The organism is Aliiroseovarius sp. Z3 (assembly GCF_029105185.1).
In the GTDB taxonomy this organism is placed as follows: Bacteria; Pseudomonadota; Alphaproteobacteria; order Rhodobacterales; family Rhodobacteraceae; genus Aliiroseovarius.
In genome coordinates this window covers 167,688-507,500 of sequence record NZ_JAFMZK010000003.1, presented here as the reverse complement: position 1 = coordinate 507,500, position 339,813 = coordinate 167,688, and the positions used below count along the sequence as shown (strand labels likewise).

316 protein-coding genes, 2 tRNA genes and 3 pseudogenes (2 of these 321 running past the window's edge) are annotated in these 339,813 nt (G+C 58.7%); 143 read left to right on the top strand and 178 right to left on the bottom strand.

Annotated elements, in window-relative coordinates; genetic code table 11:
* The 3 genes from msrQ to J3R80_RS08080 form a co-directional block, all read right to left on the bottom strand.
* On the bottom strand, positions 1-83 hold the beginning of the coding sequence (msrQ, locus tag J3R80_RS08090) for a protein-methionine-sulfoxide reductase heme-binding subunit MsrQ (RefSeq protein ID WP_275393253.1). The gene continues 562 nt to the left of window position 1, outside the view; 83 of the gene's 645 nt are visible here — the first part of the coding sequence; its start codon is at positions 81-83; its stop codon lies off the left edge, out of view.
* Positions 83-991, bottom strand: a complete 909-nt coding sequence (gene msrP, locus J3R80_RS08085; RefSeq protein WP_275393252.1) for a protein-methionine-sulfoxide reductase catalytic subunit MsrP — start codon at positions 989-991, stop codon at positions 83-85. The genes msrQ and msrP overlap by 1 nt, the downstream gene beginning before the upstream one ends.
* Positions 992-1,093: 102 nt before the next feature.
* Positions 1,094-2,581, bottom strand: a complete 1,488-nt coding sequence (locus J3R80_RS08080) for an FMN-binding glutamate synthase family protein (protein WP_275393251.1) — start codon at positions 2,579-2,581, stop codon at positions 1,094-1,096.
* Positions 2,582-2,972: 391 nt separating this feature from the next.
* On the opposite strand from J3R80_RS08080, the gene J3R80_RS08075 reads away from it, so the two are divergent.
* The gene (locus tag J3R80_RS08075; RefSeq protein WP_275393250.1) at positions 2,973-3,212 is read left to right on the top strand and encodes an EF-hand domain-containing protein; all 240 of its coding nucleotides are present in this window, start codon (positions 2,973-2,975) and stop codon (positions 3,210-3,212) included.
* A gap of 81 nt (positions 3,213-3,293) precedes the next feature.
* Here the strand turns inward: J3R80_RS08075 and clpB are convergent, their stop codons facing one another.
* Positions 3,294-5,909, bottom strand: a complete 2,616-nt coding sequence (gene clpB / locus J3R80_RS08070; protein WP_275393249.1) for an ATP-dependent chaperone ClpB — start codon at positions 5,907-5,909, stop codon at positions 3,294-3,296.
* A 221-nt stretch (positions 5,910-6,130) separates the two neighbouring features.
* Here clpB and pyrF point away from each other — a divergent pair, with 221 nt between their 5' ends.
* The gene (pyrF, locus tag J3R80_RS08065) at positions 6,131-6,862 is read left to right on the top strand and encodes an orotidine-5'-phosphate decarboxylase (RefSeq protein ID WP_275393248.1); all 732 of its coding nucleotides are present in this window, start codon (positions 6,131-6,133) and stop codon (positions 6,860-6,862) included.
* A gap of 157 nt (positions 6,863-7,019) precedes the next feature.
* The gene (locus tag J3R80_RS08060) at positions 7,020-7,760 is read left to right on the top strand and encodes a hypothetical protein (protein ID WP_275393247.1); all 741 of its coding nucleotides are present in this window, start codon (positions 7,020-7,022) and stop codon (positions 7,758-7,760) included.
* A gap of 2 nt (positions 7,761-7,762) precedes the next feature.
* Here the strand turns inward: J3R80_RS08060 and J3R80_RS08055 are convergent, their stop codons facing one another.
* From J3R80_RS08055 to J3R80_RS08045, 3 genes are read right to left on the bottom strand one after another with little or no spacing between them, the layout of a single operon-like run.
* Positions 7,763-8,032 carry a hypothetical protein gene (locus J3R80_RS08055; RefSeq protein ID WP_275393269.1) on the bottom strand — a complete coding sequence of 90 codons (270 nt, stop codon included), beginning with the start codon at positions 8,030-8,032 and terminating at the stop codon, positions 7,763-7,765.
* A complete protein-coding gene (locus J3R80_RS08050; protein WP_275393246.1) occupies positions 8,032-8,919 on the bottom strand; it encodes an SPFH domain-containing protein in 888 nt (295 codons plus the stop codon). Before J3R80_RS08050 ends, J3R80_RS08055 begins: the two co-directional genes overlap by 1 nt.
* A 43-nt stretch (positions 8,920-8,962) precedes the next feature.
* Entirely contained in the window at positions 8,963-9,403 is a 441-nt protein-coding gene (locus J3R80_RS08045; protein ID WP_275393245.1) for an NUDIX hydrolase, read from the bottom strand.
* A gap of 59 nt (positions 9,404-9,462) precedes the next feature.
* On the opposite strand from J3R80_RS08045, the gene J3R80_RS08040 reads away from it, so the two are divergent.
* Complete coding sequence (locus J3R80_RS08040; RefSeq protein ID WP_275393244.1) at positions 9,463-10,716, top strand: DNA polymerase IV; 1,254 nt, start codon at positions 9,463-9,465, stop codon at positions 10,714-10,716.
* 2 nt (positions 10,717-10,718) lie between these two features.
* On the opposite strand, the gene J3R80_RS08035 is transcribed toward J3R80_RS08040, so the two are convergent.
* A complete protein-coding gene (locus tag J3R80_RS08035) occupies positions 10,719-11,579 on the bottom strand; it encodes an N-formylglutamate amidohydrolase (protein ID WP_275393243.1) in 861 nt (286 codons plus the stop codon).
* Positions 11,580-11,746: 167 nt separating this feature from the next.
* Between J3R80_RS08035 and J3R80_RS08030 the strand changes: the two genes are divergently transcribed.
* Both J3R80_RS08030 and ykgO read left to right on the top strand, forming a co-directional pair.
* A tRNA-Val gene (locus tag J3R80_RS08030) sits at positions 11,747-11,821 on the top strand.
* Between the two features lie 81 nt (positions 11,822-11,902).
* Complete coding sequence (gene ykgO, locus J3R80_RS08025; RefSeq protein WP_005850168.1) at positions 11,903-12,028, top strand: type B 50S ribosomal protein L36; 126 nt, start codon at positions 11,903-11,905, stop codon at positions 12,026-12,028.
* 145 nt (positions 12,029-12,173) lie between these two features.
* Here ykgO and J3R80_RS08020 read toward each other — a convergent pair whose 3' ends face one another.
* From J3R80_RS08020 to J3R80_RS07990, 7 genes are all read right to left on the bottom strand, one after another.
* A complete protein-coding gene (locus J3R80_RS08020; protein WP_275393242.1) occupies positions 12,174-13,373 on the bottom strand; it encodes a phenylacetate--CoA ligase family protein in 1,200 nt (399 codons plus the stop codon).
* Positions 13,374-13,442: 69 nt separating this feature from the next.
* Complete coding sequence (locus tag J3R80_RS08015) at positions 13,443-14,291, bottom strand: ABC transporter ATP-binding protein (protein ID WP_275393268.1); 849 nt, start codon at positions 14,289-14,291, stop codon at positions 13,443-13,445.
* Between the two features lie 77 nt (positions 14,292-14,368).
* Entirely contained in the window at positions 14,369-15,655 is a 1,287-nt protein-coding gene (locus J3R80_RS08010; protein WP_275393241.1) for an ABC transporter substrate-binding protein, read from the bottom strand.
* Positions 15,656-15,763: 108 nt separating this feature from the next.
* Entirely contained in the window at positions 15,764-16,840 is a 1,077-nt protein-coding gene (locus J3R80_RS08005) for a branched-chain amino acid ABC transporter permease (protein ID WP_275393240.1), read from the bottom strand.
* 3 nt (positions 16,841-16,843) lie between these two features.
* Positions 16,844-17,830: a branched-chain amino acid ABC transporter permease gene (locus tag J3R80_RS08000; protein WP_275393239.1), complete on the bottom strand. Its 987-nt coding sequence runs from the start codon at positions 17,828-17,830 to the stop codon at positions 16,844-16,846.
* A gap of 10 nt (positions 17,831-17,840) precedes the next feature.
* Complete coding sequence (locus J3R80_RS07995; protein ID WP_275393267.1) at positions 17,841-18,662, bottom strand: ABC transporter ATP-binding protein; 822 nt, start codon at positions 18,660-18,662, stop codon at positions 17,841-17,843.
* Positions 18,663-18,676: 14 nt separating this feature from the next.
* The gene (locus tag J3R80_RS07990) at positions 18,677-20,842 is read right to left on the bottom strand and encodes an AMP-binding protein (protein WP_275393238.1); all 2,166 of its coding nucleotides are present in this window, start codon (positions 20,840-20,842) and stop codon (positions 18,677-18,679) included.
* A gap of 214 nt (positions 20,843-21,056) precedes the next feature.
* Here J3R80_RS07990 and J3R80_RS07985 point away from each other — a divergent pair, with 214 nt between their 5' ends.
* Together J3R80_RS07985 and J3R80_RS07980 are read left to right on the top strand one after the other, a co-directional pair.
* The gene (locus J3R80_RS07985) at positions 21,057-22,979 is read left to right on the top strand and encodes a PAS-domain containing protein (RefSeq protein ID WP_275393237.1); all 1,923 of its coding nucleotides are present in this window, start codon (positions 21,057-21,059) and stop codon (positions 22,977-22,979) included.
* A complete protein-coding gene (locus tag J3R80_RS07980) occupies positions 22,976-23,677 on the top strand; it encodes a response regulator transcription factor (protein ID WP_275393236.1) in 702 nt (233 codons plus the stop codon). The genes J3R80_RS07985 and J3R80_RS07980 overlap by 4 nt, the downstream gene beginning before the upstream one ends.
* Positions 23,678-23,793: 116 nt before the next feature.
* On the opposite strand, the gene J3R80_RS07975 is transcribed toward J3R80_RS07980, so the two are convergent.
* Together J3R80_RS07975 and fdhF are read right to left on the bottom strand one after the other, a co-directional pair.
* Complete coding sequence (locus tag J3R80_RS07975; RefSeq protein WP_275393235.1) at positions 23,794-24,435, bottom strand: hypothetical protein; 642 nt, start codon at positions 24,433-24,435, stop codon at positions 23,794-23,796.
* 221 nt (positions 24,436-24,656) lie between these two features.
* Positions 24,657-27,407, bottom strand: a complete 2,751-nt coding sequence (fdhF, locus tag J3R80_RS07970) for a formate dehydrogenase subunit alpha (RefSeq protein ID WP_275393234.1) — start codon at positions 27,405-27,407, stop codon at positions 24,657-24,659.
* Positions 27,408-27,553: 146 nt separating this feature from the next.
* On the opposite strand from fdhF, the gene J3R80_RS07965 reads away from it, so the two are divergent.
* The 4 genes from J3R80_RS07965 to J3R80_RS07950 are packed head-to-tail and all read left to right on the top strand — an operon-like array spanning position 27,554 to position 30,673.
* Entirely contained in the window at positions 27,554-28,204 is a 651-nt protein-coding gene (locus J3R80_RS07965; protein WP_275393233.1) for a histidine phosphatase family protein, read from the top strand.
* Between the two features lie 12 nt (positions 28,205-28,216).
* Entirely contained in the window at positions 28,217-29,272 is a 1,056-nt protein-coding gene (locus J3R80_RS07960; protein WP_275393232.1) for a saccharopine dehydrogenase, read from the top strand.
* A gap of 1 nt (position 29,273) precedes the next feature.
* Positions 29,274-29,522: a SemiSWEET family transporter gene (locus tag J3R80_RS07955; RefSeq protein ID WP_275393231.1), complete on the top strand. Its 249-nt coding sequence runs from the start codon at positions 29,274-29,276 to the stop codon at positions 29,520-29,522.
* An 11-nt stretch (positions 29,523-29,533) separates the two neighbouring features.
* Entirely contained in the window at positions 29,534-30,673 is a 1,140-nt protein-coding gene (locus J3R80_RS07950) for a saccharopine dehydrogenase family protein (RefSeq protein WP_275393230.1), read from the top strand.
* 481 nt (positions 30,674-31,154) lie between these two features.
* On the opposite strand, the gene rmuC is transcribed toward J3R80_RS07950, so the two are convergent.
* The 9 genes from rmuC to J3R80_RS07905 all read right to left on the bottom strand — a co-directional run bounded on the left by rmuC (position 31,155) and on the right by J3R80_RS07905 (position 42,877).
* Positions 31,155-32,384, bottom strand: coding sequence for a DNA recombination protein RmuC (gene rmuC / locus J3R80_RS07945; protein WP_275393229.1), 1,230 nt, complete (start codon positions 32,382-32,384; stop codon positions 31,155-31,157).
* The gene (mutL, locus tag J3R80_RS07940) at positions 32,381-34,243 is read right to left on the bottom strand and encodes a DNA mismatch repair endonuclease MutL (RefSeq protein WP_275393228.1); all 1,863 of its coding nucleotides are present in this window, start codon (positions 34,241-34,243) and stop codon (positions 32,381-32,383) included. The genes rmuC and mutL overlap by 4 nt, the downstream gene beginning before the upstream one ends.
* A 70-nt stretch (positions 34,244-34,313) precedes the next feature.
* A complete protein-coding gene (locus tag J3R80_RS07935) occupies positions 34,314-35,624 on the bottom strand; it encodes a pitrilysin family protein (protein WP_275393227.1) in 1,311 nt (436 codons plus the stop codon).
* Entirely contained in the window at positions 35,621-36,958 is a 1,338-nt protein-coding gene (locus J3R80_RS07930; RefSeq protein ID WP_275393226.1) for a pitrilysin family protein, read from the bottom strand. Before J3R80_RS07930 ends, J3R80_RS07935 begins: the two co-directional genes overlap by 4 nt.
* Positions 36,959-37,076: 118 nt before the next feature.
* On the bottom strand, positions 37,077-37,604 hold the full coding sequence (locus J3R80_RS07925; RefSeq protein ID WP_275393225.1) for a DUF3035 domain-containing protein: 528 nt from the start codon (positions 37,602-37,604) through the stop codon (positions 37,077-37,079).
* 54 nt (positions 37,605-37,658) lie between these two features.
* Positions 37,659-38,129: a signal peptidase II gene (gene lspA / locus J3R80_RS07920; protein ID WP_275393224.1), complete on the bottom strand. Its 471-nt coding sequence runs from the start codon at positions 38,127-38,129 to the stop codon at positions 37,659-37,661.
* Between the two features lie 7 nt (positions 38,130-38,136).
* The gene (purH, locus tag J3R80_RS07915; RefSeq protein WP_275393223.1) at positions 38,137-39,726 is read right to left on the bottom strand and encodes a bifunctional phosphoribosylaminoimidazolecarboxamide formyltransferase/IMP cyclohydrolase; all 1,590 of its coding nucleotides are present in this window, start codon (positions 39,724-39,726) and stop codon (positions 38,137-38,139) included.
* A gap of 21 nt (positions 39,727-39,747) precedes the next feature.
* Positions 39,748-41,499, bottom strand: a complete 1,752-nt coding sequence (locus J3R80_RS07910; RefSeq protein WP_275393222.1) for a heparinase II/III family protein — start codon at positions 41,497-41,499, stop codon at positions 39,748-39,750.
* Positions 41,500-41,617: 118 nt separating this feature from the next.
* A complete protein-coding gene (locus J3R80_RS07905; protein ID WP_275393221.1) occupies positions 41,618-42,877 on the bottom strand; it encodes a transcription antitermination factor NusB in 1,260 nt (419 codons plus the stop codon).
* 69 nt (positions 42,878-42,946) lie between these two features.
* On the opposite strand from J3R80_RS07905, the gene J3R80_RS07900 reads away from it, so the two are divergent.
* Complete coding sequence (locus J3R80_RS07900) at positions 42,947-43,150, top strand: DUF1674 domain-containing protein (protein WP_275393266.1); 204 nt, start codon at positions 42,947-42,949, stop codon at positions 43,148-43,150.
* An 18-nt stretch (positions 43,151-43,168) separates the two neighbouring features.
* Here J3R80_RS07900 and dapB read toward each other — a convergent pair whose 3' ends face one another.
* Positions 43,169-43,978, bottom strand: a complete 810-nt coding sequence (gene dapB, locus J3R80_RS07895) for a 4-hydroxy-tetrahydrodipicolinate reductase (RefSeq protein ID WP_275393220.1) — start codon at positions 43,976-43,978, stop codon at positions 43,169-43,171.
* Positions 43,979-44,072: 94 nt separating this feature from the next.
* Between dapB and rbfA the strand changes: the two genes are divergently transcribed.
* Both rbfA and truB read left to right on the top strand, forming a co-directional pair.
* Complete coding sequence (gene rbfA / locus J3R80_RS07890) at positions 44,073-44,495, top strand: 30S ribosome-binding factor RbfA (RefSeq protein WP_275393219.1); 423 nt, start codon at positions 44,073-44,075, stop codon at positions 44,493-44,495.
* Entirely contained in the window at positions 44,495-45,400 is a 906-nt protein-coding gene (truB, locus tag J3R80_RS07885; protein ID WP_275393218.1) for a tRNA pseudouridine(55) synthase TruB, read from the top strand. The genes rbfA and truB overlap by 1 nt, the downstream gene beginning before the upstream one ends.
* A gap of 17 nt (positions 45,401-45,417) precedes the next feature.
* On the opposite strand, the gene deoA is transcribed toward truB, so the two are convergent.
* Complete coding sequence (deoA, locus tag J3R80_RS07880; protein ID WP_275393217.1) at positions 45,418-46,725, bottom strand: thymidine phosphorylase; 1,308 nt, start codon at positions 46,723-46,725, stop codon at positions 45,418-45,420.
* 93 nt (positions 46,726-46,818) lie between these two features.
* Here deoA and J3R80_RS07875 point away from each other — a divergent pair, with 93 nt between their 5' ends.
* A complete protein-coding gene (locus tag J3R80_RS07875; RefSeq protein WP_275393216.1) occupies positions 46,819-47,325 on the top strand; it encodes a DUF1643 domain-containing protein in 507 nt (168 codons plus the stop codon).
* 10 nt (positions 47,326-47,335) lie between these two features.
* Here J3R80_RS07875 and J3R80_RS07870 read toward each other — a convergent pair whose 3' ends face one another.
* Positions 47,336-48,652 carry a calcium-binding protein gene (locus J3R80_RS07870; RefSeq protein ID WP_275393215.1) on the bottom strand — a complete coding sequence of 439 codons (1,317 nt, stop codon included), beginning with the start codon at positions 48,650-48,652 and terminating at the stop codon, positions 47,336-47,338.
* Positions 48,653-48,799: 147 nt separating this feature from the next.
* On the opposite strand from J3R80_RS07870, the gene J3R80_RS07865 reads away from it, so the two are divergent.
* The 5 genes from J3R80_RS07865 to J3R80_RS07845 all read left to right on the top strand — a co-directional run bounded on the left by J3R80_RS07865 (position 48,800) and on the right by J3R80_RS07845 (position 54,960).
* Positions 48,800-49,114 carry a DUF5665 domain-containing protein gene (locus J3R80_RS07865; protein WP_275393214.1) on the top strand — a complete coding sequence of 105 codons (315 nt, stop codon included), beginning with the start codon at positions 48,800-48,802 and terminating at the stop codon, positions 49,112-49,114.
* 156 nt (positions 49,115-49,270) lie between these two features.
* A complete protein-coding gene (gene rpsO / locus J3R80_RS07860; RefSeq protein WP_275393213.1) occupies positions 49,271-49,540 on the top strand; it encodes a 30S ribosomal protein S15 in 270 nt (89 codons plus the stop codon).
* 143 nt (positions 49,541-49,683) lie between these two features.
* Positions 49,684-50,436 (top strand): sterol desaturase family protein, encoded by a 753-nt coding sequence (locus J3R80_RS07855; RefSeq protein ID WP_275393212.1) that lies wholly within the window; start codon positions 49,684-49,686, stop codon positions 50,434-50,436.
* A 168-nt stretch (positions 50,437-50,604) separates the two neighbouring features.
* Positions 50,605-52,752: a polyribonucleotide nucleotidyltransferase gene (gene pnp / locus J3R80_RS07850; protein ID WP_275393211.1), complete on the top strand. Its 2,148-nt coding sequence runs from the start codon at positions 50,605-50,607 to the stop codon at positions 52,750-52,752.
* Between the two features lie 255 nt (positions 52,753-53,007).
* Positions 53,008-54,960, top strand: a complete 1,953-nt coding sequence (locus tag J3R80_RS07845) for a M10 family metallopeptidase (RefSeq protein WP_275393210.1) — start codon at positions 53,008-53,010, stop codon at positions 54,958-54,960.
* Positions 54,961-55,081: 121 nt separating this feature from the next.
* Here J3R80_RS07845 and J3R80_RS07840 read toward each other — a convergent pair whose 3' ends face one another.
* The 4 genes from J3R80_RS07840 to J3R80_RS07825 form a co-directional block, all read right to left on the bottom strand.
* On the bottom strand, positions 55,082-56,344 hold the full coding sequence (locus tag J3R80_RS07840; protein WP_275393209.1) for an ABC transporter permease: 1,263 nt from the start codon (positions 56,342-56,344) through the stop codon (positions 55,082-55,084).
* Positions 56,341-57,261 (bottom strand): ABC transporter permease, encoded by a 921-nt coding sequence (locus J3R80_RS07835; RefSeq protein ID WP_275393208.1) that lies wholly within the window; start codon positions 57,259-57,261, stop codon positions 56,341-56,343. Before J3R80_RS07835 ends, J3R80_RS07840 begins: the two co-directional genes overlap by 4 nt.
* A gap of 9 nt (positions 57,262-57,270) precedes the next feature.
* Complete coding sequence (locus tag J3R80_RS07830; RefSeq protein WP_275393207.1) at positions 57,271-58,383, bottom strand: ABC transporter ATP-binding protein; 1,113 nt, start codon at positions 58,381-58,383, stop codon at positions 57,271-57,273.
* A gap of 123 nt (positions 58,384-58,506) precedes the next feature.
* Positions 58,507-59,640: an extracellular solute-binding protein gene (locus J3R80_RS07825; protein WP_275393206.1), complete on the bottom strand. Its 1,134-nt coding sequence runs from the start codon at positions 59,638-59,640 to the stop codon at positions 58,507-58,509.
* 503 nt (positions 59,641-60,143) lie between these two features.
* Here J3R80_RS07825 and J3R80_RS07820 point away from each other — a divergent pair.
* Entirely contained in the window at positions 60,144-61,670 is a 1,527-nt protein-coding gene (locus J3R80_RS07820) for an alkaline phosphatase family protein (RefSeq protein WP_275393205.1), read from the top strand.
* On the opposite strand, the gene J3R80_RS07815 is transcribed toward J3R80_RS07820, so the two are convergent.
* From J3R80_RS07815 to J3R80_RS07790, 6 genes are all read right to left on the bottom strand, one after another.
* A complete protein-coding gene (locus tag J3R80_RS07815) occupies positions 61,655-62,326 on the bottom strand; it encodes a haloacid dehalogenase type II (RefSeq protein ID WP_275393204.1) in 672 nt (223 codons plus the stop codon). The genes J3R80_RS07820 and J3R80_RS07815 overlap by 16 nt on opposite strands.
* 133 nt (positions 62,327-62,459) lie before the next feature.
* Positions 62,460-62,762, bottom strand: coding sequence for a DUF4387 family protein (locus tag J3R80_RS07810; RefSeq protein WP_275393203.1), 303 nt, complete (start codon positions 62,760-62,762; stop codon positions 62,460-62,462).
* Positions 62,759-64,108 carry an acyclic terpene utilization AtuA family protein gene (locus tag J3R80_RS07805; protein WP_275393202.1) on the bottom strand — a complete coding sequence of 450 codons (1,350 nt, stop codon included), beginning with the start codon at positions 64,106-64,108 and terminating at the stop codon, positions 62,759-62,761. Before J3R80_RS07805 ends, J3R80_RS07810 begins: the two co-directional genes overlap by 4 nt.
* The gene (locus tag J3R80_RS07800) at positions 64,108-65,613 is read right to left on the bottom strand and encodes a tripartite tricarboxylate transporter permease (RefSeq protein ID WP_275393201.1); all 1,506 of its coding nucleotides are present in this window, start codon (positions 65,611-65,613) and stop codon (positions 64,108-64,110) included. The genes J3R80_RS07805 and J3R80_RS07800 overlap by 1 nt, the downstream gene beginning before the upstream one ends.
* A 10-nt stretch (positions 65,614-65,623) precedes the next feature.
* The gene (locus tag J3R80_RS07795; RefSeq protein WP_275393200.1) at positions 65,624-66,064 is read right to left on the bottom strand and encodes a tripartite tricarboxylate transporter TctB family protein; all 441 of its coding nucleotides are present in this window, start codon (positions 66,062-66,064) and stop codon (positions 65,624-65,626) included.
* Entirely contained in the window at positions 66,064-67,032 is a 969-nt protein-coding gene (locus J3R80_RS07790) for a tripartite tricarboxylate transporter substrate-binding protein (protein ID WP_275393199.1), read from the bottom strand. Before J3R80_RS07790 ends, J3R80_RS07795 begins: the two co-directional genes overlap by 1 nt.
* Before the next feature lie 101 nt (positions 67,033-67,133).
* Between J3R80_RS07790 and J3R80_RS07785 the strand changes: the two genes are divergently transcribed.
* Genes J3R80_RS07785 through J3R80_RS07775 form a run of 3 tightly spaced genes read left to right on the top strand, consistent with a single transcriptional unit; the run spans position 67,134 to position 70,188 of the window.
* Positions 67,134-67,799, top strand: coding sequence for a response regulator transcription factor (locus J3R80_RS07785; RefSeq protein WP_275393198.1), 666 nt, complete (start codon positions 67,134-67,136; stop codon positions 67,797-67,799).
* Complete coding sequence (locus J3R80_RS07780) at positions 67,796-69,169, top strand: sensor histidine kinase (protein WP_275393197.1); 1,374 nt, start codon at positions 67,796-67,798, stop codon at positions 69,167-69,169. Before J3R80_RS07785 ends, J3R80_RS07780 begins: the two co-directional genes overlap by 4 nt.
* Complete coding sequence (locus tag J3R80_RS07775; protein WP_275393196.1) at positions 69,139-70,188, top strand: extracellular solute-binding protein; 1,050 nt, start codon at positions 69,139-69,141, stop codon at positions 70,186-70,188. Before J3R80_RS07780 ends, J3R80_RS07775 begins: the two co-directional genes overlap by 31 nt.
* A 48-nt stretch (positions 70,189-70,236) precedes the next feature.
* Here J3R80_RS07775 and ilvD read toward each other — a convergent pair whose 3' ends face one another.
* A complete protein-coding gene (gene ilvD, locus J3R80_RS07770; protein ID WP_275393195.1) occupies positions 70,237-72,072 on the bottom strand; it encodes a dihydroxy-acid dehydratase in 1,836 nt (611 codons plus the stop codon).
* A 153-nt stretch (positions 72,073-72,225) separates the two neighbouring features.
* Between ilvD and J3R80_RS07765 the strand changes: the two genes are divergently transcribed.
* The 10 genes from J3R80_RS07765 (at position 72,226) to J3R80_RS07720 (ending at position 84,056) form a co-directional block, all read left to right on the top strand.
* Positions 72,226-73,245, top strand: a complete 1,020-nt coding sequence (locus tag J3R80_RS07765) for an NAD-dependent epimerase/dehydratase family protein (protein WP_275393194.1) — start codon at positions 72,226-72,228, stop codon at positions 73,243-73,245.
* A 145-nt stretch (positions 73,246-73,390) separates the two neighbouring features.
* On the top strand, positions 73,391-74,671 hold the full coding sequence (gene tviB / locus J3R80_RS07760; RefSeq protein ID WP_275393193.1) for a Vi polysaccharide biosynthesis UDP-N-acetylglucosamine C-6 dehydrogenase TviB: 1,281 nt from the start codon (positions 73,391-73,393) through the stop codon (positions 74,669-74,671).
* Positions 74,671-76,470 (top strand): ABC transporter ATP-binding protein, encoded by a 1,800-nt coding sequence (locus tag J3R80_RS07755; protein WP_275393192.1) that lies wholly within the window; start codon positions 74,671-74,673, stop codon positions 76,468-76,470. Before tviB ends, J3R80_RS07755 begins: the two co-directional genes overlap by 1 nt.
* On the top strand, positions 76,467-77,600 hold the full coding sequence (locus J3R80_RS07750) for a glycosyltransferase (RefSeq protein WP_275393191.1): 1,134 nt from the start codon (positions 76,467-76,469) through the stop codon (positions 77,598-77,600). Before J3R80_RS07755 ends, J3R80_RS07750 begins: the two co-directional genes overlap by 4 nt.
* Positions 77,597-78,838, top strand: a complete 1,242-nt coding sequence (locus J3R80_RS07745; protein ID WP_275393190.1) for a glycosyltransferase — start codon at positions 77,597-77,599, stop codon at positions 78,836-78,838. Before J3R80_RS07750 ends, J3R80_RS07745 begins: the two co-directional genes overlap by 4 nt.
* Positions 78,835-79,503 carry an HAD family hydrolase gene (locus J3R80_RS07740; protein WP_275393189.1) on the top strand — a complete coding sequence of 223 codons (669 nt, stop codon included), beginning with the start codon at positions 78,835-78,837 and terminating at the stop codon, positions 79,501-79,503. The genes J3R80_RS07745 and J3R80_RS07740 overlap by 4 nt, the downstream gene beginning before the upstream one ends.
* Positions 79,481-80,299, top strand: a complete 819-nt coding sequence (locus J3R80_RS07735) for a hypothetical protein (protein WP_275393188.1) — start codon at positions 79,481-79,483, stop codon at positions 80,297-80,299. The genes J3R80_RS07740 and J3R80_RS07735 overlap by 23 nt, the downstream gene beginning before the upstream one ends.
* Positions 80,296-81,366, top strand: a complete 1,071-nt coding sequence (locus tag J3R80_RS07730) for an EpsG family protein (protein WP_275393187.1) — start codon at positions 80,296-80,298, stop codon at positions 81,364-81,366. The genes J3R80_RS07735 and J3R80_RS07730 overlap by 4 nt, the downstream gene beginning before the upstream one ends.
* Before the next feature lie 7 nt (positions 81,367-81,373).
* Entirely contained in the window at positions 81,374-82,516 is a 1,143-nt protein-coding gene (locus tag J3R80_RS07725) for a glycosyltransferase family 4 protein (protein ID WP_275393186.1), read from the top strand.
* Between the two features lie 172 nt (positions 82,517-82,688).
* Positions 82,689-84,056, top strand: coding sequence for a polysaccharide biosynthesis/export family protein (locus J3R80_RS07720; RefSeq protein WP_275393185.1), 1,368 nt, complete (start codon positions 82,689-82,691; stop codon positions 84,054-84,056).
* On the opposite strand, the gene J3R80_RS07715 is transcribed toward J3R80_RS07720, so the two are convergent.
* The 11 genes from J3R80_RS07715 to J3R80_RS07665 form a co-directional block, all read right to left on the bottom strand.
* The gene (locus J3R80_RS07715; RefSeq protein ID WP_275393184.1) at positions 84,053-85,996 is read right to left on the bottom strand and encodes a polysaccharide biosynthesis tyrosine autokinase; all 1,944 of its coding nucleotides are present in this window, start codon (positions 85,994-85,996) and stop codon (positions 84,053-84,055) included. The two genes, J3R80_RS07720 and J3R80_RS07715, sit on opposite strands and share 4 nt — an antisense overlap.
* Before the next feature lie 42 nt (positions 85,997-86,038).
* Entirely contained in the window at positions 86,039-86,710 is a 672-nt protein-coding gene (locus tag J3R80_RS07710) for a sugar transferase (protein ID WP_275393183.1), read from the bottom strand.
* A gap of 128 nt (positions 86,711-86,838) precedes the next feature.
* Positions 86,839-87,231, bottom strand: coding sequence for a hypothetical protein (locus J3R80_RS07705; RefSeq protein WP_275393182.1), 393 nt, complete (start codon positions 87,229-87,231; stop codon positions 86,839-86,841).
* Positions 87,228-87,839, bottom strand: coding sequence for a hypothetical protein (locus J3R80_RS07700; protein WP_275393181.1), 612 nt, complete (start codon positions 87,837-87,839; stop codon positions 87,228-87,230). Before J3R80_RS07700 ends, J3R80_RS07705 begins: the two co-directional genes overlap by 4 nt.
* A gap of 194 nt (positions 87,840-88,033) precedes the next feature.
* Positions 88,034-88,300, bottom strand: coding sequence for a hypothetical protein (locus J3R80_RS07695; RefSeq protein ID WP_275393180.1), 267 nt, complete (start codon positions 88,298-88,300; stop codon positions 88,034-88,036).
* A 145-nt stretch (positions 88,301-88,445) separates the two neighbouring features.
* Entirely contained in the window at positions 88,446-89,396 is a 951-nt protein-coding gene (locus J3R80_RS07690) for a LysR family transcriptional regulator (RefSeq protein WP_275393179.1), read from the bottom strand.
* A gap of 15 nt (positions 89,397-89,411) precedes the next feature.
* Positions 89,412-90,458: an oligopeptide/dipeptide ABC transporter ATP-binding protein gene (locus J3R80_RS07685; RefSeq protein ID WP_275393178.1), complete on the bottom strand. Its 1,047-nt coding sequence runs from the start codon at positions 90,456-90,458 to the stop codon at positions 89,412-89,414.
* On the bottom strand, positions 90,455-91,450 hold the full coding sequence (locus tag J3R80_RS07680; RefSeq protein ID WP_275393177.1) for an ABC transporter ATP-binding protein: 996 nt from the start codon (positions 91,448-91,450) through the stop codon (positions 90,455-90,457). The genes J3R80_RS07685 and J3R80_RS07680 overlap by 4 nt, the downstream gene beginning before the upstream one ends.
* Before the next feature lie 4 nt (positions 91,451-91,454).
* On the bottom strand, positions 91,455-92,405 hold the full coding sequence (locus tag J3R80_RS07675; RefSeq protein WP_275393176.1) for an ABC transporter permease: 951 nt from the start codon (positions 92,403-92,405) through the stop codon (positions 91,455-91,457).
* Entirely contained in the window at positions 92,402-93,382 is a 981-nt protein-coding gene (locus J3R80_RS07670; protein ID WP_275393175.1) for an ABC transporter permease, read from the bottom strand. Before J3R80_RS07670 ends, J3R80_RS07675 begins: the two co-directional genes overlap by 4 nt.
* 131 nt (positions 93,383-93,513) lie before the next feature.
* Positions 93,514-95,070, bottom strand: coding sequence for an ABC transporter substrate-binding protein (locus J3R80_RS07665; RefSeq protein ID WP_275393174.1), 1,557 nt, complete (start codon positions 95,068-95,070; stop codon positions 93,514-93,516).
* 237 nt (positions 95,071-95,307) lie between these two features.
* Between J3R80_RS07665 and J3R80_RS07660 the strand changes: the two genes are divergently transcribed.
* The 10 genes from J3R80_RS07660 (at position 95,308) to J3R80_RS07615 (ending at position 105,236) form a co-directional block, all read left to right on the top strand.
* Positions 95,308-95,703, top strand: coding sequence for a hypothetical protein (locus tag J3R80_RS07660; RefSeq protein ID WP_275393173.1), 396 nt, complete (start codon positions 95,308-95,310; stop codon positions 95,701-95,703).
* The gene (locus tag J3R80_RS07655; RefSeq protein WP_275393172.1) at positions 95,700-96,305 is read left to right on the top strand and encodes a TetR/AcrR family transcriptional regulator; all 606 of its coding nucleotides are present in this window, start codon (positions 95,700-95,702) and stop codon (positions 96,303-96,305) included. The genes J3R80_RS07660 and J3R80_RS07655 overlap by 4 nt, the downstream gene beginning before the upstream one ends.
* Complete coding sequence (locus J3R80_RS07650; RefSeq protein ID WP_275393171.1) at positions 96,302-97,660, top strand: hypothetical protein; 1,359 nt, start codon at positions 96,302-96,304, stop codon at positions 97,658-97,660. The genes J3R80_RS07655 and J3R80_RS07650 overlap by 4 nt, the downstream gene beginning before the upstream one ends.
* Positions 97,657-100,746, top strand: a complete 3,090-nt coding sequence (locus tag J3R80_RS07645; RefSeq protein ID WP_275393170.1) for an efflux RND transporter permease subunit — start codon at positions 97,657-97,659, stop codon at positions 100,744-100,746. Before J3R80_RS07650 ends, J3R80_RS07645 begins: the two co-directional genes overlap by 4 nt.
* A 501-nt stretch (positions 100,747-101,247) precedes the next feature.
* Entirely contained in the window at positions 101,248-101,634 is a 387-nt protein-coding gene (locus J3R80_RS07640; RefSeq protein ID WP_275393169.1) for a Fur family transcriptional regulator, read from the top strand.
* A 21-nt stretch (positions 101,635-101,655) separates the two neighbouring features.
* Complete coding sequence (locus J3R80_RS07635) at positions 101,656-102,270, top strand: DUF2796 domain-containing protein (protein WP_275393168.1); 615 nt, start codon at positions 101,656-101,658, stop codon at positions 102,268-102,270.
* 2 nt (positions 102,271-102,272) lie between these two features.
* The gene (locus tag J3R80_RS07630) at positions 102,273-102,974 is read left to right on the top strand and encodes an ABC transporter ATP-binding protein (RefSeq protein ID WP_275393167.1); all 702 of its coding nucleotides are present in this window, start codon (positions 102,273-102,275) and stop codon (positions 102,972-102,974) included.
* The gene (locus J3R80_RS07625; protein ID WP_275393166.1) at positions 102,971-104,221 is read left to right on the top strand and encodes an ABC transporter permease; all 1,251 of its coding nucleotides are present in this window, start codon (positions 102,971-102,973) and stop codon (positions 104,219-104,221) included. The genes J3R80_RS07630 and J3R80_RS07625 overlap by 4 nt, the downstream gene beginning before the upstream one ends.
* Positions 104,218-104,739, top strand: a complete 522-nt coding sequence (locus tag J3R80_RS07620) for a DUF3299 domain-containing protein (RefSeq protein ID WP_275393165.1) — start codon at positions 104,218-104,220, stop codon at positions 104,737-104,739. Before J3R80_RS07625 ends, J3R80_RS07620 begins: the two co-directional genes overlap by 4 nt.
* Positions 104,733-105,236, top strand: coding sequence for a DUF3299 domain-containing protein (locus tag J3R80_RS07615; protein WP_275393164.1), 504 nt, complete (start codon positions 104,733-104,735; stop codon positions 105,234-105,236). The genes J3R80_RS07620 and J3R80_RS07615 overlap by 7 nt, the downstream gene beginning before the upstream one ends.
* Before the next feature lie 195 nt (positions 105,237-105,431).
* Here the strand turns inward: J3R80_RS07615 and J3R80_RS07610 are convergent, their stop codons facing one another.
* From J3R80_RS07610 to J3R80_RS07600, 3 genes are all read right to left on the bottom strand, one after another.
* Positions 105,432-106,205, bottom strand: coding sequence for an ATP-binding cassette domain-containing protein (locus J3R80_RS07610; RefSeq protein WP_275393163.1), 774 nt, complete (start codon positions 106,203-106,205; stop codon positions 105,432-105,434).
* Positions 106,202-107,263, bottom strand: a complete 1,062-nt coding sequence (locus J3R80_RS07605; RefSeq protein WP_275393162.1) for an ABC transporter permease — start codon at positions 107,261-107,263, stop codon at positions 106,202-106,204. Before J3R80_RS07605 ends, J3R80_RS07610 begins: the two co-directional genes overlap by 4 nt.
* 114 nt (positions 107,264-107,377) lie before the next feature.
* Positions 107,378-108,388, bottom strand: coding sequence for a sugar ABC transporter substrate-binding protein (locus J3R80_RS07600; protein WP_275393161.1), 1,011 nt, complete (start codon positions 108,386-108,388; stop codon positions 107,378-107,380).
* A gap of 188 nt (positions 108,389-108,576) precedes the next feature.
* Between J3R80_RS07600 and J3R80_RS07595 the strand changes: the two genes are divergently transcribed.
* A complete protein-coding gene (locus J3R80_RS07595) occupies positions 108,577-109,776 on the top strand; it encodes an ROK family transcriptional regulator (RefSeq protein ID WP_275393160.1) in 1,200 nt (399 codons plus the stop codon).
* Positions 109,777-109,957: 181 nt separating this feature from the next.
* Positions 109,958-110,863, top strand: a complete 906-nt coding sequence (locus tag J3R80_RS07590) for a glycosyl transferase family protein (protein WP_275393159.1) — start codon at positions 109,958-109,960, stop codon at positions 110,861-110,863.
* Positions 110,864-110,918: 55 nt separating this feature from the next.
* Here J3R80_RS07590 and J3R80_RS07585 read toward each other — a convergent pair.
* A pseudogene (locus J3R80_RS07585) lies at positions 110,919-110,974 on the bottom strand (hypothetical protein); the annotation flags it as partial.
* Between the two features lie 248 nt (positions 110,975-111,222).
* Between J3R80_RS07585 and J3R80_RS07580 the strand changes: the two are divergent.
* Positions 111,223-112,236 (top strand): C-terminal binding protein, encoded by a 1,014-nt coding sequence (locus J3R80_RS07580; RefSeq protein ID WP_275393158.1) that lies wholly within the window; start codon positions 111,223-111,225, stop codon positions 112,234-112,236.
* Between the two features lie 8 nt (positions 112,237-112,244).
* Here the strand turns inward: J3R80_RS07580 and J3R80_RS07575 are convergent, their stop codons facing one another.
* The 5 genes from J3R80_RS07575 to J3R80_RS07555 all read right to left on the bottom strand — a co-directional run bounded on the left by J3R80_RS07575 (position 112,245) and on the right by J3R80_RS07555 (position 118,430).
* Positions 112,245-113,084 carry a DMT family transporter gene (locus tag J3R80_RS07575; protein ID WP_275393157.1) on the bottom strand — a complete coding sequence of 280 codons (840 nt, stop codon included), beginning with the start codon at positions 113,082-113,084 and terminating at the stop codon, positions 112,245-112,247.
* A complete protein-coding gene (locus tag J3R80_RS07570) occupies positions 113,081-114,436 on the bottom strand; it encodes an aspartate aminotransferase family protein (protein ID WP_275393156.1) in 1,356 nt (451 codons plus the stop codon). Before J3R80_RS07570 ends, J3R80_RS07575 begins: the two co-directional genes overlap by 4 nt.
* Before the next feature lie 75 nt (positions 114,437-114,511).
* On the bottom strand, positions 114,512-115,960 hold the full coding sequence (gene phnY, locus J3R80_RS07565) for a phosphonoacetaldehyde dehydrogenase (protein ID WP_275393155.1): 1,449 nt from the start codon (positions 115,958-115,960) through the stop codon (positions 114,512-114,514).
* Between the two features lie 16 nt (positions 115,961-115,976).
* Positions 115,977-117,221, bottom strand: a complete 1,245-nt coding sequence (phnA, locus tag J3R80_RS07560) for a phosphonoacetate hydrolase (protein WP_275393154.1) — start codon at positions 117,219-117,221, stop codon at positions 115,977-115,979.
* Between the two features lie 21 nt (positions 117,222-117,242).
* Positions 117,243-118,430 carry a 2-aminoethylphosphonate--pyruvate transaminase gene (locus J3R80_RS07555; protein ID WP_275393153.1) on the bottom strand — a complete coding sequence of 396 codons (1,188 nt, stop codon included), beginning with the start codon at positions 118,428-118,430 and terminating at the stop codon, positions 117,243-117,245.
* Between the two features lie 119 nt (positions 118,431-118,549).
* On the opposite strand from J3R80_RS07555, the gene J3R80_RS07550 reads away from it, so the two are divergent.
* Positions 118,550-119,434, top strand: coding sequence for a LysR substrate-binding domain-containing protein (locus tag J3R80_RS07550; RefSeq protein WP_275393152.1), 885 nt, complete (start codon positions 118,550-118,552; stop codon positions 119,432-119,434).
* A 32-nt stretch (positions 119,435-119,466) separates the two neighbouring features.
* Here the strand turns inward: J3R80_RS07550 and J3R80_RS07545 are convergent, their stop codons facing one another.
* The 11 genes from J3R80_RS07545 to J3R80_RS07495 all read right to left on the bottom strand — a co-directional run bounded on the left by J3R80_RS07545 (position 119,467) and on the right by J3R80_RS07495 (position 133,497).
* Complete coding sequence (locus tag J3R80_RS07545) at positions 119,467-121,485, bottom strand: putative 2-aminoethylphosphonate ABC transporter permease subunit (protein WP_275393151.1); 2,019 nt, start codon at positions 121,483-121,485, stop codon at positions 119,467-119,469.
* Entirely contained in the window at positions 121,485-122,600 is a 1,116-nt protein-coding gene (locus J3R80_RS07540; protein WP_275393150.1) for a putative 2-aminoethylphosphonate ABC transporter ATP-binding protein, read from the bottom strand. Before J3R80_RS07540 ends, J3R80_RS07545 begins: the two co-directional genes overlap by 1 nt.
* A 128-nt stretch (positions 122,601-122,728) precedes the next feature.
* Positions 122,729-123,751 (bottom strand): putative 2-aminoethylphosphonate ABC transporter substrate-binding protein, encoded by a 1,023-nt coding sequence (locus tag J3R80_RS07535; protein WP_275393149.1) that lies wholly within the window; start codon positions 123,749-123,751, stop codon positions 122,729-122,731.
* A 307-nt stretch (positions 123,752-124,058) separates the two neighbouring features.
* Positions 124,059-125,738: a Na/Pi cotransporter family protein gene (locus tag J3R80_RS07530; RefSeq protein WP_275393148.1), complete on the bottom strand. Its 1,680-nt coding sequence runs from the start codon at positions 125,736-125,738 to the stop codon at positions 124,059-124,061.
* Between the two features lies 1 nt (position 125,739).
* Entirely contained in the window at positions 125,740-126,513 is a 774-nt protein-coding gene (locus J3R80_RS07525; protein ID WP_275393147.1) for an inositol monophosphatase family protein, read from the bottom strand.
* On the bottom strand, positions 126,513-127,307 hold the full coding sequence (locus J3R80_RS07520; RefSeq protein ID WP_275393146.1) for a DeoR/GlpR family DNA-binding transcription regulator: 795 nt from the start codon (positions 127,305-127,307) through the stop codon (positions 126,513-126,515). Before J3R80_RS07520 ends, J3R80_RS07525 begins: the two co-directional genes overlap by 1 nt.
* 342 nt (positions 127,308-127,649) lie before the next feature.
* Positions 127,650-128,723, bottom strand: a complete 1,074-nt coding sequence (locus tag J3R80_RS07515) for a flagellar basal body P-ring protein FlgI (RefSeq protein WP_275393145.1) — start codon at positions 128,721-128,723, stop codon at positions 127,650-127,652.
* Positions 128,724-128,749: 26 nt separating this feature from the next.
* Positions 128,750-129,760, bottom strand: a complete 1,011-nt coding sequence (locus J3R80_RS07510) for a flagellin (protein ID WP_275393144.1) — start codon at positions 129,758-129,760, stop codon at positions 128,750-128,752.
* Between the two features lie 10 nt (positions 129,761-129,770).
* Positions 129,771-131,222 (bottom strand): flagellar hook-associated protein FlgK, encoded by a 1,452-nt coding sequence (gene flgK, locus J3R80_RS07505; protein ID WP_275393143.1) that lies wholly within the window; start codon positions 131,220-131,222, stop codon positions 129,771-129,773.
* Between the two features lie 28 nt (positions 131,223-131,250).
* A complete protein-coding gene (locus J3R80_RS07500) occupies positions 131,251-132,558 on the bottom strand; it encodes a flagellar hook-basal body complex protein (RefSeq protein ID WP_275393142.1) in 1,308 nt (435 codons plus the stop codon).
* Between the two features lie 120 nt (positions 132,559-132,678).
* Entirely contained in the window at positions 132,679-133,497 is an 819-nt protein-coding gene (locus J3R80_RS07495; protein ID WP_275393141.1) for a flagellar motor protein MotB, read from the bottom strand.
* 194 nt (positions 133,498-133,691) lie between these two features.
* Between J3R80_RS07495 and hmgA the strand changes: the two genes are divergently transcribed.
* From hmgA to fahA, 3 genes are read left to right on the top strand one after another with little or no spacing between them, the layout of a single operon-like run.
* Complete coding sequence (hmgA, locus tag J3R80_RS07490; RefSeq protein ID WP_275393140.1) at positions 133,692-135,044, top strand: homogentisate 1,2-dioxygenase; 1,353 nt, start codon at positions 133,692-133,694, stop codon at positions 135,042-135,044.
* Positions 135,044-135,679, top strand: coding sequence for a maleylacetoacetate isomerase (gene maiA, locus J3R80_RS07485; protein WP_275393139.1), 636 nt, complete (start codon positions 135,044-135,046; stop codon positions 135,677-135,679). The genes hmgA and maiA overlap by 1 nt, the downstream gene beginning before the upstream one ends.
* Before the next feature lie 7 nt (positions 135,680-135,686).
* Positions 135,687-136,946 carry a fumarylacetoacetase gene (gene fahA, locus J3R80_RS07480; RefSeq protein ID WP_275393138.1) on the top strand — a complete coding sequence of 420 codons (1,260 nt, stop codon included), beginning with the start codon at positions 135,687-135,689 and terminating at the stop codon, positions 136,944-136,946.
* Positions 136,947-136,961: 15 nt separating this feature from the next.
* Here fahA and J3R80_RS07475 read toward each other — a convergent pair whose 3' ends face one another.
* Complete coding sequence (locus J3R80_RS07475; protein ID WP_275393137.1) at positions 136,962-137,528, bottom strand: DUF2585 family protein; 567 nt, start codon at positions 137,526-137,528, stop codon at positions 136,962-136,964.
* A 52-nt stretch (positions 137,529-137,580) separates the two neighbouring features.
* On the opposite strand from J3R80_RS07475, the gene J3R80_RS07470 reads away from it, so the two are divergent.
* The 3 genes from J3R80_RS07470 (at position 137,581) to J3R80_RS07460 (ending at position 140,450) form a co-directional block, all read left to right on the top strand.
* Positions 137,581-138,531, top strand: coding sequence for an MBL fold metallo-hydrolase (locus J3R80_RS07470; protein WP_275393136.1), 951 nt, complete (start codon positions 137,581-137,583; stop codon positions 138,529-138,531).
* 114 nt (positions 138,532-138,645) lie between these two features.
* Positions 138,646-140,256 (top strand): FAD-dependent oxidoreductase, encoded by a 1,611-nt coding sequence (locus tag J3R80_RS07465; protein WP_275393135.1) that lies wholly within the window; start codon positions 138,646-138,648, stop codon positions 140,254-140,256.
* Between the two features lie 5 nt (positions 140,257-140,261).
* Positions 140,262-140,450 carry a DUF2783 domain-containing protein gene (locus J3R80_RS07460; RefSeq protein WP_275393134.1) on the top strand — a complete coding sequence of 63 codons (189 nt, stop codon included), beginning with the start codon at positions 140,262-140,264 and terminating at the stop codon, positions 140,448-140,450.
* Between the two features lie 72 nt (positions 140,451-140,522).
* On the opposite strand, the gene J3R80_RS07455 is transcribed toward J3R80_RS07460, so the two are convergent.
* Positions 140,523-141,176 (bottom strand): peroxiredoxin, encoded by a 654-nt coding sequence (locus J3R80_RS07455; protein WP_275393133.1) that lies wholly within the window; start codon positions 141,174-141,176, stop codon positions 140,523-140,525.
* Between the two features lie 191 nt (positions 141,177-141,367).
* Here J3R80_RS07455 and J3R80_RS07450 point away from each other — a divergent pair, with 191 nt between their 5' ends.
* Entirely contained in the window at positions 141,368-142,807 is a 1,440-nt protein-coding gene (locus tag J3R80_RS07450) for an aldehyde dehydrogenase family protein (RefSeq protein ID WP_275393132.1), read from the top strand.
* A gap of 151 nt (positions 142,808-142,958) precedes the next feature.
* On the opposite strand, the gene J3R80_RS07445 is transcribed toward J3R80_RS07450, so the two are convergent.
* Genes J3R80_RS07445 through J3R80_RS07435 form a run of 3 tightly spaced genes read right to left on the bottom strand, consistent with a single transcriptional unit; the run spans position 142,959 to position 147,808 of the window.
* Positions 142,959-144,236 carry an aminotransferase class III-fold pyridoxal phosphate-dependent enzyme gene (locus tag J3R80_RS07445; protein ID WP_275393131.1) on the bottom strand — a complete coding sequence of 426 codons (1,278 nt, stop codon included), beginning with the start codon at positions 144,234-144,236 and terminating at the stop codon, positions 142,959-142,961.
* Between the two features lie 3 nt (positions 144,237-144,239).
* On the bottom strand, positions 144,240-145,343 hold the full coding sequence (locus J3R80_RS07440; RefSeq protein ID WP_275393130.1) for an enolase C-terminal domain-like protein: 1,104 nt from the start codon (positions 145,341-145,343) through the stop codon (positions 144,240-144,242).
* Positions 145,340-147,808 (bottom strand): FAD-dependent oxidoreductase, encoded by a 2,469-nt coding sequence (locus J3R80_RS07435; RefSeq protein WP_275393129.1) that lies wholly within the window; start codon positions 147,806-147,808, stop codon positions 145,340-145,342. Before J3R80_RS07435 ends, J3R80_RS07440 begins: the two co-directional genes overlap by 4 nt.
* A gap of 66 nt (positions 147,809-147,874) precedes the next feature.
* Here J3R80_RS07435 and J3R80_RS07430 point away from each other — a divergent pair, with 66 nt between their 5' ends.
* From J3R80_RS07430 to J3R80_RS07415, 4 genes are read left to right on the top strand one after another with little or no spacing between them, the layout of a single operon-like run.
* Positions 147,875-148,762, top strand: a complete 888-nt coding sequence (locus J3R80_RS07430; protein WP_275393128.1) for a MurR/RpiR family transcriptional regulator — start codon at positions 147,875-147,877, stop codon at positions 148,760-148,762.
* On the top strand, positions 148,759-149,853 hold the full coding sequence (locus J3R80_RS07425) for an aromatic ring-hydroxylating dioxygenase subunit alpha (protein WP_275393127.1): 1,095 nt from the start codon (positions 148,759-148,761) through the stop codon (positions 149,851-149,853). The genes J3R80_RS07430 and J3R80_RS07425 overlap by 4 nt, the downstream gene beginning before the upstream one ends.
* Positions 149,854-149,889: 36 nt before the next feature.
* Positions 149,890-151,338 (top strand): aldehyde dehydrogenase family protein, encoded by a 1,449-nt coding sequence (locus J3R80_RS07420; RefSeq protein ID WP_275393126.1) that lies wholly within the window; start codon positions 149,890-149,892, stop codon positions 151,336-151,338.
* Positions 151,338-151,718 carry a carboxymuconolactone decarboxylase family protein gene (locus tag J3R80_RS07415; RefSeq protein WP_275393125.1) on the top strand — a complete coding sequence of 127 codons (381 nt, stop codon included), beginning with the start codon at positions 151,338-151,340 and terminating at the stop codon, positions 151,716-151,718. Before J3R80_RS07420 ends, J3R80_RS07415 begins: the two co-directional genes overlap by 1 nt.
* Positions 151,719-152,466: 748 nt before the next feature.
* Here the strand turns inward: J3R80_RS07415 and J3R80_RS07410 are convergent.
* The 4 genes and pseudogenes from J3R80_RS07410 to J3R80_RS07395 form a co-directional block, all read right to left on the bottom strand.
* On the bottom strand, positions 152,467-152,757 hold the full coding sequence (locus tag J3R80_RS07410; RefSeq protein WP_275393124.1) for a DUF6525 family protein: 291 nt from the start codon (positions 152,755-152,757) through the stop codon (positions 152,467-152,469).
* Complete coding sequence (locus tag J3R80_RS07405; protein WP_275393123.1) at positions 152,757-153,398, bottom strand: DUF1826 domain-containing protein; 642 nt, start codon at positions 153,396-153,398, stop codon at positions 152,757-152,759. Before J3R80_RS07405 ends, J3R80_RS07410 begins: the two co-directional genes overlap by 1 nt.
* Positions 153,398-153,919, bottom strand: a pseudogene (locus J3R80_RS07400) (GTP-binding protein); the annotation flags it as partial. The gene J3R80_RS07405 and the pseudogene J3R80_RS07400, both read right to left, overlap by 1 nt.
* A gap of 54 nt (positions 153,920-153,973) precedes the next feature.
* Complete coding sequence (locus tag J3R80_RS07395) at positions 153,974-154,972, bottom strand: zinc ABC transporter substrate-binding protein (protein ID WP_275393122.1); 999 nt, start codon at positions 154,970-154,972, stop codon at positions 153,974-153,976.
* Between the two features lie 78 nt (positions 154,973-155,050).
* Here J3R80_RS07395 and J3R80_RS07390 point away from each other — a divergent pair, with 78 nt between their 5' ends.
* The 3 genes from J3R80_RS07390 to J3R80_RS07380 are packed head-to-tail and all read left to right on the top strand — an operon-like array spanning position 155,051 to position 157,085.
* Positions 155,051-155,548, top strand: coding sequence for a transcriptional repressor (locus J3R80_RS07390; protein ID WP_275393121.1), 498 nt, complete (start codon positions 155,051-155,053; stop codon positions 155,546-155,548).
* On the top strand, positions 155,545-156,288 hold the full coding sequence (locus tag J3R80_RS07385) for a metal ABC transporter ATP-binding protein (RefSeq protein WP_275393120.1): 744 nt from the start codon (positions 155,545-155,547) through the stop codon (positions 156,286-156,288). Before J3R80_RS07390 ends, J3R80_RS07385 begins: the two co-directional genes overlap by 4 nt.
* The gene (locus J3R80_RS07380; protein ID WP_275393119.1) at positions 156,288-157,085 is read left to right on the top strand and encodes an iron chelate uptake ABC transporter family permease subunit; all 798 of its coding nucleotides are present in this window, start codon (positions 156,288-156,290) and stop codon (positions 157,083-157,085) included. The genes J3R80_RS07385 and J3R80_RS07380 overlap by 1 nt, the downstream gene beginning before the upstream one ends.
* A gap of 245 nt (positions 157,086-157,330) precedes the next feature.
* Here J3R80_RS07380 and J3R80_RS07375 read toward each other — a convergent pair whose 3' ends face one another.
* The 10 genes from J3R80_RS07375 to J3R80_RS07330 form a co-directional block, all read right to left on the bottom strand.
* Positions 157,331-158,458 (bottom strand): beta-ketoacyl-ACP synthase III, encoded by a 1,128-nt coding sequence (locus J3R80_RS07375; RefSeq protein WP_275393118.1) that lies wholly within the window; start codon positions 158,456-158,458, stop codon positions 157,331-157,333.
* Positions 158,459-158,537: 79 nt separating this feature from the next.
* Entirely contained in the window at positions 158,538-159,185 is a 648-nt protein-coding gene (locus J3R80_RS07370) for an RluA family pseudouridine synthase (RefSeq protein WP_275393117.1), read from the bottom strand.
* Between the two features lie 36 nt (positions 159,186-159,221).
* On the bottom strand, positions 159,222-160,124 hold the full coding sequence (rarD, locus tag J3R80_RS07365) for an EamA family transporter RarD (protein WP_275393116.1): 903 nt from the start codon (positions 160,122-160,124) through the stop codon (positions 159,222-159,224).
* A 126-nt stretch (positions 160,125-160,250) separates the two neighbouring features.
* On the bottom strand, positions 160,251-162,698 hold the full coding sequence (locus tag J3R80_RS07360) for an FAD-dependent oxidoreductase (protein WP_275393115.1): 2,448 nt from the start codon (positions 162,696-162,698) through the stop codon (positions 160,251-160,253).
* A gap of 89 nt (positions 162,699-162,787) precedes the next feature.
* Positions 162,788-163,750, bottom strand: coding sequence for a helix-turn-helix domain-containing protein (locus J3R80_RS07355; protein ID WP_275393114.1), 963 nt, complete (start codon positions 163,748-163,750; stop codon positions 162,788-162,790).
* Positions 163,747-166,200, bottom strand: coding sequence for an FAD-dependent oxidoreductase (locus J3R80_RS07350; protein WP_275393113.1), 2,454 nt, complete (start codon positions 166,198-166,200; stop codon positions 163,747-163,749). The genes J3R80_RS07355 and J3R80_RS07350 overlap by 4 nt, the downstream gene beginning before the upstream one ends.
* Positions 166,201-166,222: 22 nt before the next feature.
* Positions 166,223-166,597 (bottom strand): GFA family protein, encoded by a 375-nt coding sequence (locus tag J3R80_RS07345; RefSeq protein WP_275393112.1) that lies wholly within the window; start codon positions 166,595-166,597, stop codon positions 166,223-166,225.
* A 10-nt stretch (positions 166,598-166,607) separates the two neighbouring features.
* A complete protein-coding gene (locus tag J3R80_RS07340; protein WP_275393111.1) occupies positions 166,608-167,180 on the bottom strand; it encodes an XRE family transcriptional regulator in 573 nt (190 codons plus the stop codon).
* Between the two features lie 117 nt (positions 167,181-167,297).
* Entirely contained in the window at positions 167,298-167,753 is a 456-nt protein-coding gene (locus tag J3R80_RS07335) for a GAF domain-containing protein (protein ID WP_275393110.1), read from the bottom strand.
* A 60-nt stretch (positions 167,754-167,813) separates the two neighbouring features.
* Positions 167,814-168,992: an acetyl-CoA C-acyltransferase gene (locus J3R80_RS07330; protein WP_275393109.1), complete on the bottom strand. Its 1,179-nt coding sequence runs from the start codon at positions 168,990-168,992 to the stop codon at positions 167,814-167,816.
* Positions 168,993-169,093: 101 nt separating this feature from the next.
* Here J3R80_RS07330 and J3R80_RS07325 point away from each other — a divergent pair, with 101 nt between their 5' ends.
* The 3 genes from J3R80_RS07325 to ggt all read left to right on the top strand — a co-directional run bounded on the left by J3R80_RS07325 (position 169,094) and on the right by ggt (position 171,639).
* A complete protein-coding gene (locus J3R80_RS07325) occupies positions 169,094-169,441 on the top strand; it encodes an STAS domain-containing protein (protein ID WP_275393108.1) in 348 nt (115 codons plus the stop codon).
* Positions 169,434-169,937: an ATP-binding protein gene (locus J3R80_RS07320; RefSeq protein ID WP_275393107.1), complete on the top strand. Its 504-nt coding sequence runs from the start codon at positions 169,434-169,436 to the stop codon at positions 169,935-169,937. The genes J3R80_RS07325 and J3R80_RS07320 overlap by 8 nt, the downstream gene beginning before the upstream one ends.
* A gap of 115 nt (positions 169,938-170,052) precedes the next feature.
* Positions 170,053-171,639 carry a gamma-glutamyltransferase gene (gene ggt, locus J3R80_RS07315; RefSeq protein WP_275393106.1) on the top strand — a complete coding sequence of 529 codons (1,587 nt, stop codon included), beginning with the start codon at positions 170,053-170,055 and terminating at the stop codon, positions 171,637-171,639.
* A 7-nt stretch (positions 171,640-171,646) separates the two neighbouring features.
* Here ggt and hspQ read toward each other — a convergent pair whose 3' ends face one another.
* Positions 171,647-171,973, bottom strand: coding sequence for a heat shock protein HspQ (hspQ, locus tag J3R80_RS07310; RefSeq protein ID WP_247038241.1), 327 nt, complete (start codon positions 171,971-171,973; stop codon positions 171,647-171,649).
* Positions 171,974-172,195: 222 nt separating this feature from the next.
* Here hspQ and J3R80_RS07305 point away from each other — a divergent pair, with 222 nt between their 5' ends.
* A complete protein-coding gene (locus J3R80_RS07305; protein ID WP_275393105.1) occupies positions 172,196-172,774 on the top strand; it encodes a transglycosylase SLT domain-containing protein in 579 nt (192 codons plus the stop codon).
* Positions 172,775-172,781: 7 nt separating this feature from the next.
* Here J3R80_RS07305 and J3R80_RS07300 read toward each other — a convergent pair whose 3' ends face one another.
* From J3R80_RS07300 to J3R80_RS07280, 5 genes are all read right to left on the bottom strand, one after another.
* A complete protein-coding gene (locus J3R80_RS07300) occupies positions 172,782-173,384 on the bottom strand; it encodes an outer membrane lipoprotein carrier protein LolA (protein WP_275393104.1) in 603 nt (200 codons plus the stop codon).
* A gap of 104 nt (positions 173,385-173,488) precedes the next feature.
* On the bottom strand, positions 173,489-173,842 hold the full coding sequence (locus J3R80_RS07295; protein ID WP_343075818.1) for a RidA family protein: 354 nt from the start codon (positions 173,840-173,842) through the stop codon (positions 173,489-173,491).
* Positions 173,843-173,898: 56 nt separating this feature from the next.
* A complete protein-coding gene (locus J3R80_RS07290) occupies positions 173,899-176,808 on the bottom strand; it encodes a DNA translocase FtsK (RefSeq protein ID WP_275393102.1) in 2,910 nt (969 codons plus the stop codon).
* A gap of 12 nt (positions 176,809-176,820) precedes the next feature.
* Complete coding sequence (locus J3R80_RS07285; protein WP_275393101.1) at positions 176,821-178,005, bottom strand: aminotransferase class I/II-fold pyridoxal phosphate-dependent enzyme; 1,185 nt, start codon at positions 178,003-178,005, stop codon at positions 176,821-176,823.
* A 130-nt stretch (positions 178,006-178,135) separates the two neighbouring features.
* Entirely contained in the window at positions 178,136-179,464 is a 1,329-nt protein-coding gene (locus tag J3R80_RS07280; RefSeq protein WP_275393100.1) for an amidase family protein, read from the bottom strand.
* A 48-nt stretch (positions 179,465-179,512) separates the two neighbouring features.
* Between J3R80_RS07280 and J3R80_RS07275 the strand changes: the two genes are divergently transcribed.
* Positions 179,513-180,775, top strand: coding sequence for an FAD-dependent monooxygenase (locus J3R80_RS07275; protein ID WP_275393099.1), 1,263 nt, complete (start codon positions 179,513-179,515; stop codon positions 180,773-180,775).
* Positions 180,776-180,779: 4 nt separating this feature from the next.
* On the opposite strand, the gene J3R80_RS07270 is transcribed toward J3R80_RS07275, so the two are convergent.
* The 5 genes from J3R80_RS07270 to J3R80_RS07250 all read right to left on the bottom strand — a co-directional run bounded on the left by J3R80_RS07270 (position 180,780) and on the right by J3R80_RS07250 (position 183,850).
* Complete coding sequence (locus J3R80_RS07270) at positions 180,780-180,971, bottom strand: Trm112 family protein (protein ID WP_275393098.1); 192 nt, start codon at positions 180,969-180,971, stop codon at positions 180,780-180,782.
* Positions 180,968-181,612 carry an LON peptidase substrate-binding domain-containing protein gene (locus J3R80_RS07265; RefSeq protein WP_275393097.1) on the bottom strand — a complete coding sequence of 215 codons (645 nt, stop codon included), beginning with the start codon at positions 181,610-181,612 and terminating at the stop codon, positions 180,968-180,970. The genes J3R80_RS07270 and J3R80_RS07265 overlap by 4 nt, the downstream gene beginning before the upstream one ends.
* Before the next feature lie 27 nt (positions 181,613-181,639).
* Positions 181,640-182,542 carry a thioredoxin gene (gene trxA, locus J3R80_RS07260; protein WP_275393096.1) on the bottom strand — a complete coding sequence of 301 codons (903 nt, stop codon included), beginning with the start codon at positions 182,540-182,542 and terminating at the stop codon, positions 181,640-181,642.
* Positions 182,543-182,596: 54 nt separating this feature from the next.
* Positions 182,597-183,385, bottom strand: coding sequence for an exodeoxyribonuclease III (locus J3R80_RS07255; protein WP_275393095.1), 789 nt, complete (start codon positions 183,383-183,385; stop codon positions 182,597-182,599).
* Between the two features lie 87 nt (positions 183,386-183,472).
* Entirely contained in the window at positions 183,473-183,850 is a 378-nt protein-coding gene (locus J3R80_RS07250; RefSeq protein ID WP_275393094.1) for a VOC family protein, read from the bottom strand.
* 83 nt (positions 183,851-183,933) lie between these two features.
* Here J3R80_RS07250 and soxR point away from each other — a divergent pair, with 83 nt between their 5' ends.
* The 3 genes from soxR to J3R80_RS07235 all read left to right on the top strand — a co-directional run bounded on the left by soxR (position 183,934) and on the right by J3R80_RS07235 (position 186,217).
* On the top strand, positions 183,934-184,398 hold the full coding sequence (gene soxR, locus J3R80_RS07245; protein WP_275393093.1) for a redox-sensitive transcriptional activator SoxR: 465 nt from the start codon (positions 183,934-183,936) through the stop codon (positions 184,396-184,398).
* An 81-nt stretch (positions 184,399-184,479) separates the two neighbouring features.
* Positions 184,480-185,190: a VIT1/CCC1 transporter family protein gene (locus tag J3R80_RS07240; RefSeq protein ID WP_275393092.1), complete on the top strand. Its 711-nt coding sequence runs from the start codon at positions 184,480-184,482 to the stop codon at positions 185,188-185,190.
* Between the two features lie 121 nt (positions 185,191-185,311).
* Positions 185,312-186,217 carry a hypothetical protein gene (locus J3R80_RS07235; RefSeq protein WP_275393091.1) on the top strand — a complete coding sequence of 302 codons (906 nt, stop codon included), beginning with the start codon at positions 185,312-185,314 and terminating at the stop codon, positions 186,215-186,217.
* Between the two features lie 119 nt (positions 186,218-186,336).
* Here the strand turns inward: J3R80_RS07235 and J3R80_RS07230 are convergent, their stop codons facing one another.
* Positions 186,337-187,023 (bottom strand): response regulator transcription factor, encoded by a 687-nt coding sequence (locus J3R80_RS07230; RefSeq protein WP_275393090.1) that lies wholly within the window; start codon positions 187,021-187,023, stop codon positions 186,337-186,339.
* Positions 187,024-187,177: 154 nt separating this feature from the next.
* On the opposite strand from J3R80_RS07230, the gene ribA reads away from it, so the two are divergent.
* Complete coding sequence (gene ribA / locus J3R80_RS07225; RefSeq protein WP_275393089.1) at positions 187,178-188,257, top strand: GTP cyclohydrolase II; 1,080 nt, start codon at positions 187,178-187,180, stop codon at positions 188,255-188,257.
* A 17-nt stretch (positions 188,258-188,274) separates the two neighbouring features.
* A complete protein-coding gene (locus tag J3R80_RS07220; RefSeq protein WP_275393265.1) occupies positions 188,275-188,763 on the top strand; it encodes a L,D-transpeptidase family protein in 489 nt (162 codons plus the stop codon).
* Positions 188,764-188,821: 58 nt separating this feature from the next.
* Here J3R80_RS07220 and J3R80_RS07215 read toward each other — a convergent pair whose 3' ends face one another.
* Positions 188,822-189,475 (bottom strand): YggS family pyridoxal phosphate-dependent enzyme, encoded by a 654-nt coding sequence (locus tag J3R80_RS07215; protein ID WP_275393088.1) that lies wholly within the window; start codon positions 189,473-189,475, stop codon positions 188,822-188,824.
* Positions 189,476-189,570: 95 nt separating this feature from the next.
* Positions 189,571-190,428: a porin gene (locus J3R80_RS07210; protein WP_275393087.1), complete on the bottom strand. Its 858-nt coding sequence runs from the start codon at positions 190,426-190,428 to the stop codon at positions 189,571-189,573.
* Between the two features lie 295 nt (positions 190,429-190,723).
* On the opposite strand from J3R80_RS07210, the gene J3R80_RS07205 reads away from it, so the two are divergent.
* The 5 genes from J3R80_RS07205 to J3R80_RS07185 all read left to right on the top strand — a co-directional run bounded on the left by J3R80_RS07205 (position 190,724) and on the right by J3R80_RS07185 (position 195,929).
* Positions 190,724-191,218: a DUF3576 domain-containing protein gene (locus J3R80_RS07205; protein WP_275393086.1), complete on the top strand. Its 495-nt coding sequence runs from the start codon at positions 190,724-190,726 to the stop codon at positions 191,216-191,218.
* Positions 191,219-191,292: 74 nt separating this feature from the next.
* Complete coding sequence (gene leuS, locus J3R80_RS07200; protein ID WP_275393085.1) at positions 191,293-193,836, top strand: leucine--tRNA ligase; 2,544 nt, start codon at positions 191,293-191,295, stop codon at positions 193,834-193,836.
* On the top strand, positions 193,823-194,320 hold the full coding sequence (gene lptE, locus J3R80_RS07195; protein ID WP_275393084.1) for an LPS assembly lipoprotein LptE: 498 nt from the start codon (positions 193,823-193,825) through the stop codon (positions 194,318-194,320). Before leuS ends, lptE begins: the two co-directional genes overlap by 14 nt.
* Positions 194,317-195,342, top strand: coding sequence for a DNA polymerase III subunit delta (gene holA, locus J3R80_RS07190; protein WP_275393083.1), 1,026 nt, complete (start codon positions 194,317-194,319; stop codon positions 195,340-195,342). The genes lptE and holA overlap by 4 nt, the downstream gene beginning before the upstream one ends.
* The gene (locus tag J3R80_RS07185; protein ID WP_275393082.1) at positions 195,339-195,929 is read left to right on the top strand and encodes a glutathione S-transferase family protein; all 591 of its coding nucleotides are present in this window, start codon (positions 195,339-195,341) and stop codon (positions 195,927-195,929) included. The genes holA and J3R80_RS07185 overlap by 4 nt, the downstream gene beginning before the upstream one ends.
* Here J3R80_RS07185 and J3R80_RS07180 read toward each other — a convergent pair.
* Positions 195,905-197,101 (bottom strand): TIGR03862 family flavoprotein, encoded by a 1,197-nt coding sequence (locus J3R80_RS07180; RefSeq protein ID WP_275393081.1) that lies wholly within the window; start codon positions 197,099-197,101, stop codon positions 195,905-195,907. The genes J3R80_RS07185 and J3R80_RS07180 overlap by 25 nt on opposite strands.
* Positions 197,098-198,423, bottom strand: a complete 1,326-nt coding sequence (locus J3R80_RS07175) for a mechanosensitive ion channel domain-containing protein (protein ID WP_275393080.1) — start codon at positions 198,421-198,423, stop codon at positions 197,098-197,100. The genes J3R80_RS07180 and J3R80_RS07175 overlap by 4 nt, the downstream gene beginning before the upstream one ends.
* A 45-nt stretch (positions 198,424-198,468) precedes the next feature.
* On the opposite strand from J3R80_RS07175, the gene J3R80_RS07170 reads away from it, so the two are divergent.
* The gene (locus J3R80_RS07170; RefSeq protein WP_275393079.1) at positions 198,469-198,801 is read left to right on the top strand and encodes an HNH endonuclease; all 333 of its coding nucleotides are present in this window, start codon (positions 198,469-198,471) and stop codon (positions 198,799-198,801) included.
* On the opposite strand, the gene J3R80_RS07165 is transcribed toward J3R80_RS07170, so the two are convergent.
* Together J3R80_RS07165 and J3R80_RS07160 are read right to left on the bottom strand one after the other, a co-directional pair.
* Positions 198,798-199,430, bottom strand: a complete 633-nt coding sequence (locus tag J3R80_RS07165; RefSeq protein ID WP_275393078.1) for an enoyl-CoA hydratase/isomerase family protein — start codon at positions 199,428-199,430, stop codon at positions 198,798-198,800. The two genes, J3R80_RS07170 and J3R80_RS07165, sit on opposite strands and share 4 nt — an antisense overlap.
* Positions 199,427-200,182, bottom strand: a complete 756-nt coding sequence (locus J3R80_RS07160) for an SDR family oxidoreductase (protein WP_275393077.1) — start codon at positions 200,180-200,182, stop codon at positions 199,427-199,429. The genes J3R80_RS07165 and J3R80_RS07160 overlap by 4 nt, the downstream gene beginning before the upstream one ends.
* 117 nt (positions 200,183-200,299) lie before the next feature.
* Here J3R80_RS07160 and J3R80_RS07155 point away from each other — a divergent pair, with 117 nt between their 5' ends.
* The 6 genes and pseudogenes from J3R80_RS07155 to J3R80_RS07130 form a co-directional block, all read left to right on the top strand.
* Positions 200,300-201,646 carry a TldD/PmbA family protein gene (locus tag J3R80_RS07155; protein WP_275393076.1) on the top strand — a complete coding sequence of 449 codons (1,347 nt, stop codon included), beginning with the start codon at positions 200,300-200,302 and terminating at the stop codon, positions 201,644-201,646.
* Positions 201,633-202,412: a 3'(2'),5'-bisphosphate nucleotidase CysQ gene (locus J3R80_RS07150; RefSeq protein ID WP_275393075.1), complete on the top strand. Its 780-nt coding sequence runs from the start codon at positions 201,633-201,635 to the stop codon at positions 202,410-202,412. Before J3R80_RS07155 ends, J3R80_RS07150 begins: the two co-directional genes overlap by 14 nt.
* Before the next feature lie 95 nt (positions 202,413-202,507).
* On the top strand, positions 202,508-203,548 hold the full coding sequence (locus J3R80_RS07145; RefSeq protein WP_275393074.1) for a LacI family DNA-binding transcriptional regulator: 1,041 nt from the start codon (positions 202,508-202,510) through the stop codon (positions 203,546-203,548).
* Positions 203,549-203,593: 45 nt separating this feature from the next.
* Positions 203,594-203,670, top strand: a tRNA-Arg gene (locus tag J3R80_RS07140).
* Positions 203,671-204,099: 429 nt separating this feature from the next.
* Positions 204,100-204,519 carry a hypothetical protein gene (locus J3R80_RS07135; RefSeq protein ID WP_275393073.1) on the top strand — a complete coding sequence of 140 codons (420 nt, stop codon included), beginning with the start codon at positions 204,100-204,102 and terminating at the stop codon, positions 204,517-204,519.
* Between the two features lie 195 nt (positions 204,520-204,714).
* Positions 204,715-205,176 (top strand): annotated as a pseudogene (locus J3R80_RS07130) (transposase); the annotation flags it as partial.
* Between the two features lie 321 nt (positions 205,177-205,497).
* On the opposite strand, the gene J3R80_RS07125 reads toward J3R80_RS07130, so the two are convergent.
* The 9 genes from J3R80_RS07125 to J3R80_RS07085 form a co-directional block, all read right to left on the bottom strand.
* Entirely contained in the window at positions 205,498-206,898 is a 1,401-nt protein-coding gene (locus J3R80_RS07125) for a phosphomannomutase (protein ID WP_275393072.1), read from the bottom strand.
* 138 nt (positions 206,899-207,036) lie between these two features.
* Positions 207,037-208,461, bottom strand: a complete 1,425-nt coding sequence (locus J3R80_RS07120; RefSeq protein WP_275393071.1) for a mannose-1-phosphate guanylyltransferase/mannose-6-phosphate isomerase — start codon at positions 208,459-208,461, stop codon at positions 207,037-207,039.
* A gap of 24 nt (positions 208,462-208,485) precedes the next feature.
* Positions 208,486-209,778, bottom strand: a complete 1,293-nt coding sequence (locus J3R80_RS07115; RefSeq protein WP_275393070.1) for a hypothetical protein — start codon at positions 209,776-209,778, stop codon at positions 208,486-208,488.
* Between the two features lie 4 nt (positions 209,779-209,782).
* Positions 209,783-210,664 carry a glycosyltransferase gene (locus J3R80_RS07110; protein ID WP_275393069.1) on the bottom strand — a complete coding sequence of 294 codons (882 nt, stop codon included), beginning with the start codon at positions 210,662-210,664 and terminating at the stop codon, positions 209,783-209,785.
* A gap of 168 nt (positions 210,665-210,832) precedes the next feature.
* Positions 210,833-212,038: a glycosyltransferase gene (locus J3R80_RS07105; protein WP_275393068.1), complete on the bottom strand. Its 1,206-nt coding sequence runs from the start codon at positions 212,036-212,038 to the stop codon at positions 210,833-210,835.
* A 117-nt stretch (positions 212,039-212,155) separates the two neighbouring features.
* Positions 212,156-213,646 carry a hypothetical protein gene (locus J3R80_RS07100; RefSeq protein WP_275393067.1) on the bottom strand — a complete coding sequence of 497 codons (1,491 nt, stop codon included), beginning with the start codon at positions 213,644-213,646 and terminating at the stop codon, positions 212,156-212,158.
* Positions 213,646-214,695, bottom strand: coding sequence for a hypothetical protein (locus J3R80_RS07095; RefSeq protein ID WP_275393066.1), 1,050 nt, complete (start codon positions 214,693-214,695; stop codon positions 213,646-213,648). The genes J3R80_RS07100 and J3R80_RS07095 overlap by 1 nt, the downstream gene beginning before the upstream one ends.
* An 8-nt stretch (positions 214,696-214,703) precedes the next feature.
* Positions 214,704-217,781 carry a hypothetical protein gene (locus J3R80_RS07090; protein ID WP_275393065.1) on the bottom strand — a complete coding sequence of 1,026 codons (3,078 nt, stop codon included), beginning with the start codon at positions 217,779-217,781 and terminating at the stop codon, positions 214,704-214,706.
* Positions 217,782-217,796: 15 nt separating this feature from the next.
* Positions 217,797-218,399: a response regulator transcription factor gene (locus J3R80_RS07085; protein ID WP_275393264.1), complete on the bottom strand. Its 603-nt coding sequence runs from the start codon at positions 218,397-218,399 to the stop codon at positions 217,797-217,799.
* Between the two features lie 295 nt (positions 218,400-218,694).
* Between J3R80_RS07085 and J3R80_RS07080 the strand changes: the two genes are divergently transcribed.
* Both J3R80_RS07080 and J3R80_RS07075 read left to right on the top strand, forming a co-directional pair.
* Entirely contained in the window at positions 218,695-219,165 is a 471-nt protein-coding gene (locus tag J3R80_RS07080) for a molybdopterin-dependent oxidoreductase (protein ID WP_275393064.1), read from the top strand.
* A gap of 67 nt (positions 219,166-219,232) precedes the next feature.
* Positions 219,233-221,677: a PAS domain-containing hybrid sensor histidine kinase/response regulator gene (locus tag J3R80_RS07075; RefSeq protein WP_275393063.1), complete on the top strand. Its 2,445-nt coding sequence runs from the start codon at positions 219,233-219,235 to the stop codon at positions 221,675-221,677.
* 599 nt (positions 221,678-222,276) lie between these two features.
* On the opposite strand, the gene J3R80_RS07070 is transcribed toward J3R80_RS07075, so the two are convergent.
* From J3R80_RS07070 to J3R80_RS07060, 3 genes are all read right to left on the bottom strand, one after another.
* Entirely contained in the window at positions 222,277-222,459 is a 183-nt protein-coding gene (locus J3R80_RS07070; RefSeq protein ID WP_275393062.1) for a hypothetical protein, read from the bottom strand.
* 251 nt (positions 222,460-222,710) lie between these two features.
* Positions 222,711-223,415: a helix-turn-helix domain-containing protein gene (locus J3R80_RS07065; protein ID WP_275393061.1), complete on the bottom strand. Its 705-nt coding sequence runs from the start codon at positions 223,413-223,415 to the stop codon at positions 222,711-222,713.
* Positions 223,387-223,671, bottom strand: a complete 285-nt coding sequence (locus J3R80_RS07060; RefSeq protein ID WP_275393263.1) for a hypothetical protein — start codon at positions 223,669-223,671, stop codon at positions 223,387-223,389. The genes J3R80_RS07065 and J3R80_RS07060 overlap by 29 nt, the downstream gene beginning before the upstream one ends.
* Before the next feature lie 156 nt (positions 223,672-223,827).
* Between J3R80_RS07060 and J3R80_RS07055 the strand changes: the two genes are divergently transcribed.
* The 4 genes from J3R80_RS07055 to J3R80_RS07040 all read left to right on the top strand — a co-directional run bounded on the left by J3R80_RS07055 (position 223,828) and on the right by J3R80_RS07040 (position 227,084).
* Entirely contained in the window at positions 223,828-224,316 is a 489-nt protein-coding gene (locus J3R80_RS07055; protein WP_275393060.1) for a hypothetical protein, read from the top strand.
* Positions 224,317-224,334: 18 nt separating this feature from the next.
* A complete protein-coding gene (locus J3R80_RS07050) occupies positions 224,335-225,072 on the top strand; it encodes a ribonuclease HII (protein ID WP_275393059.1) in 738 nt (245 codons plus the stop codon).
* A 113-nt stretch (positions 225,073-225,185) separates the two neighbouring features.
* Positions 225,186-226,286, top strand: a complete 1,101-nt coding sequence (locus J3R80_RS07045) for a site-specific DNA-methyltransferase (protein ID WP_275393058.1) — start codon at positions 225,186-225,188, stop codon at positions 226,284-226,286.
* 174 nt (positions 226,287-226,460) lie between these two features.
* The gene (locus J3R80_RS07040; RefSeq protein ID WP_275393057.1) at positions 226,461-227,084 is read left to right on the top strand and encodes a glutathione S-transferase; all 624 of its coding nucleotides are present in this window, start codon (positions 226,461-226,463) and stop codon (positions 227,082-227,084) included.
* On the opposite strand, the gene J3R80_RS07035 is transcribed toward J3R80_RS07040, so the two are convergent.
* Complete coding sequence (locus J3R80_RS07035) at positions 227,081-228,220, bottom strand: alkane 1-monooxygenase (protein ID WP_275393056.1); 1,140 nt, start codon at positions 228,218-228,220, stop codon at positions 227,081-227,083. The genes J3R80_RS07040 and J3R80_RS07035 overlap by 4 nt on opposite strands.
* 54 nt (positions 228,221-228,274) lie before the next feature.
* Positions 228,275-229,315 carry an A/G-specific adenine glycosylase gene (mutY, locus tag J3R80_RS07030; protein ID WP_275393055.1) on the bottom strand — a complete coding sequence of 347 codons (1,041 nt, stop codon included), beginning with the start codon at positions 229,313-229,315 and terminating at the stop codon, positions 228,275-228,277.
* A gap of 81 nt (positions 229,316-229,396) precedes the next feature.
* Between mutY and J3R80_RS07025 the strand changes: the two genes are divergently transcribed.
* A complete protein-coding gene (locus J3R80_RS07025; RefSeq protein ID WP_275393054.1) occupies positions 229,397-229,918 on the top strand; it encodes a DciA family protein in 522 nt (173 codons plus the stop codon).
* An 8-nt stretch (positions 229,919-229,926) separates the two neighbouring features.
* Positions 229,927-230,586 (top strand): DsbA family protein, encoded by a 660-nt coding sequence (locus J3R80_RS07020; protein WP_275393053.1) that lies wholly within the window; start codon positions 229,927-229,929, stop codon positions 230,584-230,586.
* 26 nt (positions 230,587-230,612) lie between these two features.
* On the opposite strand, the gene lpxK is transcribed toward J3R80_RS07020, so the two are convergent.
* The 3 genes from lpxK to J3R80_RS07005 all read right to left on the bottom strand — a co-directional run bounded on the left by lpxK (position 230,613) and on the right by J3R80_RS07005 (position 233,898).
* Complete coding sequence (gene lpxK, locus J3R80_RS07015; protein WP_275393052.1) at positions 230,613-231,608, bottom strand: tetraacyldisaccharide 4'-kinase; 996 nt, start codon at positions 231,606-231,608, stop codon at positions 230,613-230,615.
* A gap of 9 nt (positions 231,609-231,617) precedes the next feature.
* Positions 231,618-232,892 carry a glycosyltransferase N-terminal domain-containing protein gene (locus J3R80_RS07010; RefSeq protein ID WP_275393051.1) on the bottom strand — a complete coding sequence of 425 codons (1,275 nt, stop codon included), beginning with the start codon at positions 232,890-232,892 and terminating at the stop codon, positions 231,618-231,620.
* An 88-nt stretch (positions 232,893-232,980) separates the two neighbouring features.
* On the bottom strand, positions 232,981-233,898 hold the full coding sequence (locus J3R80_RS07005) for an alpha/beta hydrolase (protein ID WP_275393050.1): 918 nt from the start codon (positions 233,896-233,898) through the stop codon (positions 232,981-232,983).
* A 209-nt stretch (positions 233,899-234,107) separates the two neighbouring features.
* Between J3R80_RS07005 and J3R80_RS07000 the strand changes: the two genes are divergently transcribed.
* The 9 genes from J3R80_RS07000 to J3R80_RS06960 all read left to right on the top strand — a co-directional run bounded on the left by J3R80_RS07000 (position 234,108) and on the right by J3R80_RS06960 (position 242,506).
* Complete coding sequence (locus J3R80_RS07000; protein ID WP_275393049.1) at positions 234,108-236,936, top strand: molybdopterin-dependent oxidoreductase; 2,829 nt, start codon at positions 234,108-234,110, stop codon at positions 236,934-236,936.
* Positions 236,933-237,664, top strand: a complete 732-nt coding sequence (locus J3R80_RS06995) for a 4Fe-4S dicluster domain-containing protein (protein WP_275393048.1) — start codon at positions 236,933-236,935, stop codon at positions 237,662-237,664. The genes J3R80_RS07000 and J3R80_RS06995 overlap by 4 nt, the downstream gene beginning before the upstream one ends.
* 12 nt (positions 237,665-237,676) lie before the next feature.
* A complete protein-coding gene (locus J3R80_RS06990; protein WP_275393047.1) occupies positions 237,677-238,546 on the top strand; it encodes a DmsC/YnfH family molybdoenzyme membrane anchor subunit in 870 nt (289 codons plus the stop codon).
* A 66-nt stretch (positions 238,547-238,612) separates the two neighbouring features.
* A complete protein-coding gene (locus J3R80_RS06985; protein ID WP_275393046.1) occupies positions 238,613-239,224 on the top strand; it encodes a ribonuclease D in 612 nt (203 codons plus the stop codon).
* Between the two features lie 79 nt (positions 239,225-239,303).
* Positions 239,304-239,927 (top strand): LPS export ABC transporter periplasmic protein LptC, encoded by a 624-nt coding sequence (gene lptC / locus J3R80_RS06980; protein WP_275393045.1) that lies wholly within the window; start codon positions 239,304-239,306, stop codon positions 239,925-239,927.
* Positions 239,927-240,421, top strand: coding sequence for an LptA/OstA family protein (locus J3R80_RS06975; RefSeq protein WP_275393044.1), 495 nt, complete (start codon positions 239,927-239,929; stop codon positions 240,419-240,421). The genes lptC and J3R80_RS06975 overlap by 1 nt, the downstream gene beginning before the upstream one ends.
* On the top strand, positions 240,421-241,182 hold the full coding sequence (gene lptB, locus J3R80_RS06970) for an LPS export ABC transporter ATP-binding protein (RefSeq protein WP_275393043.1): 762 nt from the start codon (positions 240,421-240,423) through the stop codon (positions 241,180-241,182). Before J3R80_RS06975 ends, lptB begins: the two co-directional genes overlap by 1 nt.
* Before the next feature lie 245 nt (positions 241,183-241,427).
* Positions 241,428-242,003 (top strand): ribosome-associated translation inhibitor RaiA, encoded by a 576-nt coding sequence (raiA, locus tag J3R80_RS06965; protein WP_275393042.1) that lies wholly within the window; start codon positions 241,428-241,430, stop codon positions 242,001-242,003.
* Between the two features lie 38 nt (positions 242,004-242,041).
* A complete protein-coding gene (locus J3R80_RS06960) occupies positions 242,042-242,506 on the top strand; it encodes a PTS sugar transporter subunit IIA (RefSeq protein ID WP_275393041.1) in 465 nt (154 codons plus the stop codon).
* A gap of 7 nt (positions 242,507-242,513) precedes the next feature.
* On the opposite strand, the gene J3R80_RS06955 is transcribed toward J3R80_RS06960, so the two are convergent.
* From J3R80_RS06955 to cysQ, 7 genes are all read right to left on the bottom strand, one after another.
* On the bottom strand, positions 242,514-243,932 hold the full coding sequence (locus tag J3R80_RS06955; RefSeq protein ID WP_275393040.1) for a sulfotransferase family 2 domain-containing protein: 1,419 nt from the start codon (positions 243,930-243,932) through the stop codon (positions 242,514-242,516).
* A 4-nt stretch (positions 243,933-243,936) separates the two neighbouring features.
* Positions 243,937-245,634 carry a beta-1,6-N-acetylglucosaminyltransferase gene (locus J3R80_RS06950; protein WP_275393039.1) on the bottom strand — a complete coding sequence of 566 codons (1,698 nt, stop codon included), beginning with the start codon at positions 245,632-245,634 and terminating at the stop codon, positions 243,937-243,939.
* Positions 245,631-246,641 carry a glycosyltransferase family 2 protein gene (locus tag J3R80_RS06945; protein WP_275393038.1) on the bottom strand — a complete coding sequence of 337 codons (1,011 nt, stop codon included), beginning with the start codon at positions 246,639-246,641 and terminating at the stop codon, positions 245,631-245,633. Before J3R80_RS06945 ends, J3R80_RS06950 begins: the two co-directional genes overlap by 4 nt.
* Before the next feature lie 40 nt (positions 246,642-246,681).
* A complete protein-coding gene (locus J3R80_RS06940) occupies positions 246,682-247,617 on the bottom strand; it encodes a glycosyltransferase family 2 protein (RefSeq protein ID WP_343075817.1) in 936 nt (311 codons plus the stop codon).
* Positions 247,618-247,725: 108 nt separating this feature from the next.
* Positions 247,726-248,622, bottom strand: coding sequence for a UTP--glucose-1-phosphate uridylyltransferase GalU (gene galU, locus J3R80_RS06935; RefSeq protein ID WP_275393036.1), 897 nt, complete (start codon positions 248,620-248,622; stop codon positions 247,726-247,728).
* Positions 248,623-248,861: 239 nt separating this feature from the next.
* Entirely contained in the window at positions 248,862-249,665 is an 804-nt protein-coding gene (gene kdsB, locus J3R80_RS06930; RefSeq protein ID WP_275393035.1) for a 3-deoxy-manno-octulosonate cytidylyltransferase, read from the bottom strand.
* Positions 249,666-249,668: 3 nt separating this feature from the next.
* Positions 249,669-250,466: a 3'(2'),5'-bisphosphate nucleotidase CysQ gene (gene cysQ / locus J3R80_RS06925; RefSeq protein WP_275393034.1), complete on the bottom strand. Its 798-nt coding sequence runs from the start codon at positions 250,464-250,466 to the stop codon at positions 249,669-249,671.
* 132 nt (positions 250,467-250,598) lie between these two features.
* Here cysQ and J3R80_RS06920 point away from each other — a divergent pair, with 132 nt between their 5' ends.
* On the top strand, positions 250,599-251,420 hold the full coding sequence (locus J3R80_RS06920; protein ID WP_275393033.1) for an ABC transporter permease: 822 nt from the start codon (positions 250,599-250,601) through the stop codon (positions 251,418-251,420).
* On the opposite strand, the gene J3R80_RS06915 is transcribed toward J3R80_RS06920, so the two are convergent.
* Positions 251,417-252,061 carry an alpha-ketoglutarate-dependent dioxygenase AlkB gene (locus J3R80_RS06915; RefSeq protein WP_275393032.1) on the bottom strand — a complete coding sequence of 215 codons (645 nt, stop codon included), beginning with the start codon at positions 252,059-252,061 and terminating at the stop codon, positions 251,417-251,419. The two genes, J3R80_RS06920 and J3R80_RS06915, sit on opposite strands and share 4 nt — an antisense overlap.
* Positions 252,062-252,254: 193 nt before the next feature.
* On the opposite strand from J3R80_RS06915, the gene dnaK reads away from it, so the two are divergent.
* The 3 genes from dnaK (at position 252,255) to radC (ending at position 256,200) form a co-directional block, all read left to right on the top strand.
* Positions 252,255-254,168 carry a molecular chaperone DnaK gene (gene dnaK / locus J3R80_RS06910; RefSeq protein ID WP_275393031.1) on the top strand — a complete coding sequence of 638 codons (1,914 nt, stop codon included), beginning with the start codon at positions 252,255-252,257 and terminating at the stop codon, positions 254,166-254,168.
* 63 nt (positions 254,169-254,231) lie between these two features.
* The gene (gene dnaJ / locus J3R80_RS06905; protein ID WP_275393030.1) at positions 254,232-255,374 is read left to right on the top strand and encodes a molecular chaperone DnaJ; all 1,143 of its coding nucleotides are present in this window, start codon (positions 254,232-254,234) and stop codon (positions 255,372-255,374) included.
* 52 nt (positions 255,375-255,426) lie between these two features.
* Positions 255,427-256,200 (top strand): DNA repair protein RadC, encoded by a 774-nt coding sequence (radC, locus tag J3R80_RS06900; protein WP_275393029.1) that lies wholly within the window; start codon positions 255,427-255,429, stop codon positions 256,198-256,200.
* A 2-nt stretch (positions 256,201-256,202) separates the two neighbouring features.
* On the opposite strand, the gene J3R80_RS06895 is transcribed toward radC, so the two are convergent.
* Both J3R80_RS06895 and secA read right to left on the bottom strand, forming a co-directional pair.
* The gene (locus J3R80_RS06895; protein WP_275393028.1) at positions 256,203-257,762 is read right to left on the bottom strand and encodes a phosphate ABC transporter substrate-binding/OmpA family protein; all 1,560 of its coding nucleotides are present in this window, start codon (positions 257,760-257,762) and stop codon (positions 256,203-256,205) included.
* A gap of 87 nt (positions 257,763-257,849) precedes the next feature.
* A complete protein-coding gene (gene secA, locus J3R80_RS06890; RefSeq protein ID WP_275393027.1) occupies positions 257,850-260,522 on the bottom strand; it encodes a preprotein translocase subunit SecA in 2,673 nt (890 codons plus the stop codon).
* A 180-nt stretch (positions 260,523-260,702) separates the two neighbouring features.
* Here secA and J3R80_RS06885 point away from each other — a divergent pair, with 180 nt between their 5' ends.
* Genes J3R80_RS06885 through mutT form a run of 3 tightly spaced genes read left to right on the top strand, consistent with a single transcriptional unit; the run spans position 260,703 to position 263,337 of the window.
* The gene (locus J3R80_RS06885) at positions 260,703-261,599 is read left to right on the top strand and encodes a peptidylprolyl isomerase (protein ID WP_275393026.1); all 897 of its coding nucleotides are present in this window, start codon (positions 260,703-260,705) and stop codon (positions 261,597-261,599) included.
* A gap of 18 nt (positions 261,600-261,617) precedes the next feature.
* Positions 261,618-262,919 carry a bifunctional glutamate N-acetyltransferase/amino-acid acetyltransferase ArgJ gene (gene argJ, locus J3R80_RS06880; protein ID WP_275393025.1) on the top strand — a complete coding sequence of 434 codons (1,302 nt, stop codon included), beginning with the start codon at positions 261,618-261,620 and terminating at the stop codon, positions 262,917-262,919.
* Positions 262,920-262,938: 19 nt separating this feature from the next.
* Positions 262,939-263,337 (top strand): 8-oxo-dGTP diphosphatase MutT, encoded by a 399-nt coding sequence (mutT, locus tag J3R80_RS06875; protein WP_275393024.1) that lies wholly within the window; start codon positions 262,939-262,941, stop codon positions 263,335-263,337.
* Positions 263,338-263,646: 309 nt separating this feature from the next.
* Here the strand turns inward: mutT and infB are convergent, their stop codons facing one another.
* The 5 genes from infB to pip form a co-directional block, all read right to left on the bottom strand.
* Complete coding sequence (gene infB / locus J3R80_RS06870) at positions 263,647-266,148, bottom strand: translation initiation factor IF-2 (protein WP_275393023.1); 2,502 nt, start codon at positions 266,146-266,148, stop codon at positions 263,647-263,649.
* Complete coding sequence (locus tag J3R80_RS06865; RefSeq protein WP_275393022.1) at positions 266,145-266,783, bottom strand: RNA-binding protein; 639 nt, start codon at positions 266,781-266,783, stop codon at positions 266,145-266,147. The genes infB and J3R80_RS06865 overlap by 4 nt, the downstream gene beginning before the upstream one ends.
* A 22-nt stretch (positions 266,784-266,805) precedes the next feature.
* Complete coding sequence (gene nusA / locus J3R80_RS06860) at positions 266,806-268,419, bottom strand: transcription termination factor NusA (protein ID WP_275393021.1); 1,614 nt, start codon at positions 268,417-268,419, stop codon at positions 266,806-266,808.
* Positions 268,420-268,423: 4 nt separating this feature from the next.
* Positions 268,424-269,008 (bottom strand): ribosome maturation factor RimP, encoded by a 585-nt coding sequence (gene rimP, locus J3R80_RS06855; protein ID WP_275393020.1) that lies wholly within the window; start codon positions 269,006-269,008, stop codon positions 268,424-268,426.
* Positions 269,009-269,140: 132 nt separating this feature from the next.
* Complete coding sequence (pip, locus tag J3R80_RS06850) at positions 269,141-270,130, bottom strand: prolyl aminopeptidase (protein WP_275393019.1); 990 nt, start codon at positions 270,128-270,130, stop codon at positions 269,141-269,143.
* A 56-nt stretch (positions 270,131-270,186) separates the two neighbouring features.
* On the opposite strand from pip, the gene ubiG reads away from it, so the two are divergent.
* Positions 270,187-270,939 carry a bifunctional 2-polyprenyl-6-hydroxyphenol methylase/3-demethylubiquinol 3-O-methyltransferase UbiG gene (gene ubiG / locus J3R80_RS06845; RefSeq protein ID WP_275393018.1) on the top strand — a complete coding sequence of 251 codons (753 nt, stop codon included), beginning with the start codon at positions 270,187-270,189 and terminating at the stop codon, positions 270,937-270,939.
* Here the strand turns inward: ubiG and J3R80_RS06840 are convergent.
* The 5 genes from J3R80_RS06840 to J3R80_RS06820 are packed head-to-tail and all read right to left on the bottom strand — an operon-like array spanning position 270,936 to position 274,005.
* Positions 270,936-271,718, bottom strand: a complete 783-nt coding sequence (locus J3R80_RS06840; RefSeq protein ID WP_275393017.1) for a GNAT family N-acetyltransferase — start codon at positions 271,716-271,718, stop codon at positions 270,936-270,938. The genes ubiG and J3R80_RS06840 overlap by 4 nt on opposite strands.
* Positions 271,715-272,161, bottom strand: a complete 447-nt coding sequence (locus tag J3R80_RS06835; protein WP_275393016.1) for a MarR family transcriptional regulator — start codon at positions 272,159-272,161, stop codon at positions 271,715-271,717. The genes J3R80_RS06840 and J3R80_RS06835 overlap by 4 nt, the downstream gene beginning before the upstream one ends.
* Positions 272,161-272,979, bottom strand: coding sequence for a carbon-nitrogen hydrolase family protein (locus J3R80_RS06830; RefSeq protein WP_275393015.1), 819 nt, complete (start codon positions 272,977-272,979; stop codon positions 272,161-272,163). Before J3R80_RS06830 ends, J3R80_RS06835 begins: the two co-directional genes overlap by 1 nt.
* 3 nt (positions 272,980-272,982) lie before the next feature.
* Positions 272,983-273,240, bottom strand: a complete 258-nt coding sequence (gene grxC, locus J3R80_RS06825) for a glutaredoxin 3 (protein WP_275393014.1) — start codon at positions 273,238-273,240, stop codon at positions 272,983-272,985.
* Positions 273,241-273,288: 48 nt separating this feature from the next.
* The gene (locus J3R80_RS06820; RefSeq protein ID WP_275393013.1) at positions 273,289-274,005 is read right to left on the bottom strand and encodes a ComF family protein; all 717 of its coding nucleotides are present in this window, start codon (positions 274,003-274,005) and stop codon (positions 273,289-273,291) included.
* Between the two features lie 30 nt (positions 274,006-274,035).
* Here J3R80_RS06820 and J3R80_RS06815 point away from each other — a divergent pair, with 30 nt between their 5' ends.
* Together J3R80_RS06815 and hemH are read left to right on the top strand one after the other, a co-directional pair.
* A complete protein-coding gene (locus tag J3R80_RS06815) occupies positions 274,036-274,869 on the top strand; it encodes a methyltransferase domain-containing protein (protein ID WP_275393012.1) in 834 nt (277 codons plus the stop codon).
* 57 nt (positions 274,870-274,926) lie between these two features.
* A complete protein-coding gene (hemH, locus tag J3R80_RS06810) occupies positions 274,927-275,955 on the top strand; it encodes a ferrochelatase (protein WP_275393011.1) in 1,029 nt (342 codons plus the stop codon).
* Positions 275,956-275,958: 3 nt separating this feature from the next.
* Here hemH and J3R80_RS06805 read toward each other — a convergent pair whose 3' ends face one another.
* Entirely contained in the window at positions 275,959-276,879 is a 921-nt protein-coding gene (locus J3R80_RS06805) for a hypothetical protein (protein WP_275393010.1), read from the bottom strand.
* Positions 276,880-276,976: 97 nt separating this feature from the next.
* Here J3R80_RS06805 and hslV point away from each other — a divergent pair, with 97 nt between their 5' ends.
* From hslV to J3R80_RS06790, 3 genes are read left to right on the top strand one after another with little or no spacing between them, the layout of a single operon-like run.
* Positions 276,977-277,534, top strand: coding sequence for an ATP-dependent protease subunit HslV (gene hslV / locus J3R80_RS06800; protein ID WP_275393009.1), 558 nt, complete (start codon positions 276,977-276,979; stop codon positions 277,532-277,534).
* A complete protein-coding gene (gene hslU / locus J3R80_RS06795; RefSeq protein ID WP_275393008.1) occupies positions 277,531-278,838 on the top strand; it encodes an ATP-dependent protease ATPase subunit HslU in 1,308 nt (435 codons plus the stop codon). Before hslV ends, hslU begins: the two co-directional genes overlap by 4 nt.
* Before the next feature lie 57 nt (positions 278,839-278,895).
* Positions 278,896-279,990, top strand: coding sequence for an alpha/beta fold hydrolase (locus J3R80_RS06790; protein WP_275393007.1), 1,095 nt, complete (start codon positions 278,896-278,898; stop codon positions 279,988-279,990).
* A gap of 3 nt (positions 279,991-279,993) precedes the next feature.
* Here J3R80_RS06790 and J3R80_RS06785 read toward each other — a convergent pair whose 3' ends face one another.
* Genes J3R80_RS06785 through J3R80_RS06775 form a run of 3 tightly spaced genes read right to left on the bottom strand, consistent with a single transcriptional unit; the run spans position 279,994 to position 282,277 of the window.
* Positions 279,994-280,587 (bottom strand): Smr/MutS family protein, encoded by a 594-nt coding sequence (locus J3R80_RS06785; protein WP_275393006.1) that lies wholly within the window; start codon positions 280,585-280,587, stop codon positions 279,994-279,996.
* Between the two features lie 2 nt (positions 280,588-280,589).
* Complete coding sequence (locus J3R80_RS06780; RefSeq protein WP_275393005.1) at positions 280,590-281,621, bottom strand: murein transglycosylase A; 1,032 nt, start codon at positions 281,619-281,621, stop codon at positions 280,590-280,592.
* Positions 281,618-282,277, bottom strand: coding sequence for a Tim44/TimA family putative adaptor protein (locus tag J3R80_RS06775; RefSeq protein ID WP_275393004.1), 660 nt, complete (start codon positions 282,275-282,277; stop codon positions 281,618-281,620). The genes J3R80_RS06780 and J3R80_RS06775 overlap by 4 nt, the downstream gene beginning before the upstream one ends.
* A 105-nt stretch (positions 282,278-282,382) precedes the next feature.
* Here J3R80_RS06775 and J3R80_RS06770 point away from each other — a divergent pair, with 105 nt between their 5' ends.
* Positions 282,383-282,886, top strand: coding sequence for an FxsA family protein (locus J3R80_RS06770; RefSeq protein ID WP_275393003.1), 504 nt, complete (start codon positions 282,383-282,385; stop codon positions 282,884-282,886).
* Here the strand turns inward: J3R80_RS06770 and idi are convergent.
* Entirely contained in the window at positions 282,866-283,387 is a 522-nt protein-coding gene (gene idi, locus J3R80_RS06765) for an isopentenyl-diphosphate delta-isomerase (protein ID WP_275393002.1), read from the bottom strand. The two genes, J3R80_RS06770 and idi, sit on opposite strands and share 21 nt — an antisense overlap.
* A gap of 103 nt (positions 283,388-283,490) precedes the next feature.
* Between idi and secB the strand changes: the two genes are divergently transcribed.
* Complete coding sequence (secB, locus tag J3R80_RS06760) at positions 283,491-283,982, top strand: protein-export chaperone SecB (RefSeq protein ID WP_275393001.1); 492 nt, start codon at positions 283,491-283,493, stop codon at positions 283,980-283,982.
* Between the two features lie 14 nt (positions 283,983-283,996).
* Here secB and dnaQ read toward each other — a convergent pair whose 3' ends face one another.
* Genes dnaQ through J3R80_RS06740 form a run of 4 tightly spaced genes read right to left on the bottom strand, consistent with a single transcriptional unit; the run spans position 283,997 to position 286,749 of the window.
* On the bottom strand, positions 283,997-284,728 hold the full coding sequence (gene dnaQ, locus J3R80_RS06755; protein WP_275393000.1) for a DNA polymerase III subunit epsilon: 732 nt from the start codon (positions 284,726-284,728) through the stop codon (positions 283,997-283,999).
* Positions 284,721-285,320, bottom strand: coding sequence for a dephospho-CoA kinase (coaE, locus tag J3R80_RS06750; protein ID WP_275392999.1), 600 nt, complete (start codon positions 285,318-285,320; stop codon positions 284,721-284,723). Before coaE ends, dnaQ begins: the two co-directional genes overlap by 8 nt.
* Positions 285,317-286,153 carry a shikimate dehydrogenase gene (locus J3R80_RS06745; RefSeq protein ID WP_275392998.1) on the bottom strand — a complete coding sequence of 279 codons (837 nt, stop codon included), beginning with the start codon at positions 286,151-286,153 and terminating at the stop codon, positions 285,317-285,319. The genes coaE and J3R80_RS06745 overlap by 4 nt, the downstream gene beginning before the upstream one ends.
* Positions 286,150-286,749, bottom strand: a complete 600-nt coding sequence (locus J3R80_RS06740; RefSeq protein WP_275392997.1) for a Maf family nucleotide pyrophosphatase — start codon at positions 286,747-286,749, stop codon at positions 286,150-286,152. The genes J3R80_RS06745 and J3R80_RS06740 overlap by 4 nt, the downstream gene beginning before the upstream one ends.
* 397 nt (positions 286,750-287,146) lie before the next feature.
* Here J3R80_RS06740 and J3R80_RS06735 point away from each other — a divergent pair, with 397 nt between their 5' ends.
* The 7 genes from J3R80_RS06735 to J3R80_RS06705 all read left to right on the top strand — a co-directional run bounded on the left by J3R80_RS06735 (position 287,147) and on the right by J3R80_RS06705 (position 294,513).
* Positions 287,147-287,596, top strand: coding sequence for a CopD family protein (locus tag J3R80_RS06735; protein WP_275392996.1), 450 nt, complete (start codon positions 287,147-287,149; stop codon positions 287,594-287,596).
* A 132-nt stretch (positions 287,597-287,728) separates the two neighbouring features.
* On the top strand, positions 287,729-289,000 hold the full coding sequence (rho, locus tag J3R80_RS06730; protein WP_275392995.1) for a transcription termination factor Rho: 1,272 nt from the start codon (positions 287,729-287,731) through the stop codon (positions 288,998-289,000).
* 28 nt (positions 289,001-289,028) lie between these two features.
* Positions 289,029-290,318, top strand: coding sequence for a tRNA uridine-5-carboxymethylaminomethyl(34) synthesis GTPase MnmE (mnmE, locus tag J3R80_RS06725; RefSeq protein ID WP_275392994.1), 1,290 nt, complete (start codon positions 289,029-289,031; stop codon positions 290,316-290,318).
* Between the two features lie 30 nt (positions 290,319-290,348).
* Complete coding sequence (mnmG, locus tag J3R80_RS06720; RefSeq protein WP_275392993.1) at positions 290,349-292,217, top strand: tRNA uridine-5-carboxymethylaminomethyl(34) synthesis enzyme MnmG; 1,869 nt, start codon at positions 290,349-290,351, stop codon at positions 292,215-292,217.
* On the top strand, positions 292,214-292,834 hold the full coding sequence (rsmG, locus tag J3R80_RS06715) for a 16S rRNA (guanine(527)-N(7))-methyltransferase RsmG (protein WP_275392992.1): 621 nt from the start codon (positions 292,214-292,216) through the stop codon (positions 292,832-292,834). Before mnmG ends, rsmG begins: the two co-directional genes overlap by 4 nt.
* Positions 292,827-293,630, top strand: a complete 804-nt coding sequence (locus J3R80_RS06710; RefSeq protein WP_275392991.1) for an AAA family ATPase — start codon at positions 292,827-292,829, stop codon at positions 293,628-293,630. The genes rsmG and J3R80_RS06710 overlap by 8 nt, the downstream gene beginning before the upstream one ends.
* A gap of 1 nt (position 293,631) precedes the next feature.
* Positions 293,632-294,513, top strand: coding sequence for a ParB/RepB/Spo0J family partition protein (locus J3R80_RS06705; protein WP_275392990.1), 882 nt, complete (start codon positions 293,632-293,634; stop codon positions 294,511-294,513).
* Here the strand turns inward: J3R80_RS06705 and hemW are convergent.
* The 3 genes from hemW to rph are packed head-to-tail and all read right to left on the bottom strand — an operon-like array spanning position 294,510 to position 296,978.
* The gene (gene hemW, locus J3R80_RS06700; RefSeq protein WP_275392989.1) at positions 294,510-295,667 is read right to left on the bottom strand and encodes a radical SAM family heme chaperone HemW; all 1,158 of its coding nucleotides are present in this window, start codon (positions 295,665-295,667) and stop codon (positions 294,510-294,512) included. The genes J3R80_RS06705 and hemW overlap by 4 nt on opposite strands.
* Positions 295,660-296,268: an RdgB/HAM1 family non-canonical purine NTP pyrophosphatase gene (rdgB, locus tag J3R80_RS06695; protein ID WP_275392988.1), complete on the bottom strand. Its 609-nt coding sequence runs from the start codon at positions 296,266-296,268 to the stop codon at positions 295,660-295,662. The genes hemW and rdgB overlap by 8 nt, the downstream gene beginning before the upstream one ends.
* On the bottom strand, positions 296,268-296,978 hold the full coding sequence (gene rph, locus J3R80_RS06690; protein WP_275393262.1) for a ribonuclease PH: 711 nt from the start codon (positions 296,976-296,978) through the stop codon (positions 296,268-296,270). The genes rdgB and rph overlap by 1 nt, the downstream gene beginning before the upstream one ends.
* Before the next feature lie 72 nt (positions 296,979-297,050).
* Here rph and hrcA point away from each other — a divergent pair, with 72 nt between their 5' ends.
* Both hrcA and J3R80_RS06680 read left to right on the top strand, forming a co-directional pair.
* Positions 297,051-298,115, top strand: coding sequence for a heat-inducible transcriptional repressor HrcA (gene hrcA / locus J3R80_RS06685; protein ID WP_275392987.1), 1,065 nt, complete (start codon positions 297,051-297,053; stop codon positions 298,113-298,115).
* Between the two features lie 10 nt (positions 298,116-298,125).
* Positions 298,126-298,689, top strand: coding sequence for a nucleotide exchange factor GrpE (locus J3R80_RS06680; protein WP_275392986.1), 564 nt, complete (start codon positions 298,126-298,128; stop codon positions 298,687-298,689).
* Between the two features lie 39 nt (positions 298,690-298,728).
* Here the strand turns inward: J3R80_RS06680 and mutS are convergent, their stop codons facing one another.
* Both mutS and galE read right to left on the bottom strand, forming a co-directional pair.
* Entirely contained in the window at positions 298,729-301,350 is a 2,622-nt protein-coding gene (gene mutS / locus J3R80_RS06675; protein ID WP_275393261.1) for a DNA mismatch repair protein MutS, read from the bottom strand.
* Between the two features lie 94 nt (positions 301,351-301,444).
* Positions 301,445-302,455, bottom strand: coding sequence for a UDP-glucose 4-epimerase GalE (gene galE / locus J3R80_RS06670; protein WP_275392985.1), 1,011 nt, complete (start codon positions 302,453-302,455; stop codon positions 301,445-301,447).
* 242 nt (positions 302,456-302,697) lie between these two features.
* On the opposite strand from galE, the gene J3R80_RS06665 reads away from it, so the two are divergent.
* A complete protein-coding gene (locus J3R80_RS06665) occupies positions 302,698-304,959 on the top strand; it encodes an NADP-dependent malic enzyme (protein WP_275392984.1) in 2,262 nt (753 codons plus the stop codon).
* A 45-nt stretch (positions 304,960-305,004) separates the two neighbouring features.
* Positions 305,005-305,880 carry a hypothetical protein gene (locus J3R80_RS06660; protein ID WP_275392983.1) on the top strand — a complete coding sequence of 292 codons (876 nt, stop codon included), beginning with the start codon at positions 305,005-305,007 and terminating at the stop codon, positions 305,878-305,880.
* Between the two features lie 51 nt (positions 305,881-305,931).
* Here J3R80_RS06660 and J3R80_RS06655 read toward each other — a convergent pair whose 3' ends face one another.
* The 3 genes from J3R80_RS06655 to J3R80_RS06645 all read right to left on the bottom strand — a co-directional run bounded on the left by J3R80_RS06655 (position 305,932) and on the right by J3R80_RS06645 (position 310,121).
* Positions 305,932-308,145, bottom strand: coding sequence for an NADP-dependent isocitrate dehydrogenase (locus J3R80_RS06655; protein WP_275392982.1), 2,214 nt, complete (start codon positions 308,143-308,145; stop codon positions 305,932-305,934).
* A gap of 138 nt (positions 308,146-308,283) precedes the next feature.
* Positions 308,284-309,036: a GNAT family N-acetyltransferase gene (locus tag J3R80_RS06650; protein WP_275392981.1), complete on the bottom strand. Its 753-nt coding sequence runs from the start codon at positions 309,034-309,036 to the stop codon at positions 308,284-308,286.
* 65 nt (positions 309,037-309,101) lie between these two features.
* Positions 309,102-310,121, bottom strand: coding sequence for an isocitrate/isopropylmalate family dehydrogenase (locus tag J3R80_RS06645; protein WP_275392980.1), 1,020 nt, complete (start codon positions 310,119-310,121; stop codon positions 309,102-309,104).
* Positions 310,122-310,296: 175 nt separating this feature from the next.
* Here J3R80_RS06645 and J3R80_RS06640 point away from each other — a divergent pair, with 175 nt between their 5' ends.
* Complete coding sequence (locus J3R80_RS06640) at positions 310,297-311,184, top strand: ribokinase (protein ID WP_275392979.1); 888 nt, start codon at positions 310,297-310,299, stop codon at positions 311,182-311,184.
* Here the strand turns inward: J3R80_RS06640 and J3R80_RS06635 are convergent.
* The 3 genes from J3R80_RS06635 to J3R80_RS06625 form a co-directional block, all read right to left on the bottom strand.
* A complete protein-coding gene (locus tag J3R80_RS06635) occupies positions 311,181-311,468 on the bottom strand; it encodes an SCP2 sterol-binding domain-containing protein (protein ID WP_275392978.1) in 288 nt (95 codons plus the stop codon). The genes J3R80_RS06640 and J3R80_RS06635 overlap by 4 nt on opposite strands.
* Positions 311,469-311,543: 75 nt before the next feature.
* On the bottom strand, positions 311,544-312,767 hold the full coding sequence (locus J3R80_RS06630; RefSeq protein ID WP_275392977.1) for an argininosuccinate synthase: 1,224 nt from the start codon (positions 312,765-312,767) through the stop codon (positions 311,544-311,546).
* A gap of 31 nt (positions 312,768-312,798) precedes the next feature.
* The gene (locus J3R80_RS06625) at positions 312,799-313,050 is read right to left on the bottom strand and encodes a hypothetical protein (protein ID WP_275392976.1); all 252 of its coding nucleotides are present in this window, start codon (positions 313,048-313,050) and stop codon (positions 312,799-312,801) included.
* A gap of 52 nt (positions 313,051-313,102) precedes the next feature.
* Between J3R80_RS06625 and J3R80_RS06620 the strand changes: the two genes are divergently transcribed.
* Positions 313,103-313,717, top strand: coding sequence for a hypothetical protein (locus J3R80_RS06620; RefSeq protein ID WP_275392975.1), 615 nt, complete (start codon positions 313,103-313,105; stop codon positions 313,715-313,717).
* A gap of 54 nt (positions 313,718-313,771) precedes the next feature.
* Positions 313,772-315,019 (top strand): threonine ammonia-lyase IlvA, encoded by a 1,248-nt coding sequence (gene ilvA / locus J3R80_RS06615; protein ID WP_275392974.1) that lies wholly within the window; start codon positions 313,772-313,774, stop codon positions 315,017-315,019.
* On the opposite strand, the gene J3R80_RS06610 is transcribed toward ilvA, so the two are convergent.
* On the bottom strand, positions 314,971-315,330 hold the full coding sequence (locus tag J3R80_RS06610; RefSeq protein WP_275392973.1) for an Hpt domain-containing protein: 360 nt from the start codon (positions 315,328-315,330) through the stop codon (positions 314,971-314,973). The two genes, ilvA and J3R80_RS06610, sit on opposite strands and share 49 nt — an antisense overlap.
* A gap of 151 nt (positions 315,331-315,481) precedes the next feature.
* Here J3R80_RS06610 and J3R80_RS06605 point away from each other — a divergent pair, with 151 nt between their 5' ends.
* Entirely contained in the window at positions 315,482-316,780 is a 1,299-nt protein-coding gene (locus J3R80_RS06605; RefSeq protein ID WP_275392972.1) for a SpoIIE family protein phosphatase, read from the top strand.
* Here the strand turns inward: J3R80_RS06605 and J3R80_RS06600 are convergent.
* The gene (locus J3R80_RS06600) at positions 316,759-317,202 is read right to left on the bottom strand and encodes an NUDIX hydrolase (protein WP_275392971.1); all 444 of its coding nucleotides are present in this window, start codon (positions 317,200-317,202) and stop codon (positions 316,759-316,761) included. The two genes, J3R80_RS06605 and J3R80_RS06600, sit on opposite strands and share 22 nt — an antisense overlap.
* Positions 317,203-317,274: 72 nt before the next feature.
* Here J3R80_RS06600 and J3R80_RS06595 point away from each other — a divergent pair, with 72 nt between their 5' ends.
* From J3R80_RS06595 to J3R80_RS06575, 5 genes are all read left to right on the top strand, one after another.
* Positions 317,275-318,276 (top strand): Hsp33 family molecular chaperone HslO, encoded by a 1,002-nt coding sequence (locus tag J3R80_RS06595; protein ID WP_275392970.1) that lies wholly within the window; start codon positions 317,275-317,277, stop codon positions 318,274-318,276.
* Position 318,277: 1 nt separating this feature from the next.
* Positions 318,278-318,865 carry a CoA pyrophosphatase gene (locus J3R80_RS06590; protein WP_275393260.1) on the top strand — a complete coding sequence of 196 codons (588 nt, stop codon included), beginning with the start codon at positions 318,278-318,280 and terminating at the stop codon, positions 318,863-318,865.
* The gene (locus J3R80_RS06585) at positions 318,862-320,007 is read left to right on the top strand and encodes a CCA tRNA nucleotidyltransferase (RefSeq protein ID WP_275392969.1); all 1,146 of its coding nucleotides are present in this window, start codon (positions 318,862-318,864) and stop codon (positions 320,005-320,007) included. The genes J3R80_RS06590 and J3R80_RS06585 overlap by 4 nt, the downstream gene beginning before the upstream one ends.
* A complete protein-coding gene (locus tag J3R80_RS06580) occupies positions 320,004-321,224 on the top strand; it encodes a class I SAM-dependent RNA methyltransferase (RefSeq protein WP_275392968.1) in 1,221 nt (406 codons plus the stop codon). The genes J3R80_RS06585 and J3R80_RS06580 overlap by 4 nt, the downstream gene beginning before the upstream one ends.
* Positions 321,225-321,329: 105 nt before the next feature.
* A complete protein-coding gene (locus J3R80_RS06575; RefSeq protein ID WP_275392967.1) occupies positions 321,330-321,824 on the top strand; it encodes a L,D-transpeptidase family protein in 495 nt (164 codons plus the stop codon).
* An 18-nt stretch (positions 321,825-321,842) separates the two neighbouring features.
* Here J3R80_RS06575 and J3R80_RS06570 read toward each other — a convergent pair whose 3' ends face one another.
* Complete coding sequence (locus J3R80_RS06570) at positions 321,843-322,334, bottom strand: CAP domain-containing protein (RefSeq protein WP_275392966.1); 492 nt, start codon at positions 322,332-322,334, stop codon at positions 321,843-321,845.
* A 169-nt stretch (positions 322,335-322,503) separates the two neighbouring features.
* Between J3R80_RS06570 and J3R80_RS06565 the strand changes: the two genes are divergently transcribed.
* Positions 322,504-323,106: a L,D-transpeptidase gene (locus J3R80_RS06565; protein WP_275392965.1), complete on the top strand. Its 603-nt coding sequence runs from the start codon at positions 322,504-322,506 to the stop codon at positions 323,104-323,106.
* 69 nt (positions 323,107-323,175) lie between these two features.
* Here the strand turns inward: J3R80_RS06565 and trxA (J3R80_RS06560) are convergent, their stop codons facing one another.
* From trxA (J3R80_RS06560) to J3R80_RS06525, 8 genes are all read right to left on the bottom strand, one after another.
* Positions 323,176-323,496: a thioredoxin gene (trxA, locus tag J3R80_RS06560; protein WP_275392964.1), complete on the bottom strand. Its 321-nt coding sequence runs from the start codon at positions 323,494-323,496 to the stop codon at positions 323,176-323,178.
* A 36-nt stretch (positions 323,497-323,532) separates the two neighbouring features.
* Complete coding sequence (gene addA, locus J3R80_RS06555) at positions 323,533-326,904, bottom strand: double-strand break repair helicase AddA (protein ID WP_275392963.1); 3,372 nt, start codon at positions 326,902-326,904, stop codon at positions 323,533-323,535.
* Entirely contained in the window at positions 326,901-329,846 is a 2,946-nt protein-coding gene (gene addB / locus J3R80_RS06550) for a double-strand break repair protein AddB (protein ID WP_275392962.1), read from the bottom strand. The genes addA and addB overlap by 4 nt, the downstream gene beginning before the upstream one ends.
* Positions 329,830-330,522, bottom strand: coding sequence for a nucleotidyltransferase family protein (locus tag J3R80_RS06545; RefSeq protein WP_275392961.1), 693 nt, complete (start codon positions 330,520-330,522; stop codon positions 329,830-329,832). Before J3R80_RS06545 ends, addB begins: the two co-directional genes overlap by 17 nt.
* On the bottom strand, positions 330,504-331,514 hold the full coding sequence (locus tag J3R80_RS06540; RefSeq protein ID WP_275392960.1) for a phosphotransferase: 1,011 nt from the start codon (positions 331,512-331,514) through the stop codon (positions 330,504-330,506). The genes J3R80_RS06545 and J3R80_RS06540 overlap by 19 nt, the downstream gene beginning before the upstream one ends.
* A complete protein-coding gene (gene tsaE / locus J3R80_RS06535; RefSeq protein WP_275392959.1) occupies positions 331,514-332,011 on the bottom strand; it encodes a tRNA (adenosine(37)-N6)-threonylcarbamoyltransferase complex ATPase subunit type 1 TsaE in 498 nt (165 codons plus the stop codon). The genes J3R80_RS06540 and tsaE overlap by 1 nt, the downstream gene beginning before the upstream one ends.
* A 41-nt stretch (positions 332,012-332,052) precedes the next feature.
* Positions 332,053-333,636, bottom strand: coding sequence for a PAS-domain containing protein (locus J3R80_RS06530; protein ID WP_275392958.1), 1,584 nt, complete (start codon positions 333,634-333,636; stop codon positions 332,053-332,055).
* A gap of 98 nt (positions 333,637-333,734) precedes the next feature.
* Complete coding sequence (locus J3R80_RS06525; RefSeq protein ID WP_275392957.1) at positions 333,735-335,153, bottom strand: ActS/PrrB/RegB family redox-sensitive histidine kinase; 1,419 nt, start codon at positions 335,151-335,153, stop codon at positions 333,735-333,737.
* Between the two features lie 101 nt (positions 335,154-335,254).
* Here J3R80_RS06525 and J3R80_RS06520 point away from each other — a divergent pair, with 101 nt between their 5' ends.
* The 3 genes from J3R80_RS06520 to J3R80_RS06510 all read left to right on the top strand — a co-directional run bounded on the left by J3R80_RS06520 (position 335,255) and on the right by J3R80_RS06510 (position 336,851).
* Positions 335,255-335,884, top strand: coding sequence for an SCO family protein (locus J3R80_RS06520; RefSeq protein ID WP_275392956.1), 630 nt, complete (start codon positions 335,255-335,257; stop codon positions 335,882-335,884).
* Between the two features lie 83 nt (positions 335,885-335,967).
* On the top strand, positions 335,968-336,522 hold the full coding sequence (locus J3R80_RS06515) for an ActR/PrrA/RegA family redox response regulator transcription factor (protein ID WP_275392955.1): 555 nt from the start codon (positions 335,968-335,970) through the stop codon (positions 336,520-336,522).
* Positions 336,522-336,851, top strand: a complete 330-nt coding sequence (locus J3R80_RS06510) for a hypothetical protein (protein ID WP_275392954.1) — start codon at positions 336,522-336,524, stop codon at positions 336,849-336,851. The genes J3R80_RS06515 and J3R80_RS06510 overlap by 1 nt, the downstream gene beginning before the upstream one ends.
* Here J3R80_RS06510 and J3R80_RS06505 read toward each other — a convergent pair.
* Positions 336,848-337,354, bottom strand: a complete 507-nt coding sequence (locus J3R80_RS06505) for a GNAT family N-acetyltransferase (protein WP_275392953.1) — start codon at positions 337,352-337,354, stop codon at positions 336,848-336,850. The genes J3R80_RS06510 and J3R80_RS06505 overlap by 4 nt on opposite strands.
* The gene (locus tag J3R80_RS06500) at positions 337,351-337,947 is read right to left on the bottom strand and encodes an HD family hydrolase (protein WP_275392952.1); all 597 of its coding nucleotides are present in this window, start codon (positions 337,945-337,947) and stop codon (positions 337,351-337,353) included. Before J3R80_RS06500 ends, J3R80_RS06505 begins: the two co-directional genes overlap by 4 nt.
* 137 nt (positions 337,948-338,084) lie before the next feature.
* On the opposite strand from J3R80_RS06500, the gene ahcY reads away from it, so the two are divergent.
* Both ahcY and J3R80_RS06490 read left to right on the top strand, forming a co-directional pair.
* Positions 338,085-339,470 carry an adenosylhomocysteinase gene (gene ahcY / locus J3R80_RS06495; RefSeq protein ID WP_275392951.1) on the top strand — a complete coding sequence of 462 codons (1,386 nt, stop codon included), beginning with the start codon at positions 338,085-338,087 and terminating at the stop codon, positions 339,468-339,470.
* Between the two features lie 9 nt (positions 339,471-339,479).
* On the top strand, positions 339,480-339,813 hold the 5' end (the start) of the coding sequence (locus J3R80_RS06490; RefSeq protein WP_275392950.1) for an extensin family protein. It continues 416 nt past the right edge of the window; 334 of the gene's 750 nt are visible here — the first part of the coding sequence; its start codon is at positions 339,480-339,482; the stop codon falls past the right edge of the window.

Genomic DNA, 339,813 nt, shown 5'->3' with positions numbered 1-339,813 from the left:
GCCGGCCAAACTGCCCCGGCAACATACAGGACCCAAACCGGCACGCTCCGAAGAGCGGAGTTTATCCGGTCAACAAAGGACATCAGTGATTCACCACCAGATCCATGCCATCATAAAGACTGGCTACCTCTTCTTCATAGCCGTTGAACTTCAACGTCTCTTGACGCTTGGCGAACAGCCCCCCGCCAATCGGCTTCTCATAGGCCTGCGACCAGCGCGGGTGACTGACTTCGGGGTTCACGTTCGAATAGAAACCGTATTCATTCGGTTGCAACATGTTCCACGTGGTTTGCGGTTCTTTGTCTGTCAGCGTCACGCGCACAATCGACTTGATCGACTTGTAGCCGTATTTCCACGGCACGACGAGCCGCAAGGGCGCGCCATTCTGCTTCGGCATCGGCTCATCATAAATACCGGTGGCCATGATCGTCAGCGGGTGCATCGCCTCGTCCAGTCGTAAACCTTCACGATAGGGCCATTCAAGATTAACGGTTTTCTGTCCGGGCATTTCTTCAGGCCGGAATAGGGTTTGAAAGGCCACATATTTAGCCCCCCCTTGCACACCAGCCATATTGAGTAACTGGTTCAGTTCGAACCCGACCCAAGGCACAACCATCGACCAGGTCTCAACACAGCGGAAGCGATAGATGCGTTCCTCTTGCGTGACCTTCTTCAATATGTCCTCAAGACCATACGATCCGGGTCGCTCCACCATACCGTCAATCTCGACCGACCAAGGGTCGACCGTAAGCTTATGCGCATGGCTTGCCGGATCACCCTTACCCGTGCCGAATTCATAGAAATTGTTGTAGGAAGAGATGTCTTCCAACGCGGTTGGGTCAAGATCGGCCGAATACTTCGACGCGCCAAGCGCCGGGCCCAGCGCCAATCCGGTGGCAAGCCCGACGGCTCCGCCCATCAATTGGCGCCTGTTCATGTAATCCGCGCGCGGCGTTACGTCGGAATATTTGAGTTTAATCGTATAGGCCATCGGGCACACCTTTCATGGTCGACTTACTTTGACCTATGACAGCGCGCGCGAAAATCCAAAGCACAATGGCTCACGTCCGCGCCAGAGGATTGTAACATTCCATCAATCAAGTGGCGCGACGGCAGGATAAATGTGGTTCATCTGAACCGAACGTCCGTTCTCCTGCACCAACCGCACATGATGGCGGCCCATCTGACGTGGTTCGGTCACGCCGACCGAATGGGCGATGGTTTCGACCTCGTGAACAACGCCTTTGGCATAACGGGCCACCTTGTCGCCCTTGTCCTCTGGCACAAGCCCTTTCTGTAATCTTGGATCATGGGTGGTGATTCCGGTGGGGCAGGTGTTACGATTGCATTTCATCGCCTGGATGCAGCCCAGCGAGAACATGAACCCTCGGGCTGATGTGACGAAATCAGCACCGGCACAGATCGCCCACGCCACATCCCCCGGATTGATGAGCTTGCCCGAGGCAATCAGGCGGATTCGATCTTTCAATCCATGGCGATCCCGTAAATCGCAGACCAATGGCAACGCTTCTCGGATGGGCAGACCAACAAGGTCGATCAGCGGCATGGGCGCCGCACCCGTGCCACCCTCGCCCCCGTCGACGGTAATAAAGTCTGGCGCATCTTGCGTTCCGCGCTGCACGATCCTTTCAAACAGGTCCTCAAGAGGGTCGACCGACCCGACAACCGTTTTGAAACCAACCGGCTTTCCCGTCACCTCACGGATATGGGACAGGACATCCAGAAGGTCATCCCAGTCATCTATTTCAAGATGCCGGTTGGGTGAGATCGAGGCGACACCTTCAACAATCCCACGGATCGCAGCAATCTCGGCCGAGACTTTGGCGGCAGGCAAGATACCTCCCTTTCCCGGTTTGGCACCCTGCGCCAGTTTCAGCTCGAACATCTTTACTTCTGGATGGGCCGCAATCTCGCGCAGCTTGTCGTCCGACAGGTTGCCTTCGGCGTCCCGCACACCGTATTTCGCCGTGCCGATCTGAAAGACAATGTCACCACCCCCCTTCAGGTGATAATGTGACAGCCCACCCTCGCCCGTGTTCATCCAGATACCCGCCTTGGCCGCGCCAACTGAAAGTGCTTCGACCGCGGGGCGGGACAAGGCACCGAAGCTCATACCGGACAGATTGAACAAAGAAGTGGCACTGTAAGGATGGCGGGCGGTCGGCCCGATCAAAAGCGGCTCGGTTTGCGCATATTGGTCGCTCACCGGCGGAAACGCAGCATTCACGAAGATGGGCGTGCCGGTGATACCAAGATTTCGGGTCGATCCAAAGGCGACGGTGTTGGCTTGACCAGACGCTGCCCGCTCAACCCAGTCCCGCTGGGCGCGATTGAACGGCAGCTCTTCACGATCCATCGCAAAGAAATACTGTCGGAAGAACTCGCCCAGATTGGTGAATAGCGCACGAAACCGCCCGATCACCGGATAGTTGCGGCGCACCGCATCATGGGTTTGCAACCGGTCGATGACATATAGAACGATCAGCACCAGGAACCCGACACCAATCAGAAAAAGCAACGCCTGCGCCAACAGCTCGACCGTCCAGAACATGGATTGCATGAAGACCCCTCCGTGATTCGGAGTGAGTTTAGCGCCATGTGCTTAAACAAAAAGACCGAGATCCGGGCTAACGCGATGATGTGATTCGAGGTGAAGATAGACTCGCGTCTGCCCGCGACCGCCAGCAGGCGTAATGTTGCGTATGGGTACGCGGCGCTATTTCTCGGCCACGAATCGCCTAAACCGTCCCCACGGATAGGAGCCGTTTTGCCGCCCTCTGCCCCGTCCAAACACGCCCGCGAAACTTCGCCTGTAGGTGGAGGCCATTATCGCAAATTAGCGCCTAAAATGAACACCTTCCCGCAATTCGGATGAACCGCAACATGCATCGTGGTTTCCATGTCTCTGCATCCAGTCTTGGGTGCGAAAATCAAATATTGGAGTATTTCGAATGAAAACCACATCTCTTGCCGCCGCTCTTCTGATTGCTGGTTCGTCTGCTGTTTTCGCAGACATCGCCGCGTTGGACGCAAACGAGGACGGAGAGGTCACCATGGAAGAGCTGGTTGCAGTTTATCCTGACGTGACGGCCGAAGCCTTCTCGACGGCAGACGCGGATGAGAGCGGCACTCTGAACGCTGACGAACTGGCAGCAGCTCAGGAAGCAGGCGCGATTCCAAGCGAGATGTAAGGGCAGTTCGCCTCTTCCCACTCACGGCAAAGCCCCGTCGGTTTGCACCGGCGGGGCTTTTATTTGGTGTATCAGACGGGTTTAGTGAACAACCGCATCCTCGGGTGGGCGTTGGTTAGAACTTGCCACCCGATCACCGATTATCAGGCCTTCAGATCCGGCAGATACAGCAATCGTATCCCCATCCATCACATCACCGGCCAGCAGCATTTCCGCCAACTGGTCCTGAAGCGCACGCTGAATGACACGCTTCAACGGGCGGGCACCGAACACGGGGTCATAACCCTCGTCGGCCAGCCATTTGCGCGCGCCGTCGTCCAGCTCAAGCACGATGTTGCGGCGGGCCAGGCGACGCGCAAGACGTTCCAACTGGATATCAACGATGCCACCCATGTCGCCTCGGCTAAGGCGGTCAAAGATGATCGTTTCATCCAGACGGTTCAGGAACTCGGGACGGAAATGTGCCCGCACCGCGTCCATCACATCGCGCTTGGCATCCGAGGCATCGGCCCCATCCGGCAGCTGGCTCAGCGCCTGTGCGCCAAGGTTCGACGTCAGGATGATCAGCGTCTGCTTGAAGTCCACAGTCCGGCCCTGCCCATCGGTCAGGACACCATCGTCCAGAACCTGCAACAGCACGTTGAACACGTCCGGGTGCGCCTTTTCGACCTCGTCAAACAGCACGACCTGATAGGGCCTGCGCCGCACGGCTTCGGTCAGCACGCCACCTTCGTCATACCCGACATAGCCCGGAGGCGCGCCGATCATTCGGGCGACCGCGTGTTTCTCCATGAACTCGGACATGTCGATGCGCACCATCGCGTTGTCGTCGTCGAACAGATACTCGGCCACCGCCTTGGTCAGCTCGGTCTTACCCACGCCGGTTGGCCCAAGGAACAGGAACGACCCAAGCGGGCGGTTCTCGTCGTTCAATCCGGCGCGTGCGCGACGCACCGCATTTGACACAGCCGTCACAGCCGACGATTGACCGATCACACGCTTGTGCAGCTCGTCTTCCATCCGAAGCAGCTTCTCGCGCTCGCCCTCAAGCATTTTCGTGGTCGGGATACCCGTCCAACGCTCGACCACGCTCGCGATCTGCTCTGGCCGCACGGCTTCTTCGACCATCATGTCGCTCTCGGCGCCTTCGGCTTCCTCCAGCTTCTTTTGAAGCTCTGGAATAACGCCGTATGACAGCTCGCCAGCCTTGGCCAGATTGCCCTCGCGCTTGGCGGCATCCAGCTCGGCGCGGGCACGGTCCAATTGCTCTTTCAAGCCACGCGCGCCTTCAAGCTGATCCCGCTCGGCCTGCCATTTGGCCGTCATCGAGGCGGATTTCTCCTGAAGATCTGACAGTTCGGCTTCGAGTTTCTCAAGCCGGTCTTTCGACGCCTTGTCATCCTCCAGCTTCAGCGCTTCGGCTTCGATCTGCATCTGCATGATCTGCCGGTCCAGCGCATCCAGCTCTTCGGGTTTCGAATCCACTTCCATCCGCAAACGGCTGGCGGCTTCGTCCACAAGGTCAATCGCCTTGTCCGGCAGGAACCGGTCGGTGATGTAACGATGGCTCAGGGTCGACGCAGCAACCAGCGCGCTATCTGAAATCCGCACGCCGTGGTGCAGTTCGTACTTTTCCTTGATGCCCCGCAGGATCGAGATCGTATCCTCGACCGTCGGTTCTTCGACCATCACAGGCTGGAACCGGCGGGCAAGGGCCGCATCCTTTTCGACATACTTGCGGTATTCATCCAGCGTTGTGGCCCCGACGCAGTGCAGCTCTCCGCGAGCCAGAGCGGGCTTGATCAGGTTGGCAGCATCCATCGCCCCATCCGATTTACCGGCCCCCACCAGCGTGTGCATCTCGTCAATGAACAGGATGATTTCACCGGCAGCCGAAGTGACTTCGTTCAACACGGCCTTCAGGCGTTCTTCAAACTCACCCCGGTATTTCGCACCGGCAATCAGTGCACCCATATCCAGCGCCAACAGCTTCTTGTTGCGCAGGCTTTCAGGCACGTCGCCATTGATGATGCGCAGGGCAAGCCCTTCGGCAATCGCGGTCTTACCCACGCCGGGTTCGCCGATCAGAACCGGGTTGTTCTTGGTGCGACGGCTCAGCACCTGCATCGTGCGGCGAATTTCCTCGTCGCGGCCAATGATCGGGTCGATCTTGCCTTGTTCAGCAGCTTCGGTCAGGTCGCGGGCGTATTTCGACAAGGCTTCATAGCTGTCTTCCGCACTGGCGCTGTCCGCTGTGCGGCCCTGACGCACCGCGTTGATCGCGGCGTTCAGCTTCTTGGCATCCACCGCACCGGCATCCAGCGCGTCACGCGCCTTGGATTTGATCATCGCCAGAGCGGTCAACAACCGCTCGACCGGCACGAAGCTGTCCCCGGCCTGTTTGGCCAGTTTCTGCGCCTCGTCCAGCACGCGGGCGGTGGCGTTGTCCATGTAAACCTGCGCCGCATCGCCCGTCACTTTCGACAGTTTGCCAATGGCCTCATCCACGGCGGCGCGGACGCGTTCGGGCGACCCACCTGCCTTGCGGATCAGGTTCGCGCTCATCCCTTCTTCGTCGTCCATCAGGGCTTTCAGCAGATGCTCGGGAACCAGTCGTTGGTGGTTTTCGCGCATCGCGATGGTCTGTGCGGCCTGAATGAAACCACGCGACCGTTCGGTGAACTTGTTCAAGTCCATATCACTCTCCTTCTAAAGCGCCCATGGTCGGAATGCCCACCCTTGCGGCACATCCCTTCGGGCCTCAGAACAAAGATGGGAACGGGTCGGAAAAATGCAAGACGGCGGAGGGGTGGATCAACGTAAAACCCATAGATTTTCGACCCGCTGCATCTCGATCCGATGCAGGATCAATTGCGTTTGTGCGCGCCTCCGGTTAGGACACCTCAACCCCGCGAGAAATGGAGCCACCCATGTCTGACGACCGCCTGATCTTTGCCCTCGACGTCCCCAACGCTTTGGAAGGGTTGCAACTGGCCCAGACAATGGGCGACTCGGTCAGTTTCTACAAGATCGGGCTGGGTATGCTGACCGGGGGCGGGCTGGCGCTGGCCAACGAGTTAAAAAGCGAGTACGGCAAAAAGATCTTTCTGGACATGAAGCTTTTCGACATCGGCAACACGGTCGAGGCTGCGGTGCGGGGTCTGGCCCAGTTCGATCTGGATTTCCTGACCGTGCATGGCGACCCCTACGTGGTGCGCGCCGCGCAGGAAGGCAAAGGGGCCAGCGATATGAAAATCCTTGCGGTGACCATCCTGACTTCGCTGGATCGTGCCGATCTGGACGCCGCGCTGATCAAACCGGGCGATGTTCAGGATTTGGTGCTGGAACGCGCCGCCCGCGCGCTGGAGGCCGGGGCCGACGGTGTCATCGCCTCGCCGCAAGAGGCAAAACTGATCCGCGCCCTGCCCGAGGCCGAGGGCAAACTGATCGTCACCCCCGGCGTGCGGCCCGCCGGTGCCGACCTTGGCGATCAAAAACGGATTGCCACCCCGGCACAAGCCATTGCCGATGGCGTGGATCATGTCGTCGTGGGTCGGCCGATCCGCCTTGCCGAAAACCCGAAAGCGGCCGCCGAGGCGATCATTGCAGAACTAAATTCGCCGCAAGCACAGCGCGCGAACTACGCCTGATCCTTTGGATTTCACGCCGCGCTCTTGGAAACGTGAGTGACTGACAGACCGCACCGCCTTGCGTAGCGCAAACAATGTTTCGATCATGGGGACCAATATGCTTTTCTGAAAGCATAGGCGGCCATCGTCGCGCATGCAGTCATTTCCGAGGTGCCCCATGCCCGAAACACATCCCAATCCTGACATGTCCACCGTGTTGCGACTTCGGCGTGCAATTGGCGCGATTGGGCTGACACTTCCCTTTGTGCTTTTGATCAATGTCTATCTGTTCGACATTCCAATGCAGGAGTCCATTTCCGCGTTTTTCTATACCGAACTGCGCGAAGTGTTCGTATCGGCGGCCGCAGGCGTTGGGCTGTTCCTTGTAACCTACGAAGGTTACTGCCGCGAGCCGGACGAGATTCTGTCGGACCGCATGGTTTCCTCGATCGCCGGTGTTGCGGTGTTCACGACGGCCTTCATTCCAACGCTGTGCCACCGCGACAGCTGCTATCACCCATTGGCGCTGTTCGACCGCCTGATCCCACCGTCGATGGATCAGGTCCAACAGAATATTCACTTTTCGGCAGCTGGGCTGTTTCTGATTTTCATGGCCGTCACATCCATCCGGCTGTTCACGCGCTGCACCGCACGCAACCCCGGACCCCACAAAAGACGCCGAAATCAATGCTATCAGGCCTTTGGGTGGACCATTTTGGCGATGGTGATCCTGATCGGTGTGGTCAAGATTTTCCTGCCCGAACTCGGCAGGTCGTGGGACGCCAATTGGTCATTCACGTTCTGGGCAGAAAGCGTCGCACTATGGGCGCTGGGGCTTAGCTGGCTTTTGAAGGGCGGCATCATGGCACAGCAAATGCCGTTCCTTTTCGAAGCCGAGACAGCAGAACCCAGCGCCTGAGTTCATAATTCGTTGATGTCGATATCAATGCGCTTGGTTTGCCCTTTGCGAATGCCGATGACCCGTCGCAGGATCAGCCATGTGGCAAGGGACACGGCGGCAAAGATAACAAGAAGCCACGGCAGACCCGGGGCAACGCCCAGAAACAAAAGCAACCCTACGACCAAGGCGCCAACTGCAAATCCGACAAAGATGAAGCCGGGGGCCAGCATTTCAAGAATACCAAGCGCAATGGCCCCGGCGACCCAAACCCACCACGTTGCCCACAACATCATGGCTTTCCTTTCAACAGTTTAAAGGCATCCCCGAACGCATCCAGCGCATTCGCAGGCAGGATGATGGTTTGCTTGCCCTCGCCCTTGCCAACCACGGTCAGGGCTTCAACTTGCTTCAGGGCAACCTGATACTGCGCCGCTTCCAACCCGTTTTCCGCGATGGCCTTGGCAACAACCTCGGTCGCATAAGCCTCGGCATCGGCCGAAATACGGCGCGCCTTTGCGGTTTGCTCGGCTGCATAAAGTTCCGCATCCGCGGCCAGTTCAACCGCGCGGCGTTTACCTTCGGCCTCGGTCACCTGTGCCCGCCGGGCGCGTTCCGCGTTCAACTGCTGCAACATGGCCTCACGCGTGGCATTGTCCAGATTCACGTCCAGAATTTCGGCGCGCGTCACCTCGATCCCCCAGTCATCGACGGCATCCGCGACCTGTTGCTTGATCTTCGCAATCAACTGCTGGCGGTTCGACTGCACCTCGTCCAACTCCATTTCACCGATGCCAGAACGCACGATCCCAGCCACTGTGGTCGAGATCGCGGCATCCACATCACGGATACGATAGACAGTCTTTTCAGGCTCAAGAATGCGATAGAACACGCTTGTGTCGACCTGAACCAACACGTTGTCCGAGGTGATGGCGTCCTGACTGGCCGTCGGCAACTGACGTTCAAGAATTGACACCCGATGCCGCACGCGATCCAGAAACGGCACGATAAAGTTGATCCCCGGACCCAGAACCGATTGCAAGCGGCCGAAACGCTCGACCACGAATTTCTGGCTTTGCGGCACGATCTTGACGCCCAAAAGGACGACAATGATCAGGAAGGCCGCCAACAACAGAAGAACGCTGTTGCCGCCAAGTAGATCTGCGGGAATGTCATTCATGGAAAGAACCTTTCACTGTCCGTTAGTTGGTTAGAAGATGGTGTCATTTCGCCGGATATTCAATGTTTTGATCCGCTATGGCGGCAAGTGCAGCCTGCAATCGTGGCTTGAAATGAGCAATCGCTTTCGGGTGCGACAACCACTCTGACGGCTCCATCAATGCCCAACACTGCCCTTCTTCACCAAATACGATATCTTGCGCACGGGATTGTGGCAGGGACGCGGCAAACCACCAGGTTTTTGTACCGGGAATCACAGGGCTGTCGAAGGGTCGCCTCCAGATCAGATCTTCTTTGGTCAGGCGCAATCCCAGCTCTTCATAGGTCTCGCGAAGCACACATTGTTCAGGGGTTTCACCCGGATCGTTCCCACCACCGGGAAAGTCCCACATGTCGGGATAAGGGATGTGGTCAAAATTATCGCGCAACAGGGTTGCCACCTGCCCACCAATCAGCAACACAAGTTTCGCCCCGCTATATTCCATCTGCTGCCTTTTGGTCCGCCAAATGTTTGTTCCACACTCTCGATAAGTTACCATACCACATGCCTGCCTTGTGCCGAGACTGCCTGACCCAGTTTGACGATGGTCGCCGCTGCCCGTCTTGCCGCAGCCCACGGGTGCTTGTGCATCCCGAACTGTTTGACCTGACCATCGCGCATATGGATTGCGATGCGTTCTATGCGTCAGTGGAAAAGCGCGACAATCCTGATCTTGCTGACAAGCCGGTGATCATTGGCGGCGGCAAACGCGGGGTGGTGTCAACCGCCTGTTATGTGGCGCGCATACGTGGCGTGCGATCCGCCATGCCGATGTTCCAGGCGCTAAAACTGTGCCCCGAAGCGGTGGTGATCCGTCCGCGTGGCAGCCACTATGCCGCTGTCTCCAAACAAATCCGCGCCATGATGGATGACTTGTCACCGTCCATCGAGCCTTTGTCGCTGGACGAAGCCTTTCTGGACATGTCCGGCACCGAAAAGCTGCACGGCGCACCTCCTGCTGTGATGCTGGCACGGCTGATCAACAGGATGCAGGACGAGCTGGGGCTGACCGGCTCAATCGGGCTGAGCCACAACAAGTTTCTGGCCAAAGTGGCCTCGGACCTTGATAAGCCGCGCGGGTTTTCGGTGATCGGCAAGGCGGAAACCGCCCGGTTTCTGAATGACAAGCCTGTCGGGTTGATCTGGGGCGTAGGCGGCGTCAGCCAGGCGGCACTGGAAAAGGCAGGCATTCGCACATTTGCCGACCTGCTGCGATGGGAGAAGACAGACCTGATCGCACGGTTCGGCGGTATGGGAGATCGGCTGTGGCATCTGGCACGAGGCGAGGATAAGCGGCGGGTGTCAGCCCATGCACCGATCAAATCGATCTCGAACGAAACCACATTGTTCGAGGACACCTCGGACATCGACCTTCTGGATGGTCATCTGTGGCGTTTGGCTGAAAACGTGTCAGACCGCGCCAAGGCCCGCGACCTGGCCGGGCGCGTGGTCACACTTAAGCTGAAGCGCGCCGATTTCCGGGCGTTGAGCCGGCAAAGCAACCTAGGGGACGTGACACAATCGGCTGACCGTATCTATCGCACAGCCCGCAGCCTGTTGGACACGGTTGCCGACAAGGGGCCATTTCGGCTGATCGGTGTAGGGATCAGCCATCTTGGAACAGCCGAAAATGCCGATCTCAGCGATGACCTGCTTGACCCGAACGCCGCCAAACGACGCGCGGCGGAACGGGCGACCGACAAGATCCGCGCGCGGTTTGGACATGACAGCATCGTCAAGGGCCGCGGAATCCGCTAAGCTTACTCTGCAGCCAAAGCGTTTTCGCTTCGCCCGATTTCAGCAATCTCGGCGATTACGGATGACAGTCTTGCGCGGATTTGCGAAAAATCGCCATTTGGGCGCACCATCTGTTCGTCAAGGTAAAGAGACCGATCAATCTCAACCTGAACCACATGCTGGCCGCGCGACGGACGCCCGTAATGCTGCGCCATATACGCCCCAGAGAAAGGCGTATTGCGCGCGGTCTCAAATCCCGCACGGGCGAATGCAGCCTCGACTCGCCCAACGATGTCTGGCGCGGCGGATGCGCCGAAACGGTCGCCCAAGACAATCTGCGGACAGCGCCTTTTGCCTTTGCACAGGCTGCTGACCGCCTCGTGCGGCATGGAATGGCAGTCGATCAATATCGCCTCGCCGAAGGTCGTATGGCTGCGGTCCAGCAAGGATTGCAGCGCCTTGTGATAAGGGTGCCAGTGTTGTGCCAGCCGCGCTTGCGCATCACGCAGGGACATTTTCCCGCGATAGATTGCCCGCCCACCGGCCACAACGCGTGGAATAACACCCAGACCAGACGAGACACGTGGATTGTGATCGACCCGACGCAGGCCATTGATCAAAGCCGGATCCAGTTCCTCGGGCCCCCGGTTCAGGTCGACATAGGCACGGGGGGTGTTTGACATCAACATGGGCGCACCATGTTCGGGCACGGCCGCATACAACAGATCAACATAGGCATCTTCCGACGAGCGAAGAGCATGTTCGTCCAACACACTGTCTTGTATGAATGCGGGTGGATAATACCGACCACTGTGGGGCGATGCAAAAACCACACTTGTTGTGTGTGCCTTCGGCAATGTCAGCGTATATGGGGGTGTCGACATCCGAAGTCCTCTGTGCCTTTCCTACCATGCACAATATGGCAAAAAATCTCTCGTCAAAAGGCCTTGCGCACGGGCACGACTCCTTTTATAGAACCGCGAACCGGCGCGGGTATTCCCGCGTCGCGTTTTTTGGACCGGTCGCTTAGATTGGTTCGGAAAGATTTTCCGGGCGATTAGCTCAGCGGTAGAGCACTTCGTTGACATCGAAGGGGTCACTGGTTCGATCCCAGTATCGCCCACCATGAACCGCCAGACGACCGCAAGGTCAGACGGTATAATGTAGCTTAGGCGCAACCGCAGCGCCGCGTTGAAGGAGAAGGAACATGAAAGTTCGCAACTCGCTCCGCTCGCTGAAGAACCGCCACCGCGATTGCCGCGTGGTGCGCCGTAAAGGCCGCGTTTACGTGATCAACAAAACGCAACGCCGGTTCAAAGCCCGTCAGGGCTGAGCCCATCAGCAGCGTTACCGAAAAGGCCGCCCATTGGGCGGCTTTTTTGCATTTGGCGTTTGGTTGGTCTGAAGGGCGTAACCCCTGAAACGCAGAAGGGGCCAGGTCTCCCCAGCCCCATCCGGGAGGAAACTCTGGAATCAGCTCAGTCGTAGACGCGTTGGTCGTCGATGACGATGCCGTCATTCGGCAGGCTGCCGGGTGCGACAAGTTCAATCTTACCCTTCAATTTCAGCGTTTCGGCGACCGATTTTGCATAGTTCTCAGCATCTCCGCCATCGGCCTCGACCTGAACGGTCATCGCATCCATCTCGCCCTCACGGGTGGCGATGACGCGCGCCTTAGACACTTCCGCGTGCTTTGCGACGAAATCGGCAACCTGCTCGGGACGGACAAACATGCCCTTGATCTTGGCGGTCTGGTCGGCGCGACCCATCCAGCCCTTGATCCGCATATTGGTACGGCCACACGGGCTGGTGCCAGATAGCACAACCGACAGGTCACCGGTCGCAAAACGGATCAATGGGTAGTCGGGATTTAGCGTTGTCACGACAACCTCACCCACTTCGCCTTCAGCCACGGGATCGCCAGTGCCGGGGCGCACGATCTCGACGATCACGCCCTCGTCCACGATCATGCCTTCCATCGCATCGCTTTCATAGGCCACGTTGCCCAGATCAGCGGTCGCATAGCTTTGCAGGCAGAACACACCACGATCCGCGTATTCCTGACGCAAGCTGGGGAACAAAGCACCGCCGCCAACGGCAGCCTTTGTGATCCTGAGCTTCACACCATCCGCATCGGCGCGATCAAGGATGATCTTCAGATAATCCGGCGTCCCGGCATAGGCGGTGGTGCCTATATCGGCCGCCGCGCGCACCTGCAACTCGGTCTGGCCGACACCGGCGGGCAGCACCGTGGCACCAACCGCCTGTGCACCGTTCTCGAAAATCATCCCGGCAGGGGTCAAGTGATACCCAAAGCAGTTTTGAACAATGTCGTCTGCACCAATGCCGCAGGCATGCAAAAAACGCCCCATACGCCACCAGTCGTGGCTGACGCCGCCCGGTTCATAGATCGGACCGGGCGATTGAAAAACATGGGCCGGTTTCTTGACGGCAAAGCCACCAAAGGGCGGGTTTTCCTTTTGCCATTTGCTCAGTTCAGATTTTCTGAGGATCGGATACTTTGCCAAATCCGACAGGGAAGTGATCTCTGGCCCATCCAGTTGGCAGGCATTTTTAGCTGCCCGAGCGCGGGCAATTTGTGCGCGGAGGCCATCAATCAATGCGCTTGTGCGTTCGTCAGTCGAACGGGTTTCCAGCGCGTCAAAATACTTGGACATGAGTGACCTCTTGTCAGCGCCGGTTATCCACCGGCCATTCGTTACGTTTTATCAGTGTCCGACGGGGCGTTAGGCCAACCAGCGTTTGCGGCGACGATAAGACCGCACATCGCGGAAACTCTTACGACCCTCGTCCGACATACCGAGATAGAATTCTTTCACGTCCGGGTTTTCGCGCAGTTCGGCGGCTGGGCCGTCCATCACCACGCGTCCGTTCTCAAGAATGTACCCATAGTGCGCATAGCGCAGCGCGACGTTGGTGTTCTGTTCTGCCAGCAGGAAGGTCACGCCCTCTTGCTCGTTCACTTTCTTGACGATCTCGAAAATCTGTTCGACCAGCTGTGGCGCAAGACCCATGGACGGTTCGTCCAGCAAGATCATATCGGGACGCGACATCAGCGCGCGACCCATCGCCACCATTTGTTGTTCACCACCCGAAGTATAGCCAGCTTGGCTTTTGCGCCGCTCTTTCAGGCGCGGAAAATAGTCGTACACCATCTCAAGATCTGATGCGATCGCAGCCTTGCCATCGGTACGGGTGTAAGCACCGGTCAGCAGGTTTTCTTCGACGGTCAGGTGTTCAAAGCAGTGACGGCCTTCCATCACCTGAATGACACCACGCTTCACAAGGGCCGAGGGATTCAGTTCGGCCACATTCTCACCCATGTGCAGAATGGACCCTTTGGTGACCTCTCCCCGCTCAGATTGCAGCAGGTTCGAGATTGCCTTCAACGTGGTCGTCTTGCCAGCGCCGTTACCGCCCAGAATGGCAGTGATACTGCCTTTGGGCACGTTCAGGCTCACGCCTTTCAACACGAGGATCACGTGATTATAGATCACCTCGATATTGTTGACCTCAAGAAGATTTTCGCCCGCATTCCTTGCGGTCTTTTCAGCGGTCTGTGCGGCGTCCAGCATATCGGTCGTCCTGTTCATGTTCTGTGTTCGGGGGTCGCCCGGACCGGATGGCCCGGACGACGTTGTTTACACGCGGATCAGTTGCAGCGCGCTTCGATGTTGTTCTCAGAGGCATAGGCTGCCGAGTCTTCGTCGATCAGCGGCTGGATCACCTCCATGTCCGAAGGGCCGAAATCCGAGATCAACGACCAAGTGCCAGCAGCCGCATCCCATTGCTGGATTGCGCCGGTACCGGGACCACCGTGGTTCTCGCAGCTGACCGTGAAGGCCGGGCCAAAGCCCGGCATGCCAAGCTCGGCCATCCGCTCATCGGTGATTTCCAGGGCTTCCATACCGTCACGCATCATCGACGACGTGATGTCCGGGGTACCGTGGATTTCCTGGGCTTTCTTGGCGGCTTCAGCCAGCAACATCGCGGCATAAACGCCGCGGTTGTAAAGCGCCTTGCCGATATTGTCGCCGTTGCCGGCAGCCTTGCCTGCACCCACCACATATTGCTGGATGTCGTCAAACACCGGATAGTCCGAGCCAACGCCGTGGAACGTCACAGCCTTGTAGCCTGTCGCCGCATCGCCAGCAGGAACGACATCATGGTCACCGCCCGACCACCACACGCCGATGAAGTTTTCCATCGGATAGCGAATGTTGGCAGCTTCCTGAATGGCGACCTGGTTCATCACGCCCCAGCCCCACATCAGAACAAAATCAGGGCGTTCGCGACGGATTTGCAGCCACTGGGCTTTTTGCTCCTGACCGGGGTGATCAACCGGAATGGCGAGCAGCTCGAACCCGTGCTTCGCAGCAAGACCTTCCAGAGTACGGATCGGTTCCTTGCCGTAGGCCGAGTTGTGATAGACCAGCGCGACTTTCTTGCCGGAAAGGTCGCCACCATTGGTATCCAGCAAGTGGTTCACGGCCAGCGATGCCGCGTTCCAGTAGTTGGCCGGGAAGTTGAAGACATGGCTGAACACTTTGCCGTTTGCAGCAGACGTCCGTCCATAACCCGGCGTATAAAGCGGGATGTCATCCGCAGTCACTTTCGGGATCAGCTGATAAGTGATGCCGGTCGACAGCGGGTTGTAAACCAGCGCGCCTTCACCTTTGGTGGCTTCGTAGCATTCCACACCTTTTTCGGTGTTGTATGCCGTTTCACATTCCGGGGCGGACGTCATGACACCGCCAATACCGCCATCACGTTCGTTCAGCAGCGTGAAGTAGTCGGCAAAACCGTCAGCGTAAGGAATACCACCTGCCGCGTAAGGGCCAGTCCGATAGCTGAGCGATGGAAACACCAGGTCCGCAAGAACCGGGGTCGCCACCATAAGGGCCGTAACGCTGGCCGCTGCAAGTTTCGTAAATTTCATTTGCTTCCTCCCTAGATTAGCAAATTTATGTGCCCGTTATGGGTCACGTTGCTTTTCCCTCCGGGCCTTCTCCTCGTCGGTCCGGAAGTTTGATGAGTTGCGCGGGCCCTAGTGCGGGAAGGGCCACAGGCGCAGTTTCTCTTTTGCCAGGCGCCACAGCTGCGCCAGACCATGCGGTTCGACAATCAGGAAGACGACGATCAGGCCACCCACGATCATAAATTCGAAATGCGCGGCCAAATCGGTCGGCCAGCCCATGCCGCCCACCAACACGTTCTTCAAGAACACCGGCATCAGCACCATGAAGGCAGCGCCGGCAAACGATCCAAAGATCGAACCCAGACCGCCGATGATGATCATGAACAGGATCAGGAACGACTTGTTGATCCCAAATGCCTCGCCCGCTTCCGCGGCCCCAAGGTAGACCGAGAAAAACAGCGCGCCAGCGATCCCAACAAAGAAGGATGACACCGCAAAGGCAGACATTTTCGCCATCAGTGGGTTCACCCCGATGATCTCGGCTGCGATGTCCATATCCCGGATGCCCATCCATTTACGTCCCATCATGCCGCGTGTCAGGTTGCGCGCAACCCATGCCAGCACGACGACGAATACCAGGCAGATCATATATTTTGCCCAGGCTTCCGTATTGGGGCCGGTCACCATAACGCCGAACACAGAGCGCTCAGGCGCATTGATCTGACCCGAAGCCGAGTAGTTGTAAAACCACGGCACCTTGTTGAAAACCCAGACAAGGAAGAACTGCGCGGCCAGCGTGGCCACCGCCAGATAGAACCCCTTGATGCGCAGCGAGGGCAGACCAAAGGCCACACCCACAAGCGCGGTGATCCCACCGGCCAGAAGAATGTGGATGATGATGCTGACTTCCGGAAATCCCGTCATCAGCTTATAGCACGCATACGCCCCTACGGCCATGAAACCACCAGTACCCAGCGACACCTGTCCGGCATAGCCGGTTAGAATGTTCAGGCCCAGCGCGGCGATCGCATAGATCAGGAACGGCGCAAACACGGCGTTGACCCAGTAGTCATTGATGAAGAACGGGACGACAAAGAACGCCACAAACATCAGGATGTAGTAACCCATGCGATCAAGGCGGATCGGGAAGGTTTGACTGTCGTCACGATAGGACGTTTTGAAGTCACCTGCTTCGCGGTAAAACATGGATCAGACCCTCTCGATGATTTTTTCGCCAAACAGGCCTTGGGGCCTGAAGATCAGGAAAACTAGTGCCAGCACATAAGCGAACCAGTTCTGGGTCGCGCCGCCGATCATGGGACCGATGGCAAACTCGAACAACTGCTCGCCCACGCCGATGATCAAGCCGCCGACAATGGCGCCGGGGATCGAGGTAAAGCCGCCCAGCATCAAAACCGGCAGGGCCTTCAACGCGATCAGCGACAGGCTGAACTGCACGCCTGACTTGGCGCCCCACATGATGCCGGCGACCAGCGCCACGAAACCTGCAATCGACCAGACCAGCACCCAGATGAAGCGCAGCGAGATGCCAACCGACAGTGCTGCCGAGTGATCGTCCGCCACCGCCCGCAACGCGCGGCCCTGTTTGGTGTATTGCGAGAAGATCACCAGCGACGTCACCAAGAGCGCGGCCACGATTGCCGCCACGATATCAAGATTGTCGATGAAGAACCCATAGCCGAACATGTTGAATGTCGTCTCATCAATCGCCAGGTTCATCCCTTGCGGCAGGCCAACATCAAGCGTCTTGATCTCGGACCCCCACATGATGTCACCAAACCCTTCCATGAAGTAAGCAAGACCAATGGTTGCCATGAACAGGATGATGTCGGGCTGACCAATCAGGTGCTGAAGGATATATTTCTCGACCAGATAGGCGAACAGAACCATCACGCCCGCGGCCAGTATGATCGCGATGATCGACGGGACATGCCATGGGAAGTGATGGATCTCGGTCCCGAAAACCGCGTTGATCAGGTGACTGAATGGCACCTGACCTTGTTGAATGCCAACCAGTGTCAGGGCTGCGAACAGCGCCATCACACCCTGGGCATAATTGAAGATACCAGAGGCCTTGAAAATCAAGACGAACCCCAGCGCGACCAGCGCATAAAGCACCCCGGCCATCAGGCCGTTCAGGGTGACTTCCATCGCAAAGAGAAGTTGTTCAGGCATAAGTCCCCCCTTAATCGTGTGCCACGCCAAGATAGGCGTCGATCACATCCTGGTTGTTGCGCACCTCGTCCGGTGTGCCGTCCCCGATTTTCTTTCCGTAATCCATCACGACCACTCGGTCGGACAGGTCCATCACGACGCCCATATCGTGTTCGATCAGGGCGATGGTGGTGCCAAATTCATCGTTCATATCAAGGATGAAGCGGGACATGTCCTCTTTTTCCTCAACGTTCATACCGGCCATGGGCTCGTCAAGCAGAAGCAGCGATGGTTGAGCGGCCAGCGCGCGCGCCAGCTCGACCCGTTTTTTCAGGCCGTAAGGCAGGCGCCCCACAGGCGTCTTGCGGATGTGCTGGATTTCCAGAAAGTCGATGACCTTCTCGCAAATTTCGCGGTTCGCGATCTCTTCCCGCTCGGCTTTGCCTTTCCAGATGGCCTGCTGAAACATGTTTGCTTTCATGTGGTTCAGGCGTCCGGTCATGATGTTGTCCAGAACGGTCATCCCGTCGAACAAAGCGATGTTCTGGAAGGTCCGCGCAAGGCCTTGCCGTGCAACCTGATAGGGCTTCATCGGCGGGCGTTTCGACCCACGGAACCAAACCTCGCCTTCCTGTGGTTTATAGAACCCGGAAATCACGTTCAGCATCGAGGATTTGCCAGCCCCGTTCGGGCCGATGATTGCACGAATTTCACCTTCACGGATGTCAAAGCTGATGTCTTTGATCGCCACCACACCACCAAAGCGCAGTGTGATGTTTTTCAGGTCCATCACGACCCCGCCAATGGTGCGGCCATCTGCGGTGACATAGCTGTCTGCGCTGCTGGCGTTCATGTCGGTCGCTGTCGTCATTCTGCCGCCATCCCCTGTTCTTTGCCCACAACAGCCGCATCGCGGATGTCGAGCGTGGCTTTGATCGAACCTTTGCGCCCATCCTCATAGGTGACTTCGGTTTCGATGAATTGTTCAGATTTTCCACCGTAAAGTGCGTCGATCAGCGGGGCGTATTTCTCCTCGACGATCTTGCGGCGCACTTTCCGCGTGCGGGTCATTTCGCCATCATCGGCGTCCAGTTCCTTGTGCAGGATCAGGAAGCGGTGAATCTGACAGCCTGACAGCATTTCGTCCTCGGAAACGGATTTGTTGACGGCTTCCACATGCTCTTGAATGGTATCCAACACCTGCGGATGACCGGCCAGCTCCTGATAGGAGGCATAGGCGACGTTGTTGCGTTCTGCCCAGTTGCCGACGGCAGTCAGGTCGATATTGATGAATGCCGTGCACATATCCCGGTTATTACCGAACACCACGGCCTCCAGAATGTCGGGATAGAACTTCAGTTTGTTCTCAACATATTTCGGAGCGAACAGGCGACCATCGGCCATCTTGCCCACATCCTTGGCGCGGTCGATGATCCGCAAATGCCCGTTTGACTTGTCGAAGAAACCGGCATCGCCAGTTGCCACCCAACCTTCGGGGTCTTTGGTGTCGGCGGTGCTTTCAGGGTTGTTGTAATACTCAACAAACGTGCCGGGGCTGCGATAGAAGATCTCGCCCGTGTCCGACAGCTTCAGCTCAACACCCGGGGCTGGCACACCAACAGTATCGTTGCGCACTTCACCATCGGGTTGCACGGTGATGAACACCGTGGCCTCGGTCTGGCCGTAAAGCTGTTTCAGGTTGATCCCCATCGAGCGGTAGAACTCGAAAATTTCGGGGCCGATTGCTTCACCGGCGGTATATCCGACGCGGATACGCCCAAAACCAAGGGTGTCTTTCAACGGGCCATAGACCAGAACATCGCCACAGCGATACTTGAAATAGTCATGAGCGTTCCCGCGATACAGCTTCAAACCAATCGGGTCTTTGGCTTTGAAATGCTTCCGTACATCCTTGCCATGGCGCAGCTTGGCGAAGCCCAACCGGATGAGGTTTTCAATAACCGTCTCGGTCGCGAAACCAACACCCATCGCATAGCGGAAACCATGGCGCAGCTTTTGCTCAAGGGTCTTTTTCTGAGTCGTAACCTTGCGGCGCGGCATGCCGTATTTCTCGCCCGCGCCCTTCTTGGCGAAATCCATGAAATGGTGAAACAGCGCGTATTTCAGATCGCCGCTATCTTCCATGCGGATCATCACGTTGGTCAGCTGGGTTTCGAACACCCGCGGCGGTGCAAAATAATATGTCGGACCAATTTCGCGCAGGTCCGTCATCATGGTTTCCGGGCTTTCCGGGCAATTCACACAGAACCCACACCACATCGCCTGACCCAGCGAGAAGATGAAGTCACCCACCCACGCCATGGGCAGATAGGCAAGGATGTCCTCGTTCACGCCCAAATTGTCAAAACCCGAGGTGTTCTTGGCGCTTTCGATAATGTTGCGGTTTGACAGAACCACGCCTTTCGGGCGCCCCGTGGTGCCCGAGGTATAAAGCATCACGCAGGTGCTGTCGTAACTCAGCTCGGCCTCGCGCTTGGCCATCTCGTCTTCCAGCCGCGCATGGGCCACGCGACCTTCTTCCTGAATGTCATGGTACCAGTGCAAGTGGCTGTGGTCATATTTCCGCAAACCGCGCTTGTCGTAGTAGATCACATGCTCGATGTGCTTGACGCTTTCCTGCACCTCGATGACCTTGTCGACCTGTTCCTGATCTCCACAGATCACGAACCGTGCGCCGCAATGGTCCAGCACATATTCCATCTCTTCGACCACGGCATCCTGGTAAAGCGGGACAGGAACAGCACCAACTTTCTGTGCGGCAACCATGGCCCAGTAGTGAGCCGGACGGTTGCGCCCAATGATGGCAACGTGGTCGCCGCGATCAATGCCAAGCGCCAGAAGTCCAAGGGCAAGATTTTCGATTTCCTCGGCGGCCTCAGCCCATGTCCAGCTTTGCCAGATGCCAAATTCTTTTTCACGATAGGCTGGGCGATTCCCATACGTCTTCGCGTTCCGCGCCAGCAGCGCGGGAACGGAAGCAAAGTCGCCTTGAGCGGCTAGTTCCTGTGACAAATTTTCCTCCCACCGTCGGTACGGGCGACGTTCCCGAGTGCAGAGCGATTCTTGCCCTACAACTCTGACCATAAAAACTTGGCGGTCAAAGGTTTCGGCACTTTTTCGCAATTCTAACGAATTGTTACGTGATTGATTTCCTGCACAGACTCCGTCTGAAACATCTTTTCTTAAGACTGCTCAGGTGCTAGCGAAATATGTATGGGAGGCACAATTGCCAGTTAATTCGACCGAAACCTCGGCCCTGACGCAAGCCGGTTTGAACCTTATTCAACAGGCACTTTCCATCTATGACCGCAAGCTGCAACTGGTGATCGGCAACCGCCAGTTTCAACAGATGTTCGACCTGCCCAATCACCTTGTCACCCCCGGAGCAGAGTTTTCCGACACCATTCGGTTTTTGGCAGAGCGGGGGGATTATGGCGCTGTGGGGGATATCGAATCTTTCGTGACCTCACGCGTCGAACAGGCACTTGCGTTCGAGCCGCATTACATGGAGCGCACCCGAGCCAACGGTCGGGTGATCTCGGTCGAAGGGCATCCGCTGTCACAGGGCGGGTGGGTCACGGTTTACACCGACATCACGCCGATCAAGCGGCAAGAGGCCCTGTTGCGCGCGCGATCCGAAGAACTCTCCGATCAGGTGCTGGCCTATACCGAAGAACTGACGCAGACCAACCGGGCATTGGCCTCAGCCAACTCCGCGTTGGAGGAAACCAAGCGCGAACTGACCGAAATGGAGAGCCGCACCCGCCTAACTGCTGAGATGATGCCCGCCCATATCGCACGCATCGACCAAGATCGCCGATACACATTCTCGAACCGAAGGCTGGGGGATGTAATACCCGGACGACCCACCGATTTGGTCGGTCTTCATGCAAGCGAAGCCCTGGGTGACGAGTTTTACAGCCGCATCTCACCCTATTTTGCCCGCGCGTTTACCGGCGAGCCAAGCGTGTTCGAACTGGTCGACGACGCCTCTGGTCGCCGTATCCGGGTCGCGCTGACCCCCGACCACGATGAAGATGACATCACCGGCGTTTATATCCTTTCGATGGACATCACGCAGGAGGCACAAGCGCGTGCCGCCCTGGCGCAAACCCGGAAACGTGAGCTTGCGGCGCAACTGACGTCAGGTGTAGCGCATGACTTTTCGAACCTTTTGACCATCATCCTTGGGCTGCAAAGCCAACTTGCCCAGATGCCGTTGGGTGAGGACGCCCAGAAAATGGTCACTGCCACCACCGCCGCGGTGCGTCGAGGTGGCACATTGCTGGATCGGATCGCGTCGATCTCGGGGCGGCGCGAGCTGCATTTCGAACCCATCCATGTGACTGATATGCTTCGGGGTCTGGAAACGCTGGCGCGCTCCACCCTGCCCGAAGGGATTGAACTGAAGATCGAGGTATCGGACCTAAACGATCCAATCATTCTGGACGCGGGCGCGGTGCAGGACGGGATTCTAAACCTGATTCTGAACGCCACACATGCCATCGGGTCGGGGCCGGGCAGTATTTGCCTGACCGCACGTCCGATCCGTGAAACCTGGGTGGAGTTTCGCGTCACGGACACTGGCCCGGGCTTCGCACCCGAAGCCCTGAAACACGCGCTTGACCCGTTTTTCACGACCAAGGGTGGCGAGGGGTCGGGCCTGGGCCTGTCCATGGTCTATGACCAGACAAAGGTGGCCGGAGGGCAATTGAAGCTGTTTAATTCGTCCGAAACCGGGGGAGCGGTGGTCTCGGTGCGCTTACCGCTTCGCAAACCTTTGCAGCCCATTTCACCTCGTCTCGTCCTGCTCATCGAAGATAACGAGGACATCCGCACATCCGTCCGCGAGATGCTGACCACAATGGGCCATCAAGTGATCGAAGCGACCTCGGCAGAAGAGGCGCTGGGACTGGTCGATCTGGAGGGGCTTGGCCTGATCCTCAGCGATGTGATGCTGGAGGGTGCTCAAACCGGGCCCGAGCTATTGAAGGGGTTGCGCGCGACCGGGATCGATGTCCCAATGCTGGTCATGACATCCCTTCCTGCCGACGATCCGCGCCGTGCCGAAGCCGGTTTCCCCGTTCTTCCCAAGCCCTTCACCAAAGGAGAGCTTGCCACCTTTCTTTCTGACGAGGTCCGCACTTGACCCAACCCATGGTTGCCATCCTCGATGATGAACCCGAAATCCGCCGCATGCTGTCAAATGCGCTCGAGGATGCGGGCTTTCGCACCGCCAGCTTCGCCCGCGCCACGGAATTCGAGGCTGCCCTGAACACGATGTCGCCCGATGTTTGCCTTGTGGATCTTGGCCTGCCGGACCGCGACGGGCTGACACTGGTGCACCGATTGGCGCTGGAAAGCGGCGCGGCGGTGATTATCATTTCCGGCCGCACGCAGGTGCAGGATCGGGTGACCGGGCTGGAGCTGGGTGCCGACGATTACATCGTCAAGCCGTTCGAACCGTCCGAGGTCGTCGCCCGCGTCCGTGCCCGGCTGCGCAGCCCCAAATCAGGTGTGAAGTCATCCCAAACCGCGCGCTTCAACGGCTGGACCGCTCATTTCGACCGCTACATTCTGGAAGATGACAGCGGCGAAGAAACGGCGTTTTCACATGCCGAAGGCGAAGTGTTGCGCCTGTTCCTCGACGCTCCCAAACGCCTGATCTCGCGTGCGCAGATGCAGGAAACTCTGGGAGGCGTCGCCGGTGAAAGCTTCGACCGCGCGATGGACGTCCGTATCTCGCGCCTGCGCACGAAGCTGAAAGAAGACCCCAAAAACCCACGCCTGATCAAGACGATCTATGGGGCGGGATATATCTTTCTTGGGGATGTGAAATGGGGGTGAGCAGTTGTCGCGTTTGTGGACATTGCCGCCGTTGGTTCTTAGGTTCTTGATGTCCGCTTTCAATGCTCGCTCAGATAAACTTGCTCTACGCCTGACTGCACTCTAGCTTTTGAAGTCTAGCCGAAAATGTAAAACAATAGACCCGCGACAAAAATCGCGGCAAGCTGAAGCATTAGCATAGATCTAAAATCGAATGTAAGAAACTCGGGCTCATGAAGCTCGTCGGTGGTATGAATGTAGGGACCGTTTCGGAAGCAAAATCTATTCTTCCACATATACCGTACGCATATTGGCCAAAGCGGGATCGCGACTACAAGCATCAGATAGTCAAGAACGACTTCAATCCAAAACCGAAAGTTGCTCTTTTCATCTTGATCCAAATCCAAGCGCGTGTACCACCATCGCAGACCGAGTGCGCCCGATATTGAAAGCCGCCTTATCATCGCACGCATACTAAAGGGGTTGAAAAGCGTGATGAGTCCCACAACGCCCGACAAGAGAACCAGAATTCTCAGAAAAACCAAAGCTACAACACCGTAAAGGCTGAGCAGATCAGCGGCAAGCGGTGAAAGAGTAATTCCGAAAAGGCCCGCAAAGAAATCCGCAATCGGATACGTTACATCGCGATAAAAATCTACAATCTCTGCTAGGTAACCAGACAAGCCGATCGAGGCGAGGCGAGAGATTGCAGATATAGCTGCCGTAGCACCCGCAATTATACCGAACAGCCCGAACCAAAATGATACCAGCCTCGTCATTATGGACCCAAATACAATTTCCAAATACCTCGGACACATTTGATACATAGTGGCATTTAGCAAGCAAGTGTTTCGTAACCCAAACCACTCAAAACAAAACGCCGCGTGTCTAACCGTCAGCTTAATAACAAACAGATAGCTTGTTCCAAGCAGACATTGGTGCTCACTGCAGCATCCCGCACTTTGGGCTCGAAAACCCACACTCCCCAGCTCAGACCAGCCTACTCCGCCGCCAAGCTCCCGGTTTTCTCAACCTTCACCGCAGCGAACTTCATCTCGGCAATCTTGCCATAAGGATCAAGCGCCGGGTTGGTCAGCATGTTGGCGGCCGCTTCGACATAGGCGAAAGGCAGGAACACCATGTTTTCCGCCACGCCATAATCCGCGCGCGCCATAACCTCGATTGAACCGCGCCGCGTGGTCAGGCGAACCATTTCACCGGCCTCAACGCCCATTTCGCGCAAAGTCTTGGGGTTGATCGAGCAGTTGGCCTCGGGTTCGATGGCGTCCAGCACGGTGGCGCGGCGGGTCATTGATCCTGTATGCCAATGCTCCAATTGCCGTCCGGTGGTCAGGACCATCGGATAGTCGGCGTCGGGCAATTCGGCGGGTGGCAGGATCGCTGCGGGGGTAAACCGGGCCCGTTTTCCTGCTCGGGGGAAACCGTCGCCAAATACAACCGCCTGCCCCGGATCTTCGGGGGACAGTGATGGATAGGTGACAGCGTTTTGCGCCACCAGACGGTCCCAGGTGATGTTGTTCAGCGATGGCATCAAACGTCCCATCTCGGCGAATACCTCGCGCGGGTGGGTATAGCTCCAGCCCAGCCCCAGACGTTTGGCCAGTTCGATTGTGATCCACCAATCTTCCTTGGCGTCGCCGGGCGGCGGGACAGCGGGGCGCCCCATCTGAACCTGCCGGTTGGTGTTGGACACCGTACCGGTCTTTTCGGCAAATGCGGCGGCGGGCAGGACCACGTCGGCATAGCTGGCGGTTTCGGTCAGGAAGATATCCTGACTGACCAGAAACTCCATCCGTTCCAGCGCCTCGCGCACATGGGTCACATCGGGGTCGGACATGGCGGGGTTTTCACCCAGGATATACATGCCCTTGATGCGGCCATCGTGGACGGCATCCATAATCTCGACCACCGTCAGACCGGGTTTGTCGGACAGGTTGTCGGTGCCCCAGACCGCATTGAACTCGGCCAGAACAGCCGGGTCTTTCACCGATTTATAATCCGGCAGGAACATCGGGATCAGCCCGGCATCCGACGCGCCTTGCACGTTGTTCTGACCCCGCAGCGGGTGCAGGCCCGTGCCCGGACGCCCAACATTACCGGTCATCAGCGCCAGAGAAATCAGGCAACGGGAATTATCCGTGCCGTGGACGTGCTGGCTGACGCCCATGCCCCAGAAAATCATCCCCGCCTTGCCCTTGGCAAAGGTGCGTGCAACAGCGCGCAGCTCATCTGCAGGGATGCCGCAAATCTCGGCCATGTCCTCGGGCGGGAAGGCGCGCAGATGCTCGCGCATCGCCTCCCAATTCTCGGTATGCTGGGCGATATAGGCGTCGTCGGTCAGGCCTTCTTCGGCGATCACATGCATGATCGCGTTCAGCATCGACACATCGCCGCCCGGTTTGAACTGCAACATATGCGTGGCGAACCGGCTGAGCGACGTGCCACGCGGATCCATCACGATCAGCTTGCCGCCGCGTTTGGTGAACTGCTTGAAATAGGTCGCGGCGACCGGATGGTTTTCGATTGGGTTCGAGCCGATGACAATGGCAACATCCGCATTCTCGATCTCGTTGAACGTGGCTGTTACCGCGCCCGAGCCAACGTTTTCCAGCAATGCCGAAACAGAAGACGCGTGGCACAGCCGTGTGCAGTGGTCCACGTTGTTGTGGCCAAAGCCTGCGCGGATCAGCTTCTGGAACAGATACGCTTCTTCGTTGGTGCATTTGGCCGACCCGAAGCCGGACACCGCATCGCCGCCATGGGCGTCTCGCAGCTTGGCAAGACCTTGGGCGGCCATGTCCAGCGCCTCGTCCCAAGATGCCTCACGGAAATGAGTCAGCGGATTCGCGGGATCTACATTCAACCCCTTGGGTGCACCTTCTTTTCGGATCAGGGGTTTGGTCAGGCGGTGGCCGTGGTTGATATAGTCAAACCCGAACCGACCCTTCACGCACAAACGACCTTCGTTCGCAGGGCCGTTAATACCCTCGACATAAACGACCCTGTCATCTTTCACGCGCAGGCTGACCTGGCAGCCAACACCGCAGAAGGGGCAAATGCTCTCAACCTCGCGATCATAGTCTTCGGTGTCCGTCACCTTGGCGGGCATCAGGGCACCGGTGGGACAGGCTTGCACGCATTCGCCGCAGGCGACACAGGTGGATGCGCCCATCGGATCGGCGATGTCAAACACGGGATAGGCATCGTGACCACGCCCCGCCATACCGATCACATCATTGACCTGCACTTCGCGGCAGGCCCGAACACACAGGTTGCACTGAATACAAGCATCCAGATTGACGCTCATCGCCACATGACTGTCATCCAGAAGCGGAACGCGTCCGGCCTCAAGCTTCGGAAAACGGCTGGTTTCAACACCAGTCACATCGGCCATATCCAACAGATGTGACGATGTGTCATGCGCCGCCTCCGGCTGATCCGCCATCAGAAGCTCGACCACCATCTTGCGGGCTTGGCGTGCACGGGCATTGTCGGTTGTAACCACCATGCCTTCAGACGGTTCGCGAATGCAGGACGCCGCCAACACGCGCTCGCCCTCGATCTCGACCACGCAGGCGCGGCAGTTGCCATCAGCGCGCAGGTTCGGCACGTCCTTGTGGCACAAATGCGGAATCAGGGTGCCCTGACGCTTTGCCACGTCCCAAATGCTTTCCCCCGCCTGTGCCACCACATCCTGACCGTCCAGGGTGAACTTGATGCCGTCGCTCATGGAAACCTCCGTCTTATCGTGGACAGTATAAACCACGTGACGCGGCCCGTCAGTCTTTCAATCCCGACACCCCACGCTGATTTTGCGCCAGCTCCCCCTTTTCGAATTGGATCCAATTCTCTAGCAATAGGCCGAAAGGAATCCTCATGACCACAATCACGCTGATCCGCCATGGACAAGCCAACAACACCGCAACCGACGAAGCCGGCTATGACCGCCTGTCCGATCTGGGTCGACAGCAGGCACGTTGGCTGGGTGAATACATGCGCGACACCGGACAGCGGTATAAGAAAGTTTACACCGGCACGCTGACCCGACACCGCCAGACGGCTGAGGAATGGGGCGCAGATGGCTTCACGCAGGACGCGCGGCTGGACGAGGTACAGTATTTCGATCTTTCCGAGCGGATGCACACCCAGTTTGGCATCCCACACCCGCGCACGCACGAGGATTTCGTGGACCACCTGCCGCTGACGTTTTCGGCTTGGCAGGAAGGTCAGATAGACGACGCACCTGAAACCTTTCACGAATTTCAAACCCGCGTCAGCGACGTGATTCACGACATCGCAGAACGTGGCGAAGACGCGATCATCTTTACCTCGGGCGGATTCATCGGGATGGCAACGCGCGTGGTCATGGGGTTGGAGATCGGCCCGTTCACCCGCACGATCCTGCCGATCATGAACAGTTCGGTCCACCGGATGCGACTGACATCGGCGGGGCTGAGCCTGATACAGTTTAACGCCGTTCCTCACCTGGAACCCATCGACCGCCACCATGCCCAGACACATTTCTAAGGAGACCGCCCCATGACACATCTGTGGGTCCGTGCAGAGCAACGTGAGAATGAAGACCGGGTTGGACTGACGCCGGACGGCGCCGCTGAGCTGATCAAGGCGGGTATTCGCGTGACGATCGAGGAAAGCAGCGTCCGCGCCATCGGCATCGACGGCTACAAGGATGCAGGCTGCGAGATTGCGGCGGAAAACAGCTGGCCCGACGCGCCGCTGGACGCGATCATCTTTGGCCTGAAAGAACTGCCCGAGGACGGCACACCCCTGCCCCATCGCCACATCATGTTCGGCCACGCCTTCAAGGGCCAGCACTCGGGCCGCGCGCTTCTGGAGCGGTTCAAGGCAGGCGGCGGGACGCTCTATGACCTTGAATATCTGGTGGACGAAACCGGCCGTCGCGTCGCCGCGTTTGGGTATTGGGCCGGGTTCGCCGGTGCCGCCGTGACGCTGAAAGCGTGGGCAGCACAACAGCACGGCAAGCTCTGCGGGCCGGTCGGCGCCTACAAGAACAAGGACGCCATGATGGAGGAACTGCACGCGGAACTCGACACCACCGGCACCGCCCGCCCCAACGCCATCGTGATCGGCGCGCTTGGCCGCGTCGGCACTGGCGCCTCGGACTTGATGGAGGCGATGGGCGTCGCCGTCACCAAATGGGACATGGCAGAAACCGCGCATGGTGGCCCCTTCCCCGAAATCCTTGACCACAACCTGTTCATCAACTGCATCCTTGCAGGCCCGCAAACACCGGTCTTCGTGCCGAAAGACGCCGTAGCAGCTGACCGCAAGCTGACCGCCATTGGCGACGTCGCCTGCGACCCCGACAGCGACTACAACCCTGTGCCAGTCTATGACAAAGCGACCAGCTGGGAGGCTCCGGCCCTGCGCGTGACCGAAAACCCAGCGCTGGACGTGATGGCCATCGACAACCTGCCCTCGATGCTGCCGCTGGAAAGCTCGATCGACTATGCGGGGCAGCTTTTGCCCTGGCTCGAAACCCTCACCGACCTGTCATCGGGTGTCTGGGCGCGGGCCGAGGCGACATTCAAAACACACATGAAGGACATCTGACGTGGAAACCCTGATTGGAAGCGCCGCAGGTGTCATCAGCACCATCTGTTGGCTGCCGCAAACCCTTCGCGCATGGCGCACTCGCCACACCGCGGATTTATCGTTGCCAACAAACCTGATGGTTTTCGCATCCATCGCGCTATGGCTGATCTATGGCCTCATGCTTAGCGCTTGGCCAATGGTCGTCGCGAACGCACTTGCATTGGTCATGGTCGGTTCGATCATAACTGCGAAACTGAAATTCGGCTGAAAGGAACTCCTATGACAATCCATTGGTGTGGCACCGGCCTGTCGGCCATCCCCGGCCTGCGTCGCCTGATTGAAAACGGGCGCGAGGTGACGGTTTGGAACCGGACCGTCGAAAAAGCGCGCGAGGCTGTGGGTGATCTGACCGACGACATTCGCGCGTTTTCGCTGGAGGCACTGGCCGAGGCCCTGAAGCCCGGCGACATCGCTGTGTCGATGCTGCCCGGAGACCTGCACGTCCCCGTCGCCAAGCTGTGCCTTGAAAACCAAGCGCATTTCGTATCGTCCAGCTATATCGCGCCCGAGATGAAGGCGCTGGACGGGGCCTTCAAGGACGCAGGACTGGCCTGCGTGAACGAAATCGGTCTGGACCCCGGCATCGACCACCTGATGGCCCATTGGCTGGTGTCAGATTACCGCGCGTCCGACGCCTATAACGCGGGCAACAAGCTGAGCTTCATTTCCTATTGCGGCGGCGTTCCGAAGATCCCGAACCCGTTCCGCTATAAATTCAGCTGGTCGCCGCTTGGCGTGTTGAAAGCCCTACGCTCGCCGTCAAAATCCATAAAGGGCGGCAAGCCGCTCGACGTGGCCCGCCCGTGGGACGCGATCAGCAGCTATGACGCCCCGCTGCCCACCCCCGAAAGCTTCGAGGTTTATCCCAACCGCGACTCGCTGCCGTTCATGGAGGACTACAAGTTCGACCCCGCATGGGATGTCGATACCTTCGTACGTGGCACTCTGCGCCTGAACGGCTGGGCCGAGGCGTGGAAAGACGTCTTTGCCGAGGTCGAAACGCTGGAAGGCGACGCCGGTGACGCCCGCCTGAAAGAGATGTCCGACCAGTTCTGGAACGAAAACGCGTATGACGACGGTGAACCCGACCGCGTGATCATGTGCGTGGCGCTGAAAGCCCAAAAAGACGGGGCCGAGGTCTATCACAAAACCTATGTCATGGACGCTTGGGGAGATGATCGCGGCACCGCCATGGCACGTTTGGTCTCGACCCCTGTGTCGCTGGCCATCGACATGATCCTTGACGGCAAAGCGCCCGCTGGCGTGACGGCGGCATCGTCGGACCCCAAGATGATCGAGACTTGGATGGGCCACGTGAACGAACTGGCGCAGCATGTGGCGGTGGTTGATCACGTTTGAAAACGGACGCCCAGTGGAAACGCCGGGCGACATACCCAACGCCGCGTGTTCATCCGGTCAGAGAGCATATGGGGCTGAACGGGGCCAATCCACCAACCTACTTGGTCCCAGCATCAGGATTGCCGACGGAACCGTCCTTGCAGCTACACTCAGGTTGGTGAGCGACTTGATCGCTCACGCAAGAAGCACCACACAGAAAACAAGAGACAAGACATCCCAACAACAACAAAAGGAGCCACCGACTTCAAGTCGGTCATTAGACAGCAGGCATTGTATTTATTAAGGAATTCGTCGTTCCATTCTCCGTAACCGCCATAGGTGAACGTGTAACCTTTAGCGATTTGCAGCATCAGCCAGCTTATTAGTAAGAGCACGATTCCAAGTACGAGAGACAACCACTTCATATTCGAAGTGTACAGCCGCTCCGAAGCACTATGCAAACTGGACTCTCAGCAGACATACGGAAATGTAGCAAGAAAGCCTACCCCTTCCCAATCGGCACCACATTCTCGGCCCCGTCCGACAACTCCTCAAAGTCAAAGTTATCCAACCGAGCTGCCCGCTTGCCCGCGCGTTCGGCGGCCGTCGTAATTCCCTCGACATCCCGCCGCGCCTGATCGAAATGCGTTTCCAGCTTGCCCGCCCGTTCCACCACCAGCTCCACGTCGCGGTGCAGGTTCTTCAGCATCTTGCGAATCTCGCCCGCCTGTTCACGCATCCGCGCGTCTTTCAGGATCGCGCGCATGGTGTTCAGGGTCGCCATGCAGGTGGTGGGCGAGACGATCCAGACGCGCGCCTCGAACCCTTCGCGGACCAGTTCGGGGAAGTTTGCGTGCAGCTCGGCATAGACGGCTTCGGACGGCAGGAACATCAGCGCGCCGTCAGCGGTTTCGCCTTCGATGATGTATTTCTCGGAAATCGCTTTGATGTGGGCCTTCACCGCGACGCGCATCGCTTTGGCGGCTTCGTTCAGCTCGTATTGCGTCTCGGCCCTGCGCAGCGCCTCATAGGCTTCCAGCGGAAATTTCGAGTCAATGACAATCGGCCCCGGCGGGTTCGGCAGGTGGATCAGACAGTCCGCGCGCTTGCCGTTCGAGAGGGTTTGTTGCAGGTCATAGCTGTCCTTCGGCAGCGCCTTAGAGACAATGTCGGTCAGTTGGATTTCCCCAAACGCGCCGCGGGTCTGCTTGTTCGACAGGATGTCTTGCAGGCTTAACACGTCGCCCGACAGCCGCGTGATATTGTCCTGCGCCTTGTCAATCACCGCCAGCCGTTCCTGCAATTGCGTCAGGCTTTCGGTGGTTTTCACCGTATTGCCTTGCAGGCTTTCTTTCATGCGCTCTTGCAGCTCAGACATGGCCCGCGCGGACTTCATCGCGTTGTCGTGCAGTCGATCGTTCATCTGTTGCTGCACATGGGCAAGTCGGACCTCCATCGCTTGCAAGACCTGCGCCTGCCCACTGGCCTGCGCGTCGGACACGGTGCGCAACCCGCCAGACAGCTGATCCTGCCCGGCACCCAGCACCTGCACCGCCTGCCCCAGACCGCCCATCTGCAGCGCCAAATCCTCGGCCACGCGGGTCGAGCGGCCAGCGCGGCGAAGCACCACAACCAGCAGGATGAACATCAGAACTGCAAGCGCGATACCGCCCAGCGTCAACAGCACCAGCGGGTCAGTAAGGTCATAGGTCGTGCCACCGATCTGGATCATGTGCGTCCAAACAGCCTTTCGATATCTGCGAGTTTCAGTTCCACATAGGTCGGGCGCCCGTGGTTGCACTGGCCGGAATGGGGCGTGGCCTCCATTTCCCGCAGCAGGGCGTTCATTTCTTCGGGGCGCATCCAGCGGCCGGACCGGATCGAGCCGTGGCAGGCGACGCGGGACAGCACAGCCTCGATCTTGGCTTGCACCATGTTGCTGTCGCCAAGGTCTGCCAGCTCATCCAGCACATCCTTGATCATCGCGGTGGCGTTGATCTCGCCCAGAATGGCAGGGGTTTCGCGCACAGCGACGGCGTCCCCTCCGAAGGATTCGATGACCAGACCCATGGTTGCGAGGTTATCCGCGACTTCGAGCAGCCGCGCCACGTCACCAGCGGACAATTCAACGATCTCGGGGATCAGCAGCGCCTGACGGGCCACGCCGTTCTCGGCCATCTGGCGTTTGAGTTTCTCGTACACCAGACGTTCATGCGCAGCGTGTTGGTCAACGATGACCATGCCGGTTTCGGTCTGCGCGATGATGTAGTTTTCATGCACCTGCGCGCGGGCGGCACCCAAGGGCAGTGCCTCTTGCGGGGCGTCTTGCGCGGGCTCGACCACCGGATCGAATCGGGCCGATGGCGCGGACATCTCGGCAAAGCCCGGCGTGTCCTGCACAGGCATTTGCGCCTGATAGGACGAGCGCATGGCCCCAAGGCTGGGCCGGTCCATCTGATAGACGCGCGGCTCGGTCGGCTCGGGTCGCATCGCACCCAGCGTTGCACCTGCCACGGTCGTGGACGCGCGGTGGCCAGCATTCGCCAGCGCATGCCGCAGCCCCGAGACGATCAGCCCGCGCGCCATGCCCGGCTCGCGGAAGCGGACCTCGGATTTCGCGGGGTGGACATTCACGTCGACCAGATGCGGATCGCAGGACACGAACAGCGCCGCCGCCGGATGGCGATCACGCGACAGGAAATCGAAATACGCCGCCCTGAGCGCGCCGGTCAGCAGCTTGTCTTTCACCGGGCGGCCATTCACGAACAGAAACTGCGCCACCGCAGCCCCGCGCGAATAAGTCGGCAGCGCAGCGAAACCCGTCAGGCGCAGCCCATCACGCTCGGCATCAATCGGGATGGCGTTCTCGGCAAAATCGCGCCCCAGAATGGTCGCCAATCGGCCCGACAGCGCATCGAACATGTCGCCCGTTTCAGGGTCCGCGCGGAAGGTTACACGGCCTTCGCCCCCACCCGAGACATCGCGCAGGGTGAAGCCGATTTGCGGCTCGGCCATGGCAAGGCGCTTGACCACGTCACTGATCGCCTGCGCCTCGGCCCGGTCGGTGCGCAGGAATTTCAGGCGCGCGGGCGTGGCGTAGAACAGGTCGCGCAGCTCGACCACCGTGCCACCGGACAAGGCCGCCGGTTTCACCGGGTCCATCTTTCCACCCGCCACGCGGATCGTTGCGGCGTCAAAGCCATCCGCGCGCGAGGTGATGGTCAAGCGACCGACGGCACCAAGCGAAGGCAGCGCCTCGCCCCGGAAGCCAAAGGTGTGAATATCCAACAGGTCCGACCCGTCGATTTTTGACGTCGCATGGCGCGACATCGCCAGCGCCAGATCGTCGGGCGCGATACCGCACCCATCGTCCGTCACGCGGATCAAAGTCTTGCCGCCATCGGCATAGGTGACGTCGATCCTTGTCGCGCCCGCATCAATGGCGTTCTCGACCAATTCCTTCACCGCCGAGGCCGGACGCTCCACCACTTCGCCCGCCGCAATCCGGTTGATTGCGGCGTCATCCAACTGGCGGATAACGGGGCGGCGCACCGGCTGATCCGGGCTTATATGGGGGCTATCGTCGGGCATGGCACAAGACTTAGCATATCCTGCGCCGATTCGACCATTGCGAAATGGCTGAACTCCGCCCCCTTTGCGTTCAGTTTGAAACAACGCCGTCGGGCTGGCCCACCACCACGAAATGCAGCGCTTCAGGGTCATATAGGCGCGACGCAACCCGCTTCGCATCCTCCAACGTGACGGCCATCACCTGATCATTGCGGGTGGCGATGTAATCGACGGGCAAGCCCTCCATCTGCATCGACACCATGATATTGGCGATATTGGCATTGCCATCGAAACGCAGCGGATACGAGCCCGTCAGATAGGTCTGCGCCGCCATCAGTTCTTCCTGTGTGATGTCGTCCTGTGCGATCCGCGCCCATTCGGCACGCGTCACCTCAATCGCTTCGGCAATCGAGCCATTTTGGCTGGAGAACTGCCCCATGATCGTTTCGGACAGATCGGCAGGCACAAGAAACGTCCCGATCCCATAGGTCAGCCCGCGTTTTTCCCGCACCTCTTGCATCAGGCGCGAGTTCGAACCGCGCCCGCCCATCACTTCGTTCAGAACGAAGGCTGCAAAGAAATCCGGGTCGTCGCGCGCGATGCCCTCATGCCCGAACATTGCAACTGATTGCGGTGTGTCAAATGGCACCACTGTGGTGCCACCCGACAAGGAAAATTCTGCGCGCGGCGGCATGGGTGCACCCGTCGCAGGCAGCCCTGCAAACAGGTCATCCAACAGCACACTCAGCTCGTCCGAGGTAATGTCGCCAACAGCGGCGACATATATCCGATCCAATGCAAGCGCATCGTTCAGCGCTGTTACAAGATCGTCCCGCGTCAATCCCGCCACGCTCTCGGCCGTACCGGCCCGGTAACTACCATAGGGATGATCGCCATAGGCCATGCGATCCCATGTCTCGCCTGCGATTGCATCAGGGTCGGTTGTGCGTGACGCAAGGTGGGACATCACTTGGGCACGAACACGGTCGATGGCCGCCGCGTCAAACCGCGGCTCGGTCAAAGCGGTCTGCAGCAGGTCCATCGCCGCCTTGCGGTTCTCGGTCAGAAACTGGGCTGACACCGTGATTGCGTCACCATAGGCACCGAACCGGAACGACGCTGCCAAACTTTCGCGCGCTTCCGCGAAACCGCGCGCATCAAGGTCGCCGGACCCTTCCTCCAAGAGGCCGACCATGAAATTCACTGCGCCCCGCTTGCCAGGGCGATCCAGCGACGTGCCACCCCGAAAGCGGATCTCAAGCGCGGTGAAGGGCAAGCTGTGCTCTTCAACCAGCCACGCGTTGATGCCAGCAGGTGTGGTGATCTCTTGAATGGCGATCTCGGCGCGGGCGGGGAAGGTCACAACCAAAAGCGCGATGAATGCATATAAGAAACGCATCATTTCATTTCCTCTCCGCCTTCTGGAACAAGCCAACCGGTGACGGATCGGCGATCATCGAACACCTTATGGGCGGCCTCCATCACCTGTTCTGGTGTGACAGCCTGCAACACATCCGGCCATGCCTGCACATCTTCAATTGTCAGCCCCGATGTCAGAGCACGACCATAACGCTGCGCGCGGGCCATCGCATTGTCCTGCGCATAGACCTGATCGGCGCGGATTTGGAACTTAATCCGCTCGAACTGTTCGGCGTCGATGCCGGTTTCAAGAAATTCGGCGATCTGCGCGTCCAATGCGGCCTCGGCTTCGGCAAGGCTGGTCCCTTGAGCGGGATAGACCACCAGCGAAAACTCGGTGTCGTCCAGCATAACCGATCCGTAGCCTGCCCCCGCATAGACCGCGATTGGATTATCGAACTGTAGCGCCCGGCCCAAAACCGACGTCGCGCCACTGCCCCCCAGAATCTCGGCCAGATAGACAAGTGCCGCGGCATGATCCTGCGCCCCTGCGTCACGTTCAGGCGCAACATACCGACGATAGACATAGGGCTGTGACACCCTTGGATCTTCGAAACGCAGGCGACGCTCGGCCAATTGTGGCGGTTCGGCGCGGCGCTCGCGTTCGGCTAAATCGGGCGTGGGCTTCAACGGGCCATAATGCTCTTGCGCCATGGCCCTGACCTCGTCCGGTGTCACATCGCCAGCGACGATCAGAATGGCATTGTTCGGCGCATAGAAGCGTTCATAAAAGGCCAATGCATCTTCGCGCGACAGCTGCGCGGCCTCGTGACGCCAACCGATAATCGGTGTGCCATAAGGGTGATTCAGGTAAGCTGCGGCGTTCATCTGTTCATGAAACAACGCGCTGGGGTTGCTGTCTGTCCGTTGGGCGCGTTCTTCAAGAATGACATTCCGTTCGGTCGCGATGTCTTCCTCGGTCAGACGCAGATTGCGCATCCGATCCGCTTCCATCTGCATCATCAGACCCAAGCGATCTGCAGCAACGCGCTGGTAATAGGCGGTATAATCCTGCGACGTGAAGGCGTTGTCAGATCCGCCATTTTCGGCGACCACTCGACTCAACTCTCCTGACTCCATGGTGTCCGTGGCTTTAAACAACAGATGTTCAAGAAAGTGGGCAATGCCGGAAACACCGGGTTTTTCATCCGCCGCCCCTGCCCGATACCAAAGCATGTGAACCGCGACCGGTGCGCGGTGATCTTCGATCACCACGACCTGAAGCCCGTTGTCCAAGGTGAAATCCGTAACGCTTTCCTTGGCGAATGCAGGCGCACCCAGCCCAAAAGTCAGAACTGCCACAATCAGAAACCGCATCCGAAACTCCTGTCTGTTCGTGACCAAGTTACGCGCAGATGCGCGAGCTTCAAGGCGCTCAAACAGAGTTGTGATCGCCGTCGATCAAATGAGGGTATGGGGCCACCCGGCCCAAGGATCATTGTGCAGCAGCAGGATCTGGTGGGGCGGCGGGCGTCCAGATGCCCAAACGACGCAAACGTTCAAGTTCGCGGTGCTGGTTCAATTCCTGTGCCTCGTAGGCGCTGTAATAGACATTCACGTTGAACAGCCGCTCCAACAGCTTGCCGCGATTTTCCTGACGCCATTTCAGGTCCTCCGCGGCCAGTTGGCCCCGAATGTTCGTCGAGACGCCATAACGGCTGGCTGCCGTGACAAGCGCACCTTCACCGCCGCGCAGACCCGTATTGCGCAGCTGCCCACCAAGCGCGGCCACAGCATCTGCGTTTGGCGTGGGATCCGTGATATTCGTGCCGCCGGGTGTCGGCGCGGGCAGCGCCTGATAGCTGGGCGGCTCTTGCAACGGTTTGGTTGGCAGGATCGCGAACTCGTCCGGTCCGGCTTGCGTGGACTTGATGTTCATCAGTTTGGGATCACCACCAGAACAGGCGGTCAGAAGAAGACCCGCGCAAAGAGCGGTCAAAATAGTGACGGATGAAAATCGCATGTGACGCAAAAACCCTCGTTTCCTACCGCTTCTTAGCCCATCTGGAAACGCGCGTCACGGGGTGTTCTTCGATGACGAGAACAGAACCAGACCGGTTGCCCCGGCGAAGACGAAAATGTCCGCCACATTGAATGAAAACGGGTTCTGGAATCCACAGCAGGACATGTTCAAAAAATCAACCACGGCGCCATAGTAAATACGATCCACCGCGTTGCCCAGCGCGCCGCCGATCAACAACCCGGCGGCAATGTTGGCCAATCGGCCCAGCCTCTCTTTTCGTACCCAGACGAAGACCCAGACCGAGATCACGACGCTCAGCGCCACAAGCACCCAGCGCATGGTTGCGGCATCCGACCCGAACAACCCGAAATTGACGCCGGTGTTCCAAGCCATTTGATAGACCAGAAAAGGCGGCCAGATCGGGACCACGCCGACGCGGTCCAGATCAAGAATGTAAAGCGCATGATATTTGCTGCCCTGATCCAGAGCAAAAACCAGAATAGCAGCTATCAGCAATGCGCGCATGGTTGGATCAGTGCCGGAAATGGCGCATGCCGGTGAACACCATCGCAAGACCAGCCTCGTTGGCCGCGTCAATGACTTCATTGTCACGCATGGAGCCACCGGGCTGAATCACGCAGGTGGCACCGGCAGCGGCAGCTTCCAAAAGCCCGTCGGGGAACGGGAAGAACGCGTCCGAGGCGACAGCCGACCCTTTGGCAAGGCTTTGAGGCAAGCCCAGCTCGTCCGCCATCCGTTGTGCCTTCGCCGCAGCGACATTGGCGCTGTCCAGACGGCTCATCTGGCCCGCACCCACGCCAACGGTCGCAAGATCTTTCACATAAACAATCGCGTTGGATTTCACGTGCTTGCCAACCTTCCATGCAAACAACAGATCACGCATTTGCTCATCCGTCGGTGCTTTCTCGGTCACGACCTTCAGGTCATCCATACCGATATAACCCACATCCTTGTCCTGCACGAGCAATCCGCCCGAGACCTGCTTATAGGCCGTCAAAGGCGCGCGGGTGTCTGGCAAACCGTCGGTCAGCAAAAGGCGGAGGTTCTTCTTGGCGGCAAAGATTTCGCGGGCTTCATCCGATGCGCCGGGGGCGATCACAACCTCGGTGAAAATCTCGGTAATCTTCGCGGCGGTTTCCGCATCCAGTGGCTGATTCAGCGCGACGATGCCGCCGAAAGCCGAGGTGCGGTCGCAGTCAAATGCCTTCTGATAGGCTTCGACCAGCGTCGCACCCTGCGCCACACCACAGGGGTTGGCGTGCTTGATGATTGCAACGGCGGGGCTGACAGCTGGATCGAACTCGGCAACCAGTTCGAACGCCGCATCGGTGTCGTTGATGTTGTTATAGCTCAGTTCCTTGCCCTGAAGCTGGGTCGCGGTCGCGACACCGGGGCGGTTCGAGCCGTCGGTATAGAACGCCGCTTTCTGATGGCTGTTTTCGCCATAGCGCAGGGTCTGCTTCAACTCACCGGCAAAAGCGCGGCGGCGCGGCGCTTCCAGTTCCAGCGCATCTGCCATCCAGGTCGACACGGCGGCGTCATAGGCAGCCGTGCGCGCATAGGCACGCTGGGCCAGCTTCTTGCGGAATTTCGGACAAGTCTTGCCGTCATGCTGATCCATGTCGCCAAGCAGCTTCTCGTAATCCTGCACATCAACCACCACGTTAACAAATGCGTGGTTCTTGGCAGCGGCACGGATCATCGCGGGGCCGCCAATATCGATGTTTTCAATGCAGGTGTCATAGTCGGCGCCCTTGGCGACGGTTTCCTCGAACGGATAGAGGTTCACCACCAGAAGGTCGATCGCGCCGATGCCGTGTTCCTCCATCGAGGCCACATGCGCATCATTGTCGCGCAGCGCCAGCAGACCGCCATGCACCATCGGATGCAGCGTCTTGACGCGACCGTCCATCATCTCGGGGAAGCCGGTGACGTCAGCCACATCTTTCACCGCAACACCGGCGTCGCGCAAGGCCTTCGCCGATCCACCGGTGGACAGAATCTCGACGCCGCGCTCTTCCAGCGCTTTGCCCAGATCAATCAGGCCGGTCTTGTCGGATACGGAAATCAGCGCGCGGCGCACGGGATGAAGGTCGGTCATGGCTCTTGGCCCCTTTGGCTCTTAACTTGGCAGCTCCGCCGTGTCACCGCGTTCAAGGTCACGCAAAACCGATGGGGTTTCCTGCGCCTTGGCCAGCGTCCAGCGGATGCGTGTCGCATAATCCATTGCGACGCCAGATAGAACCACTTGTTTGGTTTTTCGCGGCTTCAAACGCGTCTTTTCCAAATAAACGCTGCTTTCCAGCGCCAATTCACCGCGCCCTTCGAAGCGAAACACCCAAATCTCACCGGACCTCAGCGCCATCGAGACCGCCGTGCCCCCCAGATCAAGGGCAGCGTCAACGTCAGGATGAAGGTGAAAGCGCACGCTGAAAGGAATGCCTTGCAACGATACCTGATCCATCGCGCGATCAAACCGGGCCTGATCAGCATCTGACACGGCGGCCAAAGTGTCTTCACCCGCCACGCCGCGACCATTCTGATCCATTTCGATCCGCCGCATATGGGTCAACCCATGACTTTTGACATAACCATCATGGGCAGCCATCACGCCGGTCAAGCCGCCTTCGCTCAATTGCTGCAAGTGAACTTGCGATGGGGTGGATGTCAGAAACACCTTGGCCCCTCCGCCATGATGCTTCGCTGCGCCAAGACGCGACGATGAAAGCCCCGCCAATCCCAAAACAGAATGCGACGGGGTGGCGCGTCCCGCCTTGTGCCATTCGGCCCCGAAATGCGCGCCCGATCCACAATTCACGATCAAGGGACGCCGTCCCGAGGTCAGTTCGAATGCCAGCGTCGAGGCATGGGCGTTGGCCGAAGCCAGCCCGGTGGGCGGGACGGCCGTATCGATGATCAAGCTGGTGCGCCCCGCACTAACACGCGTATAGCCCATCGACCGCCCCGAAGCTGCGCGCCCGCGCACCCCCGATGTCGCCAGCGCATGATCCAACCGCCCCTCAAGCCCGCGCCCACCGCCGTGAAACCGCGCCAAGCCACCATCGGCATGACGCAGCGCGCGCAGGGTCGGTGCGATGCGTTCAATCGCGTCCATATGGGGCTTTACCGATTGGCGGCCACTTTCCGACAAGGCCAGCGCCGCCCAGTTCAGAAGGGTGAACACATCCAGCAATTCTTCGGGATTGCGGGTGGGAATACCACCCTCGGCGTCGATCTGGTCAGCACATTCCCGCGCAAGGGCTCTGACTGCCGGGGCGACGTGCCGTTCCATCCCTTCCAGCGCAAGGCCCGCATAGATCAGGCCGGTCAGCGCCTCGAACCGGGGCAGGCCGGGCGACGCCGCGTGCCACCGGCGCGACAGGAAAATCGTCTGCTGGCCCAGCGACCGGAAAAACGCGCGGCTTTGATCCGAATTCATCCCCGACATCAGGAAAATGGCATGGTTGATCCAGCGGATCAGGCGCCGACCGGTCAAATCCGGCGTCCAGCCATCGCCATCCCCCCGGCCAAACTGGTCGATCCAGCCCAATACCCATGCCTGTGCCCGCTTGCGCGCTTCTCCGTCGCCTACGCTGGCCAGATCATCCAGCCAGACAAACCCCTGTATTTCTTCGGAAAAACCCTGGCTGGGCAGCGTGACGTTCCACAGGCCGGTGTCGGGCGCGTTCACAAGATGACCGGCGAACAGATAATTGCCCGCGATCAACTGCTTGCCGCGCGCATAGGCCCCGATCGTGCGCGGTTCCGGTTGCGACACGAACCCGGTGGCCGGGCGCGCACGCGCGGCCCGCTTCGCCTGCCAGCGATTCGCAAATCGGGTTCTGAACCCGGAAAAGCCGTCTTGATGCACCACGGGGACGCCTCGCCTCAATCATCCAACAATGTTGAACTCGTGCCCCTCTGACGGGAGCCTTGGCAAAAGCATACAGACCCGCATGACGAGAGTCATCGTTGAATTGTGATGATGGTGGTCAGGTTTTCCGAAACGCTGTGATGAAGAACCCGTCCATCCCGCCAAGATCGGCGTTGAAATGCGGCATGATGCGCATCCCCTCGGGGCCGATCCAGTCGTCGTCAACGCCGGGCAGGCGCAGTGCATCCAGATCGACCTGAATGTTCGCATGACGCCCCAACGCATCGCGCACCTGTTCCTCGCCCTCGTCAATCAGCAGACTACAGGTGCAGAACACCAAGCGTCCGCCGGGCTTTAGAAGACCCAACGCACGGTCAATCATGTATTCCTGCAACTCGAACAGGCCGGGGAAATCGCTACCATCCTTGGCATGGGGCAAGTCAGGATGCCTGCGGATCGTGCCGGTGGCCGTGCAAGGCGCGTCCAACAGGATGGCGTCATACTGGGGTTCATCGAACTCCAACGCATCACCCACAACCAGCCGCGCAGGCAACCCGGTGCGGGCAAGGTTCTCGGCCACACGCTTCATGCGCAGCTCGGACACATCCAGCGCGGTCACATTTGCGCCCATCGCCGCCAGTTGCATGGTCTTGCCACCCGGGGCCGCGCACATATCCAGCACCCGGGCACCCGCCTGCGGCGCAAGCACCTTCGCAGGCAGCGCGGCCGAGGCATCCTGCACCCACCATTCCCCGGTGTCGTACCCATCCAGCCCGGTCACCTGCCCGGCATCCTGCAAGCGCACCGATCCGGTGGGCAGAAGCACGCCCCCAAGACGCTGCGCCAAACTGTTCGGGTCGCCCTTCGCGGTCAGATCAAGCGGTGGGGCCATCGCCTGCACAGCCTCGATCGCTTCGACCTGTGCCTTGCCGTAATCAGCGATCAGCGGCTTGCGCAGCCATTTCGGCAAGCGCGGGGTCGGCAGGCCATCCCACTTGTCCTTTTCCCCATCAACCTTGCGCAAAACGGCATTGACCAGACCGGCCATACGTTCGGTTTCACGGGTGGCGCGGGTTGCAGCGACAAGGGAATTCACCACCCCATGCGCCGCGCCGCCGGTGCAGATCTCGGCCACGCCCAGACGCAGGATATTCAAGACCCTCGCCGGAGGACGTTTCTTCAGATGCGGCCCCAGCATGCGGTCGGCCCGGTCCATGTTCCGAAGCGCAAGCAGAGTCAAACGTTGGGTGCGCGTGCGGTCTTCAGGGGCGACTTTGGCCAGTCGTCTGGGCAATGCCTCGGACAACAGGCGACGTTCGTCCAGTACGTCCCCCAACAGATCAACCGCGATATGTCGCGGGTCCAGAACCTTGCCCATCGGCACCCCTTTGTGTTTTACCTTTGCGCGACCTATATCATGGCACAGAAAGCCACAAGGATCAGGCCCATGTCCGACACGCCGTCAACGCCCGAGACCGTCAAGCGCGACCTGCCGCCTGCCGCCCAGCGCGCCCTTGCCGAAGCCGAAGAGCGCCGCAAGAAGGCCGAGGCCGAGGCAAAAGCCCGCCCGAAGGAGTACGGCGGACGCGACGGACCGGAGCCCGTGCGTTACGGCGACTGGGAGAAAAAGGGCATCGCGATCGACTTCTGATCGGCCCACCGCCGGGGATCACAACCCCAGCACATCCATCATGTCGTATTCGCCAGGTTTCTTGCCCTGCCCCCACAGCGCGGCCTTGACCGCGCCACGGGCAAAGATCGCACGATCCGTTGCGATGTGCCGCAAGATTATGCGTTCGCCCGGCGCGGCAAACATCACGTCATGTTCGCCCACGATGTCACCTCCACGCACCGCGTGAAAGCCAATATCGCCCCGCTTGCGCGCGCCGGTCATCCCGTCACGACCCCGGTCGGACACATCCGCCAGATCAACCCCCCGGCCTTCGGCGGCAGCCTCGCCCAGCATCAACGCCGTGCCGGACGGGGCGTCAACCTTGTGATGATGATGCGCCTCGACAATCTCGATGTCGAAATCCTCATCCAGTGCCTCGGCCACCTTGCGGGTCAGTTGAACCAGAAGATTGACGCCAAGGCTCATGTTGCCCGCGCGCACGATGGTCGAATGCCGCCCCGCCAACGCCAGCTTCGCCAGATCATCATCGCCAAGCCCTGTGGTGCCGATCACATGAACCGCACGCGCCTGTGCGGCGATTTCAGCCATGGCGACCGTGGCGGCGGGGGCTGTGAAATCAATGACGGCCTGCGCCTTCGCCATGGTCTCCAACGGGTCATCGGACACAGAGACGCCCAGCGCCTGACCGCCCATGCAAACGCCCACATCTTGACCGACCCAGTCATGACCCGGACGCTCCAGCGCGCCGACCAATCGCGCGCCCTTGTTCGCGCTGATTTCCCGGACCAGCATCTGGCCCATCCGGCCTGACGCACCCATCACCACAATACCCGGCAGATCGCTCATCTTTGTCTCCTTCACTTCACCGCTGTCTAGCGCGCTTGTCACATCTTGGCAAAGCCCTGTTGCGAAGGCGCGCAATCGGGCATAAATGGCCCCCATGGCAAAGAACCGTTTTCAAGACACCGCCGGCCCAACGCAGCGACAGTTGCGCATCGCCGAGCTGATCCGCCGGACCCTGTCCGAAGCATTGATGCGTGGCGACGTGCATGACCCCGATCTGGGCCGCATGTCGATCACGATTGGCGAGGTGCGCGTGACCTCTGACCTCAGCATCGCGACCGTTTTTGCACTGCCCCTGGGCGGCAAGGACGGCGATCTGGCGATCAAGGCGCTGGCCCGCAACAAGGGCGAGTTGCGGCGTATCCTTGGCAAGGCGCTGAAGATCAAGCACACTCCGGACCTTCGTTTCATGGTGGATGAAACCTTCGACCAGATGGATCACACCCACCGGCTGCTGTCTCAGGAAAGCGTGCAACGCGACCTGCAGTCGAAAGACGAGGATGGATCGGAGGACACCTGATGGGACGCCGCAAGAAAGGGCGGGACATTCACGGCTGGCTGGTCGTGGACAAGCCCGCCGGTGTCAGTTCGAACGCCGTCGTGAACAAGGTGCGCTGGGCGATGGACGCCAAGAAAGCTGGCCACGCTGGCACTCTGGACCCCGAAGCCACCGGCGTTTTAGCGGTGGCCCTGGGTGAAGCCACGAAAACCATCCCTTACATCACGGATGCGCTCAAATCCTACGTGTTCACAGTGCGGCTGGGGCAGGCCACCAACACCGACGACACCGAAGGCGAAGTCATCGCCGAAAGTGACGCGCGCCCGTCAGACGACGACATTCAAGCCGCGCTAAGCCAGTTCACCGGACAAATCATGCAGGTGCCACCAAAGTTCTCGGCCGTGAAAATCGACGGAGAACGCGCCTATAAGTTGGCCCGTGAGGGCGAAGAGGTGGAAATCGCGGCGCGGCCCTTGTGGGTCGAAGCGCTTACGATGCTAGAGCGCCCCGATCCCGATCATGTCACGCTGGAACTGACATGCGGCAAGGGCGGTTACGTGCGGTCTATCGCCCGTGATCTGGGCGAGGTGCTGGGCTGCTTCGGTCATGTCCGCACCTTGCGCCGGGTCTGGTCCGGCCCGTTCGATTGCGACGACGGCGTCAGCCTTGAACTGGTCGAAAAACTGGCAAAAACCGGCGAGCTCGACACCTATTTGCGCCCGCTGGAAGAAGGCCTGACCGACCTGCCCGAGCTTAAAGCCACCGATGAGGGAGCGACCCGTCTGCGGCACGGCAACCCCGGCATGGTGATCGCGTCCGATATTGAATATGGCGATGAAGCGTGGGCCTCGCACGATGGCATGGCGGTTGCTGTTGGCATCTATCGCGCGGGCGAGCTGCATCCGTCACGGGTCTTCAATCAGTAATCGCGACCCACTTCGCGCTAGTCGATGATGTCGCGGACCACCGTGTCAATTACGGGTCTATCACCGATTGTATAGGCGGACAAGATCTGAGACTGCGCCAAATCGGCGGCCTGCTCGCTGCGCGCGTGAACCAACGCGATTGTGTCACCTTTTTGGACCTTGGTCCCCAGCGGTAAAAGCCCGGTCAAGCCAACCGCGGGATCAACATTGTCGCTGGAGACGCGACGCCCGCCCCCCAGTTCGACCACGGCCAACCCGACATCGCGGGTCGCAATGGCGTTGATATGACCGGCGCCGGGCGCTGATATTTCTCGCGTCACAGGGGCAACCGGCAGATGGTTTTGATGGTTCTCCACAAAATCCGAAGGGCCACCGAGGGCAGCAACCATCTTGCCAAACCGCTCGGCGGCACGCCCGTCATCAAGCGCCGCCCGAGTCAACTCGCGTGCGCGGTCGCGATCCGCTTCGATGCCGGCAGTCACCAACATTTCCCCGCACAGACCTATCACAACCTCCGTCAGCCGATCCTCGCGCCGGGCACCGGTCAGGAACTCGACCGCATTAACAACTTCAACCGCGTTTCCTGCCGCATCCGCCAACGGTTGGTTCATATCGGTCAGAAGCGCGTGGCACGGCAAACCAGCGGCGCGTGCAACCTCGGTGATCGATACGGCAAGTTCGCGGGCCTTGCCGAAATCCGACATGAACGCACCATTCCCAAACTTCACATCCATCACCAGCGAACCAAGTCCAGCGGCCAGTTTCTTGGACAGGATCGAAGCGGTGATCAACGGAATGCTTTCAACCGTCGCGGTCACATCGCGAATGCCATAGAAGCGTTTATCTGCCGGAGCCAGATGCGCGGTCTGTCCGATGATGGCGCATCCGACCTCGTTCACGACCTTTGAAAACAACGCGTTATCCGGGGTGGCCACATATCCGGGGATCGATTCCATCTTGTCCAGCGTTCCGCCGGTATGGCCCAGCCCACGGCCCGAAATCATCGGAACGTAAGCCCCACATGCAGCAACAATCGGGGCCAGCATCAGGCTGACATTGTCGCCGACGCCACCGGTCGAGTGTTTGTCTACAACTGGTCCCGGCAGATCTGACCAGTCGAAAACATCTCCGCTGTCGCGCATTGCCAAGGTCAAAGCCGCGGCTTCGTCACGCTTCATTCCATTCAACAACACGGCCATGGCAAAGGCCGCGACCTGCGCGTCGCTGGCGCTGTTGTCCGATATGCCCTGCACCATCTGGGCAATCTCATCATGGGTCAGGTTTTTTCCATCGCGCTTTTTTCGAATGATCTCGGCTATCAGCATGGTCGCCCCTTTTCTGCTAACGTTAGTGTCGGACCAATCGCAGAGCGGTGCAAGGGCTTGCCATCTCAACGCGCCGCCGTCAAAAACGCCCACATGATTACGCGCGAATTTCAGAAGGGCGACGCCCATTCCGTCGCGGTCTATTCAGACTGCGAGCGGTACCGTTACCAGCTTACCCGCGTCTGGAACCCGGCAGGGCGCAAGGCGCTGTTCATCATGCTCAACCCGTCCACCGCGACCGAAGTGCAGAACGATCCCACTGTCGAACGTTGCGAGCGGCGCGCGCGCACCTTGGGCTTCGGTGCTTTTCGTGTCACCAACATCTTTGCTTGGCGCGACACCGACCCGCGCAACATGCGCGCAGCAACAGACCCCGTGGGGCCGGCAAATGATGCAGCCATCGTCGAAAGCTGCCCGTGGGCGGATCAGATTATTTGTGGCTGGGGAACGCACGGGGCCCATCTGGACCGCGGCGCACAGGTCGAGACGCTGCTGCGCCAGACCGGCCAACCCGTTTTTCATTTAGGCCAGACCAAGGATGGGCATCCGAAGCATCCGCTTTATATCGCCTATGCCGAACAGCCCCGGAAATGGTTTTGATCGGTCACGATCAACCAAACACGTTTGGCGCCACCTCGATATAAACGTCATGGGTTGTTGCCCCCGGCGCACCCCGCAGGATCGCGACCACTTCACCATTCACGGTCACAACACCGTCTTCTCCGGTGGCCGACGGCTGGACCTCATACTCCAGCTCACCGGCGTCTTGTGTCGGATCCAGTGACACCCGCAGGAAATCCTGACCGGGTACAAAATCCATAACCTCGGCATGATCTTCGCCAGAGTCAGCATCAGAATAGATCCAGAACACATCTTCGCCTTCGCCCCCGGTGGCGATGTCGCTTCGATCCATGATCAGCGTGTCGTTGCCCAAACCGCCATCCAGCCTGTCCTGATCGCCATCAATGTGCCAATCGAAATCATGACGTTCGGCGCCGCCACGTTCCATCGCATGGCCAAGATGATTGATGATGTCATCGCCTTCCCCGCCGTTCAGCGTATCGGCACCGTACCCACCATAAAGCGCGTCGTCCCCTGCGCCACCGTACAAGACATCGTCGTCCGTTGCGGAGCCCCCGGTATCACCAATCGTCTCATGCATGCCGCCAAACAGCTGATCGTCGCCTTCACCGCCGATCAGAATGTCGTCGCCCGTCCCTCCATCCAGAAAACTGTCAAGACTGGTCGTGGCATCCAGTGTGTCGTCCCCGTCACCTCCGAACCCTGCCAGCACGCCTTCACCTGCCGTGATCACATCGTTGCCATCATTGCCAAAAAGGTATGCTGCATCATCCCCAGAGGTCAGCGTGTCATCACCAGCACCACCATCAACCACGCGCACCAGTTCCCCTTCGCCGTCGCGCAGAACCGGCGTGCCGTGAAATGCATCGATCAAGCCGGCGCCCGTGCCATCAACACCGTCATCCGGCAAAACGGCGTGATCATCCGCATCAGTCAGTGAAAATTCGTCAATGTCGCCAAGAAAATGCGCCATGTCTTCGCGCCCGTAATGCTGATCTGTTTCGGTGCCCAGCAAACGATCCAGCAAAGTGTCAACCTGATGCGGGGTCGCGCCATCGCCCAAGCCGTTGTTTGGTTTCAGGACGGTTTCATCCCCCCCGATATCCTGACCCGGTATGACCTGAACACCGGTGTTGGGTTGCAAAACAGCATCTGCATCGTCGCTGTCAGAGGCGCCCCCATCGTCGACCGCAATGAAATCTCCCGGACCGTCCGCAGGGACGGGTTCGGTGCCGCGTCCGGCAGTGTCTTCCCCCGTATCATCATCGTCCGAGAAATCTTCGGTGAAGCTTTCCGCCATAAAAGCGACCGGCAAAAGACCCAGGAACAGTAACGAAAACAACATTTAACAACTCGCCTTCCAAAAACGCGATAAAGTAGACCTCGCGACACGGTACGGGTTGGCACAGACAACCGCTTGCGATTGTAGTCTTCTGATCGCAAACTCCTAGGGAAAAATAACTACAAACTTAGATTAATGATTGGTTAACAAATGGTTAACAAGCCGGAGAACACACCAGCGAATGCCAGGAACAAGCTGGCCGAACGCGAACAGGCGTTGTCGTTCGAAGTCCGTGCCCTGCGCGCCGAAGTGGAGCGGATGAACAACCATCGCTTCATCAAACTGCATGATTCCCTTTGGAAACTTGGCATGTTTCAGCTTTATCGCGGCCTTGCATTCGGTCTGGGATCGGTGCTTGGTGCGTCACTTCTGGTATCGGTACTTCTCTTCTTACTCTCGTCGATTGATTTCATCCCTGTGCTGGGCGACTGGGCACAGCGGATCATTGATGAGATGCAAAGATAACGATCGACCGCGCCAATCGCGCTTTTCCTTTGCGTTTTACAGAGAATCTTTCTATACGCGCCCATCTGTCCATAAATGTGGGCAGACCTCTCCACGGGCCTTGCTGGACGACATCCCGGCCTGCGCCATCAACTCTAGCCTATGAAGGAGACCCCGATGTCGATTACGCCTGAAGAAAAAACCCGCCTGATCAAAGAGTTCGGCACCAAAGACGGTGACACAGGTTCGCCCGAAGTGCAGGTTGCAATCCTGTCCTCGCGCATCGCGACCCTGACCGAGCACTTCAAAACCCACAAGAAAGACAACCACGGTCGCCGTGGCCTTCTGAAAATGGTTGCTCAGCGCCGGAAGCTTCTGGACTACACGCGCGCGAAAGATGAGGCCCGTTATCAGGACCTGATCAAACGCCTCGGCCTGCGCCGCTAAGCGTTACGCCAGAAATCGGACGAAGGGGCTGTTTTGCGGCCCCTTTTTCTTTGACTGCAGGTCACTTGTTCAAGCTTACGTCGGGTTCCCCTTGATTGCGGCCCATTTGATTGGCCATTCTCTTTGAACCAAGGAGGAAAGTCATGAAAGCAACACTCGCTATATTGATCAACATGGGCACGCTGCATCGGCTGTTCCCGTTTTGGCTTGCCGGTGTGTTCGCGCTTTTCTATTGGTTTACACCTTGGTTCCTGCTGGCTTTGGCATATGGCGCAATCCTTCAGTTCTTTGTTGAATATGTGATGCACCGCTTCCTGTATCACCGCGAACCGCCAACAGAACAAAGCGTCTTCAACGACCTGTATCGCAGCCATATTGGGCATCACGAATTCCCTAATGATGCCGAATACTTCACTGGTGATGACCACTGGTATGCCCTGCGATTTGCGATGGTCTCGCTTACGCTTCACAGCTTGGTGCTATGGCCGCTCCTTGGGTTGGGGTCTGCCGTTCTGATATCCTATGTCGCTCTGTTCGTTGGGTCGGTCAGCGCGTTCACGTTCTATGAATACTGTCACACGCTCGCGCATGTGAACGTGCCAAAAGGCTGGTTTGGCCAGCGTGTCACACGCTCTCATCTGGCGCATCACTACCAAGATCACCAAGCCACCTTTCATGTGAGTTTCGGCATGGGGTGGATTGATCGCCTGTTTGGCACCAAACACGATCGCGACGTTGCCCGTGAACGGTTTGACCGTGATACGATCCTGTCAATGGGAATGGATCCGGAAGATTTGCGATTGGTGACTGCGCGCAAGGCATTTGGGATCACAAAGCTGCCGCGCGGCAAGCTGACCCGGCGCCAAGCCACCGAAAGCCCGACGCCACCGGCCTAAGCGCAACAATCCTGTTTCCAAATACCTGCTTTTCCTATATGGACCGCCCATCTGAGACGTGACGCTTCGACCCCGGCGCATGACAAGGTAGAGGGGTCGGTGGCAATGGGGCCACCATGACAACGGAAGACCCGGAGGGCCGGGAGCGCTTCCAACTAGGAAAACATGATGTTTGACGTAACTAAAAAATCGATGGAGTGGGGCGAAGAAACCCTTACTCTGGAAACGGGCAAGGTTGCCCGTCAGGCTGACGGATCGGTCATCGCCACATTGGGCGAAACTTCGGTCATGGCCAACGTAACCTTTGCGAAGGAACAGAAGCCCGGTCAGGACTTCTTCCCGCTGACGGTTCACTACAATGAAAAATACTATGCTGCCGGTAAGATCCCCGGTGGTTTCTTCAAGCGCGAAGCGCGTCCAACGGAAAAAGAAACGCTGACCTCGCGTCTGATCGACCGTCCGATCCGCCCGCTGTTCGTCCCCGGCTTCAAAAACGAAGTTCTGGTGATCTGCACCGTGCTGAGCCACGACCTTGTCAACGATCCCGACATCGTTGCAATGATCGCGGCATCTGCTGCGCTCACCATCTCGGGCGCGCCGTTCATGGGTCCGATTGGTGCGGCACGCGTTGGTTTCGAAGACGGTGAATACGTTCTGAACCCGACTTGCGACGACATGCACCAGCTGCGCAGCAACCCCGATCAACGTCTGGACCTTGTTGTGGCTGGCACCAAAGACGCCGTGATGATGGTGGAATCGGAAGCCTATGAGCTGACCGAGGCTGAGATGCTGGGTGCCGTGAACTTTGCACATGAGCAGATCCAGCCGGTGATCGACCTGATCATCGAACTGGCCGAAGCCGCTGCGAAAGAGCCGTTCGAGTTCCAGCCTGCCGATTACGCGGACCTTTATTCCGCTGTGAAAGCCGCTGGCGAAGACAAGATCCGCGCCGCCTATGGCAACACCGACAAGCAGGAGCGCGTGGCCGCTGTTGCCGCCGCCAAGGACGAGATCATCGCATCGCTGTCGGAAGAGCAGCAAGAAGACGAAAATCTCGGCTCCGCGCTGAAGAAACTGGAAAGCGCCGTGGTGCGTGGTGACGTGGTGAAAACCGGCAAGCGCATCGACGGTCGCGCGCTGGACACTGTGCGCCCGATCGTGTCCGAAGTTGGCGTTCTGCCCCGGACCCACGGGTCGGCCCTGTTCACCCGTGGTGAAACCCAAGGTTTGGTCGTGACCACCTTGGGCACCGGCGACGACGAACAGATGATCGACGCGCTGACCGGCACCTACAAATCGAACTTCATGCTGCACTACAACTTCCCGCCCTACTCGGTCGGCGAAGTGGGCCGCTTCGGGTTCACCGGCCGTCGTGAAATCGGTCACGGCAAGCTGGCATGGCGTGCGCTGCAGGCTGTTTTGCCGACGCCGACGGACTTCCCCTATACGATCCGCGTCGTGTCCGAGATCACCGAGTCGAACGGCTCGTCCTCGATGGCGTCGGTCTGCGGTGGCTCGCTGTCCATGATGGACGCCGCCGTTCCGCTGAAAGCCCCGGTTGCCGGTGTGGCCATGGGTCTGATCCTGGAAGATGACGGTTCGTATGCTGTTCTGACCGACATTCTGGGTGATGAAGATCACCTGGGTGACATGGACTTCAAAGTGGCTGGTACCGAAGACGGCATCACGTCCTTGCAGATGGACATCAAGGTCGCAGGCATCACGCCCGAGATCATGGAGAAGGCCCTGGCACAAGCCAAGGAAGGCCGTCTGCACATTCTGGGTGAAATGAACAAGGCGCTGTCTTCGGGCCGCGAAGAGTTCTCGGCCCACGCCCCGCGCATCGAGACCATGAACATCCCCACCGACAAGATCCGTGAAGTGATCGGTTCGGGCGGTAAGGTGATCCGCGAAATCGTGGAAACCTCGGGTGCGAAAGTCGACATTAACGATGACGGCGTGATCAAGATCGCTTCGCCCAACGGGGACGCCATCCAGAAGGCCTATGACATGATCCACGCGATCGTGGCAGAGCCGGAAGAAGGCGCGATCTATACCGGCAAGGTCGTGAAGATCGTCGACTTCGGCGCCTTCGTGAACTTCTTCGGCAAGCGCGACGGCCTGGTCCACGTGTCCCAGATCGAAAACCGCCGCCTGAACCATCCTTCGGACGTTCTGAAAGAAGGTCAGGAAGTGAAAGTCAAACTGCTTGGTTTCGATGATCGCGGCAAAGTCCGCCTGTCGATGAAAGTTGTTGATCAGGAAACCGGTGAAGAAGTCGCGCCGGAACAGAAGAAAAAAGACGAAGACGCATAAGTCGCGGATCGTCTGACACAGAAAGCCCCGGCAGAAGTGCCGGGGCTTTTTCTTTGTACTTACATGACGCTAAATGACATCCACAACGGGGACCAACGACCACAAAATTGTTTGCAACTCCGGCAAGAACTACCTTATTGTCGCCCCAAATCGGTGCCACTTTAGGCTGACATATTTTGATGAAGGCTAATCAGTGATGCACTTAGCAACATATCTCTCCAGCAGGAAGGCGCGACAGGTTGTCGACGGATTCAAATGGCCCTGAGACGCGTATCTCCCAGTGATTTTTCCATCCAGCTCACGCATGGGTTTGCAAAATATTCTGGCGACCCTCAGGGGGCAGCCTTTAACCTTGGTTCTGATCGCACACTTTATTACAACGTCGACTTCATCTCTGATGCTGGCGCTTGGTTCGCTGAAAAAGCACTGAACGCGTGGGCAGCCGTATCCGGCATTACGTTCGTTGCCTCAAGTTACGGCAGTGCGGATATCCGTTTCTTTCAGGGCGATCCGGCCGGAGCATACGCGACGACCTACTACAATGGTCTTGGTGACATTACCCAAGCGAATGTGAACATCCCCAGTTGGTGGATCAATGGTGACAGCTACAACCTGAACAGCTACGGCTATCAAACCTACTTGCATGAGATCGGGCATGCACTGGGACTGGGACACGCCGGAAACTACAACGGTAGCGCTACTTTCCCACTCGACGCAAAATTTGCAAATGACAGTTGGCAAATGAGCGTGATGTCCTACTTCTCCCAAACTGATAACCCGAATGTGAACGCCTCTTTTGCATACGTGCTGACGCCTATGGCCGCCGACATCATCGCAATGCATAGGCTGTATGGCAAACCTTCGGGCAGCGACAAGGTCAACACCGGCAACACGATCTGGGGTCACAATTCGAACGCGGAAGGCCCGGCGGCCAGTTTTTCGCAGGAATTGCCCGCAATGACGATGGCGATCTTTGATCAAGGCGGCAATGATACTCTTGACGTCTCGAACTCATCGAAAGCGCAGGTCATCAATCTGGCGCCCGGTCAATACTCAAGCGTCTACGGCAAGACCAACAACCTGTATATCGATCACACAACCTATATCGAGAACGCAAAAGGCGGTAGCGGCGCGGACAAATTGTTCGGCAACTCGGCGGCCAACAAGCTGTTTGGTGGGATGGGCGCTGACAAGATATACGGCCGCGATGGTCACGACGTATTGCGCGGCGAAAACGGCCCTGACGTCATCTTTGGGGAACAGGGCCGTGACACCATTTACGGCGATCTGGGATGGGACACTATTCGCGGTGGCACCTGGGCGGATAACATCTTTGGTGGTGAGGGCAACGACAAGCTGTTTGGCGAGCTGGGGCACGATGTCATCCGAGGTGGTGACGGGGTGGATACGATCCGTGGCGGCAAGGGGAACGATACGCTGTATGGTGATGCCGGCGGAGATAACATCCGAGGCGATCTTGGCGCGGACACAATCTTCGGAGATCTGGGATGGGACGCTATTCGCGGCGGATCAGGCTTCGATAAAATCGACGGTGGCGTTGGAAACGACATGCTGTTCGGCGACCGCGGACATGACCGAGTCGATGGCGGTGATGGGAACGATTCAATCTGGGGCGGCTCGGGTGATGACAAACTGTTCGGCGACGCAGGCGCTGACAAGATTTATGGCGGGCACGGGAAAGACACGATCTATGGTGGTGCCGACGCAGACGTGATCATGGGTGATGATGGCAACGATAAAATATATGGTGGCGACGGCAACGACGTATTGTCCGGCAATAAAGGTAATGACGCCATCTTTGGCTGGGGTGGCAACGACCGCTTGGCCGGTGGACACGGCAACGATGTGCTGATCGGTGGCGACGGCAATGATTATCTGTCCGGGAAAGGATCAAACGATCGCCTGAACGGAGGTCAAGGCCACGATGTTATGATCGGCGGTGCGGGTGGCGACACCTTTTATTTCAATGATGGTGATGACGTCATCCGGGATTTCTCTGATGCACAGGGCGACAGTCTCGAAATCGACAGCGCACTGGTGTCAACCTCGAATGTCGCGAGTTTCGTCTCATCCAACGCCTCCAGTGACGGACACAATACAACCTTTACCTTCGACAATGGTGACACGCTTTTGTTGGTTGGCGTCGCGGATCCTAACTCTATCGTGGACGATATTTTCTTTGTGTGATCCACATATAAATAGTATCTGATCGCGTAAGCGGTCGATGCTTATCTAAATCGAACCGATAGGCAGAAAAGGGAAAACCCCGGAAATCAATCCGGGGTTTTCTTCATTTTCAGGCGATGGCTCAGTTGCTTCCGCCACCAATATTACCCGGATCAAAGACGCCTCCGAAACCGGAATTGTCGGACGGCTCTTCCTCTGGTGGCGCGGTGCCTTCCTCGCCACCTTGCAGTGTTCCCGGCGCAAACACGCCACCGAAGCCCGAGTTGTTGGACGGTTTCGGTGCAGTCGTCGCGCCGTCCTTCGGCTCCTCTGCGGCCTTGGCCTCGGCATCCCGCTTTCGCTGTTCGCGTAGTTCCTGAATACGTTGCTGGATTTCCAGGCGCTTCTGTTCCTGCACATTCGCGATGCACTGTTGCGGACTATAGACTGTCGCAGTCCCGATCACGGCGATGGTGGCAATCGCAAACACCACCAGCGCAACCGCAGCCGCATTCCCGGTGAAGAAACCGGGCAATTTGACGCCGCCGGTAACCTCGCCAACGGTTGCCCCCTCCCGACGGGCCTTCGCGACGACCTCTTTGCGCTTGATGTTCGCTTCGTTGAACAGGGCTGCAAAGACCGTCAGCACAACAATCATAAACGCCAAGGCCGAGATTGCAGGTGTGATGCCATAGCGCACTTTTTGCGCCAGCTCGATGGTCAGCGTGGGATATTCCCCGAAGGTGAAGGTTGTGGTGTTGTAGTTCTCAAACGACGCCAGAAACGCCAATACCGCAGCCGATGCAATCGCAGGGCGCATGAAGGGCAGCAGGATCTTGCGGAACGCCTGTGCATGGGTGGCACCAAGGTCCAGCGCCGCCTCGGTCAACGCCAGATCATAGCGTTGCAGACGGGCGACCAACACCAGCATGCAATAGCTGGCAATAAAGGTGGACTGACCGATGATGGTCAGAAACAGCCCGTTTGACAGGAAACTGTCCGCCCCCAGCCCCAACATCCGGTTGATCCGGTCCCAGAACACCAGCGTCGAGATACCCAGCACCACACCGGGGATCAGGATCGGCGCGATGATGATCGTGTAGTAGGTCGCGCGCAGCTTGGGCCAGATCTGCGTCAGCATCAGCGCGCCCGCCAACCCCATCGACACGGACAGGATGATGGTGCCAATGCCGACAAGGATCGAGTTCTTGATCCCGTTCAGGATACGCTCGTCTTGAAACAGGGCCGAGAACCATTCGAAGGTCAGGCATTCCCAAGGTGTGGCCCGCGGAAAGCTGGGCGAGTTGAAGGCCGTGATCGACATGATCACCAGCGGGCCAAGCAGGTAGGCAAAGAAGATCGCCAGATAGACCCAGATCGAAATGCGGATAACGGAATTGTTCATTTGCCGATATCCCCCATGTTCACTTTGAACAGCCGCATCACGGCCAGAACCAGAAGGATACAAGTCACCAGAAGCACGATCGCATAGGCTGCGCCTTGCGGCCAATCCGAGTTGTCGTTGAACTGCTGATAGATCAACTGCGTGAACCACAGCGATGATGGACCGCCCAGAATCTGCGGCGCGGCCAGTGCGCCGGCTGATAGCATGAACACCATCGTGCAACCCGAGCTGATACCGGGTTTCGCGTAAGGGATCACCACGCGCTTGTGGATGCGCCACCACGGGGCGCCAAGGTCGCGCGCGGCCTCGATCTGGTTGTGATCAAGGCTTTCGATCACGTTGTAGATCGGGAAAATCATCAGAAGGATATAGGCGTACCCAAGACCAGCATAGAGCGCGATGTCGTTGCGGATGAAGTCAAACGGCGTATCGAAGATACCCAAGCCCACCAACATCGTGTTCAGAACCCCGCTTTCGCCGAAAATGATGCGTAGTGCAAAGGCGCGCAGAATCTCGTTGATCCAGTAGGGGATGATCAGCATCAGGGCAAAGATACGGATGTGGTTGCCCTTGGTCTGCCCCAGATAATAGGCAATCGGATAGCACAGGATCAGGTTGAAGATGGTCACGCAAACCGCAGCAACCAACGTGCGGAAAAAGACCCTGAGGTCGACCGAGTTATACTCCTGGCTGCCGCCCTCTGGCCCGTAGATCAGGTACTTGTAGTTCTCAAGCGTATAGACATCCTTTGGCCCTCCGATCTCGGGCGGGGGCAGGTTCGGACGGAATGAGAAGTCGAGCATCGACAGCTGCGGCAGGATGATCAGGCCAATGGTCCAGAACAGGACCAGACCCAGCATCACCGACCCCATCATCGTGCCGTTGCGATTAAAAAACTCCCTGAGGAAACGTGGCATGACGACCCCCTATTCCGCAGCCAGTTCGCCGGCGGGAACGACAACGGCGTTGGCGACCTCGTATTCCAGCGTCATGGCCTGCCCGGTGTGGTCGTCGAAGGATTGACCATGATTGGGGATCGCAACCTTGATCTCTTTCCCGCCATCGCCTTCCATGAAGATGTTGAACGAGTTGCCTTCAAACTCCTCGTGAGTCACTTGCGCGGTGACAAAGTTTTCGCCCTTCGCCCCTTTTGGCGCCAGTGACAGGGCCTCGGGTCGGATGAACATCATCGCGTCGTCGCCCACGTTCATCTTGCCGATATTTGCGGTCGAAATGCGGGATCGCAGCAGGCCGGAACGGTTGGTGTGGATCAGCGCCTCGCTGCCGTTCACCTCAAGCACCTTGCCGCGAAAGACGTTGTTTTCACCTACGAAAGACGCCGCAAAGGCGGTGGCCGGATCATTATAGATCGTCTTGCCATCCCCGATCTGGTCGATCACCCCGGCACGCATCACGGCGATGTCGTCGGACATGGTCAGCGCTTCGCCCTGATCGTGGGTGATATAGATAAAGGTGATGCCCACGCGCTGCTGAATCTCCCGCAGCTCGGTGCGCATGTGTTGGCGCAGCTTCAAATCCAGCGCGGAAAGCGGTTCATCCAGCAAAAGCACATGGGGTTCCGCGCACAAGGCCCGCGCAATGGCGACACGCTGACGTTGACCACCAGACAATTCGCTGGGCAGCTTGTCGCCTTGCCCGGGCAGGGCGATCATGTCCAGCAACTCATCTGCGCGCTTGCGTCGATCCTTCGCCGAGGCACCAGCGATTTCCATCGAGAACGTAATATTCTCCCAGACTTTCATCAGCGGGAACAATGCAAGGTTCTGGAAGATCAGGGCAGTGGGGCGTTTGTTCGGCCCGATGCCGCGCATGTTGTTGCCGCCGATCAGGACATTGCCTTCGCTGGGTTCCAGAAACCCGGACACGGCGCGCAGGATCGTGGTCTTGCCACAGCCCGACGGGCCAAGGAACGAGAAGAAATCACCCCCTTTGATGTGCACATTCGCGTCGCGCACCGCGACGAAATCTCCAAAGCGGATCCACAGGTTTTCGAGATCGACGCCTACTCCGGCACTCATATGGTTTCTCCCATGCACGGCGGCTTCACACCCTCCAAGCGGGGCGCGGCTCCGTGTTTATCGTTTCAGTCTGGGGTGTGACGTTCCCCCACCCGTAGGCGGGGGAACGCGTCATCAAGGCGATCAGGCGCTCTTGAACTTGTTGACGAACTCGGTCCGCACATCGGCATACCACGGCGCTTCGGCTGGCCACGGGTTCAGATTGGCCAAGCTGTCACCCGGATAGGCTTCCGAGAAGTTCTTCTTGTAGGTGTCACCAGAATAGGTATCTGCCCCAAGAACCGGCGAGTTATAGCCATGGCTGTCAATCGCAACACCCGCAGGTTCCTGACGATAGGCATAGTCAATGAAGGCGTAGATCTGGTCGATGTTTTCCGCACCAACCGGCATCGACATGCCGTCGACCCATGCCATCGCGCCTTCGACCGGGGCCTGATAATGCACCGGCTCACCCGCGGATTTCAGCGCCAGCGGCGGACCATCCCATGTCTGACCAACCACAACACCTTCGTTCAGAAGACCGTTCTTCTGGGTGTCGGCATCGTTCCAGATCAGCTTGATGCGATCCTTGCGGGCAACACACCAATCGGTGACCTGCCCCCAGACCTTGCGCATGGTTTCTTCGTCCTCATAGGCCGCCCAGATCGATCCCGGATCCATCTCGCCCGAGGCTTCCATATAAAGACCAGCGCCCAGCATCATGGAATGCGCGCGTCCCATCGTCTTGCCAGCGTTTTCTTCCGACCACACGTCACCATAGCTTGGCGCGTCGCCCGCAGGCAGCCATAGATCGGTGCGATAGGCGATACCTTCGGTCCCCCAAATATGCGGCAACCAATGGGCGCCCGCGTCTCCGAAGTTCCACGCGTCGGTGCCGATCTTGGCCATTGCAGGGTTTACCGCGTCGACATTCACTTTCGACAGGTCAAACGGTTGCAACAGCTCCAACGGGCCCCATTGCAGCGACCGGTTGTTGGTGGGCGAGATGATGTCGAAGCCCTGACCTTTGGTGGCCTTCATCTTGTTGATGATCTCTTCGTTCGAGCCGATCCCGGTGTAATTCACCTTGATCCCGGTCTCCGCTTCAAACCCCGCAATGAACTCGGGCGGCAGGTAATCCGACCACATCAGGATGTTAACCTCGCCCGACGATGCCAGCGCGCGCTTGACATAAAGCGGGGTGGCAAGGGCGGCGGCACCCATGGTGGTCGCCCCTTTCAGCACCGACCGGCGGCTGAACTTGGTATCAGTTGTCATGTTGTTCTCCCGTTGAGGTTATATTCTGTTTTTTGTTTTATGCCCGCAGTCTTTGTCATTATCCCGACCTGAAATAGCGCCAGCTGATAGCGCCCGATCAGTCCAGTTGACAACATCCGACCATCGACACGGCTTTGGCAGCAGGCATCGTGCGGTAAGTTGCGTGTTGAACCAGCACATGCCCCCACGTCGTCACCCCGGTTACGAGGCGTCTGTCCCAGAGCCTGACTGGACCATCAATCAAGAAAGAATCGATTTCATGACAGACGACTCTGCGACGATGGTTCAAGTGTCTTTCGCCAGCGCCACCGCTGTCAACACTCTGCCAATCAACTCTTTTTTCAAGCCGCACCCACAACCCCTACCCCTTGATCAAGTAAGCCTTGAAGACCTCGTGTTTTTCACCGACGCTCCCGACAACCTCTCGGACGAGGCGTGCCGGCCTCCGCCAGTGCGGCACCAGACCGGGAGCATAAGCACGGTCTAGCTCGGGAAATGATCATATGAAGCAGCAGAATGTCCTTTTCATTATCATTGATCAGTTGCGGGCAGATTGCCTGCACGGCGCCCTGGCCGATCATGTCAACCTGCCCAACTTACACGCCCTTATGGCCGACTCGGTGACCTTCAAGCGCCACTTCTCTGTCACCAACCCCTGTGGGCCGTCGCGCGCGTCGATCCTGACAGGGCAGTACGCGATGAACCACCGCTCGGTGCGAAACGGGACGCCGCTGCGCCACGATACCCCGACCATTGCCAGTGAAATGCGCAAGGCAGGATACCTGCCAATGCTGTTTGGCTATACCGACACCTCGCACGACCCGCGCGTCCATACACCCGACGACCCCGCCATGCAGACCTATGAATTTCCAATGGACGGCTTTGCCGAGCAAGTCGAGATGCGGTTGGAAATGTCCTATCCGTGGCGGTCATACCTTCTGAACAAGGGCTACACCTTCGACAACTACTGGCAGCTGTACATCCCCGGAGGTGACGGAGCGCAACTCAACGCCCCAGCAGTATATACAGCCGAAGACAGTGACACCGCATTCCTGACGGATCGGTTTCTGAACGCAATGCCTGCCTATGCCAGCGAAAGCTGGTTTGCGCATCTGACCTATATCCGACCACACCCGCCACTCGTTGCACCTGCACCCTATAACGACATGTATGACCCGGCCTCCCTGCCCCTGCCTACCCGCATTGGGGATCGTGGGGCCGAAACAGCCGTTCACCCCTTCTTCGGGCCGGCCCTCGACACCACGACCGAGGCAAACCTTGTCATAGGCTGTGCGAACGTCGCAGCCGATGATGCCACCATCCAAACCCTGCGTGCGGTTTATCTGGGCCTCGCAACCGAGGTCGACCACCATATCGGCCGGGTCGTCGCGTTTCTGAAGAACAGCGGACAGTGGGATAACACGCTCTTGATCGTCACCGCAGATCACGGAGAGATGCTGGGCGACCACCACGCCTGGGGCAAACACAATGTCTATGACGCGGCATATCACACGCCGCTGATCATTCATGCCCCCGGCTGTGCCAAGGGCTATGAAGTCGACATGCCTACAGAATCCATCGATCTGACGCCAACCATTCTGGATTGGGTCGGTCAATCCGTGCCGAATTCAATGGACGGGCGATCCCTCCTGCCCTTCCTGAATGGTGAAGACCCCGACAACTGGCGCAGCTATTCCTTCTCGGAACTCGACTTTGCCGAGCCCGAGGCGCCGACACGTTGGCAAAAGCAACTCGGAACAAACAACAGCAACTCCTGCCTTGGGATCCTGCGTGATAACCGCTTCACATTGGTCGAGTTTGCTGCCGACCTGCCCCCGCTTCTGTTTGACCACGACGGGATGGGCGAGATGCAGAACGTCGCAGATGACCCCGCTTTCGCCGCGGACCTGGCCCGCCTGACCCGACAGATGCTGCGCCACCGAATGCAGAATATGGATCACACACTGTCATTGGACACGATCACCAACGATGGCCCGAAACGCCAAAATCGTCATCAACCCAGCACATAGTCAGCAACATCCGTCAACGACCGGCCCCTGACATTCGGCTCGACACCCAGCCGTTCCATCGGCTGATCATATCGGTTCAGCCAGATCGTATGATACCCAAACCACGTCGCACCACAGATATCCCAGCAATTCGAGGACACGAACAATATGTCCGACGCCGCACACCCAAACGCGTCCGGGGCAAGTTGATAGACTTCGGGGGCCGTCTTGAAAACGCGAACGCTGTCTGCACTCAGAACATGATCAAAGTAACCCTCCAATTTCGACGCCTTCAGCGCCGCGTCGATCATCCCCATGCTGCCATTTGTCAAAACCGCCATGGGAACACCCGCATCCTGCAAACGCGCCAACGCAGCGCGATTTTCGGGAAATGCCGTCAGCTTCTCATACGCATCCATCAAGGCGCGGCGCGCATCGGGCGCAAGCCCCACATTCTGCGCCTCGCAAGCGAAATCCAACGCATCGCCGGTCACTTGCCAAAAATCTGCAAACCTGCCGCACATGCTGCGCAGCCGTGTGTACTCGATCTGCTTGTCCCGCCACGTCAGGGCGATCGCCGCCCCCTTGCCGGGAAACATCGTTTCCGCCAACGCGCCAACCGAATAGACATCCAGCAGCGTCCCGTAGGCATCAAACGCAATCGCCTTGAACTTCATGCTCTCCCCCTCTCACACCGAAGACGCGCTTGAATGAAATCACCTTGGGCTTCTTCTGGCCAGAAATATCCTGGGGTGAATGCGCAACGCGCAGAGGGGCAACGCCCCTCACAGGCTCACAAGGTGAGCCATATCAATCAACCTGCACCTCGCCCAACAGCACCGCGAAACTCGCGCCATGCATGTCCCTGTCCGCCCGCGTTCCCTGAACCGCAGGACGCGGCAAGCTGAATTTCACGACGTTCAGTTCAGGGATATCGAACCGTTTCACCAAATCGGGATCAACGTTGAACAAGTTCGCCACATCGCCCGTATTCAATCCCTGCGAAATCCGATGAAACGCATCGTCGGCCCCACAGAAAACGTCCAGCGTCAGCCAAAAGGGCCCCGCATTCTTTGATCGCACCTTGTCCGCAATGTCTATCAGGGCCGTCATGCGCCGATCTCCTCAACCGTCAGGCGGAACGCCTGCATGGGATCATCCAGTATAAGGACGTGGTTCAGACAAAACTCATAAACCGCGCCGCGTGGCATTTCAGGCGGTGAGAAAGGGAAAGCAAAGGTTGGCATCTCTTCCTGTTCGGACAGCGGATGGTGCAACAGATATGGGTTCAGCATTTTGGCGACCTCGCGCGACAGCGCCTCGGTCTGTGCAGTTACGATGCCCATTACGCCCAGCTCGCTTCCAATCCGCGCATGTGTGTCCAAAGGCCCAAGCGTGGCGTCCGCGCCGATGATCCGCAGTTCAATTTGAAAATCTCCGCCCACGCGCGCCACCGCTTTGGCGGTGCATTTGGTGTGAATGTCGTCCACCCAAGCCCGAATGTTTTCCACGTAGCGCGCGTCGCGCACCAAAACCAACGATACTGTCTGGAACCCCGTGCGCCGCGCACCTTCCAGCTTGACGGTATAAGGGTTCGTTTCCACCCATTCGCTGCCAGTGACGCGCACGCGGCGGTCATCCAACGCCTCGTATTGCGCACGCGTTACGTCCAGATACCCCCCCGGTTCATATAACCGGTAAGGATCGCTGTTTTCATAAAGCATATGCGCAGACACAGTGCGCGGGGTTGCACGGGCGTCGTGCCCCATGGGCGTGATGGTGAACCCATCCGTCTGAAACTCGATCAGGATCGTGCCGGTGTTGGGGCTGGTCGTCGCCAGCGCCCCGCATTCACCGATCTTAGCACCATGCCATGCGCCACCAGCGTGACAGCCGCGCGCCAAGGGCAACGCCGAGATAATCGCCGTATCCGTGGTGCGCCCGGCAATGACAATATCTGCACCGGTGTCTAACGCGGCCTGTATCTGCTCGGCCCCTGCAAGTGCTACGATATTGGTGCAGTCGCGCAGCAGGTCAGACGAGATATCTGGTGCGGGTGTTAAGGGGGTGATACGCCCAGCCTGTAACGCCGCCGCCATCTCGTTACCGTCCTGCCCGCTTTTCAGCACGGCAAGCTTCAACTTCTGTCCCCGTGCAGCGGCGATTTCGCGGGTGATCTCGACCAGCCAGTCCACCGCATCATCCGCCCCACAGGTGCCCGCTGTGCCAATCACCAATGGCACGCCCGCTTCAGCTTGTGCTGCCATCAATTCGGCCCACTCCGCCTTGGTCGATCCGCGCGAATATTTCGACGTGCCCGTACCAAGGTAATGAGGGCCCGAGTCGGTCGAGCCCCCATCAATGGCAATGATGTCCGGTTTCTCTGCAAGCCCCCGCGCAAGGGCGTCGCGGTCATATCCCAGACCCAACGCCCCCGAGGGGATAAGCACTTTCACCATCAGTCCGTGATCCTTTGCGGTTTCTTCAGGACATTGCGCAGGAACATCGGGGCGACGAAGCCCGCCACCGCGATGATCCACAGCGTGATCGAAATGCCGGACGAGAACAGGAAGGTCCAGTCGCCGCTCGACAACACCATGGCGCGGCGCAGGGCGTCCTCCATATGGCCTCCCAGAAGGATGCCTAGGATGACCGGCACGGTTGGCACGTCCAGCTTGCGCAGAACATAGCCCAGCACCCCGAAAGCCACCATCAGCAGCAGATCGAAATAGCTGCCGGACAGCGAATAGATGCCAACAAAGCTGATCATCGTGACGCCGGGCAAAAGTACCCATGGCGGGACCGACAGGATTTTCACGAAGATCTTTACCATGGGCACGTTCATCAACAGCAACACAAAGTTGGCGATTAGAAGCGACGCGATCAGGCCCCAGACGACCTCGGGCCGTTCTGTAAACAGCATCGGGCCGGGGGTGATGTTCAACGTCATCAAAAGCGCCAGAAGCACGGCGGTGGTGCCCGATCCGGGCACGCCCAGCGTCAGCATCGGGACCAGCGCGCCACCCGCCGCCGCGTTATTGCCAGCCTCGGGCGCAGCGACACCTTTTGGAACACCCGTCCCAAATCCGCCCTTTTCACCCGCGATGGATTTCTCGGACATATAAGCCAGAAAGCTGCCCAGCGACGCACCCGCCCCCGGCAGCACGCCAGCAATAAAGCCCACGATGGACGACCGCAGCATGGTCCAGCCGGACCCGATGATATCCTTGACCGGAATCGTCACTTTTTCCAGCTTCACACCGATCGAGGTGTTCTTGCCGTGGCTTTCGATGAAGAAAAACACCTCGGCAATCGCGAACAGACCGACAATGGCGACAAGGAAGTCGATGCCGTCAAACAAGTGCATGTTGCCTCCGGTCAGACGTGGAAGACCAGAGTTGTTATCCACACCAATCATCGAGATACCAAGCCCGATACAGGACGCAATAGCGGCCTTGGCCTGGTTGTTCGATGCCATGCCGCCAAGTGTGGCAAAGGCCAACAGGTAAAGTGCGAAGTATTCGGCAGGACCGAACAAGAACGCGACACGTGCCAACAAGGGCGCCAGAAGCATCAAGCCGATGGTCGCAAGGAACGCCCCGACGAAAGACGCGACACCGGACAGCACCAGCGCATCACCGGCCCGGCCCGCTTTTGCCATCGGATAGCCGTCCAGCGTAGTCATCAACGCTGGTTCATCCCCCGGAATGTTCAAAAGGATCGAACTGATCCGGCCACCATACATCGCGCCGTAATAAACAGACGTCATAAGAACCAGTGCAGATGTCGCATCCAATCCCATCGTGAAGGTCAGCGGGATCAGGATCGCCACACCATTGGACGGGCCAAGACCCGGCAGGGCGCCGATAATCGTGCCGATGAAACAACCGATCACAGCCAGCATCAGCGTATAAGGAGACAGCGCGATATCGAAACCGATCGCGAGGTTCGAGAGTAGTTCCATGGAAATATCCTCAGCCGGTCAGAGATTTGGGAAAGGGAACAAGCCCAAGACCCAGCGCGAATTTGAAGATCAGAAACAGCCCGACAGACAGGCCGATGCCGGCCAGAACGGCGCGCATGGCGCGCGGCTCGATCTGATAACTCAGAATGGCCGCGGTGATCGCTGTTGGGATCAAGAAGCCCAATGGCTTCAGCGCGTAGGCATAACCGACAAGCACCACAACCGCCAAGGCAAGCGACCCGAAAGTGGCCAGCACAGGCCAGTCTGGGTCGGGGTCAGGTTTCAGGGCCACGATGATCCCGCATAGCGCAGCAACGCTGCCGACCAGGATGGGAAAGGTCTTTGGCCCCACGGGATCCGCCATAAAACTGGTCTGGATCTGCATGGCGCTGGCAACATATGCCAGCGCCACCAGGGTCACGACCGCTCCGAAGATACGGTCCGACGCCATTACTGGATCACCCCGATTTCTTTCGAAAGCGCGCGGATTTCGGCGACGACGCTATCGACATAGGTCTGGAAGTCTGCACCGACTTTGGTGAACGGTGCCAGACCGTTTGCAGCCATGGCCTCTTTCCATTCATCACTATCTGCAACCTTCTGAAGCCGCTCGGCCCACATATTGAAGTCATCATCGCTGATGTCTTTGGGGACATACAATCCGCGCCAGTTCACGGCGACGACGTCAATCCCTTGCTCTTTTGCGGTGGGAATATCTTCAAACCCGGGCACGCGTTCTTCGGTCAGAACCGCAATTGCGCGCACGTCGCCAGATTTAAGGAAACCGACAATCTCGGACATATCGCCCGTCATGGCTTGCGTGAAGCCACCCACGGTTTGGGTGATCGCATCGGCACCCCCGTCGACACCGATATACTTCACCGCCGTCACGTCGGTAACGCCTGCCCGTTGCAGGATCATCAGGGGTTTGAGGTGGTCAAAGCCGCCAACGGCCGACCCGCCTGCAAAAGCCACTTCACCAGGATTGGCCTTCACATCCTCGACCAGATCGTTCAGCGACTGATAAGGGCTGTCTGCCGCCACAACGATCACCCCGGGGTCCGCACCGATAGCACCAACAAACCGCACCTGATCCGCTGTCATCCCGGCATAGGCGTTCTGCGCCAGACGCGTCGACGTTGCAGACGACGCCGCAATGATCAGGTCCGCATCATCCCCGCGTTCTGAAACAACATGAGTGAAGGCCAGACCACCACCGGCCCCGGCCATGTTCGTGACCTGAACGGGTTTGTCGACCGCACCGATGTCGTACATGATTTTACCGATCTGACGGCAGGTGAAGTCCCAGCCTCCGCCGGGGTTGGCCGGGGCAATACACTCGGCAGCGGTGGCTGCGGTGGTGGCACCAAGGCCCAATACGGCACTGGTCGCCAGCGCCTTGAAAAGACGTTTCGTCATTAGTTCCTCCCATTTGACAAGGGGCGCAATGCCCGCTCATTGTTTAGCCAATCGCCTAAACCTGACACCAACCTGTCACGCACCGGAAAAAAGGGCCAAGAATGCGATTCCTTTTGATCGAGGATAATCCAAAACTGGCAGGCGTCGTGATCGAACGGCTGCAATTGGATGGTCATGCCGTGGATCATGCGGGCACCTTGTCAGATGCGACTGACCTGACGGCTGTTGCGGATTACGATTTGATTTTGCTGGATATTATGCTGCCCGACGGGGATGGGCGCGACTTTCTGGAACGCCAGCGGCAGACCGAAAAACGCACGCCTGTGATCGTTATCACGGCGCGTTCGGCGGTGTCAGATCGCGTTGGTTTGCTGGATCTGGGTGCCGATGACTACATCGTAAAGCCGTTCGATTTCTCTGAACTGGAGGCCCGCGTGCGCGCCGTTCTCAGGCGTCAGGGTGGCCCGGCAGATAACTCGACAACATTCGAGGAAACGACGCTTGATTCGACGAAGGGCGAGTTGCGGTTTGACGACCAGACCGTGCCCTTACGCAATCGCGAACTTCGTTTGCTCGAGGTATTTTTCGCGGCCCCCGGTCAGGTTTTCTCCAAAACCCATCTGATCGACCGGCTGTTTTCGCTTTCGGATGAGGCGTCAGAGAACGCGATCGAAGTCTATGTGGGTCGGTTGCGCAAACGGCTGGAGGGGTCAGGTGCAAAAATCGAAACCGTGCGTGGCATGGGGTATCGGATGATTGCGCGGTGAAACGGCTTGGATCAATCCGCAGACGGCTGTTTATCCAGCTTGCACTTGTCGCAGCAATCCTGTCGCTGGCCTTTTTCCTGGTGGTGCGCGGAGTGGCCGAACGGGCCGCTGAAGGGACACAAGATGACATTCTATCCGCGTCCGCCACGGCCATCGCTGACAGCCTGCGCAGCGAAGACGGTCATGTCACGCTTGACCTGCCCTATTCGGCCCTGTCGATGCTGGGGACAATCAACGAAGACCGCGTATTCTATCGCGTCGTGTCGAAGGGACAAACCTTGACCGGCTACCCCGACCTGCCCCAACCCAAGGCGCCGCCGCGGATCAGTACGCCCAGCGTCGAAACACTGACCTATCGAGGGGACGAGATACGGGCGGTCTCCGTCACGCGCCCGGTTGGCACTGGGGCGAATGCGGCACAGGTGGTGGTGACTGTCGCACAGACCCGCCAGGGGCTTGCCGCGATCTCCAGACAGATCACCGCGACGGCGACCGGCATTGGTGCTGGCTTTTTCCTGCTGGCAACCGCGCTAAGCCTTTGGGCGGCCGGTTCCGCACTGGCACCGATCACCCGGATCACCGGATCCGTCACACGCCGAGGACCAACCGATCTGCGCCCCGTACAGGCCAACGCGCCAGACGAGCTTGTGCCACTGATCAACGCCCTCAACTCGTTCATGGCACGTCTGCGCGCGTCCCTGTCCCGCACCGAAGATTTTATCACCGAGGCAGCCCACCGTGTCCGCACCCCGCTTGCAACGGTGCGTGCGCAGGCCGAAATCACCCATCGCAAACTGAACAAGCCGGAACACAAACAGGCCATTCGCGAGATGATCCGCGCGATCGACGAAAGCTCGCGATCCGCCGGTCAGATGCTGGACCATGCCATGGTGACGTTTCGCGCCGACAGTCTGGCGCAAGACGCGCTGGACCTGCGGGCGCTTATGGATGAAACCTGCGACCGCCTCGGCCCAACGGCTGATCTGAAAGACATCGCACTGCGCCGCGAACTTGGCACCCAGCCCGTGGCCTTCACCGGCGATGGTATCCTGTTGCAAGCTGCGCTTCAAAACATCCTCGACAACGCCATCAAATACTCGCCGGACGACAGCGACATCACCGCCCGCGTGACGCTTGATCACGAAATCACCCTGTCGATCACGGATCAGGGGCGCGGGTTTGGCGAAACCGACCTGTCGGCCCTGACCGCTCGCTATACCCGCGGCGCAAATGTCAGCGACATTGTCGGCTCGGGTCTTGGCCTGACCATCGCGGACGAGGTCGCGAAAGCACATGGCGGGCGGTTGGACATTTCACCAAACAAAAAGGGGGAAGGCGCATGTGTTTCGCTGGTATTCCCGCGCGAATAATTTCGGCAGTGTTCGGTGTCATCCTTTCTGCGGGCGTGGCACTGGGTTTCGAGATTGAAGATCGCCGCCTTTATGAAGCCCCCGCTGAACAGGCGCGGCTTAGCGTTGTTTCGACCGCCGATCTGGATGTGTTCGATCCGATCATTCGTGCCTTTCAGGCCACGCAACCGGGCGTGACAATCGACTATGTGGTCACAGGCACGACCGATCTGATGGAGGCTTTATATGACGAAGGAGCGTCCTTCGATCTTGCCATATCTTCGGCCATGGATTTGCAGACCAAACTGGCGAATGATGGCTTTGCACTGAACCACACACCGCCCAGCGCGACCAACCTGCCGGTCTGGGCAAGTTGGCGCAACCAGCTGTTCGCCTTCACACAGGAACCCGCGGTGGTCGTGGTTTCAGACCAATTTTTCTCACCCGGCGAAGCACCGCAAAACCGGGACGAGCTGATTGCCGTTCTGCGCGCCAACCCGACCCGCTTTCAGGGGAAGATCGGCACCTATGACGTGCGCCGCTCTGGCTTTGGCTATCTGATGGCGACGCAGGACAGCCGAAACTCTGACGCGTTCTGGCGGTTGATGGAGGTGATGGGCCGTCTGGATGCGAAGCTTTATTGCTGCTCGGGCGACATGATCCGCGATGTGGCCTCGGGCAAGCTGGCCTTGGCTTACAACGTGCTGGGCAGTTATGCCGCCAGCCATCAGAAAAACACCGGGGGTTATCAGATCATCGAGATGAGCGATTATGTGAACGTCATGTCGCGCACCGTCCTGATCCCGCGAACGGCGCAGAATATCGACGACGCCCGCGCCATGCTGGATTTCCTGCTTGGGCTGCGATCACGCACGGATTTGGTCGAGGCGACGGGGTTGCCCGCGGTCGATCCTGCTGCGCTGCGGGCAAACCCGTCGCTTCGCCCCATTCGCTTTGGGCCGGGTCTGCTGGTCTTTCTCGACAATCTGAAACGGCAGAGCTTCCTCAGGAACTGGGAAAACTCGCTGCTGCAAAACTGAAACGGGCGGAGATATACCCCGCCCGTTCGCAATGCAGTCAGATACCGATCAGTCGATAACGCGCACCGCGCCCTTGGCAGCGGACGACGCCAGCATCGCATAGGCTTTCAACGCCTTTGACACTTTGCGCTTACGCGGTTCGGCAGGATGCCATCCTTTTTCGTCTTGTGCAGCACGGCGCGCCGCCAGTTCATCGTCTGACACGGCCAGATTGATGGTTCGGTTGGGGATGTCGATCTCGATCTTGTCGCCCTGCTGGACCAACCCGATCGCGCCACCTTCGGCAGCTTCCGGCGACACGTGCCCGATGGACAGGCCCGACGTGCCGCCGGAAAAACGTCCATCGGTCAGCAGCGCGCAGGCTTTGCCCAGACCTTTCGATTTCAGATAGCTCGTCGGGTACAGCATTTCCTGCATCCCCGGACCACCGCGCGGACCTTCATAACGGATGACAACAACGTCACCTTCTTTGACCTTGCCCGTCAGAATGTCGCTGACCGCCGCGTCCTGGCTTTCGCAGACATGTGCGGTGCCGGTGAACGTCAGAATAGACGCATCAACACCGGCTGTTTTCACGATACACCCATCCAGCGCGATGTTGCCAAACAGAACAGCCAAGCCTCCATCCTGACTGAACGCATGTTCCTTGGACCGGATCACGCCACCTTCGCGGTCGGTGTCCAGTTCCTTGTACCGGTTCTCGGTCGAAAAGGCCTGCGTGGTGCGAACCCCACCGGGGGCGGCTTTGAACAGGCTTTCGGCCTCGGGGTTGTTGGCGACCTTGATGTCCCACTTGGCAATCGCCTCGCCCATTGTGCTGGAATGCACGGTTGAACAATTGTCATGCAAAAGCCCAGCGCGGCTCAGTTCACCAAGGATCGAGAAGATGCCGCCGGCGCGGTGCACATCCTCCATATGAACATTGGCGATGTTGGGCGCGACCTTGCACAGGCAGGGCACCTTGCGGCTGAGCGCATCCATATGCGTCATATTGAAATCAACCTCGCCTTCGTTGGCGATGGCCAGAAGGTGCAGAACCGTGTTGGTCGAGCCGCCCATGGCGATGTCCAGCGACATGGCGTTTTCGAACGCTTCGAAGGTCGCGATCTCACGCGGCAGCAGGCCCTTTTCCTCGTCCTGATAGTGACGCTTGGTGATCTCGACGATCTTGCGACCAGCCTCAAGGAACAGGCCCTTACGGTCAGCGTGGGTGGCCAAGGTCGAGCCGTTGCCGGGCAGCGCCAGACCCAGCGCCTCGGCCAGGCAGTTCATCGAGTTTGCGGTGAACATGCCCGAACACGACCCGCAGGTCGGGCAGGCGTTCTCTTCGATGTGCTGAACCTGCTCGTCGGTGTATTTGTCATCGGCAGCGGCAACCATTGCGTCCACAAGGTCGATCTTCTTGGCGTCCAGATCGGCAATGTCGATCTTGCCCGCTTCCATCGGACCGCCAGACACGAAGATCACCGGGATGTTCAGGCGCATCGCGGCCATCAGCATACCGGGCGTGATCTTGTCGCAGTTCGAGATGCAGACCATCGCGTCGGCACAATGCGCGTTGACCATGTATTCGACGCTATCCGCGATCACTTCGCGCGAGGGCAGCGAATACAGCATCCCGTCATGGCCCATGGCGATCCCGTCATCTACGGCGATGGTGTTGAATTCCTTGGCGACACCGCCTGCGGCTTCAACCTCGCGGGCAACCATCTGGCCCAGATCCTTCAGGTGGACGTGGCCCGGCACGAACTGCGTGAAGCTGTTCACGATGGCGATGATCGGCTTGCCGAAATCGCTGTCGGTCATCCCGGTCGCGCGCCAAAGGCCGCGGGCACCGGCCATGTTACGGCCATGGGTCGAAGTTCTGGAACGATAAGCAGGCATACAGTCCCCACCTTGTCTGAAAATTGGAGTCAGAAAGCGGATTATCATTCCCCGCGTCGCGAGGCCAGCGCAGATTAGGCACAAGACCGCTTGGCGCTTCCAAACCTCCGCGCTAGAACCAAGCGAAACGGTATCCGGAAAGGCATCTCTCTCATGGCATCACGCAAAGTTCTGGTCACCGGGTCCGCCGGGTTCATCGGTTATCACTTGTCCAAACTTCTGCTGGCCGAGGGGTTTCGTGTGCATGGCTATGACGGGATGACAGATTACTATGATGTCACCCTGAAACAGCGGCGCCACCAGATGCTGTTGCAGGATCCGGGTTTTTCGACGACCGAAGGGATGCTTGAGGATCAGGCGCTGTTCGATCAGGTCGCGGACGATTTTGCCCCGGATGTGATCGTCCACCTCGCCGCCCAGGCGGGCGTGCGCTACAGCCTTGAAAACCCGCGCGCCTATCTCGACAGCAACATCATCGGCACCTTCAACGTGATGGAGGCCGCGCGACGCCACAAGGTCGACCATCTTCTCATGGCCTCGACCAGTTCGGTCTATGGCGCCAACACTGACATGCCGTTCACCGAGACCGAGAAGGCCGACACCCAACTGACCATCTACGCCGCCACCAAGAAGGCGAACGAAAGCATGGCGCACAGCTATGCCCATCTGTGGGACTTGCCCACAACGATGTTCCGTTTCTTCACGGTCTATGGCCCGTGGGGCCGCCCCGACATGGCGCTGTTCAAGTTCACCAAGGGGATCATCGACGGCACCCCTATCGACATTTACAACAACGGCGACATGTTCCGTGACTTCACTTATGTCGAAGATCTGGTGCGGGGTATCCGCCTGTTGATCGAAGCTGTTCCCGTGCGCCCGGACAGCCCGGATGATATCGAAGAGGGCGACAGCCTGTCCCCCGCCGCGCCCTATCGTGTGGTGAATGTCGGCAATTCCGACAAGGTGCGCCTGTTGGATTTCGTGGATGCGATTGAGGATGCGATCGGCAATAAAGCCCAACGGAACTACATGGAAATGCAAATGGGCGACGTGCCAGCCACATGGGCGGACGCAACACTCCTACAACGGTTGACAGGTTATCGCCCTGCCACCGATTTCCGCGATGGGGTGAACAGCTTCGTCGCTTGGTATCTGGACTACTACAAAGCCTGATTTACCACGATCACCTGACACAACCGTAAGAGAGCCAGGGCCTCTTACCCAGTTCGCTTGAATTTTTACTTTCTTTTAACGAATATTTACGCAATCTTACACCCGCATTGGTTGTGTTGCAGGTTGATAGCGGAAGCATCCGGATATGAAGGACTTTCCAGATCTTGGGCGGATCGCAGTGATCGGGTTGGGTTATGTCGGCCTGCCACTGGCGGTCGAATTCGGGAAACACCGGCCCGTGATCGGGTTCGACATCGACCCCCTCCGCGTGGACGAGCTGCAATCCGCCATAGATCGGACGGGCGAGGTCACGGCAGACGACCTGTCCAGCGCCCGCCACCTGAGCTTCAACAGCGACCCCGACGCACTGTCAGATGCCACGATCTTCATCGTAACGGTCCCCACCCCCATCGACGCGCACAACCGGCCCGATCTGACCCCTCTGCAGCGGGCCAGCGAAACCGTAGGTCGCGCCCTGTCCATTGGCGACATCGTCATCTATGAAAGCACGGTTTATCCGGGCGCCACCGAGGAGGTCTGCGTTCCAATCCTCGAAGCAGCGTCTGGTCTGACCTTCAACAGCGATTTCTTTGTGGGCTACAGCCCCGAACGGATCAATCCCGGAGACCGCGATCACCGGCTGCCGACAATTGTGAAGGTCACGTCAGGGTCCACCCCCGAAGCCGCCGACCGGATTGACGCGCTGTATGCCCAGATCATCACAGCAGGCACCTTCAAGGCCGAAAGCATCCGCGTGGCCGAGGCCGCCAAGGTGATCGAGAACACCCAGCGCGACCTGAACATCAGTCTGGTGAACGAGCTTGCGATCATCTTCAACCGGCTGGGCATCGACACTGGCGCGGTGCTGGAGGCGGCGAGGACCAAGTGGAATTTCCTCCCTTTTCAGCCGGGTCTGGTGGGTGGCCACTGCATCGGCGTGGACCCTTATTACCTGACCCACAAGGCCGAAGAGATCGGCTATCACCCGCAAGTGATCCTGTCAGGGCGGCGGATCAATGACGGCATGGGGGCCTATGTCGCCGGGCAGATGATCAAGTCGATGATGCGCAAGGGGATCAACGTGGCGAAGTCGCGCGTGTTGATCCTTGGGCTGACCTTCAAGGAAAACTGCCCTGATCTGCGCAACACGCGCGTCGTCGATATTCTGGAAGAGCTGCGCGATTATGGTGTCAGAGTGGACATCCACGACCCTTATGCCGACCCGGCCACTGCGCATAAGGAATATGGGATCGACCTGACCGACACCCCGCAAACGCACCGCTATGATGGCGTAATGCTGGCCGTCCCACACCGCGCCTATCTGGATCAACCGCCGGGTTGGATCAGGCGCTATGCCAAGAACCTTTCGGTGATCTATGACATCAAATCCGCGCTGCCGCGGGAAATGGCGGATTTGCGGCTGTGATGATGCGAACCTTCAAACGGCTCTGGTCGCTTCTGACCCCGCGCGAACGCAGGCGCGGCACGCTGGTGCTGGTGCTGGCACTGGCGATGGCGGTGTTCGAGGTGGTCGGCGTCGCGTCAGTCTTTCCATTCTTTTTGGCCCTGTCCGATCCCGGCCTTGTCCAGACGAACCCCTATCTGTCTGCAACCTATCACCGGGGTGGGTTCACGGATTACCATAGCTTCCTTTTGGCGCTTGCCCTCGTGACGTTTGCCTTCCTTGTCAGCGGTGCGCTGATCCGCAGCGCGGGCGAATACGCGATGACGCGGTTTGTCCAGATGCGCCGCCACAGCCTTGGGACACGGTTGATCGAACGCTATCTGCATCAGCCCTACGCTTTTTTTCTGGGTCGTCATACGGGTGAGATGGCAAAGAACATCCTGTCCGAGGTCGAACAAGTCACGATGTTCGCGTTGGCCCCGGTGTTGCGACTGACCACATCCCTTGTGACACTGCTGGCAATGCTGAGCTTTCTGATCGTGATGGACCCGATCATCGCCTTCACCGCCATGGCCATCCTAAGCGCGGCTTATGTGTTGATTTTCATGACCATCCGACGCCTCGTCACTCGCAATAGCGCCCGCCGCGTGGTTGCCGACGAAGCCCGATACACCATCGCGCGCGAGGCGTTAGGCGGCATCAAGGATATCCGCCTTCTGGGCAAGGAAGGCGTCTATATCCACCATTTTCGAAATCCGTCCATCGAGGTATCGCGGATGCAGGCCGCCAACCTCGTTCTGGGCCAGGTGCCAAAATATTTGGTTGAAGCGATCGGCTTCGGCGGCATGTTGCTTCTTTGCGTGGCGCTTCTTGCGACCGTCGGCCCCAACGCCAGCACCGCCGCAATCCTGCCGAAACTGGGCGTCTATGCCTTTGCCGGATACCGAATGCTGCCCTCGGTGCAGGGGATCTATCGCGCGATGGTCGAGCTTCGTTTTGGCGCGAGCGCGGTGGATGTGCTGTTTGACGACATGCAAACCCTGCCCGACGGCCCAGCCAACGCCGGGGATGTGCAACCAATAGGACTGGCTTCGAGACTGGAGGTAAGGGACGTCAGCCATTCCCACGATGGCGCGACATACAGCCTTCGCGATCTGTCTTTGACCATTCCGTCAGGGACGTCTGTTGGGATTGTCGGCGGCACCGGGGCGGGCAAGACAACATTGATCGACCTGCTGTTGGGGCTTCTGACCCCGCAATCCGGACAGATCAGTGTCGATGGTATCCCGATCACGCCGGCAAATGTCAAAGGCTGGCAGGCCGCCATCGGCTATGTGCCGCAGTCGATCTTTCTGGCTGACACCAGCATCGCCGAGAACATCGCCCTTGGCACGCCGCGCGCGCAGATCGACATGGGACGCATCGCGGAATGTGCCCGGATGGCGCAACTGGATCACTTTGTCGAAACGCGACTGGCGGATGGATATGACACAACCATCGGCGAAAGCGGTGTGCGCCTGTCCGGCGGGCAACGTCAGCGCATCGGCATCGCGCGTGCCTTGTATCACGACCCGGATGTTCTGGTGTTTGACGAGGCAACAAGTGCGCTTGACACCTGCACAGAACGCGAGGTGATGAAAGCGATTACGGGCCTGCAGGGGCAAAAAACCATCTTGATGATTGCGCACCGTATCTCGACCGTCGAAGCCTGTGACCAGATTGTCGTACTGGATCACGGGCGCATCGTGGCAAGAGGCAGCTACGCCCAACTGATCGCGCAGGACGAAGGATTTCGCGCGCTGGCGGGGGTCGCGGCATGAAGCATATGCCCATCACCACGCCCCCCGCGAAACTGGCCTTCGTGTTACCCGACCTTCGGGGCGGCGGGGCAGAGCGCGTGATGCTGACCTTTGCGAACGAACTTGCGGGGTTTGGATATGCGCCACATCTGATCCTTGCGCGCGCGGAAGGTGTGTTGATGGTCGATGCACAGCGCGCAGGTCTTCCAATCACCGACCTGAAGGTCAACCGCCTGCGCAGTGTCGCAGCCCCGTTGCGTGATTGGCTTCGCCAGAACAAACCCTCGGCCCTTGTGCCTGCGATGTGGCCATTGACCAGTATTGCGGTTTGGGCCGCGCGCGGGACCGGGGTGCCGGTCATTACGACCGATCACGCAACACTGTCGGATCAATACGCGCGCAAAGGCATGCTGCACAGGCTTGCACTGCGGGCCAGCATCCGCGCGACATATCCCAAGGCAAGGGCAAATGTCTCGGTCTCGGCAGGGTCAGCGCGCGATCTGGAGCGATTGGGGCACCTGCCCGATGGGCGCGTAAAGGTGATCCACAATCCAGTCGCCATGCCCAACCCCCAAACGGGCACGGCGGCCTGGCCCGCTCAAGCGCGGCACCGCATCTTGGCCGTCGGATCGCTGCGATGGCAGAAGGATTTTCCGACCCTTCTGCGCGCCCTCCGCTTGCTTCTGGACCGGGGCTGCGACGGCGAACTTGTCATTCTTGGTGATGGCCCTGACCGCGCGGCATTGTCAGGATTGGTCCGGTCATTGGGTCTGTCTGATCGGGTGGCGATGCCGGGATTCACGCCGCATACCGGAGCGTATTACGCAAGTGCCGATCTGTTCGTGCTCAGCTCGTCCAGCGAAGGGTTCGCGAACGTGATTGTCGAGGCGTTGTCACACGGCCTGCCCATCGTCTCCACCGACTGCCCCCACGGCCCGGCCGAGATACTCGGCGCGCGCGGCATAGGTCGCTTGACCCCGGTGGGGGACGCCACCGCGCTGGCCAATGGCGTAGAGGTCACGCTTCGCGAGCCTCGCAACCCCGATGCCGCCCGCGCACGTGCATCCGATTTCAGACCGGACGCTGCGACGGCCAAGTTTCTTTCACTCCTTCCACAACCACAGTCATCCAAGCTGGCGAGGCGCGCATGAACGCCATCCGTTCGATTTTTGTCACCAATAACGGTCTCTCTGACCACATCGGCGCCGCACAGGTCTTGCCCTATCTTGAAGGCTTGGCTGCACGCGGGCATCAGATCGCCTGTCTGTCGGTCGAGCATCCTGAACGGCAGGAAGAATTCGTCACAACGATCGCCCCACGGCTGCAGCGTGCGGGGATCGAGCATAGCCCGATCCTGCGCCGCGCCTTGCCGCTGACAGGTAAGTTAGACCGTTTCGCCATGCCGGGGCGCATGCAAAACCGTCTGGAAAAACTGGTCGAGACGTTTCAGCCTGATATGATCCATTGCCGAAGCTACATGCCGCTTGGCGCGGTCCTGCCGGTCAGCGCGCAATACAACCTGCCCTTTGTGTTCGACATGCGCGGCTTCTGGGTGGATGAGCGTTGCGAGGCTGGCATCTGGCAAGGACCGATAGGCCGCGGCATCGCCCGCCACTTCCGCAAACTCGAAACCCGCGCAATCAGCAGGGCAAACGCCATTGTCGCGCTGACGCATGATGCGAAATCCATCATCTCGGCGCGCCGACCATCAGCCGGAACAGTGACAAACGTCATTCCCTGCAGCGTTGACCAGACCCGGTTTCGGCCCGACAAAATACTGCGGGCCAGTGCGCGACGGGCACTGGGATATTCGGCCAAGGACGTGGTGCTGGTGCATCTTGGATCCGCCGGGCCGCTTTACCAGATGGGTACCACCTATCGCCTGCTGACCGCCCTTCAGGCACAGGGGATGCGGGCGCGGCTTTTGTTGGTTGGGGACCACGATGCGCAACAGCATGTGCGGGCGGCGAAAGGATACGGCGTCACGTTGGACATCGCTCACCTGACCTGCCGCAAGGTGCCCCATGATGAGGTGCCCGCCCTTCTGAACGCGGCCGATATCGGCCTGTCCTTCCGCATCGCCAGCACATCCAGCCTTGGTGTTTCTGCGACCAAGGTTGGTGAATACCTGTCCTGCGGTCTGCCGGTGATCAGCAACACCGGGATCGGAGACATCAATGACATCCTGCCCGACCGCAGGTTTGGCTTGGTGTTGGCCCATCACGATACCCCCGCAATTGAACACGCCGCGCGCACCATCGCGTCGGCACCGTTCGCCTCACGCTCTGTCATCCGCGCCCATGCCGCGGGGCGGTTCTCGCTTGAGCATGCGGGCGCGGCCTATGACGCGCTTTATCGGTCGTTCGCAGGCGAAAGGCAGGCTGCATGACCGAAGACGACCGGATCCTTGCCGTGGACGTCTGCGGCACCTTGTACGACACCAACACAACAGCTGGATTGGTAACGTTTCACCACGCCCGTCGCGGCAATAGATGGCGGTTCAACATGCTGAAAGCACTGACACGCCGCAGATCGCTGCTGCGACTGGCGTTGATCCTGATCGCCAAAGTCAGCCGGTTTGACGCCCACCGGGCACTTGTTTTGGCCAGCCTGCGCGGCGAAACCCGGTCGTCGTTGCAAGCATCTGCGACGCGGTATGTCTCGGATCACTTGCCGGCACACGCAATCCCTGCCACCCATGCGCGCTTGGCCCAGATGCGGGCTGCCGGATGGCAGCCGGTGCTTGTGTCAAACGCGCTTGCGCCTGTTGTTGAAGAGATCGCCCGACAACTGGATGTGCCCTGTCTCGCATCACAGCCAAAGGCACGGGATGGTCGCCTGACGGGTCGTTTGTCTCGTGACCTGACCGGGCAGAAACGCAGCGCGGTCGAAGCATTCCTGAACCGGCCGCTTGAGCGGGTGCAGTTTGCGGTCATCACCGACAATCGGTCGGACTGCGATCTGGTTGCTGCCGCAAACCCGGCTGTGCTGGTCGCCCCACACAAACCCCGCAGATGGATGAGGAATTTGGATGCCGAAATTCTCTGCCACTAGCGGACGCCACCTGATCCTGCTTCTGCCATTTGGCTATGCATTTCAGTCTCGTTACCATTGGCCACGCGACTTCATGGTCAACGCCCTGACGGCTTGGGTGCCGGGCGTGATCCTTGTGGCGCTGCTGGGCGATCTGACGATCAGTGACGCGTTCATCCGTTATCTGCTGGGCTATGCGAGCTTCATATGTATCTACGAGCTAGGTTATCTGGCCAATGACACGATCGGCTTGCGCCACGATCCAACCCCACGTCGGCGCATCGACATAGGGTTCAGCGCCGGTTTCATCGTTGCATTCATCGTGGTCCGGCTTAGCATTGGGCTGGCCGCCGCTGTTGTGCTGGGGGTCGCAAATTCCGGCCTTTATTGGGCATCCGTATCCGCACTTGTCGCGGGTTTGATCGCCCATAACACCCTGCGCTCGGTCGAATTGAAGTTCTATACCTTCCTGCAATTGTCCTTGCTCAGGTTCACACTTCCCGTCCTGCCCGCGCTGCTTATCGACGCGGGCACGACCGCCATACTGACAAGTTTTGCCACTGCGCTTTTGCTGTTCACCCTGCCACGGTTCCTGACCTATCTGGATGCCAAAGGGCGCTTGACGCTGCCGGAACGCAAGGCACGAACCTATCACCTGAAGACCCATGTTGCGGTTCTGCCGTTGGTCATACTTCTGTCGGTGCTAACCGATGAAACCGCGCCGCTCGTCTGTCTGATTTGGGGCGTGGCCGTGCAACTGGTCTATGTTACGCGTGGCAGGTTGCCGACGCGCTTTCCGGGCGTCACGCAGCCGTGATCTATGTCGCCCTTTTTCTTGCGATGATCCTGTTGCGGCTCGTGCTGACACATCAGTCGCGCTTGCGCGATCAAACCTATCCCATTGTGCTGGCAATTCTGTTTCTGTTCGTTGCCTTCCGGCTTGATGTCGGGTGCGACTGGAATGGCTACCACCGTCACTTCCTGAGCCAGCTGGACCTTGGATTTGCCGATGCATTGGCGCAACGCGAACCTTTGTGGTGGGTGCTGGTGCAAATGGTCGGGGCGCTGGGGTTGGGTTATCCGTGGCTGAATGTGGTCGCAGCCCTGATCTTCTTTGCTGGCGTTCACGCGCTGGCGCGAAAGCAGCCCGACAGGCTGGGTTTTCTGATCCTCCTCTACCCGGTTCTGATCCTCAACATGCCAATGTCTGGCATTCGTCAGGCAGCCTCCATCGGGCTGATGTGCATGGGTTTTGTGGCGTTCAGCAACGGGCGTGCGGCGCGGTTCACCATCTTCACACTGCTTGCCACCGGCTTTCATTCCAGCGCGGGTGTGTTCTTGCTGCTGGCCCCCTTGGTCGGGCATGGCTGGATCAAAGCGCGACTTCTGGTAGCCTTCGCGCTGGCCGGGCCGGGCATCTATCTTCTGGCAACCGGAGACAGCGCACAGCTTGCGTTATCGCGCTATGTCGACACAGGTGTCGATGCCTTTGGCGCGTTCTATCGCGCCGCGCTTCTTGCCCTGACGTCCGGGCTGTTCTTTCTAATTCTGCGCCCCGCTTGGCAAGCGCGTTTCCCTACGGACCACCGGATTGTTGTTCTGGGGGCGCTGATGATGATGGCAACCTTGCCCCTCATCGGCCTGTCCAGCGTCATCGCGGATCGCATCGGCTATTTCCTTGTTCCGCTTCAGGCGACGATACTGGCCCGCATCCCGTCACTAGGCCTTGGCACAACCGGCCTTTTCCTGTCGGTCGCGCCTTATGCGGTGCTTCTGATGATGCTCGTCGTTTGGACTGTCCACTCAACCCATTTCCATTATTGCTACCTGCCCTATGACAGCTGGCTGTTTTCAATGCCCAAGATTTATCAACTGCCGAACTGAGGTTTCCATGAAAGTGTTATTAACCGTCAACGCCGCGTGGAACGCCCTGAATTTCCGCCGCCCGGTGATCCAGGCTTTGCTGAACCAAGGGCATCGCGTCACCATCCTGGCACCGTATGACACCGCCGCGCCAGCACTGCGCGACATGGGGTGTCAGGTGATCGACCTGCAGATGGATGTGCAGGGACTGTCGCCCCAGCGGGATGCCAAGTTGCCAGGCCGGTTTGCCGCCCATTTTGCGACACTGCGACCTGATCTCATCCTCAGCTACACGGTCAAGAACAACGTCTTCGGCGCGGTGGCCGCAAAACGGTTGGGTATCCCGTTTCTTCCCAATATCTCGGGGCTGGGGACAGGTTTCCTGTCAGGTGGCGCGCTCAGGATGGTGGTCGAGACCTTGTATCGCTTTGCCTTTCGGGGACTTCCCACCCTGTTCTTTCAAAACCCCGATGATCGAGACCTGTTCGTTCAACGACGACTGATAGCACCCGGTCAGGCGCGTCTTTTGCCCGGCTCGGGCGTCGATCTGGCACATTTTTCCCCGACACCTCTGCCCCCTGATAACGGCACGGTGTTTCTGATGGTATCGCGCCTTCTGCGCGACAAAGGCGTGCTGGAATTTGTTGAAGCCGCGCGCCAGATCAAAAACATCCGAAACGATATCCACTTCCAGATTCTTGGCTCGATTGACGCTGCGAACCGGTCGGCGCTAGGCCCCACACAGTTGAACCGTTGGATCAACGAGGGCGTCATTGACCATCTGGGTGAACATGACGATGTCCGTCCCTTTATCACGGGTGCAGATTGTGTGGTCCTGCCCTCGTATCGCGAAGGCGCACCCCGCACACTGCTTGAAGCCGCCAGTATGGCGCGACCGCTGATCGCCACGGATGTACCGGGCTGTCGGCATGTGGTCGACGACGGGATCACCGGCCTGCTCTGCGCACCGCGCGATGCCGAAGATCTGCGCCAAAAGTTAGAGGCGTTCGCAAACATGCCCACCAACACCCGCGTGATGATGGGGGGTGCCGGTCGTGAAAAGATGCTGCGGGAATATGATCAGAAAATCGTGGTCGACTGTTACATGACCGCAATCGCTGACCTTGTGCCCGGCCTGTCCACAGCGGCTGACACTCGGCTGCGTGCTTAGCCCCCCAGACACGCCGTAATTCGGCAACACACCAGGATCGAAGCACCTTTGCGACAAACAACCTATGGTATTTTAGTTTTTCGGCCCTGCAATTTTGATATGAGTGGATCAATCACACCGACCCGCATGCCACAGGGCGACATGCTGCCGGACCAGATGCACGGAGGAACTCATGCACCATTACGGACTGCGCGCGCTTTTTCTTGGCACGAGCCTTGCCTTGTCGGGTTGCGGCGTGACCTATCACAGCCCGACCGTGCAGACACAAGCTGCCGGTCTGGATGTGCGGGTGATGCCGATCACTGCAAGTTCGGTCAAGCAGGCCAACAGCGCCCCCTATGTGCCGCTCAGCCTGCCCGAGGCATTTCATACGGTCGCCAGCAGCGCGGGCCCACGTGGCGCGGCACAGCTTCCCGACATCCCAGACGGTCCCAAACAATCACGCGAAACGATCGTCACAAAGTTGCCGCCCCAACCGGCACCACAGCGCTACAAGATCGGAAATGGCGATGTCGTGATGTTGGTGACAAAAAGCACGACCAGCACGATCGAAGAGCTTGGCGGGTTGCTCAGCGCACAAACCCAAAGACAAGGGTACACAGTGCGTGACAATGGCAAGATTGCCCTGCCTGACGTCGGACAAATCGAGATCGCCGGGAAAACTCTGGAGGATGCCGAAGACGCTGTTTTCCAGGCCCTTGTCGCAAAGAACATCGACCCGGCTTTCAGCCTTGAGATCACGGAATTCAATTCACAACATGTGGCCATAGGCGGCAAGGTTGCCAAAGCAGGGTTGGTGCCATTGACCCTGAAACCCCTGCGGCTTGGCGATGCACTGGCTCAGGCTGGTGGCGTGGTCGCTGATGACAAGGACGCAACGGCGATACGTCTTTACCGCGACGGGACGCTCTATCAACTCCCTGCCTCGGCCCTTCGATCCGATGCCAAAGCGCGCAATCTGATGCTGTTGTCGGGCGATGCAATCTATGTGGATGAAAGTTATGACCTCGACCGGGCGCTGGCATTTTACGAGGCGCAGATCACGGCGATTGGCCTGAAACGCAGTGCGCGCTTGCAGGCTCTGACAGAGTTAAAGGCCGAAATGGCCGTGCAGCGCGACGCGCTTGACGAACGGCGCACCACCTTCGCGGCCCGGCGCGAACTTGACGCTGAAACACGCCACTATGTCTATTTGGCTGGCGAGGTGGCCCAACAAGGCCGAGTCGCCCTGCCCTATGGGCGACAAGCCAGCCTTGCCGATGTGCTGTATGACGAGGGCGGGTTTGACACCACGACCGGTGATCCGGCGCAGATTTATGTGATCCGCCCCGGCACGGAAGACAATGACACATCGGTCACGGCCTGGCATCTGGACGCCACGAATGTGGTCAACATCACGCTTGCCACACGCATGCAGATGCGCCCGAACGACATCGTGTTTATCGAGGAACAGCCAATCACCAAATGGTCGCGTGCCTTCGAGCAAGCCTTCCCGATTCTGATCAACAAATCCGTCAATGGCGACAGCGGCGTGCCTTAGGTCACACCGTAATAGCCCTCGCCATAGGTGGTATATGCGGGATTGGTATCCCCATACCCATAGCGTGCCATTTCACCGGGCCTAACCTGTGACAGCACCAAGCCGGTGACAGGGCAATTCACCATCGCGAACTGTCGCAGGCCCTCGGCAACTTGCCGTCGGGTTGTCTTGTTCCAGCCCACCACGAAAAGGACTGCATCCGCTTGGCGGGCTATCACCCGCGCATCCGGCACAACCAGAACCGGGGGGCTGTCGATGATGATCATGTCATAGTCTGCGCGCGCCTTGCTGAGTAACAGTTCAAAGTAGCGTGAGGCGAACAGATCTGCGGCACTCGCCCCCGGCTTTCCCCCAAAAAGCACGTCCGCATTCAACTCTGGCACATGTTGCACCGCCTCCGACAGGGAGACATCGCCTGCCAGTGCCGGCATGATCCCCTGCGCGGAAGGGCTGGGCACATAGTGTTCCAACGTGCGGCGACGGATATCCCCTTCGATCAACAGTACGCGTTTGCCCAATCCGGCCAGGTTTTGTGTCAGCGCCACCGCCAGAGTTGTCTTGCCCTCACCCGGCATGGCCGAGGCAATCAAAACCACCTGCGGTGACCGATCGACATCTGACATCAAAAGCGAGGTACGCAGATTTCGGATGGCTTCAGCGGCTGCGGCCGTGGGGTGTTTGGACAGAAACGGCACCAATGCGCTGCGATCCGCGACCGGAATGACTGGCACCTGGCCCAGAACGCGCTTGCCTGTTGCCTCTTCCAATTCATCTGCGGTTCGAAAGCCTGCATGCACAAACTGCTTCGACAGGACGTAACCGCTTGCAATCGCCATCCCTATCAGCGCGCTCACCAGCATGATCAGCCCCTTCCGAGGCGATTGATACGTGCCTGCCGTCGCGGCAGACAACACACGCGCATCGGCCTGCTGCAACCCACGCACGGCGCTGGCCTCTTTCAACCGGGCCAACAGTGTTTCATAGAGCACGCGTGTCGCCTGAGCTTCGCGTTCTAACTGTTGCAGTGCATTTACCTCGTCACCTTGGGTTTGCACGGCCAGTTCAAGCTCGGTGATGGATTTTTCCAATGCTCGCTTCTGAAGCGCCACACGCTGTTGATCACTGGCTTGACCGACCCCCTGTCGCACATCCTGCAACCGTGCGCGCGCCTCTTTCAGGCGGGCGTTCAGAATGGCCAGCCCTTCGGCCGAGGTTAGATCCATCTGCGAGCGCAACCGCGCGACCTCTGCTTCTTGCGCCGCAAGGTCTTGGCGCAGCACCCCAACGCGGTCTGACAACCATCGGACCGCATCGTCAGCCGCTTGAAACTTCGCATCAATTTGATCTTGCAGATAAATTGACGAAAGAACGTTTGCCATTTGGGCCGCCTTGTCACGATCTTCAGACCGCGCTGTGACCGCAAAAATCCGCGTGTTTCGTTGCACATGAGCGGACAGCGCATCCTGCACATTGCCGACAACCTGTTCCGCGGTTTCAGGATCATCGACCACTGGGGTTGCAGAACCTGTTGCAAAACGTTTGGACCAACCGGCCCGCAGGGCCGGATTAAACTCGGGGTCTTTCGCCAGGTTCAAATCATCAATCATCTGCTGGACCAGGGCGCGCGACTGGATGATGTGAAGCTGAGTGTTCATATCCGACAGGTCTTGCGTCGCAGCTTGAACAGGTGCATCGCCAGAAAGGATCGGATCAGGCGACTGCGTCATAACCAACAAGGCGGTGGCCGCAAATTTTGGGCGCGCGAGGCCAAATCCATAGATAGCACCGGCCATCAACCCCACAACGCCCAGTATGGCAATCATTCGACGCCCGCGCCACAGAGCTTGACCGATGCTTAGAAGATCCAGATCTCTGGTTGGCGCTGGATCATCCCGATGCGTCGTATCATGAACGCGCGGAAACCCTTGTCGAATATTCATTCAAGGCCCTTTCGTTGGCGTGCAAACACAAGCTGGCAAAACTCAACGCCCGGTCCGGCTGATCACCGTCACAAGTGTCCGCCAGAAAATCCAGACTTCCATTCGAAAGTTGCGATTGGCGATGTAATGAAGATCGGCCTCGACTTTCTTGGCAGTGGCTTCGATACCTTCGACATAGCCAAGCTCTGTCTGAGCAAAGCCACTGATCCCAGGCAGAACCACGTGGCGTTCCTTATAGCCCGGCACGATGCGCAGAAATGTAACCGCATGATCATAACAATCGGGGCGAGGACCGATCAGGCTCATCTCGCCCCGCAGAACGTTTATGATTTGGGGCAGCTCATCCAACCGACTTTGCCGCAGCGCCGCTCCAAGGCTGGTAATACGCTCATTCTCAAGGGGATCGTTCGCGCGACGGCTCTTTGTTGATGGCGTCATCGTGCGAAACTTATAGGCCATGAATGGGGTGCAATTGCGACCCATTCGAGGTTGCATGAACAGCAGCGGCCCCGGGCTAAGAACACTGTTCAGGACCGACAATATGAAGGCCACCACGCACAGTATGGGGAGTAAAATAAGGCAAAAGCACACATCGAAAACCCGCTTCCCAATCGCGAAACCAACCGGGGTCAGACCGGCTTCACCAGTGGGCATCGGGTCTGGACCCAACGTTCGATCCGCGGTCATGCCGTATTCCCGCATGAACTGCCTCATGGTTGCAAATCCTTAAAATTTACTCACCTTAAGGTTGCTAGCATGATTTGAATAAACTTCAAAGTAATTTGGCGATGGCCCCAATTTCATTAACTTTCTGCCCGGACTAAGCGGGCAGAAAGACGGGTCTAGTCCTCAATCGGCACCGGTGACAGACCAAGAAGTGGAATGGCCATACCAGCCTCTAATCCGACAATCGCGACCAGACGATCTAGCCCGACCTCTGGGAAACTGTCCTCCGACATAGGCGACCAAATTCGCAGTGCTGCCTGAGCAATCGACGCCTCGGTCGTATTTGCATCAGGTGCATGGGCGGGTGCCGAAAGCGGTGAGGCCGCCACTTGCGGAAACTGTGCCCCAGCCAGAAGCGAGGCCAAAGCATATCTGTCGCCCGACTCGGTTTCCCACGTCGCTGAACGAAATGTCTGCGCATCAGCAGGCGTGTTTCCAACGCAAAGCGCAAACTGGTTGGCTTCGGAAATAAGCCCCTCTGGACAGGCGATTGTAATGCGAATGGTCATAGCGAAACCCCCATTTTTGCGCCAAGCCATGCTTCCAATTCGCTGATCTGAGTTGCGGTAGGTTGCGTTGCATCCGACGCCCAAACCTGCAATCCGAACAGTCGGAACGCCCCCGGAATACTTGCCGTGACGACACCAAGACCGACACGAAGTGGCTGCGCTGCTATAGACTGCTGTGCCAGATTCTGCGCTGTATCGATGACCGGCACACCGTCCAGCCGGACGATCACGTGGCCCGGGGTGGTTTGCATGGTGACAACATGCTTCTCGTGGTTTCCCCAGATCGTCGGCGAGGCAACATTGCTGGCAGAGACGCCATGTTGCGACATGCGACTGTAATATTGCAGCCGGTCGATATTAGGCCGCACCCCGACGGACATGCCGTTGGTGCTGGTTTTGCTGATTTCGGCAAGGTTCACGCGCGCCGTGCCCGAGGACGACAGCATTTGATACCCCAGTATCATTGTTACAGGGTTTTCGACATCGAAGACGGGCGCGGTCACCAACCCGTCATCCACCCCGTCCGCCTCGATCCAGTGAAAGCTACCATCGGTCCGATATGTCGGGCGGGCGGCGCTAACCGGCTGGATAAGATCGTGCCCGTTCATGGACAAATCCTGCCAAAGCCCAACCGGTTCGTTGTCTGCGGAAACCGCCACAGTGCCGGCATCATCCTGAAACAGTGCAGATACTTGTGACGGATCAAAATACACAGACGGGGAAAGCGACGCTGGCGAAAACGGCGACGGCGACGCCCTTCGGCGCAAGGCAAGCGCCGGAATATCGTATCCCAGCCCCATCATCAGACGAGCACAAAGGCGTGGATGCCGGTCGCCGTTGTGCCGGTGGTGAAGACCCGACTGACGCCAACCGGAAGTATCGAGTTGTCGCCCACCGCAACAACGCGATCATGCCCAGCCACCGAGGTAAAGGCGATGGCACCGCCGGTTTCGACGTAAAGCGCGACAGCGACGTTGGCCAAATCGGCGGTATCTGACGGCGTAATCGGCGCCATATCGGTTGCTGGCCCACGCAGGGAAAGCGAGCGGTTCTCGAAAGGGTTTGTCATCATATGCTCCTGACAGTATGGCACCGTGCGCACCGCCATGCCGAACGCATTGACGGTGACTGCTGTTCGTCAGAGTCCTATGAAAACAGGGTTGAGACCGTCTAACACGCCCGCACGTGGCCGTTACGATCTGTTAACCAGGTGATTAGAGCGTGGCGCCCCGCCTTGGGCGCCGGTGCAGCCGCACCTGTTGTTCCAACTGCAATTGCGCCCACAACTCATGCAGGGTGCCCTTGTTATTCTTCGGATCGCGATAAACGCGCACTTCCAGATCGGTTGCCAATCGCTCTTCAACAATGGCAAGCCGACCTTCAGCCAGCTCGGCCTTGCACAAGCTCAGCGGAAGCCATCCCATGCCAAACCCCTCAAGGATCATCGCTTTCACACTGTTGGCCAACGCGTTCTGGTTCACGATCAACATCTTCTGCGGGGTGATGGATTGCTCCAGCACAAAATCCTGCACTGCGCGCAGCGCCGAAACAGCCCCATAGGACAGCAGCGGCATCGCATCCTTGGTGCCGGTTTTGAACTGAAACTCGGCTTCGCCACCCTGTTTGGTACGGGATACCGGTACAAACCGATCCGCCGACAGGGTCAAATGCTCGAAATTCGCAACCTCCAGCGGCCCCAGAAACTCCATCGACGGATGCCAATAGGTCAGGATGACATCGCAATAGCTTTGCTGAAGCGCGCTTACAAACTGATCCGCCGCCCACGAGGTCGAATTCAGGTCCGTCTCGACACCGCCCTTGCTGGCCAGAGGGGCAATCAGGTTCTTGTAATGCGTCATGTAAAGAGACTGCGAGGTGGCAAAACGTATGACGTTCTCGCTTGCCGCATCAATCGTCTGACAACGTTCGATCGTCTCTTCATAGGTGCGCAGCATGATACGGGCCTGCGATAGAAACACGTCGCCCGCAGGGGTCAAGGCCAGCGGTAGGGTTTCGCGATTGATCAGCCGCACACCAATTTCGTTCTCAAGTGCACGGATACGTCGCGAGAACGCGGGTTGGCTCACGTTCCGTTCTTCGGCCGCGCGCGAAAAGTTTTTGCACGCAACCAACGCCTCGAAATCTCTGAGCCAAATAATATCCAACGACGCGGGTCCGTATCAGGCGCCGATTGCATCCTCGTCCAACCGGTGCTCTTCGACAGCGTGGCAGGCCACAAGACTGCCGTCGGGTTGGTGAATGGCTTTCGGCGGTTCACTCCTACACCTGTTATTCGCAAATGCGCAGCGGCTTTGGAAGGGACAACCTTGCGGCATGTTGATCGGCGTTGGTATCTCACCCTTCAGGCGGATATGGTTCGGCCGATCATCCTTAAGCTGCGGAACTGCAGACAACAGAGCCCGAGTATAGGGGTGTTTGGGATTGGAAAACAGGGTAGCTGTATCAGCAACCTCGCACACGGCCCCAAGATACAGCACGGCCACACGTGTTCCAAAATGTTCAACCACGCTCAGATCGTGGGTGATAAACAGATAGGTCAGGCCCCGGCTTTCCTTTGCTTCCAGCATCAGATTCAAAACCTGCGCCTGAATGGACACGTCCAACGCACTGATCGGTTCATCCGCGATGATGAACTCAGGATCGACCGTCAGGGCGCGGGCAATCGCGATCCGTTGCCGTTGACCACCGGAAAACTCATGCGGATACCGCTTGGCCCAACTGGGGTCGACCCCCACGGACATCATCACCTCGGTCACCTTGTCACGCACTTCTGCCGCAGAAAACGACGGGAAGTGATGTTTTACGGGTTCTTCCAACGCCTGCCGAATGGTCATGCGCGGGTTCAGTGACGCATAGGGGTTTTGGAAAATCATCTGGATTTTCTTGCGCAGCGGCTGCATTTCAGCCCGCGAGCGATTGTCGATGCGTGACCCGTCATAATGGATTTCGCCGCTGGTCGGTGTCAGCAGCCCCGCCACCAAACGGGCAACAGTGGATTTGCCACAACCGCTTTCTCCGACAACGCACAGCGCTTCGCCACGGTTCACATCCAGCGTCACATTGTTCACCGCATGCACAGCGCGTGTTTCACGCGTCAGCCGACCATTCCGAAACTTGAGGGTCTCAAGGAAGCCTTGATCAAGATCGAACCGCTTTTCCAATCCCTTGATCTCGACCAGAGGGGTCTGAGCATTCATATCTTTCATGCATTCTGCTCCTGTCGCGCACCCTCGGCATGCAGCCGTTCAACCTCGTGACAGGCCACCTGTACCTCACCATATTGAATGACCTCTGGCAGCTTACTGCGGCACAGGTCGGTTGCGTATTCACATCGGGGATTGAACGGACAACCCGGCGGAATATTCGTCAGGGACGGCATGTTGCCGGGAATCTGACGCAGCTTATGCCCCGGCAAGGTTTGCTGCGGCAAAGCGTTGATCAGGCCCTGCGTATAGGGATGCTGTGGATCGTTGATGATCTCGCGCGTGCGCCCGGCCTCGATGATCCGGCCCGCGTACATAACCAACGTCCGTTCTGTCATCTGGCTGACCACACCAAGGTCATGGGTGATCAGGATCAAGCCGACCTTGTTGGACTGGCACAGCTCCAAGAGCAGTTCCATGATGTCTGCCTGAATGGTTACGTCCAACGCTGTTGTTGGCTCGTCTGCGATGATCAGTTCCGGGTCCAGCAAAAGCGCAATCGCAATGATGATCCGCTGCCGCATCCCGCCCGACAGTTCATGCGGATACTGGTCCAACCGGTCTTCGGGCGACGGGATATAGACCTCGCGCAGCTTGACGATGGCGATCTGGCGCGCCTCTTCCCGGCTTAGCTTGCGATGGGCCAGCAAAGTTTCGATCATCTGCTGTCCAATGGTCAGCACCGGATTCAGCGTCACCATGGGATCCTGAAAGATCATCGCCATCTTGTCGCCCCGCAATTGGCGCAGGCGCTTGTCGTTCATCTTCACGACATCCTCTCCGTCCAAGAGGATCTCGCCACGGTCGACATAGCCGGGGCGGCTGATCAGGTTCATCAACGAAAAGCCGGTGATGGATTTTCCCGCACCGCTTTCCCCCACAATGCCCAGCCGCTCGCCCTTGGCGACATCAAAGGAAATGCCGTTCAAGGCAGTCACGGTTTCGTCGCGCATGGCGAACTTGACGGTCAGGTCGCGCACAGAAAGCAAAGACATTGCGTTACCCCTTATAGAGTTTCGGGTTCAGGACATCGCGCATCCAATCGCCCAGCAGGTTGATCACAAGCACAAGCACAACCAACACCACACCGGGGATCACGGTAATCCACCAACTGCCCGAGAAGATGTAGTCAAACCCAGACGAGATCAGCGACCCAAGCGAAGGTTGGCTGGGCGGCATACCCAACCCAAGAAAGCTCAACGATGCTTCCGAGATGATGGCATTGGCCACCTGAACGGTCGAAATGACAAAGATCGGCGACAAAGAATTCGGAAGGATATGGCGCACCATGATCCGCATAGGACCAAAGCCCAGCACGCGGGCGCTGTCGATATATTCCTTCTTCTTCTCTGCCAGCACGGTGGCGCGCACCGTACGGGCATATTGCGGCCACTCGGCCACGCCAATCACGGCGATCAGGAAAAAGACGGCGTATTGGTTGAAGGTCTCCGATCCGAACATTGCCTGTGTTACGGCCAAAAATATGATGGCGACCATCAATGTCGAGAACGACAGCTGGATATCCGCCATACGCATCAACAAGTTGTCAAGGCGTCCGCCGATATAGCCTGCAAGCAAACCGATCGAGATACCCAGGAACGCCTGCAGCGCAACGGCACAGATGCCGATCAGCAAAGACAATCGCGTGCCATACAGAATCGTCGACCAAAGATCGCGGCCTTGGTCATCGGTGCCCAGCACGAATTCTGGCAAAGAACCACTCACCCACGCGGGCGGATATTCCGAGTTCATGATGTCGATCTGTGCCGGATCATAAGGATCATAGGGTGCGATCCATGGTGACAGAAACGCGGCCCCGGCGATCAGGGCGAATATGATCAGGCTGACCACCGCCACCGGGTTCCGCCGAAAGCTGTAACCCATGTTGGAATTGACAATCTTCGACCAACGCGACGGTTCTGCACGGGGGGAAACGGTCTCGGTGCTCATGCGCCCATCCTCGCAAGGTTTACGGTCGGGTTCACCAACCCATAGATCAGGTCGACGATGGTGTTGGTCACAACAAAGATGAAGCCGACAACGATCAGATAGGCCACGATCAACGGGGTATCGACGCGGTTTACGGCCTCAAGGAACATGAAACCCATGCCCGGCCACTGGAACACCGTCTCGGTCAGGATGGTATAGGCCACCATTGTGCCGATCTGCACCCCACCGACCGTAATCACCGGCAACAGCGTATTCTTCAGCGCGTGGACGAAATAGATGCGCCAAGGCCTGATGCCTTTGGCAACGGCATATTTCACATACTCGGATTGCAGCACTTCCATCATCTCAGCCCGGATCAGGCGGACAAAAAGCGGCAACATGATCGACGCCAAAGCGAACGACGGAAGAATAATGTGCATCCAGCCATCTGCTGTGACGAAGTTGGTTTCCCAATAGCCCCAGACATGCACGACGTCGCCGCGCCCAAAGCTTGGGAACCAGCCATAACTGACCGAGAACACAAAGATCATCAGGATAGCGGTCAAAAAGACCGGGATCGAAATACCGACAATCGAAAGACCCATGATGATACGGCTCAGGATCGTGTCGGGTTTAATGGCGGTATAGACCCCCAAAGGAACAGACAGCCCAACGATGATCAGCGTTGCACCAAACACCAACTCAAGCGTGGCGGGCAGCTTTTTCATGATCACATCAAGAGCAGGCTCTTTGAAAAAATAGGATGTGCCCAGATCACCCTGAAGCGCGTTACCGGCAAAGCGAAGATACTGGGTCAGGAAGCTGTCATTCAGCCCCAACTCGTCCCGCAACTGCTGGCGGACCTCTTCGGACACGGATTGACCGACCAGCTCACGCAAGGGGTCACCCAGATTGCCCTGAATGGCGAAAGCGATCAACGAGATGACGAACATCACCGCAATCGCCTGAAAAACTCGCTTCACGAGATAGGCAAACATCTTAGCTACCTTATTCGATTAGGGTGGCGTTGCGATATTCCCAAGCCGCTGACAGGGATTGTCAGCATGGAACTGCGCAACCAAATGGCAAACCGGGCCAGCGGCGCGCGCCGGCCCGGTTGCAGTTTCGCTTATTCGACGACCAGGTCACCGAAATACGGGAAGTTCAGCGCGTTCACGATCTCACCCGAGTTCATGCCCGACTTGGAACCCCAAGCAAGGTTCTGCCAGTGCAGCGGAATGAACGCTGCTTCTTCATACAGAATGCCTTCAAGCTTCTGCAGCATCTCGGTACGCTTGGCTTGATCGGTTTCCGTGTTCGAAGCATTCATCAGCGCGTCAGCTTCTTCGTTGCAATAGTTGCCCGAGTTGTACTGACCGTTGCCAGTCGCCTCGTCCGGGCAAGCCGTCAGGAACTGGTGGAAGTTGGCCGAATCCTCGGTGTCTGCATGCCAGCCAATCATCATCATATCAGCCGCACGTTCATCGAACGCGGGCCAGTATTGCGCTTTCGGCATGGTTTGCAGGTCAACCTTGATGTTGATCTGCGCCAGCATCGAAGCCACAGCTTGCGCGATTTTGTCGTCGTTCACATAACGGTTGTTCGGCGCCAGCATCGTGATCGAGAACCCGTCAGCATAACCAGCTTCGGCCATCAGAGCCTTGGCTTTTTCCACGTCAAAACGCGGGGCATATGCGTCGCTATAACCCAGATAACCAGCCGGGCTTGCTTGTCCACCAACAGTACCGAAGCCGCGCATGATACGGTCAACGATACCAGCGTTGTTTACGGCATAATCAATCGCAAGACGCACTTTCGGGTCTTTGAATGCCTCGACGCGTTCCTGGTTCATCTGGAATGTGATGATCCGGGTGCCCGGCATGGTGATCAGATCAACGCCTTCAGCATCCGCCACACGTTGAAGATCGGTCGGCGGAACCGGAGCGATGAAGTCAACATCGCCCGACAGAAGCGCGGCCACGCGGGTCGGATCTTCTTTGATCGGTGTCAGGACGATCTTGTCCACGTTACCTTTGCTGTCTGTGTCCCAATAGTCGGCAAAACGGTCGAACACGACTTTCACACCCTGCTCACGTTCGCTGACAACATACGGACCTGTGCCCGACACGTTGCGCGATGCGAAGCTGTCGCCGTGCTTGACGATTTCCGACTTGTCTTTACCGTCATCCGTTTCACCGGTGTAGAACGCGCTGTCCATCGGGAAGATGTAGGTCGCGGTGTGCAGCACCAAAGGATACGGAGCCGAGGTTTTCAGATCGAACGTCATGTCGTCGATGACTTCAACATCGGTGAACTGGGCGAAGATACCTTTGAAATCGTCACTTTGCTTCAGGCGATCAAATGTCCAATCCACGTCGTTCGCGGTTAGCATGTTACCTGAATGGAACTTCACACCGCTTTTCAGCTTGAAACGCATGGTGGTGTCGTCGATCTGCTCCCAGCTTTCGGCCAGGCGCGGTTCGAATTGAAGATCCTGAGTCCAGCGCACCAGCGGGTCGAAGACCATGTGTGAAAGCTGCAATGTGCCACCCGACAATTGCTCATGCGGGTCCAGCGAAACCGGGTCTGCGTCATATGCAACGCGCACGGTGTTTTCGGCAAAAGCTGCCGACGCCATTGTCGCCACGACGGCCGCAGCCGTCAGGCTTCTGACAAACTTCGTCATTGAGTTACTCCCCTGTGTTTGTGACCGGAACGCTATCGTCAGCAAGGTGAAAAGAGCAAATGCCTATAACGAATAGCCGATGCAGGGAACGCATGATGCAAGATCTGGCGCGTGTGCAGAAGGATATCAGGCTTTCTAGGAAGGTGACATTCTTTCGGTATTGTATCTACTTTCACGAAGGCATAGTTATAGGCCTATAACCTTTTGTGGAGACATCCTGTGCATACCAGCCACCCGTTGACCAACTCCCAATCTGACTGGCGAAAAATCATTGTAGCGGTTGCAACGGTTTTTGGATTCGCGACAGTGATTTCCGGTGGGAACGTACTGTTCGGCGCCGCACAGGCCCGTGAATTGGCGGGCAACTACATTCCGTTTGTGGTTTGGTTCAACTTCCTGGCCGGCTTTGCCTATATCATCGCCGCAACAGGTTTGTGGCTGGACAAGCCATGGGCGACATGGGTTGCGCTCACAATCGCAGGCGCAACCGCCCTCGTCATTCTGGCTTTTGCCACAACCATCATTCGCGGGAGTGCATTTGAAATGCGCACCGTTGGCGCGCTTTCGTTGAGATTTCTGTTCTGGGCGGTCGTCGCGATGACAGCTCGCAGCAAGGTTAGACGCGAACTATGAAACGCAAAACCACCAGCAATCGCAAAGCGGAAATCCTGAGCGCCACGCTGGAACTGGCGTTCGAAGTCGGCCCGGACCATGTGACAACCGGCCGGATCGCCAAGCGGCTTGGCCTGTCTCAACCGGCGATCTACAAGCACTTTCCCAAGAAGCAGGACATCTGGAGCGCGATCGGAGATACCATCTGCAAGCGGATCTACCAAAATGCCGAGATCGGAAAAACGTTTGACCGGTCACCATCCGACAGGCTGCGGCACATGGTCATGTCACATCTGCATCTGGTCACCGAATACCCCGCGCTGCCCGAAATCATGGTCACACGCGACCCCACAGGTCGGCTCACGGAAACGCGCCAACGGATACTGGCGGCGATGTTTGGCTTTCGCGATACATTGATCGCCTGCTGCGAAGAGCTTCGCACGGCGGGGCAGTTGCGCGACGGGCTGCGCCCTGAAGACAGCGCGACCCTTCTGGTCGGCCTCATCCAAAGTCTTGTGCTGCGCCTGATCCTGACCCGTGACACCAGCCATCTGGTGGAAGAGGGTGAACGGCTTTTGAACCTGCAACTGTCCCTGTTTGAACGTGAAGGATGCGAGTCATGAGACCCGGTTTGAAATTGCTCCTGATCACCTTGCCACTTGCCCTGATCGGGGTCGCCACCCTTGCCTATGTTATCTCAACCCGCACACCGCCCGATCGCCACGAATTGACCGAGCGGGCCAGTCCCGTGCGGGTGATCGCCGCGAAAACATACAAAATCGCCCCAACACTTGTGGGGTTTGGTGTCGTGGCACCCGCCCGCACATATCAGGCAATAGCCGAGGTCGGCGGGACGGTTGAGTATGTCAATCCTGCCCTGCGCGACGGGCAGATATTACCCGCTGGTTCGATCTTGCTGCGCCTGTCGCCGGTCGACTTCAATCTCGCCATTGCGCAGGCGAATGCAAACATCAGGGCCGCCGAGGCGCGACTGGCAGAACTTGATGTTTCTGAAGCCAACCAGCGCGCCGCTCTCACGATCGAGCTTGAAGCTCTGGATCTGAAGACGGCGGAGCTTGCACGCGCTGACACGCTGTTCAAAGCAGGAACAATGACCCAATCCGCGCGCGACGCGATACGATCCGCCCACCTTGCGCAGCGCCAGAAGGTACAGGGAATTGAAAGCGCGCTTGCCCTGTTGCCGACACAACGCACGGCGCAAACCGAACAGATCGCATTGTATCGCTCCAACCTTGCCACCGCTGAACTGAACCTGAAACGCAGCGAGATGACGTTGCCCTTTCTTGCCCGCGTCGCCAGCCATTCTGTCGAAGTTGGACAGTTTCTGAACAAGGGCCAATCCGCTGCGACACTGGATGGCGTCAATCAGGCGGAAGTCGTGGTGCAGGCCGCGATGAACGACTTCCGCAACCTAATCCTCAATCGCCCAAACGGACCGACAACCCTTCCGATGGACCCGGCGCTGTTGACCGATACGCTCCATGAACTGGGGCTAAAGGCGACCGTTCGGCTGCGCTTGGGCAATGAAGTGCTGACCTGGCCCGCCACCGTGGACCGAATAAGTGACGGCATTGATCCCAGGACAGGGACTGTTGGTGTGGTCGTGCAGGTCGATGACGCCTATGGTCAGGCCGGAAACGGACATCGACCACCGCTTACCAAGGGGATGTTCGTCGAAGTCGTTTTGCGCGCAGAACCAATCAACGGCATCGTGCTGCCCCGCGATGCGCTTCGCGATGGCCATGTTTTCATTGCGGACCCCGACAACAGATTACGCAGGGTCGCGGCTGAACCGAAGCTGGTGCAAGGCGGTGTCGCACTTTTCACGGATATGATCCCAGAAGGCAGCCGGATCGTCCCCACCCCCCCGATCCCAACCATCGACGGTGCGCTTCTGGATCCGCATCCGGACGCTGAGGTCATGGACCGTTTGCTCGCTGAGGATGCAGCCCAATGATCCGGTTCTTTGCGGCGCATCCAACCATCGCAAACCTTCTGATGATCCTGTTCCTCGCGGCTGGCCTGTTTGTCGCCCCCACGCTTCTGCGCGAAACATTTCCCCGCGCCACGCCCAGCGAGGTCGAGATCAGCGTGCCCTATCCCGGCGCGCGCCCCGAAGAAGTGGAAACCGCAATCTGCGAACGGGTCGAGAATGCGATGAACGCGGTGACGGGGATCGAACGGCAGTCCTGCGAGGCGCGCGAAAATCTGGGCCGTGCTGTTGTGACGATGCGCGAAGGCGATGATTTCCAAACCTTCGTGGCCGACATCAAATCCGAGATCGACGCAATCACCGACTTCCCTGACCGGGCCGAGGCACCGACGATCAGAGCACTGGGGCTTACAGATTTCGTTGCCTCAGTGGCCATCACCGGACCCGTTTCGCGCACCGATCTGAAAGACTATGCCGAACAAACGCGCACTGCCATGCTGCGATGGGGCGGGATCCCCAAAGTCGACATTCGCGGCTTCTCGACCCGAGAGCTGCAAATCAACCTGCGCTCTGCCGACCTTCAGAAATTCGGGGTCTCGGTTGCAGACATCGCGCGCGCGGTTCAGGCCGGAAGCCTCGACATGCCCGCGGGCAGCATCGAGGCAAGCACTGAAACGCTTCTGATCCGTGTGGCCGAGGAACGGCGCGACACGGATACGCTGGCGTCACTGATCGTCCGATCATCTTCTCAGGGCGGGCAGGTTCGATTGGGTGACATCGCAGACATATCCGAAGGCTTTGCGCTGAACGAAGATCGCATCCTCTTCGATGGTGAACCTGCCGCGATCCTCGACATCACCAAGACCCGCGCAGAAGACAGCCTGCGCACAATGGATGCGCTAAAGGCCTTTCTGGAGGCTGAGCGCGCCCAGGCCCCGCCAGGCGTCACGCTGGAGATCACCGCTGATGGTGTGTCCGTGGTGCGCGACAGGCTGACATTGGTGGTGGTCAATGGCGTGCAAGGCTTGGCGCTTGTCTTCCTTGTCCTTTGGTTGTTCTTCGGGTTTCGATTCTCGTTTTGGGTCGCTATGGGTCTGCCGGTGTCGTTCATGGGCGGCGTGGCCCTGATGGGGCTGGTGGGCTATTCCCTGAACCTGATGACCACGGTGGGCCTTCTGATCGTCATCGGCTTGTTGATGGACGACGCCATTGTCATTGCCGAGAACATCGCCCGTCTACGCGAAAAGGGCAAAAGCGCCTTGGATGCCGCCGTTGAAGGGGCCACACAGGTGTTTCCCAATGTGCTGGCCTCGTTTGGAACAACTGCGATGATCTTTGGATCGCTGGCCTTTTTGTCCGGCGATCTGGGGGCCGTACTGCGCGTCGTGCCGGTGGTGATGCTGTTCGTGCTGTCAATCTCTCTGATCGAGGCGTTTCTGATCCTTCCCCACCATCTGATCCACAGTCTTGAAGTTTCAAATCACCAATCGGGCCTGCGTGCCCGTGTCGAAAAAACGGTCGACCGGGCACGCACAAATTTCGTTGGCCCGATCGTCGACCTTACCATTCGTTGGCGCTATGCGGTGGCTGGGCTTAGCCTGACCGTTCTGCTGATTGCAGCCAGCATGCTCGCGGGGGGCTATCTGAAATTCACTGCCTTTCCTGATCTGGATGGCGACACCCTTGTTGCACGCGTGCTTCTGCCGCAGGGAACACCCCTGTCGCAAACTGAACAGGTCGTCGCACGACTTGAGGCGGGATTAGAGAAGGTCAACACCACACTGACCCCAGAACAACCCGACGGTGCGACCTTAATCCGGCATGTCAGCACCTATTACGGCGTAAACCGGGATGCGTTCGAAACGGGCGGCCATGTTGTGACCCTTAACGTTGATTTGCTGCCATCGGCTGAACGAGTCAGCACGCCGGACGAAATTTTGGCACTTTGGCGCGATACGGTCGGCCCGGTCCCGGATGTCGTCAGTCTGAAATACGACGAAAGCACCATCGGCCCGGCAGGAATTGCAATCGACCTGCGTCTGAAAGGCGACGATCTGGTTGCACTGAAAGCGGCGTCGATCGAATTGCAGGACTGGCTTTGGCAATATCAGGGCGTCACCTCTATTCTTGACGACCTGCGTCCGGGCAAACGTGAACTGCGCATAACTCTAAAAGACGCCGCCGGGCCCATGGGAATTACCGCAACAATGGTCGCGGATCAGTTGCGGGCGGCCTATCTGGGCACCACAATCAACGAAATGCAGATTGCTGGAAGCCTTGTCGAACTTGTCGCCCAATTCGGAACCCTGGAACGCGGGGATCGCGATGTTTTCGACCATTTCAATGTAACGCGCGCCGACGGATCCTATGTGCCCCTGTCGGTCATCGCCGACATTGAGATCGGTCAGGGATACAGCCGCATCAACCGCGAAGACGGTATCCGCACTGTTACAGTGCAGGGCTCCATCGACACCCGCACCGCAAATGCCAACGCCATTATTGGCGATACAATGACACGATTTGTGCCGGAATTCCTGCAACGCCACCCCAACATCTCGCTCGACATCGAAGGCCAGAACGCCGAGGCCGGAAAGACTCAGCAATCCATGCTCAGAGGATTCATTATCGGACTGTTGGGTGTATTTCTGCTGCTCAGCTTCCTGTTCCGCTCTTACATTGAGCCAATCGTCGTGATGCTTGTGATCCCCCTGTCGCTGCCCGGAGCGATCTTCGGACATGTGGCAATGGGGCTGGATTTCTCGATGCCCAGCATGCTGGGTTTCGTCGCACTGGCCGGTGTCGTGGTCAATAACTCGATCCTGCTGGTGGACTTCATCAAACACGAACACGACGACCTCGCCAACGTCACACAAGCCGCCGCGCGAGCAGCGCAAGCACGGTTCAGAGCCATCTTCCTGACCACCACCACGACGACAGCCGGTCTGCTTCCCATCCTGACCGAGACCAACTTGCAGGCACAAATCCTGATCCCGCTGGTGGCCAGTCTGGTCTTCGGCTTGCTCAGCGCCAGCCTTGTGGTTCTGTTCGTACTACCAGCCGTCTATTCCATTCTGGACGACTTGCATCTCAGCACCTTGACTAAGACGTAGATGTGGAATCCGGCCCGTCAACGCCATACCAAAACCCAAGCCTTCCAACGCGAACGGTAATTCTAAGATATCTGATGTGGCAGTCACGATAGGGTTCACGGTATGCCATTAGCACATTGAAATATATATGGATTCCAGTTGGAATCATTGCCGCAGCCATCCGACTCATCGCTTCTGGTCACTCATAAGGCAAAAGAAAATCGGCCGAGCCGGTCCCTCATTTCATGCTCCCGTTGACTGCTTCAGCTGGCCTGGCTTCTTTTCCGAAAAATCAGAACTGACTTGCAGGTTCAAACGGTTATGCCGAGGACATGACCCTGTCCAACTGGATTTCCGGCACATGGAGTCGTCGCCCCCCTGCTCTATCATTCGGCTGGTCGGACGACTGCCCACGAGGTCGATACTCGCCCGTACAAACGAATACCTAACCACCACCCTTGCTTGTTGTTATTTTATAAAATATCAAACAACCATTGAAGCAATCACATCAGAGTTTGCCGCATGCGAAAACAGGCCGCCAAACGTCAATCTGAAATCCTTGATGTCCTTCGCTCAAGCGAAACGCCGATGACGGCTTATCAAGTGCTTGAGGAATTGCAGGGCAACGAACCTGGCATCGCACCGCCTACGGTTTACCGGGCGCTTGCCGCGCTCACCGACCAAGGTCGCGCACATCGGCTCGAGTCGCTCAAGGCCTTCGTTCCCTGCCGCTGCGATCATAATGATAGTTTGCCAATCCTCGCGATTTGTGAGGATTGCGGATCCGTCGAAGAACACGATGGTGGGTCGATTATGCCAAGGCTTGCGGCGCTCATAAAACCAAGCGCCTTCCACCCAAAGCGCCACATCGTCGAAATTCACGGCCACTGCCGTGATTGCGTGGCCTGAAGATCAATCAAAGGAACCGCCATGAGAACCTCTCTTTCTCTCGTCCTCGCCGCGTTAGCTATCCCCGCCGCAGCTCAAGAGAGCCGACAATTGGACGCACATGAACACGGTGTGGGCGAGCTTAACATCGCATTCGAAGGCAACATCATGGCGATGGAACTGCATGTACCCGGCGCAGACATCGTCGGCTTTGAACATGCCGCAACGAGCGCCGAAGATCGCACGGCCATCGAAAATGCAGTCGCAACGCTGGCTCGTCCACTGGAACTGTTCGTGCTGCCCGAAGGGGCCGAATGCACGGTGACTCAAGCCAGTGCCGAACTGGAAAGCGAGGAATCGCATGATCAGCATGAGGAGCACGAAGAACATGACGATCATGATGATCACGCCGACGACGACGGTCACGAGGACCATGCGGAAGAGCATCACGAAGACGAAGCCGGACACACCGAATTCCACGCTGAATATACTCTGACCTGCGCTCACCCCGGCGCCATCACAGGGTTTAAGTTCGCCTATTTCGATGTATTCCAGAATGCGCGCGAGTTGGAAGTTCAGATTGTCTCGACCTCGGGCGCCCGGGCCTTTGAGGTGGAACGTGATGCGCCAACTCTCGACCTGCGCGGCATGTTCTGAACTTGCGCACGACGGCCCCGATCCTTGATCTGACCAACGTCCGGTTCCGCTGGCCGGGACAGGCGTCGTTCGGCCTTTCGGTGCCGTCCTTCCAGATTGCAAGGGGTGAGACCGTCCTGCTTCTGGGCGAAAGCGGTTCGGGCAAATCGACGTTGCTGTCACTGATCTGTGGGACGATCCGACCTGATACCGGAACGGTTGTGGTGGGGGAAACCGACCTGTCCAATCTGACGGCCTCGGGACGCGATCGTTTCCGGGGCGACCATATCGGCGTGATTTTCCAGCAGTTCAACCTGCTGCCCTTCGGGACGGTTGCGGACAACATTCTGCTACCATTGCGTTTTGCTCCAAAGCGTCGCGCGCGTGCGAAAGACCCGCTAAAAACAGCGGCAGAGCTATGTTCGACGCTTCGTCTCCCCGCCTCGCTCCTATCGGCGAAAGCAGCAACGCTTAGCGTCGGTCAGCAGCAGCGCGTTGCCGTCGCGCGCGCGCTGATCGGTCAACCGCCTATCGTGATCGCGGACGAACCAACATCGTCACTGGATGCCGATAGCCAAGCGGCATTTCTTGATCTGTTGTTCAAGCAGGTTACGAAGAACGGGTCGTCACTTCTGATGGTCAGCCACGATCACCGCCTTGGCGATTGGTTTGATCGCGTGGTCCGCATGGACGACATCGCGACCATCGAAAGGCATGCATCATGATCCTCCGGCTCGCCATCGCCTCGCTGCTCGCGCGTGCCTTGACGGTTGGCATGACTGTGCTTGCGATTGCGCTTTCAGTTGCCCTGTTCCTCGGTGTTGAGAAGGTGAGAACCGGCGCTAAAGCGAGTTTCGCGAACACGATTTCGGGAACCGACCTGATCGTTGGCGCGCGTTCCGGTTCGGTGCAGCTCCTGCTCTATTCCGTGTTTCGGATTGGCAACGCCACCAACAACATCACCTGGGATAGCTACCAAGACATTGCTGCCCAGCCGCAGGTCGACTGGATCGTACCGATCTCGCTCGGCGACAGTCACCGACAGTTCCGCGTGATGGGCACAAGTCCTGAGTTCTTCGCGCGCTACAAGTACCGGCAGGGGCGATCGCTTGCGATGACAGACGGGGTCGTGATGGCGGATCTGTTCGACGCGGTTATCGGTGCCGATGTGGCGACGACGCTCGGTTATTCTGTGGGCGATCCCATCGTCGTGGCCCACGGACTTGCATCTTTTACAGAACACAAGGATCAGCCGTTTCGCATTTCGGGCATTCTGGAGAAAACCGGGACTCCCGTCGACCGAACCGTGATCGTAAGCCTGGAAGCGATCGAGGCGATCCATGTGGATTGGCAAAGCGGTGCGCAAATCCCGGGGCAATCGACGCCCGTCGACGTGATCCGCCAGATGGATTTGGAACCGAAGGCCGTGACCGCCGCTTTGATCGGGGTGAAAAGTCCGCTCCAGACCTTCGCTCTTCAACGCGCGATTAACGAGTATCCGGAAGAGCCGCTTTTGGCTGTCCTACCCGGTGTCGCCTTGCAAGAGCTTTGGGCCATTGTCGGCGTGGCTGAAACCGCATTGTTGGGCGTCTCTGCAATGGTTGTCGTGACGGCTCTTATCGGAATGATGGCGACGATCTTCTCAAGCCTGAACGAGCGCCGACGCGAGATGGCGATCTTTCGCGCCATGGGGGCTCGCCCCCTTATCATCGTCGGTCTTCTGGTGCTCGAGGCGATGCTGACCGCCGCCATCGGTGCGGTTCTTGGCCTAAGCTTGCTTTATCTGGCGTTGTTCATAGCACAACCAATCGTGGACAGCGCCTTCGGTCTATGGCTGCCAATCGAAGCACCGTCGCTGCGCAAACTTTGGGTTCTGGTTGGCGTCATAGCCGCTGGCGCGATTGTGAGCTTTGTTCCGGCGCTTCGCGCCTACCGGATCTCTCTGGCCGATGGTATGTTGGTAAGGACATGAGATGGACGCAACCAACCAAACTTACCCGGCGCACGGCCCTGGCCCTTGGCTTGGCTGGCGTGGTCACACCACGATTTTCATTCGCCGCAGCAGCGCGTGAAATCACTTGGGACGATCTGATCCCACCCGGAGTGCCCTATTCGGAAATCATCGGAGAGGGCGAACTGGATGAAGTAAACGATACGTGGAATCCAATCTACGACGCCAACGCAACAAAATTGAACGAGACGCTCAACGGCGCGTATATAAGAATGCCCGGCTACATCGTTCCGCTGGAACTTGGCGCGAACGGTGTGACGCGTTTTCTTCTGGTGCCCTATGTGGGCGCCTGTATTCACACGCCGCCTCCGCCGCCCAACCAGCTTGTCTTTGTGTCGAGCGAGACCCCTTGGCCAAGTGACCAACTGTGGGACGCGGTCTGGGTGACCGGTGTCATGCACACCCAATTGCAGTCAACCGAACTCGGTGAAACTGGCTATGCGCTGACTGCAGATAAAATGGAGATCTACGAATGGTGACCGGAGTTTGCCGCCGATATGTTCTGGCTGGCTTTGCGGCCCTTCTGGCTGGTCCGGGCACACTTCGCGCTGAAGAGGTTATCGACCTTGAATGGGCGGATCTTCTGCCAGAGGGTCAGACGACCATTCCACCCTCCCTGAACGGCTTGTTGCCGCATGATCAAAGTGATCTTGCCGCCAGTCAGCCACAATCCACTGGGGTCCGAACGGATTGGAACGGCCAGATCGTCCGGCTTCCAGGTTTTATCGTCCCGATTGACTACAAAGATACCGGTGTCACGGCCTTCATCCTTGTTCCCTATGTCGGCGCCTGCGTGCATGTCCCGCCGCCACCTGCGAACCAACTCGTTTTTGTCACGACAGGCGAGCCATACGAGAGCAATGGCCTGTTTGAACCCGTCAACGTGACTGGCATGTTCGGCACGGCGTCGACCTCAACGCAGTTGGCAGAGATCGGATACGCTCTTTCAGCCGAGAAAATCGAGCCCTACCTATAGCCGAATATGGAATGGACCGACCGGCTCGACAGGCCGCACTGCCGCATCCCGATAAGCATGCAGACCGTTGCGCTGGTCCACCCGCAGAAGCACATCCTCTGGCAAAAATGCGGTCCGCGCCCGCTCATTCCGAGCGGGCGCAGCCGCCACAGCGCCAATTTGCACCCGGCGCTTAAGCGATTTTGCTCAGAGTTGTCATACCGTGTCTTGAGCGGGCGGTTCCTTTGCCCCCGTCATAAAAGCCACCGCATCAGACATGGTGTAATCCTTAGGGTCGATCGTGCAGAGGCGTTTGCCCAGACGGTGGATATGAATCCGATCAGCAACTTCGAACACATGAGGCATATTGTGGCTGATCAGGATGATTGGAATGCCTCGGGCGCGGACATCTTTGATCAGCTCCAGCACCTTGCGACTTTCTTTCACGCCCAAGGCTGCTGTGGGTTCGTCCATGATGATGAACTTTGTGGCGAAGGCCGCGGCGCGGGCAACTGCGACCCCTTGGCGCTGACCGCCGGACAGCGTTTCGACCGGCTGCTTAATCGACTGCACGGTCATCAGCCCCAGCTCGGTCAGTTTTTCGCGGGCGAATTTCTCCATCGCGGGTTTGTCCAGCATCCGAAAGAACTTGCCCATAAAGCCCGGTTTGCGCAGCTCTCTCCCGGTGAACATGTTATCCGCAATGGACAAGGCGGGGGACAGGGCAAGGTTCTGATAGACAATCTCGATCCCCATCTCCCGCGCCTCGATCGGGGACGAGAATTTGACCGGCTTGCCTTCAATCTGGATTTCACCCTCGTCTGGCACAGTGGCCCCGCAGATCGCCTTAACGATCGAGGATTTGCCCGCCCCGTTATCTCCGATCACGGCCAGAATCTCACCGGGACGCAGCTCGAAATCTGCATGGTCAATCGCCGTGACATGGCCATAACGTTTGACGATACCTTTGGCTGATACAACAGGTGTCATGCGGAAACCCTCCGGATCCATTGGTCGATTGCGACCGCGATGATAATAAGCCAACCGATAGCAAAAACCTGCCACAGCACATCTACACCCGCCATACGCAGGCCAGACTGGAAAACGCCGACAATCAATGCGCCAAACAGCGCGCCCATAATTGATCCACGTCCGCCGAACAGAGATATCCCCCCGATCACCACAGCGGTGATGGATTGCAGATTCCCCTCATAGAATGATTGCGGCGAAATCGACCCGACGCGCCCGATTGAGGCCCAGCCCGCGACGGCACACACCAGCCCTGCCAGCATGTAGACCGACACAAGCGTGCGTTCAGTACGGATACCGGACATCTCGGCCGCCTCCATATCGTCACCGATCGCATAGACGTGGCGACCCCAGGCCGTTTTGTTAAGCATGTACCAAAGCACCACGAAGATCACGATCATCAGGATGACGCCAAATGTAATACGCGCGCCGCCAACGTTGATGGCGTTGCCAAAGAACTTCAGCAACGGTGCGTGTTCATCAATATCCTGGCTCCGAATGGACTGCGCACCAGAAAGCCAGAGGTTCAGCGCAAAGAAAATCGACCAGGTGCCCAACGTGGTAATGAAGGGGGGAAGTTTAATCTTGGTGATCAACAGCCCATTCATCGCCCCTGCCAACATCCCGCCGATGACGCCAACGATAATCGCGATCGTCGGTGGCACTCCAAAATTGACAGCCAAGTTGCCCATGATCACGGACATCAGAATCATGATTGCTGCCACGGACAAGTCGATCCCGGCGGTGATGATGATCAACGATTGCGCCGCAGCGAGCATTCCGATGATCGACACTTGCTGCATGATCAGGGACAGATTGAATGCGGAAAAGAACCGTCCGCCCGCTATGATCCAAAATGCGACAAGGCTGAGCATCAGGACGATGACCGGCACGAAGGTTGGATTGTTGTGCAAGATGTGCTGGACGCGCTCCAACACCGTGTGATGGCGGCGCTCGAACTGGGCGACATTGGTGTCGCTGCCGTCCAAGACCTGTTCGTAGCCTGCTTTGGTTGTCATGGCGATCTCCCTCGCCCCAAGCCTAAGCCGGGACGCCGAGTGTGGTCAAAGTTGTCGGTGATTGGGTTTGAACCGGGGCGAACTTCACCCCGGCTCAATTTGCTTAGGCAGGGATTAGCCCCAGCACTTTTCCAGACCCTCGGCCGAGGTCAGCGATGGGATGCCATCCACCGGTTCATCCGTGATCAGCTCGACACCAGTGTTGTAGAAGTCGAGACCTTCGGTGTTCTGCGGTTTGGTGCCGGTTTCCGCCCAGGTCTTGATCGCGTCGATGCCAAGCGAAGCCATCAGCAGCGGGAATTGCATCGAGGTCGCACCAATCACCCCTTCCGAGATATTCTGAACACCGGGGCAGCCGCCATCGACAGAAACGATCAACACGTCGTTTTCCCGACCCACGGACTTCAGCGCTTCGTATGCACCGGCAGCAGCGGGTTCATTGATGGTGTAGACCACGTTAATTTCAGGATCGATCTGCATCAGGTTTTCCATCGCAGTCCGACCGCCTTCTTCGTTGCCGTTGGTCACGTCATTACCAACGATGCGCGGATCATCCTCGTCACCAATGTCGGTCGGATCTTTGATGTCGATGCCAAAGCCCTGAAGGAACCCGTTGTTGCGCAGGTAGTCGACCGAAATCTCGGATGCGTTCAGGTCCAGCATCGCGATCTTGGCGTTTGCTGCCTCGTCACCCAGCTTGGCGGCAGCCCATTCACCGATCAGAACGCCTGCTTTGAAGTTGTCGGTGGCAAAGGTCGCATCAGCAACGCTGGCGGGTTCGAACGGGGTATCCAATGCGATAACCAAAGCCCCTGCGTCGCGGGCTTGCGTGATCACCGGCGTCAATGCACGGCTGTCGGTCGGAGTGATCAGGATACCTTTGGCTCCGGAAGCGATGCAGGTTTCGACTGCGGCGACCTGGCTTTCCACATCGCCGTCGATTTTTCCCGCAAAGGTCGACAGGCTGATGCCGTTTGCCTCGGCAGCTGCAGTCGCGCCTTCTTTCATCTTCACGAAAAACGGGTTGGTGTCGGTCTTGGTGATCAGGCATGCGTTGATGTCCGCAGACGCTGCGCCCGCCAGAGCGGTCAAAGCAATAACCGAAGATGTCAGCAGTTTTTTCATGGTGTCCTCCCATCCATGTCATTTCAAAACATGTGACCACCTCCATGCTGGCCACGCACCTGCTCTGAAACAGGTTGGACCCTAGAAGGCACGATTCTGAAGCGCCTGTCAATTAGTTTGTAAACTTTACTAACTAAATTCTTCCCGCTATCTTCCAATTGGATAACAAGGGAATTAAGGTGCCCGGCATGGACGGAGACATCACAACAACACGGCGCCGGGGCGTAAACCAAAGCGGTTTGCGGGACCATAACGAACGCCTGATCCTGTCTGTCCTGCAGCGTCACAGAACCGTTCCCGCAGCTGAACTGGCGCGGCGCACGGGTCTTTCAAAACCCACGGTTTCAACGATCCTGCGCAACCTCGAAGAAGACGGGCTTGTCCGCCGAGGCGACCCTGTGCGTGGAAAAGTGGGCAAACCGTCCACACCCATTGAGCTGGATCCCGACGGCGCGTTTTCTGTTGGCCTGAAGATCGGACGCCGCAGTGCAGATTTGTTGCTTTTGGATTTCGTCGGAACGGTGCGCGAGCAGTTGCACACAAGTTATGACTATCCGATGCCCGATGCCGTTTTCGGGTTCTTAAAGGCGGGACTGAAAGACTTGCTTGAAAGCCTACCCGCAAATCAACAGAAGCGCGTCTGTGGGATTGGAATTGGGACGCCATTTGAACTTTGGAAATGGCACGATCTATCTGGCCTAGCCGCTGAAAAATTCCGTTCGTGGAAAGATGTGGATTTTGCCCAAGAGGTGGCGCACTTCAGCAATCTACCGGTCTATGTCGTCAATGATGCCACCGCCGCCTGCCACGCCGAACACCTATACGGACGGGGCAAAGAATATCGCGACTTTGCCTATTTCTACATCGGCTCTTTCATTGGCGGTGGCATCGCCCTGAACGGTACAGTGTTTGAGGGAAACAAGGGAAACGCGGGGGCGCTGGGGTCTATGCGCACAACCGGCCCCTTGGGTGAAAGCCAACAGCTGATCGACACAGCCTCATTGCATCTCCTCGAAGCGCGTTTGATCGAAGCTGGTATTGACCCAGACCTCATGTGGAAAAAGCCGCAGGATTGGAGCAGACTTTCCCGCTATGTAGACCCCTGGATCGGAGAAACGGCGCAAGAACTGGCGAAGGCGTCATTGTCGATATGCTCGGTTATTGATTTTGAAGCGATCCTGGTTGATGGCGCTTTCCCACCCGAGATCCGGGAAGAGTTGGTTGAACGGGTTCGACGGTATTTGGTGAACCAGGACAAGCGCGGCTTGATCGCACCGACCGTTGAAATTGGAACCGTCGGAGAAAACGCACGCGCGATCGGTGCTGCAAGCGGCCCGATTTTCGCGGAATACCTGCTCGACACAAATGCGGGACTGTCTTCGATCTGAGCGGGAACGCGGGCCGCATTCAACGCAGTCACACAAGAGCTTCAGACACCGCAAAGCGTTGGCACGAACGGCATTTACGCAGCAGAGTGGATCACACGTTGACAGCAATGTAGAACTGGTGCTGTCAAAACACGTGATCAGCAACAACCTTCAACGACGCAACAGATGGGGAGACTGCGCAATGAGCTTGGCGGAATATGTCCGGATATTGGGGCGTGGTCCGGGTCGTGCGCGGTCTCTGACACAGGTGGAAGCGTATCGCGCCATGACGCTTATGCTATCCGATGATGCCCCGCCGGAGGCGGTTGGAGCCATACTTATGCTGATGCGAATGAAGGGCGAAACCGCCGACGAAATCGCCGGATTTGCACAAGCGGCGCAGGATGCATTGCGCGCGGGACCAGCGGCGGATCTTGATTGGCCGAGCTATGCGGCGGGGCGTACGCGCGGGGCACCCTGGTTTCTGCATGCTGCCCAGTCCATCGCACAGGGCGGGACGCGGGTTTTGCTGCATGGCTGGAACGGACCTGACACACGCGTCCGTGCGGGGCTGAAGACACTGGGTATTCCGTATTGCACCACGCTGGATGACGCCGCATCTGCGCTTGATCTCGGATGCATTGCCTATCTGCCGCTCGAGACAATCCACCCCCGCCTTTTTGCTCTGCTAAACCTGCGGGAAATCTTGGGGCTTCGATCATGTGTGAACACGGTGTGCAGAATGCTGAACCCCGGTCGCGCTGCGGCAAGTGTTCAGGGTGTTTTTCATCCGTCTTATCGGCTGCTGCAGGCCGATGCCGCACGGCTTCTGGGTTGGAAGGCGCTGACTGTAATCAAAGGGGGCGGTGGCGAATTTGAACGTCATCCGGCCAAGACGGTCGAAGCATTTGGATTGCGACAGGGTCAGCCTTGGCAGAACAGCGTGCCGCCCTTGGTGGACGAGATCGCCCGACTTCAGGATTATGATGGGCCACTGGCTCCCGTCGACGCTCCGTTTACGCGCGCCATGATTGCGGGAACCATCGAACTCGTGCATGATACACTTGCCGGGACTGGTCCCACTGCCCGGCTCAAGGATATGGCCTAAGCCCCAAGCGCGCGATTGCCAGAATTCGCTGTTGGCTGCTGCAACCGTGGCAAAATGCGTGGCCACCACCTCTCTGACGGCAATCAACGCCTCGACATCTGGCCGGTTCATCCTGACCGCGACGCGCGACGATTAGACGGACAGTTCAAAGCCGTTTTTCCGGTGCTTCTGTGATCAGCAACGGAAACCAGGATGACATCACAGATCCTCTCACGCTGGCATCGTTCGCCAAAAGCCTGTAGCCACCGCGCCGACAAAGCAACACATCACTTCATCCCGCGTCAAACATGCGTTCGCAATGGCGTCCCAGCGCGACAAACGATAGCCTTTGCACGAACTTCATCAGAGCAGGAAGACCCATGAAAATCGTGCGCACGGACAGCGAACTTCAGACCCCGAAACTGGATGCCGGGTTAATCTCGGCCGGGCACGAGTTGGTGCTGCTGCCGGACGGGGTCTCGGAAAGCGTAATGTTGGAGGCGACGCGCGATGCCGACCTGATCCTGATGTGTTACACGCCGATCACGCGCCAGATCATAGAAAATGCATCCCGGTTGAAGGGCATCGTCAAATATGGCGTCGGTATTGACGCCATCGACATTCCCGCAGCCATCGACGCCGGGGTGGCCGTGGTCAACGTGCCGGAATATGCGGAAGAAACGGTGGCCGAAGGGGCGTTTGCCCTTTTGATCGCGCTGGCCAAGAAGTTGACTGCACTCAACACGCATATGACATCGCTCGGATGGGCCTGGCCCGAGCCGACTTGGTTGGGATCAGACATCGCAGGCAAGACTGTCGGGATCGTCGGCTTGGGCAAAATCGGGCGCAGCATGGCGCGTATGGCCGGTTTGGGGTTTCGCGCGAATGTCATCGCCTACAGCCCGCACACCTCGGCTGAGGAAATGGCCGAACTGGGTGTAACGAAGGTCGACAATCTGCGCGATCTGATGGCTCAAAGCGATTTCGTCACCATCCATTCAGTGTTGAATGACGACACACGCGGCATGATCGGCACAGACGAGCTTCGCGCGATGAAGCCCTCGGCCTTTTTGATCAACGTGTCACGCGGTGCGATTGTTGACGAGGCGGCGCTTGTAAAGGCGATCCGCGAGGGCTGGATTGCAGGTGCCGGACTGGACGTGTTCAGTCAGGAACCCCTCACCCGCACCGGCCACCCGATGAGCGAACTGTTTGACCACCCAAATGTGATCCTGTCACCTCATCTGACGTTCTATACCGAAGACGCGATGGAACGGCTTGAGGATGAAACCCTTGCCCGCTGCCGCGAGGTGCTTGAAGGTCGCGATGTTCTGGTCAAATCCCACGACCCACGCCTAAGGGCGCAGAGCAAAGGCGTTGTGTTTGCCGACTAAGGCGCGGATCAGCGCCCCAATCCGATAAAGATGATCCCGGCGCCAACAGCGCCCGCGGACAACAGTCGTCGCGCCTTTGGTCCTTCTCCAAACCACAAGACCCCAATCAAGGCGGCGAATATCACCGATGTTTCGCGCAGTGCCGACACAATGCCCAACGGTGCGATGGTCTTGGCATACAGCACCAAGGCATAGGCCGAGCCCGAGACGACGCCCCCCATGAAGCCGATCAACAGTGTTCTGGGCGATTGCGCGCGCAGCCGGTCCATGCGGCTGGGAAACAGAAACAGCACAATCAGGATTTTAGACAGGAACAGCCAACCAATATATCCCAGCGCGTGGCCCGCATTTCGCACACCGATCCCATCGACCAACGTGTAGAGCACAACGGTTCCACCAATCGCCAACGCTGCCAGCAGCGCGTTTCGGGACATCGCTGCATCGAACGCGCCCTGAGCCAGAAACATGATCCCGGCTGAGACACAGAAGATGCCGATCCACGCTTGCAGCGGCAGCACTTCGTCCACCCAAAACTGTGCGCCCAACGCGACCAGAACCGGGGCAAAACCACGCGCCACGGGATAGATGAAGCTAAGATCACCCAGCCTGTAAGCCACGTTCAGGAAATAGAAATAAAGCCAGTGAATCGCGATAGACGCCGCCATGTAAGGCCATGCAGACACGTCGGGAATTGGCACGAACCCGATGAACGTCAGCGCGAAGGCGACATGGCCCAATGCAATCATGCCCAGCATGATCACCCTGTCCCCTGCCCCTTTGACCAACGCATTCCAGAGCGCGTGCAGAAAGGCCGCCGACAAAACGATCAGAGCGATCTGCGCAGTCATGCTGCGTCTTTGATCGCCGTCACCACGATATCAAGCGCACGATCCAGATCGTCGCGCGAAATGGTCAGGGGGGGCGACAGGGTCAGAACGCAGCCTTGGCTGATCTTGAAACTCAGCCCCGCCTCCAGACAGGCATAATAGATCCGCTCGGCCCGCGCGTTGCCCGGAGTTCTCAAGGCGCGATCCTCGACAATCTCAACCCCGAACATCAGGCCGCGACCGCGAATGTCTCCGACCGTTGTAACATCCTGCAGACGATCCTTCAGCACCTGCATCGCGTGTTTGCCAAGCTCGGCAGAGCGTTCGACCAACCCTTCTTCCTCAATGATTTCGATGGTGGTCAGGGCAGCGCGGGACGTGACCGGATTTTTCTCGTGCGTATAATGCCCGATTGCGAAATCCCCGCAGACATCCAGCTCTTTCCGGGCCACACATGCAGCGATGGGAAGGATGCCCCCGCCCAGCGCTTTGCCCATTGTGACGATGTCTGGGATGATCTGATCATGCTCGAACGCAAACATCTTGCCGGTCTTTCCCAGCCCGGTCGGTATCTCATCCATGATCAGCAGCGCGCCGTGACGGCTGCATGCTTCACGCACGGATTTCCAGAAACCAGCCGGCGGAACATACGGTACCGCACGCATCGGCTCGGCAATCACCGCGGCCACGTCGCCTTCGCGCTCCAGCACGTATTCGACCATCTTGGCACAGGCCAACCCACAGGTGTCCGGGCTTTCATGATTATAGGGGCAACGATAGCAGGCGAAGGGCGCGACATGCTCGGTACCCGACAGAAGCGGCCCGGCGATGTGGCTCCGGAAGGTCGCCTCGCCGCCAACACTCGCGGCCCCCAGCCCCGCCCCATGGAACGCATCCCAGAACGAAATCGTTTTGAACCGACCCGTCGCCGCACGCGCGATCTTCAGCGCCACTTCGTTGGCGTCCGATCCGCCGGTGGTGAACAGGATTTTCCCAAGGTCACCCGGCGCAATCTGTGCCAGTTTCTCGGCCAGTTCGACGGCAGGATCATTTGTGAAGCGGCGCGGGGCGAAGGGAAGGTCGTCAAGCTGCGCCTTGATCGCGGCCACCAGCTTGGGGTGGCCATAGCCGATATGGTGGACCGAGTTTCCATGGAAATCCATGAACTTACGCCCGTCCATATCCTCGATCCAGATACCATCGGCCTTGGCGATGGTGCTGACACAGGGGCTGGACAGGCTTTGGTGCATAAACGCGCTGCCATCACGTTTCAGCAATGGCCCGGACTTGGGGCCAATGGATTTCTTCAACCACGCACGCCGCGCATCTGACGTGTTGGATTCGCCTTCGGTGTGAACAATTTTTGTTGTCATGGGACCTCGAACGGAAAAGGCGAGACCCGGAAACCGGGCCTCGCAGTCAGGGAGGAAGAAACGACCTGGCGCATGTCAATTCGGCCAGGGAAGGGAGTATGTCTTGACGTTCGTAAAGAACTTCATCGCCTCGGTGACACCTTCCTTGACGGCGTTGCCACTGTCTTTGATGCCGCCGAACGGGGACGTTTCAATCCGGTATCCGGGTTGTTCCCAGATATTGCAGGTGCCCACATCCAGCCCGTTGATATAGGCAATCGCCCGGTTCAAATCATTGGTGCAAACGCCCGACGACAGACCGAACTGGGTCGAGTTCGAGATCCTCATGACCTCCTCATCATCATCTGGAACCCGGACGATCGGGATGATCGGACCGAAGGTTTCTTCCATCACCAATTCGCTGTCATGCGGCACGCGGTCCACCACGATCGGGGGCAACAGCGCGCCGTAACGACCGGGGTGATACAGGATTTCGGCGCCGTCTTTCTCGGCCATGAACACACGCTTTTCGAAAAGCTCGGCGGCCTGAGCGTGGATCACGCAGCCGAGTTCCGTATCCGGGTCTTGCGGGTCGCCAAACTTGATCTTCTTGGCCTTCTCAAGCACCAATGGCACGAACCTGTCGGCCACGCTTTCCTGCACAAGAATACGCTTGATCGCGGTGCACCGTTGACCGGAATTGCCGGTCGCCCCCGCCACCGCAATGGTCGCGGCCTTGTCCAGATCGGCGTCGGTCAGGTCGTTGCAGATAATCAGGGGATCGTTGCCGCCAAGCTCCAGCGCCTGCCGTTTGTATGACGCCTTTTCGGCAATCATCTTGCCCACCGGCACGCCACCGGTGAAGGTGATGATGTCGATGTTTTCATTGACGATCATCTCTTCGCCGATGTCTTGCGGCCAGCCGGTGACCACCTGAAACATCTCTGGCGGCAAGCCCGCTTCGTACAGGATATCAGCCAACGCAATTGCCGTGAGTGGTGTCAGTTCCGTCGGTTTGCACACCATGCAATTGTTGGTCGCAATCGAGGGTGCGATCTTGTGGCTGACCATGTTCAGCGGGTGGTTGAACGGTGTGATCGCGCTGATCGCCCGCACCGGTTCGCGCTTGGTGAAGATCTTGCGCTCTTTCCCGTTATGAGTCAGATCACACGAGAAAATCTCGCCATCATCATTCATCGCCTGAGCGGCGGCAAACTGATAAACATCCTGCGCGCGCTTGGTTTCATAGATCGCGTGCTGGTGACAGATGCCCAGCTCCAGCACCAGCCACTTGGCCAGAAATTCGCGCCGTTCCCCGATCAATTCGCCTGCGCGTTGAAGGATTTGCGACCGCTCATAACGCGACAGTTTGGGTTTGTAATTCGCCGCAATCTCAAAGGCACGGCGCGCATGTTCAGCGTTGCCGGCGGGCACGGTGCCAATGACCTCGTCGGTATAGGGATACTTCACAGGCACGACATCATCGGCAAAAACAATCTCGCCCCCTATGCGCATCCCTTCGTGACGGATGTCGTCTTTGCTCATGACATTATCCTTCATATCAAAGCGCCGCCGCCTGAGTGGCATAGAAGAACGCGTCGAAGTTGCGCAGCACGGGGCGTTCCGGCAGGGGCAATACACGGTTGCAGATGAACGGCACCTCTTGCTCGGTCAAACCGCCATGGCTGCGCAGGGGTTCATTCAGCGCGGCAAGGTCATGGCGGTGCTCGGACGTGCCGATGCAGATGTTTTCACCTGACACCAGAACGATGTCACCGATCCGGTCTGCAGGCAATTCAAAGCGGGCAACCGCTTCTGCATTGGTCAGCACGTCGGTGATCCCATCGGTTGCACGCAGCTTGGCGATGATGTCATCCTGATTGGCGCTGTCGGGAAGATAGGCGGTCGCAAACGACCCCAGCGCGCCGTGGTGCACCACATAGGGGTCGGTGATCGGCAGGATCAGACGCGCGGCAGCCTCACCCAACCATTCGTCAAGAAGGTCCTGCACATAGACGACCGAAGGCGAGCCGTCGGCGTGGTGCTTGGGCTTCATGCCGTGGTCAGCGGTCACGACGATGGCAGCACCCAGCGCGTCCAGCTCGGTCAGGTACTTGTCGAACATCTCGTAAAACGCTTTCGCCTCGGCCTGATCGGGGGCGTATTTGTGCTGCACGTAATCCGTGGTGGTCAGATACATCACGTCCGGCTTCCATTCGCGCAGAAGCTTGACGCCGGCAGCAAAGACGAACTCGGACAGCTCGGCCGAGTAGACCTCGGGCTGTGCCATGCCCAGCCATTTGCTGGCCTCGGCCTGACCATGGTCTTCCTGGGTCGATGTATCGGATTTCTCGGCCGAGAAGCATTTGGCGCGGTCGTCGTCAAACTTCAGCCCAGCCCCCAGAAGGGCGCGCAGCTTGTCCTTCGCGGTCACAACGGCCACACGGGCACCCGCATCATAGAACGCCTTGAAGACCGTCGGCGCGCGCAGAAAACGCACGTCGTTCATCATCACCTCTTCGCCGGTCTCAGGCTCATACAGGTAATTGCCGCAAATCCCATGCACCACCGGCGGGCGACCTGTCGCAATCGACAGGTTGTTGGGGTTGGTGAAAGACGGGATCACCGAATGCGCCAGCCGGTCGGTGCCTTCCGCGCGCATCCGCTTCAAGGTCGGCATCAACCCATCGGCAATCGCCTTGTCCAGATACTCTGGCTCGCACCCGTCAAGGCAGATCGCAATCGCGCAGGTTTTCGGAGCAGGATAGGCGCGCCCGTTTGCTACAACGGGGGTTTGAATGGTCATAAGGTCGTTCCTTCGTATATCTCAGGCAGCCAGCTTGGCGCGTTCTTCAAGTGCGATGGCGGGGGGCGCGGCACTTTCCACGCCCATTTCATCCAGTGTTTCTTTGGCGGCGGTGACAACCTGCCGCATGACGTGTTCATCCATCTGACCGATGCAGCCAACGCGGAAACTGTCAACCACGGTCAGCTTGCCGGGATAGATGATGAAACCCTTGTCTTTCATCCGGTCATAGAAGCGGTCAAAGACGAAGTTTTCATCTGCAGGGCAGAAGAAGGTCACGATGATCGGGGACAGCCAGCGATCTTTCAGCAGGGTTTCGAACCCTAATTCGCGCATCCCGTCGACCATCACGTCGCGGTTGCGGGTATAGCGCCCGCCACGCCCGGCAACGCCGCCCTCTGCCTCGTGCCCGCGCAGGGCCTCAAGGAAGGCGGCGACCACATGGGTGGGCGGGGTAAAGCGCCACTGGCCAGTTTTGTTCATGTGTGCCCATTGTGCATGGACATCCAGGCTCAGCGAATGGCTATTGCCCTTGGCGGCTTCAAGCTCGGATTTACGCGCAATGATGAAACCGAAACCCGGCACGCCTTCGATACATTTGTTGGCCGAGGATACCATCGCCTCATAGCGGATATCGGCGACCTTCAACTCGATCGCGCCAAAAGCAGACATCGAGTCGATCAGAAGTTTGCGCCCGGCGGCATAGACGGCTTCGGAAATCTCCTCAACCGGGTTCAGGATGCCGGAGCTGGTTTCACAGTGGATCGCGACGACATGGGTAATTGCGGGATCATCGGCCAAGATCTGCGCGACCTCGTCGCCGCGGGGCGGCAGATAATCGCCCTTGTTCAAGACAACGTGGTTCCGGCCCAGATACTCCAGCGTTTGTGCCGACCGCATCCCATAAGCGCCGTTGGCCAGCACCAGCGCCTTGCCATCACGCGGGATGAAGGATGCCAGCATCGCCTCGACCGAGAACGAACCGCTGCCCTGCATCGGTACGCAGTCGAAGTCATCCGACCCATCGCCCAGCAGCGCCAGCAAGCGTTTGCGCATGTCGCGCGTCATCGCGCGGAAGTCATCATCCCAACTGCCCCAGTCACGCAACATCGCTTCTTTGACTGCGAATGACGTGGTCAGTGGACCAGGGGTCAGAAGATATGGTTCGCCCAAACGGGGCGATTCTATTTGGTTGTCTACGGCGGTCATGATTTGTCTCCGAAGGGGGAACACAAGAACAGCATTGCAGCAGTTTGATCCATATGTGAAATTGCAATTAACGATCAAAGCATAGGTTTTACTTATGTCCGAATTCTGGGAGGAATCCGATGCGCCACAGCCAGTTGAAAGCCTTTCATCACGTCGCCCTTCTGGGCGGCTTCTCGCGTGCGGCCGAGGCGTTATTTCTAACCCAGCCGGCGATTTCGGAGCAGGTGAAAAAGCTTGAGCAGGATCACGATACGCTTCTGTTTCATCGCGAGCGGAAGCGGGTGCGATTGACCGAAGAGGGCGCACAGCTTTTCCTGTTCACCAAGCAGTATTTCGAAATCGAACAGAAGATCGAGGACTACATGTCCTCAACCAGCGCTGCGGTTGACGGGGAACTTCGCATCGTCGCCGACAGCGCCCACCACATCACCCATTTTCTAGGTGATTTTCGCACTCGTTACCCCAATATTTCGGTCACATTGCGCGCCGGAAACACCGAGGAAATCCTTGAGGATCTGCGCGCTTACAACGCCGAAATAGGCATCGTCGGAAGCCTGACCCCCGGCACTGATATGGAGGCGTTGAACCTTGGAACGACCAAGATAACCGCCTTCGCGGCGCGCGGATCGTCACTGGCATCAAAGGTGTCGCTCAGTCTGAAGGATCTGGCCTCTTTGCCGCTGATCTTTCGCGAACAAGGTTCCAAGACCCGGCAGAAGCTTGAAGAGACCGCAAAGAAACAAGGGCTGGTCCTGACCCCGGCAATCGTCGCGGAAGGGCGCGAAGCCGTGCGTGAGGTGGTCGCCTCGGGGGCCGGGATCGGTTTTGTATCGCAGGCCGAGTTTGGCCATGACGACCGGTTGGTGCAGATCACGCTGGCTGATGCCGATATCGAGATGAGCGAGACATTGGTGCATCTGGGCCAAAGGCGCGATGTCAAAGTGATCCGCGCATTTATGGAGTTCGCGCGCAAGGCCCAAGATGAAAAAAGCGCCAGCGACTAAGCTGACGCTTTTTGGTTTTCTGCATCAGGCGATCACCGCGTTCGCCAAGCCTGCGTTCGCGTCAAAACACCCTTTGACACCAGCAGGTGAATGATCCGCGCGGCGGCATTCGTGTAGAAGATCATCATCCCCATCGCGGCAGCCGGGGCGATGTCGCCCGCATCATCCATATTCAGCACCGCAATCGACGCCAGCGACGTCTTGGGTGAATAAAGGAACACCACCGCCGACACGGTCGTCATCGCATTGACGAAAAGATAGATCGAAATGTCCAGGATCGACGGCAGGCACACCGGCACCGTCACCCGGCTGAACAGCTTCAGGGTTGGCTGTTTCAATGATGCGGAGACAGATTCAAACTCGCGATCCATCTGCTTCAATGCCGTAACCGCCGTCAGGTGCGACACCGTATAGAAGTGAGTCACCGAACAGATCACCAAAATCGCCATGGTGCCGTAAATGGCGTTCAGCGGGTTGGATGGGTTGTTGAAGAAAAAGATATACGCCAGACCCAACACCATACCGGGGATGGCCATGGGCAGCATGGCAAACATCTGGAACAACGCACGTCCGGTTTTGAAGCCATTGGTCTTTTCGACAAGATACGCGCCAAAGAACACGATCGCCGTACCGAACACGGCCGTGAGCAGACCCAACTTGATCGAGTTGAAGTACGACCCCCAGCCGCCGCCATCCATCCTGTCGAACTGATAGTTGTTCAGGCTCAGACTCAGGTCATAGGGCCAGAACTTGATCAGGGCGGCGAACTGACAGACCGCCAGAATACCAATGATGAACAGGCCAACAAAGGCACAATAGATGAACGAAAACGTATCCGTACGTTTGTCGGGCTGTGGCTGGTACGGGACCGAGCGCGCCGACAACAGCGCGACCTGTTTCGACTGCACCAGCCGGTCGATGGCAAAGGCGAAGATCGCAGGAATCACCAGCACCACAGACACCACGGCGCCCATTTCGAAATTCTGCTGGCCGATCACCTGCTTATAAATGTCCACGGCAAGCACGTTGAATTGCCCCCCGATCACCTTCGGCAGGCCGAAATCGGTGATCACAAGGTTGAACACCACGAAGGCCGCCGAGATCAGGCCATAGCGTGCGCCGGGAATGGTAACGGTCCAGAAGGTACGCCAGCGCGTCGCCCGCAAACTGGCCGCTGCTTCGTAAAGCCGCGCATCCGACACCGCCAGCGCCGTCGAAATAATTATGAACGCATGAGGAAAGGTGAAGAACACGGATCCGATGACGATGCCGATCGGGCCATAGATACTGGCGCCAAACAGCAATTCCTTGATCATGCCTTGGTTGCCGAACAGATAGACCAGTGCGATGCCGGGCAACAAAGAGGGCACGAGGATCGGGGCCATCGCGATCAGGCGGAATACCCCCTTGTAACGCATGCAACTGCGGTTCAGCGCATAGGCAAACCAGAAGGCCAGCGTCACCGTCACGATGGTGCTGACCACCGCGATCCACAACGAATTCTTGATCGAGTTGAACAGTGCAGGCGTCGAGAAGTAGTTGATAAAGTTGCCAAAACCGGTGGATTCCATCGGTCGCAGTTGCACCCGACGAAAGGTGTTGCTGTCCAAAGTCACCCAGTCTGTACCATCCTCCAGCTTAGAGCCGACCAGAAACCGCCCCGTGTCACTGGTGTTTCGAATCTGGTACATGACCGGGCTGCGGAAGCTGAACTCCGGGAAGAAACCCGTTACGCCAATCCGCCCATCCGATCCTGCGCTAAGATCAAGCTCATCAAACGCTCCGGTTTGTTCATTCAATTCCGCACCGTTTAAAATGGTGCCATCAAATACACCATCTTCGTCGCTCATCTGGAATTCATATTGGGCCAGCTCAAACCGATATGTCGAAAACGACTTCGACAACATGGCGTAAAGCGGAAACGCCAGGGTGATGACCAGATACAAGGCAATGACAAGCATTCCGCCGCGCATCATGATGTCGTCGCGGCTTAACTTTCCTTGGACCGTCGGGCCAGCGGGCAGCTCGGACAGATCTGTCGCATCGGTCATCAGCTTGCCTCCGGTCGGTCAAATGCCATCAGACGGTCGATGGGCAGTTCAATGATCATCTTGCGACCCACGCCCAAATCCAACCGGCGCACCGCGTTGATCGAGAAATCGGCGATCAGCTCGGACCCGCCGAACCGTTCGTTATGCAGGCGGCACCGCCAGAACGATCCAAGAAACTCCATTTCATGCAGCAACACCTCGATGCAGTTTCGGTTTGGATCGTCGGCCGTATAGCCGTGTTCGTGCGGGATGATGTCCTCGGGGCGGATGGCGGCGACAACGGCGGTACCATCGCTGAACTTATGGTCGTGACAGGCAAAGGTTTTTTCTCCAACGCTAAGCCGTCCGCCTTCGGCGACGATTGAATCGATTTGGTTCATCTCTCCGATAAAGTCGGCGACAAACAAGTTCGCGGGCTCGCGATAAATTTCGGTCGGTGATCCAACCTGTTCAATCACACCATGGTTCATCACGACGATTCGATCGGCCATGGCCAGGGCTTCTTCCTGGTCATGCGTCACCATCACGGTTGTCACACCCAGCTTACGCTGAAGCTCTTTGATCTCATGGCGCAGATGGACGCGCACCTTGGCGTCCAGCGCCGAAAGCGGCTCATCCAGCAGCAGAAGACCGGGGTTGGTGGCGATCGCGCGGGCAAGTGCAATCCGTTGCTGTTGACCGCCAGACAGTTGGGCCGGGTACTTGGCGCCCTGATCCGGCAGGCCAACCAGCTCCAGCAATTCGCTGACGCGCACGGCGATTTCGGATTTGCTGCGACCCGTGTTTTCCAGACCGAACGCGATATTCTTTTCAATCGTCAGGTTTGGGAACAAGGCATAGGATTGGAACACGATGCCGAAATCCCGCTCGGACGGTGGCAGGTTCGACACATCGCGGCCGTCCTGCATGACCGTTCCCTTGGTTTGCAGATCAAGTCCCGCGATGGCCCGGAGCAGGGTGGTCTTGCCGCATCCGGACGGGCCAAGGAAGCACACGAATTCGCCGTCGCTGATGTCCAACGAGATGTCTTTCAGCGCGAGAAATGGGCCGAAGGCTTTCCACAGCTTGTCGATGCTGAGATAGGTTTTCTGGCCTATAGCAGTTTCTTGTATCACGGGCGTGTCCTTACGTTGTCGGGTGTTTCACGGCCACATCCATCCAGTCGCAACCGGGCGCGTTTCTGAAGTCTGGAAAGGGCGTGTGTGAAAACGGGGAACAGGATTCTGTCCCCCGTTTGTTTGGCTTAGGATTTGGGCTCGGACTTGCCGTCATAGCGGCCCTGCCATTCTTCCAGAATGGCGGCACGATTGTTCGCCGCAAACTCAAAATCGTTGTCGATCATCGCATCCAACAGACCTTCGGGGAAATGTTCGACCGGCTTGGCGATGCCCGGATAGGCAACAACCGCATAGCCGGAGTTATACATTTCGTTGGCTTCTTTGGTGACGGTGAAGTCAACCAGGGTCTGCGCGGCTTCAAGATTGGCTGTGCCAGCAACGATTGCGGTGGCTTCCATGTCCCAACCAACGCCCTCAGATGGCACGATGATCTCCAGCGGGGCACCATCGGCCTTCGACTTGGCACCGCGGAAAGCAAACGAGATGCCGATCGGAATTTCGCCCGATGCCGCCAGTTTGCAGGGCTTCGATCCCGAATGGGTATAGCGCGCGATGTTTTCATGCAGCGCGTCCATATACTCCCAGCCACCCTCTTCACCGAACATTTGCAGCCAGCTGGATACATCAAGGAAGCCCGTGCCAGAGGAATTCGGGTTCGGCATGATCACATGACCCGCATACATGGGATCGGTCAGATCCTTCCAGGATGTGGGCGGCGTCAGGCCAAGTTTCTCAGCCTCGACAGTGTTATAGCAAACCGAGGCAACCCAGGCGTCCATGCCAACCCAAGCAGGCGGGCTGTCTCCGTCCACGAATTTCGGATCAAGGTTTTCGACGCCGGCCGGAGCATACGGCTCCAACATCCCTTCGGATTTCAGAAGCAACAGCGACGTCGCCGCCAATCCCCAAACCACATCGGCCTGCGGGTTGTCACGCTCGGCCAGCAGTTTCGCGGTGATAATCCCGGTGGAATCGCGCACCCAGTTGATTTTGATGTCGGGGTGACTTTGGTTGAACGTCTCAGCGTAGCGCGCCAAATCTTCAGCTTCGACGGCAGTATAGACTGTCAACTCGGTCTCTGCGACCGCGACGGTCGCGAAGGCGACGCCAGCCAGAAAGGACGCAAGTCTTTTCGCTGTGTGTTTCATTGTCTTCTCCTCTGTTGATCTGCTGTTGTCGTGGCGGGAGCGATCAACTTCCTCACCATCCGTTTTTCAAACCAGTTTGGCAGGTTCTGACGACAAGAAAAATCGATTATACCTACCATATGATTGGCTTGACCTATACAAAAACCAAACTCTGACGCTTGGTGCGCGACCCTCTGCTGCTGAAAGCTCGTGCAGAACGGGCCATGCTGCGCGCCTCGTGACACAAGTTTATAAACGTTTTGTGACAATTCCGGCGGCGTTCGCTGGTAATTAATCTTGCTCTGATGCTGGGTTAGGTTTCCGGGCATCAGTCGCTCACTTCCTTGCCGTCCAAGTCTTCGATCAGACGCGTTTCCAGAAGCTGGCCATTGCGATAAAGGATCGGATAGGCAATTGCAGCGATGTGATTATTTATGTCTCGCAGGGCGCGCAAAGTTTCCAAATGGATGTCGCTGGTCTCAAAGCTCTCGACGCGACCATTTTGCAATCGGGCCAGGTGGTATTTCCGGCTTTTGCGTTCAGCGCGTTTGAAATCGGCCTTCTCGACGACAAGCAACCGCGCGCTTTCCAGATCATCCGAAACCAATACATTACTGGCCAAATGGAAATTGGCGCATACCGCTTCGTGCATTCGAAGAAGCTCCGCCCAGCCTTCATCTGAGAAACTCAGGTGTCCGTCCAGTTTTTCTTTCGCAACCGACGTCAGTTTCATCGCAATCACGTCACCTGCGGCTTCAAGTCGGATCGCATATTCCATCAACCCACGAACCGTCTTGGTATCTGCTTTGGAATAGATGCCCTGCGGCATCGTCGCCACGTAGGATCGGATACCCGACAACGTGTCATTCACTTCATCATCCTTCGTACGGGTCGTGCGAAGAACCGAGCTGTCCGTGGCCTCGTAAAGCCGGGGCACAGTGTGGAACATCCGTTCAACCTGCCCTATCATCCGCAGCAACTCCCGCTTCAGACTGGCAATGGCCTGCTGCGGTGTATCAAGCGCGGTTGGGTCCAGCGCGCTGGCGGGTTGTTCGGCATCAGCTTCTGAATCGCCAGAGTATCTTGGAAACACCTGCACGATTGGCCCTTCGATCAAACCGCAGAATGGCAACGCCAACACCAACAACGACAGATTAAACCCGATATGGGCATAAATAAGTGACTGGCCAGGACCGACAAACAGCAAGCGTTCAGGGTCAGACAGCAGGTTCACAGCCAACAATACGATCAAGGCCCAACTGCCGCGCAGTATCAAGTTTGCAAACGGAATACGGCGGCCCGCCAATGGCATTCCGCGCGTCAACCAGATGGGAATGAACGCGCTGCCCATATTCGCCCCCAACAGAAGCGACAACGCTGCAGCAAAAGGGATGGCGTCGATCTGTACCAGCGTCACGCACATCAGAATGGCGGCAACGCTCGAGTGCATGACAAAAGCCAGCGCAGCGCCGACGATGAAGGCTGTCACGAAATCACGTGCCAAATACCCGGACACTGCGGGCAGAAACGCGCTATCGCTGATTGGCGCCACGGCTTGACGCAGAAACTGCAGCGAGATCAGGATGAACGCCACGCCCATCAGGATGCGGCCAAACTGCCGGCCCTTCTTGCTTTCGACCTTCACAAACAACCAGCCGCCGACGGCAAGCAACAAAGGCACCAGCCAATCCAGTTTGAAAGACAGGATCTGAATGATAAGCGCCGATCCCAGATCACCACCCAACACAATCGCCAGCCCGGTCGGGAAAGCCAGATAACCGCTCGCAGCGAAGCCGGTCGCCAACAACGCCACCGCCGCCGAACTTTGCAGAACAATCGCCAAAAAAACGCCGGTCGCGCTGGCGCCGATCAGGCTGTGATTGTCCGTCAACATCCGCTGGAACGATGCGCCAAAGCTGCGTTCGATCCCGGTGCGCACCATACGCACCGCGAACAGCAACAACATGGTGGCACCTGCAAGGCTTATGACGAAACTCACGATGGCCATGTTACGATCCCACCAAACCCAGAAGGGCGGCATGAAGATCGGCAGTTGCGGCCGTCACAACGCCTGACGTCCCCGATGACAAAGTCAACGGCTCTCCCCTCCAGTCCGTGATGATGCCGCCAGCCGCTTCGATCACTGGGACCAAGGGCAGATAGTCATAGGGTTGCAGATCCTCATCCACCACCGCATCGACATGCCCCATGGCAACCAACGCGTGGGGATAGCAATCATAGCCGAACCGACGGGTTTGACCCGCCGACAAGAGACGGCCAAAAGTCTGCGGGTGTCGGGCAAATATCTTCTCGGCTTCGTTGACATAGACAATAGCCTGATCCAACGAAACCTGCGACGAGACGCGAATTTTGTCGCCGTTCAACGTCGCAGAACCGCCCCGCACGCCAATCACCGTTTCGTCCAGCGCGGGCATTCTGATCAGGCCAATGGTTGGCTCCCCCTTGTACAGCCGCGCCAGAAGAAACCCGAACAGCGGATGGCCGGACAAGAAAGACCGTGTGCCATCGATGGGATCGATGCTCCAGACATGATCACAGGTCAGGTCTGACTGACCGAACTCCTCGCCCAGAATGCCATCATCGGGAAAGTGCTGCTCCAGATATGCTCGGACGCGCAGCTCAACTCCACGGTCTGCCTGGGTGACGGGACTTTCGTCATCTTTCAGGTCAACCTCTAACAGGTGCCGGAAATACGTCATCGCCGCATCGCCTGCCAAATCAGCTATGCGGTTTGCATGGATGGTCGTTGCGTCAGTGTTCATCAGCATCCTTCAACCTCTCCCGGTACGACATTTAGGCTGATGTCCCAGCTGTTCAGTTGTTGCGCCAAGGCGCTGTCCGGCAACTGATCGACAATCATCCGATCAATGCACTCGGGCGCGAACCCCTGATGCGGGGCTGTCGATCCGAATTTGTGATGGGTCATGGCCACAACCGTGGCGTCCGAACAGTCAATCACCACCGACGCCAGGTCTGCTTCTGCCCTGTTCAGGTAAAGAAAGCCGCGTTTGGTATGCAGCGCATCTGCGCTGAGAACAGACAAATCATAACAGAACTGCCGCGCTTGCTGCTCGGCCATATGGCCGAATGCGCCCAGTTCATCGGCCTGCATCTGGCCACCCAGCAAATAGACGCGGTTGTCATTGTGACCAACCAAAGTCTGCGCGACCTGAACCGAGTTTGTCGTCACCGAAAGATTACCGCGGGCGCGCAGCTCTTCTGCCACGAATACAGTGGTGCTGCCGACATCCATGAACAACGTCATGCCGTCTTCTATTTCGCGCACAAGGGCTTTCGCGACGGCACGCTTCTCGCAGGCGTATTGCTCAATCCGTTTGTAAAAGCTCGGATCGCTCTGAGCGCCGACGATATATGCGCCACCATGCACCCGCGCAACCGACCCAGATTTTGACAAGGCCTTGATCGTTCGGCGCACGGTTTCTTCAGAAACGTTCAGTGCGCTGGCAAGATCCGAGTTTTTGGCAAACCCTCCGACCCTGCGAATGGCGTCAAGCAATTCCAGCTCGCGATAGGACTGCTTTGTCTCACCTGCCATATCACCCCCAAAGTGCGTGGTCAGGCCAGAAATCTGGATATTTCCACACTTTCTCACAGTTTTGTGGATGTTTGCCCGATTCAGGTTAAAACTCAAGCCAAAACAAAACATATCCAACAGATCGTTGATCTTTCTGGGAAAGATTCGGGTAATGGTGCGCTAGAAACCCTGCATCGCTGCAGTCATCTACCGGGGCACATCACCCTGTTTTGCGCGCTCAACAACAAAGGCGCCTGCCGCATGTTGGTGATGCAAGATCATTGCGGGCGGACGCAGTCGGAAGGTTTGCGAACCGAACTCCGCCGCGCAGAAATGACCGCACGTTCACCCGACATTTATCGGTCAGCGGACCACGAAATCCGCATGGAGGGCGCCTGCGGCTTTGATACTTTTAAGAATATCGATCAAATCTCGCGGCGCCACCCCCAGCGCGTTTAGTCCGGCGATCACGTCCGACAGCGACGCACCGCCATCGACCTCGGCCAAGCCGATACCTGGCTCTTCTTCTATACCCGCATTGGTTCGCGGCACCAGAATCGGCTCTCCATTCGAGAACGGATTGGGCTGCACAACAACTGGCGATTCCTGAATTCGAAGCGTCAGATTGCCTTGCGAAACGGCCACGCGGCTGATCCGCACATCTGAACCCATAACAATGGTACCTGATCGCTGATCCACCACGACTTTTGCTTTACGTTCTGGCTCAACTCCCAGATTTTCGATCGTGCCAATGGCATGTGCCGGAGAGATCGCGCGCGTGGCGTTGATATCGACGACCACGGTGCCGCTGTCGAGCATACGAGACACAACGCGGTCAAACTTGGCGTTAATCGCACGCTCTATACGTTCGGCTGTAGTGAAATCCGGCGTTCGCAGTGCCAGCCGGATTGATTTCAGCTTGGTGAAATCAAAGTCGATCTCTTGTTCGACACGCGCACCGTTGGGAATGACACCGCTTGTCGGAACCCCTTGCGTGACCTTGCCGGCATCACCTTCGGCAACGGCGCCTCCGGCGATAACCGTGCCTTGACCAACGGCATAGATTTCACCGTCGGCCGCGTTCAGTGGCGTCATGATCAACGTACCACCCAACAGGCTTTTGGCGTCTCCGATTGCCGATACGGTCACATCAATCCGCGATCCGGCGCGGGCAAAGGGCGGCAGGGCTGCAGTGACGAAAACAGCGGCCACATTCTTGGGGCGAAACTGCTCGCCTGTGATATTGACGCCCAATCGTTCCAGAATGTTGGACATAATGTCCTCGGTGAAGGGCGCATTTCGAATGCCATCGCCGGTGCCGTTCAGACCAACAACGAGCCCGTATCCCACAAGATCGTTGCCACGCACCCCATCAAACTCCACCAGATCCTTGATACGCACGGAGTTCCCGTACGCGGCAGACAAAGACAGCAGCATTGTGACTATAATGGTAAAAATCCGGGTCATCGCATGTAATCCGTGAAGCTCAGCTGTGAGAGACGGGCGGTTACCGTGTAAAGGCTTTCCATCTGGTCATAGAGCGCCTGTAGCGCAGTTGCCGTCTCGAAGGGGTCTGCTGCGGTTAAGCGATTGTATGACAGCTCCAACGCCGATTTTTCCGCTGCATTGCTGGCGGACGCGGCTTCAATGCGCGCCTCAACACGACCGACATCTGCCCGAACATTGGTCAAATCATCAATCACGCTTAACAAACCATTCGACGATCTGGTCGCCAGGTCTTTCTGGGCTTCTACATCGCCCGCCAACGCCCCTTCCGCGATGACCGCAGCCTTGGTGAGGGCGGCCAGAAGATCGCGTATCTCGGCACTATCGGCCCTGATGGGTTGCGTCGCCGCCTCACCATCCCGCAATCGAAACGGCCCCAGGTCTTGATCTGAACCCAGATAACCAGATGTATCAAATCCGCCGCCTGGTGATTTGAACCAGTTGTCGATCTGATCCGCTATGCCTGCCGCGGTGGTTTCCCCGGCGATCGCCACCATCACATCCGAAAGGATTGCATCCCCGTCCGCCAAAGCCGGACCATCCGTCGCAGCTCCTGCAAAGAACGAACGCCCTCCAAGATTTGTGTTCAGGTTCGAGACAACTGAAAACAATCGCTCTCGCGCGTCGGCCCCCGTGCCCTGCAGCAATCCCGGATTCTGAGAGCTGATCGCGACATGCAGACCGCCAGACAATGTCTCGGCCTGACCCTGAATGTTCTCCAGAACGGTTTGTGTGCCGCCTAGAATGGTCGCGGCCTCCGTGACGCTTTGGGCATAGGCTGACTGTAACTTCAGGCTGTGCTCAAGCCCCGCCACGGGACCGAAATCCCCCGATACATGTGTTGCCAAGTTCGTTTTGCGCCCCGTTGACAACTCAATTCCCAGACGCGCCATATCCTGTTTTAGCTGCGCCGAAAGGCTGCGGGTTTGAAACGCGCTGGCAAGATCGCCATAGCTCACAATTGTCATGGCATCTCTCCTATATTGCGAGCAAGGTCTGGATCATTTCATCAGCGGTCGAAATAACCCGCGCGTTCGCAGCATATGCCTGTTCGATCTGCATCAACTTCTGCATCTGGGCATCGGTATCAACACCCTGTGAAAGTTCCATCTGAAGCAGAGACTGCTGCTGGGCCGAGGCAAATCCAAGTTGGGTTTCGGCCAAAAGCCGATCCGAACTGATGCTTGACAGAAGCTCGGATGCCAGTCCCGCAGCAGTCTGTGACGCGGTAGAGAAGTCACCCGAGACCGGTGTCCTCATCGTGCTGAGCGCATCAATCAGGCCATTCAGCAACCCGGCATCGCCGACACTCCCCTGCACCGTGGCCCCGAGCCCATCGCGCAGCCGCCACAACGCGCCACCCTTTTCGGGATCAACGGCGGCGTTCACTGAGATCCGGCTTGACAGCGCCACTTCGTCGGCAGCGGAAAATGCCGCCCCGGCATCCGCAAAAAGGCCCGGATCGCCGGGCAGTCGGGTCGCATCCAGCGCGGGGTTCTGGAATCGTTCAACAAGGTCACGGGCAAAACCGTCCGACCGCTCCTGCGCGGTAACTGCGACCTGATCGCGCACAGCAAATTGACCAGACAGCGCGCCACCCGCAATGAGGCTACGATCATCGCTTGTATCGATGGGCTGCCCATTCAGCGACAGACCCGAAAGGGCGCCGCCGGACAAGGTCATCTCAGGCACAATCAAATTGACGGGGGTAAAACCCAGCTTTGCCGCCTTACCATCCAGCAAAACTGCGCCACCGGTTGTAATCAATGCGACCACACCATTTTCGCGCGGCAATTGCCTGATCGGCACAATCGGTGCGAGCGCGTCGATCTTCTTCTGACGCAGATCCATCAGCCCGGACGCATCAACGCCACGCGCTTGCGCCGCTTGAATCTTCACGTTCAGCGATTGCACATCTTCCAAACCGGCGTTGAGTGTTGCCACCATTCCCGCGATTGCCTGATCCGCATCCAGTCGCGCTGTTTGGATGTGATCGGATGTGGCGTTCAGATGGGTGGTCAGACTATTGGCCGCGCTCAACACCGCCGATTGGCGCGTTTGACTGTCTGGCCGGGCCGCGGCTTCTATCAGTGATGCCTCGAACCGTGCCATGCGACCGGACAATGATCCGGGTTGGTCGGGTGTCCCCAACACCTTCTCCAGATTGGTCAAGAACTGCTGTTTGGCGCCATGGAATCCTGTCGCCGCATCAGCAAGACGACGGTCACCGATCAGCACTTCATCGACATTCCTCAGAACACCTTCAACCCGGACGCCAGACCCCCCCGACGTTCGGGTCGACAGTTCCAACGACCTCGTGCCGTAACCTTCGGTCATCGCGTTTGCGACGTTGGACGAGACAAGCTCGGCCGCGCGCGACGTGGCCGCAAGCCCGGTCAGGGCGTTTGAGAAGGCGCCGGAAATGCTCATCGACTAATCTCTGTCCTCAGCACATGCATCAACGTTTGATGTTGGTGGTTTCTTGAAGCATCTCGTCTACGGTCTGAATCACTTTGGCATTCGAGCTATAGGCCCGCTGCGTCTGGATAAGGCTGGTCAACTCGCCCGCGACATCTGTTGTTGAGCCCTCGCGCGCGAAGCCAACAACCTCGCCTGTGGGCCCGTCACCAGCATCCCACATGAAGAAAGAGCCGCTTTCAGGGGACACCTGATAGGCTTGGTTTGAAATCGAGATCAAACCGTTCGGATTTGGAACGTCCACCAGAGGCACCTGATAGATCGTGCGAATGAAACCAGTGTCATATGTGGCCTTGATATACCCGTGTTCGTCGATCTGAACCGCCGTCAGGTTGCCCACCGGCGAGCCATTTTTGGTGATCGCCACCGGCGCGAAGCTGTCTGACAATTGAGTCAGCCCGTTCGGATCCCCAATCTTGCCGATGGTCAGCGACAGCGGTCCACCCGCGACCGTCAGGTCAAGCGTCCCGTTCGTTGCGTTGTAGGCACCACCTGATACGACAGCGACAGATGCAAGAGAGCCGCCATCCGTCCGCGAATCGTCAAACGTCAGAGTGTATTCGCCAATGGTCGTACCGCCGGAAGCGCTGTCGGTAATCACCATCGTCCACTGATTGGATGATCCTGTTGCCGGAACAATCGGTGTGAACGAGAAATCGAGCGTCTCGGACGTGCCAAGGTTGCCGAAATATTCTACCGACAACGGGCGCGCGGCGCCGGCCGAACCCGCTTCGGTTTCCACGGCGGGCAGATTGACGCCAAGTTTCATCGTGGTTGTCGGATCACCCGCCGTTTGGTTGGCGTTGATGACGACAGGTTCCAACCCCACACCGGTATCGCGAGGATACGTCGCCACGTTTCCATCTGCATCCGCAGGCCAACCCAAAAGCACCAACCCGGTTTCGGTTTTCAGAACGCCTTCAGAGTCCGTACGAAACGACCCGGTTGTGGTCATCATCATCGGACGCTCGCCTGGGTTGGCGTCGCGATACACCTCTTGCGTGACGGGAAGCATGCCGCGGCCACCGATCGCAATATCCATCGGATTCGACGTAGAGATGAGCGGCCCGTGTTCGTCAATCAGACGCTGCGTCGTGGTGCGCACACCGCCTGCCGAGTAGGTGCCTGCCCCGGCCAGACCGCCGATCACCAGGTTCTGAAAATCTGCCGTGGCGCGCTTGTATCCGAACGTCGAAGAATTCGCGATGTTGTCCGAAATCGTGGCCAGTTTGGTTGCGTGTGCATTCAATCCGGCGACGCCGGCACTGAGTGAGGAGGAAATCGTCATGGTGCGCCTTTCTGCTGCATCTACCTCTGTGTCGATCTCCATCCATAGAGGTCTGACCTTAACAGGCGACTAACGGCTAAAATTGCGGGTATTTCCGAAATCCCCGCCAGCAGGTCGAGTTCAACGCCCAGAGCGCAACAGGATCAGTTCGATCCGATTGTTGCGTACAGCGAAGGCATTCGTAACCGCAGGTTCGCGATCAGCATGGCCTGTCACGCGCGCGATGCGTTCGGGTGCCAGAGCGCTATCCTCGAGCATTTTTCTCAGTTGGGTGGCGCGCCCCGTCGACAGCGACCAAGTCGTGTTCTCAAGGACCACGACTGGCTGAGTTGCCACATGACCCTCAATCGCGACGCCGTTTTCAACCAGCGCAAAAACGCGTGCAATCACTTCGGTCAGTTCAGACAAGACCGCGGTCGGTGTGGTGGTATTTGGCTCGAACAGCGGCGCGCCGTCCAGATCGAACACTTCGACCAGCAAGCCCTCATCGGTGACACGGGTCACGATGTGACGCGCAATGCCGTCGCTGGCCATGCTTTCACCACCTCGGGCGAACAGCATCTCTTCCAGTTCTTCCAAACGTGCATTTTCTGCGGCGACATCCTTCGCCGTTCCCCCTTCGGACAGGCTGGGATCACGCGGCAGGCCGCCGTTTCCAGATTGCGACAAGGTTTCTTCAACAAATACGCTGTCGCCACCGAACGACCCGTCACCGCCGCCCGATACACGCATCACCGGGATTGTCGGGTTGAAGTAATCGGCAATCCCCTTGCGTTGTTTTTCCGTTGTTGCGTTCAAAAGCCACATCAAAAGGAAGAATGCCATCATGGCGGTCACGAAATCGGCATATGCCACTTTCCACGCGCCGCCGTGGTGTCCACCACCGCTGACCTTCTTTACCTTTTTGATGATTACCGGCGCATTTGCGTTTGCGCGCATCTCACCACCTCGTTCTTCACCCGGCTTTAGGGATAGCTGGCGGAAGTTGATATGGGCTTAACCTTTCAAATTGTTGGCAAACCGATACTTCACGTGTGAAATGTCGCTTTTCCTTGACTTCGTTTCATTCGCAACGATACCATAGTGGGGCAAACAGGATCGGCCCTGCAAAGGGTGTTGAAACGAGGCTTCAGATGAACCAGCACAGCTCTGGGCGCGACATGACGCGCGCGGTGTCCTTGGTCGGCACCGAAACCCACTATATGCCCGGTTGGGCCAATGACTTCGAGACCGAGGCGCTGCCCGGCGCGCTGCCGCAAGGCATGAACAGCCCGCAGAAATGTGAATATGGCCTCTATGGCGAGCAGCTGTCCGGCACCGCCTTCACCGCCAACCCGCCCGAGCGCACATGGACCTATCGCATTCGTCCGTCGGTGAAGCACTCGGCGCGGTATACCAAGATCGACGTGCCTTACTGGAAATCTGCGCCCTGCGTGGACCCGGACGTGATTTCACTGGGCCAGTATCGCTGGGATCCCGTGCCGACGGCTGAGGGTCTGAACTGGATCACCGGGATGCGCACCATGACCACGGCAGGCGATGTGAACACGCAGGTCGGCATGGCCAGCCACATCTATCTGGTCACCGAGTCAATGGTGGACGACTATTTCTTCTCGGCCGACAGCGAGCTGCTGGTCGTGCCGCAGGAAGGCAAGCTGCGGTTTTATACGGAGCTGGGCATCATTGACCTTGCCCCGCAAGAAATCGGCATCATCCCGCGTGGGTTGGTGTATCGCGTCGAACTTCTGGAAGGCCCTGCGCGCGGTTTCGTCTGCGAAAACTACGGCCAGAAATTTGAGATGCCCGGTCGTGGCCCCATCGGTGCGAACTGCATGGCCAACCCGCGTGACTTCAAGGCGCCCGTGGCGGCGTTTGAGGACCGCGAAGTGCCCTCGACCATCACCATCAAATGGTGCGGTCAGTTCCATAAGACCGAGATCGGCCAGTCGCCGCTGGACGTGGTCGCGTGGCATGGCAATTACGCGCCGTATAAATACGATCTGACCACATACTGCCCGGTTGGCGCGATCCTGTTTGACCATCCGGACCCCTCGATCTTCACGGTTCTGACCGCGCCCTCGGGCCAGCCCGGCACCGCGAATATCGACTTCGTTCTGTTCCGCGAGCGTTGGATGGTGGCCGAGAACACCTTCCGTCCGCCGTGGTACCATAAGAACATCATGTCTGAACTGATGGGCAACATTTACGGTCAGTATGACGCCAAGCCGCAGGGCTTCATCCCCGGCGGTGTCAGCCTGCACAACATGATGCTGCCGCATGGGCCGGATCGTGATGCGTTTGAAGGCGCCTCGAACTCGAATCTCGGGCCGGAGAAGCTGGAAAACACCATGTCCTTCATGTTCGAGACCCGCTTCCCGCAGCACCTGACTGCGTTTGCGGCAAACGAAGCCCCGTTGCAGGACGACTATATCGACTGCTGGGACAGCCTTGAGAAGAAGTTCGACGGGACGCCAGGGAAAAAGTGATGGCTCTGAAGCTATATACCTACTGGCGGTCGACCACATCCTATCGGGTGCGCATTGCGCTGAACCTGAAGGGTGTGCCGTTCGAAAGCCATCCCGTCAATCTGGTGAAAGGCGAGCAACGCGGCGCCGAATATCAGGCGATGAACCCCGGCAAGGGCGTGCCAGTGCTGGAGCTGGAGGATGGCACCAAGTTGACCCAATCGCTGGCCATCCTTGATTATCTTGACCGCACCTATCCCGACCCGGCGCTTTTGCCGGATGATCCAATTGCGCGGGCCAAGGTGATGGCCGCGGCGCATGTGATCGCGCTGGACATTCATCCGGTGAACAATCTGCGCGTTGTTCAACATCTGGACGGGATGGGGCACAGCAAAGCGGACAGCGTGGACTGGATGGTCCACTGGATGAACGAGGGTCTGACCGCGTTTCAGGCCATGCTGCCACAAGGCACCCGCTTTGCCTTTGGCGACACGCCATCGCTTGCGGATATCTGCGTTGTATCGCAGCTTTACAACGGGCATCGCTGGGGGGTGGACATGACGCCCTTTGCGCGCCTGACCGACATTGAAGAAACCTGTCTGGCCCTGCCTGCCTTCGCCGATGCGCGACCCGAGGCACAGCCGGATGCCGAATGAGGATTACATGAGCCAACTGAAAAAGTCATGGGTGGACAGCGCGAACTCTGCCGAGACCCCGTTTCCCCTGAACAACCTGCCCTATGGCGTGTTCTCGACCGCTGGCACCGAGCCGCGCTGCGGTGTCGCCATCGGGGACATGATCCTTGATATGCAGGCCGCCGAAGAAGCTGGCCTGATCGAGATCGGTGATGAAACCGTCTTCGACGTTCCCTTCTGGAACGAGTTGATGGAGCTGGGGTCGGACGCATGGGCCGCCCTGCGCAACCGTTTGGAACAGCTCTTGGCCGAAGGCGCGACCGAGCAAGACGCCGTTGCGCCCCTTCTGGTCGCCCAAGCCGATGCGGAACTGCATATGCCGTTCCTTGTCTCGGAATACACTGACTTCTACGCCGGTCGTCAGCACGCGGCGAATATGGGCGCGATCCTGCGTGGCTCGCCCGACCTGCCCGCCAACTGGCTGCACATTCCGATCGGCTATAACGGTCGTGCCTCGTCTGTCGTGATCTCGGGCACCCCGATCCACCGCCCGAACGGCCAGCGCAAAGCGCCCGACGCCGAGATGCCCAGCTTTGGCCCCTCGATGCGTCTGGATATCGAGCTTGAGATGGGGGCCATCGTTGGCAAGCCCTCGGATTTCGGTCAGCCGATCACCGTGGACGAGGCCGACGACATGATCTTCGGCTACGTGCTGCTGAACGACTGGTCTGCCCGCGACATCCAAGGCTGGGAATACCAACCGCTTGGCCCGTTCCAAGGGAAGGCGTTTGGCACCTCGATCAGCCCGTGGATCGTGACCGCCGCCGCTCTGGAAGAGTTCCGTGCGCCCACGCCGGAACGCGAGAAAGAGTTGCTGCCCTATCTGGATGGCACCAAGGACGGCCTTTACGACATCGAGCTTCAGGTGCTGATGCAGCCTGAAGGGGCCGATAAGGCGAGCGTCGTTGGCGAAACCAACTATACCCGCATGTATTACTCGGCCGCCGAACAGCTGTGCCACCACGCGATTGGCGGCTGTGCGATGAATGTGGGCGACCTGCTGGGATCGGGCACGATCTCGGGTCCGACGAAGACCGAATACGGATCACTGATGGAGATGAGCTGGGCAGGCCGCGAACCCTTCACGCTCGACACCGGTGAAACCCGCACCTTCATCGAGGATGGCGACACCTTGACCCTGCGCGGTGCCGCAAAGGGTGACGGCTTCCAGATCGGCTTTGGCGATTGTGTCGGGCAGATCCTGCCTGCCGTCAACTGGCCCAAGTAAATGGCGGTCTGGGCATCATCCCCCTGCGCTTTGCCATTCGAGGATCGCCTCGGATGGCACAAGAAGCATGATGATGTTCAACGCCAGCCCATCGCGGATCAGGAAAGTGGTCAGCACTTCAAAGCCCACGATGATCAGGATGCTGATCCAGACGGGCAGGCGAAGCGCCAGCCAGAAGCCAAGGAACATGGCCGCCAGATCCGTGGCCGAGTTCACAACGCTGTCGCCCCAGTATTCGCCGGACATGGTGAATTCGCGGTAGCGGTTGATGACGGCTTCGGTGTTCTCGGCCACCTCCCACGCGCCCTCGACAATGGTCGAGACCAGAAGGCGCCACCCAAGGGCAAAGCGGCGCATCAGAAGGAAGGTGGCACCGTAAAACAGGAAGCCGTGGATCAGATGGCTGGGCGAATACCAGTCCAGCAGATGCTGCGACCCCTGACCGCTGTCATCCCCGACATACCAAAGCAGGGTATAACCGCAGGGGCATGAGACATTACGACCCATCGCCAACAGGGTGACCAGCGTGGCGAGGGTGACAAACAGTACGCCCCAATAGGGCAGAAAACGACGATCAAACATAAGGGCAAGGGATCACCAACCCGCGCGCTTGTCCAGAAAGGAAAACCGGACCATGGCAAAGGCATTCGCGTCGCAAGGCGACATGACCGAAAAGAAAATCACCTTCGACCAGATCGGCGACGGGCTTTACGCCTTCACCGCCGAGGGCGACCCGAACTCGGGCGTGATCATTGGCGATGACAGCGTCATGATTGTTGAAGCTCAGGCCACCCCGCGTCTGGCGGGTAAAGTGATCGAGTGCGTGCGCTCGGTGACCGACAAGCCGATCAGCCACGTGGTTCTGACCCACTATCACGCGGTGCGCGTATTGGGGGCCTCGGCCTATGGCGCGGATCAGATCATCATGGGCGACCAAGCCCGCGCGATGGTGGTCGAGCGAGGTCAGGAAGACTGGGATAGCGAATTCCAGCGTTTCCCGCGCCTCTTTGAAGGCCACGAGTCGATCCCCGGCCTGACCTATCCGACCACCACATTCTCGGACGACATGACCGTCTATCTTGGCAACCGCCGCGTCGATCTGATGCATCTGGGCCGTGCCCACACCGCAGGCGACATCGTGATCCACGTGCCGGACCAGAACGTCATGTTCACCGGCGACATCGTGGAAGACCACTCGGCCTGCTATTGCGGCGACGGGCATTTCTCGGACTGGGGCGACACGCTGGACAACATCGCGTCTTTCGACGTGGACGCCATCGCACCGGGCCGTGGCGGAGCATTGATCGGCAAGGACGCCGTTGAGCGCGCCATCGAAAGCACCCGTGACTTTGTCTACAGCACCTACGCCCCCGCCGCCAAAGTGGCTGCCCGTGGTGGTTCGCTGAAAGAAGCCTGGGACGCCGTGCGCGCCGAGTGTGACCCGAAATTCGCAGACTACGCCATTTACGAGCACTGCCTGCCCTTCAACGTCGCCCGCGCCTATGACGAAGCACGCGGCATCGACACCCCCCGCATCTGGACCGCCCAGCGCGATCTGGAGATGTGGGAAGCCTTGCAAGGCTGACAAACAACGGGATGCGGTGACGCATATCAGCGCATCCCCATCAGATTCGTAGCTTTCGCAACGAATTTTGCTAGAATGCGTATCAGCGACCATCGCCAGCCGGAGGAGAACCGCATGAACAAGATATTCGAAGTCCCGCTTTACCCCTATGAACGCAGTCCTGATCAGGACGCCGCAGCTCCTGTGCGCCACCCGGTCGTGATCATCGGTGCCGGACCCATCGGGCTTGGCATGGGGATCGACCTGGCCCAGCAAGGTGTGAAAGTCGTCATCGTGGACGACAATGACAAGGTCAGCTTTGGATCCCGTGCGATCTGTTTTGCCAAGCGCCCGCTGGAGATCCTCGACCGTCTTGGTTGTGGTCAGCCGATGGTCGATAAGGGCGTTGAATGGGATGTCGGCAAAGTCTTCTTTGACGACCGCGAGGTCTACAAGTTTGAACTCCTGCCCGAGAAAGGCCATCAGCGCCCCGCCTTCATCAATCTTCAACAGTATTATTTCGAAGAGTATCTGGTGAACCGCGTGCGCGAGATGGAAGCAGAAGGTGCGCCCATCGAAATTCGCGGTGGCAACAAGGTCGCGGCCATTGGCACGCATCCCGATCACGCCACACTGGAGATCGACACACCCGAAGGGTCGTACAACATCGAAGCAGATTGGCTGGTCGCCTGTGACGGCGCGGGTTCGCCGACCCGGCAAATGCTGGGGTTGGATTTCGTGGGGCGTGTGTTCGAAGACAACTTCCTGATTGCCGATGTGATCATGGAAGCCGACTTCCCATCAGAACGCTGGTTCTGGTTCGATCCGCCCTTCAACCGGGGGCAATCTGCCCTATTGCACAAGCAGCCTGACGGCGTGTGGCGCATCGACCTGCAACTTGGCTGGGACATCGACAAGGACGAAGAAAAGAAACCCGAGAATGTGATCCCACGTCTGAAAGCCATGCTGGGTGATGATGTGGAGTTCGAACTTGAATGGGTGTCGATCTATACCTTCCAATGCCGCCGGATGGAAAAATTCCGCCACGGCCGTGTTCTGTTCGCTGGTGACGCCGCGCACCAGGTGTCGCCCTTCGGCGCACGCGGGGCAAATTCGGGTCTGCAGGATACCGACAACCTTGGCTGGAAGCTGAAACTGGTGATCGACGGCAAGGCTGACGAGACATTGTTGGACAGCTATGACATCGAACGGATCCATGGCGCGGATGAGAACATCCTAAATTCAACCCGCTCGACCGATTTCATCACCCCGAAATCCGAGATGAGCCGCCTTCTGCGCGACTCGGTTCTGGATTTGGCCGAGCATTACGAATTTGCGCGCCCCCTGGTAAACTCGGGCCGCCTTTCGGTTCCCTGCACTTACGATGGCTCGCCGCTGAATTCAGCCGATGCGCTGGACGGGCCGATCAAAACGCGCCCCGGCTCGCCCTGCCCGGACGTGCCGCTAGGGGATGAGTTCCTGCTGCCGAAACTGGGCAACAAATTCATTCTGCTTACCATCGACGCGGACGCACCGGACGTCATCGAAGAGGATGGGGTTGAGGTCACGCGACTGGCGCTGTCGGTGAAAGATGATCGAACCGGCGCATTGAAAGAGCGGTATTTGGGCCACGCCTCCAGCGCGGTCTATCTGATCCGGCCCGACCAGCACGTCGCCGCCCGCCGCCCCAGCTTTGATGACAATCTGTTCCGCGCCGCCATTCGTCGCGCGACGGGGAAGGAGTAAACGATATGACCGATCTGATCCTGACACCAAACATCAACCGCGCCGATGATTTCTATGCCGAACTTCTGGCCGCCCATGAGGGATTGTCAAAAGATGACAGCGATGCGTTGAACGCGCGCCTTGTGCTGGTTCTGGCAAACCATATTGGTGATCGCGAGGTGCTGAGCCAAGCATTGAAAGCCGCCGAGAAATAAGGCGGCTCACCCAAAAAGCGAAGACCCGCGCTGATCTGCGCGGGTCTTGTTCGTTTCTGAGGTGCTAATAGCTTAGCTGGGGTCAGCCGTGGTGCGCAGATACGGCAGCTTGATGTCGACCTCGCCGAACTTCTCTTTCGCTTCGTCATCGCTCAGCGACAAGGCAACGATGACGTCCTGACCCTTGACCCAGTTCGCCGGGGTGGCGATGGGCGTGCCAAAGGTCGCTTGCAGGCCGTCCAGCGCGCGAAGCACTTCGGCAAAGTTGCGGCCCACCGACATCGGATAGGTCATGATCAACTGCACCTTCTTGTCGGGCGAGATGATAAAGACCGAACGCACGGATGCGCTGTCGGCGGCGGTGCGCCCGTCGGGCAGATAGGCTTCGGCGGGCAACATATCGAACAGCTTCGACACGGCCAGATCTTCGTCGGCAATGATCGGGAAACCTGCTTTTGCGCCCGAGTAACCTTCGATGTCGGCTTTCCAGGTCACGTGCTCTTCCGCGCTGTCGACGGACAGGCCGATTACCTTGGTGCCGCGCTTTTCCCATTCATCAGCAAGCTGCGCAACGGCGCCGAATTCGGTCGTGCAGACCGGGGTATAGTCTTTCGGGTGCGAGAACAGGATGGCCCAGCTGTCGCCAATCCAGTCGTGAAATTTGATTGTGCCCTGATCTGTTTCTGCTGTGAAATTAGGCACGGTGTCGTTAATGCGAAGTCCCATTTGGTTTCTCCTGTCCGGGGTGTTTGGTTGTTCTAGAGATACAATCTGCTTCCCCTTTTTAAAGACCCGGAGCGGGATCAAACGCAACCAAATCGTCGCACCTGAAAAATTTGATCAAATTTTGTTTCCATGGGTTGCGCCGGACCTGTCCCGGTGCCAGAGTGCACGCAAATCCGACCAAGGAGACTGGAATGATCGAGAAACGCGACTTCTATATCAACGGCCAATGGGTGGCACCCGCAGCACCCAAGGACATGACTGTCATCGACCCGTCGACCGAAGAGGTCTGCGCGGTCATTTCGCTGGGCGATCAGGCGGATACCGATGCCGCCGTCGCCGCCGCCAAGGCCGCCTTCGCCGACTGGGGCTTTTCGAAGAAAGAGGATCGGCTGGCCCTGATCGAAACCCTTCTGAAGGTCTATCAGAAACGCTCGGGCGATCTGGCCGAGGCGATGAGCATGGAAATGGGCGCCCCGATTGATCTGGCCCGCACCTCGCAGGTCGGGTCGGGCACATGGCACATCCAGAACTTCATCACCGCCTTCAAGGATTTCGAGTTCGACAAGATGCTGGGCGCGCATGCGCCGAATGATCGTCTGCTGTATGAACCCATCGGCGTCTGCGCGATGATCACGCCATGGAACTGGCCGATGAACCAGGTGACGCTGAAATGCGTGGCGGCGATGGCGGCAGGCTGCACCATGGTGTTGAAACCATCCGAAATCGCGCCCCTGTCGTCGATCGTCTGGAGCGAAATCGTGGACGAAGCGGGCTTTCCCGCCGGTGTCTATAACATGGTGAACGGCGACGGCATGGGCGTCGGCACGCAACTGTCCACCCACCCGGACGTGGATATGGTCAGCTTCACCGGTTCGACCCGCGCCGGTATCGCCATTTCCAAGGCGGCCGCTGACACCCTGAAACGTGTCAGCCTTGAGCTGGGTGGCAAGGGTGCCAACATCATCTTTGACGATGCCGACGAGAAGGCCGTGAAACGCGGTGTGATGCACATGATGCAGAACACCGGCCAAAGCTGTAACGCGCCGTCGCGGATGCTGGTGCAGCGCGGCGTTTATGATCAGGCCATCGAGACCGCGCGCGAAGCCGCCGAGAAGGTGCAAGTCGGACCCGCCAGCCAGGAAGGCCGTCATATCGGCCCCGTGGTCAGCGAGGTTCAGTGGAACAAGATCCAGGACCTGATCCAGGTCGGCATCGACGAAGGCGCGCGTCTGATCGCGGGCGGCACCGGGCGACCCGAAGGCCTGAACAAGGGCTATTTCGTCAAGCCGACGATCTTTGCGGATGTGTCCAATGACATGACCATCGCCCGCGAAGAAATCTTCGGCCCGGTGATGGCGATGATCCCCTTCGACACCGAGGAAGAGGCCGTCGAGATCGCCAATGACACCGTCTATGGCCTGACGAACTACATCCAGACACAGGACGGCACCCGCGCCAACCGCGTGGCCCGCCAGATGCGGTCAGGCATGGTCGAAATGAACGGCACTTCCCGCGCCGCAGGTTCGCCCTTCGGGGGCTATAAACAGTCCGGCAACGGCCGCGAAGGCGGCATTCTGGGGATCGAGGATTTCCTTGAGGTCAAAGCCGTATCGGGCTGGTCGAACGACTGACGCGATCACATGAAACACGAAAGGGCTTGCAGTTTGCAGGCCCTTTTGTCTTTGGGGTTGGTAGTTTGCGGTTCAGTGGCGACTGAACGGACCTTCACATATCTGGGTGCCACGTCTGTCCACAACTCAAAACGGACCTATCAAAGAAGCACTACTCGGCGCAAATCGAACGCACCGCCACATGAACCGCTTTTTTTGTTAGCTCGAGGTCCATTTCGGATATTGCCAGCGACGGGTAAAGCTTGCCCGGCGATTTGAAGATCCCGTGATTTCGTAGCGTCGCGTTGTAAGTCACGTTGCGTTGCGGGTCATCGTGTTTGGCACTCCGATAATCCCGGCAGGCGCCGGTTGTGAAGAAGATGTCGAACAGGGTTTCATCCCCACATATCTGATGTGGGATACCGGCCGCGCTCAACGCCTCGCTTTGCATGTCTTGCAGCTCTTTCCCGATAGCACGAAGGCGGTCATAACTGCCCTCGCGGCGCAGGATTTCCATCGTCTTCAACCCGGCTGCCGCCGCAATCGGGTTCCCGGACAGGGTGCCCAACTGCATCAGCCATTTGTCCGCACCGACGATGGACTTGTCGAAATGCTGCATGATTTCGGCACTCGCCCCAAGGGCGGCAAGTGGGAAGCCGCCGCCAATGATCTTGCCCAAAGTGCAGATGTCGGGCGTCACGCCATAGCGCTCCTGCGCGCCGCCATAGGCCAGCCGGAAGCCGGTGACGATCTCGTCGAAAATCAGGAGGACACTGTGCTCGTCACACAGATCACGCAACCCCTGCAGATAGCCCGGGTCGGCGGGAATGATCCGCTGCAGGGGTTCCACGATGATGGCAGCGACATCATTGTGTTCGCTCAACAGCGCCTCGACCGCAGCCAGATCGTTGAACGGCGCGATGAGCATCTGGTCGGCAACGCCTTGCGGGATGCCTGCGCTGTCCGGCACGGCTTGCGGAAAGTTGACGCGGGCTTCGGGCGCAAGGCTCATCTGCGCCTCGGCGCTCATTCCGTGATAGCCGCCTTCGAATTTCAGGATCTTATCGCGCCCGGTATAGGCGCGGGCAAGGCGGATCGCGTACATGTCCGCCTCGCCGCCCGAAGCCACAAACCTGACCTGTTCACAGCAGGGCACCGCATCAACAATCGCCTCGGCCAGTTCAATCCCCTTGGCGTTGTTCGCAAAAAAGGTCATGCCGAGGGGGAGCTGTTCCAGCACCGCCTCCATCACCTCTGGGTGGCCGTGACCCAGAAGCATCGGGCCAGAGCCGATCAGATAGTCAATGTACTCGTTCCCATCCTCGTCCCAGACATGGCTGCCTTCCCCGCGCGCGATGACAATGCGGGGATCGAAATTTCCAAACCCCCCGGCGGGCAAGACGGCGCGGGCGCGGGCGATCCATTCGGCTTGAGTGGTCAGTTTCTGCATGGGTCACTCCAGTTCAAGAATGGGGGCTCCAAGGATGTTCAGGTCGGGTGTGACGCCCAGCCCAGGACGTTCCGGCGGGGCGATACGTCCATCCTTGCGGGTCGGGCAATCGGGCGCAATGCGCGGGCCGACATAGGACGACAGATCGCAGGTATTCAGCAGTGCGCCATGCGGGGTCGAGGCCGCGAAATGCAGCGACGCGGCGGTCACGATGTCCGATCCCCAAGTGCATTCAGCGCAGATTTCCGCCCCCAGATGCACCGTCAGGTCACGCGCGCGACGCATGGCGGACAGTCCGCCAAATTTCGACAGTTTCAGCGCCACCGCGTCCAGCACGCCAAGCTCATGCGCGCGAATGAGCGACGCCAGATCGAAGGCGCCTTCGTCGATCTTCATGGGCAGGCCCGTTGCTTGCCGAACCGCGGCGCAATCTTCCAGCGTTTTGCAGGGCTGTTCCAGCATCACGTCCAGATGAGCCACTGCGCGGCCTGTCCGCGTGGCCTGTAGCTTGGTCGCCCCGCAATTCCAATCGCCATAGACCAGAGGGCCATCGCCCACCGCCTCGCGCACTTTGGCCAGACGCTCGGCATCGGCCTGCCAATCGCTATCTGCGCCCAGCTTGACCTGAATCTGCCGGATGCCCGTGGCATAGGCCTCGCGCGCGATCCGCGCCATGTCGTCCGGCGCGATGCAGGTGATCGAGTGATAGAGCGGCATGTCTGTGCGGGTGCGGCCCCCAAGAAGCGCGTAAAGGGGCTGCCCGGTCGCTTTCCCAAACAGATCCCACAGCGCCATGTCCACGATGGATTTCGCGTGGAAATGCCCTTGCAGAAACGCATCCAGCTTGCGCATGGGCGCGTCCACACCGAAGGGCGAGACGCCAAGAATTTCCGGCGCCATTTCCTGAACCGCGCTTGGGACGCCGCCCGCAAAAGCTGGCAGGTAATGGGGGATCGGGCAGACCTCGCCCCAGCCTTTTAGACCGGTGTCAGTTTCCAGACACAGGACATGACTTTTGACCGTGTCACAGGTTTTGCCCTCGGCCATGTAGTAGGTTTCATGGCTGGTCAGATCGACCGACCACAGGGCAATGCGAGAGACCTTCATGACGCGTCCATCCTTGGCTTCAGGCTTTCGGGATCATAGGCGGGTTCGCCCAGCACGCGGGCCGCGCGTGGGGTGCCGTGGATCACGACCTCAAGCGCCGTGCCGGGGGTGGCGGCGTCGGGTTTGATATAGGCGAAGGCCAGGACTTTCCCGACCGTTGGTCCGAAGGCCACAGACGCCGTGGAGCCAACCACCTGCCCGTCCAGCATCACCGCCTCTCCGCCATGGCCATCCGCCTTGCCGTCGGGCTCGATTTCCAGATAGGTGCAGACCCACGGCAGGTCGGTGTTCAGGGTCTTATCACGGCCCAGATAGTCCTTGTCCGTCCGGGCAAAACGCAGCACGTCGGCCTCGGCCAATGTGACTTCGTTGGTCAATTCACCTGCGCCCTTAAAGCCCTTCTCCATCCGCATCGCGTTCATCGCGAAGCTGCCGTAATCGGCAATGCCGTGCGCCTCGCCCGCTTCCCAAAGCGCGGAATAGACATCCAGACAGGCGGCGTGGGGCATGTGGAACTCCCAGCCAAGCTCGCCCGCATAGGACATGCGGAAGGCCCAGATTTTGTGGCCCGCGACGTTGATTTCCTGCGCAGACAGCCAGCGAAAGCCCGCGTTCGACAGATCGGCATCGGTGCAGGCGGCCAGCACGTCCCGCGACTTCGGCCCGTTCAGCGACAGGGCGCTCCAGTCCGAGGAAAGGGCGGTGATCGTCACGTCTTCTTCTGCGCGCTGATGGTTCAGGTGGTCCAGCAGACGCTGTTCAAAGAAGGCGGCGCAGACCAGATAGAAGTTGTCCTCGGCCATCCGCACGATGGTCGTTTCCAGCTCGATCCGACCTGCGCAGTTCAGCATGTGGGTCAGGGTAATGGAGCCGGATTTATCCCCTATCGCTTCGCTACTTGAGGGGTATTTCTGCGGCATCCGGTTCGCGGTCAGACGGTCCAACAGCGCATAGGCATCCGGCCCCTCGACCAGCACCTTGGTGAAGGCGGTCACATCCATGATGCCAACGCGCTCGCGCACCGCTTTCACCTCGTCCGCGACCATGTCGTCGACGGGGGAGCGGTTGAAGGAGTAATGGTCGCGCTGCTCAATCCCCTTGGCGAAGAAACGCGGGCGCTCGAAACCATAAACTTCTTCATGCACGGCGCCTTTGGATTTCATGAGCTCGTGCAAGGGCGACGGTTTGATGGGACGCCCCGCCAAGCGGTTGAAATGCGGGAAGGGGATTTCGTGGCGCAGGCAGTAGTCCTCTTCGGCCTTCACCACTTGCCAATCCTTCGTGGCATAGCTGCCAAACCGGCGCGGATCGAACTCGCGCATCGAGATGTCTGCCGCCCCATGCACCATCCACCGCGCCAGTTCACGCGTCAGGCCGGGGCCCCAGCCGATACCGATCTGCGTACCGCAACAGCACCAATAATTGCGCACGCCGGGCGCCGGACCGATCAGAGGGTTGCCATCTGGCGGGTGGCTGATCGCGCCATGCACATCACGCTGAATGCCCAGCTCGGCAAAGATCGGCATCCGGTTCAGGCTTTCTTCCAGATACGGCATGACGCGGTCGTAATCGGCGTCAAACAACCAGTTCTCGTATTCCCAAGGGCATTCATCATGCCAGACCGAGTTCGGGTTCTCTTTCTCGTAAATCCCGATCAGGCCTTTCTTTTGCTCCATGCGAATGTAACCGGACACTTTCTTGTCGTCGCGAATGACCGGCAGTTCGGTGTCTAGGTTCTGGAATTCGGGCACCTCGTCCGTCACAAAATAATGGTGCGTCATCGAGGTCATAGGCAGTTGCAGCCCCGACCATTCGCCCATCTGCCGGGCATAGGTGCCGCCCGCATTGACGACATGCTCGCAGGTGATGGTACCTTTCTCGGTCTCGACCTGCCATTCGCCGGAAGGTAACTGCGTGATGTTGGTCGCGCGACACTGACGGATGATCCGCACGCCCGTTTGACGCGCGCCAGATGCCATCGCCATGGTGACGTTGGTCGGGTCGACGTGGCCGTCATCGGGCGTATGCAGCGCGCCCACAACACCGTCGAGGTTATAGAAAGGATGCAGCTCGGACACCTTCTCGGGTCCGACCAATTCGATGTTGAACCCCAACGCGCAACCCACCGACAGCGTATGGCGCAGCCAGTCCATTTCGTCTTCCGTATAGGCAAGGCGAAACGACCCGCAGCCATGCCATGTCACGGGCTGGCCGGTTTCCGCCTCCAACCCGCCGGAATAGAGGCCGATGTTGTAATCCACACATTTCCCCAGCCCGAAGGACGAGGTCGAATGTGTGATCTGCCCGGCAGCATGCCACGTGCTGCCCGAGGTCAGCTCGGCCTTCTCAAGCAGCACCGTATCTTCACCCCAGCCTTCATGGCCAAGATGATAGGCCAGCCCGACGCCCATGACGCCTCCGCCGACGATGACCACGCGTGCGTGGGAGGGAAACTCAACAGCCACGACACATTCCTTTTCGAGTCGTTTTCCTCTCGACAGGCTAAGCAAACAAAAATACCATCGTCAATCATGAATGGGACAAATGTATCAAACACGATTCTCGAGCGTCTGGCCGATGAGCTGCCCGCGCTGACGCCCGAGGCACGCAAGGCGGCCACTTACGTCTTGGAAAACCCCCGCGATGTGGGCGTGTCGACCGTGCGCGAAATCGCCGAGGCTGCGAATGTGAAACCCAACACTGTGGTGCGCATGGCGCGGCAGGTGGGGTTTGAGGGTTACGAGGATTTCCGCGCGCCCTTCCGCGATGCCATCCGGCGCGGGGCCGCGGACTTCCCCGACCGCGCGCGCTGGCTTCAGGACATTCGCAAATCTGACGATCTGGGTGGGCTGTATGCCGACATGGTGCAGGACGTGCTGCGCAATGTCGAAGAGACTTTCGCTGGCATCTCGACCGACGATCTGAAGATCGCAGCCGAGGCAATCTGGTCCTCGCGCAACGTGTTCACCCTTGGCGTCGGCGTCAACAACTCGATCGCGCGCAATTTCACCTATCTGGCCTCGACTGGAATGAAAGAATTTCACGCCATACCGCGTCCGGGCTCGACCCCTGTCGATGATCTGGCATGGGCAGATGAAAGCGACGTACTGATCGCGATCACCTGCAAACCCTATCGGTCCGAGGTGGTCAAAGCCGTCGAAATCGCGCGCGAACAAGGCATGGTCATCGTCGCCCTGTCCGACAGCCCCGCCAGCCCGATCCTGCGTCTGGCCGATCATGGCTTCGTGGTCTCGGTCGACACGCCGCAATTCTTCCCGTCCTCGGTCAGCATCATCGCGCTGCTCGAGACGCTCTTGTCCTTCGTCATCGCCGTCGCCAGCGACGAGATCGTCGAGCGGGTCGAGAAATTCCACAACCGTCGCCACCAGTTGGGGCTGTATCACGAGGAGAAGACATGACCGAACCCATCAGGTCTTTGGCCGCGCGCTATTACACCGACCCGAACATCTATGCGCACGAACTGTCCGGCCTGCTTGCGCGGACGTGGCAATTTGCGGGTCATGCCAGCCAGCTGGCGAATGTGGGCGACTATTTCACCTTCGAGATCGCAGGCCAGAACCTGTTTTCAATCCGTGGCCGGGATCAGGTGATCCGCACCTTCTATAACGTCTGCCAACACCGCGCGCATGAGATGGTCACGGGCACCGGCAACACCCGCGTGGTGGTCTGCCCCTATCATGCCTGGACCTATGAGCTGACCGGCCATCTGCGGGCGGGTCCGAACATCAAGTCCGTTCCGGGTTTTGACCGCTCGGAAATCTGCCTGACCGAAGTCCGGACCGAGGATTTCCATGGCTTCCTCTTCGTCAATCTGGATGACGATGCCGCCCCGATGGACGCGTGGTTCCCCGGCGTGCGGGAAGAAATCGCGGCTTTCGTGCCCAATGTCGATGACCTCGCCCCGCTGGAATGGGTCGAAGTGCCCGAGAATTGCAACTGGAAGGTCTCGGTCGAGAATTACTCGGAATGCTATCACTGCCCCATCAACCACGCGACCTTTGCCGAGGGTGTGATCAAACCCGAGACCTATGACATCCAACCGGATGCGGGCGGCGGGTATGTTCTGCGCCACACGACCGAATGCCAGTCGATGGACAAGATGACCTATCCCGTCGACCTTTCGGTCCCCCATGCGGGCGAATATCAAAGCTGGTTCCTCTGGCCGATGTTCTCGTTTCAATGCTATCCGGGCAACGTGTTGAACACCTATCACTGGCGTGCGGATGGGCCTGAAAACTGCACCGTCTGGCGCGGCTGGTACACGCCCGAGGGCGCCGAAAGCGACGTGATCCGTGGGCTAGCCGTGCAGGATCGCGACACCACGGTTGAAGAGGATATCCGGCTGGTGGAAAGTGTGCAGCGCGGGCTGAAGTCTCGCGGCTATCGCCCCGGCCCTCTGGTGTTGGATCCGGCTTGCGGTGTCCGTTCGGAACACTCGATTGCCGCGTTGCATCAATGGATGCGCGAGGCTGTGGATGGCCCGGAATAGGAACGCGCAACGCGCCCAAACAGGACGAAACCCAAGATGAAGACCTATTGGCAAAACTACATTGATGGCGCGTGGGTCGACGGTGGCGCGGGGCGGATCGACGTGATCAACCCGGGCACCGGCGAAAAGCTGGCCGAACAGGCGCTGGCCGATGCGGGCGACGTGGACCGCGCCGTTATGGCTGCGCGCCGTGTGCATCTGTCGGGCGCCTTGTCCGATCTGCGCCCGGTCGAACGTGGGCGCATGGTGCAGGCGATGGGCCGCTATCTGCTGGACCACATTGACGAGATCGCCGAGGTTCTGACGCTGGAACAGGGCAAGCCGCTATGGGAAGCCCGGATCGAAGTCGACGGCGCGGCGCGTTATTTCGAGTATTACGGCAATCAGGCCGAAACCGTCGAAGGCCGCTCGATCCCACTGGGAAAAGGGTATTTCGACTTCACGACCCATGAACCCTATGGCGTCTCGGCGCAGATCATCCCATGGAACTATCCAGTGGAAATGACCGCGCGGTCACTGTCGGCAGCACTTGCCACCGGCAACGCTTGCGTGATCAAGACGCCGGAACTCACCCCGCTCAGCAACGCATGGTTCGCCGATGCGGCCGATGCGGTTGGCCTGCCCAATGGCGCGGTGAACATCCTCTGCGGTCTGGGCCACGAAGCTGGGGCCGCCCTGTCGGCCCATCCCGAGGTGAACCAGATCGTCTTTACCGGATCGGTTCCCACGGGCGTTGCCATCGCGACCGCTGCGGCCCAAAATGTCGTGCCTTGCGTGCTGGAACTTGGCGGGAAATCAGCCGCGATCGTCCACGACGACGCCGATCTTGATGCGTTCGAAAATGACGTCCGCTGGGGCATCTATTTCAACGCGGGTCAGGTGTGTTCCGCCATGAGCCGCGTGATCGTGCATGACAGCATCCATGATGAACTTGTCGGGCGCATGGTCGGTGTCGCCCAGTCCCTGACCATCAAACCCGGCATCGAACAGCCAGTGTTCGGGGCAACGATGGGCGCGATGGTCTCGGACGCGCAGCGGGATCGCGCGGCGGGCATGATCCAAGCGGCAGAAGCGGAGGGGGCCACTGTTGCAACTGGCGGCCGCAAGATGAACATCCCCGGCGCGTTTCTTGAGCCGACCATCCTAACGGGTGTCACCCCCGACATGACCATCGCCAATGACGAAGTCTTTGGCCCGGTCCTGTCCGTGCTGAAATTCCGCGACGATGACGAGGCAATCCGCATTGCCAACGGCACGCCCTATGGGCTGGTCGGCGGCGTCTTCACTCGCGACCTCGACCGCGCCACATCCGCCGCCCGCCAGTTGCGCGCGGGTCAGGTTTTTGTGAACGAATGGTACGCGGGCGGGGTCGAAACGCCCTTCGGTGGCTATGGCAAATCCGGCTATGGTCGCGAGAAGGGGCGCGAGGCGTTGTGGAACTATGTGCAGACGAAAAACGTCGCGATAAAGCTAAGGGGTAAGTGATGAGCACCTTTGACGAAGACCTGTTCCTGAAGGGGCTTGAGCACCGCAAGGCGACGCTTGGCGGGGAATATGTAGAGAAGAACCTTGCAGCAGCAGATGACTTCACCCGCCCATTTCAAGAGGCCATGACCGCGTGGTGCTGGGGCTTTGGCTGGGGCGACGATGTGATCGACGCCAAGACCCGCTCGATGATGAACCTGTCGATGATCGGCGCCTTGGGCAAGATGCACGAATGGGAAATCCACTGCCGCGGGGCCATCAGCAACGGCGTCACAAAGGAAGAAATCCGCGCGATCATTCACGTGATCGGCATCTATTGCGGCGTACCGCAGGCGTTGGAGTGCTTCCGCGTTGCGCGCAAAGTGCTTGATGAGGGTTAGAAAGCAACGTCTCTGGAAGGTGTGACACGCGGCCGTTCCAATGCCCATCACCACAACCGCCGCAGCGCCTGCGACGCGAAGGTCCATCTGCCACGAGATTACCAGAAGGAAAATGGCGCCGGTGCAGGGGCGGATCGCGATGCTGACAACAAGCGCAACCATGTCGCGCAGGGAAGTCAGATTGGCCACTTGGTCCGGCGATGGACCATGCGCGTGGTTGCCTCTGTCAGAGTGGGCGCAAGAGCCAGCCATTGCGGGCCTTGGTATCCTGTCCCGCACCAGCGCGCGCGCACCGCGCCACACCAGGATCACGCCGATTGCGACAATGGCGAGGTAACTGGCTGGTGTCAGGACCTCTTCGGCCAAGGTCGAAATCCGGCGCGCCGATGCTTCGAGCAGAAAGAAACCGCCAAAAGCCAAGAGGATCGCAACATCCGCACCCTCGACAGTCAAATGCGCCGATCCGTCGAAATCATCCGGCCAGTCGCTCAACCGCCTCACCATTTCAAGTCGGTCCGCGTCGTCAAGGCCTCCGTCGTCATTCAACGACATCCCCTCCGCCGCCAGCATGTAAAGCGTTTCGAACTTGTCATAGAGCCAGGTTATCCAGAGCGCTTCGAGCGTTCGATCCGGACCGATCACGAATCGACCCCACCATCGACAAAGACATGCGGGTGCGCCTTTGCCGGGGTCGGGGAAAGAAGAATCGCGACGGCCAAGATCAGGACCCGGCATGTGTGGCTTTCGGTCACGGTTGCGTCTGCCCCAAACCGCCGGGATGCTCTTGTTCCCAGACCTTGCGTGCATCCTTGGCGACCAAACCATTTTGAATGCGATCAAGCTCCTGAAGCGCGCGGGTTTTGTCCCGGGTCCGCGCGACCGCCCGGTCATAGGCGCGGTGAACAGACCGAGGCCCCCAGGGCAAGATGGCCGTCGCAAGCCATTTGCGCAGTTCTGGCGGCAGGCGATCATACTCGCGCATTGAGCAGGTGCTCCGGCGTTTACACTTCAGGCTGGTCTTTCCTCGGTTTCCCGACATCATATCTCGTTTTCCGGCTCAGTTACTGGATCGAGGACCAGCACAAGCCGGGTCTCGCCGCTGCCTTCGATGGGCGGTGATCGGTGCAAAAGGCCTGATCGTGGTTGCGCGGGCCACAGCGTACCACGCATTAGGATCGGAGCACCCGTCGGCACGGTGAATATGCGCCGCGGGTCGCCGCTATCCACCCCGATGCCATATTGCGTGCCCGTCCCGCGATAGGTGCAGACCAGACGCGCCGTCACGACATCGGTGTGGAACTTCCGGCAGGCATTCGTCGTGACCACGTCAAGACGCAGGCGCAGGAGCTTGGCCTGCATCTGCGCGGCAAACATGTCGGCCAGTGCAGCTATGTTGTCGATCAAGCAGGTGCGTTCAGCACAATCGGGGGTGCCATTGACGTCGCAGATCTGAAGCACAGCGTCCCGTACGTCCGCGGGGCGCAGGATCACCCGCGCGTTCGGCAGGGTCTCGGGGGAAAGCCCGTCGATCCAGCTCTGGAAGGACGCAAGTGGCCTGCGGTGCCAAATTGCCGCCGCGCAACCCGGGCGATGGAACCCGACAAGGTCTTCGGGGCGGTCAACGATGCTGACGCCAGCTGGAATGTCCTGTAACAGGTCTTTTACAAGGGTTTGCTGCATCAACGCTCTCTCCAGCGCGGAAACGGATCGGGCAGATCGGTCCAGTCCTGGGGCCGGAATTCGTCCACATCCAACAGCGCGGCGTTCAGCTTGGCCTGAATCGCGTCTTGGTCCAGCCCGACACCGATGAAAACGAGCTCTTGGCGCCGGTCGCCCCAGGGTTCGACCCAGTTGCGGGCGATCTCGGCCTGCGCCTCGGGATGGGTCGGCAGGTGTTCCTCGGGCACGGACGCCCAACATAGCCCCAACGGCTTGACCGAAGAAATCGCACCCGCGAGCGAAAATTCGGCGGCCCACCTGGGCCGGGTGGCGATCCAGAAATGCCCCTTGGCGCGGATGATCTTACGCGCGCTGTCGGTGCGTTCAGGCCCGGCATCCGAGATCTTGTTCAGGATCACCACATCGGCGAACTCGATCTGTTCGGTCAGCAGGCTGACCAGGCTGCGGTCGTCCTGCTCACCCAGACTTTCGCCCCGGTCGGTCAGGAAATCGTGGCTGGAATAGTCCTGCAGCAGGTTCACGGGAAGACATGGATCGCTGATTCGTTGTGGCGCTGGTCGAGTCATTCGCCTAAATCAAAGACATCCGGCGAGCGTTGTGGCCATGTTGCGGATCAGCTGGGGGTAGAGGTTCGGGCCAAGCTCAAGCTCGGCACCAAGGGGGTCGATCACCGCCGTATTTGCCTTGGTCCCGTCCAGGATCGTCGCCACGATGCCGGGGTTGAACTGCGGCTCGGCCAGAACGCATTCGATGCCCTCGTCGCGCACGCGCCCCTGGATTTCGGCGATGCGCGCCGGGCTTGGATCGGAAGCATCGCTGAACGAAATGGCCCCGGAGGCAGGGACGTTGAAGTCCTTCTCGAAATACTGATAGGCATCGTGGAAGACCACGAAGCTGCCACCGCGCACCGGAGCCAGTATCTCGTTTACCTCTGCCGACATGGCTTCCATCTCTGCCCGCCCCGCTGCAGCGTTGGCGAAATAGGCGCTGGCATTGTCCGGATCGGCGGCGGACAGTTCTGCCGCGATCAGGTCGAGCCATGCTGCAGCGTTCGAGGGCGACAGCCAGGCATGCGGATCATGCGCGCCATGACCGTGTTCGTCATGGGCGTGCTCATCATGATCCTCCTCGTGGTCATGCTGCTTCTCGGCATGTTCATCATGGCCGTGCTCGTCCTCATGCCCATGTTCCTCGTCGCCATGATCATGTTTCTCGAACAGGGCGTCTTCGCGGAACTCGTGCAAAACCGTCCCGTCCGCCTCTAAAAGCGCTGTGACGTCCGCATCGTCCGCCAGAGTTTCCACAGCATCTTGCAACCAGGGCGCCAGATCCTCGCCCATCCAGAAAACCACATCCGAATCCTGCAGGGCTTTGGCTTCCGATGGCTTCAGGCTGTAATGATGCGGCGATGCCCCTGCCGGAATGACCAGATTCGGTGTACCCACACCCTCCATAACACGCGCGACAAGCGAGTGTACCGGCGTGATGTCGACCGCCACACTCGGCGCGTCGGCGGCGGCGGTTCCGCCTATTAAGGCGGCAGTGAACGATATCGGAAGAAGCTTTCTGGACATTGGTTTCCCCATGTGATCTTATAACGTCACGACAGCCCATATATGATATGGAATAACATGACAAGAGAGGCGCAGGAGATGTCTGCCGAAAATGCAGGTCCGATCGGTTTCAAGGCACATGACCACGCGGCATGTGTCAGCTCGTCGCTGGATGCCGCCGAGGCGCAATGCGCCGACAAAGGGCTGCGCCTGACCCCGGTCCGGCGCAAGGTTCTGGAGTTTCTTCTGCAAGAACACCGCGCGCTCGGGGCTTATGCAATCCTCGACCTATTGAAAGAAGCCGGCTTTGGATCGCAGCCCCCCGTGGCCTATCGCGCGCTCGATTTCTTGGTCGAACATGGCTTTGTACACAAAATCGAAAGGCTGAATGCATTTGTGGCCTGTGCGCATCCGGGAAAGTCGCATGCCCCTGCTTTCATGATCTGCCGCTTGTGTGACGCTGTGGCCGAGACGCAATCCACGCTGGCCAACGGGGCCCTTGACGCCGCCGCGCGCGCGGCCGGGTTTCAAATCGAACGGACAGTGGTCGAGGCCGAAGGGATCTGCCCGAAGTGCAAGGAAAAGGCCGACGCATGAGCCTGATTTCCGTAAAAGACCTCAGCGTCACCTACGGCGCCAACACAGTGCTGCGCCATGTTTCCCTGGATTTGGATCCGGGGGAAATCGTGACCATCGTCGGCCCGAACGGGTCAGGCAAGACCAGCCTACTGCGCGCCATCATCGGGGCAACGCGTCCTTCCAGCGGCGAGATCACCCTGAAACCCGGTCTCAAGATCGGCTATGTGCCGCAGCGGCTGCATATCGACCAGACCCTGCCGATCACCGTGGAACGTTTCCTACGACTGGCGGACCGAATTCCGCGCACGGCCTGCAAAGCAGCCCTGGAATCGGCAGGCGTGCCGGACCTTCTGACCCGGCAGATGTCGCAGCTTTCGGGCGGCCAGTTTCAACGGGTGTTGCTGGCGCGGGCCTTGATCAACAAACCCGACGTCTTGTTGCTGGACGAAGCCACCCAAGGTCTCGATCAGCGCGGATCTGCGGCATTTTACCAGCAAATCGAAACCGTGCGCCGCGACACCGGCTGTGCTGTGCTGATGATCAGCCATGAGTTGCATGTGGTCATGAGCGCGTCCGACCGGGTCATCTGCCTGAACGGTCACGTCTGTTGCGAAGGCACGCCGGCGGTGGTTGCCTCTGCGCCCGAATACCGTGCGCTGTTTGGCACAGGCACGGGGGGCGCCCTGGCGCTCTATCGGCACGAGCACGATCACGGCCACGATCATGACCACCCGCAAGCCCATGGAGAGGCGGACTGATGCTTGACGATTTCATGACCCGCGCCACTCTTGCAGGGATCGGTGTCGCCCTTGCGGCAGCACCCCTTGGCTGTTTCGTGGTCTGGCGGCGGATGGCCTATTTCGGAGACGCCACGGCGCATGCGGCGATCCTGGGCATTGCCTTGTCACTCGCGCTTCAGATGTCAATCTTTGCGGGCGCCATGGCCGTTGCGTTGATCATGGCCTTCACGGTGACGCTTCTTGCCGGGCGTGGCTATGCGATGGACACCCTCTTGGGTGTGCTGGCCCATTCCGCGCTCGCCTTCGGTCTGGTGGCGGTTTCGTTCCTGTCGGGTATCCGGATCGACCTCATGGCATATCTCTTCGGCGACATCCTGGCCGTGTCGAGAACCGACCTGGTGGTGATCTGGGGCGGCGCGGCGCTGGTGGTCGCGCTGATCCTCTGGCGCTGGTCGGCTCTTCTGACTTCGACGCTCAACGAAGAACTGGCCTATGCGAGCGGGTTGAACCCGAAACGCGAGCAACTGATCCTGACCCTGTCGCTCGCCATCACTGTCGCCGTTGCCATCAAGGTCGTCGGCGTCTTGTTGATCGCCGCCATGCTTATCATCCCCGCAGCGGCGGCAAGAGGCCTTGCCCGGACCCCCGAATCCATGGCTCTGATCGCCGCGGCCATTGGGGCAATCTCGGCCGTTGCTGGTCTCCAGGGCGCATATGTGTTCGATACGCCTGCAGGCCCTTCCATCGTTTGCGTTGCGGCGATCCTCTTTGCCGTGCTGAATCTTTTTGGATGGCGCCAACGGCGCAGCGCATAGGTTCGCTTCGCCCTGGCGAACTGCCGCCCAAAGCGTAGTGCAGACTTTGACCGAATATATGGCAGATGGCGGGTTTGCCCGCGCCTTGCTCTTTGCCTCAGAAAATCTCGCTGCGCCCAGCACAAATGGCCGATCTTCACGCCGCGTCGCTGCGACGTCAATCAAGCGCCCGCAGCAATATCGCTGCTGCGAGCACGCACGGCGTGAAAACTGGATTTAGGGCTGGGCTCAAAGCAGACCCACAATCACCCCCGCCGCACCACCACCGACCCGACCGAATAGCCCGCGCCGAAGGAACAGATCACCCCGGTGTCACCCGATGTCAGATCGTCCGAGTATTTCGAGAACGCGATGATCGACCCGGCAGAGGAGGTGTTGGCATAGTCTTGCAGGATGTTGGGTTGTTCGCCCTCTTCCGGGGTGCGGCCCAGAACCTTTTTGCCGATGAAGTCGTTCATCGTCTTGTTGGCCTGATGCAGCCACAGCCGTTTCAGGTCATCGGGCGCGACGCCGATGTCGCCGATATGCTCCAGAATGTGTTTCGACACGATGGGCAGCACTTCTTTGAACACCTTCCGACCGTTCTGCATGAACTGCATGTCGCGCCGGTCGGGCAGGTTGTCCGAGGCTTCGCGCGTACGGCGCAGGAAGCCGTTGTTGTTGCGGATGTTGTTGGAAAACTGGGTCAGGCAGCGGGTCGACAAGATTTCGAAATGGTCGCCCTTGGCGTCGTCCTTCCGTTCAATCAGCGTCGCGGTGGCCACATCGCCGAAGATGAAATGGCAATCGCGGTCACGCCATTCCAGATGGGCCGAGCAGATTTCCGGGTTTACCACCAACGCCCGCCGGACCGATCCCGACCGGATCATGTCAGCGGCGGTCTGAATGCCGAAGGTGGCCGAGGAGCATGCCACGTTCATGTCAAAGGCAAATCCGCCCGCGCCCAGCTCCTGTTGGATTTCAATCGCAATCGCGGGGTAAGCGCGTTCATGGTTCGACGCGGCACAGATGACCAGATCAACCTCGTCTGCATTGCGACCTGCCTGTGCCAGCGCTTTCTTGCAGGCATCCACGCCCATCTCGGTCATGATCCCCGGCTCTTCATCCGGGCGCTCGCGCAGTCTTGGATGCATCACCTCCGGGTCCAGCACACCGGTCTTGTCCATCACATAGCGCTGATGAATGCCCGAGGCCGAGACAATGAATTCTTCACTGGAATGGCCGATGGGCCTTACCTCGCCCGCCTCGATTGCATCCGCATTCTTGGCGTTCTGCTTGTCGGCATAGGCGTTAAACGCCGCGACAAGTTCAGCATTGGTGATGGTTTGTGTGGGTGTAAACACCCCGGTGCCAGAAATGACAGGCTGGATCATGTGGGACTCCTCGAACGTTGAGACAGTCAATCAGGAAGAACACGAGGCGACAAGGGGAACTGACTCTAGGTCATGCCCGTCAAAACGGGCATTTGGCCTTGAAAGTCAGCCCCTTTCCGCCATCTGGGTGGCGCAGACGCAGGCTTTCGGCATGAAGCATCAGGCGCGGCGCATTACGTGCTTCGCCTTCGGCATAGAATGGATCGCCCAAAATGGGATGCCCGATTTCCTTCATATGCACCCGTAACTGGTGGCTGCGCCCGGTCTGGGGAAACAGACGCACGCGGGTCGCTGCATCCTCGTATTTAAGCACCTTCCAATCGGTCACGGCGGGTTTGCCGTTCTCGAAATCCACATGCTGCTTGGGGCGGTTGGGCCAGTCGACGATCAGCGGCAGGTCGACCGTGCCCTCGCGTTCCGCGACATGCCCCCAGACCCGCGCCACATAGACCTTTTTCACCTGCCGCTTTTCAAACTGAAGGCCAAGGTGGCGCTGGGCGTGTGGGGTCATCGCAAACACCATGACGCCCGACGTGTCGCGATCCAGCCGGTGCACCAGAAGCGCGTCTGGAAACACCGCCTGAATGCGGGACAACAGACAGTCGGACAGATGATCGCCCTTGCCCGGCACTGACAACAGACCCGAGGGTTTGTCGACCAGCAGCAGCTCATGATCCTGATGGACGATGACCAGGGGATCGTCGGGAGGCGCGTAGTTATCTGACATGGTCGCCAGATAGCGGCTGCGCGCACGCGCCGCAAGTCAGCGCTTGCCGCGCAACTGGCGATACATCGACGTCGTATAGATTACCAACGCCAACCAGATCAGCGGGAACGCGACCAGCTTGGCACCTCCGAACGGTTCTTTGAAGATCAGAACAGCGACCAGGAAGATCATCGTTGGCGCGATATATTGCAGGATGCCGATGGTTGACAGCCGCAGCAGCTTGGCACCGTTGGCATAGAACATCAGCGGCACCGCCGTCACCACGCCACACCCCACAAGAAGAATGGTATTCCAGAGGCTTGAGAACAGATGTCCCTGCCCCGTCGATTGCAGCCAGACGACATAGGCCAAAGCAGGGGGCGTCAGAATAAGCACCTCAAGCAGGAACCCCTGGTTCGGGCCTATCGGCAGCATCTTCTTGAAATAGGCATAGATGCCCCATGTGAGCATCAGACCCAACGCCACCATCGGCAATCGGCCGGTTTCGACTGTCAGAATAACAACCGCAACCGCCGCAAGCAGAACCGATATCCACTGTGCCCGCGACAGGCTTTCCCCCAGAAGCACCGCCCCCAACAAGATCGAGAACAACGGATTGATATAGTACCCCAATGCCGCTTCAACCGTCTGTTCGGCGCCGATCGCCCAGATATAAATCACCCAGTTCACCGAAATGAGCGACGCGGTGACAAAGGCCAGAATCAGGCTGCGGGGATGGGTCAAAACGGCACGCAGATCACGCGTGCGCCCGGTGGCGATCAGAACGGCACCAGCCACCGGCACGGACCAGATCACACGATGAACCAATACCTCGGTTGGTGGCATATGGGACAGCGCCTTCAGATAGAGCGGCAGAAAGCCCCACAGAACATACGCCGTGATGGCAAAGGCCAGCCCCTGCGGGGTGTCGACATTCTTGGGTTTTGGTATGGCCGTCATCGTGCGCTCCCTATCCCGCCTTTATCGCAGGTCGGGCCAGGAACGGTAGAGCGTTTTGCGTGCGCCTGTTCATCACAAACAGTGATGGCCCCTCCTGCGAACCCGCAAGGGCCATCACCGCCCGGATCACATCCTCACGCGCTCAGATGTCGGATCATACATCGGCTTCAGCGATGCATCGGCCTTTACCCGCGTGCCTGCCACGTCGATTTCATAGCTTGATGCCAGAACCTCTGCTGCGCTTTCGCCCTTGCAGGGCACATACCCCATACCAATGGCAGCCCCCAGATGATGCCCGTAGCCGCCAGAACTAAGGTATCCCACGATCTCACCATCACGGATCAATGGTTCGTTGTGATAAAGCAAGGGTTTCGGGTCGGTCAGCTTGAACTGCACCAGACGCTGGGACAGGCCTTCCTCTTTTTTGGCAAGAACGGCGTCGCGCCCGATGAAGTCAGGCTTGTCGGCTTTCACCGCAAAGCCAAGACCCGCCTCAAGCACGTGATCTTCGCAGGTAATATCATGCCCGAAGTGGCGGAACGCCTTTTCGATCCGGCAACTGTCCATCATATGCATCCCGCAAAGGGTCAGCCCCATGTCCTGCCCGGCATCAAAGATCGTCTCGAACGCGTGGGCCGCCATGTCCGAGGAGACATAGATCTCCCACCCCAACTCGCCCACGTATGACACACGATGAGCGCGGGCCAGACCCATGCCCAGCTCGATCTCTTGCGCGGTTCCGAAGGGGTTTGCATCGTTGCCGAAATCCGCCGGACTGACACGCTGCAAAAGCGCACGGGAATTTGGCCCCATCACGGCCAGCACGCCTTCGCCCGCCGTGACGTCGGTGATCACCACGCGCGCGTCACCCACATGGCGACGCATCCACGTCTCATCCGCCAGTCGGGTGCCCGATGGCGTGACCACAAGGTATGCGGTTTCCGACAGCCGCGTGACGGTCACATCCGCCTCGATCCCGGCGCGGGGGTTCAGGAACTGAGAATAGACGATCTTGCCCACGGGCACCGACATATCGGCCGCACAGACGCGGTTCAAAAACGCCTCGGCATCCGGGCCTTCGACACGGATCTTGCCGAAGGATGACATGTCATACATGCCGACATTCTCGCGCACCGCCCTGTGTTCGGCAGCGGCGTTTTCGAACCAGTTGGGGCGCCCCCAAGTGTATTCGTATTCCCGCGCCTGCCCCTCATTGGCAAACCAGTTTGCACGTTCCCACCCAGCGGTTTCGCCCATGACAGCACCCTGATCCAACAGATGCTGATGGAATGGCGTGCGCCGCACCCCGCGCGCCGTGGCCTTCTGGCGGAAGGGGAAGTGATCGGCATAAAGCAGGCCCAGCGTTTCCTTGGACCGCTCATACAGATAGGTCCGGTTGCCTTGGAACGGATGCATCCGGCTAATGTCCACATCGCCAAGGTCAAACGGTTTCTGCCCGTCCTCCATCCATTGTGCCAGCGCCATCCCGGCCCCGCCCGCCGATTGAATGCCGATCGAGTTGAAACCCGCCGCAACCCAGACATTGTCCATCTCGGGCGCAAGACCAAGGTGATAGGCATCGTCGGGCGTGAAACTTTCGGGGCCGTTGAAGAAGGTGTGGATGCCCGCCTCGGCCAGCATCGGCATCCGGTTACAGGCGGCTTCAAGGATCGGTTCGAAATGGTCGAAGTCCTCGGGCAGTTGGTCGAACTCAAACGTGTCGGGAATGCCATCCATCGCCCAAGGCTTGGCGTGGGGTTCGAATGCCCCCAGCAGGATCTTGCCCGCATCTTCCTTGTAATAGGCACATTCATCCGGCACCCGAAGCACTGGCATTTGGGTCAGGCCCGAGATCCCCTCGGTCACGATATAGAAATGCTCGCAGGCGTGCAGCGGCACGTTCACACCAGCCATTTTGCCAACCTCGCGGCCCCACATGCCCGCGCAGTTGACGATCATGTCACAGGCAATGGTGCCCTGATCTGACCCGTCATCTGACACCCAATTCACGCCCGTGACCTTGCGCCCGTCCCGCACGACCCCCGTCACCTTGGTGCGTTCCTTGATCAACGCCCCCCGTTGCCGCGCGCCCTTCGCCAAGGCCAGCGCGATATTCGCCGGGTCGGCCTGCCCGTCGGTGGGCAGCCAGATGCCCCCGGTCACACCATCAAGGTTGATATGCTCATATCGTTCCTTGACCTCGGCGGGTGACAGTTCCTCGCACGGGACACCAAAGGCCCGCGCCATCGCAGCACTGCGATAGAGCTCTTCCAGACGTTCATCGGTCAGCGCCACCGACACCGATCCGACCTGCCGCATACCGGTCGCGACGCCGGTTTCGTCCTCAAGCCCCAGATACAGGTCGGCAGAATACTTGGCGAGCTTGGTCATGTTCGACGAGGACCGCAACTGGCCGATCAACCCGGCCGCATGCCACGTGGTGCCAGATGTCAGTTGCTTGCGTTCCAGCAGGACAACATCTGTCCAGCCCAGCTTGGACAGGTGATAGGCAACGGAACATCCGATGACGCCGCCACCGATGATGACGACACGGGCGTGTTTGGGAAGGCTCATAACATCTCACTCCATGTGGGTTTGGCCTGACGGTTGCATGATCGCCGAGATTAAAACCCTTTCAATCCGTCATGCCTGTCGGAAATCTGTCATCCCGCAGGAGCCTGCGCGCGCCTTAGGGCGGTCGGTGTAATCCCGAAATGCCGCCCGAACAGGGACGAGAAGCCATTGGAAAATCCGCATGCCAGCCCAACTTCACGCACACTCATCGAGGTTTTCAGTAGCAAGGTATTGGCTTGGTTTAGCCGCAACTCACGATAATAAGCGTTGGGTGTCGTGCCGAAATGCTTGCGAAACTGACGCTCCAGTGACCGCTCCGAAATATCCAGATAGCCCGCAAGCTCGGATATCCGCAAAGGTTCTTCCAGGTTGGCCTGCATCAACTCGATACATTGGTCGATCGGACGATTGCCGCTGCGCGACAGTTCCTTGCCGCCGAAGGGCTGAAGCGTGGACGAGGTGCGGATGGTTTCATGCAGAAAGATGTCGGTGACTGTCGCCACCGCCGCGGCGCTGATATGCCCGCCCAGCATCCCCAGCACCAGATCATAGGTCGCCCCCATCCCGGCACTTGTGGTGATCTGCCCATCATCTGCCACCAAGGCATAAGACCCCATTCCGGGCGTGCCGCGTTCGTTCAAAAGCGCACGGTTTTCCCAATGCGTGGTGTGGCTCATCAACTGTTCGCCCGTCTCGGCGATATAACGGCTTGCCGCTTCTGACAGCAGGATGACGCGGGTGCCAGCCCATTGATAGGCTTTGATCAGACGTCGCTGGGACAGGTCGGGCGCATCGGGGTCAGAGTTCCCAAGCATAAAAACATACTGTGCCGTATGTTTTTCATCAAACGGGTGCGTGTCGATCGTAATGCCCGCGCGGCAGGTGACCGGACCACCGCGCTTGGACAGCCAGCGCCAGCGAAATGCCTCTTTCGCAGTCACGCGATTTGCGGTGCGCAGAAGCTCTACGATGGCCGTGAACTCGGTCAGGACAAAGCCGTTGGCCACCAGAATATCGACCAGAACGGGCGATTTGCGCAATTCATCCGTCACGCCCGCAACCGTTCATTGTTTGGATCCCAAAGCGGTTGATCGGGCTGCACGGTGGCGTTGCGGCGCTCACCATAGATTTCAACTTCAAGCTCGGTACCCGGCACGGCAAGATCGGCCCGTACCATGCCCAGCGCGATCGAGGCATTCACGCGATACCCCCACGCACCCGACGTGGTTTCACCGACGATCTGGTCGCCATGCCATATGCAGGACATATAGGGTGCGTCTGCGTCACCGGCTTCGACGGTCAAAGTAACAAATCGCTTCTTCGGCCCTGTGTCAGCCTCGGTCTGCAATGCAGATTTTCCGGGGAAGCTTTGTGGCTTATCCAATCGCACAAACCGATCAAGGCCCAGTTCCAACAAGGAATAATCCGTCGAAAGATCGCCTTTCCACGCCTTATAGCCTTTTTCGATCCTCAGCGAATCCAATGCATACATCCCGAAGGGTTTGACATTCTCTGCCAGCAGCGCGTCCCAGATCGCGGGCATGGCATCGGGGGCCGCATGGATTTCCCAGCCAAGTTCACCCGCGAAGGACACGCGCAAAAGCGCGGCTTCCTGTCCGGCAACGTGGCCTTCGAAACTTGCCGAAAGCCAGGGTGCAGACAGGTCGTGGCCTTCAACCAGCCTGTCCAGAATCTCGCGCGACTTCGGACCCGTGACCAACAGACATTCCACGTCCTTTGTGTGATCTGTTACCGTAATCCCATCTGGCGCTTGTCGCGTGAAGATTTCGGCGTCGTGCCATTGGGCCACCGCCGCCGTGATCAATCCCACCTCGTCCGGGCCATGCACCATGACCGACATTTCGGTCAGACAGCGGCCTCGCGCATCAGGGAAATAGGCAAGGCTGACACGCCCTTCTTTCGGAAGGCGCGAGGCGGTCAGGCTGTCCACGAAATCACGCGCACCCGGCCCTTCGACCTTCAGCCGCGTGAACCCTGTGATTGGCAGCATCCCGCAATGATCGCGCACCGCCTCGCATTCTTCGCGGATGCGCGCCTCCCACGGGCCGGATCGGCCCCATGTATGGGTTGCTTCAAGCGAGGTGTCATCACCCGGCTTGGCGAACCAATTGGCCCGTTCCCATCCGTTGTAAGCCCCAAACACGGCACCGGCGTCTTTCAGGCGTGAATGCAGCGGTGACAGTTTCTTATCGCGCCCCGCAGGCCATTCGTGGCGCGGGAAGTGCATGGCGTATTCGTTGCCGTAGACCTCCATCCCCTTTTGCACGCAGTAGTCATGGTCGGTGTAGTCGGTGTAGCGGCGCGGATCACAGGCCCACATATCCCATTCGGTGGCCCCGTCGACGATCCATTCGGCCAGCACCTTGCCCGCTCCGCCGCCTTGGGCAATGCCGAAGGTGAACACGCAGGCCTCGAACGCGTTTTTCACGCCGGGCATGGGGCCGATCAGGGGAAGCCCATCAGGCGCATAGGGGATCGGACCGTTGATCACGCGGCTGACACCTGCCGTACCCAGCGCAGGCACCCGCTCCATCGCGTCCGTGACGATGTCTTCGATCCGGTCCAGATCATCGTTCCAAAGCTGGAAGCTGAAATCTTCAGGCATCGGGTCGTCGGCAGTATCCCAATGCGCCTTGCAGTTCGGCTCATAGGGGCCAAGGTTGAACCCGTGTTTTTCCTGCCGCAGGTAATAGGACACATCGACGTCCCGCAGAAGCGGCAGCTTGCGACCGGTTTCCTTGGTGTAAACCTCGATCTCGGGGATTTCTTCGGACAGCAAATATTGGTGGCTCATCACCATCATCGGCACAGTGCGCCCGCCATAGGGCTTGAACCATTCGCCCACACGCTGCGCGTAATACCCGGCGGCGTTGACGACGTAATCACAGGCGATGTCACCTTTGGGCGTGTGCACGGTCCAGGTGCCGTCGTCATGCTGCGTTACACCTTCGGCGGGGCAGAAGCGCAGGATCTTCGCCCCCAGGTCCCGCGCGCCCTTGGCCAGCGCCTGCGTCAGTTGTGCGGGGTCGATATCTCCGTCATGCGGATCATACAGCGATCCGACAATGTCGTGGGTTTCAAGAAACGGATAGCGCGCCTTGGTTTCCTCGGGCGATAGGATTTCAATATCCATACCCTGATAACGGCCCATGCTGGCGGCGCGCTGAAACTCCTGCATCCGCTCTTTGGAATGCGCCAGTCGGATAGACCCGGTGACGTGATAGTTCATCGGGTAATCGACTTCGTCCCCCAACCGCGCATAAAGCTCGGTCGAATAGCGCTGCATGTTCATCACCGCCCACGAGGTCGAGAAGGTCGGCACGTTCCCCGCCGCATGCCATGTGGACCCGGCGGTCAGTTCGTTCTTTTCCAGCAGAACACAATCCGTCCAGCCCTTCTTGGCCAGATGATACAGGGACGAGGCACCGACAACGCCACCGCCGATGATGACGACGCGGGCTTTTGTGGGGAAATCAGACATAGCAAGCTCCGTCATTTCAGGGTTAGGTGTCGCTTTGCGGAACGCCATCCGCGATGTCGTAATAATCACCTTTGTCCGCGACAAAGATGTGCTTTTCCAGCGTCAGCCCCGTTGGCCCGTCAACCGCACCTAACGAGAAGCTGATCGTGTCCTCGTCATTGGCTTTCCAGAACAGGAACGATCCGCAAGTGGCGCAACTGCCCCGCTTGGCGGTTTCGCTCGACGCAAACCAATTCACTTCGCCTTCGATATGCAACTCTCGCTCCGGCACATAGGCGGATGACCATACGCCACCGGATTGTTTGCGGCACTGACCGCAGTGGCACATCGACACCCCCTGCGGAGGGGCTGCGGTTTCAAACTTGATCGCGCCACACAGGCAACTTCCCTTCAGCATCGCGGCCTCCTTAATACACCGGCGGTGCGATCACCCAGATCGCGACGGCGGGTTCGTCATAGGGGTTCGCCCATTCGTGCAGCTCGTTTCTGATGCGAAAGCTGTCGCCTTGCGCCACGGTGAAACGGCGCCCCCCAATGGTCAGGTCGAGCCTTCCCGACACCATGTAACCCACTTCCTGCGTGGGCCTCAGCGCCGGGGTCTGCATTTTCGAGCGGGGTTTGAACGTGGAATGCACCACCTCGAAATCATCGGTCAGGTCCGGTGACAAAAGTTCCTCGATCAGCCCTTCGTCACCCGAGCCCATCGGGCGACGCGCCCCGCTTCTCACAACATAGCCTTGTTCGTTCACTGGGGCCGAGGCATGGGCAAACAAAAGCGACATCGGCACACCCAATGCCTGCGCAACCGCCCGCAGATCAGAGATCGAAGGATCAGATTTATCCCGCTCTACCTGACTTAGCCACCCCACCGATCGCCCCAACTCGGCTGCAAGATCGATCAGCGTAATGCCACGCGATTTGCGCAACGCGCGAATATCTGCACCAAGGCTTCGTGGTGAAACGGGATCGCTGTGCAGCACTCGGACCTTCCCCAGGCAAGGATTGAAACATGTCGTGAAATTTTCACGAATAATTTCACGAATAATTTCACGATGGGGCAAAGATACGATTCGACGCAAGCACAAACTGCACAGGTGTTACGTTGAGAACGTGTCTTTCAGGATGTCGGTCAGATGATCGGCGTCTTCTTGGGTGAACGCATCCGGCTGATCGCTGTCGATGTCAAAGACCGCAATCAACGCGCCTTTTTGGTTCCATACGGGCAACACAAGCTCGGATCGGGTCGATGATGCACAGGCGATATGACCCTCGAACGCCTCGACATCCGGGACCAGTTGCACTTTCCCGGTGCGGGCCGCCGCGCCGCACACACCACGCGAGAACGGGATTTGCAGGCATCCATGACCCCCTTGATAGGGGCCGATTTTCAGAAGTTCAGGCTGTGTCACGCGATAGAAGCCCGTCCAGTCAAACCGATCATCGGCGTGATGCACTTCGCAGGCCAGCGTGGCCATCAGGGCAATCTCGTCCCGCTCGCCTTCGGTCAGTGAAGCGATCACTTGTGACAGGTCTTTGTAGTTGACGTGCGCCATCTGGCCTCCAATGAAAAAGGGGCGCGGAAACACCGCACCCCTTGGTCTATAATCGCTGACTCACGCGCGCTCAATTGCGATAGCGGTGCCTTCGCCCCCACCAATGCAGATCGCGGCAACACCGCGTTTCAGCCCACGCTTTTCCAACGCGTTCAGAAGCGTCACGATGATCCGCGCGCCCGACGCCCCAATTGGATGGCCCAGCGCACAGGCCCCGCCGTTTACGTTTACCTTGTCGCGCGGCAGGCCGAACTCGTGCATGAAGGCCATGGGCACGACGGCAAAGGCTTCGTTCACCTCCCACAGATCCACGTCATCGGTTGTCCACCCCAACCGATCCAACAGCTTCTTCGCGGCTGGTACCGGGGCGGTGGGGAACAGGTTGGGCTCCTGCGCGTGGCTGGCATGCCCCAGAATGCGGGCACGGATTTTCAAACCGTTCGCCTTGGCCGCGTCCTCGGACGCGACAACAAGTGCCGCGGCCCCATCCGAAATCGAGGAGCTGTTGGCCGGTGTGACCGTACCGTCCTTGCGAAAGGCAGGTTTCAGCGTCGGAATCTTTTCAGGGCGGGCGTTGCCGGGCTGTTCATCTTCGGCAACAACGACATCACCTTTGCGGGTCTTGACCGTCACAGCGGCAATTTCGCCCTCAAATGCGCCGGACTTTTGCGCGTCCAACGCGTTTGACAGCGATCTTAGCGCATATTCATCCTGCGCCTCGCGGGTGAACTGAAAACTTTCGGCGCAGTCTTCGGCAAAGGTGCCCATCAGGCGACCCTTGTCATAGGCATCCTCAAGCCCGTCCAGAAACATGTGGTCAATCACCGCGCCATGTCCGATGCGGGCACCACCGCGCATTTTCGGCAGCAGATAGGGTGCTTCGGTCATGCTTTCCATACCGCCAGCCACCATGATGTCAGTGCTGCCCAATGCAACCTGATCGAAGGCAATCATGGTCGTCTTCATGCCCGACCCACACATCTTGTTCAGCGTGGTGGCAGGCACCTCTTTGCCCAGGCCAGCAGCGAAGCCCGCCTGTCGCGCGGGCGCTTGTCCCTGCCCGGCTGGCAGGACGCAACCCATCAACAATTCCTGGACCTGGGTGGCCGAGGCACCGGCATCGTCCAATGCGGCCTTGATGGCGGCCCCCCCCAATTCGGACGCCGCAACACCCGAGAACGCACCCTGAAATCCAGCCATCGGCGTGCGCGCGGCACCGGCAATTACGACATTCTTCATTGTCCACTCCATCCCTAATGCAAATTCCTGACCACGCTTACCGAATGGTAACGATCGCCGTCTAGACTGTAGTTCTACCAATCTCGGGAAGGAGAACACAGTTGGAACTTGCTCATACTGATACGGCCGAAGCGCGGGTGATCACTGTTGGTGAACACAGAATTGACGCCGCGATTGCCATCAGCTTCAAAGATCGCATGCGCGAACTGACCGATGGTGGACCGAACCGCGTTATTGTGGACATGACACAGGTCGATTTCATCGATTCAAGCGGGCTTGGCGCAATCGTTGCTGCATTGAAGCAAGTCGGCCCGGATAAATCGTTTGAATTGGCAGGTTTGTCGGGAACCGTGCAAAAGGTGTTCAAACTGACCCGCATGGATACGGTGTTCACGATCCACCCCGCCATTGATATCGCCTTGGGCGGCCCTGTCGCAGATGTTGGCTAAGGCGCTTTGCTTCATGGGGCAGGCCGATCAACGACATAAATCGGCGCTTTCGCCGACAACGGACGAGATGAAGCTGGTCTTTCCCGCCCGCCCAATGGCCGTGCGCCAGGCGCTGCAAGCGTCAATGACGGGCCTTGCCCGCCTGAACCTGACGGTTGATGAGCAAGGTATTATCGAAATTGTATTGGCCGAAGTCCTGAACAATGTGGTGGAGCATGCTTATGCCCACCACAAGAAAGGCGTCATCGAGCTGCGGGTGAAACGCATGTCGGACAGCCTGAATTTCACGGTTCTTGACGATGGGGTGCCATTTCCAAAAGGCAACCTGCCAGCGCACCCAAGTCACACACTGGCTGGCCCGGTCGAAGACCTGCCCGAAGGCGGCTTTGGTTGGTCACTGATCCGAGATCTGACGAAAGATCTGCATTATGTTCGCAGCGACGTCAGGAACAGGCTGGACTTCTCGATCGCCCTTGCCGACACGCGGATAAGCTGACCCATCGCTCCTTTGCCCAAGCCAGACCCGGCATCCCAACCGATGGGCCCAATCCACGTCTTGGCAAGTGCCATATCACCTCCTAATCTTCGCACACGCGAGCTTGAGAGGGATCATGCGAGACTTTCACCAGCCCGGACGATCACCGGTTTTTGCCGCGAACGGTATGTGTGCAACGTCCCACCCTTTGGCGGCACAGGTCGCGGTGAGCGTTCTGAACAAAGGTGGCAATGCGGTGGACGCAGCGATTGCCGCGGCGGTTTTGCTGGGTATTTGCGAGCCGCAGATGACCGGGATCGGTGGTGATTGTTTCGTTCTGCTCGATGCGCCCGGTCAGTCGGACATTATCGCCTTGAACGGATCCGGTCGTGCGCCGGCAAATCTTTCTTCGCACATGTTGCGCGACCGCGGCTTGACCAAGATCCCGGAAAGGTCAGTCCATGCCGTAACGATCCCCGGTGCGGTTGACGCGTTCTGCACCCTGTCCGAAGACTGGGGTCGCTTGTCGCTGGCCGAAACACTCGCCCCCGCCATTCATTATGCCGAAACCGGGGTCCCAGTTGCACCCCGTGTCGCGTTGGATTGGAGGATCGCCGAACGGGACGCGTTGATTTCCGGTATAGCGCGCGATTTCTACCTTCGAAATGCAACCGCACCACAGGTCGGCGATGTCTTCCGCGCGCCCATGCTGGCAAAAGCCCTTCGTGCCATCGCCAAACACGGCCGCGCCGGCTTTTACGAAGGCGACGTGGCCGAAGATATGGTTGCCAGCCTGAAAGCCTTGGGCGGCTCGCACGAATTAGAGGATTTCGCAAAGCCGCACGCGTTCTATACCCGCGCGATTTCTGGCACTTACAAGGGTGTTGACCTGATCGAGCATCCACCCAATGGGCAGGGGGCGACCGCCATCTTGTTGGCAAACATCCTGTCGCATTTTGACCTTACCAAGCTTGACCCACTGGGGGCGGATCGCGCCCACATCGAAGCGGAAGCCACCAAGCTCGCCTATGACGCCCGCAACCGGATCATCGCCGACCCGGACGAAACCGCGCGGTTGGACCATATGCTGGCGCTCTCCACCGCCGAAAAACTGGCGGCGCTGATCGACCCGCGTCGGGCTATGCCGTCGGCAACGCAGATCAGCGAAGCCGTGCATCGCGACACTGTTTATCTGACCGTGGTAGATCGTGACCGTATGGCGGTTTCCCTGATCTATTCGATCTTCCATTCGTTCGGGTCAGGGTTGGCGTCGGACAAATTCGGTATCCTGTTTCAAAACCGTGGGGCCGGTTTCAACCTGATCGAAGGGCACCCGAACGAGGCCGGCGGCAACAAGCGCCCAATGCACACGATCATTCCCGGAATGCTGTGCAAAAACGGTAAGGTCACAATGCCGTTTGGTGTCATGGGTGGGGCGTATCAACCGAACGGCCATGTGCGTTTCCTAAGCAACATGGTGGATTTTGGGATGGATGCGCAAACCGCCATTGACGCCCCCCGCAGCTTTGCAGACCAGGGGGTTTTGCGGCTGGAACGTGGCTACCGTTCTGATGTGCGAAGGCAATTGGCCGATATGGGCCACGACATCAATCTGTCCGAAACACCCATCGGAGGCGCGCAGGCGATACGCATTGATCATGAACGTGGCATTCTGATCGGGGCGTCCGATCCCCGAAAAGACGGTTGTGCGATTGGATACTAGGGTTCTGTCAGTTCAATTGAACATGCAGCGGATATTGCCCATCTTCCAGATCTCCGAAGAATTCGGGCACGTCAGGATGGCCAACGGGCTCGCCGGAATAGTCCGCAATCAGGTTCTGCTCGGACACATATGCAACATAGTAGCTTTGGTCATTCTCAGCGAGCAGGTGATAAAAAGGCTGATCTTTCTGGGGGCGGCTGTCCTCGGGGATGGCGTCATACCATTCTTCGGTGTTCGAGAACATGGCATCCACATCAAACACCACGCCACGGAAAGGATGCTTCCGGTGACGGACAATTTGTCCGAGGGAATATTTGGCGCGCGTCTTTAACATTTCGTAAAGCTCCTAACCTTTTAATTAACGTCTCCGGGGGGTGTTTGTCCATGGAAGTGGGGCCGTTTTTTACGAAACAAATTGTGTAGTCTCCACGCCAGCAAACAGCTCCGCCTGCCCTGCGCGGGTCGCTGCTGATCGTGAAAATAAGGCAATCTTGGAATTCCCAGCCCCGATAGTTTCGGCTATAGTCATAAAAAAACATAAGATTGCGAGAGGCAGATGAGCAGACTTCTTCGCGCGGCATTGATACTGGTTTTTCTGGCGTCTTGTGGGGGTGACTCCAAGGCGCCGCGAAACTTGGACAATGCCTGCAGCATTATCAAACAGCGCCCGAAAATCCATAAGGCCATGAAACGCACCGAACGGAAATGGAAAGTGCCGGTGCCGGTTCAGATGGCGATGATTTATCAGGAATCGAAGTTTATACGGGATGCCCGTACACCGATGAAATATGCACTTGGCGTGCTGCCCATGGGGCGGCAAAGCTCGGCCTATGGCTATGCGCAGGTTCTGGACGCAACGTGGAAAGAATACCAGCGCGACGAAGGTGGACGCAGCGCACGGCGCACCGACATCAAGGACGCTACGGATTTCATGGGCTGGTATATGAACGAGACGCGCGCCAAGACGGGGATCCCCCTGACCGACGCGCGCAACCAGTATCTGGCCTACCACGAAGGGCGATCAGGTTATCTGCGCGGCAGCCACAACTCGAAGTCCTGGCTGCTTCGGATCGCGTCCGAGGTGCAGGCCCGCGCCATCCTGTATCAGCACCAACTGGCCAGCTGCCGGCGCTGAGCCAGCCTTAGCGTGACCGCTGCTTGATCGCTGCCGTAATGGAAAACAGCGAGCTTCGCAGCGGCGCGCCTTTTGTCATCTCGCCCAGAATGACCGTGGTTTTTGACCCGGCATTGTCGGTGATAATCCATTGGCGCAGCTCGGTCGGGTTGGCGGTGAACTTCAGTTCGATCGTGCCAATTTCGGGGTTCTGCGGGTCTTGGGCCAGCACCGTGGTCGCGGTGCCGTCATAGCCATGACCCTTGACCATCTGTGCCCGGCTCAGATTCACATTGCGCTCAAGGATCAGGTTCAGCGGTGTACGCTTCAACGGGTATTGCTGCGGCCCGGCATTGGATTTGCCATCAAAGATCGCCACCTGCGACCCGCCCGCCACGACCAGCGCATCCGTCGGCGGGTTGTATTCGAACCGCGCCCGCCCCGGACGTTTCAGGTAAATCGTCCCGGTCGAAATCGTCCCGTCATCATTGATCTGTGTGAACGCGGCCTTGGCGGTATCCAGCCCGTTCAGATATTGCGAGATCGCGTTCAGCGACAGCTTTTCGGCCATCGCAGGCAACGCGCTCAGGGTCAATGCCACGGCGGCAATCGTCATTCGAAAAGGGGTCATTCATCCTACCTTTACTGCTCGGGCGCACTCTATCCCGTTACATATGGGAAGATTAAGTCCAATCAGAAGATGATAGGCGATAACACGCCGCTCAATTCAAGGTGTTATCCGGCGACGGCGGCGGTCACGATGATCTCGACCTTGTAATCCGGCGTGGCCAGATCAGCTGACCCGGTTGCGCGCGCGGGTGCATGCCCTTTGGGCACCCACGCATCCCATACCTCGTTCATCGCGGCGAAATCGCTCATGTCCGCCAGCCATATCACCGCCTGAAGCATGTGTTTGGTTGATGACCCGGCCTCGTTCAGCAAGTTTTCAACGCGGGCAAGGCATTCGCGCGTCTGGTCAGCAACGCTGTCCCCTGCATTACCCACTTGGCCCGCCAGATAGACAACCCCTTTGTGGGTCACGCTCTGGCTCATCCGGTCGGTCGTATGGCGTCGTTGAATCATTTTCAGGTCTCATTCTTGTTGTAGAAATGAACGCGCACCCGCCCGTGCGGATGCGCCGGGTCTTATTGTTCGGGGATCAGGATCTCGCGCTTGCCCACATGGTTGGACGCGGACACAAGCCCTTCGTCTTCCATCTGTTCGACCAGGCGCGCGGCCTTGTTATAGCCGATACCCAGCTTACGCTGGATATACGAGGTCGAGCATTTGCGATCCTTGATCACGATCGCCACAGCCTGATCGTATTGCGCATCCTCGCCCGTTGTGTTGCCGCCTGTGTTCAGGCCCAGCACGGCGTCGATATTGTCCGCTTTGTCATCCGCCGGGCCTTCGACCACGCCACCCACATATTCCGGGGCACCAAATCCTTTCAGATAGGTGACGATCTCCTCGACCTCTTCGTCCGACACGAACGGGCCGTGCACGCGGGTGATCTTAGACCCGCCCGCCATATAAAGCATGTCGCCCATGCCCAGAAGCTGCTCGGCCCCCTGTTCACCCAAAATGGTGCGGCTGTCGATTTTCGATGTCACCTGGAAACTGATACGGGTCGGGAAGTTCGCCTTGATCGTGCCGGTGATCACATCAACCGACGGGCGCTGCGTGGCCATGATCAGGTGAATGCCCGACGCCCGCGCCATCTGTGCCAGACGTTGAATGCAAGCCTCGATCTCCTTGCCAGCCACCATCATCAGGTCGGCCATCTCGTCCACGACCACCACGATATAGGGCAGTTTTTCGGGGGCAAATTCCTCGGTCTCGAAGATCGGCTCGCCGGTGTCATCGTCAAACCCGGTCTGCACCGTGCGTTCAAACATCTCGCCTTTGGCCAGCGTGTCCGCCACACGACCGTTGTAACCCTCGATGTTCCGCACGCCCATCTTGGACATCTTGCGGTAACGATCCTCCATCTCGCCCACGACCCATTTCAGGGCAACAACGGCCTTCTTCGGATCGGTCACAACGGGGGACAGAAGATGCGGGATGCCGTCATAAACGCTGAGTTCCAGCATCTTCGGATCAATCATGATCATCCGACATTCTTCCGGGGTCAGGCGATACAGAAGCGACAGGATCATCGTGTTGATCGCAACCGATTTACCCGACCCGGTGGTCCCCGCGATCAAGAGGTGAGGCATCTTGGCAAGGTTCGCGACGATGGGATCACCGCCGATATCTTTGCCCAGCGCCAGCGGCAGACCATGATTGCCATCGCCGAAATCACGGGTCGACAGGATTTCGCGGAACGACACCATTTCACGCTTTTCATTCGGCAGTTCGATCCCGATCACCGACCGACCCGGCACTGTGGACACACGCGCCGAAAGCGCCGCCATTGAACGCGCGATGTCATCGGCCAGGCCAATCACGCGGCTGGCCTTCAGACCCGGTGCCGGTTCCAACTCGTACATCGTGACAACAGGGCCGGGGCGCACCGATACGATCTCGCCCTTGACGCCATAGTCATCCAACACCGTTTCCAGCATCCGCGCATTCTCTTCCAGCGCTTCGTCTGACAGGTGATGACGCTCGATCGTGTTCGGGTTCGTCAACAGGTTCAAAGGTGGAAGCTCGTAACCCGGATGTGTTTCTTCGAAGCTTAGGGACGGCTGCGCCTCGGCCTGTGCGCGGGCCGACGGCCGCACGGGTTTCGGCGCTGGATGCTGCACAACCTTCTTGGCAGGCTGCGAAAGCCCGGCATGTGCCGGTGTATAAACGCGCGGCTCGACCGGGGTGGCATCAGGTGCCATCAGGTCTTCGACAACCATATCGTCGTCTTCAACCAATTCAGGCGCGGCCACCATTTCAACCTCGGCCTGAACCAGCGAAGGGTCCACCGGTGGCGCCGTATTCAGGATCATGGGATCAGGGCTGCGACGGTGGCGGGCAACAGCACGCGCCAGCGGAGGTTCCGCCCGTGTGGGATCGCCCAAAGATGGCTGATGCGCCCGGTTTTTCAGGGCCGATGCGATCTTGGCGCGGATGCGGTCCTCGCCCCCCAAACCCTCTGGAATGTCGCCGTCGAAGGTGGGGTGTTCAACCAGTTCCGGTTCGGGCTCCGCGTTGCGGCGGAACAGCGCATTCAACAGGCCGGGCTTGGCCGGGGCAGGCGCCGCGTCTTCGATCACAACGTCCTGATGATCGGGGGAACCATGCAACGACGGCTCGGGTCGCATCACGCGGGCGGCGCGAAGGGGCGGCGGCGCGGCGAATTCTTCGTCATAGACGTCATCGGCCCGCGCTTCGGCAAGGCGTTCTTCTTTACGGGCGGCTTGTCGTGCCTGCATCTGGCGGGCTGTCGCCGCTGCGCCTTGCGCGGCACCTTTCGCGCCCTTGCCCAGAAGCGATACAGCACCGGCATAGCTCATCACGATGCCGACCATCAGGAAATGGCCAAAGCGCTGCATTTCGAACCGGTCGACACCGGCCACGAACAACACCGCAAGCAAGGCCGCGATGGCCGACACGACGGACATCACTTTCAGGCCCAGCCCGGCACCCACCGGCAGTCCCGCCAGCAAAGCCCCCAACACGGTGTCACCAAACAGACCGCCCAGCCCGAACGAGTGGGTCCAGCCTGCACTCGGCACCAGCGTGGAGGCATAGATGGAGCACAGCGCCACGGCGATTGGGGCAAATATCATCCGTCCAAAAACGCGATCCTGTCCGATATGAAAGGTCAGGCGCAGCCCCCACACGGCAAGGATCAGCGACAGAGACCACGCCCCCAGCCCGGAAATCACCGCGAGCGGCGAGGCGATGAAGGCCCCAATTCGGCCCAGCGCGTTCTGGGCGGGCGTATCGGTGGCCGACATCCAACCGGGGTCTTCGGGCGAATAGCTGCCAAGGATCAGCGCCACAACGACGCCAAGGGCAATCAGCCCCAGCCCCAGAAGCTCTTTCCCGCGTCGCTCCAGGACAGCCTGTGTGTTGCTGTCAAAGATGGGATCCCGTTGTTTTGCCTGATACGCCATACCACCACGTCCTTACTTAAAGAGACAGTCGCGGATCTGTTCCAACCCGCGCTGCATTTCTTGTTTTGGGGCCACCATGGCGACCCGGATATACCCCTTGCCGGGGTTTTGATTGTTCACGTCCCGCGACAGATACGCGCCGGGCAGCACCCGCACGCCGGTCTCGGTCCACAGTTTCATTGCCGCGACTTCTCCATCATCGACAGGCAGCCACAGGAAGAACCCCGCCGCTGGCCCCTGATAGCCGTCGATGCCTGCGAAAATATCATCTGCCAATGCGTATTTTTCCTGATACAGCGCGCGGTTTTCGGCCGCATGCGCCTCGTCCGCCCAGGCCCGCTCGGCCACGCGTTGCAGCGGCAGCGGCAAAGGCGCCCCCGCAAAGGCACGCAGCTGGCGCACGCGGTGCAGGCTTTCCGGCCCGCCCGCGACAAAGCCCGACCGCAAACCCGGCAGGTTCGATCGTTTCGACAGCGAATGAAACACGACCACGCGTTCCGGGTGGGCACCGCCTTCGCGGGCGACCTCAAGCGCACCGGGGGGCGGCGTGTCGCGATAAATCTCGGAATAACATTCGTCGGCGAAGATCTGGAAATCGTATTTCTCGGCCAATGCGATCAGGTTCGCCCAATAATCGCGATCCGCCACTGCCCCCTGCGGGTTGGTCGGCGAACAGATATACGCAACTTCGGTCCGGTTCAGAATATCGGGCGTCAGCGTTGAATAATCCGGCAGGAAGCCTGTTTCGGCGGTTGTCGGAAGGAAAACCGGCTCGGCCCCAACTGTCATCGCAGCCACGGCATAGACTTGGTAAAACGGGTTCGGGATCAGCACGACCGGCCGCTCGCCACGCGATGTCTGCTCCGGGCACAGGGCCAGCAGCGCGTTGAACAGCCCTTCGCGGGTGCCATTCAGCGCCATGACCTGCGTGGCTGGATCCATCTGCACGCCATAGCGGCGCGACAGCCAATCCGTGATCGCCGCCAATAATTCCGGTGAACCGTCATTGGGCGGGTAATTCCCAAACCCTTCCGCGTGTTCGGCAATAACCTGCGGCACCCATTCCGGGAATGGGTGCTTCGGCTCGCCAATGGTCATATGCATGACCTCGCCGCCCGGTTTATGGGCGTCAAGAAGGCTCCGCAGGCGCGGAAATGCATATTCGGGCAAGCTGGAATACCGCTCGGGAAACGTCATTGGAACGTCACTATACTGCCTCAGATTTCGGGATCATTTCGCCCCGTTTGATCCAAGGATAGCCCGCAATCCGCAGCGGGTCCAGAAAAACGCCGCGATTTTCGTTGGTTGTGACATGCGGCTGTGGCTTTTAGGCCAACACGGCCTCGGCAGCCGCCCCAAGGCGCAACAATCGTGCCTCGGCCATCGGCGCGCCCAGCAGCATGATCCCGGTGGACGGCAGGCCTGTCGGCAGGCTCAGGCCACACGACCCCATCAGATTGCCGATGCGGGTGTTGCGCAGTGCCCACAGGTTTTCTTCGACATAGTAGTCATGATCCGCCAGCAAACGCTCAACAATCGGCGGCATAATGGGCGACGTTGGCATTACCACGGCGTCATAACCGGCAATCGCGGCGTGATACTCTTCGCGGATCTGATCCAATCGCTGCCAGGCCCGAACATATTCGACGCCAGAGAACTGGGCACCCGCGCGGAACCGCTCAAGCACTTCGGTAAACATCAGGTCAGGGCGCGCTTCGATCTCGTCTTGCCATGTGGCGTAAGCTTCGGTCGTGAACAACACGCCGGACATGGCCAACGCCTCGTCCACAATGGCGGAATGGGCGCGACGGACCACGGCCCCTCCGTCCATCAGGCGTCCAATGGCGCTTTCAAACCCGGCAGATGGTTCACCACGCGCGCCTTCCAGACCGTTTTCCAGAACCAACAGACGAATGCCTTTCAGGCTGGCACCTCGCAAGTCCGCGGCGCTTTGCCCCTCAAGCACGGCCAGCATCAGGGCGGCGTCTTCCACCGTGCGGCACAGTGGTCCAACCGTGTCGAACTTTGCCGCCAAGGGCACAACCCCCTTGGATGACACGCGGCCAGCGGTGGTTTTCAACCCAACAAGGTCATTCCAGGCTGCCGGAATACGCACCGAACCGCCCGTGTCGGACCCGACCGCCCCAGCCGCCAGACCGAAGGCCACCGACGTCGCCGCGCCCGAACTGGACCCGCCGGACACCGCATCATAGTCGTTCAGGCACGGGCTGGTCGCCGTCACAGGGTTCAATCCAAGGCCCGAGAAGGCAAGTTCGCTCATGTGCGTTTTGCCAAGACAAACAAGCCCCTGCGCTGTGGCATTTCGCAAAACCTCGGCATCGCGATCCGGCACCCGGTCTTTCAGCAGCGCCGAGCCCGCTTCGGTCGCGACGCCAGCCGTATCAAAAAGGTCTTTCCAACTGATCGGAACACCGTCAAGCAGCCCCAGACGATGCCCGGTTGCGGCCCGCTTTGACGCGGCCGTCGCTTCGCTTAACGCACGGGACTCGGTCAGCCGGGCATAGATGCGATCCTGAAACTTATGCGCCTTGATCGCACCCAAATAGGTTTCGGTCAGGGCGACAGGGTCTATGTCACCGGCACCAATCCCCCGCCCCAGATCGCCCATGCTCATGGTCAACCACTGTTCGCTCATCAGACCCTCCAGTCCCGCACAATGGTGACGGTAGCGGCGGTTGAGCACATGGACAATCCCCGTCAACGGGTTCAGAAAGGCGATATGGAATTTGATGCCGATATTCTGATCGTTGGTGGCGGGTTGAACGGCCCGGCCCTGGCGCTTGCATTGGCCGATACCGGCTTTACCGTCACCATTGTCGACGCGTTGCCCAGGGGTGCGCGTGGTGGTGATGATTTTGACGGGCGTGGATATGCACTCGCGCTGGCGTCACAACGGCTTTTATCTGCCATCGGTGTCTGGCCTGCGGTTGCGCCCAACGCCCAACCGCTTCTGGATATCCGCATCTCGGACGGGCGCCCCGGCGAAGGCCCTGGCCCGTTCGTGCTGGAGTTCGATCACGCCGAAATAGATGAAGGCCCGATGGGCTACATGGTCGAAGACCGGTATCTGTCCCGCGCCCTTCTGGACGCGGTCGAGGCGCATCCGAAAGTGACCCTGTTGGATCAGGACACGGTGGTTGACCAAACGGTCGGACCGGCTTCGGTGGTTTTGGAACTTGCGTCCGGCAAGCGTTTGACGGGCCGGGTCGTTGTGGGGTGCGATGGACGCAAATCCGGCACCGCAGAGCGCGCGGGTATTGGACGCTTTGGGCATGACTACGGACAAACATCGCTGGTTTGCGCAATTGATCACGCGTTGCCACATAACGGGGCGGCACATCAGTTCTTCATGCCCTCGGGCCCACTGGCCATATTACCGCTGCCCGGCAATCAAAGTTCGATCGTCTGGACAGAAACCCATGCGGAGGCCGCCCGCATTCATGCGCTGGATGACGAAGGATATCTGGAAGAACTGCGCCCGCGTTTCGGGTCGTTCCTTGGTCAGATCAGCCTTGCGGGCAAGCGGTTTACCTATCCCCTGAACCTGACGGTTGCGAATGCCTTTTTTGCAGACCGTCTGGCACTGGTCGGCGATGCGGCCCACGGGCTGCACCCGATTGCAGGGCAAGGGCTGAACGCCGGGCTGAAGGATGTGGCCGCACTGGCCGAGGTGCTGACCCATGCCCGCCGTCGCGGTGAAGACATCGGGCGATTGGATGTACTGGAACGCTATCAACAATGGCGCCGCTTTGATGTGGCCCAGATGGTTGCTGCGACGGAAGCCACCAACCGTCTGTTTTCAAACGATAACCCCATCCTTCGAACGGTGCGCGATCTGGGGTTGGGCGTTGTGAATGCGATGCCGGGCCTGCGCCGTGGGTTCATTCGCGAAGCCACGGGCCTGACCGGAGATCTGCCGCGTTTATTGCAGGGACGTCAGATCTAAGGCTTCAGTCTTCGATGTTGCGGGCCTCGTCGACCAACATCACCGGAATACCACCCCGGATCGGAAACGCCAGACGCGCCGCTTTCGATACAAGCTCTTGTTTCTCGGCGTCATAGCTCAACACCGTCTGGGTAACGGGACAGACCAACGCCTCGATCATGCGGCGGTCAAATTCTGGTGCAGGTGCCTCGGTCATTGCACTTTCTCCTCACCCACGCCTTTGCGCAGGGTAAATTCCATCAGCGTGACCAATGTCTCGCGGCGGGTGCTCAGGGACGGTGCCTCAAGCAATGCCTGCTTATCTTCGGGATCAAACGGACACAACATCGACAAGGCGTTGATCATCAACTCGTCCTCGGCGGTTTGCAGGCTGTCCCAATCGGTCTGCAACTCTTCCAGCTCGAAATAGCGCTCAAGTAGCTTGAAAAACGCATCCCGATCCAAACCGGGATCATGCTCGGGTTGACCCAGGTCGCGATCAAAACCGCGCCAATCCGCCTCGGTGCGTAGGTAGGGTGTGAACCCCTCTTGCATCGCGCCAAGTCGAAAGCGCGAAATGCCGGTCAGTGTGATCATATAGCGCCCGTCCTCGGTTTCCGTGAACGAGGTGATACGCCCGGCACACCCGATGGCGTGCAACCGGGCCGGATCCTGATCACTGTCGCCCATGGGCTGAATCATCCCGATCAACCGCTCGGGTGTCTTGAGCGCATCATCGAACATCGCAAGGTAACGCGGTTCGAACACATGCAAGGGCAGCCGCCCGCGCGGCAACAGCAGCGCACCCGGCAACGGGAAAAGCGGCAGAAAATCTGGCAGGTCAGCGGCAGAGATCATAGGATCACTGTAGCGCGCCTTGCCCGATCACACAAAGATCATCGACGACAGCTTGCGACGACCCGTCAAAGCGACCGGATCCTTGGCGTCCAATGCATCGAAAATGGTAAAGAGCTGCTGCTTGGCGGCGGCGTCATTCCAGTCTCTATCCCTGCGGAAAAGCTCCAAAAGCTCGTCCACCGCACCTTGCACATCACCACCTGCGTTCATCGCAACTGCCAGATCAAACCGCGACTGGTGATCGTCGGGATTGGCGTCAACCGCGGCACGCAGCTCGGCCAAAGGACCGGCGCTTTCAGCCTGACGCGCAAGTTCGATCTGGGCACGCACAGCCTCGATTTCCGGTGCTTCCGAGATCTCGGCGGGGGCGCCATTCAGGGTCGCCTCGGCATCATCGGCATTGCCAACGGCCAGATGCGTGCGGGCCAGACCGGCATAGGCCGCGGCCGCGTTCGGGTCTTCTTCAAGGATCGCGGCATAGGTCTGGGCGGCGTCCTGAACCTCGCCTGCTTCCAGCATTTCGTCCGCAGCGGCAATCGCATCTGCCAGACCACCATCACCGCCAAGGGCCGCGACGCGGTTGACGAATTCCTTGATCTCGCTGGGCGGCACTGCACCCTGGAACCCGTCCACAGGCTGGCCCTGAAAGAAAGCATAGACGGTCGGGATTGATTGCACGCGCATCTGTCCGGCAATCATCTGGTTCTCGTCCACATTCACCTTGGCCATACGCACTTTGCCGCCCGCCTCGGTCACGACGGCTTCCAATGCGGGGCCAAGCGTCTTGCAGGGGCCGCACCACGGCGCCCAGAAGTCGACGATGACAGGCACGTCCTGCGAAGCTTCGACCACATCCTGCATGAAGGTTGCTTCGCCAACATCCTTGATCAGATCAGCTGCAGCCGGTGCGCCGCCCAGTTCGAGTTCCATTGCTCAAGCTCCTTCAAATTCCTTGAGGCTTATATGCCCCCTGCCCCACCGGTTTTAAAGGTCGAAAGTCGCAAAGACCGGCGCGTGATCCGACGGCTTTTCCCAGCCGCGGGCTTCGCGCATCACACGCGAGCCATGACCCGCGTTTGAGATGTCAGGCGTGGCCCAGACATGATCCAGCCGGCGTCCTTTGTCGGCGGCGCTCCAATCCTTCGCACGATAGGACCACCAGCTGTAAAGCTGCCCCTCGGGGATATCCTGCCGCGTGATGTCGACCCAGTTTGCGGCATCCTGCACCTGCGCCAAGGCTTCAACCTCAACCGGGGTGTGGCTGACAACTTTCAGAAGTTGTTTATGCGACCAGACATCATCTTCGCGCGGGGCGATGTTCAAATCGCCCACAAGGATCGACTTCTGCGGCTTCTCGCGTCCGAAATGGTCGCGCATATCGGTGAGGTAATCGAGCTTCTGGCCAAATTTCTCGTTCACCTCGCGGTCCGGCACGTCGCCACCCGCAGGAACATAGAAGTTGTGGATCGTGACGCCGTTGTCCAACTGCCCCGCGATATGGCGGGCATGATCCAGGCCGGCGAAATCGAAGCTGACCACCTCTTTCATCGGCAGCCGCGACAGGATGGCGACGCCGTTATAGCCTTTCTGCCCACGTGCCACCATATGGGTGTATCCGAGGGCGGCAAAGCCTTCCATCGGGATCTTATCAACCGGGCTTTTGCATTCCTGAAGGCACAGCACATCCGGCGCTTCATCGGCCAGCAATTTCTGCACAATCGGTTCGCGCAAACGGACCGAGTTGATGTTCCATGTGGCAAGGGTGAAGCTCATTCTATCCTCCGGTAACGCGCGTTTGGCGTGACCATAAAGGATGGATCAAAAAGTGAACAGGGGCGAGTTTGACCTCGCCCCAATTCCTTAGTCGTAGGACACAACTTCCCATTCAACACCATCATGGTCGTCGAAATAGAACCGCCGCCCCGGTTCATAGTTTCCGTGGTTGTGCGGCTTGAAACCAGCGGCCTTCGCGCGCGCCTCGACCGCGTCAATATCGTCCACAACGACCCCAACATGGTTGAGCCCTGCCCGCGTGGTATAGGAATGCTGTGGGTCACTTATCGCCATGTTGGGCGTGTATAGAGCCACATAGCTGTCCTTATCACCTACGTGAGCGGTATAGCCGCCCGACATCGCATCGCCTTCCCAACGGGTCGTCCATCCAAACACAGCCCCCAGCCATGCAGCGGTTGCTTTCGGGTCGCTTACGGTCACATTCACATGTTCCAGATTTGCCATTTTGGCCTCCTTGATCTTCGTTGCGACTCGGTTGATAATTCCTAAAGCTAACTTTAGCTCAAGCTTTTTTTCGGAGATTGCACATGCAGCGCAGAAACGAAATTTCCATCGGCACACTGGCCAACCGCACCGGGCTGGCCGTATCTGCGATCCGGTACTACGAGACCCAAGGTCTGGTCGCGCCCGAGCGCAACGCGGGCGGGCAACGGCGGTTTCTACGCTCGGACATCCGCAGGCTCAGCTTCGTGATGATCGCGCAGAAATTCGGCTTCACGCTGGATCGCATCCGCGAGGTGCTGGGGCGTCTGCCCCAGAACCGCACCCCAACGGCCAAAGACTGGCGCTTAATTTCGCAAGACTTCCGCGCCGAGCTTGACGAACAGATCGAGGCACTGACCCGCCTGCGCGACAAGCTGGACGGCTGCATCGGCTGCGGTTGCCTGTCGCTTGACCGCTGTGCGCTTTACAACCCCGATGACGTGGCCAGCAACAAGGGCACCGGCCCGCGATACCTGCTGGGGGACGAGGCTGTCCGGCCAGAAGGGTGAAAACAGACCCGATCTCGCCTTGATCTGCCTTAAGGCAGCCGGATCCGTCCCATCGCAAGCTAACCCCTAAGGAGGCCAGCCATGTCCGATCACGGTCACAGCCAGCAAGAGATTGCCGCCCGCATTGGCGCCCCGCCGGGCAAAGGCGTGTTGCGCGATGCGGTCTATGGGGCCATCGACGGTTCCGTCACCACCTTTGCCATCGTGGCGGGTGTGGCGGGGGCCGGGTTGTCGCCTTTCATCGTCGTCATCCTTGGGCTGGCAAACGTGCTGGCCGACGGGTTCTCCATGGCCGCCGCCGCCTATTCCGGCACCAAGGCGGAACAGGACAATTTCCAGCGCATCCGCAAGATCGAAGAACGCCATATCGAACGCTATCCCGAAGGGGAATGGCGCGAGGTTCGGGAAATCCTGTCTCAGAAAGGCTTGTCCGACCGCATTCTGGACGAGGCCACAGATGCGATCACCAAGGACAAGGAAAACTGGATTGCGATGATGATGGAAGGCGAATACGGATTGGGCGGAATAGACCCTAACCCACTGCGATCGGCCACTACGACCTTTCTGGCCTTCCTTATCGCGGGCATGGTCCCCCTGCTGCCTTTTATCCTGAAACTCGATAACGCCTTCACCATTTCCGCCTGGATGACCATGGCCAGCTTCTTTTCCATCGGCGCCCTGAAAAGCCACTGGTCCCTCAGCCCATGGTGGCGGTCGGCGGTTGAAACCCTGCTGATCGGCGGGGCGGCGGCAGGCCTGGCCTATGGGGTGGGGACGTTGTTTAATGTTTGAGCAAAACTGTTCCGACTAGGGGTTCTTGTATACAGGAGGCGCGAGAGGCGCGTTCTACAACCCTTCACTGGAATAGCTAAAGATAAATTATGCAACAAATCCAATTGCAAATCATACAGGGTTGGATGCTCTCGTGATATCCCGAACCGAACAACTCGAACGAATTAAGACGTGGCAGATTGCATTTACTGACCACGAGACCGGAATTCACAGAACGGTTCAAGACCTGTTATGGAATTTCGCAGCTTTCCAAACGTCGGCTGAGATCGTGCGTCGCGCGGTTGCAGAAGAGGGGCGTGAGCCAGCTCTTAATCAAATGTTCTTTGATTTGATAGCGGAAGGATATTGGTCGAACCTCTTACTGGGAACTCGACGTTTGTTGGATAAATCTTCGCTGGCAGGTCCCAAAGGCGTGTATTCAATTCGTTCGGTAGTAAAAGACGTAAAGTGTTGCCAGACATGGCTTAATCGAAAAGTTTATGTTGAGAGTGTGCACAATGCACAGTACGATATCAGGCCACTTGAGCAACAACACCTATCGGAAATGAGAGCTAAAGGTGGACCTGTTTGGGGATCGAATGAAATCACAAAAAGCCAAGCGGCGCACAATTACTTCGATGCTCTAAGTGGAGTATCGCAGAATGCCCGCACTCCCGAAGACCGAATTGACTCGGATATTTTCGATAGAATCGAAAGTCGGCTTTCAAAGCTTGATAGAATTTCGGAGTATACCAGCAGCCATATCGCCCATGCTGGCAACAGAGAAAGCCGTATCGGCAAGACGCTTGAGGACTTCAACCTTGTTGAAGCGCGTGAGACCTTGAAACAAATAAAAGAAGTTACTGGATTTGTGGGGCTTTGGTTTGCAAACGAAGGAGGCGCCGGATTGGCCACCTATATTGGTAATCAATTCGAGGGTCTTGATCAGCCTATGATACCAACAGATGAGATCAGCTCACTTGAGGAGCGGTGGCAAGCACTGGATCGGGAAATTGCGGATTGGTCAATAGGGGCCACAAATCTATGAGATATGCTAGTACCAAAAAAGCCGGGTCTTGCGACCCGGCCAGTCCATCAGGGAGGAATGTGCCCCTGTGCAAATCGCGGCATCCCGCAAATCGCACGCCCCGGACACCAGGGAAAACCTTAAGCGTTCAACCGATACCCGCCGCTTTCCGTCACCAGAAGTCGTGCGTTGGACGGATCGGGTTCGATCTTCTGGCGCAGTCGATAGATATGTGTCTCTAACGTGTGGGTTGTGACCCCGGCGTTATAGCCCCAGACCTCGTGCAGCAGCACGTCGCGCGCCACCACACCGTCGTTCGAGCGATAGAGGAACTTCAGAATATTCGTCTCTTTCTCGGTCAGGCGGACCTTGCGGTCATCCTCGGTGATCAGCATCTTCATCGACGGCTTGAACGTATACGGCCCAAGCTGGAACACCGCGTCTTCGCTTTGTTCATGCTGACGCAGCTGGGCGCGGATCCGGGCCAGAAGCACCGGGAACTTGAAGGGTTTCGACACATAGTCATTGGCGCCGGCATCCAGACCCAGAATGGTGTCGGCATCGGTGTCGTGACCGGTCAGCATCAGGATCGGGCATTTTACGCCCTGCTTGCGCATCACGCGGCACAGCTCGCGCCCGTCGGTGTCGGGCAGGCCCACGTCAAGGATCACAAGGTCATAGATCGCCTCTTTCGACTTGGTCAGTGCCTCGGCCCCGTTGCCAGCTTCGAATACATCGAAATCCTCGGTCATCAGAAGTTGCTCGGCCAGCGCGTCGCGCAGATCCTCGTCATCATCAACCAGCAGTATCTTTTTCAGCGTGGACATGTCGCCCTCCTCTGTCTTGCTGATAACACAGATGTTGCCCCCTCACGCGATTGGCAAGAATTGCAACAGACGGCTCACGGCCTCGTGTCATTTCACCGGTAAATGTTTCATATCGTGACAGTTCGTCCTAGGTATGGGACGAGAAAGGATGCCAATGACGCTTGCCCCCAATCCGACCGAACTTCTGGCCCGCGCCCGTGCTGATCTGCGCATGGGGGTACCTGTGGTCTTGACGCATGATGGTCGCGCTGTGCTGGTTGCGGCGGCTGAAACACTGTCATCGGGGCGGCTGAACGAAATACGCGCCGTGGGCGACCCTGTTGTGGCCATCACCCCCCGGCGTGCCGAGACGTTGAAGGCGCGCGCTTATTCCGACCGCGTGGCCCGGATCAAGCTGCCCCGCGATGCCGGCACCGATTGGATCGCCTCGGTCGCCGACCCTGCTGATGATCTGGCCCACCCGATGAAGGGACCGTTTCACACGCTTCGCAGCGGTGACGAAGGCCTTGAGGCGCAATCCATCGCCTTGTGCAAATCCGCGCGCCTGTTGCCTGCAACGCTCGTGATTGACATCTCTAACACACCGGAAATCGCTTCTGTCGAGAACCTGACCGTCGTCCCGCTGAATCAGGAAATGGTCGATACCCTGTCCCTTGCGCCTGTTATCCATGCCCGCCTGCCTCTGTCCGTCAGCGAGGCCGGTCGCCTTCACATATTCCGCCCGGATGATGGCAGCGAGGAACACTACGCAGTGGAGATCGGGCGCCCACCACGAGATATGCCGGTGCTCGCGCGGCTCCATTCGGCCTGCTTCACAGGCGATGTTCTGGGCAGTCTGAAATGCGACTGCGGTCCGCAACTTCACACAGCGTTGGCGCGGATTGGGCAAGAAGGACACGGCGTGTTGCTCTATCTGAATCAGGAAGGGCGCGGCATCGGGCTGGCCAACAAGATGCGCGCTTATTCCTTGCAGGATCAGGGATTTGACACGGTGGAAGCCAACCATCGCCTGGGCTTCGAAGACGACGAGCGCGATTTCCGCATCGGTGCGATGATCCTGAAATCATTGGGGTTTTCATCGGTCCGCCTGATGACCAACAACCCGCGCAAAGTCGCAATGATGGATGAGGTGGGCATTCAAGTCGCGGAACGGGTGCCGTTGAAGGCTGGGAAAGGCGCGCACAACCAGGCCTATCTCGCCACCAAAGCCAGCAAATCCGGGCATCTTCTGTGATCCCGCGACAGGCAGACATGGTCGTCACCCGCTGGGGTGCGCGCTTCATGGGCCGACGCCTTCCGGTTTCCATTGGACGTGGAGGCATGACAGACAACAAACGCGAAGGTGACATGGCAACCCCGCGTGGGGTGTGGCGGATCGTTGGCGGTTTCTACCGTGCCGACAGGATCGCTCATCCCGAAACAAATCTTACCCTGCATCCGATTGGTTTGCGCGACATCTGGTCCGATGACCCGATTGACCCAGCCTATAACCACGGCGTCACCGCCCACGACTATCCGTTCAGCCACGAAAGACTGCGCATGACCGCTCGGCTTTATGACGTGGTGTTGATCAGCGATTGGAACTGGCCCAACGCTCAACCGGGCAAAGGATCGGCGATCTTCATTCACCAATGGCGTAAACCGCGGCACCCGACCGCCGGTTGTCTGGCCTTTGCCCCTGATGACCTGCGTTGGGTCCTGTCCCATTGGACAGCCCACAGCCGCATTATCGTCCGCTAGGCTTTTTCTTGTCTGAAATATCCTGGGGTGAGCGGCTATGCCGCGAGGGGCAACGCCCCTAACCGTAGTCCCGTTCACCAAAAATCGCAGATCCGACGCGCACATGAGTCGCACCTTGCGCGATCGCGCGCTCGAAATCACTGCTCATACCCATCGACAATTTCTCTAACCCATTACGTTTGGCCATCTTTGCCAAAAGGGCGAAATGCAGGGTTGGCTCTTCTTCCACAGGCGGTATGCACATCAGGCCGATAACTGGCAGACCCAGATCACGACATTCGCTGACAAAACCATCCAGATCGCGGGGCAGAATGCCCGCTTTCTGCGGCTCCTCACCCGTGTTCACCTGAATGAACAATTGCGGACAATGGCCTTCTTCTTCGGCAATACGGGCGATAGCGCGGGCCAGTTTGATCCGGTCGACCGAGTGGATCACATCGAACAATGCCATCGCCTGACGGGTCTTGTTGGATTGAAGCGGGCCAATCAGGTGCAGCTCGACATTGTCAAAACGTTCTTTCAGATCGGGCCACTTACCCGCGGCCTCCTGCACCTTGTTTTCACCAAAGACGCGATGCCCTTGTTCCAGAACAGCCACAACGCGCTCCAAAGGTTGAACCTTGGAAACAGCGATCAGTTTGGTTGAACCGGGCGAGCGGCCAACGCGGGCCTCTTCTTTGGCAATACGGTCCTGAATGTCGAGAAGTGGCATGGGGCACCCTGTAGTTGGAACTTACAAACACAGGTGTCCCAAAAGAAAAGAGCGGGCACAAGGCCCGCTCTTCCCTAAGTAATAATCCGTTAGGATTAGAACAGCATGATGATGCCGAGGTCGGCTTTGGTCACGCCACCAACTTCGCCAACACCGGCTTTGAAGGTTGCGCCGCCACCCAGGTCGTATGCAACGCCCAGGCCGTATGCGTCAGCCGAAACACCAGCAATGTCAACTTCCGAGTAAGCACCGCTTACAACAACTGCGCCCATGGTGTAGGCAGCGTGGATACCGTAGGAGGTCACGTCAGCATCGTCGTTGCGCGAGTACAGAGCGTTGACCGAGAAGTCGGCGATGTCGGCACCGGCTTTCACGTGGAAGCTGCTTGTGTTGGCATAAGGAGCCGCTGCGCCTGCGCCAAAATCGTCGTAACCCAGACCAAGGTTGAAATCACCCATTGCATAGGTGGCTGCAATCGAGGTGTTGTCGGTGCCGTTGAAGTCGTGCGAGATTGCGATCCCGAAGTCACCGAAGGTGCCTTTGTACATCATGTTGCCCGAGTCACCGGCGTCAACCAGAGTTTCAGCAGTGTTGTCGGTGCCGATGCCGCCGTAACCGATGTCCGACAGACCCAGGGTTGCGTCAACAGCCGAGCCTACGTCACCGACCGAGAACTTGCCGAAGCCGCCTTCGATGTAAGCCGACGAACCGTCGACTGCGCCGCCAGCGGCGTTCGACGTGATGTCAACTTCTGCGCCGAAGCCCAGGCCGCCATCGGTTTCACCGGTCAGAGCAACAGACACGGTCAGGTAGTGGTCCAGCGTCCAGTCGTCACCAACAGCAACGTCCATGTATTTAAAGCCGATACCGGCTTCGCCCGAGAAGCTGATTTCAGCGGCGGCAAAGCCAGCCGAAGCAACCAGTGCGGACGATGCGAGAAGAATCTTTTTCATTTCGTTTTCCCTCATGTGTTTCAATAGTGCACCTCAATTCAGGGAAATCCGAATTGAGTATGGTGGTTCAATCTACCTTTCCGCCGGGGTTTGCAAGAAATGCGAAACCAGAATTCGGATTGTGGCCGGAATTGGTGCTTCTATGCCACAGTTTCCAAGGCCGCATTTCCGGGATCGCTGTAATCCCGCTCTTTTCCAGCGTCTTGGCCTGCAAAAGCTGCTTTTGGGAAAACGCTTGCCCGCCTGTATGGCCTTATATACTAACAAGAGGAAATTGAGGAAACGGGGCTTTTTTATGCGCATCTTCAGGTCTGTCGCATTCGGGATTTCATTGATTGGTGTGCTGGGGCTGTCGGCCTGTGGCGGCGGCAGCGGTTCCTTGGGATTCGGCGGTGGCCAGAAACAAGGCAATACCGCCCAGCACACGCCAAAAGCAGAAGAGCGGCGTGAAACGATCTGGGATTTGTTCACAAATGTGGACGACCCGAACACCACGGTCGAAGTCAACCGGTATATCTGGAATGCTTCACTGGATGTTCTTAGCTTCATGCCGGTTCAGGCCGCGGATCCGTTCTCGGGCATCATCGTCTTTGGCTTCGGCCGCCCACCCGGGGGCGGAACCGCTTATAAAGCCACCGTTTACGTGCGTGACCCTGCGCTGGATGCGCGGTCATTGTCGGTTGCACTCTATACACGGTCAGGCCCCGCAAGCGCCGAAGCCGTGCGCAAGGTCGAGGACGCGATCCTGACGCGCGCGCGTCAGCTACGCATTCGTGACGGCAACCTCTAGACCCGGATCGACCATAGGAATAAGACAAGCGCCGGGCCAGTTGCCCGGCGTTTCTACATCAAGGACCAAGCCACATGTCGCGATACACAGCCGCCGATATCGAACCAAAATGGCAGGAAGCCTGGGACAAGGCCGGAATCTTCACCGCCACACGCGATGAATCGAAGCCGAAATATTATGTGCTCGAGATGTTCCCCTATCCGTCGGGCCGCATCCATATGGGTCACGTGCGCAACTACACGATGGGCGACGTGATCTCGCGTTACAAATCATCCTGCGGTTTCAGCGTGTTGCACCCAATGGGCTGGGATGCCTTCGGGATGCCCGCCGAAAACGCGGCAATGGCGCAGGGCGGCCACCCCGGCACGTGGACCTATGACAACATCAAGACCATGAAGGGCCAGATGAAGCCCTTGGGCTTGTCTATTGATTGGTCGCGCGAGTTTGCCACCTGCGACCCGGAATATTACGGCCAGCAACAATCCATGTTCATCGACTTCATGGAAAAAGGGCTGGTTTACCGCAAGAACGCCACGGTGAACTGGGATCCGGTCGACATGACGGTTCTGGCCAACGAGCAGGTGATTGACGGTTGCGGCTGGCGCTCGGGCGCGCCCGTTGAGCGGCGCGAGCTGACGCAATGGTTCTTCAAGATCTCGGATTATTCGGGCGAACTGCTGGATGCGCTGGACGGTCTGGATAACTGGCCCGAAAAGGTGCGCACCATGCAGGCCAACTGGATTGGCCGCAGCCAAGGTCTGCAATTCAGCTTTGAACGCACCGATGGCGGCGGGATCGAGGTCTATACGACGCGCCCTGACACGCTGATGGGCGCGTCGTTCGTCGGCATCTCGCCCGACCACCCGATTTCCAAGGCGCTGGAGGCCGAAAATCCTGACGTTGCCGCCAAACTGGCCGAAATGCGCAAGGGTGGCTCCACCGAGGAAGCCATCGAGACCGCCGAGAAGCTGGGCTATGACACCGGCATCCGCGTCAGACACCCGCTGAACCCAGAATGGGAGCTGCCGGTCTGGATCGCCAACTTCATTCTGATGGACTACGGCACCGGCGCGATTTTCGCCTGTCCGGCCCATGACCAGCGCGACTTGGACTTCTGCCGCAAGTACGATCTGCCGGTTGTGGACACCTTCCTGTCTCTGGACGATCCGAAGCCCGTCGAAAACGACGCCTTCGTGCCGCCGAAAACCGAAAAGGTGAAATGGGTCAACCACTTCGCCGGTCCGGACGAGGCCACGGGCGAGGAAGCCATCGACGCCACCGTCAAGTTTGCCGAAGAAGCAGGCTGGGGCACGGGCGTCGAGAAATTCCGCCTGCGCGACTGGGGCCTGAGCCGCCAGCGCTATTGGGGCTGCCCGATTCCCGTCGTGCATTGCCCAGATTGTGGCGTTGTGCCTGAAAAGAAAGAGAATTTGCCGGTCAAACTGCCCGAAGACGTCACGTTTGACGTGCCCGGCAACCCGCTGGACCGCCACCCGACATGGCGTGACTGCGCCTGCCCGTCCTGCGGCAAGCCCGCGAAACGTGAAACCGACACGATGGACACGTTCGTCGATTCGTCATGGTATTTTGCGCGCTTTACGTCCCCGAACGCCGAAACGCCAACGGACATGGACGACGCGAGCTATTGGATGAATGTCGACCAGTATATCGGCGGGATCGAACATGCGATCTTGCATCTGCTCTATTCCCGGTTCTTCGCCCGCGCGATGAATATCTGCGGTCACCTGCCCGACAAGGCGATTGAGCCGTTCAACGCGCTGTTCACGCAGGGCATGGTCACGCATGAAATCTATGTCACGCGGGATGAAAACGACCGACCGGTCTATCACCTGCCGGAAGACATCGAATGGACCGAGAACGGCGCGCGCCTTGGCGCTTGTGGCACCGAGGTCGAGGTCATCCCTTCGGCCAAGATGTCAAAGTCGAAGAAAAACGTGGTCGATCCGGCGCAGATTATCTCGTCCTTCGGTGCTGACACCGCCCGTTGGTTCGTGCTGAGCGATTCGCCGCCCGAACGCGACGTAGAATGGACCGCCTCGGGTGCGGAAGCCGCCGCCAAGCACCTGGCCCGTGTCCACGCAACCGCGGTGAAGATTGCCGCGATGGACGATGCGGAAGGCGACGACATCGACCTTTTGCGCGCCATGCACAAGGCCATTCACGATGTGACGATGGGCATTGAAAGTTTCGGCTTCAATGCTGCGATCGCCAAGCTTTACGCCTTCCAGAACACCATTTCGAAATCGAAAGCGGGCGGCAAGGCGCAAAAGCAGGCCATGCGCACCATGGCACAGCTGATGTCGCCCATGACCCCCCACCTGTCAGAAGAGGTCTGGTCGATGCTGGGTGGCGTGGGGTTGATCGCACAGGCCCCATGGCCGCAAGCGGATGACGCCATGATGGTCGAGGATACCGTGACCCTGCCGATCCAAATCAACGGCAAACGCCGTGCGGAAATCAGCGTGCCGAAAGATATGGATAAGGCCGAGGTTGAAAAACGCGCGCTGGCCGAGGATGCTGTCGTCAGGGCGCTTGATGGCAAGTCGCCCAAGAAAGTCATCGTGGTTCCGGGGCGCATCGTGAATGTCGTGGTCTGATCGCCGATTTTTTCTGACCTCACTGGTCGCTGTGGCGGCGCTGTCGGCCTGCGGGTTCTCTCCGGTCTATGCGCCGGGCGGGTCGGCAGATGGCCTGCGCGGTGCCGTCACCGTGGCCGCACCATCTGACGCCAATAGCTATGAACTGGTGAAGCGCCTGGAAGAACGGCTGGGTCGCAACCTGTCGGCCCCGTATGAGTTGAGCTATACCATCACAACACGGTCCGAAGATGTCGGCGTGACCCCAAGGCAAGAGATCACGCGCACGCAAATCCTTGGCGCGGTAGAGTTTTCCGTGACGTCGGTGGCAACGGGCGATGTGGTGGAAAGCGGCAGCTTGTCAAATTTCACCTCGTATTCCACCGAGGGATCCACCGTGTCGACCGCATCGGTCGAACGGGACGCAAATCGGCGGTTGATGGTGTCGCTGGCCGACATGATGGTCACGCGATTCGCCGCGACATTCGCAGGTTGGGGCACATGAAGCTCGCGACGCGCGACGCCACAAAATATTTTGCCAAGCCCGATCCCAGCCGCACCGGCGTATTGATCTTCGGCACGGACGCGATGCGCGTCGCACTCAAACGGCAAGAGCTGATTGCCAACCTGATCGGCCCGCAGGGCGAGGAAGAAATGCGCCTGACCCGGATCGCAGCAGGCGATTTGCGCAAAGATCCTGCGATGCTGTCAGATGCGATTAAGTCGCAAGGGTTCTTCCCCGGCCCCCGCGTCGCCTTTGTCGAGGACGCGACCGATACGGCAGCTGGCGTCATCACTGCCGCGCTTGAAGATTGGCAGGATGGTGATGCACAGCTTGTTGTTACCGCGGGCAATCTGAAACCACGCGGTGCGCTTCGACAGCTCTTTGAAACGCACCCGAACGCGTATGCGGTCGGAATTTATGATGATCCACCGACACGAGACGAGATCGACGCCGACCTTAAACGCGCCGGGGTGTCGGACATTTCAACCGAGGCGATGGCCGATTTGACCGGGCTGTCACGCGACCTTGATCCGGGGGATTTTCGGCAAACCGTTGAAAAGCTGGGGCTTTACAAGCTGGGCGACCCAACGCCCGTCACCCCGGATGATGTGCAGGCGGTCGCGCCCACGTCGACCGAGGCGGGCATGGACGAATTGTTGCATGCCACGGCCGAGGGGCGTTCGGGTGAAATAGGGCCTGTTTTGGCGCGTCTTCAGGCGCAGGGCGTCGATCCGGTGGGGTTGTGCATCAACACCACTCGCCATTTCCGCGCGCTTCATGCCGCTTGTGCCGATCCGGCCGGACCAGCCCAGGGTATCAACCGGCTGCGCCCGCCCGTGCATTTCAAAAGCCGTGACCGCATGGTGCGGCAAGCCCAGCAATGGGGCATCCGGCGTTTGGAGCAGGCGTTGGAGATTCTGGTCGAAACCGACCTGACATTGCGGTCAGCCCAGAAGGCACCGGTGATGGCACTGATGGAACGCACGTTGATTCGGCTGGCGATGCTAGGGGGACGCAGATGAGCTATACCGTGATCGGGCCGACCACCACGCGCACCTTCCGCGTGTTATGGATGCTGGAAGAGCTGGGGCAAAGCTATGACCGCCTGACCCACGCCCCGCAATCCGACGCGCTGCGACAGTTCAACCCCGCTGGAAAGGTGCCCGTTTTGCTGGATGGGGACGCCGTCCTGACCGACAGCACCGCCATCATGCACTACCTTGCCGACAAGCACAGCGGGCTAACTTATCCCGCCGGCACGTTGGACCGCGCCCGGCAAGATGGATTCACCCATTTCATACTGGATGAAATGGACGCAACCTTGTGGACAGCAGCGCGCCATACCTTTGTCCTGCCCTCAGACAAACGCGTTCCTGAGGTGAAACAGAGCCTGAAATGGGAGTTTGCGCGCGCTGTCGACGAGCTTATGCGCCGCAAGGGCGATGCGCCGTTTCTGATGGGTGATAAGATGACTGTTCCCGATATTCTGGCCACCCATTGCGGAAGCTGGGCCATTGCTGCGGGCTTCCCTTTGGAAAACGGCGACTTCCGCGCCTATGCCAAACCATTGCGCAGCCGACCCGCCTATTTGCGGGCGTCGGCCACCTGACTCTGCGCCCATCTTGCCGCCGCGCGCCCAGCGTGCCGCCCCGTTGCCAGACAGGTTGTCAAAAGATAGCCCCCGGTTGGCGCATCCCAGTCCAACATCTCGCCTGCGGCAAAGACGCCGGGCAATTCCTTGATCATCAATCCCGCATCCAACGCATCGAAAGGTAAGCCGCCTGCCGTTGAAATCGCCTCGTCGATCGGGCGCGGCCCTTGATGATGGATCGGCAAAGCCTTGATCACCTTCGCCAGCGCGTTCGGGTCCGCGGGCAAGGGCCGGGCAAACTCCTGCAACAAGGCGATCTTGGTTGGGTTCAGCTTCAGGGTTTTACGCAGATGGTTTGTCAGGCTGGTTTTACCGCGCAGTTTTGCCAATCTGGCCGCGACATCCGCTTCGCTTCGGTCAGGGATCAGGTCTATGGTCAACAGCGCCCCGTCCCGCATCTCCTGACTGACGGCATAGATTGCCGATCCCTCAATCCCTTGAGAGGAGACAACGAACTCACCGTTCACCGACACATTACCAGCGTGCAGCCGCACGGATTTGACCGGTGCCCCGAAATGGCGTTGCATGTGGCTGGACCACGCCACCACAAATCCCATGTTCGACGGCTTGAATGGCGCGCAGTAAACGCCATTTTCGGCAAGGATAGAGACCCATTTTCCATCAGATCCCAAGCGCGCCCAGCTTCCCCCGCCCAGCGCCAGAACGGTCACATCCGGGCGAAGCACCTGGTTGCCCTTGGGGGTTGCGAACACCATGTTGCGCCCGTCGATGGCGGTCCACTGCCAGCCCCGCCGCATCTGAACACCCAACCGGTCCAGCCCGGCCAGCAGCGCGCGCAACAACGGGGACGCCTTCATCGCCTTGGGAAAAACGCGGCCAGACGATCCGGTGAAGACCTCTTGCCCCAATCCACGCGCCCAATTCTGAACGGCATCAGGTCCAAAGCTGGCAACAATCTCGCGAAGTTGTTCCGGCCCCTGAATCTGATCCAAAAACTGGTCCAGCGGTTCGGCCTTTGTCAGGTTCAACCCGGACTTGCCCGCCATCAGGAATTTCCGCGCGGGTGATGGTTTTGCCTCGGCGATGGTTACGGCCAGCCCGGCCTGCGCCAGTTCACTTGCTGCCATCAAGCCAGCAGGTCCGGCACCGATCACCAGCGCCTGCGTCACGCGGTGTCCTGAGCGGGGGCTTTCATCTCGACCACACGATGCGGATATGGAATTTCGATATTGTTGGCTTTCAGCGTTTTCCAGACCTGCATCATCACGCGCGGCGTAAACTTGTTGCGCCCGTCATCAATGCCGTTCACCCAGAACTCCACCGCGAAGTCGACACCGCTGTCACCAAAGGCGCGCAGCTCACAATCCGGTTCGTATTCCTCGGTTCCGGTCAGAACAAAATCAAGCTCGGCCACGGCCTTTTCGATCAGGGACGGGATCGCCTCAATATCAGAATCGTAACTGACCGAGAACGGTGCCTCGTATCGGTTGGCGCTGCCAGCATCCGAGTAATTTACCACACGGGTTGTGATGAAATGCTCGTTCGGGACGACGATCCAGCGGCCATCATATGTCTCTAATATGGCGGCGCGGGCGGTCATCTTGACGATCGTGCCCGCCTCGCCCCCGTCCAGCTCGACATAATCGCCAACCGTCGCCTGCCCTTCAAGAAGCAGGATAACACCCGAGATGAAGTTCGACGCGATCTGCTGCAAGCCAAAGCCCAGCCCCACGCCAATGGCACCCCCCAGAACCGCAAGCGAGGTCAGGTTGATGCCCATGATGTTCATGAGAACCAGGAAGGCGACACCGAAAATGGCGATCTCGGCAGCCTTGGCGGCCAGTTCACGCGTGGCCGGGCGCATTTCCTTCTGTTTCTTGATGACCTGCCGTGTCTGATCGTTCGACCACCGGCCCAGCCAGAAGATTGTGCCGCTGATCACGACAAACTTCACGGCAAACAGAAGCGAGAAGCTCATATTGCCCAACGGCACCACGGTTTCTTCCAACTTCGTCGTGACGGGCTCAAGCAGACCCAGCACATACAAGGCCGCGACCGGGATCAACACATACCGGCCCAGCAGCTTGAGGAACGGATCCTTCAAAATCTGCTTTACGAAGGCCCGTACGGCAAGGAACAGGAATATCCGTTTGCCCAATGCGATCACGGCACCAGACCCAAAAAGCGAACGTGTGACCTGTTCGCCAATCCCGGTAAAGGCCCACGCCAGCAGCGGCATGGCCAGCGGCAGGAACATCAGCAGGAACAAACGCGCCTTCGCCAGTGGCGTCCGTTGGCCGCCAGCGGGTGTCAGCACATGTGCAATGACAGGGGTAAATTTTCGCGCAACCAGATGCGCCGCAAGATAGGCCACCACCAGTAAGCCGAACTGAGACCACGCAGCCGGGGAAAGAAGCCACTCTGCGGCCAGCTCCCACGCCTGGTTGAAATAGCCGATGGCCTGATCCAGAAATTCCGGGCGGTTCTCCATGCGTGTCCTCTTGCCAAAACGGGTAGGTTTGCAAAACTATCCGGCATGGATAGCGATCTGGCTTCAAAGGGCAAGGATTCTATGCCGATCTGCGCGCTATGCGGCCGGCCAATTCCGCCTGACGTGGCGCAAAGTCGACATCATCTTGTGCCGAAACTTCGGGGTGGCAAAGGCGGGCAGACTGTGCTGTTGCATCAGATTTGCCACAACCAGATTCACCTTGAGCTGAGCGAGGCCGAGCTCGCCCACAGCTTCAATACGGTTGCATCACTGCGATCCCATCCAGCGCTGGCACGGTTCATCACATGGGTGGGCAAGCGCCCGCCTGACTTTTATGCAGTGACGAAAGGCGCGCGTCGTCGCCGGGGACGACATTAGGGCGTATCAGAGCCTGTTTCCGGGATCATCCGCTTCATTTGGGCAACATGTTCAGCCTTCTGCACGCGTGCGGCCTCTGCAAGTTCCAAAGCAGCCTCCATCAATGTGTCACGGGACGCCAAACGGTCCACCAGACCCCATTGCAATGCTTCATCGGCTTTCACTTTTTGACCCGACATCAGAATGATCTTGGCGCGGGCCGGGCCGATCAATCCGACCATGCGACGCGGGTCAGACGGTTGCGGCAGGAAACCAAGTTTCATCACGGGATAGAAGAACGATGCCTCAGGAACAGCGATGCGGATATCACAGGCCAGAGCCATCCCAAACGCACCGCCCGCCAGTGTTCCGTTCAGGGCGGCAATGGTCAGGCAAGGTGCGGCCGAGACCGCGTTGGACAATCGTTCCCAAACACCATCCACCGCCAGACCGGCGCGGGCTTCGTCCAGATCAGCCCCAGCCGAGAACACCTTGCCCTTGCCGGTCAGGATCAGAACCCGTGCCTCTCCTGCCGCATCCATGGCGATCTGCGCCAGATCTTCCAGCATCGCCTTCGTCAGCGAATTGGCCTTGTCCGGGCGGTTTAGGGTCACAACCCAGACGCCGTCCTGTTTGTCGACGTCGATCATCCGCGCACCTGCGCACGCTCGCGAATACCTTCATCCCGAAGCGAGATTTCTTCGCCAAGGAAAGCGTCTGCATCATCCGTGCACATCCACAACAACGCGCGGGCGACCCATTCAGGCGGGATGTGATCAGACCATGAAAGCTGCGCGACCGCGTTGATACCGGACCCTTTGATCTCGCGCTGCATCTGGGTGGCGACGGTGCCGGGTGACAGACCGATGGCGCGAATGCCCTTGCCCGCGCCTTCCTTATGCAGCGCCTTGGTCAGCATATGAACGCCCGCTTTGGACGCGCAGTAATGCGCCCACCCTTCCAGCGCGTTATGCGCCGCACCAGAACTGATGGTCAGAATCGATCCGCGACCCTGCGCTGCCATGATCGGCATCACGGCCCGCGCCCCATAGTAAACGCCCTTCAGGTTGACATCGATCACATGGCCCCATTGGGCTGGATCAGAGTCTATCAGCGGCCCTATCGGCTCGATCACCCCGGCGTTGTTAATCAGGACATCAACCGTTCCAAACCTTTCGACAGCTGCGTCCACGGCGGCCTTTACGTCCTCCCATTTCGACACGTCGCAAGGCACGGCAAGCGCGCGATCACCGATTGCGGCGGCGATCGCGTCAATCTGCGATTTCCCACGCGCCGTCAGCACCACATTGGCACCGGCTTGGGCGAAGATATGGGCGGCGGCCTCGCCGATCCCGCGGCTGGCTCCGGTGATCAAAACGGTTTTTCCGGTCATGTCTGTCATCGTCACTCCTCCTGTCCACTAAGTGCTAGCTCAGCAAAGTGGTTTAGGCCAGAGTCACATCTTGCGACCGCGCGTCCCTGACGTTACCTCAGGGACACGACCGGGAAAGGGACCGACATGACCGACGCGCTTGATGACCTGACACAGCAATTGCTGAATGCCGCCCGCAAAGCCGGGGCGGATGGTGCGGATGCGCTGGCGATTGACGGAACCTCGGTGTCGATTGATGTGCTGCACGGCAAACTGGAACATGCCGAGCGATCAGAAGGCATCGACATTGGCCTGCGTGTTCTGGTCGGGCAGCGGCAAGCATGCGTTTCGGCGTCGGACATCTCGGCACAAACCATCGAAACCATGGCAGAACGCGCGGTGGCGATGGCCAAGGAAGCGCCAGAAGACCGCAATATCGCACAAGCCACATCTGAAATGCTGGCGCACGACTGGGATCTGACAGGGCTGGACCTGCAAGACCCAACGGCCGAACCCGACCCAGCCGATCTTGAGCGTGACGCTGCCGAAGCCGAAGCGGCTGCGCTGGCCGTCAAAGGGGTGTCGCAGGTGTCCAGCAGTTCGGCGGGGTATGGACGCCACCAGTTTCATCTGGCCACCAGCAACGGGTTTTCCGGTGGCTATGGGCGCACGCATCGTGCGATCTCGACCGTTGCCATCACCGGTGAAGGGGCCATGATGGAGCGTGACTATGCTGGTGAGATGCGCAGCTTTCAGGCCGACCTCCCATCGGCGGCTGAGGTCGGCACCAAGGCCGGACAGCGCACGGTGGAGCGCGCGGGCGCCCGCAAACCGCCCACCGGGGCCTATCCGGTGCTTTATGACGAACGGATTTCATCCTCGTTGATCGGGCATTTGCTGTCAGCGGTGAACGGTGCGATGATCGCGCGTGGGTCATCCTGGCTGCGCGACGCGCTGGGGGAACAGATCTTGCCAGACGGTATTAACCTGATCGAAGACCCGCATCGACCGCGCATTTCAGGTTCGCGCCCGTTTGACGGGGAAGGTCTTGCCACGCGGGTGCGCAAGATCGTCGACGGTGGCACCTTGACCGGGTGGACGCTGGACATCGCAACCGCGAACAAGCTGGGGCTGCAAAGCACCGCCAGCGCGTCCCGTGGCACCTCTGCCCCGCCGTCTCCGTCGATCTCAAATGTGACCCTAACACAGGGTGAATCGTCCAAAGAGGATCTGATTGCGCAGATGGGCACCGGGCTGCTCGTCACCTCCATGATCGGGTCGACCATCAACCCGACAACCGGTGATTATTCGCGCGGCGCATCTGGCTTCTGGATCGAAAACGGACAGATTTCCTATCCCGTCAACGAATGCACAATTGCTAGCAATCTGCGCGACATGATGCGCCGGATCGTGCCCGCCAACGACGCCGAGCCGCATCTAAGCCGGATGGTTCCAAGCCTGTTGGTCGAAGGGATGACCATTGCCGGTGACTGATGACCTGTCCCTGCTGATCGACGCTGCGCAGGACGCAGGCAAGATCGCAGCGCGCTACTTTCATGGTGTCGCGGATCGCTGGGACAAACCCGGCGGACAAGGCCCCGTGACCGAGGCCGATCTGGCGGTGGATCAGATGCTGCGCGAAGAGCTCACCGCCGCGCGACCTGACTATGGCTGGCTGTCGGAAGAAACCGAGGATGGTGCAGAACGGCTGTCTGCCGAGCACGTGTTCATCGTCGACCCCATCGACGGAACACGCTCGTTCATCGAAGGGTCCACCACTTGGGCGCATTCGCTTGCCATCGCGCGCAATGGCCGGGTCGAAGTGGCGGTGGTTTATCTTCCGTTGCGCGATAAGCTCTACGCTGCTGCGCGCGGAGAAGGGGCGACGCTGAACCACCAACCTTTGGCGGTCAGCACCCGGACCGAACTTGAAGGCGCAACGGTTCTAGCCGCGAAACCCAACTTCACTCCGTCGCGCTGGATCAATGCGATCGTTCCACCGGTCACGCGCGCGTTTCGATCTTCGCTGGCCTATCGCCTGTCTTTGGTGGGCGAGGGTCGGTTTGATGCCATGATGACTTTGCATCCCACCTGGGAATGGGATGTCGCCGCAGGAAGTCTTATCGTCGAAGAGGCTGGCGGCACGGTCAGTGACCGCACGCGCCAACCCGCACGTTTCAACAATCCCGCGCCCCAGCTGTCCGGCATGATCGCTGGCGGTGCGTTCATTCACGATGCCCTGATGACACGCCTGGCATGAAGATGTTAGGCTAACATCAGAGCGAAAAGAGGTCATTGCCAAGATTATCTTTATCGCTAACATGAGCGCATCCATTTCGTTACAAGGATGCCTTCGTGACCGATACAGCCCCCTCCCGAAATCGCCGCCCCCTTACCCTTCGTGACGTTTCAGAAGCATCCGGAGTCAGCGAAATGACGGTTAGCAGGGTGTTGCGAAACCGCGGCGATGTCAGTCAAGCCACCCGCGAACGGGTGTTGGAAGCCGCCAAAGATCTGGGATATGTGCCGAACAAGATCGCCGGTGCCTTGGCCTCTCAGCGGGTCAATCTGGTCGCCGTGATCATCCCGTCGCTCAGCAACATGGTGTTTCCCGAGGTGATGACCGGCATCAACGACGTGCTGGACGAAACGCCGCTGCAACCGGTCGTGGGTGTCACCAATTACAAACCCGAACGCGAAGAAAAAGTGCTGTACGAGATGCTGTCCTGGCGTCCCTCTGGGGTGATCATCGCCGGGTTGGAGCATTCAGACGCGGCCAAGGCGATGCTGAAGGGCGCCGGAATTCCCGTGGTCGAAATCATGGACACGGACGGGCAGGCCATCGACGCCTGTGTCGGAATTTCGCACCGACGGGCAGGCCGAAAGATGGCCAAAGCGATTTTGAAGGCGGGCTATCGCAATATCGGCTTCCTTGGCACCAAGATGCCGCTGGATCACCGCGCCCGAAAACGGTTCGAAGGATTCACCGAAGCACTGGCCAAAGAAGGCATCGAAATCGTCGATCGGGAATTCTATGAGGGCGGATCGGCGTTGGCCAAGGGGCGCGAGATGACCGAAGCGATGCTGAAACGCTCCCCGGAAATGGATTTTCTGTATTATTCCAATGACATGATCGGCGCGGGCGGTTTGCTGTACTGTCTGGATCAAGGGATCAGCGTGCCCGGGCAGATCGGTCTTGCCGGGTTCAATGGGGTCGAGCTGTTGGACGGCCTGCCCCGCCAACTTGCCACGATGGACGCCTGCCGCTCCGAAATTGGCCGCGCCGCCGCCCGCATCATCGCGGAACGCAGCGCCGAAGACGGGGCAAGCGGTGGTGGGGAGCGCATCGAACTGACCCCCAAGATACAGCCCGGCGATACGCTCCGACGCAAGTAAAGCTGGCTAGACAAGCCTGTTAGCTACCACTATTCCAACCAAATCGGCCCCGTGGCTCAACTGGATAGAGCAGCCCCCTCCTAAGGGGCAGGTTGCAGGTTCGAATCCTGCCGGGGTCACCAAAACCATCTGAAAAATATGGATTATTTGCCAAGCGTTGTGCGGAAGCGTGCAGAAACGCCCGTTTCGTTTTCCACCGATTTCTCCGAAAACGACCGAAATCTCGTACAAAACCTGTACAAAATTAGCACGTCTGTGCGCCTATTTGGGCCGTCCAATCAGCTGACGGGTCGGGCATCTGGTGTTCGAAGGGCACGATCCAACGGCATACCGAGTTGGGGGGAGACGACGGTCAAGCGGACGATCCGAGGCTTCCTGAAAGAAGGCATCCTGGTCGAGACCGGCGCGCGTGGGTGCAAGACCGGTTTTACCGTCGTTTACCGGATCAATCTTACCAAGATCGAGGCGTTGGAGTTGACCGCAGAACCCGATATCGAGACGGGGGCCACAGCGACCCCCAAACCATCCAGAAACCTCCTACGCGCGAGCGCGTGGCGGCTGAGGATGACGAAGCTGAGAAGATGTTGGCGGCATATCCACACGACCGGGTGCGGGGGAAGGCGGACCGCCTCAGGCGGATCAGGGAGGCCTTGGATGCCGGAACAGGGGTCGAGGACCTGTTGCAGGCCGTGACGGCCTACGCGACCGAAGGCGCGGGCTTCACCCGGTCGAAGGTCAGTTTCTCCGACAACTGGTTCAGGTCCGGCAGGTGGCGGGCCTATGTCGAGGACATCGCCAAGAGCCGAGAAGAGACGAAGGCAAAACAGGCCGAGGCGCTGGCGGGCTTGGCGGGCTGGGTCACGGACCGCCATCCGCTTCGTCGTCACATCACCCCGGGCCAGGTCAACGCATTGCTGGCCGCAAAGCTGGTGACACAGGCGCAAATCCAGGCGGCGGGCCTCAGATCATGAGCACCACGGGACCGACCGAAGCGCAAACAGCAAGGCGACCCATGTCATACGCTGAAGCTTCTGACACGGGACCTTGCGAGGGGCGGCAAGCCTCCCCTTCGAACCCCACCGGCGCGGGCAAGCGCCGCGCAAAGGAGCCGTTGACGGAGACCTTCGTCTTCCGCTGCACGGCGGCCGAGAAGGCCGAGCTGCACTTCTGCACCCCGCGCCGTGCGCGAGTATCTCGACACACTGGATGAGGCCGCATTCAGTGCCGCCAGCGAGGTGCAGCCGAAGTTCACTTCCCATTCCGACCCGGCCAGCCAATGGACGGCAGCACGCAAGGGCCCCGCGTTCTTCAGTTATTCCGACAATTACCTGATTGACACGGACCATGGCGTTATCGTCGATGTCGAAGCCACGCGGTCGATCCGTCAGGCCGAGGTCGGATCAACCAAGACCATGCTGAGGCGGATGAAGGCGAAGTTCGATCTGCATCCCGAACGGCTGATCGCCGATACCGCCTACGGAACTGGGCCGATGCTCGGCTGGTTGGTCGAGCAGAAGATCGCCCCACATATCCCGGTGTTCGACAAGGCGGGCAGAACCGATGGAACCTGGTCCCGCGCCGACTTCGAATGGGATACCGAGAACGATCAGTACATCTGCCCCGAAGGTCAGCGGAGAAAGCGACCGTGCGGTTTGCTGCACAGCATATCCAGATTGGACGAAAGGTCATGTTCACAGAGCGTCCATTGGTTGTCTTCTTCATTTTCTGAACTTGTATCCAAGCATCGGGTTTCCCGAAGCATTAATTTGCCCGGTTTCAAGTTATGTTTTGCGAAATCTGAGAAATGGGCAAAGGCTTTCTGCGAGACTTTGCAACGACATTCGGACACTCGGAAGACCATTGCCTTCGATGCTAGAGTTCTCAATCCAGCGCGGGTAGAGGCCGCTATTGATGTAATTGCGGTGCTCGTCGCTCCAGGGATCTGCGTCCTATTCTCGTTTCCCAGAAACATACGTCTCCATGTGCCGAAGCATGTCATTGAGCAGTTCAGCCGCGGCGCCTTCTGTCCCGGCTTCGACGTAGCATCTCAGTTCGGGGGCGTTGCCCGAAGGTCTGACGTGCACGATGCTTTCGTCTGCGAAATACAAGCGAATCCCGTCGGTCGGGTCAGTCTTTGTGATCGTTCTGGACGAGAGGAGGGGCAGAACGTCGGCCCCGTCTTGCAGGCCGGCAACCAGCTTATCCGAGATATTCTTCGGCACGTCCTGAAGGCGGTTCGATGCAACGAAACGGGCGGGCAGATCAGCGACGAACGCGCTGAGCGACATGTTCGCCTCTTTCGCGGCGGCAAGCGCCGCCAGGATCGGCAACGCGAAGTCGCGGGTCATCAGCGGCGCGATCGTGCGACCGTTCCGATTCGCTTCGAAACCCAGCAGAAAGCCGCCATTCGCCTCGTATCCGGCGATTTGGCTGTCGCCGTTCGATGCTGCCTCGGACATGCCCGCGATCACGTACGGCGACCCGATCCGGGTGCGACGGACGGACCTAAACGCCCCGGTCGCCTCGACGACAGTATTTGACGAAACCGGAGTCACGATCGTTTCGGCGCCGATGTACCGTGCAGCCAGAACCGACAGGATGTCACCGGGAACGAGCTTGCCGGTTGAATTGATGAGCATTGGCCGATCCGCATCGCCATCCGTCGAGACCAGAGCGTCGAGGGCGTTGTCGCGCACCCAATCCTGCAGAAGCATGCGCGTCTCTGTATCGACGGCTTCGGTATCGATCGGCACGAACGTGCCGCACCACCCAAGGGGAACGGCCTTACCGCCAAGCGCGCGAATGAGGTCGATCAGCAGGTCGCGGGCAACAGAACTGTGCTGGTAGACGCCGATCCGCAAACCTCTCAATGCTTCCGGGCCGAAGAAATCTGCATAGCGCGCCAGAAATGGTGCTGTCGCGTCGTGCGGCAACACATCGAGATACTTGGGCGAGACATCCCGCGTCTGGTCCTGTTCGAAGGCAGTCTGGATCAATGCTTCATCGTCTTTGGTTATTTCTCCGTCGGCGCGATAAAATTTCAAACCGTTGCGGTCGGCAGGAATATGGCTTCCCGTCACCATGACGGCCGGAGCGCCCAAAGTTTCGGCCGCCAAAGCGAGAGCGGGTGTCGGGACTTGCCCGCAATCGTGGACCTTCAGCCCGAGAGCGTTCGCCGCGTTGCTGACCGAACGTGCAATATCTGAAGACGAGGGCCGTAAATCCTGCCCGATGAGTAGCACGCCAGAGTGGGGAACAACGCCGAGGAAGGCTCTGACATAGCACTGAACCACCTCGGGTGTCAGCTCCGTGACAAGCCCCCGAACCCCACTTGTCCCGAATTTCACCATCTTCTTACACCTCGTTTAACTATCGAAAGGTCTTGGATTTCTCGCGCAGTGCACTGGGTTTGGCATGATTGTCGGCCATCCAGCGTTCGCAGACCTTCGGCTTGCTGCGGCCCAGAAGGGACCGCAGCAGGCGTCACCTTAGGCACGCTCGTAGATGTCTTCGTAGCGCACGATGTCATCCTCTCCCAGATACGCGCCGGTTTGAACCTCGATCAGTTGCAAGGGCACCTTTCCGTGGTTCGCAAGCCTGTGGATCTCGCCGAGCGGGATGTAGACAGACTCGTTCTCCGACAAGATCTGCTCTTTCCGCCCGACAGTGACCGTAGCGGTGCCCTCGACGACGACCCAGTGCTCCGAGCGGTGGACGTGGCTTTGCAGCGACAGCTGTCCGCCGGGTTTCACGACGATGGATTTCACCTGGAACCGGTGTCCCAGCGACAGCGCCTCGTAATGGCCCCACGGGCGTTCGCAGCGCGCGAAGGTTTCGGCCTGGCGACACCCTTCGGCGCGTAGCATCGGAACGATCTTTGAGACCGACTGGCTGGCGTCCAAGTCGGTGACGATAACCGCGTCCCGCGTTGCAACGGCGGCGATGTTCTTCAGGCCGATGCCAACGAGTTCGATGCCGTTGTCCTGCGAGAAGAGAAGGGTATCGCTGCAGTCGAGCGCATGGCACGCACCGCGCGTCGCGACGCCGTCCTCGTCATGCGGCGCCTGCAACCAGAGGCTTTTCCACGACCCGAGGTCGGACCAGTTCGCCTGCATCGGCACGACCTTGCCAGCCTCTTTCTCCATCACGGCGACATCGAAAGAGATGGACGGCGCCTTGGCGAAGTCCGCGCCGAGCCGGAGAAAGTCGAGGTCGGTCCGCGCGCCCCTGACCGAGGCGCGCACGGCAGCGCGCAAATCGGGAGCATGCTTGCCAAAAGCGGCGCGAAAGGTCTCGACCGTGGCCAGAAAGATGCCCGCATTCCACAGAAAATTGCCTTCTTTGACCATCGTTTGGGCAGTTGCTGCATCCGGCTTTTCGACAAAGCGGAGATAGTCCTGAGCGCTGTCCGAGATACCCTTTCGTCCGTCGAGTTCGATGTATCCGTAGCCCGTAGCGGCGCGATCGGGAACGATGCCGAAAGTCACGATGTGCCCTTCGCGCGCCGCTTCGGCGCCTTGGGCGATAGCAGCAGAGAATTTCAGCACATCGCCGATGGCGTGATCTGAAGGAGCCACCAGCATCAGCGCCTGTGTATCAGTGCGTGCGATCACTTCGGCGGCAGCACAGATAGCGGCGGCGGTGTTCCGCGCCTCCGGCTCGATGACGACGTTGCGTTCGGTGATACCGATCTCTTCAGCCTGTGCGCCAACAGTGAAGCGGTGCTCTTCGTTGGACACCAGAACAGGCGCTCCGCAGCCCGCGTCTTCGAGACGGAGGAGCGTCTGCTGAAGCAGGCTGTGTTCACCGTTGAGCCGCGCGAACTGCTTGGGCATGGATTTGCGGCTGACTGGCCAGAGGCGGGTGCCGTTGCCACCACAGAGGATGACAGGATGGATCGGGGAGGTCGACATGGTAAAGTCCTTTCGGGATACGGGTTAATTTACATGTTGAGTGGAGGTGCGGAGCAGGAACAACGCGCGAAGGAGGATAAGTGTTGCGGTGACGGCCTGCACAGCTGCCTTGATCGCCAAAAGAGCACCGAAGCTGGTTGGGTCCGCCCAGAACATGACAGCGACTTGAAGAAGCGCGCCGCCGGCGATCAGGTATAGGCCGCTCCGGTCGCCGACCGCGATGAGAAGTGTGGCCGTCAAGTAGTTGAAGGTGAAAAGCGCCGCAGCGAGTACCGCGAGAAGCAGTGAACTGGCCGCAGGACCATAGGCCCCACCGGCCAGAAGAGTGACAAGCGTGCCAGGCGCGACCAGTGCCGCACAAATGACGATCACGCTCACGGCACCGAAGAGCGCATAGACAGGCAGGGCACAGCGAACCACCCTGCCGTCTTCCTTTGCTACGCGCACGACCTGCGGCACAAGCACACTTGCCAATGCGAAGCAGGCGAAAAACTGGATGCGCTGAAAGAGTGACAGTGCAGCGACGTACCCGGCTTCGACGTCAGAAAGAAGCGCTTTGGCAAGGAAGATGTCACCATCCAGCGCCGCGACTTGCGTGACCTGCAGGATGGCGAACGGAATCGCGGTGACGGCGACCGTCATTGCCACTGGGGAAACATCGATCCCGCCCACCTTCGGCTGCATAAGGCCTGTCAGCACGGCCCAGCCCGCAACGATCGACAGGCTGATCGCAACGACAACTCCCTCCAGTCCGAACCCGAGGCTCCAAGCAAGAAGTGCGCCAGCCAGACGGACGCCCATCTCGACATTCGCAGAAAGGACGATCCGACCTGTGTCCATGTCGCCGAATGCGATGCCGCGCAGGACGCTCATCGACGCGCCGAACGGTACTGCCGCCAGCAATAGAACGAGGAGATGCGGCTCGACCGAAAGAAGCCGCGCATCAACCGCCTCACCGGCAAGAAAGCATCCCGTGAGTATGGCTCCAATGACCAGCGCCCCCATAACCAGGATGCGGTTGATGCGCGACAACGCCAGCCTGACAAACGGACGCTCATCTTCTGAGGACGAGGCAACCAGTTGACTGACCGACATCTGAACGGTGCCGAGGACACCGAAGAGTGCGAGCGTGATCGTCAGCAAAAACGCAAGCACTCCGAACATCTCCGGTCCCATCAGGCGGCTGAAAATCATGTTGAAGGCAAGGTTGCCGACATTGACGAAATTCGACGAGAGGAACACAAGGACGGCGGGCGTCGCTACGATTGCCGCAACGGCCCGAAAGCCTGGTGCCGGGGGAACGGAGAGATAAGTCATCGGATCAGGCCGCCTTTGCCGGAAGGATTGCTGCGGACGGCGCGGCGAGGATCGTCGCGGTCGCCGAGACACCCGCTTCGGTCCCGAAGGAGAGACCGAGACGTTGCTCGGCAATAAGGCGAAGCATCCGGAAGCCACTTTTCACAATTGCGGTGCTTGAAACCTTCGACCCGGCCACTTCGGTCCATTCGGCAAGCGGTTGCTCGTAGAACGCGAAACGCCGCTCTGTCATTCCGGCGGAAAGCCGGGCGAAGAATTCGACGTCGAAGAGCCAACCGGCGGTGAAAGGCGAAGCGACGGCAGCGCGCAGGATCCGCGTGTTCCGCATCATCTTTGCGCCGCATTGCGTATCACCGATGGGAAGCCCGACAGCCTGACGCGCTAGTGTGGCGCAGATGCGCGAGACGATCCGGCGGCCAAGCGTCCGTTCGATACGGTGACCGAGCATCATCCGGCGCGCGCCGTAGACGACCTGGGTCTCTGCGAACTTGTTCAGCACGCGCGCGAAATCGTCGATGGCGTCGAGCGGGGTCGCCAGGTCGGCGTCCCAGTAGCCGATGAGTGCCGCGCCCTTCTCGGCGGCGGTGAGCAGCCCCTGCCGAACCGCCTCGGCCTTGCCCGAGTTCTTTGCCAGATCAACGACCGTCACACGGGTCGGAGCGGCATCACGGAGTGCTGTGAGCCTGTCGACTGTGGTGTCCCGGCTGCCGTCATTCACAAAGATGAAATCTGTCGTGGGCGAGGCATCAAGATGGGCGAGAAATGCGCCCTGATCGAGGCGGTCGGCCTCGTTGTAGCAAGGCACAACGATGGCGGTGCGCTGTGTGGTGCCTGCGGTGCCCGGGAAGGCTGTGACGGTGGCGGTGTTCGTGGTGCGGCTGGTCATGTCAGAACCTTTCATTTCGTTGAAATCGTTCTGCCAGACCTCGGATAATAAGTCGCTGCAACGGAGGAATAGATATGAAATACAAAAGGATAGACTGTTCTCGAAGGGAGGAGGGCGCGCCCCAAAAGGCGAAGCGGCTATCCCGAAGGATAGCCGCTTGAAGTGATCTTATACCGTCTGTGGAACTTGTCTGACCCGTGGCCGAATGGCCCGCCTGAGCCGATCGACATGGAACTCCACGACTTTCGACAGGGGCAGTTCCATCGACGCTTCCTTGTTCGCCTTTGCCAGCCGGTTCGCTTCTGTAGGGTCTCCTAGTATACGGCGCATCGCGCCCGCCATTTCGGAGGCGTTCTCGGGTGCATAGTTCGCCCCGGCCAGTCCCTCGTCCCGGCAGACATCGACAAAATCGCCGATCGCCGGGAAGACGGGCACCGCGCCGTAGCATGCTGTCTGGTGAAGGACGCCGCTGCTGCCTGTCGTCGCGGAATAGTCGAAGACGCTGACCCGCGCGTTGCCGAAGAATGCAGGCACGTCGTCTTCCGCCACATAGCCGTGGAAGTTCACGCCCGGATCGTCGGCTCGGGCTGCCTCGACTGAGGCCATGTAGCCTTTTGCGTTCGGATGATCGCTACCGCCGATGACAAGTTCGTAGTTGGCGAACGCGGGGTCTTTGCGCAGCATGTCGAAAGCGGCTAACAGCGTTTCCAGCCGCTTGTACGTCCCGAACTTGCCCATCGTCACGATGCGTCGGGCGCGGCTCTCGATCCGAGCCATGTCGCGTTTGTCGGTGTCGAAGGTGCCATGCGGGACAAGGTGCACTTCCGCCTTTGGAAAGGCCGCGCCCAGGTGATCTGCATAGCTTCTGAGCGTGACCGTCGTATAGGTCGCGGCCAGCATCGCGCGCGTCACGACGGGCCCGGCGGCACGGACCACGGCCTGTCGGATGCGCTGGCCTTTCAGTTGCGTGCTGTCGAGGTCGATGCCAGCGAGGATGTTGTGCGCGATCACGCCGCCCGGTGTGCCCAGTAGGCGGGCGACGGCGGGGGCCATGAGACCCAGAGCTGCGGGAGCTTCGCGGTCGCCGAAAGTCGCGGTCTGTACGTTCCAGATCGCGGCGTCCACGCCTTCGCGCTTCAGAGCGGTCAAAATGGAGACCCCCGCGGTCACGCTGTTGAACGACCAGCACCGCACAACCCGAACTTTCGGGCCGAGCACCAGTTCGGGCGCTTCTTCGGTAAGTTGGTCGGCCAGAACGACGACCTCGGAAACGTCGGTCCGCGCCGCCATCTCCCGGGCAAGGTGCAGACCGTATTCGTTCAGGCTGTGCCGTCCCGGCGGAAAGGCGGAAACGAGTGCGAGTTTGAGTTTCATGAGACAGCTCCGGTCGTGAAAAGTTGCCGCAACTTACTCCAGGGCGGGCACCGGAAGCGAATGCGCAAAGGCAGGACCCACGGGGCAAAAGGTCAGCCACGACTATACTTCCGGTAATCAGCCGCGTCCTGCAAAACCGTCTCTGAGTGACGCGGCCCCCGGTTTTTCGGTGCCATCGACGCGTAGTATGCCGAAGGAGGATTGCAGCCGCCTGACCCAGGGTGAAGCGCCAACTACAGAGGGATCGACGTTGGGAAAGTCGTAAAGCGTCCAGACCATGATGCCATCCGCTTCCCGTAGCGCGTCAAGCCGCTCGGAAAGTCTCTTCGCCTGTTTCGCCTCCGTCCCCGGAAAACCGGCGACCAGCGAATAGGAGCTTTCCCCAATCTCGGTGACGTAGATGGGCTTGCCGTCCGCCAGGGCGCGGAGAGCGTCCAGACGTTCCGCCGCGCCCTCGAGGGGCGCATAGTCGTGATAGGTCACGACGTCGACATCTTCGATCAGAGCGTTTGCGGCTTCGGCAGAGGACCAGCCGATCGACAGCGGAATCCTTGCATCAATGCTCCTTGAGAGCCCGAGCATGGTCGTAAGCCAAGCCAGGACTTTCGCCTCGCCGTGCGCTTCGAAGTCCAGATCGGGCTCATTCTTCAGATCGATGAAAGCGACGGCAGGCGAGGCGTCGAGCACCCGCAGCACGCGGGAGAGATAAAGTGCGTCGCCTCCCCAGGTCCCGACGGAATAATCCTGCTTTAGATCAAAAAGGGTCGGCACCACGCGAAGCGATTTCTCCTCTGCGACTGCGAGCAGGCGTGCCAGACTGTCGAGCGATGCGTCAGCACGCGCGCCGATGAAGGCGTCGCGGGTGAGAAATATCCGGACGGCGTTGCCGTTCAGCCCGGCAATCCGGTCGAAATCGCGCGCCACGTCAGTCGCATCGAATTCCAGCCAGAAATCGCGCCACGGCGTTTCGGCAGGATAGTAATTGACACCTGCAAGTCTCCCTTCAAAAGTGACGCGCGGCGCGTCGAGTGTCTGCGACGTGCGCCGTTCCCAGGACATCACGCGCCAGCCGTTCGAGTCATTCAAAAGGGTAGCGACGCCCGTGTCCCGCGTCACTTCCATCGCGTCAAGCGTCGCACCATTGTGCGAGAGATACCGGGCCACCACCATCTCGATCCGTGCCTGAAAAAGCGAACCGTCTTTGTGGTAGAACATCGGTGTCGCCCGCTGCGACAGCACAATCATGCGCCCCCCGTGAGCCGTCGCGTCCCTGACCGAAAGCGTTGACCGCTCCGCCGCGATCCCGGTGAAACGGTCTGCAAGGAGATTGGGGTTTCCGCTTTCCTGAGCGACAGCTAACACTTGCCACGCTTCGCCAAGTGCGCGGCTGATAACGGTGGCGTCTGCTTGAGTGAATGGCCTGACGAGAGGCACGTCCGGTGCATTCCAGGTCACATAGAGTTCACCTACGTCTACTGGCGCCAGCGCGGCCGCGATGTATCGATAGGTCACGCGTTGCGCCTCTGCCGCCTCGAATGCGCGCGCCGCGCCCCAGAGAACCAACGCGGTGACACCGATAAAAGTGCCAATGATTAGGAGAAGCCGCATTACTCTGCCCCTCTGATCGTAGCCGGGGCAGTATCGCGTACGGTGACAACCCGTTGCTCCGAGCCGAGCGCGGTCGTGAAGGCAACCTCGAGGGATGCAACACCGGATGGCCGGCGCAGGATCGTCTCGAAATACCCGTCCTGAACCCAGCCAAGCGCCGCGACCGTTTCGCCGCCTGCGGTGACAGCGACTTCGACGAGTGCACCGTCCGTAAGAAGATATCCAGAACCGGTCGTCAAGGGGCCGATTCGAAGGCCGATGGCGCCGATGTCGTCCATTGACCAGACCAATATGTCAGGCTGGGAAGCGCCGGTGAAAGCGTCCAAGCCAACTTCCGCCGAGGCTGACGCGGTGGCGATGGTGAGGTCCAATGCCCCACCCGCCGCCACATCGCGCACCAGCACGGTCGCTTCCGCCCGCGTTTCCCTGACCGGGGCAGATAGAAGCGTTGTTGACCCGTCATCATGTGTTAGCAATAGCGTTGTCCCCGTGCCGTCCTCCACCGGGTTACCGTAACGGTCGCGCAACTCGGCAGACGAAAAGGTCGAAACCGTTTCGGCTTCGAGGTTTGCCGCTGGCTCGATTGCCGGAACGACGCTCGCAAGATCGGCGGTCACAAGATACAGCGCGCGTGGGCTTTGCAGGTCTCCGATAGAAACCCCGGCCGCGAAGGTTCCGGCGACGGGTTCGGGCCAGAACAGGACGTCGGCGATCCCGTCCCGCACATCGGCACCAATCAGCCCATTGGCTTCGAGCGAGAAACCGGCCCGCGCGCCCTGCACCAGATTGCCGAACGCGTCGAAGGCGAGCGCGACCGCGTGCCCGTCGTCACGACCCGCGACAAGCGCCTTGGGACCGACGAAGATCAACAGGCCATGGGCCCCGCCGGCTTTTGTCATGACGAACGTGCCACCGTCGCGAAGGCCCGCCCAGGCCGCACGATCCGTTGACAGGGCTTCGGCGGGCAGGATGCCGAAAGCGTCGGACACATGGTCTTGGGCGGTCGCTGGTGCCGCGAAGACGCTGAGCAGAATGGCAAGGCGAAGCATGGCGGACCTCAAAACAAGGGATCGAAAGTCATGGTGGATACCTGAAGGCGAAGCGCAGAATAACCTTCGATGGAAAGCGGGATGGTCCCGATGGAGGCTTCGGGAAGGTCCGTGTCTGCTTGTTGTGTGCTGCCGTTCACCACTGTGTCTGCCAGTCCGAGGTCGGAGACGATGGTGATGGCCTCCCGTGCGGGGAGTTTCATTGTGAAAGGGGCGCTCTGTCCGGGATAGATGTTCGTTTCGGCATAACCCGCTTCGGCCCAAACTGGCGCGCCACCCTTGTCGTAGAGAAGTGCGATCACCCTTATGATCGTCGCGGTCTCGGTCCCGGTGTTTACGGCCAGCCCGCTCAGTACCGAGCCGTCATCGGTTGGCGTGACCCGGACCGCATTCAGGGCGACGCCACGGTAGAGGTCGGATCCAGTGACCAGCGCGCGCGCCTCGATGCGTGCATTGTCGGGGCGGGCATCGAACTCGGGAGGGATGAATAGCGTCGGATCGAAGCTGTCGGCTGCGTCCTCCAGCGAAAGGACACCTTCGAAATCGACCCGGAAACCGGCGGTCTCAGCGGGCAATAGACGTTGTTCGATCACTTGACCGGCGGCGGTGCGCGCCTGGCGCAGTTCGCCCGCGAAAAGCTCGCCGAAAAGGCTCGTCATCGCGGGATCTGCATCCGCGTTGGTCACTGCGCCGACAAGGCTGTAACGCCCGCCGCGTTCGACCAAGCGCATTCCGTGAAGGGCCACACGCGGGCGATCCAACCGGTCGCGATGCAAATCCGTTTCGATCCGAGGCTGGCGCCGCCCCGTGACATTCCAAGTCACCTCATTGCCCCGCTGAAGCCGCGCCGGCGTCTGGTTCGGGCGAAGGCTCATCGGTGCAATGCGCCAGGCGCCGCCCCTGAAGACTGTGGACACTTCGACACGTTCGGTTCTAAGGCCCAGTGATGTAAGCCATTCGAGGGTGACTTCCCATGTTCCCAAGGTTTCGGAGGTATCGCGCGGCGACACCGATATTGAGGCGAGCTTGCCATACGAAGCCAGAAGCCCTCCCCGCCACCGCCAGTTGAACATTACCACCTCGAAATCCGGGCGTGTCTCCGGATCAAGCCGGGCATAGGCCGCCTCGAACCGCCGGAAATCGAGATCGTCGAAATAGCCTTCGATCACTTCTTCTGGGGTTTCGGGTTGGGCCTGCCCCGAGTATATCGACCAGCCCGCGGCGGCGGTCCCTCCTACGACCGAGAGGATGGTCGCAGCCACCAGCAAACCAATCACGTGCGGCGACCGGGGCGACGCATTGTCACTTTCCAATGCATGATCGACCGTAGGCCGACGTCCGAGACCCAGCAGCGACACCAAAGCGGCCAGGGTCAGCGCCGCTGGCGGAAGAACTGCCCACATGGCCATGTGCACCGCCGGTATTTCGCGCCGGGGCGTGATTGACCGCAAGGGCGTCACATCCGCCTTTTCCCAGACTGTCACGCCGTTCGAAAGCCGGTTGAGTCGCGTCCAACCGCTGAAATGCAAAAGCGGATCATAGAAGTCGTCGTTCGAGAACACGTATTTCAGGTTGTAGCTGTCCGCGTTCACCAAGAACTGCTGGAGTGAGCCGAGGCCCGGAACGCCCAGGTACTTGGCGTTCTCCAGGCGCTCGACCGAAAAGCGCGTCATGTCCGGCAGGCGGCGCGCAGAGTGGTAGTTGCCGTCGACTGAAAGCGCCTCGGTCTGCGCCGACAGATAGGCGAACTGATCGCCGAAGCCCAGCGTCAGATAGCGCCAGCGATCATGCTCATCCTCCTCCAGAAACTGCACGATCGGCGCAGGGTCGATGAAGCGCGGCTGCGTCGGCTGGATCGACGGCAGGATCGCTGCGAAGACCGCGACGGCGACTGTGGCGAGGAAGTATCCGCCAATCAGGATCCGGTGCGCCTGCCGCCCGAACAGCCCACGAAGTGTTTCACCCGCACGTCCGTGAAGAAGCCCTTCGAAGAGGAGACCGGTAAAGGGAAGGATCAGGATGGTCGCCCAGAAGGTGAAGCGGTCGAGCGTCAGGATGTCAAACGCGCCGCCCAACAGGGCGCGCGGAAGGGGCGTCGTGCCGCCGGTGCCGAGCAAGAAGCAAAGCAGCACGGAAATCCCTAGCGGCCAATGCCGCGTCGTCACGGTCTTGTAGACGAGATAGGGCAGCACCAGAAGCGCAGTGCCCCAGGGCAGAAGGAAGAACACGACGCCGAGATCGGGGCGCGCGATGAAGCTTTCCCGGCTGCCATGCGGAATGGGGACCTGCGTGATCGGATCGTTGATCGACCAGGACCAGTATGGAAAGACGGTGATCACGATGGCAGCGAGCATAAGGACGGCAAGCAGCAGACCGCGCCCCACCGGCCAGCCGAGACGCCTGATCAATCTCAAATGTCCTTTTCTTTCGCTTGCCGAGACAGCGCTGAGCGCGTGAAGGCCAAGCGGAAGGATGAAAAGCACCCCTCCGAATATCGTCGTGACGTGATGTGCCGCAGTGGTGGCGGCTGCGAAAACAACAGCGGCAAGAAGGTCGAACACGCGGCCTTCGACGATCCAGCGAAATACGAAAGGCAAGCCGTTCAGAAATATCCCGAGTGACAGCGTAGTCGGCAACTGCCCGAAAAGATGCACCGTTTCAGAAATCGACGAAGCCAGCACCAGCGAGATCGCGGCATATCCCGCAGGACGCGCGGTCACGCAGAGACGGGCGAAGCGGTATGTGCCGATGGTCAGAAGGACAAGTGCTACCGTCTGGACCACGACGAAGGCCGCCCGCAGCGGCATCACCTTCATAAGCGTGGCAATCGCCATGTGGCTGCCCGGCGGATAGGAGGTGGTCGCAAATCCAGTGTACCAGCGCGGCTCCCAAGGGTCGAACCAACTGCGGTGATAACTGTCCGCAAAGAACATGTGGATGAAGGCGTCGTAGGTGTTACCGTGGGTGAACGGCAAAAGACCGCCATGAAACAGCACGCAGGCCGCCAGCGCGACGAGAAGCAGGCGGAGCCCGTCGCTTTCGTCCGATGTGGGGTCATCACCGGAATATGCGCTTGCGGTCCTCATCGTGAGGCGTGCCAGTCAGAGCAGCTTGTGGTCGCGCGCGATCATGGCCGCTTGTGTACGGTTCTTGGCATCGAGCTTACGGCAGAGCGTCTTGACGTGAAGCTTGATCGTCACTTCCTGAAGGTCGAGGTCTCGGGCGATCTCCTTGTTAGACTTGCCTTCGCACAAGCCGCGCAACACCTCGGTCTCGCGCTCGCTCAGGTTGGCGACCGTTTTCGCTTCTTCCTGCTGCATGAAATCGTAAGGCAAGAAGGTTTCCCCCGCCACCATGAAGCGGATCGCCGAGACCATGGATTTCGCCCCCAGCGTCTTCGGTACGAACCCGGCCGCGCCCGCCGCTAAGGCATCCTTGGCAATCCGCGGCGTTGCCGTGCCCGAGAGGATTGCAACCGGACAGCCGTCATTGGCTTCCTTCATACGAGTCAGTCCCTGAAGGCCGTCCATGCCCGGCATGTTGAAGTCAAGAAGTACAAGATCGAAACTGCCTGAGGCATCCGCGGCTTGAACAGCGGCATCGAGGTTTTCCACACTCACGATCTCGGCCATGCCCTCTGCTTCCAGGAACATTGCGATCGTGTCGCGGACAAGGTCGTGATCGTCGGCGATCAATATACGCATAGGAGCCGCCCGAGCCTCCGTAGAATAGTCGATGTCGTCTTTTGCCCTGAAGGATAGCACGTTTTGCATCTTGTACTCCGAAACTTTCTGACTGTTAACTTTCGAGACCGAAGATATTCCATAATTCACCTAACGGTCCTCGGTTACTCGGTATGTCTGGCGTCGCAAACGGTCAGGTTATTTATACGAAAGGATAGTCGGATTATCCTTCAGTGATGCAGACTTACCAGTCTAGGTATGTCACCGTCCCGACGGACAACCGGGCATTCTCGGTTTTAGCAAAAAGGTGACGGCTATGACGTTTATTATGAGAGTTTTCGCGGTTTCTGCATTGGCCGCTCTTCCCTCTGGTGTTTTCGCTCAGGATGTCGTTCTGACCGTGACGCACGGCGGTGAAGTAACCGAATTCGACATGCCCGCACTGGAGGCGATGGAAGCACAAGAATTCGAAACGACGACAATCTGGACCGAAGGCCTGCAAACTTTCACGGGTGTTTCATTGGCCGCACTTCTCGATGATTTCGGCGTGACCGAGGGCGCAATCAAGGCGACGGCAATCAACGATTATGCGGTCGAAATCCCTGTCGATGACGCCATCGAGGGAGGACCGATCATTGCTTACCGGCTGAACGGCGATCCGATGTCAGTGCGTGACAAGGGTCCGCTCTGGGTTGTCTATCCCTACGACTCCGACAAGGCGTATCAGACCGAAATCATCTATTCGCGCAGCATCTGGCAGCTTGACCGGATCGACGTGATCGAATGAGCCTCGCACATAGATGGTAAATCCGGTTTCACGAAAACGGCGCGTACTTGGCCGCGTGCTCCTCTATATGGCCGTCGTCCTGTTCAGTGCGGCGGCCATATGGCTGCTGAGTGCGGACGCGCGCCGCGAAGTCGACGCGCTTGCCACTGCCAATGCCGACAGTACGCAGTGGTCACTGGCACAGTCCGAGGTCGAATTCCTGGCCTTCACGATTGCCGCCCGCGCGGTTGTCGCGGGAAAGGCTCAACCGGCCGATGCGCGCCGTCGCTTCGACGTCTTCTACTCTCGCATGCAGACGCTGAAATCCGCGCGCTCGTTCGCTGACGTGCGCGCGCATTCTGAGGTTGAGATTTCGCTTGCCGACATCGATGATTTCTTTGCTGACGCGATACCGTTTGTCGATGCGGACGATGGAGCTTTCGTCGCGGCGCTGCCCGGTCTGGTCGACCGTTTCCCGTCGCTACAGGCCGATCTCAGGACCATCTCACTCGCTGGGGTCTCCGTCCTCTCGGCCCGTTCGGAAACGCGGCGTGCCGCTGTTTCTGGCGCCTTGACTGATCTCGGCTTTATCTCTTTTGGCCTGCTAGCGCTTCTTCTTGCTCTCGTCGGCATCCTTTTTATGATCAACCGCGCGTCGCAGCGTCAGACCTCCGAAATCGCGCTCACCCAGGGCCGTCTCCAAGCCATTATCTCGACCTCGCTCGACGCCATCCTTGTGGCAGGCAAGGACGGCCACGTCCTTGATTTCAACGGCGCGGCGGAAGGCATATTTGGATATACGCGGGAAGAAGCTATTGGCGCTGACGTGGCTGACCTCATTATTCCCGATCACCTGCTCGACGCCCACAATGACGGGATGGCACGGTACCGACAGACCGGGATCAAGCACGTCGTCGGTAGCGGTCTTCTGAAACTCGAGGCCAAGCGCAAGGACGGCAGCGTTTTCCCAGTCGAACTTTCGATCAACTCTGCCGAAAGCGAGGAAGGGGAGATTTTCGTCTCTTACATCCGGGATATCTCGAAGCGCGTTGAAAGCGAGAACGAACTGGTCGAGGCCCGCGACAAGGCGCTGGCCGGAGAAAAGGCCAAGGCCGACCTTCTGGCGGTGATGAGCCACGAGATGCGTACGCCGCTCAACGGCGTTCTTGGCACACTTGATCTTTTATCCGACACAGTTTTGGACGAGCGCCAGCAAAAGTACGTCGGCGTCATGGATGCCTCTGGAAAGATGCTGCTCGAACACGTCAACAACGTACTCGACATCTCGCGCGTCGATGCTGGGAAGGCGGTAAGGGTCGAAGAACCGTTCAACGTCTGTGAGCTGGCGCAAAGCACGGTCGAGGGCCTTCAGACCACGGCGGCGCTGCGCGGCAACACGTTGAAAATCGCGCAGCTCGGGCCGCGCGCGGCGATGCGGGTTGGGGACCGCAAGCGCATACAGCAGATCCTCTTCAACCTCCTCGGCAACGCAATCAAGTTTACCGAGAACGGCACCATCACGCTGGAGATCGATTGTCAGAACGGAGGAGAGACCATGGAGTTCCGCGTGATCGACACGGGCATTGGTATTTCCGAAGCCGATCTTGCGCGGATCTTCGAGGACTTCGTGACGCTTGATGCCTCTTATCAGCGCGAAGTCGAGGGAACGGGCCTCGGCCTCGGCATTGTGAGAAGGCTTGCTGAACTGCTCGAGGGTGAAATCGGAGTCGAAAGTGAAGAAGGCGACGGGTCGGTCTTCTGGGTCCGCCTTCCTCTTCCGCACGTCGCCGACCGCCCCGTCACTCGGCCCGTCTCGATGACACCGCATGAGGTGTCCGGTGACGCTCTCCGCGTTCTTCTCGTCGAGGATAACGAGGTTAACCGGATGGTTGCGCGCGAGATGCTCGAAAAGAACGGCTGTGAGGTGACAGAGGCCATCGACGGTCAGGACGGCGTTCGCGCCGCCGAGGCGGAGGCATTCGATCTGATCCTGATGGACATAAGCATGCCGAAACTCGACGGGACGACGGCAGCGAAGATGGTCAAAAACAGCAATGGGCCGAATGTCGAAACCCCTATCATCGCGCTGACGGCCCATGCGCTGCCCGCCGACGTGGCACGCTTCCGCGACGCCGGGATGGAGGACGTCATAACGAAACCCCTGTCCTTCGACCGGCTGAAAGCGGTACTGACCGAATTCTCCGCACCGGACGTTCGGGAAGAGAGAAGGCAGGATGGCACCCCCATGGCCGACTTGATCGAGACTCTCGGTGCCGAGAAGGCAGAAGCCCTGCGCCAACGCGTCGTGACTGAGGTCAAAGTCGGGATTGTCGATCTGACTGCCATGGCCGGAGACGAAAGCCGTCGGACGGAACTTGGCGCGCTCGCGCACAAGCTCGCCGGGTCGGTCGCAATGTTCGGAGAGCAGCCGATTTGGGAGCAACTCAAAGCGCTGGAGGAACGGTCTTCAGACATGAGTTCCGACGAAATTCACAATCGGCTGGCCGAATTGGAAAGGCTCCTGCATCGCTGACGGCAGAGGCCCGAGCGGCAGCACATGAAGCTTTGCCATCGTGAGCAAGGCTGATGGGTGATGGCTTAGTGGTTCGATCTGACGGTTCTTTCATCGTTGGCCTGTGAACACGCCCTACATTTTCGAGGAGCTCGCCGAGGCCAAAAGAAAGACGGGCCAGTCGAAGCCGCGAGGGACATCCAAGGGCGCTGGTCATTCGGCATTCGATCTTATTTCAAGCCTGAAGCGACCTGGTTGCGATCATCAGAATTCTGCATCAAAGCTTGGATGTCGAACGGGATTTGTAACCGCGACGAATGTCCGCAATGCAGGTTGGGGAGGCAGTAGCACAATACATTGGCCTAAGGCAGCAATGGGCCGTTCATGAAATTGCGAGCCGGTGACGGGCAGGCACGCAACGCGTCGGGAGTTGTTCGACGGATCATTCACCGCCTATGCAGGAGGGGGCGCAAGTCATTTTGCAGGTGTGTCGCCAACAGGCCGGGTTCAGGGGCGCAGCGCCCTGATCGACATTTTGCGGGTGGGTGCGTCAGCAGCCGGTTCCCGCAAAATAATAGTCGGTCACTAATACTTAGCGAAAACTATGAAGATGGATCAACTTAGGTCATCGTCATCTGCGGAATCAGTCCGAAGTGAAATGGAACACTGCCTTGGATTGCGACGGCTCCGGCGACTGCGCCTTTGCTGAGGCCCATCTGACGACGTGCCTGTTCGATCAATCCGAAGAACTGCCAGCGCGTCATGCCCTCCGGCAAACCGCCATGTGTGAGGTGCTGCGTCATGGCTGCACCTCCGATCCGAAGTTTGCGGGATTCCGGGGTTTCTGGTAGTCAGGAAGGGCAATGAACTTTTGTTTGTCCTCGGACAAGGCTGCACCTTCCGGCGACTTTCTTTTTGATCGGTGTGCTCCCGGAAAAGTTGGAACCGCCCTTTGTAAGCCGTTGATTCCTTATGACGGCACTATCTTGAACTTTTCTTGGCAAGCTGCTGAGACTTCTTGGTTCACCCCTTCTGTCGGGGTCGCCAACACCTTTCAGATCATCCGGATCACATCCTTATCAATCGACAGCATATAGCCGCGTCTTGCGATGGTTTTGACCAGAAGTTCGCTCATCATCTGGTTGCCCAGTGCGTCGCGCAGGCGTTTGATGCGGGTGGCGCCGGCGGCTTCGTCGCAATCGGCGGGATCGCGACCGGAGATCAGCCCCTCAAGCTCGGACCCTGACAGCACCTCTTCGTCCATGCGCGCTTCGGCAAGGGCCGAGAGGGTTTCGATGGCGGCTTCGGTCAGGGAAAATTCCATGTTGTTCAGATAGACGGTCCGTTCTTCGCGGCTGATCAGAAGCGAGTTGACCTGGATGCCCGCCCGCTCGATCTCGCCCATACGGCGGTTCAGTCCGATGATGGTCAGAAGAAAGACCAGTGCGGCCACCAGCAGGGCGGTTGCAAACACCAGAAGCACGAAGATCACCATGCGATAGCTGGTCAAGGTGTCGGCAAAGGCGGTGCCCGATTGCGCAAGGATTTCCAGAAGCTTGATCTCTGCCCCCGAGGTCAGACCGTCATTCTCGACAAATATCTGTTCCACCCGCGCGTTGAACGCGTTGGCGTCGGGCAGGGTCATGAACAACACCACAGCGGCGATCAGAAGAATCCCGATGATCGCGGCAATACCTGCCACAACCACCCGGTTCGAGACCCGCCGCGCGTCAGAAGCGAAGGAAGAACTCTCCGGCACTTTCTTTCCTTTCGGTAAGTCCAGATTCGTCAAAGATGGATTGAATCTTCAGAAGCTGCCACCCCGCGTTTTCAAGGCGTTGCTGAACCTGTCGCTTGGCAGCCTGTCGGTTGTCGCAGGCAGCGTCCGGCAGCTCGACCACACCATAATGCAGTCTGAGCGGGTTATCTCGTTTCGCTTTGTAATCCGCATAACATCCGGCCTGGGACGGCAGGGCATAGGCGGCAAGCGCAAGGGCAAGAAGGATTTGTTTCATCATGCCCAAACCATGCGTTCGCCCCGCGGGTTAATCAATATCAAAGCCGTTGATAGGCGATAACAACATGCCGTTATTGCATGGCCCGTCAGGGCGGCACCAGTGTTGTCCCATGTTCCACGCGTCCCCAAGGATGCATTACCGAAAGGACACATGATGATAAGCCATTCTGTTACCTCACCTTTGAAACTGGTGCTCAGCGCCACGCTTGCCCTGGCCCTGACCATAACCCCTGTTTCCGCCAATGACTGGGGGTCGCGCAACGACCATGATGACACGGCGAAAGTGCTTGGTCTTTTGCTGGGAATCGCGACCATCGGGGCGCTTCTGTCCAACAAAGACGACCGGCATGATGACCGCGTCAAACCGCGCAGGCCTCATAAACCCCATAAACGCGTGCACCGTGTGCCGGACCATTTGCAGCTGCCAGCCCATTGCCTGCAGACCTATCGAACGCAACAAGGCAAACAGCGTTTCTTTGCCCCAAGATGCTTGAAGCGAAACTTTTCCTATGCGTCGGGCCTGCCGCGCGTTTGCCGGGATACAATCGTCGCCCGCAACAAGAATGGCACCTATGTCGCACGAAAAGTGTATCGCCAGGGCTGTCTGAACAAACGCGGATACCGCACCAAGACCACCTATTGATCAGAACATCGAGCCGCGGTGCGGCGTCCCCTAACCCATCGCACCGCCAAACTTGCGGAAGCTTCGGCTTCCGCCTTTTTTGCTTGCAGGCGGGCGACTGATCGGCGACGCAAGGACATGATCAAACCTGTCCCCGACTTCAGCTTCGAAACTGCCGCGACGACACGCGGTTTTACGCGTATCGCCGGCGTGGACGAAGTTGGGCGCGGTCCGCTGGCCGGCCCTGTCACGGCGGCGGCGGTGGTCTTGGACCCCGCCAACATTCCCGATGGGTTGAACGATTCCAAAGCCTTGACCGCCAGACGGCGGGAAGCCCTGTTTGAAATCATATTGGATTGCGCCGATGTCTCGATCGCCCACGCGACGGTCGAAGAGATCGACGCGCTGAACATCCTGCGCGCCAGCCATCTGGCGATGGAACGTGCCGTTGCGGGATTGCAAACCACACCTGATCACCTTCTGATCGACGGCAACATGGTGCCGCGGGGATTGACCGTGTCGTCCGAAGCAATCGTGAAGGGCGACGCGCGGTCGATGTCGATTTCCGCCGCCTCGATCGTCGCCAAGATCACCCGTGATCGGATCATGGTGGATTTGGCGCAACAGTATCCCGGCTATGGGTGGGAGACGAATGCAGGATACCCGTCAAAAAGCCACAGATTGGCGCTTCAAAATCTTGGTGTGACCCCACACCATAGACGTTCGTTCAAACCGGTACACAATATCTTGTATCAACAAGAAAATGTAAGTGACTGATTCAAAAAAGAATTTGACGGCGAATCGCCTTTGACTCATGCTGACCCCATCAAAACGAGCGCAAAAAAGCGCCACTGATGAAGCGCAAAATGCGCCGGGTACATGAGGCAGAAATGACGACGAAAACCACAACAAAAGCGGCTGTAGACCTGCCGCTAAACCAGATTATTGACGGTGACTGCATCAAGGTGATGAACAGTCTGCCGGAAAACTCGGTCGATATGATTTTCGCCGATCCGCCCTATAACCTGCAGCTAAAAGGCGAGCTGCACCGGCCCGACAATTCCAAGGTCGATGCCGTGGATGACGACTGGGACCAGTTCGACAGCTTCAAAGCCTATGACCAGTTTACCCGCGCATGGCTCAAGGCCGCCCGCCGCATCTTGAAACCAGATGGCGCGATTTGGGTGATCGGCAGCTATCATAACGTATTCCGTATGGGCGCCGAGCTTCAGAATCAAGGCTATTGGATCCTGAACGACGTGGTGTGGCGCAAGTCGAACCCGATGCCGAACTTCCGCGGCAAGCGCTTCACCAACGCGCATGAAACGATGATCTGGGCCTCGAAATCCGAAGGCGCGAAATACACGTTCAACTATGAAGCCCTGAAGGCGTTGAACGAAGGTATCCAGATGCGGTCTGATTGGGTTCTTCCGATCTGCACCGGCCACGAGCGGCTGAAAGATGAAAACGGCGACAAGGCGCATCCGACGCAGAAACCTGAAAGCCTGCTGCACCGTGTGCTGGTCGGGTCCACCAATCCCGGCGACGTGATCCTTGACCCGTTCTTCGGCACCGGCACCACCGGCGCGGTGGCCAAGATGCTGGGTCGCGATTTTATCGGTATTGAACGCGAAGCGGCATATCGCAAAGTGGCCGAGAAACGCATCTCGAAAGTGCGCAAGTTCGACAAGGAAGCCCTGACCACCACGCCGTCGAAACGCGCTGAACCACGCGTTCCCTTCGGCCAGCTGGTCGAACGTGGCATGCTGCGCCCGGGTGAAATTCTGTCCAGCCCGCGTGGCAAGACCGCCAAAGTCCGTGCCGACGGTACGCTGATTTCCGGCGAGGCCCGTGGCTCGATCCACCAGGTTGGTGCCGCTCTGGAAAGTGCGCCCAGCTGTAATGGTTGGACCTATTGGCACTTCAAGCAGGACGGAAAGAAAGTTCCGATCGACCTGCTGCGCCAACAAATCCGCGCTGAGATGAATTAGCTTTAACGTTTTTTGCAGGGCGTAGACACATGCGCCCGCAACACGGTGTACCGCCGGTGCCTGTGGTCTGTTCCATGGCACTTTCAACTTGCCCCACCCTGCCAAGGGTGGGGTTTTTTATCGGTGCAGCGACATCGACTTGCGCACCAGATCCAGAATGGGCAGGAATAGACCATGTTTCCGATCCTCTATTCTTTCCGCCGCTGCCCCTATGCGATCCGCGCGCGGCTTGCCGTTGCGAGCAGCGGTGTGCAGGTCGAACTGCGCGAGATTCTGTTGCGCGACAAACCGCAGGCCTTTCTGGATGCCTCACCCTCGGCGACCGTTCCGTGTCTGGTGACCCAGGATGGCGTGCTGGACGAAAGCTACGATATCATGCGCTGGGCGCTGGAGCAGAACGACCCCGATAAGCTGTGCGATATGCCGCGCGCAGGGTTTGACCTGATCGACGTCTTCGATGGTCCGTTCAAACGCGCGCTGGATCTGACGAAATATGCCGTGCGCCATCCCGGCAGCAACCCCGAGGAAACGCGCGCCGAAGCCATGGCAATCCTTGCGAGGTTGGAGGGGCAATTGGACGGCGGATGGCTCTATGGCAGCACGCCCACTCTGGTCGATTTCGCCACCCTGCCCTTTGTTCGGCAGTTTGCAATGATCGACAAACCACGCTTTGATGCCGAGGTATCACCACGCGTTTCCGCATGGTTAGAGACCTTTTTGGCCAGTGACCGGCTCGCCTCTGTCATGCAGAAATACCCACCGTGGCAGGTGGGCGACGGGCCAACCCTCTTCCCCTAGCGCAGCCCCGGCGGTGGTAGCGTGCCAGCCTTATAGGAGCTCCAATCCGTGACCTCGGGATAGTGCAATTTGCGCCAGGCCCGTACCCGTGGATTCATCACCCGGCGCCACACTGGCGGGATCATCGCAGCCACCGTCATCACCGGATAGCCGAAGGGCAGTTGCGGCGCTTCGTTGTCAGGATAGGTCTGCAACAGCGGAAACCGCCGCGCTGGTTTATAGTGATGATCGGAATGTCGCTGCAGATTGATCAGCAGCCAGTTCGATGCCCGGTGGTCGGCATTCCAACTGTGATGCGGCATCACGCGTTCATACTTTCCGTCACCCAGATGCTTGCGGGTCAGGCCATAGTGTTCGACGTAATTGGTCAACTCCAGCTGCCAGATCGCGACAAGCGCCTGAAACGCAAACAGCGCAAGCCCCAACCAACCCCCGATCAAAACGGCCAGGATACAGGCCGTGATCTGCAGCGCCCCATAGCGCCAAAACGGGTTTGATCCGTCAAGCGCCGACAGCCCCCGCCGCGCCAGCATCGCCTTTTCTGCGCGCCAGGCCGACGCTGGCGATTCCCGCAGCACACGGAAGAAATAACGATGAAATCCCTCGTTATACCGGGCCGTCACGGCATCTCGTGTGGTGCCAACATAGGGGTGGTGAACCAAAAGGTGTTCCGTCCGGAAATGGCTGTAAAGCACGGTGGCCAGCAAAAGATCGGCCAGCCAGCGTTCCAGTCGGTTGGACTGGTGCATCAACTCGTGCGCATAGACGATGCCGACCGCCCCGGACAAAACGCCCACACCGAAGAACGCGAGGAACTTCTCGGTTAGTGACAGGTGGTCAGCACCGGTCACATACCAGATCATGCCAAAGATCATAATGAACTGAATTGGGAACCAGATCAGCGTGATCAGGCGATACCAGAAAAGATCGTTTTCAGGTGTGTTAGGGTCTGCATTTTCACTGTAACGCCCGATAGCCGCGTCCAGAAGCGCATAAAGCCACCATGTCCCCAACGGCGGTAAAAGCAGATACCACCCGCCTTTCGCGGCCGCGATACAGACAAGAATGGGCAGCAACAACGAGACCCCGAAAGGGGCAGCATTTCGGAACCGGGAAATCGTTGACGATGGAACCATGGTGACGTCCTTCTATGTTCCCGATCAAAGGTATAAACCGCCACGCTGAATGGCTCAATCCGGCAGCGCGGCTTTCGCCACGTCAAATGCCTTGCGCATAACGGTCGGCAGGTCCGAGGGGCGGATGGTCTGAAACGACCCGGATTGCGCCCGCGTGGTGTCGGGAACCTTCGCCACGCGCAGCGACAGCCTCAGGTGGAAATGCGTGAATGTGTGGCGCACTTCGACGCCTGGGTCGGTCCAGTTTGCCTGCAACGGCGCGTCTTCAACCGCGGTGTCGCCCCATTCAGCCCCCGGCCAGCCCAGCATCCCGCCCAACAGCCCCCGTTCCGGTCGCCGTTCGACCAACCACGCCCCGTCCGCGCGCCGCGCAAGATAGGCGATGCCATAGCGAGTGGGTTTAGGGGTTTTCGGTTTGCGAGCGGGAAGTGTGGCCTGCACCCCTGCCCTGCGCGCCTTGCAATTCGCATTCCATGGGCAGATTCCGCAGGCAGGCGATTTGGGCGTACAGATCGTGGCCCCCAGATCCATCACCGCTTGCGCGTAGTCACCGGGCCGCATCTCTGGGGTTAAACTGGCCGCGCATTCCTTCATCCGGGGTTTGGCGTCGGGCAGCGGCGTTTCGATCTGAAACACCCGTGCCATCACCCGTTCGACATTCCCGTCGACCACCGTTTCCGGCAGATCATAGGCAATTGCGGCAATTGCGGCAGATGTGTAGGGACCGATACCGGGCAAATCCTCAAGCCCGGCGCGGGTCCGGGGAAACCCGCCCAGCTGCGTAACCGTGCGCGCGCATTTCAGCAGGTTGCGCGCGCGGGCATAATACCCAAGCCCCGCCCATTCGCCCATGACACGGTCATCTTCAGCGGCGGCCAAGGCCTCGACCGTGGGCCAAAGGGCCATGAATCTGGTGAAATAGTCTCTTACTGCGGCGACCGTGGTCTGTTGCAACATAATCTCGGACAGCCAAACGACATAGGGGTCTGGAACCACGCCCGCGGCCCGATCCGAAGGGCTGACACGCCACGGAAGATCGCGGGCATGGCGGTCATACCAGGCCAAAAGGTCGGCGGGTTTCGGCGCGTCACACAAGTGTTATCCCCTATCAGTGCTTTGCACTGGCATAGCATCCTCAACCGCATAGAATAGGGGCAAAACCGGGATGTGCCAGACGTGAGTCAGCCAAAAGACAAGCAGCGCCGCAGAAAGGGGTTTGAGCGCACCTCAAGCCTTCTGTCGACGCGCATACGGAAAACCAGCGAAGCGCGCGGGTTTGCCGTAACGCGTGTGCTGACCCACTGGACCGAGATCGTGGGTGACGCAACCGCCGCCATCGCAAAACCGGTCGAGGTTTCATATGCGCGCGGCGGTATAGGGGCGACCCTGACCGTTCTGACCACCGGTGCGCAGGCCCCAATGCTGGAAATGCAGAAAGAGAAGCTGCGCGAAAAGGTGAACACGGCCTATGGATATAACGCCATCGCGCGGATAAGGATCACCCAGACGGCCCCGACAGGCTTTGCCGAAGGGCAGGCGCAGTTCACCCCGGCACCGAAAAAAGCACCGGTCGTCGACGAGAAAACCAACGCACGCGCCGCAGAAGTGACGGCGGACGTCGCAGACACCAACCTGCGAAACGCCCTTGAAACACTGGCACGCAACGTGCTGACCAAACAAAAACACGATAGAGGCTGAGACACATCATGACCCGAATCCTTCCCATACTACTTGCCGCCCTTCTGCTGATCGGCGGCGGCGCATATTACATGAGCCAGAACAATGGCGCGGTGCCCGGCGTGTCTGTTGCCGAAGCGCAAGACACCACCGCCGATGTCGAACTGGCCCCTGACATGGTGCTGGGCGACGAAAACGCCCCGCTGACGGTGATCGAATATGCCTCGTTCACTTGCCCACATTGCGCAAATTTCCACGACACGGTCTTCAAGGATCTGAAAAAGAACTATATCGACACGGGCAAAATTCAGTTCGTGCACCGCGAGGTGTATTTTGACCGCTTTGGCCTGTGGGCTGGCATGATCGCCCGTTGCGGAGGTGACGATCGTTATTTCGGGCTGACCAACCTGATCTACTCGGGCCAGAAAGGATGGATCGGCGATGGTGACCCCGGCAATATTCTGGACAATCTACGTAAGATTGGCCGCACGGCTGGCATGAATGACGAACAGATGGACGCTTGTCTGCAAGACGAAGCGATGGCGCAAGGCATGGTTGCCGCCTATCAGAAAAACGCCACAGCGGACGAAATTAACGCCACCCCATCTTTCGTCATAAACGGCGAAACCTATTCCAACATGTCCTATGATGAATTCGCTAAGCTGATCGAAGAACAGTTGGAAAACTGACAGCGTGGGCTAGAGCTGAAAAGTCTCTAGCCCAGCCCAACTCGCTGAAGTTCTTCATCAATCAACGACCAATCTGACAGCTCCAACCGCACGGGAACGGTCAGAACCTGCCGCTTGAACGTGTCCGGCAAACGCACCGCGTCTTTTTCGGTCGTGACAAGCTGGGCACCCAAGGCGGTGGCTTCGATCTGCAACCGCTTCATCAGCGCATCTGTCAGGGGTTGATGATCCGCCAAAGCCTCGGCCCGCAAAAGATCGGCGCCCAGGGATTTGACGGTGGCGAAAAACTTCTCGGGCAGACCAATGCCCGCGAAAGCAAGAACCTTCATTCCCGTCCAATCCATTCCGGTTTGAAGCGGCACGAGTTGACCGGTGACATGCGGACATGGGATCGCCTCATTCCACTCTTGCAGAAATCTTTTTTGCGCGCCGTCTGGGCCAATTGACAACAAAAGGTCGGCACGGCGCAGGCCAGCCCTTACGGGTTCGCGCAGTGGCCCGGCCGGAATGCACCGCGCATTGCCAAACCCTTTCACAGCATCGACCACGACGATGGACAAGGCTTTCTGGACCGTGGGGTTCTGAAACCCATCATCCATCAGGATAACATCTGCTCCCGCCGTCTCTGCCGCCTTCACACCCGCCGCCCGATCGCGCGCAACCCAAACCGTGGTGAACGCGGCCATCAGCAACGGCTCGTCGCCGACGTCTACTGCGCTGTGCGTCCGTTCTTCCACCCGAACCGGGCCTTCGACCGTGCCCTTGTGCCCGCGCGACACGACCTGCACATCAAGCCCACGCGCCAGCAACCGCTGCGCCAACGCAATCGTGGTCGGTGTTTTGCCCGTGCCACCCGCGTTGATATTGCCGATGCAGATCACCGGAACACGCGCGCGATAACCATTGTTCAAGGCAACCCGTCTTGCGGTTCCAGCGGCGTAAATCCAGCCGAGCGGCGCAAGAACGCGCGCCCTCCAATCGGGTCGCTGGGGTGGCGTAAACCAGAACCGGGGTGTTTTCATGGTGCCCCCTTAGGTCCGGCGCCCTTGCAGCGCATCGGTCAACTTGCCGCGCAACAGGTCGCTGACTTCGGCACCGCTGGTGGTCACATCCCATGCCGCCATTGCCATTTTGGCAGCTTCTTCGGGTGACAGAAGATGCTCAACCGCTTTGGTCAGGCTGTCTCCGTCGCTGATCCTGGTCGCCGCTCCGGCGGTTTCAAGCCGTCGATAGGATTCGAAAAAGCCATTCACCTTGGGACCAAACAGCACAACCGACCCCAGTGCCGCGGGTTGAAGGGGGTTCAGCTCGGTGCCAACACCCATACTGCCACCCGCATATGTGATCGGCGCAAGGCGCATCCAAAGCCCGGATTCACCTTCCTGATCCGCGATGAACACCTGAATATCGGGGGTCGGCTCTTCATCGCGCGACCGGCAAGCGACGCCCCAGCCATCCGCCTCCAGCGCAGCGGCCAGCGCAGGACCACGGTCAGCCTCTCGCGGTTCGATGATCAACAGAAGGCGATGCGACTTACGCACAAGCTGTTTATGAGCGTCTAGAAGCGCTTTTTCCTCGATCTCGCACACACCCGACGCCAGCCAAACCGGGCGGGCCGCCAACGTCGCAGCAATCGCATCCCGTTCAGACATGTTGCAGTTGGGCGGCACGACCTGAACCTGCAATGGCCCGGACATCACGATCCGGTCCTTCGACGCGCCAAATTTTCGCAATTCACGCGCTGCTTCGTCGTTTTCGGCCAGAACAGTGTCAAAACCATTGATCAAGGACTTGATCGAGCCGGGCAACCACCGCCATTGGCTTTGCACTTCCTCCGGAAGATGTGCGTTGACCCAATGCGCAGGAATCCCGCGGTCGAAGACGGCCGGCAGCAACGTCACATCCAGCTTGTCATCCATCCATAGAAGCACATCCGGGCACCAGTGATCCAGAAAGGCCGTGACAGGCGCATACGCCGAGTAGGGCGCATATTGATGGATGAAATCTGGCCCTTCTGGCGGCGTGCCGTCATGATGGGTCGTGGTGATCAGGACGGTCAGGTCTTCGTGGTCAGCCCGCAAATGCTCGACCAGCCCCAAAATCTTCTCTAACCCATCGGAATTCTTTAGCTGGATCCATGCCAGGGCACCTTCCGGTCGTTTGGCAAGCCCTTTCCCCAACCGCTCGCCCCCGCGCGTCGGGTGTTCGGTGCCATCTTCGACACCGCGCCGCAAACGGCGCTCGAGTCCCGCGGTGCCCTGCATATTTTGCAGGCCACGGAACAGTGAAATCCCAATGGGCGGCATTCTGTCTGCACTTCCTCATTCCGCGATGCGTTGTCCGCTCGCATTTTTATGCCCTCAGATTATGGTATATTAGGGTATGATGGAAGGGTCAGTCGCGCCATTCACCCGCAGCCAGCATTTTTGTTGCGGCGACGATACGATCGAAACTGTCGCGCGCGCGACGGACCGAGTGGCGGGCGCGCAGGTATCCATGAACCAACCCGGTCTCGTTGATCCATCGCGCTTTGCCATCTGCAGCCAGGATCGCATCACGGTAATCCCGTCCGTCATCGGCCAGCGGATCACATTCCGCGGTGAAAATTACTGTCGGCGGCAACTCGGCGAAGTCCGTATCGGCAAGCGGGGCGGCCGTTGGATCGGCTGATGGCCTTGGCCCGTCAAACCGCATGGAGTCATAGAATTTCAGGTCCTCCAATGTCAGCATCGGTGCTTGGGCGTGGTCACGGTACGACCCGCGCATCATATTCCCTCCCAACCCCGGATAAATCAGTATCTGCCCGGCAAGACGCCGCATCCCGCGACTGGCATGCGCCACGGCGGCGGCCAGATTCCCACCAGCGCTATCCCCAGCAAGGATATGCGTTCCGGGCCATGTTAGAGCCACATATTGCGTGGCTTCGTGGGCATCCTGAAACGCAGAGGGGTGCGGATGTTCCGGGCAAAGGCGATAATCGACACTGACAACCCGAACACCGGCTCTGGCGCATAGTTCAGCACAGACGTCATCATGGCTGTCCAAACCGCCGACAACGAAACCTCCTCCATGAAAATAGATCAGGGTGACCGCATGGGGCCCGCATTCATAGACACGTAAAGGAATACGTCCGGCGCACGCGTCGCGCGCGACGACACCGTCGGGATACCCCGCAAAGAAGGCGCGGCACATTTGATCGTATATCTCGCGCTGGCGCCCGGCATCGGCCGTGGATGTGTCGGGCGGATAATGTGCCTCGGTTTCTCGTATGAAAGCCCATGTCTCGGCGTCGATAAGTGTGTCGTAGTCCATGACCGGAAAGCTACGCTTCTAGATCCGCGCTGACAAGAAATCCCGAGTGTGGTCTGCGCCCCCTTTCTGGCCATAAACGCATCGCAATCTGGACCTACCGGAGCTACGGTCTGCCTGATTGGCTCTTGAAACCGCAACAATCAATCGGGCACCCCGTATCGCCAATAAATGTCATCGGCTAAAGACGCCGTAACAGGGCCAGCAGCTATATGAATAAACCGGAACACCTTCAGATTGACACCTCGCCACCCGTGTCGGACGAGGTGCGCAAAACGACCTGTTATATGTGCGCGTGCCGTTGTGGGATTAACGTACACATGAAGGATGGGCAGGTGGCCTATATCGAAGGCAACCGCGACCATCCGGTGAACAGGGGGGTTTTGTGCGGCAAAGGCTCCGCGGGGATCATGCAGCATTATGCCCCTTCACGGCTTCGCGCCCCTTTGAAGCGTGTTGGACCGCGCGGGTCGGGCGAGTTTGAGGAGATCAGCTGGGACGAAGCGCTGGAGATTGCCGCCGGATGGCTTGCACCCTTGCGCGAAACAGACCCCAAGCGCATGGCGTTCTTCACCGGGCGCGATCAAAGTCAGAGTTTCACATCGTGGTTCGCACAAGCCTATGGCACCCCGAACTATGCCGCGCATGGTGGCTTCTGCTCGGTCAATATGGCAGCCGCGGGCATCTATACGATGGGCGGCGCGTTTTGGGAGTTTGGTCAGCCCGACTGGGATCGCACCAAGCTGTTCATGCTGTTTGGTGTGGCGGAAGACCATGACAGCAACCCGATCAAGATCGGTCTGGGCAAGCTGAAGGAGCGCGGGGCACGGGTGATTGGCGTGAACCCGATCCGGTCGGGATATAACGCAATTGCGGATGACTGGGTTGGCATCACGCCGGGCACGGACGGTTTGTTTATCTTGGCTTTGGTGCACGAACTGCTGCGCGCAGGAAAGGTCGATCTGGGATATCTGTCGCGCTATACAAATGCAGGGTTTGTGGTTAATGAAGAGCCTAATTCACCGGAAAACGGGCTTTTCATACGGGGTGAGAACGGCAAGCCGCAGGTCATCTGCCGTGAAACCGGCAAACTTTCCGACTATGACACGCCGGGTGTCATGCCCGATCTTGCCGCAAATTACCGGCATGCCGGCACCACACACCGTCCCGTGTTTCAGCTGCTGGCGGATCGCTATCTGAACGACAAATACGCCCCGGAAGCAGTGGCCGATCAAACCGGCATCGCTGCCGAACGCATCAAGTCTATCGCCGCCGAGCTGGCGCGCGTGGCGTTCGAGGAAGAGATCGTGCTGGACCAGCCCTGGACGGACTGGAAGGGACAGAAACATGACAAGATGATCGGGCGGCCGGTCAGCTTTCATGCGATGCGCGGGATCTCGGCGCATTCGAACGGGTTCCAGACCTGCCGCGCGCTGCATCTGCTACAAATCCTGCTGGGTTCGGTCGAGGTTCCGGGCGGGTTCCGGTTCAAACCGCCCTATCCCAAGCCGCCCGAGGCGCACCCAAAACCCCACGCGGGTGTCACCCCCGGCCAACCGCTGGACGGGCCGCATCTGGGCTATCCGATGGGGCCGGAGCATCTGCTGCTGGAAAACGATGGCACGGCGAAGCGGATCGACAAGGCATTCACATGGGAAAACCCGATGTCGGCCCATGGATTGATGCATATGGTGATCTCAAACGCGCATGCGGGCGACCCTTACAAGATCGACACGCTGTTCATGTATATGGCCAACATGGCGTGGAACTCGTCGATGAATTCGTCCGAGGTGATGCGGATGCTCACCGATACGGATGAGAAGGGTGACTATGTGATTCCCCATATCATCTATTCCGACGCCTATAGCTCGGAAATGGTGGCCTATGCGGATCTGATCCTGCCCGACACGACGTATCTTGAGCGGCACGATTGCATCAGCCTGCTGGACCGCCCGATCTGCGAGGCCGATGGCGCCGCAGATGCGATCCGTTGGCCGGTGGTCGAACCCGACCGCGACGTGCGCGGGTTTCAAACGGTTTTGATCCAGCTTGGGTCAAAGCTAGGCCTGCCCGGATTCGTGACAGATGACGGCGCGCCGAAGTTCAAGGACTACGCCGATTATCTGGTCAATCACGAGCGTCGTCCGGGCGTTGGACCATTGGCAGGCTGGCGCGGAAAAGACGGTGAGGGTAGGGGACGAGGAGAGCCTAATCCAGCCCAAATCGACAAATATATCGAGAATGGCGGGTTTTGGGTGGATCACATTCCGACCGAGGCCAGCTTTTACAAACCTTGGAATAAGGCCTATCAGGAATGGGCCGTTGCGCGTGGCATTTTCGACGCCGAAGCGCCCTATGTGTTCAATCTGTATGTCGAACCAATGCGCAAGTTCCAGCTGGCCGCCGAGGGGCATGGTGACATCCAGCCCCCCGACCACCTGCGCGCGCGGATAGCGGAAACGATGGATCCGCTGCCGATCTGGTATCCGCCGTTCGAGGATGCGAATGTCGATGCGGACGCGTTTCCCATCCACGCGCTGACCCAGCGCCCGATGCACATGTATCATTCCTGGGGGTCGCAAAATGCGTGGCTTCGGCAAATCACCGGCAAGAATTTCCTTTATCTGCCGACCGACCTGTGGACGGAGCACGGGTTTGAAGATGGGGACTATGCGGTCGTGACCTCTGCCCATGGGTCGATCACGGTACCTGTGGCCCACCATGCGGCGCTGAACCCCAAGACGGTCTGGACATGGAACGCAATCGGCAAGCGCAAGGGGACGTGGGCATTGGACAAGGCCGCGCCCGAGGCGACCGAAGCCTTCCTTCTGAACCACCTGATTCACGAGCTTCAGCCGCCGAAAGGGGATGGGCTTAGATGGGCGAATTCGGACCCGGTCACGGGGCAGGCGGCTTGGTTTGATTTACGGGTCAAGATTGCGAAATCAGTCCCTAAACCTGCGGAAAGCCAGCCTGTGCACCCCTCGATCACCTCGCCCGTGGGCAAAGGCCCGGACGTTGTCGCAAGGAAAATCCGATGACCGCCCTTCCTGAAAAGACCGAGAAGAAGCTGGGGCTGGTGATCGACCTGGACACCTGCGTTGGCTGCCACGGCTGCGTGACCGCCTGTAAGGGATGGAACACGCAGAACTATGGCGCACCTCTGTCCGACACGGACCCATATGGTGCAGACCCCGGCGGCACCTTCCTGAACCGGGTGTTTTCCTATGAGGCGCAGGCCGAAGGTAAAGCGGCGCAAACCGTCCACATGCCGCGGTCCTGCCTGCATTGCGACGATGCGCCCTGCGTCACGGTTTGCCCGACAGGTGCCAGTTACAAGCGATCCGAAGACGGGATTGTGCTGGTGAACGAAGATCGCTGCATCGGCTGTGGCTTGTGCGCCTGGGCGTGCCCCTATGGCGCGCGCGAGCTGGACCGTGAGGCAGGGATCATGAAGAAATGCACGCTGTGCGTGGATCGGATCTATAACCAAAACCTGCCCGAAGAAGATCGTGTGCCCGCCTGCGTGCGCACCTGCCCGGCGGGCGCGCGTCATTTCGGCGATCTGGGCGACCCCGACAGCGATGTGTCGAAACTGGTCGCCAATCGCGGCGGTTTTGATCTGATGCCCGATCTGGGCACCAAGCCCGTGAACAAATATCTGCCGCCGCGCCCCAAGGATACGCTGGACACCGCCCCGCTGGAGGTTGTCGCCGACGAACCGAAAGGGTTCCTTGGCTGGCTTGATAAAGCACTTGAAAAGCTCTGACGGAGACCCCGGATGCATCCTGCCCCCAGTGTCATCATCTTCACCACCCTGTCAGGGTTGGGTTTCGGCCTGTTTTTCTGGCTGGGGCTGGGCGTGCCCGATGTCAGTGGCCGCACAGCCTTTGCGTTCTTCTTTATCGCCTATGCCCTGTCCTGCGCCGGGCTGCTGGCATCGACCTTTCACCTGGGCAACAAAAAGAACGCGATCTATGCGCTAAGCCAATGGCGCACCAGTTGGCTGAGCCGCGAAGGCATCGCCGCGATCCTGACGCTGTTCCTGTTCGCACTGGTCGCGGTGCCGCGCATCTTCCTGGGGGCCGAAATGGCTGTTTCTGGTGCAATAGGCTCTGTTCTGGCGCTGATCACCGTCTTCACAACCTCGATGATCTATACCCAGCTCAAGACCATTCCGCGCTGGAACCAGCCGCTGACGCCGGTTCTTTTTCTGCTGCATGCGTTGGGCGGTGGCGCCCTGTTGGCGGGGGAGGCAAAGATCGCCGGTTGGCTGCTTCTGGCGTTGACGCTGGCCCTGTTCGCCGCGTGGCAAATCGGGGATAAGCGGGCGCAAGCGCGCGGGACCACGGGGGATGCCACCGGGCTGGCGCATCTGGGCAAGGTGCGGATGCTGGAAAGCGGTCACACGGCGCGCAACTATGTTGTGGACGAAATGGTGTATCGCGTTGGGCGCAAGCATGCAGAAAAGCTCAGATGGATCACATTGGCTTTGGCGGGCGCCCTGCCTGCCGCCATCCTTCTTCTGACATCCCCTGGTCACATGACTGCTTTTCTGGCGCTGGCCCTTCATCTGGTCGGCGCAGTTGTCGGCCGTTGGCTGTTCTTCGCCGAAGCCGAGCATGTTGTGGGCCTCTATCACGGCAAATGACCCCTTTTCATTGAACCCGCTCCCCACTGCGCCTATCAGGGTGGGGAACGGAGCATGAGGGCAGATATGGCCAACCATCTTTACAAGCGTGACCTTCCCGACGGGCTGGATCTTGGTCCAGTCGTTGCCATCGACTGCGAAACCATGGGGCTGAACCCGCATCGCGACCGGCTGTGTGTGGTGCAGATGTCATCGGGTGACGGCGACGCGCATCTGGTGCAGGTCGAAAAGGGCCAGACCAGCGCCCCCAATCTTGAAAAGATGCTGACCGACCCGACTGTCCTGAAGCTGTTTCACTTTGGCCGGTTCGACATCGCCGCACTTCTGAACGCATTCGGCGTGGTCACGGCCCCTGTCTATTGCACCAAGATCGCGTCGAAACTGATCCGCACCTATACCGACCGTCACGGGTTGAAGAACCTGTTGGAACAGTTGCTGAAGGTCGATATCTCCAAGCAGCAACAGATGAGCGATTGGGGCGCGGAAGAACTGACCGCAGCACAGTTGGAGTATGCCGCATCAGACGTCCTTTACCTGCACCGCTTGCGCGATGAGCTGGATCAACGTTTGGCCCGTGAAGGGCGTGTTGACATGGCGCAAGCCTGTTTCGATTTCCTGCCAATGCGGGCGCAGTTGGACCTTGCCGGCTGGCCCGAGATCGACATTTTCGCTCACTAACACGGCCAAAACACGCCGCGACCTTGGATTGGGCAGAGCGGTGCCTAAATACCAGCAGAGACAGAACAACCGAGGATATATGCTCAGGTCCGACAACCAGTATTCGCGCTTCATCGCCCTGCTGAAGGTTCTTCTGCCGGTCAGCGCGCTTGCGCTGTTGTCGACTATGTTCCTGATCTCGAAATCCGTCGATCCGACCACATCGCTGTCCTATGCCCGCGTCAATCTGGAAGAGTTGACCGGTGATCAGCGGATCGACAGCCCCCGGTTTTCCAGCGTAACCGAAGACGGCGCGGCGATCACCTTTTCTGCCAAAAGCGCCGTGCCAGAGCCAGATCAGACGAATGTCTTCAGCGCCGATGGGTTGGCGGCACGGATCGAAACACCAGATGGCGGGGCTGTGGATATCAACGCCTCGAAAGCCTTGATCAATGGCAGCTCGAACATCGTTGATCTGTCTGGTGGCGTTACATTGGTGACATCGACCAACTATCACATCGCAACGAACGGCCTGTCGACCGCGATGGATACAACTTCGGCCAAAACACTCGGCCCGGTCGAAGCGGACGGCCCGATGGGGCATCTGACGGCAGGACAGGCAGAGATCACCCGCGAAGGCGAAGAAAGCGACACCTATCTTCTTGTTTTCAAAGGGGGCGTAAAACTGATATACGACCCCAAGACAGAGGGGACTTACAAGTGATGAGATCTGCACGTATTGCAGCCTGTTTGCTTGCGCTTAGTTTGCCGATTGCGGCCCATGCGCAGGCTCAGGTCGCGTTTGGGGGCCTGAAACATGACAGCACCCTTCCTGTCGAAATTTCAGCAGATCAGTTGCAGGTCGACCAATCGGATGGATCGGCCACGTTCAGCGGCAATGTCCAGATCGGGCAGGGCGAAATGCGCCTGTCGGCGGGCAAGGTTAGGGTCGAATACGTGACCGGAACCGACACGACCGGAGAGATTTCGCGCCTGCTTGCTTCCGATGGCGTCACCTTGGTGAATGGTGCCGAAGCGGCCGAGGCGCGCGAGGCTGTTTATACGATTTCCAGCGGTGTAATCGTGATGACCGGCGATGTGATCCTGACACAGGGGCAAAACGCGCTGTCATCCGAAAAGCTGACCGTCAACCTTCAGGCCGGGACCGGCACGATGGACGGACGGGTCAAGTCGATCATCCAGACAGGTGCGGATTGATGTCAAACAGTCCCGATCTGACCGTCGAAAGTGGAGACGCTGGCCTGCGCATCATCGGATTGCGCAAAAGTTATCGCAAGAAGCCCGTGATCCGCGAGGTCAATCTGGAACTGCACCGCGGTGAGGTCGTGGCCCTGCTTGGCCCGAACGGCTGCGGTAAGACGACAACCTTCTATGCCATTGCCGGGCTGATCACGCCCGAAGCCGGTCAGGTTCTGATCGACGGGCGCGATGTGACGCTTCTGCCAATGTATCGCCGGGCCAAATACGGGATCGGCTATCTGCCGCAAGAGATGTCGATTTTTCGCGGCATGTCGGTCGAAGACAATATCCTTTCGATTCTGGAAATCTCGACCCCCAACCGTCACAAGCGGCGCGAACGGCTGGAAGAGCTGCTGAACGAGTTCTCGATCAGCCACCTGCGTCGCGCGCCCGCGCTGGCCCTGTCCGGCGGTGAACGGCGACGGGTCGAAATCGCCCGCCTGCTGGCGTCGAATCCCAAGTATCTTTTGCTGGATGAACCCTTTGCCGGAGTCGATCCGATCGCTGTGGGCGAGATCAGAACACTGGTCCACGACCTTAAGGATCGCGGCATCGGCGTGTTGATCACGGACCACAATGTGCGTGAAACGCTCGATATCGTGGACCGGGCCTATATTCTGCACGATGGCCACGTCTTGATGAGCGGCACCACCGACGAAGTCATCCGTGATGAGAATGTCCGGCGGGTTTATCTGGGGCAGAATTTCTCGATCAATTAGGGTCGCAGCGACGTGATATGGTTGACAAGCCCCCTCGACTCGTCGCCAAATGAAGACAATGCAAGACCACCTGATCCTTTGTTCCTGTCTTCCCGCGTGCGGGAAATACATGGCGGATCGTCCAAATGAATTTGGACGGGTTAGGTTGCTCAAAGCGCTCACAACACTATGTAATTTAAATAGGAATTTCCTTTCTCTTGCTCGAGAAAGGTATTTTGAGGCCTGCACTACCATAGGAGGTATGGATGCAATATCAAATCAGTGGCAAGCAAATCGACATCGGTGACGCCCTTCAGGTTCACGTGAAAGATGAATTGGGCGCCGTCGTTCAAAAGTATGCTGAACGCCCGACGCGGGCCCAGGTGATTTTTTCGAAAAGCGCCCATGAATATGTGTGTGAAACGATCGTGCATTTGTCCACTGGTCTGACCGCGCAAGCCAAGGGGATTGCGACCGAGATTTATGCAGCCTTCGACAATTGCGCCGAAAAAATGGAGAAGCAACTGCGCCGCTACAAGCGTCGATTGAAGGACCACCACAAGGATCGTGTGGACCCGGTTGAAGTTTTCGGCGGAGCCTCGTATATCCTCGCCTCAGAAGAAGGTCAGGACGAAGCAGAGGACGCCTCACTCCAACCCATGATCATCGCCGAGATGGAAACTCAAATCCCATCGCTTTCAGTCGGCGAAGCGGTCATGCAGATGGAGCTGGCACATGCGCCCGTTCTGGTTTTCCGCAACGAGAAAACCGAGGGGATGAATGTGGTCTACCGCCGTGAAGACGGTAATGTGGGCTGGATCGACCCCAAAAACGCAGTGTAAGCCTCCCACCCGTTGGTGGGTGGGGAAAGTTGTTGGCGATGGAACTTGCGAGCATCCTTAAGCCGTCGGCCGTAAAGGTCGTATCGACAGTGTCTTCCAAGAAACGCCTGTTTCAGGATCTTGGGGACGTTGTGATGGACTGTTATGGCATTAACGGCGGCGAGGCGTTTGCCGCGCTTCAGCAACGCGAAACCTTGGGGCCCACCGGTGTGGGCCGCGGGGTGGCTTTGCCACACGCCCGGTTAAATGGGTTGGACAAGATTGTCGGCTGCTTCATGCGCGTGGAAAAGCCCTTTGATTTCGACGCCGTGGACAAACAGCCTGTCGATCTGGTTTTCGCCCTGTTTGCCCCGGAAGATTCCGGCGTCGATCACCTGAAAGCACTTGCTTTGGTGTCCCGCACCATGCGTGATGCCTCGATCTGCGCCAAACTGCGCGCCAATACCGATGTGGCGACCCTGCATGCGCTGCTGACCGAAAGCCTGACAAACAAAGCGGCGTGATTGCGGACTAGTCCGACGCGCCCCAAGGTCGAAATCCAAACATCATGTAATCGCGCTGATACGCCTTGCGCACAGCGGATTCGAGGTCCTCTGAATAGATCTGTTCCAGCGCAAACGGCGCATCTGGCGTCGCTTCTGTCAGGGGGGGCGTGGCGCCAACCTGTACCTCGGACAGCACGTGGTTTAGCCCTGCGGCAAGCTGATCCTCGCGCAGGATGTGATCGGGCAAGGTGAACCCGGCAAACCCTTTTATCGTTGCCGCTTGTGTGGCCCAGCGCGGATCAATACCGATCGCAGTTTGACCACCAAGCGTTCGTGCGACAAACGCAATAAACTGCGCAAACGCCGTTTGGTGATCGCTGAGCGTCCAGGGCGCATCGGGTGTACTGGGCAGATCCAGCCCATATGTGTGCCTTAAGGTGGTTTTCAGATCGCCATCGGGGTCATCATCCCGAAACGCCAATAGATCGCAGAAAACAGAATGCAGCCGTGCCACGGGGTGGCGCAACACCGTGAAGCTGCGATGTCGTTTGTGCCGTCGCTTCCATTGCCGCAGCGCCTTTTGTGAGAAGTCGCGTGTCAGGGGGCCGGCAGCCTCCATCCACTCCGTGACACGCTCTGACGGCCCCCCGGCAATCGGCAGGAACACCACCTGCAACTCATCCGACGCCAGATAGGATTTCAAGGCGGGCGGGCGGCTGGGTTCGAAGTTCGGCACCTTGTGCAAGTCAAAGACATCAATCCGGGCAACGGTTGAGGCAAGAAGCTCAAACTTCTGCACTTTGTCAGACAGGGGTTCCGGGTTTTGCTTCTTGAACGTGCTGGCAAATTGCGTGATCTCGTCAGTTTCACCCAAGAACTTTGCCAACCCATTGATCACATTGATATCTTGAGCCTCTTCATAGTCGATATAGAACGCTGTCTGACCCGACAGTTGCAAACGTTCCTTGATCTTCAGCTGAAAGCTCTTGAACCGATAAAACAGCTTCTCAAACTCGTCCGGTATGAACCGCGCCTTTTCCTTGCGGGCATCGCTTTGCTTGCTCAGTTGCCATTGGTCGGTCGCCATGGCAATTCTGCGGGACACATAGGCTTCGACTGGATTACGTGTGAGCACGATCTTGGCGCAGCGCGGATCATCGATCAATGCGTTGAACACGCGCGGGTCATGGTCATGGAAAAAGCGAAATCCGGGCAAGCCGTTGGTTTCGGACTTGATGCGCTCGAGCAGCTGCATTGGATCCGCATCCCGCTGTGCCACGGTCACGCCAAACAGCTCTTCGGTCTGCGGTGTCACCATGAAATAGGGGTTGAACGCCTCGCCGTAGCACTGAAGGCCGGAAAACTGGTCCAGGTTGCTTTCCAGAAAATTCGAGCCGGTGCGCATCTCGGCGAAAATGATGAAACAATCAAACGGGCCAGTCATGTGGTCACTTCACCAGATAGGGTTTGCGCTGAATGCGGGCGGTCGGCACAAGGTCATGCCCGGCCGGGAAATCGCCCATCAGATAGGGATGCATACCCTGATTTTTCAGATCCTGCAGGAACTGTCCAAATCCCTGAAGCGGTTTCATCTTTGGCAGCTTTGGCAGCGCGCCGGGTTGCCGCAACCCGATGTCATCAAGCACCGTTTGCAAGGGTTCGGTCGGGTTCAGCACAAAATCGGCCAAAGACCAGATCTGAGTGCGCGCCCGCGCATGACCGGATCGCAACACGGTCAGATGTTCGCTTTCCAGCTTCTGCAACCGCGCTGCCTCGCGCCGGATATCCGAGAAGTTGCGGTTCGAATGAAACAAGGGCACAGCCCACGCCCCAGAGACAACATAGATGCGTGCGTTGGTGTCTTTTGCCATGACCCAGGACAGGTCTTGATTGTCGCTCGGCCCGTATTGAAAGCACTGGCGTTCGCCGCGCGTGTTCCAGATCAGGTTGGTCAGGAACGCTTTGGGATTGTAATCACGCAGTTTCGCGGAATCCGTGAGCGCACCAAAGAACTCCGGCGCGCCGCCCGCAAAATGTGCTTTGTCCTCAGCAAACAAATGGCCGTGAACACGTGCACTGACCACGTCTGCCAACCAGTCTTCAAACCCATCGAACAGCTCGGAAAACCCCTCCAAAACCGTGTAGCGCGCAGCGGTTATGTTGCCTTCGTGCCCGTCTCGGGGAAAGCGGCTTGGCATGTAAAGGCCCGGCCGACCCTTTGTGCGCCGTTCAATGGCCTTGGTGAATATCCGGTCGATCTTGCCCGGGTTGGGTTCCGCACCCGTGACAACGGTCGGCTGGTCCGACAAGAAGCTGTCATACAGCTTGTCCGCATACCGCCATGCCTTGCGGGCGACAAAGCAGTCGGATCGACGCAACAACTGCAGGTGATCGTCATAAAATACGTGCGGCTTGCCTTGAAAATCGAACTTCGACAAGGTCAAGGACCGGCTTTCAATCCGGGATGAATGGCGGCGCGCGAGGGTCTGATAATAGCTTTCATCCGGGATCCAGACGCGCCGGAAGTATTGATCAAACCGGGGTCGCTGCGGGTCATTCAGGATGGCCGACAGCGTTGCTCGCGTCAGGCACCACCACTGACTGCCCAGATGGGGTATAAGCCCGAAAGGGATGGTGCGCTTGAGGTCGAGCTTGCGTTGAATGCTGACATAGTAGTCAAACAGGCGGCGCTGGCGCTTCCATGAGAACGGGAACCGGAGCGTGAACCGTTCAATATCCAGACCACCAATGGTCCAGGGCACGTCCTCGGTCGTGGCGCTTTCGATAAAGTCGGTTTGCGAACGATTGCTCAGATACGCGCGCATCTCGGAAATCGGGCGCAGCGGCAAACAACTTCCCGATGCGAGCAATACATGCTGCACGTCGGGAAACGTCTCTAACATGGCTTCGGATGCGGTCTGGCTGGCCGCAACCAATGACCACGTACCCCATTCGCAATGGCGACGCTTGCAGAAGCGCACATTGTCCAAGTCATCCAGCGCAGCCGTGAAATTCGCGAAATCATCTTGCGTCACATAAGCATCGACATGCACCACAACCGGGCAATCATGGGTGGCCCAGTGGCGCACCAACTGCTCGGCGCGGTCGAGCGCGTCGTGAACCAGCATGACGATCCCAAGGCTCATGCCCAGTTCCCTTTCGACATCAAGCCCAGCATCTCTAGCTGGCGCCAGTTCATGTACTTCTCGCTCCAGTCACACCACAGGTCGGTGTCTTCGTTGGTGCCATCGTGATAGGCGCGGTACTCGTGGCTGTTGGCATAGTGTTGGCCGCGTTTCAGCTCCTCGATCGACTTTTCCTTGAACGTGTCCAAAAACTTTGCGTGCAACAAACAGCCCGAGGCCTTTTCGCCGCCCCATTGGTCATAGACCAGATTCAGGCCCCGCGGCAAAAGCGCGTGAGTCGAACTGACATACGTGTAGTTTCGTTTCCATTTCACCAGCGGTATCTTGTTCAGGGCAGGGGCCTTTTCGGGGTCATCGCGAAAGAAGGCACGGGCACGCGGGCCACCCTGTATCCACAAGTTGCCGTATTTGGGATTTTTGCTGATGCTGTAGTTGCCACAGTCAAACCAGTCGGCAAGTTCAAAGGGGTTTTGCCCGGCAGCATAGGTAAGACTGTGCATCGGCCCTTTCGGATACATGTCCAGCAGCATGACACCAAAAGACCTGACATCCGATGTATCCAGCCAATCCGTCAGCGCCCGAAGCGGTCGCGTGTCGCAGAAGGGATAGACCAGAAATTCGTCAGGATCGACCACCAGTGACCAATGCCCATGGGCATATCTACGTTGCAACCATCCTGTCCAGTGCACCCCGAAATTGGCGCTTTTGTAACTGGCATCGGTAGACCAGAGCGAAACGTCCGCCTGATCGGCCAGATACTCTGCGCCGCCATCCGTTGAGCCGTTATCGACAAAAAGGAAATGGTTCACACCAAGGTCGCGATAATAGTTCAGGAAATAGGGAAGTCGGATACATTCGTTGCGGATCGTCGAAAAGCACAGAATGTCGCCTTGCTTGATGGCCCCGGTTCGGTTGGCAATCTCGGTCAGTTCACGCCGCTTGCGAAATGCCCTGATGTGGCATTGCTTGCGTTTCAGCCGCAGTCGGTATGATGTCCAGACGCCCAACGTATTCCTCGTTCCTGACCGATGTCACGCTAACACTGGTTTAAGCCCAGCCGCCATTAGAAATAAGCCCCATATCAAGCAATTGACGCCAGCCCCGATACGCGACGGCCCCATCATGCCACAGGTCGGGCGCGGATGAGAGCCAGTCATAATAGGCATCGAAATCCTCCGGCTGACCAAAATGTTCCCGTCGTGCCTTTTCTTCCCGTGATCGGGTGACGATGTCCGGCAGGAATTTCGTATGCAGCAGCGCGCCTGACAAACGATGGTCGCCCGACATGCACGGCGGCCCATCCCAGGCATGGTTCAGGCGTGGTGGAAGTGCCGAATGGGTCGAATTCATATAGGCGAAGCGCCGATCCCAACGCACAAGCGGCAGCTTGTTCAGTGTGGGCGCGCGGGCAGGCAGGTCGACAAAGAAGACCCGGTCACGCGGCCCGCCCTGCAACCACAAATTCTGTGCCGGAGATTGCCGTTGCGCCCGATAAGGGCCAGCATCGAAAAACGGCAAGGTCTTGGTCGGATCCTGACCCCGTGCATATGCCTGCTGGTCCAACGGCCCCTTGGGATACATATCCAGCATCAGCGCCCCCATCGCAGAGGCTCCGGTTTGCGCCAGACGCCCGGTCAGGTCGGTCAGGGACCGGGTGTCGCAATGGGGATAGATCAACAGCTCGTCCACATCGACCGTCAGACACCAACGACGATGACCATGGCGAAACTGAAGCCATGTGGTCCAATCAACCCCGAAACGAGACGCCTTGTAGCTGGCATTGGTGCGCCACAGGGAAACGTCAGGCTGATCCGCCAAAAGGGTTTCTGACGGATCATCGCTGTTGTTCAAAACGAACAGAAAGTGCCCCACGCCCAGCGCGCGATAATGCGACAGAAAATGCGGCAGACGCGTGATTTCATTGCGCGCTGTTGTGAATGCCAGAACATCGCCGGGGCCGATCCGGTCCGTGCGGTCGACCACGGTTACAAGATCCCTGCGCGATCGAAGGGATCGCCAGATCAATCGCCGACGTTTCCACCGCATGCGATAGGCTGACCAAAGATCCCGTCCAGCATCGCGCACCGAGGGTTACTCGGCCGCCTTCTGCTGCGCCACGATGTCATGAAGATAGCTGGAAAACTCGTCCCGAAGCTCCTCGCGGGCCATGCCGAAGGCAACGGTCGCCTGCAAGAAGCCCGCCTTGGACCCGCAATCAAACCGCTGGCCGCGGAACCGGTACCCGAACACATCGCGCCCCTGTTCGATTTCCGAAGCGATGGCGTCGGTCAGCTGAATCTCACCCCCCGCACCACTTTTCATCTTGTTCAGGCTGCGCAGCACATTGGGCGTCAGGATATAGCGGCCAATCACCGCCAGGTTGGATGGCGCATCCTCGACGGCTGGCTTCTCGACCATCCCTTTGACCGAAACCATGGCGCCCATATCCTGCTTCACATCAAGAACGCCATAGGCGCTGGCTTTCTCGGTCGGAACTTCCATGGCGGCGACCATGCATCCCCCGGTTTCGTTATAGGCTTCGACCATCTGCTGCAGGCAAGGCTTCTCGGCGGCGATCACGTCGTCCGGCAAGATGACCGCGAACGGTTCGTTGGCGATCAGACGACGGGCACACCAGACCGCATGCCCAAGACCCAACGCTTTGTGCTGACGCATGTAAGCAATTGCGCCGCTTTCCATGTTGGTGTCCTTGAGAATCTCAAGCAGGGCATCCTTGCCCTTGCGACGCAGCTCTTGCTCCAGAACAGGAGAGTTATCGAAATAGTCCTCAAGCGCGCCCTTGCCGCGTGAGGTGACAAAGATAAATTCCTTGATCCCTGCGGCCCGCGCCTCGTCGATCGCATATTGGATCAGCGGGCGATCAACCAGCGTCATAATCTCTTTCGGAATCGACTTGGTGGCGGGAAGAAAACGCGTTCCCAACCCGGCAACCGGAAAAATGGCCTTGGTGACTTTCCTGTGCGTCATAAAACACCTCTGTTGTGACCGATCCGCCTGAACTTACATCTGATGGATCAACACTTATTTACCTGTGAAGGCTTAAACTAAATACTGAACACCAATGGGCGGAAAATCTGACAACTTCATGGCAATTGTTCATGATACTGGGTCAATCGACGGCTTTTCTCAAGGCAATTCCATTTTTTCGTGAAAAAGCGCGGTGGGTCGCCCCCTGCAAGTGCAAAAACAGCGATAAGAATTGCAACCTATGCCATTCCAAGATCACTCAGGATGTCTTCGATTCTTGTGACATCTTCGGGGTTGTTCAATTCCCAGAACTGTCGGCCTCGCGCGTCGACCTCAACACATTGCACAGGATGATCCCGCTCAAGAAAGCGTAGCTGCTCTAACCCCTCCAATTTTTCCAGAGGTCCGGGCGTCCAGCGTGCGTAGGCTGCCAGGGCAGCGGGACGATAGGCATACACGCCCACGTGGTGAAACACCGGTGTCGCGATCTGGTCATCCCATTCGTCGTCAGCGGTGTAGGGAATGACCTCTTTTGAAAAATAAAGTGCCTTGCCCTCGGCCCCGAAAACGGCAGTGGTTCCGCCAACCCGCCCGGCGCGGCGGTCTTCCAGAAACCCGTTCAGCGCGCGACCATCGCAGCGTAAAACGGGCGTGGCCATTTCGGCAACCGGGTGGTCGGTCAGGGCGTCGATCAGCGCTTCGACAAACCAAGGGGGGGTCAGCGGGGCATCACCTTGCAGGTTCACCACGATATCGAAACCACCGCCCAGCGCGTCCAGCGCCTCGGCGCAACGCTCGGTCCCATTACGACAATCCGAAGACGTCATGACGACCTCGGCCCCGAAACCATTGGCTTCGGCGCGGATACGGTCATCATCGGTCGCGATGACAACGCGGTCGACACCGCTTACGGCCTGTGCTGCATCCCAACTGCGCCGGATCAGTGACTTTGCCTGACCCGTTGCGCCACGCAGGGGCGCCAGTGCCTTACCGGGGAAACGGACTGAGGCGAAGCGCGCTGGTATGACGATCAGAACGCTCATCCATCAGGCTTTCTTCAGCTCCACCCCGGGGGCGTAGGCGATGAAAAACGGATTGGCATAGTCCGGTTTGCCATAGGTCAGCGGGGTGTGATCGTCAAAACGCACGACGTCCCCACCTGCACCCTTCAGCACCGCATGACCGGCGGCGGTGTCCCATTCCATCGTGCGGCCCACACGGGGATAAAGATCGGCCTCGCCGGTGGCGACAAGGCAGAACTTCAACGAACTGCCAGCCGACCGCATGTCTTTCACCGCATATTTGCCGATGTAATCATCCGTGGCCTGATCGCGGTGCGACTTCGACGCCACGATCATCAGGGCGTCGTTGTCCGGGGTGGTGACGGAAATTGGTGACATGTCACCGACGGCGCCCTTGTCGAAAGGGCCTTGCTCCTCGACGCTTCTGCCATCGGCGCGGGTGAAGAACATGCGGCCTTTTGCAGGGGCGTAGACAACCCCACGAACAGGCGTGCCGTCCACGACATAGGCAATATTCACAGTGAAATCGCCGCGCCGGTGAATGAACTCCTTGGTGCCATCCAACGGATCGACGATCAGAAACGCGCTGGCCTGCTGTCCGTGACTGTCGGACTGCTCTTCCGTCACCAAGAGCACATCTGGAAAGGCATCGCGCAACCCGGCCGAGATCACGGCATCCGCCGCTTCGTCGGCGGCAGTCACCGGGCTATCATCAGATTTCGACCGGACGTCAAAATCATCCGAACCATAGATCTCCATGATCACATCGCCGGCCTCAAGCGCCAGTTTGCGCATGACGCTTTCCAAACGGTTAAAATCCAAGGCCTTGCTCCTAACCCGCCACATCGCGCGGTCCAGTTGATTACATAATTTCGCCCACTTATGATGATTGGGTAAAGGAACGGCAAGATTTCCCTGCGAGAATCCCCCCATTGCGGGCAAAAAGGCAGCGCCATGTTTGAAGTCAAGGTGAACAGAACCCGGTTTGAGGCTGCGACCTCGATGGCGTCGGTGATTTATCATGCGACGGTCTATGACCTTCGAAAATCGCATCCGAACGCAGTTATCGGCCTGCTGCTCAATATCCTTCAATCGCTTCTGATGATCGCCGTCTTTTTTGTGATGATGAGCGTGCTCGGCCTGCGAACGGCTGCTATCCGGGGGGACTTTCTGCTCTATATCATGTCCGGCGTCTTCATCTTCATGACGAACGTCAAGACCATGAAAGCGGTGTCCAGCTCTGCTGGCCCGACCTCGACCATGATGCTGCATGGGCCGATGAATACGCTCGTATCTATCGTCGCGGCTGCCTTGTCGTCACTTTATCTGCAAATCCTGTCGATTGTCGTGATGCTGACGGCATACAGTCTGGCGTTTAGAACCGTCGAGTTCCACGACCCCAGCGGTGCATTCATGATGCTGCTGCTTGGCTGGTTTAACGGCGTGTCTGTTGGTATCATTTTCATGGCGCTGAAGCCATGGTTCCCGCAATTCACGCAGGTCGCCACGACCCTGTATATGCGCGTGAACATGTTCGCGTCGGGTAAGATGTTCCTGGCCAACACGCTTCCGTTTTTTATGTTGGCCTTGTTTTCGTGGAACCCGTTGTTCCACATTATTGATCAGGCGCGCGGATACACTTTCATCAACTATTTCCCGCATTATTCCAGCTGGCAGTATCCACTGATCGTATCCGTCGTGCTGGCGTTCCTTGGCCTTATGGGCGACAGCTACAGCCGCAAATACGTGTCGGCCAGTTGGGATGCCCGTCGTTAGGCATCGCCGCTGGTGGCTGACGGGATGTCCACCACCCGAAGCGTCAGGTTGATCCGCCCGCGATCGCGCAAAAGATCAGACGACCCAAAGCGCAAACGGTCAATCCCGTGATACGCCAGACGTGATGGCCCATCCAATACGAGCACGTCACCCGAGGCGAGCCAAGCGGATTGCGTCGGACCCTGCCGCTCGGTCCCGCCAATCCGAAACAGGGCGTCGTCGCCGATGCTGATCGACACGACCGGATACGAGAAGTCCCCCTCGTCACGGTCCTGATGCAGCCCCATCCGTGCGCCTTTGCCATAATAGTTGACCAAGCAACAGTCAGGCCGCCGTCCCGTACCGGATACCGCCCGCCAGACCGCGAGTACGAGGTCAGGGATTTCGGGCCACGCCGCGCCAGAGGAGTGGCGCGGTTCATAGCGATACCCGCGCCGATCCGACACCCAGCCCAACCGTCCTGCTGATGTCATCCGCACCGACATCTTTTTTCCCCACCGCGTCTCAGGGTGGAAAAACGGGGCAGCGGACGCCACGTCCCGCAGCGCCTCGACCAGCGTCTCTTGCGCCGTGCGGTCCAGCATCCCTTTGAAAAGCTTTGCCCCCGCCAGATCCATTGGGGGTATGTCATGCGCAATCATGGTCAAAACCCTGAAATTGACTCGTTTTTTTACGCCTTTCCGCACCCTTGAACGCTTGCAGGCCCCATTTCCCCTACTTATATACGCCGAGACGCCGGATTGGGGCACGCCCATTCGGTCAGAAATCTGGGATCAGGGGCCGATGCTTTGCAAGGTCGGCTCCCACAACATCGCCTAAGAGAGGATTTTGAGCATGGCTAAAGTCATCGGTATCGACCTCGGCACCACCAACTCTTGTGTTGCCATTATGGACGGCTCGCAACCGCGGGTCATCGAAAACTCAGAGGGCGCGCGCACGACGCCTTCGATCGTCGCCTTCAAGGACGACGAACGCCTCGTTGGTCAATCGGCCAAACGGCAGGCTGTCACCAACCCCGACAACACCGTCTTCGCCGTGAAGCGCCTGATCGGTCGCAACATGCAGGACCCGGCTGTCGAGAAAGACAAGAAACTTGTCCCTTACTCCATCGTTGATGGCGGCAATGGTGACGCATGGGTCGAAGCGGCCGGGCAGAAATACTCGCCCTCGCAAATCTCGGCCTTCATTCTGGGCAAGATGAAAGAAACGGCAGAAAGCTATCTGGGTGAAGAAGTCACTCAGGCCGTGATCACCGTGCCTGCATATTTCAACGACGCTCAGCGTCAGGCCACCAAAGACGCCGGCAAAATCGCTGGCCTTGAAGTGCTGCGGATCATCAACGAGCCGACCGCCGCCGCGCTGGCCTATGGTCTGGACAAGTCGGAAACCCACACCATTGCGGTCTATGACCTTGGCGGCGGGACCTTCGACGTGACCATTCTGGAAATCGACGACGGCCTTTTTGAAGTGAAATCGACCAACGGCGACACGTTCCTTGGTGGTGAAGACTTCGACATGCGCATCGTTCAGTATCTGGTCGATGAGTTCAAAAAGGAAAACCAGGTCGATCTGTCGAAAGACAAGATGGCTCTGCAGCGCCTGAAAGAAGCCGCTGAGAAAGCCAAGATCGAACTGTCCAGCTCGTCGCAGACCGAGATCAACCAGCCCTTCATCTCGATGGGGTCGGATGGCTCGCCCCTGCACATGGTCATGAAGCTGACCCGCGCCAAGCTGGAAAGCCTTGTGTCTGACCTGATCAAACGCTCGATGAAGCCTTGCCAAGCCGCACTGAAAGACGCTGGCCTGTCGAAGGACGATATCGACGAGGTGGTTCTGGTCGGTGGTATGACCCGTATGCCGAAGGTCATCGAAGAGGTGTCCAAGTTCTTCGGGAAAGAGCCGCATAAGGGTGTGAACCCTGACGAGGTTGTGGCCATGGGTGCCGCCATTCAGGCCGGTGTTCTGCAAGGTGACGTGAAAGACGTTGTGTTGCTGGACGTGACCCCGCTGTCCTTGGGCATCGAAACGCTGGGCGGTGTATTCACCCGCCTGATCGACCGCAACACGACGATCCCGACCAAGAAGTCGCAGATCTTCTCGACCGCGGAAGACAACCAGAACGCCGTGACCCTGCGCGTGTTCCAAGGTGAGCGTGAGATGGCTGCGGACAACAAGATCCTGGGCCAGTTCAATCTGGAAGACATCCCGCCGGCACCGCGCGGCATGCCTCAGATCGAGGTGACCTTCGACATCGACGCCAACGGCATCGTTGAAGTGGGCGCCAAGGACAAAGGCACCGGCAAAGAGCAGAAAATCACCATCCAAGCCTCGGGTGGCCTCTCGGATGAGGATATCGAAGCAATGGTGAAAGACGCTGAAGCCAACGCCGAGGCCGATAAAGAGCGCAAAGAGCTTGTCGAAGCCAAGAACCAGGCCGAAAGCCTGATCCATTCGACCGAAAAGGCGATGGAAGAGCACAACGACAAGGTCGACCCGACCACGATCGAAGCGATCGAGCTGGCCATTGCCGCTCTGAAAGACGTGATGGAAGAAGACAATGCCGACAAGATCAAGTCGGGCATCCAGAACGTCACTGAAGCGGCCATGAAGCTGGGTGAAGCGATCTATAAGTCGCAGCAGGAAGAAGCGGCTGGCGAAGAGCCTGAAGAAGCTGATGGCCCTTCGGCAGTGGATGACGACATTGTCGACGCCGACTTCGAAGACCTTGACGACGAAAACAAGCGTTAAGTCTGAATAGGTAACGGGCGGGGCTGCCCTTGCGGCCCTGCCCCCTCCCAAAGGGAGATTTCCATGTCAAAGCGTGATTATTACGAAGTTCTCGGCGTGTCGAAAGGCGCATCTGCGGAGGAGCTGAAGAAGGCCTATCGCAAGAAGGCGAAAGAGCTTCACCCCGATCGCAACTCGGACAACCCCGATGCAGAAGCCCAGTTCAAAGAAGCGAACGAGGCTTACGACGTCCTGAAAGACGCCGATAAAAAAGCCGCTTATGACCGGTTTGGACATGCCGCTTTCGATGGTGGCATGGGTGGTCGTCCCGGTGGCGGGCATCATGGCGGCAATGGCGATTTCGCCAGTGCGTTTTCCGATGTGTTCGACGACCTGTTCGGCGACTTCATGGGGGGCGGACGTGGCGGTGGTGCGCGTGCCCAGCGTGGGTCTGACCTGCGTTACAACCTGCGCGTGACGCTGGAAGAGGCGTTTGCCGGTTTGCAAAAAACCATCAACGTGCCGACATCTGTGTCCTGTGACGAATGCAATGGGACGGGTGCCGAAGCGGGTGCTGAACCCACGGTTTGCCCAACCTGCTCTGGCATGGGCAAGGTCCGCGCGCAGCAAGGATTCTTTACGGTCGAGCGCACCTGTCCAACCTGTCAAGGCACCGGCCAGATGATCCAGAACCCCTGCAAAAGCTGCGGTGGGGCTGGGCGCAAGCACAAAGAACGCTCTTTGTCCGTCAACATCCCGGCAGGTGTTGAAACCGGCACACGGATCCGTCTGTCCGGCGAAGGCGAAGCCGGCTTGCGTGGCGGCCCAACGGGTGACCTTTACATCTTCATCGACGTGGCCGAGCATCCGATCTTCGACCGCGAAGGCCCGCATCTTCATTGCCGTGTGCCTGTTTCCATGGCCTCTGCGGCGCTGGGCGGTGACATCGAAGTGCCGACCATAGACGGTGGCAGGTCACGCGTGAAAATCCCGGCTGGCAGCCAGTCGGGGCGGCAGATGCGTCTGCGCTCGAAAGGCATGCCCGGCCTGCGCGGTGGCCCACGCGGCGACATGTATATCGAGCTTGCCGTGGAAACACCGGTGAACCTGACCACGAAGCAAAAAGAGCTTCTGCGCGAGTTCGAAAAACTGTCGGAAGAGAACAACCCCGAAAGCTCGTCCTTCTTTACGAAGGTCAAAAGCTTCTGGGACGGGATGAAGGGTTAACGAACCTCATCGGTTAACCCTTCATTTACCAATCTTGGTGCAGTCTGCTCTCATGACCGAGAGCAGACAATTCCAATTCGACGAAATGCCTCAGGCATTGTTTGATGCAGACGAAGCCCCCGTTCTTCCTGTGGCGGTGAAGGACGGCAAGTTGCCCTCCTATATCAAAGATCACCGCAAACGCCTGCGCGACCGGTTCATGTCCGGTGGGGCGCAGGCCATGCCGGATTATGAGATGCTGGAACTTGTACTGTTCCGCGCCATTCCACGACGCGACGTGAAGCCGCTGGCGCGCTGCTTGCTGGACACCTTTGGCGACTTCAACCGCGTGGTGACGGCACCCGTACAACGCCTGCGAGACGTGCCGGGCATCGGCGATGCGGTGATCACCGAGCTAAAGATCGTGGAAGCCGCCGCGCAGCGCATGGCGCGCAGCCGCGTCATACAGCGGCATGTGATTTCATCCTGGGATGCGGTTCTGGACTATTGCCATACCACCATGGCCCATCGCGATACCGAACAGTTTCGTGTGTTGTTTCTGGATCGCAAGAACGTGTTGATCGCGGACGAGGCACAAGGGCAGGGCACCGTTGATCACGTACCAGTTTACCCACGCGAGGTGGTCAAGCGGGCGCTGGAGCTGAATGCGTCGGCAATCATCCTTGTGCATAACCACCCTTCAGGTGACCCCACACCCTCGGACAGCGATATCCAGATGACCCAGCAGGTGAATGACGCGGCAACCGCTTTGGGGCTGGCGCTGCACGATCATCTGATCATCGGGAAATCTACAGAACTCAGCTTTCGGGGGTCTGGTTATCTATAGGGTCAATCAACCCAGATTTCGACCCGACGGTTGACACTGCGACCCCATGCGCTGTCGTCGCAGGCCATTGGCATCGCTTCGCCAAACGCATCAACCTGTAAATCCACGCGGGTGTCGTCAAAGGCTTCAAGCTGCGCCAAGACCTGCTCGCGCACCGCTGTGGCCCGCTTGCGTGCCAGATCCAGATTCTGCGCAGCCGCCCCTTGCCCATCGGAAAATCCGACAAACACCATCTGATGCCCATCGAAGCGACCGCTTTCCAAGGCCTTGGCCAGAAGCGCGACGTTAGAGCGGGAGGGCGCATCCAACCGGGTTGAGCCGCCTTCAAACCGAAAGCTGATCGACATGCGATCCTTGCCGTCGAACAGATCCACCATGCGCTTAAGCTCAGGAAGCGCAACCTCGTCCCCCGCCGCCGCAATGGCATTGGCCATGCGATCCCCCTGATCCTGCATAGGAATGCGCGTCAAAGCCTGATCGACAAAGCCCGCGCGGCGGGTCACGAACTGCGCACTGTCGGTGCGAAGATATGACAGGAACTCGCGCCCCAGAAGCGGCAAGCGGCGTTCGGGCAGGTACAGATACATCGGCATGGTCAGTGGATAATCTTCGGCCTTGATCGACCGGGCCGAGGCCCGCACGCGGAAACCACAGGTGCCGGAAAGCTGCACCACCTCGCCATTACCGGGGCGCATAAACGAAGTAATGGCGATGCCGAAAGGATCATTCGCAATGGCGTCATTCAGCGCGGAAACCGATGGATGAAACCGCACCCGATCGGACAAAGTCACTCCGCTTGCAGCGATGACCTGTTGCATAAACGCGGGACCGAAGCCTTCTTCGATGTCCATCAGATACGGCGTGATGGGGGCGTCTTCGCCGCCAAGCTCGCTCCAATTCCTGACCTTTCCGGCGTAAATCGCCGCCAACTGCGCGATGGACAGTTTGGTCACGGGATTGCCTGGGGACACGATTGGCACCAGAGCATCCAGCGCGATCACCCGGCTTTGCCGCGCGATCCGAAGGTCGCCAAGGCCGGCCTCGCGCGCCATGCTGCGTTCGCGGGTCGATGCCTGCCGCATTGACAGAACCATGTCGGCCTGCTGCCCAAGCAGGTCCGCGAACCCTTCGGCACTTGATGTCAACTTGATCGTAATGCGAGCCTGTTCCTGCCCGGAAGCGCCATCATAGAGCGTATAGAGCGTTCCGATGCCCAACACCTCTTCACGTTTAAGCGCATAGCCCTCGCGCAGGGCGAACCCTTCGACCAAGGCGGGAAACAACACTTCGCCCATGGTGTAGGCGCCGGAAATGGTCAGCTCGGCCACAAACGGACCAAGGCTGGGACAGCCCGGTCCTTCGCACGTGACGCCAGAGCTGTCGACCGTCAGGATGCCGAACTCGGTATCTACGCGATAAAATTCGCCGTCGAAGGTCAGAAGGGTGCCGGTCAACTCGATCGCGCCATCTCGCGACGTCAGTGTCACGTCGTCCGCAAAAGCGGCCTGGCCGGTTGCCAGCATCACATATGCCATCGCGATGACCGCGCGCAAAATGTTCATGGCGCCCCCCAACCCGTGCAAACCCCTTGCGCAATCATCCGAATTGGCGCGTCGGATTTCAACCACTGATATTGTCAGCGCGCGCGATCAGGCCAGACGACCGTGACAATGCTTGAACTTCTTGCCCGATCCACAAGGACAGGGGTCGTTGCGTGACGGGTTGCCCCATGTGGCCGGATTGGTTTCGTCGAACCCGTCCTTGGCATCCTGTGCGTTGTCCGCCGCCTGCGCCAACGCCTGCTGTTGCTGCACCATCTGCTGCATCATCGCCTGCTGTTCGGCTTCGGACATCGGGCGAATCTGCGCCAGCTTCTTGGTCACGTCAGAGCGCAAGCCATCAAGCATGCTCTCGAACAGCTGGAAGGCTTCGTTCTTATATTCGTTCAGCGGGTCGCGTTGGGCATACCCGCGGAAGCCAACAACCGACCGCAGGTGGTCCAGCGTCAGAAGATGTTCGCGCCACTTGCTGTCGATGGTTTGCAGCACCAGTTGTTTTTCAATCGAGCGCATGGTTTCCGGGCCGAACTCGGCGGCCTTCTTCGCCATAAACTCGTCCGAGGCATCGTAAAGCCGTTCACGAATGCTGTCATCGTCCACGCCTTCCTCGGCGGCCCAGTCGATCACCGGGGCTTCAAAGCCCAGATTCTCGATCGCTGCTGCTTGCAGACCAGCGGTATCCCACTGGTCGGCATAGGATTTCGGCGGCATATGGACGTCGACCAGATCGTCGATGACCTGATGACGCATGTCGCCAACGATTTCCGACAAGTCTTCGGCTTCCATGATTTCCAGACGCTGTCCAAAGATCGCCTTCCGCTGATCGTTCATCACGTCATCGAATTTCAGAAGCTGCTTACGAATGTCAAAGTTGCGACCTTCGACCTTGGCCTGCGCGCGTTCCAGCGATTTGTTCACCCACGGGTGGATGATCGCCTCGCCTTCTTTCATGCCAAGGGTAGACAGCACTTTTTCCAACCGTTCGGACCCGAAAATACGCATCAGATCGTCTTCAAGTGACAGGAAGAACGATGATTTGCCGGGGTCACCCTGACGGCCGGAGCGACCGCGCAGCTGGTTGTCGATCCGGCGGCTTTCGTGACGTTCGGTGGCCAGAACGAACAGCCCACCCGCATCCTTGACTGCCTGCTCGTCCGCCTCGTGGGCAGCTTCGATCTTGGCGCGGATTTCGTCGGGATTGCCGTCAGGATCGGCGGCAATGGCCTCCATCACCTTGAACTCGACGTTGCCGCCCAGTTTGATGTCGGTCCCGCGCCCCGCCATGTTGGTGGCGATTGTAACAGAGCCTAACTTGCCCGCATCGGCGACGATCTGAGCTTCGCGCTCGTGCTGGCGCGCGTTCAGGACATCGTGCTTGATGCCGGCTTCGGTCAGAAGCCGCGAAAGTTCCTCGGATTTCTCAATCGAGGTTGTGCCAACAAGGATCGGCTGGCCTTTTTCGTTGGCCGCGCGAATTTCCTCGACCACAGCGGCATATTTCTCGCCTGTTGTGCGATAGACCGCATCGTGTTCATCAACACGCGCGATGGGGCGGTTGGTCGGAATTTCGACCACGCCCAGCTTATAGATCTCGTCAAACTCGTCCGCTTCGGTCAGCGCCGTGCCGGTCATGCCAGAAAGCTTGTTGTACAGGCGGAAATAGTTCTGGAAGGTGACCGAGGCGAGCGTCACGTTCTCGGGCTGCGTCTTGCAGCCTTCCTTGGCCTCAATGGCCTGGTGCAAACCCTCGGACAGACGGCGACCGGCCATCATACGTCCGGTGAATTCGTCAATCAGTACAACTTCACCATCGCGCACGATATAATCCTTGTCGCGCTGGAACAGTTTGTGCGCACGCAAGCCCTGGTTCACGTGGTGAACAATGGTGGTGCTTTCCGGATCATAAAGCGACTGACCTTCCGGCAGCAGGCCATGCGCCTGCAGAAGCCCTTCGAGAAACTCGTTGCCTTCCTCGGTGAAGGTGGCGCCGCGGTTTTTCTCGTCGATCTCGTAATGCGCATCGGTCAATTCGGGGATCAGCTTGTCGATGGTCACATAAAGCTCGGACCGATCTTCGGACGGGCCCGAGATGATCAGGGGTGTCCGGGCTTCGTCGATCAGGATCGAGTCGACCTCGTCCACAATCGCGAAGTTGTGACCACGCTGATACATGTCCTTCAGTTCGGATTTCATGTTGTCGCGCAGATAATCGAAGCCAAGTTCGTTATTGGTCGCGTATGTGACATCGCAGGCGTAAGCCGCGCGTTTTTCATCATCCGGTTGATGTGGATAGACGACACCGGTTGTCATCCCCAACGCGCCATAAACCTTGCCCATCCATTCCGCGTCACGTTTCGCCAGATAGTCGTTTACAGTCACGATATGCACACCGGCACCGGACAGCGCGTTCAGATAAGCCGGAAAGGTCGCGACAAGTGTCTTGCCTTCGCCTGTCTTCATTTCGGCGATGTTGCCGCGGTGCAGGAAGATGCCGCCAATCAACTGAGTGTCAAACGCGCGCAGGCCCAGCGCCCGTTTTGCGGCCTCGCGACAGTTCGCGAATGCCTCGGGCAGGATCGCGTCAAGTTTCTCGCCATCCGCGATGCGTTTCTTGAACTCTTCCGTCTTGGCGATGATGCCATCATCCGTCAGGGCGGCATACTCATCCTCAAGCGCGTTGATTTTGTCGACGATCGGGCGGGTCGCTTTGATCATACGGTCATTGGGGGTGCCAAAGACCTTACGCGCGATTTTTCCAAGCATGTTATTCTTGCCTCAATGCGGTTCTGACGCTGGTGTGACCAGAGGGAACTTGCCCGTCCCTGTCCAGCCCCCTATCTAGGGGCTCAAGAACCAGCGCTCTCAAGCCTTCAAGCGATGTAAGCGTCGGGTGTAATACTGTCAATGTTGCCGGGGAAACCGGCCCGCTTTGAGGATAAAAACATGTTGAACCGCAACGCTCTTTTTCTGACCACTGCCTTATCTGTTTGTCTGGCCCTGCCGCTGAGCGCCCAGGATACCGACACCGCCGAAGTGCAAACCGAGGAACCGGCGGTCGAAATGATCGACGTGACGGGTGATACCGTGGTTGCCACTGTCAATGGCGAAGACATCACCATGGCGCATCTGGTTGCCGCACGGGCCAGCCTTCCCGAGCAGTTTCAGCAATTGCCCGATGACGTGCTTTTGCCGGGCATTGTCGAGCAGTTGATTCAGCAGGCTGTTCTGGGACAGGCGATGGGTGAACTGAGCCATCGTGCGGAAATCCGCTTGGAAAACCAACGCCGCGAAATGGCCGCCAACGATAAGGTGGAAGAGGTGATTGCAAGCGCCGTCACCGATGAGGCGCTTCAAGCCGCCTATGATGCGGAATACGCCAATGCCGAGCCGACGCAGGAATTCAGCGCCGCGCATATCCTTGTAGAGACCGAGGACAAGGCGAAGGAGTTGATCGAAGAACTAAGCGGCGGTGCGGATTTTGCCGAGCTGGCAAAAGAACATTCGACCGGCCCGTCAGGCCCCAGCGGCGGCGATTTGGGCTGGTTTAGTGCCGGTATGATGGTCAAACCTTTCGAAGATGCCGTGATGGAAATGGATGCCGGCGCCATCTCGGACCCGGTCCAGACCCAGTTTGGCTGGCATGTGATCAAGCTGAACGAAACCCGTATGAAAGGCGCGCCGACGCTGGATGACGTCCGCAGCGAATTGACCATCAAGGTTGAAAACGACGCTGTCGAAGCTGCCCTGAAGGCGCTTCTGGATGCCGCAAAAATTGACCGCATCGCACTTGAGGGGATCGACCCGGCCAAATTGCGTGATATGACGCTTCTGGACCAATAAACCACAAAGGGTGCGGGCATGGGAAAGACTGCCAAGATCAAGAAGCTGAAGGCCAAGCTGAAGACATTGAAGGCACAGCTAAAGGCGGCTCGGACGCACACCCATGCCGTCGCGCCGCTGGCACCGAAATCTTTCCCGGATTTGCCCGTCATTGCGGGCGCAAGATTTTCAGCCGTCAAGGCAGGGGTAAAATACGCGGATCGGCTGGATGTCATGCTGGCCGAACTGCAACCCGGTACGACCATTGCGGGTGTATTCACCAAATCGGCCACCCGGTCTGCGCCGGTGCTGGATTGCCAGTCCAAGCTCGGGTCTGATGCCTCCGCAGGTGCGGCCATATTGGTCAATGCCGGAAACTCGAACGCTTTTACCGGGGCTGCGGGTGATGGATCGGTCGATGCCATCACGACCGAGGTTGCCAAAGCACTGTCAGTGCCGAAAAACAGGGTCTATACCGCCTCAACCGGCGTGATTGGCCAGCCCTTACCGCATGACCGCATCACCGCGCGCATTGATGAGCTAAAGGGCACGCTGGCGCCCGATGGGTTGGAGCAGGCCGCGCAAGCCATCCGCACCACAGACACATTCGCCAAAGGCGCCAAGGCCGAGGTCAAGATCGGTGATCAGACCGTCCACATCGCCGGAATCGCCAAAGGGTCGGGCATGATCGCACCAGACATGGCGACGATGCTGGTGTTTATCTTCACTGACGCAAAGGTGGCGCAGGGTGATCTGCAGTCAATGCTGTCAGACCTGACCGAAACAAGTTTCAACAGCATCACGGTCGACAGCGATACCTCTACCTCCGACTCTCTTTTGCTGGCGGCGACGGGTGCCTCAGGCATCGAAGTTGCGAAGGACAATCAGGCTTTCCGATCCGCCCTGCATGACGTGATGCTGGACCTGGCACATCAGGTGGTGCGCGACGGTGAGGGCGCAACCAAGTTTGTCGAAGTGCGCGTCACCGGCGCAAAATCTGACGCCGACGCCCGCACCCATGCACTTGCGATTGCCAATTCGCCGCTGGTGAAAACAGCAATCGCGGGCGAGGATCCCAATTGGGGCCGGGTGGTCATGGCCATCGGGAAATCCGGCGCCTATGCCGAACGTGACAAACTGGCCATCCGGTTCGGGGACGTACTGGTGGCGGAAAACGGCTGGGTCTCGCCGCAGTATCGCGAAGAGGACGGCGCGAATTACATGACGCGTGACGAGCTTGTTATTGCCGTCGATCTGAACATAGGTGACGGCACATCATCTGTCTGGACCTGCGATCTGACGCATGGCTACATCCAGATCAACGCCGATTATCGGTCATAGGACCAGGCAGGGGCGTAGAATGAAGATTGTTCTTGTCTCGGCCGTTGCGCTGATCGACCGCGATGGACGGGTGTTGCTGGCCCAGCGGCCCGAAGGAAAATCCATGGCCGGTCTGTGGGAATTTCCAGGCGGCAAGGTTGAACCCGGCGAAACCCCGGAACACGCGCTGATCCGCGAGCTGAAGGAAGAGCTTGATATCGACACATGGGCGTCATGCCTTGCGCCCCTGACCTTCGCCAGTCACAGCTATGATGATTTTCATTTGCTGATGCCCGTCTTTGCCTGTCGCAAGTGGGAGGGCCAGCCAAAACCGCAGGAAGGTCAATCCCTTAGCTGGGCGCGTGTCGACCAATTGCGTGAATATCCGATGCCGCCCGCCGACCTGCCCTTGATCCCTATTTTGCGAGATTGGCTTTAATCCGCGCAGCTTGTGACGAAAATGTGTCCAAGCGCCGAATACCTGCTATGGTTGCATTGATTCGGCACCTATGGATTGGGAGAATTCAGATGCTGCGGACGATTGTACTTGGAAGTTGTGTAATGGTTCAGGGTCAGTATGTGCGCGACCTTTCAGATGGACGCATCGTCGTTCGGGTGGAAGACCGCCTGTTTTCCGGTCGCCCGGTTGAGCAGCGCAAGGCAGCTTAATCCATCAGCGAATTGCCTGTTGGCAAACGAAAAAGGGGACGGCCAAACCGTCCCCTTTTTTGCATCCTGACACCGGACATTAGTCCAGAGTACGCTCAACTTCTTCCCGTTCGAAGATTTCAATCACATCGTTCGGACGGATGTCGTCATAATTCTCGAACGCCATCCCGCATTCCTGACCTGACTGCACCTCTTTCACTTCGTCCTTGAAGCGCTTCAGCGTTTTCAGCGTGCCTTCGTGGATCACCACGTTGTCTCGCAGCAAACGCACACCAGCGGAACGACGCGCGACCCCTTCGGTGACCAGACAACCGGCAACCTTGCCAACGCCCGACACTTTGAAGACTTCGCGAATCTCGGCATAGCCAATGAAGTTCTCGCGCACTTCGGCGGACAGCAGGCCCGATGCTGCCGCTTTCACGTCATCCACGAGGTCATAGATGATCGAGTAATAGCGGATCTCGACGCCTTTCTGGTTGGCCGAATTGCGGGCCGACGCATTTGCGCGGACGTTGAAGCCGATCACCGGGGCGTTCGATGCCTCGGCCAGACCGATATCGGATTCCGTGATGGCGCCCACACCATAGTGCAGCACGCGCACGCGCACCTCTTCGTTACCGATCTTCTCCATCGCTTGCACGATCGCTTCGGCAGAGCCTTGCACATCGGCTTTGACCAGAATGGGCAACTCGGCGACGTCTTCGTCGGCCTTTGCTTTCGCCATCATCTGTTCCAGCGTCGTTGCGGCACCTGCGGCGGCACGTTTGTCCTTGGCGGCCTGTTCACGATATTCAGCGATTTCACGGGCCTGCGCCTCGGTCTCTACGACGTTCAGAACGTCACCCGCTTCGGGCGTGCCGTTCAGACCCAGCACCTCGACAGGAACAGATGGACCGGCTTCTTTGACGCGGTCGCCCTGATCATTCACAAGGGCACGGACTTTACCATGCTGCTCGCCCACAACGAAGATGTCGCCCTGCTTCAGCGTCCCGTTCTGCACCAAAACGGTGGCGACGGGGCCGCGGCCCACATCAAGCTGGGCTTCGATCACAGCACCGGAAGCGGCGCGGTTCGGGTTGGCCTTCAGCTCAAGGATTTCGGCCTGAAGCGCGATGGCTTCCAGCAATTCGTCCAGACCCTGGCCGGTGATGGCGGACACTTCAACATCCTGCACATCGCCCGACATCTTTTCGACGATCACCTCGTGCTGCAAAAGCTCGGTGCGGACCTGATCGGGGTTGGCGGCAGGTTTATCGATCTTGTTGATCGCAACGATCATCGGCACGTCGGCGGCCTTGGCGTGATTGATGGCTTCGATGGTCTGCGGCATGACCGCGTCATCGGCAGCGACAACCAGAACCACGATATCCGTGACCTGAGCCCCGCGGGCACGCATCGACGTAAAGGCCGCGTGGCCCGGCGTATCCAGGAAGGACAACACCGCACCGCTGTCGGTTTTGACCTGATAGGCACCGATATGCTGAGTGATCCCACCAGCTTCGCCAGCGGTCACTTTTGCATTGCGGATCGCATCCAGAAGCGAGGTTTTACCGTGGTCAACGTGGCCCATGATGGTGATGACCGGCGGGCGACCAACAAGATCTTCTTCCTTGTCCTCGATCTGGTCGATCACGTCTTCGACGTCAGCATCCGAGACGCGCACAACCTTGTGGCCGAACTCCTCGATGATCAACTCGGCCGTGTCGGCGTCAATCGTTTGGTTTTGCGTCACCATCATGCCCATGGTCATGAGCGATTTGACAACATCTGCCACACGTTCAGCCATACGGTTTGCCAGCTCTGAAACAACAATCGCTTCGGGCAACTGAACGTCGCGGATAACCTTTTCCCGATCGACCTGTTCGCCCATCGCTTTCTGGCGCGCGCGCTCCTGCTTGCGGCGCATCGAAGCGACCGAGCGGTGACGATCGCCACCCCCACGCAGGGCCTGGTTCAAGGTCAGCTTGCCAGAACGGCGACCGTCATCGCGCGCCGCACCTTTGGTGTTGCGATTCTGGCGATCCGCGGCACCGCCACGGTCGTCTTTCTTGCGTGTCCCTGACGGCGCTTTGCCTGTGCCGCGCTGCTCGGCAGCCTGAGCGGCAGCAGGATCTGCGGCAGGGGCTGGCTGTTTGGCCGCCTTCTTGGCTTCTTCGGCGTCACGCTTCTTGCGCTCTTCCTCTTCCGCCTTGGCTTTCAGGGCTTCTTCGCGCTCGCGTTCTTCGCGTTCCTTGGCCTCGGCCTCTTCGCGGCGGCGATTGCGCTCTTCCTCGCGTGCTTTTTCTTCGGCTGCGCGGGCTTCGGCTTCTTCCGTCTCGCGGGCCTTGGCGGCCTGCAAGGCTTTCATCCGGCGCTCCATCTCGGCATCTGAAATGCCAGCGGGGCGCTTCTTCGGATCACCCGCGGAAGGAGAGGCCGCACCAGAACCCGATGCCGCACCCGGTTTGGGCACGACAACGCGCTTGCGTTTCGTTTCGACCACGACGTTCTTCGTCCGCCCGTGGCTAAAGCTTTGCTTTACCTGACCGGGGCGTCCACCGCCACGCAGTCCAAGGGTCTTTTTGCCGTCATTATCGCTCATCTGGTCTTCGTACCTTTCCGGTGACCGTTGCCACCGTCGCTATCTTGCACGCGCATCGCTTGTAGTTTCTTGGCTTCCTCTACAACACGGGATGCCAAACCACCAGACGCAAGCGCGCCATGTATCACATTTTCACGCCCGAAGGCCATTCCCAGCTCATCTGCCGTCAGGCAAGTAAAGAACCGGTCACGGCCGGGCGGTGGGCGAAGCTTCGATTTGCCCCGCTCGGACCCGTCCGACGCCTGGATCAAGACCGCCGCCTGTTCCTTAACAAGCCAGTCTTTCACCTTTTCAAACCCGGCGACCGCACCCCCGGCCTTGCGCGCAAGGCTGATCAGGTGGACCACGCGATCCGCCAGCGCCGTCTCAAGCATCGGCAGCAAATCACCGGGGACGGTCACTTGCTGCTTCGCTGCGCGCGAGAACAGCCCCTTCTTGGCGGCCTTCTCTAACGCGGCGCGATCCGCCGACACCCAGATCCCGCGACCCGGCAGCTTGCCCAGAAGGTCCGGCACAATCGACCCGTCCGGCCCCACGACAAAACGGATCATCCCGGCTTTGAGCTGGGTTTCTCCGGTCGCGATACAGCGCCGTTCCGGCTCTTCCGGCCGCTTGTTTTGACCACCGCGCGTCATGCGCCGCCTCCGAGGCCTGAAATCAGGCCTCGGCCTCCTCGGTATCAGCTTCTTCTTCGGCTTCTTCAGCCTCAAGATCGGCAGGGTCCACCCAACCCAGAAGGATGCGGGCGGTCATCACCATGTCTTGCGCCTGCTCCAGGGTGACGCCGAATTTTTCAAGCGACCCATCGTCCTTGGACCGCTCGCCATCGACGGTCGTCCAGCCGCCGGCCAGCTCCCAGTCCGCACAGGTTGCAAAATCTTCCAAAGACTTCACACCGTCCTCGGCCAAGGCTTCAACCATCTGAGGTGTCAAACCTTCAAAAGCGATCAGGCTGTCTTCGACGCCCAGCGCGCGGGCATTTTCCAGCGCCTTGGCGTTCTGGGCTTCCAGATAGTCACGGGCACGGGCTTGAAGCTCTTCTGCCGTCGCGGCATCGACACCGTCGATCACCAGCAGCTCGTCAAGTTCCACATAAGCAACCTCTTCAAGGTTTGCAAATCCTTCAGAAACAAGAAGCTGGGCGAAGAATTCATCAAGGTCCAGCGTGTCCATGAACAGCTTGGTGCGTTCAGCGAACTCGGCCTGACGACGCTCGGATTCCTCGGCCTCGGTCATGATGTCGATGTCCAGACCCGTCAGCTGCGACGCCAGACGCACGTTCTGGCCCCGGCGACCAATGGCCAGCGACAGCTGCTCGTCGGGGACAACAACTTCGATCTTGCCCGCTTCTTCGTCCAGAACAACCTTCGACACCTCGGCAGGTTGAAGCGCGTTCACAAGGAAGGTCGGCTGATCTTCATTCCACGGAATGATGTCGATCTTTTCGCCCTGAAGTTCGTTCACCACGGCCTGCACGCGCGAACCGCGCATACCGACACAGGCACCAACCGGGTCAATCGAGCCATCATAGGAGATCACGGCAATCTTTGCACGCGAACCGGGGTCACGGGCGACGGCCTTGATTTCGATGATACCGTCATAGATTTCGGGCACTTCCATCTTGAACAGCTCGGCCATGAACTCGGGCGCGGTGCGGCTCAGGAAAATCTGCGGACCACGGGTTTCGCGACGAACGTCCTTGATATAGCAGCGGATGCGATCATTCGGGCGATAGGCTTCGCGGCCGATCTTTTCGTTCCGGCGCAGGATGGCTTCGCCGGTGCCCACATCGACGATGACGTTGCCATATTCTTCGCGCTTGACCTGACCGTTGATGATTGTACCGGCGCGGTCCTTGAATTCTTCATACTGACGATCCCGTTCGGCTTCGCGCACCTTCTGCAAGATCACCTGCTTGGCCGACTGGGCAGCAATGCGCCCCATTTCAACCGGCGGCACTTCTTCAACGAACGTGTCGCCAACTTTGGGGTCGTCCATATACTGCTTGGCCTGTTCGACGGTGAATTCGGCCTGATAGTTCTCAAGCTCTTCTTCCTCGACCACGGTGCGCACACGGGTGAACGTGGCGCGGCCTGTCTTGCGGTCGATCGACACGCGAATGTCCATCTCTGCGCCGTAGCGCGACTTGGCCGCACGGGCCAGGCTTTCTTCCATCGCTTCGATCACCAGCGCCGGGTCGATCATCTTTTCACGCGCGACGGCCTCGGCGGTCTGGAGCAGCTCCAACTGGTTTGCAGATGTAATTGCCATGGGTTCAGTCCTCCTCGGAACCGGTGATTTCTTGAATTTCGTCAAATTGCGTTTCGTCGATCTGGCCTGCGTCTTTGCGCTGGTTCAGAACCTGACGAATAAGGTCATCTGTCAGGACCAGCTTGGCCTCGGACAGCCAGTCAAAATCAAGCCCAATCGTGACTGTTTCACCTTTATTTTCGATTTCGATCAGCACGTCGTTGCCTTCAACGCCCGCCAGTTCGCCTTTGAAGCGCTTACGACCGTCAATCATCTCGGACGTTTCGATCTTGGCCACATAGCCTTCCCAATCCTGAAAATCCTTCAGGCGGGTCAGGGGGCGGTCGATGCCGGGCGAGCCGACTTCGAGCGTATAGTTGTCTTCAATCGGGTCTTCGACATCCAAAACCGCGCTGACAGCGGTCGAGATATCACCGCATTCATCAACTTCGATCCCGCCATCGGGACGTTCCGCCATGATCTGCAAGGTGGGCGTCTTGCCACCCATCAGGCGCAGGCGCACAAGCTCGAACCCCATCCCTTCGATCACGGGCTGGACGATCTCGGCAAGGCGCCGGTCAATGGCTGCTTTGGCAACAAGGTTGCTCACACGTATCTCCAAAACAAAAAAACGGGCCAGCGGGCCCGTCGGATTTTCCGGTGGAGCTTCGGGGGTGGAGGCCGAAACGCCGCTGTTGAAGGGGATATAGGTCAGATGCTGCGGGGATGCAAGCTGAGTCTGCTATGCCCCCAGCGTATCCCTTTGCCGGGCCAGTTTCTGCATCGTGCGCACCAGCTCGTCGGCGATGCCCCGCTCGGACAGCGCGTGACCGGCCATGTGGATCATCCGCAGGTCCGAGGACGGCCATCGCTGATGTAGCTGATAGGCGGTTGTAGGTGGGCAGATCATATCGTGCCGACCCTGCACGATGGTGCCGGGAATATGGGCAATCTTTGGCATATCGCGCAGAATCTGGCCGTCGGTCTCAAGAAACGCGCCATGGCTGAAATAGTGGTTTTCCAGCCGGGCAAAAGCGCGCGCATAATCCGCCGGGCTGTCGATTGCCGTGCCCGCATTCTGGATCGAAGCAAGCGCGTTTTCCCACCCGGTCCAGGCCTTGGCATAGCGCGCCTCTTCGCTCGAATTGCCCGAGAACAGACGCCGGTTGTAGGCGGCGATCATGTCGTGACGCTCGTCTTCGGGAATCAGGCTTTCGAACCGCTCCCACAGCTCGGGCCAGAACCGCCCGGCACCCCCGCCATAGAACCAATCCAGCTCGACCTGCGTCGCCAGAAACACACCGCGCAGCACCAGCCATGCCACGCGGGACGGGTGCGTCTGCGCATAGACCAGCGCCAGCGTCGCCCCCCAGGAGCCGCCGAACACGACCCAGCGGTCAATGCCAAGGGTCAGCCGAATCTGTTCAATATCCTGAACCAGATGCCACGTGGTGTTCGCCTCGATGCTGGCATGGGGCCGCGAACGTCCACAGCCGCGTTGGTCAAACAGGATGATGCGATAATCGTCGGGGTCGAAGAACCGCCGCATTGCAGGCGACGATCCACCCCCCGGCCCACCGTGGAACACCACAACGGGAATGCCGTGCGGATTGCCGCTTTGCTCGACATAAATTCGATGCCCGTCACCCACATCCAACATGCGCCGATCAAACGGATCAATCGACGGATAGAGCCGGGGCGTGGCGTTGTTTTTTCCTGCGGCCTTGTCCATATGTCATCTATATATTGACCCGGCCGCGCCCGCCATCAGAAAGAAAGTCGCCTTTGATGAGTGCTGACACCCAAACTACCGTTGACCCCGCCGAAGTCGCCAAGTTCGAAGCCATGGCCGCCGAGTGGTGGGATCCGACCGGCAAGTTCAAGCCGCTTCACATGATGAACCCGGTGCGGCTGGATTACATCACCAGCCAGATTGCCGCCGAGTTTGGGCGCGATCTGGTCGAGGTCGAGCCGTTTAAGGGTCTGCGGCTTCTGGATATCGGCTGCGGCGGTGGATTGCTGTCTGAACCGATGGCCCGTCTGGGGGCCGAGGTCGTGGGCGCGGATGCCGCCGCCGGGAACATCCCGGTGGCACAGCTTCACGCCGAACAAATGGGGTTGGACATCGACTATCGCCACACCACCGCCGAGGCGCTGGCCGATGCGGGCGAGCAATTCGATGTGGTTCTGAACATGGAGGTGGTCGAACATGTGGCCGACCCGCTGGCTTACCTGACCGCCTGCCAACGGCTTTTGAAACCCGGTGGGTTGATGGTGGCATCCACCATCAATCGCAATCCGAAAAGCTTCATGGTGGCCATCGTCGGGGCCGAACATGTCATGCGCTGGCTGCCCAAGGGCACGCATGAATGGTCGAAATTCATCACGCCCGATGAGCTGGCCGCTTTGATCGGCCAGGTTGGCCTGACCGAGGTCGACCGCAAGGGCATGGTGTTCAACCCGCTGGGGTGGAGCTGGTCAATCTCGGACCGGGATCTGTCAGTAAACTATGCGATGGCGAGCGTGAAGCCAAAGGGCTAACGCGGCGGTCTATATACGCTCATAGTCGTTTCAGCCAACTCAAACCCCGCGCGGCGATACAGCCGTCCGGCATCGCTGTCGGCATGGGCGACAATCACGGGCAAAGCGTCGGGCGCGCGGGCCTTGGCCCAATCCAGACTGGCGCATAACAGCGACGAACATATGCCGCGCCGCCGATAATCTTCATGCGTCTGCACAGACTGATAGCGCATCAGCTTTTCATCGTGAAAGATTCCCATGTCCCCGACCAGCCGATCGCCATCGAACGCGCCGAACCATTGGCCCAGCCCCTTGGCAATCTGCGCTTGCCGAGCATTGGTTTTCTGGCGGAGATAGTCGTCCATACCCCGCTCGGGCGCGCCATCCTTGATAAGATCGACCTTTGCAATCATCTCGCTCTGTGTCCAGTCTTCGGCGCTGGTCATCGGGCGTATCACCAATCCGTCAGCGATCTGCGCACGGTTCAGATCACCGCGCAAAGCCAGGGTGTCAGATTGCTCAACGCGCAGTCCTGATCCGTCGAACACGGCCGCAACATCGTCGCGCGAAAGGTTGGGAATATCCCATCCGATGCAGATATGTTCAGCCGTTGGAATGTCCGTGTGAAATTGCGCGAGCAGCGAGGCGGCGTCGAACGGCGCATCTTTGAAAATCACACGATTCCCGAACCAGAAATTCGGCTCGTCCGGGGTGGTCTGCACAACGCGATCAGCGTGCCGGGTGACCAAGCATTGCCCCGATTGCACCATCAGGTCCGTTGCAAACTCCAGCGCCTTCATTCGATGTCGCTAAGCAACTGCCGCATCTCGCGCAGAACTGGCAGCGCGTTGCGCACCCTGTCTGCGCCGATCTTTGTGACCATGTTGCCGATGATCGGCGTGATGGCCTGAAGCGCCGCATCCCGCGCGGCCCGGCCCGACGGCGAGATGGTCACGAACTTGCGCCGCGCATCGTCCCAGTCAGGGCGAATATGTACATGGCCGGCCCATTCCAGCTTGTTCAGCGTGTTGGTCATGGCCCCGCGAGTCACGTGAAACGCCTTGGCCAGTTGCGCGGGGCTTTTTTCTTCGTTCAGCCGCGCCAGATGATTCAGCACGGAAAAATGGCTCAACTCCATCCCCTTGGGCAACGCCTTTGACAGGCGGTTGCGCGCCAACTGGTCGGCCATGAACATTTCGCTGAACAGGGCGACCGAAAGGGTATCAACCGAACTTTCTGACATCAGGGGCTCTCAAATTCACGATCATGGTCAAGCGACGGCACGCGTCGGCGCGACCTTCCCACGTCCTCAAGGTCAAGATCAACCATTGTGATGCCCGGCGCGTCCCCGCCATCGGCCAGAACCTCGCCCCAGGGCGAGACAATCAGGGAATGCCCATGCGTCGCACGCTTCGGTCCGTTTTGTCCGCATTGCGCGGGGGCAAGGATAAACGCGCCGTTTTCAATCGCGCGGGCGCGCAGCAGGCTTTCCCAATGCGCCTTGCCGGTCACAGGAGAGAACGCGGCCGGCGCGGTGATGATCGTTGCGCCCGCCTTGGCAAGCCCGCGATAGAGGTGCGGAAATCGCATGTCATAGCAGATGGTTAGCCCGATCTTACCGAAGGGCGTGTCAGCCACGACTGCGCGGGTTCCGGGGCGATAGGCTGCGCTTTCGCGATAGGTTTCGGTCTCGTCGATCTCGACATCGAACATGTGGATCTTGTCATACCGCGCGACGATCTTTCCCTCGGGTGAAATCAGGAAAGATCGGTTCGCAAAACGCCCGTCTTCGTCATCCGTCTTGAGCGCGAGCGATCCGACAAGCAGCCAGATGCCCAGCACGCCAGCGTCTTCCTGCATTGCAGCAAGGAATGGGTCATCCGCTTCGTGGTGCAGAACCGCTTGCTGGCGGCGGCGACTGTTGGACAACACATTGCTGACTTCAGGGGTTAGAACAAACTCGGCGCCCGCCTTGGCGGCATCATGAACCATGCGCCGCACCACCTTCAGGTTGGCGTCCGGGTCTTCGCCTGCCGTGAACTGAATCAGCGCCGTTTTCATAGTCTAACCCGCCAGCAAACGATCAAGTTTGCCGTCCCGCTCCAACGCAGCGATGTCGTCATACCCCCCCACATGCGTGTCGCCGACAAAGATTTGCGGCACGGTATGGCGCCCGTTGGCACGCTGCATCATTTCCTGCCGCTTATCGGGGTTCATCATCACGTCAATCTCGTCAAATGGCACATCCTTGCTGTTCAAAAGACGTTTTGCCGCGTGGCAATATCCGCAAAGTTGCGAGGTGTAGATGGTGACAGGCTGCATGGGTGGCTCCGTATCGTGATAGGCCAAGGCGGCCAGAACGTCCGAAACCTATGCGTCCCGTGTCACGCGGGCAAGGGCGAGCACATTTACGTGATCCGCCCCCGCCGCAAGGCAAGCCCGCGTCGCCGCATCAAAGCTGGCACCCGATGTCATCACATCATCCACAAGCAACACCGATCGCCCCGCAAGTTGTGCGCCCCGCTTCGGATGAGGCGAAATCGCCCCGTGCATGTTGGCAAACCGCGCGTCGATATCCATTCCGTCGTGGGCGCGCGTCCGCTTTGGCCGCACCAGCGCATCGGGCACATGATCGATATCCAGAATGCGCGCCAGAGATCGAGCAAGCTCGGCCGATTGATTGTAACGCCTTCGCAGCAGGCGCGACCAATGGATCGGCATGGGTACAATCAATGTGTCAGGACAGATCAAAGGGGTCGCCGCGCGGGCCAGCCATGGGGCGGCGGCGCGGGCAAGTTCAGGCCGATCTCCGTGTTTCAGCGCCAGCACCAACCGCCGCGCGTTTCCGTCATAAACCATCGCTGCCCGCCCTTTCTGCCAAGGCCGGTTTGCGGCCAGGCAAGCATCGCAATGGCTGGGCGATCCGTCATCTTCGCCGGGCAAGGGGTCACCGCACAGGTCGCAGGCCAGCCCTTCGATAAACGGGGTCTCGCGCCAGCAATTACCGCAAAGCGCAAAATCGGTGTCCGTGGGCGCCGCGCAACTGACGCATTGCGGGGGGTAAAGCACGCCAAGCGCCGATTGCATTTTCCCACCTTCCATCTATGGTCCGCGCCCATGACACAAACCGACCCTGATTTGCCCCCCCGCCTGACCGATCGCGCGCAACTTGACCGCAATCGCAAGCGCGCCACGCCCGACGGGCTGTTTCTGCAGAACCTTGCGGCGGACGAGGTCAAGGATCGCCTGACAGAGGTTAACAGAAGGTTTACCAAACCGGCGATCGTGACAGGTTTTCCTGAAATATGGGCGCGATCCTTTCCCAGCGCCAAGATCGTGGCCGATGATGACACGCTGGACCTTGCCCCCGGCGCGCATGATCTGGTGATACACGGGCTGTCTTTGCACTGGGCCAATGATCCCGTCGGGCAGCTGATTCAGGCCCGCCGGGCGTTGGAGCCTGACGGGCTGTTCATGGGGGTCATGTTCGGCGGACAAACCCTGTCGGAGCTTCGCGCCGTATTGTCCGAGGTAGAGATCGAGACGACCGGCGGCCTGTCTCCGCGCATCCTGCCGATGGGCGAAATCCGCGATCTTGGTGCGCTGTTGCAGCGGGCAGGCTTTGCGCTGCCGGTCGCCGACAGTGATTTGCGCGAGGTGACATACAAGAACGCCACTGCCCTGATCCGCGATCTGCGCTTGATGGGAGAGCGGAATGCGCTGGAACAGAGACTGAAGAAGCAGCTTTCCCGCTCGGTCCTGTCTGCGGTGAATGATCGCTACAGGCGCCACTTCCCCGCGTCTGATGGCCGCATCTCGGCCAGTTTCGATCTGGTATTCTTGACAGGTTGGGCGCCTGATGACAGCCAACCCAAGCCGCTTCGGCCCGGCTCTGCCGTCGCACGGCTGGCCGATGCGTTGGGCGCAGACGAAACCAAACTGTCCGATTGACACAGACCCCTTGGCCCGCGATTGATCCAGGGTGCGAAACGGAGCGTAAAGATGAACATGAAGAAGCCAGCCGACCACCCCAAACTGCCCGCCCGAAAGGTCGGGGTCCTGTTTGCCAATCTTGGCACGCCGGATGGCTATGATTACTGGTCCATGCGCCGTTATCTGAGCGAGTTTCTGTCGGACAAGCGGGTGATCGACTATCCCGCGTGGAAATGGCAGCCGATCCTGCAAGGCATCATCCTGACCAAGCGCCCCTTTTCATCGGGCGAGGCCTATAAGTCGATCTGGAACGAAGAGCTGGGTGAAAGCCCCTTGATGACGATCACCAAACAGCAGGTCGCAAAGCTGCGCAGCGGTCTGGAAAAGCGGTTTGGTGCAGAAATAGTCACTGATTTCTGTATGCGCTATGGCAACCCGTCGACCAAATCGAAGGTGCGGGAAATGGTCGCCGCGGGCTGCGACCGCATCCTGTTCTTCCCGCTTTATCCGCAATATGCGGGGGCCACGATGGCGACGGCGAACGACGCGTTCTTCCGCGCGTTGATGGACGAGGCATGGCAGCCCGCCAGCCGCACCATCGAACCCTATTTCGACGATCCCGCCTATGTCGACGCGCTGGCGCAATCGGTCGAACGCGACTATGCGGCGATCGAGAAAAAGCCCGACCTGCTGGTGGTGTCCTATCACGGGATGCCCGAGCGCTATTTACAGCAAGGCGACCCCTATCATTGCCAGTGCCAGAAAAGCACCCGCTTGTTGAAAGAGCGGCTGGGTTGGGGTGACGACGACATCACCACCACGTTCCAATCGGTGTTCGGGCCCGAGGAATGGTTGAAACCCTATACGGTGGAAGAGGTTGCGCGGCTGGCCAAGGCCGGGAAGAAAAACATCGCGGTAATCGCGCCTGCTTTCTCGGCCGATTGCATCGAAACGCTTGAGGAAATTCAGGAAGAGATTCAGGAAGCCTTCATTGAAGCGGGCGGTGAAAGCTTCACCTACATCCCCTGCCTGAACGATGAGGACGCGCATATCGACGCGCTTCTCGGCGTGGCCGAACGCAACCTTGCGGGTTGGCTGGAATAGGCTCTAATCCACCTGCCAACCGCGTTTTCGCAACGTGCGCAGGATCTGATCTTCGCAATCATCCGCATCCGCTTGAATGGCATTCCGCATCGTGAACCAATACAGATAGCGGTCGAAATCCGGGGCGATGCTCTGCACGGCATCAAACGCGTCTTGCACGCCCAGCTCGTGCACATTCGCGGCGATGTGGTGGAAGTCGACCCGCCCAAAAAGCATCGCGGGCTTGGCGAAGAAATAGCCAAACAGCGCAGCCGAGGAGTTTTGCGTCACCACGAAACGGCAGGAGGCAAGGGCTTCGTTCATCTGCCCGGTGGTGACAGTCAGATTTGGATGGCGCGCGCCTAACGCATCCAGCGCATCGCGTTCGCCCTGCATGTAGGTTTCAGACGGGTGCAAGGTGGCGAGAACGGGCATATCGGGAAAACGGGTGGCAACCTGATCGACCATTTCGACCGGGCTGGCGGCCTGAAAACTGCGGTGCTGCAACAGCCGACCTTGAAGCGGCACATAGATCGGACCGTCGCGCGTCACATGTGAAGCCGCACCCTTGAACAGCCACTTGCGCCAACCATCTGCCCAGCTACGGGCGACATCGGGATCAATCGAACTGGGATCAAAATCCTTTCTTGCGACCTCGAACTCCCACCGCTTGGCCGAGGCTTCGATCCGCCAGAACGGATAGAAATAGCTGCGCCGGATGGTCAACGCGCGGTCGTGAAGCGGGTCTTCCATCAAAAACAGGGCGTACCCGTTCCGGGCAGCGGACGCCAACCGCTCCAAGTCACTGTTCCTGCGGTATTCGATCCGAAACCCGCGCTTTTCAAGCGCCGACGCAATCCTGTTCACGAAGTTGAACTCGCCTTGCCGGGCGCGCTGCAACGGCTCGGGATCAAGATAAACGCGAAGGATTTTGGCAACCGGCATAGCCGCACGCTAGCCCCCGATCTGCCGAAGAACAAGGCGGGGTGGTTGTCTGATCTGCCGCCCGCGTCCATATAGGGTGAAGATTAACGGAGGCGACATGGCAGATACGGATTTTCCCGGTTGGCACGGCACAACAATCATTGGCGTGCGCAGGGGTGGTAAAGTGGTGATTGCAGGCGACGGACAAGTCAGTCTGGGCCAAACCGTCATCAAGGGCACGGCGCGCAAGGTGCGCAAACTCTCACCCGGCGGGTTTGATGTCGTGGCAGGGTTTGCCGGGTCCACTGCGGATGCCTTCACCCTGCTTGAACGTCTGGAGAAAAAGCTGGAGGCAACGCCGGGGCAGCTGGCCCGCGCCTCGGTCGAGCTGGCGAAAGACTGGCGCACGGACAAATATCTTCAGAAGCTCGAAGCCATGCTGATCGTCACCGACGGCAAAGAGCTGTTGGTTATCACCGGTGCAGGAGATGTGCTGGAACCTGAACATGATGTGGCAGCCATCGGGTCGGGTGGTAATTTCGCACTGGCCGCCGCGCGTGGCCTGATGGAAACCGACATGGACGCCGAAGCCGTGGCCCGCACGGCGATGGCAATTGCCGCGGACATCTGTGTTTACACCAATGGCAACTTGACTGTTGAGGAGATCGGCGCATGACCGACCTGACCCCCCGCGAAATCGTCGGCGAGCTGGATCGTTACATCATTGGGCAGAAAGACGCGAAACGCGCCGTCGCCGTGGCTTTGCGCAACCGTTGGCGGCGCAAGCAGCTGTCAGATGATCTGCGCGATGAAGTGTATCCGAAAAACATCCTGATGATCGGCCCGACCGGCGTCGGGAAAACCGAGATCAGCCGCCGGTTGGCAAAACTCGCCCGCGCGCCTTTTATCAAGGTCGAAGCGACAAAATTCACCGAGGTTGGCTATGTCGGGCGCGATGTGGAGCAGATCGTACGCGATCTGGTGGATGCCGCAATTATGCAGACCCGTGAACACATGCGCGAGGATGTGAAAGCCCGCGCCGAAACCGCTGCTGAAGACCGGGTGATCGAAGCCATCGCCGGCACCGACGCGCGCGAAAACACGCGCGAGATGTTCCGCAAGAAGCTGCGCGCGGGCGAGCTGGACGACCATGAGGTCGAGCTGAACATTGCCGAAAACTCCAACCCCATGCAGATGTTCGATGTGCCCGGTCAGCCGGGGCAGGGCATGGGGATGCTGAACCTTGGCGACATGTTCGGCAAGACCTTCGGGCAGCGCACCGTTAAGAAGAAAATGACCGTGCGCGACAGCTATGACATTCTGATCTCGGACGAAGCTGACAAGCTGTTGGACGACGAAACCGTGACCCGTGCGGCCCTTGAAGCGGTCGAACAGAATGGCATCGTCTTTCTGGACGAGATCGACAAGGTTTGCGCAAAGTCGGATGCGCGCGGCGCCGATGTCAGCCGCGAAGGCGTGCAGCGCGACCTGTTGCCACTGATCGAAGGCACAACCGTGTCGACCAAGCACGGGCCGGTGAAAACAGACCATATCCTGTTCATCGCCTCAGGCGCGTTTCATGTGGCCAAGCCGTCAGATCTGCTGCCCGAGCTTCAGGGCCGGCTGCCCATCCGGGTCGAGCTTCGTGCGCTGACAGAAGAGGATTTCGTGCGCATCCTGACCGAAACCGACAATGCGCTGACGCGTCAGTATACGGCCCTGATGAACACCGAGGAGGTCACGGTCGAGTTCACTGAAAACGGCATCGCCGCGCTGGCCAGCATCGCCGCCGAGGTCAACCAGAGCGTCGAAAATATCGGCGCGCGCCGCCTTTATACCGTGCTGGAACGCGTGTTCGAAGAGCTTAGCTTTACCGCCCCGGATCGCGCGGGCGACACGGTGGTGGTCGATAAAGCATTCGTGGATCAGAACCTCGGAGAGCTGATGACCGCGACAGATGTGAGCCGCTACATGCTTTGATGTCTATGCAGACGGTGAATCCTCGGGTATCCAATGGCGAAGCCCGAGGAGTCATACGTGCGGATTGTTCATCATCTTGTCATTGTCTTGCTGCTTGCCTCCTGCGCGCCGCGCGGGACGATCACGCTTTTTGATAAGGCCGCCCAAACCGGTGATTTGCAGCGTATATATGTCGGCACAACGCGCGAGATGGACGCGCAGGGTATACCCAGCGGCAGTCGCAGTCGCCAGCTGATCTTCGGTCGATATGATGTTTCGGTTCCGCGCGACCGCGAACCAGGCAGCATCGAATGGCCACGCCGCAAGACGCCGGATCCCAACAAGCATTTCCTGTTGGACAGCTTCCAGCCACTAACAACACAGGGCACGTTCCGCACGGCACTGCGTGGAGAACTGGCCCACAGGCGGGCCGAGCAGCGTACGGCCATCATATTCGTGCATGGGTTCAACAACACGTTCGCGGAAGGTCTGTACCGGTTCGCTCAGATTTCCGAAGATTTGGATTTGCCGTTTTTGCCGGTCCACTATTCCTGGCCCAGCGCCGGACATCCGCTGGGATATGGGTATGACCGAGATTCAATGCTGATCGCACGCGATGGGCTAGAGGCAACCATCCGGGCCGTCTCGGAAGCAGGTGCCGACGAAATCCTGCTGGTCGGACATTCGATGGGTGCACTGCTGGCAATGGAAACGATGCGGCAGATGACCATCGCGGACGGCCAAAGCGGTTTGCGCAAAATCAGCGGCGTTATCCTGATCTCGCCCGACATTGATATCGACGTCTTCCGCGCGCAGGCGGATCGGATCGGCAAGCTGCCTCAACCGTTCTATATCTTCACATCGACCCGCGACATCGCGCTACGCCTGTCAGCCGGCCTGACCGGGCAAGCTGCACGATTGGGGAACACAACAGATGTTCAGAAGCTGGCCGCCCTGGATGTGACCATGGTCGATATTTCGGCGTTCAGTGACGGCAAGATCGACCACACGACCGCATTGGCGTCACCGTCCTTTCTGCGCCTGCTGCAGGGGGTGCCTGATTTGGGTGCGTCCTATGGTGGCGACCCGTCCACGCGGGTTGGGCTTATTCCGGGAACCGTGTTGGTGGTCCAAAACGCAACGCGCCTGATCGTGACGCCGATTACGCAATAGCCGTCAGCGGCGCCTTCGCAGATAGACATAATACGCCCCTTGCCCCCCATGCTTCAGATGCGCCTCGGACATTTGAAGCACATGCTGGCGCAGGGGTTCTGTCTTCAACCAGTGTGGCACCTGATGGCGCAATACGCCGTGACGCACCGGGATAGGTCCACCATCATCACGATGCTTGCCCTTGCCGGTGATCACCAGAACCAGCCGACGATCAGCAGCAGCAGCATCGAGGATGAACCGTATCAGCATGGGGTGAGCCTGTGCGATGGTCATTCCGTGCAAATCAATTCGCGCTTCCGGCGCCAGACGCCCCTTTTTCATCTTGCCAAATGTCTTGCGATCCATCGCCAGCGGCTGGCTGGCGACGCTGTTGGACAAAGACGGCGCCAAATTGTGCGGCGGGGCGGATGGTTTGGCATTCTGCCCAACCTGAAACGCCGGATGGCGCACCTTCGGCTGTCGTTCTTTCGGTGGGGCGGCGGTCAGCGCAGGCAGGTCGGCCAGCGGTCGGGCGGTGTGCATCCGTTCGGTGCTGTCCGCCACCTTTTTCCACAACGCCTTGTCCTCGGCGCTTAGATGTCTGGGGCGGCGGGCCATTTCTATTCCTCGGGCAGCATGGAAAAGGCGCGCTGGATTGGAAGCAGCACGACCATGCGCCCGTCATCACGAATTTGTCCGGCCAGCCGCCCGGCGCGCTCGCCCGTGCCCCAGAAGATATCGGCGCGCTGCGCGCCCTTAACCCGTGATCCCGTATCTTGTGCGATCATCAGACGATTGAATGGTTCTTTGCCTTTTTTCTCTATCCAGACCGGTGCGCCCAGCGCGGTGTACACTGGATCTACAGCGACGGACCTATGCGCGGTGATCGAACGGTTCATCGCCCCCAACGGTCCCTTATGCGCCGAGACGTTTCCGATCACCCGGAAAAATACATAGGATGGGTTCGACACAAGCAGTTCGCGCCCGGCCTCGGGATTGCGCCTGACCCAGTTCTGAATGACCTTCTGGGAAACCTGATGTTCGTTATAGATCCCTTGCCGCACAAGCTCGTTGCCGAGCGACATGAAGTTATGGCCGTTCGAACCGCCATAGCCCAACCGGATGGTGCCGCCTTCCGCCAATCGAATACGCCCGGATCCCTGAATTTGCAGAAACTGAAGCTCGACCGGGTCTTCCACCCAGGCAATTTCAAGCCCGCGCCCCTGAAGGGCGCCGCCTTCCTCGATCTCACGCCGCGACAACCAGACATCACCCGATTTCAGTTCTGGCGGTTTTCGATAGACCGGATACCGATACCTGAGCGATTGCGTGCGCGAACCGCGGATTTCGGGTTCGTAATAGGCGGTGAACAGCGGCGCGTTCCCGTCTTCGATCAGGACGGGGCGAAAGAACAGTTCGAAAAAGGTTTTGCCGTCGTCCTGCTGCGCGGCCAGCGCACAAATGGGCCGCCATTGCGGATCGTCCAGATCGCGGCATGTATCCAGAAATACCGCCAGCGCTTCCTGGTGGTTGTCACGGTCCCAACCATCCAGGTCGTCAAAAGACAAGATCGTGATGTCGGCGTGATCCAACCCGGCCAATACGGGCGTGCCCAAAAGGGCCAGCGCAAGTGCCAGCCCCCGAAGCATCATCCACCCGTGGCGACAAGCTGCCAGTTCGGGTTGTCCGAACCCATGATGCGGGCAAAGGTCCAGACATCTTTCTGGCGCTTCACCTCGTTGGGGTTGCCTTCGATAACATCGCCACCCTTGTCGCGCACGACCGAGGTCAGCTCGCCGATAAAGCGCACGGTCACTTCGCCTTCGCCGGTGTCGGGGTCATAGGCAGCGTCCACAAGCTTCATCTCGCGCAGGCCGACGAATTTGGCTTCGACGGTCAGGCCCTTGTTTTCACGCGCCTCGATGACGGATGCGAAGGTCTCGTATACATCGTCGGCAAGGAACGGTTTGATCTGGGCCATGTCCCCGGCCTCGAACCCCATCAGGATCATCTCATAGGCACCGCGCGCGCCGCCCAGAAATTCGCTGACACTGAAGCTCGGCTCTGCCCCCTTCATCGCGGCCAGGGCGTGGGCGGCGGCACTGCCTTCGGGCACATGGTCGGTGATGTCGCTGTCCGGGCCACCTTCGATCACCTCAAGCTGGTCGCGGCCAAGGCGACGATCGTCCTTTCGCGTGACCACGGGCTTTTCGAACCCTTCACGCGTTCCAAGCACATCGCGCAGGCACAAAATCAGAAACAGGGCAATTCCGGCAAGCACCAGAAGCTGGATCAGGGATGAGCTCATTTATACCTCTTTTCAAGCGCGATATGGAAACGCGTCAACCGGAGACATATGTAGGTGCTGAGCGGGGCCAAGTCCACCGTTCGAAATGAAAAGGAGACATGCCTTATGTGGCTTTTTGCGCTGTTCATTGCGGTTCCGCTGATCGAGATCGCCCTGTTCATCCAAGTTGGGGGCGCAATCGGCTTGTGGCCAACGCTTGCCATCGTTGTTTTGACCGCCGTTGTCGGCACACAATTGATGCGCGCGCAGGGGGCCTTGGCGCTGTCACAACTGCGTGAAAGCTTCGGTCAGTTGAACGATCCGACCGAACCGTTGGCCCATGGCGCGATGATCCTGTTTTCCGGCGCGCTGCTTTTGACACCGGGCTTCTTTACCGACTTCGTGGGATTTGCGCTGTTGATCCCAGCCGTGCGTCGCGCGGTTTACAACTGGGCGCGGTCGCGCATTCAGGTGCAGACCTTCACGATGGGACAGCAGGGGCCGCATGATGCGCGGCGCCCCCAACACCCCGAGGATGACGTGATTGATGGCGATTTCACCGATGTGACGCCGGAAAAACGCCCGACCCATCCGGGGGTGGAAGGCCCTTCAGGCTGGACCAAACACTGAGCTTGCGTGTCTGGACATATAGATTTTCAGCCACGGCGTGAACGCGTCGGGGGTTTCGGCGATTTTCTGTTCCAGCGTCACCCGGTCAAGCCACCGCACCGCTTGCACCTCTGACGGGTTCAGGGTGATCTGTGGCATCTCGTCGGCGTGAATGACGAACATGTCGACCACCTCGTGCTCGATCAGCCCGCCGCCAACGTCGGCGCGATATTCCAACTGCTCGACCCATTTGGGGTGAACCCCGGTGATCCCCAGCTCTTCTTCCAGACGTCGGATCGCGCAATCGCGCGGTTCTTCATCCCAATGCGGATGGGTGCAGCAACTGTTCGCCCATCTGTTGGGGGTATGATACTTGCCTGCCGCCCGTTGCTGGATCAACACCTTGCCCGCGTGAAACAAAAATACCGACACGGCTTTGTGTTTCACGCCATCCACATGGGCCTGAATTTTTTCAACAGGGGTCAGTGTGCCGTCTATCCAGGCGGGGATCATATCAGTCATAGCGCCCAGATACCGCCAAACCGGGCGCTGGAAAACCCCTTGTTGAGGGTGCCGGGGCAAGGTGGTAAGCACATGCCAACAGTTTTTCCCGAAGGAGAAGATCATGGCCGAGGAAGCCAAAGCACAAACCGCCCCCGTCCAGCCCAAGATGCAGGTTCTGGGCCAATTCATCCGCGACATGTCGTTCGAAAACATTCTGGCCCAGAAAGGTGTTCAGGGTGAGGTTCAGCCTGACATCAATGTCGAAGTTGCTCTGGACGCAAAGAAGCGCCCGGCTGACAACCAGTTCGAAGTGATCTCGAAATACACGATTGGATCGAAGAACAAGAACGGTGGCGAGCAACTGTTCCTGATGGAACTGGAATATGCTGGTATTTTTCAGGTCGAAAATGTTCCAGACGATCAGATGCACCCGTTTCTGATGATCGAATGCCCGCGCATGTTGTTCCCCTTCGTGCGCCGCATCGTGGCTGACGTGACCCGCGACGGCGGCTTCCCGTCGCTGAATCTGGATACCGTCGATTTCCTTGCGCTGTATCGCCACGAGATCGAACGCCGTGTTGCCGCCGAACAGGAAGGCGCAAAGGTCAACTGATCCAGCTGGCCCCGTTAGCTATAAGATTTCCAAACAGCGCCGTCGCCCAGCTTTTCAACGAAAGCGTCATGGGCGGCGGCTTCTTCTTTGCTGATCCGGCTGGGCAAGGGGGTCGGGCGTTGTGTCGGGCGCCATGCCCCACCAGCACCTGACCCGGCCGAGGCACCCTGATCCGGTGCCAGCACAAGGTCAGGCTGGCGACCCCCAATCAGCTCCAGATACACTTCGGCCAGAATTTCACTATCCAAGAGCGCGCCGTGCAACGTACGGGATGAGTTGTCGATGCCAAATCGTCGGCACAAGGCATCCAGTGAGGCCGGTGCCCCCGGGAATTTCTTGCGTGCGATGGCAAGCGTGTCGGTGGCCTGCTCCCATGGAAGTGTCGGAAGGCCCATCCATTTCAATTCGGCATTCAGGAACTTCATGTCAAAGCTGGCATTGTGGATGACCAGACGCGCATCGCCAACGAAGTCCAGAAAGGCTTGACCAATCAGTTTGAACACCGGCTTGTCTTTTAACGTGACCTCGCCTGCTTGCGCGGCGCGTGGGTTCAAAAGCAGGTCGGGGCCAATCCCATGCACCCCGAATGCCTCCTCCGGCATGTCACGTTCCGGGTTGATGTATTGGTGAAAGGTCTTGCCCGTGGGCATGTGGTTGTAAAGCTCAAGACACCCGATTTCGACGATCCGGTCGCCGCCATCCGGGTCAAACCCCGTGGTTTCTGTATCCAGCACAATCTCACGCATGGGACAAACGCTCCTTCACCTTGGCGATCACCGCACTTACGGCGGCACGCGCATCTTCCATGGTTTCCGTTGGGATCACCACATCGGCGCGTTTACGTTTTTCCGCATCCGGCATCTGTTTTGCAAGGATTGTGTTGAACTGTTCTGTGCTCATGGTCCCGCGGGCCAAAACCCGTTCGCGCTGCAAATCAGCAGGGGCAGAGACGACGACAACAAGGTCCATCTGATCATCTGCGCCGGTTTCAAAAAGCAGGGGGATATCAAGCAAAAGGATGGGCGCGTCAGCATCGGCGATAAATTCAGCGCGATCCTGCCCGACCAACGGGTGCACGACGGCCTCGATCTGCGACAGCGCCGTTGGGTCTTTGCCGATCCAGTCTTTCAGAACGTCCCGGTCGACCGCCCCGTCCACAATCGCTGACGGACAAATCGCGCGGATTGCGTCAACCGCAGCCCCCCCTTGGGCATAGATACGATGAACCGCCGCGTCGGCATCCCAGACCGGCACGCCTTCTTGCGCGAACATCGCCGCCGTGGTGGATTTTCCCATGCCAATCGACCCGGTCAGGCCGATGATGAACGGGTTGGTCATGGGCCAAGCACCGCATTTCGCAGCGCCTCATCAACCACCGGACGCATCCCGAACCAGCGTTCGAACCCCGGAACCGCCTGATGCAACAGCATACCCAACCCGTCAACGGTCACGCATCCGGCTTTCTCGGCCTCGTCCAGGAAATGTGTGCGCAGCGGGGTATAGACCAGATCGGTGACCACGGCGTTTGGATTGAACCCGTCCAGCGGCACACGGAAATCAGGCTTGCCCACCATACCAAGCGACGTGGTGTTCACCGCCGTCATCGCATCATCCAGCATATTGCCCGCTTGCAGCCAGTCGAACACCTTGATCCGGTTGCCGAACTCGGCCCGCAACGCATCGGACCGGGCGCGCGTACGGTTGGCAAGACGGATCTCGGGCACTCCAACCTCGATCAACGAGGCGATGACAGCACGCGCTGCGCCGCCTGCGCCAAATACAGCGGCGGGTCCGGTTTCAGGTGCCCAGTCTGGCGCGCCCTGACGCAGGTTTTCGACGAACCCGTAACCGTCGGTGTTATCAGCGTAAATCTTACCGTCCGGCCGGAAGATCAACGTATTCGCTGCCCCGATCAAAGCGGCACGATCTGTCACCGTATCCGCCATGTTCAGCGCTGTTTCCTTGTGGGGTATCGTCACGTTCACACCGACAAACCCCGCTTGCGGAAGTGTTCGAATGACATGCGCGAAATCTTCGTTACTGACCCGCATCGGAATGTAATACCCAGGAATGGCATTCGTCCGCAGCCAATGCCCGTGCAGACGCGGTGACAAAGAATGCTCAATCGGGTCTCCGACCACGCCTGCCAACGGGATACGTCGTTCACTCATATTTCAAGATCTCCTCGCAAGATCAGGTATGACAGCAGTTCTGTCAGCGGCAAACCCAGCACGTTAAAATAGTCGCCATCCACCTTGGCGAACAGTCGAACGCCTTCTTCTTCCAGCTTATACGCCCCAACAGAATGGCGGATGCTTTCCCAGTTTCTGGTGATGTAATTGGCGATGTAGTCGTCAGACAAATTTCGCATCCTCATACGAACGACACCCACATGGCGCCACAGGGGCTTGCCATCCTGATACAGAACGGCCGCCGACAACAAGCGATGGGTTTGACCCGACATCAAGGTCAGTTGCGCTTTCGCGTCCTCTTCATCCCGCGGCTTGGACAAAACCTTACCCCCAAGCTCGGCGATCTGATCACATCCCAGAACCAGATGATCTGGATTTTTCTCACTGATCTTGCGGGCTTTGAATTCGGCCAACGCATCGGCCAGATCGCGGGGACTTGCCCCATCAGCCTCTAACGAAGCGCGGATGGTTTCTTCGTCAATACGGGCGGGCTGGATATCAATTTCAACCCCGGCATTGCGCAACAATTGCGCCCGAATTTCCGAAGCCGAAGCCAAAGTCAGAGAGAAGGCCATGTGATAACCCTGTGGAAAAACTCTGTTTGTTCCGGTGCTCAGAAAATCGGAAAACACGACCCTGACGACACGACTGGAAAACTCATCCCTTTCCTAAGACAGTTTTCAAGTTTCCTCCACTGTGGAAAGTGGTTTTTGCGGGGGTGAGGTTTTTTGCCCACCCTTGACATTTATCCTATTGGTTATCCCCAATAGACATTTCCATATTCTATTTTATAACAATGGCTTACTGTATTTTACCTCTTACCCAATCACTTATTATCCACCTGTTAACAAACACTGGGACAACTTAATAATCCCCATTATTCACAGCCCCTACATAAACATCATCTTTCTTTCTTCTTCTTTATTATTTTAAGAAGGGCAGACCGGACCCGTGTGAACAGGAGTGCTGAGAGTGGGTGAATTTCTGGCCGATATTTACCCTTGGACAAAATCACTTCACATCGTGTCCGTGATTGCCTGGATGGCTGGGCTTTTCTATTTACCACGTCTGTTTGTTTATCATGTCGAGGTTGTCGGATCAGGCAATGAAACGGATGATCTGTTTCAGACCATGGAACGTCGCCTGCTGAAGGCGATCATGAATCCGGCGATGATCAGCACCTGGCTGTTTGGTCTTTTGCTTGTCTTCACACCGGGCCTTGTCGATTGGTCAATGATCTGGCCGTGGACCAAAGCCCTGTCGGTTATCCTTATGACGTGGTTTCACATGTGGCTGGGCGCGCGGCGCAAGGAGTTCATGACTGGCACCAATGTGCTGACGGGGCGGCGATATCGAATGATGAACGAGTTTCCTACGATCCTGATGTTGGTCATCGTCTTTTCGGTCGTGATGAAATTCTAGCATCGTTGACTCGTGGGGCGATCCGCCTTATGTGACGTTTAACGCGGGCCGTCCGGCCACGCATGTTTCCCATTCCTACTTTGACCGCAGCGCCATGCGCATGCCGTCCTAAGGCAATCCCAGAGTATTCTCATGTCCGATAACCGTCTGAACCTCGCCGAGCTGAAAGCCAAAAGCCCGAAAGAGCTTGTGAACATGGCTGAAGAGCTTGAAATCGAAAATGCGTCGACGATGCGCAAGGGCGAGATGATGTTCTCGATCCTGAAAGAGCTGGCCGAGGATGAATGGATCATTGGCGGCGATGGCGTGCTTGAGGTTGTACAGGACGGCTTCGGCTTTCTGCGCTCGCCCGAAGCCAACTATCTGCCCGGCCCGGACGACATCTATGTGTCGCCCGATGTGATCCGGCAATATTCGATGCGCACCGGCGATACGATCGAAGGGATCATCCAGGCGCCGGGCGAGGGCGAAAACTATTTTGCCATCACCAAAGTCGAGAAGATCAATTTCGGCGATCCCGAAGCCGCGAAACACAAGGTTGCCTTCGACAACCTGACCCCGCTTTACCCCGATGAACGCCTGAAGATGGAGATCGAGGATCCGACCATCAAGGACCGTTCGGCCCGGATCATCGACCTTGTGTCGCCGATCGGGAAAGGCCAGCGGGCGCTGATCGTGGCCCCGCCGCGGACGGGTAAGACGGTGCTGTTGCAGAACATCGCCCATTCCATCGAAACCAATCACCCGGAATGCTATCTGATCGTTCTTCTGATCGACGAACGCCCCGAAGAGGTGACGGACATGCAACGGTCGGTGAAAGGCGAGGTTGTGTCCTCGACCTTCGACGAACCGGCGTCGCGTCACGTTGCGGTGGCCGAGATGGTGATCGAAAAAGCCAAGCGTCTGGTAGAACATAAGCGTGATGTGGTGATCCTGCTGGATTCGATCACGCGCCTTGGCCGCGCATTCAACACGACCGTGCCGTCGTCTGGTAAGGTTCTGACGGGTGGTGTGGATGCCAACGCCCTGCAGCGCCCGAAACGCTTTTTCGGCGCCGCCCGGAATATCGAGGAAGGTGGCTCGCTGACCATCATCTCGACCGCGCTGATCGATACTGGTTCGCGGATGGACGAGGTGATCTTTGAAGAATTCAAAGGCACGGGTAACTCCGAGATTGTTCTGGATCGCAAGGTCGCCGACAAGCGCGTCTTCCCGGCCATCGACATCCTGAAATCCGGCACGCGGAAAGAAGAGCTTTTGGTGGACGCAAAGGACTTGCAAAAGACCTATGTGCTGCGCCGTATTCTGAACCCAATGGGCACCACGGACGCGATCGAGTTTCTGATTTCGAAACTGAAGCAAACCAAGACCAACGGTGAGTTCTTCGATTCAATGAACACGTAACTTATTGTTATAAAACAATGGGTTAAATATGGATACGATCTACTCTCTTGCCAGTGCCCGCGGTAAATCGGGTGTCGCCGTGGTCCGGATTTCCGGGCCACACGCGTTTTCGGCTGCGCAGGGGATGGCGGGCGGCTTGCCGACAGTTCGAAAGGCCGGGTTGCGAAACCTGAAAGCCGCGGACGGGTATGTTCTGGACGAAGCCCTTGTGCTTTGTTTTGATGATGGGGCCAGCTTCACCGGCGAACCGGTGGTCGAATTCCAGCTTCATGGATCGACTGCCGTGGTGCGCGCAGTGTTGGATGAGCTGTCATCTTACGCCAATCTTCGCCTGGCGGAACCGGGCGAGTTCACGCGCCGTGCACTTGAAAATGAACGTCTGGATCTGGCCCAGGTCGAAGGGCTTGCCGATCTTCTGGATGCGGAAACCGAAGCGCAGCGGCGGCAGGCATTTAATATTTTGTCCGGCGCGTTGGGGGGCCTCGCGGAAGGGTGGCGACGTGATCTGATCCGCGCCGCAGCGTTGCTGGAAGCCACGATTGATTTTGCGGACGAAGACGTGCCCGTCGATGTCTCGCCCGAAGTAACGGCGTTACTGAACGGCGTTCTGACGACATTGCAGAGCGAGACTGCTGGAACGCGTATCGCCGAACGCATCCGCGACGGATTCGAGGTCGCGATTGTCGGTGCACCCAACGCTGGCAAATCAACCCTTCTGAACGCACTGGCGGGGCGGGATGCGGCTATCACGTCCGAGGTTGCCGGCACCACGCGTGATGTGATCGAGGTGCAGATGGAGTTGGCAGGCCTGCCTGTGACGATTCTGGACACGGCTGGGCTGCGGGAAGCGCAGGATGCCGTTGAAGCCATTGGTGTTGAACGGGCGCTTTCGCGGGCGAAGGCGGCTGATCTACGCGTGTTCCTGAAAACTGACATGGATGAAGTGATGCCGCTGAATCCAGCGACCGATGATATCGTGGTTCTTGGCAAGGCAGATTTGCGCGCCACGGATGGCCTCGCGGTTTCCGGGTTGACGGGGCAGGGCGTTGAAAAGCTGGTGGCTCGTATCGCCAATGTGCTGGAAGATCGGGTCAAAGGGGCTGGCATTGCAACGCGGGCGCGTCACCGGATCGCAATGCAACGCGCGCTTGACGCTTTGGAGGATGCTCGAATCGAGCTACAACATGGGCCAGACCGGGCCGAGTTCGCAGCGGAAGAAATTCGAACCGCCATTCGCGCCCTTGATAGTTTGGTTGGGCGCATAGATGTAGAGCATCTGTTGGATGAAATCTTTGCAAGCTTTTGTCTTGGGAAGTAGCCGCGGAAATTTGGGTATGGAGTGTTTCACGTGAAACATTTGGATTTCGATGTGATCGTCGTTGGCGGAGGCCACGCAGGCGCAGATGCGGCACACGCTTCCGCCCGTCTTGGCGCGCGCACCGCTTTGATTACACTGCGGAAAAGCGATTTGGGTGTTATGTCCTGTAATCCTGCCATTGGCGGGTTGGGCAAGGGTCATTTGGTGCGCGAGATCGACGCGCTGGATGGCCTGATGGGTCGCGTTGCCGACCGCGCGGGTATTCAGTTCCGACTGCTAAACCGACGCAAAGGCCCTGCGGTTCAAGGGCCGCGTGCGCAAGCGGATCGGAAACTTTATCGCGCCGCGATGCAGGAAGAGATCGCGAAAGCCACGAACCTGACCGTCATCGAAGGCGAGACGACCGATCTTGTGATGCATGGTCGGCGCGTTGGTGGTGTGGTCTTGCAGGACGGTAGCACCATTTCGGCGCATGCCGTCATTCTGACCACGGGCACGTTCCTGCGGGGCATCATCCATGTGGGCGATCAGCAAACTGCGGGTGGCCGCATGGGGGATCGTCCTTCGGTCAAGCTGGCTGAGCGGATCGACAGTTTTGGTCTGCCGCTTGGGCGGCTCAAGACCGGCACACCGCCGCGTCTGGATGGGCGCACGATCAATTGGGACATTCTGGATAGCCAGCCGGGGGATGATGACCCGGTGGTCTTTTCGTTCCTGAACACCACACCCGAGGCGCGGCAGATTTCTTGCGGGATTACCCACACGAATGCACAAACCCATGAGATCATTCGCGAAAACCTTGATCGGTCCGCAATGTATGGCGGTCATATCGACGGGGTCGGACCACGCTATTGCCCGTCGATCGAAGATAAGATTGTTCGATTCGCGGACAAGGACTCGCACCAGATTTTCCTCGAACCAGAAGGCTTGGACGATCACACGGTCTATCCGAACGGGATCAGCACATCCCTTCCGGTCGAGGTGCAGGATGCCTATGTCCGGTCGATCATCGGGTTGGAGCAGGCCGAGATTTTGCAACCGGGTTACGCGATTGAGTATGACTATGTGGACCCCCGATCACTGACCGAGACCTTGCGACTTCGCGATGTGCCAGGGTTGTATCTGGCCGGGCAGATCAACGGAACAACCGGATACGAGGAAGCCGCTGCACAAGGTCTGATCGCAGGGCTGAATGCTGCGCTGACCGCCCTGAATCGTGATCCGGTCATCTTTTCGCGGGCGCATTCCTATATGGGTGTGATGGTGGATGACCTGATCACCCGCGGTGTGACCGAACCGTACCGCATGTTCACATCGCGGGCTGAATACCGCCTTTCACTGCGCGCTGACAATGCCGACCAGCGGCTGACCCCGCTGGGAATATCTTTGGGTTGTGTCGGGCCTGAGCGTCAAAATGCCTTTGAAAATAAGGCAGAAGGGCTTGCGCGTGCGAAAGCAGCCCTTACCGGGCGGACTTTTACACCTCAGGATTTGGAAAGACTGGGATTGACGGTGCGCAAGGATGGCACAAAGCGCACCGCTTTTGAGCTTCTGGCCTTTCCGACGGTGGATTATGCGATGATCGCGGATTTGGACAGCTCTTTTGCGGATGTATCAGGTGAGATACAGACCCAGATTTCGCGTGATGCGATGTATGCCAATTATATCGAACGACAGGCGCGCGATGTCGAGGCGCTACAGCGGGATGAAGCGCAACGCATTCCGGACGATTTCCAGTATGATGAGATGGAAGGGCTTTCCAATGAGTTGGCCAGCAAACTAACATTGGCACGCCCAAGAACGCTTGCACAGGCGGCCCGGGTCGAGGGGATGACGCCTGCTGCGTTGACATTGATCCTTGCCAGATTGCGCCGCGCCAGCCGGAAACGTTCAGCATGATGGGCCAAGACGCCCTTGCCGGGCTTGATGTTTCACGTGAAACAATGGAGCGATTGAATATCTACGCGAAGTTGCTTGAGAAGTGGAATCCCGCAATCAACCTCGTCTCGCCATCAACGCTGTCATCTTTGTGGACCCGCCATTTTCTGGATTCGGCGCAGATATTCCGTTTGTCGCAGCCAAAGGTCGCAACATGGTGCGATATGGGGACGGGCGGCGGGTTTCCGGGGCTGATCGTGGCTATACTTGCGCAAGAATTCGACCCCGGCCGCAACACGATCTGCATCGAAAGCGATCTGCGGAAGGCCACATTTCTGCGAACGGTTGTGCGCGAGACGGGTATCAACGCCGATATTATTTCCAAGCGAATTGAAGCGGTTACGCCTTTGGGGGCGGATGTGGTGTCGGCTAGGGCGCTGACCTCGCTGACCAGCCTGCTGGACCTTGCTGATTTGCACCTGAAGGCAGGGGGAACAGCGATTTACCTGAAAGGCGAGAATTACCGCGCCGAGGTCGAAGAAGCGCTTGAAAAATGGCAGTTTGAACTTGATACATATCCCAGCAAGACAAACCCAAACGCTGTTGTTTTGGAGATCGGAGATCTAAGACGTGCCTGATATCATCAATGGCTATGGCCCAAAGATCATTGCGATTACCAATCAAAAAGGCGGGGTGGGCAAAACGACCACCACGATCAACCTTGGCGCTGCTTTGGCCGAGAAGGGAAGCAGGGTGCTTCTTGTCGACCTCGACCCGCAAGGGAATGCGTCGACGGGGCTAGGTGTAGAGGTCGCGGATCGAAAACTCACAACATATGACCTTTTGCTGGAAGAAGCGCCGCTGACCGATGTCTTGCAAGAAACCGATATCGAAAACCTGTTCATTGCGCCAGCGACCACTGACTTGTCCTCGGCGGATATCGAACTGGTCTCGAACGAAAAGCGCAGTCATTTGTTGCATGATGCTGTGCGGGCGACGGGGCTGGGCCAGATGGATCTGGACTATATCCTGATCGACTGCCCGCCGTCGCTGAACCTTCTTACCGTAAATGCGCTGGTGGCCGCGGATAGCGTTCTGATCCCGCTGCAAAGCGAGTTTTTCGCGCTGGAAGGTCTTTCTCAACTGATGTTGACCATTCGCGAAGTGCGTCAAACCGCCAATGCCGATCTTAGGATCGAGGGGATTGTGTTGACCATGTTTGATACCCGGAACAACCTGTCCCGTCAGGTCGAAGCTGACGCGCGCGGCAATCTGGGTGAACTTGTGTTCGACACCATGATCCCGCGCAATGTCCGCGTCAGCGAGGCCCCGTCTTTTGCGTTGCCCGTTCTGATGTATGATCCGATGTCAAAGGGCAGCCAGGCTTACCGCGAGCTGGCATCCGAATTGTCCATACGCAATAGAAGAGGCTGAGATGAGCAAGAATCAAAAACAACGTGGCCTGGGTCGCGGCTTGTCTGCGTTGATGGCCGATGTGACGACCGAAGAAGCGCCAAACACGCAAACCGCGCGTCGCGCCGATCTGGTTGTGCCGGTCGAAAAAATCACGCCAAACCCTGAACAGCCGCGGCGTCAGTTTACCGAAGAACAGCTGAACGATCTTGCGGCCTCGATCCGTGAGAAGGGTGTAATCCAACCCCTGATCGTGCGTCCGAAGCCTGATGCAGAGGGTGAATACGAGATCGTTGCAGGCGAACGCCGCTGGCGGGCATCCCAGATGGCCCAACTCCACGAACTTCCTGTTATTATTAGAGAATATAGCGATACCGAAGCCCTGGAAGTCGCTATCATCGAAAATATTCAGCGGGCTGATCTGAACGCGATCGAAGAGGCTGCAGGCTATCGAGATCTTATGGATCGGTTTGGTCACACACAGGAAAAGGTATCAGAGGCGCTGGGCAAAAGCCGAAGCCACATTGCCAACTTGTTGCGTCTGTTGAACCTACCGGAAGAGGTGCAGGAGTTTGTGCGCGACGGCAAGCTGAGCGCGGGGCACGCGCGAACCTTGGTGACCGCAGATAATCCAATCGACCTGGCGCGCCAGATCATTGCCAAGGGCCTGTCCGTCCGTGCCGCCGAGGCATTGGCAAAATCGCCGAAACCCACAGCGCCAAATCAACCGCGTCAGAAGCCTGAAAAAGATGCGGACACCCGTGCGCTTGAAGGTGATTTGTCAGCTGCTTTGGGGATGAAGGTTCAGATCGACCATGCGGTGGGCGGGGAAAGCGGCACCGTTACAGTGCGCTATGGCTCGCTGGATGATCTCGATACCCTGTGCGGAAAACTGACGTCCTAGTCTGGGATCAGTTCACGAAGAATACCGTTTAGCACCGGGCGGCCCTTTGGGGTCGCCATTAACCGCTGATCTTTGATGCTGATAAGCTCCAGATCAATTAAGTCATTGATTTTATTGATATTTGGTGTGAAATCAAGCTGCTGCTCCATACGGCGCAGATCAATGCCTTCCGTCGTTCGCAAGCCCATCAGCAAAAACTCGGTGATCTGCTCGTCGCGGGGGATAACTGTGCGCTGACGTTCGCCGTGACCCGAGGTGGCGGCAGTAAGCCAGCCTTTCGGGGCAAGTGCGGTTTCCGTCGCGCTGCGCACGCCGTTCAGTGTCAGCCTGCCATGTGCGCCCGGACCGATACCCACCCAATCGCCGGATCGCCAGTAGATGCGGTTGTGCTGGCTTTCCTGTCCGGGCTTCGCGTGGTTCGACACTTCGTAGGCTGGCAACCCGGCGGTGTCACACAGGGATTGCGTCAGGAAAAACATGTCGGTCGCCAGATCTTCTTCGGGCAAGCCGCGCAGCTTGCCTGCATCGAACCGCGCCCCGAAGGCGGTGCCCGGTTCAATGGTCAGTTGATACAGCGACAGGTGGTCGGGGTCATGTGCCAGCGCGCTTTCAAGTTCGGCTTGCCAGGCGGCGAGCGATTGATCCTGACGGGCATAGATCAGGTCGAAGCTGACCCGGTCAAACAGGGATTTGGCCAAGGATAGAGCCTGTTTTGCCTCACTGACCGAATGCAGTCGTCCCAGCCGTTTCAGGTCCGTATCGTTCAACGCCTGAACGCCGATTGAAATCCGATTGACGCCCGCCGCCTTGTATCCAGCGAAGTTCCGCGCCTCGATCGAACCGGGATTGGCCTCCAGCGTGATTTCGACGTCATTGGCAAAGGTCCAATGCTGTGCCGCCCGGTCGATGATCGCGGCAACCGTCGCTGGGGCCATCAGGCTGGGCGTGCCACCGCCGAAATAGATCGAACTGAGAACACGGTTGGGCGTTTCCATAGCGTAGCGGTCGATTTCAGCGACATAGGCGTCAAGCCAAGCGATGTGATCAATCGACGCGACGACATGGCTGTTGAAGTCGCAATAAGGGCATTTGGATTGGCAAAAGGGCCAGTGGACGTAAAGCCCAAAGCCCCCGATTTGCCAATTCTCAAGCAAACGCGCCCCGCACAAGTTTGGCGAAGGCGTCGGCACGGTGGCTCATCTGGTGCTTCTTCGCAGGGTCCATTTCGCCAAACGTGATGTCATGGCCGTCGGGAATGAAGATCGGATCATAGCCGAACCCAAGATCGCCCCGCATTGGCCAAGTCAGGCTGCCATCAACCTTGCCTTCAAAGAGTTCGTCATGGCCGTCCGGCCATGCCAGGCAGAGCGTGCAACGAAACTGGGCCTTCCGGGGATGGGGCGCGTTCTTGTCTTCAAGCAAGCGCCAGGTCTTTTCCATCGCCATCGGAAAATCACGGCCATTTGGCGTTTCCGCCCAATCGGCTGTGTAAACGCCGGGGGCACCGTCAAGCGCGTCAACCATAATGCCGCTGTCATCGGACAGGGCGGGCAGACCCGAGGCTTTGGCCGCGAAATGCGCCTTGATCCGGGCGTTTCCGGCGAACGTATCCTCGGTTTCTTCCGGTTCATCTAATCCGAGAGCGCCAGCCGATGTCACCTGAACGCCGAAAGGCTCTAACAATGCGGAAATCTCACGCAGCTTGCCTTCATTATGCGTTGCGATGACCAGCTCTTTGCCCCCGAACCTGCGCATTACTTCGTCGCCTCCAGCTGGGCGGCAACCAACTCGGACACACCTTTGTCGGCCAGATCCATCAGTTCGTTCATTTGGTCGCGGGTGAAGGTCGAACCTTCTGCGGACATCTGAACTTCGATCAGTTTCGGCCCGCAGAGCACAAAGTTACCATCAACACCGGCCTCTGAATCCTCGGGATAATCCAGATCGAGCACCGGCTGACCAGCGTAAATGCCGCATGACACAGCGGCGACTGGATCCATCAGCGGGTCGGTGGTGATGTCGCCAGCTTTCAGCAGCTTGTTCACGGCAAGACGCAGGGCGACCCAACCGCCGGTGATCGCGGCGCATCTTGTGCCGCCATCGGCCTGAATCACATCGCAATCGACGGTGATCTGACGTTCGCCCAGCCCCACCAGATCAACGCCCGCCCGAAGGGACCGGCCAATCAATCGCTGGATTTCAACGGTGCGTCCGCCCTGTTTTCCGGACGCAGCTTCGCGCCGCATCCGCGACCCGGTGGACCGGGGCAACATCCCGTATTCTGCTGTCACCCAGCCCTTGCCGGAATTTCGCAGAAATGGGGGCACACGCTCCTCAAGGGACGCGGTGCAAAGCACATGCGTGTCGCCAACGCGGATCATGCAGGATCCTTCTGCGTGCTTTGTGATCCCGGTCTCAATTGAAATCGGGCGCATTTGATCTAGATTCCGACCTGACGGGCGCATGGGCTTCCCCCTTTGTTTCATGTTCAAAGGCGTGATACCCATGGCTCTGGCGAAAAGGCAAGGCGATTGCGTATGGAAGACCGTCATGAACTGATGAACGATATGAACGCCCGCTCGCGCGAGGTGTTCCGAAGTGTCGTTGAAAGCTATCTGAGCACAGGCGCGCCGGTGGGTTCGCGCACACTGACCCGTGCGCTGACCGAAAAGGTCAGCGCGGCGACCATTCGCAACGTGATGCAGGATCTGGAGTTTATGGGCCTTCTGGACAGCCCGCATGTTTCGGCTGGCCGCATTCCGACCGAGCTTGGCTTGCGCATGTTCGTCGATGGGTTGCTGGAGGTGTCCAATCTGGATCAGGATGATCGCCAGAAGATTGATGAGACTGTTGGGAAAGCTGACAACAATATCAACACGATGATGGATCGCGTCGGGTCGGCGTTGTCGGGGATTACCGCCGGGGCAAGTCTTGTTCTGACGCCGAAGCATGAGGCACCGATCAAACACATCGAGTTCGTATCGCTGGGCGCAGACCGTGCGCTGGTGGTTTTGGTGTTTGCTGACGGACATGTCGAAAACCGGGTGTTCACCCCACCGATCGGGCAAACTCCGTCCTCGATGCGCGAGGCTGCGAATTTTCTGAACGCCCTTGCGGAAGGGCGCACGCTGTCCGAGCTGCAAACGCTGGTCGAACGCGAGATCAAGAAGCGACGGCAGGAGCTGGACGTTTTGGCCCAGGATCTTGTCGAAAGCGGTGCGGCTCTTTGGGAAAACGAAGGCCAGCCTTATGAGCGATTGATTGTCCGCGGGCGGTCGAATCTGCTGGCGGAAGACGCCGAGGCGGCCGATCTTGAGAAGATCAAAACGCTGTTTGACGACCTTGAGCGCAAGCGCGACATCGCCGAATTCCTTGAATTGGCCGATCAGGGCGAAGGCGTGCGCATTTTTATTGGGTCCGAGAACAAACTTTTCTCACTTTCGGGTTCCTCTTTGGTGGTTTCCCCATATATGAACGCTGATCGAAAGATCATTGGTGCGGTTGGGGTCATCGGGCCCACGCGATTGAACTATGGGCGGATCGTGCCCATCGTCGATTACACCGCGCAACTGATTGGCAAGATGATCTCGGATCGAAGGTAAAGGCGAAGAGATGGCTGACGCAAAGAACGAAGCAGTAGAGAACCTGGAATCGGCAATCGAAGAGCTGATGACCGAGGAAGTAGAAATTGATCTGACCGAGGAAGAGCCGGTTGACGAACTGGCTGCCCTGCGCGCCGAGCGGGACGAATTCAAAGACCGCTTCATGCGGGCGTTGGCGGATGCCGAAAACACGCGCAAACGCGGCGAACGCGACCGCCGTGAAGCCGAGCAATACGGCGGGTCGAAGCTGGCACGTGACATGCTGCCTGTTTACGACAACATGAAACGTGCGCTGGAGGCTGCGGGCGAAGCTGGCGACGGCGCGAAGGCGTTGGTTGAGGGTGTTGAGCTGACGATGCGGTCGCTTCTGAACATTTTTGAAAAACACGGTATTCGGCTTTTGGCGCCGGAAGTAGGTGACAAGTTCGACCCGGAAGTGCACGAAGCCATGTTCGAAGCCCCCGTGCCCGGCACCAAGTCGGGCGACATCATTCAAGTGATGGGCGAAGGCTTCATGTTGCATGACCGATTGCTGCGTCCCGCGCAGGTCGGCGTGTCCTCGACCCCGAAATAAGCTGATCGACCAAGAACGCCCCCAGAGCCGGGGGCGTTTTTATGTGTCGCCCAGCTTTTCCTTAAGCTGATAGAGCAGGTTCAGCGCCTCGATCGGGCTGAGACCGTCGGGCTGAATGTCCGCCAAGGCCAGCTCGATGTCTGACGGGCCTTTGGTGTTGGTTTGCACCGGGGCTGGCGTGGCGGCAAACAGGGGAAGATCGTCGATCACGGCCTTCTGACCGGTGCCTTCACGCTCGCCTTTTTCCAAGGCTTCCAAAACAGTGTTGGCCCGCGCAATCACGCTGTCAGGCAAGCCCGCCAGCTTGGCGACCTGCACGCCATAAGACCGATCAGCGGCGCCCTTGCGCACCTCGTGCAGAAAGACGACCTCGCCTTCCCATTCTTTCACGGCGATCGTGGCGTTTTCCACGCCGTCCAGCTTGGCGGCGAGCTGTGTCATCTCGTGATAATGCGTGGCGAACAAAGCGCGACACCTGTTTACATCGTGAAGATGCTCAAGCGTGGCCCAGGCAATCGACAGCCCGTCATAGGTCGCGGTGCCGCGTCCGATTTCATCCAGAATGACCAATGCCCGGTCGTCTGCCTGGTTCAGGATCGCGGCGGTTTCTACCATTTCGACCATGAAAGTGGATCGCCCGCGCGCCAGATCGTCCGACGCACCCACGCGGCTGAACAATTGTGACACGATCCCGATATGAGCGGACTTGGCAGGAACATAGCTTCCGCTTTGCGCGAGCAGCGCGATCAAGGCGTTCTGTCGCAGAAAGGTGGATTTACCGGCCATGTTCGGACCGGTCAGCAACCAGATGTCGGCATCACGTGCGCCGTCAGAAAGGCGACAGTCATTGGCGACAAACGGATCACCCGCACGCTTCAGCGCGGCTTCGACCACCGGGTGGCGTCCCGCTTGCACATCGAAAACACGGCTGTCATCGACTTTCGGCGCGGTCCAGTTTTCTGATCGGGCAAGCGTTGCGAAACCTGCCGACACATCCAGTTCGGCCAGGCCGCGAGCGGTAGTTGCAAGCTCGGCGGCCTGATCCAAAATCTGCGAAACTAGGGTGGAATAGAGCCTCTTCTCAATCTCCAGCGCACGGTTGCCGGCGTTCAGGATCTTGGTTTCCATATCGCTCAGCGCCACGGTGGTGAATCGAACCGCATTGGCCGTGGTTTGCCGGTGGATATAATGCTCGGACAAGGGTGCGCCGAGCATTTTCTGGGCGTGGGTCGCTGTTGTTTCGATGAAATAGCCAAGAACATTGTTGTGCTTGATCTTCAGGCTACCGATGCCGGTATGCTCAGCATATTGCGCCTGCATTCCGGCAATCACGCCGCGCCCCTCGTCGCGCAACTGGCGCGCTTCGTCCAGTTCGGTGTCGTAACCGGGTGCGATAAAGCCGCCGTCGCGGGCCAGAAGGGGCGGTTCGGCAACCAGCGCGTCTTCCAGCAGGCTGGACAGGTCGTCATGCCCAGTCAGTGCTTTCGCAGCGTTGGCCAGATTGTCAGGCAGATCCTGACCTGAAAGCGTCTTGGAAATATCAGCCGCCGCCGCAACCCCTCCGCGAATGGCGGCCAAATCGCGCGGTCCGCCGCGGTCAAGCCCAAGGCGGGACAATGCGCGATCAATATCAGGAACGTTTCGCAGGGCCGCGCGGACATCTTCGGTCAGGCGCGGCGCTTCTTTGAAGAATGTGACCCCGTCCAGCCGGGCGCGGATGTCTTTCAGATCGCAGGAGGGGCTGGACAAGCGACGCTCCAACAAGCGCCCGCCGCCTGCGGTCGCTGTCCGGTCGATCACGGACAGCAGCGATCCATCCCGTCCGCCCGAAAGGCTGTGGGTCAGCTCCAGATTGCGGCGCGTGGCGGCGTCGATCTGCATCGTGCCATGTGCCATCTCGCGAACCGGAGGGCGCAGCAGCGGCAGCTTTCCTTTCTGCGTGATGTCAAGATATTCGACAATCGCGCCCATCGCGCCCGTCTCGGCACGAGAAAAGGAACCGAAGGCGTCCAGCGATCCGACCTTGAACAGCTCCAGCAAGCGTTTTTCAGCACCGGCGCTGTCAAATGCCGCGCGTCCCAGGCCGGTTTCGGATGCGCCGGATTCAGAGACTAATCCACCCAGTTCCGCGCCTAGATCGTCACAGATGACCATCTCGCGCGGTGCAAGGCGGGCCAGCTCGGGCGACAGCCGTGTGCGGTTGCATGGCATGACGCGGAAGGCCCCGGTCGAGATATCGACCCATGCCAGCGCCGCATCATCGCGCACCTCGTTATAGGCGGCCAAGAAGTTGTGACGGCGCGCGTCCAGCAGGCTTTCTTCGGTCAGGGTGCCGGGTGTAACCAATCGGACCACGTCGCGTTTCACCACCGACTTTGATCCACGCTTCTTGGCCTCGGCTGGATCCTCCATCTGTTCGCAAACCGCGACGCGAAACCCCTTGCGGATCAGGGTTAGCAAATATCCTTCTGCGGAATGAACCGGCACGCCGCACATGGGAATGTCTTCCCCCAGATGCTTGCCCCGCTTGGTCAGGGCAATGTCCAGCGCGGCGGCTGCGGCCACGGCATCGTCAAAAAACAGCTCGTAAAAATCGCCCATGCGATAGAACAAAAGCGCGTCGGGATAGCCTTCCTTGATCTCAAGAAATTGCGCCATCATCGGCGTGACTTTGGCCGTCTTATCGCTCACCTCTGATCCCCCGTGATCCGGTTTGCGACAGACTATGTCCTTCACTTCCCGGACGAAAGGGCCATCAGGTGTTTTTACGTCGCGAGATCCAGTTCCAGCTTGAGGCGCACATCTCATCCAGACCCAATTCCGCCTTGAAACCCAGAATCTGTTCAGCCAATCGCGTATCGCCATAAACGCGGGCCACATCCCCAGCGCGACGCGGCGCGATCCGGCAAGGTATCGTGTGCCCGCAGGCGCGCTCATAGGCCCGCAGCACCTCAAGCACCGAATACCCGGTGCCGGTGCCAAGATTGACCACGTGCCCGGTGCCCGAGGTCAGCAGCGCATCAAGGGACTGCACATGTCCCTTCGCCAAATCCATCACATGGATATAGTCGCGAACACCTGTGCCATCCGGGGTGTCGTAGTCATCGCCCCAGACCGAAAGCTGCGCCAGTTCGCCGGTGGCGACCTTGGCAATATAGGGCATCAGGTTGTTCGGAATATCATTGGGATCTTCGCCGATCAGGCCGGTTTCATGTGCGCCCACGGGATTGAAATAACGCAATACTCCGAAGGCCCAGCGATCGTCCGACGCGGCGATCTGTTCCAAGGATTGTTCGCAGACCAGCTTGGTAAAACCATATGGATTGTTGAAGCTGCGCGCGGCGGTTTCGCTGACAGGCAGTTGATCGGGCTGGCCATATACGGTTGCCGAAGACGAAAAGACCAGCCTGAATACTTCGGCCCGCTGCATTGACCTGAGCAAGGCATAGAGCCCGGCAATATTCGAATCCATGTAATCCAGCGGCTTCTCGACGCTTTCCCCCACCGCTTTCTGAGCAGCGAAATGTATGACGGCGGTAATGTCGTGGTCGGCGAAGATGCGGTGCAGCAGCGCCTCGTCGCGCACATCGCCTTCGATCAAGATGACAGGTGCGCCCGTGATAACCTCAAGCCGGTCTGTTACATCGCGGCGCGCGTTCGAGAAGTTGTCGAGGATAACCGCTTCAAACCCGGCATTCTTCAGCGCAACATAGGTATGCGATCCGATAAATCCCGCCCCGCCGGTAAGTAAGATTTTTTGTGCCACGTGAAGCCCCTTGGTCATTGGTCGAGGTATAGGCCGGATCGAACCAAAAGGCACGTGCGAATGGTGGAGATCTGGCGACCACGCTGCAATTTCTGTTGTTGCGAATAACAATGGGGTTGCAGCATGATAATTGCGCCACAAATAACATTTCAGACATAAAGTTACGTGATTAGTGGTTGAGGCCGCTGCCTCCCCCCTGTAAGGCTTTGCCGGACAACGATCATTTACAAAAGGCCGCCCCTATGCCCAAAGCCAAGATAACCTCGGAAGAGGCGCTTGCCTTCCACCTGGACCCCGTGCCCGGCAAATTTGAGGTTACGCCCTCGGTTCCGATGACCACACAGCGCGATTTGTCGCTGGCATACAGCCCCGGCGTTGCTGTCCCGTGCGAGTCCATCGCCGCCGACCCGCAGACAGCTTATGACTATACGAACAAGGGCAACCTTGTCGCTGTGATCTCGAACGGGACGGCGGTTTTGGGGTTGGGCAACCTTGGTGCGCTTGCCTCAAAACCGGTGATGGAAGGCAAGGCGGTTCTGTTCAAGCGTTTCGCCGATGTGAACTCGATCGACATCGAGCTGGACACCGAAGACCCCGAGGCCTTCATCAACGCGGTGAAACTGATGGGTCCGACCTTTGGGGGCATCAACCTTGAGGACATCAAGGCGCCGGAATGTTTCATCATCGAACAGCGTTTGAAAGAGGAAATGGACATTCCTGTCTTTCACGACGATCAGCACGGCACGGCGGTGATCTGTGCGGCTGGCCTGATGAACGCGCTGCATTTGTCAGGAAAGAAGATCGAAGACTGCCGGATCGTGCTGAACGGGGCCGGGGCTGCCGGGATCGCGTGTATCGAGCTGATCAAGGCGATGGGTGCCAAGCATGACAACTGCATCGTGTGCGACACCAAGGGCGTGATCTATCAGGGCCGCAAAGACGGTATGAACCAATGGAAGTCAGCCCACGCCGCCAACACCGATCTGCGCACGCTGGAAGAGGCGATGGATGGCGCAGACGTGTTCCTTGGCGTGTCGGTCAAGGGGGCGGTGACGCAGGACATGGTTGCGTCGATGGCGGATAATCCGGTGATTTTCGCAATGGCGAACCCAGATCCCGAGATCACACCGGAAGAGGCTCACGAGGTGCGCAATGACGCAATCGTGGCGACGGGCCGGTCGGATTATCCCAACCAGGTGAACAACGTGCTGGGCTTTCCATACCTGTTTCGCGGTGCGTTAGACATCAATGCGCGGGCCATCAATGACGAGATGAAGATCGCCTGTGCCCGCGCTCTGGCCGAGTTGGCGCGCGAAGATGTGCCGGACGAGGTCGCGATGGCCTATGGCAAGAAGCTGACCTTCGGGCGCGATTACATCATCCCCACGCCCTTTGATCCGCGCTTGATTCATGTCGTGCCGCCAGCCGTTGCGCGTGCCGGGATGGACACTGGCGTGGCGCGTCGTCCGATCATCGACATGGATGGCTACGAGCAAAGCCTGAAGGCGCGGATGGATCCAACCGCCTCGATCTTGCGGGGGATCACGGCCCGGGCGCGCAAGAATCAGGCGACGATGGTGTTTGCCGAAGGCGATACGCCGCAAGTGTTGCGGGCCGCCGTTCAGTATCAACGCAATGGCTATGGCCGCGCGTTGGTGGTTGGCCGCGAAGAAGATGTGAAAGCCAAGCTGGAGGCCGAAGGGCTGGGCGATGCGGTGCGCGAATTGCGTGTGGTCAATGCCGCGAACACCGACCATATGGATCAGTACAAAGAGTTTTTGTATGAACGCTTGCAGCGCAACGGCTTTGACCGCCATGACATTCATCGGCTTGCGGCGCGCGATCGACATGTTTTTGCATCGCTGATGCTGGCGCACGGGCATGGTGACGGGCTGATCACCGGGGCCACACGCAAATCCGCTTACATTCTGGATCGGATCAACCATGTGTTTGACGCAAGGGCGACTGACGGCGCTGTGGGTGTCACCGCTGTTCTGCACAGGGGGCGGATCGTGCTGATCGCCGACACTTTGGTGCATGAATGGCCCGAAACCGAAGATCTGGCCAATATCGCCGAGCGTGCCGCCGGCGTGGCGCGCGGTCTTGGACTTGAACCGCGGGTTGCCTTCGTCAGCTTCTCGACCTTTGGCTATCCGGTGTCGGAGCGGGCCGAGAAGATGCACGAAGCCCCGGCGATCCTTGAAAAACGCGGTGTGGATTTCGAGTTTGATGGCGAGATGACCGCCGATGTGGCCCTGAATGCCGAGGTGATGGCCCATTACCCCTTCTGCCGCCTGTCTGGTCCGGCGAATGTGCTTGTCGTTCCCGCGCGCCATTCGGCGTCGATTTCGGTCAAGATGATGCAGGAGCTTGCGGGCGCGACGGTCATTGGCCCGATTCTGTCGGGCATCGACCAGCCGATCCAGATTTGTTCGACGAATTCGACCTCGAACGACATTCTGAACATGGCGGTTCTGGCGGCGGCTCGGCTGGGTGAACGATAAGTAAGGCCGTTTGACCGGCTTTGTCCTGTGTCCCTATCGTGGGGCATGGGATATCTGACAACTCATTGGCGTGGCGAGCAGCCCCTGAACCGCTCGTTTTGGGTGAACGGCGTGTTGTTGCGGCTGTGCGTCTACGGCCTTCTGGCGGTGCTGACATGGGCGCAGCCCTTGCCCAAGGCCGTCCTGTTCGTGGCGGTTGCGGGCGATCTTATCGTCATGATCTGGCAGTCCGTCGGGTATTTTCGGGCGGCTGAACATAACCTGTCAGGGTCCAGCTCGATGCTGCCCTTATGGGGCGGGATTATTGCATTGATCGTCGGTGTTTCCGTGATGCTGGCGCAGTGGTGGGGGCTGGTACTGGCCGCCAATGCCTTGCCCGAAGATGAGCTGTATTCCACAAAGATGGATCGGATGCGCGCAGCGCAATATGAACTGTCGGTCGATGAGGCGCGGAGCGTCGTGAGATTCAGCGGCGCGCTGACCCATGGTGTCACCAAGCGGATGGCGTCGATATTGGACGATAATAATGGGATCTCCGTTGTTCATCTGAACAGCTCCGGCGGCAATATATTCGAGGCGCGTGGGCTGGCAAAACTGATCGTTTCGGCCAAGTTAGACACACATGTTGATGAAAGCTGCAGTTCGGCCTGCACGATTGTCTTCATTGCCGGGGCGACGCGCACGGCTGATCCAGACGCGCGGCTGGGTTTCCATGGTTACGCACTGATGGACGCCGCCAAACTGCCGCAGTTTGACATCAAGGCCGAGCAAGAGCGCGACAGGGCTTTCTTTGTTCAGCAAGGCGTCACTGACAGTTTTGCGGCACGTATCTATGACAGCCCAAATCGGTCCATTTGGTTCCCCGATCATGATGAACTGTCACGGGCCAATGTTCTGACTCAAGTGCGTCAGGACGAATAGAAAACACCCCGCCACGAATGACGGGGTGTATTTGCAGTATTGTCTGGAATGTTAGCCAATGATGGCGTTCAGCGTGGCGCTTGGGCGCATGACTTTCGCCTTCTTTTCGACGCTGGGGTGGTAATACCCACCAATGTCGGCAGCCGGTCCCTGAACCGCAGCGATCTCTGACAGGATCGCATCTTCGCCGTCGGCCAGAGCCTTGGCAACCGGAGCGAACTCTGCCGCAATCGCGGCGTCGTCGGTTTGCGCAGCAAGGGCTTCGGCCCAATAGCGCGCGAACCAATAGTGGCTGTCGCGGTTGTCCGGTTCGCCGACCTTGCGCGAGGGCGAGCGGTTGTTGTCCAGAATGCCCTGCGTGGCATCCTCGGCCGCGCGGCCCAAAACGCCTGCTTTGGTGTTGCCCTTGGCGTCGGCCAGGAAGTTCAGGCTTTCACCAAGCGCACAGAATTCACCCATCGAATCCCAGCGCAGGTGGTTTTCCTCAACAAGCTGCTGAACATGTTTGGGGGCAGAGCCGCCCGCACCTGTTTCAAACAACCCACCACCATTCATCAGCTTCACAATCGACAGCATCTTGGCTGAGGTGCCAAGCTCAAGGATCGGGAACAGGTCGGTCAGATAGTCGCGCAGAACGTTGCCGGTGATGGCAATCGAATCTTTGCCCGCAGTGATGGTTTCCAGCGATTGGCGGGTGGCTTCGCGCGGGGCCATGATCTGGAACTTGTCGGCAACACCGGCCGTTTTCAGGGCGGGTTCGACATATTTGATCAGCTCGGCGTCATGGGCACGATTGGCATCCAGCCAGAAGATCGCTTCCGACCCGGTCAGACGTTGACGATCCATCGCCAGCTCGATCCAGTTTTCAATCGGAGCCTTCTTGACGGTGCAAGCGCGCCAGATATCGCCGGCCTCAACCTCGTGGCTGTGTAGGGTTTCACCGTTTGCCAGAACCACGCGGATCGTGCCGTCAGCGGGCGCTTCGAACGTGGTGGGGTGCGAGCCATATTCTTCGGCCTTCTGCGCCATCAGGCCCACATTCGCAACGGCGCCTGCGGTGGTCACGTCCAGTTTACCATTTTCTTTGAAGAAATTGATCGTTTCGTCATAGACAGTGGCATAGCAGCGGTCGGGGATCACGCAGTTGGTGTCGCCCTTTTTGCCTGCCGCATCCCAGCCCTTGCCGCCCGCACGGATCACGGCGGGCATCGAGGCGTCGATGATCACATCCGAGGGCACGTGCAGGTTGGTGATGCCCTTGTCGCTGTCGACCATATACATTGCAGGACGCTCGGCGGTCAGAGCTTCAATGGCGGCCATAATCTCGGCATCGCCTTCGACCCGCTCCAACAGGTCACCCATGCCCGAGTTCGGGTTCACGCCCAGTGCGTCCAGCTTATCGGCGAATTTTTCGAAAACCGGGGCCAGCCATGCCTTGACGGCGTGACCAAAGATGATCGGGTCCGAAACCTTCATCATGGTCGCCTTCATGTGAAGCGAAAACATGGTGCCGTCTTTCTTGGTGTCCGCGATGGCATCTGCCAGGAAGGCGCCCAGCGCCTTGGCCGACATGAAGGTGGCGTCGGCAATCGTGCCTTCGTCCAGCGTCCAGCCGTCTTTCAGAACGGTCACGTTGCCATCCTTGCCGACGAATTCGATTTTCGCATCACCTGCCTGATCTGCGGTAATCGTCGCGGACTTTTCGTTGGCATAGAAATCATTGTCCGGCATGGACGAGACCTTGGTCTTGCTGTCCGCCGACCAATCCCCCATCGAATGCGGGTTGTTCTGGGCGTAATTCTTCACCGCCTTTGCGGCGCGACGGTCCGAGTTGCCTTCGCGCAGAACCGGGTTCACCGCAGACCCTTTGATCGCATCATACCGGGCGCGGATCGCCTTTTCTTCATCGGTCTTGGGTTCTTCGGGATAATCGGGCAGGGCATAACCCTGAGCTTGCAGCTCTTCCACCGCAGCGACAAGCTGTGGCACCGAGGCCGAGATGTTGGGCAGCTTGATCACGTTGGCATCTGGTGTTTTCACCAGCTTGCCAAGCTCGGCCAGGTCATCCGATTGGCGCTGGTCTTCGGTCAGATTCTCGGGAAAGGCCGAGATGATGCGCGCGGCAAGCGAAATGTCTTTGGTGCCAACTGTCACGCCTGCCGCCGAGGCGAAACGCTTGATGATGGGCAGGAACGACGCGCTGGCCAGCTCGGGCGCTTCGTCTACAATGGTATACAGAATATCAGGTTGCGATGTATCGGTCATGTCAGGACACCTCTTTTTTTCGCGGAGAGCTTCACCTCGGGACCATTGCCCAGACGGTGAAAGGTGAGATTTCCACACCCACATATACAAGATTGCCGCGAAAAAAAAGGGACTTGCGGACGCAGGCGCCGTTTTCGACTATGATAATGCAAGCAGTGGCAAGATCTGCTTCTTCAAAAGGTAGTTGCTAGCGATTTCACGTCCATCATAGACGATGGAAAACACGCCATAGGGGTTCGGAACCTGCTGGCGAAGCTGCTGTGCGGATGTGACTTCGATCGCTCGGAAGGGAATGCCTGCCTCGTGCGCCGCATCCTTTGCGTTATTGACCGCGTCTTCAAGATACGGGCACTGCGCGCTGTGAAACACCGTCAGCCCAGAGCCACATGCGGCGGCTTTCTGATTGAATCCGCCGACAATGCGCGGCAGGGGGCCATCGCCAAACGTCCCGAGCATCAGATCATAGTCGGGGTCTGACTGATCAACAGATTTATAGCCGCGCGAAGCCAGTATCTTCTTGTCGATCAGCCAATTTCCTGAACGGGTCAGGGCGGTCACGCCACGATAGCCGTGGTCGCGCGCCCAGGTCTCGACCTCGTTCAGCAACTGTTTGGCGTGGCCTTTGCCTTTGCTTTTGCCGACCACCCAAAGACAATGGATGGCGACAAGATCATCAGCGTTTTCGATCCCGCGCCAAGCATGTCTTGCGGGGATAAACTCGACAAATCCACGTTCGCCGTCACCCAGCAAACGCAACTGCAACCCTTCATCAAACCGGTCGGCCAGCCAAGCGCGCTTGCGCTTCCACGCAGTGGTTTTGCGCGCGCTCATCTTGCAAAAGAAGCCGTGTTTTTCGACGGTATCATTGGTGACGGCGATCAATTTGGTCATGCGAGCCTCCTTCAATGAGCCTCGCATGCTTGGCGGTGTCAGTCTTTGAGCCGCGTCAAATGCCGTTAAAGGCGATCCATGATTGCTTCGGCAATCGACATGGTGTTGCCCGTGCCGCCAAGGTCGGGGGTAATGCGATCTTTGGCCTGAACAGTGTCTATGACGGCCTTCTTCAGACGATTTGCCTCGTCGTTCAATCCTACATGTTCAAGCATCAGACCTGCGGCCATCAGGAATGCACAAGGGTTGGCTTTCTGTTGTCCGGCAATGTCAGGCGCCGAGCCGTGGACCGCTTCGAAGATCGCTGCGTCCTTGCCGATATTTGCGCCGGGGGCCAGACCAAGACCGCCGACCAGCCCAGCGGCGAGGTCTGATAGAATATCGCCAAACAGGTTGGTGGTGACGATCACGTCGAACGCATCAGGATACATCACCATCTGCATGGCGCAGGCATCCACAATGCGCTCGTCAACCTCGATGCGGCCTTCGTATTCCTTGGCCACTTCGCGGGCTTCTTCCAGAAACATGCCGGAGAGCAGTTTCAGAATGTTGGCCTTGTGCACGATCGACACCTTCTTGCGCCCGTTCGCCACCGCATAGTCGAACGCTGCGCGGGTGATGCGGCGCGCTTCTTCCTTTGTGTTGTAGCCGGTGGAATAGACTTTACCTTCGGGGTCGCCGTTATGCTCCAAATAACCTTCGTCGGCGATGTAATAGCCTTCAAGATTTTCGCGGAAAATCACCATGTCGATATTGTCATAGCGCCCATCGGTCTTGATCGTCTTGGTGGGGCGCACATTGGCAAAAAGTTCGAATTCCTGCCGCAGCTGGAGGTTGATCGACTTGTAGCCGCCACCGACCGGCGTGGTGAGCGGACCCTTGAGCGCCAGCTTGGTGCGGCGGATGCTGTCGATGGTGGCTTGTGGAAGCGGATCGCCAGATGCCTCGACGCCAGCCATACCAGCTTGTTGCACGTCCCATTCAAACGGCTGGCCCATATGGTCAAGAATGGCAGTCACAGCTTCGGTGATTTCCGGTCCGATGCCGTCGCCGGGAATCAGGGTTGCTTGGATCTTGGTGGTCATGGTTGCCTCCTGGCTAAAGGGCGGGTTCAATGCTCACTTAAACGGTATACAATGGAATACAAGTGGAAAGTCAAATTCATGATCCCGAATAAACTAGGGGCGATTGTCTTCCAACCTAGCTTTCCCTTGTGATCGCTGTCCACTGCAATAGGCTGCTCCAAAACGGGAGGGCGCCGTGGCGATCTACAATCTGGGCTCTATCAACATGGATCACTTCTACGAGGTGGATCATCTGCCCGTCTCGGGTGAAACGCTTGCATCCTTGTCCTATCGTGTTGGATTGGGGGGGAAGGGTGCAAACCAGTCCATCGCCGCTGCGCTGTCGGGCGCTCAGGTTCGCCATATCGGTGCCATCGGCGCCGAAGGTGAATGGTGCAAGGCGCGACTGTCTGATGCGGGCGTCGATACAGATCATGTTGTCATTCTGTCGACCGCAACCGGCCATGCGAATATCTGCGTTGATACGGCTGGCGAGAACCTGATCATTCTCTATTCCGGCGCAAATGCGCAGATTTCCGAGGCGCAGATTGACAAAGCACTGCGCGAAGCGGGGTCAGATGACTATCTTGTTTTGCAAAATGAAACCGGTCTGACCTTTGAGGCCGCCCAAATGGCCCGCGCGCGCGGCGCGTTCGTGGTCTATTCTGCTGCCCCCTTCGACGCCACCCGCGCAATACAGATGTTGCCGGTCGTTGATCTTCTTGTTGTCAACGAGGTCGAGGCGCAGCAACTGTCCAAAGCGCTGGGCACAGCCATCGAAGATATAGATGTGCCCAACCTTCTGATCACACGTGGTTCGAATGGCGCAGAGTGGCGGGTGGGGGCGACGGGCGAACGCATCTCGGTGGATGCGTTCACGGTCGATCCGGTCGACACAACGGGTGCGGGCGATTGCTTCATCGGCAATACCGTCGCGGCGCTGGATCAGGGTATGACCATCGCTGATGCCATGCGGTTTGGTGCGGCCGCATCGGCCATTCAGGTCACGCGACATGGCACGGCAGATGCAATGCCAAGCCGGGCCGAGGTCGAGGCGTTTTTGGCAGAAAAAGGCTCTGATTAACCTTTCAGCAGCTGCCCCAGACGCATGGCAATCGACACATCACCCGACACTTTGATCTTGCCCATCGCAAAGGCGCTGACCGGGTTCAGCTTTCCCGCCATGAGCTTTTCAAGATTGTCACGGGTCATCGAGATTGTGCAGGCCGTATCGACATCGTCGCGCGACAGGACACCATCCTGCAGCACGATGACACCATCGCCACCGCAGTCCAGTTTCAGGCTTTCGCCGAATGGACGCTTCTTCAGGCCGCGTTCGATCTTTTCGGCAATCGGGGTCAGTGGCATCTGGGTCTCCAAACAAAAACGCCCCCGTTTGATACGGGGGCGTTCAGCGTCGGTCCACGGTGACGTGGCGCGAGGTTATTTGAAACGACGGTCACGCATCGCGATCAGCTTCAGGCGCAGGGCGTTCAGCTGGATGAAGCCCGCGGCGTCGGTCTGGTCATATGCGCCCATGTCCTCTTCGAACGTTACGTGTTCTTCGGAATACAGCGAATGATCCGACCAACGGCCAACCACGCGGGCCAAGCCTTTGTAAAGTTTCATACGCACCGTGCCGGTGACGTGTTCCTGGCTGGCGTCGATGGCGGCTTGCAGCATCTCGCGCTCGGGCGAGAACCAATAGCCGTTATAGATCAGCTCGGCGTATTTCGGCATCAGCTCGTCTTTCAGATGCATCGCGCCACGATCCATGGTGATCGATTCGATGCCACGATGGGCGTCCAGCAAGATGGTGCCGCCGGGTGTTTCATAGATACCGCGCGATTTCATCCCGACATAGCGACCTTCAACCAAGTCAAGACGGCCAATGCCGTGCTTGCGGCCGTATTCGTTCAGCTCGGCCAGAACGGTTGCAGGCGACATTGCGACGCCGTTGATCGACACAGCGTCACCCTTTTCAAAGCCGATTTCGATGAATTCAGGCGTGTCTGGCGCATCTTCCGGATGGACGGTGCGTTGATAGACGTAATCCGGCGCATCTTCGGCAGGGTCTTCCAGCACCTTACCTTCGGACGAGGTGTGCAGAAGGTTTGCGTCAACCGAAAACGGCGCTTCACCGCGCTTATCTTTGGCAACCGGAATCTGGTGCTGCTCTGCAAATTCCAGCAGACGGGTCCGCGAACCAAGATCCCACTCACGCCAAGGCGCAATCACCTTAATTTCTGGGTTGAGTGCATAGGCAGCCAATTCAAACCGAACCTGATCGTTGCCCTTGCCGGTCGCACCATGACTTACCGCATCGGCGCCGTGTTCTTCGGCAATCTCGACCAGCCGTTTGGAGATCAACGGGCGTGCGATCGAGGTGCCTAGCAAATACAGCCCCTCGTACTGCGCATTGGCGCGAAACATCGGGAACACATAGTCGCGCACGAATTCCTCGCGCAGGTCTTCGATGTGGATGTTTTCCGGCTTGATGCCCAACATCTCGGCCTTTTTTCGGGCCGGCTCCAACTCTTCCCCCTGACCAAGGTCAGCGGTGAAGGTAATCACTTCGCAACCGTATTCGGTTTGAAGCCATTTCAGGATGATCGAGGTATCAAGACCGCCGGAATAGGCCAGGACAACTTTCTTGGGCGCAGACATCGTTTTCCCTTTCGAAGATATCGCTGCGCGCTTAGCTGGTTTCTTTACCAAGGGCAAGTTTTGCATACGCTCCGGCGAGTTTGCGACCGTGTTGCGATAGCGAGAAAGATGTGTTTGGTTGGTGAAAATCTATTTGAGGTGGTGACATGACGGGTTGGGCTTTGTTGAAGCATTCTTTCGGAATGGTCGAACGAAATTTTGGTGCCGCAGTGCGGATTTCTGTCGTTTTGATGATATTGATGATGGTCGTCTCTTTCCTGTTATCATCTTGGGTGGTCGCCAATGCGCAGGTTCTTGTGTCATTCGGAGCAGCAGGCGCCGTTGCGTTTCAGCTCGTGATCGGCCTGATCAGCATGGTCATAACTGCATGGATCGCCGTCGCGTGGCACCGCTACGTTCTGATGAACGAAGCGCCAAGGGGTTGGATTCCAACTTTCCATGGATCGAACATCATCAACTACGTGATCTGGGCCTTGGTTTTGACCGTGACTTATGTGTTGTTTTTGGCCCCAGTAGGCGTGATAGCGTTTGGGTGGCTGTTTCCTGAAATCTCACAACCCGGCGGAACCCCGGATGCAGGCCCCGGACAGGTCGCCTTGATTGCCATTGTTTTCTTGATCTGTTTTCTGGCAGCCATTGTCGTTTTGGCCCGATTTTCGCCCGTTCTCGTATCACGCGCTTTGGGACAACGACTTGGCCTTTCCGAAGCGTGGAAAGCGACACAGGGATCAAGCAAGGCGATCATCGGGCTGTTTTTCTGGAGCTTTCTGATTGGTTTTGTAGTGATGTTTTGTCTCTCCTTCATTTTGGCTCTACTGGGCGGGGTGGCCGGTTTGATCATGTTGCCTTTTATGATTATTGCCCAATGGTTCCTATCGATTGTTTCGATCAGCGTCGTGACAACAATCTATGGCCACTACGTCGAAGGGCGAGAGCTGTCGCTTCAATAAGACGGCGGCTGGATCAGGCTTGCCAATACCCTGCTGGTGATCCAGACATGTTGGATGACCAAGTTCACTGACAAAGCCCACAGCGCGGAACATTTGATGCGCACGTTGTTTCCTGCAACACCCTTGCAGCGGAACGATCACCTGTCCGAGCTTTACGAGGCCGATATCTGGCTGAAGCGGGAAGATCTGAGCCCGGTGCGCAGCTATAAGATCCGCGGTGCATTGAACGCGATGGCCAAGACGCGATCGGCCAACCCCGGGGTCAGCGTTTTCGTGTGTGCTTCGGCCGGAAATCACGCGCAGGGCGTGGCGTTTGTCTGCCGCCATTTTGGTGTGAAAGGTGTGATCTTCATGCCGGTCACGACGCCCCAACAGAAGATCGACAAGACCCGTATCTTCGGCGGCGACAATGTCGAAATCCGCCTTGTTGGTGACTATTTCGACAACACTCTGGCAGAAGCGATGCAGTTCTGTTCAGACGCGGGCGGGCATTTCCTTTCGCCGTTTGATGACCATGATGTGATCGAAGGTCAGGCAAGCGTTGCGGCGGAGATCATTGAGCAGATGCCAAGCCCGCCGGACATGGTGCTTCTGCCGGTTGGCGGTGGCGGGCTGTCGGCGGGCGTCACCCGATACCTGCGGGATGTATCACCTGAAACGGACATCAGGTATGTGGAGCCTGCGGGGGCGGCAAGTTTGACCGTTGCACTGCGGGCCAAAGCCCCGGTCAAGCTGGATCAGGTCAACAATTTCGTCGACGGCGCCGCCGTTGCGCAGATCGGTCAACTGACCTTCGACGCACTGAAAAAAACGCCAACCGAGCATGTTTTGACAGCGCCCGAAGACCGTATCTGCTCGACCATAGTTCAGATGCTGAACGTCGAAGGCGTGGTGCTGGAACCCGCGGGCGCATTGTCGATAGATGCGTTGAAAGATCTGCGCGCCGAGGTGAAGGGCAAGACCGTGGTCTGCGTGACCTCGGGCGGAAACTTCGATTTCGAACGCTTGCCCGAGGTGAAAGAGCGCAGCCAACGATATGCTGGCCTTAAGAAATACTTCCTGTTGCGACTTCCCCAGCGGCCGGGCGCATTAAGAGATTTCCTTGAGGCGCTGGGGCCTGACGACGATATTGCGCGGTTTGAGTATCTGAAGAAAAGCGCCCGGAATTTCGGATCGGTGCTTATCGGCATCGAAACACGCACACCTGAAAACTTCGAAACACTCTATGCTCGGTTGGATACGGGCGGCTTCGTCTATTCCGATATCACGAACGACGAAACCATTGCCGAGTTTGTGGTTTGATCACCGCTTAGAAAGGCCTGTTTCGACGCGTCATAGGTTTGAAACACGGGGGTCAGAGGGACGGCATCATAATTGCCCGCAGCGGCTTCCCGCTCTCCCTCGCCGCACAGTTTGGACAGTTGGTCAAACCCCAGATTCAATGACGAGCTTTTCAGAAAGTGCATGTCCTGTTCGAACAGATCCGGTTTGGGCGTGGATTTCAGGCGGCAAATCACCTCTTCTACCTCCTCCAGAAACAGATCAGCCACCTCGGCGAAATCGTCTTCCCCGAGCTCGGCCTTTAGCTCATTCACGCGCGTCCAGTTGATCATCAAGACCTCCCTCATAACGCATCCAGCTTATATGCCTCTGGTTAACAAGCGGTAAGCTGCGACGATCATGTAAAATTTTCCTGTTAAATGGCTGTTAAACGACGGGCGCTAACCATTTCTGACAACGCGATTCCTAGGTCGGGACATAAGTGTGAGCGCCGCAAATGCATATCTAAGGTGTGAGAAGCCAACCCCAACCGAAACGCCTGTTCAGGTGGTTGAAAATCCGGTGCGCCGGATTTTGGTGGTCGACGACAGTCGGGCGCAGCGTCGTATTCTGACCTCGTCCCTGACCCGGCAGGGATATGACGTGACCGAAGCCGGAACCGGGGACGAGGCGTTGGAAATTCTCCGACGGGATCAGTTTGACCTCATTCTCAGCGATTGGATGATGCCGGGGATGGATGGGCTTGAGCTGTGCGCCGCGTTTCGTCAGTTGCCGCTTGGGGGCTATGTCTATTTCATCTTGTTAACGTCAAAGACCGACAAAGGGGCGGTCGCGCAGGGGCTGGATGTGGGGGCAGATGATTTTCTGGCCAAGCCCGTAAACCCGGATGAGCTGCGCGCACGCATCAATGCCGGGGGTCGCATCCTGTCGATGGAGCGTGAGCTTCAGGATAAGAACCGCCTCGTCACGTCGACCCTTGCGGAAATTCAGGCGTTGTATGATTCGCTGGATCGCGATCTGGTCGAAGCCCGCAAGATGCAGCAATCGCTTGTGCGTGAAAAATATCGGGATTTTGGTGCGGCCGAGGTGTCATTGATGCTGAAGCCCTGTGGCCATGTCGGTGGTGATCTTGCCGGTTTTTTTGATGCCGGTCCCGACAGGTTGGCGTTTTATTCCATCGACGTGTCCGGGCATGGAATCGCATCGGCACTTCTGACCGCGCGTCTGGCATCCTATTTCTCTGACGGATCGCCCACACATAACATCGCGTTAGAACGGGGGCCGGGCGGGTTTTACCGTTGCCGGCCGCCAGAGGTGGTTGCCGATGAGCTGAACAAATTGCTGCTGAATGACCTGCGATCTGAGCATTACTTTACAATGCTGTTCGGGTATCTTGACCTGAACACCGGGGCAGTCGAGCTGTCACAATGCGGCCATCCGAATGCGGTGCTTTTGTCGCGCCAGAGCGAGGTGCGCTATTTTGGCAAGGGCGGAATGCCGATTGGCCTTATTTCCGAGGCGCAGTTTGACCGACAACAGCTAATGCTCTCTCCGGGTGAGCGGCTGATTTTCTATTCCGACGGGTTTACCGAATGCGTCGACAACACAGGTGCCATGCTGGACGAGGCTGGGTTTGCGGACATTCTCGGGCGGAACGCCGAACTGACCAACGAAGCCCTGTTCGACGCCCTGGTTTGGGATCTCGATGCCTTTTCGGGTGGGCAGGACCTTGGGGACGACCTGTCCTGCGTGATGGTCACTTACCAGCCGGATCGCAGGTGACGGCGAACAAAATGGCGATCTCCTTCATTGCACAGAATTTGCAGGGCGGTATCGATATTGGTCCAGATGGCCTGATGGTCCGGCTCTAGCGGTGCGCCGATCTGCCGAACCGGGCGGGCGACGAAGATGTGACAAATCTTCTCGGCCCAAAGATCGTATTCCGGCATAAAGCTGAACCGGCGATATGCCCCCAGCCGCTTTGGTGCGGCAATCTTCCATCCTGTTTCCTCCATCACCTCACGATGCAGGGCCACAATCCCGGTTTCACCCGGATCAATCCCACCACCGGGAAGCTGGAATTCGTTAAACGGTTCGGCTTGGTGGGTGATCAGCATATCGTGCCCGCGGAGCAGGACGGCATAAGCGCCCGGCCGCAGCACGTATTTACGGCCCTGTTGCCGCTGTCTGCCGAATCTGCGCATCTGCTCTTTTCCCTTCGGTTGCCGACACCATATAGACGCGGTATGCCAAGCTGAACGCCGATAGGAAACCCCATGACCCTTGGAACTCAAATCGCCTGGGATGACACCATCCTGCCCTTTCAACTGGATCGCAGCGACATTCGCGGGCGCGTGTTGCGGCTGGACGGCACGTTGGACACCATCCTGTCACAACACAACTACCCCCCGGCGATTGAAGCCTTGGTGGCCGAAGCTGCCATGTTGACCGCGCTGATCGGGCAGACCATCAAGATGCAGTGGAAGCTGTCGTTGCAGGTGCGCGGTGATGGTCCGGCCCGGCTGATCGCCACCGACTATTATGCCCCCGAGAAAGAGGGCGACTCGGCCACGATCCGTGCCTATGCCAGCTTTGACGAAGATCGGTTGCAACCGGATGCGCCGGGCTTTCCGCAGATCGGCAAAGGGTATCTTGCCGTGCTGATCCATCAGGGCAGCGAGCAAAAGCCATATACCGGGATGACACCGATTGCGGGTCAGTCGCTGTCAGATTGCGCGCAAGCCTATTTTGCACAGTCCGAACAGCTGCCGACCCGGTTTCATCTGACATTCGGGAAGTCGACCTGGACCGGCGGCACAGAAAGCTGGCGGGCTGGCGGGATCATGTTGCAGCATATGCCCAAAGCCTCTCCGCACGTGACGGGCGAAGGTGGGTCTGGCGAAGGCGGCTTGTTGTCCGCACAGGATTTGCTGTCGGACGATGATGCCGAAAACTGGAACCGCGCGAATATCCTGCTGAGCTCGGTAGAAGAGTTGGAACTGGTTGGTCCGTCCGTCCAACCCACTGATTTGCTGGTGCGGCTGTTCCACGAGGAAGCGCCCCGCGTTTTCGAACCTCAGACCATCAGTTTCGGCTGTCCGTGTTCGGAAGACCGCGTTCGCGAAAGCCTGTCGATCTATTCCACGCGCGACATTGGTCACATGACAACGGATGATGGGCGCGTCACCGCAGATTGCCAGTTCTGTGGCGCGCATTACGATCTTGATCCGGAAACGCTGGGCAAGGATGCGGTCGATTCGGGCGACAAGAGTGACTGATATGTTGAATCGTATCCGAAAAGCTGTTGCCCAGACCGGCAAGGGCAGTTCGGATTTCGATCTGAACCCAGACATTCAACTGCCGGCGAATCGCAAGCTGCGACCTGCGGGTGTCTTGGTGCCCCTGATCCAGTCAGGGAACGAGTTGCGGCTTATCATGACCAAGCGGTCCTCGGCATTGAAGCACCATCCGGGGCAGATCGCGTTTCCGGGCGGCAAGGTCGATCCAGACGATGCCGATGAGGTTGCCGCGGCGCTGCGCGAGGCGCATGAAGAAATTGGGCTGCCACCAACGCAGGTGGAGCTGATCGGTCAGATGCCGCCACATGAAACGGTTACGGGCTTTTCAGTCACCCCGGTGATCGGGTTTATCCCACAACCTTTCGACATCGTCGCCGAGATTGGCGAGGTTGAAGAAGTCTTTACCGTACCGTTCAAACATGTCTCTAACCTTGCCAATTATGCCCGTCAGGGGCGGATGTGGCAGGGGCGGATGCGATTGTATGAAACCGTGCCTTATGGGCCCTACTATATCTGGGGGGCGACCGCCCGGATGTTGCGCGCCCTTGCGGAAAGGTTGCCGCAATGACCCGCGTCACCGGCGATTGGATCAAGATGCCGGCGGCACAGGCGGTGTGCGAAATGATCGCGCAAGCGGGTCATCAGGTGTATTTCGTGGGCGGATGTGTGCGCAACGATCTGCTTGGGGCGCCCATCTCGGATCTGGATTTGTCCACCGATGCGCGGCCCGAGCAGGTGATTAAGATCGCCGACGAGGCCGGGATGCGCGCCGTGCCAACGGGCGTTGATCATGGCACCGTCACCATTGTCGTCGATGGTCACGGGCTTGAGGTTACGACCTTTCGCAAAGATGTCGAAACCGATGGTCGGCGCGCTGTGGTCGCTTACTCCGACAGGCTTGAGGATGACGCGCATCGGCGTGATTTCACCATGAACGCGCTGTATGCGGCGCCGGATGGGCGGGTCATTGATCCGCTGGGTGGTTTGGCCGATCTAAAGGCGCGCCGCGTGCGCTTCATCGACAATCCCGGCGACCGCATTCGCGAAGATTACCTGCGGATCTTGCGCTTCTTTCGCTTCCACGCTTGGTATGGTGACGCTGCCGAGGGAATGGATGCAGAAGCCCTGGCGGGTGTTGCAGCAAATCTAGGCGGGTTAGAGACACTTTCGCGCGAGCGCGTGGGTGCAGAAATGTTGAAACTGTTGGCAGCGTCTGATCCTTCGACCGCTGTTGGCGCAATGGCACAGATTGGCGTTCTGGGTTCAATCTTGCCCGGTGCGGATCCCCGTGCCTTGCCGGTTCTGGTCCATCTTGAAGCCCAACGTGCGCCCGATCCGCTGCGCCGCCTTGCGGCATTGGGCGGCGGCGAGGTTGCAGACAGGCTTCGATTGTCCAAACGTGACCGCAAGCGGCTTGCGTTGATGCGTGACGCGATGGGGTCGACGGAGGGTGCAGGCGAGCTTGCCTATCGCCATGGCGCCAACCTTGCCACCGACGTGGTGCTTTTGCGTGCAGCGCAGACGGGTGGTCAGGTTCATGCAGGCGTCTGGTCCGAGGTTGAAACCGGTGCGCAAGCGGTCTTTCCCATTCAGCCCGCCGACCTGTTGCCGACCCATACAGGCCCCGCGCTGGGAGCAGAGTTGCGGCGGTTAGAGAGCCTGTGGATCGCATCTGGGTTCACCTTGAAGCGCGAGGATCTGTTGCCGTGACCAAAACCTATACGATTGAACGATTGGGGCATCTTGGGGACGGCATCGCGCCCGGACCTGTCTTTGCGCCGCGCTGCCTGCCGGGTGAAGAAATCTCGGGCGATGTTGTCGACGGGCGCATCGCAGCGCCGCGTATCATGACGCCATCACCTGACCGGGTCAAAGCGCCATGCCCACATTACAACGCGTGCGGGGGATGTGCCTTGCTGCATGCCTCGGATCAGTTTGTTGCAGATTGGAAGGTCGGTGTGGTTAAAGCCGCGCTGGACGCCCATGGCCTGACCTCTGAATTTCGGCCGATCATGACATCGCCTGCCGCGTCACGCCGTCGGGCGGTTCTGTCGGGTAGACGCGGCAAGAAAGGCGCGATTGTCGGGTTTCATGGGCGCCGTTCAGACACCATCACCGAAATCACAAGCTGTCAGCTTGTGCATCCCGATATTCTGGCGGCGCTTCCCGCATTGGGTGCCCTAACCATGCTGGGCGCATCGCGCAAAGGCGCGCTGTCCATCAATGTCGTGCAATCTGCGTCTGGACTGGACGTGTCAGTTACGGGCGGAAAGCCACTTGACCGTGGATTAGAGACTGATTTGGCGCAGGCTTTGCACACCTATGGCCTTGCCCGCCTGACATGGGATGGCGAAGTGATTGCCACCGAAACGCCGCCTGAGCAATTGTTTGGTATCGCCGCTGTCGTGCCGCCCGCCGGTGCGTTCCTGCAAGCCACACGCGCGGGTGAAGCGGCCTTGCTGGACGGGGTGCGCGAAATCGTGGGCGGCGCAAAATCGGTGATTGACCTGTTCGCTGGTTGCGGCACGTTCGCCCTGCCTTTGGCGCAAGCTGCGGAAGTGCATGCGGTCGAGGGCCACGCCGCGATGACCGATGCGCTTGCCCTTGGCTGGCGTCAGACGCAGGGATTGCGCCATGTTACGACAGAGGTGCGGGATCTGTTCCGCAACCCGTTGATGGCCGAGGATTTGGCGCGCTTTGACGCGGCCGTCATTGATCCACCCCGCGCCGGAGCCGAAGCACAGATCGCGCAGCTTGCGGCGTCCGACATCAAGCGAATCGCCATGGTGTCATGCAATGCACAGACATTTGCGCGTGATGCAAAAGCTCTTGTGGATGCAGGATATCGGATGAATTGGGTTCAGGTGGTGGATCAGTTCCGCTGGTCCACCCACACGGAACAAGTCGCCAGCTTCACAAGGGCCTGACACGCTCAGGGATTCGCCGATAGGGTGATCACAGGGCAAATTCGCTTGTGTTGTGATCAATCTGATCTACCATAATCGCAAAAAACGAGCAGTGTGGGACATCAAATGAGAGCCGTCTTAACGATCCTTACCGTCCTGTCCTTGGTCTTTGTCGCCTCGTGCGGCCCGAAAAGATACAAGTATGACGGACCAGAAGTGACTCAGATCATCGTCAACAAGGGTGCGCGGAAGATGTATCTGATGCATGGCACCGAGATCCTTAAAACCTATCGCATTCGGCTGGGTTTTGCGCCTGAGGGGCGCAAGAAATATGAGGGCGACGGCAAGACGCCGGAGGGGCGCTATGTCATTGATCGGCGCAACCCGAAAAGCGCGTTTTACCTGTCAATCGGGGTGTCTTATCCCAACCGACAGGATGTGGAACACGCCCGCTCGGTCGGGCGCAAACCGGGTGGAGAGATTTTCATCCACGGCGACAGGCGCCCGCAGGACCCCAAGCGGGATGACTGGACGGCGGGCTGTATCTCGGTCAAGAACCACGAGATTCGTGAAATCTTCACGATGGTTCGTCTGGGAACTGTGATTGATATCAATCCGTAAGCGGGATTGATGGCTGGATTAACCGCCCATCTCCATCACCCACCAGATCTTGCCATTTCGCTCTTGCAGCCATGCGAATCCAAGCTCGCGCGCGCGGGGGTCAAGAATGATCCGGCGCGTGTCGGGCTTGTTCATCCAGGCTGACAGGGTCTGAAGCTCGGTCTCGAAGGTTTCCGAGATGTTTTCGCCCAGATAGGTGCCGGTGTAACCCGCACGGCGGGCGCGGTCGATCGGGGACGATCCGTCAGACCCGAAATGCCACGGCCGGTTCTGCACCGACATGTCGCGGGCATGGGTCTGGGCCGCAGCGTTCAACTGAGAATTCAGCTTCACCGGCTGTGCCCCTGCGGCCTGACGCAGTTGGTTGATGCTGTCCAGCATTCGATATTGAACCTTCGACGTCTGGCCAGACGAGATTCGATAGATGTTGACGCCACCACCTGTGCCCGTCGTCGTGGTACACGCAGAAAGGGCCACTGTTGCGGCAACTGCCATCAAAAACACGCGCATTGTTTGTCTCTCATCCAAAAAACATTGTATCTGTGCCTGTCTACCGTGAGTATAAGCAAGTAGCAAATGACGGCTTTGCGACTTTAAGCCGATAACATGCGTTTGAATTGCGACTGATGCGCGGACGCAATATATGACTGTGATGCAAGTGAATATTGGAGACTTAGTGATGCAGAAGAAACCGGAAGCCCAGCTTGGCAGGCGCGCGTTCCTGGGGGGAACGATTGCCGCAGCAAGCGGCCTGGCGACACCTGCACTTGCGCAGTTCGATAACTCGACCGAGGTCGAGCGTGACCTGACAGAGGTTGTGAAGCGCAATATCTCAAGCTTTCGGGCGTTGAATTGGCAGCCTTATTTCAGCAACACCCGGAACGGTGCGATTTTGGTCGATATCAGCTCGCGCTGTTTGCATTATTGGTCCGAGGATCAGTCAATCTATCGCCTGTTCCCGACCTCGGTGCCGCTGACCGAAGATCTGACCCGGCGCGGCCGCACCAGCGTCATTCGCAAGGTTGAAGGCCCGTCCTGGGCGCCGACCCCCGCGATGCAGAAACGTAACCCGGAATGGCCACCCTTCGTGGGTCCGGGGCCGGATAACCCGTTGGGCACCCATGCGCTGTATCTGAGCTGGAAATACTATCGTATCCACGGCACCCACGACACCCGCAAGATCGGGCGTCAGTCGTCGAACGGGTGTATTGGTCTTTACAATCGGCATATCGCCGAACTGTTTGGCTATGCCCGGAATGGAACGCAGGTGCTGCTGATCTAAGCGTCACACAGACGAAACAAAAAAGCCCCGCTGAAATGGCGGGGCTTTTCTTTTGCGGATGATGCGGGATCAGACGCTTTCGTCGATCCACGATTGCAGCGCAGCTTTCGGGGCAGCGCCGACCTTGTTCGATACAACCTGACCGTCCTTGAACATGAACAGGGCCGGAATACCGCGAACGCCCATCTGAGCGGGCGAATTCGGATTCTCATCAACGTTGACTTTGACGATCTTGACCTTGCCTTCGTACTCGGTCGACAGCTCTTCCAAAGCCGGGCCGATTTGTTTGCACGGACCACACCATTCGGCCCAGAAATCCACGATTACCGGAAGGTCCGATTGGCGGACCTCTTGCTCGAATGTGGCATCGGTGACAGCTACAGTTGCCATGTTGTGTTCTCCTGAAAACTATATGTTGTGGTGAACCTAGGTAGGCAAGCGGGTTGCGTCAAGGTGCCTGAAAGCCGCATCCACCAAAGCATTATCGAAACGCATCAACTCACGGCTTTGTGTCCACAAGATCGCGGTGTTCACATTCCTCTCGGGGAAGATCTGGGCAAGCACGGCCCGGTAAGCCCCCAATTGACGCAGCAGCCCGTCCGGCGTGTCTTCAGGGGTCGCGGGCACGATGCGGTTGGTTTTGAAATCCACTGCTAGCACGTCGTTGTCAGCGATGATCAACCGATCAATCACCCCATGCAGAAGACGGCCAGAGAATTGCGGCAAGTTGGCGGTGACTGGCACTTCGGCCAAGTCGGGACGCGCGAAGATTGGCGCAAGATCGGGGTCGGTCAGCACGCCAGCCGCCTCATCAAGCAGCGCGGATTGTTCAAGATCCGTCGCGCGATCATCACCCGACCCAAGCAGGAACCGGGTTGTGTCCTCCCATTTGGATGCCGGAATGCCCGGAAGATGTTCCAGCAACAAATGTATCTGCCGCCCACGCTTTTTTGCGTCATCCGTGCTGCCAAAGGCATCTTCACCGGCAAGCGCCTTTGCCCCGCCCAGATCGGACGGCGAGATTGGCTTGACTGACGGCGCTGGCGTTTCCGCACGCGCAGTCAACCAATCAGGCAGGTCGGATGGGCAATCTTCGATCTCAGCTTTGTCGTTTACTGCGGGCGCAGGCCAATCGCCTGCCGCAAATCGCTTTCCCGGGCCTGTGGGAAACGCGCATTCGATACCAGCCGCCTTGTTCATCGCACCCTCGCAAATGCGATACCAAACATCCGAGTCGGGCTTTCCGATCGATCCCGCCGCGGCCAGAATTAACCAACGTTCCGCCCGTGTCATCGCAACATAAAGCAGCCGCGCACGCTCTTCGATATCGGCGTCCCTTAAGTCGCGCGCCACAGCGTCGATCGCCTCTGTTCGGTTTTCTGACTTGGGGGAATAGAACGCCTGCCCATCGGGAAGCTTGGCAACTGCGGGCATCGAGGACGCCTTTTGCTGGGCCAGATCAGGCAGAATCACGATTGGGGATTCCAACCCTTTTGATCCGTGAATCGTCATCACCCGAACCTGCTGCCCCACCGAATCCATCTGACGTTTGATCGTGACATCATCGGTTTGAAGCCAGGTCAGAAACCCGGTCAGGCTGGGCGTGCCGGATCGTTCATAGCCGATGGCCTGGGCCAATAAGGCGTCGATGCCGTCTTCGGCCTCTTGCCCCAATCGCGCCAGCAGCTTCTGACGGCCACCATGGCGGGTCAATGCGCGTTCCAGCAATTCATAGGGGCGCAGAAAGTCGGCTGTGTCACGTAAGTCTTGCAACACGCTTAACGTCTGCGAATGTTGATCCGCCTTCTCGGACAACGCCCGCCAAAGAAACTTGCCCTTGCTGCGCGGATGCGCCAACCGGAACAAGTCGTCCTCGGACCACCCAAAGAGGGGCGAGCGCAGGATCGCGGCGAGCGACAAGTCGTCTTCGGGCGTTGCCAGAAAAGACAGAAGTGCGGTCAGATCCTTGACCGCCAGCTCCGCCCCGATTTTCAACTGATCTGCACCGGCAATGGGTATAGCACGGGCTTTGCAGGCGCGGATGATTTCGTGAAACAGCTCTTTGCGGGATCGCACAAGCACCAGAATGTCTCCGGCATGCACCGGGCGGTTTTCGCCATTTTCCGCAGGAATAGTCTCGGTTCTGATCATGCGTTCGATGTCGCTGGCAATATTCTCGGCCAGTTGAACCCGATGGTCCTGCGGTGATGGAGCATCCACCGGATCATGCCAGTCGCGGTCTTCGTCATGGGTGACAGGTTCGATTGCCGGCCACAGGTCGACCCGGCCCGGCAGGTCAGTGAAGAACGCGCGGTGCAGGAAGTCCCCGCCCAGACCGCTCCGCCCTTGCATCGCAAAATCCACGAACTCCAGAACCGCAGGTGACGACCGGAATGAGTATTCCAAAGGCATCTGAACCAGACCACGCCCAATCTGCGACAGGCGGTCGGCAAAGGTGGCGCGCATCTGATCGAACGCCGCAGGCTCGGCCCCCTGAAACGAGTAGATGGATTGCTTGGGATCGCCGACCACGAATATCGTGCGCTCGACATCGTCCCGCACACCGATACCGCTTGTAAATTCACGCGCAAGGCTGTCGATGATGCGCCATTGCGCGGGGCTGGTGTCCTGGGCTTCGTCCACCAGAATATGGTCGATCCCCCCATCCAGCCGGAACAGCACCCACGAGGCGATGGCCGGGTCGGTCAGGATCGCCCCCGCCTTCAGGATCAGGTCGTCGAAATCCAGCCACCCCCGCGCCAGCTTTGCTTCTTCATAGAGCTGCACGAAATGATGGGCGAACCTGTGTAGCGCGGTCGTGCGTCTGACGTTGGAAAGCGCAATCCGGGCAAGATGCGCGTCTTCGACCCGCTGCATGAACTCGTCCAGTTGCGAGGTGACGCTTGCGCACCCGCCAGCGCGCATGGCCTTGGTCGGAAAAGACCCTGATTTGGCGGAATATGGTGGTTTCTGGTTGATCATAAACCGCGCGCACCGATCCAGTATGTCAAAGGATGGGGTGCTCAGATCCGCGCCGGTCAGATGTGCTGCCGCTTTCTGCTCAGTGGCGCTGCCGGTTGCCAGAATGTCACGAAGCGTGGCCAGCATTCGAAGATCGCCGGGCTGAAACAGCGCGTCCAGAATGGCACGCTCATCCAATGCAGGCGACACGCCGAACCAACTGGCAATCTGGGCATCGGTGGGTTGATCGATGAACAGGGTGCGATTGCCCGTAATCTCGGCGGTCAGTTGCGCCATGTCTTCGCCGGTGAAGTGCTGCGACAGGGCGGTGACATGCTGCGCCAGGGGGCCATCGCTCATCCGATCAAGCAGGTCGGCCCGCAGGTCTTTGGCGGTGCGGTCATCCATTTCGGTGAACTGCGGCGAAACACCGGCCTCCATCGGAAAGCGACGCAAGAGAGAGGCAGCATAGGCGTGGATGGTCTGGATCTTCAATCCGCCGGGGGTTTCAATCGCGCGGGCAAACAATTGCCGGGCAAGCGACAGATCACGGCTCCCGTCCAAGCCAAGGTCGTGCAACGCCGAGGTAAGCGCCGCGTCATCCTTCATTGCCCACTCACCCAGACGATTGAACAGGCGGTTCTGCATCTCGCTGGCGGCCGCCTTGGTATAGGTCAAACACAGGATGTTCTGTGGTGACACGCCTTCAAGCAGCAACCGCGCGACGCGGTCGGTCAGCACGCGGGTCTTGCCCGAGCCCGCATTGGCCGACAACCAGGTCGAGTTCTGCGGGTCAGCCGCGCGGATCTGGCTGCGCGTTGCGTCGTTTATCGTCATTGCCCCACCCGTAACGTCACCGGCTCTGCGCTGTCGTCCCATTCGCCGAAGCGGGCAAGGTGATCATAATCACCATCAAACCGCTGTTTGTGCACCGCTCGCCGCGCGGTAAAGCCTTGATCCGGGCTGTGATAGGCTTGGATCAGGATCAGCAGCTCATTCTGAATCACGTCGATTTCTTCAGGTGTCAGCAGCACGGGTTTCGTTTCTTGTGGGGTCAGGCCGATATAGGCAACGCTCGCTACCGGTGCGGCGGATATGTCTCTAAACCCGCCCAACTTGGCAATCACAGCCTCTAGCAACAGTTGCTTGTCATAGTGCTTTTGCATCTTCTCGGATGGCGGCTGGCCGGATTTGTAATCGTAAATCTCCAGCTGCCCGTCATGGCGCTGATCTATCCGATCCGCCTTGGCACGAAGGGTGAAGCCGATGTCGTCAAACACAGCCTCGCCCCAGACTTCGTTGGCCAGATTGTGCGCTTTGGCGCGCCGGTCCCGCTCCTCGGCGACGAACCAGTCGGCGACGCGACCGATCCGGGTCAGCCAAAGGATACGCGTGGCGGGCCACGGTACGTGTTCTTCCAGAACGTCTTCGGCGATGTTCATCAGGCGCGCGGTTTCCGCAGTGTGATCGTCTGTCTGCACAGCCTCTGCGACGTAGCGTTCGAAAACGCGGTGTAGAACCGTGCCACGGATGCGCGCATCAGCGGTTTGGCGCACTGGGTCAAGCGGCCTGAGATGCAGCACTTTGTCGGCATAAACCGCATAGGGGTCGCGGATCAGCTTCGTTACCCCCGTTACCGAAAGCGCCGTGGGCCGAGCTGAGACCGGGGGTGCGGGTGATGGGCGTGGCTCAGGTGCGACCGGTTCCTGGGCTGCGTCCAGCCGCTCTGCCAGATCTGACCACTTAGCGCCCCGGTTGCGCATTTCCCAAAGCGCTTCTTCGCCGGCCTCGGACATGCCGCCCATCAGGTTGCACAAACGGTTCAGCCAGCGCGACGGAATGGTCTGGCTGTCTTCGTCGCGGGTGGACCGGGTCAAAAAGACCTCGGCCGTTGCGATGGCTTGTTGAAAATCGTGCGCGGACAGGCCAATGCGACGTTCCGGCAACAACAGCCCGGCGTCCATCCGCATCTTTCGGTTCAACCATGGATCAGGGCCGGGAAGTTCGGGCCATGTTCCGTCGTTTAGCCCCGCCAGAATGACACGATGCGCGCCCTGGACGCGCGCCTCAAGCGTGCCCCAGAACATTACACCGGGATGCGGGGTAATGGGGTCGCGCACCACACCAGCGTTTAGAACGGATACCAGCAGATCGCGATAGTCCGGTGCCGATAGTTGCCCGCCGAATTCTGCATTTTCTGCAAGATCAGAGACTGCTTCAAGCGCCTTTTGTCCTGCAGATTGCTCCCACAGTTCACCCGTTCCTTCTTGCGCACAGCCGCGCGCAATCTGTTCGGTCAGGCTTCGATGCCAAGCAACCAGAGACGTCAGTGAATGCTCACCCTGCTGCATCTTGTTCAGAAATGTTTCAACGACCCAGTTGGCCCAAATGGCGCGTGCGGGTTCATCGGGGAATTTGGAGGCCCAATCGGTCAACGCCGCCGCATTTGGCGGCGCATACCGCCCGCGCAGGACGTCCAGCTCAAGGTCGCGGGTCCAGCGCAGGTGGTCGCCCCGTGTGCCCGCGGTGCTGTGGGTCAACGGGTGTTTCAACAAGGCCAGCAGCATTTCGCCGCTCGTTTCTTCACACAGAAGCTGTGCGGACTGGCGCAGCAATCGCCCCGGCGCTGACAGGGCAAGCGGGCGCCCGGCGCTGTCATCAGGAACGATCCGCCAGCGGTCCAGCGCGGCCGCCACCTGCCGGGTCAGATTTCGATCCGGGGTGATCAAGGCCACAGACCTGCCATCCTGAACCGATCGACGCAGCACGGTGGCGATCGCCAATGCCTCTGCCCGCGGGGTGCGGGTTTCGATCAGGGTTAGGTTTTCGGTTGCCGCCTCGATGCCTTGAAACGCCTTGCCCTCAACCTGCCATTGGTCTGTCACGGGCGCCGGGCGCAAGGCGAGTGAGACCAGCCGATTGCGCTCGGGCGCGGGCGGTGCGTCCGACGTCCAGCGCATCACATCGGATGATATCAGGCCGACGCGTTGCAGTAAGTGCGCGAACCGATATTGTGGATGATCCTGAGTCGAAAAATCATTGTCTAACTCTGCCCAAGTCTGATCTGGCATATCGTAATCAAAGCCCGGCACGATCACGGCACCCAATGGCAAGGACGCAGCCGCTTCCATCAAAAGCGCCGTTGCCCCCCGTGACCCGGTCGAGCCTGCGATCAATACAGGATGTTCTGGTGGATGCGCGCGCCATTTTGCGATGGTCGCCTCGACCACCATGCGTTGGCGTGTTTCGACGTCGGGCAGGTCCAATGTTTCATGGTCGAAATAGTGTTCGACCAGCGCGATGAACTTAAGGCTCCGCGCCCAATGCTCAGACATCTCGCCTACATCAAGCGCCTGAAGGTTTCGCGGATGCACGCCTTCGCTGTGCATCTCATCCATCAGATCGGCCAGGCTGTCGGCAAGATCAAAGGCGGCTGTTTTTGGGGCAAGATCCGGCTCTCGCTCCAGAAGGGCGGCGATAAGCTGGCGCAGTTCCAACCGTCGTCGTAGGGGCGGCACCGGCAGCGGCACCTCGTGCAATGCCGGATCGCGGGCCAGATCGGTGATCAGGCGGATGCGTGGCAGGAACAGCGTCTGCCCGTCAAACAATGAGCGGACACGGGATTGCATCCGGCTCGTGTTCACAAACACTTCGACGCGCGCCAGATCCTCCGGATTGGTGGGCGCAATGCGTTGCAAGATGCCGGTGACCAGGGCTTTCGGGAAGTCGACACCCAGCGGCGTGCCGAAGATGCGTGGGGTGTCAGACGGATCGAACATTGGCATCCCTCAGCATGGTTTCCGCAAGGGTGATCCCCTCCGGGTGGCCAACATCGCACCAGCGTCCGTGATGTTCGATTCCAAACAGACGCCTGTTTTCCAGCAACTGATCCCATACGGTGTTGAGCGAGAATACATCCTCGGCGACGGCCGCGACAGGGTCGGTCTTGATAATCTGGCACCCGGTATAGGTCAGGCCCGCGCCGCGACGAAGCATTCCGTCCTCTGCCTTCAGAAAATCACCCGCGCCCTTGTGCCCGATGGCGTTTTCCGGCGCCACCAGCATCAAAAGCGCGTCCATCCTATCTGGATCCCAAGCCGCAAGCAGGGATTGAATCGGGTTTGGCCCGGTCCAGACGGCATCGGAGTTCAACGTGATCACAACATCGCTTTCAAGCAAGGTTAGAGCCTTTTTCAGCCCGCCTCCGGTTTCAAGCAACTGACCGTCTTCATTGGAAAACCGGATGTCCCGGTGCCCAAGATGATTGGCGATCTGGTCGCCCAGATGATGCAGGTTGATGACGACACGCTCGATCGGGCTGTCGTCGGCAAGGGCAAGTGCATGGTCGATCAGCGGTTTGCCCGCCACCGGGATCATCGGTTTCGGAAGCGTTTGGGTCAATGTGCCCATGCGCGTGCCGCGACCGGCTGCGAAGATCATTGCGGCGGTTGGCATGGTGCCCTCAGCGTTTGCAGAAAGGTCGGGGTTGGCGGGTTAAGAAGCGGGGTCAGTGTCGCGGACAGCTTTGCAAGTGATGGGTGTGACAAGTCGGTCTGCAAATGCGCCCAGACCCGCGGGATCAGGTTAACGTAATGGGGTTTCATCATCACGCGCGACAAGCGGGCGAAGATGCCCAGAATGCGCAGGTTACGCTGGGCCGAGATCAACGCAGCCTCAGCCCGAAAGGACACCTCGTCATAGCCTTTGATTTGGCAGAATTTCGATATCAGATGGTCTTCCAGGTTGGGCGATACGTCGCGACGGGCATCCCGGATCAGCGACATCAGGTCATAGGCGGGATGCGTTCGCACGGCGTCCTGGAAATCCAGAAGGCCAACGCGCGCGTCTGCTATCCGGTCTGGAAGCCAGATCAGGTTCTCGGCATGGAAATCGCGCAGGGAGACGCAGTTGAATTCGTCGAACTGCGACAGGTGCTCGTTTAACTGGTCAATCGCGCGCCGCGCGTTGTGGGTGAGAGTCCTGGTCGGCGTGGTCCGATAATACAGAAATGCCAGGTCCGTTGCCTGGGCCATCTGTGTAGGACCATAAAGCGGCAGGTTTGGGTTTGGGTGTTCATGCAGTCGGCAGATCACGTGAACGGCGGCTTCATAAAGTGGTTGCTCTTGCGCCGCATCTTTTGTGATCACACTTGCGAAAAGCGCGTCGCCAAGATCTTCGAGCAGCAGGAAACCCGCCTCAAGATCCTGGGCGAAGATGTCGGGTGCCGACAGGCCCGCCTTTGTTAGATATCGTGCGACTGACAGAAAGGGCGCAGACGATCCATTGCGATCTGTCGGAGCGTCCATCAGGATCGCCGTTTGCTTTGTTTCAGGGTGTGTTAGTCTCTGATATGAGCGTGCGGAGGCATCGCCAGAGATGGGTGAAGCAGATGCAGACTGCCAGTCGGCATCCGTTAAAAACTGTATCCTTTGTTGCGCGCGCGCCATCATGACGGCAGCGCGTCCAGAACGCGGCGCTGCCACAGGTCTTTGTCGCCGGAATATGTGATCACGCGTTGATCCTGGTGATCAGAAGTTTCTTCGATCTCAAATGACATGAGCAAGGCGTTTTCAGGCCACAGATCACCCAGCCGATCGGGCCATTCGACAAGGCAGATGCCATCGTCGAAAGCCTGCGTCAGGCCCAGTTCTTCGATCTCGTCGGGATGAGACAGGCGGTAAAGGTCGGCGTGCCATACCTCGGATGGTTCAACGTCATAAGTTTGAACCAGCGTGAATGTCGGCGAGGGAACATCCTCGACGCGGCCTGATTTGGCTTGCAATGCTTGTATGAGTGAACGGGCGAAATGGGTCTTTCCGGCGCCAATTCCGCCTTCCAACAGGATTACATCGCCGCTGTGCAGGGATGCCGACAGGTTTTCCGCAAATTTTCGGGTGTGATCCGGTGAGGGAAAGAGAGCTTGATGAGAAAACGCCTGCGACATGGCAGGAGTTTTATCCCTCTGTCAGGGTGACGCAAGCCCGATCACACGCCAGCCGTCAGGAACTTTTCCGCGGGCGGTGTTGCCTGCACCGATGTTGCCGCAGTCGTGAACCGAACCATTGTTGCGCCGCGCATCATCGGAGTGACCGAGCAGGTCAGCATCTGGCCATTAGACAACATCACGGACTCGCTCCACGCCTCACGCTCAGCGTTGGTGGCAACGAACTCTTTGAGTTGCCGCCAAAGCGGCGTGTCTGCACAGACCTTGCGCCATGTCTTGACGGCATCCCCAAGATTGACATCGCCCAAAGTGGTCGACGGGTCGTCCTGCCATAATACGCTATAGGCTTTGTTGGACATGGCCAGAACGCCGCCAGCGTTGAAGATTGCAACGGCGTCGTCAAGGCTGTCCAGCGCGGCCTGACCCATCTCAAGCTCGGCCCGAAAGCGACGGGTCAGGGATATCTCTGCGCTGATGTCTTCAAACAGAAATGCAACCGCGCCGTCCGGGTGGGGCCGTCCCGTGACGCGATAGGTCTGACCGGTGGGAAGCGACCATGTTTCTTCATAGGTGCCATTTACCGCCGCTGCTTCCAGATCAGACATTCGCTGCCGCCACGAAATATAATCTTTCGGCTCGGGCATCATGCGTTTCTCGCGCAGACGGTCCAGAAAGCTGGACAGGGTTGGCCGTCCGACAAGGAAATCCACCGGCAGGGCGATCAGATCGGTAAGCGCGGGATTGAACAGCGTCAGCTGCCGCTTGCGGTCGAAGATGGCAAGACCAATGGGCAGATGCGCAAAGGTTTTGGTCAGAGTTGTAATAAACTCGTTGCGCGAAGTTTCCGCCTGCACAACCCGATCGGCAGGAATTGCAGTATAGAGCCTATCCTTGCCCAATTCTGCGTCATGTAGATCAAACCAGCGCCGTGTTTCATCATCCGGGAGCTGGATCGCCATGCGTCCGGGCTGGGGCAGATCATCGACATCCACCAACGTCCCCCGCTGGAAAACTTTATGCGGTGGCCATGCTGCCTGATCGGCCGGATCGCGCATCTTCTCAGCCAGATCCAGATAGGATTTGTTGGCCCAAGTGATGGTTCCGTCTTCGTCCTCGCGCCAGACCATCAGCGGCAGGTGCTCGGACGTGGCGCGCAGGCTTGCAAGTTCGTGCTGCATTGCGTCCAAGCTCAACTGGTCCACTGCTTTGTTGGGGGTGTGGTTTTCATTATCGATAAGCTCAATCCGGGCCAGACCATTGCGCCATTCTGCAACTATCCGGTTGGTGCCATCGGCAGAGGTCAGGGACAGCGTGCCCAGATCGGCCAGATCGCCCATATGCTTCGTCAGATCGGGAAAGCGGTTTTGAAGCAGCTGTGCAAACCGCTGCCAATCCGTTTCTTGTCCGGCGGGTCGACCGGCCAGCATCATTTGACGCGCAGCTGATGTGGCGTCGCACAGGGTTTCGTCGTCGAACAGAAACACCAACTGGCCATCAGAGGTGAAGGCATCATCACGCAGGCTTTTGCGCCGCCGCGCGTCCACCCAGGACAGGGACAGAAGCGCAACGAAGGCGATCAGAAATGCGACAAGGACAACACCGATTACAAGCAATGTATTAAACATAGGCGCACCCATCTGCCCCGACGCACCCGTTGCGCCGGATCTGGCAGTCAGGCAACCTAATCACGGGTTGGTTAATGAAGGTTTAACTGTTGGCGACGTCACCGAAACGGGATGTTGTCGCCCAGCCCGCCTTCGGTTGGTTTTTGTTCGATCCCCCCGGCGATGCGGGGCCAGATGACCTGTGCAATGGCGCCTGATTTCTCGCGCGGGTGCGGTCGGCCAGTGTACGGTTCGGTTCCGTTGGCAAAACTCAGTTTGGCGCCGGTCCGTTCCAGCAGGGCCTTGGCGATGAACAGCCCCAGCCCCATCCCTTTGTATCCACGCCGCTGACCCTTGTCCTGCGCGGGTTTCTTGCCGCGTATGAAAGGATCCCCGATCCAGCCGATTACTTGCGGGGCATAGCCGCGACCATCGTCAATGATCCGCAGCTTGATCTCAGCTTCGGTCCAATCAATTTCGATCCAGACTGTCGTTGTCGCGAAATCGACCGCATTCTGAATCAGGTTGCGCAGGCCATGGATGACCTCGGGCCGACGCGCGACGACAGGTTCGTCCGACGGATCGTTGAGCTGCGACACGACCGAGATTTCCAGCGCCTTGCCACGATCTGCATGGGGTTCGGCGGCCTCTTCCACCAGTGTCACAAGGGGCACGCTTTTCATCAGCATGTCGTCCTTGCCTGCCCGGCCCATCGACTGAAGAATATCCCGGCATCGGTCAGCCTGTTGGCCAATCAGGGCGGCGTCGTCGCGCAGATCCGCCTGATTGTCCAGCTCATCGACAAGCTCGGATGCGGCCAGCTTGATGGTGGCCAGCGGCGTGCCAAGTTCGTGCGCGGCGGCGGCCACGACACCGCCAAGATCGGTCAACTTCTGTTCGCGGGACAGGGCCATCTGTGTGGCCAGAAGGGCCTCGGACATCGACCGCATCTCGGACGAGATGCGGCGTGTGTAAAGGCCCACGAAGCCGATTGAAGTGACCACGGCGACCCAGATGCCGAACACGAACAGATCGGGCATAAGCACGGTTACACCGTCATAGGTGTGCAAAGGGATGTTGAAATCTGCAACCGCCGTTGTGGCGGCAATCGCAACACTGCCGACGATCACGGTCGCACGCGTGGACAGGGCGGTCGCGGCCACCGTGACAGGTGCCACGATCAACACCATGAACGGGTTGTGCAGCCCGCCCGTCAGGAACACCATGAAAGCCAGCTGCAGCGTGTCGAACAAAAGCATCCCTGTCGCGTCCCGCTCATTCAGACGCGCATTCTTGGGAAACACGGCGAGCGAGACCAGATTGGCGATCACCGCCAGCCCAACCGCAACGGCTGCCCAGCCAAGCGGGATGTTCAGCGAGAATGCAAAGATCGACACTATTATGGCGGCGATCTGCCCGAAAATGGCCGCCCAGCGCAGCACCACCAATGTGCGAAGGCGGACCCAGCGACCGGGCAACATTTCGCCATCGTCGTGAAACATGCGATGGTTCAAAGGGCCTGTGCTATTCTCGATCATGTGATCCATCGCTTGCTGGTTTTGGGTTGCGTCATTCTGGTCCCTTGTTAGTCCTGCACAAAAGGACGATCAATGCCGACGAAGGATCAAGGAGAAAGCCGATGATGCGTGTATATGCAGTTACCGCGGCCGTTGCCGTCGCAGCTTTGCTGGGCGCAACCTGGTACGTCACAACCGGCGAGGCTGACAAGTTTGCACAATGCCGCGCCGGGACTGTTGGTACGGGTGTGGCATCCATCGGCGGGTCGTTCGAGCTGACCGACGAAACCGGCAAGCTGGTGACCGACAAAGATGTGATCACAAAACCGACGCTGGTATACTTTGGTTACACGTTCTGCCCGGATGTCTGTCCGCTGGACAACGCACGTAATGCCGAGGCGATGCGCCTGTTGCAGGATCGTGGCTATGACGTGCAATCCGCGTTCATCTCGATCGACCCAGAGCGGGATACGCCCGAGCATTTGGCCGATTTCACCAGCTACATGCACGAAGACATGATCGGACTGACCGGCACGCCCGAACAGGTGAAAGCCGCAAGCCAAGCCTACAAGACCTATTATCGCAAGCAAGAGCCGGAAGAGGGTCAGGAAGAATACTATCTGATAGATCATTCGACCTTTACCTATCTGATGTTCCCCGACACTGGTTTTGCCGATTTTTTCAAGCGGGATGAGACACCGGCGCAGATGGCGGACCGGGTGGGATGTTTCATTGATGCCTCAGACAAATAGCCAATATCGGCGCGTTGAAATTGACCTTACGGTGCGAAACGCATAGGTAAAGTTGAATAAGACGCGAACCGGAGGTTGGTCGGATGACGGCACAGGAACTAGAAGCGATCGGTGAGGACGCATCCCTGCTGCTTGTGGATGATGACGAGCCGTTTTTACGTCGTCTGGCGCGCGCAATGGAAAAACGAGGATTCGCGCCGGAAACTGCTGGATCAGTAGCTGCCGGTAAGGCGATTGCCACGGCCCGCCCGCCCGCCTATGCCGTGGTTGACTTGCGGCTGGACGATGGCAACGGGCTGGACGTGGTTGAAACCATTCGAGAAAAACGCCCGGATGCACGAATTGTGGTGTTGACCGGGTATGGTGCGATTGCCACCGCCGTGTCTGCGGTGAAAATCGGTGCAAATGATTACCTGTCAAAGCCAGCGGATGCGAATGACGTGATGAATGCGCTGCTGGCAAAGTCGGATGGCATGCCGCCTCCGCCTGAAAACCCAATGTCGGCGGATCGGGTCCGGTGGGAGCATATCCAGCGCGTTTATGAGCTTTGTGACCGCAATGTCTCGGAAACTGCGCGGCGTCTGAACATGCACCGCCGCACCTTGCAGCGTATCCTGGCCAAGCGTAGCCCAAAGTAATGCGAATACTGGTCCTTCTTGCTGTGCTGGCCGGCCTGACGGCCTGCGTCGCGCCTGCCCCAACCCGAAGCGCGGTGGTCATTCGCCCCGATGCCACGGGGCTTCAAGTTGATCCGGTGAACAAACGGATAGATTTTGGACGCTCTCCCAAAGGTGTGGTGCCAGCGATGGATCGTGAGCTTGGCCGCCATGTGGCCTTGCCGCTGGAGGGATGCCCGACCGGTGTCGTTCGGCAACTGCAATGGAATGACCTGGTGCTGACCTTCACACGGGAACGGTTCGTGGGCTGGCGCGATGCGACCGGGCGTCAGGGGCAGACCTGTGCCTAGGCAATGTCGAAGCGCTTGCGCGTCTTGTCCACCACCGTTCCATCGGACAAAACCATGCCTTTTATGCTGGAATAGTCCCTGAATCCGAGTTTCGAGTAATAGGCCAATCCGGGCAGGTTATCGGTGCGAATGCTGGCGTCGATGGCCCGCACTTTCGCGCGTTTGGCGGCCAACAGCGTCTCCCGCCACAAGATCTGCCCAACGCCACGGCCTTGCAACCCGCTGCGCACGAAGCTGGCGATCACCGCCCAGCCCTCGGGCAAGGCTTCGGGTCCAGTATAATCCGGGTCGGCCCATTCCAGCAGTTGAAACCCCAGCAAATCACCACCTTCAAGGGCCAATGTCGTGCGGATCAGGCGCGGTTCGTCAATATGGGTGGCCCGCATGCGGTCGGCGTCGAAGTCCGAGCGGTGCGCGGTGGTCGACCCCTCGCGAATGATCGGGTTCAGCAGGTCGCACATGGCTTGGGCGTCGGCGGCAAGGGCTTTGCGCGTTGTGATCATGTCATCTGTCCCAAAAGCGTGTTGTGGCGGGCGGTAAAGTCCTGCCGCACATCGGCAGGCGCGCGCAGGACGATGGTCAGACCGTCAATCTGTTTCGGGTCCGGCACGCCGAAGAACCTGTTGGCTTCTTCGACGGCAAAGCCCGCGATCTGGGTCGCCTCCAACCACGCGGAAATCCGATCCGCCTTCTTGATCGCCTTCTTGATCGTGTCGGGCAGTTTGGCGGGCAGGCCAAACTTGATATGAATGGCGGCCATCAATCGGTCATCAAGCTCTCCATAGGCTGGGCCGACCGCCGATTTGACCGGTGAAATCATATCGCCAATCACATATTCCGGGGCATCATGCAGAAGCGCCGCCAACCGCCATTTCACCGGTGCGTTGGGATTCATGCGGGAATACAGCGTTTCGACGAGCAGCGAATGTTCGGCCACGGAATAGGGGAAATCGCCAAAGGTCTGCCCGTTCCAGCGTGCCACAAAGGCCAGACCGTGCGCGATATCCTCAATCTCGATATCCATCGGGGTCGGGTCCAGAAGGTCAAGGCGTCGACCCGACAGCATCCGTTGCCATGCGCGGGGTTGTTTGGGCATTGTGGCGGTCTCCTCGCGTGCTTCGGGGCGCACTCTGGGGTTTTTACGCGTCAAGTCAATCGGGCTTGATTGCCAGCCTGCCAATAGAATGCTACGGCACCTGCCAAACGTATTGGGTTCTGCACCGGAGAAACACCGTGACCAAAGATTATATTGTCAAAGACATCAACCTTGCCGAGTTCGGGCGCAAGGAGCTGGACATCGCCGAAACCGAAATGCCCGGCCTGATGGCGCTGCGCGACGAATATGGCGAAAGCAAACCTTTGGCGGGTGCGCGGATCGTCGGTTCGCTGCACATGACCATTCAAACTGCGGTTCTGATTGAAACGCTGGTCGCGCTGGGCGCCGATGTGCGCTGGGCGTCGTGCAACATCTTCTCGACCCAAGACCACGCGGCTGCCGCGATTGCCGAAGCTGGCGTTCCGGTTTTCGCCATCAAAGGCCAATCGCTGGAAGAGCACTGGGATTATCTGGATAAATCGTTCCAATTCCCGGAAGGTCCGAACCTGATCCTGGACGATGGCGGCGACGCGACACTGTACATCCTGCTGGGCGCCCGCGCCGAAGCTGGCGAAGATCTGGGTGTGCCCGGTTCGGAAGAAGAGACCGTGATCCACGCACAGATCAAGAAGCGCATGGAGGCCAGCCCCGGTTGGTTCACCAAGATGCGCGCGCAGATCAAAGGTGTCTCGGAAGAGACCACCACCGGCGTGCACCGCTTGTATGATCTGGTGAAGAACGGCCAACTGCCCTTCCCGGCGATCAACGTGAACGACTCGGTCACCAAGTCGAAATTCGACAACAAATACGGCTGTAAGGAATCGCTGGTCGACGGCATCCGCCGCGCCACCGACACGATGATGGCCGGTAAGGTTGCCGTGGTTTGTGGTTATGGCGATGTGGGCAAAGGCTCGGCCGCGTCTCTTCGCGGTGCAGGTGCCCGCGTGAAAGTGACTGAAATCGACCCGATCTGCGCGTTGCAAGCGGCAATGGACGGGTTCGAGGTTGTGACGCTGGAAGACGCTGTGGACAGCGCCGACATTTTCATCACCACCACCGGCAACAAAGACGTCATCCGCATCGAGCATATGCGCGCGATGAAGGACATGGCGATTGTCGGCAACATCGGCCATTTCGACAATGAAATTCAGGTGGCGAACCTGAAGAACCACAAGTGGACCAACATCAAGGATCAAGTGGACATGATCGAGATGCCCTCGGGCAACCGCATCATCCTGCTGTCCGAAGGCCGCCTGCTGAACCTTGGCAATGCCACCGGCCACCCGTCCTTCGTGATGTCGGCATCCTTCACCAATCAGGTGCTGGCCCAGATCGAGCTGTGGACCAAGGGGGATGAGTACAAGAACGACGTCTACATCCTGCCCAAGCATCTGGACGAAAAAGTCGCCCGTCTGCATCTGGACCGGATCGGCGTGAAGCTGTCCAAGCTGAGCAGCGATCAGGCGTCTTATATCGGTGTGACACCTGAAGGGCCGTTCAAGCCCGAGCATTATCGTTACTAACTCCGCATTATGAACGATGAACCACAGCGCCGCCCCGTGTTTCGCAGGGCGGCGCTTTCTGTTTTATCTGCGCTGTTTTCGGCGGTGCTGCTTGGGCTTGTGGCGATGTGGTTCCTATTGCGACCGGGTGGCCCGTTACCTGATCATTGGAACCCGACCAAACGATTGACGATTGGTGCTCCGGTCACGGTCGTCACCCGGTTGCAGATGATGCGCGCGTTGGATGATGTCGCAGAATGCCGTTCCGTTCTGGACCAGGCGGGTGTTGTGTTTGACCCTATGTCCGACCTTGAGGTGGATGAAAACTGCGGAATCGAAGGGCGAGGTCTTCTGTCAACATTGC

What these genes read in the sequence shown, in the direction of transcription:
- msrP (WP_275393252.1), bottom strand. Translation starts at nt 991, where the DNA reads ATGGCCTATACGATTAAACTCAAATATTCCGACGTAACGCCGCGCGCG.
- J3R80_RS08080 (WP_275393251.1), bottom strand. Translation starts at nt 2,581, where the DNA reads ATGCAATCCATGTTCTGGACGGTCGAGCTGTTGGCGCAGGCGTTGCTT.
- J3R80_RS08075 (WP_275393250.1), top strand. Translation starts at nt 2,973, where the DNA reads ATGAAAACCACATCTCTTGCCGCCGCTCTTCTGATTGCTGGTTCGTCT.
- clpB (WP_275393249.1), bottom strand. Translation starts at nt 5,909, where the DNA reads ATGGACTTGAACAAGTTCACCGAACGGTCGCGTGGTTTCATTCAGGCC.
- pyrF (WP_275393248.1), top strand. Translation starts at nt 6,131, where the DNA reads ATGGAGCCACCCATGTCTGACGACCGCCTGATCTTTGCCCTCGACGTC.
- J3R80_RS08060 (WP_275393247.1), top strand. Translation starts at nt 7,020, where the DNA reads ATGCCCGAAACACATCCCAATCCTGACATGTCCACCGTGTTGCGACTT.
- J3R80_RS08055 (WP_275393269.1), bottom strand. Translation starts at nt 8,032, where the DNA reads ATGTTGTGGGCAACGTGGTGGGTTTGGGTCGCCGGGGCCATTGCGCTT.
- J3R80_RS08050 (WP_275393246.1), bottom strand. Translation starts at nt 8,919, where the DNA reads ATGAATGACATTCCCGCAGATCTACTTGGCGGCAACAGCGTTCTTCTG.
- J3R80_RS08045 (WP_275393245.1), bottom strand. Translation starts at nt 9,403, where the DNA reads ATGGAATATAGCGGGGCGAAACTTGTGTTGCTGATTGGTGGGCAGGTG.
- J3R80_RS08040 (WP_275393244.1), top strand. Translation starts at nt 9,463, where the DNA reads ATGCCTGCCTTGTGCCGAGACTGCCTGACCCAGTTTGACGATGGTCGC.
- J3R80_RS08035 (WP_275393243.1), bottom strand. Translation starts at nt 11,579, where the DNA reads ATGTCGACACCCCCATATACGCTGACATTGCCGAAGGCACACACAACA.
- ykgO (WP_005850168.1), top strand. Translation starts at nt 11,903, where the DNA reads ATGAAAGTTCGCAACTCGCTCCGCTCGCTGAAGAACCGCCACCGCGAT.
- J3R80_RS08020 (WP_275393242.1), bottom strand. Translation starts at nt 13,373, where the DNA reads ATGTCCAAGTATTTTGACGCGCTGGAAACCCGTTCGACTGACGAACGC.
- J3R80_RS08015 (WP_275393268.1), bottom strand. Translation starts at nt 14,291, where the DNA reads ATGCTGGACGCCGCACAGACCGCTGAAAAGACCGCAAGGAATGCGGGC.
- J3R80_RS08010 (WP_275393241.1), bottom strand. Translation starts at nt 15,655, where the DNA reads ATGAAATTTACGAAACTTGCAGCGGCCAGCGTTACGGCCCTTATGGTG.
- J3R80_RS08005 (WP_275393240.1), bottom strand. Translation starts at nt 16,840, where the DNA reads ATGTTTTACCGCGAAGCAGGTGACTTCAAAACGTCCTATCGTGACGAC.
- J3R80_RS08000 (WP_275393239.1), bottom strand. Translation starts at nt 17,830, where the DNA reads ATGCCTGAACAACTTCTCTTTGCGATGGAAGTCACCCTGAACGGCCTG.
- J3R80_RS07995 (WP_275393267.1), bottom strand. Translation starts at nt 18,662, where the DNA reads ATGAACGCCAGCAGCGCAGACAGCTATGTCACCGCAGATGGCCGCACC.
- J3R80_RS07975 (WP_275393235.1), bottom strand. Translation starts at nt 24,435, where the DNA reads ATGACGAGGCTGGTATCATTTTGGTTCGGGCTGTTCGGTATAATTGCG.
- fdhF (WP_275393234.1), bottom strand. Translation starts at nt 27,407, where the DNA reads ATGAGCGACGGCATCAAGTTCACCCTGGACGGTCAGGATGTGGTGGCA.
- J3R80_RS07965 (WP_275393233.1), top strand. Translation starts at nt 27,554, where the DNA reads ATGACCACAATCACGCTGATCCGCCATGGACAAGCCAACAACACCGCA.
- J3R80_RS07960 (WP_275393232.1), top strand. Translation starts at nt 28,217, where the DNA reads ATGACACATCTGTGGGTCCGTGCAGAGCAACGTGAGAATGAAGACCGG.
- J3R80_RS07950 (WP_275393230.1), top strand. Translation starts at nt 29,534, where the DNA reads ATGACAATCCATTGGTGTGGCACCGGCCTGTCGGCCATCCCCGGCCTG.
- rmuC (WP_275393229.1), bottom strand. Translation starts at nt 32,384, where the DNA reads ATGATCCAGATCGGTGGCACGACCTATGACCTTACTGACCCGCTGGTG.
- mutL (WP_275393228.1), bottom strand. Translation starts at nt 34,243, where the DNA reads ATGCCCGACGATAGCCCCCATATAAGCCCGGATCAGCCGGTGCGCCGC.
- J3R80_RS07935 (WP_275393227.1), bottom strand. Translation starts at nt 35,624, where the DNA reads ATGATGCGTTTCTTATATGCATTCATCGCGCTTTTGGTTGTGACCTTC.
- J3R80_RS07930 (WP_275393226.1), bottom strand. Translation starts at nt 36,958, where the DNA reads ATGCGGTTTCTGATTGTGGCAGTTCTGACTTTTGGGCTGGGTGCGCCT.
- J3R80_RS07925 (WP_275393225.1), bottom strand. Translation starts at nt 37,604, where the DNA reads ATGCGATTTTCATCCGTCACTATTTTGACCGCTCTTTGCGCGGGTCTT.
- lspA (WP_275393224.1), bottom strand. Translation starts at nt 38,129, where the DNA reads ATGCGCGCATTGCTGATAGCTGCTATTCTGGTTTTTGCTCTGGATCAG.
- purH (WP_275393223.1), bottom strand. Translation starts at nt 39,726, where the DNA reads ATGACCGACCTTCATCCCGTGCGCCGCGCGCTGATTTCCGTATCCGAC.
- J3R80_RS07905 (WP_275393221.1), bottom strand. Translation starts at nt 42,877, where the DNA reads ATGGGCAAGGTTCTGGACCCGCGACATATCGCGGTTGATCTGTTGGGG.
- J3R80_RS07900 (WP_275393266.1), top strand. Translation starts at nt 42,947, where the DNA reads ATGTCCGACACGCCGTCAACGCCCGAGACCGTCAAGCGCGACCTGCCG.
- dapB (WP_275393220.1), bottom strand. Translation starts at nt 43,978, where the DNA reads ATGAGCGATCTGCCGGGTATTGTGGTGATGGGTGCGTCAGGCCGGATG.
- rbfA (WP_275393219.1), top strand. Translation starts at nt 44,073, where the DNA reads ATGGCAAAGAACCGTTTTCAAGACACCGCCGGCCCAACGCAGCGACAG.
- truB (WP_275393218.1), top strand. Translation starts at nt 44,495, where the DNA reads ATGGGACGCCGCAAGAAAGGGCGGGACATTCACGGCTGGCTGGTCGTG.
- deoA (WP_275393217.1), bottom strand. Translation starts at nt 46,725, where the DNA reads ATGCTGATAGCCGAGATCATTCGAAAAAAGCGCGATGGAAAAAACCTG.
- J3R80_RS07875 (WP_275393216.1), top strand. Translation starts at nt 46,819, where the DNA reads ATGATTACGCGCGAATTTCAGAAGGGCGACGCCCATTCCGTCGCGGTC.
- J3R80_RS07870 (WP_275393215.1), bottom strand. Translation starts at nt 48,652, where the DNA reads ATGTTGTTTTCGTTACTGTTCCTGGGTCTTTTGCCGGTCGCTTTTATG.
- J3R80_RS07865 (WP_275393214.1), top strand. Translation starts at nt 48,800, where the DNA reads ATGGTTAACAAGCCGGAGAACACACCAGCGAATGCCAGGAACAAGCTG.
- rpsO (WP_275393213.1), top strand. Translation starts at nt 49,271, where the DNA reads ATGTCGATTACGCCTGAAGAAAAAACCCGCCTGATCAAAGAGTTCGGC.
- J3R80_RS07855 (WP_275393212.1), top strand. Translation starts at nt 49,684, where the DNA reads ATGAAAGCAACACTCGCTATATTGATCAACATGGGCACGCTGCATCGG.
- pnp (WP_275393211.1), top strand. Translation starts at nt 50,605, where the DNA reads ATGTTTGACGTAACTAAAAAATCGATGGAGTGGGGCGAAGAAACCCTT.
- J3R80_RS07845 (WP_275393210.1), top strand. Translation starts at nt 53,008, where the DNA reads ATGGCCCTGAGACGCGTATCTCCCAGTGATTTTTCCATCCAGCTCACG.
- J3R80_RS07840 (WP_275393209.1), bottom strand. Translation starts at nt 56,344, where the DNA reads ATGAACAATTCCGTTATCCGCATTTCGATCTGGGTCTATCTGGCGATC.
- J3R80_RS07835 (WP_275393208.1), bottom strand. Translation starts at nt 57,261, where the DNA reads ATGCCACGTTTCCTCAGGGAGTTTTTTAATCGCAACGGCACGATGATG.
- J3R80_RS07830 (WP_275393207.1), bottom strand. Translation starts at nt 58,383, where the DNA reads ATGAGTGCCGGAGTAGGCGTCGATCTCGAAAACCTGTGGATCCGCTTT.
- J3R80_RS07825 (WP_275393206.1), bottom strand. Translation starts at nt 59,640, where the DNA reads ATGACAACTGATACCAAGTTCAGCCGCCGGTCGGTGCTGAAAGGGGCG.
- J3R80_RS07820 (WP_275393205.1), top strand. Translation starts at nt 60,144, where the DNA reads ATGAAGCAGCAGAATGTCCTTTTCATTATCATTGATCAGTTGCGGGCA.
- J3R80_RS07815 (WP_275393204.1), bottom strand. Translation starts at nt 62,326, where the DNA reads ATGAAGTTCAAGGCGATTGCGTTTGATGCCTACGGGACGCTGCTGGAT.
- J3R80_RS07810 (WP_275393203.1), bottom strand. Translation starts at nt 62,762, where the DNA reads ATGACGGCCCTGATAGACATTGCGGACAAGGTGCGATCAAAGAATGCG.
- J3R80_RS07805 (WP_275393202.1), bottom strand. Translation starts at nt 64,108, where the DNA reads ATGGTGAAAGTGCTTATCCCCTCGGGGGCGTTGGGTCTGGGATATGAC.
- J3R80_RS07800 (WP_275393201.1), bottom strand. Translation starts at nt 65,613, where the DNA reads ATGGAACTACTCTCGAACCTCGCGATCGGTTTCGATATCGCGCTGTCT.
- J3R80_RS07795 (WP_275393200.1), bottom strand. Translation starts at nt 66,064, where the DNA reads ATGGCGTCGGACCGTATCTTCGGAGCGGTCGTGACCCTGGTGGCGCTG.
- J3R80_RS07790 (WP_275393199.1), bottom strand. Translation starts at nt 67,032, where the DNA reads ATGACGAAACGTCTTTTCAAGGCGCTGGCGACCAGTGCCGTATTGGGC.
- J3R80_RS07785 (WP_275393198.1), top strand. Translation starts at nt 67,134, where the DNA reads ATGCGATTCCTTTTGATCGAGGATAATCCAAAACTGGCAGGCGTCGTG.
- J3R80_RS07775 (WP_275393196.1), top strand. Translation starts at nt 69,139, where the DNA reads ATGTGTTTCGCTGGTATTCCCGCGCGAATAATTTCGGCAGTGTTCGGT.
- ilvD (WP_275393195.1), bottom strand. Translation starts at nt 72,072, where the DNA reads ATGCCTGCTTATCGTTCCAGAACTTCGACCCATGGCCGTAACATGGCC.
- J3R80_RS07765 (WP_275393194.1), top strand. Translation starts at nt 72,226, where the DNA reads ATGGCATCACGCAAAGTTCTGGTCACCGGGTCCGCCGGGTTCATCGGT.
- tviB (WP_275393193.1), top strand. Translation starts at nt 73,391, where the DNA reads ATGAAGGACTTTCCAGATCTTGGGCGGATCGCAGTGATCGGGTTGGGT.
- J3R80_RS07755 (WP_275393192.1), top strand. Translation starts at nt 74,671, where the DNA reads ATGATGCGAACCTTCAAACGGCTCTGGTCGCTTCTGACCCCGCGCGAA.
- J3R80_RS07750 (WP_275393191.1), top strand. Translation starts at nt 76,467, where the DNA reads ATGAAGCATATGCCCATCACCACGCCCCCCGCGAAACTGGCCTTCGTG.
- J3R80_RS07745 (WP_275393190.1), top strand. Translation starts at nt 77,597, where the DNA reads ATGAACGCCATCCGTTCGATTTTTGTCACCAATAACGGTCTCTCTGAC.
- J3R80_RS07740 (WP_275393189.1), top strand. Translation starts at nt 78,835, where the DNA reads ATGACCGAAGACGACCGGATCCTTGCCGTGGACGTCTGCGGCACCTTG.
- J3R80_RS07735 (WP_275393188.1), top strand. Translation starts at nt 79,481, where the DNA reads ATGCCGAAATTCTCTGCCACTAGCGGACGCCACCTGATCCTGCTTCTG.
- J3R80_RS07725 (WP_275393186.1), top strand. Translation starts at nt 81,374, where the DNA reads ATGAAAGTGTTATTAACCGTCAACGCCGCGTGGAACGCCCTGAATTTC.
- J3R80_RS07720 (WP_275393185.1), top strand. Translation starts at nt 82,689, where the DNA reads ATGCACCATTACGGACTGCGCGCGCTTTTTCTTGGCACGAGCCTTGCC.
- J3R80_RS07715 (WP_275393184.1), bottom strand. Translation starts at nt 85,996, where the DNA reads ATGAATATTCGACAAGGGTTTCCGCGCGTTCATGATACGACGCATCGG.
- J3R80_RS07710 (WP_275393183.1), bottom strand. Translation starts at nt 86,710, where the DNA reads ATGAGGCAGTTCATGCGGGAATACGGCATGACCGCGGATCGAACGTTG.
- J3R80_RS07705 (WP_275393182.1), bottom strand. Translation starts at nt 87,231, where the DNA reads ATGACCATTCGCATTACAATCGCCTGTCCAGAGGGGCTTATTTCCGAA.
- J3R80_RS07700 (WP_275393181.1), bottom strand. Translation starts at nt 87,839, where the DNA reads ATGAACGGGCACGATCTTATCCAGCCGGTTAGCGCCGCCCGCCCGACA.
- J3R80_RS07695 (WP_275393180.1), bottom strand. Translation starts at nt 88,300, where the DNA reads ATGACAAACCCTTTCGAGAACCGCTCGCTTTCCCTGCGTGGGCCAGCA.
- J3R80_RS07685 (WP_275393178.1), bottom strand. Translation starts at nt 90,458, where the DNA reads ATGAAAGATATGAATGCTCAGACCCCTCTGGTCGAGATCAAGGGATTG.
- J3R80_RS07680 (WP_275393177.1), bottom strand. Translation starts at nt 91,450, where the DNA reads ATGTCTTTGCTTTCTGTGCGCGACCTGACCGTCAAGTTCGCCATGCGC.
- J3R80_RS07675 (WP_275393176.1), bottom strand. Translation starts at nt 92,405, where the DNA reads ATGAGCACCGAGACCGTTTCCCCCCGTGCAGAACCGTCGCGTTGGTCG.
- J3R80_RS07670 (WP_275393175.1), bottom strand. Translation starts at nt 93,382, where the DNA reads ATGTTTGCCTATCTCGTGAAGCGAGTTTTTCAGGCGATTGCGGTGATG.
- J3R80_RS07665 (WP_275393174.1), bottom strand. Translation starts at nt 95,070, where the DNA reads ATGACGAAGTTTGTCAGAAGCCTGACGGCTGCGGCCGTCGTGGCGACA.
- J3R80_RS07655 (WP_275393172.1), top strand. Translation starts at nt 95,700, where the DNA reads ATGAAACGCAAAACCACCAGCAATCGCAAAGCGGAAATCCTGAGCGCC.
- J3R80_RS07650 (WP_275393171.1), top strand. Translation starts at nt 96,302, where the DNA reads ATGAGACCCGGTTTGAAATTGCTCCTGATCACCTTGCCACTTGCCCTG.
- J3R80_RS07645 (WP_275393170.1), top strand. Translation starts at nt 97,657, where the DNA reads ATGATCCGGTTCTTTGCGGCGCATCCAACCATCGCAAACCTTCTGATG.
- J3R80_RS07640 (WP_275393169.1), top strand. Translation starts at nt 101,248, where the DNA reads ATGCGAAAACAGGCCGCCAAACGTCAATCTGAAATCCTTGATGTCCTT.
- J3R80_RS07635 (WP_275393168.1), top strand. Translation starts at nt 101,656, where the DNA reads ATGAGAACCTCTCTTTCTCTCGTCCTCGCCGCGTTAGCTATCCCCGCC.
- J3R80_RS07625 (WP_275393166.1), top strand. Translation starts at nt 102,971, where the DNA reads ATGATCCTCCGGCTCGCCATCGCCTCGCTGCTCGCGCGTGCCTTGACG.
- J3R80_RS07620 (WP_275393165.1), top strand. Translation starts at nt 104,218, where the DNA reads ATGAGATGGACGCAACCAACCAAACTTACCCGGCGCACGGCCCTGGCC.
- J3R80_RS07615 (WP_275393164.1), top strand. Translation starts at nt 104,733, where the DNA reads ATGGTGACCGGAGTTTGCCGCCGATATGTTCTGGCTGGCTTTGCGGCC.
- J3R80_RS07610 (WP_275393163.1), bottom strand. Translation starts at nt 106,205, where the DNA reads ATGACACCTGTTGTATCAGCCAAAGGTATCGTCAAACGTTATGGCCAT.
- J3R80_RS07605 (WP_275393162.1), bottom strand. Translation starts at nt 107,263, where the DNA reads ATGACAACCAAAGCAGGCTACGAACAGGTCTTGGACGGCAGCGACACC.
- J3R80_RS07600 (WP_275393161.1), bottom strand. Translation starts at nt 108,388, where the DNA reads ATGAAAAAACTGCTGACATCTTCGGTTATTGCTTTGACCGCTCTGGCG.
- J3R80_RS07595 (WP_275393160.1), top strand. Translation starts at nt 108,577, where the DNA reads ATGGACGGAGACATCACAACAACACGGCGCCGGGGCGTAAACCAAAGC.
- J3R80_RS07590 (WP_275393159.1), top strand. Translation starts at nt 109,958, where the DNA reads ATGAGCTTGGCGGAATATGTCCGGATATTGGGGCGTGGTCCGGGTCGT.
- J3R80_RS07580 (WP_275393158.1), top strand. Translation starts at nt 111,223, where the DNA reads ATGAAAATCGTGCGCACGGACAGCGAACTTCAGACCCCGAAACTGGAT.
- J3R80_RS07575 (WP_275393157.1), bottom strand. Translation starts at nt 113,084, where the DNA reads ATGACTGCGCAGATCGCTCTGATCGTTTTGTCGGCGGCCTTTCTGCAC.
- J3R80_RS07570 (WP_275393156.1), bottom strand. Translation starts at nt 114,436, where the DNA reads ATGACAACAAAAATTGTTCACACCGAAGGCGAATCCAACACGTCAGAT.
- phnY (WP_275393155.1), bottom strand. Translation starts at nt 115,960, where the DNA reads ATGAGCAAAGACGACATCCGTCACGAAGGGATGCGCATAGGGGGCGAG.
- phnA (WP_275393154.1), bottom strand. Translation starts at nt 117,221, where the DNA reads ATGACCATTCAAACCCCCGTTGTAGCAAACGGGCGCGCCTATCCTGCT.
- J3R80_RS07555 (WP_275393153.1), bottom strand. Translation starts at nt 118,430, where the DNA reads ATGACCGCCGTAGACAACCAAATAGAATCGCCCCGTTTGGGCGAACCA.
- J3R80_RS07550 (WP_275393152.1), top strand. Translation starts at nt 118,550, where the DNA reads ATGCGCCACAGCCAGTTGAAAGCCTTTCATCACGTCGCCCTTCTGGGC.
- J3R80_RS07545 (WP_275393151.1), bottom strand. Translation starts at nt 121,485, where the DNA reads ATGACCGATGCGACAGATCTGTCCGAGCTGCCCGCTGGCCCGACGGTC.
- J3R80_RS07535 (WP_275393149.1), bottom strand. Translation starts at nt 123,751, where the DNA reads ATGAAACACACAGCGAAAAGACTTGCGTCCTTTCTGGCTGGCGTCGCC.
- J3R80_RS07530 (WP_275393148.1), bottom strand. Translation starts at nt 125,738, where the DNA reads ATGGCCATCGTGAGTTTCGTCATAAGCCTTGCAGGTGCCACCATGTTG.
- J3R80_RS07525 (WP_275393147.1), bottom strand. Translation starts at nt 126,513, where the DNA reads ATGAACACTGACGCAACGACCATCCATGCAAACCGCATAGCTGATTTG.
- J3R80_RS07520 (WP_275393146.1), bottom strand. Translation starts at nt 127,307, where the DNA reads ATGGCAGGTGAGACAAAGCAGTCCTATCGCGAGCTGGAATTGCTTGAC.
- J3R80_RS07515 (WP_275393145.1), bottom strand. Translation starts at nt 128,723, where the DNA reads ATGCTGCTGTCTTTGTCTGCCGCGTACGGGAACTCCGTGCGTATCAAG.
- J3R80_RS07510 (WP_275393144.1), bottom strand. Translation starts at nt 129,760, where the DNA reads ATGACAATTGTGAGCTATGGCGATCTTGCCAGCGCGTTTCAAACCCGC.
- flgK (WP_275393143.1), bottom strand. Translation starts at nt 131,222, where the DNA reads ATGAGCATTTCCGGCGCCTTCTCAAACGCCCTGACCGGGCTTGCGGCC.
- J3R80_RS07500 (WP_275393142.1), bottom strand. Translation starts at nt 132,558, where the DNA reads ATGACGATTTCCTCCTCACTCAGTGCCGGCGTCGCCGGATTGAATGCA.
- J3R80_RS07495 (WP_275393141.1), bottom strand. Translation starts at nt 133,497, where the DNA reads ATGCGCGCAAACGCAAATGCGCCGGTAATCATCAAAAAGGTAAAGAAG.
- hmgA (WP_275393140.1), top strand. Translation starts at nt 133,692, where the DNA reads ATGAACCAGCACAGCTCTGGGCGCGACATGACGCGCGCGGTGTCCTTG.
- maiA (WP_275393139.1), top strand. Translation starts at nt 135,044, where the DNA reads ATGGCTCTGAAGCTATATACCTACTGGCGGTCGACCACATCCTATCGG.
- fahA (WP_275393138.1), top strand. Translation starts at nt 135,687, where the DNA reads ATGAGCCAACTGAAAAAGTCATGGGTGGACAGCGCGAACTCTGCCGAG.
- J3R80_RS07475 (WP_275393137.1), bottom strand. Translation starts at nt 137,528, where the DNA reads ATGTTTGATCGTCGTTTTCTGCCCTATTGGGGCGTACTGTTTGTCACC.
- J3R80_RS07470 (WP_275393136.1), top strand. Translation starts at nt 137,581, where the DNA reads ATGGCAAAGGCATTCGCGTCGCAAGGCGACATGACCGAAAAGAAAATC.
- J3R80_RS07465 (WP_275393135.1), top strand. Translation starts at nt 138,646, where the DNA reads ATGAACAAGATATTCGAAGTCCCGCTTTACCCCTATGAACGCAGTCCT.
- J3R80_RS07460 (WP_275393134.1), top strand. Translation starts at nt 140,262, where the DNA reads ATGACCGATCTGATCCTGACACCAAACATCAACCGCGCCGATGATTTC.
- J3R80_RS07455 (WP_275393133.1), bottom strand. Translation starts at nt 141,176, where the DNA reads ATGGGACTTCGCATTAACGACACCGTGCCTAATTTCACAGCAGAAACA.
- J3R80_RS07450 (WP_275393132.1), top strand. Translation starts at nt 141,368, where the DNA reads ATGATCGAGAAACGCGACTTCTATATCAACGGCCAATGGGTGGCACCC.
- J3R80_RS07445 (WP_275393131.1), bottom strand. Translation starts at nt 144,236, where the DNA reads ATGCAGAAACTGACCACTCAAGCCGAATGGATCGCCCGCGCCCGCGCC.
- J3R80_RS07440 (WP_275393130.1), bottom strand. Translation starts at nt 145,343, where the DNA reads ATGAAGGTCTCTCGCATTGCCCTGTGGTCGGTCGATCTGACCAGCCAT.
- J3R80_RS07430 (WP_275393128.1), top strand. Translation starts at nt 147,875, where the DNA reads ATGAATGGGACAAATGTATCAAACACGATTCTCGAGCGTCTGGCCGAT.
- J3R80_RS07425 (WP_275393127.1), top strand. Translation starts at nt 148,759, where the DNA reads ATGACCGAACCCATCAGGTCTTTGGCCGCGCGCTATTACACCGACCCG.
- J3R80_RS07420 (WP_275393126.1), top strand. Translation starts at nt 149,890, where the DNA reads ATGAAGACCTATTGGCAAAACTACATTGATGGCGCGTGGGTCGACGGT.
- J3R80_RS07415 (WP_275393125.1), top strand. Translation starts at nt 151,338, where the DNA reads ATGAGCACCTTTGACGAAGACCTGTTCCTGAAGGGGCTTGAGCACCGC.
- J3R80_RS07410 (WP_275393124.1), bottom strand. Translation starts at nt 152,757, where the DNA reads ATGTCGGGAAACCGAGGAAAGACCAGCCTGAAGTGTAAACGCCGGAGC.
- J3R80_RS07405 (WP_275393123.1), bottom strand. Translation starts at nt 153,398, where the DNA reads ATGCAGCAAACCCTTGTAAAAGACCTGTTACAGGACATTCCAGCTGGC.
- J3R80_RS07395 (WP_275393122.1), bottom strand. Translation starts at nt 154,972, where the DNA reads ATGTCCAGAAAGCTTCTTCCGATATCGTTCACTGCCGCCTTAATAGGC.
- J3R80_RS07390 (WP_275393121.1), top strand. Translation starts at nt 155,051, where the DNA reads ATGTCTGCCGAAAATGCAGGTCCGATCGGTTTCAAGGCACATGACCAC.
- J3R80_RS07385 (WP_275393120.1), top strand. Translation starts at nt 155,545, where the DNA reads ATGAGCCTGATTTCCGTAAAAGACCTCAGCGTCACCTACGGCGCCAAC.
- J3R80_RS07380 (WP_275393119.1), top strand. Translation starts at nt 156,288, where the DNA reads ATGCTTGACGATTTCATGACCCGCGCCACTCTTGCAGGGATCGGTGTC.
- J3R80_RS07375 (WP_275393118.1), bottom strand. Translation starts at nt 158,458, where the DNA reads ATGATCCAGCCTGTCATTTCTGGCACCGGGGTGTTTACACCCACACAA.
- J3R80_RS07370 (WP_275393117.1), bottom strand. Translation starts at nt 159,185, where the DNA reads ATGTCAGATAACTACGCGCCTCCCGACGATCCCCTGGTCATCGTCCAT.
- rarD (WP_275393116.1), bottom strand. Translation starts at nt 160,124, where the DNA reads ATGACGGCCATACCAAAACCCAAGAATGTCGACACCCCGCAGGGGCTG.
- J3R80_RS07360 (WP_275393115.1), bottom strand. Translation starts at nt 162,698, where the DNA reads ATGAGCCTTCCCAAACACGCCCGTGTCGTCATCATCGGTGGCGGCGTC.
- J3R80_RS07350 (WP_275393113.1), bottom strand. Translation starts at nt 166,200, where the DNA reads ATGTCTGATTTCCCCACAAAAGCCCGCGTCGTCATCATCGGCGGTGGC.
- J3R80_RS07345 (WP_275393112.1), bottom strand. Translation starts at nt 166,597, where the DNA reads ATGCTGAAGGGAAGTTGCCTGTGTGGCGCGATCAAGTTTGAAACCGCA.
- J3R80_RS07335 (WP_275393110.1), bottom strand. Translation starts at nt 167,753, where the DNA reads ATGGCGCACGTCAACTACAAAGACCTGTCACAAGTGATCGCTTCACTG.
- J3R80_RS07330 (WP_275393109.1), bottom strand. Translation starts at nt 168,992, where the DNA reads ATGAAGAATGTCGTAATTGCCGGTGCCGCGCGCACGCCGATGGCTGGA.
- ggt (WP_275393106.1), top strand. Translation starts at nt 170,053, where the DNA reads ATGCGAGACTTTCACCAGCCCGGACGATCACCGGTTTTTGCCGCGAAC.
- hspQ (WP_247038241.1), bottom strand. Translation starts at nt 171,973, where the DNA reads ATGTTAAAGACGCGCGCCAAATATTCCCTCGGACAAATTGTCCGTCAC.
- J3R80_RS07305 (WP_275393105.1), top strand. Translation starts at nt 172,196, where the DNA reads ATGAGCAGACTTCTTCGCGCGGCATTGATACTGGTTTTTCTGGCGTCT.
- J3R80_RS07300 (WP_275393104.1), bottom strand. Translation starts at nt 173,384, where the DNA reads ATGACCCCTTTTCGAATGACGATTGCCGCCGTGGCATTGACCCTGAGC.
- J3R80_RS07290 (WP_275393102.1), bottom strand. Translation starts at nt 176,808, where the DNA reads ATGGCGTATCAGGCAAAACAACGGGATCCCATCTTTGACAGCAACACA.
- J3R80_RS07285 (WP_275393101.1), bottom strand. Translation starts at nt 178,005, where the DNA reads ATGACGTTTCCCGAGCGGTATTCCAGCTTGCCCGAATATGCATTTCCG.
- J3R80_RS07280 (WP_275393100.1), bottom strand. Translation starts at nt 179,464, where the DNA reads ATGAGCGAACAGTGGTTGACCATGAGCATGGGCGATCTGGGGCGGGGG.
- J3R80_RS07275 (WP_275393099.1), top strand. Translation starts at nt 179,513, where the DNA reads ATGGACAATCCCCGTCAACGGGTTCAGAAAGGCGATATGGAATTTGAT.
- J3R80_RS07270 (WP_275393098.1), bottom strand. Translation starts at nt 180,971, where the DNA reads ATGACCGAGGCACCTGCACCAGAATTTGACCGCCGCATGATCGAGGCG.
- J3R80_RS07265 (WP_275393097.1), bottom strand. Translation starts at nt 181,612, where the DNA reads ATGATCTCTGCCGCTGACCTGCCAGATTTTCTGCCGCTTTTCCCGTTG.
- trxA (WP_275393096.1), bottom strand. Translation starts at nt 182,542, where the DNA reads ATGGAACTCGAACTGGGCGGCGCACCGGCTGCAGCTGATCTGATCAAG.
- J3R80_RS07255 (WP_275393095.1), bottom strand. Translation starts at nt 183,385, where the DNA reads ATGAGCTTCACCCTTGCCACATGGAACATCAACTCGGTCCGTTTGCGC.
- J3R80_RS07250 (WP_275393094.1), bottom strand. Translation starts at nt 183,850, where the DNA reads ATGGCAAATCTGGAACATGTGAATGTGACCGTAAGCGACCCGAAAGCA.
- soxR (WP_275393093.1), top strand. Translation starts at nt 183,934, where the DNA reads ATGCAGCGCAGAAACGAAATTTCCATCGGCACACTGGCCAACCGCACC.
- J3R80_RS07240 (WP_275393092.1), top strand. Translation starts at nt 184,480, where the DNA reads ATGTCCGATCACGGTCACAGCCAGCAAGAGATTGCCGCCCGCATTGGC.
- J3R80_RS07230 (WP_275393090.1), bottom strand. Translation starts at nt 187,023, where the DNA reads ATGTCCACGCTGAAAAAGATACTGCTGGTTGATGATGACGAGGATCTG.
- ribA (WP_275393089.1), top strand. Translation starts at nt 187,178, where the DNA reads ATGACGCTTGCCCCCAATCCGACCGAACTTCTGGCCCGCGCCCGTGCT.
- J3R80_RS07220 (WP_275393265.1), top strand. Translation starts at nt 188,275, where the DNA reads ATGGTCGTCACCCGCTGGGGTGCGCGCTTCATGGGCCGACGCCTTCCG.
- J3R80_RS07215 (WP_275393088.1), bottom strand. Translation starts at nt 189,475, where the DNA reads ATGCCACTTCTCGACATTCAGGACCGTATTGCCAAAGAAGAGGCCCGC.
- J3R80_RS07210 (WP_275393087.1), bottom strand. Translation starts at nt 190,428, where the DNA reads ATGAAAAAGATTCTTCTCGCATCGTCCGCACTGGTTGCTTCGGCTGGC.
- J3R80_RS07205 (WP_275393086.1), top strand. Translation starts at nt 190,724, where the DNA reads ATGCGCATCTTCAGGTCTGTCGCATTCGGGATTTCATTGATTGGTGTG.
- leuS (WP_275393085.1), top strand. Translation starts at nt 191,293, where the DNA reads ATGTCGCGATACACAGCCGCCGATATCGAACCAAAATGGCAGGAAGCC.
- lptE (WP_275393084.1), top strand. Translation starts at nt 193,823, where the DNA reads ATGTCGTGGTCTGATCGCCGATTTTTTCTGACCTCACTGGTCGCTGTG.
- holA (WP_275393083.1), top strand. Translation starts at nt 194,317, where the DNA reads ATGAAGCTCGCGACGCGCGACGCCACAAAATATTTTGCCAAGCCCGAT.
- J3R80_RS07185 (WP_275393082.1), top strand. Translation starts at nt 195,339, where the DNA reads ATGAGCTATACCGTGATCGGGCCGACCACCACGCGCACCTTCCGCGTG.
- J3R80_RS07175 (WP_275393080.1), bottom strand. Translation starts at nt 198,423, where the DNA reads ATGGAGAACCGCCCGGAATTTCTGGATCAGGCCATCGGCTATTTCAAC.
- J3R80_RS07170 (WP_275393079.1), top strand. Translation starts at nt 198,469, where the DNA reads ATGGATAGCGATCTGGCTTCAAAGGGCAAGGATTCTATGCCGATCTGC.
- J3R80_RS07165 (WP_275393078.1), bottom strand. Translation starts at nt 199,430, where the DNA reads ATGATCGACGTCGACAAACAGGACGGCGTCTGGGTTGTGACCCTAAAC.
- J3R80_RS07160 (WP_275393077.1), bottom strand. Translation starts at nt 200,182, where the DNA reads ATGACAGACATGACCGGAAAAACCGTTTTGATCACCGGAGCCAGCCGC.
- J3R80_RS07155 (WP_275393076.1), top strand. Translation starts at nt 200,300, where the DNA reads ATGACCGACGCGCTTGATGACCTGACACAGCAATTGCTGAATGCCGCC.
- J3R80_RS07125 (WP_275393072.1), bottom strand. Translation starts at nt 206,898, where the DNA reads ATGGTGAAATTCGGGACAAGTGGGGTTCGGGGGCTTGTCACGGAGCTG.
- J3R80_RS07120 (WP_275393071.1), bottom strand. Translation starts at nt 208,461, where the DNA reads ATGTCGACCTCCCCGATCCATCCTGTCATCCTCTGTGGTGGCAACGGC.
- J3R80_RS07115 (WP_275393070.1), bottom strand. Translation starts at nt 209,778, where the DNA reads ATGACTTATCTCTCCGTTCCCCCGGCACCAGGCTTTCGGGCCGTTGCG.
- J3R80_RS07110 (WP_275393069.1), bottom strand. Translation starts at nt 210,664, where the DNA reads ATGACCAGCCGCACCACGAACACCGCCACCGTCACAGCCTTCCCGGGC.
- J3R80_RS07105 (WP_275393068.1), bottom strand. Translation starts at nt 212,038, where the DNA reads ATGAAACTCAAACTCGCACTCGTTTCCGCCTTTCCGCCGGGACGGCAC.
- J3R80_RS07100 (WP_275393067.1), bottom strand. Translation starts at nt 213,646, where the DNA reads ATGCGGCTTCTCCTAATCATTGGCACTTTTATCGGTGTCACCGCGTTG.
- J3R80_RS07095 (WP_275393066.1), bottom strand. Translation starts at nt 214,695, where the DNA reads ATGCTTCGCCTTGCCATTCTGCTCAGCGTCTTCGCGGCACCAGCGACC.
- J3R80_RS07090 (WP_275393065.1), bottom strand. Translation starts at nt 217,781, where the DNA reads ATGAGGACCGCAAGCGCATATTCCGGTGATGACCCCACATCGGACGAA.
- J3R80_RS07085 (WP_275393264.1), bottom strand. Translation starts at nt 218,399, where the DNA reads ATGCGTATATTGATCGCCGACGATCACGACCTTGTCCGCGACACGATC.
- J3R80_RS07080 (WP_275393064.1), top strand. Translation starts at nt 218,695, where the DNA reads ATGACGTTTATTATGAGAGTTTTCGCGGTTTCTGCATTGGCCGCTCTT.
- J3R80_RS07075 (WP_275393063.1), top strand. Translation starts at nt 219,233, where the DNA reads ATGGCCGTCGTCCTGTTCAGTGCGGCGGCCATATGGCTGCTGAGTGCG.
- J3R80_RS07070 (WP_275393062.1), bottom strand. Translation starts at nt 222,459, where the DNA reads ATGACGCAGCACCTCACACATGGCGGTTTGCCGGAGGGCATGACGCGC.
- J3R80_RS07060 (WP_275393263.1), bottom strand. Translation starts at nt 223,671, where the DNA reads ATGAAACAAATCCTTCTTGCCCTTGCGCTTGCCGCCTATGCCCTGCCG.
- J3R80_RS07055 (WP_275393060.1), top strand. Translation starts at nt 223,828, where the DNA reads ATGATAAGCCATTCTGTTACCTCACCTTTGAAACTGGTGCTCAGCGCC.
- J3R80_RS07045 (WP_275393058.1), top strand. Translation starts at nt 225,186, where the DNA reads ATGACGACGAAAACCACAACAAAAGCGGCTGTAGACCTGCCGCTAAAC.
- J3R80_RS07040 (WP_275393057.1), top strand. Translation starts at nt 226,461, where the DNA reads ATGTTTCCGATCCTCTATTCTTTCCGCCGCTGCCCCTATGCGATCCGC.
- J3R80_RS07035 (WP_275393056.1), bottom strand. Translation starts at nt 228,220, where the DNA reads ATGGTTCCATCGTCAACGATTTCCCGGTTCCGAAATGCTGCCCCTTTC.
- J3R80_RS07020 (WP_275393053.1), top strand. Translation starts at nt 229,927, where the DNA reads ATGACCCGAATCCTTCCCATACTACTTGCCGCCCTTCTGCTGATCGGC.
- lpxK (WP_275393052.1), bottom strand. Translation starts at nt 231,608, where the DNA reads ATGAAAACACCCCGGTTCTGGTTTACGCCACCCCAGCGACCCGATTGG.
- J3R80_RS07010 (WP_275393051.1), bottom strand. Translation starts at nt 232,892, where the DNA reads ATGCCGCCCATTGGGATTTCACTGTTCCGTGGCCTGCAAAATATGCAG.
- J3R80_RS07005 (WP_275393050.1), bottom strand. Translation starts at nt 233,898, where the DNA reads ATGGACTACGACACACTTATCGACGCCGAGACATGGGCTTTCATACGA.
- J3R80_RS07000 (WP_275393049.1), top strand. Translation starts at nt 234,108, where the DNA reads ATGAATAAACCGGAACACCTTCAGATTGACACCTCGCCACCCGTGTCG.
- J3R80_RS06995 (WP_275393048.1), top strand. Translation starts at nt 236,933, where the DNA reads ATGACCGCCCTTCCTGAAAAGACCGAGAAGAAGCTGGGGCTGGTGATC.
- J3R80_RS06990 (WP_275393047.1), top strand. Translation starts at nt 237,677, where the DNA reads ATGCATCCTGCCCCCAGTGTCATCATCTTCACCACCCTGTCAGGGTTG.
- J3R80_RS06985 (WP_275393046.1), top strand. Translation starts at nt 238,613, where the DNA reads ATGGCCAACCATCTTTACAAGCGTGACCTTCCCGACGGGCTGGATCTT.
- lptC (WP_275393045.1), top strand. Translation starts at nt 239,304, where the DNA reads ATGCTCAGGTCCGACAACCAGTATTCGCGCTTCATCGCCCTGCTGAAG.
- J3R80_RS06975 (WP_275393044.1), top strand. Translation starts at nt 239,927, where the DNA reads ATGAGATCTGCACGTATTGCAGCCTGTTTGCTTGCGCTTAGTTTGCCG.
- lptB (WP_275393043.1), top strand. Translation starts at nt 240,421, where the DNA reads ATGTCAAACAGTCCCGATCTGACCGTCGAAAGTGGAGACGCTGGCCTG.
- raiA (WP_275393042.1), top strand. Translation starts at nt 241,428, where the DNA reads ATGCAATATCAAATCAGTGGCAAGCAAATCGACATCGGTGACGCCCTT.
- J3R80_RS06960 (WP_275393041.1), top strand. Translation starts at nt 242,042, where the DNA reads ATGGAACTTGCGAGCATCCTTAAGCCGTCGGCCGTAAAGGTCGTATCG.
- J3R80_RS06955 (WP_275393040.1), bottom strand. Translation starts at nt 243,932, where the DNA reads ATGACTGGCCCGTTTGATTGTTTCATCATTTTCGCCGAGATGCGCACC.
- J3R80_RS06950 (WP_275393039.1), bottom strand. Translation starts at nt 245,634, where the DNA reads ATGAGCCTTGGGATCGTCATGCTGGTTCACGACGCGCTCGACCGCGCC.
- galU (WP_275393036.1), bottom strand. Translation starts at nt 248,622, where the DNA reads ATGACGCACAGGAAAGTCACCAAGGCCATTTTTCCGGTTGCCGGGTTG.
- kdsB (WP_275393035.1), bottom strand. Translation starts at nt 249,665, where the DNA reads ATGAGCGTTCTGATCGTCATACCAGCGCGCTTCGCCTCAGTCCGTTTC.
- J3R80_RS06920 (WP_275393033.1), top strand. Translation starts at nt 250,599, where the DNA reads ATGTTTGAAGTCAAGGTGAACAGAACCCGGTTTGAGGCTGCGACCTCG.
- J3R80_RS06915 (WP_275393032.1), bottom strand. Translation starts at nt 252,061, where the DNA reads ATGATTGCGCATGACATACCCCCAATGGATCTGGCGGGGGCAAAGCTT.
- dnaK (WP_275393031.1), top strand. Translation starts at nt 252,255, where the DNA reads ATGGCTAAAGTCATCGGTATCGACCTCGGCACCACCAACTCTTGTGTT.
- dnaJ (WP_275393030.1), top strand. Translation starts at nt 254,232, where the DNA reads ATGTCAAAGCGTGATTATTACGAAGTTCTCGGCGTGTCGAAAGGCGCA.
- radC (WP_275393029.1), top strand. Translation starts at nt 255,427, where the DNA reads ATGACCGAGAGCAGACAATTCCAATTCGACGAAATGCCTCAGGCATTG.
- J3R80_RS06895 (WP_275393028.1), bottom strand. Translation starts at nt 257,762, where the DNA reads ATGAACATTTTGCGCGCGGTCATCGCGATGGCATATGTGATGCTGGCA.
- secA (WP_275393027.1), bottom strand. Translation starts at nt 260,522, where the DNA reads ATGCTTGGAAAAATCGCGCGTAAGGTCTTTGGCACCCCCAATGACCGT.
- J3R80_RS06885 (WP_275393026.1), top strand. Translation starts at nt 260,703, where the DNA reads ATGTTGAACCGCAACGCTCTTTTTCTGACCACTGCCTTATCTGTTTGT.
- argJ (WP_275393025.1), top strand. Translation starts at nt 261,618, where the DNA reads ATGGGAAAGACTGCCAAGATCAAGAAGCTGAAGGCCAAGCTGAAGACA.
- mutT (WP_275393024.1), top strand. Translation starts at nt 262,939, where the DNA reads ATGAAGATTGTTCTTGTCTCGGCCGTTGCGCTGATCGACCGCGATGGA.
- infB (WP_275393023.1), bottom strand. Translation starts at nt 266,148, where the DNA reads ATGAGCGATAATGACGGCAAAAAGACCCTTGGACTGCGTGGCGGTGGA.
- J3R80_RS06865 (WP_275393022.1), bottom strand. Translation starts at nt 266,783, where the DNA reads ATGACGCGCGGTGGTCAAAACAAGCGGCCGGAAGAGCCGGAACGGCGC.
- nusA (WP_275393021.1), bottom strand. Translation starts at nt 268,419, where the DNA reads ATGGCAATTACATCTGCAAACCAGTTGGAGCTGCTCCAGACCGCCGAG.
- pip (WP_275393019.1), bottom strand. Translation starts at nt 270,130, where the DNA reads ATGGACAAGGCCGCAGGAAAAAACAACGCCACGCCCCGGCTCTATCCG.
- ubiG (WP_275393018.1), top strand. Translation starts at nt 270,187, where the DNA reads ATGAGTGCTGACACCCAAACTACCGTTGACCCCGCCGAAGTCGCCAAG.
- J3R80_RS06840 (WP_275393017.1), bottom strand. Translation starts at nt 271,718, where the DNA reads ATGAAGGCGCTGGAGTTTGCAACGGACCTGATGGTGCAATCGGGGCAA.
- J3R80_RS06835 (WP_275393016.1), bottom strand. Translation starts at nt 272,161, where the DNA reads ATGTCAGAAAGTTCGGTTGATACCCTTTCGGTCGCCCTGTTCAGCGAA.
- J3R80_RS06830 (WP_275393015.1), bottom strand. Translation starts at nt 272,979, where the DNA reads ATGAAAACGGCGCTGATTCAGTTCACGGCAGGCGAAGACCCGGACGCC.
- grxC (WP_275393014.1), bottom strand. Translation starts at nt 273,240, where the DNA reads ATGCAGCCTGTCACCATCTACACCTCGCAACTTTGCGGATATTGCCAC.
- J3R80_RS06820 (WP_275393013.1), bottom strand. Translation starts at nt 274,005, where the DNA reads ATGCAATCGGCGCTTGGCGTGCTTTACCCCCCGCAATGCGTCAGTTGC.
- J3R80_RS06815 (WP_275393012.1), top strand. Translation starts at nt 274,036, where the DNA reads ATGACACAAACCGACCCTGATTTGCCCCCCCGCCTGACCGATCGCGCG.
- hemH (WP_275393011.1), top strand. Translation starts at nt 274,927, where the DNA reads ATGAAGAAGCCAGCCGACCACCCCAAACTGCCCGCCCGAAAGGTCGGG.
- J3R80_RS06805 (WP_275393010.1), bottom strand. Translation starts at nt 276,879, where the DNA reads ATGCCGGTTGCCAAAATCCTTCGCGTTTATCTTGATCCCGAGCCGTTG.
- hslV (WP_275393009.1), top strand. Translation starts at nt 276,977, where the DNA reads ATGGCAGATACGGATTTTCCCGGTTGGCACGGCACAACAATCATTGGC.
- hslU (WP_275393008.1), top strand. Translation starts at nt 277,531, where the DNA reads ATGACCGACCTGACCCCCCGCGAAATCGTCGGCGAGCTGGATCGTTAC.
- J3R80_RS06785 (WP_275393006.1), bottom strand. Translation starts at nt 280,587, where the DNA reads ATGGCCCGCCGCCCCAGACATCTAAGCGCCGAGGACAAGGCGTTGTGG.
- J3R80_RS06780 (WP_275393005.1), bottom strand. Translation starts at nt 281,621, where the DNA reads ATGATGCTTCGGGGGCTGGCACTTGCGCTGGCCCTTTTGGGCACGCCC.
- J3R80_RS06775 (WP_275393004.1), bottom strand. Translation starts at nt 282,277, where the DNA reads ATGAGCTCATCCCTGATCCAGCTTCTGGTGCTTGCCGGAATTGCCCTG.
- J3R80_RS06770 (WP_275393003.1), top strand. Translation starts at nt 282,383, where the DNA reads ATGTGGCTTTTTGCGCTGTTCATTGCGGTTCCGCTGATCGAGATCGCC.
- idi (WP_275393002.1), bottom strand. Translation starts at nt 283,387, where the DNA reads ATGACTGATATGATCCCCGCCTGGATAGACGGCACACTGACCCCTGTT.
- secB (WP_275393001.1), top strand. Translation starts at nt 283,491, where the DNA reads ATGGCCGAGGAAGCCAAAGCACAAACCGCCCCCGTCCAGCCCAAGATG.
- dnaQ (WP_275393000.1), bottom strand. Translation starts at nt 284,728, where the DNA reads ATGCGTGAGATTGTGCTGGATACAGAAACCACGGGGTTTGACCCGGAT.
- coaE (WP_275392999.1), bottom strand. Translation starts at nt 285,320, where the DNA reads ATGACCAACCCGTTCATCATCGGCCTGACCGGGTCGATTGGCATGGGA.
- J3R80_RS06745 (WP_275392998.1), bottom strand. Translation starts at nt 286,153, where the DNA reads ATGAGTGAACGACGTATCCCGTTGGCAGGCGTGGTCGGAGACCCGATT.
- J3R80_RS06740 (WP_275392997.1), bottom strand. Translation starts at nt 286,749, where the DNA reads ATGGCCTTCTCTCTGACTTTGGCTTCGGCTTCGGAAATTCGGGCGCAA.
- rho (WP_275392995.1), top strand. Translation starts at nt 287,729, where the DNA reads ATGTCCGATAACCGTCTGAACCTCGCCGAGCTGAAAGCCAAAAGCCCG.
- mnmE (WP_275392994.1), top strand. Translation starts at nt 289,029, where the DNA reads ATGGATACGATCTACTCTCTTGCCAGTGCCCGCGGTAAATCGGGTGTC.
- rsmG (WP_275392992.1), top strand. Translation starts at nt 292,214, where the DNA reads ATGATGGGCCAAGACGCCCTTGCCGGGCTTGATGTTTCACGTGAAACA.
- J3R80_RS06705 (WP_275392990.1), top strand. Translation starts at nt 293,632, where the DNA reads ATGAGCAAGAATCAAAAACAACGTGGCCTGGGTCGCGGCTTGTCTGCG.
- rdgB (WP_275392988.1), bottom strand. Translation starts at nt 296,268, where the DNA reads ATGCGCAGGTTCGGGGGCAAAGAGCTGGTCATCGCAACGCATAATGAA.
- rph (WP_275393262.1), bottom strand. Translation starts at nt 296,978, where the DNA reads ATGCGCCCGTCAGGTCGGAATCTAGATCAAATGCGCCCGATTTCAATT.
- hrcA (WP_275392987.1), top strand. Translation starts at nt 297,051, where the DNA reads ATGGAAGACCGTCATGAACTGATGAACGATATGAACGCCCGCTCGCGC.
- J3R80_RS06680 (WP_275392986.1), top strand. Translation starts at nt 298,126, where the DNA reads ATGGCTGACGCAAAGAACGAAGCAGTAGAGAACCTGGAATCGGCAATC.
- mutS (WP_275393261.1), bottom strand. Translation starts at nt 301,350, where the DNA reads ATGATGGCGCAATTTCTTGAGATCAAGGAAGGCTATCCCGACGCGCTT.
- J3R80_RS06665 (WP_275392984.1), top strand. Translation starts at nt 302,698, where the DNA reads ATGCCCAAAGCCAAGATAACCTCGGAAGAGGCGCTTGCCTTCCACCTG.
- J3R80_RS06660 (WP_275392983.1), top strand. Translation starts at nt 305,005, where the DNA reads ATGGGATATCTGACAACTCATTGGCGTGGCGAGCAGCCCCTGAACCGC.
- J3R80_RS06655 (WP_275392982.1), bottom strand. Translation starts at nt 308,145, where the DNA reads ATGACCGATACATCGCAACCTGATATTCTGTATACCATTGTAGACGAA.
- J3R80_RS06650 (WP_275392981.1), bottom strand. Translation starts at nt 309,036, where the DNA reads ATGACCAAATTGATCGCCGTCACCAATGATACCGTCGAAAAACACGGC.
- J3R80_RS06645 (WP_275392980.1), bottom strand. Translation starts at nt 310,121, where the DNA reads ATGACCACCAAGATCCAAGCAACCCTGATTCCCGGCGACGGCATCGGA.
- J3R80_RS06635 (WP_275392978.1), bottom strand. Translation starts at nt 311,468, where the DNA reads ATGCCACTGACCCCGATTGCCGAAAAGATCGAACGCGGCCTGAAGAAG.
- J3R80_RS06630 (WP_275392977.1), bottom strand. Translation starts at nt 312,767, where the DNA reads ATGTCTGCGCCCAAGAAAGTTGTCCTGGCCTATTCCGGCGGTCTTGAT.
- ilvA (WP_275392974.1), top strand. Translation starts at nt 313,772, where the DNA reads ATGACCAAGTTCACTGACAAAGCCCACAGCGCGGAACATTTGATGCGC.
- J3R80_RS06610 (WP_275392973.1), bottom strand. Translation starts at nt 315,330, where the DNA reads ATGATCAACTGGACGCGCGTGAATGAGCTAAAGGCCGAGCTCGGGGAA.
- J3R80_RS06600 (WP_275392971.1), bottom strand. Translation starts at nt 317,202, where the DNA reads ATGCGCAGATTCGGCAGACAGCGGCAACAGGGCCGTAAATACGTGCTG.
- J3R80_RS06595 (WP_275392970.1), top strand. Translation starts at nt 317,275, where the DNA reads ATGACCCTTGGAACTCAAATCGCCTGGGATGACACCATCCTGCCCTTT.
- J3R80_RS06590 (WP_275393260.1), top strand. Translation starts at nt 318,278, where the DNA reads ATGTTGAATCGTATCCGAAAAGCTGTTGCCCAGACCGGCAAGGGCAGT.
- J3R80_RS06585 (WP_275392969.1), top strand. Translation starts at nt 318,862, where the DNA reads ATGACCCGCGTCACCGGCGATTGGATCAAGATGCCGGCGGCACAGGCG.
- J3R80_RS06575 (WP_275392967.1), top strand. Translation starts at nt 321,330, where the DNA reads ATGAGAGCCGTCTTAACGATCCTTACCGTCCTGTCCTTGGTCTTTGTC.
- J3R80_RS06570 (WP_275392966.1), bottom strand. Translation starts at nt 322,334, where the DNA reads ATGCGCGTGTTTTTGATGGCAGTTGCCGCAACAGTGGCCCTTTCTGCG.
- J3R80_RS06565 (WP_275392965.1), top strand. Translation starts at nt 322,504, where the DNA reads ATGCAGAAGAAACCGGAAGCCCAGCTTGGCAGGCGCGCGTTCCTGGGG.
- trxA (WP_275392964.1), bottom strand. Translation starts at nt 323,496, where the DNA reads ATGGCAACTGTAGCTGTCACCGATGCCACATTCGAGCAAGAGGTCCGC.
- addA (WP_275392963.1), bottom strand. Translation starts at nt 326,904, where the DNA reads ATGACGATAAACGACGCAACGCGCAGCCAGATCCGCGCGGCTGACCCG.
- addB (WP_275392962.1), bottom strand. Translation starts at nt 329,846, where the DNA reads ATGTTCGATCCGTCTGACACCCCACGCATCTTCGGCACGCCGCTGGGT.
- J3R80_RS06545 (WP_275392961.1), bottom strand. Translation starts at nt 330,522, where the DNA reads ATGCCAACCGCCGCAATGATCTTCGCAGCCGGTCGCGGCACGCGCATG.
- J3R80_RS06540 (WP_275392960.1), bottom strand. Translation starts at nt 331,514, where the DNA reads ATGGCGCGCGCGCAACAAAGGATACAGTTTTTAACGGATGCCGACTGG.
- tsaE (WP_275392959.1), bottom strand. Translation starts at nt 332,011, where the DNA reads ATGTCGCAGGCGTTTTCTCATCAAGCTCTCTTTCCCTCACCGGATCAC.
- J3R80_RS06530 (WP_275392958.1), bottom strand. Translation starts at nt 333,636, where the DNA reads ATGTTTAATACATTGCTTGTAATCGGTGTTGTCCTTGTCGCATTTCTG.
- J3R80_RS06525 (WP_275392957.1), bottom strand. Translation starts at nt 335,153, where the DNA reads ATGATCGAGAATAGCACAGGCCCTTTGAACCATCGCATGTTTCACGAC.
- J3R80_RS06520 (WP_275392956.1), top strand. Translation starts at nt 335,255, where the DNA reads ATGATGCGTGTATATGCAGTTACCGCGGCCGTTGCCGTCGCAGCTTTG.
- J3R80_RS06515 (WP_275392955.1), top strand. Translation starts at nt 335,968, where the DNA reads ATGACGGCACAGGAACTAGAAGCGATCGGTGAGGACGCATCCCTGCTG.
- J3R80_RS06510 (WP_275392954.1), top strand. Translation starts at nt 336,522, where the DNA reads ATGCGAATACTGGTCCTTCTTGCTGTGCTGGCCGGCCTGACGGCCTGC.
- J3R80_RS06505 (WP_275392953.1), bottom strand. Translation starts at nt 337,354, where the DNA reads ATGATCACAACGCGCAAAGCCCTTGCCGCCGACGCCCAAGCCATGTGC.
- J3R80_RS06500 (WP_275392952.1), bottom strand. Translation starts at nt 337,947, where the DNA reads ATGCCCAAACAACCCCGCGCATGGCAACGGATGCTGTCGGGTCGACGC.